We start from the raw sequence: 461,373 nt of genomic DNA, 5'->3' as shown, positions 1-461,373 counted from the left end.
CTGGATATGGGCGGGAAGGTGATTCTGGCCTCCCACCTCGGGCGCCCCAAGGGGCCGGACCCGAAGCTATCGCTCGAGCCGGCCGCCTCGCGGCTCACCGAGCTGCTCGGGGCCAAGCACGAGGTCATCCTCGCCGACGACTGCGTGGGTGACGGCGTGCGCAAGCTGGTGAAGGACCTGAAGGACGGCCAGGTGCTCATGCTCGAGAACCTGCGCTTCCACAAGGAGGAGGAGGCCAACGACGAGGCCTTCGCGCGCGAGCTCGCCTCCTTCGCCGACGTCTACATCAACGACGCCTTCGGCACCGCGCACCGCGCCCATGCCTCCACCGCGGGCATGGTCCCCTTCGTCAAGGAGAAGGGCGCCGGCCTCCTGATGCGCAAGGAGCTGGAGTACCTCGGCGGCGTGATGAAGAACCCGGCCAAGCCCTTCGTGGCCATCCTGGGCGGCGCCAAGGTGAGCGACAAGATCAAGGTGATCGAAAGCCTGCTGCCCAAGGTGGACGCGCTGCTCATCGGTGGCGCCATGGCCTACACCTTCCTCAAGGCGCAGGGCATCGAGGTGGGCAAGAGCCGCGTGGAAGAGGACAAGCTGTCGCTGGCCACGCGCATGCTGGAGGCCGCGCAGCGGCTGAAGACGGCGCTCGTGCTGCCCATCGACCACATCTGCAGCACCGAGCCCACGGACAAGGGCGAGGTGCGCGAGGTGCCGGACCGGGCCATCCCCGCCGACCTGATGGGCCTGGACATCGGCCCGAAGACGCGGGCCATGTTCTCCGAGCACATCCGCAACGCGAAGACGGTGGTGTGGAACGGCCCCATGGGCATGTTCGAGGTGGAGAAGTACGCCGCGGGCACGCGCACGGTGGCCGAGTCCATGGCCATCAACAAGGACGCCATCACGGTGGTGGGCGGTGGTGACAGCGCAGCGGCCGTGAACGAGATGGGGTTGGGCGTGAAGCTCAGCCACGTGTCCACCGGTGGCGGGGCCTCGCTGGAGTTCCTCGAGGGCCGTGAGCTGCCGGGCGTGAAGGCGCTCGAGACGAAGCAGTAGTCCACCGTACGCGAAGCACCCGGGAGGGAATCCTCATATGGCGGTACAGGCGCGACGCAAGCTCATCGCTGGCAACTGGAAGATGAACAAGACCATCCCCGAGGGGCTCGCGCTGGTGCGCGAGCTGAAGGGGCTGGTGGCCTCCATTCCGGGAGACCGGGTGGAGATCGCCGTGGCGCCGCCCTTCGTGTCACTGCACGCGGTGGCGAAGGAACTGGAGGGCTCCTCCCTGAAGCTGGCCGCCCAGAACTGCCACTGGGAGGCCAGCGGCGCGTACACCGGCGAGGTGTCCGCGCAGATGCTGAAGGACGTGGGGTGCGCCTACGTCATCGTGGGCCACTCCGAGCGCCGGCAGTACTTCGGCGAGACGGACGAGACGGTGAACAAGCGCACCCGGGCGGTGTTGGGCGCGGGGATGAAGCCCATCATCTGCGTGGGCGAGACGCTCGCCGAGCGCGAGGCCAACCGCACCCTGGAGGTGGTGGAACGGCAGGTGGCGGGGGCGCTGAAGGGCTTCTCGGCGGCCGAGGTGGCGGGCTTCGTCCTGGCCTACGAGCCGGTGTGGGCGATTGGGACCGGCCGGACGGCGACCAGCGCACAGGCCCAGGAGGTTCACCGGGCCATCCGCGAGCAGCTGGGCCGGCTGTACGACAAGGGAACGGCGGACCAGGTGCTCATCCAGTACGGCGGGAGCGTGAAGCCGGACAACGCGGCCGAGCTGCTGGGCCAGCCGGACGTGGACGGGGCGCTGGTGGGCGGAGCGAGCCTGAAGGCGGGCGACTTCGCGGCGATCGTGAAGGGCGGGGTGTGATCGCAGGAAGATTGTCACCGCCCAGGCCGTTCGGTTAGGCTGCGCGGCCTTTATCCAGGACCGGAAAGAAGAGTTTAAAGCATGTTGACCTTCGTGACGATCGTGCACGTCCTGCTGTGCGTGTTCATGATCTTCGTCATCCTGTTGCAGCCCGGGAAGGACGCGGGCATGGGCTCGGCTCTGGGTGGCGGTGCCGCGACGAGTGCCTTCGGTGGGCGCGGCGCGACGACCTTCCTGACCAAGGTGACGGGCATCTGCGCGGCGCTGTTCTTCCTGACGTCGCTGGGCCTCTCCTTCGTGGGGATGCGCACCTCTGTGGCGGCGGGCTCGCTGGCGCAGCCGGCGGCGACGCAGCCGGCTCCGGCGCCGCAGCAGGGCACGGCACAGCCGGGCGCTGGGGCTCCCCCGGCGGGCCAGATTCCTCCGGCCAATCCGCAGGAGGCGGCGCCTTCCTCGGGTGCGGCTCCCGCGCAGCAGCAGGCTCCGGGTGCGCCGAGCACCGTGGAGCAGCCGCGTCCGGCTGAGACGCCGGCTCCGGCGCCCGCTCCCGCTCAGTAGGCGGGCAGCCACCCGGCGGAATCAACCGGGTGGCGACGAAGTTAAAAATCAATGTTGCAGCAGACGCGGTTCGTGGTACTAGAGGCCGCGTCGCAGTTGCCGACGCGGCACCGGCAGTAAGGACCGCGTTGGAAAAGCCCAGGTGGTGGAACTGGTAGACACACCATCTTGAGGGGGTGGCGCCGAAAGGTGTGCGGGTTCGAATCCCGCCCTGGGCACTCCGAAAGAGCCTCCAAGTCCTTGAGACTTGGGGGCTTTTTCATTTTCCGGGCTACGCCTCCTGTCTATGTGCCGTCAATGTGCCGTTGGGGCGCACGTCGAGGGCCCGCACCGCGTCCTTCTTCACGTCCGGGCTGAGGTGTGCGTAGCGCATCGTCATCTCGATGGTGGCGTGCCCCATCAGCTCATGGATGGCCTTGAGCGGCACCCCACGCATGGCGAGGTGGCTCGCGAAGGTGTGGCGCAGCGTGTGCCACCCGATGGGCCGGATGCCCGCCCGCTCCGCGTTCCGGAGGATGGCCTCCGCGCAGGTGTGCTGGGGATTGCGGATGAAGCCGCCGTCCCGCTGGGGGAACACCCATGGCGAGTCGATGCGCCGGGGGTAGTCCCGTAGGGCCTTCAGCGCCCGCTCGTTGAGCGGCACCTCTCGCTCGCGCCCGCCCTTCGGAGTGCCGAGGTGCCCCCGGAAGACGTTGCGCTTCACCAGCAGTCGCCCGGAGGCCAGGTCCACGCAGTCCCACGAGAGCGCGGCCAGCTCGCCGATACGCAGGCCGGTGTTGAGGGCGAGGGAGATCATCGCCTTCCACCGGCCGGGCTCCGCGTGCGCCTCCAGCAGCTCGGCTTCTTCGAAGGAGAGGAAGTCGATCTCGGGCTTGGGCGCTTTGAGCCATTCCACTTTGGGCACTGCATTGAGCTCGCCGAACTCCTGGGCAAGTGCCAGGAGCTTACGCAGCACGGTCAGGAGGTTGTTGACGCTCTTCTTGGAGAGCCCCTCCTTCACCTTCTGGGCCTTGAAGGTCTCGAGCCTGGCCGTGTCGATCTGGTCCAGCTTCAACCAGCCGAATGCGGGGACCAGGTGCTTGCGCAGGATGTCGGCCTTGGTCTTCGCGGTGGAGACCTTGTTGTTCGTTCGTGCGTGCTCGAGGAACCGCTCCTGAAACTGCTCCAGGGTGGGGACCTCCTTCTTCTCCTTTCCGAAGGTGCGGTAAAGGGAGTGACTGGCGGAGTTCCCGTTCGTACTGCTCGGCGCCCCGGCGGGTATTTACCGGGGACGCCTTGCGCACGCGTTCCACGCGCCCGTCCGGGTGCTGGAACATCACATCGACCCACCACGCCTCCTGCACCTTGCCCTCCGTGTTACCGCGCAGCGTAGATGAGGGAGAGCGGCCCGGAATCGGACCGACTGGATGATGGAAAGGGGGCCCGGGTCGTGGTGCGCCCCATCACCCAGCGGGTTCGGGTAATCGCCTGACGGCCGAAGTAGGGGGAGCCGAGGAGGTGTACGGACGCCTGGAGCGCGGCAATATGCTCCCCAGCCTTCCCACGCTCATGCGCCTATGTCGCGCGCTGGCCGTGGATGCGAACCGGCTGCTGGGTTTTTCGTCCTCGACGCCTCCCGCCTGGCTCACCCTTGAGATTCCCGGTGAAGATGAACCGCCCGCGATGCGCCGTCTTCTTCGCACGGTGCGCAAGCTGAAGCCGCGCCACCTCGCCGCGCTCAGCAACGTCGCCAGCGCACTGCTGCCCCCTTCGGGCTCGGGGGTCTCACGCACCTCGAAGCGCGCTGCCTCATGAGGAACTCGCGGATATGGACGTGGCATTGAAGAAGTACCTCGGGAAGTCCGCGCGGGCCGCCCGCGTCCACAATGGCTTCACTCAGGCCGAGGTGGCTCAACGCGCGGAGCTAGCCGTGGCCGTCTACGGACGCATCGAGCGCGGTGAGATGATGCCCAGCATTCCGACGGTGCAGCGGCTTTGCCGCGTGCTGGAGGTGGATGCCAACACCCTGCTGGGGTTTTCATCTCCGACGCCGCCCGCGTGGTTCACTTCACCGCCTCCGAAGGAGAGGCCGGCTGTCAACGAACTCCTCCGCACGGCACGCCGGATGAAACCTCGCCAGCTCAGAGCGCTGCGGAGCGTGGCCCAGGCCATGCTCACGACGAACTCGAGCACTTCCCGACAGCCCACGCCTCCGATGCAGGACGCGCGCTGCTGACCATGACCCGCCTGAAGCTGGACCGTTGAAGGACCCTCATCATCCAGCGTGCGGCATGACGCGCGGAGGACTTTGGTAGATGCGACCCATGGAACTCGAACAGCTACAGCCCGAACAGCTCCAGCAGTCCCTGGGAGAAGTGGCCCGAGCGGCACGCGAGCGGCTGGGGCTCACCCAGGCCCAGGTAGCGCGCCAGGCCGGAATCGCCGCCAACGTGTACGGCCGCATTGAACGCGGCGGAATGATGCCCGCCGTCCCGACGCTGCGAAAGCTCGCGCGCACCCTCGGCATCTCCGCGGACGCGCTGCTCGCGTTGAGCTCCGCCGACGTGGCCGCCTCCGTCGATGCGCCCGCCCCCGAGGGCAACCTGTCGCCGGAGCTGCTGCAACTCGTGAGCATGCTGCGCGGGTGGAGCCCCGCGAAGGTGAAGCGGCTGATTCGGGTGTTGAAGGTGCTGGAGAACGCGACCGACGACGAGTGAGCGGACGCAACGAGATTGGGCTGGAGCCAGGGGCCGAGCTGCACCCGGACTTTGGAGGGGTGCTGGTGTGCGCCGCCCTGGCTCTGGCCTGCTGTACGTGAGGCAGCGCCTGTGCTCCGCGCGGACACGGGCACGCGCCAGGTGCGATCCGAGAAGCGCAACCTGAGAGCCGAGTCGTGCTAGCCTCCAACTCCGGAGGTCGACTCATTCCATGCAACTCCCGCCGTTCAAACAGCCCGAGTCCGGGGACATTGTTGGTGACTACCGCCTCACGTCGAGGCTGGGCGATGGCGGACAGGGGCTCGTCTTCAAGGCCGAGCGTGCGGGCCGCTTCTTCGTCATCAAGTTCTTCCGCGCCCGCGAGCTGGACGCATGGGGCCTCATGGAGGTGTCCATCCTCCAGAAATTCAAGCACCCCAACATCGTCCGCGTCCGTGGCTACGACCGCTGGCCCGACCCTGACCACGGCTACTTCTACATCGTCATGGAGTGGGTGGACGGCCTGACGCTGGAGCAGTACGCCCTCACGGAAAACCCGTGTGCCCGCCGGTGCGCGGGCCTCATGCTGACACTGGCCCGCACCCTCGCGGCGGTGCATCGCAAGAATGTCCTTCACCGTGACATCAAGCGGGACAACATCATCATCCGCTCGCGCAACGTGGAGCCCGTGCTGGTGGACTTCGGCATAGGCGCCGTGGCCGAGGCCACCCCGGTGCCCGGCTCCAGCGTGCTTCCACCCGGAACGCAGGAGTACGTGAGCCCCGAGGCATGGCGCTTCCTCGGGGAGAACGCGGGCGAGCCGGTGAGCTACAAGTCCCAGGTGTCCGACGAGCTGTGGGCGCTGGGCGTTACCTTCTACTGGCTCCTCACCAACCGGCTGCCCTTTGGCACCCGGCGCAACCCTCTCCTGGTGAAGGCGATTCTCAGCACGACTCCTCCGGCTCCGCACGAGTTCAATCCTCGGGTGCCCAAGGCTCTGTCCGACGTGTGCATGCGCATGTTGGAGAAGGAGCCCGCCGTGCGCTTCCCGGACATGGCGGCGCTGTGCGCGGCGCTCGAGTCGGCGTTGGCCGCGGCCCAGGGCGACGCGAGCTGGGACGTGCCACTGGGCGACCCGGAAGCGCCGGAAGAGGCGATGGCGGACGAGATTCCAGCGCAGGTGCCCTGGGACGAGGAGGAACTCGCGGTGCGCAGGTGCTTCGCACCGCCGCGACGCGGACAGAAGAAGCCGAGTACCGAGGAGCGTCATTCCCCTGTGGTTGCTCCGCCTGTCATGTCCGCAGCGCCTCCAAGCCCCGCGCCGGTGGCCGAGGCCCTGGCGGCGCGTATGGCGGCCATGTTCCCCGACCGTGCCTGGGAAGGCGTGCCGCTCGAGGAGGAGGTGCCGGCTCCGCCATTGCCGGCGGTGCAGGGCTCCGTGGCCCCCGCGTCGGCTGTCGCTGCCTCCCAGGTGGGGGATGCAGGACCCACGCGCGAGGCCGCTCCGAGGCGAGGGCCATTGAGGCTCGCAGTCTCGCGGGCCTTCCCCACCTTCATGGGCAGTCTGCCCGTGCGCGCCGTGGCCCTGGACGGCCTACGCCGGGCGGCGTTGGTGCTGGTGTTGATGGCGGTGGCGGCTGCGGCCAGCGCGGGCGCGGTGCTCGCCGCCTCTCCCTCCTCTCGGACAGAGGGCGCGGCGCAGCGCCAACCTGCGCCAGAACCTCCCACATCCTCCAGCAACAGTCCGACTCTCCACGCCTACCTTGCCCGGGAATTGGCGGTTTCGCGGGACTCGCCGCAAGCTGGCGCGAGCGCGGCGCTGTTTATGCCTCCCACCCCCGCGCCGGAGTTCACCACCGCCATGCTTCGCAAGGAAGACTTCAGCGTGAACACCCCCGAGAAGCCCCAGCCCCAGGCCCGGCGTGCCCGTTTCGGGGTGAAGTGCGCCACCGCGGCCTGCTGCGCCGTGCTCGGCGGCTGCGCTGGCGCCCCCCCGGTGCGAGCCGCTCCCAAGCCCGAGGCGTGCCCCTCGGGCGCCCTGGATGCAATGGAGAAGCTGGACATCCGCATCGGGCAGGAAGCCGCAGGCAAGTTCCCTGTTGTCGGAAGCACCAAGCCCGTCCCCGTCAACCAGTTCAGCACGTTCACGCTGGTGGAGCCCTTTGGGGAACTGAGGCCGGGCACCGTGCTCTCCGGGCGCCTTATCTTCGGGGAGGGCCGCGTCTACGGTCGCTTCACCCAGGCCAAGCAGGCCCAATCGAAGGGCGGACAGACGTACCCCGTCTGCCTGGAACTGCGGAGCCGGGCCGGGGAACTGGGCGTGGAAATGGAGCCGGACAGCGGGCCCGACACTGCCGTAGTCTCCTCCGCCCAAGACGTCAGGGCGGTGGACCGCTTTGAGTAGCGCCGGACATGGGCCCGGCCGGCTGGAGGCCGGGCGCCTGGAGGGCGGGGGTGTGGTAGAGGCCGGACTCGTCCTGGCGCTTGCTTGCCCCCATCAAGGTTGACCTCCCGTGCTCGTTGCGTCCCCTGTCGGCCTCCTGGCGCTGGCCCTCCTGTCCACCCCCTCGGCCGTGTCCGCAGCTCCATCCATGGACGAGTGCGAGGCGGCGAGCCCCCGCCTCAAGCTGGCCGCCATGCCCGGCAAGGGACAGGCGCCAGTGGTGTGTATCGGCCCGGGCCTGCCCATCACCTTCCGTTTCGACTCGTTGCTCCAGCAGGAATCCCTGAAGATTCAGGAGCGGGGATGGTTCGAGGACTGGGCCTTGGGACGACAGACGCTCATGCTGGTTCCCCGTGAGAACCTGGTCGCCGGAAAGCGGACTGAAGTGGAGGTGTGCTTCGCCGACGGCGCCGCGCCCGCGTGCGCCACCTTCGTGCTCGTGGTCCATCCCGGGCTCGGCATGCAGGAAGTGAAGGTGCTGCGCCAGCCGCGTCCCGTGGCGCACTTTCAGCAAGTCGCCAAGGAGGCCGAGGCCGACCTCCAGCAGTGTCGTGCGGAGGTGCGGCAACTGCGCGCCGAGCGCGGGGGGCCGGATGGATTGGGCGGCGCCATCGCCTCCGGCCTCGTGAGTGGTGACAGGGGCGTTTCCGTCAAGGACCTGAGCACGAGTATCACCGAGAAGGAGGGCAATGCTCTTCGCTATTACAGCGTCTACAGCTACCGCGCCTTGGAGCGGGTGGCGGTGGAGGTGTACCTCGAAAATCCTGGCTCGGAGCCCTGGACGGCGGCGGGCGCGGTACTCCGCGGGCCCAAGGGCGAAGTGCTCAAGCCGCTGCTGCTCTGGCAGCCGGGCGCCATCCTTCCGGCCGCGCCGGGAGAGGCGAGCGACCGAGGGCGCGTCGTAGTGGAGATGCTGGCCACGGAGAAAGAGGCCCGGGGGACGTACACCCTCATCCTGTGGGACGCGGAGCGCCAGCGCACCGTCACCCTCGGCAACGTGACGTTCCCGTAAGGGGTTGTCGCTGAACATGAAGAAGCACGGGAAATTGAACCAGCCGGATTGGGCACTCGGTGCGGCTGGTGGTGCGCATGTCGGACCGACCGGGGATGCTTGCTTGGCTCACGGCGGAGATCAGCCAGCAGGGCGCCAACATGGTGGAGATCTCCCACAACCGCGCATTCTCCAAGGCGGGCCTGGGCGAGGTAGCGGTGGAGGTGACGCTGGAGACTCACGGGCGGGGCCACATCGATGAGCTGATCGGCAGCCCGTCGCAATTGCAAATGCGTCTACATCCATTGATTCCTGGTCGCACGAATTCGAGGCAGCAGGAACTGTTCACACTCCTCGTCCGACCAGGTTCCACCAGGAAAAACGTGCCATGCGCCAGCAGCCGATGCATCTCCCAGAGATAGGCAGAATGCTTTATGAAGATATACGATGGTCATGAATCTTCCTTTGGATGCATCGAGCGACAGACTCTCAAGCAACCAGCGCACCATCTCACATACTCCATGACCTGTTGCGGCCATTTCGCGCAACCGGACAATCAAACTCATGTTCAAGCTCGTGTTGGTTCCCATGGTCTCATGCCTCATTTGGTGAATAGAACCTGAACGAAACTATACGCGCCGGGAGCACCCTTGGCTTCGACCACGACGGCTCTTATGAACCCATACTCGGCTGCGCGACGAGCCGTCCATGTCTTCGTGACTGCAATCTCAAGAGGTACGTTCTCGCCGACAAGCCTGTTTACCTCCGCAAGATTGTCTCCGTAGCGCCAATTCCCCCGAATCGCACGAACGTTCTTACCAAAATGTTTCATCATTCCGCGAAACAACTCCGTTCCACGGATCGCGCTGCCCTTCGGCGCCGCGACTATCACGTCTACAACTCCTGTGTTGTCGATGGTGGCAGCGATTCCGCTCCCATCGGGCACGATGTGTTCGTAGTCAACGGTGGAGCCGCCATCTCCCCCGCCCCCCATTTGGTGAAGGATGATGGCCGCACCGGGTCCGCCGCTCAACACCGTGGCCGCCTTGCCCACCGGAACCACCACGCGTTCTACCACCAGCAAGCCCTCGGCCGAGAGGGACAGCACCGGCACGGTGGCCTCCAGCCCGCCCACCGCCCGCGTCAGCGTGCTCGTCGTGCCTCCTGCGGTGCCAACGGTGAAAATGAGGTTCGTCGTCAGCTTCGAGAGCGCCTTCACCTGCTCGCCCCGCGTCATGTACCGGAAACGCTCGAGGTACTTCGGCGAGGAGGCGAGGAGGGCCGCGACCCCCGCCGGTAGGTGTCGCAGCGAAGCGATGCTGTCCGACGGATGGGAGAGCAGCTGGCCCATGGCGTGGTACAGGTCGACATATGCCTCCTGTGCCCCATCCAGCGTGCGGCTGATGTAGTCGGCGTCGTCGTACACCTCGGCCAGTGGGGGCCCTTCCATGACGGGGCGCAGTTGCGCATCCGCCAGCCGGAAGACCCACCCATTGACGGTGTAGAAGCGCCCGAGCTCGAAAGAGCCAGCGCGGAAGGCTTCCTCCTTCCACTCCACCGGGCCCACCTTCTGCTGCGTGCGTCCGTTGAGCGTCCAGGCCAGGTAGCCGTCCGGCCGGAGCACGGCCACCGTCTTGAAGCGCTCCACCCGGCGCAGCAGCTCCTCGCGGGAGACTTCCCCTCCCTCCAGCACCTCACGCAGCAGGTGGCAGACGGCCATGCGCGGCGGGAACGAACCCAGCGTCACGGGCTTGTTCATCAGCACCGTCAGCACCCGGGCCGCCTCCTGGGGCGTGAGGGGAGCGCCTCGCGGAGGCTCGTCGTTGACGTTGTCCAGGCCCGCGAGCAGCAGCAGGTACTCGAAGGCGTCCGCCTGCCTGGCCCCGCTGGCCACCGCGCGCACGGCCATTTCGGCCGGGCTCACCATGGCCACCTCCGTGCCCTGCACGCGCTCACCCCGGCGGCGGAGCAGCCGAGTGGGTGCATTCGAGCCCGTGACCGCGTGCTGGGCGTCACCACGCACCTCGCCCGCCAACCCGGGGGAGGCACGCGGGTTGCGATCCAGAAGCATGCCGCGTCCCGCGGGTGGCGTCACCGTGATGCAGCCGGTGGACAGCACGACGGCCCCAAGCACCAGGGCCACCCACTTCCGCGCCAGCTCAGCGAGCATGCTCCACCCCCAGGCCCAGGGACGCGAAGGCGCCGGGGCGCAGCGTCCCGTCCGGTGTCGGGAACAGCAACGTGCCGCCTTGGCCCACGGCGTACATCCACCCGCCAAAGCGCCAACGCACCTCGCCCGAATACAAGTAGCGCGCCTCCGGTTTGCCCACTCCGGTGGCGAGCGCGCTGACGGCCACCTCCACGCGCCGCTCGGCCAGCTGCGCCGCGAGCCGCCCGTCCACGTCCACGCGTCCCCAGGTAAACGCCTCCACCGCCAGGGAGAGGTGCAGGTGTCGTTGCCGCAACCCGCCAAGTCGCACCGCATCCCACCCCACCACCGCCTCGCCGTACACCGAGAAGCCGTTGGGAAAAGGCGCCTCCACGACTGGCAATCCGGAAGGGCCCGCCACGCGGAAGCGCGCCAGCTCGTAGTCCGGGCCAAAGAGGCCCTGGCGGAAGCCTCCGTGCTGCCCTCGCACCTCGAGCCGTAGCCGTGCGTCCAACGTGGGCGTCACCGCATCCGCACCCACGCCGGCCACCGCGCCCCAGGCCCCGCCTACGCCCGGACGCCCACCCCAGCCGGCCAGCACGTGCAGCTCGTAGCCCGGGCGCACCACCACCACCGCCGTTCCATCCAGGTGCGCCAGCGTCACCTGGGGCGAGTGGCCTCCGGCTCGCCCCCAGTCGTGCACCGCGGACAGAGCCAGCGTGTAGCGCCCCGGCTGCTCCTGCGGGCCCGTGAAGAGGTGTGCCAGGTCGAGCGCCACCTCCGCGCCCATGAGGTGCGCGCCCAGCACATCCGAGGAGAACGCCTCCGCGTAGAGGGGGCCCAGCGTGCCGGTGAGAAAGGCTCCAGCCGGGTGGTAGTCCGGATTGGAGCGATTCGAGTACCGCCGTACCAGGTGCCCGGAAAGGAGGCTGTAGCTGTCGAGGGCGCCCGCCCACAGCCCCACCGGAGAGGCATCCGAGCCCAGCTTGAGCGCACGCACCAGCTGCCCCCAGTCCGAGAGGCTGTCCCAGTCCTCGCGGCGCACCCACCCGACGCCCGGAGCTCCGCCACCCAGCCGCAGCCGCACCGGAGCGCCAAGGTTGATGCCGAGCTCCTCGCCGCCGTCCAGCACCAGCATGGGGGTCAGTTGGGCATAGCGCTCCACGCCGCCCGTCCCGCCACCCGGCAGCAGCGCAAACCCGGTGACCTCCAGGCGTGCCAGGTGGTGCAGGCGTCTGGCCGAGGATGATGGGAGCGGTAGCTCCATTGCCCCATCGGGTGGGTTGTCGGGCCCTTCCGTCTGAGCGAGGAGCAGTAGCACCAGCAGCGTGGATGTCATCAGCGCCTCCGATGGGTGACTCCCATTCTATCGGGCGCCCCGACAAATCCGGACAGACTGGACAGCGCGGGCAAAAGGCGCCTCGTGTCGTAGGGTCCGTAACCCAACCGCAAGGGTCACCTGGAGCAGCTCGATGAGCCCTCCCGGTGCAGAAGGCGAGCGCATGCCCCTCGCGCTTTCTGGCCTTTCCGCAGCCCCGGCCCGGAGGCGTGCTGGCACTCCGAGCAGCCACTGACCTCGCGCGAGAGCACCTCGGGGCCAAAAAAGCCGGGGGGCTCGTGGGCCACCACGGCATGCAGCTGCGAGAGGGCGGGGGAGTGCGTCAGGGGGCGCGCGTCTCGGGCGCGGTGCTCCCGTTGCCCTTGCGCCTGCTGCCGTTGGGGGTGGGCTTCTTGGCCGTTTCCTCCTGTCTGCGCGGAGTCTCAGCGGTGCGCTGGCGCCCGGGGACGGCGAAGACCTCTCCTTTGTCCTTGCCGTGGAGAAATTGCTCCACCGCGTCCTGCCGGCGCGCCAGGTCCGCCACGGCCTCGCGCAGCTCCTCGCCGAGCGCCCGCGTCTCGCTCCGCTGGGCGTCGAGCTGGCCCTCGAGCTCGGCCATGGAGGTGATGACCTCCGACTGCGCCTCGTTGATGAGCACCCTGAAATCGCCCATCGTCTTGGTGTTCATCGTGGTCAGCTTGTCCAGCAGCTCGGCGTGCTTCTTATCGAACTCGCTAGGAGCCAGCTGGCCGTGAAGGTTTTTGAGCGACTCGGCAGTCTTGAGCACGCCCGCTGCGTCCTGGAGGTGCTCCTGCTTCCGCTCTTTGGCGTCGGGCTCTTCGTCCGAGAGCCAGCGGCCGATCCGCTCGCGGTTGACGTAGCCCACGAGGCCCAAGGTGGTTGCAGCCGCGGCGGCGATCTTGCCGAGGTTGTTGGCGATGATGGGGAGGAAGACCATGAGGAGCTCCTGGTGTAGCCGGGATGAATTCCCGGGCTCATGTGCTGATACCCACCGGAGGCTGCGGATTTCGAAGATGGAAAGGGTAGGGGTCTGCCGTCCGCTCCTTCTTCGGCTGCGCCCCACCGCTGCCTCTGGCGGCGGGGCTCATCTTTTTTAGCCCCCAGTTCCGTCTTCGCCTCAGAGGTAGCCGCCCTGCTTGAGTGAGCGGTACAGTGTCCCCGTTATCTTCTCCGTCATGCAGAAGATGCGCTAGGGGGGAGCGCGGAGCTGAGGAGCGTAGGGTCGTCAGAACGGTTGTCATGACGCGAAGTGTAAGGCTCGGCCCTTCCATTCGCAGGGCCTTCCAGACGATGCTCTCACCTACATTGAACCGAGTCAGGACCGACATGACCTCCGCACGTACGAGCTTCCATGTCGCTGAACATGAAGAAGCGCGGGAAAATGAACCAGCCGGTTTGGGGGCGAGGAGCGGCGGGCTCGCGCTCCGAGGAGGCCCGCACCGCAGTTGGGTGCGGGCCGGAGCGGAGCCACAGGGGGACTGGGGGATGTAGTCCCCCAGGGCGTCAGCCGGAGCGGCGGGAGCGGCGAGACTCCAGAGAGGCTTCGGCTTCGCGGCGGCGGTAGCTGTCGCCCTCTATGGAGACGATGTCGCAGTGGTGGATGACGCGGTCGATGAGGGCGGTGGCGCAGCTGGCGTTGGGGAAGATGGTAGGCCAGTCGCTGAAGGCCTGATTGGTGGTGAGGACGAGGCTGCGTTTCTCATAGCGCAAGTTGACGAGTTGGAAGAGGAGGTCGGCGTTGCGCGCGTCGTAGGAGAGGTAGCCCAGCTCGTCGATGATGAGCAGGCCCACGCGAGCGTAGTGGCGCAGGCGGGACTCCAAGGCGCGGGAAGAGTCGCGCGAGCCGAGGTCGAGTAGCAGCTGGGAGGCGGTGGTGAAGAGGACGGAGTGGCCGGAGCGCAGGGCCTCGTGAGCGAGGTTCTGGGCAATCATCGTCTTGCCCAGGCCCTGGGCGGCGAGCAGCACCACGTTGCGAGCGTCCTGGAGGAAGTCCAGACGCAGCAGGCTCTCCACCAGGGGCCTGTCTATGGACTTGGGCCAGCTCCAGTCGAAGTCGGCCATGGGCTTGAAGCGGCCCAGGCGGCTGCGCAGGGTGCGGCGCTCCAGGGAGCGGCGGGCGCGCTCGTCGGACTCCAGTTGGACAATCTGCTCCAGCAGCTGGGTGGGAGAGAGGCGGGCCTTGGTGGCGCGAGCGACGAGGTCATCGAGCTCGGCGCTGGTGCGGTGCAGGCCGAGCCCGGAGAGGGAATGAGCCAGGGAGGAAGTCACGGGGAGTCCTTTCGCAAGAGGGCGTCGTAGTCGGAGAGGGAGTGGGGCTGGACGCGGGCAGAGCGCACGCGGGGGTCGTCGGGGAGGGAGACTGAGAGGACGGGAGGCAGGTGCTGCTGGCGGCGGGAGTGCTCCAGGAGGTGGGCGACGGACTCGGCGCCGATGGCACCGCGAGAGAGCGCGGTGGACAGGGCGGACTCGAGGGCCTCGGGGCCATGGGCGTCGAGCAGCTTGAGCAGGCGCGAGGTATGGCCTGCGAGGTGGGCGTTACGCGAGGCGAGCGCGGCGATGAAGGCGTCGGCGCTGGGGCAGGACTGGCGCAGCCTGTCGCGTCCGCGCAGCTCGTGGGCGTGGCGCTTGTGGGCGGCGAGGGCGGCCAGGTGCTCCTCGCATTCGAGAGTCTTGCCCTTGTCCCAGCAGCGCGTGTGGCGGGCCACCTCCCGGGTGCCATCCAGCAGGCGCACCAGCGAGTCGCTGGCCACCAGGGTGAGAGGTTTTGTCACCAGGGTGTGGGGAATGGAGTAGTCGTTGCCGTCGAAGCGGACGTAGGGCGTCTTGCCGCTGTGCAGGGTGCGCACCACGTCGCAGCTGAAGGCATTCCCTGGCAGGGGAAGCAGTCGGGGCCGCTCCTCCTCCAGGGCCTGGTGCACGCGGCGTGAGGTGTCCTGTGGGAGGGGGCGTGCGTGGGCGGTGTCCTCAATCCAGCGCGACAGCTGGGAATTGAGGTCATCCAGCGAGGAGTAGGTACGTGCGGCGAAGAAGGAGTGGCGCAGGTAGTGGATGGAGCGCTCCACCTTGCCCTTCTCGTTGCCGCGGTAGGGAGCGCAGGGCTTGGGAGCGAAGTGGTAGTGGCCGGCGAATTCCAGCAGCTTGGGGTGGAAGCGGATGTGGTCGCCCACGCGCTCCAACACCACGCTCTTCAAATTGTCATACAGCAGGGAGCGCGGCACCCCGCCCAGCGCCTGGAAGGCCAGGGTGTGGCAGCGCAGGAAGCTCTCCAGGGACTGCTCCAGGACGAAGCGCGCGTAGAGAGCGCGCGACCAGGAGAGCACCAGGACGAAGGCGCACAGGGGGCGCTCGGCCCCGCCAATGCGCAGCCGGCCGAAGTGGGCCCAGTCCACCTGGGCCTGCTCACCCGGCAGCGTGGACAGCCGCAAGTAGGCCTCGGCCGAGGACACCGGCCGGTGCCGGGCCACGTAGCGCCGCACCTGGAGGGCGCTGCCCTGGTAGCCGCGAGCACGGAGCATCTCGTACAAGCCGCGTGGCGCGCAGCTTGGGGTGCTGCGCCAGTGTCTGGGCAATCAAATCCCGGTAGGGGTCAAGCATGGTGGGCCTCACCCGGGCGGTGGTGCGCACGAAGCGCTCCACCTCCAGGGCTCCCCTCACGGTGTCGTGGTGCACGCCCAGCTCGGCGGCGATGGTGCCCACCTTCCAGTGCTCGGCGAAGTAGAGGCGGCGGATGCGGGCGCGCTGCTCGTCAGTCACCATGGCGCCCTCCTGGCCCGGGGCCCGGGGCGTGGCTCCCAGGGCCCATGACGGACGAAGTCCGCACGGCATCCGCACACCGCGCAGCGTGCACCGCTCCCGGCACTGGCAGGGGCTCGCACGCTCGCCACAGCGCCCTCGCCAGCCCGTCCCTCGTCCGCCTCGGCACCGGGCACTCGCCCGGTGTCCTTCTCTTCCCCTCTGTCCGCATCAGTCGGCTCCTGGCCGACGCGAAAAGTGGTGGCCTCCAGGGCGACCTCTGGCGTCGGCGGCGCCAAGGTGCCCGCGCCCTCCAGTGGCGGGCTACCCTGATGCGTGACTTTCCGTGCTCGCCGCTCACGGCTCCGGGCCTGGCGCCTGGCCGCGGCCCACCGGCCCGCGAAGCCGCGAGCGTAGCGTCGCCCCGACTCCCTCTGGCTCTGGCGGCGCGCCTGCGCACTACACTCACGCGAGCAGTAGCGCTGGCCCCGGTCGTGCCGACGGCACAGGTAGAAGAGTGCCCGGCAGGTGCCGAGCGCGCACTGCGCCATCCGCAGTGAATCCACGCGTCCCCAGGCTCGAGACGCCTGGAAACTGGACCGCCTCACGGCCTCGTGCGAGCGTGCTCCTCCCGCATCGCGTCCCCGTGATTCGGCCTGAGGGTCCGGAGGTACCAGCTCCGGGCCCTCTTCTTTTTGGCGCCCTCGTCCCGGCTCTCTGCGCTACCTCCTCCTACCTCTGCCCGCCAGTTTCAGGCCGCCACGCTCGGCTCGTCCAAATTCCCGCGCTTCTCGGTGATCATCGACAGCTTCCAAGCCTGGGCACACCTCCTTTGCCTAGTGGCGGTGACCGCTAGCCGCCCGCGCTCCCTACGGCAGCGCCGATCCCACGGTGAGGAGCGGACGCGGGACCTGGGGATGGGGCTCTTTCTCTACAGGGATATAAGGGACCGCTTCGGCCGCTGTGGCGAGGCGGCGGAGAAGCTGCTCGTTGAGATGCCCGGGAGCGCGCGCAGCTCCCTGCCGGTGAAGGGCAGCCAGGGGGGCTCAATGCCGCCGTCACCAGGGGCAAGCGGGTGGGGGGCCTTCTCCATCGCATTGGTGAATCTGGAGATGGCCAAGGTGAAGCGGGAGCGCCGGTGCCACCCGGGAGAATCACGCCGAAAGCAGAACCCGTTCGGCTCTCACGAGGTGTACATGTTGTGCCGTGCCAGGTAGAGTCGAGCCACATGCAGTCCCGCGCTAACACGCATAGCCCAACACCTTGCCACGGCAAAAATGCTGTGTCGCTCAACTGTGCATCACGCGACCACATCCATCAGTACGTGACATGCTCTCGGTGCGCCGATCATGTTTCATGAAATTGACATCAAGAAATGGATGAAAGACCGAGAGCGATGACCTCCGCTAGCACGTTCAAAGGCACTGTTGATGTTGGAATAATTACAATCAAAGAAGAGGAAATGCGGGCAGTTCTAGATCGCTTTCCAAATGAGACGCAGGTCGTCTGCGGACAGCGAGACTATAATGTTATTGATTTCAAGACCGACGCTGACTCTTCGTGCCGGATAGCGGTTCTTCGCTGCACCGAGCAAGGAAATGGTGAAGCACAAGAAGCGACGCGTGACCTGCTTGAAGATCTTTCTCCTCGCTGGATTCTGGTTGTTGGAATAGCGGGTGGTGCTCCCTCGGAGGATTTTACTCTTGGAGATGTCATTGTATCGGATCGGATACATGACCTCAGCCTGGAAGCCGCATCCGCCAAAGGCGACCGAGAATTTTCAATAAGTGGAGGTCCGCTCAATCGCGCGGCATTGAGAATCATTTCCAATTTGCCCGTGATTGAGAAAAAAATCGAGGGGTGGAATCTCCCGAGCGCTATCCGTCAAACACCACCAGTAATCAACCCCAACAAACTTTCGCTCTATGGTGACAAGGACTGGAAAGCCAAGGTTCGGAATGCAGTAGCCCCCTTGTCCGGGAAGTCGCCACGCATTCCACAGGTCAAGGCGGGAGCAATCGCGTCAAGCGATCGACTCGTAAAAGACACAGAGCTAGTTCGTGTTTGGCGCAAGGTCGCCCGCAACATCCACGCAATCGAGATGGAGTCGGCTGGCGTCTACCGAGCAGCTCGTGAGCGCGTACCGATGTTCGCTATTAGAGGGGTTAGCGACATCGTCGGGCTCAAGCGTTCTCCCGAATGGACCAATTATGCGTGCCAGACTGCCGCCGCATTCATGCACGCACTGCTCCGCGCTGGTTGCATCCCTCCGTCAACGCAGCTTGAGAAAGGTGTGGCAGGAATCCCGGCTAAAGCAGCGGCTGACACGCAAGATTCGCGGCAGCCTCGCCTCGCAATCAATAAGGCTATGCCGCGTTACGCAGCCGATTCGATTCAGGCGCACATCGCAACAGCGCTTCTGAGCATTGAAACCGTCGGAGACACCGACATATTTCCTTTCCCCTTGGAGCATCACGTTTTCCATGACAAGACAGAAGACGTGCTCTCGCTGCTGACCAAAGTGCACGAAAGATTCGACGAGCACCTACGTGCCCACCCACCGGCGCACGAAAGTACACTCTCTCAACTAGGCTACACAGCTTACAGATGGGCAACCCAACTCGATCCGTTTTGGAACGCTTACTACCTGGCTCTTGTCATCTCCATTGGGCGGGAGATTGAAGCGCGTCGTATATCGAAAGATGCGCGCACAGTATTTTCCTACCGTTTTCAGGATAAAGAAAGAAATGGTCGCATATTCGACGAGAGCATTGGCTGGTCAGCATTCCAAGAACGATCTTTGGAGCTGGCCAGGAATCATGGCTGGGTTGTGAAATGCGACATTGCCGACTTCTATGCCCGAATTTCCCATGAGCGACTAGTTTTTGCTCTGCGTGATTGCTCTAGTAATCAAGACGCCATAGAGCGTATCCGAAAATTTCTTGCAAACAACAAGGGGCATGCACATGGCCTCCCGGTGGGAGGCCCAGCCTCACGACTTCTGTCAGAGGTCTTGCTCAATCGAGTTGATCACCTTCTGAATGATTCAGGCATTGTTTTCTGCCGTTTTTCGGACGACTATCATTTGTTCGCCCCCGATCGCGAGACGGCATACACAAACTTGATTCGACTTGCCGAGGTGCTTCAAGTTGAAGAAGGGCTTACCCTCCAGAAGCTCAAAACCCGAATCATGCAAAGTTCGGAGTTTCTGAAGCTTAGTGAAACGCATGGGCCACCTGACGCTCCGGCGGATTCAGATGCGCGGGCATTCTTGGCTGTCCGCTTGCGCTATGATCCTTACTCGCCAACGGCAGAAGAAGACTACGAAAGGCTTCGAAGTGAGGTCGCGCGATTTGACATCCTTGGAATGCTTGGGCGTGAAATGTCTAAGAGTCGCGTCCACGAATCACTGACTCGTCAACTTGTCAGGGCCATCCGCTATCTCGAGAAGTCGGACTTGAGCAATGCTGTTCGGACGCTCATGGATAATCATGGCGTGCTTGCACCAGTGTTCTCGGTTGTTCTTGTGGTGGTTGGAGATGTTTTTGACATGCTTGACGACCCAACGCGAGTCCATGTCTGCGCGACGTTGTGTCGGCTGTTGAGTCAAAACTCTGCCTTGATGAGGATTGATATTCACGCGTCATACGCGATCCGCATTTTGGCGCGAATGCAGAGTCATGAACACCAGTCGCTCTTGGTCAAGATGTTCGAATTGCGCAAAAGTCCACTGCTTGGGCGTGACATCATCCTTATTATGGCTCATTGGAAAGCCACCCACTTCCTCTCGTCGCTAAAGAGAAAGTTCATGCATCTCCATCCATGGGTCAGGCGGGCGTATATTACTGCATCGCACACCATGGGAAATGAGGGGGACTCTTGGAGGGTAGAGGCATCCCATGCATTCGACCAATTTGAATCTCTCACGAACAACTGGGCACAGGAGCGTGCCGCCAGCGGAAAAATCGGCCTGCTGCTATGATTACTGATCGCGAGTTTGTGCGTTCGTACTCTTCTTTTTGGAATGATACAATACCGTTTTGTGAAGCATTTGTTCGAAGTCTGAATGTGTCGTTCCTGGAACAGTTCTCGAGGCAGCAAGTGGCTCAGCGGACAATCGCGGGGCGCCGTGCCTTGGTGAATGAATTGGCCTTTTCGCTGTTTGAGCATTCGTCACTAGAGCAGGCGCCGGTGATGAGTTTCTTTGCGAATCGAAAGGCGCTCGATAAAATCTGTCGAAAGACTCACCGCCGCATCAGCGAATTGGAGTTCGCTAACGATGCATTCCCGCCTCCTGATCTTGTGGAGCAAGTCGAAGCGCTCGACATTGCCAAGCGTCTCGAGAATTATTTTGCAGGCATCCCGTATGTAGACAGGATTTTTCGGCCGCATTTTGCTGGGTGTGGCGTGCTGGATGCGTGTGAGGGGGATGTTTTCTGCCTGGATACATTGTATGAAATTAAGTCTGGCGATCGAAACTTCAGAGGTCCTGATTTGCGCCAGCTCTTGGTTTACGCTGCGCTCTCGATGGAGGCGCGACGGTATGATGTTGCTCGGGTTGGGTTGGTTAATCCTCGGCATGGTACGCATTTTGTGATGAATCTTGATGAGTTCTGTAAACGGCTAAGTGGTAGTCCAGCGAGTGATGTGCTCGGGCGTATCATTGCTTTTGTGTCCGGAGGCAGTGCCTCCAACTAGCCATACGTTCTCAATCATTTCTTTGATAGATGGTATTGGCGTGCTCTCTTCTTCGGCTCGATTGGGAACTGATCGAGTACATGGAGTCGATGGTAGAGGACATGGGGCGCAAGGCAGCGACGCTCTGCATTGGAGTGGTTCCCGCCGGGACTGCTGCTGGAGGGGAGAGTTAGAGCATCGAGCCCATGGTGGTCCAGCTGGTGACGGACGAGGAGTAGGTGGGAGTGAGTGTGGTGGTCGAGCAGGAGCTGACCCTCCTCACACTCTGAGCGGACACATGCACTACTACATCATCCCCGATTCCGGGCACTCCTTTATGCCCCACCCCAACGCGCCGCAGATGAACGACTTGTTGGTGGACTGGCTGTCCGCGCGGGTTCCGACCTGCCCTTGCCGCTGCTCGGCCAGCTGGGATGACCCGGTGAGGGAGTGTACCGACGAGGGCACGTGCGGCCGACTGCTCTGTTCGGGTCCCGAAATGAGCCTTGAGCGGGAGCTACACTGCTACATCCTCCTTCGACGAGATTCGACTTGATGAGGACCGTAGGTGTGTAAATGCCTGATTTTTCTGGCGACATTCGACGTGGTTGCACTTGACATGACGTGATTTGCCGGGTTCGAATCCCGCCCTGGGCACTCCGAAAGAGCCTCCGAGTCCAAGTGACTCGGGGGCTTTTTTGTTTTCCGCTCCGGACTGTAGCTCGACTGTAGCTACGGGGCTTGTCCGAGGGCGGCGCACCTCCGGCCTGCGGCGTCGACGGAGGCTGGAACTCCACCTTCAGCTTCGCCACCTCCGTGCAGAGTGACTCCCAGGGGAGTGTCTTGTAGAGGCTCACGCTGTCCCCCCCTTCGGCCCGTGCGTGACCCAGGCGAGCTTTGTCCCGGTCCGCCCCGTCCGCCCGTGCCAGGCTGATGCAGGGGCGGCGGGTGTCGTGGACCCGCCGGCCTCGCAGGCCGAGCAGCTAGAGGTCCTCCAGGAGTTGCGCGTGGACGACGGGGTCGCGCCGGTGCTCTCCACGCCGGGAGGGCACGACGAGGTCGTCAGCCGTGGGCGCTTGCCCCTGCTTGCGCTCCCATCCCTCCTGGCGCCACGCCTCGAGAACGCGGGCGAGTACGGGGTGGACCGGCTCCTCGCGAGGGCGCTCCGTCTTCACTCCCTTCTCCTGCCGCTGCTTGTGGTGGATGGCCCTGGATCGCGTACGGGAGCGTTGCCTGGCTTCTCGGAAGCGCTACGAGTGTTGCCCGAGGGGGACATCGAAGGTGACAAAGAGGAGCTCGTTTCGCTTCGCCGCCAGCCTTCCTTCGACGAGAAGCGCGTCGAGGCGCTCGAACAGTCCATCTCCACACGAGAACGTGCTGCACAGCACGTGCGCACGTTCCTCGAGATGGTGGTGCTCGGCACGACGGCGCAGCTCGCGGCGTTCCTGCGCGATGCGCAGTACATCGGCCCGCTGCGGACAATCCCTCCGCGCGCGCGCGGGGCGCATCACGAGCTGGGCCGACGGCCTCGCCGCCTGGGACCTGCTCCTCGCCGACCGGCTCACGCTCGTCGAGCGCACGAACGCCTGGCTCCGGAGCCTCGGGGCGGGCTGCCAGGTCATCGTCCAGCAGCTCTTCGACGGCAACGCGGACGCCGAGGCGCTCTCGGGCGGCCACGTCAACAAGACCGCGCGCCGGCTGCTCCTCGACACCGGCGCGGGCTCGTTCGTGCTGCCGTCGGAGGTGGGCGCGGGCATCTCGCAGCTCATCCCCGTCGTCGTCGCCGCCATCGAAGGGCGTGGTGGCCTCACGCTCGTCGAGCAGCCCGAGATCCACGTGCACCCTGCCGTGCAGGTGGGGCTGGGCGATCTGCTCATCGAAGCAGCGAGCCGCGAGGGCAGCCGACGCACGTTGCTCGTCGAGACCCACAGCGAGCACCTCATCTTGCGGCTCTTGCGACGCATCCGCGAGACAACCGAGAAAGAGCTGGCCGAGGATGCGCCTGCGTTCAGCGAGGACAAGCTGAGCGTGCTCTACGTCGAAGCGAACCCGGGAGGAGTTCGTGTGCGCCTCCTTCGCGTCGACGAGCGCGGGGAGTTCGTCGATCGCTGGCCCAAGGGTTTTTTTGCCGAGCGCATGGAGGAACTCCTGTGATTCACGCCTTCGCGCTCGATCCGGATGTCGTGGCCACCTGGGGACGCCGCGAGGAGTTCCGCTTCATCCATGACAAGTTCGGGCTCGGCACGCCGCGCGTGCTGCTCGAGCTGCCCGCGTTCAGCAAGTGGAAGAGGGCCGTTTACAACGCCGCGATGGCACTCGACCTGTCTCAGGAGGACATGAAGCGCATCGAGGAGCTGTTCCGGCTCTTCGGCGAGAACAAGCATCGGCGCGCCGACATGGTCTACGACGGCCTGCTGACCTGGCTTGAGAACGCCGAACGTGAGTGGGCGCGCAGACCCTTCGCCAGCATCGTCGCGTCGCAGAACCCGCGAAACCATGAGGGCGTGCTGGTCCCCGACCAGCTCGGCGCGGGTAGTTTCTCGCTGGGCGTGCGAGAGCGGCGCGTCCCCTTCGCATACGCCGAAGGCCTTGGCGCTTGCCCTCTCGGCGATGGTGACCAACTGCCGTCAGCTCCACCTCGTCGATCCGCACTTCGGCCCGGAGAATGCACGCCATCGAATGGTGCTCGAGGCGTTGAGGGCGTCGTTGCGGACAACGGGCTGACACTCGACGTCGTGCGGGTGCATTGCTCCGAGAAGTCGACGATGGAGTTCTTCGAGCAGGAGGCCGCCAAGATGGCGGAGCGTCTGCCGAGCGGCGTCTCGGTCGAGTTCGTCCGCTGGCGGCAGAAGGCAGACGGAGACCGACTGCACAACCGCTACGTGCTGACGGACATCGGCGGCGTGTCGCTCGGCGTGGGCCTCGATGCTGGCGGGGCGGGTGAGACAGACGACCTGCTCCTGCTTCCTCGCGTGCGCGCAGTACGCGCTGCGGTGGGGGCAGTATGTCGAGGAGAACGGCTCATTCGAGTGCTCTGAACAGAGGACAAGAGGTCCTCGCGGACAGGGTCGTTCGCAGGAAGCTCATTTCCGGGTTGGGCAAAGAATGTCTCAACGCCGTGTAGAATGGATTCACAGAGAGCTGTGGACTCGGCTTCGCCAAGTTCTGTCGTTCCGCAACGAACTGAGATACGCCCTCGCTTGGACTTCTTGAACCAAACGGAAAAGGAGGAGTCCGTTCCGACGAACCTATACTCAGGCTGATTCCCCCTCAACAGCGTCTCTAGTCCGTAGAGAAGATCCGTAATGGCAATGGCCAGCATCATTGCCTGATCTGGGCTCTTTCCATGCGATGTGCAAATTCCTATTTCTCCCGAAAAAGTCATGTGCCCCAGATCGAATCCTGAGCGCTCTGACTCGACTTTCGCCATTTTTGGGCTAACGAGCCGCTCAATCATGCGGATTTCGGCCGAGACAGTGAAATGGGGTCATCCGACCTGGCGAAAAGGAGACGAGGGTTGACCCAGTCCGCAGAGGCCAGGGTGCGCTGAGCCATGCGAAGAATATCCGCGAAGCTAATCGTGTGTTTGGTTCGGTACCAGGGACGCACGGGCAGCCCCATGGCTGTCGTGTCCCATTTCAGTTCCATGTACCAGATGACCAGCAGGGTGTAGCACATTCCCACCCAGGGAGCCGTCCGCAGCACCGCCAGGCGGGAGCGCGCTCGCGAGGAGGAGAAGCCCAGCAGTTGCTTGAGGTCGCGGAAGAGCACCTCGATTCCCCACCGGCAGGCATAGCTTTCAATGACCTGTCGAGCGGTACGGCTCGAGTCCGTGCAAAAAAAGACGCGTATGGGCAGTTCTCCGCGAAGCACTTGGACGATGACGACTTTGAGCAGTGCCTTCCCAGCGGGATGCGACCAGCGCGCCACCAATTCCTTGTATTGCACCTGCGTCGGCTTGCCATACAGGGTGAGTGTCATGGACAGCCAGGGGAATTTCTTGTCCTGGGCGAGCTTCTCGGGCTTGGGCAGGGGGATGTCCCGGGTGAGCCGTCGGCCGGTGACAGGCGAGCGGCACGGGCGTGTGCGCGGACGGTGCAGCGAAGCATCCGCGCGCATGGCTCCCACGAAAACAACACCCTGTGGCAAGTGGCGCAGCACCTCCCGGCAGGCGTAAGCGCTGTCCGCCACCAGCTCCACGGCCTTGCCCGGTAGCCAGCGTGACACCTGTTGCACCAACTGACGCGCCAGCTGCGTCTTCTTCTGGTGAGGGTCTCCTCGTTTCTGACAGTCGGCCGGGCTGCGGTACAGACGCATGAGAATGGGCAGCGCCCACACTCGCTCGCAGCCCGGTACGGGCACCAGCACGCTGAGCACCACCCAGACATGGCCGAAGGCGAACACTCGCTTGCGGCGTGTCGAGCGAACCGGGTCGAGGTGCGCGCCCAGACCGAAGACATGGGGCCCCTTGTGAGTACACAGCGTGTCGTCGAGTGCCAGGCGCAAAGGCCCTGGTGTGAGCGCCACCAGTCGCAACAGGAGCAGGCGCCCCATCTGGTCAATGCTCCAGCAGGCGCGCGAGAAGAAACGGTGAAAGGCCGCGTGGTGTCTCACTCCAGAGACTCCCGCGGACACCAAGGATTCGGTGACGGCGTGCACGCCCCGGGTGCTCACCCAGCCCGCAAACAAGGTGAGGAAGCGACAGAACGAGGGGAGCGTGAAAACGGGGCGCAGGGACAGAAGCAGCGGCAGCAGGGTGTTGAGAGCAGGGGCGGTCATCGTGTACTGGACGGGAGAAGTCTTGGTCGACCTCACAACCAGTCCGGTGACCGTCTCTTCCCTTCTGCTCCGCCGCTCCCTTGCTCGCCCCCCTCAAAATGGCGAAAGTCGAGTCTGAAGTCACCCGCTCTTCAACCCATTCGCATTGGAATAAGATCATTTCATCCTTGACCTCGAGTTCACCACAATGTTTCGTCAAGAGCTTGAGATCGGCGCTCCCCGCCGCAGGAGGTCATTGAGCCAGCCCGCCGCATCTCCCGCAGCAGATAGGTAATCGTGGTGGTTGAACGTGATCAGGAAGCTGATTGCATCATCTGTCAGATAGAATTCGAAGCCAGTTGACTCCGCGAGTGCACTCACCACATCAGTTCCTGAATTGAATGCGAAACCGGCGGGCTCCTCATGTTCTTCAAAAAAGAGGATGACACGGCCTGAGCGCGGCACTGATGAAATCCACTGCCATGCATCCGGGTTCCTGATCGACACGTCTTCCCGGATTCGCTCCCAGAGCGGCCCCTTGCCGGACGGGTCTATAAATCGGTCTCTAACCCTGTCACGGATGGAACGAAGCTGGGTAGGGCTTGGTTCTTCGGCGTGGATGCCGAGCCGTGCAATAGTGCTTCTGAGTTCGTCGGCTATGTGTCCCATGGTCGCTAGCGATTGTAAGGAACGTCGTCAAGAAGAATATGCCCGCGGATGGCGCCTCCGCTCCCTCTCTTGCCAGGAGTTTGAAAGCCTACGTGAGGTACAGATGGCCCATTTTTTATATGGCCCATGTCGATGTTGACTTCGGCGCCATTGGGAGCGCGCCATTCTACGGGGGCGCTTTTGCCAAGTTTGTCTCTGCCCCACTTGGTCACAGCAAACTCCTCGCGCGAAACTCCTGTTCGCTTGAAGGCTTCATCGAGTGCCTCAGGCACCCCCTTACCCATTCCGCGCCAGTCGAGATCGTTCGGACCTGGCTTCCAGTTCGTACCTCCAGTTCTCTCTTCACCGCCTCCTTCGCCGCCTCCGCCTGAGCCTACTTGATAGAGGATGATGGCCGCACCGGGTCCGCCGCTCAGCACTGTGGCCGCCCTTCCTACCGGCACCACCGCGCGTTCTACCATCAGCAGGCCCTCGGCCGAGAGGGATAGCACCGGCACGGTCGCCTCCAGCTCGCCCACTGCCCGCGTCAGCGTGCTCGTCGTGCCCCCAGCCGTGCCAAACGTGACGATGAGGTTGGTCAGCAGCTTGGAGGTTGCCTTCACCTGCTCGCCCCGAGTCATGTACCGGAAACGCTCGAGGTACTCGGGCGAGGAGGCGATGAGGGCCGCGACTCCCGCGGGCAGGTGTTGCAGCGCCGCGATGCTGTCCAGTGGGCGCGTGAGCAGCTGGCCCATGGCGTGGTACAGCTCGACGAAAGCCTCCTCCGCGCCATCCAGCGAGCGGCCGATGTAGTCGGCGTCGTCGTACACCTCGGCCAGTCCAGGCCCTTCCATGACGGGACGCAGTTGCGCATCCGCCTGCCGGAAGACCCAACCGCTGATGGTGTAGAAGCGGCCCAGCTCGAAGGCGCCAGCGCGGAAGGCTTCCTCCTTCCACTCCACCGGGCCCACCTTCTGCTGGGTGCGTCCGTTGAGCGTCCAGGCCAGGTAGCCGTCCGGTCGCAGCACGGCCACGCTCCTGAAGCGCTCCACCCGGCGCAGCAGCTCCTCGCGGGAGACTTCCCCTCCCTCCAGCACCTCACGCAGCAGGTGGCAGGCGGCCATGCGCGGCGGGAACGAACCCAATGTCACGGGCTTATTCAGCAGCACCATCAGCACCCGGGCCGCCTCCTGGGGCGAGAGGGGCGCGCCTCGCGGGGGCAGCTCGTTGAAGTTGTCCAGACTCGCGAGCAGCAGCAGGTGCTCGAAGGCGTCCACCTGCACGGCGCCACTGGCCACCGCGCGCACGGCCATTTCGGCCGGGCTCACCATGGCCACCTCCGTGACCTGTACGCGCTCACCCCGTCGGCGGAGCAGCCGAGTTGGTGCACTCGAGCCCGTGGCCGCGTGCTGGGCGTCACCACGTACCTCGCCCACCAGCCCGGGTCCGGGGGCGGCACGCGGGTTGCGGTCCAGGAGCGCACCGCGTCCCGCAGGTGGAGTCACCGTGACGCAACCGGTGGATAGCACGACGGCCTCAAGCACCAGGGCTACCCACTTCCGCGCCATCTCAGCGGGCATGGTCCACCCCCAGGCCCAGGGACGTGCGTGCACCGGACCATGTGGAACACCGATTCCGGAGCAAGTGGAACACTGATTCCGGAGCAAGTGGAACGCTCATTCCGGCCATGTGGAACACCGATTCCGGGCAAGTGGAACACACCCGGCAGGTAGGTACCGGGATGGGAGACACAGTAGAGCGTTGACGGTGCTGGACGAGCCGCCGCCTCTGACCTCCCCCAAGGAGGACTTGATGGCGGCAGAGAGGCTGTCCATGCGCAAGCTGAGAGAGTTGTTGAGGCAGAGGTTGGAGCTGAATCTGTTGACGCGCTCGTCGCCATGACAGGAATGGCCATCATCGTTCTCGGGCCCCGAAGGTAGGGCTCCCGCCCCGGTTGCGAAGGCCATGGGGATGAAGCGGAGGGTGCCAGCGGCCTCGTCTACGAGTCACGGAGCATGGCCTGGAGGTCCTCGTGAATCACCATGGGCGTGAAGATGCCCACGTCCGTTCCTCCTGTATTGCCCAGGGGCGCGCGTCCGAGGCGCGAGCCCGGCCCGGCCAGCGCCAGGCGCGGCACCTGCCCGAGCAATTCACGCCAGTCCCGTGTGCGCCAGGCGAAGGTGAACATCTCCCAGTGCACCTGGATATGCGGCTCATCATCTCCGGGTCATCCGTCCTGAACGCAGCAGTCCTCTCCTCGCCATGCCTCGCGCGCCTCCTTGGCGATGAAGAGCGTCATTCCTAGCGCGGCCGCCGGGTCCGCCCACCACCAGCCGAAGAGCGCGTTGAGGCCAATGCCCCCCAGGGTGATGAGGGAGAGCCACCAGCAGGCCGTCGTCTGGAAGGCGTCCGCCGCCATCGCCCGGCTGCCGAGGGCCACGGCGGTGCGCTTCTTCGCGCGGGCGAGCCATACCATCACCCCCAGGGAGACGAGGGTGAGGCCAATGCCCACGAAGCTGGGCTGGGGTTTTTCCCGGGTGAGGAGCGCCGATCCGGCCTCCCAGGCGATGTACGCGGCGAGTGCGAAGAGCGACAGGCCAATGAGCCGGTGTGCCCGGCGGTCGAGCCGATCCATTTCCTCCGGCGTACGTCTGGCACGCCGCTCTGCGGAGAGCCGCCACAGCATGACCCCGGCGGACGTACTCTCCACGAAGCTGTCCACCCCGAAGCCGAGCAGTGCCACGCTGCCCGCGGCGAGGGCCGCCACCACGGCGATGATTCCCTCGACGACATTCCAGCCGAGGGTGAGGAGCGTCAGCGCGGTGGCTCGCTGGAGGTGGAACTGGCGGCCTCCGGTCAGGGAGCGGGCTTCAGGCATGGTGGCCTCCGCTCGCGGTGTGGGTGGTGGGGCGGACTCGCGTGCCCTCCTGGTGGTGGCAGCAGTTAGTGAGCACGCCCTGTTCGATCTGGAGCGCGACGTGCTCGATGCCGAACTCGTCATGGAGTTGCTGCTTCAGTCGCTCGAGGAAGGAGTCGCCGTGGGCTGCCCGCGGCATCACGAGGTGGGCCGTGAGAGCCGTTTCGGTGGTGCTCATGCCCCAGACGTGCAGGTCATGCACCCGGGTGACTCCGGGCGCCTGGGCGGGCCGCGCCTCCACTTCGGTCAGGTCGATGCCTCGGGGAACGGCATGGAGGGCGAGATCGAGCGCCTCCTCGAGCAGCCCCCATGTACTCAGGACGATGATGGCCGCGATGGCGAGCGTCACCACCGGATCCAACCACGCCCAACCGGTGAAGTGGATGAGGGCACCCGCCAGGACGACGCCCAACGACACGCCCGCGTCGGCGGCCATGTGGAGGAAGGCGCCGCGGATGTTGGCATCGCGCTCGCGGCCCTTCCAGAAGAGCAGGGCCGTGGCGGTGTTGATGATGATACCCACGCCCGCCACGAGCATGACGGTGGTGCTGGCGACGGGGGCGGGTTCTCCCAGACGCTGGATGGCTTCCCAGGCGACGCCACCCACCGCGACGAGCAAGAAGAGGGCGTTGAAGAGGGCGGCCTGGAGGACGTCCTCGGCTGCCTCGGTGCTGCTCACTCGGGGCACCGGGAAGGCGAGGAATCGCTGCCGATGGTGGAGGAGGACTTCGAGGATGTCCGGGCTCACGAATGGCTCCTCCTACATGACCGCGCGAGGGGCCTCCTCCTCGCTGGGTGTTTCCTCGAGCCCTGGCTCGTCCCCGGGCCGGCCCTCCGTGTGGTGCCGCCCGGCCCCGAAGACGGAGTAGAGCACGGGCAGCACCAGGAGCGTCAGCATGGTGGAGGAGAGGATTCCGCCGATGACGACGGTGGCCAGCGGCCTCTGCACCTCCGCGCCCACCCCCGTGTTGAGCGCCATGGGGACAAACCCGATGGCCGCCACGGCCGCCGTCATCAGCACCGGCCGCAGGCGCGACAGGGCCGCCTCGCGGATGGCATCCCCGAGGGCGAGGCCCCGATCGAGCAGCTGGCGTACCCGGCTGACGAGCACCATGTCCCCCAGCACCGAGACCCCCGAGAGGGCGACGAAGCCCACGGCCGCGGAGATGGAGAAGGGCAGGCCCCGCACGAGCAGCGCCAGCACCCCGCCCACCAGGGCGAAGGGCACGCCCGCGAAGATGCGCAGGGCATCCATCACCCGCCGGTAGGTGAGGTAGAGCAAGGTGAAGATGAGCGCGAGGGCGATGGGCACCACGATGAGCAGCCGGGCCCGCGCTCGCTCCAGGTTCTGGAACTGCCCGCCGAAGCGGACGTCGTACCCGGCCGGTAGCTCCACCTTCTCCTCCAGTGCCTGGCGCACCTCCTCCACGAAGCTCCCCAGGTCCCTGCCTCGCACATTGGCCTGGATGACGAGGCGGCGCCTGCCCCACTCCCGCTGAAGGGTGGTGGGGCCGGACACTTCCCGGAGGGTGGCCAGCCGCCCCAGTGGCACCCGCTCTCCACTCGGCGCCGTGACAGGCACCGCGGCGAGCCGGGCCGGGTCCTCCCGGTACTCCTCCGCGAGGCGCACGGCCAGGGGGAAGCGCCGCTCGCCCTCTCGCACCTCGCCCACCTGGCGCGTCCCCACGGCCTCCACCACGTCGAGCACCTCGCGGGCGGGGATGCCGTAGCGGGCAATGGCCGCCCGGTCCACCGTCACCTGCAGCACGGGTTGGCCCGTCACCTGCTCCACGGTGACGTCCGCTGCCCCGGGGATGGCGCGCACCACGGCTTCCATCTCCCGCGCCTTGGCCTTCAATATGTCCAGGTCGTCCCCGAAGAGCTTGATGCCCACATCGCCGCGCACGCCGGCGATCATCTCGTTGACGCGCATTTCAATCGGCTGGAGGAACGCCATCCGCATGCCGGGCAGATCCGCCAGCTCCGCCTTCATCTCCGCGACGAGCTCCTCCTGTGTGCGGGCCCGTTTCCACTCCTTCCGGGGGTTGAGGGTGATGAAGACGTCGGACAGCTCGATACCCATGGGGTCGGTGGCCACCTCCGCCGTGCCGGTACGCGTCCACACGCGCTTCACCTCGTCCGGGAACTTCTCGAGCAACACCGTCTCGATGCGTCCCCCATAGCGGAGGGACTCGGAGAGGGACACCTCGGCCAGGCGCACGGTGTTGATGACGAGGGTGCCCTCGGAGAGGCGGGGGACGAACTCGCTGCCGAGCTGTGTGGCGGCCACGCCGGCCCCCACCACGAGCAGGCCCGCGCCGGCGAGCACGGCCCGGGTGTGGGTGAGCGCCCAGGAGAGGATGGGCCGGTAGCCCCTCTCGAGGAGCACCACCAGTCGGGGCTTGGGGTGGCCCTTCGCGCCCCGCTTCAGCGCGAAGGAGGCCAGCACGGGCATCAGCGTCAGGGACAGGAGGGCCGAGCCGAGCAGGGCGAAGATGACGGTGAGCGCCATGGGGCGGAAGAGCTTCCCCTCCACCCCCTCCAGGGTGAGGATGGGCAGGTACACCACCATGATGATGAGCTCGCCGAAGAGGGTGGGCTTGCGCACCTCGATGGCGGCGTCCCGCACCACCTGCAGCAGGTCGCGGCCCTCCTTCGCCTCGGCCAGCCGCCGCTCCGCGTTCTCCACGAGGATGACGGAGGAGTCCACCACGAGGCCGAAGTCGATGGCTCCCAGCGACATGAGGGTGCCGGCGATGCCGAAGCGCAGCATCGCGTTGAAGGCGAACAGCAGGGACAAGGGAATGGCCGCCGCGACGATGAGGCCCGCGCGCCAGTTGCCCAGGAAGAGGAAGAGGACCGCGATGACGAGCAGGGCGCCCTCGAAGAGGTTGGTGCGCACCGTGTCGAGGACATGGTCCACCAGCTCGGTACGCTCGTAGACGGGCTCCACCTGGACCTCTCCGGGGAGACGCTTCTTCACCTCTTCCAGCCGCCGGGCCAGCGCCTGCGTCACCGCATGGGAGTTCTCTCCCACCAGCATGAAGCCCAGGCCCAGAACGGCTTCTCCCTGGCCATCGGCCGTGGTGGCTCCCCGGCGGAGCTCACCGCCCACCTCCACGCGGGCCACGTCCCGGATGCGCACCGGGACGTTGTTGCGCGCGGCGACGACGACTTCCTCGATGTCCTTGCCGGACTCCAGCGCACCCACCCCGAGCACGAGGCTGGCTCCGCCTCCACGTTCCACCATGCCGCCGCCCACGTTGGCGTTGTTGGCCTCCAGGGCGCGGTAGACGTCCCCCAGCGAGAGGTTGAACTGTTGGAGGCGCCGGGGCTCCACCACCACGTGCCACTGCTTCTCCTCGCCGCCCCAGGCATTCACCTCCGCCACGCCCGGCACGCTGCGCAGCTGGGGGGCGATGACCCAGTCGTGCAGGGTGCGTAGCTCCGTGAGACTCCGTGTCCTGCTCTTCACCAGGTAGTGGAAGACCTCCCCGAGCCCCGTGGCCACCGGCCCCAGCGTGGGGCGCTCGGTGCCCGCGGGCACTTCGACACGGCCCAGGCGCTCGGCTACCTGCTGCCGGGCGAACCACAGGTCCGTGCCGTCACTGAACTGGAGGGTGACCTGGGAGAGCCCGAACCTGGAGAGGGAGCGCAACTCCTCCACGTGCGGCAGGCCCGCAAGTGCCTGCTCGATGGGAATGGTGAGCTGCCGCTCCACCTCCACGGGGGTGAGGGCCGGGGCGACGGCATTCACCTGCACCTGGGTCGGGGTGGTGTCCGGAAAGGCATCGAGGGGGAGCGCTCGGAAGGCGAGCGCACCGGAGACGATGAGGGCGAGCGTCCCCCCCAGGACGGCCCAGCGGTGTCGCAGAGACCAGTCGATGAGCCAGGTGAGCATGGCCGTTACTCGCCCCCTTCTTCACAGCAGCCCGCGCCGATGGACTCCTTGAGGATCTCCGTCTTGAGGAGGAAGGCGCCCGTGGTGACGACCTCCGCGCCGGGCTCGAGCCCCTTCACCACCTCCACGTGCTCCCGGGTGCCGGCTCCCAGCTCCACCGCGACGGGCTCGTAGAGACCCGCCCCCGTCTTCACGAAGACGAGCGCGCGGCCCCCGGCGCGCTGGATGGCGTCGCGGGGCACCAGCAGCGCCTCGTGCTCGGGGGACACCTGCACCCTGGCCCGGACGAAGAGGCCCGCTTTGAGCGAGTGCTCGGGGTTGGGCAGCTCCACGCGGGCGCGCACCGTACGGGTGGCTGGATCCACCGAGGCACCCACGCGGGTGAGGGTGGCCTCGCGCGTCTCTCCGGGGACACCCTCGAAGGTGAGGGTGACGGGCTGTCCGGCGCGCACCGTCGCGGCGTCCGCCTCGGGGACCTCGAGCTGCGCCCAGAGGGTCCCCAGGTCGGCGATCTGGAGGAGCGTCTGCCCGGCGGCCACATGCTGGCCGGGGACGGCATCCCGGGACACCACCGTGCCAGGGAAGGGGGCCTTCATCGTGTAGAGGCCCTGCTGGCTTCCCGCGGTGGCCCCCGCCGCCGCCAGGGCCGCGCGGGCCGCCTCCTTCTCACCCTCGGCCGCCGCCAGCTCGGCCCGGGCCTGCTCCAGGACCTTCCGAGGACGGATGCCGCCCTCGACGAGCAGCTGCTCACGGCTCAGCGCGGCGCGGGCTGCCTCCACCCGGGCTTGCGCCGCCGAGAGGCGTCCCTGATCCTCCCCCACGGTGGCGGACGTCACCACCACGAGGGGCTGTCCGGCCTTCACCTCGTCGCCGACGTCCACCCGGACCTCCATCACCAGCGCGTCGCTTCGCGCGGAGAGCTGGGCCAGCCGGTTCTGGTTGAAGTCGAGCTGCCCGACGACGTCCAGCGTGCGGGCGAACCGCTGCTTCTGGACGCGCTGCGTCCGAATCCCCGCCTCACGCGCCGTCTCATCCGCCGAGGCCAGGCGCACGCGCGTGCCGGGCTCGGGGAAGACGGGGGGCTCGGCGCCCGCGGCCTTCACCCGCTCCGGGTGGCAGTAGGGGCAGACGGACTCCGGGAAGCCGTGCTCGCGGCAGTAGTCCCCGGCCTCGATGAACTTCGCCACGAGCTTCGGGTTGCATTGGGTGCACCTGGACTCCGGCACCGCGTGCTCCTTGCACCAGTCCCTGGGCGTCGTGGGCTGCGCGGTGAAGGTGAGCCCCGGGTTGCACTGCTTGCAGTGGGACTCCGGCAGGCCGTGCTTCTCGCACCAGTCCCCCTGGTCCTTGTAGACGTCGATGAGCTCCGGGATGCACTTCGTGCACAGCTCCGCTGGCACCCCGTGCTCGCACAGCTTCACCGCCTCGGCCGAGGCAGCCGGCGCGGAGGTCGCGCCCGCATCGGCCGGGGGCGTGGAGGACTTCTCCGCCACGGTGGACCTGGACTCCTTCGCACAGGCAGCCGCTCCCAGGGCGAGGAGGGCCGCCACCGCCACCAGGCCGATGCGGGTGTACATCTACTTCACCCCCTTCTTGGCCAGCTCGGGGTGGCAGATGACGCACTGGGACTCGGGCCGCTCATGCTCGGCGCACCAATCGCTCTTGGCCTTGAAGACGGCCGCCAGCTTGGGGTTGCAGCGGGTGCAGAGGGTCTTCTGCACGCCGTGCTCCTCGCACTTCGGCTTCTCGGCCTGGGCCTTGGGGGCCTCGGCGGGCCTCTTGTCCTCGGCGAGGGCGGGCAGGGCGGGGACGACGAGCAGTGACACCACCACGGACAGCGAACGCAGCGAACGCATGGGTGCGACTCCGGCCGTGGAGCCTCCCACTGGAGGCCGCTCACGGCGGTGAAAGCCCCGTGCGGGATGCACGGGGAGGGTCTGGGTCATGAGGGAATGCCTGGAGGACGCACGGGACCGGCGTGGCCCCCGTGGGGGCTCGCTGGATACACGTCTCCCGTGAGGGGGGCGGCGTCAGGCTCTCGGAGGCTGGAAGATGTCCGCTCCCGCTCCGGAGAGGGTGGGCTCACGGACGCATGCGAGCGCCGGTTCCGGGAGGGGCACTTCGGTGGGCACTTCCATGGCGGATGTGACCGGGGTTGCCCGGAGGGGGCAGCACAGGCACACGCCGCAGTCGAGCGCACAATCAGCGCACCGGTCTCCTTCCTCTTCGCCCGCGCACGCCTCGGCTCCGTTGCTGGCGAAGGCGAGCGTCTGGAAGACACCCCCGGTCGTCAGCACGAGCAGGATGGCGATGAGGCGGAGGAGGAGCTGCATCGGTCCCTGGTTCCTACCGGCGGGGCCTGGGGGGAGTCAATGCGCCGGAGCGGGGGCGTGCGATGAGCGCTCCCGGGTCAACTTCTCCAGAAGGCGCCGCATCCCCCGGGAATTCCACTCCCGAGGCCCCTGGAAGCGGGCGACCAGGCGCCCGTTCACCACCAGGAGGCTCGTGGGGAGCGTGTCCACTCCGAGGGCGCTGGCGGCCCGTCTGCCCTCGTCCAGGCGCAGGTGCAGTCCAGGAGCGGGCACTCCTCCGAGGAAGGTCTCCACGGCCTTCATGTCCGTGTCGTGACTGAAGACGACGACCTGGAGACCCTCGGGGGGCTCCTCCGCCAGGGCCAACAGCCCGGGTGTCTCCTGCCGGCAGGGGGGACACCACGAGGCCCAGAAGACGACGAGCAGGGCGCTCGAGTCCGGCAGTCCCTGGAGCTCGGGGGCGGCTCCTTCGAGCCGGACGTAGCTGGGAGGAGGCTCGGTCCGGCAGCCCGAAGCCACCGCCGACATCATCCCGGCCAGGACGAGCACCACCAGCGGCAGGGGGAATCGGCCCAGGTGGGCCCGAGGCCCCAGGCGGGGTTCCTCGCGCGGCTCGTGGGCCACCACCGGCATGCCTTGGTGCCTCACCCCTCAGCCCGCCTTCACGTGCTCCACGACGCCAGGCGCCGGGAACAGGGCTCGGCGGAGCGCGGCCGTGTAGAGCCCACGGAAATCGCGCGCGACTCCGGCGCCACGGGTGATGACGTCGAAGCCGTGGAAGGCGCCGGGCACCACGACGGCGTCGCACGGCACGCCGGCGGCCTCCAGGCGCCTGGCGTACGCGATGTCTTCATCGTGGAAGAGGTCGCAGGTGCCCACGCCCAACCAGGCCGGAGGGAGTCCCGAGAGGTCCTCGCGCCGCGCGGGCACGGCATGCGCCGGCACCTCCGCGCCCCCCGGCTCGCGTCCCAGGTATGCCCTCCAGCCGAATACGTTGCTGCCCTGGTTCCAGGCGCGGTGGCTCGTGCCGTCGATGTCCGTGCGCGTCGTCGTGCGGTCGTCCAACATCGGGTAGACGAGCAGCTGGAAGACGGGCCGGACCTCCTCGCGGTCGTGCGCCAGCTGAGCCAGCGCCGCCGTGAGCCCCCCGCCGGCGCTCGCCCCGCCGATGGCGATGCGCTCGGGGAGGACGCCGAGTGCCCCCGCCTGGGAGGAGAGCCACCGCAGCGCCGCGTAGCAGTCCTCCAGCGGTGCCGGGAAGGGGTGCTCGGGTGCCAGCCGGTAGTCCACGGAGGCGACGAGGATGCCCAGCTCGCGCGCGAAGTCGACGCAAAGAAGATCGTCCTGCTCCGGCCGGCCCATGATGTATCCGCCACCGTGAATCCACAGGAGAGCCGGCGTCGCTCCCTGGACCGTCCGGGGCCGATAGGTCCGCACTCGCACCAGCGGCGCCCCCGCGGGCCCGGGCACCCGCACGTCCTCCACGGCCACGTCCTCGGGGACGCGGGGCTTCGGCTGGAGGCGCATGAGGAACCGCATCACGGCGAGCAGCGGCCGGGTCGCCGTGACGTTCGGGATGAGGCGCGCGGCGCGTTGCAGGTCGGGGTGAAATGGATTCGCGGCTGGCTTCATGTCTCTGCTCCTCTAACCGTGTCAGCGCCCCGCGCGATTGCGCCCGTCGTGGAACTCAGTTCGAGCCTTCGTCGACGAGCGCCTGGGTCGCGGCCTCCAGCCAGCGGCGGGTGGAGGCGAGGCGCGCCCCGGCGAGTGGCTGGATGGGCAGCAGCTTCCAACTGGTGAGGAAGCCGCTCCAGAGGATGTTGAGCCGCGCCGCACGCCCCTCGCCGTCCGGTGGTCCCAGCCACCTGGCCAATGGCGCGATCACCTTCGTCTGGAGGAATTCGACGCTCACCGCGTGCGCCGCGGGGTCGGCCGCCGAGAGGATCATCATCGCCAGCGGGCCTGATGCGTCCTGGGTGTCGAAGAGGGTCGCCACCATGTCCGCTCCGAAGCGGCGCCTATCTCCATGCAGCATGGGGGAGATGTCGATCACCCGCTCCAACGTCGCGCGGAACAGTCCCTCCTTCGAACCGAAGTAGCGGCCGACGAGCGCGGAATTCACCCCGGCGAGCTCCGCCACGTCTCGCACGCCGGTATTGGCGAAGCCTCGCGTCGAGAACAGTGTCTGCGCGGCGTTGAGGATCGCGGTGCGCGTGCGCTCGGCGTCGCGCTGGCGCGTTGCTTTCTTGGGCTCGGTAGGGCCGGGCATGTACACGGCTGTTTACTTACGACGGCGAGCAGGTTATGTCCATGATGTACACGGTCGTGTACATGTGCCACAGCCGTCGGGCAACCCCCAATACCCCGTCATGTGAGCCAACCCCATGAGCGATCCCCAGACCCTGTTCCTCCCCGACAACGCCTCCCTGTCCACCCGCCTGCGCGTGGCGTACCAGTGCCTGGGGGTGCTCAAGCACGAACCCACGAATCCCAACTGCGGCCAGCTGCTCAACATCTGCCTGGACCTCAACGTCTACGCATCGCTCGTCCAGCAGCTCCAGCGCAGCGAGGAGGGGCGCCGCATGCTGTCCAAGCGCCCTTCGCTACAGGCCAGGGAGCTGGATCTGGCCGCGCTCGAGCGCCTGCCCGAGGGAACGCTCGGTCATGAGCTCGCGCGCTATTACCGCGACAACAAGATCTCGCCCTTCGACACGACGCTCGAGCTCAAGAACGACATCGACTACATCGGCAAGCGCTACCGCGAGACGCATGACCTGTTGCACGTGCTGACGGGCTACGGCACGGACGTGGTGGGCGAGATGGAGCTGCAGGCGTACGCCCTGGGCAACCTGGGGATCCGGACCGCGGCGTTCATCCTGCTGTACAGCTCGTTCGGGCTCCTCAAGGGTCCGCAGTCCGGAGTCGGGCGGTCCGAGTACCTGCGGCGGCTGTGGGCCGCGTACCACCGTGGCCACGCGTCCCAGTTGTTCCTCGGCTTCTGGTTCGAGGAGCATTGGGAGACCCCGGTGGCCACGCTGCGCGCGCGGCTGTGCGCCCCCGAGGAACGGATGAACTGACGGGGCGGGGGCGGCGAGCAGGCGCTTGCGGGCCGGCCTACTTCCGGGCGTGCGCCCCGGGGGTGTACCCGCCTGGGACGGTGCGAGAGGCGATGGCGATCCGGTTCCACGCGTTGATGGTGACCACGGCCATCGTCAGATCGGCCAGCTCCTGCTCGGAGAAGTGTGGCTTCACGGCCTCATAGACGGAATCCGGTACGTGTCCCTCGCCGAGGTTCGTGAGGGACTCGGTCCACAAGAAGGCCGCTCGCTCACGATCCGTGTAGTAGGGGCTTTCCTCCCAGGCGTTCAGCCCGTACAGGCGCTGTTCCGTCTCCCCGAGCGCCCGTGAATCCTTCCAGTGCATGTCAATGCAGTAGGCGCAGCCGTTGATCTGCGAGGCTCGCAGCTTGATGAGGTGGAGCAAGCCCTCTTCCAGACTGCACTCGCTCAGATACTTCTCGAGGCCCAGCATGGCCCGGTACGCCCCAGGGGACACCGCCGCGATGTTGATGCGTGCTTTCATGTGCTTCCTCCTGGGGAGGTTTCTAATCAGGGGGTCCTCCCTGGACGAGAGCCACTTGCACGCGAAGTCGTGGGGCCACTTTGGAGGCGGGGCGTCAGCGGAGGGCCTGGGCCAGCCTCCGGACTCCCTCGGAAATGTCCCGCTCCGGGACCGCGGCGTAGCCCAGTAGCAGCGCGCCACGTCCCGAGGACTGGCCTCGGAACGCGGAGAGGGGCGGCGCGGAGATACCAGCAGCAGCCGCGCGTTCGGCGGCGGTGCGATCGTCCATTTCCGGGGGCAGCCAGCCCAGCAGGTGCATGCCCGTGTCCGCGGGGCCGATGTCGATCAGCCCCGCCAGCTCACGCCGGGCCTCCTCGACGAGCAGGGCCTGCCGCTCGGCGTAGAGGGTTCTCATGCGTCGCACGTGTCGGCTGAAGTGGCCTTCGGTGATGAAGTCCGTGAGGACGGCCTGCTCCAGGGGCGCGGACTGGAAGTCGGAGAAGATGCGAGCCGCGACGAAGGTCTCCACCAGGGCCTCCGGGACCACGAGGTAACCCAGCCGCAGGTTGGGCGTCAGCACCTTGCTGAAGGTGCCCGTATAGAGGACACGCGCGTCAGGCGTCAGGCCCTGGAGGCACGCGAGTGGTCGGCCGACGTAGCGGTACTCGCTGTCGTAGTCATCCTCGAAGACCCAGGCATTCGAGCGCTCGGCCCATTGCAGGAGCTCGAGCCGGCGCCGGTGGCTCAGGGTGATGCCCAGGGGGAACTGGCTCGAGGGCGTCACCGTGGCGAGCCTCGCGTTCGGAGACAACCGGATCGCGGCCTCCACGTTCAGCCCCTCTTCATCCACGGGGACGTGGACGAGCGTGGCCCCCGCCGCCTTGAGCACGCCCTGCGCCACGATGTAGCCGGGATCCTCGACCCACACGGCATCCCCCGGATCGAGCAGGACCTGGGCGACCATGCTGATGGCCTGCTGCGAGCCATTGACGATGAGGACCTGCTCCGGGCCACAGCGCACGCCGCGTGAGGTGGCCAGGTAGTCCGCGAGCGCCTGCCGCAAGGGGAGGTACCCTCGGGGATCTTGATGGGACAGCACCTCCCGCCAGGAGCGTTGCCACCGTCGGTGGAGCAGTCGGCCCCAGAGCTCGCTCGGGAAGGCATCCACGGAGGGGGTGCCCAGGCGGAACGCCATGCCGGACTGGATCAGGCCCAGTGTGGCGCTCAATCCCGCGTGAGCGGCTGCCATGGTGGTGCCACGCTTCGAGATGGGCGGAGGACTCGCGCCCTTCGAAGGGGGACGGATGAGCGCGCGTTGGGCGGGCCGCCGCTCGGGCAGTTCCCGCGCCACATACGTCCCCGAGCCGAGCTGACCGACGAGGTATCCCTCGGCGAGCAGCTGCGTGTAGGCGTTCATCACCGTGTTGCGAGACAGGTCGAGCTGCTCGGCCAGGGCGCGCGTGGAGAGCAGCCGAGTCCCCGGAGACAGACGGCCCGCGACGATGGATGCGCGAAGGGCCTCGTAGAGCTGCCGGTGCAGCGGCGCCTGGGATGAAGCGTCGAGCACGAGCGAGGTGGCCATGAGGGCGGGTTTCTTGCTGGTGCGTTTTCGCGACATGAGCGGTAGCGGGTGTTCTACCGCAGCCCGAAGCCGCTTCGATCCTCAGGGTCGTGCCTGAGCGGCCACTGGCGGCAGCAGCCCCGCGCCGTGCATTGCTTCGAGTGTCACGTCGGCGAGCCGCTGGTAACCCTCGGGACTCGGATGGAAGCCATCGGAGGCAATCCACTCGGCGTGTTGGGGCAGATGCCTCGAGGCTGGCAGGAGGTCCACCACCAGGACGCGCTGGCCGTAGGGCCGGGCCGCGGCGGCGATGGCTGCGTTCCACGTGCTCACCGTCTCGCGCAGCTGGGCACGCGCCTGCGGTGAGGCGTGGAGCGGGGCGAGGGCGGCGAGGTCCGGGACGTTGAGCAGCACGACCTGGGCGTTCGTTTCCCGCGTCAGCCGCTCGAGCGTGGCCTGGAGCAACTTCTGGTAGGTGGGCAGCGGCACGTGGCCCAGGGCGTCGTTCACCGAGAGCCACATCGTCACGAGCGTGGGCCGGAAGGCGATGGCTCGGGGGAGCTCGACCTTCATTGCCTCCCCGAGGGTGATGCCACTGCGGGCGAAGCGCTCGTACACGGTGTTCCCTGGCAGTGCCGCGCGGATGCGCGCGGTCCAGTTCTCTCGCGCTGGAGTGCGGCTGCCCACGCCCACCGTGTCGGAGGCGCCGAGGGCCGCGTAGCGGATGGGGGCGTGCAGCGCCACGGAGGAGCGGGGCGCCTCGGCACGGGCGGTGGCGTTCGTCGGGATCATCGAGGACGACTTCTCTTCCGGGCTCTGCTCCAGGGGATGGGTGGAGGCCAGTGCGCTGGCGCCCAATCCGAGTGCCGTCGCCAGGGTGGTCAGCAGGGTAGGGGTCTTCATTCGTTGGTAAGGGGGGCGGGGTTCCGCCAGGGAGATGACTTCGTGCCCCTGTCGATAAGGCCGGTGCCGCCACGATTCATTGGCGGGCGGCAGTCCGCTCAGGTTCCAGGCAGGGGAGCATCGAATGGGCCGCACGCGGTCCGACTGCGGACCCGTGGCGCTGCGTCAACGTCCTTCCGGTGTACCCTCCGCGCTCCCCCTCGCGGAGGCGCGAATGGACCGCATCGCAAGAATCGCAGTCGTGTCATGGGTGTTGCTCCTCGTCATGCCGGGCCCGGCTCTCGCCGAGGGTCTCGGCTCCATCCCCTATGGTGACGACTGTTGGAGTACCGGCACGGACGCCGATCGCGATGGGCTCAACGATGACTGCGAGTACCAGGTCGCCTTCTGGTTCATGCCCATCTTCTGGTTCGACAGTGGTGAGAGCGGCCAGGCCCGGCGCCCCTACTTCGCGGTGAAGAGCACCAGCTTCTCCACCCGCACGCTGCAAATCTTCTACATGGACACCTTCTTCGAGGACTCCGGTGTCACCACCGGCCACGACGGAGATCCCGAGTTCCAGATCCTCGAGGTCCATTACTCCGGCGGCAGGTGGCTGCTCGACTGGGTCTACATGTCCGCCCATCGCAAGAGCGCTTGTGATTCGTCGGCCTGGTACTCGTATGATCAAATCGAGTACGACACCGCCGCCGACTCGCGCAATGCCTATCGCGGCTGGCCCACGCTCTACGTCGCCGAAGACAAGCACGCCACCTACAACAGCCTGAGCACCTGCGACAATGGCTGCTTCTACCAGGACTATTGCAGCCGCCATTCCTCGCAATACCTCGATGGCTCGGACTGGCTCGTCTCCCGGAACGTGGGCTCCACGGCGGTTCAGCTCATCAACTCCGTCACGCTCAACGGAAAGGCGGAGCGTCTGCTCGATGATGTGGATTTCACGGGCTGGGACAACCAGTGGTACCGGCCCAACTCACAGGGCTATCGCCGCCACCTGAACGACTTCGGGTTCTAACGCTTCGTGCGGAACGCTCCCGTGCCACCCGAAAACCCGGCGCGCCCGGGCTCCAGCGCGCGTGCTCGCGTCCTCGTGGGGCTCGCGGGCGCGGTGGTCCTGCTCGTGCTCGCCATCACGGAGTGGGAGCGCCCCGCCAGCGAAGCCCCGTCCCGAACTGCCCGTGTCCCCGAGCGCCGTCCTCCCGTCACGGAGGTTCGGACTTCGGCTCCTCCTGCTCCCGTGCCGCCTCCCTCCTCGCGCGTGCCAGTCCCCGCGATCTCGACCGCGGATGCGATCTCCATGGCCCTGCACGAGGAGCGGGTATCGGTTGCCTCCAGCGTCGTGATCGAGGGCATCGACAGGGACCGGCCGTGGGTATGCACGGGCGAGTCGATGGCTCTATCCGCCCGCCTTGGCGGTGAGCCCGAGCCAGGTGCGGTCTACCGGTGGGTCTGGCCTGTCTCGGGGGGCGGCGCCGAGCTGCATCCCGGTCCAACGCTCCAGTGGCGAGCGCCCGAAGTGGCGGGCAGGTACTTCGTGCGCTTCCAGGTGTGTACGGACCTCGGTGGGCGGCGTGTCGGCGTGCTCGCCGAGCGTGAGGTCGAGCTCGACGTCCGTCGCTGTGGCGAGGGCGAGGGTCAGCGCCACGAGCCGCTCCGTCTCGGCGTCGTCCAGAGAGGACACGGAGCTTTCTCGTTCCAGGCGCTGTACCAGGGTCGCGAGCGCATCCGCGCGTACACGTGGGACTTCGGCGATGGCTCCACCGCGATCACCTCCGAGCCGCTCGTCGAGCACACCTATGCGCTCCAGGGACTCGGCGCGCAGGAGGTCAGGAGCTTCACCGTGAGACTCCAGGTCCGCTTGGAGCAGGGGGGACCCCTGGAGGCCACGGCGTTCGTGCTCTCTCGCGGGCAGCCTCCCATGGAGACGCCGCCTCCCGTCGACCTGCGGGTCTCCCGCTGGCGCCCACTTCCCGAGGGCGGTTGGCGCAGCGACGTGGTGGTCCGCGCCCCGGATGAGACAGACATCACCTGGGATCGTCTCGAGCGCATCTCCCTGCATTGGGACGGTCAGGCGGATACCGCCACCCGGCCCTGGCGCGAGGCCATCCATGTCGAGGAGAGCCTCGACCACGGAGGCTTTCGCGGCTACGTGACGGTGAGTGCGTCGGAAGCCACGTCTGATATCAAACAGCTGCTCGACTTCCTGTATGGCCATGACGCGACAGGCAAGGAGGTGGTGGTGTCCTGGAGTCCCTTCAAGCGAGAGGCGCCCACCACGACTCCCGAGAATCAGGAGCCGCTGCCTCGGAAGTAGTCATGTCTGGTTTTGGACGTGCGTGCGCAATCCTGGACCGGAAATGGGTGGGTCAGACGTCCCTCTAAACTGAAACAGGCAGCCGGGAATTTTCCTGGCAACAGGGGGAAGCGATGCGTTTCCGTACCGTGTCGTGGATGGCCGTATCCGCTGTGTCCGTATCCTTGCTGGTGGGTTGCCCTTCCAAGAGCATCCCCCTTCCCAAACCGCCGGCCGAAGAGCCCTGCCCACAGGCCTCCCTCGCGTCCGAGGTCCGCACCGGAAAGTTCGTCACCGTGGACCAGGTGGTTCCGGGTGAGTACATCGTCGTCCTCAGGACACCTCGTCCGGGTGAGACGCCGCTCGCGCCTGCCCTGGCCGCGGACAATCTCTCGGCACGTTATGGAGGCCGCGTCTTCCGCACGTACGCGCATGCGCTGCGGGGATTCGCGAGCCGGATGACCCCGGAGCAGGCCCACGCGATGGCCGCTGATCCCGAGGTGGCTTACGTGGAGGAGAACGGGGTGATGCGGGCCATTGGTGAGCGCCAGCCCGAGGCCACCTGGGGCATCGACCGTATCGATCAGCGCGATCTGCCACTGGACAACACCTACCTCTACAGCGCCAACGGCAAGGGCGTGCACGCCTACATCCTCGACACCGGCATCCGCATCTCTCACTCCGAGTTCGATGGGCGCGCGCAGGTCGGCTTCGATGTCTTCTCGGATGGCCGGAAGGGCATCGACTGCCATGGGCATGGCACGCACGTGGCCGCCACCGTGGGCGGCCGTGTCTACGGCGTCGCCAAGGGAGTCAATCTCCACGCGGTGCGCGTGCTCGACTGCGGCGGTGGCGGCTCGACGGCCGGGGTGATCTCCGGCGTGGACTGGGTGACCCAGAACCGGCAGCTCCCCGCCGTGGCCAACATGAGCCTGGGCGGCCCCAAGAGCCAGGCGCTCGATGACGCGATCCGCCAGTCCGTCGCCGCGGGTGTCACCTTCGTGGTCGCCGCGGGCAACGAGAACCAGGACGCCTGCTCGCGTTCTCCCGCGCGGACTCCCGAGGCCATCACCGTGGGCGCCACCGAGGGCAACGACAAGCGCGCCTCCTTCTCCAACCATGGGAGCTGCGTGGATGTCTTCGCTCCGGGCCATGAGATTTCCTCGGCCTGGAACTCCGATGACAGCGCCACCCATGTCCTCAGTGGAACCTCGATGGCCGCGCCGCACGTCGCCGGCCTCGCCGCGCTCTTCCTGGAGCGCAACCCCACCGCCGCTCCCGCCGCCGTGTCCTCCGTGCTCGTCGACAACTCCACGCCCGGCAAGGTGGCCAACGCGGGGCGGTGCTCGCCCAACCGGTTGATGTTCTCCGGCTTCCTCGGGGACCCCGCGTTCAGGAACCCCACCGTCCAGACCGTCAAGGACGCGCGGTAGCGGGGCTCTCCGCTCGAGGTGAGGGGGAGGGGTTTTCCACCCCTCTCTCTTCACTTGCCCTGGGGCTGGGTGGCCTGCATGGCCGCGCGCACCTTCTCGCGCAGGGCCTGCTTGCGCGTCTTGAGCTGCTGCTTCTGCTCCTCGGTGAGCCGGCCCCCGTTGGCCTCGCGCAGCGAGCGGGTTTCGTCGCGGAGCTGCCGGGCCTCGGCGAGGAACTGATCGGCCTGCTCCCGGGTGAGGCGGCCGTTCTCGACGGCCCGGTTCAACCGATGCTCCATGCGCTCGAACCTGTGGCGCATCCACCCCCCCTTCTTGTGGTGGCGGCCCGACGGGTCGGCGGGCGCCGTCTGCCCGGTGGTGGTGGGTTGCTCGGCGAGCACGGGAGCGGCGAACAGCAGGGAAGCAACGGCGGCGGACAAGGCGAGATTCACGCGCATGAGCGGGGTCTCCTCATTGGGAAGGACGCCGGGAGACCCGATTCCCGGCGTCATCTGCCCTGAAAAACCCCGGAGCCGGCGGAAGGTTAAATCCGCCTCAGGCGCGTTTGCGCGGGGCCACCGGCTCGAAGGGCGCGGCGTCGATGCGCACACCCACATACGAGGGGAAGCGCGGCACGCCGTCGTTGGACAGCTCCTGATAGCGGAACGTGATGATGGTGCCCACGGAGGGCGGGTTCTCCCGCTCCTGGTCGGAGAGCCCGGTGCCCACGGAGAAGCGGGTGCCGTCGCGCAGCTCCACCTCCAGCGCGCCCAGCCGGCCCTTGTGTCTGCCCGCTCCCGCCACATGCCCCACCACGCGCGCCTCGTCGTCCTTGAAGCTCTTCACCTTCAGCAGGGTGTGGGAGCGGCCCGCCTCGTAGCGCGAGCCCGGCCGGCGCAGCATCAGCCCCTCGCCTCCGAGTCCCTCCACCCGCGCCAGCTCCTGGCGCAGATGATCCACGCCCTGGCAGGGCTCGTGTTTCAGCCACTCGGCGTACGGCGGTGCCACGTCCTCGACGAATCGCTGGCAGTGCGCGATCCGCTCCTCGAAGGGCGCGTCCATCCCCGGCGCGTCGAAGACCACGAAGGCCAGCTCCTTCCAGTCATCGCTCCGGTCCTGCCGCCGCACGATGCTCACCGTGCGCTGGAACTTCTTGCGCCCGCCGAACAGCTCCCCGTCGAGCGGCGTGTCGGGCAGCTTCGCGGTGAACCAGTCGGGTGCGAGGAACGGATTGCCCTGGCGGGACAGGAACTGCTTGCCGTCCCAGTACGCGCGCACGCCGTCGAGCTTCTCGCTCATCCACCAGCCCGTCAGGTCGACGTCGTTCTCCCAGGAGTGGGCCAGCAGCAGCGGCGGGGCGGTGACGGTCCCCGACTCCACGTCCGTGCTCGCGCCCGAGCGGGAACGGACGCTGCGGGCCGCTGGTTGGGCCGGGGCGCCGTTTCCCGTGGAGCCCACCCGGGCCTCCTCGGCCGCATCCCCTCGAACCTGGCGCAGGTGCTTGCACGTCCGCCGCTCGATGGCCACGGACTGGTTGCGCCAGGCCGGGCACGAGCACGAGTACACGCCACCGGTGTTCTTCAGGATGTACGGCCTGGCGCCAGAGCCCTTCACCTCGACCTGGGCTCCGTCCGCGATGTCTGCCACGAGTCCCTCCCATTGCGTGCCGCGTCTCCTCGCGGCGACGAAGGGAATCGTATCCCCCGGGTCCGACATGAACGGAGGACCTGTCAGAGCGGAACGATGGTCCAACTTCCGAGGAAGGGAGGTGCCGTTGCCTACCGTCCAGATCCTGTGTCGCTCGCCTCGGAGCCGGCCTCCCGGGCTGGCACCTCGTAGAGGTAGATGGGAGTGCGGTACAGGTCGTCCACCACGAGGGTCCGCACGGGCTTCCACCCGCGGAGCGCGAAGGTGTTGCTGACGATGCATGTGCCGGGCGCGAGCTCTCCGGAGAACCTGGGCGCCAGGCGCTTCATGGCGCCGGGGAAGAGGTAGCAGACGATGGCGGAGGCCCCCGCGAAGGAAGCGCGGAAGAAGTCCTCGCGCACGAGCTGGAGGTTGGGCCGCGGGGCGAGGCGCTGGCGCAGCCGCGAGAAGGCATACGGAAGAGGGGACAGCTCGAAGGCCACCACCCGGGCGCGCGGACAGTGGTCCGCCAGCGCGAACGCCAGCGTCCCCCAGCCGGAACCCAGCTCCAGCACCGTGCCCTCGAGCTCCGGTGGAATCAAGGAGAGCAGCTGGCGGCGGACCTTCCCCGAGGTGGGCATGGGCGAAATGCCCGTCCGCAGCGTGTGGAAGACGATGGACAGCATTCCCGCCAGCAGGAGGCCCACCAGGAGCGGGAAGAGGAGGCTCACGCGCCCTCGAGCTCCATGCGGTAGCCCACGCCGCGCACGGTCTGGATGGTGAAGCGGGAGGCGCTGTTCCATCCCAGCTTGCGTTTGAGGCTGGAGACGAAGTTGTCCACGGTGTGGGGATCCACCACCACGTCCCGGCCCCACACCGCGTCCAGGATTTCATCCCGGCGCAGCACGCGCTCGCGCTCCCGCACGAGGAAGGCGAGTAGATCGAACTCGGTGCGCGTCAGCTCCACCGTCTTGCCCTCGGGCGTCTCCACCTTGCGCCGGTCGAGGTCCATCCGGTAGCCCGCGAAGCGCAGCGCCTGCACGGGCACGCCGCCGCCGCGCCGCACCAGCGCCCCCACCCGGGCGAGCAACTCGCGCAACCGGTAGGGCTTGCCCAGGTAGTCCTGCGCGCCCGCCTCGAAGCCCCGCACCACGTCGTCCTCGAGCGTGCGCGCGGTGAGCATCAGCACCGGTGTCGTCACCCCCTCCTGGCGCAGCGCCCGGCACAGCGTGTAGCCGTCTCCGTCCGGCAGCATCACGTCGAGCAGGATGAGCTGGAAGCCTCGCCGGGCCAGATGCACGCGCGCCTCGGCCACCGTGGTCGCCTCCTCCACGGTGTAGCCCCCCTGGTTCTCCAGGTTGTCGCGCAGCGCGAGCCGCAGGTTCAGGTCGTCCTCCACGAGGAGGATGGCGGGAGGTGAGTGGGTCATTCAGCGCCGCTCCGGGAAGGTGAGCTCGAAGGTGGTCCCCTCGGGACTGGAGGCCGCCACGCGGAGGTCTCCTCCGTGCAGCCGCATGATGCGTCGGCATAGCGCGAGCCCGAGCCCGCTGCCGGGGACCTCTCGTCCCTGGCCTTTCAGCCGGTAGAACTCGCCGAAGATGCGCTCCCACTCGGCCATGGGGATGCCCACGCCGTTGTCCGTGAAGCGCACCCGCCCGTCCGCGAGCGACTCCAGGTGCAGGCGTACGGGGTCACGCGTGTTGTAGGCGCAGGCGTTGCGCGCCAGGTTGGCCAGCAGCAATCGCATCAACTGCGGGTCCGCGAGCAGCTCGCGATCACCCACGTGGGCGTGCAGCTCCACCGGCACCCGGGCCCAGGCCTCCAGGTCACGCCGCAGCGTGGACGCCAGCTCGTCCAGCCGCACCACCGCGAGGTGTGGCACCCAGCGGCCCTTGTCGATCCGGTTGAAGGACAGCAGGTTCTCCACGAGGAATCCCAGCCCATCCGCCTCGTGGATGATGCGCGCGGGGTAGTCCTTTGCCTCCGCGCCCTGCTCCAGCCGCCACTCGAGCGTCTCCGCGAGCAGCCGGATGGAGGCCAGCGGTGTGCGCAGCTCGTGCGACACGGTGGCCACGAAGTCGCTCTTGAGCTCCAGGAAGCGGTACTTCCGATGCTGGGCCAGGAAGGCGAGCGCGGCGATGGTCAGCGCCAGCCCCGCGCACAGCACCACCATGCCCGTCTTCAACCGGTAGCGCCGCTCCAGGGCCTCTTCCTCCTTCCCCCACTCCGGCGTCTCCACCCCCAGAGGGAGGCGCGCGAGCGGCAGCACCTCCTCCGTCCCGAGCAGGCGCACGTGCCCCTCGGGGCCGAGCAGCCCGCGCTCGCGCATCTCCCGGGTCAGTGTCTCCAGCAGCGCATCGAGGGATACCGCCACGCCTCGTACATGGCCCTCGTCCTTCGGCTCCAGGTACCAGCCGGAGCGCACCAGCACGGGGCCGGGGATGGAGTCGGGCAGGGGCAGGGGAGCGGCGGCCAGCTCCGCGGTACGCGCCTCGAAGTCGATGACCGGCGTCCCCGTCCGTCTGGACAGCTCCACCACGCGCTCGTGCAGGAAGTCGAAGTCGGCACGGGTGAAGCGCGAGCGCTTGAGGAGCAGCAGCCGTTGCAGGCCCTCCAGCCGGTGGCCCTGTCCGTCCTCCATCCCATCGTGCACCAGTGCCTGCATGAGGGGCGGCTCCGGGGTCGCCCGCTCCGCGAGTGCCTCCAGCACCACCAGGAAGCCGGGCACGTCCCGTGTGGAGGCGAGCACGTACCGCGCGCGGTGTTGGAGGAAGGCCACGAGCCCCTGGGTCGCGGCCCGCGCGTCCCGGCGCTCGAGGGCGCGATCCAGGGTACGCATCAGGGCGAGCCGCTCCATCCAGGGTCCCTCCTCCTCGTCGGGGACCTCCTTGCCGGAGCGAAGCCGCGTGTACCGGTCGCGGGCGGGGGTTGCCTCTCCCGTGTCATGAAGGGCCAGCCGTGGAAGGAGCTGTTCCCCGCGCGCGCGCAGGTAGAGGCCCGCGGCGGGGGCGAGCGGATCCGCCGCGGCGAGCTCCAGCGCGGGCCGTGCCGCTTCCAGCTTCTCCCTCAGCTCCTGGCTCAGGGCGACGAGGGCGTACTGCTCGAGGGCCTCGCGCCGGGAGCGGAGCGAGGCCCGTGCATCCTCGCGCTCGGTGGCGAAGATGCGCTGTAACTGCCACAGGCCCCACCCGAGCCCGGCGAGGCCGAGCACGAGGGCGGAGAGGGTGGGGAGCAGCCTGCGGAGCATGCGGGAGGTCTACTTGATGACCGGGACGCGGTCGAAGTCCATGGTAACGACCGGCTCGAGCTGCTCGAAGCGATCCGTGCGGTGATCGAGCGCCTGGGCCTTCCGCAGCAGGGCGCCGAGCTCCCTCACATCGGGCCGGTCGCGCAGGGGCTCGCCGACCTCCTCCCACAGGGAGACGAGCTGAGCCCAGGAGAGCGTGCGGACCCAGTAGGAGCCGCGCAGCTTCTCGGCGAAGGCGGCCGCCACGTAGGACAGGCGTGTGGGAGGCGCGGCGCTGCCGTAGGCCGTCCGCAGGATGCTGGAGGGCAGCTGCTTCTCCATCAGCCGCGAGTCGCCCCCTTCCGGCGCCTTGTAGCGGATGCGCAGGGTGGCGAAGGAGGGGATGGGCTCACGCAGCTTCACCTCGTAGATGGCGGTGACGGAGTGGCCCGCGCCCACCTCGCCCGCGTCCACCCGGTCATCGGCGAACTGCTCCTTGGCGAGCATCCGGTTCTCATAGCCCACCAGCCGGTAGCGGATCACGGCCTGGCGGTCGAGCTCGAGCTGCAGCTTCACGTCCCTGGCCACCACCTGGAGCGTGCCGGTGAGGTTCTGCACGAAGATGCGGCGCGCCTCCTCCAGCTGGTCCACGTATGCGTAGTTGCCCTCTCCCACCTGGGCGAGCCGCTCCATCAGCACATCGTTGTAATTGCCCATGCCGAAGCCGACGGTGGTCAGGGTGATGCCTCGCGCCGCCTGCTTGCGCACCCGCTCCCAGATACCGTCCGCGTCGGTAATGCCGTTGTTGGCGACCCCGTCCGAGCACAGGATGACGCGGTTGATGCCGCCCTCGAGCAGGTTCTCCGAGGCCATCGCGTAGCCCAGCTCGAGGCCCGCCTGGGCGTTGGTGGAGCCCTCGGACTGGAGCCTGTCGATGGCGTTCATCAACTTGTGTTTGTCGGCGGCGCTCGTGGGCCCGAGCACCAGGTGCGCGGTCGAGCCGTAGACGGCGATGGAGATCCGATCGCGCTCGTCGAGCTCGTCCACCAACAGCCGCAGCGCCCGCTTCACCAGCGCGAGCCGGTTCTCGATGTTCATGGAGCCGGACACGTCGATGACGAAGACGAGGTGGGCGGGCTTGCGCGCCGCACGGCTCACCTCGCGCGCCTTCAGCCCGATGTGCACCACGTGGTAGCCCTTGCGGCTGGGAGAGGGGAATCCCTCCACGTGCACGCTGAAGGGAGACTCGGGGTCGCTCGCGTAGCCGTAGTCGAAGCTGTTGACGAACTCCTCCACGCGCACCGACTGCTCGTCTGGCAGTGCCCCCCGCTCCAGGTAGGCGCGCGCCATCGAGTAGGACGCGGTGTCCACGTCCACGGAGAAGGTGGAGAAGCGCTCCTCCTCGGTGTCGATGGTCGGGTTCACCCCATAGCTCTTGAAGTACATGTCCGCGAAGGGCTGCTGGGGCAGCGGCGCGGTGCGCTCGGGAGGCGGGGGGGCCGGAGGGCCCGCACTGGCGGGCGGGGCGGGGGGGGCGTTGCGCTGGGCGCCCGAGCGCCCTCGGCCCCCGAAGAAGTTGCTGATGCCCTTGCCGATGGCTCCAAGGTCGATGAGCGGGCGACTGGCCCTGCCCGTTACCTCGATCACCTCGGCGAAGCTTTCGGGCAGGAGCTCCACGTTCACGCGGATGGTGCGATCCAGGCGCAGCTGGATGTCCGTCCGCGCGAACGGCTTGAACGATTCCTTTTCGAACCGCAGGGTGTAGACGCCCGGTGGCAGTTGGGGGATGCGGTAGTTGCCCTGTGCGTCCGACACCACGACCTGCTCTCCCTGCAGGTTGGGAGAGGTCGCGGTGATCACCACGTCCGCGAGGGGCTTCTTGTTCTCGGCGCTGGTGACCTTGCCGACGATGACACTGTCCGCCATGGCCGGTGCGGACAGCAGCAGGAGGACACAGCAGAGGGCACTTCTCAGCAGGTGCTTCATCTTCGGGCAACCTCGGGCATCGGGATGCGAGCCATCATCCAGATGCGGCCTGCAGCGTGCCTCACGCCGGGTTACGTTCTTCATCATGGTTTCATCACGGAGGCCCGGCCGCCAGGCGGGCCCCGAACCAGGATTCGAGGTCGTCACGGTCGGTGAGCGCCTGGAGCCCATCACGACCGAGCTCGGGATGCGCATCGTGCCGGAGCGCACGTTCGCCGAGGTGCCAGGGCCCTTCGCGCTCGTCCTGCCGGGTGGGGTGGCGGCTCAGCGTTGCGCGGCGGGCAGGCGGACGATGAAGGTGCTGCCCTTGCCGGGCTCGCTCTGCACGTCGATGCGGCCCTTGTGCCGGGTGATGATGCCGTAGCTGACGGACAGCCCGAGTCCCGTGCCCTGGCCCCTTGGCTTGGTGGTGAAGAAGGGCGTGAAGAGCTTGGAGATCGTTTCCTGCGTCATCCCCTTGCCCGTGTCGGCCACCTCCACCACCACCTCGTTGCCCTCGTGCCGCGTGCGGATGCGGATCTCTCCCCGCGTCTCGATGGCCTGCGCCGCGTTGATGAGCAGGTTGGTGAACACCTGGGCGATCTGCGTGGGGTGGCAGCTCACGGGCGGCAGCGGACCGAAGTCGCGCTTCACCTCGCATTTGTACTTGAGCTCGTTCCAGACGATCTTCAGCGTGGAGGCCAGCTCCGCGTTCACGTCCACGAGCTGCGGCTCTCCCGAGTCCTCGCGCGCGAACGAGCGCAGGCTCTGGGCGATCTCCTTGATGCGCCGGGTTCCCGCCAGGGACTCCTCGATGAGCTCCGGCAGATCCCCGAGGATGTACTCCACGTCCTCTCGCTGCCACAGCTCGCGCATCCGCGCGAGAATCTCCGCGGTCACGCCGCTGGACTCCTCTTGCTGGGGGGCCAGCAGCTCGCGCTGGAGCTGCATCAGCGGCGCGAGCGAGGAGAAGTACTGATCCAGCGACCCCAGGTTGCTCATCACGTAGCTGACCGGGTTGTTGATCTCATGCGCGACGCCAGCGGCCATCTGCCCCAGCGAGGCCATCTTCTCGGTCTGGATGAGCTGGGACTGCTGCTCCTCCAGCTCGAGGGTGGCCTGCAGCAGCTTCTCGCTGCGGGTGCGCACCAGCTCCTCGAGGCTGTCGCGGTGGCGCCGCAGCTCCTCCTCCTGCTGGAGGAGCCGCTCCTCGGCCAGCTTGCGCTCGGTGATGTCGCGGATGATGGAGATGACCTCGTCCGGCGCGCTGCGCGTCAGGCGCACCTCGTAGTGCGTGCGACCCGACTGGGGCATGTCCAGCACGTACTCGAAGACCTCCAGGGTGCCCTCGCGGATGGCGCGGGCCAGGTGCATGAGCGCCTTGTCGAGCAGGGGCTTGGAGAGCGGCAGATCCCGCATGTTGGTGCCGATGATTCTCTCGGGCGGGAGGAGCAGCTCCTTGTTGTTGTTGGCGTGGAAGTCGCGGTAGGTGCCGTCGGCGCCGATGCGGAAGACCATGTCCGGCAGGGTGCTCACCAGGGCCCGCAGGCGATCCTCTCCGAGCTTTCGCGCGGTGATGTCCACGTTGGTGCCCACCATGCGCAACGGGCGGCCCTGCTCGTCGCGCGCCACGATCCGGGCCCGGGAGAGTATCCAGCGCCAGCTGCCGTCCTTGCACCGGAAGCGGTGCTCACGCTCGATGATCGGGAGGGCGTCGGCCATGTACTCATTGAAGACCCGCATGCTCTCGGGCAGGTCCTCGGGGTGGCACAACATGGACCAGGAGGCGAAGCTGCTCTCCAGCTCGCCCTCGTCGTAGCCCAGCATGCCCATCCAGCGGCGGTTGGTGAACATCTGGCCGGTGGTCAGGTCCAGGTCCCACACACCATCCACCAGGCTCTCCATCACCAGCCGCAGGCGCTCCGCGCTCCGCTCCTCGGTGCGGCGCAGCTCCTGCTCGTCCCGCTGGTGCCGCTGCTCGTGGCGACAGCCGATCAACAGGCTGCCGCAGACGAGGAGGAAGGGTTGGAGGAAGTCGATGAGCTCGGCGTCGTACCCGCCGGGACGGTTGGCGAGGCCCACCACTCCCAGTCGCTCCCCTCCGGACTCCAGGGGCAGTCCGAGGAAGGTGCGCTCCGCGCCGGGGCCTCCGCACAGCACGGCCTCCCCCGAGGTGGAGACGGTCCCCACGAGCGTGCGGAGATCCCTCGGCTCCCGACCTGGCGTCTCCGAGCGCACGGGGAGCTCCCACGGGGCATTCGTCTCGTTCGACGGGAGGCTGGCGACGACCCGGAACGAGGGCGCGGAGCCGGGTGCCTGATGCACCTCACCGATGACGCCGGATTCACTGCCCGTCAGCTCCAGCACCACCGCGAGCATCCGCTCGAAGGCTTCCCGGGGATTGCCCCCGCGAATGAAATCCGCCTGGGCCTCCGTGAGCGTCCGCAGCAGTTGGTTGCTGGCCCGTTGCCTCTCCTCGGCGGAACCCTGGGCACCGGTGATCACACCGGCCCGCTCCCGGGAGACCGGGGCTGAGCCTTGAGGGAGGGAAGACATGGAGCTGGACCCTGGGTTGTGCGGCAACGGCGCCCGAGAGCGGAAATCTACCCGAAATCCCCTGGCGTTACACCCGCGGGTCCTTAACGCTCCGTGTCAGCCCAGTAGGACCATCAGTAGGTGGGCGAGCGAGGCGAGTACCACCCCCACGGCCGCCGTGGTCCCGGCCATGATGGCGAGCGGGTGCTTGTCCACCGAGCGGAGGGCCTCGTGGAACCCGCGCTTGATGAGGGTCCGCTGGCACTGCACCTCGATGCGCCCCTCCATGACATCCTGGAGCTGCCGCATCATCTCGTCGACCGACTGGTGGCGCTGGGCCGGGTCCTTCGCGAGTCCCTTGTGGACGAACCACCGCAGCTCCGCGGGGACGGGGGGCTGGTGCGGGTTCGCGCCGAGGGTGAAGGCGTTGGGCCCTTCCTTCTCCACTCCCGCGAGCACCTCGGCCAGCGACTCACGTCCCTCCAGGTAGTGACGCAGGAAGAGGAACTCGTGGAACACGACGCTCAGGCTGTAGGTGTCACTGCGCACGTCCACCGCGTCGTGCTGGCCGCGGGCCTGCTCGGGCGACATGTAGAGCGGTGTGCCCACCACGGCGCCCGTCTGGGTCTGCAGCGACACGGCCTCGCGCAGGCTCTTCGGGGTGTTCGTCGACGTCGCGGTGCGGGCCACGGCATCCGGCTGGTGGGGGCGCCGGGCCAGGCCCCAGTCCATCACGGTGACCTCGCCATAGGGCCCCACCATGATGTTGGCGGGCTTGATGTCCCGGTGGATGAAGCCCTTGCGGTGCGCGTACGCCAGCGCGTTGAGCACCCCCATGAAGACCTGTACCCGGACGGGGAAGGTGAAGCGCGCGTGCGTGGCGGCGTCTCCCTGGCGGAGCTTCTCGATGATGGACTCGAGCGTGTCGCCCTGGAGGTGCTTCATCACGAAGTAGTACCGGCCGAGGTGGTCGATGCCGACGTCGTGCACCGGGACGATGTTCGGATGATCCAACTGCCCGGCGGTGCGGATCTCCTCCACGAACCGGAGCACGCGATCCAGATCGGACCCCTCGGGCAGGCGCTTGAGGGCCACCATCCGCTCGATGTCGTTGTCCTTGAGCAGCACCACCTCGCCCATGCCGCCCTGTCCCAGCTGGCGGACCTCCTCGAAGCGCTCACGCTCGAAGGGCACCACGTCGGGGCGATCCCCGTTCCACTCGATCCGGGGGAGCACCGTGCTGCGCCGGGCGGAGGCGGCCACCGGGACGTTTCGCGGTACGGAGACGTCTCCGGTCCGCGAGGCCGGCGAGACCAGCGTGGCATCCAGGTTGGCGTCCGGAACGTATCTGAGCGTGTCCGTCATGGATTCTTTGAATAACAGAACCTCGCTCGTCTCGCTCGGCGGCCTGCCCCGGGAGCGGCCGCGGGCCCTGGCCCTGGCTCACACCACATCGCTCGATCGATGTGGGGGCGGGTAGGGCGAGTCCTTCAGTAGACCGCGACCATCAGGGAGCGGCCCGCCTCGAAGCGCGGCTCCTTCTGCAACTGCTCCAGCACACTGGAGGTGCAGTGGAGTGTCACCATGGGAATGAGGCCGGGATCGCTCACCCATTTCACCGCGTCCATCAACTGATGGGATTGGAGGTAGCTCAGGACGGAGTCCCGGAACTGTTCTCCCTCGGCGCACGCCGCCGAATAGACGGCCGATCGGTCTCGCCGCGGGGCGGGGCGATACTCGGCGGGCTCTTCGCGGGGCATGACGATGGTCTCAATCCACATGCGAGAGCCTCCGGTCTCACGGGCCGAGAAAAGCGGCCATTAGAATATCGCAAGTGACACGTTTCGTGTTGCTTCTTTTTTTCATTCTTCACGGGGCGTGTGGGTCACGCTGCGAGCATGTAGAGAGAGGCCGCTCGTCCCGAATGTGACGCCGGGAGGGCCCGCTGCCCGTCAGAGATCCTGGGCGATGGGGAAGCGGAGCGTGAAGGTGCTTCCCTGTCCGTACTGGCTCCTCACCTCGATGCGGCCGTTGTGGCGCGACATGATGCCGTAGCTGATGGACAGGCCCAGCCCGGTGCCCTTGCCTGGAGGCTTGGTGGTGAAGAACGGGGTGAAGAGCCTGGCGAGGACCTCTCTCGTCATGCCCTGTCCCGTGTCGGAGATGCGCACCAGGACCTCGTTGCCCTCGCGCAGGGTGGAGATCTGGATGACCCCGCGCTCCGGGATGGCCTGCACGGCGTTGAGCAGCAGGTGGGTGAAGACCTGGTTGAGCTGGGCGGGGCGGCCGAGGATGGGTGGCACCGGCCCGTAGTCGCACCGCACCTCGGTCCGGTACTTGAGCTGGTTCCACACCACCTTGAGCGTGGTCGCCAGCTCCTTGTTCACGTCGACCAGCTCCGGCTGTCCGGAGTCCTCGCGCACGAAGGCCTTCAGGCTCTGAACGATGTCCGCCACGCGGTGGGCGCCCTCGCGCGAGTCGCGGAGCAGATCGTTCACGTCACCCAGGAGGTAGTCGAGGTCCTCCTTCTGCTGGATGGACTGGATGCGGGCGAGCAGCTCGGGGACGGGCCCCTGCTGCTGTTCCGGCCCCAGGGTCGCCGCGAGCTCGCGGTAGAGCTCGAGCAGCTCCATGAAGACGGAGAGGTACTGGGTGAGCGTGCTCAGGTTGCTGGTGATGTAGCCCAGGGGGTTGTTGATCTCATGGGCGATGCCGGCCACGAGCTGCCCCAGGGAGGCCATCCGCTCGGAGTGGAGCAGCTGCGCCTGTCGCTCCTCCAGCGCCACGGTCGTCTGGAGCAGCTCCGCGGTGCCGTTGTGGAGGATCTTCTCCAGCTGGTCGCGGTGGCGCTGGAGCTCCTCCTCCCGCTGGCGCAGCAACACCTCGGTGCGACGCCGCTGCTGCTCGCTGCGCCACCCCATGATGATGCTGCAGCAGGTGGTGAGGAAGGGCCGGAGGAACTCGACGAGCTCGGGGCCGTAGCCATCAGGGCGGTTGGCGATGCCCACCATGCCCACCAGCTCGCCCCCGGATTTGAAGGGCAGGCCGAGGAAGGTCCTCAGGGGCGGGTGGCCGTTGGGGAAGCCTCCCCGGCGCGGGCCCTCCGCGGGCTCGTTGGCGATGACGGGCTCCCCGGTGGTGAGCACGCTGCCGAAGATCGTGTCCAGGTCGCGCAGCTCCCGCAGCTCGTCCGTCCACTCGACGTTGCTGATGGAGTGGTTGCGCAGGTAGGGCCTGCCCTCCGGGTCGTGGAGGACTTCGCCGATGAAGCCGTACTCGCTCTCCGTCAGCTCGAGCAGTACGGTGAGCAGCTTGTCGAACAGGTGGTGCGCGTCGCCGCTGCCCTGGATGAACTCCGATTGAGACTCGGCGAGCGCCCGGAGCAGACGGTTGCTGGCTTCGAGCGCTCGTTCCGCCACGAGCGCACGTGAGCGGGTTCGACCCTGTGTGGTGTCCGGTCGTCGACCCGAGGCGGCTTTGCTCATCGTGTTCTCATGCTAACCCGTCCCGGGGGGAATCCCTGGTGCATCATCGGCCCACCCCGGCGGATATCCAAGTCTGTACGCTCGGAGTCCGGGTAGCCGCGCCTACACCTCGGGCGTGATTCATGCGCCGAGCAGTGGAAAGAAGTGCCCGATGGGCCCATTGCCCCGGCCCACGGCGAGCGGGTGTTGGAGCGCCCGGGTGACGTATTCCTTGCCAAGCCGGGTGGCCTCGAGCAGCCCATGCCCCAGGGCCAGGTTGGCGGCGATGGCCGCGGACAGCGTGCACCCGGTGCCGTGTGTATTGCGCGTCTCCACCGAGGCCAGGTGCAGTGTCTCCAGTCGCTCGCCGTCGAACCAGACGTCGGTGCCTCGCAGGGCCCCCGGCATGGCGCCTCCCTTGACGAGCACCGCCTTCGGTCCCAACCGGTGGACGCGGCGCGCGGCCTCCCGCATGTCCTCCAGCGTCTGGATCTCCAGCCCCGCGAGGAGCTGCGCCTCGTGCCGGTTGGGGGTGACGAGGGTCGCCAGGGGGAGGAGCTGCTCCCTCAGGGCCGCCACCGCCTCGTCATCGATGAGCCGCGAGCCCGCCCGCGACACCATGACCGGATCCACGACGAGCGGGGTGATTCCGAGCGCCCTCACCCGCTCCGCCACCCGGGCGATGATCTCCCGGTTGACGAGCATGCCGGTCTTCGCGGCGCCCATGCCGATGTCCGAGGCCACCGCGTCGATCTGCGCCGCCACCGAGTCCGGGGGCATGACGTCCACCCGGGTGACGCCCTGCGTGTTCTGGGCCGTGAGCGCCGTCAGGGCGCTGGTCCCGTGGACCCGATGGAAGGCGAAGGTCCGCAGATCCGCCTGGATTCCCGCTCCACCACCACTGTCCGAGCCCGCGATCGTGAGCGCGGTCGCTACCTTCCTGTACTCCATCTTCGTCCTGTCCCTCCTGGAGGTGGCGCAACATACGCCCACCTTCGGCAGCCACGCCTTCTCTACGAAGTGAAAACGGGGGTTCACCTCGGGAGGAACGGCTCGTGACTCTTCGTGAAGCCTGAAGAAACGCGGGTCCGCGAGCAACTCGGGCCGGACTGGCTCGATAATGGGGCGAACGCTTCATTTCTGGAGAATTCGATGGCTCCTCGCGTCGGAGACACCCCGCCTCGTCCTCGCCCCAGGCCCACGCCGGAGCGCAGGCCCCAGGCCACGCCGACGGCCCGTCCGACGCAGACGGCCCGCCCCACGCCCACGCCGACGTCGGGGACCACGGCCCGTACGCAGCGGAGCGGGCATGGCCTGTCGTCCGAGTTCGTCGACAAGAAGGTCAAGGACTCCAACAACGTCGCCAGCGCCATCCAGGTGCCGTCGGGCATCTCGGGCATGTTCCAGAAGACCCCGCCGAACCTGTCGCTCGGGCTCAACCGGCTCAACGCCTTCGGCTCGGTCGCGGCCGTCCCGTTCGCCATGTACCAGGCGGCCCGTGATTTCGGTAAGGCGCGGGAGAACCCCACCACGGGCAACGTCCTGCAGGCCGTGACGTCGGGCATTGGCGTGCCGCGCAACATCGCCGCCGCCGCGGGCGCGGTGTTCAGCGCCAAGACGGCGCACACCTACCGCGGGGCCTTCCGCGCCGCCGAGACCGCCTTCCGGGCCGCGGCTCCGAACGTGTCGTCGAGTGCGCTGCGCTCGGCCGCCCACGCCGCCGCGTCCTCCTCGGTGGACGCGCTCCAGAATGGCATCCGCTCGGGGGCCTCCCGGCTCATCAACAGCGGCGGGGTTCGCGCCGCCGAGAGCGCCATCTCCACCGCGGTGAAGGGTGGAGAGGGCGCGATCCGGACCCTCATGGGCACGGGCACCCGCGCCGCCGCCCGGGCCGAGCTCCGCGCCGCCGCCAGCGGTGCGGCGCGTGCGGCCACCAACGCCGCCCTCCACTCCGGTGCCAGTACGCTGGGCCGTGCGGCGGCCCGCTTCGCCCCGGGTGTGAACGTCGCCGTCGCGGCGATGGACGTCACCATGGCGGCGACCACCCTGGCCAACCCGGATGCGAGCACCACCGCCAAGGTGACGAGCGTCATCACCGCGGTCGGCTCCGTCGCGGCGGCCACCAACATCCCCGTTGTCAGTCAGGTGGGCGCGGCGGTCTCGGTGGTGTCCAGCTTCGTGGGTGGCCTGTTCGGCTGAGCCTTCCCTCTCTCTGGCTCTCGCGAAGGCCCGTGGCACTGCCACGGGCCTTTTGCTTTGCTGGGCCCGGAATCGCATCGGAGATCCTACGTTCATGGAGAAGAAGCCCGAGTCGCGCCCCGCCGTCTCGATGGAAGAGGCCAACCTGCGGAGGATGGTGGAGCAGAGCGCGCTGGTGCGAGCGCTCTCTTCCGAGGAGGTGGCGCTGCCCCCGGTGAAGGCCCCCTCGCTGGAGGGCCTCGAGGTGACGGTGCCTCGCGCTCCGGACATCACCCAGGACGCGCTGCTGGAGCGTTTCCATGAGCTGCGCCGGGAGCTGGCCGAGCACCGGGAGCGGCAGGCGGGCGAGGCGGTGGCCATGGGGGACGAGGTGGTGCTGGACATCCTCGGCTTCGCCCACGGGAAGCTCATCCCCTTCAGCGTGCGGAGCGACCTGCGGACCGAGGTGGCTCCGCGCCCGGCGCTGCCCGGCCTCTTCGAGGGGTTGGTGGGGCAGAAGGTGGGGGAGTTCGTGCGGCTGCCGGTGACGTTCCCCGCGGACTACCCGGCCGAGGGGCTCCGGGGCGTGGAGGGGCAGTTCCTGGTGGGAATCAAGGCGGCCTGGGAGCTGACGTTGCCGGAAGAGGAGAGCCCGGAGTTCCTCGCGCGCCTGGGGCGGGGGAAGACGTTGGATGAGGTGATGACCTCCATCGCCGGAGAGCTCGAGGAGCAGCTCACCAACGACCTGTGGCTCGAAGCCGAGCAGCGGGTGTTGGACGAGGTGGCCGAGCGCACCCAGGTGCAACTGCCCGCCTCGCTCATCGACGAGGAGATCCGCCGGCTGTGGGGCCGGACCGAGGGCCGCATCCTCTCCCTCAAGGGAGTGCCCGCCGAGGACCAGGAGGCCGATCTCCAGGCCTGGCTGGCCGATGGCGCCCAGCGTATGGAGGCCGAGCGGCGGTTGCGCGTCTCGCTGGGGCTCAAGGCGCTCATCGAGCAGGAGGGGCTGAAGCTGGAGGAGGCGGACATCCACGGGCTGCTCGACCGGGTGGCGGCGGAACTGGGGATGACGCGGGACGAGGTGGAGCGGTCGCTGAAGGAGGAGCGCGCGGCGGCCCGGTCGGTGGCGGAGACGGCGCTGCACGTGCGCGCGGTGGAGTACGTGATGGATCGCGCGCGCATCCACTTCGAGGGCGCCGAGGAGGGCCGGGCTCAGCTCGGCGAGCAGTGATGGGCCTGGTGGAAGCGATCGTCTTCCGGGGTTGGCCGAGGCCCGAGCGACCCGAGAAGCTGGTGTTGGATCTGACGCGCCCGAGCCTGTGCGGCATCCGGTTGGGAGAGCCTGGGAGCCGTGTTCGGGAGGTACTGGGTGCACCGGCCTCGTGGCGCGAGAAGCTCAAGCGGGGGTGTTGGGCCTATCCCGCGTGGGGCCTGCGCGTCGATGTTCCGGCGGAGCGGGAGGTGGAGTCCTTCCGCATCGCGTTGCAACGGCCCGAGGAGGGGCTCACGTCCACGCGTCTGCCCTGGCAGTCCTTTTCGGGGCAGATCGTCCTGCCTCAGCAGACCGTGCCGGCCTCGCGGCTGACGACGCGCCAGGTCTTCGAGGCCGCGTTCCAGGGTCCGAGCGAGGTCGAGGAGGTGATGGGAGACACCGTCCTCACCTGGGAGCGCGACGGGTGGATCCTGGAGGTGGCCTTCCACCCGGAAGGCGGGCCGCTGTACGTGGACGTCCAGCGCGATGATTGAGGCGCCCGAGCAACTTCCGGAGCGGCTTCTCGGCGACAATGGGGGAAGAGTGGGGTAGGCGCTTCCACACGGAACCGGGATGAAGTGGTAGAGGTCCCGGGTCCACCATGCGTCGAGGTGGACTTCGCGCTCGGCGGTGGAGACCGGCGCGGCGCCATCGACATCCCTCCCGCCAGCGAGGTGTTCGTCTACGCCACGGACGCGGGGCTCCACGTCACCAACACCCGGCCGCTCGGCAAGTAACCCCCCGGTATGGACGCGCATCCCCTCGGAAACCAGGAGCTCGGAGAAGTGCTCGCCGTGGCGCTTCGCGCCGGGCAGATCATGCTGGAGAACGGCGCCAACATGGCCCGGGTGGAGGAGACCGTCATCCGCTTCGGCACCGCCCTGGGCGCCGAGCGGCTGGACGTGTTCGCCACGCCCACCGGCATCGTGACCACGGCCCTTGCCCGCGAGCTGCACCGCACCCGCATCGTGCGCGTGTTGAAGACGGGCATCGACCTGAACCGCGTCGCCGCCGTCAACGCGCTCGCCGAGCGCGCGGGCTCGGGTGAGCTGAGCCGGGCGCAGCTGCGTGAAGAGCTGGAGCGGATCGCCCGCGCGCCCAGGCGCTTCGGAGATGTCCTCACGGTCCTGGCCGTGGGCATGGCCTGCGCCTGCTTCGCGCTCCTCTTTGGCGGTAATGCCATCGACGCCGGGGTGGCGGGCGTGGCGTCCGGCGCGGGGCAGGCGTTGCGTGAGTGGCTGGGCTGCCTGCAGATGGGCCGGCTGGCGATGACGTTCCTGGTGACGTTGTTGGCCGCGGGCCTCGGGCTGATGGGGGCGCGCGTGCTGGGAACGCCCGAGCCAGGGCTCGCCCTGGCCGCCTCGGTGCTCCTCCTGGTGCCGGGGGTCCTCATGGTCAGCTCCGTGGCCGACCTGTTCCGCGGGGACACCCTCTCCGGCCTGTCGCGGGCGACCTCCGCCGCGCTCGTCGTCGCGGTCGTCGGAGCGGGACTGTACGTGGTGCTGCTCGTCTCCGGCCTCGATCTGGCGCTCTCCACCAACGCGCCGCCGCCGCTCGTGCTCGCCATCCTCTTCGCGCTCGCCGCCACCGTCGGCTTCGCGGTGCTCTTCGACGTGCCCCGCCGGGCGCTGCTGCCGTGTGCCCTCGTGGGGGCGGTGGGCTACGCCGTGCGCGGTGGCTCCGCGCTGCTCGCACCGGCCATGCCTCCCGAGGGCGCCATGTTCCTCGCGGGGTTCGCCATCGTGCTCCTGTCCGAGCCCATCTCGTACGTGCTGCGCATGCCCACCAGCATCTTCGTCATCCCCGGCTTCATCCCGCTCGTGCCGGGAGTGCTGGCCTTCCGCACCGTGCTGGCGCTGGCCGCGCAGGACTACACCTCCGGTACGGCCACCCTGGTGCAGACGGCGCTGCGCGTGGGAGCGCTCGCGGCGGGGATCGGTACCTCCCAGGCGCTCACCCGGCGCAAGTGGTGGCCCACCATCCGGTAGCTCGGAACTCGAAGTCGCTCAGAACTTGGGGATGCGCAGCGTCTTGCTGATCATCGCGCTGCCGCTGGCGAAGTAGATGAGCACCAGCGGGTGCATGTCGAAGGCGCCCAGGTGCCACACGCCGAAGGGGAGCTCATCCCCGGTGCGGCCCTTCCAGAAGAAGAAGGCGAGCACCATCACCAGGGCCAGGCTGGTGGGGATGGGGGTGCCCTCGAAGTACTTCACCTTGCCCGTCCCGTCCGAGAGGCTGGCCGCGGTGACGTTGAAGCGCGCCAGACGGCTGATGCCGCAGCCCACGAAGTAGAGCAGCACCGCCACGTCCAGCCCGCCGCGCATGCCCATGGCGAAGGCGAGCGCCGCGGGGGCCATGCCGAAGGAGATGACATCCGACAGGGAGTCCAGGTCCGCCCCGAGCGGCGAGGACTGGAAGCGCCAGCGCGCGATGCGTCCGTCCAGGGCGTCGAGGATGAAGGCCAGCGGCATCAACCCGAAGGCGAGCCACAGCCAGTGGGGCATCCCGGTGGCCAGGTACTGCATCTGCGACAGGATGGCGCCCGCGCCCGAGAAGGCATTGCCCAACGTGACGAAGTCCGCGGGCGTGAAGGTGCGAATCATCGAGAAGTGGCGCGGCTCACGTTTCTGCTGCGACTCCGGCGTCATGCAGTCCCTCCGCGGCCCCGGGGGGCGTGGAGCCCATGGCTTACCGCATCTGGCGGACTTCGCCGCTTTCTTTGCGGGGATGTCGTCCGGACCGTCCGCCGTTCAGCGTCCGGCGTCCCAGTCCACCGGGTGGTGGGTACCCGAAGACGTCATGGCCGTGGCCCGCGTCTCGGAAGGGGATGGAGCGTATGCGCTCCAAGGGGTCGGCCAGGAGCCTGGAGGCGAGCCGGCGTCCGGCTCGTCCCTCCAGGGATTGCAGCACCGCGGGCCACTCCTTCATGGTGCAGGGCCTGCGGGGGCCGGGCGACTTCCCGCGGGGATTGCGTGGGACTCAGGCCTGCCCGCCCGGCCGATGCTGGCGGACCGACTCGCGGAAGCCGCGGAACTTCTCCACCAGCTCCTCCATGGCCCGGCGCGAGACGTCCGACACCTCGTCGGCGAGCTTCTCCGCGTCGCGCACCACGGGCTCCAACTCCTTCCACTTGTCCTTGGCGTCCATGCCGGCCAGGTGGATGTCCACGCGGATCTCATCCCGCAGTGTCTTCAGCCGGCCAAGGTTCTCCTTCATCCAGTCGCGCATCTGTCGCTCGTTCATGACGCTCTCCTTCCGTTGCGTTTCCTCTCTCGAGGGAAACGCAAGTGACGTGCCGTGCCACGGGAGGCGAGCGTCCGTGTTCCGACTGGAAACGGACAGCGCCACGTATGGAAGGCGGAGGTGTGTTCGAATGCCGGAAAAAGGACCAGGGGTGGACGTTGCCCCCCCCACGGTGGGTGCCTAGCTTCGCATCCTGATCCCACGGGGCTCCTCGTGTGGGTTCCGGGATGGGTGGGCGCAGGGGTGTTGGGGAAGGGGAATGGGAGCCATGAGCAGTCGCTGGGGGCTGTGGGTCCTCGCGGTGCTGGGAGTGTTGACGGGGTGTGCCGATCGCGACCGCCCCGCTATCGCCGATGGAAGGTTGACGGCGACGCCGGGAGGGGTGGATTTTCAGCGGGTGGCGGTCTTCGACGGGCGCGAGGCAGAGGTCGTGCTGCGCAACGTGGGCCGCTCCCGCATCATCGTGGACGAGGCCTGGGTGGAGGGTCCCGCGGGGGCCTGGCAGGTGGACTTCACCCACGAGGGTCCGCACTCGCTCGTGCCGGGCGGTGATTGCGCGTTGCGTGTGCGCTTCACCCCGCGGGGAGAAGGGTCGCTGCCGGCCACGCTGGTGGTGCGCTCGGACTCGAAGAAGGAGCCGTTGATCCGGGTCCCGCTGCAGGGAATGGGCGTGGACGCGTGGGCGCGCGTGACGCCGCGGAAGCTGGACTTCGGGCGCATCGAGGCCGACTCCGCCAAGACGCTCACCGTCACCGTCACCAACCCCACGGACATGCGGGTGGAGGTGACGCCGAAGCTGGTGGGCGCGGACAAGGACGAGTTCTCCGCGGAGCCGCTGTCGCTGGGGCCGGGGGAGCAGCGCGAGTTGCCCATCACCTTCTCGCCGGGGCGGGTGGGTGGCAAGCAGGTGGCGCTGGCGGTGTCGCCGTGCCGGGGCTGCTCGGACGTGGCGGTGCAGGTGGCCGCCGAGGCGCTGGAGCAGGCCGTGGTGGCCGAGCCGCCGCTGCTCGACTTCGGCTCCATTCCCGTGGACAAGGACCGCGTCCTGCTGGCGCGCCTGCACAACATCAGCACGGAGCCCATGACGGTGACGGAGCTCAACCTGGCGGGCAAGGACGCGTCCTTCAGCCATGGGCCCTCGGGGCTCCCGCTGGTGCTGGCGCCCGGAGAGAAGCGCTCCTGGGAGATGCGCTACAGCCCGGGCCACATGGGGCCGGCCGAGGACCAGGCCTCCTTCCGCGTGGAGAGCAAGCGCCACCCCACGACGGACGTGAAACTGCAAGGGTTCGGCGGCGCGGCGGAGCTGTGCGTGTCGCCGCTCACCCATGACTTCGGGCGCCAGCCGATCGGCTCGAAGACGGCGGTGGTCGTCAACGTGAAGAACTGCGGCGCCTCCAACGGTGGCCCGCTCACCCTCTACGCGCTCGAGTTCCACTCGCTGGACGGGCACCCGGACTCGGATGTCCAGTTCAACGTGTCGCCGATGACGCTGCCGCACCGGCTGCTGCCCGGCGAGGAGGTGAGCTTCAAGGTCTTCTACGAGCCCTCGCGCGAGGGCGCCGCGGCGGGCCGGCTGTTGATGAACACGGACGTGTACTCGGGAGGAACCACGGAGCTGGACTTCACGGGCACCGCGGAGAGGCACGCTCCCTGTCAGGTGGCCATCACGCCGGCGGCGGTGGACTTCGGGACGGTGGCGCCCGGGTATGGCGCGGTGCTGGGCGTGAAGGTGGCGAACACCGGCTCGGACCTGTGCGCGGTGAAGAACATCCGCCTGCGCGACGATGGGGGCGGGGTGTTCAGCCTGCCCGGTGGTGAGCTGGATGGCCTCGTCATCTGGCCGGGGGACTACTTCAGCCTCATGGTGGCCTTCCTCTCGCCCGCGGGGGGAGGTGACTTCACGGGCGCGTTGCAGTTCGAGCAGGCGGATCCCTCCAACCCGCTGATGCTGGTGCCGTTGGCGGCCCACTCGCAGGCCACGTGCCTGGTGGCCTCGCCCCGCTTCGTGGACTACGGCCTGGCGCGTCCGGACTGCCCGCCGGCTCCTCGCGAGGTGAACTACATCAACGCCTGCCGGGAGCCGGTGTTGGTGTCCGGCGTGCGGATCGGCGCGGGCACGACGGATGGGGAGTTCTCATTGATGGACGCGCCGGGCACGTCCTTCACGCTGGCTCCGGGCGATGCCTTCACCGTGGAGGTGGGCTACGAGGCCCAGGTGTTCGGGTTGAACCTGTCGCCGCTCTACGTGGACACGTCGGATCTGCCCGCGCCGGTGCTCGTCCCGCTCATTGGCGAGTCCTCCAAGCGCGCGGACAAGACGGACACGTTCATCCAGCAGGACGGCTCCAAGGTGGACGTCCTCTTCGTGGTGGACAACACCGCGTCCATGGTGGAGGAGCAGCCGCGCATCGTGTCGGCCATGCCCGCCTTCGCGGACGCGGCGTTGGCCAAGGGCGTGGACCTGCACGTGGCCGTCACCACCACCGGCATCGACGCCGCCACCGACGCCTGTCCGGGCGGGGCGAAGGGCGGTGAAGCGGGCCGCTTCTTCCCGGTGGACGGCAGCCGGCCGCGCATCCTCACCCAGAACACGCCGGGGCTGGCGTCGGTGCTCCAGCAGAACGTGAACGTGGGCCAGTGCGCCGCGGTGGAGCAGGGCTTCGAGGCCGTGCGGCGGGCCCTGTCGCCTCCGCTCGTCAACGGCGCGGACGATCCGCGCACGCCCGAGCGGAACGACGGCAACATGGGCTTCCTGCGCGACGAGGCGGCACTGGTGGTCGTCTTCATGGGCGACGAGGACGATCACTCGCCCGACAGCGTGGACACCTACGTGCGCTTCCTCCAGACGCGCAAGGGCGAGTACCAGCCGCAGCGCATGACCATCTACGCCATCGCGCCCACGGCCGCGGGCTGCCCCACCTCGGGTGGTGCCGGCACGCGCTACGCCGAGGCCGCGACCCGCACGGGTGGAGAAGTGCTCTCCGTGTGCTCGGCCGACTACGCGCCCCTGCTGCGTGCCGTGGCCAACAAGGCCTTCTCCGCCCAGGACCGCTTCCCGCTCAGCGAGCAGCCAGACGCGGGCAGCATCACCGTGACCGTGAATGGCGCTCCGACGACGAGCGGCTGGACCTATGACGCCGTTACGAACAGCGTTGTCTTCTCCTCCGCTCCCGCGCCGGGCGCGAAGGTGGAGATCTACTACCGCCGCGCCTGCCGCTAGTGGCGCGCGGAGGGGGGAATCGCGCCGGAGCCGGTAATCCGGCCTCCGGCGCGACATGTCGGCCCCGGGTGCTACAGCTCTGCTCCGGCCTGTGCGGTTGACCGGAAAATTGGAGGGCACCCCATGCTGAGTACCCTGGGGTCGTCCCCGCAGCAGGAGGCGACGGTGAGCTCTCAACAGCACGACGACAACTCCATCTCCGAGCGTCCACTCACCGGTCGCGCGTCCTCGCCCGCCCGCTCGCCTGGCGGCCTGAGGGTCATCAAGGGGGGCGGGCAGCGTCGGCAGGACGAGCCGTTGGTCTCCCGCGACGCGGTGGCCCGCGTGCTCATGGAGGCGGGGGTGGATCTGCTCCTGCGCCGCATCACCCCGGCCCGGGCCGAGGAGATCGAGCGCAAGGTGGACCGGGTGTTGGATCTGTTCGACCGGGTGGATGCCGCGCCCCTGCTGATGCCGGTGTTGCAGCGGCACCTGGACGAACTGGAGGCCCTCATGCGGGAGACCCGGCAGGTCCGGGCACCGGCCCGTCGTGGGGGGTAGGAGTGGAAGAGTGCGACGGGAGGTTTGACCCTCCCGGCTGGGGCGCTTACGCTCGGGGCCTTCCGCGCCCGGGTGTCTCCATCCACGGCCTCCCTGCCGTGGAGCTGGGGGCATGTCGCACCGTGTCGATCGAGAACTACGGCAAATACCAGCTCCTCAAGCGGCTCGCGATGGGCGGCATGGCGCAGATCTACCTCGCGCGCCAGCGGGGCCCCGAGGGCTTCGAGAAGCTGGTGGTCATCAAGCGCATCCTTCCGCACCTGGCGGAGAACGCGGAGTTCGTCCGGATGTTCCTGGCCGAGGCGCGCATCGCCGCCCGGTTGGATCACCCCAACATCGTCGACATCTACGATCTGGGGGCGCAGGACGACAGCTACTTCATCGCCATGGAGTACATCCACGGCGAGGACCTGCGGCGCGTGTGGAAGCGCGCGGAGCGCAGCGGTCAGCTCATTCCGGTCCCGCTGGTGTGCCGCATCCTGATCGAGGCCTGTGCGGGCCTGGACCATGCGCACAAGAAGGTGGATTCCAACGGCAAGCCGCTGAACATCGTCCACCGGGACATCTCCCCGCAGAACATCCTCCTGACGTTCGAGGGGCGGGTGAAGGTGGTGGACTTCGGTATCGCCAAGGCGGCGGACCAGGCCAGCGAGACGCGCTCGGGGGTGCTCAAGGGCAAGTACTCGTACATGTCGCCGGAGCAGGCGTCCGGGCAGAAGAAGCTGGACTGCCGCTCGGACATCTTCGCCCTGGGCGTGGTGCTGTACGAGCTGCTCACCGGGATGCGGCTCTTCAAGCGTCTCAACGACATGGCCACGCTGCAGGCGGTGGCCGAGTGCCGCATCCAGCCGCCCTCGCAGATCAACCCGCGCGTGCCGAAGGATCTGGACGCCATCGTCATGAAGGCGCTGGCGCGCGATCCGGATGATCGGTACGCGGAGGCGCTGCAGCTGCAACTCGCGCTGGAGGACTGGTTGGTGGCCCACCAGCTGCCCGCGTCCACGGCGCACGTGGCGGCCTTCATGAAGGACCTCTACGCCGCGCGGCTGGCCGAGGAGGCCCGGCTGGGTGACGTGCTCGTGGAGGAGGTCGAGGTCCTCTCTCCCTCCGGTGGTGTGAGGGCGGCGTTCGAGAAGTCCGCCGCCGAGACGATGGCCTCCCCGCGCCAGGTGGACACGGGCGCCTCGGGGCCGCGCACGTCGCCGCGCACGCCAGGCCGGCCCTCCCGGAGCGAGCCGCGCATTGTCTCCACCGAGCGCCAGGAGCCGGAGCCGAGGCTCACCGTGGACATCCGCCGGGCCCCCGCCGCCGAGCCGCGGGAGGAGCCGCCCGCGCAGTCCACGGAGAAGCTCGTGGCGAGGCCGAGCCGGGAGCGGCAGCCGACGGTGGTGGTGCCTCCGCCCGCGGTGCCTCCGCCCTCTGTGCCCTCTCCCGCGGTGCCCCCCACGCGGCGGTTGAACCGGCGTGCCCTGCTGGGAATCGGTGCGGGCATCCTGGTGGGTCTGATGTTCGGCGGGTGGTTGGCCCTGCGCTCCGAGCCGGCCCCGAGGCGCGCGACCGCGACAGAGCCGACCGCGCCCGAGCCCGCCCCGCCAGCGCCCGCGCGACCGGAGCCCCTCCAGGTCCAGGTCACCCTGACGGCGAAGCCCGCGCAGGCCACCCTCACGGTGGATGGCAGGCCGTACGACAAGGCGCCGGTGGTGGTGTCGGCGACTCCCGGGCAGGAGCTGAACGTGCGGGCGGAGGCCCCGCGCCACCAGCCGCTCACCCGGAAGGTGACGGTGGGGCAGGGGCCGGCGCAGGAGGAGTCCCTGGTGCTCGAGCCGCTGCCCGAGCCTCGCAGGGAAGAGCCCAGGCCGGAGCCCGCGAGGCCCGCCACGGCCACGGTGGAGCGCCCGGCCCCGCCGGAGACGCGCCGGGGCACGGTGCGCTTCGCGGTCACCCCTTGGGCGAATGTATCCTGCGGTGGGCGCGACCTGGGGAGTACTCCGCTGCAGGACGTCCAGCTCGTCGCCGGGGTGTATGAATGCAGGTTCTCGAACCCGGAGTTGGGGACACGCACCCAGCGGGTCGAGGTGAAGCCCAACAGTCACACCCGCGTGGTCGTGAAGTTCTAGCCCGTTCGCCAGGATCTCCGCCGTGACACTCGAAGCAGGCACCCCCATCGGCAAGTACGTCGTCAAGCGCAAGCTCGCCGAGGGAGGCATGGCCGAAATCTATCTGGCCACCGCCATGGGCCCCGAGGGTTTCGAGAAGGAAGTCGTCATCAAGCGCGTGCGCTCGTTCCTGTCGGACGACGAGGGCTTCGTGCAGATGTTCATCGCGGAGGCGCGGCTGGCCTCGCGGCTCAACCACGCCAACGTGGTGCAGATCTTCGACTTCGACAAGCACGAGGACTCGTACTACCTGGCCATGGAGTACGTGCGCGGCTGCTCGCTGTGGGATCTGCGCAAGCGCTGCCGCGAGAAGGGCATCGGCATGCCGCCGGTGCTGGTGGCGCACATCGGCGCGCAGGTCGCGGCCGGATTGCATTACGCGCACCGGGCCAAATCCCCGGACGGGGAGTCGCTGCACCTGGTGCACCGCGACGTCACCCCGCACAACGTGCTGCTGTCCTTCGACGGAGCGGTGAAGCTCACAGACTTCGGCATCGCCAAGGCGGGCAACAAGCTGACGCAGCCGGGCGTGCTCAAGGGCAAGTTCGCGTACATGTCCCCGGAGCAGGCGCGGGGCGAGGCGGTGGACGCGCGCACGGACGTCTTCGCGCTCGGCGTGGTGCTCTGGGAGATGCTCACCGGAGGCCGGCTTTTCGACGGGGACTCGGAGGTCGCCATCCTCCGGGCGGTGCAGGAGAGCGTCATCGCGTCTCCGGCCCGCCTCAACCCGGACGTGCCGGAGGACCTGGACGAGGTGGTGTCCATCGCGCTCGAGCGAGATCCGGACGCCCGCTACCAGTCGGCCGGCGAGCTGGAGCGCGCGCTCGCCCAGTGTGTGCTGCACCGTGCGACCAGCGTGGACGACACGGACGTGGGCACCTTCGTGCGGCGGCTCCTCGACGTGCCCCTCACCCAGTTCATCCCGGCTCCGGCCGCGCTGCAGGATCGCTCTCGCAGCCGCTCTGGCAGCACGCTGGTGGCGGGGACGAGCTCGGGGACGCGCGCGCGCACCCGGACGGGAGAGGCACCTTCCCCGGTGCTGGTGGCGGAGCCCCCCGCGCCCGCCCGCCAGTCCACCGCGGTCCTGCCCGGGTCCGGCCCGTCCTCCGGGCGGAATGAGCCGGTGCGCACCGACGCGACCGAGGACTCCCTGGTCTCGGCGTCCACCCTGGTGCTGTCTCGCGACAGGGAAGGGGACGAGGAGAAGAAGGTGACTCCGTCCGAGCCGCTTCCCCCGCGCTCCACCCTGCCGCTGCCCTCGACGCCGGGAGGCAGGGACTCGCGCCCCGCGCTCGTGACTCCGGTCTCGAGGGACTCCCGTCCCATGCCTGCTGTCGGCTCCTCGTCGGCGCCCATGCCCGTTCCCGAGCAGGTGGCTCCGGTGATGCCCTCCGCCGCCGTCGACCCGGCACCCGCCGGGGCGAAGCGTGGGGGCAAGGGTCTCTGGGTGGGCGCGGGCGTGGCCGGGTTGGTCCTCATCGGAGGAGCCGCGGCCCTGGTGCTGCCAACGAAGGAGCCGGCTCCCGACGCTCCGCCCACGACGGCCGCTGTCGTGCCCGACGCGCAGCCCACGGCCGCCGAGGCGAAGCCCGAGAGCGCCGAGGCGCGGCTCATCCCCGAGCCTGCCGCCTCGGACTCACCCGATGCCGGTGCCGACGTACCGGACGCCGGCGCCATGGCCGCCGTGACGCCGCCGACCACCGGGTCCGAGCCCCCACCAGCCGCTCCGCGGCCCGAGCCCGCCGCCAAGGCCGAGGCCCGGGGGACCCTCGTCGTGCGTGCCATTCCGTTCGCGACCGTGCTCGTCTCGGGACAGAAGCCCCGCGAGGTGCAGGGCATCGCGCGCTACTCGCTTCCGCCGGGCAGCTACAAGGTCACCTTCCAGCACCCCTCGGGCGCCACTTCGACCTCCAACGTCGTCATCACCCCCAATGCCTCGGTGGAGCGGAAGTTCGACGCGCGCAAGAAGTAGCACCTCATGAGTCCTGGCGCCGTTGACGGGCGCGCCTCGAGCGCGTCTCCGGCGCCCGCCGTTCCCTTCCCACGTCCGTAGCCCCTCCGCGCGCCGCCGCCCTGGCGCGCGCCCCTCATTCGTGCGCCCACGGACAGTGCTACCGGCTGCTACAGCCTTTTCTTGACAGGTTCGGAACGCATCTGGCATTCAATGGCCTCTACTCAGTACCATATATTCAATGGAAGGGATGCGGTTGCTGGAACCCGAGGAGCTCGAGCGAATCGAACGCGACTTCGCTGGGGGTCTGCCCGCGCGGCAGATCCTCGAGATCTTCCGGCCCCGGGGCGTTCAGCTCTCCGAGGCCACGTTCCGCAAGTACGTCCAGGTGGGCCTGCTGCCCCGTAGCCGTCGGGTGGGGCGCAAGGGAAAGCACCAGGGAAGCCGGGGGCTGTACCCGGTGGAATCAGTTCGACGGATCAACGCCATCAAAAAAATGATGGCGGAAGGTCTCACCCTGGAGGACATCAAGCGCTCCTTCCTCTTCCACAAGAACCACATCGATCAGCTCGAGCGGGATCTCTCCGAGGTGTTCGAGGGTTTTCAGGATCAGCTGGGGGAGCGCGCCTTCGGGAGTGATTACCGGCGCACATTGGAGGCGGAGCTGGCCTCCTTGAAGTCCAGGGCTCGGGACCTGGTCCGGGACGTATCCCGGTTGGGCAGCGCGGTCTCCGCGCACCGAGACGGAAAGCTCCAGTCGCAATAGGATGAAGAAGGGCGGGGGACCGGGTAGAGTGGAATCTTCGTTGGAGGGGTCAGGACATGTCTGAAGTGAAGCAGCAGCGGCCGGAGGAGGAGGCGCCCGCGGAGGCGGACGGTGGGGCGGAGCGCCGTCGCTCGAAGACGATGTCGCGGAAGGAGATGGCGCGCGACCTGCGCCGCCGTCGTCTGACGGGTCAGATCGACCCGGAGGAGGCCGACCTCCTCACTGCCGTCGACTCGCAGCGTCCGAAGACGCGGGCGGACTGTGTGAACGGTCCCCGTCCGTGCCTGTTCGTGTCCTGCAAGCACAACCTCTACCTGGATGTGAACCCGGAGACGGGCTCCATCAAGCTCAACTTCCCGGACAAGGAAATCTGGGAGCTGGAGCACACCTGCGCCCTGGACGTGGCGGAGAAGGGCGGCATCACGCTCGAGGAGGTGGGCGCCATCATGAACCTCACCCGTGAGCGCATCCGTCAGGTGGAGACACGCGGCCTGCTGAAGCTGCGCGAGGCCACCGAGGCCGAGCCCCCGGTCTCCGCTCGCAAGCCCTGAGAATCGGGCCTGAATCCTCCAGCGCACACGGGTTGCATGCTTCGTTGACACCCAGGGGGGTGGTTGCTACACGGGCCGCCTCTCCTACAGACAGAGGCGTGCATACCCGTGCTGGCTCTCCTCAGCGTTTCCGATAAACGCGGTCTGGTCCCCTTCGCACAAGGGCTCGTCCGGCTCGGCTTCGAGCTGCTCTCCACCGGAGGCACGCTCGCCGCGCTCCAGGTGGCGGGTGTCCCCGCGAAGAAGGTCTCCGATTATACCCAGAGTCCGGAGATCCTCGGGGGCCGGGTGAAGACGCTCCACCCCCGCATCCACGGCGGCATCCTCGGACGGCCGGACGTGGAGGGGGACCAGGCGGAGATGGCCGCCCACGGCATCACCCCCATCTCCCTGGTGGCCGTCAACCTCTACCCCTTTCGTCAGACGGTGGCCTCCGGTGCCCTCGAGGCCGAGGTCATCGAGCAGATCGACATCGGCGGGCCGGCCATGGTGCGCGCCTCGGCGAAGAACTTCCGCCACGTGACGGTGGTGGTGGACCCGGACGACTACGAGTCCGTGCTGCTCGAGCTGGAGCGGTCCCGTGCCACGAGCGAGGAGACGCGCCGGCGGCTGATGCGCAAGGCCTTCGCGCACACCGCGGCCTATGACGCCTCCATCGCGGGCTGGCTGTCGAAGGAGGCGGGCGAGCCGTTCCCCCATGAGCTGTCGCTCACGTTCCAGCGGGTGCAGGGCCTGCGCTACGGCGAGAACCCGCACCAGCGCGGCGCCTTCTACCGCGAGCACTCCGCGCCCGATGAGCCCACGGTGGCCTTCTCGCGCGTGCTCCAGGGCAAGGAGCTCTCCTACAACAACATCCTGGACCTGGATGCGGCGCTGGGCCTGGTGCTGGAGTTCCCCGAGCAGCCCTGCGCGGTCATCATCAAGCACAACACGCCCTGCGGCGTGGCGTTGGACGAGTCGCTGGTGACGGCCTACCGCACCGCGCGCGCCATCGACGAGGTGTCCGCGTTCGGCGGCATCGTGGCGCTCAACCGCGAGGTGGATCGCGCCTGTGCCGAGGCGCTGGCGGAGACGTTCCTCGAGGCGGTCATCGCCCCGTCCTACTCGGCCGAGGCCCAGCAGGTGTTGTCGGCCAAGAAGAATCTGCGCCTGTTGGAGGCGGGCCCCGCGCTGGCCTCGTCGGCTGCTCGCCCGAGGGCCCAGCTGGAGGCCCGGAGCGTGTCAGGCGGCCTGGTGCTCCAGGACAAGGACTCGGTCGAGCCGCCGCTCGACTGGAAGGTCGTCAGCAAGCGGGCTCCCACCCCCGAGGAGGAGAGGGCTCTGCGCTTCGCCTGGCGGGTATGCAAGCACGTGAAGAGCAACGCCATCGTGTTCTCCAATGGTTCCAGGTTGCTGGCCGCCGGAGGAGGGCAGACGAGCCGGGTGGACTCGGTGAAGATCGCCGCGGCCCGGGGTGGCGAGGCCCTCAAGGGGAGCGCCGTGGCCTCGGATGCCTTCTTCCCCTTCAGGGATGGGCTCGACGAGGCCGCCCGGGCGGGGGCCACCTGCGTGGTGCAGCCTGGCGGCTCGGTCCGCGACTCAGAGATCATCGCCGCAGCCGATGAACATGGAATGGCCATGGTGCTCACGGGAGTGCGACACTTCCGGCACTGAGCCATGCGGATCACCTGCCAAAAATGTGCGGCGGCCTACGCCATCGATGATCGGGTCATCACGCCCAAGGGCGTGCGTGCGCAGTGCCCACGCTGCCGTCACCTGCAATTGGTGAAGCGCGAGGAGTTTCCCGCGCCCAAGCCCGCTGTCGCGGCGAAGCCCGCTGCCGCGCCCAAGCCCGCCGCCGCACCGAAACCCGCCGTCGGGGCGAAGCCCGGTCCCGCCTCCGCCGCGAGACCGGCGACTCCGTCCGCTTCCCTGTCCGACGAGCTCTTCGGAGACCTCGGAGATCTCGAGCCAGCGCCGGACCCCAACGACTCCCCCTCGGATTCGCTGCTGAACGACCTGTCGTCGATTGGCGCGTCGCCCGCTCCGTCCTCGCCGCCGCCGTCGAAGGACTCGCTGTTCGGAGATCTCTCCGAGCTCACCCAGTCGTCTCCGTCCAATCCGACGCTCGACATCGGCGCCACGTCCAATCCGGCGACCCCGTCCTATTCGATTCCGTCGGGAGATCTGCTGTTCGACGAGATCGCCGCTCCGCCGCCCGAGCCACAGCCCAGGCCCGCCGCGCCCGTGCAGGCCAGGCCGGTCGAGCCCGCGCCGCAGCCCCAGCCCGCCGCACCGGCGTTCCCCGAGCCGTCCGACGACGCGCTGTTCGACTTCAACGCGCCTCCTGGATTCAGCGCACCGCCGCCCGCGCCGGCTCCCGCCCCACCCAGGCCGGTCGCACCCGTGCCGCAGCCCAGTCCCGCCGCACCGGTGGCCGCCCCGGCGTTCCCGGAGCCGGCCGACGACGGGATCTTCGACTTCAACGCGCCTCCTGGTTTCAGCGCGCCACCGCCCGCGGCGGCTCCGGCGTTTGCTCCGGCGGCCACGGCGGCTCCGGCGCCGGAGAACGATCCGCTTCTCGACTTCTTTGGAGCACCGACCTCGCAGCCAGAGCCTCCTCCCGCCGCGCCCATCAGGGCCGCCGTGCCGGTGGCCGCTCCGGCTCCCGCTCCCGTTCCCGCGAGGGCTCCCGCCGCGACGCCGAAGACGTGCCGTGAGTGCGGCAAGTCGTTGGTGGATCCGTTCGACCAGGCGCTCGGCGCGTGCGAGGAGTGCCGGCAGCGCGTCCAGAAGCCCACGCCCGCTCCCGCGCCCGAGAGCCGGTCCGTGGAGGTCATCGATCTGCCGCCGCTGGATTCGCCGATGTCGGGCGGTGGAGCGGTCACGTCGCTGCCGCCCGAGCCGAGGTCCGTCCCGGCCGCGCCCGTGCTGGCGGCCGAGCCTCGCAGCGCGGTGCGTCCCGGTGGGGTCCAGCGCAACGGCGTGGCCGTGTCCGCGTCCAGCGGAGGTGGCCGGGGTGTCCTGATGGCGGCCCTGGTGGTGCTGCTGCTCGCCGGTGGTGGCGGGGCCGCGTACTTCTTCGTTCCCCAGGTGAAGGAGTTGGTGGGCCAGACGGCGGGGGGTGGAGGGGCGTCGTCGACGTCGTCGAACAAGTCCGAGGCGGCCGCGCTCCCTCCCGCGGTGGAGGCCGTGCTGCCTCGCTGGCAGCTCATGTTCATGGACGCCGGCAAGGGTGACAGCAAGCAACTGCTCGAGCAGGGGCAGACGCTGCTCGCCAAGGATCAGCGCCTCTCCTACTCGGAGGCGATGGAGTCCTTCCAGCGGGCGTTGCTGTTGGATCCGAAAAGTGACGCGGCCATCAGCGGCTATGTCCAGGCGCTCGCGCTCGGCTCTGGCTCGCGGATGGACGACTCGACCTTCCAGGAGGCACGTGCACTCATCGAGGCCGCCGAGAGCCGGGCCAGCCGCGGTCCGGACCTGCTGGTGGCTCACGCGAACCTGCTGCTTGCTCGCTCCAATGTCTCGGAGAACGTGGACCAGGCGCGCCAGCTCGCCGAGGAGGTGCTGGCCAACACGAAGGAGGGCACCGCGGCCCACAAGGCCGAGGCCCACCTGGTGCTGGGCCGTGTCTTCCTGACGTCGTCCCGGGAACTGGCCAACGAGCACTTCGAGTCGGCGCTGGCGATCGCCTCGGATCTCCATCGCGTGCACTACTACCGCGCGCTGGCGGACGAGACGGCGGGTGACTACGCGCTGGCGCTCGATCGGTTGCACAAGCGGCTCGAGCAGGATCCCGATCACTGGGAGACCCGCACCACCCTGGCTCGCATCCTCATGGAGGTGGGCGAGGTGGATCAGGCGCGTCAGCTCTATGCGTCGCGTCTCAAGAGCTCGCCGGGGGACTTCCAGGCGCTCCTGGCGATCGCGGTGATGCGCTACCAGGTGGAGGGCGGCGTGTCCGGTGGGCTGGGAGCCCTGCGCGGCCTGATGCGCAACCGCGACAAGTACGACGAGCGCGAGGTGGCGGACCTGTTGCTGCACGTGGCAACCGCGGAGCGGCTGGCCAGGAACCTGGAGCCGGCGGCCAGGGCGGCTCGCGAGTCCCTGCGGTTGATGAAGAACAATCCGGCGGCGCACCTGCAGCTCTTCCTGGTGTCCGTGACACGCAAGGACGCGGCGGCGGCGGCCGAGCACCTGGCCGCCCTCGAGGGCCACCTCGACGAGCCGGCGCTGGAGAAGATGCTCGAGGGCCGGCTGCGGCTGCTCGAGCGCAAGCCCGCCGAGGCGATGGCGCTCTTCCTGGAGGCCGCGCGGATCGATCCACGCCGGACGGATGCCCTGCTGATGGCCGGTGTCTCCGCCGCCCAGGACGGGCGCCGGGACGAGGCCTTCCGCGTGCTCGCCCAGGCGCTCCAGGCGGATCCGATGCGGCTCGCCCCACGGCCGGTCGTCACCTCCTTCTACATGCGCCCCGGAGAGCTGCTCGAGGGACTCGAGGGCTCCATCGTGGCGATCGCCCGGGGGAACGGCGACCTCCTGGCCCTCCTCTACGAGGGGCTCCTGCGCTTCCACCAGGGTGACGGCGCCGCGGCGGAGAAGCTGTTCAAGAAGGTGATCGACATCGACTCCACCAACGCTCCCTCGTTCGCCTACCGCGCCTTCATCGCTCTGGGCCGCAAGGACATGAACGCGGCGAAGGGCCATGCCGTTCGTGCGGTGGCGGGTGGGCGTCAGGTGGCCATCGCCCATCTCGCCCAGGGACTGGTGCTGGCCGAGACCAAACAGGCGGAGCTGGCCAAGCGCTCGCTGCGCGAGGCGGTGACACTCGCTCCCAAGCTCTACTCGGCGGTGGTGCGGCTGGCCGAGCTGGAGTCCGGATCCTCCAGCCGCGACGTGGTCCGCGGACCGTTGGTCAGGCTCCTGGGGCTCGATCCCTCGTACCTGCCCGCCAAGCGCGTCCTCTACCTGCTCGACAAACGAGGTTGACGTGAAGGTCCTTCTCCTCGGCTCCGGTGCGCGGGAACACGCGCTCGCGTGGAAGCTGTCCCAGAGCCCCCGGTTGACGAAGCTGTTGGTGGGCCCGGGCAATCCGGGCACCGCTCGCGTGGGCACCAACGTGCCGCTCCAGGCGGATTCGCCCGACGCGGTGGTGGCGCTCGCCCGGAAGGAGCAGGTGGACCTGGTGGTGGTGGGCCCCGAGGCCCCGCTGGTGGCGGGCGTGGCGGACGCGGTCGTCGCGGCGGGCATTCCGTGCTTCGGGCCGGTGGCGGGGGCCGCGCGCATCGAGGGCTCCAAGGCCTTCGCCAAGGAGATCATGGACGAGGCGGGCGTGCCCACCGCGGGTTTCCGGGTGTTCACCGACGTGGCCGAGGCCGAGGCCTACGCGGTGAGCCAGGGCCGCATCGTCGTCAAGGCGGACGGGCTGGCCGCGGGCAAGGGCGTCATCGTGGCGCAGGACACGCGGGCCGCTCGCGAGGCGGTGCGCGCGGTGGGCGCCATGGGCGTCGCGGGCCAGCGGATGGTGTTGGAGGAGCTGCTGGAGGGCGAGGAGGTCTCCGTCATCGCCCTGTGCGACGGTGAGCGCTACGCGCTGCTCCCGCCGGCGCAGGACCACAAGCGGGTGGGGGAGGGCGACACCGGACCCAACACCGGCGGTATGGGCGCGTACGCACCGGCGCCCTTCCTGTCCCCCGCGCAGCTCGCCGAGGTGGGCGAGCAGGTGATCGCCCCGACGTTGGCGACGCTGCGGCGGCGGGGAATCCCCTTCCGGGGTGCGCTGTATGCGGGGCTGATGCTGACGCGCAGTGGACCCAGGGTGCTCGAGTTCAACGCGCGTTTCGGAGATCCCGAGACGCAGGTGTTGATGATGCAGCTGGCGGAGGACGTGCTTCCGCTGCTGGACGCGTGTGCGCGGGGTCGGCTGGAGTCCCGCCCGCTCTCGGTCCACCCCGGAGCCTCGGTGGGCGTGGTGCTCGCCGCGCACGGCTACCCGGAGGCACCGATGCGGGGTGATCGCATCGAGGGGGTCGACGCGGTGCCGGCCGATTGCCCGGTGTTCGTCGCGGGTGTGGAGGACAAGGGGGATGGGTGGCTCACGGCCGGTGGCCGGGTGCTCACCGTGTGCGCGCGTGGCGCGGATCTGGCGCAGGCCCGCGCCCAGGCATACGCCGCCGTGGCCCACCTGCGTTTCGAAGGCATGCATTTCCGCCGGGACATCGGCGCCAAGGGTCTGCGGGCGCCAGCCGTGACGCCGTGAAGCTGCTCTCCCGTTACCTCCTGAAGGAACTGGTCATCCCCCTGGTGGTGTGGGTGGTGTTCCTGTTCATCCTGCTCTTCGTCATGCAGTTCCTGCGGGGCACGGATGTGATCCTCGGGTCCGCGGTGACGCTGGAGGATCTCGGGCAGCTCATGTTCTATCTGGCGCCGCACTTCCTGATGATGGCGCTGCCCATCGCCTTCCTGCTGGCCATCCTCCTGGGTCTGGGCCGGCTGTCGGAGGATCGCGAGATCACCGCGCTGCAGGCGCTCGGCATCGGTCCCGTGCAGCTGCTCGCGGGGCCGTTGGCCATCGGCGCGGTGCTCGCGGGGTTGATGCTCCTGCTCACCTCCACCGCCGAGCCCTGGGGGCTCACCAGCGTGAAGGAGTTCGTCGCGGAGATCATCAAGAAGAACGTCGTGGGCGACGTGAAGTCGGGCGTATTCTACGAGGATCTCTCCAACCTCACCCTCTACGCGGAGACGGTGGACGACGAGGAGCACCGGTGGACGAACGTGCTCTTGCATGACGATCGCGAGCCGTCCTCGGCCCTGCTCATGCTCGCGCGCAACGGCCGGGTGAACACGAACACCGTCGGGCAGGTGCTGACGCTGGAGCTGGGCGATGGCGAGGCACACCGGGCGGACCCGAGCGCCGCGTCCTACTCGGTCGTCACCTTCCAGCAGGGGGACATCGCCGTGGGCGTGGAGGGCTCCATGGGGCGGCGCAACCGCTTCCGCTCGCCGAAGGAGGAGCTCACGCCGAGCGAGCTGCTGCAGGCGGCCGACGAGGCCCAGCGCACCGGGGGAGATCCCCGGCCCTTCCTGATGTCGCTGCACAACCGGGTGGGCCACGCGCTCGCGCCGTTGTCCTTCGCGCTGCTGGGCACGCCGCTGGCCATCGGGCGCAGGCAGGGCGGGCGCGCGTGGGGCTACCTGTTCACGCTGGGCGGCTACGTGCTCTTCTACCTGCTCATGCGCTTCTTCGAGCAGATGGGCCAGCAGGGGAAGATGCCGGTGCTGTTGGCGGGCCAGCTGGCCAACATCGTCTTCTGCGTGGCGGGCCTGGTGGCCATGTACCGCGTCAGCCGCTCGGGGACGGTGCGGTGAACGGGACGCTCTTCCGGTACGTGGCCCGCACGTACATCGTGTTCTCGGTGGGCATCCTCGCCGCCGTGCTCACGGTGTTCCTGGTGGTGGACTTCGTGGACCGGGCGCGCAACTACACCGGCGAGGGCTGGGTGTGGAACGTGATGCTGCTGTACGCCAACAAGGCGTTGGTGGCCACGCAGCAGCTCGGGCCGGCGGCGCTGCTCCTGGCGGCGGGGGCCTCGGTGTCCTCCCTGCGCAAGCGCGGCGAGGTGACGGCGATGCAGTCCCTCACCTTCGGACCCAACGCCCTCTACCTGCCGGTGGCGTTGTGCGTGGCGGTGGCGTGCGTGGGGCTCGTGGCCTTCGACGAGTGGGTCGTCGTCAAGGCGGCCCAGCGCGTGGAGGAGATCTCCATCCAGCGCTTCAACCGTTGGGGTGACTGGGGCCTGTATCACAACCCCAAGCAGTGGTTCCGCAAGGGTGACCACATCTTCTACCTGCGCGGAGGCAGCGCGCAGGAGGGCTTCGAACAGGTGGCGATCCTCACCGTCACCCCGGAGTTCCGGCTGGCGCGTCGCCTGGACGCGAAGCGCATGCTCCCGGTGGAGGGCACGCGCTGGAAGCTCGAGGGCGTGGTGGAGCGCTCCTTCACGAAGGACGGCCAGTCCCAGGTGCGAGAGCTGGAGGAGGCCGAGTACGACCTGGGAGCCACTCCCCAGATCTTCCGCATCCGCCCTGGGCGGCCCGAACAGATGCGGGTGCCGGTGTTGCGTGAGCAGATCATCGCGCGCGGAGAGGTGGGGCTGAGTACACGGCAGTTCTCGCTCACGCTGCACAACCGCTTCGCCTACCCGCTGGCGGGCTTCCCCGCGGCGATGCTGGCGGTGGGGCTGGCGCTGCGCCCGGGACGCAAGGGACACCTGACGGTGGCCATCGTCGAGGGGTTGCTCATCTCCGTGACGATGTGGAGCCTGATCGTGGTGGCCCGGACGCTGGCGCTCTCCGAACGCATGTCGCCCGTGGTGGCCGCGTGGCTCCCGGCCATGCTGCTGGTGGTGGCCGCGACCGTGTTGTGGCTGCGTGGTGAGGGCCTGCTGGGGAGGAGCGGGGCGTGACCGTTCGCGCCGGGGTGCTCGAGCGCGGGTTGCTGGTGTGTCTGGCCCTGTGGGGCGTGGGGTGCTTGTTCCTGGAGGGGCTCGCGGCGGTGGGGTTCGCGGGTTGCGCGCTGGGGGCACTGGGGGCGGCCTGGCGGAGAGGCGTCACGGTGCGCGGAGCGCTGCGCGCCTGGGCCCCCCTGGTGGCCTTCCTCGCGTGGGCCCTGCTGGTACCGACGCTGTCGGGCCATCCGCCGAGCGGCACGGGCGTGGCTCGCCTGCTGGACTTCGTGGGCATCCCCGTGGCGGCGGTGGCGCTCGGCCAGCTGTCGGACGCGCGCAGGGTGCGCCTGGCGTGGGTGCTGGGCGGGGTGTTCCTCGTGTCGTGCGCGGTGGCGGGGCTGCAGCACTTCGGCGTGTGGCCCGGGCCCGAGGCCTGGGCTCCGTTCGCGTGGACGCGCCTTCCGTTCGATCGCGTCTATGAGCTCGTTCCCGGCACGGAGAACCGCTTCATGGCCGGAGGCCTGCTGTTCCACCGGCTGAAGTTCTCGCACATCGGCGGCATGATCGTGGCCTTCGCCCTGGGCATGGGGTTGCTCCTGGAGGGGCGGCGACGGACGGCGGCGTTGTGCGTGGCGGCGGTGGGGCTCGTCTCCGTGGGCCTCTTCCCCTACGCGCGAGCGGCCAGCGTGGCCCTCGTGGGAGTGATGGGGTTGGTGGTGCTGCTCGGCCTGCCGAGGCGCGTGGCCCTCCCGGCCTGCGCCGCGGTGCTGGGACTGGCCGTGCTCACGCTGACCCTCAACAGGCCCCTGCGCGAGCGCTTCCTCAACAGCACCACCCAGCAGGGCTCGGGGAGCCGGGCGGCGCTGCTGGAGACGGGCCTGTGCGCGCTGCGCCAGAGCCCCGTCACGGGCGTGGGCCCGGGGCGATTCCAGGCACGCCTCTACGCCACTCCCGACATGCCCGAGCAGGCGCGTGAGCACCCGGGCAAGTCGCACAACCAGTTTCTCAGCATGGCCGCCGAGACAGGTGTCCCGGGGGCCCTCCTGTTCGTGGTGTTGCTGGGCTGGCTCGCGCGGCGCCTGCCGAGGACCCGGCCCGAGGGGCTGGGGGCGCTCGGGGCGCTCGTGTTCTTCTGCCTGTTGTCGTTGCTGCACGATCCGCTCTTCCACACACAGGCCTCGCAGGCCTTCGTGCTGATCCTCGGCGCGGGGTTCGCCGGGCCTCCTGTACCCGAGAACAAGCGGTCCGCTTCGTGACACGTGCGGCCTCTGGCGACCCCAGAGCAAATGCAAGGTCAAGCCCAGAACATGCGCACTTCACAGCGCGCGGGGCCCCCCCAATTATCCTGGTGATGGAGAACGAGAAGAACAGGCTGGCTGGAGGGGGGCGTTTGCACCTGCAGTTCGGCGACCACATGCGTCGCCTGAGGACCGCGCGGAGACTCACCCAGGAGAAGCTCGCCGAGCGCAGCGAACTGTCGGTCGATGCCATCCGGCGCATCGAGCGCGGATCCTTCTCGCCCTCCCTGGAGACGCTGGGGAAGTTGGCGGGTGGCCTCAATGTGTCGTTGAAGACGCTGTTCCAGGGATTCGAGCGAGATCGCAACGATCAGGTCGCGGAGATCTGCGACTTCCTCTCCCACCGCTCCGGACGGGAGGTCCAGCTCGCCTGGCGTGTCCTCCAGGCCATGTTCGAGGAGCGCTGAGTCCCGAGGGAATGCCGGTACGAACCGGCAGATGTTCCCTGTTGCTACCCGGCCCGCTGGCCTATGCACGGCCGCCTATGGCGGCCAACCCCCTTGTCATTCTCCTGGTCGAGGACGAGAGCGATCTGCGCGAGGTCATCGAAGCCGCGCTGGCGGATGCGGGGTGCCAGGTGGTGAGCACGACCGATGGAGACAGCGCGCTCGCGTGGTTGTCGAAGGGGCAAAGACCCGCGCTGGTGCTGCTCGACTTCATCATGCCGCGGATGCACGGCTGGGCGTTTCTCGAGCGGCTGCGTTCCGACCCGACCCTCCACGATGTGCCGGTCGTGGCCATCAGCATCCTGGCGGAGACGCATCCGGCTGTGACCGCGGCCTTGCGCAAACCCTTCGAGCTGGCCTCGCTCGTCGAGACCGTACGCCGGTTCACCCGCGTGCCCTGACGGGAGGGGGATGAACAGTAATGTCACAAAATTATACGTTGTCCCCAGGAGGACTTTTGTGACAAAGGCATTCCTCAACCCTGATTCCTGGAAAGGAATGCTCGTGAAGAACTCCTGGCGTACCTCCGTGGTGATGGCGGCGGCGTGTGCCGTCGTGAACCTCGGCTGCAGCTCCGAGACGACGCAGCAACCCACCGAGAACCTGCCGCCCACGTCCCAGCGTGCGCCGGAGCCCGTGGCGGTCGCGAAGAAGGCCGCGGCGCTCGACAGCAACACCCTCCTGTATTGCCAGCAGGCGCAGGACGAGTACGCGCACTTCGAGCTCGTGAAGACGAGCACGGGCTACGAGGCGGCGCTCGTGTCCCTGGATTACGATCCCTGGGATTGCCGCTGCGAGTACGAGAAGCGCGAGGTGCTCGGCACGTACACCTCGTGCCGCGTGTCGACGACCGACTCGCGCATCGTGACCTGCTACAAGCTCGAGTCCAACGGCACCATTGGCAAGGTCGCCTTGTGGAGCACGCGGATCAGCAACACGCAGCTTCCGCTCACCAGCGGCCCGGAGTACACCTACCAGGAGCTGAACGTGGCGGCCGTCAACCAGAACCCGGGTTACACGCCTCGCCGCGACTTCAAGTACGACCTGGCGGACTGCCAGGGCCAGTAGTTCTCTCGAGCCAAGCCGGAGCGCGGAGCCGGGCCTCCCAACGGGGGGCCCGTTGAACGCCCGTTCCGCCGCGCGCTCTCCGGCCGTGCACGAGGCGCACGCTCCGCCGGCTGTCTCTTTTCGCCGTGTGTGCGCTGTACCCTGGGCGATCCCCGGTGTTGTTCCACACCGGGTATTCGCCGCATGAGCGCACGCCTGATCGAACAACTCCACGAGGACGTCCGCGCCCGCGCCGAGAACCGTCCCGGGGTCTACCGCATGAGGGGACCCTCGGGAGAGGTGCTCTACGTGGGCAAGTCGGTGAAGGTGCGCACGCGGCTGCTCTCCTACTTCCGGGCCCAGCGTGGGGAGAAGGCGGCGGAGATCATCGGGCACGCGCACGGCGTGGAGTGGGACTACGTCCCGAGCGAGTTCGCCGCGCTGCTGGAGGAGTTCCGGCTGATCAAACGCTGGCGGCCCCTCTTCAACGTGGAGCACAAGCGCGACAGCTCGCTGTGCTTCATCAAGCTGACGCGCGAGGCCGTGCCCCGGCTGCTGGTCGTGGGCCACGTCATCAACGATGGTGCCGAGTACTTCGGTCCCATCCGGGGCCGACAGGCGGCCACCGGGGCGGTGCGGGCGGTGAGCGATCTTCTGGAGCTGCGCGACTGCCCCTCGGACACGCCCATGCGGCTGGCGGATCAGATAGAGCTCTTCCGTCTCCGGGAGGATCCGCGTTGCATGCGCGGCCAGGTCGGGCGCTGTCTGTCGCCGTGCGCCGGGGGTTGCACGCGTACCGAGTATCTGGCGCGAGTCGCCCAGGCCCGTGACTTCCTGAATGGCGTGACGGACCAACCGCTCGCCCTGCTGCGCGAGCGGATGAGCGTCGCGGCCCGGCGCCTCCAGTTCGAGTACGCGGCCGAGCTGAGGGATCGGGCGGAGACGCTGGCGCGCGTGCAGGCCGAGTTGCTGCGGATCGGCCAGTTCGTGGAGCGCCTCTCCTTCGTCTACACCGTGCCGGGCCATGGTGGAGAGGACCGCGTCTATGTCGTGCGCCGGGGCAGCGTGCGCGCGGAGCTCCCGGTTCCGAGCACCGCCCAGGAGCGACTCGTCCTGGAGGCGAGGGTGGGCGAGATCTTCGAGCGGCCAGAGCCGAGGGCCATTGGCCTGCGCGCGCACGAGGCGCAGGAGGTCCTGCTCGTGGCTCGTTGGTTCCGCCTCAACCCGGACGAGCTGGAGAGGACCCTGCCCGTGAGTGCCCGGCCCGGTGAGCAGGACGTGGCGAGCGGGACTCCGGGGTAGGCGGCCACCTGCCTGGGCGCGCCGGCACCTCCTGGTGCTCTTCGCGGTAATCTATATTTTTTCTTGTAAATATTGTTTCTTGCTTGTGGCTGACCTGGGCTGAATTTTCCAGTCCCTCCTGATGCAGGTGGAGGGTGACGAAAATTGGCTGAAGACTGACAAAATTTAGCTGGAGGGGTGACGAACTTTGTCAGTGTTTCGTGTGAATTGGTTCACAGCGTATGTCAGAGGTGCTTGGTAGGAAGCTCCTCACTCGGGCTTGAGGGAAACGGGCCCGGGTGAACGAACACACGAGAGAATCAAACACATGCGTATGTCTATGAATTCAGCGGCCAGGGGCTTTCTGGGTGTGATGCTGGGGTCCGCGCTGGTGGTGGGTTGTGGGGGCCAGGAGGGCAATACCGAGCAGTCTCCGTCCGCCGTGGGGCAGGTCGAGCGTGGGCTCTCGCGCTCCGTTCCGATGCAGGTCACCGCCTTGTCGGGTGTCGAGAAGGTGTTTGCTGGCACTTCGAATGTCTTTGCCATCACCGGCGACACCAAGCGCTGGGGCTGGGGCTTCAATGCGTATGGGCAGCTTGGCGATGGCACCACGACCTCGCGCAGCGTGCCGGCGGAGATGCCGTCGGGCCTCTCCACCGCAGTAGACTTCGACGGTGGCGATTGGCACTCTATTGTCCTGCTCGGCGATGGCTCGGTGCATACCTTTGGCTTCAACATCCTGGGCCAACTCGGCCATGGCGCGTCGGGCGGGAACCCCGTGGTCACTGGTGCGAAGGCTGTTGCCGCTGGGATCAACCACTCGGTGGCTTTGACGAACGATGGTCGCGTGTTGACCTGGGGCCATAACTACAGTGGCGCCCTGGGTGATGGGACCACCACCACTCATTATTCGCCTGTGCATGTGACGGGGTTCGGGGGCGTGCCAATCACGGCCATTGCCGCGAATGGCGATAACACCTACGCCCTGGATTCCAACGGAAACGTGTGGGGCTGGGGTGTCAACATCAACAGGCAGCTCGGAATCATCTCGGAGCCGCTCAAGGTTCCGAGGAAGATCCCGGAGCTCTCGCCCGCGAAGGCCATTGCCGCCGGTGAGAGCTTCGTCGTGGCCCTGAAGACCGATGGCACCGTGTGGAGCACGGGTGGCTTCATTCCCACCTGGCAGGTGGCGGGTCTCCCGACCTCCTCGCCCATCACGTCCATCGCGGCGGGGGACACCGTTGCCCTGGCCGTGGCCCAGGACGGTTCGCTCTGGAGCTGGAGCAGCACCAATGGGTATGGCGAGTTGGGTAATTGCACCACCAGCAGCACCGTCAACAACGGCCCCAACACCGCGGTGCGGGTGGCGAGCAGTTGCACCCCGTCCGGCACTCCGGCTGCCTACCTCTCGGGTGTCGTGTCCGCGAGTGGTACCCACAATTCCGCCTTCGCCGTGCTCGAGGATGGCACCCTCTGGAGCTGGGGTCGCGACGACAACGGCGTTCTCGGGACGAACGAGTAGTCGGACGGCTCGTCGGGGATTGGAGCCCGCTCAGCGGGACTCCAGCGCCCGGCGGTAGGTGGCCAGGGTGCGCCGTGCACAGTCGTCCCAGTTGAAGCGCGCGGCGCGCTCGCGGCCCTTCTCCGAGAGCTCATGGCGCAGGGCATCGTCGCGCAGCAGCTTCAGCGCCGTCTCCCGCCAGGCGTTCGCGTCATCCGGTGGGAGCAGCAGCGCGGCCTCGCCCACCACCTCCGGCAGCGAGGAGGTGCGCGCCACCACCGCCGGAGTGCCGCAGGCCATGGCCTCCAGGGGAGGCAGGCCGAAGCCTTCGTACCGTGAGGGGAACAGCAACGCGGTCGCGGCCCCGTAGAGGCGCGGCATGTCGTCCTCGGGCAGCTCGGACACTTCAATCGTCGAGTCCGGGAAGCCCAGCTCCCACACCGCGCCCTTGCCGGCCAGCAGTACGAGGGGCACCGGCAGCGACGGTGCGAGCTCCGCCAACATCCCGAGGTTCTTGAAGGCCTTGGTGTTGCCCACCGCGAGGAAGAAGCGCGGCGGCAGTCCCCGGCGCTCGCGGAAGTCCTTCAGCTCCGAGGCCGTCTGCGGCTGGTATCGCGCGTCCACGCCATTGGGAATCACCTGGAGGCGGTAGGGCGACAGGCCGAGCTCCCGCGCCAGCTCCTCGCGGGAGAACTCGGACACGGTGATGAGCGCGCGGGCCGTCTTCGCCCGGGGACCGACGATCAGCTTGTAGTAGGCGCGGCGGCCCGGGCCGTACTGCTCCGACAGCACCAGGTGGTTGGCGTCGTGGAGCGTGGCCACCATCCGTCCGGGCCAGAGCGCGGGCACGGAGAAGGACGTCGCGTGGAACAGGTCGGGCGCCAGTCGAGCGAGCGAGGCGGCGAGTGCCGGCTGCTCCAAGGGAGACAGGAAGCCCACCGGGCAGCGGTGCAGGGGGATGCGCGGGGAGAGGGCGCCGAGCCCCGCCGGGAGTCCCTCGGGAGCCGTGAGGCCGCTGAAGCTCAGGTCCGGTGCCAGCGCGGGCAGCCGGTTCGCCAACTCCAGCGCGTAACGCGCGATGCCGTGCAGCCGGCCACGGACCATGCGCAGGTCGATGAGGACGCTCGCCACGCAGCAGGCACTACCACACGCGCGGGCGGAGTGGGGGGCTCGGTTGCCCGGTTGTCGGCATCCGGGCCGAGCGGTGCTACAAGGCCCGCCCGTGAAGGTCGCCCTCGTCCACGATTGGCTCGTTACCCAGCGCGGCGGCGAGCACGTGCTCGAAGCACTGTGCGAGCTGTTCCCTCAGGCGGACATCCACACCCTCGTCCACCGCCCGGGCGTCGTGCATCCGCGCATCGAGTCGCGGCCCATCCACACGTCCGTCCTCCAGCGCATTCCCCGCGTCCACAAGCTCTACCGGCACTTCCTCCCGGTGCTCCCCAAGGTCATCGAGTCCATGCGCCTGGAGGGGTATGGCCTCGTCATCTCCTCCAGCCACTGCGTGGCCAAGGGCATCCGCAAGCCGCCCGGGGCGAAGCACCTCGCGTACGTGCACGCGCCCATGCGCTACATGTGGGACTTGTTCGACGACTACTTCGGGCCGGGGCGGGCCTCGTTGCCGGTGCGCGTGGCGGCGCACGCGGTGCGGCCATACCTCCAGAAGTGGGATCGCGAGAGCACCGCCGGGGTGGATCGCATCCTCGTCAACAGCCAGCACATCGCCGGCAAGGTGCGGCGCTTCTGGGGCCGCGACGCCTCCGTGGTGTACCCGCCGGTGGCGTTGGAGCGCTTCTGCCGGCACCCGTTGGAGGGGCTCGGCCAGGGTGGCTACTTCCTGTGGTTGGGTGCTTTCGCGCCCTACAAGCGGCTCGACATCGCCCTGGAGGCCTTCCGTCACCTGGACGCGCCGCTGTGGGTGGTGGGCACCGGCCAGGAAGCGGCCCGGCTCACCTCGGGGCCGCTGCCCGGGAACGTCCGCTTCCTCGGCTCCGTGTCGGACGAGGCGCTCGCCGGCCTCTACCGCGACGCGCGCGCGCTCATCTTCACCCCCGAGGAGGATTTCGGAATCGTCCCGCTCGAGGCCCAGGCCTGTGGCCGCCCCGTCATCGCCTACGGGCGGGGTGGGGCGCTGGAGACGGTCAGCCCTCGCACCGGCCTCTTCTTCGACGCGCAGACGCCCGAGGCGCTGGTGGAGGCGGTGCGCCGCTTCGAGCAGTGGGAGCCCGGTTTCCGTCCGGAGGACGCCCGGGCCCAGGCCGAGCGCTTCAGCCGGGCCGCCTTCCTGCGCGCGGTGACGGCCGAGGTGGACACGCTCCTGGGTGCTTCGTCCGGCCCCTCCGTCCGGGCCGCTGTTCCCTGACACCGCTGTCCTGGTGGGTGTCTCTTCCGTGGGCGGGCGACCTCGCTCCGGAGGCCCGCTCCGGGGGGTCCAAGAGGGGGCAACCCCTTGGATTCCGGGCGATTTTCGTGTTAGGAGCCCCCTGGCCGCGTGGGCTGTCCGATTCCGGATGGCCCGTGGGGGCGGGGTGCGACGTTTGCAGGTCGCGGCCATGCGTTTTGCAGGCCACTGAAGGAGGCCCGCGTGTTCAGCCGGTTCCAACGCTTCTACACGTCCATCAAGGTCGCCGCCGACGTGGTGATGCTGACGTTGGCGTTCGCGCTCGCATATGTCACCCGCTTCGAGGGCCCCATCCCGGTCCTCCACGGATTGCCTCCCCTCGAGGAGACGCTGCTGTCGCTGGCGACGGTGCTCATCGTCTTCCCGGTCACCTACCGGCAGGCGCGGCTGTACGCGACGAACCGGGCGCGCACGCACATCGGCGAGGTGTTCGAGGTCTTCAAGGCCACCATCATGGCCACGCTCATCGTGGTGGCGCTGACGTACTTCACGCGCGAGCGCTACTCGCGTCTGATGCTGGCCTTCTTCTCCGGCTACGCGTTCGTCGGCGTGTCGACGGTGCGCCTGGTGCTGCGCACGGTGCTCAACGAGGTGCGCCGGCGCGGTTTCAACCTCAAGTCCATCCTGGTCATCGGCGCGGGCGAGCTGGGTCAGCGCGTCATCGAGACGGTGGAGGGCCACAAGGAGCTGGGCTTCCGCGTGGTGGGCGTGCTCTCGCTGCGCCCCGAGAAGGTGGGCCCGAGGGTGCTGGGCGTGCCGGTGCTGGGTCACGTGAAGGACGTGGACGCCGTGCTGGACTCCCGTCCGGTGGACCAGGTCATCATCGCCCTGCCGCTGGAGGATCAGGCCGCCGTCAAGCCACTCATGGAGCAGCTCGCGCTGCGCACGGTGGACGTGAAGGTGGTGCCGGACCTGTACCAGTACGTCACCCTGTACGGCGGGCTCGAGGAGTTCGGCGGGCTGCCCATCATCAGCCTCCAGGGCGATCCGATGACGGGCTGGAACATGGTGGCCAAGCGCGTCTTCGACATCCTCTTCTCGCTGGTGGCCATCATCGTGAGCGCGCCCGTCATGCTGGCCGTGGCCATCGCGGTGAAGCTCACCAGCCGCGGGCCCATCCTCTACGCCCAGGAGCGCATGGGCATGGACGGGGAGACGTTCCACATCCTCAAGTTCCGCACCATGCGCGTGGACGCCGAGAGCACCGGCGCGAAGATGGCCAGCAAGGAGGATCCGCGCCGCACGCCCATCGGCACCTTCCTTCGCAAGTACTCGCTGGACGAGCTGCCCCAGTTCTTCAACGTGCTGTGGGGTGACATGAGCCTCGTGGGCCCTCGCCCCGAGCGGCCCGTCTTCATCGAGGAGTTCAAGCGGCAGATCCCCCGTTACCATCTGCGCCACAAGGTGAAGGCCGGCATCACCGGCTGGGCGCAGATCAACGGCCTGCGGGGGCAGACTTCCATCCAGAAGCGGATCGAGTACGACCTGTATTACATCGAGAACTGGTCACTGCTGATGGACCTGAAGATTCTCATCCGTACTGCACTGGGCGGCTTCCTCTCGAAGAACGCCTACTAGCTCGGTGATCGGCCGCCCGGGTTCGGGTGTGGTCTGTCTTACTTTCTGAGAAGAGGTCGTCCGCGCTCTTGGTCACGGACCGGTCTAATATCGCTCCAGAATGGGCGAACAGCTCGGAGCGCATCTGGTCCGCAAGGGCCTCATCTCTCAGTCGCAACTCGATGAGGCACTGAAGTCACAACTCATCTACGGCGGCAGCCTGGGTACCAACCTCGTCGAGCTGGGTCTGCTCGACATGGCCACGTTGGGACAGGCGTTGTCGGACGCGTATCACTTCCCACTCGCGACGGAAGCGGAGTTGGAAGCGGTGACGGCCGAGACCGTGGCGCTGCTCAAGCCGGAGCTGGCGCGCAACCACCTGGCGTTCCCGCTGGCGCTGGAAGGCCGCCGCCTGCGCGTGGCCATGGTGAGCCCGCATGATCCGAAGCACGTGGACGCGCTCGGCTTCGCCACGGGCATGCGCATCGTGCCGTCCATCGTGACGGAGCTGCGCCTCTTCCAGTTGTTGGAGAAGGGATACGGCATCCCCAAGCCGACGCGCCCCGTGCGCCCGGGTCAATCCAAGCCCTCGGCGGGGCCAGGGGCTCCGGCCGTACAACGGCCCGCGGCTCTGTCGCCAACGCAGGGGATGCCCGCCTCGGCCCAGCCGGCTCCGGCTGCTCCGCCGAGGCCGTCGCCCGCGGGAGCTCCCGCTCCGGGTTCCGCGCAGCCCGCGCCCGCCGCCGCACGGCCCGGGCCCACTCCGCCCGCTCCGGCTCCTGGCGCCCCCGCTGGGACGAGCCCCCAACAGGCTCAGCCTCCGTCGGCGCCCGCTCCGGGACAGCCTCCCGGCATGCGGCCCGCGCCGACGGGTGCCCCTCCGCCTCCGGCCGCGACTGCCGCGAAGCCCGCTGCTCCGATGGGGGCGCCCACCATTCCGGGTGCACCCGGTGCCGCGCCCGGTGGTGCGGTGCCTCCGAGGCCCGCGGTGACGACCGCGGGAGGCGTTCCGGTGCAGGGAGCGCCGGGGAGTGTTCCGGCGGGGGCCGTGCCTCCACGCCCGCCGGGCGCCCCTGGCGCGCCGGGGAGCCCACCCGCTGGAGCCACGCCGGCTCAGCCCTCGGCTGGAGCGTCCGCTGGCGCTCCGGTGAGAGCTCCCACGGCGCCGGGAGTGCCGGGGGGCGCGCCTCCCGCGGCCGCGCCTCCACGGCCGGCGCAAGCGGGTGCGCCCGTGGCCGGAGCACCCGCCGGAGCAGGAACTCCGCAGCAGCCCGCCGCGCCGAGATTGCCCCCCGCGCCGGTCACGCAGAGTGGTGTACCGGCGGGGGCCGTGCCCCCGCGGCCGTCCGCGCCCGTGACGTCCGCTCCCCCGGGAGCACCGGCGGTCGCGAAGCCCGCGGGTGCCGCGCCCACGGCGGGTGGGCCCGCCCAACCCGGGCAGAACATGCCTCCGGGTATGACGCCTCGGAGCGGTCAGGGATCGGCTCCGCCCACCGGTGCCACGGTTCCTCCGGGGCTCGTTGGGGCTCCGTCCGCCCCTGGTGCGAGCACGGCTCAGGTACCGCCACAGGCCGCGAGCCCGGCACGTCCCCCGGACGCTCAGGCGGCTCAGCCGGGAGCGGCGCAGGTGCGTCCTCCGGCACCTGGGGCCTCGCCCGTACCTCCGGGTCCGACGCCTGGGGCCTCGCCCGTGCCTCCGAGCGCCCAGGTCCCTCCGGGAGGGCCCGCGATGACGCGTCCGCCCGTGGGGGCTCCGCCCGCGGGGATGGCTCCGCGTCAGGAGTCTCCGAGCGCCGCGGCTCGTCCTTCGCCGACGGGAGCTCCGCCCACGGGGGCTTCCGTCCCCGCGTCGACGCAGAGCGGGACGGTTCCTCCGGGTGGCTCGTCACCCGTGACGGCTGCCCCGGCCAGTGCTCCGGGGGCGGGCCCGTCTTCCCAGCCCCTGCCGGCTCCGAAGGCGGCGGCTCCCAGTGCGCCGGCGCCTCAGCCCACGCCGGGGGCTCCGCGCGCGGCGGTTCCTCCTGGCGCTCCCGCCCCCCAGGCCGCACCTGTCGCGCCTCGGGCTCCGTCCGCTTCGGAGTCCACCGTTGCGCAGGCGGCGTCCTCCGCGCCACAGGCCTCGGCGCCTGTTGGCGCGCAGTCCACCACGCCTCCCGCCCAGCCCGCGCCCGCCGCTCCAGCGCTGGAGGCCAAGCCCGCGGCTCCCGCTCCGGGTGCGTCGGTGGGTGCTCCTTCGGTGGTTTCAGCTCCGGCGGCTCCCAAGGAAGCGCCTCTCCCGAAGCCGGCTGCCGCGCCAGGGCCCGCGAAGGTCGAACCCTCGCCAGCTCGGGAGCCAGCCGCCGCCAGCCCGGCGGCCCACTCCCAGGACATTGCCTCGGGAACGAGCGCCACGTCGAAGCCCAGGGCCGCCCCCGTGCAGCCCGTCGAGCTTCCCCCGGTGCCGGCTGGGGAGATGGAGGTGGCCTCGCCCCTGGACCAGATCGGGTCGGGCGCCGAGTCCGCCTGGTCGCGGCGGGCGATCGAGGTGGATTTCTCGTCGCAGGACGCGGGCTCCACCGAGCCCGGCGGTTTCGGCGCGGAGGGCGAGCTCCAGCTGGCATCCCTGCATGAGTTCATCCCGACCTGGGATCCTTCGGCCGAGCCGCCCGCGAGTGCGATGGACGCGGCTGAGTCTCCCGCCGATGCCTTCGCGGAGTGGAATGGGGCATCCCAGGGTGCCCAACTGGTACAGATCCAGGAGGCGCTCGAGGCGCTGAGGCAGGCCACGACCCAGGGCGAGCTGGGCAAGGTGGTGCTGTCCTACGCCCAGGGTCGTTTCCCGCGCGGGTTCCTGCTGGGTGAGACGTTCGGCGTCGCCCGGGTGGGGCGTGGGTTCGGCCCCGGGAGCAACAAGCCCGCGGTGTCGGCGCTGCAGGTGGATCTCGATGCGCCCTCGCTCCTCGCCATGGCCGCGGCGGGTGGCAGGGCCGTGGTCTCCAGCGTGCCGGAGACTCCGGAGGACGAGGCGCTCTTCGCGGCCCTGGGCGAGTCGTTCTCTCACATGGTGGCCGCGCCGATCCGGTTGCACCAGCGCACGGTGGGGTTCGTCGTCATCGACGGGGGTCCCTCGCCGTTCGGCCCCGAGGAGCTCGACGAGCTGGAGCTGCTCATGGCGGAGGCCTCGGCGGCCTACGGCCGGCTGCACGACTCCTCGATGTAACAGGGCGGGCCCTCCGTGCCCGTCCCGCTGCTCTCGCCGCGCTCCAGTCCCCAATGAAAAAGGCCCCGGTACGTGAGTACCGGAGCCTCGATGGGCGCAGGGGTGAACCCATGTCCACCCCATACCCTCACCCTGTCCCTCTCCCAGGGGGAGAGGGGAGGGGGCTCAGCTGCAGCCGCTCGTGGTGCCGCAGTTGCTGCACTTGTAGCAGGCGCCGTTGCGCACCATGATCTCTCCGCACGTGTGGCACGGCGGCGCGTCCGCCTGGTTCAGGTACGTCCTGCGAGGCGTCGACATCGGCAGCGCCACCGACGTCACCTGTACCGTCTTCGCCGGCTCGGCCACCGCCACCTGCTTCTCCACCGCCTCCTCCATCCCGTCGGCCTGCTCGCTCGGCAGGAACTTCAGCGACAGCCACCGGAAGATGTAGTCGACGATCGACTTGGCGATCGGCACCGCCGGGTTGCCCGTGAAGCCGCTCGGCTCGAAGCGCGTGTGGCTGAACTTGTCCACCAGCACCTGCAGCGGCACGCCGTACTGCAGCGCCAGCGACACCGCCGTCGCGAAGCTGTCCATCAGACCGCTCACCACCGAGCCCTCCTTCGCCATCACGCAGAAGAGCTCGCCCGGCGTGCCGTCCTCGTACATGCCCACCGTCAGGTAGCCCTCGTGGCCACCGATGGAGAACTTGTGGGTGATCGCCTGCCGCTCGTCCGGCAGCCTCCGGCGCATCGCGTTGGCGTCCCTCGCCGCCGCCAGCGCGGGCTCGGCCACCGCCGCCTTCGTGTCCTTCACCTTCTCCTTCGAGGTGTTCAGCGGCTGGGTCCGCTTGCAGCCGTCGCGGTACACCGCCACCGCCTTCAGCCCCAGTCGCCACGCCTCGATGTACGCCTTCTCGATGTCCTCCACCGTGGCGTCCGACGGCATGTTCACCGTCTTGGAGATGGCGCCCGACAGGAAGGGCTGCGTCGCGCCCATCATCTTCAGGTGGCCCATCCAGTGGATGCTGCGCTGGCCCTTCGCCGGCTTGAAGGCGCAGTCGAACACCGGCAGGTGCTCGGGCTTGAGGTGCGGGGCGCCCTCGATGGTCTCGTGCTTGTCCAGGTAGGTGATGATGTCCTGCGCCTGGGTCTGCGGGTAGCCCAGCTTCTCCAGCGCCTGCGGCACCGTCTGGTTGACGATCTTCAGCATGCCGCCGCCCACCAGCTTCTTGTACTTGATGAGAGCGATGTCCGGTTCGATGCCCGTGGTGTCGCAGTCCATCATGAAGCCGATGGTCCCCGTGGGCGCCAGCACCGTCACCTGGCTGTTGCGGAAGCCGGACTGGATGCCGAGCGTGAGCGCCTCGTCCCACGCCTTCTTCTGGGCCTCGAACAGCTCGGCGGACACGCCCTCCTGCTGGACGTTGTAGGCCGCCTTGCGGTGCCGGCGGATGACGCCGAGGAACGGCTCCTCGTTCTTCTCGTAGCCCGCGAAGGGCCCCATCTTGCCCGCCATGCGCGCGCTCATCGCGTACGCCTCGCCGCACATCAGCGAGGTGATGGCCGCCGCGTAGTTGCGGCCCGCATCCGAGTCATACGGCAGGCCCGTGGCCATCAGCAGCGCGCCCAGGTTGGCGTAGCCCAGGCCCAGCGGCCGGAACGCGTGGCTGTTCTGGGCGATCTTCTCCGAGGGGTACTTGGAGAAGCCGACGATGATCTCCATCGCCAGCAGCACCACGTCCACCGCGTGCTTGAAGGCGGTGACGTCGAAGTCGCCGTCGATGGTGCGGAAGTGCATCAGGTTCAACGACGCCAGGTTGCAGGCCGAGTCGTCGAGGAACATGTACTCCGAGCACGGATTGGACGCGTTGATGCGGTCCGTGTTCGAGCAGGTGTGCCAGGTGTTGATGGTGGTGTCGAACTGCAGGCCCGGATCACCGCACAGGTGCGCCGCCTCGGCGATCTCCCGGAACAGCTCGCGCGCCTTGAGGGTGTCCATGGGACGCCTGTCGCGCACCGCGTACGTCGTCCACGCGCCGTCGTTCACCACCGCGCGCATGAACTCGTCGGTGACGCGCACCGAGTTGTTCGAGTTCTGGAAGAACACGGACGAGTACGCCTCGCCGTTGAAGCTCGGGTCATACCCGGCCTCGATGAGCGCCCAGGCCTTCTTCTCCTCGTTGGCCTTGCAGCGCACGAAGTCCAGCACGTCCGGGTGGTCCGCGTTGAGGATGACCATCTTCGCCGCGCGGCGCGTCTTGCCACCGCTCTTGATGACGCCGGCGAACGCGTCGAAGCCCTTCATGAAGGACACGGGGCCGGACGCGGTGCCTCCGCCGGCCAGCAGCTCCTTGCTCGAGCGGATGGTGGACAGGTTGCTGCCCGTGCCCGAGCCGTACTTGAAGAGCATGCCCTCCGTCTTGGCCAGGCCCAGGATGGACTCCATGGAGTCACCCACGGAGTTGATGAAGCACGCCGAGCACTGCGGGTGCTCCTCCACGCCCACGTTGAACCAGACGGGCGAGTTGAAGGCCGCCTTCTGGCGCAGCAGCAGGTGCGTGAGCTCCGCGTGGAACGTGTCGCGGTCCGTGGCCGTGGCGAAGTAGCCGCCCTCGGCGCCCCAGCGGGTGAGGGTGTCCACCACGCGGCCCACCAGCCGGCGCACGCTCGTCTCACGCTCCGGCGTTCCCGGCGTGCCCCGGAAGTACTTCGACGCCACCACGTTGGTGGCCAGCATCGACCAGGACTTGGGCACCTCCACGTTCTTCTGCTCGAAGACGGACTTCCCGTCCTCGCCCGAGATGGCCGCCGTGCGCAGCTCCCACGCCAGCTCGTCGGCGGGATCCACTCCCGGCGTCGTGAAGAAGCGCTCCACCGTCAGCCCGCCGGCGGGGGCCTTCGCCCTCAGTCCCGCCGCCGTCTCCTTACCGTCCAGTACTGCTGCCGTGGCGCTCAGGTCGTGCTCCATGGTCCCTCCGACGCTTTTCACTCAGCGTATGACTGCAAAATTTGCAAAATACCAAGCCCGCGAGATCTCTTGGGATCAAGAGAACTCGTTCGACACGCTTCCTTCCTGGGTAGGGAAGGGTGCGTGGGGTCCGGTCAAAGATTCGTATGTTGGGAGTTCGCCCGCCCGTCAGGGGGGCAGGCAGGTAAGTAAAGGTACGATCTTCGTTCCGGATTCGTCAAGGTTCTGTGCCCCCCAGATCTTGTGCCCGCCATCATTGCGCCACCTACCGATAGGGGAGTGTGACCGATCCGACGGTCCACATCCGGAACAACTGTCACGGCTTGGGGCCGCGACGAGGGAGCCGATCTAAAGCTTGCCCGGCTGGCGATCAACTCTCTTGAGCAGCCACCTGTGTAGTGGATCGTCATCGGATGACGAGTCATGTAGGGTCACTCCCGCGGAAAGCCCGATGATCACTAGCGGATGTTTGCTGAGAGTCTGTGCACGGATCGTCCGGCCACCAAGGCCCCCAGGCAAGAAAGGGGCAGACAGGTCACGAACGCGTTAATCGCTTTTGGACGGAAGCCGCGTTAGGAGGGCGACATGCCCCCCTTCAAACGTCACGTATTCGTCTGCACCAACCGGCGTCCCGATGGGCACCCCAAGGGATGCTGCGCCACCAAGGGTGGTGAAGAGGTCCGCGCCCGCTTCAAGGAGGAGCTGGAGAAGCGGGGCCTCAAGGGGCAGATGAGGGCCAACGCCGCCGGGTGCCTCGACACCTGCTCGTTCGGGGTGTCCGTGGTCGTCTATCCGGAAGGCACCTGGTACGGGGGCGTGAAGCCCGAGGACGTGCCCGCCATCGTCGACGAGCACCTCGTGGGAGGCCAGCCCGTGGAGCGGCTGCTGATGCCGTTCTCGCGCAAGAAGGCCGAGGAGTAGGGCCCGGGCCGGCCCTCTCAGTCGAAGAAGTCCAGGAGGAAGCCCGCGGGGCTGCTGCGGCCTTCCTCGAAGTAGCAGAGGTCCACCATCAGCGTGGCGGCGAGCACCATCTGCCGGAGCCGGGCGTCGGTGAGGGCCGGGTGGAACTCCACGCCGAAGTTGTCGGAGTCGCTGAATACCTCCGTGCCGAGCCCGCTCCACTGCTTGCGGATGGTGGCCACCTCCTCGCCGCGTTGCTTGACGCGGAAGGTCCACGGCCGCCACAGCGGGCCCTCCAGCGTGGCCATCACCGAGCCTCCGGGCGAGCACAGGTCGAAGGTGCGGTGTAGCAGCCCGAGGCGCTGCTGGATGGTGCCCAGCAGGCGCCCATCCCAGGCCTTCACCTCCACGTAGGTGAAGAAGAACGTCCAGGGCTGCTCGAGCTTGAGGGCGAGCGTTCCCCCCTGGGTCAGGCACTCCAGCTCCACCCGGCGGAAGGGCCAGAAGTTGCGCAGGAACGCGGTGCCCCAGCCCTCTCCCGTCTCACCGATGTACAGCATGAAGCGCCCATCCAGGCCGCTGGCCTCGTAGCGGTTGCGCGTCTCCCAACCCACGAGGATCTCCGCCCTCTCGCGCATCTGGCGGATGCGCAGGCCCGAGCCCTCGAACAGCGGGGCGAGCGTGAGCCTCAGCTCCGGGCTCATGTAGCGCGGCTCTCCAGGCGCCCCGCGGCCCGCCCCCGTTTCGACGAGCACCGGCTGCTGCTGGGCGCGCTCCTCGGGCGCGGTGCGCCCCTTCCAGTCCAGCTCCAGCCCGCTGTCTTCCGGAATCCGCTCGCGCTCGTTGGCCATGCCGGGAAGCCTAAGTCAGGAGAACAAGGTCCTGACAGGGGGGGTGTAGACGGAGCCAGCGCAGTCGCACCCAGTGCGCCAGCTACGAAAGACGTGGATGCTGCTGGCGATGAGCACGCCGATGAGGCCCATGAAGAGGAAGGAGCCCCAGCCGCTCGGATCCTTCTTTGGTGATCGTCGCGAAGGCGCTCATCGCCCCGAAGGTGCCCGCGGTCAGCAGGAAGGCGTTGGCGATGGCCGGATGTCCGCTCCCGGTGATTAGAGCGCCTTCCAAGCCATCAACAGCTTCTGGGCCACTTCGGTGGTGATGAGCGGCAGCACGCCGCCCCCGCCCACGATGTTGACGATCTCCGAGGTGGAGCCCCGGCACACACCACCCCAGGCCGGCTGTTTCGCCAGCCCCACCGACGCATAGGCGGAGTAGTCCACGTGGAGCCGCATGGGCGTCACGCCGTGCTCCTCGCACAACAGGTGCTCCTCGGGCGTGGTCTCCACCACCTGCTGCACCACGAAGCCGCCACCGGCCGAATCCGTGGAGGCGCGCTCGCACAGCTCCGCCCACGTGGGCACCGTGCCGTACGCGGCGCGCGCCCGCTCCTCGAACGCCGGAGTGCCCACCGAGCGGCCAAGGTAGACCGCCCGGCCGCCGTAGTCCCATGCTCGCTTGAGGACGAAGCGTCCGGGCTCCGCCGCCACGCGCGCCACCAGGTCCTCCAGGTGCTCACCGTCCGGACCCACTCCGGGGCCATGCCGGAAGGGACGCGTCCAGGGCACCGAGGTGCGCACCGCCTCCAGCTCCTCGGGCGTCAGGCCCGCGGCCTCGGCGAGCGCGGGCTCCACGAGCGCCTGTGAGAGCAGGGCGAAGGTCGTCTTCACCTCCACCGGAGAGGCCGGCGGGTTGAGCAGCACCGCCTTGCGGCCCGGCACCGTGCCGAAGAAGTCCTGCACCCACGGCGCCGGAGTCTCCTCCAGCCGCCGCACGAAGAGGTGCCGGTACACCAGGTCGTACCGCTTGCCGCGCACCTCGAAGGACTCGTCGCCGGAGACCTCGTCCGGGTGGACGACGTCCGCGTCCGCGCCGAACTCGCGGAAGCGCTCGCACAGGTAGCGCTGCTCGGTGAGCTGCGCGTCGTTTCGGCGGCAGAGCAGGGCGATCGTCTCCGGCGTCTTCCCATCGCGCTCGGCGGCGTAGCCGTCCAGCAGGGCCCGGTAGAGGGCGAGCGCGTTGCTGCCGTTGGCGGCGATGACGGCGTGGAGGGCCTTCTCGGGGTAGCGGAAGTGCCGGGCCACCACCTCGATGAAGGTGCGCGCGGCGATGTCCGAGTAGCCCTGCATGGCCGGGATGGTGGCGTTGAGCTCCAGGGCGCGCGGCCTCGAGTCCACGAAGTAGTCCACCCGCGTGGTGGCCAGCCGCGTCACGTTGGAGAAGGTGCGCTCGGTGAGCTCGCGCTCGAGGGGGGACAGTCCGCCCAGCACCAGCTCACGCCGCGCTCCGGCGAGCAGCGCGTGTGTCATCTTCACCGTGGCCGAGGCCAGGTGCGCGGAGAGGGTGGCGCGCCGGCGGATCTCCGCGGCGTCGAGGATGACGGGGGTGGCGGTGACGGGGATGGGCCGGGAGGTACCGTCCTTCTGGGTGACGGCCAGGCCTCGCGCGTACGCGGTGCGCGCCAGCTCGGGTCCGAAGTGGACCGCCTGGCGCCGCAGCACTTCCAGGAATTCTTGCACGGGGAATCCTTCTATTTTCGGGCGCCTTCCTACTCCGGCGAGGGGCATCCGGGGAGTGCCTTCGACACATAACCGTCAGGAGCATCCCGTGCCGGTCCAGGGGGGAGCGGGCATCCAGGGGCTTCCAGAGCGGCCCGATTTGGAGATGATCGCGGGACTTCCGAGGTTCCGAACACAGGGAGGAATCGCGATATGGGCATGCTCACCGGAGGACAGCTCGTCGGGCGGATGCTGAGGAAGGAGGGCGTCCGGCACATCTTCACCTTGTCGGGGCTGCATGTGGCGCCCATCTACGCGGGATGCGTGGAGGAGGGCATCCAGGTCATCGACACCCGCCACGAGCAGGCGGCCGCCCACGCGGCGGATGCCTACGCCCGGGTGACGCGCGGCGTGGGCGTGGCGGTGGTGACGGCCGGCCCCGGGGTGACGGATGCGCTCACCGGCGTGGCCAACGCCCACGCGGCCAGCTCGCCGATGATCCTCCTGGGAGGCGCGGCCCCCATCTTCAACCAGAGCCGTGGCTCGTTGCAGGAGATGGAGCAGGTGGACCTCTTCCACCGCATCTCCAAGTGGTCGGATCGCGTCCCCACGCCGGAGTTGGTGCCGTCCTACCTCGCCAAGGCCTTCCGCGTGGCGCTCTCCGGAAGGCCGGGGCCGGTGTTCCTGGAGCTCGCCTGGGATGTGCTCTGCAACGGCGTGGACGAGGACTCCCTGCTGCTTCCGCGCGGCTACCGCACGGACGCGCGGCAGGCGCCGGATCCCCGCAAGGTGGACGAGGCGATGGCGCTGCTGCGGACGGCCGAGCACCCCGCCCTCATCGCCGGCTCGTCGGTGTACTGGGATGGCGCATGGGACGCGCTGCGGCGCTTCGCGGAGACCGCGCAGATCCCCGTGTTCCTCAATGGCGCGGGACGCGGCTGTCTGCCGGCGAACCACCCGCTCTTCTTCCAGCACACGCGCAAGGACGCGCTGAGCGCGGCGGACCTGGTGTTCGTCATCGGCACGCCCTTCGACTTCCGGCTCAACTACGGCGCCGAGCCCACCTTCAGCGCCGAGTCGAAGATCGTCCAGGTGGACATCGATCCGACCGAGGTGGGGCGCAACCGCGCGGTGGACGTGGGCATCATCGCGGACAGCTTCAGCGCGCTCACCGCCTTCGCGGATGCGTCGCCCCGGGTGAAGCGGGATGCCTTCATTTCGCAACTGCGCGAGCGCGAGCAGAAGAAGCTGCGCGATCTGGAGCAGTGGACGAAGGACGATGGCGTGCCCATCCACCACTACCGGCTGGCCCGGGAGATGTCGGACGTGGCCAACGGGCCGGGGCAGGATCCGGTGTTCATCGCGGATGGCGGTAACTGGGTCGCCATGGCGGCCAAGGTGATCGAACTGCGCAATCCGGGCCGGTGGTTGGATCCGGGCCCGCTCGGGTGCCTCGGCGTGGGGGCTCCGTTCGCCCTGGCCTCGAAGGTGCTGCACCCGGAGCGCACGCATTGGATCATCCAGGGGGACGGCTCGTTCGGCCTCAACGGCATGGACTTCGAAACGGCGCTGCGCTTCAAGCTGCCCATGGTGTGCGTGGTGGGCAACGACGCCTCGTGGGGGCAGATCCGCATTCCCCAGGTGCAGATGTTCGGCGAGGAGAAATCGCCGGGGACGCGACTGGCGCCCACCCGGTACGACAAGGTGGTGGAGGCGTTCGGCGGCCATGGCGAGCTCGTGACGGAGCCGGCGCGGATCCGCCCCGCGCTCGAGCGTGCCCTGGCCAGTGGCACGGTGGCGTGCGTCAACGTGATGCTGGATCCAGAGGCCCCGGTGAAGGCGGGCGCCATGGGATACGCCGTCTGATTTCGTGTGTTTGCGGAGGGGCGCCGCGTCACCGCTTGCACACGCGCCCTCCCTCGCGTACAAAATGAAGAGGCAACTGTATTTCGCCTGAAACCCTGTTTCCCGTGAGCCGCTCCCTCCGCCAAGAGCCCACGCTGTCCCGACGGCCCCGCCTGCTGGCGCTGCCGCTGGTGCTGCTGTGCGTGCTGGCGTACCTGGGAAGCGCGGCCCACTTCTTCCTGGTGCAGCACAACACGTGCCTCGAGCACGGTGATCTGTTGCACGAGGAGGGGGTCGAGCAGGGGAGCGCGTCCGCGCAGGTGCGTCCGTCGTTCGACGACGAGCGGATCGCTCGCACGGATGCGAAGGTGTCCGTGCACGGCGCGGATGCGCACTGCGCCCATGTCTTCCTCCGCCGGGTGGTGCAGCCGTCCGTCGGAGTGACGCTGCCGCCGGAAGCGCTGGTCCTGTCGGGCCCGGTGCTGGAGGTGGACAGCCTCGCCGTGGAGCCGCAGGTCGCGTGGCTCCACCTGGCACCCAAGTCGTCACCGCCTCGGGCCTGAGCACGCCCTTCCTCTCTTTCGGGAGAGGAGCGGGGTGAGGGGGCCGGAGCGCGTCCTCCCTCTCCCTCTGGGAGAGGGCCGGGGTGAGGGTATCCGCCCTCCCGGCTCGCGTTTCCGTCCTTCCAGCGCCCTTCGAACATCGACAGCGCCGTTGCCCTCGGAGACTCCCTCCGTGCGTCCGGACGCGAACCCGTGCCTCTCCTGAGGCCCTGGGGGCGCGCCCCCTTCCGCACGCGCGGAGCGCCGCCGCGAGGCACCCGTGCGCGAGTCGATGTCCACCCCGCCGTGTGTCCGCGTGCGCCTTCCCCCACGTTCCGGGCGTCCCATTCCGTCCCCGGGGCGGGAGCGTGGGGACATCGCAGCACCACCAACGCAGTCCACACCTGGAGTCACACACCATGATGAAGAAGTTGCTGTCCGCCTGCCTGCTGTCGAGCGCGCTGCTCGTGGGTTGCGGCGAGTCCAACGAGGTCGATGTCGAAGGCTGCGAGCACCTCGCGGAGGGCCCCGCGGTCGCCGTCACCGCGAGCGCCTCGACGAGCGGAACGCTTCCCTCCGTGGGCAATGATCACAAGCGCTACGACATCACGCTGCCGGCGGGCACCGGGGGCAACTACACCGGCTCGGTGTCGTTCGCCGCGGCCGAGGCCACCGACTACGTCTTCTTCCTGGGCGCGGACGTGTCCCTGACGGTCACCAGCTCCTCCGGGCAGGCGGTGGCGTTCGAGGAGTCCGCGAAGAGCTCGGAGCAGTGCGGTGACATCAAGGGCCGTTACGTGGCTCCGCTCGAGGTGGGCACGTACACGCTGACCTTCGGCCCCGCCAGTCAGAGCAGCGTCTCGCTCGTCATCGAGGAGTCGGAGCACGACCACGAGCACTGAGCACTCCCGCTCGTAACCCCCCTTCAACAGGAGATGACCATGGGTACCTTCAAGCAGTTCCTGTCCGACCAGAAGCTCGAGCCGAAGACGCTGGTGCGCCTGTCCAGCCAGCTCGAGTCCCGCTCCGAGGAGGATCGCAAGCTGGCGAAGCAGCGCTCCGACAAGCGGCGCGACAAGGAGAAGCAGGGCAAGCCGTACGCGGAGCTGGGCATCGGCAAGCCGAAGAGCGGCCGGGGCGTGAGCGTGCAGCAGGTGAACGCCGCCCTGGAGGACCAGCCGTTGCCGGCGAAGGTGCGCGGCAAGCTGGTGCGCGCGGTGAACGCCGTGCTGAGCAAGAAGGGTGGCCCGCCGGCGGACTTCAAGTCGCTGTTCGGTGAGGTGCCGGTCCGCAAGGGCACGGCGGCCAAGGCGAGCTGAGGAGGCACGTGATGGGCTCCTCCCTTCTCCACGCCCTGCCGCTGGATGTGCGGCGCGATGGCGAGCGACTGTTCGAGATCTCCATGTGGTGCATCGGCCGCGATGTCTCCCACACGGACAACCTGCTGCTGCGCCGTGGCCTGACCCGCGAGCGCATTCCGGCGGGGCAGCAGGGCACCAGCGCCTACTCGGGTGCGTTGCCCGGGGGAGGGGCCTTCACGCTGTGGGGTTTTGGAGCGCTGTGCCGGGTGTGCGGTGAGTCCGTCTACGTGCCGCGCGACGGCTTCGCCCCGTTCCTGGTGGATGAGGAGCGCGTGGCCTGGCCCGTCTTCCAGGCGGCGGCGCTCGGAACCCCGCGAGAGCCCGTCACCCCGGGCGAGTGCTCCGCCGCGCGCGCCGCGGTGGCGTCCCTGGCCGGATGGCTGGCCGGGTACGAGGAGTGGGTGGTGGCGCTCATGGGCAGGGGTTGGCGGCACGAATGCCTCGCGGCGCGGCGCAAGGCCCCGGCGGTGCCCGTGGAGTCGTTGGCGGCGGAGTGGCGGCGGTTGGCCGAGCGCGTGGAAGCGCTGGAGCGGTCTGTTGAGAACGAATCGTTTGTCCCCTTCACCGGGGCGTGAGTGAGGTCACCATGCTGGCGCGACACCTGCGAGCCGAAGAGCCCTCCATCTTCCCCACCGCTCCCTGGGACGACGTCCCGGACCTGGAGCTCCCCACGCCTCCGTTGCGCGAGGGGCTGGGGCGCGCGCACCTGAAGGTGAGCACCCGGGTGGCCCTGGCCCAGGCGTACTTCGATCAGGGCCTGCGCCTGCTGCACCTCGGCTGGGGCTCCGAGGCGCGGAGGGCCTTCGCGGAGGCCGCGCGGAGGGATCCGGAGCTCGCCATGGCGTACTGGGGTCTGGCCCTGACGCGTGGGCCGGGTGCGCGCTACGCGGTGGCCCGGGCGGAGGCCATCAACAAGGCGCTCGCCCTCAGCGAGGGCGTGACGGACGCCGAGCAGCGCTATATCGTCGCGGCCACCTTCCTGGCCGACAAGGGCCCCTCCAATGGCCGCCACGGCTTCGTGCGCGAGATGGAGGCCCTCATCGACCGGCACCCGGAGGACGCCGAGGCGCGCCTGTTGCTCGCCGGCTTCCTGGCGGATGGGTACGAGTCCGATGGGCGTCCCGGTATGGGCCTGCCCTATGCGCAGGCACTGCTGCGCGAGCTGCTGCGCACGCACCCGAACCACGAGGGCGTCCACTACGCGTGGAGCCAGGTGACGGTGGAGAGCGCGCGTCCCGAGGCGGCGCTGGAGAGCGCGCGCCGGCTGCGGTTGCTGGCGCCCCGGGCGGGGACGGCCCTGCTCGGCGCCGGGCGGTTGTTGCTGCGCACCGGCCACACCCGGGAGGCGCGCGAGGTGCTCGAGGCCGCGGTGGCCACGGATGACGCCTGGCTCTCCCAGGAGTCGCTGCCCGAGTCCGCCGCGCCGGTGGCGGGTCTGGCGCTGCGGCTGCTCGTCCAGGCGTGCTCCGACGCCGGGCGCTACAGCGAGGCCCAGGGCTGGGCACGCCGCCTGCGGACCCGCGTGGAGTCGGTGACGCCGCACTTCGGACAGGCGCTCGTGTTCGCGGCGGGCTCCGTCTTCAGCCCGCACCTGCGCTTCGGCTTCTGGCGCGCGGCCTCGGAGCTGCGCGTGGAGCTGGGGCCGGAGGCTCGCGCGGCCGAGCGGGCGCTGCTCACCGGAATGGAGACGTACGCGCGGGGTCTGCGCGCCCTGGAGGCGGGAAGGTTCGCGGAGGCGGAGCGGATGTGTGACGAGCTCGACGCGCTGTACCCGCCCCTGGCCGATGAGCGGAAGGGCGACGTCCGTCTGCTCTGCCCGCGCGATGTCGCCCGGGTGGTGGAGCTGGCGGCATGCGAGCTGAGGGGTTCACTGGAGGCGCGTCAGGGCGACAACGCCCGCGCCGAGGCCACGCTCATCAAGGCCCTGCGGCTGGAGCGCCGGTTGCGCACGGTGGGGCCCGCCGCCTTCTCCCGTCCGGTCCGTGAGACGTTGGCGCGCATGCGGGTGCGTTGTGGGCGTGAGGACAAGGCACTGGAGTTGGCCGAGGCGCTCGTGAAGGAGCGGCCGGGCAGCGGGCATGCCTGGTTCCTCCTGGCCGAGGTTCATGTCGCCCGCGAGTCCTTCGCGGAGGCGGCCTCGGCCTTCGCCTCCTTCCTGGAGTGTTGGCGCGACGCGGACGAGCAGCTGCCGGAGCTCCGGCGTGCCCGGATCTTCCTCGCGGCGCGGGGCGGGGTTGGCATGAGGGCCATGCTGCCCTCCAACGTCATTCCCCTCCGGCTCCTGGAGAACGCCTCGTGCTGAGCACCGCCGGACGTTCCCCGTGGGACGGATGGGGGCAGTTCCTCTCCACGCTGTGCATCGCGCACTGCATGCTGCTGCCCCTCGTGCTCGGCTTCCTCCCCGCCGCCACCGCGGAGGTGCTGGAGGGCGAGGCGGTACACCAGGGGCTCGTGGTCTTCGTGGCGCTCACGGCGGTGGTGGCCTTCGTTCCGGGCTGGCGCCTTCATCGTCGCGCGGGGGTGCTGGTGCTCGCGGCCTCGGGGCTGCTGCTGCTGGTCGCCGCCCTGTTCCTGCCCGAGGGCACGAGCGAGGCGCTGGAGACAGGCCTCACCCTGGGCGGGGGCGTGCTCATGGCGGTGGCCCACGCGCGCAACCGCACGCTGTGCCGCGAGTGCTGCGCGCTCGAGCCCGGTGCCACGTAGCTTCACGCGAGTGTTCACGGAGTTCCTGGACGGAGCTCGAGGACCCGTGGATGTCCCCTCTCCCCCTGGGAGAGGGCCAGGGTGAGGGTATTCGTTCCCTGGCGCGCGCGTGTCACACGGATGCGATTACCCTCACCCCCCGCCCTCTCCCAGGGGGAGAGGGAGCTCGTCGAGGAACGCCAGGAGACGCCGTCCGCACTCCTCCGGGTGCTCCAGTGGGAAGAGGTGCGTACCGGGCTGCTCCTCGGCGCGGACGTCGGGCAGCGTCTTCCGGACGCGCTCCAGGGCCGGCGGCGTGAGCGTGTCCGAGCCGCTTCCGCGCAGCACGAGCGCCGGCACCGGCACCGAGCGCAGCCGCCGCCAGACGTCGCGGGGTGATGTCTCGAAGATGCGAGCCTCCCATTCCCTCGGGATGGTGAGCCGGAATCCACCGCCCGGGGCCTCCGTGAGGCCGTGGGTGATGTAGTCCTGGAAGCACTCGGCGTCGAAGTGCTGGAAGAGGGGCTTCTTGCGGTAGCTCGTGGCGGCCTCCTCGCGCGAGCCCCAGTGCTCGCGGCGGCGCCGGGCCAGGCTCGCGGGAGGAACGCGGTGCCTCATTCCCAGGAGGGTCACCGCCTGGATGAAGAGGGCGCGCGCGCCCGTGAAGAGCACCGGATCCAACGCCACCACGGCCCGGAAGAGCCCCGGGTTCTTCGTGGAGGCGAGCAGGGTCGCCACGCCGCCCATGCTGTGGCCCACGCCAATCACTCCCTCCAGCCCGCGAGCACGCAGGGCCCGGGCCAGGTCGTCGGCCATGTCGTCCCAGTCCCGCATCGCCAGCGGCTCCATCCCCGGAACGAGGCAGCGGCTCCGCAGCGTGAGGACGTGGTAGCGCGACTTCAGGACCTCGATGAGCTTGCGGTAGCAGCCCGGGGGAAAGCCGTTGGCGTGCGCGAGGTGCAGCACCGGGCCGGTGCCACCCCAGTCATCCAGTTGCAGGGGGTCGCTCATCGTGCCCCCGCATACCGCAGGAGCCCCCCTCTGTCTTGCTCCTCAGCCCACCCGCGGGGGCTCGTCGATGTCCTGGGCGAGGAAGCGGATGACATCCGAGGGGGTGATCATCCCCAGCAGCTTCTTCTCGCGCACCACGGGCAGGTGGTGGATGCGGTGCTTGCGGAAGAGCTCCATCACCTCGTCGGTGAGGTCGAACTCGTCCACCGTGTGCACGCGCGAGGTCATCACCTCTTCCGCCAGGGTGCTCAGCGGGCGGCCCGCCAACAGGGCGTTCATGATGTCGGCCTCGCTGATGATGCCCAGCACGCGCTCCTCGGAGTCCGTCACCGGCACGCCGCCGATGTGCGCCTCGGCGAACAGCAGGGCGATCTCCGAGAGGGGCGTCTCCAAGGAGACGGACTTCACCGGCGCGGTCATCAGGTTGCGGGCATGTCCCTTCATGGCTCCGAACTTGAGAGCGGCACCCGGTAGGCGTCAATCCCTGGTTGTTCGGTGCGTCCACCTCCCGGCATCTCGGGGGGACGCGCGCGGCATGCTTGACGAGCGGCCGTGGCTTCGGGGAAGGCTGGGCTCCTACCCCAAGAGGATTGTCTTCATGCCCACCTTCCACCTCAAGAGAGACCAGGCCGCGCTCCTCGTCATCGACATCCAGGAGCGCCTGTGCGCCGCCATGGAGCGGGACGCGCTGGATCGGATGATCAACCGCACCAACGCCGCCATCGAGGGCGCGAAGGCGCTCGAGTTGCCGGTGATCGTCACCGAGCAGTACCCCAAGGGCCTGGGGCCCACGCACTCACTGGTGAAGATGCGGCTGGGCAGCTACTCCTCGGTGGAGAAGCTTGAGTTCAGCGCGTGCGTGCCGGACGTGGCGGCGCGGCTCGGCGAGCGCAAGCAGGTCCTCCTCGTGGGCATGGAGACGCACGTCTGCGTCTTCCAGACGGTGCGCGACCTGGCGGAGAAGGGCTTCACCCCGCTGCTGTGCGCGGACGCGGTGATGTCGCGCAACGCGGAGGACCGGCGCGTGGGCCTGGAGATGTGCCGCGAGGCGGGGGCCCACATCGTCACGGTGGAGGCCGCGTTGTTCGACCTGCTCGGGTGCGCGGGCACTCCCGAGTTCAAGAAGGTCTCCGCCGCGGTCCGTTAGAGGCCGTGGGTCTGGATGGGCCGCTTCCGGGGCGCCAGGGGAGAGATGGGTCTCACCGGGATCGCATCCGGAGCCAGGGCCGGGGGGGATGCGGACAGCTCGCCCACGTAGAGCAGCCCGTGGTAACCCTCGAAGGAGAGGCCCCCCAGGAACAGATCGATGTACGGGCTCTGACCTCCGACCCCGGCGATGACATTGCTGGGAGTGGAGCCGTAGACGCGGCAGTCGAGCTTGTTGGCGACATCCAGGTCACAGGCCCAGCGGGTGCCCGGGGTGAAGCTCATGTCCAGGGCCTTCACCGTGGGGTCCGCCTTCAACAGGTGCCACCCCATGGAAACGAACCTGGAATCCCACTGCGTTCCCTTGGAGATGCTCACGTGGGCGTTGCCGGACACCACGAAGAAGAGCTCCTCCGGCCTCGCCGCGCGGCGCTTCAACCAGACGTCGGCGAGGGCGGCATCCCGCTCGTTGCCCTGGACCTGGTCCGTGTCATAGGCCACCAGGTGGATGAGCAACCCCGCGGCTCGCAGTGCACGCACGCGGTCGATCAGATCCATCACCGCGCGGCTGCTGCGGCCGTCCTGGTAGGGCCTGCGCCAGAAGTCCCCATCGAGCAGCTCGTCCTGGTCCGCGGGTCCGCCGGCGCTCGTCAGGTAGCGGTCGAGCCGCTCCTGCTCCGTGCGGGGAATGGAGAGGCCGAGCGTGACGATGTGGCCCGCCTCGGCGGCCTGGCACACCATGTCTCCCACTGTGGCCGGGAGCTGCTGTGAGCCGAGCTGCTCGCCGATGAGCAGCGTCTGGCCGGGGTTCAGCAGCTCGCGCAGGCCGCGAACCTCGGTCCCGCAGAGCTCGCTCGCGGGGGTGGGGGAGCTGCCCTCGGCTTGTTGCTTCCAGCGCTGGAGGTAGAAGTCCTCGTTCCGGCGCGCGGGGAGCTTCGGGTCCTCCGTCTTCAGGTTGCCGGCCACCAGCTCGATGGAGGCCCGGGACTCCAGGCGCAGGGTCAGCTCCCGCTCGAGGTCCTCCGCCCGGAGGCCGTACAGCGCGCCTCGCGTCTCGGCGATGTTCTTCTTGTGGAAGTTCCTGCCCCGGGTCTGGATGATGTTCTCGTTCTGCTCCTCCTCCTCGTAGGCGAGCCTGTCGCTCAAGAAGCGGAGCTCGGCATCGTTGCCGATGACGGAGCGTGTCAGCCGGAAGATGCGGACCACGGACTGCTTGGGTGCCACCTGGAGCCCGACCAGCAGGTAGCGCGTGAGCTTCGCGTTTCCACCCGTTCCCTTCGACGGCGTATCCCACGAGGAGAGCAGGCGGGTTTCCCCCTTCTCGCTCTCCAGGGGCTCGAAGGTGAAGCCACGCTCCCGCAGGAGCTTCGTCGCCTCGGCCATCGCCTGCTCGAGCGGGAACCAGTAGACGTGCTCGTACCGTGGCGTGGCCCCCTTGCTCTTGCTCGAGGAGGCACAGCCCACCCATCCCAGGACGAGGCACGACAGCCGAACGCGTGACGTATCCAAGCAAGACTCCGGGCTCGAGCGATGAAGAGCGCCGGAGTTTACTGAGAGTACGTGTCGAGGGCGAATCAGCCCCTCGCCCCGCCCATGACGAGCTGCTTCATGCCTCGCACCACGAGTGCCAGCAGCACGAGCACGCCCGCGAGCACCGTCTGCGAGCCGCCCACGGGGAAGTTGTAGAAATAGGCGAAGAGGTAGCCGCCCAGGCCGGAGATGGCGCCGGCGATCGTGGCCAGCAGGAAGGTGCCCGGCAGCCGCAGATCCACCACCAGCGCGGCGATGGCCGACAGGGTGGAGAAGGCGAACACCGGCAGCGCGCCGAGGGCTCGCGCCGACACACCCACCATCAACCCGATGGAGATCATCAGCACCGCGTCGAGCGAGCGCACCGGCAGGCCCTGCACCATGGCGCCGGTGCGATCGAAGCTGGCGAAGGTGAGGCCTCGGAACCACCACAGGTGGATGAGGAGCGTGAGGACGCCCACCACGACCACGGCGATGAGCTGGGGTCGCTCGACCAGCACCGCCGTGCCGAAGAGGATGCCCTGGATGTCATGGGCCTCCTGGGAGATGCGGTCGCCCACGAGGATGGCCGCGCCGCCCGTGAGCGCATAGGCCAGGCCCAGCATGCTCTCGCGGGAGATGCGCAGCCGCGCCGGGTCCATCATCAGCAGCAGCGTGGCCAGCAGGGAGAGGCTCACGGCCCCCAGGGTGGGCGCCACGTGCAGGCCCAGGTGGATCTCCGCGTAGAAGGCCAGGGCGACACCCAGGCCGGCCGATTGCGTCACCGCGGCGCTGACGAACACCATGCGCCTCAGCACCACGTAGACACCGAGGAACCCCAGCACGCTCCCCGCGATGAGGGCGCAGAGCATGGGGTCCCGGAACAGCTCGTAGGCGTCCCAGAACTGTGCCCAGGAGGTGGTCTCAACCAGCTGCGGGTCCAAGCGGATGTCCTGAAGGGGGGTGACGGGGGCAGTAATCGTCGCCGTATTGGTGCCGGAAGGCAGGATGGCAGAAGACCGTGGTGGCGTCTCCGAGAACCACGGCCGGGGCCTCCCGGTCCACGAAGAGGAGCTGGTTGGCGAACTCGGCGGCCACGCGCAGATCGTGGCTCACCACCACCACGGCGAGGCGCTGCGTGCGGGCCAGCTCCGCCAGGCGCTGCATGGTCTCCCGCTCGGCCACGGCGTCCATGGCGGCGGTGGGCTCGTCCAGCAGCACCAGGTCCGCCTCGGTGGCCAGCACCCGCGCGAGCAGGGCGCGCTGCTTCTGGCCCTCGGACAGCTCGCGGTAGGGGCGGTTGGCGATGGGGCCGGCTCCAGCGGACTCCAGCGCCGCTTCCACCGCCATCCGGTCCTTCTGCGTGGAGAAGGGCCGCAGGAAGTTCCACCCGGACAGCCGGCCCCAGTGCACCAGCTCGCGCGAGCGCACCGGGAGCATTCCGTCGATGCCGGAGCTCTGTGGCACGTAGGCGCTCCTCACGTCCGGGCCGGAGCGGAACACGCGGCCGGACACGGGATTCTGCAGGCCCAGCAGCGTCTTGAACCACGTGCTCTTGCCCGAGCCGTTGCGGCCGATGACGGCCAGGAAGGTGCCTCGGCGCACCTGGAGGTTGATGGGGGGCAGCAGCGCCTTGCCCTGGTAGCCGATGACCAGGTCCTCGCAGCACAGGAGCAGGTCGGACGTGTGTTGATGCGTGGACGCGGGTGAGGCCTGCGTCGGCGCGTGCTCACCGTTCGCCATGGGTCACCTCCGCTTCGGGGGAGACTCGCGCCAGCCGCTCCAGCAGCGCCGCGCGCGCCTCGGCGTTGGCCGGGTCGCTGAAGTCCACCACGCCATCGCTGCCCTGCTTCAGCGTGCTCCAATCCACGGGGTCGAAGAGCGCGGCCGTCAGCACCAGGTTCAGGTCCAGCTTCGTCTCCGGTGGGGTCGTCCGGTCCGAGGTCAGGTCCACCGTACCGTCGAACACCACCACCGGCTCGTCGCTGTCCTCGGCCGGAGCGAGGTCCAGGATGAAGCGGCGCTCGCCCGGGAAGCGTGGCGTGGCGCGGCTGTCGCGCACGGTGCCCTCGAAGCGCAGCGACTCGACGCCCCAGCGGCCCTGGGACACCTGTGTCCGTGGCAGTGCGCACCCGGGCTCGCAGCCCACCGCGCGCGTCTCCGGGGCCAGCAGGTTCAGGGGCTCACCCACGGGGAGCGTCACCACGGTGCGCGAGCCTCCGCCTCCACCCATCTCCGCGGCCACCTGCTCGTAGGGGATGAGCGCCCCGTCGTCGCGGTGGCAGTGGCCGCCGTGGCACAGCGAGTAGCCCGGAGGCGGATTGGCGGGATCGAAGCCCCCGCCCGAGCCACCCGCGCTGGCGAGCAGCTCGATGCCGGACACCTCCATCGAGGCCGAGTCCACGCGCACCTGGTAGTCCGAGCTCAGCCGCTGGTAACCGTCGGCCGCGGCTCGCTCGGAGAGGGGCTCGTACGCGGCGCGCACGGTGGGCTCCACCACCGCGAAGCCCTGGCCCGGCTCCCACGCGCAGCCGCCGAGCGTCAGGCTCCAGAAGAAGAGGAGAGCGCGGCGCATGGCTCAGGTCCCCTTTCCCTTGAGGCCGTTCTCGAGGCGCGTCACCAGCTCCTCGATGCGCTGGATGTACGTCTGCCCGGCACGGAAGTCGGCGCCGCCGGGGATGATGACGAGGGGGGCGGGGATCTTGCCCGCCACCAGCTTGGAGGTGGTGGACGGGTAGTACTCCTCCTGGAGGACCATCCGGGCCTTCTTCTGGCGCGCGAGCCCGAGCACCTGGGCCACGTGGGCGGGGTTGGGCGGGATGCCGGGCTTGGGCTCGAGGTAGGCGATGGCTTCGAAGCCCAGCCAGTCAGCGAGGTACGCGGTCGTCCGGTGGTAGGCGACGAGGGGCGCGCCCTTGAGCGCGGCCAGGCGCTGCTGCCAGACGGGCATGGCCTTCTCCATCTCGGCGGTGAACTTCGCCAGGTTGGCGCGGTAGGCGTCCGCGTTCTTTCCATCCAGGGCGATCAGCCGGTCGGCGATCCCCCTGGCCACGGCCAGACCCGCGCGCGGGTCATAGAGGAAGTGGGGGTTGCCGCCCGCGTGGACGTCACCCTGGCTGCGGTCCACGCGCGTGGTGGGGACCTCCAGCGTGCGGATGAACTGGAACACCTCCAGGTAACCGGGGCTGCCGGAGAGGATGCGCCCGTTGCGGGCGCCGTTCTGGAGCGTGGGCAGCCAACCCACCTCCAGCTCCAGGCCGATGGCAATCAGCAGGTCCGCGCGGTTGAGGTCGAGGGCCAGGTGGGGCCTGGCATCCACGAAGTGCGGGTCCTGCGTGGACGGGGCGAGCGAGGTGACCTGCACATGCTCGCCGCCCACGGCCTTGGCGAGCGCGGCGAGGTCCGACACCGACGTCACGACCTTCAGGTCGGCGCGGGCGGGGAAGGAGAGGAGGCAGAGGAGGGTGGCGCTCAGGGCGGCCAGGAATCGGAAGGTGCTCATCGAAGACTCCGGAGCGAAAGAGGTTCAGAAGGAGTGGGCGCCGTGCGCGCCCATCACGACTTCGAGTGCGAGGAAGACCGAATAGTCCGGGCGGTCGCGCCAGCCGATGCGGTCGGTGGCCCCCTGCAGGCGCAGGCGGGAGAACTCGGTGGGCCAGAAGGTGACGTTGGCGGAGAGGCGCTGGCGGTTGGCGGTCCACTCGGGGTCGAGCGGGTCGTCCGCGATGGCACCGCCCTGGTTGCGCGTGGGGCCGCCGAACTCATAGCGGCCGGCGACGGCCCAGCGCTGGGCGAAGCGCCAGAGGACCTGGCCATACCCGTTGAAGTCGGACAGCACGTCCTGGGGAGCCTGCCGGCGCCGGTAGAAGAGCTCTCCCTGGAGGGTCACCTGCGTGGTGCTGCCTCCCGAGACGGGCCTGTACTTGAGGTACACGTCCGTGCCGAACACGTCGGTGCGGTTCTGGTAGCCTGTGGGGTTGGGGCCGTTGGCGGCCGACAGGCCCCACAGCAGCGACAGGTCATCCGACAGGGGGAAGAACTGCTTCACCGCCCCGGTGAACTGGAAGTCGAAGGGGGAGGTGACTCCGCCGCCCCCTCCGCCGAGGAAGCTGCGCGCCGTGGACTCCCCGCTGGCGTCGGTGACCGAGCCCACCACTTCCACGTACCAGGGCAGCGGGGTGAGCCAGGAGCCCTCCACGCCCAACCCGCGGTTGCCCTCGCCTCCGAAGATGCGGCCGATGGCGAAGGGCTGGTCCACGAAGTCCCACGTGTGCGGGTGCGTGGGGTTGAGCCGGCCGAAGTGGGTGAGGAACTGGCCGGCGCGCAGCTGGAGGTTGGCGGGCAGGTTGGTGGTGGTGGCGTAGGCCTCCTCCACCTCGACGCCGAACTGGCTGAAGACGATGTTGCCGGTGAAGCGGAAGTACGGGTCCACCGCCGTGTTGAGCGACAGCTCCAGCTGCTGGAAGTTGAAGCCGCTGGCGGTCGGATCATGCCCGCCCGACTGCAGGGGCTCCTTCGACGTGAAGGCGGCCGCCGCCACGTCGAGGATGAAGGCCAGATCCAGCCCGTGGACGTTGACGTTCGTCGGGGTGATCGTCACCCCGCTGGTGGACGACGAGGCCGTGGTGTCCGGAGCGGGCGTGGAGCCCGACTGGGCAGCCGCGGCGGCGTCCTTTCCGAGTGCCTCCTCGATGTCCTTCAGGTCCTCGGCGGACAGGCCGGCGTCGGGGGCGGGCTCTTCGACGGGTGTACCCGCGTCCGGCGAGGACTGGGCCAACGCGGACAGCGAGAGGCAGAACGACAGGCAGACGACGAGGCCGGCGAGCCGGCACGATGTGGGGGACACAAGGACTCCTCGAAACCAGACGTCCCGCGAGAAGGCGGACGTCGACCAGGACTTCGCTTCGACGGCGCTAGACGCGCGCTGGAGGCGATGCCTTGGGGGCGATATCGAGGACGGACAGCGAGGGCAGGGGCCGGGGCGGCGCGGTGGCCGGACGGCTCACCTCGAGGCAGGCCTGGATGACGGGCGTGGCCTCGGGGGAATGGAACTCCTCCCTCGTGCTGACCGAGACGAAGGCGCACTCCTCATGACGGAGCGGCCCCGTTGGGGTGGGCGGCAGCTTCTCGAAGGTCTTCGCGTCCCGGAGCTGCGCGGAGAGCGCGGTGCCCTTGTCGGCCGAGGCCTCCTCGAAGGCGCGGTGCGTCGGGCAGTAGAGGTGGACGTGCTCCTGCGCGTGCACGAGGGCGAGCACCGGCTGGGCAACCCAGATCATCACCAGCAGCGTGGCGATGAAGTGTCCAGCGATGTGGGCGCGGATTCGCATCAGGCAGGAAAACGGTAATTATTTGCTCTACTGGTACCTTGGAGGGGTGTCAAGGATGCGACGAGGGGCCCCCCCTCCTATTCACGCGGGGACGGGCGCGCCGCCACGGAACGTTGAGGAGCGACCGATGAACGGACAGGCGGACGAGCACTTCATTCCCGTGGCGCGTCTGGCGGACCTGGACGAGCGGGGCCGGGCAGTGGTGAGGGTGGGGGAGGAGACGGTGGCACTGGTCCGGGTGGAGGGACGGCTGCACGCCCTTCAGCAGGCCTGTCCACATCGGGGCGGGCCTCTGTCGGAAGGAGACCAGGACGGGTGCCTCCTCTACTGCCCCCTCCATGCCTGGGCCTTCGATGTCCGCACGGGCGATAGCCCGACGAATCCTGGCGAGCGGGTGCGCATCTTCGCTGTACGTGTCATCGGGGACGAGATTCAGGTGGCGGCATCGGATAGGGTGCGCGCCCCCTGAAGAAGAAGTGCCTGGACTCGAAGGACGCCAAGGAGCCTTGCCTGTGGGAACTCCCCGAGTACCGCGTGTCGCGTCACGAGGCGTGAAGCCCGACCGGGCGGCCATGGCCAGGGCCATCCAGGACTTCCTGCGCGCGGCGGGCCTGCCATTGGACGCCGATCCCAACCTCGCGGAGACGCCGGAGCGGGTGGCCGAGGCCTGGGCGGAGGAGTTCCTCGACGGCTACGGGCGCACGCCGGAGGAGGCGTTGGGCGAGACGTTCCCGGCGCCATCGAACTCGTCGGGGGAGATGGTGGTGGTGACGGACCTCCGCTTCCAATCCATGTGTCCGCACCACCTGTTGCCTTTCGAGGGCCGGGCGCACGTGGCCTACGTGCCAGCGAAGCGGGTGGTGGGCTTCGGCCGGCTGGGCGCGCTGGTGGACTGCTTCGCGCACCGGCTCATCCTCCAGGAGGACCTGGCGCGCGAAGTGGCCTCCTCGCTGGCTCGTGTGCTGAAGAGTCCGGCCACCGCCTGCATCATCGAGGCGGAGCAGGCGTGCCTGCGCATCCGCGGAGACCGGCAGCGCGACGCCCTCACGCACGCGGAGGCCTATGAGGGCCTGCTGCGCAAGGACGGAGCACTGCGCCGCGAGCTGTGGGCGCGGCTGGGAGCCACGAGACGATGAGCCTGCCCGCGGAGCGAACCTTTCCCCGCGTGGACTCCTCCCTCCTGGAGCGCGCGCACGCCGCGCTGGTGGAGATCCTCTCGCCCGGCCAGGTGCGCCGCGACGAATCCACCCTGCACGCCTACTCCAAGGACGAGTCCGACTCGGGCGTCTACCCGCCGGACCTCGTGGTGTTCCCCGAGAACACCGAGCAGGTCTCCGCCGTCTTCCGCACCTGCCAGTCGCTCGGGGTGCCCTTCACGCCGTGTGGGGCGCGCAGTGGGAAGAGCGGTGGCTCGCTCGCCCTCCTGGGGGGCGTGTCGGTGAGCCTGGAGCGGATGAACCGCATCCTCTCCGTGTCGGTGGAGGATCTCACCGCGGTGGTGCAGCCGGGCGTCATCACGGGCGATCTGATGAAGGCCGTGGAGGCACGGGGCCTCTTCTATCCGCCGGACCCGAACTCGTGGGAGTTCTGCACGATGGGCGGCAACGTGGCGGAGAACGCCGGCGGACCCCGGGCCCTCAAGTACGGCGTCACCCGCGACTACATCATCGGCCTGGAGTGGGTGCTGCCAACCGGCGAGGTCCTCCGCGTGGGCCGCCGCACCATCAAGGGCGTGGCGGGCTACGATCTGGTGGGGCTCTTCGTGGGCTCCGAGGGCACGCTCGGGGTGGCCACGGAGATCACCGTCCAGCTCATCCCCAGGCCCCGGCACGTGAAGACGGCCCTCGTCGTCTTCGACTCGGTGCACACCGCCGCTCGCGCCATCACCGCCGTGCTGACGGCGGGCATCCTCCCGCGCACGCTGGAGCTCATCGACGACGTGGCCCTGAAGGCCGTGGATGGTAGGGGCTTCAACTTCCCGCCCGGCGCTGGCTCGGCCGTCATCGCCGAGGTGGATGGCAACGTGGAGGACGGGTTGTTCGCGGAGCTCGCGCAGCTCGGGGAGATCTGCGAGCAGCACGGCGCCAGGGAAGTCCTCGTGGCCCAGGACGAGTCCCAGCGCGAGAAGCTCTGGGCGGCCCGCCGGGAGGTGTCCCGGGCCCTGCGGACCCTTCGTCCTCACAAGATTTCAGAGGACATCGCAGTACCCCGGTCCCGTATTCCCGACATCATCCTGGCGCTCAAGAAGATGGGCGGGGAGCTCGGTCTGCCAGTGGCCACGTATGGCCACGCGGGGGACGGCAACCTGCACGCCAACATCCTCTATGAGGGCCCGCACCAGCGCGCCCTGGTGGAGACCGCCATCCACCGCATGCTGGAAATCACCGTCTCCATGGGGGGCACCATCACGGGCGAGCATGGAGTCGGGCACGCCAAACGGGAATATCTGGCGCTCGAGCAACCCGAGGCCGTCCTGGAGCTCCAGCGCCGCTTGAAGGGCTTCTTCGATCCTTCAGGGTTGCTGAACCCCGAGAAAATCTTTCCCGCGCCCAAGCGTTCTTAGTCCTACGCGGATACGCGAGCTCTCCGAGGGCGGAAGTCATGCTCCACCCGGCCGCGGGCCCGTCACGCACCCGTGACAGGCCCGGCCCGCTTGTAGACAGGGTAAGCGGGAGAAATACCCCGGAACGGAAATGAGAAACCCTTCGGCTCGTTGTGCGTCCTAGTGGTGTGGACGCGGAACCGGGGGGCGCGCGCGTCCGACACAAGGGAACGGAGACGCGAAACAATGGCGAACAGGACGATGAAGTATGGAGCCGAGGGCCTGTCGCACTACCTGCGTCACCTCGGGGATCATTCGCAGCTGACCCGAGAGCAGGAGTACGAGCTGGCCCGGCGCGCTCGCAAGGGTGATGAGTCCGCGAGGCAGACGCTCGCGACGTCCAACCTGGCCTTCGTGGTGGCGGTGGCGAAGAAGTTCGCCAACCGTGGTGCCCGGCTGGACGACCTCATCCAGGAGGGGAATGTAGGCCTGATGAAGGCGATCGAGCACTTCGATCCGAAGAAGAACGTGCGCTTCGCCACCTACGCGGTGTGGTGGATTCGCGCCTACATCACCCGGTACCTCAAGGACAACCGCAGCCAGGTGCGTGGCGGCGAGTCCGAGCGCGGCAGCATGACGGACTTCTCGCTCGATGCGAGCATCGACGAGGAGGGAGAAACGACCTTCCTGGATCGGCTGGAGGACGGGGGCCCGTCACCTCAGCAGATCTTCCTGGGCCGTGAGCAGGATCAGGAGGTGCAGGAGGCACTGGCCAAGGTCCGCAAGCGCATTGGCGACCTGGGCTGGGACATCCTCCAGGAGCGGCTCACGCAGGACAAGCCGCGCACGCTGGAGGAGCTGGGCCAGCGCTGGGGCGTGTCGCGCGAGCGCGTGCGGCAGGTGGAGCTCAAGACGAAGAACTTCCTCGAGCGCTACCTGGCGGCCTTCAACCAGGACGAGGAGCAGCAGCAGTCTTCCTCGGCGGACGCCGCGTGAGCGCGGAGTCCTCATTCCTGTCCGCTACCCAACGAGGCGGTACCTGACGGTGCACGAGGCACCGCGGGTGCCGCCTTCGTCGTCTGGGGGGTCGGTTGCTGGGGTTGGAAATCGCGTGCTAACACGATCGGTATGCGCTCGATTTCACTTGCCTTTTTCCTGCTGGTGGCCATGCCCGCGCTGGCCGCGACCCCCGAAGGGCTGTCCTCCTGGGATGCGCAGTACGCCCGGCGTGGTGACGCCGCCGTGGCGAAGCAGCTCGACGAGACCTTGAAGAAGGCGGTCGAGTCCGCCCCCGAGGACCACGAGGTGCTGTGGCGCGCGGCCCGGATCCGCAACTGGCAGGCGGAGGGCTCCACGGACGCCAAGGTGAAGAAGACCCTGGGCCGGCAGGTGTGGGAGCTCGGGGATCGCGCCCGGAAGGTGGCGCCGGAGCGGGTGGAGGGCCACTACTACGCGGCCCTGGGCATCGGCGCCTATTCGCAGGCGGTGGGCATCCTCACGGCGCTCGGCGAGGGGCTGGAGGGCAAGTACAACGAGCGCCTGGATGCCGCGCTGAAGCTGGACCCGATGTACGAGCGCGGTGGACCTCTACTGGCCAAGGGACGTTATTTCTATGAGCTGCCCTGGCCCAAGAGGAACCTGAAGAAGTCCGCCTCGAATTTCGAAAAGGTCATCGCGAAGTACCCCGAGCAGTCGCGGGCCTGGCTGTACCTGGCCGAGACGCTGCTCGCCGATGGCGAGGAGAAGAAGGCGCACGAGGCCATCCTCAAGGTGTCCCAGGGGAGCGTGGGGCAAGACCCGGCCGAGGGCCAACGCGTCCAGGGTTGGTCGAAGAAGGTCCAGGCCGCCATCGAGGAGGAACTCAAATGAGGGCGGAATCCCAACTAGACACTCCCGTCGCGCCGGTGCGCAACCTGATCGAAATGCTGCTCCAACGGGCGCAATCACCCACGCAGGTCGCGGCGAGCTGGAAGACGGGTGGTCGCTGGGAGGACGTCACCTGGGGACGGATCCTCGAGGAGGTGAAGGCGCTGTCCGCCGGGCTCATCTCCCTGGGGTTGAAGCCGGGTGAGCGCGTGGCCGTCTTCGCGGACACCAGCCTGCGATGGGTGGTGTGCGATCTGGCCATCTCCGCCGCGCGGGCCATCACCGTTCCCATCTACGCGTCCAATACGCCGGACGAGGCCCGCTACATCCTCAACCACTCCGAGGCCTCGTTCGTCTTCGTGGACCATGACGAGAAGACGCCCAAGCAGCCCGGGCGTGCCACCCGTCTGCGGCAGAAGCTCTCCGAGTGTCCCAGCGTGCGCAAGGTCGTCCTCTTCGAGGGCGCCCCCTCGGGCGACATGGAGCTGACGCTCGAGGAGCTCATGGCCCGGGGGCGCGAGGCGCACGCGGCCCGGCCGGAGTCCTTCGACGAGCGGGCGCACGCCATGGGCCCGGACGACGTCTGCTGCATCATCTACACCTCCGGCACCACGGGCGATCCGAAGGGCGTGCTGCTCACCCACGGCAACTGGTCCTACGAGGCCCTCGCGGTGAAGGGCATCTCACTCATGATGCCCGCCGACTCGGTGCTGATGTTCCTGCCCATGGCGCACTCCTTCGGGCAGGTGGTGAAGGCCGCCTGGCTGTGCATGGGCTTCCGCATGGTGTTCGCCGAGTCCGCGGAGAAGCTGATGGACAACCTGATGGAGACGCGCCCCACCATCCTCCCGGCGGTGCCGCGCGTCTTCGAGAAGGTCTTCAGCAAGGTGGTGGCCGATGGCACCGCCGAGCCGGGAGTGAAGGGCCGGCTGATACGCTGGGCCTTCGCGCTCTTCGACGAGTACGTGGAGGCGAAGAACCAGGGCCGAGAGCCCCACATGGTGGGCCTGGCGCTGGCGCGCAAGCTGGTGTTCAGCAAGGTGCGCGCGAAGCTCGACGCGAAGCTGGGCGGCAACCTGCGCCTGTTCGTCTCCGGCGGCGCGCCGCTGTCACGGAAGATCGCGTACTTCTTCGAGCTGCTCGGCTACAAGGTGCTGGAGGGCTACGGCCTCACCGAGACGTCGGCCGCCGCCTGCGTCTCCCGGCCGGCTCGGATCAAGATCGGCACCGTGGGCCCGCCGCTGCCCGGCACCGAGGTGCGGATCGCCCAGGACGGGGAGATCCTCATCCGGGGCCCGGGGGTGATGAAGGGCTACCACAAGAACCCCGAGGCCACCGCCGAGGTGCTCGAGCCCGATGGTTGGTTCCACAGCGGCGACATCGGCGAGGTGGACGTGGACGGCTACGTCCGCATCACCGATCGCAAGAAGGACATCATCGTCACGTCCGGAGGGAAGAACGTCTCGCCGCAGAACATCGAGAACCTGCTGAAGACGTACCCGCTCATCAGCCAGGCCGTGGTCCACGGCGACAAGCGCAAGTACCTGGTGGCGCTCGTCACGGTGAGCGAGGAGCCCGCGCGCAAGCTGCTCTCCGACAAGGGCGAGACACCCGGCTCCTACGCGGAGCTGTGCCGCCGGCCGGAGATCCAGGCCGCCGTGCAGGAGATCCTCGACAAGGTGAACGCGGAGCTCCCGTCCTTCAGCACCCTCAAGCGCTTCGCCGTGATCGATGCGGACTTCAGCCAGGAGTCGGGCGAGCTGACGCCGAGCCTCAAGGTGAAGCGCAAGCACGTCAGCCAGAAGTACAAGGCGGTGCTGGACGGCCTCTACGACAAGGGCGACCTGGCGGATTGAGCTCCGCTCCAAACGCCTCGAGCACCGGCGCCCGTCCACCTCTCCCGGTGAGGGGAGGCCGATCGGGCGCGGTGCTCGGTGAGACGAGGTGGGGAGGACTCAGCCCTGCTGGCTGCCGGTCCGGGCGCCGACGTCCTTCTCGACCGTGGTGCTGCTGGCGAGCGAACCCGGCTGCTTCTTCTCGTCGGCGGCGGACTCCTCGCCTCCGAAACCCCGCTTGAAGTTGCGGATGGCGCTCCCCAACGCGGAGCCGAGCTGCGGCAGGCGCGAGCCCCCGAAGAGGAGCAGCAGCACCCCCATGATCAGCAGAATCTCCGACATCTTCAGACCCATCACACGCACTCCTTGGAAAAGACCAGGGCAGGATAGCCTTGACGTGTACGGGTCGCCAGCACGACGAATAGAGGGTTCAGACCTGGATGCCCACCGAGGAAGCGAGAGCGATGGGGAGTGTAAGGAAGAGGGTGGTGCCCCCCGCGTCCGTCGTCACCCCCACCGAGCCACCGAGCGCCTCCACCTCCTGCCGGGCCAGTCCCAGGCGCAGCGGATCCTCCAGCTTCTTCTCCCGGAAGGCGCGCTCCTCGCGTGCGAAGGTGAGCTCGGCCTCCTCGTCCGATAGGGGCACGCCGTCGCGCCGCACCTCCACCCGGAGGCTGCTCCCCTCCGGCCGCACCCTCACCCGGAGCTGCTCCCCTGCCTTGGCACGCAGCAGGTGGTGGCGGAGGAAGGCCTCCACGGCGTGCTGCACCCGGCCCCCGTCCACGTCCACCTCCGGCAGCGGTCCGTCCGGCAGCTCCAGGCTCATCGCCACGTTCGCCGCGCCCGCCGCCTCGAGGTTGTGCTCCACCGCGCTGGCGAGCAGGGGCTCGAGCGCCTGCCGCTCCCGCTCACACGCCAACATGCCCAGATCGGCCCGGCTCGCGTCGAAGAAATCCTGGGCAAAGGAGAGCGCCTTGTCCGTGTTCCGGAGGATGGTTTCCAACCCGCGTTTCGCCTTCGGTTCCAGCGGAATGCGACCATTGAGCAACAGGGCCGCGTAGGAGCGCACGTTGGCCAGGGAGCCCCGCAGATCATGAGAGGCCAGCCCGAGATAGCGAACCCGGCGCCGGATGAGCTCCTCGTCCCCCTGCAGCGGCTGCGTCCACACCAGCCTCGCACCATCTTCCAGGGGGCGCTCGCCCGCACGAAGCAGCCGTCCTTCATGCTCCCACACATCCGCACCCGGACGCCGATGGAAACCCGAGCCCTCCAACAACTCCGCCACCGAGCCCACCACCTCGGGGAGGCGCTCCACCCCCAGATGGGTGCGCAGCCGTCCATCCACTTCCCGCAGATGACCCCGCCGCGAGAGGATGGCGAACCCGGGTACTTCTTCCTCGGCCGCCCTCCGCTGTTCCCCCTCGTACCTCACGCCTGCCGTTTCCTCGCTCATGGATTAGGAGAACGGTGGGGCGGCATTGTCGATTTTGCAACGTGACCGCCTCCCTGCCCCACGAGCTGGTTGATTTCTTCCGCACCTTCCCGCGCCTTGAGAGAAAATCGAGGGTGCGCGCAACCTCAGGAGAAAAATCTGTCTTCAGCCAATTCTCAGCACCCGGGTTCCCATGTCGTGCTGGTGGTCGACGACGACCCCGACATCCTCGAGGCGCTCTCCGAAATCCTCGAGGCCGAGGGCTTCGAGATCCGCCGCGCACGCAATGGAAAGGAAGCACTGGAGCGGCTCGAGCCGGATCCACCCCAGCTCATCCTGTTGGACCTGATGATGCCGGTGATGGACGGGTGGGAGTTCGCCCAGCGGATGCGGCAGAAGTCCTCCGTGGCCTCCATCCCCATCATCGTCCTGAGCGCGGACCGCAACGTGGGCAGCAAGGCCACGGACATCGGCGCGGTGGGGCACCTGGCCAAGCCGTTCGAATTGAACGATCTGCTGGACATGGTCCGCCGCTCGTTGGGTCAGGCGCAGGCCAGTACCGGCCGTTGAGCGGCACCTGCTGCCTTGACCTGCCGGGTCCCCATCATTACGGTCCGAACCGGCGTTGATTCACCAATCAATCCTCCAAGGGAGAGAGCCATGGCGAGCGCGCAGGACATTCTCGAGCAGGACATTCCGGCCGTGCTGCAGCAGAAGCCGGAGTTGGCCAAGGACATCAATTCGGTCATCCACTTCAACATCACCGGCGACAACGGTGGCACCTGGACGCTGGACTGCACCAAGCCGGAGGGCTGGGTGACGAAGGGCGCCGAGGGCACCCCGAAGATGACCGTCACCGTCAGCAACGATGACTTCGTGAAGATCCGCGCCAAGCAGCTCAACGCCCAGATGGCCGCCATGCAGGGCAAGCTCAAGTTCAAGCCGATGGACATGGCGCTGGCCATGAAGCTGGCGAAGCTGCTCGGCTAGACTCACCGGAGACGCGTCCCCCCGGGCGCGGTCCTCCTCGAGCGGCGCGTGCTCCTGCGTGGGGGCCGCGCCGCTTCTTTTTTGTCCCCGCCCCCCTCGCCCCCACCCCCATGAACACGCTGCCCCTGACCGGACTCAAGGTCCTGGATCTCTCCCGCCTGCTGCCGGGTCCCTACGCCACGCTGGTGCTCGCCGATCTGGGCGCCACGGTGGACAAGCTCGAGGACCCGGTGGGCGGTGACTACATCCGCCACATGCCGCCCCTGCGCGACGACGAGAGCGCGCTCTTCTACGGGCTCAACCGCAACAAGCGCTCACTCGTGCTCGACCTCAAGACGTCCGAGGGGCGCGAGGCCCTGAAGCGGCTGGTGCGCGGCTACGACGTGCTGCTGGAGAGTTTCCGGCCCGGCGTCATGGACAAGCTGGGCGTGGGCTGGAGCGTGCTGCGCGAGCAGAACCCGCGGCTCGTCTACTGCGCCATCTCCGGCTACGGGCAGACGGGGCCGGATCGCTCGAGGGCGGGGCACGACATCAACTACGCGGCGCGCGCGGGGGTGCTCGGCTATGGCGGACAGGCGGATGGCGCGCCGGCCTTCCCGGGGGTGCAGCTGGGCGACATCGGCGGCGGAAGCCTCTTCGCGCTGGTGGGCATCCTCGCGGCGCTCCACGAGCGCGAGCGCACCGGGCAGGGCCGCTTCGTGGACGTGTCCATGACGGATGGCGCCCTGGCCTTCCTCCACATGCACCTGGCGGCGCGGCTGATCATGGGCGAGCAGGGCCAACCCCTGCGCCGCGGCCGGGAGACGCTCAACGGTGGCCAGGCCTGCTACGGACTGTACCGCACGAGCGACGATCGCTACCTGTCCGTGGGCGCGCTGGAGCCCAAGTTCCTCGCCGGGGTGTGCGAGGTCCTCGGACGCCCGGAGTTGCTCGCGGACGCGTACGACACCGGCGAGGCCGGCGCGCGCGTGAAGGCCGAGTTCACGCGCCTCTTCGCCGAGCACCCCCTGGCGTATTGGAAGGAGCGCTTCGCGACCAGGGACGTGTGCGTCGAACCCGTCCTCGAGGGCGATGAAGTGCTCGAGGACCCACAGCTGCGCGCACGGGGTCTTTTCGTGGAGTCGGATGATACCCAACGTGGGCGGAAGGTGACCCACCTGCTCACGCCCCTGCGTATGGGTGAAACACCCCTGCGACCTCCACCCGCAGTGGGACAGCACTCGCGAAAAATTCTCTCGGAGGCTGGCTTCAGCCCCGAAGAAATCGAAAGACTGGTCAACTGAGTACTGCCAGGAATTGGCGCGTACATCATTGCGAGAGATACGAGGCGTCAGGATTCCCGGATCTCCCGTAAAGATTGCGGGTCTGCCTTTACCCGCTCGTCATGCAAAATGAGACATGCGATTTTGCTGTGTACAGAGGCGACGGCTCGCATTCACCGCGAGTGCTGTCCGGTCGCCAGCTGGGGGGAATGGCAACCGTGAGAGTGACAACGTACCGGACACACGAAAACGCGCGAACCCCGTGAAGGTCGTAATTCATTGACGTCGGCCTGTTGACACTCACCGACAGCGCAGTGGACCTTTGACGGACACAGGGAAGGCAACACATGACGGAAAGCGAGATCCAGTCGGGTCTGGGCACCGGTGCCGCCGCGCAGGCGGATCGGGCGCAGGGGGGCGCGGAGGCCGGAGGCGTACAGGGGGTCAGGGATGTGGAACCCATCGCGGTGGTGGGACTGGCCTGCCGCTATCCGGGCGCGCCTGACGCGGAGGCCTTCTGGCGGTTGTTGTGCGAGCGGAAGGATCTGCTCCAGGAGGTCCCTCCGGAGCGCTGGGACAACGGCACCTGGTACGACGCGGATCCCCAGGCGCCCGGGAAGATGAACACCCGTCATGGCTACTTCCTGGACGGGGTGAGCGGGTTCGATCCGCTCTTCTTCGGCATCTCCCCGCGCGAGGCCGCGGAGATGGATCCACAGCAGCGGTTGATGCTGGAGGTGATGTGGGAAGCGCTGGATGACGCGGGCGTGCCGGCGTGGAGCCTGAAGGGCTCGCGCACGGGCGTGTTCATGGGCGCCATCTGGCACGACTACGCGGACCGGCACCTGAGCGAGCGCGCGGCGGTGACGCTGCACAGCGCGACGGGACAGTCCCTCAACATCGTGGCCAACCGGCTGTCGTACGTGCTGGGGCTGAAGGGGCCGAGCCTCACGGTGGACACGGCGTGCTCGTCGTCGCTGGTGGCGGTGCATCTGGCCTGCCAGAGCCTGCGCGCGGGCGAGTCGCGGCTGGCACTGGTGGGGGGCGTGAACCTGATGTTCTCGCCCGAGGCGAACGTGCTGCTGTCCAAGTTCGGCGGGTTGTCGCCGGACGGCCGCAGCAAGGCCTTCGCGGCGGGAGCGGACGGCTTCGGGCGAGGGGAGGGCGCGGGGTTGGTGGTGCTCCAGCCGCTGTCGGCCGCGCTCGCCTCCGGGGCGCGCATCTACTGCATCATCCGCGGCAGCGCGGTGAACAACAACGGCACGGGCAACGGGCTCACCGCGCCGAGCGTGCCCGGACAGGCGGCGCTGCTGCGCGAGGCGTACGCACGCGCCGGCGTGCCCCCCAACCGCGTGCACTACGTGGAGACGCACGGCACGGGCACGGCCCTGGGAGATCCCACCGAGGCGAGTGCCCTGGGCGCCGCGCTCGGAGAGGGGCGGTCCATCGATCGGCCGCTGCTGATCGGCTCGGTGAAGGCCAACATCGGGCACCTGGAGGGGGCCGCGGGCATCACCGGCCTCATCAAGGTGGCGCTCTCCCTCTCTCGCCGGTTGGTGCCACCGCACATGATGCACGGCGAGCCCAATCCCCGCATCCCCTTCGGCGAGCTGCGATTGAGCCTGCCGCAGAAGCTGATGCCGTGGCCCAGCGAGGACGAGCCCGCGACGGCGGGCGTGAGCGCGTTCGGCTGGGGCGGCACCAACGCCCACGTGGTGATGGAGGAGTCGCCCGTGGGGCGCGAGGAGCTGCTGCCGCTGGCGGCGGACTCCGAGGCGGAGCTGCTCGCCCAGGCGGCGAAGGCGGAGGAGCTGGTGCTGCACGAGGAGTCGCCGGTATGCGTGCGCGACCTGTGCCGCACCTGGTCCCTGCACGTGGGGACGGGTGGCCACCGGGCCGCCTTCACCTTCCGCACACGCTCGGAGCTGGTCATGCTGCTGAAGACCTTCCGGCAGGGACGGCGTCGGGCCGGCCTCTTCACGGGAGAGCCCGGCGCTCCGGCCCGGGTGGCCTTCCTGTGCGCGCCCCAGGGCTCACAGTGGCCGGCCATGGGACGCGAGCTGCTGTCCACGGAGCCGGTGTTCCGCGCCCGGGTGGAGGCGCTGGACACCACCTTCATGCCGCTGGCGGGCTGGTCGCTCGTGGAGGCGCTGAGGGAGCCGCTCTCGCGGGTGCTGTCGGACGAGGACGCCGCCGAGCCGCTGGCGCTCGCGGTGCAGGTGGGGCTGGCGGCGCTGTGGCGCTCCTGGGGCGTGGAGCCCGAGGCGGTGGTGGGCCACGGCGTGGGCGAGGTGGCCGCCGCCTGCATCGCCGGCGGGATGGATGCGGCCGACGCGGTGTGGAAGGTGTACCGCGCGAGCCGCCTGCGGCAGTGGGACTCGCTGCGCGACGAGCTGGAGGCGGCCCAGGAGCGGCTGTGGGCTCGAGAGGGGGGCGTGCGCTGGTCGTCCACCGTGGCGCGCGAGATCGGCGTGGACGGTCGCACGGGTGATGCGCGCTGCCGCACCCTGCGTCAGCCGGTGCGCTTCGCGCAGGCCTCCGAGCGGCTGATCTCCGAAGGAATCGACTGCTTCGTGGAGCTCAGCCCCCACCCGGTGCTGTGCCGCCCGGTGGAGCAGCTGCTGCGCAAGGCCGGGAAGACGGGCGTGGTGGTGGGCTCGCTGCGGCGGGACGAGGCGCGCGGCGCGTTGCTGGAGTCGCTCGCGGCGCTGCACGCACGAGGCGTCCAGGTGCGCTGGGAGTCGCTGCCACCGCCGGAGGTGCCGGTGGCCGAGCTGCCCACCCCGAACCGGCCGGCCCCGGTGCCGGGCCGCACGGAGCTGCTCCCCCTGTCCGCGCAGACGCCCGAGGCGCTCGCGCAGGCCGCGCGCTCGCTGCTCGCGCGTCTGGAGGCGTCTCCTCTGTCGTTGCACGACGTCAGCTACTCGGCCTCCGTGCACCGCTCCCACCTCAACCACCGCCTGGCGCTGTTGGCCCGTACGCCCACCGAGGCTCGCGATGGCCTGACGGCCTTCCTGCGCGGTGAGGTGCGCCCGGGGCTCTCCGTCACCCGCCATGTGGATGGGCGGCACCAGCCCGTGGTGTTCGTCTTCCCGGGTCAGGGCTCGCAGTGGCTGGGCATGGGCCGCCGGCTCATGGCCGAGGAGCCCGCGTTCCGCTCGGCGCTCGAGCAGTGTGACGCGGCGCTGCGCCGCTTCGTGGACTGGTCGCTGATGGAGCTGCTGTCCTCGGACAACGCGGCGTGGATGGAGCGCATCGATCAGGTCCAGCCCGCGCTCTTCTCGCTGCAGGTGGCGCTGGCGCGGCTGTGGCGCGCCTGGGGCGTGGTGCCCGACATGGTGGTGGGCCACAGCATGGGCGAGGTGGCGGCGGCGCACGTGGCCGGGGCGTTGGATCTGGTGGACGCGGCCCGCATCATCTGCCGCCGCAGCCTGCTGCTGCGCCGCGTGAGCGGCCAGGGCGGCATGGCGGTGGTGGAGCTGACGATGGACGAGGCGCGCGCCGCCATCCGCGGTCTGGAGGACTGGCTCTCCGTGGCGGCCAGCAACAGCCCGCGCTCCACCGTGCTTTCCGGTGAGCCGCATGCGCTCGCCCAGGTGTTGGAGAAGCTCGAGGCGCGCCAGGTCTTCTGCCGCCGGGTGAAGGTGGACGTGGCCTCGCACAGCCCGCAGATGGAGCCGCTGCGCGAGGATCTGCTCCGGGCGCTCGAGGGGCTGGCACCCCGGCGCGGAGAGGTGCCCCTGTACTCGACGGTGACGGGCGCGGTGTCGGACGGCACGGACCTGGAGCCGTCCTACTGGGTGCGCAACCTGCGCGAGCCGGTGCTGCTGGCCCCGGTGGTGGAGAAGCTGGCCACCAACGGGCACTCGCTCTTCGTGGAGGTGAGCCCGCACCCGGTGCTGCTGCCCTCCATCGAGCAGACGATCGCCCACCTGCGCATGGAGGGGACGGTGCTGCCGTCCCTGCGGCGCGAGCAGCCCGAGCGCGAGGTGATGCTGGAGACGCTCGGAGGCCTCTACGCGGCGGGCCGAGAGGTGGAGTGGAAGGCGCTGCACCCGGAGAGCGGCCGTCTGGTGCGGCTGCCGGACTATCCCTGGCAGCGCCAGGACTGCTGGTTCCAGCCGGGTGCGTCGAACCCAGCTCCGAAGGAGAGCCGGCCGAAGCAGGGGCACTCGCTGCTGGGTCCCGTGCGCCGCTCCTCGCTGCGGCCCGGGGCCTTCTTCTGGGATGTGGAGGTGGGGGTGAGCAACCTGCCCTGGCTGGCGGATCACCGGGTGCAGGGCACCATCATCCTCCCCACCACGGGGTACCTGGACTGGGTGATGACGGCGGTGCAGTCGGCGCTCGGACCCGGGCCGTGGGTGCTCGAGGACGTGCGCATCGACGATGCGCTGGCGGTGCTCGGTGACGGCACGCGCATGGCCGAGCTCCTGGTGGACGTGGGCTCCACCGGCGCCATCTCCTTCAAGGTGTCCAGCTTCATCCCCACGCCGGGTGGCAGCGGCGCGGAGATGTGGACGGTGCATGCCAATGGCCGCGTGCGCGCCTCGGAGTCCAACGGGCGTGGCTCGCTGCCGCTCGTCATGGTGGAGGAGATCCAGCGGCGTTGCACCGAGGTCCGCATCGGCGAGGCGCACTTCCAGGAGATGGAGCTCCGCGGGCTCCAGTACGGCCCCACCTTCCGGGGCGTGAAGGAGGTCTGGCGCAAGGACGGTGAGGCCGTGGGCCGCATCGAGGTCCCCGATTCGCTCGGGCCCGCGAGCGAGCTGCACCCCGCGGTGCTCGACGCGGCGCTGCAGGTGCTGCTGGAGGCCCTGCCCGCGGGGGACGCCACCTTCGTCCCCGTCCGCCTGCGCCGCTTCGAGGTGCTGCGCCGGGGCACGCCGCAGTGGGCCTTCGCGCGCCTGCCGCTCCAGGAGTCCTGGCGCAAGGACTCTCCCCTCGAGGGGAATGTCATCCTGATGGACGCACAGGGCGTGCCCCTCGCCGAGGTGGAGGGCCTGGAGCTGTCCGCGCTGCCGACGCGTTACGGCCGCGCCCGCTCGGAGCAGGATCGCTCGCTCTTCGAGCTCGCCTGGCGCCGGGTGGGCCTCCCCGCGGTGTTCGAGCCCGGCTCGGCCGAGGCGCCCTGGCTCATCTTCCAGGACGCGTCGGGCGTGGGCGGCGCGCTCGCGGAGATGCTGGAGTCCTGGGGCGGCTCCTGCGTCCGGGTGGAGGCGGGAACGGGCCTGCGGCGGCTCGGTGCGCGCCACTACACGGTGACTCCCGGTGCGCGTGACGAGCTGAACACGGTGTTGCAGCAGTGCTTCCCTCAAGGGGCCCCCTGCGCGGGCGTGGCGTTCCTGTGGGGCCTGGAGCTGCCGGCGCCGGACGTGCAGGGCGAGCAGGCCCTCGACGAGGTGGTGCGGGTCTGCGGCGGCGCGCTGCGCGTCGTCCAGGAGGTGGTGCGGCTCGGGTGGAGGGATCCACCGCGCCTCTGGCTGGTGACGCGGGGCGCCTATCCGGTGCTGGGCGCGCCCGCCACGGGGGCGCTCCAGGCCTCGCTCTGGGGGCTCGGGCGGGCGGTGGGGCACGAGCACCCGGAGCTGCGGTGCACGTGCGTGGACATGGATCCCTCGTCGGCGCTGGTGGACGTGGAGGCGCTGGGCCGCGAGCTGGCCGCGCGAGCCGAGGACGAGCAGGTGGCGTTGCGCGCGGGGGCTCGCTTCGCGGCGCGGCTCGTCCGGCGCTCGGGCGCGAAGGAGATGCTGGTGGAGCCGCTGCTGCCCGCGGCGGGACGCGCCTTCCAGGTGGAGACGCCCCCGGCGGGTTCCTTCGGCGGCGTGGTGGTGCGCATGGCCGAGCGGCGCCGGCCCGGCCCCGGTGAGGTGGAGCTCGCGGTCGAGGCCTCGGCCCTCAACTTCATCGACGTGATGAAGACCATGGGCCTCTACGTGATGAAGAACACGGGCAAGGCCCCCGGTGTGCCGCTGGAGGGCCTGCCGCTCGGGCTGGACTGCGCCGGCCGGGTGCTGGCCGTGGGCGAGGGCGTGACGGACCTGTCCGTGGGGGACGAGGTGGTGGCCTTCGCGCCGTCCGCCATGGCCTCCCACGTCGTCACGGATGCCCGCTTCGTCGTGCGCCGGCCCCCGGGCATGAGCGCGGTGGAGGCGAGCTCCATCCCCAGCGTCTTCATGACGGCCTGGTACGCGTTGAACCACCTGGCCCGGCTGCAGCGGGGTGAGCGCATCCTCATCCACTCGGCCGCGGGCGGACTCGGGCTCGCTGCGGTGCAGATCGCCCAGATGCTGGGGGCGGAGGTGCTCGCCACGGCCGGCACGCCCGAGAAGCGGGAGCTGCTGCGCTCGCTGGGCATCCAGCACGTGATGGACTCGCGCACGCTCGCCTTCGCGGACGAGGTGATGCGCGTGACGAATGGCGAGGGCGTGGACGTGGTGCTCAACTCCCTCTCCGGCGATGCCATCACCCGGAGCATGGAGGTGCTGGCGCCGGATGGGCGCTTCCTGGAGGTGGGCAACCGCGACATCCACGACGGACGGGCGCTGGATCTCTCCCAGTTCCGCCGCCGCCTCATCTACGCGGCCATCGATCTGGTGGGGCTGAGGGAGCAGCGGCCGGCGCTGTGCTCGCGGCTGCTGCGCGAGGTGGTGGAGCAGATGGCGTCGGGCGCGCTCTCGCCCGTGCGTCACCGCGTCTTCCCCGTGTCGCAGGTGTCCGAGGCCTTCCGCGAGATGGCGCAGGGACAGCACGTGGGCAAGCTGGTCGTCACCCTGGAGGATCCGGAGCTGCGCATCGTGCCGCCGAGGCCGGGCTTCCGGGTGCGCGCGGACGCGACGTACCTCATCACGGGAGGACTCGGTGGCCTGGGACTGGAGGCGGCCCGTTGGTTGGTGGGGCATGGCGCGCGCAACCTGCTGTTGCTGAGCCGCAACGCCTCGCCCACGGCCGTTCTTCCCGGGGTGGAGGAGCTGCGGGCCGCGGGTGCTCGCGTGGAGGTGATGCGGGCGGACGTGGCGGACGCGCGGCGCCTGGCCGATGTGGTGGCGCTCACGCACGGGGACATGCCTCGGCTGCGGGGCGTGCTGCACTGCGCGGGCGTGCTCGACGACGGCATCCTGGAGCAGCAGGAGCCGGCGCGGTTCCGCACGGTGATGTCGCCGAAGATCCAGGGCGCGTGGAACCTGCACATGCTCACCCGGGACGAGTCGCTGGACTTCTTCGTCCTCTACTCGTCCATGTGCGGAATGCTCGGGCTTCCAGGCCAGGGCAACTACGCGGCGGCGAACGCGGCCATGGACGCGCTGGCCCACTACCGGCGTCAACAGGGCCTGCCGGCACTGAGCGTGAACTGGGGTCCCTTCTCCGAGGTGGGCCTGGCCGCCGCCAGCTCCAACCGCGGCGAGCGGCTGGCGTACAGGGGCATGGCGAGCTTCACCCCGCAGCAGGGTCTGGCGCTGCTCGAGCGCCTGCTGGCCGAGGGCGCGGTGCACGTGGGCGCGGTGGCACTCGATGTGCGCCAGTGGCTCGAGTTCTTCCCGAGCGCCGCGTCGCTGCGCATCTGGGAGGAGTTGGCCCTGGAGCGCAACGAAGGGCAGCGGGGCCGGTCCGACCTGTTGCTGGAGCTGAGGCGGGCCGCCGCGGGCGGGCGGGCAAGCATGCTGGAGGGCTACCTGAGGGATCGGCTCGCCCAGGTGCTGCGGATCGATCCGTCGCGGGTGGGGCGGCATGAGCCGTTCCGTGGGCTCGGGCTCGACTCGCTGATGAGCCTGGAGCTGCGCAACCGCATCGAGGCCGCGCTGGAGCTGAAGCTGTCCGTGACGCTGCTGTGGGCGCACTCCACACTGGCGGCATTGGCGGCGTACCTGTTGGATCAGCTGGGGCTCGCACCCAAGCACGAAGCGGCGGCTCCCGCTCCGGCGGAGCAGATCCTCCTGGTGGCCAAAGCCTCCGTCCCGGAGTCCGATTCTCACCCGCCCGCGGATCTGCCCGAAGGGAAGTTGCTCGAAATGGTGGATGACGCGCTGGCGGCCTGGGAGGACGCCTAAGTGACCGATGATGTGAAGGATGAGCTCAAGCAGCGCCTGGCGCGCGCGGTCATGGCGATGCAGAAGATGCAGGCCCGCATCGACTCGCTCGAGCGGGCCCGTACCGAGCCCATCGCCATCATCGGCATGGGCTGCCGCTTTCCGGGCGGCGCGGATACGCCCGAGGCGTACTGGGAGTTGCTGGCGTCCGGTCGGGAGGTCATCCGCCGGGAGCCGGCCTCTCGCCGTGTCGGAGCGGACACGGGTGCGCCTCGCTGGGCCGGCTACCTGGAGGATGTGAGCGGCTTCGACGCGGAGTTCTTCGGCATCTCTCCTCGAGAGGCCACCAGCCTGGATCCGCGCCAGCGCCTGCTGCTGGAGGTGGCCTGGGAGGCGTTGGAGCACGCGGGACAGGATCCGGAGCGCCTGGTGGACACGCCCACCGGCGTCTTCGTGGGGCTCACCGGTGACGACTACGCGAAGCTGCTGCCGTCCGAGCCGGAGCTCATCGACGCCTACTTCGGTACGGGCAACGGTCACTGCTTCCCGCCCGGGCGCGTCTCGTACACGCTCGGGTTGCAGGGGCCGAGCCTCGCGGTGGACACGGCCTGCTCGTCCTCGCTGGTGGCGCTGCACCTGGCCTGCCAGAGCCTGCGCAATGGCGAGTGCGGTGTGGCGCTCGCGGGCGGCGTGAACCTGGTGTTGGATCCGTCCGTCACGGAGACGCTCGTGCGCATGCAGGCGCTCTCTCCGAACGGCCGGTGCAGCGCCTTCGATGCGCGCGCCAATGGCTTCGTGCGAGGCGAGGGCTGCGGCCTCGTGGTGCTCAAGCGGCTGTCGGACGCGCAGGCGAATGGGGACTCCATCCTCGCGGTCATCCGGGGCTCGGCCGTCAACCAGGATGGGCGCTCGCAGGGGCTCACCGCGCCCAACATGCTCGCGCAGCGGGCCCTGCTGAAGCAGGCGCTGGCGAACGCGAAGGTGGAGCCCTCCGCCCTCGGTTACGTGGAGGCGCACGGCACCGGCACGCCGCTCGGAGATCCGATCGAGGTCGAGGCGCTCACCGACGTGCTGGGCAAGCCGAGGCCGGATGGCTCGCGGTGCGCGCTCGGATCGGTGAAGACGAACATGGGCCACCTGGAGGCGGCGGCGGGCATCGCCGGGCTCATGAAGGTGGTGCTCGCGCTCCAGCACGAGGCCATCCCCAAGCACCTGAACTTCAGCCGGCTCAACCCGCGCATCCGGCTGGACGGCACGCCGTTCTTCATCCCCACCGAGTTGCAGCCGTGGAAGCGCTCGGCGGCGCCCCGGTTGGCGGGGGTGAGCGCGTTTGGCATGAGCGGGACGAACGCGCACGTCATCCTGGAGGAGGCACCTCTTCCGGCCGCGCCCGCGTGCACGCCCGCTCCACGCCCCGCGCACCTGCTGACGCTCTCGGCCCGGAGCGAGGAGGCGCTGTTGGCCATGGCGCGCCGTCAGGCCGAGCACCTCGCCGCCCACCCGGAGCTGGACGCGGCGGACGTGTGCTTCACCACCAACACCTCCCGCACGCGCATGCCGCACCGGCTGACCGTGGTGGGGGGCTCCACGCAGGCGCTGGCCTCGAGTCTGTCGGCGTTCGCCTCGGGCGCGAGGCTGGAGCAGGTGGCCTCCGGCAAGGCGGGACATACCCCGCCCAAGGTGGCCTTCCTCTTCACCGGCCAGGGCGCGCAGTTCGCCGGCATGGGCCGGCGGCTCTACGAGACGTCCGCTGTCTTCCGCGATGCGCTGGAGCGCTGTGCCGCGCGGCTGAGGCCGCGGATGGATCTGCTGTCGGTGCTGTACCCGAAGGACGGAGCGCCGTCGCTCATCGACCAGACGGCGTACAGCCAGCCGGCGTTATTCGCCCTGGAGTACGCGCTGGCGGAGCAGTGGCGCTCGTGGGGCGTGGTGCCGGACGCGGTGATGGGCCACAGCGTGGGCGAGTTCGCCGCCGCGTGCGTGGCCGGCATCCTCTCGATGGAGGACGCGCTGGACCTCATCGCCGAGCGCGGGCGGCTCATGCAGGCGCTGCCCCCGGGGGGCGTCATGGCCACGGTGTTCGCCACCGAGGCGCAGGTGACACCGCTGCTCGCGCCGTACCGGGACCGCGCGTCCATCGCCGCGTACAACGCGCCGGGCCAGCTCACCCTGTCCGGAGCGGCGGAGGCCGTGGAGCGCATCACCTCGGAGCTGGAGGCCCAGGGGCTCGCGACGCGCAAGCTCAACGTCTCGCATGCCTTCCACTCGCCGCTGCTGGAGCCGATGCTCGACGCCCTGGAGGCGAAGGCGGCGCGGATGGCGCGGGCGCCGGGGCAGTTGCCGCTCATCTCCAACGTGACCGGCCGGCCCGTGGGCCCGTCCGAGCTGGGTGCTCCGGGCTACTGGCGCCGTCACGCGCGCGAGCCCGTGCGCTTCCAGGCGGGCATGGAGTTCCTGCGCGCGCTGGGCGTCGACACCTTCGTGGAGGTGGGTCCGCACACCACGCTGTTGGGGCTCGCGAAGTCGTGTCTGGGCGAGGGGCCCGAGTGGCTCTCCTCGCTGCGCAAGGGCAGGGACGATGCGGAGCAGCTGCTGAGTGTCCTCGGCCGCCTGTTCATCCGGGGCTTCGCGCTGGACTGGCGCAAGGTGGATACCGAGCCCGGGCGCCGCAAGGTGGTGCTGCCTCGCTACCCGTGGCAGCGCCAGCGGTACTGGGCCCTCCCCGAGTCGTCTTCCACGGCGAAGCCCGTCCAGGCCTCGCGCGTCGAGTCCTCCCCGGCGGAAGGAGCGCGGGGCGAGCTGTATGGGGTGGAGTGGCAGCCCGCGGCGCGCACGGAGTCCTCCTCGACGCTGGCCAGCGGTACCTGGCTGTTGCTGTGCGATCGCGGCGGGGTGGGTGAGCAGCTCGCCACGAACATCGAGGCGCAGGGGATGGCCTGCGTGAAGGTGTCCTCGGGAGATACCGCGGCCCTCGAGCGGCTGTGGCGCGAGCGCTTCTCCGCGGGCGCGCCCTGCGCGGGCGTGGTGTACCTGTGGGGCCTGGACGTGGAGGGCATGGAGGGGGCGGGCATCCGCGAGGCGTGCGCGGGCCTGGCCTCCGTGCTGCGCGTGGTGGAAGGCTCGCCGCAGCCGGGCGGACGGTTGTGGATCGTCACCCGGAGTGCCCAGGGCGCGGGCAGGGTGAAGGTGGAGCCCGCCCAGGCGCCTCTTTGGGGACTCGGGCGGACCGTGGCGCTGGAGAGCCCGGGGCACTGGGGAGGGTTGATCGACCTGGGCCTCGAGGACGGAGCGGAGCAACTCTGGGCGGAGCTGCGCGCGGCGGGTCGCGAGGATCAGGTCGCCCTGCGAGGCGGCCAGCGCTACGTGGCGCGGCTCGTGGAGCGCGAGGCCGCGGAGTCCCGGCCCATCCCGGTGGATGCGAAGGCCACGTACCTCATCGCGGGAGGCCAGGGAGCGCTCGGGCTCGAGGTGGCGCGCTGGCTGGTACGCCGGGGCGCGAGGCACCTCGTGCTCACCGCGCGCGGTGCCTTCCCCGAGCGTTCACAGTGGGACGCGCTGCGAGCCCAGGGCGGTGCGCTGGCCGAGCGCATCTCCGCGGTGCGTGAGCTGGAGGCGGCGGGCGCCGTGGTGCTGCTGGCCCAGGCGGATGTGGGCCGGCGCGAGGTGATGGCGGCGCTGCTCGAGCGGGTGCGGGCGTCCATGCCTCCGGTGCGCGGCATCGTCCACGCGGCGGTGGTGTCCTCGACCGCGCGAGTCCGCGAGCTGGACACGGCGACGCTCGAGCGCGTGCTGGCCCCGAAGGTGGACGGCGCGTGGAACCTCCACGAGCTGACGCGGGAAGACCCGTTGGACTTCTTCGTCCTCTTCTCGTCCATCTCGTCGGTGTGGGGCTCGGCGGGAGTGGGGCACTACGCCGCGGCCAATGCCTTCCTGGATGCGCTCGCGGCGCATCGGCAAGCCCTCGGCCTACCAGCGTCGAGCATCAACTGGGGACTCTGGCACGGCCAGGGCGCGGCCACCGCGGAGGAGAAGCGCTGGCTGGACAGCGTGGGCGTGGACGGGCTCGATCGCGAGTCCGCGCTGGCGTGGATGGAGCGGCTCGTGGGGGCTCGCGTGCCGCAGGCCGTGGTGGCCAGCGTCCGTTGGGAGCGCTTCCGGCCCATCTTCGAGGCTCGTGGCGCGAGGCCCCTGCTGGAGCGGCTCCGCACGGAGACGGCAGCGCAACCCCAGCGGACCTCGGAGACGGAGGCGTCCGCTCCGGCACCGTGGCGCGAGGCGGCCACTCCCGCCGCCCGGCGCGAGGCGTTGCGGACGTTGGTCCAGGAGACGGTGTCTCGAATCCTCGGCCTGGGGACCGCACAGGAGCTCGAGGCCGAGCGTGGCTTCCAGGAGATGGGGTTGGACTCCATCATGGCGGTGGAGGTGAAGGTCCGCCTGGAGGTGGCGCTGGGGCTGCCGCTGCCGGCGACTCTCGCGTTCAACTTCCCGAGCGTGCGCGCCCTCACGGAGCATCTCGTCTCGTTGGTCGACGAGAAGGCGCCACTCGCCTCCGCGCCCGAGGCCCGGCGCGAAACCCGGACGGACGAGCCCATCGCCATCGTTGGCATGGCCTGCCGGCTGCCCGGCGGAGCGGATACGCCCGAGGCGTTCTGGAGTCTGTTGCGCGAGGGCCGGGACGCCATCTCGGAGATTCCCGCGGATCGCTGGGACGTGGATGCCTGGTACGACGCGGATCCCGAGGCGCCGGGGAAGATGTACGTGCGCGCGGGAGGGTTCCTCCGGGAGGTGGACCAGTTCGATCCCCGGTTCTTCGGCATCTCGCCGCGCGAAGCGGAGAGCATGGATCCGCAGCAGCGGCTGATGCTCGAGGTGGCCTGGGAGGCATTGGAGCGGGCGGGACAGGACGTGGCCTCGCTGCGCAACACCCGCACGGGTGTCTTCGTGGGCATCACCACGGCGGACTACGCGCGGGTCATCCTTCAGGGTCGGCCGGAAGAGGTGGATGCGTGGTTCGCGTCGGGGACCTCGCTGAACGTGGTGGCGGGGCGCCTCTCGTACACGCTCGGCCTGCAGGGTCCGAGCATGGCGGTGGACACGGCGTGTTCGTCGTCGCTGACGGCGTTGCACCTGGCCTGCCAGAGCCTGCGCTCCGGTGAGTCGACGATGGCGCTGGCGGCGGGGGTGAACCTCATCCTGTCGCCCGAGCCGATGATGGCGGTCTGCAAGGCGCGGATGCTGGCGCCGGACGGGCGGTGCAAGACGTTCGACGCCTCGGCGAATGGCTTCGCGCGCGCCGAGGGTTGTGGCGTGCTGGTGCTCAAGCGGCTGTCGGAGGCCCAGGCGAATGGGGACGACATCCTCGCGGTCATTCGGGGCACGGCGGTGAACCAGGACGGGCCGAGCAGCGGGCTCACGGTGCCGAATGGACTGGCGCAGCAGGCGGTCATCCAGCAGGCGCTGGGGCGCGCGGGAGTGTCGCCCGCCGAGGTGAGCTACCTGGAGGCGCACGGCACGGGAACGTCGCTGGGAGACCCCATCGAGGCGGAGGCGATGTGGTCGGTGCTGAAGGAGGGGCGCGAGGGCGGGGAGTCGCTGTGGATGGGCTCGGTGAAGACGAACCTCGGCCACCTGGAGTCCGCGGCGGGCGTGGCGGGCGTGATGAAGGTGGTGCTGGCGATGCGCCACAAGCAGTTGCCGGCGCACCTGCACCTGAAGAAACCGAACCCGCACATCGACTGGAAGGCCATGGGCGTGAAGGTACCGGCGGAGTTGACGGCGTGGGAGCCGACGCAGGGCCGGCGCATCGCGGGAGTGAGCTCCTTCGGCTTCAGCGGGACGAACGCGCACGTGGTGCTGGAGGAGGCACCGCCAGCGCCCGCGCGGACGCGGGAGGTCGAGCGGCCGGAGCACGTGCTGGTGCTGTCCGCGAAGAGCGCGGAGGCGCTGCGGGCCCAGGCGGGCCGCTACGCGCGAGCGCTGGAGGAGGGGAGCGCGGAGCTGGGAGACATATGCTTCACGGCCGCGGCGGGACGAGCCCACTTCGAGCACCGGCTGACGGTGGTGGGCGGCAGCGCGCAACGGGTCCGGGAGTTGCTGTTGGCGGCGGAAGCGGGTCGCGAGGGCGAGGGCGTGGTGTCGGGCCGGGCACCGGTCGAGACGCCGAAGGTGGCCTTCGTCTTCGACGATGAGGCGGGTTCGGGCAGGGAACTGTACGAGACGCAGCCCGTCTTCCGCGAGGCGCTGGAGCGGTGCGGGGATGCATTGAAGGGCGTGCTGGAGAGGCCGCTGGTGCAGGTGCTGTACGGCGCCGGGTCCGAGCTGTCGAAGGAAGAGGCGTACAGCAGGGCCGCGGTGTTCGCGGTGGAGTGGGCACTGGCCCGGATGTGGCGGGCGTGGGGCGTGGTTCCCCATTCAGTGACGGGGCGGGGCGTGGGCGAGTACGTGGCGGCGGTGGACTCGGGAGTCCTGGGCCTGGAGGAGGGACTGAGACTCGCGGTGAGCAAGGTGCCGCTGGTGCGCACGGAGACGGGCAAGGCCGAGAGCACCGAGACCATTCACGTGCACCTGGGCGAAGCCGGGTGGCCGGAGCTGTTGAAGACGTTGGGGACGCTGTACGTGAAGGGCGTGGAGGTGGACTGGGCGGCCTTCGATGCGCCCTACCAGCGGCGTCGGGTCACCCTGCCCACCTATCCCTTCCAGCGCCAGCGCTACTGGTGGCGTGGTGCGTCTCCTCGCACGGGGCTCGCGCCCCGGAGCGAGCGGGTCCTCACGCCTCACTTCGGACGGCGGTTGCGCTCCTCCGCGCTCGATGCGCTCGTGTACGAGACGACCTACGGACCGTCCCGGCCGGCGCATCTCAACGACCATCGCCTGTTCGGAACGCTCGTCGCGGCGGGGTCCTCGCACGTGTCGCTGGTCCTCTCGGTCATCGAGGACGCCTACGGCTCACCCGCGTGCACGCTGGAGAACCTGGCCTTCCCCCAGGCGCTGGTGCTCGCGGATGACGAGGAGCGCACGCTCCAGGTCATCCTCACGCCCCAGGAGCAGGGCCGTGCGTTCGAGGTGAAGTCGCTCGGCGACACCGACGGCGCGGAGACGTGGGTGTTGCACGCCAGTGGTGGCGTGCGCGTCGGCCAGGCGGAGCAGCCGAAACCGTGGGCGTCTCGCGAGGAGCTCCAGGCCCGTTGCCAGGAACGCCGCTCGGGGGACGAGCTCTATCGGGCCATGCGTGAGCAGGGCTACACGCTGGGCTCGGGCTACCAGTGGATCCGCTCGGTCGCTCGTGGTGGCGATGAGCTTCTCGGGGAGATGCGGCTGCCCCCGCTGCCGGACGAGCTGGAGGACTACCCGCTCTACCCGGGCTTCGTGGACTCGTGCTTCCAGGTGCTCGCGAGCTGGACGTTGGATCTCCAGGCCGGGCAGGCCGACTCACTGCTCATTCCCTTCAGCGTCGCGCGCTTCACCGTCCACCGGAGGCCGCGAGGCACGGTGTGGTGTCATGCCCGCGTCGAAGGGAGCGGGAAGGCCGAGGCGGGTGAGCCCATCGGGGGCGACCTGCGCATCTTCGACGAGCAGGGACTGGTCGCGGAGGTGCTTGGCTTCCGGGGGCGGATGGCGAGCCGGGAAGCCGTGCGCCGGAGCACGCATGCTCGGAGGGAGGAGGCGCGCTACGAAATCATCTGGCGGCCCGAGCCCGAGGCACGGCCCGCCTCGACCCCCGAGGTGGACAAGACGAAGCCCTGGGTGCTGCTCATGGACTCGCGGGGAGTGGGCGAGCGGCTCGGGCACATGTTGGAAGCGCACGGCGCGCCCGTGATCCGCGTCCACCCGGAGGACGTCTCGCGCGTGTCGGGCGAGACCTTCGGGCCGGGCGGCTGCGCGGGAGTGGTGTACCTGTCGGGCCTCGATCAGACCGTCGCCGGGGACGCATCCGCGGAGTGGGTGCAGCGGGCCGCGCTGGAGGCGAGCGGAGGTGCCCTGCACCTCGTGAAGACGCTGGCGGGCCGGAAGAACGAGGTCCCTCCGATGTGGTTCATCACCCGTGGCGCGCAGGCCGTGAAGGAGATGCGCCCGGCCCTCGCGCTGGCGCAGGCTCCGTTGTGGGGGCTCGGCCGGGTGATCGATCTGGAGCGCCCCGAGCTGCGCTGCACCCGTGTGGACCTGGACCCCGAGGATCTCGAGGGCAGCCTCGGGCTCCTCTTCGCCGAGCTGGGCGGCAGCGGCGGCGAGCGTGCTCCCGAGAGGGAAGTGGCCTTCCGCGGAGGCGTGCGCCTGCACCCGATGCTGCGCGAGGACAAGGGCTCGCGCGGTGACACCCTCGCACTCCGCGCGGATGCCACCTACCTCATCACGGGAGGGCTCGGAGGGCTGGGCCTGGAGGTGGCGCGGTGGATGGTGGAGCAGGGCGCACGCTACCTGGTGTTGGTGGGGCGCCGTGCGCCATCGGCCTCGGCGTCCGAGGTGGTGCATGCGCTCGAGAAGGCGGGAGCCCACGTCACCCTTGCCTCCGTGGATGTCTCGCGCGAGGGGGAGGTGGCGCCGCTCCTCCAGCGGCTCGACGCGGGTGCTCCGCCGTTGCGGGGCATCGTCCATGCGGCGGGTGTGCTCGATGACGGGGCGCTCGCGCATCAGGACCTGGAGCGCTTCGAGCGGGTGATGGCACCGAAGGTCGCGGGAGCGTGGAACCTGCACCGGCTCACCCAGGGCCGGCCGCTGGACTTCTTCGTCCTCTTCTCCTCGGCCTCCGCGACGCTCGGATCGGCGGGACAGGGCAACTACGCCGCGGCGAATGCCTTCCTGGACGCGCTCGCGCACGAGCGGCGTGCTCGTGGACTGGTGGCGCAGTCGCTCGATTGGGGACCGTGGGCGGAGACGGGCATGGTGGGCGCGTCGGATGGGCATGTGGCGCGTGCACTGGAACGCCGGGGCATCCGGCCTCTTCCGACGCGGCAGGCTCTCGCGCTGTTCGGCGAGGCGCTCGCGAGCGGCCGGCCCCAGGTGGCCCTCATGTCCGTCCAATGGCCGGTGTACCTGGAGGCGATTGGCTCCCTGGGGCGCTCGTCCTTCTTCGAGGCGCTGACGCCGTCCCGGAGCTCCGCACCCCGAGCGGCCGTGGCGCCCTCGCAGCCGCGCCACCCACTCGCGGAGCGGCTCCGGGCGGCCCTGCCCCACGAGCGCCCACGCGTGCTGGCGCGGAGTCTCCAGGAGGAGGTCGCGCGAATCCTCCGGCTGGACGCCGCGGGGCTCGACTGGCGGCAGGGTTTCGCGGAGCTCGGCATGGATTCACTGATGGCCATCGAGCTGCGCAATGCGTTGCAGAAGGGGCTCGGTGTGTCCGTCCCGGTGACGGTGGCGCTGGACTACCCGACCATCGACTTCCTGGTGCAGCACCTGTTGGGCGAGGTGCTGAAGCTCGATGTCGAGGAGGCGCCGCGCTCGCCCGTAACGCCGTCCGTCCCGGTGCCAGGGCCCGAGGACGCGCGGAAGAAGGATCTCGACGCCCTGTCCGACGCCGAGCTGGCGCGGCTGGTCGCCGAGGATCTCGCCAGGGATTCGTGAAGGAGCGGAGATGTCCGAGGAGATCAATTATCGCCAGTTGCTGCAGCAGCAGCTGGTGAAGATCCGCAAGCTGGAGGCCCGGTTGGAGCAGGCCGAGGCCGCCCGTCGGGAGCCGATCGCCATCGTCGGCATGGCCTGCCGTCTGCCGGGAGGCGTGGAGAGCCCGGAGGACTTCTGGGACCTGCAGGTGAAGGGGGTGGATGCGACCGGTGAGGTTCCGCCGGACCGCTGGGACGCCGAGGCCCTGTACGATCCGGATCCCCAGGCTCCGGGGAAGATCCGCACGCGGCGCGGAGGCTTCCTGAAGGACGTGGACCGGTTCGACGCCCGGTTCTTCGGCATCTCGCCACGAGAAGCGGAGAGCATGGATCCGCAGCAGCGGCTGGTGCTCGAGGTGGCCTGGGAGGCATTGGAGCGGGCGGGGCACGCGGTGGTGCGCACCAGGCGAGAGCGCGTGGGCGTCTTCGTGGGGGTGATGAACAATGACTATGGGCAGCTCGCGCTGAACGCGGAGGGCCTGGCTGGCATCGATCCCTACTTCATCGGCGCGCGAGCGAACTGCGCGATCTCCGGGCGGCTGTCGTACCTGTTTGGCTTTCAGGGACCGAGCGTGGTGTTGGACTCGGCGTGCGCGTCATCGCTGGTGGCGGTGCACCTGGCCAGCCAGAGCCTGAGGAATGGCGAGTGCTCGATGGCGCTGGCGGCGGGGGTGAACCTCATCCTCTCGCCGGAGGCGAGTGTCTATCTCTCCCGCAGCGGAGCGCTCTCTCCGGATGGGAGATGCAAGTCGTTCGATGCCTCCGCGGATGGCTATGGCCGTGCGGAGGCCTGTGGCGTGCTGGTGCTCGAGCGGCTGTCGGATGCGCGGGCCCGGGGGGCCAACATCCTGGCGGTCATCCGGGGCTCGGCGGTGGGGCATGACGGTCCGAGCAGCTCGTTCACGGTACCGAATGGAGTGGCACAGCAGGCCGTCATCCGTGAGGCGTTGCGGAACGCGGGCGTGTCTCCCTCCGAGGTGAGCTACCTGGAGGCACACGGGACGGGGACGGCGATGGGAGACCCCATCGAGGCCGAGGCGATGTGGTCGGTGTTGAAGGAGGGGAGGAAGGGCGGGGAGTCGCTGTGGATGGGCTCGGTGAAGACGAACATCGGCTATCCGGAGGCGGCCTCGGGCGTCGTGGGGATGATGAAGGTGGTGCTGGCGATGCGTCACAAGCAATTGCCGCCGCACCTGCACCTGAAGAAGCCCAACCCGCTCATCGACTGGAAGGGGATGGGCGTGAGGGTGCCGGTGGAGCGGACGGCGTGGGAGCCGACGCAGGGCCGGCGCATCGCGGGGGTGACGTCCTACGGGCGGACGGGCACCCTGGCGCACGTGGTGCTGGAGGAAGCGCCACCCCTGGCGGAAGTGAAGCGGGACAAGGAGCGGTCCGAGCACGTGCTGGTGCTCTCGGCTCGGAGCGAGGAGGCCCTGCGAGCCCAGGCGGGCCGTTACGCCCGGTTCCTGGCAACGAATGACGCGGAAGCGGGAGACGTGTGCTTCACGGCCGCGGCGGGACGGGCCCACTTCGAGCACCGGCTGGCGGTGGTGGGCGGCGGCACGCAACAGCTGCGCGAGAGACTCCTGGCGGCGGAAGCGGGACGCGGGGGCGAAGGGCTATGGACGGGACGCGCGAGTACCCCGTCACCGGCCGTGGCCTTCGTCTTCGGCGGGGAAGGGGAGCGGTCCTCGGAGCTGGGCAGGTCGTTGTACGAGACGCAGCCTGTCTTCCGTGAAGCGCTGGAGAAGTGCGGGGACGCGCTGAAGGGCGTGCTGGAGAAGCCGCTGGTGCAGGTGATGTATGGCTCCGGGTCCGAGCTGTCGAAGGAAGAGGCGTACAGCAGGGCGGCGGTGTTCGCGGTGGAGTGGGCACTGGCCCGGATGTGGCGGGCGTGGGGCGTGGTTCCCCATTCGGTGACGGGCCGGGGCGTGGGCGAGTACGTGGCGGCGGTGGACTCGGGAGTCCTGGGCCTGGAGGAGGGGCTGCGGTTGGCTGTGCGCAAGCTGCCGCTGGTGGGCACCGGACCGGGGCTCGGCGAGGGCGACGAGGTTGTCCCCATCACCCCGAGCGAAGCGGACTGGACGCGGCTGTCGAAGACGCTGGGCGCGCTGTACGTGAGGGGGTTGGAGGTGGACTGGGCGGCCTTCGATGCGCCCTATCAGCGGCGAAGGGTGCTCCTGCCCACCTATCCCTTCCAGCGTCAGCGCTACTGGCTCTCGCGGCGATCCGAGCCGCGCCCCTGAGGGGCTCACGTCGGGGCGTGAGAGGGATCGTCGTCTTCTCCGGTGAGCTTGATGGCGAGCTGGCGCACCTCCTGGCCGTTGAAGGGCTTCCTCAGCTCCTTCAGCAACTGGAGGTCGCTGAACTCCCGGACCAGCTCCGCCCAGGAGTAGTCGGAGTAGGCCGAGCAGAGCACCACGCGCAACGAGGGGGCGACTTCCCTCAGACGCCGGAGGGTCTCCGCTCCGTTCCAACCGGGCGGCATCCGGTAGTCGAGGAACACCAGCGCGTAGGGCTGGTTGTTCTGCATGGAGGCGCGAATCTTGGCGACGCCCTCCTGCCCCTGGAAGGCGGAGTCCACCTCGAAATCCGGCTCGGCGGAGGCATTGCCGCGAGTCTGCGTCGGGCCGAAGAGCGCCTCCTCCAGCATGTCGATGTCGCCCCGGCTCCGGCGCTGCTCCGGGTTGAGGATCCGCTTGAAATCCGTGTGGATGGCCTCGGAGTCATCGATGACGAGGATTCGCTTCTTGCTCGGACAGTTGCTCATGTCGCCTCCTGGACCGGCGGATGGGGCATCCCTGATGGACGCCAGGGAGGTCGCGGAAATTCCTCATGGCTCAGGAGGAGAGCTGCCCACCTGCTCTTCCCCCCGGGGATTCGAACCTAAGGCGTGTCTCTCTGCTCGGTGAGGGAGAGGGCCAGCTTGCGCACCTCCTGCCCGTTGAAGGGCTTCCTCAGCTCCCTCAGGGAGTGGTGCTCGCCAAACTTCTGGAGCATCTCCGCCCACGAATAGTCGGAGTAGGCCGAGCAGAGCACCACGCGCAGCGCGGGTGACACCGTCCGCAGATGCCTCAGCGTCTCGGCGCCGTTCCACCCGGGCGGCATCCGGTAGTCGAGGAACACCAGCGAGTAGGGGCGGCCAGTCGCCTCGGCCTCGCGCACCTTGGCGACACCCTCCTGCCCCTGGAAGGCGGACTCCACCTCGAACAGGGACTCCTCGAGCGTGGAGGCACGGGAGGGAGCCGGGCCGAAGAGCACCTCTTCCAGCTGGTCGAGGTCGTTCCTGCTCCGGCGTTGTTCCGGGTTGAGGATGCGCCGGAAGTCCGTGTGGATGGCCTCGGAGTCGTCGATGATGAGGATGCGTCGTCTGTCTGAGGTGTTGCTCATGCCGCCTCCTGAGCCGCGAGATAGGGCATCTCCAGCGTGAACGTGGCTCCTCGTCCTGGCCCCTCACTGCGGGCCGTCAGGGCGCCACCCAACTCCTGCGCCGCGATGGCGCTGGAGTGCAGGCCGAAGCCATGCCCGTCTTCGCGGGTGGTGAATCCGTATTGGAAGATACGGGTGAGCATCTCCGGCGCGATGCCCTTCCCGTTGTCGTGGATTTCGATCTGGACGCGGTTGGCTCCGGTCCGCGTCAGCCTCACCGTCAAGCACCGCTCGTCGGGGGCGACCGCATCCAGGGCATATTTGGCGTTGCTGATCAGGTTGACGAGGATCATCAGGGTCTTGTGCTTGTCGGTGGGCACGGGCGGGAGCGGCTCCAGCTGCCGCACCACCTTCACCTGATGACGGGCGAGGCCCGCCGAGTTGATGCGCAGCGCGTCCTCCACCAGCTCCGCCAGCTGCACGGGCTCGTGGACGCGGGGCGTGCGGGCGAAGTTCTGTTGAACCTTGACGATGTCGCCGATGTGCTCGGTGTAGCGGCCCACGTCGTCGAGCAGCGAGACGATCTCCTTGCGCTCGTCGACCAGGTTCTGTCCCAGCTTGCCCAGGAAGGGCAGGACGTGCTGGCCCCGCTCGTCCCGGGTGACGAAGCCCGTGAGGTCTTCCTGGTTCTCCCGCAGCAGGGTGGCCACGCGGCCCACGTGCTCCAGGCGCATCTCCTCCATGCGCTCCTTGGCGAGCTGCGCGGAGGTATAGACGCTGGTGAGCACGTTGCCCACGTTGTGCAGCACGTTGGTGGCGATCTCCGCCATGCCGGCGCGCCGGGCCGTCTGCACCAGTTGATGGTGGATGTCCCGCAGCTCGCGCGTGCGCTCCTCCACGCGCTGCTCCAGGCTCTCGTTGGCCTGGCGCAGCTCCTCCTCGCGCCGTTGCACCTTGTCGGCCATGAGGCGGAAGGCGCGGGCCAGTTGCCCCAGCTCGTCCCGTCGCGCCGTGTTCAGCTCGACGTTGAAGTCACCGGAGGCCACCCGATCGGTCGCCTGGGTGAAGGACTGGAGTGGAATGGAGATCTGCTGCTTGAGCACCCAGTGCATCATCACCAGCTCGAGCAGGAGCGAGATGCTGCCGAGCAACAGGACGTAGCGGGCGGCCTGGGCGGCCGGCTTCGTCACCAGCGTCTCGGGGAACACGGTGACGAAGTTCCAGCCGGGGCCCTGGAACTGACCCATGGCGAGGAACTCGTCATGCTCCGGCAGCTCCACCACGGACACACCCGGTGGACGGTTCTTCACCCGCTCGAAGATGTCGCGCAGGTGGACCCGCTGCTTCTCGGAAACCGCCCACGTGGGTGCTCCCTCGCCCCCGGGCTGCTTCGCGGCGTCCAGGATGTTGTGTTCGCTGCCCAGGTCCTGCGGCTTCAGCTTGGGATGGGTGATGAGTTGCCCGTCGTCGTGGAAGAGCAGGTTGTACGCCCCGGGCATGGTGTCCTTCTGGAGGCGGGCCATCATCCCCGCGAGCAACACGTCCTGGCTGATCGTCGCGACATGGCGTCGCTCCAGGTCCAGGGGCGTGGAGACCGAGACCATCGCCTCGTGGGAGACCGGATCGTAGTAGGCCCCCGTCCACGTCGTCTTCCGCTCCGGGTTCTGGTCGGGGCGGCTGATGGTGAAGAAGGCCAGCTGCGTGCCCAGGAAGTTCGGTGCGGACTCCAGGCTCAGGTTGGGCTGTTCCGGCCAGTAGATGATGAGCGGCCCCTCCGGCAGCGTGATGTAGGTGTTCGCGAAGCGCGTATGGAAGGCGGGCCCGAACTGGGAGATCACGTCATACGCGGCGAGGATCCTCTGGCGCAGGTCCTCGTCGAGCCGGACTCCCTGGGGAACCAGGACACCCGGCTCTCGTGTGCCGTCGAAGCTCTCGGCGCGGTTGCGCACCGTGCCGTCGGGCAGGGACACGAACAGGCGCTCGAAGCGGGCGCTCACGTCCTCCGGGGCGCGGGCGTTGAGCCGCTCCGCCAGGGCCTTCAGGATGACGGACTGGTTGTCCTCGGCGAGCAGGAAGATGGCCTGCTCGCGTTGGCTGTGCTCCGAGATGTAGCGCTCCAACCGTATCCGCGCCTCGCCACGTTGGGTGTTGAGGATGTGGAGGTAGCTGAAGAGGGTCGTCAGCGCGACGATGACCCCGATGCGCGCACCCATGTGGATGAGCGTCGAACGGGCCAGCGGTGCGCGAGGAGAGCTGAACGACATGGCAACCGGGCGACCTGATTTCGTTCGAGGCCGGGCGTTCCAGTCCTCTGCCGGAAGACCGGCCTGGACCGCACGGCGCGAGAAGTCTCAAAAGTGGGAATTCCCCAATGAAGCTGACGATGTCGAGATTCCCACATTTTGAGCCGATGCGCACGAGGTCCGGGAGGACAGGGACAAGCTCCTGGGCACACCTGCCCTCCCTCATGACTTACATCCGGTACGTGAGCTTCAGCCCGCCGGCGGCCAGGGCGCGCTCGGCGCCGAGCACGGGCAGGCTGGCGCCCAGCTCCGCGCCGAAGTGCTCGCCCGCGCGGAAGCGAAGCCCCACGGCGGGCGCCACGTAGTCCAGCGCGGCCCGGTGGCCGAAGTGCACGTTGGCATCCAGCACGGCGGCGAAGCCGCTGAAGAGCGCGTACTCGGTGCCCACATTCACCAGGAGTCCGGCCTGGGGCAGTGGATCCGCGGCCCCCAGGCCCAGGGAGCCGTCCACACCCGCGTACCCGTGCACCTCGAAGCGGTTCGTCGGCCGGTACAGCGCGGCGGCGCCAATCTCCGCACCCAGGGTGCGGGTCCTCGGGCTGGCGAAGGACGTGGGCAGCTGCAGCCGCACGCTCGGGGACAGCACGAAGGCGCCGCTCGCCAGCGCCACGTAGGTGCCGCCCACGGTGAGCTGCCCCAGGGACATGCGCGTCCCGGTGAGGCTGGCGTTCTGGACGTACTGGAAGCGCAGCGCCTCCAGGGTGGCGAAAATCTCCAGGTCCGGGCGCACGGCGAAGCTGCCGGAGAGCAGGCCCGCGCCGGTGACGGCGCCATAGAGGTTCTGCGTCTCGATGATGGCGCTGCCCTGCACACCGAAGCCCACCTCGGTGCGGGGGCAGGCACGGCGGCCGGTGGCGACATCGGCGGACAGGAAGCCGAAGGTGACGGGGCCCTCGGCGAGCGCGGGGGCGATCCACTGTTCACACCCGCCCTCCGCGCGAGCGGCGGCGGGCGTGAGCAGCAGGGCGGCGAGCGCGACGAGCAGTCGGGACATGTTCACGGGGTGTCCTCGATTCACGGAACCACGCCGGGGGCATCGAAGGTTCCGTTGCCGTTCCGGTCGAGGAGGAAGGGGTTGGTGAAGGCCATGGGGTAGCCGCCGGTGACCACCTGGGAGAAGTGGAACAGCGGATCCGCCTCGCTGGAGGGCGGCGGGCGGTTGCGGAGCGGGCCGTAGTCGGCGTCCTTCTCGATGTCGCTCCGGTCCACCACGCCGTCCCCGTTGTTGTCGCCGGTGTCGGGGATGCCATCGGGCCCCTCGCCCGCGGGGCCACCGAAGTCGGCGGCGGGAGGCAGCGCCGTGCCGGCCTCCACCACGAGCCAGGCATCACCCGTGCGCTCGAGCACGTCGGAGAGCGGAATGTCCTTCTGGTAGCGCAGGAGCCCCCCGGTGCCGAAGATGCCCTCCGGGTCCGGGTGGGAGAGCTCCTCGGAGCCGATCGTCTTCACGACCCTGCCGTTGACGATGAGGCGCACCTCGCTCACGGGCACCCAGGGCGCGGCGGAGACCTTGAGGTGGAGCTTCGCGTCGGCCGAGGGCACCAGCGGGGTGAGCCCGAAGCGGCGGGGCCCGCTCGCCGTGTCCACGGTGGCCTCGATGATGGGGCCGTTGGTGCCGAAGGAGTCGCCGGCCTTCAGGGCGGCGTTGAAGCGGGCCGTGTCGAAGCCGGGGCCCGGGACGGCATCCGTGTAGACGATGTTGCGCGGCACGCCCACGGTGTTGTCGGTGAGGCTGTGCGAGTCGCTGTTGGCGGTGCCCGTCACGCGCTGCCCCTGGTTGAGCGTGTAGAACCAGAAGGCGCGGTAGGGCAGCAGCAGATCGTTCTGCGTGCCGTTCATCACCTCCTGGGTGTGCTGGGCGTTGTTGGCGAAGCCGCCCCGGGGCGTGCGCACGTACATGCCGGCGCGGCTGCCGTCATCGTGCGAGGGCAGGTTCTTCAGCGTGTTGAGCGCGAGCGCGCGCGGGAAGCCCAGGTCGCGGCCGAACTCGGCGTCCGCCCACGGGTGGTTGAGCTGGATGACGAGCTGCTTCTGCAGGGTGGGCGAGGTGCTGGCCATCACGCGGTCGAACAGCTCGCCGGGCTCGACGACCTCATCCGCCGGAGCGCCGTTGCGCGGCTTCGTCGGGTCGTACTCGAGCGGCCAGAAGTTGTAGTGGCCGATCACCAGGGGGATGTCGTAGCCGGGGCGCTTCATCCAGAGGATGTGGCCGGTCGTCTCCAGGCCCACCACGGTGCTCATCTTGTCCTGCAGGCCCAGGTTCCGGACGATCTGCGCGTAGTCGTAGATGACGTCGTGGTCGGTGGAGACGATGACGTCCAGGTCCGTGGCGGCGAAGGACAGCACGCGATCCATGTCGGGGATGGAGCTGTCGAAGCTGGCGGCGCCGTGCACGTGCAGGTCCGCGCCCACGGAGCCCGGGGGCTGGAGCGGCAGCTTGCCCAACGAGAAGGAGAGGGTGGTGTCCTCGGCGCCGAGCGTCACCGTCTCACGGGCCAGCGTCCAGAAGGGTCCCTTGAAGGCATAGACGTGGTAGCGGCCCCTGGGCGCGTCCACCGTGGCGGTGCCGCTGTGGACGAGGAAGCGGTTGCATGCGGGCGAGGGGCCCGGAGGCGGACCGAGCCACGGCGCGCAGGTCCCGAAGCGGCCGTGCAGCGAGCCCTCGGTGGCCGTCTGGTTGTCGGCGTCCACGGGGACGACGAAGACCTCGGCGATGAGGGGCTCTCCGCTGGTCGCGTCATTCACGTTCACGGTGAGGCGCGTGCTCGCGGGCACGGTGAGCGTGCCCAGGTCCGCGTCCGCGTCCACCTTGTCGAGCTGCCGGTCGGCCACCTTGCGCCCGAAGGCATGCAACTCCACCACGTAGTTACGGCCGGCGGGCACGCGGGCCTGGAAGCGGCCCTCCTTGTTCGGCGTCACCTGCGTCCACGGGATGCGGGTCTTCGGGTCGGCGGCGAGGTCGCCCTCGCTGATGAGCACGCTCACCTCGCGGCCCGCGCCGAGCGGCGTCTCGCCGCGGTTCACCAGTCCGGTGAGCGTCACGTACTGCTCGCCATGCAGCTTCTGACGGAGCTCCAGCGCCAGGTCCGCGGCGGAGGCCACGTCCCCGCGCTCGGACACGGCGAGGAAGCGCTCGAAGACGAGGTAGTCGCGCGGCGGCACCACGGTGCGCGGCAGGCCGGAGGAGGAGATCTGATCGCTCTGGAAGCCCTCGAGCAGGTCCGTCTCTCCGCAGGCCACGTGCGCGTAGCTGCTGGCCGGCTCCGAGGAGAGGGTCGCCGTCAGGTAGGGGAACTTGCGGTACGCGTCACCGATGGTGGTGAGGCCGAAGGACGGGTGCTCGTAACCCGTGCCCTCCGAGGGCGTGAAGGGCAGTGCCTCGCGGCCACTCCAGTAGAAGCCGTCCGCCAGCGCCCACAGCTGCGGGTCCACGGAGGCATTGAGGACCTCGGTGCGCACGCGCACGCCCGGCTCGCACGGACGCATCTCGTAGAGGGTGTGGACGGGGAACTCGGGCTTGCCGTCGAGCGTGCCGTCGAGCTGTACCGCCACGCGCGTGGGACGCTCGTCGATGATCTTCATCGACGTGTAGTGCACGGCGTCCGCGGGGAGGATTCCCACCACGGGCAGCACCTGGTTGATGCCGTCGTTGTTCTTGCCGCGGGCGCTCAGGTCGATCAGCGAGCCGCCGCCGGGATCCAACAGGTGCGTGGTGCCGAGGCCGGCGAGGACGGCCACCGCCCGGTCGTTGCCCAGGAGGATGTCGCCCCGGGCGCCGAGCGCGTTGAGACCCCCGGGCACCGTCTCGGTTCCAGGGACGGGATCGTTGCTGCCGACGCGCTTGTCCTCGGCGGTGAGGACGCGCACCTCGAGCGCGGAGCCCGAGGCGGCTTCACAGGAGTAACTCAGCTTCTCGCAGGGGCTGGATACCCGGCATCCTTCATCGTTGCCGAGGCAGCTCTCCTTCTTGCAGCCGGCGAGTGTGAGGCTGGCCAGGGCCAGGCTCGCGGCCAGGAGGCGGAGGGGGGAGGACATGATTGACCCTTGTATCAACCTCCGAGGTGGTTCCTCCAGTAGCTCCAGCCGTGCGCGGCGTGGCACGCGTCGCCGATGAGATCCAGGTAGAGCTGGTGCTGTGTGGCCTTCAGTGACTCCATGTCTCGGAACGCGCCCGCCGCTTCGAGACGACGCACCGCGCCATCGAGCAGCGCGCCCGCCTGCGTCACCGACTGGAGTTGCGCGGGGGTGGGTTTCCAACCCGTCTCCTCGCGGTACCGGCCGAGCGTCTCGAGGAAGTGCCCGTGGAACTTCACCATTTGTACGAGCACGGGCAGGCGGTACGCGGGGGGCGCGGCGGTGAGGGCGGCGTCGTACTGCCGGGACTCGGAGCCCAGCCGGTAGAAGAGGACGTCCACCTGGGCGTCGAGGCGCGGGCCCCACGCCTTGCGCACCGCGGCGTGGCGCGCGTGGGTGGCGACGGCCTGGAAGAGGTGCATCCCTCCGCAGGGGTGCGCGTAGATGCCCTGCTTGCGCTTGGGCACCTGGGGCAGCCCGGCCTTCATGCCGGCCATCAACTCCGCCTGCTCGCGCTCGAGCAGGGCGAGCGCCTCGTCCATCACCGCGTCGAAGCGGATCGTCTCTCCGGCACCATTGGTGAAGGTGGCGCCAGGGGGCAGGGCGTGTGAGAGCGCATCGAGCGTCCAGGCCCCATGCGGCGAGAGGGCCGCGTCGCGGCGGAAGTCACGCTTCAGGTCCTCCACGAGTGCTCGGAGGGTGACGGGGCCGCCGCTCGCCCGGAAGGACTGGGAGGGCGTGTAGCCCGCGAGTAACAGTGTCTTCACCAGCAGGTGGGGGTGGGGCTCCACGGGCGTGCCGTCGGCGGCGAAGGCGTCGAAGCGGAGATCCGCCTGGGGGCCCGTGCCTTCCCGGTGCAGGAAGCCGGAGACGATGACCTCCGCGGCGGGGCGGCCATCACGGGCCTTGAAGGCGCGGCCGTCGAGCGTCATGCCATGCGCGAGCGCCCAGGGGTTCTTCGGATCCTCGGCCCAGGTCCGGCACTGTGCGCGAAGTACCTCCTCGGCCGGAGGGCGGGCGGCCGGTGCGATCGCGAGGAGCGCGAGGAGCGAGAGGGTGACAGAAGCCATGAGCCGTCCTTGTTCGCGAGAGAGAGCCTTGTACTATCGACTCGCCAATCAATCACCCACCCCCGAGGAGCCCGCCGACCATGCCGAACCCTTTCACCGAGGAGCATGAGGCCTTCCGCAAGACGGTGCGTACGTTCGTGGAGAAGGAGATGACGCCCCACGCCCTGGAGTGGGATCGCGCGGGCATCTTCCCGCGGGAGCTCTTCCAGAAGTGTGGCGAGCTGGGCTTCTTCGGCATCAACCATGATCCGAAGTACGGCGGCAGCGGGCTGGACTACTGGTACGTGACGGCCTTCACCGAGGAGCTGACGCGCAGCCGCAACGCGGGCGTGAACATGGCGCTGCTGGTGCAGAGCCAGATGGCCACGCCGATCATCAACGAGATCGGCACGGATGAGCAGAAGCGCGAGTTCCTCGCTCCGGCGCTGGCGGGCGAGAAGATCGCCGCGCTGGGCGTGAGCGAGCCCGGGGCCGGCTCGGACGTGGCCAACATCCAGACGACGGCGCGCCGGGAGGGGGATGACTACGTCATCAACGGCTCGAAGATGTGGATCACCAACGGCACGCGCGCGGACTTCATCACCCTGGCGGTGCGCACGGGCGGGCCGGGCTACGGGGGCGTCTCCCTGGTGACCTTCCCCACGGACGTGAAGGGCTTCTCGGTGTCGAAGAAGCTCGACAAGGTGGGCAACCTGTCCTCGGACACGGCCATCCTCTTCTTCGAGGACTGCCGCATCCCCCGGCGCTACGTGCTCGGCGAGGAGAACGAGGGCTTCTACCACATCATGACGAACTTCCAGGGGGAGCGCCTGGTGGGTGCCCTGTCCGCGGTGGGGGGCATGGAGCGGATGATCGAGGATGCGCTCGAGTACGGAAAGCAGCGGCAGGCGTTTGGCAAGCCGCTGCTGGGCTTCCAGGTGTGGCGCCACAAGCTGGTGGAGCACATGGCGGCCATCGAGGCGGCCAGGCGGCTGACGTACCACGCGGTGGATGTTTTCGATCGCAAGGAGAACGCGGTGCGGGAGATCTCCATGGCGAAGCTGTTCGCGGGAGACCTGGCCCAGAAGGTGGCCTACGACGTCCAGCAGTTCTTCGGCGGCATGGGCTACATCGAGGAGACGCACATCGCCCGGGCCTGGCGCGACATCCGGCTCATCACCATCGGCGGTGGTACCTCGGAGGTCATGAAGGAGATCCTCTCCAAGATGTCCGGCTTCTAGAGACCCCTGGGGGTTCTGAGACCCCTGGGGGTTCTTCCAGACCCGGAGTAGGATGGGGTACGGGAGATCCCTCATGGAGAAACAGCACGAGTGGAGAATTGGAGCGCATGTGCTGCGCTTCGAGCCTCCAGACATCCTCTGGGGGGAGTACCGAGGAGAAATCTCCCTGGCCGAGATGGCTCTCATGGTGGACGTCTACGGGGAGCTGGGCCGCGCCAGGCCCTTCTTCCTGGTGGGGGACATCAAGGATTCCGCGCTCCTCAGCGCGGAGGGCAGGGTCTATCTCAGCGAGTACGCCGAGTCGGATTGGGTCCTGGCCTTCGTCTACATCGGGGCACGTCTCGCGCACAAAGCGGTGGCCAGGGGCATCCTCCTCGCGGCCCAGATGACGGGGCACGCGGACGAGGGTGATGAGCAGAAGGTCCACTTCGTCGCCACGAAGGCGCAGGCCCGCGAGCTGCTCATCCAGCTGCGCTCGCGCCACAGCAGCAAGGTGGCCTGAGGGGACTTCCGCGAGGAGCGTGGGTGCTCGAGACAGGGGCGCTCAGGACAGGGCACTCGCGCGGCTCGGCCAGGAGGGCAGGGTGCTGGGGTTGGAGGTGAGGGCCGAGGGCGGACCGTGGCAGGGCAGCTCCACCGTGAAGGTGGTCCCCACGCCGGGCTCGCTCTCCACCCGGATGGAGCCGCCCAGGGCCGTGACGATCTCCCTCACGATGTAGAGCCCCAGCCCGAGGCCGCCGTACTTCTCGGGGGAGACGGCGCGCTCGAACCGGCCGAAGACATGAGGCAGGCGCTCCGGTGCGATGCCAATCCCATGGTCCTTGACCACGAGCCGGGCGGTGTCGCCTTCCCGGAGGAGCTCGAGCTCGATGGGGCGGCCGGGCGCGAACTTGATGGCATTGGAGAGCAGGTTGCCCACCACCTGCTCCAACCGGAGGCGATCCCACCGTCCCGTGACGGGCTCCCGGGCCTGGAGCGACAGCGGGCAGTTCGCCCGATTCAGCGATTCACCGAAGCGCTCGATGACATGGTGGAGCACCTCCGTGAGCTCCACCTGCTCGAGGCGCAGGTAGAGGCTCCCCGCACGGATGCGCGACACGTCGAGCAGCTCCGTGACCAGCTCGGCGAGTCTCCGCGTCTGCTGCTCGGTGTGGCGCAGGGCGCGCTGTGCGTTCTCCGGCAGCTCGGTGCTGGCGCGGCGCAGGAGCCCCTGGACGGACAGCCGGAGCGAGGTGATGGGTGTGTTGAGCTCATGCGAGGCCACGGACAGGAAGTCGTCGCGCAGGCGGATGGCCTCCTGGGAGTCCCTGTACAGCCACGCATTGTCGATGCACACGGCGGCCCGGCGTGCCAGCTCCTGCGCCAGGTCGAGGTCCGCCTGTCCGTAGTGGCGCCCCGGGACACCGGAGAAGAAGACGATGGCACCCAGCGTCTTCCCTCGGGCCACGAGCGGCACGTACATGCCCGTCCGGGTCGAGAGCGCGCGGAGCAACTCGATATAGCGGGGAGCGCGCCCGGGTTGGTTCTCCTCCACGACCGAGTCCGTGATCTCGGGGAGGAGGAGGGGTTGCCCCGTGCGCAGCACCCGGAGGAGGGCCTCCGAGGCGGATTCCCCCTTGGCGAGATACTGCTCCATGAAGTCGCGCAGCCGTGGCTCCTTGTTCGGATCCACATGGGTGATGGCGACCGGGCGGGGCATGCCCCCCTTGTCCTTCACGATGACCAGGCACCAGTCGGCCAGCCGGGGCACCACCAGGCGGGTGATCCTGTTCAGGGTCGTCTCCAGATCCAGGGACTCGGCCAGGGCCAGACTCGACTCGGCGAGGAAGCGGACCGTGCTCTCCGCGCGCCGCCGCTCGTCGACCTCGATGCGCAGCCGCTCGAAGAGGAGGCTGTTCTCCAGGGAGATGGCGATCTGCGAGGAGAGCAGGCGCAGCAGCCGGACGCGCTCGGGGGTGAAGGCGCGCGTGGCGAGGTTGTTCTCCAGGTAGAGCACGCCCACCGTCCGGGGGAACCGTTGGATGGGGATGGCGAGGGCGGACTTCGTGGTGTGCTGGGCCACGTACGGGTCGGAGCTGAAACCTTCTTGATGGGCGGCATCGGCCAGGACGAGGGTCTCTCCCGACAGGAACGCGCCTTCGATGACCGAGGTGGGGACCTGGTCCGACTCCTTCAACGCGGTGCGCACCAGCGAGACCGGCTCCGAGACGGCGCCCACCGCGCGCACCGTGAGGGTGTCCTTCTCATCCAGCACGAGCGCGCCACGCTGGGCTCCCGCGGCCTCGAGACACACACCCATGAGCTTCTCGAGCAGGCGCTCCAGCACCACCTCGCTCACGAGCGTCTCGGCGGACTTGAGCAGGGTGCTGAGATCGAGCGCCGAGCCACCCGATTCGGCGTCCGGCGGGGTGGAGGCCGGGGGCTGTCTGTCCAGCCGCCCGACGGGCACCAGATCGGGGAACTCCTCCTCCAGTGCCGACACCTTGGCCTGGGCGCCCCAGCGGGCATAGCCATCGATGGCGGCCCGCAGGCAGATGTCGGCCAGCCGCTTCACTCCGAGGGCGCGGTAGTACCGGCTGGCCAGCTCGTTCGCGAGCGCCTCGTCCTGGTGGAACTCCTCGCGGTGGGCTCCCTCGATGGCCTGCTCGTAGAGCCTCATGGCCTCCTCGTCCCGTCCCTCGAGGCGGGCGAGCTCGGCACAGACGAGTTGGTACTTGTGACGGAAGTTCTCCGGGCAGTTGTCGGCCCAGACACCGAGCTGACGCTGGTTGGCGGCGATCCGTTCCAGCAGCCCGGCCCGCTCCGGGGGAGCGCTCTTCTCGCTGCAGGCCACCAGGGTCAAGGACGTGTAGAAGTTGTGCTCGGCGATGAGGTACCACCCGCGGAGGAACTCGATGATCTCGCTGGCCCTCCGGGACATCTCCCGAGCGGTCTCGACATCTCCGAACAGGTAGGACACCTGGAGGCGCTGAATCCAATACATGCAGCGCACCGTGGGCAGCTCCCGGTTGGCGGTGAGGAACGCCTCCTCGTGGAATGTGTCATCCTCGAAGCCCGCCCCCTCGCGGGTCCGGTCCCGCAGGCACCGGAGGGCCTGACGAAGGCTGATGAGGGATTGGATCCTCCAGTGCAAGCCCGCCTTCCGGGCATAGGCGATATCGGTCTCGAGCTCCGAGAGCAGCTGGGAGAACCCGGTGCCCATCGAGAAGAGGGTGTTCACCGTCGCGGGGAACGTGTAGGTGGCCAGGGAGACATCACCGCTCGCATCCGCGGAGGTGAAGGCCATGCGCAGGTGCGGCATGCTGGTGCGCAGCGGTGCCTTCCAATGGTTCACGCCCAACGCGAACGTGACGAGCGTCCTGCTCACCAGCCTGGGAGTCGGATAGCGCTGGCACAGCTCCACTCCCAGGCGTCCGAAGGCGTAACCGGAGTCGTAATCGCCCGAGTGGGAGGGAAGCAGTCCTCCATACACCGCATATGGCACGGAGGAGTGGACCGAGTTGCCATGCTTCAACGACAGGTTGACGACACGGACGTTGGTGAAGGCGAACAGGAAGGGATCCAGGTAGAAGAGCACGAGGCCCACCTCGGACAGGAGCCGCAGGCAGGCGAGATGATCCGGATCCTCTGAAAGGGGCTCCTCGAGGAGCTCCGCGGTGGAGCGGCCTCGCAGGTTCTCCTTCACCGCGGCGAACTCGGCCTGGATGGCCTGGGCGGCGTCCTGCCTCGAGGGCAACTCCAGGGCGAACAGACGCAGCCCCTCGCGTCCCCACCGGATTCCCTCCTGGAAGGCCTGCCTCGCCATGCAGGAGATGAGCTGGAGGGTGTAGAGGTCCGCCTTCTCGGCGCGAGACGCGGCATGTGTCATCGCGGAGGAGACGAGCCTCTCGGCGAGCCGCTGATCGCCCGCGAGGTGCGCGCACTCGGCCGCCTCGCGGTGAAGGGAGAAGGCCAGCGAGTGGTTCGCTCGCCAGGCATCCCGGGGGAGGAGTGCGATGCCCCGGGTGAGGTAGCCCAGCGAGGAGCGGAAGGCCACCGACTCCTTGGCCTTGCAGCCCGCCCGGAAGTTGAGCCACGCCAGCTCCAGCCGCTCCGCCTCGTCCGTGACCAGCTCCGCGCCCAGGTCGAGCTGGTCGACCACATCGAAGAGCCGCTCGTCGGGCTCGCGCCCGATGGAGCCCCGCATCTGGCGTCCCGCCTCGAGGTGCAGCCGCTTCTTCTGGTCCTCGGTGAGCAGGGAGTACGCGGCCTGTTGGACGCGGTCGTGCGAGAAGCGGTAGACGGCCTCGCCCTCATGGACGAGGAGTCCCTCCTGGTAGGCGCTCCGGAGCGCTCGGGCCGTGTCACCCCTGGGCATGTCCATCAAGGCCGCGAGCAGTGGGAGCTCCACCCGGTTGCCCAGGCAGGCGGCGACCTTCAGCAGGCTCTGGGTCCTCTCGGGAAGCTGGCGGATGGTGGCGACCATCAGCTCGACCACGTTCTCGGTCATGTCCACCCGGGCGATCCGGGCGAGGTCCCAGTCCCAGGTGCCGCGGCCGGCGTCGAAGCGCAACAGGCCGGAGTGGTGCAGGTAGCGCAGGAAGCGGATGACGAAGAGGGGATTGCCCGCTGTCTTGCTCAACACGAGCCGGGCCAGGGGCCGCAGGTGCTCGGGCTCGCGGTGCAGGGTGTCGCCGCAGAGCGCCGTGAGTGCCTCGAGGTCCAGGGGCGGTATCGCGATGGAGTGGACGGCCGCCCCCGCTTCCTGGAGGGCCGCGAGGATCCGCGCGACGGGATGCTCCGGCCCGACCTCCTCGGTGCGATAGGAGCCCACCCACAACACATGCCGGGAGTCCGGATTCGAGGCGAGGCTCCGGAAGAGCTCGAGCGAGGCCGGATCGGCCCAGTGGAGGTCATCCAGGAACAGAACGAGTGGGTGTTCGGGTGTGGCGAGTGCCTGGACGAAGGCCTGGAACGTTCGATGAAGACGGCGCTCGGCGTCCACCGGTCCGGACCCGGCCACGGGAGGTTGCGCGCCGAGGAGCTGTTCCCATTCCGGGACGACACCGAGGAGGACGTGGCCGTCGGTGCCCAACGCCTCCAGGAGCCGGCGCCGCCACCCGTCCTGGTGCTCGGCGGGCGTCCTCAGCAACTCCCCGAGCAGGCCCTGGAAGGCCGTCACCAGTGGGGCGTAGGGCACATTGCCCTGGAGCTGGTCGAACTTGCCGGAGAGGAACCAGCACCCGGCTCCGAGTCGTTGACGCAGGGCCTGCACGAGCGTCGACTTGCCAGCGCCCGCCGTCCCCGTGACCATCACCGTCTCACTCGGGCCCGTCCGGATTCGTGCCAGCGCGGCCTCGAGCTGTGCCAGCTCGCGCTCACGTCCGTAGAGCCGCTCCGGGAAGGAGAGCTGCCGCGCCCGGTCGAGCCCGCCGAGCTCGAAGGGATGGAGCGCTCCCGAGGCCCGCAGTCGTTTCCGGGCCTCTTGAAGGTCGGACAGGAGGGATTCGGCGCTCTGGTAGCGCTCCTCGGGCATCTTCGCGAGCAGCTTGAGCACGAGCTCCGAGAGGAGCTCCGGGACCTTGGGGTTGGCGAGGGCCGGAGGAAGGGGAGGGCGCGCCAGATGGGCGTGCACGAGCTCGGCGGCATCCGTCGAGGTGAAGGGCGGCTGGCCGGTGAGCATCTCGTAGAAGGTGGCGCCCAGGGAGTAGAGGTCGGCGCGGTGGTCGACGAGGCGGTCCATGCGTCCCGTCTGCTCGGGCGCGATGTAGGGCAGCGTCGAATCGAGCTCGCCGAGGAGGCTCTCGGACGTGGCGGTACCGGAGAGCTTGATGGCGAGGTCGAAGTCGATGACCGTCACGCGCGGCATGCCCCTGGCCACGATGATGTTGGAGGGGTTGAAGTCGCGGTGGATGACGTGGTGCCGGTGGAGTCCCTCGAGGATTCCGGCCAGCTGGAGGGCCAGCTCCAGGAAGGTGCCGGGCTCGAAGGGGTTGCGCTTCAGCCACTCCCGCAGATCGTACGGGCCGGCGTCCGCGAGGACGAGCACGGGCATGCCCTGCATGTCCTGGAGCGCGAACGCCTTCACGATGCCGGGTGTCCGCAGCTCCTCCAGTTCCCGCAGCAGTTGGTACTCGTGTTGGAGCAGCGCGGTGCTGCTGGTGGCGAGAGCGCCCCGGCGCGGCTGCTTGAGCACCAGGGTGATGGCATCTTCCGTCCAGCGGGACACGACATACCGGCGCCCACGGTAGATCTCCTGGGTGCCATTCGGGCCTTCGCTGAGAGGATGCTGCGTCATGCGGTCCCCACGCAGGGAGGGGTCATGGGAGGGGCGGAGTGGGAGGGGGCGGGGCCCTGGCACGGCAGCTCCACCGTGAAGGTGGTTCCCACGCCGGGCTCGCTCTCCACCCGGACCGAGCCTCCCAGGGCCATGACGATCTCCCTCACGATGTGCAGGCCCAGGCCGAGGCCCCCATAGTGGTCCACCGGGACGGCGCGCTCGAAGCGATCGAAGACATAGGGAAGGCGGTCCGGCGCGATGCCGATGCCTTGATCCCTCACCCGCAGCCGCGCCAGGTCCGCGTCCCGCTCGATGGAGATGGCGATGGGTTTGTCCGCCGCGAACTTGAGGGCATTGGAGAGCAGGTTGGTGACCACCTGCTCCAGCCGGGTGCGATCCCACCGTCCCACCACTCCGTCCTGGAGATGGAGCGAGAGGGGGCAGTGGGCCCGTGTCAGCGACTCTCTCAAGCGCTCGGTGACCTCGCGGACCACGGTCGACAGCTCCACCTCCTCCAGGTGGAGGTGGAGGCGTCCGGCCTGGATGCGCGTCACGTCGAGCAGCTCCTCGACCAACCTCGCGAGCCGGCGGGTCTGGGCCTCGGCGCTCTGGATGCCCCGCGTCAGGGGCTGCGGCAGGTTGGAGTCACCGCGGCGCAGCAGCCCCTGCACCGAGAGCCGGAGCGAGGTGATGGGCGTGTAGAGCTCGTGAGCGGCGACGGACAGGAAGTCATCGCGCAGCTGGATGGCCTCCTGGGACTCGCTGTACAGCCGCGCGTTGTCGATGCAGACGGCGGCGCGGCGTGCCAGCTCCTGCGCCAGGTTCAGCTCCGCCTCTCCGTAACGGCGCCCCGTGGTCGCCGACGCGAAGAGGATGGCCCCGAGCGTCTTCCCGCGTGCCACGAGCGGAACAATCATGCCCGAGCGCAGGGAGAGCTTCCGGACGATGTCGAAGAAGCGCTCCTCGCGGCCGGCGTTGGTCTCCCGCAGGACCGTCTCGTTGACCTCCTCGAAGAGCAGGGGCTGTCCCGTCCGCAACACGTGGGCGAGCGGCGCGGGTGAGTCCCACGTGGGAGGATCCAGCTCCATGAGCTCGCGCAGGAGTCGCTCCTTCACGGGATCCACATGGGTCATGGAGACGGGGCGGATCGTCCCGTCCTTCTGGACCACGTCGATGATGCACCAGTCGGCCAGGAAGGGCACGACCGAGCGGGCCACCTTGTCCAGGGTCGTCTCGAAGTCCAGGGACTCGGCCAACATCAGGCTCCACTCGGCCAGGAAGCGCACGGCCTGTTCCGCGCGCCTGCGCTCCTCGACCTCGACGCGCAGCCGCTCGAAGAGGAGGCTGTTCTCCAGGGAGATGGCGATCTGGGAAGACAGCAGGCGCAGTACCCGGACGCGCTCGGGGGTGAAGGCGCGGGTGACGAGGTTGTTCTCGAGGTAGAGCACGCCCACCGTCCGGGCGGGGCGTTGGATGGGCACGGCGAGGGCGGACTTCATGGCGCGCCGGGCCACGTACGGGTCGGAGCTGAACCTCCCCTGGTGGGCGGCATCGGCCAGGACGAGTGACTCGCCCGAGCGGAAGGCGTATTCGATGAGCGTGCCGGGGACCTGGTCCGACTCCTTCAGGAGGGTGTGCGGCAGCGAGACGGGCTCGGACACCGCGCCCACCGCGCGCACCCAGAGGGTGTCCTGCTCCTCGAGCACGAGCGCGCCACGCTGGGCTCCGGCCGCCTCGAGGCACACCGCCATGAGCTTCTCGAGCAGACGCTCCAGCACCACCTCGCTCACGAGCGTCTCGGCGGACTTGAGGAGGGTGATGAGATCGAGCGTGCAACCCGACGCGGCGCTCTCCGGGTTGAGGGGAGGCGCCTTCCAGAAGGCCGGCTCGAGGGGCGTGAGGTCCGGGAACTCCTCCTCCAGTGCCGACACCTTGGCCTGGGCGCCCCAGCGGGCATAGCCCTCGAGGGCGGCGCGCAGGTAGACGTGGGCGAGGCGCTTGCCTCCAACGGTGCGGTAGTAGCGGCCCGCCAGCTCGTTGGCGAGCGCCTCGTCCTGGAGGAACTCCTCGCGGTGGGCCCCCTCGACGGCCTGCTCGTAGAGCCGCAGGGCCTCGACGTGACGCCTTTCGAGCCGGGCGAGCTCGGCGCTGACGAGCTGGTGCTTGTGGCGGAAGTTCTCCGGGCAGTTCTCCGCCCACAGGCCGAGCTGACGCTGGTTGGCGGAGATCCGCTCCAGGAGTCCGGCCCTCTCCGGAGGAGGGACCTTGTCGCAGTACGCCGCCAGCGTCAGCGACGTGTAGAAGTTGTGATCGGCGACGAAGTACCAGCCCTGGATGTCCTCGAGGAACGGGTCCGTCTCCCGCGCCATCTTCCGGGCGTCCTCGATGTCTCCCAGCAGATAGGACATCTGCAGGCGCAGGAGCCTGTACGTGCAGCGCGTGACGGGGAGGTTCTGGATCGATACGAGGAAGGCGTCCTCGTCGAACGCGTCGTCCTCGGAGCGGGCCCGCTCGTGGGTCCGGTCCTGCAGGCAGCGGATGACGTGGCGCAGGCCGACGAGCGGAGTGGCCATCCCGAGGAAGCCGGACCTGCGGAGGAATGCGAGGCCGGGTTCGAGCCCGGAGAGCAGGTGGGAGAGCCCGGTCCCCATCGAGAACTGAGTATGCGCCGTCATCGGGACCGTGTAGCTGGCGAAGTGGAGGTCTCCACACGCGAGCGCGGTGGCGAAGGCTTGAAGGTAGAAGGGCACGTCGGTCCGCAGCGGTGCCCTCCAATGGTTGATGTGCGCCGCGAAGGTGAGGAGCGTCTTGCTCTCCTGCCGCGGCTCGCCGTACCGCCGGCACAGCTCCACGCCCAGGCGGCCGAAGGCGTGCCCGGACGCGTAGTCCCCCTCGAGCAGCTCGAGCATCTGCCCGTAGCTGGTGTACGACGGGGCGGCGTAGATCGTGTTGCCATGCTTCAGGGTGAGGTTGACGACGCGGGCGTTGACGAAGGCGAGCAGGGACGCGTCGGAGAAGAAGACCGACGGGCTGAGCTCCGAGAGGAGCCGCAGGCAGGCGAGCAGCTCCGGGTCCTCCGTCCGGGGTGCCTCCAGGAGCTGCTCGGGCGTGCGGCCCCGCAGGTTCTCCTTCACCGCGGCGAGCTCGGCCAGGAGGGCCTGGGGGACGTCGTGTTTCTCCGGCAGCTCCACGCCGAACAACCTCAGCCCCTCTCGCCCCCACCGGATCGCCTCCGGGACGGCGCGTCTGATCGTGCAGGAGAGGAGCTGGAGGGTGTAGAGGTCCGCCTTGTCGAAGCGGGACCGGGCATGGGTCAGCGCGGAGGCGAGCAGCTGATCCACGAGCCGCTGATCTCCCGTGAAATAGGCGCACTCCGCCGCCTCGCGGTGAAGGCGGAAGGTCAGCTCGTAGTGGGACCGCCACGCGTCCCGCGGGAGCAGGTCGATGCCCCGGGCGAGGAACCCTCGAGCGGACCGGAAGGCGGACAAGGCCTTGGCCCTGCTGCCGGCCCGGAGGTTGAGCGTGGCCAGCTCCAGCTTCTCCGCGTCCTCCGTCAGCAGCTCCGCGCCCAGCTCGAACTGGCCGACGGTCTCGAAGAGCCGCTCGTCGAGCTCGCGCTCGGCGGAACCCCTCAGCCGGCGTCCCACCTCGAGGTGCAGCCGCTTCTTCTGCTCGTCGGGAAGCAGGGAGTACGCGGCCTGTTGGATGCGATCGTGCGCGAAGCGGTAGACGGCCTTACCCTCGGGGACGAGGAGCCCCTGCTGGAGGGCGCTCCAGAGCGCCGCGGCCGTGTCGCCCACGGGCATGTCCATCAAGCCGGAGAGCAGCGGCAGCTCCACCCGATTGCCCAGGCAGGCCGCGATCTTCAAGACGTCCTGGGTGCGCGCGGGAAGCTGGCGGAGGATGGCGAGCATGAGCTCGAGGACGTTCCCGGTCTCGCATACCTGCTCGGCCCCCGCGAGCTCCCACACCCACGTGCCGCGCTCGAGGTCGAAGCGCAGCAGGTTGGACTGGTGGAGGTAGCGCAGGAACCGGGAGACGAAGAGGGGATTGCCCGCCGTCTTCCTCTGCATGAGCTCCACCAGGGGGCGGAGGTACCCGGGCTCGCGGCGCAGGGTGTCGCGAAGGATCGTCGTGAGCGCCTCGGGTGTGAGCGGTGACAGCTCCAGGGGTCGGAGGGTCGCTCCCGCCTCCTGGAGGGCCGCGAGGGCGCCGGCGAGCGGATGCTCCGGTCCGACCTCCTCGGGACAATACGCGCCCACGAGCAATACGTGCCGGGAGTCCAGGTCCGACGCGAGGCTCCGGAAGAGCTCGATCGAGGCGGGATCGGCCCAATGAAGATCATCCAGGAACAACACGGACGGATGCTCGGGAGAGGCGAGCGCCCTGACGAAGGCCTGGAAGGTGAGGTGCAACCGGTTCTCGGCCTCGGCGGGCCGGAGCTCGGCCACGGGAGGGAGCACCCCGGTGAGCTGCTCCAACTCCGGGACGATGCTCAGCAGCATACGGCCGTGGTGGCCCAGGGCCTTGAGGAGCCGGCGCCGCCACATGTGCCGGATGTGGGCCGGCTCGTTCAGCAATTCATGGACGAGGCCCTGGAAGGCATCCACCCACGGGGCATAGGGCACGTTGCGCTGGAGCCGATCGACCTTGCCCGAGAGGAACCGGGCCTCGTGTCCCGTGCGTTGGCGAAGGGCGTGGACGAGCGCCGACTTGCCAATGCCCGCCGTCCCCGAGAGCACGGCCGTTTCACTCGGACCCGCCCGGACCCGCGCCAGCGCGGCCTCGAGCTGCGCCAGCTCGCGCTCACGTCCGTAGAGCCGCTCCGGGAGGGTGAGCTGCTGGGCCTGTTCGAGCCCGCCGAGCTCGAAGGGCTCGAGCTCACCCGAGGCCCGCTGCCGTCTCCGGGCCTCCAGGAGATCGGACAGGAGGGACTCGGCGCTCTGGTAGCGCTCCTCGGGCATCTTCGCGAGCAGCTTGAGCACGAGGTCCGAGATGAGTGGCGGGACCTGTGGGTTGGCGAGGGCCGGAGGAAGGGGAGGGCGCGCCAGATGGGCGTGCACGAGCTCGGCGGCATCCGTCGAGGTGAAGGGCGGCTGGCCGGTGAGCATCTCGTAGAAGGTGGCGCCCAGGGAGTAGAGGTCGGCGCGGTGGTCGACGAGGCGATCCATGCGCCCCGTCTGCTCGGGCGCGACATAGGGCAGCGCCAGCTCGAACTCCCCGAGGGTTCTCGCGGAATGGAAGGGCCCGGGGACCCTGGTGGCGAGGCCGAAGTCGATGACCGTCACGTGTGGCACCCCCGCGGCCACGATGATGTTGGAGGGGTTGAAGTCGTGGTGGATGACGTGGTGCCGGTGGATGCCTTCGAGGCTCTCCGCCAGTTGAAGGGCCAGCTCCAGGAAGGTGTCGAGCTCGAGCGGGTTGCGCCGGAGCCATTCCCGCAGATCGTACGGACCGGCGTCCTCGAGGACGAGCGTGGGCGTGTCCGCCACCTCCTCCAGGGCGAGCGGCCTCACCACCCCCGGCACGCCCGAGTCCCACAGCTCCCGCAGCAGCGTGAGCTCGTGGTGGAGCATCGCCAGACTGCTGGATGCGAAGGGGCCCCTCCGGGCCTGCTTGAGAACCAGGGAGGCGCCTTCCGCCGTCCACACGCGGGACACGACGAAGCGGCGTCCGCGGTGGATCTCCTGAGAGGCTCGGGGGTCGGAAGATGAAAGGCCCCCGCCTGGTAGCTGCCGCATCATGTAACCCCCCACGGGTGGGAGTCGATGACGCGCGCTGCACCTCGGCGGCGCGATGGCTCCCCAGCGCGGCTCCGCCGCACCCGCTCTCTTCTGAACATTAGAACGGGGCGGCCTTCCGGAGAAGTACCCCTGGCCGTTACGAGACCTTGGGGCAGGGGGCTCGTGTGCTCGCGGCGCCCGTTACTTCTTCTTGAAGAGCGCCTCGGCGGCGGAAAGCAACTCGTCCGTGCGCTGCTTCGCGTGCAGGCCGCCCTCGCTGATCTGGAAGAGCTCGCAGAAGTTGGCCCCGTCCTTGTCCGAGGGCACCTCGGCGAAGGGCTCCTTGCACTGCTTCGCCGCCGCCTCGTCGAAGTGGCGGCAGTTGCGGCACGAGCGCAGCTCCTCGCCGCAGTGGGGGCACGTGTCGCGCCGCCCCACCTGGTTGCCTACGATGTCGAGTCTCCCTCCGCAGTGTGCACAACCCGGCATGCTCCACCTCCCGCTCAGGGGTGAAGCAGTCCATAGCAGTGGTCTCCTCGGACCGCGAGTCGTCTAGGTGCGCGAGGGGCGGACGGACGCACGCACGGGGACCGGCTCGGAGGACCGCTCCGTCTCCAGCTCCTCGCTCGCCTCGTCCAGCTCCCCGTTGAGCCGGCGCAGCATGTGGAGCATCCACGCGCCCACCGCCGCCGCCACCGCGAACAGGATGCCAAGCGATTGGCCGCGCTGCCACAGGTGGGCCCGCTCCATGACCGCCCGGCGCTTCGCGAACGTCTCCAGCTGTTGGGTGGCGAGCGCGTCGTCGAAGCTCGTGGCGTACTCGGCGGCCTGCGCCTTGCCGCGCTCCATCAGCCAGGCCGCCTCGGAACGCAGCAGATCCGCGCGGTACCAGCACCCCACGGTACACGCCACGGACAACAGGGAGATACAGACCGCTGTCGTCACGCTGGACAGTCGCATGACACCCCTCCGGACCGCCGTTTCACGGATGCCCGACACCCGTCGCTGCTCCGGCTTCCCGAAGACAGTAGCCGATGGTAGGGACCTCCTCCGCCATGGGCAAGCCCTACCGTCCGAAAGACCACTATTTCAAGAAAGCCAAGCAAGAAGGGCTGAGAGCCCGTTCCGCCTTCAAGGTGGACGAAATCCTCAAGCGCTACCCCTTCTTGAAGAAGGGGGCCGCGGTGCTCGACCTGGGGGCGGCTCCGGGCGGCTTCCTGCAGATATTGGCCGACGCGGTGGGCCCGAACGGCCGGGTCATCGGGGTGGACATCGTCGCCATCCGGCCCTTCTCCCAGCAGCACGTGAAGACGGCGGTGCTGGACGTGCTGGCCGACGACTTCGACGCGAAGCTGCGCGAGCTGTACGACGGGCCCTTCGACGCCGTCATCTCGGACATGGCGCCCAAGACGAGTGGCATCCGCACCACCGACGAGGCGCGCAGTCTGCGGCTGGCGCGCAAGGCGCTCGAGGTGGCCGTCACGCGGGGCCGCCCCGGCTCGGCCTTCGTGGCCAAGCTCTTCATGGGGGGCGAGTTCGAGGAGTTCCGCGACGAGGTTCGCGCCAGTTTCGAGGAGGTGAAGCTGGTGCGTCCCGAGGCCACCCGCGGCGCCAGCATGGAGGTGTATGTCATCGGCCTGCGCCGCAAGGCCGCCTCCGCGCCCACATCGCCCTAGCTCAGGTCAGGAGCGGGGCCTGACTCGCCACGCGTTCGATACAGGCGGGTACGTCGTTCGTCGGCGAGTTCACCACGCGCGACACCTCCCAGAGCTCCAGGGGCTCGTCCTCGTTGGGGACCAGGAGGGGCTGTAGCACCGAGGCCTCCTGGGGCTCCGGACGCAGCCACACCTCCCGGGCCTCGGGCCGGAGGATGACGGGCATGCGGTCATGGATGGGGGCCATCAACGCGTTGGGGCCGGTGGTGATGACGGTGCAGGTGCGCAGCACCTCTCCGGTGTCGGGGGCGGTCCACTCCTCCCACAGGCCGGCGAAGGCCATGGGCCGGCCGTCCTTGCGGCGGAAGAGGTAGGGCGTCTTGGGCTTCGTGCTCTGCTTCCACTCGAACCAACCATCCACGAGCACCAGACAGCGCCGGCGCTTGAGCGCGGAGCGGAAGCTGGGCTTCTCCGCCACCGTCTCGCCGCGGGCGTTGATGAGCTTGTTGCCGATGGAGGCCTCCTTCGCCCAGGAGGGGATGAGGCCCCAGCGATAGGCATCCAGCATGCGCTCGCCGTCGTTGATGACCACGGGCATCAGCTGGGTGGGGGCGAGGTTGTAGCGAGGGCGATCGAGCGCGGAGCGGACGCCGGTGAGGGCGAACTCACGCGCGATCGCCAGGGCGGGGGTCTGGATGGTGACGCGGCCACACATGGCGCGCATTATGCCCTGGGTTCGACGTTCTCGCGCCATCCGTCCATGTCACCACTTCAGGTCGCTCGCTCCTTCATCGTCCTCCTGACGCTCACCACCCTCGTGCTCGCCGTCCCGTCCGCGCGGGCACAGTCACCCGTGCCCACGTGGAAGGACATCGACGCGCTGGCGGATGACCAGAAGCTCGAGGCCGCCATCCAGGGCGCCGAGGCGCGTCTGGCGCAGGCCCGCGCGCAGGGCAACGAGGACGAGTGGGCGCGGGCGCTCATCCGCTCGGTGCAGCTGCGGAGCGGGCTGCACGAGTTCGAGGCGAACGTTCGGTTCCTCCGGGAGCAGCCGTGGCCGAAGGGCGTGCTGCCGCGCACCGCGCTCGACCTCTACTACGCCGGCGTGCTCCTGCAGTACGCGAGCTACAAGCGCTGGGAGGTGAGCCGGCGCGAGCAGGTGGTCTCCAGTGGAACGGTGGACCTGAAGCAGTGGACGGCCGAGCAGATCTTCACCGAGGCCCGGCGCGCGCTCGCGGATGCGTGGGCGGCACGGGAGCGGCTGGGGGGGGAGAAGGTCGAGGCGCTCGCGGGCTTCCTCTCTCCGAACACCTATCCTCCGGGCATCCGCGACACGTTGCGCGACGCGGTGACGTACCTCTGGGTGGAAATGCTCTCGGACCAGGGCCAGTGGCGGCCCGGGCAGTCCGATGAGCTGCACCACCTGGACCTGGGCGAGCTGCTGGAGGGCACTCCGAAGAGCGTGGACCTCGTGGACCCGTCGGTGCATCCATTGCGCAAGGTGGCCGCCGTCCTGGGGGACCTGGAGGCCTGGCACCGCGCCTCGGGCCGGCGCGAGGCGGCCCTGGAGGCACACCTGGCGCGCAGCCAGTCGCTCCACGAGGCCTTCCGCGAGGTGGTGGACAGGGCCCGCATCCGCCGTCACGTGACCGAGCATCTCGAGGGCTACCGGGACGTGCCGTGGTGGGCCATGGGACAGGCCTGGTTGGCGGATCGCGAGAGGTCCGCGGATCGGCCGGTGCGCGCGCACGCGATGGGCAAGGCATGCGCGGCGGCCTTCCCGGACAGTGTCGGAGGCAGGTGGTGCGCGCGGATGGTGGCGGAACTCGAGGCGCCGGAGTTCTCGCTCTCCAGCATGCGGTCCGATGGTGCACGCAAGCGCTCCATCGAGGTGACGCACCGGAACCTGCCGCGGCTGCACTTCCGGGCCTATGCGTACGACGTGGAGTCGAGGCTCGCCAGGGGCAGCTTCTACGACGAGTTCCTGGCAGAGGACGGAGAGGAGGACCTGGACGGGGACTCCGGGGAGCGGCTGCGCTCGTTCATCGAGAAGCGGAGGCCCGTGGCGGCCTGGAGTGCATCCCTGCCTGGGACACCGGATCTGCGCTCGCACCGCACCTTCGTGGTGCCGCCGCTGACGGAGCCGGGCAGCTACCTCATCGTCGCCTCGGTGCACGAGGACTTCCGGGAAGCGCACAACCAGGTGCTCGCGACGTTGATGACGGTGACGCCGTGGGTCTTCGTCACTCGGATGGACGCGGACAGCCGCCTGGAGGTGCGGGTGGTGGAGGGCGAGACGGGCCAGCCCGCGCCGGGTGTCGAGGTTCGCCTGATGGACGTGGACAGCGAGAGCCGCGTGGTGCGGACCCTGAAGACGGATGCCCGAGGGGTGGTGCTGTTCCAGAAGCTTGGGGCGCGGGCCTTCCTCGTCGTGGGCCGGGGCCAGCGGGCGTTGGTCGGCTCGGAGTCGTTCTACGGCGACGGGAGTGAAGGGTCAGGACGGGAGCGGACACAGGCGCTCGTCTTCACGGATCGTGGCGTGTACCGCCCGTTGCAGAAGGTGCGGTGGAAGGTGGTGCCCTTCCGAGGGAGGGGAGATCAGTCACGCTATCGGACACTGCCAGCGCAGCGGCTGACGGTGTCGCTGATGGACGCGAACGGTCAGGCCGTCGAGAAGCGTGAGGTGCGGACCAACGGCTTCGGCTCGGTGGCCGGTGAATTCACCGTGCCCGCGGGGCGGCTGCTCGGCGCGTGGCGCATGGTGGCGCACGTGGGCAAGGTCGCGGTGGGCACCGCGCGGGTGCGCGTGGAGGAGTACAAGCGTCCCACCTTCGAGGTGACGTTGAAGGACTCGGACGCGACGTTGCGCCTCAACCGCCCGGCCACCTTCCGGGGCGAGGCCCGCTACTACTTCGGGCTGCCGGTGACGCGCGGCACCGTGCGCTGGCGCGTCCACCGCGAGCCCCGCTATCCCTTCTGGTGGTCTCACGCGCACGACCTCCCCACGTACTCCCGGGTGGTGGCCAGCGGCACCTCGCCCGTGGGTGAAGACGGTGGGTTCCAGCTCACCTTCACTCCGGACGCGGACGAGCGGGCCCCCTCCTCGCGCGAGGTTTCCTGGAGCTACCGGGTGGAGGCGGACGTGACGGACGAGGGCGGGGAGACACGCTCGGCGAGCCGCGGCTTCCGGCTCGGACTGGTGGCGGTGGAGGGCCGCGTGGACATGGACGAGGGCTTCTTCCGCGAGGGCATGGCCCCGGAGGTTCGGCTGATGCGCGCGAACCTCGATGGCGTGCCGCTGTCCGGGGCGGGCCGGTGGCGGTTGGTGACGCTGAAGCAGCCCGCGAAGCCCCGAATGCCCGACGAGCTGCCCATGCGGCTCCCTTCCGAGGCGAGCGTGGACGCGGACGCCCGTGTCACCACGCCGGGAGATCTGTCGCGGCCCCGCTGGCCGGTGGAACCCTCCGAGGAGGAGGCCTTCCGGGACTGGGCGGATGACGAGGAGATGGCCCGGGGCGCGGTGGTGCATGACGCGCAGGGGCTCGCGCGGGTGAAGCTGCCCGTGTTGAGCCCTGGCATCTATCGCGTGCATTACGAAACGGAGGATGCCTTCGGGGAGCGCTTCAGCATTTCGCGCGAGGTGCTGGTCGCGGGCGAGCGTGCACCGATCGCCGTGCCGGCGTTGCTGAGGACCGAGCGCACCTCGGTCAAAGTGGGCGAGACGGCGCGCCTGCTGGCCTTCTCCGGCTTCGAGGGGCAGCCGCTGTTCCTGGACATCTCGCAAGGAGGGCGGTTCGTGCAGCGCCGTGTGCTCACCGGAGGCAAGAGTCCGGCGGTGCTGGAGGTTCCCGTCACCGAGTCCCTGCGCGGCGGCTTCACGGTGACCCTGGTGGCGGTGCGGGACTATCAGGTGCTGCGGTTCGAGCAGTCGGTGTTCGTGCCCTTCGACGACAAGGAGCTGCACCTGGAGTTCGCCACCTTCCGGGATCGGCTGCGTCCGGGCGCGAAGGAGACGTGGCGGGTGACGGTGAAGGGGCCCCGGGGAGAGAGGGTGGATGCGGGGGCCGCCGAGCTGCTCGCGTACATGTACGATCACTCGTTGGAGCTCTTCGCACGGCACTCGCCGCCGGCCGTGGCGGACTACTACCCGCAGCGCGCGGGGGAGGTGTACCTGGATGCGAGCCCGAAGGAGATTTCTTCCCGGTGGCTCTATGGCCAGGGGCTCCGGGCGTTGCCGGACTGGCGCCATCCCCAGGGAGACGAGCTCTTGTTCGAGGACGACAAGGGCCTCGGTGGGCCCGGGTGGGGTGGCCTCCCTGGCCTGGCGGTGGGATCGCTGCACAGAGACATGAGGCGCAGGGAGATCATCCAGCTCCCCCTTCGAGCAGCCAGGGCCGCCCCCAGTCCCAGCGAGGAGCTGGATTTCGCCCTCGGCGATCTCTCCAGGAACCAGGAAGCTCCCAAGCCGGAGCTGGCGGTGAGCGGGGCGGTGCCGAAGGACGCGGTGCGCGGCAACTTCGCGGAGACGGCCTTCTGGGTACCGCAGCTGCTCACGGGGCCGGACGGCTCGGCGGTGCTGGAGTTCACCGTGCCGGACTCGGTGACGGCGTGGAACGTCTGGGTGCACGCGCTGACGAAGGACCTGAAGGGAGGCTCCTTGACGCGCCAGACCCGGAGCGTGAAGGAGCTGATGGTGCGCCCGTACGTGCCGCGCTTCCTGCGCGAGGGTGACCGTGCGGTGCTGGAGGTGGTGGTGAACAACGCGGGCGAGGCCGCGCTGGAGGGCTCGCTCGCACTGGACATCGTGGAGCCGGAGACGAACGCGAGCCTGCTGTCCCGCTTCGAAGTGAAGACGGCGCGCCAGTCCTTCCGGGTGGAGGCGGGGAAGGGGACGACGGTGCGCTTCCCGCTGGTGACGCCGGCGGAGCTGGGGCCGGTGGCCTTCCGGGTCACCGCGAGCGCCGGGGACTTCAGTGATGGGGAGCTGCGCCCGCTGCCCGTGCTGCCCGGCCGCATGCACCTGACGCAATCGCGCTTCGTGGCACTGCGAGGCGGGGAGCACGAGGTGATGGAGTTCCCGGACATGCGGCGTGGAGACGATCCGAGCCTGCGTCACGAGCAACTCGTGGTGTCGGTGGACGCGCAGCTCTTCCACGCGGTGCTGGGGGCGATGCCGTACCTGGTGAACCATCCCTACGAGTGCACCGAGCAGACCCTCAACCGCTTCGTGTCCACGGGCATCCTCTCCAGTCTGTATGGCCGTTACCCCGAGATGGCGAAGCTGGCGAAGTCGCTGAGCACGCGCGCGACGCGCTTCGACACATGGGACGCGGTGGACCCCAACCGGAAGATGGTGTTGGAGGAGTCGCCCTGGCTGGAGGAGTCGCGGGGTGGGAGCGAGGAGGTGGAGCAACTGGCGAAGGTGTTGGATCCGGAAGTGGCGAAGGCCGAGCGCGAGGCCTCGATGGTGAAGCTGCGTCAGGCGCAGTCGCCGAGCGGAGCCTTCTCCTGGTGGCCGGGAGGTCCGCCGTCGCCGTACATGACGCTCTACATCCTCCATGGGCTCTCACGTGCGGCGGAGCACGGGGTGGAGGTGGACCGCGACATGACGATGCGGGCGTGGGAGTACCTCGCGCAACACTTCCGCTCGGACTACGCGGAGCGGATGCGGAAGGAGGGTTGCTGCTGGGAGTTCCTCACCTTCCTCGAGTACGTGGCCTCGAGCTTCCCGGACGCGCGCTACACGGGCAACGCGCTCAGTGCCGAGGAGCGCGCGCGCATCCGCGATTTCAGCTTCCAGCACTGGAAGGAGCACTCGCCGTACCTGAAGGGCTACCTGGCGCTGGCGCTGAAGCGCGCGGGGCGGGAGACGGACGCGCGGCGCGTCTTCGAGAGCGTGATGAGCTCGGCGAAGACGAGCGAGGAGCTGGGCACGTACTGGGCGCCGGAGGCGCGGAGCTGGCTCTGGTACAACGACACCACGGAGACACAGTCCTTCGCGCTGCGCACGCTGATGGAGCTGAACCCGCGGGACGAGCGGCGGCACGGGTTGGCGCAGTGGCTGCTGTTGGATCGCAAGCTGGGCCACTGGAAGTCCACGAGGGCCACGGCGGAGGCGGTATACGCGCTGGTGCGGTACCTGGAGCGCGAGGGGGCGCTGAAGGATCGCGAGGAGGCGAAGGTGACGGTGGGAGGCCGGACGGTGGCGTTCGCCTTCGAGCCGGACACGTACACGGGGAAGGGGAACCGGGTGGTGGTGCCGGGGCCGGAGGTGAAGCCGGAGACGGGCAGCGTGGTGAGGGTGGAGAAGGAGGGGAAGGGGCTCGCGTTCGCCTCGGCCACCTGGCACTTCTCGACGGAGCGGCTGCCGGAGGAGGAGCGGGGAGACTTCTTCGAGGTGTCCCGTCGCTACTTCCTGCGTGAGCGGGTGGGGAAGGAAGCGGTGTTGCGGCCGTTGGCGGAGGGGGCGGTGGTGGCGCCGGGGGACGAGGTGGAGGTGCAACTCTCGGTGAGGACGAAGCACGCCGCGGAGTACGTGCACGTGAGGGATCCACGTGCGGCGGGACTGGAGCCGGAGCGTACGGAGTCCCGGCACCGGTACGAGCTGGGAATCGTCTGGTACGAGGAGCCGAGGGACTCGGGGACGAGCTTCTTCTTCGAGTGGCTGCCCGCGGGCGAGTACACGTTGCGCTACCGGCTGAGGGCGAACATGGTGGGCACGTTCCGGGTGGGACCCGCGACGGTCCAATCGATGTACGCGCCCGAGTTCACGGCCTACTCGAAGGGGGCGGTGCTCACGGTCGGCCGCGAGTAGGGCATACTCGGCGAGGGAAGAACTTCCATGTCCGCTCGCCGCCTCCTTCGCACCGCCGCCGTGATGGCTGGCCTCGTTCCACTCGCGCTCGTCGTGCCGCCGGGACAGGCCAGCGCGCAAACGTCTTCGACCCCCCAGCGTCACCTGGAACACCTACCTGGGAGGTACCGCGGCGGATGGCAGTCCCAGCGCCACGGACGAATGGCCGGAAGGCATCCTCACGAACAGGGACGGTGTGGCCTTCGTCACGGGCAGGACGAACGCTCCCCAGTTTCCCGGGAACACGGCTCCACCCATGGCCGCCAGGGGACAGGACGCCTTCGTCACCCGGCTCGGCAGGGATGGGGGCGTGGAGTGGACCCGGATGTTCGGGGGCGACTTCGATGACACGGGCCGGCGGTTGGCGTTCGATAGCTCCCAGGAGCAGCAGCTCTACATCGTCGGGACGACCTCATCGCCGACCCTTCGCGGCGGGGTCCCCGTGGTGGGGGTCAGGATGGAGGCACCACGCCCGGCCAGGACGGAGGAACCACGCCCGGCCAGGATGGGGGCACTCCCGGACCGGGTGACGCGGGCGTCGACCCGGGACAGACGGACGAGGAGAAGCTCTCCCCACTGGGTTGGGGTTGCGGCAGCGCCGGCGGTGGCGCCTCGGTGGGCGCGGTCGCGCTGATGGCCCTGGCCCTGTTGCCACGCCGCGCCCGTTCCTGAGCGGGTCGACTACTCGCCGCAGGTGGACCGCTCGTCGGTGGGGTAGAGCGAGGCGATGCCGTAGGTGCCATTGCGCGTGCCGCACCAGATGCGCCACGAGGTGCCGCCAAGGTCCGGAGCCGAGTACACGCCGCCCTCCTTCTTGGCGCCATCGCGCGCGCAGCAGCGGGCGAAGGCTCGGGTGCCGACGGCCACCATGGCCACCGGGTCCGTCTCCTGCGTGAAACCTCCGAGCTTCTTCTCCGCGCAGGACCAGGGCGCCACGCCGCGGAAGCGGATGAGGTACTGCGAGCCCTGCAGCGCCTTGCCCTTGCGGCCCGGGCCGTCGAAGCAGAGCTTCCCTTCGGACTCGAGCTGCGCGTAACGCGGCAGGTAGTGCAGCCCGCCGACGGTCCGGGTGGTCCAGTCGTCACCGCAGAAGACGTGGGTGAAGGCGTTGCGCGGCCCCGTGCTCACCCAGAGGCCGGTGAGCCACTCGATGTTGGCTTGGCGCGAGCCCGGGCGCCCCGCCACGGACAGGGCGCGCTGGATGCGCGGGTCGTCGTAGTGAGCGGAGATGAAGCGCTGCACGTCTCCGCGGCTCACCGAGGCGTCGGGTCGCGCCGGGCACATCCCGAGCACCTCGCGATCCACGGGCGTGAGCGTGGGTGCCTGGCGGAAGAGGGGAGGGTTGTCGCAGCGGGCGGCACAGCCCCGGGCCTGGGGGACGTCGGCCGGCAGGGGCGCGGCCTCGGGGGCCCGATCCCTCGAGGCCAGGAACTCACCACTGAGGCGAGGCTTGTCCGGGAGCTCCGCCGTGCCGTCGCACTTCACCCAGCCCTCGCCCGTGGCGCCCTTCAGCTTGCACCACGTCCGTCCGGGGCCCCCCTTCTTGATGACCGGGTAGGCCGTGTCCGGCTCGACGGTGAAGACGACCTTCGTGGAGTCGGGTTCCGACACGGCCTCCAGCCGGGTGCCGGACACGAAGGCGCCCGAGGCGTGGGCGCGGAAGGGGAGGGTGCACAGGGCGATGAGCAGCAGGGTCGGGATCCGCATGCCGCGCAGAATACCCGCCCTGCTTGAGAGCGCTCAGGGAGAGCGCTCAGGCCAGCTTGATGCGCGCGGACTTGTGCTTGCCCACCTGCACCAGGTACTCGCCCGCGTCCAGCTCGTGCTTCGGGTCGGACACCTTGTCCCCGTTCACCCGCACGCCGCCCTGGCCCATCAGCTTGCGACCCTCCGTGAGCGACGCCACCAGCTTCGCCTCCGCCAGGGCCTTGGCCAGCAGCATCTTCGGCGTCCCGCCCAGCGACAGCTCCACCAGCGGCTGATCCTCGGCGACGATCTTCTTCTGCGAGTAGCGCTCCTCCCACGCCTGCATCGACTTGCGCGCCGACTCCTCGTCGTGGAAGCGCGCCGCCATCTCCAGTGCGAACCCGGACTTCGCCGCCTTCGGGTGCAGCTCCCCGCTCGTCACCTTCGCCTTCAGCTCGGCCAGCTCCTTGAGCGTTCGGGACGACAGCAGCTCGTAGTACCGCCACATCAGATCGTCCGTGATGCTCATCAGCTTGCCGTAGATCTGATCCGGCGAGTCGCTGATGCCCACGTAGTTGTCCAGGCTCTTGGACATCTTGTCGCCGACGATCTTCCCGTCGACCATCTTCGCGTCCAGGCCCTCGAGGATGGGCCCGGTCATGATGACCTGCGGCTCCATTCCCTCGTCCTTCATGAGCTGCCGGCCCACCAGCAGGTTGAAGAGCTGGTCCGTCGCGCCCAGCTCCACGTCCGCCTTCAGCGCCACCGAGTCGTAGCCCTGCAGCAGTGGGTAGAGGAACTCGTGGATGGAGATGGTGCGGTTCTCGCGGAAGCGCTTCTTGAAGTCATCGCGCTCCAGCATGCGCTGCACCGAGTAGCGCGCCGCCAGGCGGATCATCCCCTCCGTGCCCAGCTTGTCCAACCACTCGGAGTTGAAGCGCACCTGCGTCCTCGACGCGTCCAGCACCTTGAAGACCTGGTCCTGGTACGTCTGGGCGTTGACCTTCACCTCGTCGCGGGTGAGCGCGGGGCGCGTGACGTTCTTCCCCGAGGGATCGCCGATCAGCGCGGTGAAGTCGCCGATGAGGAATACCACCTGGTGGCCGAAGTCCTGGAAGCGCCGCATGCGCGTGAGCAGCAGCGAGTGGCCCAGGTGCAGGTCCGGACGGCTCGGATCGAAGCCCGCCTTGATGACGAGCGGCTTGCCCGTCTCATACGAGCGCTCGAGCTTCTTCTTCAGATCCTCGGGCACCTGGATGTCCACGGTGCCTCGGGTCACTTCCTCGAACTGCTCCTGGGGGGTCGCCTTGCGCAGCGGATTTTCGGACATGGCGCCGCGCAACCTAGCCGAAAACCCGGCCGGGTTGACACAGAAGGCGAGGGGAGGGCCTACGTACCCGGCAGGTGCTCGCGGATGCGCTCGATGCTCCGCGCCTTCCCCGTCTTGTCATCCATGTCGATGACCACGCCCTGCAGGTAGACGAGGTTCTTGGCCACCTCGTAGGGCGTGTTGCGCAGGGTGATGAAGCGCTCGATGGAGAGCTCCTTCTTCACCCCGATCACGGAGTCCAGCGGGCCACACATGCCCACGTCGGTGATGAAGGCCGTGCCACCCGGCAATATCCGCTCGTCGGCCGTCTGCACGTGCGTGTGCGTGCCCACCACGGCGGACACCTTGCCATCCAGGTGCGCGCCCATGGCGTTCTTCTCGCTGCTGGCCTCGCAGTGCATGTCCACCAGGATGCAGGGCGTCTGCTTGCGCAGCTCCGCCACCAGATCCGGCGCCACCGTGAACGGGTTGTCCAGCGGCTTCATGAAGACGCGCCCCTCGAGGTTGAGCACCCCGAGCTTGCGCCCGTCCGGCGTCTGGATGACGGTGTGCCCCTTGCCCGGCGCCCCCTTCGGGTAGTTGGCCGGGCGCAGCAGCAGGTTCGGGTTGTCCTGAACCCAGGGGAGGATCTGCTTCTTGGTCCAGAAATGGTTGCCGCTCGTCAGGAGGTTGACCTCACTGGCGAGCAGCGCTTCGGCCGACTCGGGGGAGATCCCGGCGCCGCCTTCGCTGTTTTCAGCGTTGGCGACGACCAGGTCCACCGAGTGGCGCGCGATGAGCTTGGGCAGAAGGGTGCGCACGGCCGTGACTCCCGGCCTGCCCACCACATCACCCATGAAGAGTACTTTCACGTGTCGAGGAAATCCCAGTCGCGGTAGAGCCCGCGCATTGTCTCCGACTCGGTGACGACGAGGTCCATGTCCACGTCGTCATTCGTCGTCGGCATGGTATCGACGATCTGATCGCCGAAGGCCAGCCCCACCCGGCGGCTGCGTGCCGAGGCCGCCTTGAGCGTGGCGTCGTAATAGCCGCCACCCCGGCCCAGTCGCTTGCCGTCGCGCGTGAAGCCCAGCCCGGGCACCACGAACAGATCGATCTGGTCCACCGGGATGAGCTCCGCGGAGTTGGTGGGCTCGCGCACTCCGAGCCGCCCCGGCTCCAGCTCGGCCTCGGACTTGATGGCCCGGAAGGACAGGATGCGTCCATGGACGTGGGACAGCGGGTAGCAGACGATCTTCTCGTCCTGCAGCGCCGCGATGAGGATGTCCCGTGTGGGCACCTCGCCCCGAATGGGAGCGTAGAGCGCCACCGTCCTCGCCTTTTGGTAGTAGGGCGTGGCCAGGAACCGCGCCTGAACCTTCAGCCCCCGCTCGTCGATGATGTCAGGCGTCATCGCCTTACGCCGCGCCGTCAGCTCCTCGCGCAGCGACACCTTCCGAGCCGTCCCCTCTTGTGCCACCGTCTCGCTCGCCACCTGCCCCGCTCCCGACAAGAGTAAGAAAAAGTCCCCCGCAGCATGGCCGTGTGCCTAGCGTCCATTGAACCCTAAAAAAGCCAGGTGGGGTTCGAAGTCGTGGCTCCGTAGGCTTCCCTCATCCCGTGAGGGGAGGGCTTGCACATGGAGCCCGAAACGGACCCCGATATGGACGTATCGGTTCGAATTTCTGCTGGGCATCACGCGCCCCGCAGGGGACAGCCCTTCAACAAGCCTTTCCTTACTGCAAATCCCTGAAACTCCTGGAGAAACCCAGGAATCGCTGGAGGAATGATAAGAACGCAGGGGGGATGGGTCAAGCCATTGGCGCACGTTTACAAGCCAGCCGACCCCCTCCTATGATGGAGCGGCTCCCACCCATGGCGTCCGTATCCAGAACAATCGGCCTCGCGGCCTTCGTCGCCGCAGCCCCCGGAGCCGCCAGCGCGGAGTCGGTTCCTCAGGGGAGCTACCAGGCGAGCGTACTGGGGCGGGTGGAGCTGAGCACGGAGAAGGATCGGCTCGTGGCATTCACCACCGGAGGAGGCCCCTGCGATTTCGCCCCCCGGAGCCGGGTGCTGGAAGGGGTGCTCCAGGGCAACGTGCTGGTGGGGCAACTCACCCTGTGCCTGGAGGGGACGTCCTGCCCCACCATGGACACCCTGCCCATCCTCGCCCTGTTCAGCCCGGAGGATCGGACGCTGACGGCCTACGTGCGGCCTCGGGCGGGGTGTCAGGCGCCGGTGCTGGGCAAGGGGGGCCTGATGGTGCTGCAGCCGGTGACGGAGGCACCTCCCGCGTCCTCGGTGCGTGGCGGGGGAGCCGCCATGTCGCGCCTGCGCTCGGAGAAGCGCAACCCCGAGGCCGCCAAGGCGGCGCTGGAGCGGGGCAACCGGCTGCTGGGGGAGAAGAACTGGGGCGGTTCGGCCGCCGAGTTCGAGCGGAGCCTCTCCTACGACGATCGCAACTGGGTGGCCTTCTTCGGCCTGGGCACCGCCTGGTTGATGCGGGGCCAGGCCTCCGACGCCATCGAGGCCCTGAACCGGGCCTGGGCGCTCAATCCGCGTGATGCGCGCATCCACTACAACCTGGCCTGTGCCTACAGCCGGATCAGCGACAAGAAGCAGGCCCTGTCCCACCTGGGGATGGCGGTGAAGCTCGGCTTCGCCATCGCCGAGGGCACCCAGGACGCCGAGCTGGACAAGCTGTTGGGGTCGGATCCCGCGTCCCTCGGGAAGTACGTCCAGCTGACCCAACAGGCCTTCACCAACCACTCCAAGGCTTCTGCCGGAAGGCGGCAACAGACGGGACCGTGAGCGCGTGAGCACCTCTCCCACGCCGCGGATCCCCCGGATCCTCGGCAACTACGAAATCCTATCGCAGCTCGGCAAGGGGGGCATGGCCGAGGTCTTCCGCGCTCGCGTCCGCTCCGGACCGCGTCAGGGCTGGACCGTGGCCCTCAAGCGGCTGTTGCCCGCCCTCACCAAGGATCCGGCCTCCGTCGCCCTCTTCGCCGCCGAGGCCCGTCTCACCAAGCAGTTGGATCATCCCAACATCGTCCAGGTGCTCGACGTGGGCCTGGTCGAGGGCCAGTACTTCATCGTCATGGAGCTGGTGGACGGGAGGGACCTGGGTCACATCCTCCGTCGCTGCAAGCTGCGCGGCATCCACCTGCCCCTGGACTTCTCCATCTACCTGGGCCGGGTGCTGCTCGAGTCCCTGGCCTACGCCCACTCCGTCACCGGCCCCCAGGACGAGCCGCTGGGCATCGTCCACTGCGACATCTCGCCCTCCAACCTGTTCATCTCGCGGTTGGGCGACATCAAGCTGGGCGACTTCGGCGTGGCCCGCCTGCGCGTGGATGGCGTGCTCCAGGGCGGCGAGGTCCTTGGCAAGCCCTACTACCTGTCGCCGGAGGCCCTGCAGGGGGCCATCTCCCCACAGGTGGACCTGTGGGCCGCCACCGTCGTGCTCTACGAGCTGCTGACGCTGCAGCGCCCCTTCACCGGCTCCACCCCGGAAGAGGTCTTCACGAAGATCGTCTACCGGGACTACCTGCCGCCGAGTCTCATCCGCCCGGAGATCTCCGAGGCCCTGGACGAGATCATCCACCGGGGGTTCTCGGTCAATCCCGAGGATCGATTCCCCTCCGCCGAGGCCTTCGCCGAGGCCCTGGCGCCGCATTACGACGAGCGGGTGGGCACGCCGCTGGCCATCGCCGCCGTCGTCCGCGGGCTGTTCGGGATCACCGACGCGAAGTGAGCCATCTCCCTCTCCCTCAGGGAGAGGGCGGGGGTGAGGGTCTGCGCTCCCCTGTCTGCCCGCTCCTGGATGCCGGTCGTTCCCTCGATGCCGATCTTCCCCTCCACGAGGGAGGATTCGAGATGGCGACCGAGAAGGAGAAGAAGCCGCAGGAGACCCGCGAGGCCGATACGGAGCGCAAGGTCGAGCACAAGCCGGACAACCCCAACGAGGCCCACGAGGGCTCTCCGGGTTATGGCCAGCCCCCAGGTGACGTTCGCGAGAAGCAGCTCCCCGATCAGAAGTGGTGAGTCAGGGGCTTCTGGTTCACGGGGGCGGAGTCGGGGCACAGGGGAGGAGATACCCTCACCCCAGCCCTCTCCCAGGGGGAGAGGGGGCTTATACGTTCAGTTCACGGGCCCTCGGGACGTGGGTGGCCAGCGCCTCCACGACCCGCGTCACCTCCGCCTCCGTCGTCGCCGGACCGAGTGAGAAGCGCAGGGAGCCGTGTGCCTGCGCGGGGGTGAGGCCCATCGCCAGCAACACGTGCGAGGGGGTCAGCGTCCCCGAGGCGCACGCCGCTCCCGACGACACGCAGATTCCCTCCAGGTCCAGCGCGATCAGCAGTGCTTCGCCGTCCGCTCCGTGGAAGCACAGGTTGCTCGTGTTCGGCACCCGCGGCGCTCCCTCTCCGTTCACCGTCACATCCGCGATGCGCGAGCGTACTTCGTGCTCGAAGGTGTCCCGCAGTGTCCGTACCCGTTCCGCGTGTGCCGGCTGCTCTTCGTGGGCCAGCTCCAGGGCCAGTGCCAGGGCCTCCGCGTAGGGCACGTTCTGCGTCCCTCCGCGCAGCCCCGCTTCCTGGTGTCCCGGCGTCAGCGCCTGGAGCTCCACGCCCTTGCGCACCACCAGCACGCCCGCTCCCGCGGGGCCTCCGAACTTGTGCGCCGACAGGGTCAGCAGGTCCGCGTCCACCTCGCGCAGGTTCGTGGGGAGCTTCCCCGCCGCCTGCACCGCGTCCGTGTGGAACAGGATGCCCCGCTGCCGGCAGGCCCTCGACAGCTCCGCCACCGGCTGCACCACGCCCGTCTCGTTGTTCGCCCACATCAACGAGCAGAGCACCGTCTCCGGCGTCAGCGCCTCCAGCATCGCCTCCAGCGCCACCCGGCCGTCCCGCCCCGGGCCCACCCGCACCACCTCCGCGCCCTGCGTCTCCAGTTGCTTCAGCGCCGCCAGCACCGCCGGGTGCTCGAGGGTCGAGGTCACCACGCGTCGCCGCCGCGGCTCCTTCCGCGCGAGCCAGGCCCCCTTCAAGGCCAGTGCGTCCGCCTCCGAGCCCGAGCCGGTGAAGCACACCTCCTTCGGCTCGCATCCCAGCACGCGCGCCACCCGGGCCCGCGCCGCGTCCAGCCGGCCCCGGGCCTCTCGCCCGCTCCGGTGCACGCTGGAGGCGTTGCCCCAACCTCCCTCGGAGAACGTCCGCGCCAGCAGCGTGGCGACCTCCGGCCGCACCGGCGCGGCCGCGTTGTGGTCCCAGTAGATCACGGCGAGGGCGCGGACAGCAGGCCCACGGGCCGCTCGTCCGACACTCCAAAGGCCTCGAGGAAGCGGCGCACCAGCTCGCGCTTGAGCGCCTTGCGCTGCGTCGCCCGCCCCGACAGCGGAATCCGCGCGCCCGCCATGCTGCCATGGCCTCCCGACGAGCCCCCGTAGTCCTCGCAGATCTCCCGGATGAGCCGGCCCGCGTTCATCCGCCGATCCTTCACCCTCAACGACAGGAAGAGCTGGTTGCGGTACGTGGCGTATGCCAGCGACCACTTCATCCCCTCGAGGAACATCAGCCGCTCGGCTACCTCGGCCACCATGTCCGGCGAGTAGACCTCCTCCAGGTCCGTCACAATGGCCGTGTCCCCGTACACCTTCGCCCGCTCGTAGGCCGTGTGGTACAGCTGGAAGTAGCGCGCGGGCAGCTCCGGGTGCTCGATCTGTCCCAGCAGCTGCTTGTCCATCCGCGGGAACAGCCACAGGTACGTGTCGATGTCCGTCTGGGTCGTCTCGCGCCCCAGGTCTCGCGTGTCCGCCTTCAGGCCGTAGAAGAGCGCGGTGGCCACCTCCGTCGACGGCTCGATCCTCGCGGCGCGCAGGTACTCCACGAGCATCGTCGAGGTGGCGCCGAAGTCGCCTCCCACGTCCGCGAAGGGGGCCTCGAGGCTCTCGTCGCGCAGCGGGTGGTGGTCGATGACGATGTCCACCTCGCCTCGCAGACGCGGGGGGATGGCGTGGTTGCCCGTGGGCGGCTGGGTGTCCACCAGCGCCAGCAGGTCGTACTCGTCCAGGTCGAGCTGCGCGATGGGCACCACGGGGAGGCGGAGCACCTTCACGAAGGCGATGTTCTCCGCGCGGCCGATGATGCCGCCGTAACCCACCCGGGCCTCCTCCAAGCCCGCCCGCTCCTTCAACAGATGGGCCAGGGCCACCGCGGAGGCGATGGAGTCGGGATCCGGGTTGTCATGGGTGAGGACCAGGGCCTTCTTGTGACCCTTGGCCACCCGGAGCAGCCGCTCCAGCTTGGCTCGCGCCGGCAGGGTCGCGATCCGTGGCGGGGGGTCCGAGCCCTCTCCGCCTCCTGGCGTCCTGCGGCTGTTGGCTGTTGGTGTAGCAGGCATGGGGGCGCTGTTTACTTCCTCCCGCGGAGCGATTCGAGAAGACTGATGGCTTCTGGATAACGCTCGGGAAAAGGTGTCTCCAGGATTCCAATGGTGTTGACGAACCGCGGATCCTTCATGAGGCAGCGGAAGGGCGTGAGCCCGATCGCTCCCTTGCCCACCTCCTCGTGGCGATCCACCCGGCAGCCCAACGGCTTCTTGCTGTCGTTGAGGTGGATGCAGTGCACCCGCTCCAGCCCCAGCACCCGGTCACACTCGGCCATCACCTCATGGTAACCGGCTTCCGTCGACAAATCGTATCCGGCGGCGAACAGATGGCAGGTATCCAAACAGATGCCCAGCCGCCCCGCGTCTCCCGTCCGGGATAGCACCTCGGCCAGGTGCTCGAAGCGCCAGCCCAGGCAGTTGCCCTGGCCCGCTGTCACCTCCAGGCACACACGGGACTGGAAGCGCGGGGTGCGCGCGTGCACCTCGTCCAGGGCTTGGGCGATCAACGTCAGCCCGCGTTGCTCGTCCGGGTGGCCGCCGGGGTGGAGGACGAGGAAGGGGATGCCGAGGCGCTCGCAGCGGGTGAGTTCCTCGACGACGCAGTCCAGCGACTTCTCGCGCTGCGCCGGCTCCTCCGTGCCGAGGTTCACCAGGTAGCTGCCGTGCGCCACCACCGGCAGCCCCGTGCGCCGCACCTCCTCGCGGAAGGCGTGGCACTCCTCCTCGGTGAGGGGAGGGGCCTTCCAGCCCCGCGCGTTCTTCGTGAAGACCTGCAGGCCGCGCGCGCCATGCGCCTCGGCACGTGCCAGCGCCCGGCTCACGCCTCCCGCGATGGACTCGTGAGCCCCGACGCGCACGGTCTAGTTGTTGATGGCCTTGTAGCGGCGCGCCATGTCCTTGAAGTACTTCACGCCGTTGTCCTGCGAGTTCTCGATGGCGTCCATCAGCAGCGTGCGGAACACACCCTCGGCGCCTCGCAGGGACTCGTAGTACCGCTGGCGATCGATGGAGTGGATGATCGCCGGCATGTACCCGTTGCGCAGCAACACGAGGTTGGTGAGCATCCGGCCGACCTTCCCGCTGTTCTCCGTGAAGGGGAAGATCTGCATGAACCTGTGCTGGACCACCGCCGCCTGCTTGATGGGGTGGAACTCGCGGAACTCGGCGCTGCCGGTGTAATCCACCAGCTTCTCCAGCAGGGGCTGGATCTTCGCGGGCTGGGCGATCTCGTGGAAGTACGTGCGGTGCAGGGGCATGTCCTTGCGGTAGCCACTGCGCTCGCGCTCCTTGGCCAGCTCCTTCTCCGTGCGCTCGCGCCGCTCGATGTTGGCGCGGACCGCCTGGGCCTCCGGCGTGTTGCCGCACAGCAGATCATGGATGCGCTTGATGGTGGTCAGCGTGATCTGCGTCTGCTTCTTGCCCGTGGACGAGGCGTCCTCGCGCAGGAAGTCGCACGCGGCCTTCTGGTTGCGGATCTCCAGCACCACGGGGATCATCGCCGGGTCCATGCTGGCGCGTTCGGGGAACAGTGCCGCCTCCAGCTCCTGCTGGGTGTACACCGTCCCCTCGAGCGCCGCGTCGTGGTAGATCCACGACATCTCGAACCGCTCGAGGAACTCGCGGCCCTTCTCCTTGTAGATGCCAAGGTAGTCGCGCAGCGTTTCGTTCTTCTCGTCAATCTCTTGGTAGCGTTCCTTCACGGACGTGACGCTCCTTCACACCGGCTCCCCTGCATGACCGGCGGATCGGATCTGGAACAGCCCGACCAGCGGGGACAACTAACTCCTGATTGTAGAAATTCCAGGTGTTTAGGACAATTAAAACGCTACCTGGCTCATAGGCTGACCAGGAAGACCTCGCATGCCTGGTCGAGCAGATCCTTGGAGAGGGCGGGCGGAATCTGTCTGTAACGCGCGGCGTCCTTGATGAGCTGCACCAGATCCCTGGGGTGGCAGGCCCGCATCTGCATGCTGCGCGGCTTGTAGTAGTGCTCGATGAGGTAGGTGACGGCCTGATCCACGTAGGGAATGCCCGCCGCCTCACACACCCGGGCGAAGATTTCCCGGTAGATCTCCTCGTCGGGGTTGGTCACCTCGATCTTGTACTTGATGCGGCGCAGGAAGGCCTCGTCCACCAGCTCCTTGGGGTCCAGGTTGGTGGAGAAGACGAGCAGCTGATCGAAGGGGATCTCGAACTTCTTGCCGGTGTGCAGGGTGAGGAAGTCCACCCGCTTCTCCAGGGGGACGATCCACCGGTTGAGCAGGTCCGTGGGGTGGACCTTCTGGCGGCCGAAGTCGTCGATGAGGAGCATCCCGCCGTTGGCCTTCACCTGGAACGGGGCCTCGTAGAAGCGAGCGGTGGGCGAGTAGATGAGATCCAGGGTCTCGAGCGTCAACTCACCTCCCACCACCACGGCCGGGCGGCGGCACAACTGCCAGCGGTGGTCCATCTCCAGGGTGGCCCGGCGGCCCGCGGCGTCTCGCTCGGACTCGAGGGTGATGGGGGTGTGGTTGAGGGCGTCGAAGACCTTGATGATCTGGTTGTCGATCTCCAGACAGTGGGGGATGAAGACCTCGCCGCCAAACATGCGGCTGATGGCCTCGGCGAGGCTCGTCTTGCCGTTGCCCGGAGGGCCGTAGAGGAAGAGCGAGCGGCCCGAGTTCACCGCCGGCCCCAGCTTGTCCATCAGGTCCGCGTTGACGGTGAGGTGGGCCAGGCCCATCACCAGGTCCTCGCGGCTGATGACGGGGCTCTCCTCCGTCTGGGCGGTGATGAGGGCGTTGTACTGCTCGATGGGGACGGGGGCGGGGCCCACATAGGTGCTGCGCTCGATGGCGCCGCGGGTGTACTCGCGGCCCTTCTCGGTGAGGATGAAGTCCACCGAGGCGCGCCCGAAGCCCTTGCCGCCCCGGAGATCCACCAGCTTCTCGGCGGCGAGGAAGTCCACCACGCGCTCGATGACGCCGGGCCAGGGCAGCCGCAGCTCCTGGGCGATGTCCATGCCCGTGCCGGTGCCCTGGTAGTAGAGGTAGCGCAGGGCGATGTCCGACAGCAGGCCAATCTTCAGGCCCGTCTCCTCCAGCGACTTGGGCTCCGGAGGAGCGATGTCGAGGATGGCCGGGTTCTCGAGATTGAAGGGATTCTGGGGGGGGTCGTACTCGGGGCGCATCGGTTTCTACTTCTAGCCGATCCGCCCCCCTTTCGGGTACGTCCCGAGAGTCCCTGGTTGCCCAGGGGTCAGACGTAGGTGAGCCACTCGGTGTAGCGCGGCTCCAGGCCCCGGACGGCGCGGAAGTAGGTCTCCTGGACGTACTGGGTGATGAGACCGGGCTTGCCGGTGCCCACGGTGCGGTTGTCCACCTCGCGCACCGGGGTGATCTCCGCCGCGGTGCCGGTGAAGAAGACCTCGTTGGCGATGTAGAGGGCGTCGCGGGTGACGGTGACCTCCTCCACCTGACGGCCCGAGTCGCGAAGGATCTTGAGCACCGATTCGCGGGTGATGCCGTCGAGGATGGGCGAGGAGAGGGGCGGGGTCTTGATGACGCCCTTCTTGTTGACGAGGAAGATGTTCTCGCCGGAGGCCTCGGCGACGAAGCCGCTGATGTCCAGGAGGATGGCCTCGTCATAGCCGGCGAGCACGGCCTCGCGCTTGGCGAGGATGGAGTTGACGTACTGGCCGGAGATCTTCCCGCGCACCATGTTCACGTTGACGTGCATGCGGGTGAAGGAGCTCACCTTGGCGCGGATGCCCTCGCGGATGCCCTTGTCCCCGAGGTACGCGCCCCAGTCCCAGGCGGTGATCGCCACGCGGGTGGGGTTGATGGCGCCCAGGCCCATGGCGCCGTCACCCATGAAGGCGATGGGGCGCAGGTAGGCCCCGTTGGCGAAGAGCTCCTTCTGCTCGCGCAGCAGCTCCAGGCACGCCTCCATGAGCTGCTCCGTCGTGAAGGGGAGCTTCATCATGCAGATGTGGGCCGAGTCGAAGAGTCGCTCGATGTGCTCGCGTAGGCGGAACACGGCAAGTCGGCCGTCGTGGGTGCGATAGGCACGGATGCCCTCGAAGACCCCCAACCCATAATGCAGGGCGTGGGTCATGACGGGCACGTGGCCCTCCTCCCATTTCACCAGTTTGCCATCGAGCCAGATCTGATCGGCGCGCACGACGTTGGAGGAAGTCGAGCTCATGAACGGGGGTCCTCTTCGTGATGGGGGAGACCGCTTGGCGGGCGGTATTCTTCCAGGAGACCTTTTGAAATCAAAGCGTCCCGCTCAGCCAATGCTCGGAAGTGGAGCGAGCATGCGCGTCAAAAAGGGCATGTCCGGGCCGAGCTGCTTGCGGCCGAAGTGCATGGCCTTGGTGGCCAGCTCCACGGAGGGCACCAGTTCCAGGGGCGAGAGGGTGGTGCCGAAGCGCTTCACCAGATGGGCGTAGGTGAGGTTGGGCGCCACCGTCATGGCCGCGAGCCGTTGCAGGGGCAACCAGAAGGGCGTGCTCAGCCGGGGCGCGAAGCCGTCCAGCGCGAGGACGAAGGCGTTGCGCGTGCCGATGTTGCCGTGGTGCACCGCCTTCCACGCCGCCTTGACCGGGAGGTTGTCCACCAGCCCTCCGTCCATCAGCCGGAAGATGCCCTTCTCCTCCATCAGCCCGTCGAGCAGGCCCTGCATGTGCGCGTCCTCGCGCAGCATGTCGTAGTGGATGACGCCGGGCAGGGACGAGGAGAAGCCCGCCGCGTCGATGGCATCGAACTCGGCCGTCTTCTCGTCCAGGCCCAGGTGGAGCCGCACCATGATCTCCGGCCGGGTGAAGAACTCGGCCAGCGTTCCCATCACCGCCTGGATGCGGCGCGCCACGCCCGCGGGGCTCAGCAGGCTCACCGGGCTCGCGCCCAGCAGGCGCTCGTAGTACTCGAGCGGCCTGGGCAGCATGCCCCGCCGGATGCCGCCCACCGCGACGATGATGGGCACCGGCAGGTCCTTCAGCCGCAGGCCCGCGTCCAGCGGTGAGCCCGGACCCGCGTTGAAGTAGCGGCCCAGGCCCGCGCGCAGGAACAGCCGCATCGCCGCCGGCATCCCGTAGCGGTTCTCCGTGGAGATGAACCGGAAGAGCTTCCGCCAGGAGAGGTTGCGGATGATGCCCACCAGCTCGCCCTGGTCGAAGCGTGCCATCCTCGAGCGCATCAGCATCAGGATGGCGCCCATGGAGGTGCCCGCCAGCAGCGACGGCTTCAGGCCGTGCTCGTCCAGCAGGCTCATCACGCCCATGTACACGTAGGCCGTGCCCCCGCCGCCGCCGGCCACCACCACCAGTGACTTGTGCTGCAACTCGCGGTGGAGCACCTCCTCGGGCACGCGCCCGTGCAGGTGCTGGACGAGCTCGGCGCGCAGCTTCAGGAGCGGGGCACGCAGGTCGCGCACGTGCGGCACGAGCTGATCCCGGGTGATGCGGCGCTTGCCGAGCAGCACCGGGCCGAGCCTCCGCGACACGTTCTCGCGCAAGGGCGCGGTCCAGGTCTCCACCGAGTGGTCATGGCCCTCGTGGCGGAGCTTGTAGAGGCGCGAGAGCGACAGCGCGGTGCGCAGCACGGCCTCCTCGCGCGAGTCCAGCAGCGATGGCGAGTCCACCGTCGCGCGGACCAGGGCCATCTCCATCTCTTCGAGCGGCCGGAGGATCTGGAAGCGTTGCTTCAGGAGCACGGGCGGGGGGAGTCAGGCACGGCGCGGGGCGCGCAGCACCCGAGCATACACGTCCCGCACGCTCGCGGCGCAGGCGCGATAGCGGGCGAGGAACGTTTCTCCCGGAGTGGGGCCAATCACCCCCATGCGGCGCGCGAGCTGCGCCAGGGGACGGCCACTGGTGGGCATGTGCGCCAGGGAGCTGGCGTGCACGAGCCGCAGCCGGTTCTCCACCCGCCGCAGGAAGAGGTATCCCTGGCGGAGGACCTCGGCGTCCTCGGGGGTGAGGCGGCCCTCGGCCTGGAGCCCCTCCAGCGCCGCGAGCGTGTTGGTGCTCCGCACCCGGGGGAAGTCCCGGCCGTGCACCAGCTGCAGGTACTGGACGGTGAACTCCACGTCCACCAGCCCGCCCTGGCCCAGCTTCGGGTTGAGCTGCTGAGCGTTCTCGTGGGCCAGCTCGCGCTCCATGCGCATGCGCAGCCGGTCGATCTCCGCCGCCGCGTCCGGGGGCAGGGGACGCTCGTAGACGAGTGGGGTGAGCACCTCGTCCTGGAGGGCTCGGAAGCGCGTGGCGTCCCCCGCGGCTGGACGCGCCTTGATGAGCGCCTGCCGCTCCCAGAGCTGTGCCCGCTTCTGGTGGTGCTCGCGGAAGGCATCCTGGCTCACCACCAGCGCCCCCTGGTTCCCCGAGGGCCTCAGCCGCGCGTCGATCTTGTAGAGGTGCCCCTCGCGCAGCTGGACCTGGAGCAGCGTCATCAACCGCTGCACCGTCTTGGCGAAGTACTCGTGGTGGGTGATGACGCCGCGGCTGCCTCCGCTCGTCTCCGCCTGGCCGTTGCCGCTGTAGACGAAGATGAGGTCCAGGTCCGAGTGGTAGCCCAGCTCGTACCCGCCCAGCTTGCCCATGGCGATGACCACCAGCCCCTCGCGTTGCCCGCTCGCGTCCAGAGGCAGGCCGTAACGCTCGCGCTGCTCCTCCAGTGCCAGGAAGAGGCACTCGTCGAGGATGGCGTCCGCCACGGCCGTGAGCTGCCGCGCCACCTCCGGCACCGAGAGGTCGCCGCCGATGTCGTTGATCCCGATGCGCAGCAACTCCTCGTTCTTGAAGCGCGGCATCGACGCGTGCTTGTCCTCCGCGTCCGTGTGCCGCCCCATCCGCGCCGCCAGCTCCTGCCGGATGCGCTCGGGCGACTTCATCGCCTCGTCGAGCTGCGCCTGCACCAGCGCGTCCAGCAGCTCCGGGTGCCGCAGGAAGATGCGCGACAGGTAGTCGCTCTGCCCGAAGAGGTTGAAGAGGCGGCGGCTCGCTCGCGGCATGCTCGTCAGCAGCGCCAGGTAGCCCTCGGGTTGATGCAGCCGCGCGAGGAAGTCCGAGAAGTGCAGCAGCGCCTGATCCGGATCCGGCGTCTGGGCCAGCTCCGACAGCAGCCGCACCGCCTTCACCCCCGAGCCCCCATGCATGAAAGGCGAGTGGGGGACCCGGGCGAGCCGCTCCAGCTCGGCCAGCGCCCGCTCCGGGTCCCCGAAGCCCCGCTTGCCGAGTGCCGCCTGGCGCTCCTCCGGTGGCACGTCCGGATCCAACGCGAGGGCCAGGAGGGGTTCATCGGGGAGCTCGTCCCGTGCCGTCTGGCCCAGCAGCGTGTTGAAGGCCTCCAGGACGAAGCGCCGGTGCCGCTCCAGCTCGGCGCTGAAGGTGTCCCAGTCCGGGTAGCCCAGCGAGGTGGCCAGCCGGCGGCGCTCGCGCTCGCCCGAGGGCAGCGCCTGCGTCTGCCGTTCCTCCAGCATCTGCAGCCGGTTCTCCACCCGGCGCAGGAAGACGTATGCCTCCTCCAGCGCGTCCGCGTCCGGCCCCGAGACGAAGCCCGCTCGCTCCAGCTTGCGCAGCGCCCGCATCGTCCGGGTCTCTCGCAGCGTGGGATCCTTGCCTCCCTGCAACAGCTGGAGCGCGTTGACGAAGAACTCCACCTCGCGGATTCCCCCGGGGCCCAGCTTCACGTCATCCGCGCTCGCCTTGCCGCGCAGGTCGATCTGCGCCTTCAGGTCTCGCAGGCCGTCCACCGCCGACAGGTCCAGGCTCCGCCGCCAGATGAACGGCCCCAGCTCGTTCAGCAGCTCCTCCGCGAGCCTCGTGTCTCCCGCCACCACCCGCGCCTTGAGGAGCGCCGCCCGCTCCCACATGCGTCCGAACGACTCGTAGTACGCCAGAGACGCCGACAGCGAGAGGACCATGGCCCCGGCGCGCCCCTGTGGGCGCAGGTTCAGGTCCACCCGGTAGCAGAAGCCGTCCTCCGTCACCTGGGTGAGCGCCTGTGTCACCGCCTCGCCCAGCCGCGTGTAGTACTGCACGTTGGGCAGGGCTCCCGCGCTGCCGCCCGTCGTGTGGCCGTCCGCCCGGTACAGATAGACGAGGTCCACGTCCGAGCTGAAGTTGAGATCCTCGCCTCCCAGCTTGCCCATGCCGAGGATGCAGAAGCCCGGCGTATCCGGCGTGCCGTACTTCGCCTGGACGGAGCGCTCGGCCCATGCCAGCGCGGCACCGATGAGCGCATCCGCCAGCGCCGTCTGCTCCCGGCCCAGCTCCGCCATCGGCGCGCGCAGGGTCGCGTCCCGGACCATGAGGCGCAGGAGCTCGCGGTATTTGTAGCGGCGCAGGCGGCGTCGCAGTCCCGCCGCATCCATCGGGGCGATGCGGCGGGTGGCCGCCAGGGCCTCGCGGCGGTAGTGCTCCCGGGGTTTCTCCCGGGTCAGGGTGCGCGAGCCCGCGAGCCAGCGCAGCAGGCCGGGGCGTGCGGCCAGCAGGCGCGGCGCGAAGGTGCTCGCGTGGAAGATCGCCGGCAGCCAGTCCAGCAGGCGCGAGAGGGCGGGTCCGGGCAGGCCCTGGAGTCCTTCCTGGACTCGATCGAAGGCCGCGATGATTTCGTCGGGGACCGGGGTTCGCTTCGAGGCCTCGTGGAGCCGCTCGGCCACTGGAGCGCCCAGTGTGGCCGCCAGGGCCGAGAGCTCCTTGGCGGCGCGCTTCGGGTTCTCGAAACCCTCCGCGCCCAGCGTTTCCTCGGTCCAGGTCATGCCTGCGCGATCTGCGCCAGGTTGCTCTTCGCCTTCTCGATGTCCCCCTCGTGTTTGAGCACCAGGTTCAACGTCGCCGCCACCAGGTCCGCCGACAGCGTCTCCGCGTTGAGCAGCGCCAGGCTCTGCACCCAGTCCAGCGTCTCGCTGATCGACGGAGCCTTCTTCAGGTCCAGCTTGCGGATCTCCGCCACCGCCTCCACCACCTGCTCCGCCAGCGTCCTCGATACCTCGGGCAGCCGCTTGCGGATGATCCGCAGCTCCCGCTCACGGTCCGGGAAGTCGATGTGCAGGTGCAGGCACCGCCGCTTCAGCGCGTCCGACAGCTCCCGCGCGTTGTTCGACGTCAATAGCACCCGCGGCACGTGCTTCGCCTTGAACGTCCCCAGCTCCGGAATCGTCACCGCGTTGTCCGACAGCACCTCCAGCAGGAAGGCCTCGAACTCCGGATCCGCCTTGTCGATCTCGTCCACCAGCAGCAGCGCCGGCCGGGGCGACAGCAGCGCCTTCAGCACCGGCCTCGGCAGCAGGAAGCGCTCCGAGAAGAACACCGCGTCGCTCGTGGCCAGCTTGTCCGCCGCCTCGGTCAGCGTCCCCGCGCCCTGCACCATCTCCCCGATCTTGTCCTTCAGGAGCTGGGTGTAGAGCAGCTGCTTGGCGTACTCCCACTCATAGAGCGCCTTGGCCTCGTCCAGGCCCTCGTAGCACTGCAGGCGGATGAACTCCCGCCCCAGTGCCTGCGCCAGCGCCTTGGCCAGCTCCGTCTTGCCTACACCCGCCGGGCCTTCCACCAGGATGGGCTTCTCCAACCGGTCCGCCAGGAAGCTCGCGGTGGCGATCTCCGGGGACACCAGGTAGCCCACCTGCTCGAGGCGCGTCTCCGCGTCCTCCACGCTGGTCAGGAGGTGCGCTTCAGTCGAAGGGGTAGGGGTGGTCACGCCCCTGAACTTAACCGAAGGGTTTTCAGGCCACTGCGGCAAAAATGCCAGACCTGCCGCCTTTTCAAGGCCACACCCGCGCTTGCTCGCTCTCCAAGTGGCCGGAATGACTTGGGAAATTATTTCGCCACGGTGGGCATGGGGCGTGCAATAGAGCCGCGCGTTCAGTCCTCGGAGGCGGCGGTCATGTCCTGGTGGGTGCGGATGATGTTGGTGGTGGCGGTGGCCCTGATTCCAGGAGCCTTCGTGCTGCTGCTCGCCTACGTCTCCACCCGGACCATGTGGGAGCGCTGGCGGCAGGCCCAGCTCCAGGCCCGGAAGAACGGCACCGAGGTGTCCTTCCGGGACGTGCTCGCCACCCTGGAACTCAAGGACCTGGTCCGGCAGGCCCGCGCCGCGCTGTAGTCACGCCACGGGCGGGCCTTCCCGACCGCGCGCGGCACGAAGGCCCCGCGCGGCCGGAGTACGGCACTACTTGTCGAGCTCGTCCACCAGGGAGGTCCAGTCGGCCTCATCCGAGGAGGTGGCGGCCGGATCCGCGGGGATCTGCATCACGACGGTGCGATCGGACGGCTCCTCCTCGGCGACAGGAGGAGGCGCCGCGGTCTTCTTCGCCACGGTGTTCGGGACCTTCGCGGCGGGACGGGCGGCGGCGGTGCGGGCCGGCGCGGCGGGGGCGATGGTGTTGACCTGCGTGGTGAGCAGGGCGTCATCGCCCTCCACGGGCGGCTTGGTGACGGCCTTCCCGGCCGGAGTGCCACCGGCGGAGGGTGCCTTCGTCTTGTAGCGGGCCAGCTCCAGCTCGGCGACCTTGAGCGCCTTGCTCTTCTCCTGCACCGACTGCTGCAGGCGGGCGATCTCCTGGGCCTTCAGGGCGTCGCGGCGCTCCAGCTCCGCCTTCTGACGGGCGGAGAGGTCCTCCAGCTCCTTCTGCTGCCGGGCCTCCAGCTCCTTGCGCTCCTTCTGGGCGGCGGCGAGCTTCGTGGCGGCCTCGTTGACCTTGGCGTCGGCGGCGGCCACCTTCGCGTTGAGCTCCTTCTCCACGCGGGCCCTGGCGCCGGCCGCGTTCTCCACCGCGAGCTCGAGCTCCTGGATCTTCTTCGCTCGGGCGGTGAGCTGGGCCTGCGCCTCCTTGACCTTGGCGTCGGCCTCGGCGGCGCGGGTCTGCACCTCCTGGGTGAGCTGAGCGGCACGGGCCTCGGCGCGAGCCAGCTTCGCGGCCAGCTCGTCCGCGGCGCGCTTCGCCTCGGAGCGCTCCTGGAGCTGGGCCTGCTGGAACGCCTGCATCTGTTCATGGGCCTCGGCGAGCTGAGCGGCCAGCCCATCGCGCTCGGACTGGAGCTTCGCCTGGTTGTTGCCCGCGACGCGCAGCTGCTCCTCACGCGCGGCCAGCTGCTTGCGCGTGTTGTCCAGCTCGCCATTGAGGGCGGCGGCCTGCCGGTTGAGCTCGTCGATGTTCCGCTTCGCCTGCTCCGTGTCCTGCTGGCGACGGGCCTCGAGCTGCTTGAGCTGCTCGGTCCTCGCGGCCACCTCGCGGGAGAGGGCCTCGCGCTGGCGCTCCTTCTCCTGCGTGACGATGCTGAGCTTCTGGAGGGTGTCCGACAGCTCCTGGTTCTTGCTGGCGGAGTCCTGCTCCAGGAACTCGATGCGGCGCTGCGACTCGGCGGAGAGCGTGTTGAAGCGCTCCTCCAGGCTGTGGCGCTCCTCCTCGGACTGCGCGAGCTGCGAGCCGAGCTGGGTGACCTCGGCGACGCGGCTGCCCAGCTCCTGCTTGGTGAGGAAGAGCTGCTCCTCCTGCTCCTGGAGCTGATCGCGCGTCTGGGCGAGCTGGGCCTCCAGGTCCGCCTGGACGGCGGAGGCCTGCTGCTGGGTCTGCACGTGGGCGGACTGCTCGCCGGCGAGCGCGTCGCGCGTGGCCGCGAGGGCTCCCTGCGTCTCGGCCAGCTCGTTGCGCACCTGGCCGAGCTGCTCGGAGAGCTCCTCCTCCATGGCGGCCTTGAGGGCCTCGGTCTCGTTCAGGACGCCGGTGACGCGGGTGATCTCCGCGTGGGCGGCGCTCAGCTCGTTCTCGCGCTCGGTGCGCTCCTGGATGGTGCGGGCGAGCTCGTCGCGGGTCTGCTCGAGCTGACCCTGCGTGTTGACGAGGGTCTCGTGCGTCTGCGCGAGCGACTGGCTGGTGGCCTCGAGCTCCCCGCGCGTGCTGGCCAGGGATTCCTCGGTCTGCGAGAGCGTGTTCTGCGTCTCGGCCAGAGACTGGGCGGTGGCATCCAGCTCGCCGCGGGTGCTGGCGAGGGTCTCCTCGGTCAGGGCCAGCCGGCCCTGCGTGTCGGCGAGGGTGGCCTGCGTCTCGGAGAGGGTGTTCTGCGTCTCGGAGAGCGCCTGGGTGGTGGCGTCCAGCTCGCCGCGGGTGGTGGCGAGGGTCTCCTCGGTCTGGGCCAGCCGGTTCTGCGTCTCGGAGAGGGTGTTCTGCGTCTCGGAGAGCGCCTGGGTGGTGGCGTCCAGCTCGCCACGGGTGGTGGCGAGGGTCTCCTCGGTCTGGGCCAGCCGGTTCTGCGTGTCGGCGAGGGTGGCCTGCGTCTCGGAGAGGGTGTTCTGCGTCTCGGAGAGCGCCTGGGTGGTGGCGTCCAGCTCGCCGCGGGTGGTGGCGAGGGTCTCCTCGGTCTGGGCGAGCGTGTTCTGCGTGTCGGCCAGCGTCTGGGACGTGGCCTCGAGCTCGCCGCGCAGGTTGGAGATCTGCGTGTCGCGGTCGGCGACGGTCTCCTGGAGCGCCTGGATCTGACCGTTGAGCTCGGCCTCCAGGGCGTCCTTGGCGGCCTCCAGCTCGCTGCGGGCCTGGGAGAGGGCCTCGAGCTCGCCGGTGAGCTCGGCCTCGCGGTCGGCCAGGTGGGCCTTGACGGCCTCGACCTCGCCCTCCAGCTCGCCGATGCGCTCCATCTGCTGCTGGATGTTGGCGTTGAGCTCGGCCTCGGTGTGCTCGTTGCGGGCGATGGTCTCCTGCAGCTCGCGCTCGAGCGTGGCGACCTTCGCGTCGCGCTCCTCCAGCCGCTGGGTGAGATCGCTCTCGAGGGCGTCCTTGTCCTGCTGGAGCTGGTCGCGCTCGCCCGTCATGCGGGCCAGGTCCGACTCCAGGCCGGCGATCTGCTCGTTGAGCCGGGCCTCGAGCGCGTTGCGCTCCTCGGTGATGCGGAGGATCTCCGCGTCCGCCTGGGCGCCGTGCGCCTCGGCCGCGGCGGCACGGTCCTCCAGGGCGCGCACGGTGGTGTCGCGCTCCTGCTCGGTCTGCGCCAGCCGCTCCTGCAGCGCCTGGATCTCCCCGCTCAGCTCGGCGTAGCGCTGGTCGCGATCGCTGATGGTGTGGGCGAGCTCGCCCTCCAGGCTCTCGATGCGCTGCTGGCGGCGGCCCAGCTCGGCCTCGTGGGCCTGCACCGTCTCGGTGAGCTTCTGCTCCTTGACCTCGAACTCGAGCGTGACGACGCCCAGGTGCTTCTCGAGCTTGTCGTACTCCTCGCGGGCGTAATCCAGCTCGCCGGCGCGGCGCGCCAGTTCGTCATCGCGGCTGGACACCTCGCGGCGAAGGACGTTGATGTCCTTCTCCTTGGAGGCCACCACCTCGATGAGATCCTTCTCGGCGGAGAACTTCTGCAGGAGCAGGTCGTCCACGGTCGCGCCGTGCTCGCGCTCCTTCTGCAGCATGGACTGCTGGGCCTCGTTGAAGCGGCGCAGCAGGTCGTCCACCTGCATCTTCAGGCCCTGCAGCTCCACGTCCTTCTCGTGGAGCCGGTCCTCGACGGAGACCAGCTCGCGCTCGCGGACGTTCCAGATTTCAGAGAGGCGGGCGATCTGCGCCTCGCGCACCTTGAGCTCGTCGCGCAGCAGCTGGACCTTGCCCTCGGGCGTGCCCATCAGGTCGCGCCGCGGGGGCGAACGCTTGAGCTGGCGGGACTCGGCGAGCAGCTCGGCCTTGCGGTCCGCGATGGACTGGAAGGCGCGCTCGAGGAAGCCGCGATCCTCCTCGGTGATGGCGCTGCGGCGCTCGCGCTTGGGCAGCCTCGGAGGGCTGCCCGCGGGGCCGGGGGCGGCCTTCAGCGGAGGCGGCATGGCCGGAGGACCGTCGCGCGGCTCGGCGTCCGGCTGCGGCTCCTCCTCGGGAGGCAGGATGCCGACGCTCATCGAGGCCAGCTCCCCCATCTCGAAGGGGATGATGAGGTAGCCATCCGCGGCACCGGGCGTCTGGCGGTGCTGGTTGAGCCCCTCGATGCCCGTATCCGAGGACAGCAGCAGGACCTTGAGGTTCTGGCCCCACTTGCCCTTCTTGATCTGCCCGCAAAGGGTGAAGCCGGACTGATCCGGCAACTCGGCCCGGACCACGATGAGATCCGGCCGGCGCTTCTCCATCTCACGCTGTGCGTCAGCGGCGTTGGCCGCCATGGCAGTTTGATAACCCGCGCTCTTGAGCACGGTTGCCATGCTGAGGGCGAAGTCGTTCTGGCTTTCGACGATGAGGACCCGGCGCTCCATGCAGCCCTTTTACCCAGGAAAAGTGCAATGAAAACCGGCACATCCTATGCACGCGCGAAGAGGCTTGGAAAGTTTCCGTGCCAAGCTCGGTCGGTTGCTACACACGTTGCGGACAATTTCACACTACGAGGGCTTGCCGCGGGCGGCGCCCTGGTCCTTGGGGGCAGGGGGCGAGACGGGGTCGTCGTCACGGCCGGGCATGGTGGTGGGCGGCGTGTGGCGGGCGAACTGCGTCCCCTCGGGTGGGCAGTAGCCATGGGCCAGCTGGGCGAACCATGGGTTCAACCGTGACTCGGGCGGCTCCCGGGGCGGCGTCTCCGGCGTTTCGGCCTCGTGGATCTCCGCGCTGCTGATCTCCTCCAGATCCTCGAGGGGTTGCACATCGGTGGGTGTCGGAGAGGCGTCTACCTCCTGAACCTCCTGGGCCTCGGCCTCGGAGATCTCCTCGGGCTCATCGGCCTTGACGGGCGCGCGCGCCAACGGGGGAGGGGCGGCGGGAGTCTCCACGGGCGGGAGCACCGGGGGCACCGCGGGACGGGAGCCGCTGGCGGGCCGGGACCGAGGAGGCAGCGGGGGAATGGAGATGGACGGACGGAGCACGGAAGGCTCCGGCGGTCGCGGTGTGGGGCGCTCCTCGCGCCGGGGAGGAAGGGGCGGAATGGGAGGAAGCGCGGGAGGCCGTGCCGCCGCGGGCTCGGGTACCGGGGCCGGAGCTGGCGGAGCCGGGCGGCTCTCGGGGACCGCGCGGGTGCTCATGCTCGCACGGGGCGGAATGGGAGGCGGTGAAGCGGGGGGCTCGCGCAGGGGCAGTCCCATCACCACGGGAGGTCCGCTCGGCCGCACCTCCTGCTCGGTCGGAGCGTTGTCCGGAGCCGAGGGCTCGCGCAGGGGCAGCCCCATCACCACGGGAGGCCCATCCGGCCGCGAGGTCGCGGGCTCCGTCTTGATGAGCCGGGTGTCGAGGCCCTCCTCCCGCAGCGCGTGGCCCACGATGAGTGGTGGCTCCTCGCTCACGGGTCCTCCGTGTCCCGGATCCGTGTCCGGGACGGGCTCGCTCCCGGGCGGCTCCGCGAGGGAGGTGGGGGCCTCGGGCTCCGGGGGGCCCGCGCTCACATTGCCCTCGAGCCCAAGGATGCGGTTGGTGGGGGTGCCCGTCATCGTCGGGTTGAGCTCGCGCTCGGAGGCGCTCTCCGTCGGCACCGGCCTCTTTCCGAGCAGGCCATCATAGATGTCCAGCAGTTGACCGCGGATGAGGCCGGCGTCGAGCCACTGGTTCGCATGGGCTCGGGCCTGCTTTCCGAGCGCGACGCGCCGGGGCACGTCCCGCGCCAGCTCGATGATGCGCTCCGCGAGCGCCTGCGCGTCACCGGGCGGGTAGAAGACGCCGGCCGAGGAGGGGATGCGCTCGCGGGCCACGGGCAGGTCGGTGGCGAGCACCGGACGACCCGCGGCGAGGTACTCGGACACCTTGGCGAGCGCGCCGCCCTGCACGCGGTTGCGGTCCACGTCGTCGAGCGGCAGCACGCCCACGTCCGCGAGCGTGAGCACCTTGGCCAGGTCGTCATGCCCCACGGGGGGCTGGAACTCGACGTGCTGCTTGAGCTCCAACTCGGCGACGAGGTCCTCCAGGTGGGGCTGCCAGTCCGGGTGGCGCGCACCCACGAGCGTGAGCCGGACGTCGACCTGCTTCACCGCCAGTGCCAGCCCCCGGAGCAGGCCGGCCAGCCCCTGCCATGCCACCTGGCTGCCCAGGTACATCAGCCGCATGGGGGAACCATCGGGCGTTCCGAGCGTCTCGGGCGTGTAGGGCCCCAGGTCCACCGGCGCGCGCACCACGCGCACCGACTCCCCGGACACGCCCAGGGATTGGATGAAGGCGCTCGTCGTGGGGGAGCCGGTGACGACCAGGTCGGCGTTCATCAGGCAGAACAGCTCCTGGCGCCGGACCTTGGAGAGGAACTTCCGGTCCCCCTCGAGCTGGGGGTGGGTGTAGCGCAGCTCCTGGGAGGGAAAGCCCTGGGCCTCGTAGACGAGGCGGTAGCCGTAGTCGCCCTTCAGCTCGCACAGGGCGTAGCCACCGAAGGGGTCGGTGAAGTGGACGAGCGCGTAGTCCTCGCTCTCCAACTGGCGGCGCACGGCGCGCTCGAAGGCCTGGATGCGCGAGGCGAGGTCCCCGGCGCCCACCGGCACGCGGAGCAGGCGCGCACCCTCGTATTTCTCGATGTGCGAGTGGTCCGGCGTCTTGACGGACAGCACCACCACCGAGAACCGGTCGGGCAGGGCTTTCAAATACTCCGTCAGCCGACGCGACGAGCCAGACGGGCCGGGGATCACATCGAAGCTGCACAGCAGGAGTCTGGGCAGGTCGCTCAAGGCGGGCGGAAGAATACAAAGCCGGGTCCCGGCTTGTCACCGTCCCCTGACGGCTCGCGAGGTATGACCACGAACAGAAGTGAAATCGCTCGTTGACCCCCAAGCGTTGAAGACCTAAGCCGAGGACCGCTTATGGCCGACCTCAAGAGCGTTACGGTGGAGTACCTGCGGGAGCTCGCGCGCAAGCATCTGGGGCGCGGGCATAGCAAGCTCAAGACCAAGAAGGACCTGCTCGCGGCTCTCGTGAAGCGGGTGCCCGGGCTCGCGAAGCTCGCGGGCATCCAGGCGTCGGAGACGGTGAAGGACGGGAAGGCCCAGAAGAAGGCCCAGCGCGGAGCGCGCAAGGTCCCGGTCGCCGTCTCGGCGGCCTCGCGGACGGAGAATCCCGAGGAGCGCCCTCCGAAGGAGCCCTCCGCTCCCGCGAGCCCCCTGCCCGGGGATGACGACGAGAAGACCCCGGTCCGCCACCCGCCGCGGCCCGCGGAGGTGGTCAACTTCCCGCCCAAGCCCAAGCAGGGTCGGCTCTCGGTCGACGAGGAGCCCACCCTCACGATGCCGGTGGAGACGTCCGAGCCCTCCGGGCCTTCCGCTCCCCCGGAGCCTGGCCACACGGTCCAGCATGCCGCGGAGCCGCTGGTGGAGGGCTTCTTCGTGGCGCGCATGGCGGGCGAACAGGAGGCCTGGCGCCACCACCTCACAGAGTCGCAGCGCCGCGGGCCCCGTGAGACGCTCGGTTCGCCGGACTATGACGAGCAGCTCGGCGAACTGCCCCTGGACTATGGGGATGACACGGCCCTGCTGTTGCCGCGCGACCCGCATACGCTCTTCCTGCTCTGGGATTTCAGCGCCGCGGCCCGGCAGCGTGCCCTGGACGGGCTGGAGTCGCCGCGTGCCGTGCTGCGCGTCTATGACGACCAGGACACCCTGGTGAAGGTGCTCGACGTGGCGCTCGAGTCGCGCAGCTACTACATCCATGGCCTGGCGCCCGGCCGTCCCTACCGGGTGGAGGCCCACTTCGTCGGCAACGGCGGCCGTTCGCGCCGCATCGGCCACTCCTCCAACCGGATCTTCCTGCCGCCGGCGGGCCCGTCCTCGGACACCTCGGTGCGGTTCCTGCGCATGCCGATCGTCGCCTCCAGGAAGGACGCCAGCATGGAGAAGGTGGCCGCGACCGCGCCCACCCGCAACGCGCCCATCGAGGAGCGCGAGTACATCACCTGGCGCCGCGTGCCCCTGCCGGGCAGCGGTGGTTTCGAGGATATTCCCGAGAATCGGCGAGAGCGTATCGGGCCGGGTGCTCCCTCCGAGGGCGCGCCCGGGCAGGATTACCTGCACGTCCGCCGTGCCGAGGGGTCCTCGGAGCAATGGGCGCGGCCGACGGGTCCGGCCGGCTCGTCCGAGCAGTGGATGCGGTCCGCCGGTCCAGCCGGCTCGTCCGAGCAGTGGATGCGGTCCGCCGGTCCAGCCGGCTCGTCCGAGCAGTGGGGATGGTCGGCGGGTTCGGCTGACGCGTCCGGACAGTGGATGCGGTCGGCGGGTCCGGCCGGGTCGTCCGAGCAGTGGGTGTGGGCGGCGGGTCCGGCTGGCGCGTCCGGGCGGTGGGTGCGGTCGGCGGGTCCAGCGGGGTCCTCGGAGCAGTGGGTGTGGGCGGCGGGTCCGGCCGGGTCATCCGAGCAGTGGGTGTGGTCGGCGGGTCCAGCGGGGTCCTCGGAGCAGTGGGCGTGGTCGGCGGGTCCGGCCGGCTCGTCCGAGCAGTGGGTGTGGACGTATGGCCCGGTGGGGGCTTCCGAGCATGGGGCCGGTGTACGCCCGACAGGAGCCTCCGAGCGATGGGCCTGGGCGCGTCCCACTTCTTCCGGTCAAGGCCGTTAGGGGAGATGACATGAGCATCGGCTCGCTAGTGCTCGTCCTGCACGCACACCTGCCGTTCGTCCGTCACCCCGAATACGAGGACTTCCTCGAGGAGGATTGGCTCTACGAGGCCATCTCCGAGACGTACCTCCCGCTGCTGCTCGTCTTCGATCGGCTGGCGGAGGAGGGCGTGCCCTTCCGGGTGACGATGACGCTCACGCCCCCGCTCGTCACCATGCTGCGCGACGAGCTCCTCATGGGCCGTTACGCGCGCAAGCTGGATCAGCTCTGTGAGCTGGGCGCGCGCGAGGTGCACCGCACCCGGAACGACCCGGTCTTCAGCCGGTTGGCCCACTTCTACCGGGACCACTTCGAGTCCCTGCGTGTCGCCTTCCGTGAGCGCTACAAGCACGACCTGGTGGGGGCCTTCCGCCGTCTCCAGGACGCGGGGCACCTGGAGATCATCACCAGCAACGCCACGCACGGCTTCCTGCCGCTGATGCAGCAGACGCCCGAGGCGGTGCGCGCGCAGATCTCCGTGGCCGCCAACCACTACCGGCTCACCTTCGGCCGGGACGCGCCGGGCATCTGGCTGGCCGAGTGTGGCTACTACCCCGGGGTGGAGAAGTTCCTCGCGGCCGAGCGCATCCGCTACTTCTTCGTGGACACCCACGGGCTGACGGATGCCTCGCCCCGGCCGCTGCACGGTCCGTTCGCGCCCATCTACACGGAGGCGGGCGTGGCCGCGTACGCCCGCGACCCCGAGAGCAGCCAGCAGGTGTGGAGCTCCGAGTACGGCTACCCCGGCGACCCCGTCTACCGCGAGTTCTACCGGGACATCGGCTGGGACCTGGACCTGGACTACATCCGGCCCTTCATCCAGCCCACTGGGGATCGCAAGAACACGGGCTTCAAGTACTACCGCATCACGGGCATGACCCAGGACAAGCAGCCCTACGATCCGGATGTCGCGCGCGAGCGGGCCGTCACCCACGCGGGCAACTTCCTCTTCAACCGCGAGAAGCAGTTCGAGTGGCTCTCGGGGAAGGTGGGAGGCCGCAAGCCCGTGGTGGTGGCGCCCTACGACGCCGAGCTCTACGGCCACTGGTGGTTCGAGGGCCCCTGGTTCCTGGAGGCCCTCATCCGCAAGGTGGCCTCCGAGCAGAAGACCTTCCAGCTGGTAACGGCCTCTGACGACCTGACCGAGCACCCGGAGAACCAGGTGGCCACGCCGCCCCTGAGCTCCTGGGGCGCGGGGGGCTACGCCAACATGTGGCTGGACGGCTCCAATGACTGGATCTACCGGCACCTCCACCACTGCGCCCGCAAGATGGTCTCCCTGGTGCGGGACTTCCCCGATGCTCCCACGCTCCATCGGCGGGCGCTCAATCAGGCGGCGCGCGAGCTCCTGTTGGCACAGTCCTCGGATTGGGCCTTCATCATGAAGACGGGGACGATGGTGGACTACGCCGTGCGCCGCACGAAGGAGCACATCCTGCGCTTCCTGCGGCTGCACGATCAGATCCGCAACGGGAGCATCGACGAGGGCTGGCTGACCCACATCGAGGGCAAGAACAACATCTTCCCCGAGATCGACTACCGGGTGTACCACCCGGCCTGATGACCCCTGCTTCCATTCTCGGGAAGAGAAGGGGCGCTGCACTGTTTCCCAGTCGAGCGGGCAAGACCGATGTGCCTTGCCTTGAAGCCTTCCCGTCTTATCTGGGGAAAGACCATGATCAAGCGACTGACCCCTCAGCGGAGCGCCCTCGCTGGCGCCCTTTTCGTTGCGCTGCCGGTGCTGGCCGGCGCCCAGTCCGCGGCTCCGTCCGCGAATCCCCAGCAGCCCGTCACCCGGGAATCGCAGGCGCTGCCTTCACTCGCCCCACTGGTCGAGTCGGTGAAGGGCGCCGTCGTCAACGTGGACGTGCAGTCCAAGGCTTCCATGTCCGGGGGTTGGGTGAATCCCTTCTTCGACCGCTTCTTCGGAGGCGAGGGCGGATACCGGGGAGGGCAACGGCGCGAGCCCATCCGTCAGGGCACGGGCTCGGGCTTCATCATCGACCCCAAGGGCCTGGTGCTGACCAACAACCACGTCGTGGAGGGGGCGGTGTCCATCGTCGTCCGCCTGGACGACGGACGGAGCTTCGACGCGGAGATCGTCGGGAGGGATCCGCTCACCGACGTGGCGCTCATCCGGCTCAAGGGCAAGGTGGGCAACCTGCCCACGGTGAAGCTGGGAGATTCGGACGCCCTGAGGGTAGGGGACTGGGCGGTGGCCATTGGCAACCCGTTCGGGCTGGCCTCCAGCGTGAGCAGCGGCATCATCTCCGCGCGTGCCCGCAACATCCACTCCGGCCCGTATGACGACTTCCTCCAGACGGATGCCGCCATCAACCCGGGCAACTCGGGTGGCCCGCTCTTCAACATGAAGGGCGAGGTGATTGGCATCAACACCGCCATCGTGGGTGGGGGCACGGGCATCGGCTTCGCGGTGCCGAGCAACCTGGTGAAGGCGCTCCTGCCGCAACTGGAGAAGGACGGCGCGGTGACCCGCGCGTGGCTGGGCATTGGCATCCAGGACCTGACGCGGGACCTGGCCAAGGCGATGCAGTTGCCCGTCTCCGAGGGCGCGATCGTGTCCTCGGTGAACGACAATTCTCCGGCGAGCAAGGCCGGCATGAGGCCGGATGACGTCATCGTGGCCATTGATGGGCAGGCGGTGGGCTCGGGTGGCCAGCTCACCCGTACGGTGGCGCTGAAGGCGCCGGGCAGCACCTCCACGGTGGACGTGTTCCGCGACGGCAAGAAGCAGTCGCTGAAGGTGCAACTCGGGACGCGGCCGGACCTGGAGGGCCTGAGCGTGCGCCCGAATCGTGGCGGTGACGACTCCGAGGAGTCCTCGCAGGCTCGCGTGGGGGTGTCGCTGAGCAACCTGGATCCGCGAATGGTCTCGCGCGCGGGGCTGAAGTCGGCCCAGGGGGCATTGGTGACGGACGTGTTGCCGGGCTCTCCGGCGGAGCGTGCGGATCTGAAGCCGGGCATGGTGGTGGTGGAGGCGGATCACAAGCCGGTGCGGAGCGCGGAAGAACTGGCGAGGATCATCCGCAAGGCGCCCTCGGGCAGCACGCTGCTGCTGCGCGTGGAGGTGCCGGGCAGCGGACGCTTCCTGCGAGCCCTTCTCCTCCCATGACTCCCTCTCCCCCTGGGAGAGGGTCGGGGTGAGGGTAGTCAGGCCCGTGCCATTCCCGTGGCACGGGCCTTTTTCAGGCCTTGGCCACGCTGGGCGAGGCGGGATCGTTGGGGCGGGAGAGCCCGCGCTCGCGGCCCGGGTGCAGCTCCATGCCGGGCGAGTAGGCGGTGACGAGATTGCGCCCGCCGCGCTTGCTCGCGTAGAGGGCGGCGTCGGCGCAGTCCACCAGGGTGTCCTGGGTGGTGGCGTCGTCGGGGAAGGTGGCCACGCCGATGGAGACGGTGATGTGGCCGGTGGGCTGGGTGGGGGCGGCCAGCTGGGGGGCCTCCACCACGGCGCGCCGCAGCTTCTCGGCCACCTCGTAGGCGGCCTCCCTGGACACGTTCGACAGCACCAGCATGAACTCCTCGCCGCCGTAGCGCGCGAGCGTGTCCACCTTGCGCACGCGGGCGCGCAGCACGTCGCACACCTTGCGCAGCGACTCGTCACCGGCGCGGTGGCCCGCGGCGTCGTTGAGCCGCTTGAAGTGGTCGATGTCCACCATGAGGATGGACAGGGGCGTGCCGAAGCGCTGCGAGCGCGCCACCTCCAGCTCCAGCCGCGAGAAGAGGTGGCGGCGGTTGGGCACCCCGGTGAGCGGGTCCGTCATGGTGAGCCGTACCGCCTCGGCGTGGAGCATGGCGTTCTTCACCGCCGTGGCGGCCTGGTCGGCCACCGCGGTGAGCAGCTCCAGCTCCTCGGGCGCGAAGCTGGCCACCTCCGGGCGTTGGAAGTTGAGCACCCCCAGCACCGAGTCCGTGTGCACCATGGGGATGCACAGCAGCGCTCCGGTGGCATGCCCCGACATCAGCCCGCGCCGGGCGAAGATGCTCGAGGGATCGTTGATGTCCGGCACGTACACCACGCGCTGGGTCTCCGCCGCGCGGCCACACGCGCCCTCTCCGAGCCGGAACGTCATCCCGTCCAGCTCCGCGTTCTCCGGGAAGGTGCTCTTGATCTCCAGCAGCCCGTCCGCGTTGACGAGCATGATGGAGAAGTGCGGGATGTGGAGCCGCTCGGGCACCAGCTGGGAGATGCGCGAGAGCAGCTCGGACAGCTCGATGGTGGAGTTGACCGATTTCGCCACGTCGAAGAGCAGGGCCAGTTCAGCGATGCGCTCTTCCAGCTCCTCCTTGAGGGACAGCTTCCACTTCGTCACCTGGAGATCGCGGTGGGTGTCGATCTCCTCGGCCTTCATGGAGGTGAGGCGCGCCAGCATGGCGTTGAAGGCCGCGGCGAGCCGGGAGAGCTCATCCGTGCCCCGCACCTCCGCGCGCACCAGGAAGTCACCCTCCTCGGCGCGTCGCATGGCGGCCGTCAACCGGTGCAGGGGTCTGGCGAGGAAGAAGTGCAGCGACATCCCGGTGGCGACGATCAGCATGCTGCCCAGCACGAGCACCGCCACCAGCGCGCCGCCGAGGGCATCGGTGAGCTCCCGGTGGACCTCCGGCTCCCTCACGCGCAGGTGCAGCAGGCCCACGGGACGCTCGTGGGCGCCCGGGTGACAGCCCTCGCAGGCCTTCTCGCCGAGCGGGCGGAGCACCTCCGTCTCATGGGTATCCGAGCGGGCCCATTGGGGACCGGGGGTCGTCAGGCGAGCCGCGTCGGGGTGCCGCGTGCCCGCTTCCCCGGCCCTGACGGACCAGCGGATGCGGCCGTCGGGCGACAGCACGTTCAGCTCCGCCGTGGCGTGAAGCAGCCGGGACTCCGAGCGCAGCAGCTCGGCGACGGGGGTGTGGGGAGGCAGGCCCTCGGGCGTTGGCAGCCGGAAGGTGGTGCCGACGAACTCCGCGAGCTCCATCGCCTCGTCGTGCGTGGCGTCCCGCGCCGCCAGTTGTGCCTCACGCCAGAAGTAGCCCACTCCCAGCAGGGCCGCGATCAGCCCGGGCAGTGCGATGCTCCACAGGAGCTTCCTGCCTACGGTGTCGACACCGAATGCCATGTGCGCGAGGGCAGGGGCTTCGGCCCGGTGCCTTCATTCCCCTGTAGGTGTACGGTTCTTGGATTGTCGGATCGGCTGACGCGGACTGTCAAACGGACTTCGTTGGAAATTATTCGGTGCCGGGACGTTGATGTTGCGTGACGCGCCGCGTGGTGTGCTCCGATCCACTCCTGCTCATGACCGATCCGTCCTCGTCCTTCGTCATCTCCTCGCTCCTCCCCGTGCCGCACGGTTTCGCCACGCGGGCCGGTGGTGTGTCCGAGGGGGCCTATGCCTCGCTCAACCTGGGCTTCGCGGTGGGTGACCTCCGGGAGCGGGTGGAGGAGAACCATCGGAGGCTGGCGGTGGCGGCGGGCGCGGCGTTGGACGCGCTGCACACGGTGAAGCAGGTGCACGGAGATCGCGTGGTGGAGGCGGACGCGGGGGAGGGGATGGGCGCGCTCCGGGCGCCAGAGGGAGAGGCGGACGCGCTGTGGACGGCGCGGCCGGAGCATTGGGTGGCGGTGGGGACGGCGGACTGCGTGCCGGTGCTGCTGGTGGACCCCGAGGGGCGGCGGGTGGCGGCGGTGCACTCGGGGTGGCGGGGCACGGACGCGCGCATCGTGGCGCGGGCGGTGGAGGCCCTGGTGGCCAGGGGCTCCAGGCCCGAGCGGTTGCTGGCGGCGGTGGGGCCCTCCATCCAGCGCTGTTGCTACGTCGTCTCCGAGGAACTGGGCGAGCGCTTCTCCTCTCGCTTCGGATCGGAGGTGGTGGTTCGCGAGCGAGGGGACGTGCGGCTGGATCTCGCACGGGCGGTGCGCGGGACGTTGCTGGGAGCGGGTCTGAAGGTGGCCCACGTGGAGGTGCTCCCGCACTGCACTGCCTGTGATGCGAGCCGATTCTTCTCACACCGGCGTGACGCGGGGCTCACGGGCCGTCACCTCAATTTCGTGATACACCGGTTCTGATCGGCGTCCGGGCCGATTTCTTGACGGTCTCCGACCGCCCTTCCTATCCTTCCGCACGGACCCCCGAACGCCGTGCCGGAGCACCGCATCATTCGCCGACTGCTTTCCATCGCGCCCCTGTGCGCGCTGACCGCCTGCGCCACCGCTGGTTCCGCTCGTACGTCGGAACTGGAGGAGCTGAGGGCGGAGGTGCGCGCCATGCGCGAGACCCAGGCGCGCCTGGAGAAGCGTCTCGAGCGCATGGAGCTGCACGCCAGCGTGGCCCAGGCCCGCAACGCCACCGCCGCGGCTCCGGCCCCGGGCGCGTCCACCCCTCCCGCCGCCGCTCCCGAGCCCGCCTTCACCACGCCCGAGCTGACGGTGGTGAAGCTCAAGCCGCGCAACGAGCCCGCGCCTCCGCTGCCCACCCGGGTGGCCGTCGTCGAGCCCTCGCCCGATGACATGGAGATGTTCATCAGCCCCGCCGCCGAGAGCGACAGTGCTCCCGCGGACGAGCCGAAGGAGCAGGTGGACAGCATCGTGCTGGACGCCCTGTTCGATCAGGCGGTGGCGGCGCTGCGCACCGGCAACGTGGAGGGCGGGGTGGAGCGCCTGCTGGGCTTCGCGCAGGAGAATCCCCGCCACCCCCGGGCCGACAACGCGCTCTACTTCGGAGGGCTCGGGCAGATGGGGCTGAAGGACTACGCCACCGCGGCGAAGAGCTTCGAGCGCCTCATCGCGACCTATCCGGCCGGCGACGCCGTGCTGGATGGAATGCTGCGGCTGGCCGAGTGCCGGCTGCGGCTCGATCAAAAAGAAGACGCGCGGGCGCTCTACACCCGCATCCTCACCCAGTTCCCGGGGACGGCCGCCGCCAACCAGGCGGAGCAGCGGCTCGCGTCCCTCTCGCACTAGCAGTCCGAAAGGAAGTCGTCCGATGCGCTCGCGGATCCTCTCCTCGCTCCTCCTCGCCACCGTGCTCGCGCCACCCGCTGTGTGGGCGCAGGACGTGGACGATCAGGAACCCGAGGCTGGCGACGAGACCGAAGGGTCCGAGGTCGTCGACGAGCAGTCTGCCCGGCCGCGTCCCGGCCAGGTCGCCATTCCTCCGGGCCAGGGGGGCCGTGAGTCCGCTCCCGGGGAGATCCACACCGTGGAGAGGGGCGACACGCTGTGGGATCTCTCTCAGCGCTACCTGGGCAGCCCCTGGTATTGGCCCAAGGTCTGGTCCTACAACCCGGAGATCGCCAACCCGCACTGGATCTACCCGGGCAACCCGGTGCGCTTCTTCCCCGCGGGCGAGGAAGTGCCCTCTCGCGTGGAGGCGGGTATCGGTCCGGCGCCCACGGAGATGGTGGCCGAGGCCGGGGAGATCGCCGAATCCACCGAGATGGATCCCGCCAGCGGCGAGGAGATGGTGCAGGTGAGTGGAAAGCTCGCCTACGAGCCCAAGGCGTCGCGCACGGTGACGACGCAGGGCTTCGTCACCGCGCGCGAGCTGGACGAGGCGGGCCGCATCGAGGGGGCCTCCAACGGGGCGGAGATGCTGTCCTTCCCGGACGTCGCCTACGTGCGCTTCAAGCGCAAGGCGGACGCGAAGCTCGGGGACAAGTACGTGGTGTTCCACACCGTGCAGGACGTGAGGCACCCGGTGACGGGCAAGCAGGTGGGTTACCTCACCGAGTTCGTCGGCACCCTGCGCGTGGTGGCGCTCGGCGACAACTACGTCAAGGCACAGGTCGCGGACACGTGGGATGCCATCTCGCGCGGGGATCTGGTGGGCCCGTACGGCGAGAAGATGGTGGAGCAGGTGGTCCCCCGGCGTAACGAGAAGGAGCTCAAGGGCTACGTCGTCACCGCGCTCGTGCCGTACCTGACCCTCACCGCCGAGCACCACTTCCTGGTGATCGACAGGGGCAGTGGCGATGGCGTCCAGGTGGGCAACACCTTCACCGTCACCCGCCAGGGCGACCCCGCCCGTCAGGACGTGCTCCAGCTGGAGCCGCGCGGCAGGAAGAACGACAAGGCGTCGCTGCCCTCGGAGAACATCGCCCTGTGCCTCGTGACCGAGGTGAAGGAGCGCACCTCCAACTGCGTCATCACGCACTCCATCCAGGAGGTGGCGCCTGGAGATTCCGTGGTGATGCGGGTCGATTCCGCGCCCACCGCCCAGCGCTGAGCCCCCGGGCCTCTCGACGGATGCCTCCCTGGAGGGGGCACGTAACCCCTTGGATCGGCTCGGCTGCCCCCTACTGCAGGGGACGTGCCGCTTGACCACCGCCGGGCGGGTGTTTATGTGTCCCGCCCCCTCGCCGTCGGACCCATCTTCTATATAGGTGGGCCCAGGAGGGGGTCGGGTATGGTGGAGATCACGACGGACACGCACACGGCGGAGCAGCGGACGCTCCTGGCACTCTGGACAGTCCCCGGGTTGGGACCGAGGACCCTGGGGAACCTGCGTGCTTTCGCCGGGGGGGCGCTCGCCCGCCTGGCCGCCTGCCCGGTGAAGGACTGGCTGATGGAGGCGCCACTGCCCACGCCAGTGCGCCGGCGTCTGGCGGAGGTTGCCGAGCTGGGACCCCTGGCGGATCGGGTGATGGAGCGCTGCGCGGCCGTGTCCATGGGCGTGGCCTTCCAGGGAGAGCCGGCCTATCCGGCCCGTCTGGCCGACACGGAGGACGCGCCCCCGCTCCTGTTCTACCGGGGGCAGGTGGGGCCGCCGCGCCGCCGGGTGGCCATGGTGGGCAGCCGGCACCCGGAGCAAGGCTTCCTTCCCTTCGCGAGACGCTTCGCCCGGCAGGTGGCCGAGGGCGGGGTGGGGGTGGTGTCCGGAGCCGCCGCCGGGGTGGATCGCGCCTGCCACTGGGGGGCGTTGGACGCGGGCGGGGAGACGTGGGCCTTCCTGGGCTCGGCGCTGGACGAGTTGGATCCCGCCCAGGCGAAGCTGCTGCCGCACTTCCTGGCCCGGGGCGGAGTGTTCTTCAGTGAGCTACCGCCCGGCGTCCGGGCGAGCACGACGACCTTTCCCCGGCGCAACCGGCTCATCGCTGGTGCGTCGGATGCGGTGTTGATCCTCCGCGCGGGGGCCGCTTCTGGCAGCCTCTACACGGCGGAGGCGGGACGAGCGCAGGGACGGCCGGTATTGGCCCTGCCCGGTGATGTGATGAACGAGGGGGCGGCCGGCTGCAACGCGCTCATCCGTGATGGACACGCGCGGGCCTGTCTCTCCGTTCATGAAGTCTGGCGGGCCGTGGGGTTCCACCCCGAGCGGTCGGTCCCGCCAGCAGAGGGTTCGTCGTGGGATGAGCTCTCGGTGGAAGCGAGGGGGGCCTATCAGGTGTTGGACAGGGTTCCCAGGTCATTCGATGAGGTGCTGGCCGGTAGCCAGCTCTCGCCCGCGGCGCTCTCCAGCGCCCTGGTGGAGCTCGAGCTGTCGGGGCTCGTCATCCAGCATCCTGGAAGGTTGTTCGAGAAGGTTTGAGGAAAATCATGGCGACGCGCACGAAAAAGACGGCAACGGCGGGCGAGATGGAGGGCGAGGAGACCGCGACCCCCAAGAAGGCAGCCAAGAAGCCGGCGGCGCGCAAGAAGACCGCCGCCAAGAAGAAGACGGCCGCCAAGAAGGCCTCCTCGCGCCGCAAGGTGGGTGATGGGGCCCTGGCCACCGTGGAGGCCTCCGCCGAGGACGGCGAGGCCACCGACTCCCCCAAGCGGGGCAAGGGGCCGCACTACCTCGTGGTGGTCGAGTCGCCCGCCAAGGCGAAGACCATCAAGAAGTACCTGGGCTCCGGCTACACGGTGAAGGCCTCGGTGGGCCACATCCTGGATCTGCCCAAGAGCAAGATGGGCGTGGACCTCGAGCACGACTTCGAGCCCCAGTACGAGGTCATCAAGGGCAAGGAGAAGGTGCTCAGCGAGCTGAAGAAGGCCGCCCAGGGCGTGGACAAGGTCTTCCTGGCGACGGACCCCGATCGCGAGGGTGAGGCCATCGCCTGGCACATCAACCAGCAGCTGGGCCACCAGAACGCCTACCGGGTGATGTTCAACGAGATCACCAAGTCGGCCATCCAGGAGGCCATCGCGCAGCCGCGCCAGCTCAGCCAGGAGAACTACGACTCCCAGCAGACGCGCCGCATCCTGGACCGGCTGGTGGGCTATCAGATCTCCCCGCTGCTCTGGAAGAAGGTGCGCCGGGGCCTGTCCGCGGGCCGCGTGCAGTCCGTGGCCGTGCGCCTCATCTGCGAGCGCGAGGACGAGATCAAGGCCTTCGTCCCCCAGGAGTACTGGACGTTGGACGCCCTCCTCGAGGGTCCCGCCGGGCCTCCGCCCTTCAAGGCCAAGCTGTCCAAGGTGGACGGCAAGAAGGTGGACCTGAAGGACCGGGAGACCACCCAGGGGCTGGTGGAGGAGCTGAAGGGCTCCCCGTTCGTGGTGTCCAAGGTGGACAAGCGCGAGCGGCGCCGCAACGCGCCGGCTCCCTTCATCACCTCCAAGCTGCAGCAGGAGGCCGCCAACCGGCTCCACTTCACCGCCAAGAAGACCATGGCGCTCGCCCAGCGCCTCTACGAGGGCGTGCCGCTCGGTGAGGAGGGCCAGACGGCGCTCATCACGTACATGCGCACGGACTCCACCCGTCTGTCGGATCAGGCGGTGGCGGCGGTGCGCGAGTTCATCGGCCAGACCTACGGCGCGGACTACCTGCCGGAGGCCCCGGTGGTGTACCGCACCAAGAAGGGCGCCCAGGACGCGCACGAGGCCATCCGTCCCACCTCGCTCGAGTACCCGCCCTCCAAGGTGAAGCAGTACTTCGACTCGATGAACGACGACATGGCCGCGGACATGTTCCGGCTCTACGAGCTCATCTGGAACCGCTTCGTGGCGTGCCAGACGAAGCCGGCCGTGTATGACCAGACGAGCGCGGAGATCACCGCGGGCCGGGCCACCTTCCGGGCCTCGGGCTCCACGCTGAAGTTCCCCGGTTACCTGGCCATCTACGGCGCCAGCCTCACCCCCGAGGAGGAGGCCGCCCAGGAGAAGGCGCGCGCCGCCGGCGAGGACACCGACGAGGACGGCGTGGGCGAGCTGCCCGTGCTCAACGACGGGGACGCGCTCTCCCTGCAGAAGCTGCTCGACGAGCAGCACTTCACCCAGCCGCCTCCGCGCTTCTCGGAAGCCACCCTCGTCAAGGAGCTCGAGGAGCGGGGCATCGGCCGTCCGTCCACCTACGCCGCCATCCTCTCCACCATCCAGGACAAGAAGTACGTGGAGAAGGTGGAGGGCCGCTTCCGGCCCACGGACCTGGGCGTCATCTGCAACGAGCTGCTCGTCAAGCACTTCCCCCACGAGCTGGACGTCGCCTTCACCGCCGGCATGGAGGAGAAGCTGGATCAGATCTCCGAGGGCGAGGCCAACTGGAAGGCCGTCCTCAAGGACTTCTACGGGCCCTTCAAGGAGACGCTCGAGAAGGCCGAAGCGGAGATGCGCGACGTCAAGCGCGAGGAGATCAAGACCGACGTGGCGTGCGAGAAGTGCGGCAACGTCATGGTGATCAAGTGGGGGAAGATGGGCCACTTCCTCGCGTGCTCGAACTACCCCGAGTGCAAGAACACCAAGGACTTCAAGCGCGACGCCGAGGGGAAGATCGTCATCATCGAGGAGGAGACGACCGACGAGAAGTGCGAGAACTGCTCCAAGCCCATGGTGGTCAAGCGGGGCCGCTTCGGAAAGTTCCTCGCGTGCTCGGGCTACCCCGAGTGCAAGACGTCCAAGCCCATCTCCATCGGCGTGACGTGTCCGGACTGCAAGCAGGGCTACCTCACCGAGCGCCGCAGCCGCTTCGGGAAGGTCTTCTTCGGCTGCAACCGCTACCCGGACTGCAAGTTCGCCGCCTGGGATCGGCCGCTGCCGGAGGCGTGCCCCAGCTGCCAGTCTCCCTACCTGGTGCAGAAGTACTCCAAGCGGGACGGTCCGTTCATCGCCTGCCCCAACAAGGAGTGCGACTACCGGCGTCAGATCGTCGAGCCGGAGGTGGCCGCCGCCACCTCCGCTCCCGCCGCCAACGGCCCCAACGCCTCCTCGGCTGCTTGAAGCGCTGAAAGTTCAAGGATTTCAGGGGCATGGCCCGCCCCTGGCTTGACACCTCCGAGGAGGGTCCTCTAGAAGTTCAGTGCCTGCTCCCAGGACAGGCCCGGGCGTCGAAAGGACCCTCTTCGCGATGATTCCCATGGTGAGCGAGCTGCTGGACGTGGTGTTGACCCAGGTCCCGGCGGCTGCGGAGGCCGTGAAGGCCGCGCCGGCCAAGCTCGGCGTCGTGGATTCCGTCATCAAGTTCTTCAAGGACGGTGGCCCGTTCATGTTCGTCAATCTGTTCTGGCTGGCCGCGGCGCTCGCGGTGGCCCTGGAGCGGATTGTCACGTTGATGTTCCGCTACAACCTCAACGCCCCGCCCTTCATGGAGCAGATCACCAAGCTGGTGATGACCGGCAACGTGGACCGCGCCGTGAAGCTGTGCGCCGCCGCCCCCCACTCGCCGCTGGCCAAGGTCATCCGCGCCGGGCTCACCCGCGCCAACCGCGGTGAGATCGAGGTCGCCAAGTCGGTGGAGGAGGCGCTCGTCGAGCACAGCCCGCATGTGGGCGCGCGCATCCCCTGGCTGTGGTCGCTGGCCAACATCGCCACGCTGGTGGGACTCGTCGGCACCATCTTCGGTCTGATCGGTACGTTCCAGGCGCTCGGCAACGTGCCCGCCGAGCAGAAGCAGGCCCTGCTCTCCGACGGTATCTCCAAGGCCATGAACAACACCGCGTTCGCGCTCTCCATCGCGGTGCTGTGCATCATCTTCCACCTGTTCCTCACCTCGTACGCCAAGAGCATGGTGGAGACCATGGAGCTCAACGCGCTCAAGCTGGAGAACCTGCTGGCGCGCCGCGCCGCTGGCGAGACGACCATCGATGATGCCCGGGCCGCCTAGGCCACGCGTCGGGAGGGGCCATGGCGTTCCACTACTCGCGGCGCAAGCTGAAGCCTCGTGAGGAGGAGGAGACGGGCGAGCTCAACATCGTCCCGTACCTCGACATCCTCATGAACCTCATCCTCTTCATGCTGCTGTCCATCAACGGGCTGGCGGCCTTCGGCATCCTCAACGTCAACGCGCCGAGCTACGGCGGGCCCAACTCCACGGTGGCCCAGCAGCAAGACTCGGACAAGCCGCAGCTGACGCTCAGCGTGCTCATCAGCAAGAAGGGGCACTTCGTCAACAGCGAGAACGCCATCCTCGGCAGCAAGGACGGCGCTCCCTCTCCCACCATCCCCATCAAGGCGGACGGCTCGTACGACTACGCCGCCCTCAACGCGCAGATGGTGGAGATCAAGAAGGCCTTCCCCTCGGAGACGAAGGTCATCGTCGCCGCGGACCCCGAAATCCCCTACGAGGCGCTCATCCAGACCATGGACGCCATCCGCGAGACGCAGGCGCGGCCGCACCGCCTGCTCTTCCCGGACGTCACCCTCGGAGCCATCTAGATGTCGAAGACGGGCGAGAGCACCCTCCAGACACCAGTGGACGACGAGGCGCTGCAGCGGATGCGCTTCCGCAAGGCGCTCGCGCGCAAGAAGCGCAAGGAGCGCGAGGCGGCAGGGGAAATCAAGGAGCTGAACATCACCGCGATGATGGACATGATGACCATCCTCCTGGTGTTCCTCCTGAAGTCCTTCGCCTCGTCGTCGGCCTCGCTGACGGCCAGCGAGGACGTGCGGCCCCCCGTGTCCTCCACGCGCGCCACGCCCAAGGACACCGTGGCCGTCACCGTCACCCCCAAGAACATCCTCGTGGGGGAGAAGGAAGTGCTGCGGCTGCGGAACGGGCAGTTCCCCCCCGAGGCGCTCCAGGACCGGCTGGTGCTGCCGCTGGATGCGCAGCTCAAGAAGGAAGTGGAGAAGCTGAAGTACATCGCCGAGCGCAACCCGGCGGCGCCCTTCAACGGGGAGCTCTCCGTCATCGCGGACAAGAGCATCCCCTATGACATGCTCCTCACGGTGCTCTACACCGCGGGCCAGAACCAGCTGGAGAACTACCGGTTCGTGGTCCTCCAGGACGAGGGCAAGCCGCAGTAGGGCGTCCCGGCTCCCGGCGCCCCACCAGGCCGCGCGCGCTGGCGGGCGCTACAGCGTCGGCGTGGCCTGCGGGCCTCCGCGCAGCTCCAGCTCGTGACGCGTCGCGTCCTCCTCGCACCGGATGGCGAAGGGCAGGGCCTCCAGCCGCTCGATGGGGATGTCGTAGCCGCAGTCCACGCAGGACCCGAACACGCCCGTGTCCATTCGACGCAGCGCGGCATCGATCATCATCACCTCGCGCCGCTGCGCCTCCATCAGGCTGGACAGCGTGTAGTCCGCCAGCTCCGCCTGCGCGTTCTCCTCGTACTCGGGGTCGCGATCCTGATCCTTCAGCGCGGTCAGCTCACGCTGGGCCCCCAGGGTCGCGCTGAGGATGTCCCGGCGGCGGCGCTGGAGGAGATCGCGAATCTTCAGAAGGTCGTTGGTTCGGCTCATGGCCCGTCGCTCCTCATCTGTGGTGCACTGCGTCGCCCGGATGGATTTCCCGTGCGATGAACGGGCAAAAGCTAGGAGCCACGAGCAGGTAGGGAAACTGTTTCCGAAGATCCTACGTGTCGCAGGGCCGGAGAGGGAGCGGACAGGCAGGAGCCCGACGACCGGAGGGTGGACATCCAGGAGCGGAAGGGTGGGACAGGGCGGGGTGGTCCTGCTAACTGTTGCCGGATGGGCCCAGAGAGCGGGCTCGCGGAGAGTGTGATGGAGGACGTGAAGCTTCAGCGGGTGACGGTGATTGGCGGTGGACTGGCGGGCAGCGAGTGTGCCTGGCAGCTGGCGCGGCGCGGGGTACCGGTGACGCTGAGGGAGATGAAGCCGCACCGGCGCTCGCCGGCGCACAAGACGGATCAGTTCGCGGAGCTGGTGTGCTCCAACTCGTTGCGCTCGGACAACCCGGAGAGCGCCATCGGCCTGCTGCACGCGGAGCTGCGGGCGCTGTCGTCGGTGATCCTCGGGAGCGCGGACGCGCACCGGGTGCCGGCGGGTGACGCGCTGGCGGTGGATCGGGAGGCCTTCTCGGCGGCGGTGACGCGCTCGGTGCACGGGGCCCCGGGCGTGGAGGTGGTGACGGGCGAGGTGGACACGTTGCCCGAGGGCACGGTGGTGGTGGCCACCGGGCCGCTCACCTCGGAGGCGCTGACGAAGGAGCTCGAGCGCTACGTGGGGGAGAAGCTCTACTTCTACGACTCCATCGCCCCCATCGTGGCGGGGGACTCCATCGACATGGGGATCGCCTTCCGCGCGAGCCGCTACGGCAAGGGAGGGGGCGACGACTACATCAACCTGCCGATGAACAAGGAGGAGTACTACCGGTTCATCGCCGAGGTGAAGGCGGGCCAGAAGCTGCAGCCGCACAGCTTCGAGGAACCCAGGTACTTCGAAGGGTGTCTGCCGATCGAGGTGATGGCCGATCGAGGCGACGACACGCTGGCCTATGGGCCGATGAAGCCGGTGGGGCTGAAGGATCCGCGCACGGGCGAGGAGCCCTACGCGGTGGTGCAGCTGCGCATGGAGGACCGGGCGGGGACGGCGTGGAACATGGTGGGCTTCCAGACGCGCCTCACGTGGGGCGAGCAGAAGCGCATCTTCACCACGTGCGTGCCGGGCCTGGCCAACGCCGAGTTCCTGCGGATGGGGCAGATCCACCGCAACACCTTCATCGACTCGCCGCGGCTGCTGGGGAGGGATCTGTCGCTCAAGGCGGAGCCGCGCCTGTTCTTCGCGGGGCAGATCACCGGCGTGGAGGGGTACGTGGAGTCGGCGGCGTGTGGCTACCTGACGGCGCTGGCGGTGTACGCGCGGCTGACGGGGCGTGAGTTCGTCCCGCCGCCGGCCACCACGGCCCTGGGCTCGCTCTACCGCCACGTGACGGGCGAGGCGCACCCGCCGGACTACGACTACCAACCCTCGAACGTCATCTTCGGGCTGTTCCCGCCGCTGCCGGGGCGGGTGAAGAAGGCGGACAAGCGGGTGAAGTACGCGGAGCGGGCCAGGGCGGACCTGGCCGCGTGGCTGCCGAGCGTGCCTCCCGCACGGGAGCTCCAGAGGACTGCATGAGCCGACGAATGGTGGTGGCGGGGGCGCTGATGGCGCTCGCGCTGGTGGGGTGCAAGCGCAGCGACGAGAAGAGCGGTGGAGGGCAGGGGCGCGCCCGGGCGGGCGCGGTGGGGGGCGTGGGCTCGATGCTGGCCGAGGGCCCGGCGGATGACCTGCGCGTCACCGCGGATGGGCAGTTCGCCACGTACCTGCGCAAGACGCACAAGCCGATCGTCGAGGGCATTCCGCCCCAGATGCGGCTGGGCGAGCTGTACGTGGTGCCGGTGACGGGCGGCGTGCCGCGCAAGCTGGGCGACGGGGTGACCAACTACCCCGGTGGCCAGCTCTTCACCCCGGACTCGAAGCACGTGCTGTACCTCACGGGGTTCAACGTGGCGAACCAGTCCGGCGCGTTGCACGCGCTGGCGCTGCGCGAGCCCACCGCGGAGCCCCAGAAGCTCGGGGCGGCGGTGTCGTACTTCCTGCCGAGCCCGGACGGCTCGAAGCTGGCCTTCGTGGACGGCGGGGTGCTGAAGCTGGGGCCGCTGCCGGCGGGGCCCTTCCGCCAGGTGGCGGGCGAGGTGTCCACGGCGGGCTTCTCCCCCGACGGGAGGATGCTCTTCTTCAAGCGGCGCCTGGCGGCGGCCGGCGGGCTGCTGGCGGTGCCGGTGGAGGTGCCGGAGGGCAAGCCGAGCGAGCCGCTGAAGCTGGCGGACCAGGTGGGCGACTTCGTGTTCTCCCCGGACTCCAAGCACGTGGCCTACCAGGTGCGCAGCACCTCGGCGCAGGGCACGTATGACCTGTACGTGGCGGATCTGCCGGAGCTGAAGGGCCGCCAGGTGGCCACGGGCACGACGGCGTTCGCCTTCTCGCCGGACTCGAAGTGGCTGGCGCGCAACGATGGGAGCAAGCCGGAGGTGACGGGCGACCTGTACGTGGGCCCGGCCTCGGGCGAGCCGGGGCGCAAGGTGGGCGAGCGCGTGAAGGAGCTGGCCTTCTCGCCGGACTCGCGGGCGCTGGGCTTCCTGGCGAAGTACGACCAGTCGGCGGGCGCGGGGCTGATGGGCGTGGTGGCGCTGCCGGACGGCGAGCCGAAGCTGGTGGGCAGCCGCGTGCCCAACTTCATATGGGGCAGCGACGGCAAGTACGTGGCCTTCCTCTCGCGCTTCCTCAAGCCCATCTACTCGGTGGACCTGATGCTGTACCAGGTGGGCGCGGAGAAGGCGGAGAAGGCCCAGCCGGGTGTCTTCGGCTACGGCTTCACCCCGGGGAACACGGCGCTCGTCTTCCGCTCGAGCTGCATCCGCGAGGGCCGTGCCTGTGACTTCAAGGCGCTGCCGCTGCCTCGCGCCGAGAAGGCCGAGCCGCAGACGTGGCTGCAGGGCATCTACAGCTACAAGGTGTCCGAGGACGGCAACCGGATCCTCGCCACGTCGGCGCGGATGGACTCGGACACCTTCGACGTCGCCATCTACGACGTGAAGACGCAGGCGCGAAAGACGCTCGACCAGGGCGCGCAGCTGCCGGCGTACTTCGCGGGTCCGAACGACTCGCTGGCCGTGTACGTGCTGAAGGGCGGGAACCCCGGCGTGTACGTGGCGCCCGCGCAGCCGTGAGAAGCTTGCGGGCGGCCCGGTTGCGTCTACGCTGGAGCCGCCCATGAGCACCGCCGAGCTGTCGCCGCTGCTGGAGAAGTTCCGCGCCCACCTCGAGGACGAGAAGGGCGCCAGCCCGCACACCGTTCGCAACTACCTGATCGACCTGGTGGACTTCGAGCGCTACCTGGTCGAGCGCATGAAGCTGTCACTGCTGTCGGCCTCGCACGCGGCCATCCGCGGCTACATGGGGACGCTGGCGGTGGACCATGCGGCGTCCAGCCGCTCGCGGCGGCTCGCGAGCATCAAGAGCTTCTACAAGTACCTGGTGAGGCAGAAGCTGCTGCCGGGCAGCCCGGCGAAGCTGGTGAAGAGCCCCAAGCTGCCCAAGAGCCTGCCCAAGGTGCTGCCCGTGGACGAGCTGTTCGCCATCCTCGAGATGCCGTCGCAGAAGACGGTGCTGGGCCTGCGGGACAAGGCGATTCTGGAAATCCTCTATGGCGGAGGCCTGCGCATCAGCGAGCTGTGCGGGCTGAACCTGCTGGACGTGGACCGGAGTGGCCGCATTATCCGGGTGATGGGCAAGGGCAGCAAGGAGCGCCTGTGCCCGGTGAACGCGCAGTCCATCCGCGCGCTGGAGGCCTACCTGGCGCGCCGCGGCGAGCTGCTCGCGGTGCCTCGCCCCGGACAGGACGAGGAGGCGGTGTTCCTCAACTACCGGGGAGGCCGGCTGACACCGCGGAGCATCGCGAGGCACCTGGACACGTACGTGGTGCAGTGCGCGCTGCAGCGCAAGGTGAGCCCGCATGCGCTGCGCCACTCGTTCGCCACGCACCTGCTCGGGGGTGGGGCGGACATCCGCAGCATCCAGGAACTGCTGGGCCACGCGAGCCTCTCCACCACGCAGCGGTACACGCACGTGAGCTGGGAGCAGCTCCAGGCCGTCTACGACGCGGCGCATCCAAGGGCCTGAGCGCCCTGACACCGCGCACCTTCCCCTCTCCCCCTGGGAGAGGGACGGGGTGAGGGTATCGAGAATCTCGGGATGAACCGGGGCCGGGAGGCGAGAGCGCTTCCCGGCCCTTTCTATTCATGTCCATAAGAAAATATTCGAACTGATATTGGTTTTTCAGTAAAGGAGAATTGTCGGTATTAACCCGTTTTACCCATTACGGGGCTCTGTGTAGAGCGCCGTTGGTGGCGTAGCGCAGAGGAGTATCGACATGCCAAACACTGAGAGACGGAGCAGGAGTTTCGCCCGGATGGGTTGGAGGTCCGCGAGGGGGGTGGGCGTCGCGGGGTTGATGATCGCCACGGGCGTGGCCTGCGGCGGCAGACCCGAGGCCGGTGGAGACGATGCTCCGCATGAGACCACGCAGTCGGTCATCGTGGGGAGCCGGTACCAGGCGGAGAACTGGTCCTCCAGCGGCACGACGGGGGTGTTCAACGAGGGCGGCGGCGAAGGGCAGTCGGTCGCGGGCTTCCAGGTCAACGAGCAGATCCACTACCCGTCGGTGAACTTCAACGGCGCGGATCAGATCCAGTTCCGCATCGCGGCGCCGTATGGAGGAGGCCGGGCGGAGATATGGGCGGACGCCGTGGGCTCTGGCACGAAGGTCGGGACGGTGGACCTCACCGCCGCCACCGGGAGTGACTGGAACAGCTTCATCACCCGGACCGTCAACATCACCGAGCTCTCCGGCACCCGCTCGCTGTACCTCAAGGGCGTCGCGACGGGGGGAGACTGGCTGTTCAAGCTCGACTGGTTCGAGCTGCACGACACCGGCGGCACCACCCAGCCGCCCCCGACGACGCCCACGGGCACCATTCCGGTCAAGGTGACCAACAAGTGCCCGTACCCGCTCCACGTCACGTTGACGGGCGTGTATAGCATTCCGCTCGAGAAGGACGCGGCGGGCAATCCCATCTACCGCGCTCTCGGGACGGGGCAGAGCTACACCTACGCGACGCCGGAGAACTATCCCAGCGGCCGTGTGAGCGCATACAGGACCCTGCCAACGCCGGCCTCGCCCCGCGAGCTGGAGAAGGCCGAGTTCACGCTCGAGAAGCCCAATGGTGGCTCGCAGCTCCTCCACTACAACCTCACGTACGTGGACCACGTGGGTCTGCCCATGCAGATCTCCGGCGTGGGCACCGGCTCCAGCTGTGTCCAGGTGCAGTGCAACAAATCCGCGAGCGCCATTCAGACGGCCATCGCCAACCAGTGTCCGGACGGCCTGCGCTACTCCATGGGTGGCGGAACCATCTGCCTCGCCCCGCGCTCCTTCTGCCTCGATGGCGAGTACGCGAGCGACCCGCGCCGTGCGTCCATCTGTACGCGTCTGGACAGCGAGATCGCCCGCTGCGCCAGCAAGTACCCTGGGGTCTGCACGCCGGGGACGGCGAAGACGCCGCAGGTCTACGCGTGCTCTCCGCCGTTCTTCGACCAGAGCGCGAAGTGGTGCGCCGCGCTGAACCGCGGAATGCTGGACGCGCCCGACAGCACCAACGTGGCGCAGTACTACAACACCGGGAAGCCGTATAACGGGTATGCCAAGTGGGTCCACGAACAGTGCGGCGCCGTGTACGGGTTCTCCTATGACGACTACCCGATGGCCGCGAACCAGGCCGGCTTCTACACGTGCACGGGTGGGCAGCAGCTCAACGTGACGTTCTGCCCGGCGGGCTGATTCCTCACGGTCGTTCCACCTTGTCGTCCCCGCGCCTGGTCATCCTCCGGTGACCGGGCGCGGTCTGTTTTCCAACCCTGTACCCCCCCAACAACAAGCAGGAAATCGCATGCACATGGGTTCATCCAGAAGCCGGAGCAAGAAGAGCCATCTCGCGGCCGTGGTGCTGGTCTGCGCGCTTCCCCCCGCGAGCGCGATGGCCGCCGGCGAATCCGTCCAGGTCTGGCTGACGACCACTTCGGGCAACTCCCTCTCCAAGAGGCTCAGCGCCGAGCCGTCCAGGACCTTCGGGCCGGAGAGCGGCACGTCCACGGCGATCACCATCAACGAAGCGGCCACCTACCAGACCATCGATGGCTTCGGCGGCGCGCTCACGGACTCCTCCGCGTGGCTGATCTACAACTCGCCCCAGCGCAACGCGATCATGAACGACCTGTTCAGCATTGGCGGCGGCGCCGGGTACAACATGGTCCGGCTGCCCATGGGCGCGTCCGACTTCTCCAGGAACAGCTACACCTACGACGATACCTGCTGCGATCTGAATGACTTCTCGGTGGGCCACGACACGGCCTACATCATCCCGCTCCTGCAGCAGGCGCGGCAGATCAACCCCGAGCTCAAGATCATGGCGCTGCCGTGGAGCGCTCCGGCGTGGATGAAGTTCAACAACTCCCTGAATGGGGGCGGGTACCTGCGCAACGATCTCTACGGCACGTATGCCAATTATTTCGTGCGCTTCCTCCAGGCCTACAACAGCTACGGCGTGCCCATCCATGCCGTCAGCATGCAGAACGAGCCGCACAACGCCAACGGCACCTACCCGACGATGCAGATGGAGGCGAGTGATCAGTCGAACTTCGCGGCCCAGAACCTCCGGCCCGCGCTGAACAACGCCGGGTTCGGTTCGGTCAAGATCATCGGCTGGGATCACAACTGGTACGACAATGGCGGCCCCGCCGGCTTCCCCCATGAGGTGATGAGCCACAACAACAGCCAGGCCCGCTCGGCGGTGGCTGGCGTGGCCTATCACTGCTACGAGAGCCCCGAAGGCAGCTACAGCGTCCAGACCACCTTCCACAACGCCTACCCGGACAAGGAGATCCACTTCACCGAGTGCTCCGGCGGCGGCTGGGCGACGAGCCAGGCCGGGAACCTGGAGTGGGAGCTCCAGAACAACATCCTTGGGCCACTGCGGAACTGGGCCCGGAGCTCGCTGTACTGGAACATCGCGCTCGATCCGAACCATGGCCCGAGAGTGGGCGGCTGCGACAACTGCCGTGGCATGCTCACCGTGAACAACAGCACGGGCACCTACACCAAGAACGAGGACTACTACGCCTGGGCGCATCTGGCGAAGGTGGTGCGGACCGGCGCGGTTCGCATCGACTCGACGACCCAGGCCGACGGCGGCATCCAGACCGTCGCCTTCAAGAACCCGGATGGTTCGCTGGCGCTGATCGCGCTGAACTCCAATGACGGCAGCTCCCTGACCTTCAAGGTGCGTTGGGCCGGCCAGTCCTTCGATTACACGCTCCCACCGCGGTCGGTGGCCTCGTTCAAGTGGGGCGGGAGCTCCGGCGGAGGCACCTGGTATCGCATCATCAACAAGGCGACTGGCCGGTGCCTGGATGTCGCCGGTCCGAGCACCGCCGACGGCGCCAACATCCACCAGTGGAGCTGCCACACCGGCTCCAGCCAGCAATGGGCACTCCAGGCGACCGACAACGGGTACTACCGGATCGTCTCTCGCTATAGCGGCAAGGTGCTCGACGTCGCCGGTCCGAGCGCCTCCGACGGCGCCAACCTCCATCAGTGGACCTCCACCGGCGCCACCAACCAGCAGTTCAAGTCCGTCTCCCTGGGGAGTGGCTGGTACAGGTTCGAGGCGCGCCACAGCGGGAAGGTGATCGACGCGGCCGATTGCTACGGCACCGGCAACGTCGACGGCGGCAACATCCAGCAGTGGACCTGGTCCAACAACGACTGCCAGCAATTCCGGCTCGAGCAGATGTAGACGTTGAATTCCGGCGGGGCCCTCGGCTCTAGGTCAGGGCCCCGCTCGCATCCCAGGATTGATCCAAAGTCCATAGGAGAGGTTTTGAAGAGGCGGAGAGCAAGTCCAGACATTCACAGGCAAAGAGGGAGCATCCCTCCGGACGGCGCCTGAAAGAGGGGCGCCGTGGAAGGACAGGAGTGAAGGTACACAGGCCGAACAGCCAGGGGAGAAGAGGCGCGGGAAGGCCGGAGCGGGAGCAGCTGGCGGGCGCTCAGGCAAGTGTGGCCAGACTCTCGGGCAGCACGGCCAGACCCAACAGGCCCTGGTAGAGCACCTCCATGGTGCGTGCGAAGCTTTGGGGCCGTTTGTCGCGAGTCGGCAGGTGCGTGCGCACCAGGGCCAGCAGGTTGTAGGCCAGCAAACGCAGCCAGCTGAGCACCAGGGGTGCATTGCCTCGCAGGCTGGGCGAGGCGCTGTCCTCCTCCAGCACCACGTCCGCTGTCCAGTTGGGCCCGTTCTCAATCCCCCAGTGCCGGCGTACCAGCGTCAGCATCCGCTCCGGGGACAGTTGCCCTGTGGGAATGGAGGTGAGGAACAGCCGCGTCTCCACCTTCGGCAGCTCGCCGTCTCTGGTTCGCGTCTGCCTCACCCATACCCATTGCTGGGCGCCGGGAAAGTCCTCCTCTGGCGGCTTGTCCACCACCCTCAACTCCCTCTCCACCCACTCCCCGCTCGTCCGCTCGCGCGTGCGCACCTTCACTGGCGCCACCGCCAGCGCCACCCACGCCTTGTCATGTAGCCGGTGGAAGTTCTCCTTGAGCGCCATCAGGTAGTGCTTGCCCGCCTCCCTCACCACCCGCGCATTGGCCGCGCTCGTCATTCCCGCGTCCACTGTCACGTACTCGAAATGCCGCCCGAACTTCTCCACCACCCGTTTGAACAACTCCGGGAACGCCGTCGCCTCTCCCTGCTTGCCTTCCAGCAACTTCTGGTCGAGCACCGGCTGGGCCGCGCTGCTGGTGAGACTGGCGCGCAGCGCGTACGGGTACCAGTACTCCCGCCCCTGCTCATCCTTCGTCGTGTGGCTCGGCTCGCACGGCGGCTGCCCCGGCGTGCTCTCCCTGCCTTCCCGTCAATGCTGACGACGCCCCGGGCGAAGAGCTCATGGCGTATCAGCCCCACTTCCAGGCCTCGGTGCACCATCTGGTGCACCTCCTGCTCCAACCCCTCTGGCTCCAACTTCCCCAGCAGCCTATCCAACGTCGTGTCGGACACCGGCCGCTTCAGCCCCTCGGGCGCCGTGCCTTCGCGCAGCATGTCCTCCCCAGCGCCTCGGCATGCCTCAACACCCGCCGCCCCACCGCCAGCGCCTGCACCAGCAGCATCAACATCGCCGCCAGCGGGTGCCTCTGTCCCCGGCGGGCCCGGGGTCCTTTACCTCCTTGAATGTCAGCCCCAGGCTCGCCATCATCCTCTGCACGCGGGAGGGGTTTCCTGCTCGTCCTTCTTCCCCTTCCCGTTTCCCGCTTGGGGTGTGGATGGCCCGCCAGTCCTCCCGCCCCGGTTTTTCTTCCCACTCATCCTTCTTCTCCCCGGACCTGTCCGGCCCGTCTCCGGCTCTGTGCTGGCGCTCCCCCTCGCGATCTGCCCGCGGCTGCTCGCCTCCGGTGGGCGCCTGTAGGCGGGACTATACTTCAGCCGTAGGCCCGGGTGGGATGACCTCTCCCGTGGGACTTTGAATCAAGCCTGCCGCTCGCATCCGTGGGGCCTGGAGGCAGCGAATCCTCCAGGTCCACCTGGGCCTCCACCTCGGCCAGGAACGCGTCCAGCAAGGCGTTGAAGGTCTCGGGGGCGTCCATCATCAGCCAGTGGCTCACCGCCGGGAGCACTTCCACCCGCATGCCCGGCACTCGCAGGTGCAAGGCCTTCGTTCCGAGCTGGACGAGCGTCGTCTCCGCCGAGATGGCCAGACACGGGCCCGGGTAGCGTGAGAGCTGCTCCTCCGGCTCGTAGTCGAGCAGGCTCCACGTCGCGGTGGCCACCACCTCGCGCGGGGTCGCGCGCAGCGAATCGAGGACCGCTTCACGCGTCCCTGGCTTCGCCCCGAGCAGCATCGGCTCGAACCACACCAGGCGTGCCTCCTCGTACTTCTCCGGTTGGAAGCTCTCGCGGAGGGTGTCGAGCGCCTCGGGCGGCAGGTCCCTCAGGCTTCCTCCCGGATCTCCGAGCACCAATCCCGCCACCCGCCCGGGATGGCGCGCCGCGTACTCGCCCACCACCGTGCAGCCGAAGCTGTGCCCCACCAGGACGAAGCGATCCAGACCCAGCGCGTCCGCCACGGCGCTCACGTCCTCCGTGAAGTCCCGGAAGCCATAGCGGCCCGCGGGATCCGGGTCCGACTCGCCCATGCCCCGCAGGTCGAAGGACACACTGCGTTGTGCCAGATGCGCTTGCTGCGCCGCCCACTGCGTCCGGTTTCCGCTGTTGCCGTGCACGAAGAGGACGGGGAGCCCTCCCTCGCCCGTCGTGGTGACGGCCAGACGGCCAGCCGGCCCCTGTATCATCCGCTTCGAGGTGCTCATACCTCGAAGGTATTCACCTCCGGCCTACTCGGGGTTGCCCTCCGCGCCTCCTGGTTGCTGGCCTGCTGTCCTTCGTTGCTTCAGGGGCATGCCCACGCCAGTCGGAGAAGGTCTCTTCGGGGCTCCTGACGCGTCACTCGCGGGAGACCCTCCGGGCTCGATCTTCGCCGACTTGTCCGACTGTCGGACAGGTCCGTGGCTTCCTTTCTTCTATTCCACATGCGAGCGCCCGTCGGCGGGCCAGGTATCGACTACTCGATACCGTGACGATCTTTGGTCAGCCGTCGTGCTCGCGCCGATGGAGATTGGCGTTCCCGGGCGTCAAACCACGAAGGTGTTCACATGAGTACTTCAGCCAAGGACCTGACCGATCGCGCGTCTCCGGCGGAGCTGCCCTCGACCCATCAGGTCTCCCTCAAGGTCAACGGTGTGGAGAAACGGATGGAAGTCGCGCCCTGGACGACCCTGCTCGACCTGCTGCGCGAGTCCCTCGACCTGACTGGCACGAAGAAGGGCTGCGACCACGGCCAGTGCGGGGCCTGTACCGTCCTCGTCAACGGCAAGCGTATCAATTCATGTCTGACGTTGGCCGTCATGAAGGATGGCGCGGAGGTGATGACCGTCGAAGGGCTCGCCGCGGGTGAGACGCTCCACCCGCTCCAGGAGGCCTTCATCGAACACGACGCCTTCCAGTGTGGCTACTGCACTCCCGGCCAGCTCTGCTCCGCCCTCGGGTTGCTCAATGAGGGCAAGGCGAAGACGCTGGATGACATCCGCGAGTCGATGAGCGGCAACCTCTGCCGTTGTGGCGCCTACCCCAACATCCTCACGGCCATCGAGAAGGTGAGGCGGGAGCGTGAAGGGGGCGCCGAGCAATGAATCCCTTTTCTTTCGAGCGGGCCGAGAACGTCGCGGGCGCCGTGAGCGCGATCGCCAGGAATGACAGGGCCCGGTTCATCGCGGGTGGCACCAACATCCTCGACCTGATGAAGGAGAACGTCTCACGCCCGAGCCACCTGATCGACATCACGCGTCTGCCCCTGGGCAAGATCGAGGAGTCCGGGGACGGCGGCCTGCGAATCGGCGCGCTCGTCACGAATGCGGACGTCGCCTACGACGAACGGGTCGAACAGTGCTACCCCTTGCTCTCGAAGGCGATCCTGGCCGGCGCTTCCGCACAGCTGCGCAACATGGCGACCACGGGCGGCAACCTGCTCCAGCGCACGCGCTGTTATTACTTCTACGACACGGCCACCCCCTGCAACAAACGAGAACCCGGCTCGGGTTGTGGCGCGATCGGCGGCTTCAATCGCAACCATGCGATCCTCGGCACGAGCGACAAGTGCATCGCCACCCATCCGTCGGACATGTGTGTGGCGCTCGCGGCGCTCACGGCGGTCATCCGGGTCACCGGGCCCCAGGGCGAGCGCACCATCCCCATCGCGGAGTTCCACCGCCTGCCCGGAGATACTCCAGAGTTCGATACGAACCTGCGGCCCGATGAGATCATCACCGCGGTGGAACTGCCCGCGAAGGGCTTCGCCAGGCACTACACCTACCTGAAGATCCGGGACCGTCAGTCCTATGCCTTCGCGCTCGTATCGGTTGCCGCCGCGCTCGACATGGACGGAGGCCACATCCGGGAGGCCCGGCTCGCGCTCGGCGGCGTGGCCCACATGCCGTGGCGCGATACACAGGCCGAAGCACTGCTGAGCGACAGGCCCGCCACCGTGGAGAACTTCCGCTCGGTGGCGGAGGCGATCGTCCGTGACGCGAAGGGCTTTGGTCACAACACCTTCAAGATCGAAATGGCGAAGCGGGCCGTGGTTCGCGCCCTGGAACAGGCCGCCGGGATGGAGCAGCCCTCATGACGACGACATCGACCCTGCTCGGAAAGCCCATCAACCGCGTCGACGGCCGCCTCAAGGTGACGGGCGAGGCGAAGTACGCCGCGGAGTTCAACGTCCCCGGTCTCCTCTACGGCTCCGTCGTGTCGGGCGCGATCGCCAAGGGGCGGATCAAGAAGATCGACACGCGTGAGGCCCTCTCGCACCCTGGCGTGCTCCACATCTTCACGCACGAGAACCGGCCACGGCTCGCCTGGTTCGACCGCAGCTACCGTGACGAGGACGCACCCTCCGGCTCGCCCTTCCGGCCGCTCTACGACGACAAGATCGTCTACAGCGGGCAGCCCATCGCGCTGGTCGTCGCCGAGACGCTCGAGGGCGCCCGCTACGCCGCGTCGCTCGTCCGGGTCGAGTATGAATCCCATTCGCCCGACACGGACCTGCGAGCCCGTCGTGAGAAGGCCTACGAGCCGCGCGAGGGAAAAGGCGGGTACGAACCGCCACCGAAGCCGAGGGGCCATGCCGACAAGGTCCTCGCCAGGGCCGCCGCGCGGGTCGATGCGGAGTATTCGTCGCCCGTCGAGCACCACAACCCCATGGAGATGCACGCCACCACGGTCATCTACGAGACCGACGGCACGCTCACCGTCTACGACAAGACCCAGGGCGTGCAGAACTGCCAGCAGTACATCTCGAAGGTGTTCCACCTCTCGCCGGAAGAGGTGCGCGTGCGCTCTCCCTTCGTCGGCGGCGCCTTCGGCTCGGGCTTGCGTCCGCAATATCAACTGTTCCTGGCGGTGATGGCGGCGCGCGAGCTGAAGCGCTCGATCCGGGTGCCGCTGACGCGCCAGCAGATGTTCACCTTCGGCCACCGCCCCACGACAGTGCAGCGGGTGGCGCTCGGCGCGTCGTCCGATGGAACGCTCGAGGCCCTCGTCCACGAGGCCCTCTCCGAGACCTCGCGCTTCGAGGATTACATCGAGATCGTCGTCAACTGGTCGGGCCTGCTCTACCAGTGCGACAACGTGCGGCTCGATTACAAGCTCGTTCAACTGGACACCTATACGCCCATCGACATGCGCGCGCCGGGCGCGGCCCTGGGCGTCTACGCGCTGGAATGCGCGATGGACGAGCTGGCCTACAAGGTGGGGATCGATCCACTCGAGTTGCGGCTGAAGAACTACGCCGAGCGGGATCAGAACCAGGACAAGCCCTTCTCGAGCAAGGAGTTGCGTGCCTGCTATCGGCAGGGCGCCGAGCGGTTCGGATGGGCCAGGCGCACTCATGCCCCGCGCTCGATGCGCGATGGCAAGCAACTCATTGGCTGGGGCCTGGCCACCGGCATCTGGGAAGCGATGCAGCAGCAGGCCAGCGCGAAGGCCGTTTTGAGCATCGACGGCAAGCTCACCGTCAGCAGTGCCACCGCCGACATCGGGACCGGGACCTATACCGTCATGACCCAGATCGCCGCGGATACGCTCGGCCTGCCGGTAGGGGATGTGACGTTCAAGCTCGGTGATTCCTCACTGCCCAGATCACCCGTCGAAGGCGGTTCGTGGACCGTGTCGTCCGTCGGCTCCGCGGTGAAGGCGGCTTGCGAGAAGGTGCGCGAGCGGTTGTTCCAGCTCGCCCGGAAGGTGCGTGGCTCGCCGCTCGCGAAGGCGAGCCTGGACGAGGTGTCGTTCGTCGAGGGGCACATCCGGCTGACCGGGGAGCCGTCGCGGGCGGTGTCGATCACCGAGGCCATGCGGCACGGCGAGGTCCTCAGCATCGAGGAGGAGACGTTGGCCGTGCCCGACATGCCCAGGCAATCGAAGTTCACCCGGTGCACACACTCGGCGGTGTTCGCGGAGGTGAAGGTCGACGAGGACCTCGGCACCGTGAAGGTCACGCGCGTCGTCAGCGCCATCGCGGGGGGCCGGGTCTTGAACCCGAAGACGGCTCGAAGCCAGATCCTCGGTGGGGTCGTCTGGGGAATCGGCATGGCGCTGGAAGAGGAGTCGGCCATGGATCAGAAGCTCGGCCGGTTCATGAATCACAACCTGGCCGAGTACCACGTCCCCGTGAGCGCCGATGTGCAGGACATCGACGTCATCTTCGTCGAGGAGGACGATTCGATCGTCAACCCGCTCGGTGCCAAGGGGCTGGGGGAAATCGGCATCGTTGGCGTGGCGGCCGCGATTGCCAACGCCATCTTCCACGCGACGGGAAGACGCGTCCGGAATCTGCCGATCACCCCCGACAAGCTGCTGTAGGAGGACTCGGTCCGCTGAAGCCTAGGGCTTGGGGATGAGGATCAGATCCTCATCCTGCGTCAGGCGGTACACCCCGTCCGGCTCCCGGTAGCGTTCGGCGTGCTCGCGAATCCTGGCATCGAGAGCGCGCTTTTCGTCCTCGCTCAATGCGGCGAGCTGCTCCGGCGTGTAACAGTCCTCGAACACGAAGAAGCGGCAGAGCGTGTACATCTCCTCGAAGGAGGTCGCGGAGAACCCGTTCAGGGTCTCGGCGACTTCGTAGGAGAGTTGCTTCCCCTTCAGGACGGCATGGAGTTGCTCGCTGCTGATCACCGTCTGTGTGAAATCGCGATGCAGCTCGTAGCTCTGTCCGCGGGCGGCACCGAGGACAATCAGGCAGTAGCCTCCCGGGCGTACGCGCGCGAGCAGCTGGTCGACGAACCGACCCCAGTCGGCGAGGGGCACGTGGTACAGGACGTGAGAGCAGAGGACGAGATCATACTGCTCGGACGACTGGTAACCCGCCAGGTCCGTGTGAAAGAGCCGGGCCCCCGGGTGCTCGAAGGCGCTGAGTTGGTTGCGATTGGGCTCGAGCAGGGTGAGCGAACCGAAGTGCGGCGCGAGCCGCTGGGCGACCGTGCCCGGTCCCGCGCCCACATCGAGCAGCGACGGGCGCTCGGGCATGCGGGAGAGGAGATTCCGCTCGACCCACTGCCCGATGTTCTCGTGGTGTCTGGCTGTCTTGGCGAGCAGATGAAAGGCGGTGGCATAGTCCTGGGGTGAGAGCGTGATGTTCATTGCGCGAGCTCCTCGGGAATCATTTCAACGTGGGTCCCCATCGTGCGCTTCATGCCGGGGAGTTGCGAACATTCGATGACAGCCGCAGCCACTCGCCCAGACGATTGTTGTAGAAGCCGACCAGGTCCGGCTGCCAGGTGTGGAAGTAATGCAACTGCGACAGGGCGTACAGGCCGAGACCCAGCCGCATCCGGACCTCGTCGCTTTCGTGCTTCGGATGTATCGCGCTGTACGCGTCGAAGAAAGGTCTCTCGATTTCAGGATGGCGCTCGAACACCAGCTCACGAAGCTTCCCGAAATCAGCGAACCTGTCCGTGAACGAGGCGTGCTCGAAATCAAGCAGACAGGAGGGTCTGCCGTCGCGCAGCAGGATGTTGTCGAGGTAGAGGTCGCCGTGGGTCAACGCGGCGCCATCCCCTGGAGCCAGTTCGGCGAGCCGGGCAAACGCCGACCTTATCTGGTCACTGTCCGAGGGGAGGGACTCCCTGGGAAGGGTGGAGAGCATCGCATCGACCCGGCTGAGAACCACATCGCCCCAGGGACGGTCATCGGAGGGGTTCAGCACGGAGCCGAACTTCGCCCGGCGAATGGTGTGCAGCCGCCCGACCCACTCGCCGAGGGTTCGGCCGAGCGTCTCCTGTTTTGTCGGATCGAGCGGACCGTCCGCTAGCCGTGTCCCGGGTGCGTACTCCTGGACCACGACAGGGCGCCCGAGCGAGGTGGTGGGGGCGAACGCGCGGAACCTCGGCGCAGGCACTCCGGCCTCGTTCGCGAGCCGACTCGCCACGAGGGTGGCCCTGAGCACCTCTGGATCCGACGTGCGCCCGGGAACCCGTACGAGCAGCTCCCCTTCATCGGTCTCGGCACGCCAGAGTTGGTTGCTGTAACTGCGCGGTCCCGGATGGATCGCCAGGACCTCGGTGGACGGGCAGAGCGCCTGCAGCACCTGGTGGATGTCGGCGGTCGTTATCGTTTTCACTTTCCGTACCTCCTGACGAATCGAGATGAGGACGGGGAGCATAGAAGGGATGCGCTATCGGCCTGTGAGAAAGTGGCGCGACGGTGGCGCGGGTCACAAAGGGTGGCGAAGCGGATGCTCCTCCCGCATCTAGGGGCGCAACCTCGAGCAAGGAGTCTCTCAATGCGCAGAATCCTCCTGGCTGCCGCCGCGCTGGTGACGGCGGCCTGTGTCCAGACATCCAACCGCCCCGATGCTTCCGCCCCGACGCCGGGAGCCAAGGCGCCCGCCCTCGAGCTCGTGGCCAGCTCGCCGCGGCAGTGGACGGGAATCGCCGTCTCGAAGGCGGGGCGGATCTTCGTCAACTTCCCCCGCTGGTCCGAGGACGTGCCCGTCTCCGTGGCCGAGGTGAAGGACGGCGCCACCATCCCCTGGCCGGATGCCACCTGGAACGAGTGGAAGCCGGGAATGTCCGGAGAGGGCCACTTCGTCGCCGTGCAGAGCGTGGTGATCGACGACAAGGACCGGCTGTGGATCCTCGATACGGGCAACCCCTGGTTCAAGGGGGTGATCACGCAGCCCACGCTCTACCAGTTCGACATCGCGAGCGGACGGCGCGAGCGCGCCTTTACCTTCCCGCCCGAGGTGTCCTCCGGTAACAGCTACCTCAACGACGTCCGGATCGACACGGAGCGCGAGGTCGCCTACCTCACCGACTCCCAGGCCGGAGGGCTGGTGGTGCTCGATCTGAAGAGCGGAAGCTCGCGCAAGGTGCTGCGCGATCATCCCTCCACCCACGCCGAGTTCGAGCGCATGGTGGTCATGGGCCGGACCCGGGAGAAGCCGGTCCAGTCGGATGGCATCGCACTCAGCCCGGACCGCGACACGCTCTACTGGAGCGCGCTCTCGGCTCACTCTCTGTGGCGTATCCCCACCGAGGCCCTGCGAGATCCCCAACAGGATGACGCGGCCCTCGCCAAGAAGATCGAGCGCGTGGCGACCATCGTGGCCACGGATGGAATCCTCTTCGATGGCAAGGGCCGCCTCTGGCTCGGAGGCCTGGAGGATGGCGCCATCTACCGCTACGTCCCCGGTGGTGCCTACGAGCAGGTGATCAAGGATCCCCGCCTCCTCTGGCCGGACAGCTTCGCGGAGGGGCCGCGAGGTGACATCTACGTCACCACCTCGCAGATCCACCTGCCGCCCGCCGAGCGCGGTGCGTACGAGATCTACCGCTTCTCGCCGTGAAGCCGTCTGGCCCGGGGAGGGTGGAGGCCCGTTACAGCCGGATCAGCTCCACGTCATCCATGTGGATGTAGTTGGCCGGGTTGCCCGAGCTGAGGCGGGTGTGGAAGCCCAGCTCGAGGTAACCCCCGGAGACGTAGATGGCGGGCGTCTCCACCAGGGTCCAGTTGCCGTACGTGCCCAGGTCCGTGAAGACGGGCGAGCAGCTGCCGCACGTCTTCGCCTGGAGGCGCGCGAGGTCGAAGCCTCCGCCCTTGCGCACCCACGCGCGGACCTTGTAGTTGCCCGTGGCCAGCCCGGTGCGCGTCTGGTACGTCCACACCTCGAACGGCGTGCCGTTGGTCCAGTGCGTCAGGTGGTAGGAGCCGGAGTGGCCGCCGTTGTGCGTCTCGGAGAAGTCCGCGGCGTCGGTGCCGTTGGGGCTCCAGGTGGACCAGCCGGTCATCCCCGACTCGAAGCCCGGGTTGGTGAGCGAGTTGATCGGCGGCGGCGTGGTTCCCTGCTGGTACCAGCGCACCCACTCGACCTCCATCGTCTTCTTCGTGCCCGCGGGCAGGGCGATGCTGGCGGGGCTCGGGTTGCCGTACCAGTTCCCGCCGAGCGCCAGGTTCAGGATGATGTAGTGGGGCTGCTGGAACTCGGTCTCGTTGTGGTAGTACGTGTTGTTGGCGACGATGTTGCCGTCCAGCCGGAACACCATGCTGGTGGCGGTCCACTCGACCTCGTAGACGTGGAAGGAGTCGGCGAGGTTGTAGCCGCCGCTGGCGCCGGTGCCCCAGTCCGCCTGTCCGCCGTTGTGCCAGTGGGTGGCGGACTTCATCCAGGTGGGGTCATTGGAGTGCCACTCGAGGATGTCGATCTCTCCGCAGCCGGGCCACGGGGTGCTGGAGATGTTGGCGCCCAGCGTCCAGAACGCCGGCCACATGCCATAGCCAGACGGAACCTTGATGCTGGCGGCGATCTTCCCGTACTTCTTCTCCACCTTGCCCTTGGTATGGATGCGGCCGGAGTAGAACGAGCGCGGGCCGTAGCCGGTGCACCGTGGATCCATCGGGTTGTCGCTCGTGCGCTCGGCGGTGAGGATGAGCTTGCCGCCGCCCACGGTGACGTTCTGGGCCCGGGGATACTCCAGCTCGCCCGTGCCGAAGTTGCAGTTGTTGGTGACCGGGTCCCAGTTGCTCGTCAGGACGTTCCAGTTGTTGCCATTGAGGCTCGTCCCGTCGAACTCGTCCGACCACACGAGGTTCCAACCCGACCCGGGGTTGTAGGCCAGCTCCGCCTGCTCATGGGTCCCGAGTGCGGCGTCCTCGAGCTCCGTGACATCCATTGCACATCCGTGAAGGGCCGCGAGTCCGCACACGGCCAGCAGACCTGAAGTGAGATTGTGTCGGTTCATGTTTGTCTCCTGCGGGTAATGCGTGGATGACCTTGTTCAACCCAGGACGGTCACGTCATCCATGCTTAATCCGGAATAAGGAGGTAAGCGGGAGCGCGATCGGGTCAATTCACGCCCACCGCGCTCCAGCTCTCCTTCACCTTCTTCACCTCGGCCGAGTTGGCGCCGTAGAGGTCCGTGGCGGCGTTGAGGGTGGCCTGGCGGGCCTGGGCGAAGGTGGTGGTAGGCGTCATGTAGTGGGCGAGGGCGCGGTAGTAGACCTTCAGCCCCTTCTCCATGCCGATGCCGTCGTCCACCTTCTGGCCCGAGGTGCGGTTGGTGCCACCGTTGGCGAGCAGATAGAAGGCGTTGTTGGCGATGCCGCTGGAGCCGTGCACCTCCGTCTGCTTCGGGTAGTCCTTGTAGTTGTCGATGGAGTACCCGTCCTTCGTCGGGTCATCCATGTAGCGCAGTGCGTCGCCGGTGCCATTGGCCGGCGTCCACGCGTCCTCGCCCACCTTCCAGTCGAACTGGACGGCCTGGTTCTTCTGGGAGGCGAACCACTCCACGCCCGTGCCGATGACGTCGCTCATCGCCTCGTTGAGGCCGCCGGACTCGCCGTCGTAGATGAGGCCCGCGGTGCGCTCGGTGAGGCCGTGGCCGATCTCGTGCCCGGCGATGTCCAGGGTGGTGAGCGGGCCGGCGTCCTTGCCGTCACCATCGCCGTAGTTCATCTTCGTGCCGTCCCAGTAGGCGTTCACGAAGTTCTTGTCGACGTGCACGTAGGAGACGAGCTTCTCGCCCTTGTCGTCCAACGAGTCGCGTCCGAGCACTTCCTTCAGGAAGTCATACGTCGTCTGGGCGCCGTAGTGCGCGTCCACCGCGGCCCTGGTGCGCGAGTCGTCCGAGGCCTCGCCCCACACGTCGTTCTTGTCCGTGATGGCTGTCTGGCCGCTGGCCGTCGCCTTGTTCTTCGCGTCGTACGTCACCACGCCCTTGCCGCGGGTCTTGTCCTCCAGGGAGTAGGTGCCATGGGCGTTCTTCGTGGTGGAGAGGTCCACCTTGCCGCTGTAGAGCGAGGTGTCATCCGTCTTGCCCGTGGCGGGAGGGGTCGGCGTGGTGGGCGTGGCCGGGCTGGCGGAGGCACCCCGCGCGGCGTCGTGGGCGTGGGCCCTGGGCAGCTCGATGCCGCCCATCTGGTCGAAGCTCTTGAGCAGCTCGCCGCTGTTGGCGTCGACGAAGTAGTTCATCCGCCGGGGACGGGCGTTGGACTCGAGTTCCTGGGTGTTGGTGAGCTGAACGTGGTAGGCCGCGCGGTAGTTGCCCTGCTTGTCCTGGACGATCACGCGCTCGGAGGATGGCGGAGTGGCCTGGTCCGTCTTGCCGGCGAACTCCTTTTGCGCGATGGCCAGCGCGTCGTTGGCCGACAGCTTCACCGGCTCCTTGCCCAGCCCGGTGGGGATCCGGGAGAGCTCGCCCGTCATGCTCGCCACCTTGCCGTCCTTGTCGAGGTGGGAGATGAGCTGCTCGCCGAAGACCTTCACGCCCTCGTGCTGGCGGTCCAGGCGCACGTGCGTCATGCCCAGCTCGTCCTTCTCCACGGAGCGGGGCGAGACGGCCTGGGCGGCGCTCGGGCCGGGCACCACGCCACGGAGGCCAGCGCTGGACTGCTTCTGGAGGAAGTCGATCGACTTCTGGATGGCGCTCCGGGCCTCCGGGCTGTTCAGGGCCAGGGGTCCGGTGGCCGTGGCGGAGATCGCCGTCGGCGCGAGCGTCACGGCGGGGCGCGCGGTGGCCGACGTGAAGCTCGAGCCGGACTCGAAACCCGTGACGGCGCGGGCCTGGCTCTTCGGCGTGGACTCGGCGAGCGGCTGAGCAGTAGGGGACGACGGAGGCGCGACGGACGGCTTCTGGAGGCGGTTGGAGATCTGCATGGCGGTGGGCTTTCTGCTCCGGCGTGGGATACGGCCACCGTTGGTGGCTGATGTGTGCCGTACAGAGCAGGTTGTGTGCCAACGCGCCGCGTCATGGTCGCTGATGGTGGAAACCTTCGATTTCACTGGGAAGGCCAGCTCGAGGCGGGGCGTGTCCGGTGACTCCCGTCATCACTCCGGGATGGGCTCCTCCTCGGGAGACCCGCGTCACGGCGTGGTGACAGCCGTCACGGCCTGGTGACAGCCGTCACCAGCCATGGACATACCTCTGGCGGAGGCCTCCACGTCGGACGGGAGGCGCCGGGGTCATCGCAATGGGGGGATTCGGCTCAGGCGCCGTCGCGGTCCTCGAGCCCGTGCTTGCGCAGCAGCTTGCGCAGGTAGACGCGGTCGATGCCGGCCTCGCGCGAGGCCCGGGAGATGTTGCCCTCGCAGCGCTCGAGCAGGCCCTTGAGGTAGTCGCGCTCGAAGCCCTCGATGAGCCGCTCCTTGGCTTCCTTGAAGGGAAGCTCCATCTCGAGCGTGCTGGAGCCGGAGCGCGGCTCCTCTCCGGGGAGCGGGGGCAGCTCCGGGAGGGCCTCCTCGCCCAGGTTCACCACCTGCTCCACCACGTTGCGCAGCTCGCGCACGTTGCCCGGCCACGGGTACTGGGCCAGCAGCGCCCGGGTCTGATCCGACAGCGCGCTGGGCGGCCGGTTCATCCGGGTCAGCACCGTGTCGATGAGCAGGGGGATGTCCTCGGGCCGCTCGCGCAGGGGCGGCAGCGTGACGCGCAGGACCGCGAGCCGGTGGAACAGGTCCCTGCGGAACTTCCCCTCCTTGACCGCGCCCTCCAGGTCCACGTGCGTCGCCGCCACCACCCGCATGTCCACGGTGCGGTAGTCGTTGGCGCCCACCCGCTTCACCTGCCGGCGCTCCAGGACTCGCAGCAGCCGGGGCTGGAGCTCCAGTGGCAGCTCGCCCACCTCGTCGAGGAAGACGGTTCCCCCGCTGGCCCGCTCGAAGGCGCCGGCGCGGTCGGCCTGGGCGCCCGTGAAGGCCCCCTTCACGTGGCCGAAGAGCTCCGACTCGATGAGCGAGGGCGCGATGCCCGCAAGGTCCACGATGACGAACGGTCCCTTGCCGCGCCGGCTCTCCTGGTGGAGTGCCTCGGCGCACAGCTCCTTGCCCGTGCCCGTCTCTCCCTGGATGAGCACGTCCGAGCCGCCGGGCGCCATGCGCTCCAGCAGGGTGAAGACCTCGCGCATCTTGCGGCTGGAGCCCACCAGGGCACCGAAGTGGTCGCGCGTCGAGAGCGGCATCGTGCGCTCCCGGGTGTCCTCCGGCACCACCTTGAGCTCGGTGGTCCCCAGGGTGATGACGTTCCCGGGGCGCAGCTCCACCTGGGAGAAGCGCATCCCCTCGCAGAAGGAGCCGTTGCGCGATTCCAGGTCGATCGCCAGCACGCCCTCGTCGCGGACCTGCAACTTCAGGTGCTGCCGCGAGATGGTCTTGTCACTCAGAACGATGTCGCACGAGGGGGCCTTGCCCACCGTGTACTCCCCGTTCTCGAGTGAGTGACTGTGCCCGGCCTCGGCACCAGACAATATGAGGAGCTTCAGCCGCACCCGGCCGGGACCAGCCCGGTAGAGAGTCGCTGTCGGATCCGAATTCTCTTCTTTGTCGTACGACGCGGCCACGCGCCGGACGCTACCACGCTCGCCGGCCATATGGCACGACGTGTCAGCGGGTCTTTCACCGATTCCCTGTCCGGCCGGGTGTCGTCCGGCGGACGTCCCCTGGGGAGAGTGGTCAGCTATACCAGGGCTGACTACCCTCAGTCGGCGCGGGGGCCCACGGAAGGGGCCGAGGACGAAGTCGGGGGAGGGGGCGAGCATGGCGGGGCGAGCGTCTTGGGGTGGGGTGGGGGTGCTGGGCTTGGTGGCGGGAGCCGGGTTGCTCCTGGGGGTCGCGGCCCGGCGAGCGCGGCGCATCAACCTGCGCGGGCGGGTGGTGATGATCACAGGAGGCGGACGTGGGCTGGGGCTCGCCATCGCGCGCGAGTTCCTGCGGCGAGGCTGCCGGCTGGCCATCTGTGGCCGCGACGGTGAGGTGATTGCCCGGGCCACGGAGGCCTTCCGCAAGCGGGGGGCCGAGGTGTTCGGGGAGGCCTGCGACGCGAGCGACCCCGCGCAGGTGGACGCGTTCGTCGCGCGGGTGCTCGATCGCTTCGGGACGATCGACGTGCTCGTGAACAACGCCGGCCAGTGCTTCGTGGGGCCGGCGGTCGAGCTGGCGCCGGAGGATGTCGAGACGGCGCTGCGCAACATCTTCTGGGTGCATTACCGCCCGACGATGGCCGTCCTGCCGCACATGCGGTCACGCCACTTCGGACGCATCGTGAACATCACCTCGATTGGGGGGAAGGTGCCGACCCCGCACCAGGCGGCCTACGCCGTCGGCAAGTACGCGGCCACGGGCTGGTCCGAGACGCTCTCCGTCGAACTGGCCAAGGAGGGCGTGTACGTCAGCACCATCACCCCGCCGCCCTTGAGCAATGGCGCGCCGTTGCATGTGCACTTCAATGGCCGCGTGGAGGAGGAGTTCCAGTGGTTCACCCGCAGTCTGACCTCGCCGAGCACGTCGACCCGCGCCGAGCGCACGGCCCGCGTGGTCGTCGACGCCGCCGAGCACGGGGATCCGGAGCGGGCCGTCTCGTTCATGTCGTGGCTGTCGGCGCGTGCGCAGGGGCTGGCGCCGAACCTGATGAGCCGGGTGCTCGCCCTCGTCGATCGTCGGCTGCCGCCCCCGGGGCAACCCGGCCAGACGTCGAGGATGCGACTTGGCTCCGAGGTGCTGGCGAACAGTCGGGACGAGCGGGTGCGGGCCCTCGGCGCCGCGGCCATCGCGGATGAACGGCGCTATCTGCCCGTCTGAACGACGCACCGCGCAGCGCCACCGCGCGGAGGGTGAGGGGGCGAACAACCGGTCGGGGAATCATGGAAACCCCCTCTCCCGCTTGTTAAACCCCCGGGCATGTTCCATGGCACCACCATCCTCTGTGTCCGCCGAGAGGGGAAGGTCGTCATCGCGGGTGACGGTCAGGTCAGTCTCGACAAGACCATCATGAAGAACACCGCGAAGAAGGTCCGCCGCATCGGTGATGGCTCCGTCCTCGCCGGCTTCGCGGGCAGCACCGCCGACGCCTTCACCCTCTTCGAGCGCTTCGAGGCTCGTCTCAAGGAGCACCAGAAGAACCTCGCCCGCGCGTGTGTCGAGCTCGGGAAGGACTGGCGCACCGACCGCTTCCTGCGCCGCCTGGAGGCCCTGCTCATCGTGGCCGACCGCGAGAAGACCTTCATCCTCTCCGGCGCGGGAGACGTCATCGAGCCCGACTTCGGCATCGCCTCCGTGGGCAGTGGCGGCCCCTACGCGCTCTCCGCCGCCCGCGCGCTCATGACCCACACGCAGCTGTCCGCCCGCGAAGTGGCCACCCACGCCATGCAGATCGCCGCGGACATCTGCATCTACACCAACTCCAACGTCACCATCGAAGAGCTCTGAGGGAGCACCACCGTGAGCAACGGACGCAAGACCCCTGCCTTCACTCCCCGCGAGGTGGTCGGCGAGCTGGACCGCTACATCGTCGGACAGAACGCCGCCAAGCGGGCGGTGGCCATCGCCCTGCGCAACCGCTGGCGCCGCCAGCAGGTCCCCGAGGAGCTGCGCGATGAGATCCACCCCAAGAACATCATCATGATCGGCCCCACCGGCGTGGGGAAGACGGAGATCGCCCGGCGCCTGGCGAAGCTCGCGCAGGCTCCCTTCGTCAAGGTGGAGGCCTCCAAGTTCACCGAGGTCGGCTACGTGGGCCGAGACGTCGAGTCCATGGTGCGCGACCTCGTGGAGTCCGCCATCGCGCTCGTGCGCGACGAGGAGATGGAGCGGGTGCGCGAGCGGGCCATCGAGCTCGCCGAGGACCGGCTGGCGCAGCTGCTCTCCGGCAATGGGCCCACCGCGCGTCCCTCCGGTGGCATCGGCTTCATGGCGCCCCCGCCAACTCCCGCCGCGCCCCGGCTCGGGGATACCGAGCGCGAGAAGCTCCGGGCGCAGCTGCGCGCCGGCACGCTCGATGACCAGGAGGTGGAGGTGGAGAGCACGGAGAGCGGTTCTCCCACCTTCATGCGCAACTTCTCCGGGCAGGGCATGGAGGAGATCGGCATCAACCTGCAGGATCTCTTCAAGAACATGCCCGGCATGAGCCGCTCACGGCGGCGCAAGATGCGCGCTCCCGAGGCCCTGCGGCTGCTGGAGCAGGAAGAGGCCGCCAGGCTGGTGGACAACGACCGCGTCACCCGCGAGGCGCTCGTGCGCGCGGAGACCAGCGGCATCGTCTTCATCGACGAGATCGACAAGATCGCCAGCCGCGAGGGGGGCGGGAAGGGCGGCGGCCCGGACGTGTCCCGAGAGGGCGTCCAGCGCGACATCCTCCCCATCATCGAGGGCTCCACCGTCAACACCAAGTACGGTCAGGTGAAGACGGACCACATGCTCTTCATCGCCGCGGGCGCCTTCCACGTCTCCAAGCCGAGCGACCTCATCCCCGAGCTGCAGGGCCGCTTCCCCATCCGCGTGGAGCTGGAGCCCCTCAGCGGCGAGGACCTGGTCCGCATCCTCCGGGAGCCGCGCAACTCGTTGATTCGTCAGTATACCGCACTGCTGGCCACGGAAGGTGTACGCTTGGAGTTTTCCGACGATGCCATCGCCGAGCTCGCCCGCATTGCGCAGTCCGTCAACGAGCGAACGGAGAACATCGGTGCACGAAGGTTGCACACCGTACTGGAACGTCTGCTCGACGAGGTATCCTTCAGCGCCAGCGAGCAGGGCCCGAGGGACCTGCGAATCGACGCCACCTACGTGCGCGAACGCCTCGCCTCCGTGGTCCAGGACGAGGACCTGTCGCGCTACATTCTCTAGTCCCACCCCAGGGACCCTTTCGTGCCCCACGAGATCTCCATGAGAACCGTCAAAACCGACGCCGCCGCGCAGGCCACTTCCACCTCTTCCGGCAAGAACGATCAGTGGATCGACAAGGCCAAGGCCCACCTGCTGCAGAACTACAAGCAACAGCCCATCGTGCTGGAGCGCGGGCTGGGCTCGCGCGTCTGGGACGCCGATGGCCGGGAGTATCTGGACCTGCTCGGCGGCATCGCCACGTGTGGGCTCGGCCACTGCCACCCCGAGGTCGTGGCCGCGGTGAGGGCCCAGCTCGACAAGCTCTGGCACGTCTCCAACGCCTTCTACACGGAGCCGCAGATCGAGCTGGCCTCCCGGCTCACGGCCGCCTCGGGCCTGCAGCGCGCCTTCTTCTGCAACTCGGGCGCGGAGGCCAACGAGGCCCTCATCAAGCTGGCCCGCAAGGTCCAGAAGGACCGGGGCAACGCCGACCGCTACGAGGTCATCACCTTCGAGAACTCCTTCCACGGGCGCACGCTGGCCACCGTCACCGCCACCGGCCAGACCAGGTACCAGAAGGGCTTCGAGCCGCTGCCGGCGGGCTTCACCCACGTGCCCTACGGGGACCTGGACGCCGTGCGCAAGGCGGTGGGTCCGCACACCGCGGCCATCCTCGTGGAGCCCATCCAGGGCGAGGGCGGCGTGCGCGCGGCGCCGAAGGGCTTCCTCCAGGGCCTGCGCGCCCTGTGCGACGAGAAGGGGCTGCTGCTGCTCGTGGATGAGATCCAGACCGGCATGGGCCGCACCGGCAAGGCCTTCGCCTACCAGCACGAGGGCATCCTCCCGGACGGCATCAGCCTGGCGAAGTCGCTCGGCAACGGCCTGCCCATTGGCGCCATGCTGTGCACGGATGAGGCGGGCAAGAGCCTGACGCCGGGCACCCACGGCTCCACCTTCGGCGGCAACCTGATCGCCGCGGTCGCCGCCAACGTCGTCGTCCGCAAGGTGACCGAGCCCCAGATGCTCCGCGAGGTGGAGCAGAAGGGCGAGTACTTCCTCACCCGCCTGCGCGAGCTCCAGGGCCGCATGCCTTCCATCATCAAGGAGGCGCGCGGCCTGGGTCTGCTGATCGGCGTGGAGCTCTTCCAGGACGCCGCGCCCTTCATCTCCCGGTGCCGGGAGCTGGGCCTGCTCGTCAATGCCGCGGGGGAGAAGACCATCCGCTTCGCCCCGGCCTACACCGTCACCAACGACGACCTGGACCACGGCGTGCGCATCCTCGAGCGCGCCCTGAAGTCCTGAGCGCTCGCCGCTTCCGGAGTGCACTCCCGGTCACCCGGAGTGCACTCCCGGAATTCGGGAGGCTCATGGATTGACGAAGTCGTGCTTTTAGCCTGAAAAAATCCGCCTTTAGCGTTTGACGCGAAACTGGGGGGAGCCTAGGATTTCCACCGGTTGTATCGGTTTCCTGAGTTCCCTTGAAAGGGCTCCAGTCTGGAGGTTCCCGGTGATCGCGCCCCAAACCGCTATTGGTATCCAGCCGGGTCCGGGCCACGACGTCATCCGGGCCAACCAACTCATGGAGGCGGGGCTCTGGCTGCACCTCGGCGGGGACAACGAGGGGGCCCGGAACCTCTTCCTGCGTGCCCTGTCGCATGATCCCACCCACCGCCGGGCCCGGGAGTGGCTCGCGAAGAGCGAGGCCTCGCTCGCCGCCACGCCCCGTTCCGTGCCCCCCGTTGCGTCCGTGGCGCCCCATCACGCGCTGGAGGTGAGCGTCGTCCTGCTGGACGAGGCGGAGGTGGCCTCCCCGGTGCCCGAGCCCCGTCTCATCACCGCCGACGTGCTGGACTTCCTCGCCGAGCCCGAGCCCATGGCTCCCCGGCCGGTTCCGCCCGCGCCCGTGGCCACGCGTGCGTCCGCGCCCGCCCCCGTCCGTGCGGTAACGCCCGCGCCGGTGCCCACGCGTGCGCCAGCGCCCGCGCCCGTTCGTGCGGTGACGCCCGTGCCGGTCGCCGCTCGTGCGCAGACGCCCGCGCCGGTGCCCGTGGCCACGTTGCTGCAGGGCGTGGAGGAACTGCTCTCTCTGGGTGACGTGTCGAGCGCGATGGAGTTGCTGCGCAAGGTCGAGCAGATGGCTCCAGGGCATCCACTGCTGGCGGCGGCTCGCGAGTGCTGCGTGCGTCAGCAGCAGGCCGCGCTGGAGGCGAAGCTGGGGGACCTGAAGCGGGTGCCCACGCTGAAGCTCCGCATGGCGGATCTGATGAAGCTCAGCCTGGATCCCCGCACGGGCTTCCTGCTGTCACGCATCGACGGGCAGCTCAGCTTCGAGGCGCTCTTCTCCGTGTCGGGCATGTCCCGGCCGGACACGATGCGTGTCCTGGTCCAGTTGCTGGACCAGGACATCATCACCATCCGCTGACTACCTGTCGGGGTAGTAGAACACCCGGAAGGCGTAGCTGCCCGCCTCGCCCTGCGGCGAGTAGAGATCGAAGTAGAGCGTGGTGGTGCTCTGCGCCCGGATCTCCACGTACGTGTTCTTCGAGGTGTGGAACGGGTTCTTCACGTCCTCGCGGGTGAAGAATGCGACCGCGGGCACGGAGCGGCTGGTGTCGAACTCGATGCGATACAGGACGCCCTGGGTGACGGAGAGGGCGAACCAGTCCTCGTCCAGGCCGTACTCGAGGCGCCCGTAGCGGTTGGTGGGCGAGGAGGTGTTCCAGTCGTCCGCGGAGACGGTGGTGGCCTCGGTGGACGCGTCGCCGTGGTCATCCTCGCCCAGCGAGGCGAAGGAGAGGGAGTACAGCCCGGTGGCGGCGGACGGATCCATCGGCGAGTGGCTCACGCGCACGTAGTAGGGCCCCGAGGCGCGGGCCTTGAAACCCACCTGGGCCTTGGGCCGACCGTCCTGGGACGTGAGCCACTGGCCCGCCGGATCGAAGACGTCCACGCGCGGCATGAGCGAGCCCTCTCCGGGCTCCACGGTGACGCTGTAGATGCCGCGCTGGGTGGCATCGACGCGGAAGAAGTCGTAGTCGCCGACGGGCTCGATGCTCTGCTGCCGCGACGCGCTGCTCGTCGTGAGCGTGGCGGCGCGCGAGAGGCAGTCATCCGGCTCCGCGCTGTCGCCCGCGTGCTCGGGGCAGTTGATGCTGGAGATGGGCTCGCACACACCGCTGGGGCGCTGGACGGTGCCTGCCTTGCAGACGCAGCGCGCCTTGCTGTCCTCGCTGACGCACACGGTCTTGTCGCCCTGTGTGCAGGGGTTGGGGTCGCAGGGATCCTTCGGGGTGTTGGGATTCGAGTCCACCAGGCAGCCCGTGCCGAGCACGGCCGCCAGGGGCAGGAAGAAGAAGCGGGAGCGGGGGTGTCGCATGGTCAGCGGCTCCGACGAACGTCCGCGCCCGTTTCTTCATCCGGGGCGGAGGGGGCCCGGTCCAACGGATCCTCCACCTCGGAGGCCTGCTCGCGGCGCTGGCGGTATTGATCGCGCACGTAGGCCACCAGCTGGTCCAGATAGGAGGAGAGGGGAGGGCAGCGGATGCCGGTGCCGTCCAGCAGTTCCAGGGTGTTGTGGCAGTTGTAGATGGCCAGGTGGTTGACGTAGTTGAGCGCGGCGCGCTGGGGCCGGGCGAGCTTCTCCAGCACCGGCAGGCGCATCATCACGTCCGCGGCCCGGGCCGACAGGTTGAAGCGCGGCAGCTTCTTGTTGGCCTTCTCCGCGATGAGCTCGTAGACGCGGCGGGCGCTCATCGGGTTGGGGTCCACCAGGTGGAAGGTGCGGCCGGCGGCGCGCGCGTCGTGCGACAGGGCCCACACCGCCTGCACCACGAAGTCCACCGGCACCACGTTGAGCGGGGCCACGCCGTTGCCGGGCAGGGGCAGCGGCACCACCAGCGGGCTCGTCACCAGGAGGATGCCCAGGTAGTAGGGGCCCTCGAAGCGGTCGATCTCCCCCGTGCGCGAGTCCCCCACCACGCTGCACGGGCGGAAGATGGTGACGGGGAGGGTGTTGGCGGCGCGCTGGACGAGCTTCTCCGCCTGGAACTTCGTCTCCTCGTAGACGTTGCGGAAGCCCTGGCCACAGTCCAGCTCGTCCTCGGCGATGACGCCCACGCGGTCACCGGAGACGTGGCAGGAGGAGAAGTGGCTGAAGCGCTGGAGGTGCTCGCAGTCGCGTGCCAGCTCCAGCACGTTGCGCGTCCCGTCCACGTTGATGCGCCAGGCCGTCTCCTTGGGCACGCTCAGGTAGAAGACGGCGGCCAGATGGTAGATGTGCGTCACCCGCTCGCACAGCCGCTGATACTCCTCGCCGGACAGGCCCAGGTGCATGTCCACGACGTCGCCGGTGAGCAGCTCCAGCGTGCCCCCGGAGCTCCTCAGCTGGGAGGCGACCTTCTGCGCCTCCTTGAGGTGCTTGGGCTGCACCAGGACGTAGACGTGAGCCTTGGGCTCCTCGCGGAGGATGTGCTCGACCAGCCGTTTGCCGATGAAACCCGGGAAGCCGGTGACGAAGTACGTTCCGGCCTTGCCGCGGGCTTCCTTGCGCTTCTCGCTCATGGGCGGCGGAGCATACCCGTCCCTCAGCCGCGCGCGAGCATGGCGCGCCATACCTCGTCCACCCGGGCCCGGGTCGCCTCCTTCTCCCCCGAGTTGTCCACCAGCCAGGTGGCGTGCTGGCGTTTCTCATCGAGTGGGAGCTGGGCGGCCAGCCGGGCCTCCGCCGCCGCCTCGTCCAGGCCGTCGCGGGCCATCAGCCGGGCCTTCTGCACCTCGCGGGGCACCCACACCAGCACCACCCCGTCCATCCCCTCGTGCAGCCGGTTCTCGATGAGGAGGGGGGCGTCGTAGATGATCCGCTCCACGCCCTGGGCGCCGAGCGCGTGGGTGCGCAGGAGGAACTGCTGGCCGATGAGCGGGTGGAGGATGGAGTTGAGGGCGGCCCGCTCCTTCGGGTCCCCGAAGACGCGGGCTCCCAGGGCGGTCCGGTCCAGCCGTCCGTCCGGGCCCACCACGCCCGGGAAGCGCTCGGCCACGGCCTTCAGCCCCGGCGTGCCCGGCTCCACCACCTCGCGGGCGATGACGTCCGCGTCCAGCACGTGGGCACCCAATTCGCTCAACATCCGGCTCACGGTGCTCTTGCCGGACGCGATGCCTCCCGTCAGCCCGTAGATTTTCACCGGGACCTACTTCCCGCCAGGCTGGGGCGTGAAGATGAACGAGTGCACCGTCTTGCCGTCCTCGTTGAGGAACACGGCCAGACCCAGCCGGGGGTAGAGCAGGTAGGTGCGGAAGTCGTCCGTCAGCTTCTTCTGATAGCAGGGCGAGGCCGGTACCTTGCCGGACGGGCAGACGGGGCCGTAGGTGCTCTCCACCGACTCCTTGTCGATGACCGGGCCGGGGAAGACGTCGATGCGCTCGACCAGCTTCGTGCCGGGGTCCACCTTGAACTGCACCTGCTTGGTTCCCTTGATGGCCTTCTGCTCGAAGTAGGCGATGACTTCCTTGCCCTCGGTGGTGACCACGCGCGAGGGCTCTCCGAACTTCTGGATGACCTGCTCACGCTTGGACTGCCCGGGCTCGATCCCCTGCCACGGTTTGGCCACCGCGGGCGCGGCGGCGAGGAGCACGGCGACGATGGCGATGGTCTTCATTCCCTCTGGTGTAACGGATTCCCCCGCGCCGCCTCAAGATCCCCCGCCTTCGTCCGGGAGGCCACAACAGCGCCAGGTTGCGCACCTCTGCCTTGCCCGCTCCGGGTGCGTCTGCTAGTCACCCGGCCGATGCGCGCTCGTGGCTCCTGGATTTCCTCCGTCGTGCTCGTCCTCGCCCTCTCCGGCTCGGCCCCTGCCGCTGACTTCCTCGGCCCGGAGAGCTGCAAGGGCTGCCACCCGGCGGCCTATGAGGCCTGGATGCAGTCCAAGCATGCCCGGGCCGGTGACTCGCTCTCCGAGGCACAGAGCAAGGACGCGCGGTGTCTCTCCTGCCACTCGCCCGACCAGGCCTCGCAGGGGGTCTCCCACGTCACGTGCGAGACCTGCCATGGCGGCGGTCAGTACTACTCGCCCGCCTATGTCATGAAGGACGCCGAGCTGGCCCGCCTGGTGGGCCTGGTGGACCCCTCGGAGAAGCAGTGCCGCAACTGCCACGACGCCTCGTCCCCGTCGCTCAAGCCCTTCAACTTCGTCGAGTCGCTCAAGGCCATCGACCACTGGTCCGCCGAGCGCACCGGTAGGTCGGCGCGCGCCGGGAGTGCCTCGCCCGAGCCCGCCAAGAAGAAATAACTCGCGTGATCAAGATCCTCGACGCCCGCTTCATCACCACGGCGGTGGAGCCCAAGGGCTACCCCACGAGCCTCGCGCCCGAGGTGGCCTTCGTGGGCCGCTCCAACGTGGGCAAGTCCTCCATGATCAACGCGCTGACCGGCCGCAAGAAGCTGGTGCGCGTGTCCAACACCCCCGGCCGCACCCGCGCGCTCAACTTCTTCGACGTGGACGTGGAGCGGGAGGGCAAGCGCTACCTCGTGCGCTTCGCGGACCTGCCCGGCTACGGCTTCGCCAAGGTGAGCAAGACGGAGCGCGCCGAGTGGCAGAAGATGATTACCACCTACCTGGAGAAGCGCCGGGACCTGAAGGTGGTGGTGAGCATCATCGACGCCGAGGTGGGGCCCACCTCCGACGACTTCCAGACGCTCGACTACCTGCAGGAGGCCAAACGGCCCATCCTGGTGGTGGCCACGAAGATCGACCGGCTTCCCAAGGCGCGCCGCAAGCCCCGCCTGAACGACCTGGCCGAGCAGCTCGCCCTGCCTCGGGAGGCCGTGCTGGCCTTCTCGGCCACGGACAAGCTGGGCCTGGACGAGGTCTGGGACGCGCTGCTGAACACCGTGAAGTGAAGGGGTGAGCCCCGTGTCGAATGGCAAGGGAAACGGAAGCAGGGGCAATGGGAGTGATCTCCAGCAGGCGCTGAGCACCGTGCGCCGGCAGCTCGCGTCGCTGCCCGCCCGCAGGCGGCTGGATGCCCTCATCGAGTCGCGTGACGCCCGGGCGCTGGTACGCTCGCTGCCCGCGGAGGACCTGTACTTCACCATCATGGAGGTGGGGCTGGCGGACTCGACCGAGCTCGTGCAGCTCGCCTCGCCCGAGCAGTTCCGCACCTTCGTGGACCTGGGCGGGTGGAAGAAGGACCGGGTCGACCTGCACGAGGTGCTCACCTGGCTGCGCGCCGCGCGAGGAGACGCCTCCGGGGACTTCCTCCAGAAGCTGCGCAAGGTGGACACCGAGGTGCTCGAGCTCATCGTGCGCGAGTTCACCCTCATCCACGACCTGGAGGAGAACCCGGACGTCCACGTGGAGGGCGTGACGCTGGAGACGCCCGAGGGGCGCTACCTGGTGGAGTTCAAGGGCGTGGAGGGCCCGGAGTTGGCCGCGCTGCGCTCCATCCTCAACGATCTCATCGCGGACAACCCCTTCGAGGCGGTGCGCTTCCTCGAGGCCACGCGCTGGGAGGTACCGGGCGAGATGGAGGAGGCGGCCTACCGCTTCCGCACGGCGCGGCTGGAGGACCTGGGCTTCCCCTCCCTGGAGGAGGCGGCGCGCCTCTTCAGCCGGGTGGACACCGGACCCGCGCCCGCTCCGGCCACCGTCGCGGCGCTCGTGGCCTCGAAGGGGCAGCCGGACTACCTGCAGGCCGCCTTCGCGGCCCTGGATGACGTGGAGCGGGAGAACCTCGAGGCCGAGCTGCGCTACCTGGCCAACGCCTCGTTGGTGGCGGAGGTGGAGGACCCCGGGGACCTGGACGCCATCCGGCGTGTGGGCGAGATGGTGCGCGACTACCTGCTGTTGGGGTTGGAGCACCTGACGGGAGGAGACCCCTCGCGCGCCGCGCAGGTGGTGCGCGACACGGAGACCCGGCGCGTCTTCCAGGTGGGATTCTCCCTGACCCTGGCGCTCAAGTTCCGCGCGGACCGGCTGATGAAGCAGCCGTTCGCGCAGGTGGAGGGCACGCCCCTGCTCTTCCCGGAGGAGGCCGCCGCCGTCGAGGCGCTGCGTCGCAAGCGGCCGAGGCGTGCGTTGAAGGTGCCCGGAGCCGAGGCGGTGCCCTTCCGCTCGCGGCGCGAGCTGGCGGCCAGCGAGGAGGTGCTGGCTCGGGCGGAGGCGCAGGTGGCGCTGCTGGGCGCGCTGCTCGGTGGCTCGAAGGAGCGGGCCCATCAGGTGCTGGCGCGCTTCGGCGTGGAGCCGGCCACACTGGGCGTGGATCGCCTCTTCGCCGCCAGCGTGGCGCTGGCCCTGCTGGAGGGGAAGGTGGATCCGCGGCCGGTGCCCTCGGCGCGCGGGGACGAGCTGGGGACGATGCTCTTCGAGGGTTCTCCCGAGGCCCCGCGCTTGCGTCCGGAGGTGGCCGGGCGCGCGGTGGCGGTGCTGGAGCCGGTGGTGCCCGAGTCGGCCCGGCCCGAGCTGCGCCGCCTGGTGGAGGCGACGCTCGCCCGTCTGCTGGAGGAGCTTGCGCCCTCGTTCCTGCAGGAGGGCAAGATGAGTCCCATCGCTTCCGTTCTGCTGCCCATGGAAAGCGGAAAGCCGTAATCCTTTCAGACCTACCACCCTCCGGACGCAGTACCCCGGAGCGCTAAGGGCTTGGATCCACGAGATCCCGGCCGTCACTCCCGGAAGGCGCGCGGATTGCACTTCGACAGCGCGCCCAGGCGCGCGTTTGGCGCGCAGAGTGTCCTGGACCACGCACCGTGGCCCAGGCGGGAGGAGGGTCTGGATGGGGTTGGGCGACAATTCGGAACGCCGGGATGTGGTGGCGTTCTATGCGCTGACCGCCTTCGCGGCGCTGATCTACATGCTGCCGCAGGCGTGGATACCCGCGCTGGCGCCATTGCGTCTGGCGCTGCTGACGTCGGGTCTGGCCGCGGGGCTGATGGCGCTGCGGCGGATGGGTCGCGCGGAGCCGCTCTTCTTCGACGGTGTGAGAGGAGTGGCGCTGCTGTGCTTCTCGGGGTTGGCGTTGGCCTCGGTGACCTGGTCGGTGAACCCGGAGGTGTCGCGCTTCACGGCCATCGAGCTGCTGAAGCTGACCGCCATCTACCTGACGCTGGTGAACGTGGTCACCACGCCCAGGAGATTGGCGGTGGTGTGCGGGGCCATGGTGTTGGCCTCGATGGTGACGTCCTATGGCGTCATCCAGACGTATTTGACGGGCACGCCCGAGACGCTGGTGGAAGGGTACCGCGCGCACTGGGTGGAGGTGTACGCGGACCCGAACCGCTCGGCCATGAACCTGGCGCTGGTGGTGCCGCTGGCGGTGGCCTTCCTGGCGCGCAAGGAGAGCGGCTGGCTGTGGCGCGCGGCGTGCGCCCTGGCGGTGGTGCTGGCGGTGGTGGCCATCGTCACCACCTACTCGCGCGGTGGCTTCATCGGCCTGTCGGTGGCCATGGCCCTCTGGGCGATGCGTGAGCAGAGGAAGCTGCGCTCGGTGCTGCTGGGCGTGGCGCTCGCGCTGGGGCTGGCGGTGTTCGCGCCGAAGAGCTTCTGGGCGCGCAACGAGACGGTGGCCACCTTCCACGAGGACGCCTCGGCCATGGGCCGTGTGTACGCGTGGCAGGTGACGTCGCGCATCAGCCTGGACAAGCCGTTGCTGGGCGTGGGGGCGGGTTCCTTCCGCTACGCCTGGCACCTGTACGCGCCGCCCCAGGCGACGCGCGCGTACGTGGCACACAACATCTTCCTGGACGTCATCGGGGAGCTGGGCTGGGTGGGCCTGCTCTTCTTCCTGGTGTTCGCCGGAGGCGCGACGGGAGGGGCCTTCGAGGCCTCGCGCAACCCGCGGGTGGGGTGGTTGGCGCGAGGACTGGCGGCATCCATGGCGGGTTATCTCATCTGTGACTTGTTCTCCGGCTACATCCTGTCCTCGCACCTGTACGTGCTGTTCGGTCTGGCGGCGTGCGCGCAACGCATCGCCCGGGCGCAGGAGGTGGAGGAGTCGGCGAACGTTCCCGAAGTGAAGGGTCGACTGGTGGCGGGCCTGGAGGGGTCCAACAATGCGGCGTGAGGAGGCACGGATGGCGGAGGAGCCTCTCCGCCTGGTGCAGTTCACCAAGTCTTTCCACATTGGCGGCACCGAGGTGCAGGTGGTGGAGTTGCTGAGGGGCCTGCCGTCCAGCTACCGCGTGCAGGTGGCGGTGCTACAGGACGCGGGGCCGCTGATGGACTCGGTGTCCCGGCTCGGTTTCGTACCGGAGGTGTTTCCGTTGAATGGGTCGCTGGCGCGGCTCAACTCGGCGCGGCAGGTGGTGCGGCTCGCGCAGTGGCTGCGGCGCGAGCGGGTGGAGTTGGTGCACGCGCACGACTTCTACTCGACGATGCTGGTGGTGCCGGCGGCGAAGCTGGCGGGGACGAAGGTGATCGTCGGGCGGTTGGATCTGGCCCACTGGCACGGCAAGGCGCGGCGGGCGCTGCTCCAGGGTCTCACCCGGATGGCGGACCACGTGGTGGCCAACGCGGAGGCCATCCGCCGGATGCTGGTGCGGGAGGAGGGGCTCCCGGCGGATCACGTGTCCGTCGTCCCCAACGGCCTGGACCTGGCGCGCTTCAACGCGCGGATGCGGGAGGGGCTGAAGGCCCCGCTGCCGGACACGCGAGGCGCGCCGGTGGTGGTGCACGTGGCGAACATGAACCACCCGGTGAAGCGGCAGGAGGATCTGCTGCGGGCCCTGGCGATGGTGCGCCTCAAGGGGCACGTGCTGCACGCCTTCCTGGTGGGGGATGGCCCGCGCAGGCTGGAGCTGGAGCGGATGGCGGGCTCGCTCGGGCTGACGGACACCGTCCACTTCCTGGGGCACCGCTCGGACGTCCCCGCCATCTACGCGCGGGCGGATTTCGGAGTGCTGTGCTCCACCGCGGAGGGCATGTCCAACGCGGTGATGGAGGGCATGGCCGCGGGGTTGCCCATGGTGGTGACGTCGGTGGGTGGCAACCCGGAGCTGGTGGCGGATGGGGAGCGGGGCCTGGTGGTGCCGCCCCTGCGGCCCGAGGCCATGTGCGAGGCCTTCCGCAAGTTGTTGGCGGATCGCGAGCTGGGCCAGCGCATGGGGACGGAGGCGCGCGCCTTCGTGGAGCGCGAGCTGTCCCTGGAGCGGATGGTGCGCCGGCACGACGCGCTGTACCGGCGGGTGGCGCGAGGCGGGTGAAATCGTTTTTCCGGAGGCCCGTAGAGGAGGGGGACAGCAACCTTCTCCTACGAGGTTTCCGCCGTGAATTTCGCCCTGCTCCTGGTCCTGGCCGCCGCTCCCGCTCCGCAGTCGTGGCAGTTCGAGACGGATGGCACGCCGAAGGTGAGTATCGCCAACGTCAACGGCTCCGTGCGGGTGGAAGCCGCGAACGGGAGGACGGTGTCGGTGGAGGCGACGCAGGAGGGCAGCGAGGCCGAGCGCGCCCGGTACCCCATCGAGGTGGAGAAGGATGGGGATGAGGTGACGGTGAGGCTGTGCTGTGGCTCCTGCGGGAAGACGATCTCCAACTGCCGTGATCCGGTGCCCACGCACTTCGTGGTGAAGGTTCCGCGTGACTCCTCGCTGGAGGTGTCCACGGTGGCGGCTCCGGTGAATGTGTCCGGCGTGGCGGGGGAGCAGGAGCTGGCGGTGGTGAGCGGCAACGTGTCGGTGAAGGGCTCACGGGGCAAGCTGGAGGTGGCCGCGGTGAACGGCTCCGTGGAGCTGACGCCCGAGTTGCTTGGGGACACCGAAGTGAGCACCGTGTCCGGCGACGTGAAGCTGAAGCTGCCGCGCGGTGCGGGAGCCACCGTGGACTTCTCCTCGGTGGGAGGCCGATTCAACGGGCGCGGCGTGAGCCTGGGCTCCACCAGTCAGAAGTTCGGCAACGGCGAGCATGACGTGAACGTGAGCACCGTGAGCGGCACGCTCGACGTCCAGTCCGCCGAGTGATTCGAGGTAGAGGGACGCTCGCCGGTGGAACTCCAAGGCGCCGGCGAGCGCCTTGTTTTTTTCCGGGGGGCTTCACGCCTGGGGGCGCACGGTTTCGCGCTCGGGCACGGCGACCGGTGTCACGGGAACGCCGCGGTGGTCCGCGCCGATGGCCTCGCGCACCGAGCGGAAGCCGTCCCGGGCTAGCAGCGGGCCCAGTCCTTCCAGCAGCCGTCGCACCATTCCGGGCCCCTCGTAGATGAAGCCCGTGTACACCTGCACCACCGAGGCCCCGGCTCGCAGCTTCTCGTACACGTCCTCGGCGGTGAAGACGCCACCCACGCCGATGATGGGCAGTTCGCCTCCACTGCGCGCATAGGCACGGCGGATGACGGCGTTGGCCGGCTCGCGTACGGGCGCTCCGGACAGGCCACCGGCTTCCTTCGCCACCGCGTGCTCGAAGGGGCGGGCGATGGTCGTGTTGGTGGCGATGAGCCCGGCCAGCCCGCAGGCGCGCGCCACGTCCACCACCTCGTCCACCGCCTCGGGCGTGAGATCCGGAGCGATCTTCAGGAAGAGGGGCTTGCCCGGCGCCACCTGGTCCAGGCGCGTCTTCACCGCCCGGAGCAGCGCGGTGAGGGCCTCGGGCTCCTGCAGCTTGCGCAGGCCGGGGGTGTTGGGCGAGCTGGCGTTGACCACCACGTAGTCCCCGAGCGGGGCCAGCGTGTCCACGCACGCCACGTAGTCGTCCACCGCCTTCTCCAGCGGCGTGTCCTTGTTCTTGCCGATGTTCACCCCCACCGGCGCGGGGTGCCACGTGCGCGCCCGGAGGTGCTCGGCGGCGTTGGTGGCGCCGTGGTTGTTGAAGCCCATCCGGTTGATGAGCGCGCGGTGCTCGGGGATGCGGAAGAGGCGCGGTGTCGGGTTGCCCGGCTGGGGCCTGGGGGTGAGCGTCCCCACCTCCACCGCGGCGAAGCCGAGCGCCAGCAGCCCATCCACGGCCTCGGCCTCCTTGTCGAGCCCCGCTGCCAGCGCCACCGGGTGCGCGAGTTCCAGGCCCGCCACCTTCACCGAGGCGTCATAGGTGACGGCGGAGAGCGTCCGCGCGCGCAGGCTCTGGCACAGCCCGGACAGGTGCCCGAACCACCGCAGCAGGGTCATTCCCAGCCGGTGGGCGCGCTCGGCGGGGAGGAGGAAGAGGAGGGCGCGGGCGAGGCGGTACATGGCGCTCACGTGGGGATGAAGGAGTACTGGCGCGCCCAGGCGAGCGTCTGGTCCACCTGCTCGGGGGAGAGCAGGCCGTTCTTCTCGACGAGCTCCACCTCCCGGAGCATGTCCGTCTCCAGGAGGTAGGTGCCATCGGTGTTGAGCGTGAACTTCACGCCCCGGTCCCAGAAGGTGCGCATGATGTGCTTGAGCTCGTCGAGCCCCTCCACGGCGCGGGTGTGGAGGTTGGAGGTGGGGCACAGCTCGAGCACCACGTCGCGCTCGCGCAGCAGCTTCATGGCCGACTCGTCATAGGCGGCGCGGATGCCGTGGCCGATACGGTGGGGCTTGAGCTTCTCCACCACGGCCATGACTCCCTCGGCGCCGGTGCCCTTCGTCTCCCCGGTGTGCACGGTGCACTTGAGGCCCGCCTGGCGGGCGCGGGCGAAGAGCTCCTCGTACTGCGACACCACGGCGGGCTCGAGCTCCAGCGCGTGTGTCTCCGTGCCGGCCAGGTCGATGCCGTAGACACCTCGGCCGCGGTACTTGATGGCCTTGTCCACGAGGATGCTGTTGAGCCGGTGGTCGAACTCGCGGGCCAGACAGAAGATGAGCCCCGCCCTCACGCCGTACTCGAGCATGGCCCGGTCCATGCCACGCAGCGCCGCGTGGATGATGTGATCCAGATCCAGCTCCGAGTTGAGGTTGCGCTTCATGGGGTTGAAGCGCAGCTCGATCTGCGTGACGCGGCTGCCGCGGTACTCCTTGCCGATGATCTCGTACACGGAGCGCTCGACGGCCATGGGCGAGCTTTGAATCTTCTCCGTCCAGGTGTGGAGGATCTTCAGGTAGTCCTCGAGGCTGCCCACCTTGCCGGGACGCGAGGTGATGAGCTCGACGAAGTCGAAGTAGCTCTTGACCGGGAGCTTGAAGCCCTGCTGGTGCGCGAGGGACCAGAGGACGTGAGGGGCCACGGAGCTACCCACGTGGATGTGCAGATCGATGAGATCGCGTGCCATGGCGGCATGTATGCACAGTGCCGCCCAGGCGTCCAGCTACCGGCGCAGCAGCACGTAGACGGCGCCCGTGCCCCCGTCCTGGGGACGTGCGGTAGCGAACGCCAGCACCGTCTTGCCGATGCTCTTCTGGCTCAGCCATCCCCGGAGGCTCTCCTTGAGGACGGGGATCTGGTCCTTGGAGTTGAGCCCCCGCCCGTGGACGATGAGCACGCAGCGCTTGCCGGTGCGGCGGCTGTCGGAGAGGAACCGGTTCACGGCCTCCCTGGCCTCGGCCTGGGTCATGCCGTGGAGATCCAGACGGCCCTGGACGGAGAAGTCGCCGCGGCGCAGGGAGCGCAGCAGCCGGGCATCGATGCCAGGAGCGGCGCCCTGGATGTACTCATCGGTGTCGGAGACATCGAATTCCCCCTGGCCGGCCACGAGCTCGGCGAGCTCGGCGAGGGCCTCGGCGTTCTCGTCGATGATCTCCGGCAGACGGGGGTTGGGAGCGGGTGGCTCGCCGCGGTTGGTGAGCTGCTCCACGCCGTCCATGGCGGAGAGGAAGAGGGACATGTCGTCCTCCTCCTGGCGCTTGGATTTGGAGGGCTTGGGGGGCGGGGGAGGCGCCTGGGGCTTCTTGGGCGGCTCGGCCTGCTTCTTCTTGAGGTCCGCGAGAGCTGCCTTGAAGGGATTGTTGAAGCTCTCGCTCTTCTTCTTGGGGGAGCCGCGGTCGCTCATATGGACTTGTAATGCGACAGAGCGGGCCGGGGTTCAACCCGGTTTCGTATCCCCCGGCTCAATCCTGGCCGGACAGCCAGGCCTGGAAGCGCTGCGCGGAGGGAGGGATCTGCCGCACGCGGCACCAGTCGACGATGCAGAGCTGATGTTGGGTGGCGAGTGTCGCCAGCAGGGAGGCATCCCCCTCGAGGCCCGCCCCGGCCTGCTTGCGGTGGAGGCCCAGCGCGGTGACGCGGCCCTCCCGCTGCACGCCGTACAGCGCGAGGCCCGAGGGCAGCTTCACTGCGAAGCCTCCCGCGACCAGCCCCGCCACGCCCCGGAACGCGAGCCCCTCGAGCCACGTCGCGCGCTCTCCCAGGGCGCTCCGCAGGTTGGCCTGGGTGATCCACGTCCCATGCAGGGGCAGGGGCACCTCCTTGCGGAGGTAGAGCGCGTCGAAGCCGGGGCTCTTGCGGTGCTGGGTGTGGATCCGCTCGATGGCCCTCAGGTCCACCTCGATGGCGCTCTGGAGCGTGATCGCCACGAGCTCGATCTGCCGCCAGTCGTCCTCGTGCAGCTCGAGCACCTGCTTGCCGAGCTTCGTCGAGCCCTCCTCGATGGGGGGAATCTCCTCGGCGATCGAGGGAAGCGAGTAGAGCACCTCGCGCGGGCTCACCTTGGAGATCCTCACCTCCCGCATCTCGAGCCGCAGCTTGCCGCTGGCGCGGAACTCCCGGGCGGTCATGGGGGAGGCGGAGACGACCGAGTAGGTCTTGTCTCCGATCCGCAGCGTGGTCGCCCCCTCGAAGTTCTGGGGGAGGTTGCCCACGGGCAGCTCCGCCTGGCCGATGGGCTGGCCCGTCGTGGCATCGAAGAGCTGCACCTGGATGGTGGAATGATCTGGCATGGTCCTAGCGTAGCGCGGTGCGGGGCAGGAACACCTCGAACAGAGAGCCTTGCCCCGGCTCGCTCTCCACTCGCACCTGTCCTCCGAGGGACTCGACGATCTGTCGGGTGATGTAGAGCCCGAGCCCCAGGCCCCCGTAGTGGCGCCGCGACACGGCACGCTCGAAGCGGTCGAAGATGCGAGGGAGATCCTCCGGCGCGATGCCGATCCCCTCGTCACGGACGCTCAGCCAGGCCCGGTCATTGTCGGCGCGGATGTTCACGACGATGGGTCGGCCCTGCCCATACCGGGTCGCGTTGCCGAGCAGGTTGATGAGCACCTGCTCGAGCCGCGCCGCGTCCCATTGTCCCCGGAGGGGCTCGGAGGGCGCGTGCAGGGTGACCGCACACCCGTTCTGTTCGAAGACGACGTGCATCCGCTCGAGGACGTCGCGCGTCAGTTGGACGAGGTCCACGTCCGCCAGCTCCAGCTCCAGCTTCCCGGCGGAGATGTTGCTCACGTCGAGCAGGTCGTTCACGAGCGAGGAGAGCCGGCCCAGCTGGCGCCGGACGACGAAGAACCTGTTCTCGACCTGCCGGCGCGACTCCTCGTTCAACACCCGGTGGACGAGCTCGAGCTGCAGCGAGAGGGACACCAGGGGCGTGCGCAGCTCGTGCGAGGCGACCGAGAGGAACTCGTCGCGCAGTTGGATCGCCTCCTGCGCCTCCCGGAAGAGCCGGGCGTTCTCCAGCGTGGCCACCGTCCGGTGCGCGAGCTCCTGGGCCATGGCCAGATCGTCCGGGGCGTAGCGCTGGCCCGGCTCGCTCGTGCCGAAGAAGAGGATGCCCAGCACCCGGCCTCGTGCCTTCAGCGGCACGGCCATGGCCGAGTGCGCACCGAGCGCGCGGAGGGCGGCCAGCTGTTCTGGCGCGAGATGTGTGTCCAACCGGGCTTCCCCGGTCTGGAGCACCGGGTGGAGCGGGGAGCCGGGAGAGGAGGGGGACTTCATCACCTGCTGGAGGAGGGACTCCTGGGAGGAGTCGCGGTGGGCGACCGCCACGTGGCACGGGCTTCCGTCCGGCCGCACGAGCTCCGCCAGGCACATCGTCGCCACGGAGGCGGTGGCCAGCCGCGTGAGGCCCTGGAGGACCCGCACCGCGTCCTCGGGCCACTCGGAGAGGAGCCGGCTCGCATCCGACAGGAAGCGCAGCTGTGTCTCGGAGCGCTTGCGCTCGGAGATGTCCTGCGTGATGGCCATGAGGAGGTGGGCTCTCCCCTCCGCGTTCATGAGCGCCGACACGGAGTTGTTCACCCAGACGATGGAGCCGTCGGGCCGCAGGTAGCGCTTCTCGATGATGAACGGCGGACCCCCCTGGGTGGTCCGTTGGAACAGCTCGAGGTTTCCCCCAACGTCATCCGGATGGGTGAGGTCCTGCATGCGCAGGTTCAGCAGTTCCTCCTGGGTCCGGCCGACGATTTCACAGTAGCGCTGGTTCACCAGCACGAAGCGCCCGCTCAGATCCGTGTGGGCGATTCCCACGAGCGCCTGATGGAAGAAGGCGCTGAAACGCTGTTCCTCGAAGCTCCTGTCTGGCTTCTCCACACCCGGATTCTCCCTCCCCACAACATGCCCATGAACGGTGAAGTTCTTCCGGGCCGTCGGGTGGCTCACAAACCGCGTAGGCGGCGGATCTCCTCGTAGGACTCCCGGATCTCCTGGAAGCGGCGGGACGCCTGTTCGACCGCTCCCTGCCCGAGGTGGGCGACACGATCCGGGTGGTGGGTGGCGGCGAGCTGACGGTAGGCGCGCTTCACGTCCGCGTCGCTGGCGTCGGCGGTGAGGCCGAGCCGGGCGTAGTGGGCCTCGCCATCCCCGAAGTGACGTGCGGTGACGGATCGGAGGTCCTCCTCGGTGAGCCCCAGCCCCTGGGCGACCCGGCGCAGCGTGTCCTGCTCGGCGCGCTGCAGGTGGCCGTCGACGAGCGCGAGGCCGTAGAGGGCATCGAGCAGCAGCAGTCGCTCGGAGGTGGGGAGCTCCTCGCGACAGGCGGCGGCGGAGTCCTCGAGAGAAGGAGGGCGGGCGAGGTGCTCCTTGAGGTAGCGGCGCACCAGCCCGAGTGCCTCGGGGCCGTACTTGAGCTGATCGGCGAAGTACTCGCGCACCACGCGCACCTCATCGCGCACCACGTCGCCATCGGCGCGAGCCACCTCGATGAAGAGGGCGCACAGGTGGCGCGCGAAGTGGTCCTGGGCGGCGATCTCCAGGGACGAGCGGGTGACGGGCTCTCCCTGGCCGGCCGCGTCGGAGGGGAGGACATGGAGCTCGTCGACCTGATGGCCGACCAGGAGCCCGGCGATGACGAGCAGGACGATGGCCAGGGGTCCACCAATCAGTAGACCGACGGCGAGTCCAAGCATCGCTCCGAGGACTTTTCCAGGTGCCACGCGTGCATCACTCCCTTGCCAGGAGGGAGTTTCGCATAGAGTCCGCCCTGCTATGGCCCAGTTGATCGACGGAAAGACGGTGGCGGCGCGGGTACGGGCGGAGGTGAAGGGGGAGGTGGAGAAATTGAAGGCCGAGCGCGGCCTGGTACCTGGGCTGGCGGTGGTCCGTGTGGGAGAGGATCCCGCCTCGAGGATCTACGTCACGGGGAAGAAGAAGGCGGCGGAGGAGGTGGGCTTCAACTCCTGGGAAGTGCACCTGGACGAGAACATCACCCAGGACGAGCTGCTGTCGCTGGTGGGCAAGCTGAACGCGGATCCCGAGGTGCACGGCGTCCTGGTGCAGCTGCCGCTGCCGAAGCACATCGACGCGGAGCGGATCATCTCGGCGGTGGAGCCGGAGAAGGACGTGGATGGCTTCCACCCGGTGAACGCGGGCAGGCTGTCGCTGGGCAGGCCGGGGATGAGGCCGTGCACGCCGCTCGGGGTGATGCGGCTGCTGGACGAGGTGGGCTGCGCTCCCTCGGGGAAGAAGGCGGTGGTGGTGGGGCGCAGCAACATCGTGGGCAGGCCGATGGCGCTGATGCTGCTGGCGGCGGACGCGACGGTGACGATGTGCCACCGCAAGAGCAACCTGGCGGCCGAGGTGGCGACCGCGGACATCCTGGTGGTGGCCGTGGGAGTGCCCGAGCTCGTCCAGGGTGAGTGGATCAAGCCGGGGGCGGTGGTGATCGACGTCGGCATGAACCGGATGCCGGACGGGAAGCTGAAGGGGGACGTGGCGTTCGCGGCGGCGAAGGAGCGGGCCTCGTTCATCACGCCGGTGCCAGGCGGGGTGGGTCCGATGACCATCGCCATGCTGATGCGCAACACGCTCGAGGCGGCGAAGGCCAGCCGCTGAGCCACGACCCACCCCGGGAGGCTACTCGAAGGAGAGCGTCGCGCCGCCGCTGAGATCCTCCTGGTGCACCGTGGGCCTGCCGATGATGCGCACCTCACCGCCGCCGGAGGCCGCCACGCGCAGGGAGTCCGAGACCCGCATCTCCGTGGAGCCACCGCCGCTGGTGGAGAGCGTGGCCACCTGGGTCGAGAGCTCGCGAGCCCGCAGCTCGACCCCCCCGGACGTCTTGCTCGTCACCTCGGTGGCATGCCCTTCCACCGTCACGTCACCCCCTCCGCTCATGTCCAACTTGAAGGACGCGGTGTCGAGGCCCCGCAGCCTCACCGTGCCGCCACCGGACGCCTCCAGCGTGAAGAGCTCGGGGGAGACGACACTGCCGCTCACGTCCACGGTGCCACCCCCCGAGCGGGTGACGGCCTCGAGCTTCGGCATCGTCACCTCCACGCGCAGGGGATTGCTGGAGCTCCAGCTGCCCACGTCCTCCGAGCGGAAGTGGATGAAGAGGCTGTCCGTCCCCGCCTTCTCCGTCCGTAGCAGCGCCACCAGGTTGTCATCCCCCACCACGCGCACCTTTCGCGGCTGGGCCGGGTCCACCACCACCGTGAGCTCGATGCCGTCATTCACGTCGAGCCGCTCGAAGTCGGAGGCCTGCCGCTCCTCCTGCACCAGCTTGCCGCTGCCCTGCACCTGGGGCCCGAGCGCACCGCAGCCGGTCAAGGCCATTACCAGCAACGACAGTCCCACCCACAGCCCTCGAGTTCCGATATCCATCCGCTGACTCCCTGGAGTTCTGGCCGGGCGCACCGGCCGCGGACGATGGAACACCGCGGCCGGCCGGAAGTGTCACCGGGCTCAGGGAACCATCAGCGAGGCCAGCTTGAACGCGAGCTCCGCCTCGGTGCGCAGCGGCGCGTCGTCCATCCTGTCCGCCTCCGCTTGCAGCAGGGCCGCCGTCCGGTCCGCCAGCTGGCGGGCCGCGGTCTTCTCGCCCTTCATCCACAGCTCGCACGCGGAGCGGGCGCCCAGGACGAAGTTCGTCAAGGCCACCGCCTTGCGCACCGAGCGCTGCGAGTACCACGCCTCCGTGGAGGCGAGCGGCTCGCTGCCCTCGTAGCTCGCCGTCAGGGTGGTGCGGGACTCGCCTCCTCCCGTGGCCTGGAAGGACAGGTTCCCCGTCATCACGGATTGGGCGGGGGCGATGTCCTCGACACGCGAGAGGCGCGCGAGGATGGCGCCGCGCCGCCGGGAGAGGAACACCGTGGACACCACCATCTCCGCCTGGCTCGCCCCTGGCTCCACGCCCGGCAGGCCGTACACCGCCTCCACCTCGAAGCCCTCGGCCGGGGTGAGCGCCATCTTCAAGTCATACGCGATGGGCGTCACCAGGTAGTCGAAGTCCTCGTCGAAGATCGTCCGCGTCCGCTCGGGATTGCTCAGGTAGAAGGAGTTCGCCCCGCGTACGGCGGAGATGGCCGTGACGAGGCTCTGCGAGAACGCGATGTTCACGCCGAAGACGGTCGTGTCCCGGCCCTCGCTGGAGTTGGAGCGCAGCAACTCCATGAACTCGCCATCTCCCGTCATGCCCACGTTGGGCATCGCATCCGTGAAGAGGAACAGGCGGCGGGCGCGTGTAGCGTCCGTTCCCCGCGTGGCGAGCTGATTGAAACCCGCCTTCAAGCCGCACTCGATGCAGGTACTGCCGGCGTCCTGGATGGTGTCGATGACGCGCAGCAGTGCCTCGCGATCGTTCACGGGGGTCTGCTCCACCAGCGTCAGGGCGCCATCATCGAAGACGACCAGCGAGAAGGTGTCGTTCTCGTCCAGCTTCGCCACCAGCCTGCGCGCCGCTTCCTTCACCGCCTCGAGCGGCTCCCCATGCATGGAGCCGGAGCGATCGATGACCAGCGCCACGTCGAGCGGCTTGCGGCGGAAGGTGGTGGGGTCCACGTTGGAAGAGAATCCCACCTGCACGAACACTTCCTGGCGGCCCGTATCGAGGGCCGTCGCGATGCCCGTCGCCGTGCGCAGGCACAGCACCTGCTCACAGGGAGCGCCGTCCAGGGGAAGGTCGTGCTCCGAATAGAGCCCCTCGACGACGAAGTCCTCTGGAGCCGGCACGATGCCAACGGCGATCTTCCGCCGCGCCAGCGCCATGTCCTGTGCACCTCCTGGCGTTCCTCCCACGTCCCCCGCGGGAGGAGCTCCGCCCACCGGAGGCGCTCCTCCCCCGGGCCCGCCTACGGGATCGCCGCCCCCCATGGAACCACCACAGCCCGCCAGCATCAGTGCTGTCAGCCACGTGACCAGGAACCTGCGTGTCATGCCATCCTCCGGATGAATGGGGTCCGGGTTGAAGCAAGACATGTTCCGGGCGCGAAGACGCTGGTTTCACGCGCCAGGCCCCCGAAGGGACGTTCCCACGCACGCGAAGGACTGAGACTCCCCTGACAACCGTGTCATACCGGGCCGACCACGAATGGCCGACACGCCAGGGCCGGAGCTCGCGACCCGGACGGGCCGGGAACTTCGCGAACGGGCTGGACTCGCGTGTGAAACGCGGCCCACCCAACGCGAAGTCCCGGCCGGTGGCGTAGCACCGGGCCGCCCGTGCCGGGCTGTCAGAAGAAGAAGCTCACGCTGGCCTGGGCATTGAAGGGCGCGCCGGGGGTGAAGTGGACGTCCTCACACCCCTCGAAGGCATCGGCCTCGCCCGCGGGGCGGGTGCCCACGGGGCAGCTCGAGGGGCTCGTCTCGGAGGGCAACCGCGAGACGTTGGCGAACTGGGCCTCGCGCCAGACGGTGTCGAGCAGGTTCTGCACGCTCAGGTTCACCTCGTAGAAGGAGCCCCGGTAGCCCAGCGTCGCGTCCACGCGGGTGAAGCCCTCGGCGGTGAGCAAGCCGTCCTCGGTGGCCGGGCGGTCGCCCAGGTGCAGCACCCCGAGCCGACCGTAGATGCCGATCGGGTGACGCGCGGACACGCCGCCGGACAGGATGAGCGTGGGGGCGAGCGCCACCGCGTCACCGTTGCCGGCGTTCTGCACGTAGGTGGCGCGCGTGAAGGTGGCGTCCGCGTCGGCGAAGAGCCACGGGAGCACCTTCAGACGAGCCTCGGCCTCCAGGCCCTGGCGGCGGGTGGCGCCGCGGGCTTCGGTGGAGCCCTCGTCGCCCACCCAGACGAGCTCGCTGTCCAGGTCGAGCCGGAACACCGAGCCCGCGAGATCCAACCGATCGAACAACCGCGTGCGCGCGCCGAGCTCGTACCCCCGGGCCTTCGTGAGCGGCGTCACGGGATCCGGCTGGCGCACCACGCCGCGCGCGTCGTTGGAGTGGAAGCCATCGCCGAAGTTGACGTACAGCTCGGTGCTGGGGAGCGGGCTGACGACGAGGCTCGCCTTGGGCGAGAGGAGCGAGGCCTGCCGCACGCCCGAGGTCTTCGTGTCGAGCGAGGACAGGTCCTCCCGGTGGTCGTTCACGTCGAAGCCGAAGGAGTCCGCGCGCAGGCCGAGCACCGCCCGCAGCCAGGGGGTGAAGACGATGTCCTCTTGAGCGTACACCCCGAGGCTGCTCTCGCGGATGCTCGCGTCCACCACGGTCTCCAGCCGCTCACGAGCCTTGTCGTAGCTCAGGCCGTTCTCGATGCTGTCACTGCGCAGCTGCGTGCCGACCAGGGTGTCGAAGGTGATGCCGGCCCACTGGCGCCGGAAGCGGTAGCTGGCGTTGAAGCCGAGCACCGTGCGCCGATCGTTCTGCTCGATCATGTCCCCGTTCACCGGATCCCGGCTGAAGAAGGTGAAGTCGGAGTAGAGGTTGAGCCGGTACTGCACGCCGTACGCCATGATGTTCACCTCGCCGTCGTCGCGGGTGAGGGTGCGCCAGGTGGCGTAGGCGCTGTGGCGTTGCGAGTTGCCGCCCTCGGCGTCGTTCACGCTCCCGAAGCGGTCCATCAGGCCGGCGTTCACCGCGCGCAGGGGAATCTGGCCACTCGCGTTCCAGCCGCTGCCGTACGAGGTGATCGCCAGCGACAGCGAGGAGCGAGCCGACAGATCGCGCGTCACCTTGGTGAAGAGGCTGTAGCGCTCCAGGCGCTCGGGATTGAGGAAGGGCCCGTTGGTGCCGTACACCTGCCCGGCCACCACGGGGCTCCACCCCTCCACGTCCGGGGCGGCGATGAACATCCCGCGCCAGGTGTCGAACGAGCCGCCGCCCAACGTGAGCTGACTGGACTCGAAGTTGCGGCGCGTCACCAGGTTCACCGCGCCCGCGGTGGCGAAGTCTCCGTCCTGCGCGAAGTACGGACCCTTGCGCACCTCCACGCGCTCGATGAGCTCGGGGATGATCCAATTGAGGTCCGCGTAGCCCTGACCGTGCCCGTGGCTCACCATGTTGACGGGGACGCCGTCCACGAAGAGCGCCACGTCCGTGCCGTGGTCCGCGTCGAAGCCGCGCAGGAAGTACTGGTTGGCCTTGCCGCCGCCCGCGTGCTGCACGGTGTAGAGGCCGGGTACCACCTGGAGGATGTCCGCCGGGCGGGGGCGGGGACGCAGCAGGAAGTCCTGATCCCGCACCGTGGACGACGAAGCCGCCGTGAAGGGCCGTCGTGCCGTCACCGTCGTCTGCATGGAGGCGGGGGCCTCCGGCTCGGCAACAGCCTGCTCGGAGGCGGCGGGAGCGGCCTGTTCGGGAGGAGTGGGAGCGCTCTCCCCTGAGGACTGCGCGAGAGCGGGAACAGCGGACACAACGGTGGCGATCGCGGCCAGGGAGGCCACGCGAGAAGACAGCATGGGGGAACGACCTCGAGACAAGAGGGGAACGAAAGAGACGGACCGATCTGGAACGTCGGTGTCTCCTACGGGCCCTGAGGCATCGCGGTCGGACGGAGCGGCGCACCCGGGCGTGAGCGCTCCTGTCCCAGGTGCCGGGTACCGGCCTCGAGCCAGAAGACGAGCAGGCGGGGCAGGGCGAGCGAGGGCAGCGCCACCGCCTGGAGGTGCTCGACGCTACCCACCCCGTGCGTGTGGCTGGCCGGCCCGTGTCCCGGGTCATGCTTGTCCGCGGGAGCGTGCGAGTGCGGCTCGCGCTCATCGTGCGGAGCGGGGAGCTCGGGAGGAGGGGGCTCTCGTGAGTCGGCCCGTTGATGGGAGACCCAGCCCCGGGCCGCGAGCGCCGAGGAAGCGGGGCGCGCTCCTCCGTGCCCGTAGATGGCGTGGAGCACCGGCGCGAACGCCAGACCGAACACGGCCACCCACAGGCCGAGCCAGCCCAGATCGCGACGGTCCTCCCTCGTCAGCAAGACGGTGTGCTCCTCACTTCGCACTCAGGGGTGGAGGTGCTCCACCCCGGCCCTCTCCGGGGGAAGAGGGGGCGCACACAAATCACAACGGCCCGGACAAGTCTCGCAACATCGAGACGGAGGGGCGCTCAGCCCTGGCCGCGCAGGAACTCGCGGACGAACTGGCTGACCTCCCGCGGCTTCTCCAGGGCGACCCAGTGTGTCGCGTCGGGGAGCCGCCGGATGGTGAGGTTGGGCACCAGCTCCTTCAAGCCGCGCTGCCCGTCCGCCAGCAGGTAGGTGTCCTGCTCGCCGTGGATGAAGAGCACGGGCGTGTGCACGACGTACTGATCGGGCTTGAGACCTTCCAGCAGATTGCTGCCGCCCGGGTGGCCCTCGCCGTCGGGGGGACCCATCTTCGCCGCGCGGTAGTAGTTGAGGCCGGCGGTGATGGCGCCCGGCTGCCTCCAGGAGGCGACCCACTCGGCGACGTCATCCTCGGACAGGATGGCGCCGTGGGCCCGTGCATCGTTGATGACGGCCTGCTTCGCCCAGGCGAAGTCGTCGCCCATGAGCTGCGGCTCGGCCTGCGGCGAGGCGAAGACCAGCATGTACTGGGCCGCGAGCTGCTGGCGGGGGTTCTCGCGCAGCTCCCGGTCGAACAGGGCGGGGTGCGTGATGTTGATGGTGACGAACCGGGTCACCAGGTCCGGGTGGCGCAGCAGGAAGCTCCAGCCCAACAGCGCGCCCCAGTCCTGGCAGACGATGGAGGACTTCTTCAGCCCCAGGTGCTGCATCAACGCGCGCACGTCCTCCACGAGATGCTTGATGTGATAGTCCTCGACCTTCTGGGGCCTCGAGGTGAGGTTGTAGCCGCGCAGATCCGGGGCGATCACATAGTGGTCCTTCCCCAGATCGTTGAGCTCCTTCTTCCAGGCGCCCCAGTACTCCGGGAAGCCATGGAGGAAGATGATGGGCTCGCCCGCACCATGCGTCACATAGTGCATGCGGATTCCATTGATGTCTGCATAGTGGTGCTGCAAGGACCACTCCTCGTGAGAGAGGGAATGCGGCGAGAATAGGACCACACGCCCGGGAGTAAAAGCGCGCTCTGTGTGGGTCCATTTGACTTCCTCTCGGGATTTCAGGGGGAGCGGATCTCCCCCTCGGCCCTGACTCATTTTCGCGTGAAATGAGTCCACCGGGTCCACCCGTTGGACGGTCAAGTGAAGTGCTGTCGCACCTCGGGCATGCTGAGCACCCACAGCATCCACACGGCGAAGGGGAAGCCCACGAAGCAGACGGGAGTCGGCGTGATGACGGCGGTGGCCGCGCCCACCACCACGAGCGCCCACTTGCGCAGGTTGAAAGCGCTCCACGCACCCCAGAAGGTCAGCGCCCCGGTGGCGATGGCCCCAACGACCTTCAGGGGAGCCTCCCAGTCCGTCTGCCCCCGGAGCGAGGTGACGAACTCCGGTGGTGCCGGCAGGTAGCCCGCCAGCACGGCCGCCATCGCCAGCGCGTAGGCGATGTTGATGAGGGCCACGTTCATCAGCATGAAGGCCGGTGGGCGCAGCCGCTTCAGCGCGGGCCAGCGCGGATCGTTCCTCGAGACGTTCAGTCCAGGTCCACTCACGAGCGGGCCCTCAGGGCGCTCACGATCATCCGCGTCGCCGGGGACTTGTTGAGCGTGTAGAAGTGGATGCCGGGGACGCCGCGCGACAGCAGCTCCATGCACTGCACGGTGGCGTGCGCCACGCCCAGCTGCACCACGGCCTCGGGCTGATCCTTCACCCGCTCCATCTGGAGCCCCAGGCGCATGGGCACGGTGGCGCCGCACAGGCGGGTGAAGCGCTGCACCTGCTCGAAGTTGGTGATGGGCATGATGCCCGGGACGATGGGGACGTTGATGCCGATGCGGCGCGCCCGCTCCACGAAGTCGAAGTAGAAGGCGTTGTCGAAGAAGAGCTGGGTGATGACGAAGTCCAGGCCCGCGTCCACCTTCTCCTTCAGGCGGCGCAGGTCCTCGTCGCGCGACGCCGTCTCCACATGGCCCTCCGGGTAGCACGCCCCGCCCAGGCAGAAGTTGAAGTCCTCCTCCCGGATGAAGCGCACCAGCTCGGAGGCGTAGCGGAACCCCCCTTCCACGGGCTCGTAGGTCGTCTGCCCCTGGGGTGGATCTCCTCGCAGCGCCAGCACGTTCTCGACCTTCGCGTCCGCGAGCCGACCCAGCAGCTCGCGCAGCTCCTCGCGCGTGTGGCCCACGCAGGTGAGGTGGGCCATGGCCTCGATGCCCGTCTCGCGCTTGATGCGGGCGACGAGATCGAGGGTCTTGTCCCTCGTGCTCCCGCCCGCCCCATAGGTGACCGACACGAAGCCGGGCTCCAGGGGCGCCAGCTCCTCCAGCGTCTTCAGCAGGTTGGTGGTCCCCTCGGGCGTCTTCGGCGGGAAGAACTCGAAGGAGAAGCACGGATTGGACGGATTCAAACGATTACGAATCTTCATGACGCGAGCAGTCTAGAACGTCCCAGGCGACTTCCCGAGAACCTTGATTGGGGGAGGTGCGCGGTTATAGTCCGCGCGTTTTTTCACCCCCCACAGGAGAGATGAACATGGCCCGGCGTACGCCCCTTAACGAGGCCCACCGCAGGCTCGGCGGCCGGATGGTGGATTTCGTCGGTTGGGACATGCCGGTGCAGTACAGCTCCGTCATCACCGAGCATGAGGCCGTGCGCAACGCCGTTGGCCTGTTCGACGTGTCTCACATGGGGGAGATCGAGTTCACCGGTCCGGGCGCGCTCGAGACCGCCAACAAACTCATCACCAACGATCTCTCCAGGTGCGCGGACGGCCAGGCTGTCTACGCCGGGTTGCTCAACGAGCAGGGCTGCTTCGTGGACGACGTGGTGGCCTACCGCTTCTCTCCCGAGCGGATCCTCGTCGTCGTCAACGCGTCCAACAAGGACAAGGACTTCGCCTGGATGCAGTCTCACGCCGAGGGTGTGAAGCCGGTGGATCGCAGCGACGACTACGCGCAGATCGCCGTGCAGGGACCCAAGGCCGTGGGCCTGGTGCAGCGGCTCACCCCGGTGGACGTGTCGAAGGTTGGCACCTACCGCTTCACCGAGGGCCAGGTCGCGGGCGTGCAGTGCATCATCTCGCGCACCGGCTACACGGGCGAGGACGGCTTCGAGCTGTACTGCGCGCCCGGCGAGGCGGAGAAGCTGTGGGAGGCGCTGCTGAAGGAGGGCCAGCAGGACGGGGTGAAGCCCTGTGGCCTGGGCGCGCGCGACAGCCTTCGCACGGAGATGAAGTACGCCCTCTACGGCAACGACATCGACGACCAGCACACCGCGCTCGAGGCGGGGCTGGGGTGGATCTGCAAGCTGGACAAGGCGGGCGGCTTCATCGGCCGCGACGTGCTGGCGAAGCAGAAGGCCGAGGGCGTGAAGCGCAAGCTGGTGGGCTTCGAGCTGACCGGCGCGGGCATCCCCCGCCATGGCTACCCCATCCTCAAGGACGGGCAGCGGGTGGGCGAGGTGACGAGCGGCACCATGGGCCCGTCGGTGAAGAAGCCCATCGGCATCGGCTACGTGCCCGCCGAGCTGGCCGCCGAGGGCTCGACCTTCGACGTGGAGATCCGCGGCCGTCCGGTGTCCGCCGTGGTGGTGAAGACCCCCTTCTGGAAGAAGTCCTGACGCATTCGCAAGCCCCTGAGCATCCCCTTTTCCGAGGAGCACGGACATGGCCGGCAGCAACCCCAGCAATCTGAAGTACACGAAGGAGCACGAGTGGGCCCGCGTGGAGGGCAACCGCGTGGTGGTGGGCGTCACCTCCCACGCCCAGGAGGCGCTCGGTGACGTGGTGTTCGTGGAGCTGCCCAAGGTGGGCGCCACCGTCACCTCCGGCAAGCAGTTCGGCGTCATCGAGTCCACCAAGGCCGTGTCGGAGCTCTACTCCCCGCTCTCCGGCAAGGTGGTGAAGGTGAACGACGCCCTCACCGACAATCCCCAGACGATCAACACGGACCCCTATGGCGCGGGGTGGATCATCGAGCTCGAGCCCTCGGACAGCAAGGAGCTGGACGGGCTCATGGACGCCAGCGCGTACGAGAACCTGCTGAAGAACTCCTGACGTGTCCGGGGTCTGAACGGGGACGGTCGGGCTGTTAACTACCGTCATTCGTTTCACCCGCACTGCGAGTGCTCGAACTATGTCCTTGAATTGGAAATACCAGGAGTCGTTCGCCGACCGTCACATCGGGCCGGATGAGAAGGAACTGCAGGGGATGCTGAAGACCCTGGGCGTGGGCTCGGTCGACGAGCTCATCGACCAGACGGTGCCCGCTGCCATCCGCTCGAAGGAGCCGCTGAAGATGGCGGCGGCCTGGTCGGAGCACGACGCGCTCGCGGTGCTGGAGTCCATCGCGGCGAAGAACCAGCTGTTCCGGTCCTTCATCGGGATGGGCTACTACGACACCCAGACCCCGAACGTCATCCTGCGCAACATCCTGCAGAACCCGGGCTGGTACACCCAGTACACGCCCTACCAGGCGGAGATCGCCCAGGGCCGTCTGGAGGCGCTGCTCAACTACCAGACCATGGTGATGGACCTCACGGGCATGGAGGTGGCCAACGCCTCCCTGCTCGACGAGGGCACCGCGGCCGCCGAGGCCATGGCGCTGGCGCTGCACACCCAGGGTGAGGGGAGCGGAGGCGCCTTCTTCGTCTCGGACACCTGCCACCCGCAGACGCTCGACGTGGTCCGCACCCGCGCTCTTCCGCTGGGCGTGGAGGTGGTGGTGGGCGACCACCGCACGGTGGACCTGTCCGCGAAGAAGTACTTCGGCGCGCTGGTGCAGTACCCGGCCACCGATGGCGTGGTGCACGACTACCGCGCCTTCGGCGAGAAGGTGCACGCGGCCGGTGGCCTCTTCATCGTGGCCACGGATCTGCTGGCGCTCACGATGCTCACCCCGCCGGGTGAGCTCGGCGCGGACGTGGCGGTGGGCAGCGCCCAGCGCTTCGGCGTGCCCATGGGCTACGGCGGTCCGCACGCGGCCTTCTTCGCCACGAAGAACGCCTACACGCGCGTGATGCCGGGCCGCATCATCGGTGTGTCCGAGGACGCCCAGGGCAACCGCGCCCTGCGCATGGCGCTGCAGACGCGCGAGCAGCACATCCGCCGCGAGAAGGCCACGAGCAACATCTGCACCGCGCAGGTGCTGCTGGCCATCATGGCCGGCATGTACGCGGTGTACCACGGGCCCCGCGGCCTGAAGTCCATCGCCGAGCGTGTGCACGGGCTCACGATGCTGCTGGCGCGCGGCCTGACGAAGCTGGGCTACGGCGCCAACTACGAGAACGTGTTCGACACGCTCCGGGTCGAGGCTCCGCCGCCGCACATCCGGGGAATCCTCTCGGCCGCCGAGGCCAAGGGGATGAACTTCCGCCGCATCGACGAGCGGGCCGTCGGCCTGAGCCTCGACGAGGCCACGCGTCCGGCCGACGTGGAGGCCATCCTCTCCGTGTTCGCCGGCGGCAAGCCCCTGGGCTTCACGCTGGACGAGCTGGGCAAGGAGCTCCAGAGCACCCTGCCCGAGGGACTGCGGCGCACCAGCCCGTTCCTCACGCACCAGGTCTTCAACAGCTACCACTCCGAGACGGAGATGCTGCGGTACATCCGCCGCCTCGAGTCGCGTGATCTGTCGCTCACGCACTCGATGATTCCGCTCGGGTCGTGCACCATGAAGCTCAACGCCACCGCGGAGATGATCCCCGTGACGTGGCCGCAGTTCGGCAAGCTGCACCCGTTCGCGCCGAGCTCGCAGGCGGCGGGCTACCGCGTGCTCTTCGAGCAGCTCGAGCAGATGCTGGCGAGCGTGACGGGCTTCGCGGGCGTGTCGTTGCAGCCCAACGCGGGCAGCCAGGGTGAGCTGGCGGGCCTGCTCGTCATCCGCGCGTACCAGCAGCATCGCGGCCAGGGCCACCGCGACGTGTGCCTCATCCCGTCGTCGGCGCACGGCACCAACCCGGCCTCGGCGGTGATGGCGGGCTACAAGGTCGTCGTCGTCAAGTGCGACGAGAACGGCAACATCGACGTGGCCGACCTGCGCGCCAGGGCCGACGAGCACAAGGCGAACCTGGCCTGCTTGATGGTGACCTACCCGTCCACACACGGCGTGTTCGAGGAGGAGATCAAGGAGATCTGCGCCATCGTCCACGAGCGGGGCGGCCAGGTGTACATGGACGGGGCGAACCTCAACGCCCAGGTGGGGCTGACGAAGCCGGCGGAGATCGGCGCGGACGTCTGCCACATCAACCTGCACAAGACGTTCTGCATCCCGCACGGCGGTGGCGGCCCGGGCATGGGTCCCATCTGCGTGGCCAGCCACCTGACGAAGTTCCTGCCGGGTCACCCGGTGATCACCACGGGTGGCAACGAGGGCATCGGAGCGATCTCCTCGGCTCCGTGGGGCAGCGCCAGCATCCTGGTCATCTCGTGGATGTACATCGCGATGATGGGCGGGGAGGGGCTGACCCGGGCCACGAAGACGGCCATCCTCAACGCCAACTACATCGCCGAGCGGCTGCAGCCGCACTACCCGGTGCTCTACCGCGGCAAGCGGGGCAGGGTGGCGCACGAGTGCATCGTGGACCTGCGCCAGCTGAAGAAGACGGCGGGCGTCGAGGTGGAGGACGTGGCCAAGCGGTTGATGGACTACGGCTTCCACGCGCCGACGGTGTCGTTCCCCGTGGCGGGCACGCTGATGATCGAGCCCACGGAGAGCGAGTCGAAGGCGGAGCTGGATCGTCTGTGCGACGCGCTGATCGCCATCCGTGAGGAGATCCGCGAGATCGAGGAGGGCAAGGCGCCCAGGGACAACAACGTCCTGAAGAACGCGCCGCACACGGCCCGGGTGATCACCGCGCCGGAGTGGAACCGTCCGTACTCGCGCGAGAAGGCCGCCTTCCCGGCGGCGTGGGTGGTGGAGCACAAGTTCTGGCCGGCGGTGGGCCGGCTGAACAACGTGCTGGGCGATCGCAAGCTGGTGTGCTCGTGCCCGCCGATCGAGGACTACATGTCGCCGGAGCCGTCGAAGGCGGCGTAAAGCCTCGTCATTCCCCTGCATTCAGACAAGGGCCTCGGGTTCTCGGAACCCGGGGCCCTTTGTCTTGGTGCACCCGGCATGCCCAGGCCTGGACGCCGGGTCCGCTTCACCCCGCCGGTGGGGGGCTGAGCCTTTCGCTCGGAGCCACTCGCGCCAGGAACGAGAGGATGCGGCTCGCGAGGGCCGCCGGGTGGCTGAGGGTTGCCAGATGAGGGGCCTCGAGGAACATGACCTCGATGTTTGGCTGGTGATGGACGAGCGCCTGGTGCTCCCGCTTCAGCCCCTCCGCGAAACTGTCGAGGAAGCCGTGCAACCAGGGGGGCATGTCGGGCGCCGAGGGCGCGATGGGCGCGGTCAGCTGGAAGATGAGCAGGGGAGTTGTCACCTGGGCGTAGACCGCGAACAGATCTGTCTCGTTCGTGAGCTCCTGGATGGTCCGGAGGGCCTCTCCAGAGGGCCTCAGCCGGTAGTCGCCGTGAGCATCGTGCACCGCCGCTCGCCACGTCGACGCGACCAGCACTTCCACCGGGACCCCGAGCTGCTCCGCCAGGGATTTCTGCGCGTCCAGCATCGCGCGGAACGTGGCTTCGGGCATAGGGGTGTCCAGGGCGGACGCCTGCCTGGCCATCCAGTCCTTCATCCACGCGAGCTGCTCTCGCGCCAGGTTGGGGGGAAGACCGGGGAAGCGCTCGGGGGGCAGCCACCCGTGGCCGTCGATGTTGATGGCGGCCGGGCAGTCGGAGTGCCGGGCGGCGTACACCCCCGCGAGTATGCCGCCCAGGGATTGGCCGATGATTGCGGTGCGGCCCAGGGCCAGGTGCTGACACACCCGCTCGAGGTCCACCACGAGCTCGTCCCACGACCAGCCCCCTTCGCCCGAGTGGCCATGGAGGCGCAGGTCCAGCGCGACCACGCGGTGCTCATCGCGCAGCAGGGGTGCGAGCAGGCGCCAGTCCTCGAGCGTCCGTCCGATTCCGTGGACGAGCAGCACCGCCGACCCGGAGCCACCGTAATCCCGGATCGCGAGCCGGGGATTGCCCTCGATGAACGCTTCACGGAAGTCGGAGACCGCCATGGTCGATGCCTCCCCAATCCGAGGGTAATCACGAGGGGCTGGGTGGTCGAGCACGTGGCCCCAGCGTCTCCAGGCACCGCGCCACCCACTCGCTGTTGATGGAGGCCTCCAACCTGCGCTGTCAGCTCACCTTCTTGTTCGCCGCACTTTCAGGTCAAAACCCGAGGAACTCGAGCTCTTCATCCGTGAGCTGATGCAAGGTCCAATCCGGCGGCGCTGACCTCGACGCGCGCTGGCCTCCGGACTGGTCCCCGCTCCAGCTCGCGGCATCATCAGCTTAGAACTTCGCTCAGCGCTGCAACTCCGCTTTCGCCCGGTGCAGCAGCACGGCCGCGTGGCCCGGCGTGAGGGAGAGCTCGCGCGCCACCTCCGCGCCGGTCATCTTCTCCAGCATCCGCATCGTGACGACGTGACGCTGCACCTGGTGAGGCATTCCCTGGGCAGGCGCCCGCTGATGGGCGAGGCGCGATAGGCTCGGGTGCTCCAAGAGCGGCGCGCCGGGCCGGGAGGGACCCCGCCTCGGTCCCTCCCTGCCACAGACTCCTTCAGTTGACGGTGCAGGTCAGGGTTGGCGAGGTATTGGAACCGGAATACGCCGCCTGGAATCCGAAGGTCGTGCTGCTCCCTGGCTGGATGACACCGTTGTAGCTCATGTTCCGCACCGTGACGCTCGCGCCGGATTGGGTCGGCGTGGCGTTCCACATGTTGGTGATCTGCTGGTTGCCACCGAAGGTCCAGCTGATCGTCCAGCCCTTGGTCGCGGTGGTCCCGGTGTTCGTCACCGTCACGGTGGCGCCGAAGCCGGTGCCCCACTCGTTATCGAGCTTATAGGTCGCCGTGCAGCCGTCGGTTCCTCCCCCGGAGGACTGGGTCGTCGCGGAAACGGTGTTGGACGCCTCGCTCACGTTCCCAGCGGCATCACGCGCATACACCGTGTATTTGTAGGTCGTGTTCGCAGACAGCCCCGTGTCCGTGTACGACAGCATGCTGCTGGGGAGCGTCGCCACGCGGGCGGACCCTCGGTAGACATCGTAACCGGTCACCGCGACGTTGTCGGTCGAGGCGCTCCACGCGAGCGACACGCTGCTCGACGTCGTACCTGTCGCCTCCAGGTTGCCGGGCGCGGTCGGGCGCTGCGTGTCGCCACCTCCCTCGAAAACCGAGGCCTCGACGGAGGTGGCCTCGAGGCCATTGGCACTCGTGATGAGCCAGTTGCCCCAGTCCGTGCGGCTGGCCGGGTTGAAGTTGGTGACCATGTCGAGGTATTCGACGCCACCTCCGTTGCCGCTCCACGACCAGCCTATGTAGCCGAGACCCAGCGACGTGGTGTGCTCCGTGATTGTCACCTCATCCGGATCTCCGTCGGAGTGGTACCACCCGAACTCGCCGACGAGGATGGGCAGGCCACGGCTGGTAAACGAGTCGAGGTAGGCCTTTACCTTCGATGGGGTGTTGTAGACGCCGTACATGTGGATGCTGAAGATGGAGTTGCGCAGCGGGTCGGCCTCCCAGATCGTCTGGGCGTTGTCCCGCATGGTGTTGGACCAGTCCTGCCCCCAATTCGGCCCGTCAATCATCAAGGTGTGCGTCAGCCCAGCAGCGCGCAGGCGTTGGATCGCATCAATGATCGCCGCAACCCACGCCGTGGGATTGGTGTTGCCATACGGCTCATTGCCGATGTTGATGATGGCATAGGCCTCCTGGCCAACGAGCGCACTGCGAATGCTCAGCCAGTAGTCGACGGCCTGAGAGAGGCTGTAGGCGTCACTCGCCTCCCCATAGCCCGTCGTGTCGTGGTTCTCGAGCACGCAGATGAGCCGGTTCTGCTTGCAGAGCGAGATGACGTTCGCCACATCGCTGGCCGTGTTGACCGACCACCGGCCACCGCTCAGCACGACGCGGACGCTGTTGGCCCCCACCACCTTGATGTCAGCGAACGAGCTGGTCCTCTGCGGGTACCATGCGTGCGGGTGGCTGATACCGCGGATGATGAAGTCGTTGCCGTTCGCGTCGAGGAGCCGGCCGTTGACGATATGGAAGCCACCGTCCGCGGCATGGGCGGCCCTGATGGGCGCGAGGACGGAGAGCGCGGCAATCAGCACGGCGCTTGTCGCGGTGGTGAGGAGCTTTCGCCACCAGAACCAGACATGACGGGGATCAGCGTGGTGAATCTGTCGGGACATAAAGGTGTCTCCAGAAGTGAGCCCAATGGCAGGCATGGACCCGCCATGGGCCTGCAATGTCTGACAGCATTGTCATCCCTCTCCCTGGGGTATGTTCTCGACAGTCCCTCCTCGTCCCGAGTGATGGCTGCTCCACGGTCACAAGAGGGGGTGAGCGAATCACAACGTTGTCATTTTTGGTTGAAGGGAAGATTTCAGCTTGATGGCAATGAGGCGGAGCCTCCTGGGGTCACCGGATTGGCGTGCGCCACCGCTGGGTTGCCTCCAGACGTGAGGCGCTCATGCCCGTGACGTCCCGCTTGATGCCTCCCGCGCGGATGAAAGAGAGGGGGGAACGAATCGTAACGTTGTCATTTTTGATTGAAGGAAAATTGCAGTCTCTTGGCAATGAAGTGCATTCTCCAGTGGTTCCCGGGATTTGGGGGCGCTCACCGCTGAGTCGCCCCACCAAACGCGAAGCGACAATGACAGTAACTGAAGCCAGATTGTGGAGGAATTCAAGCGAAACCGTCCATCTCGGAATATGTTGAGTGCAGGACGGTTTTGGGGATGCAGGAGAGCGATTCACCGGGGGGGTGATGCCAGTCATTGTGAGGGTGGGCCTGTGGCCAGGGACGGGCTCCCTTCCTCCGGCCACGGCTCCGCCCCCCGCATGGGGGAACTACTCTACGCCCCGCGAGCCACTCTTCGTGGAGTGAGCGGCCAGTCAAGCAAGTGTTGGCGATGCGGGGATGGGTCGACCAGCCCCGGCGAGACGATGGACCGGCCTCCCGAGTGCGCCGACGAGACGCGCGAGGTGAAGCCCACCGCGTGTCGTCGTTGCGCGGGTCCGCTCACGTGCCATGTTGGCGCGTCCCTGCTGCGCCAGGGCGAGGCCCTGTTATATCCATTCCGAGCCCCCATCCGAGCAGGGCCACGTCCTGTTCCCATGGCGCGACCAGCTGAACGCCCACCGACAGCGCACCGAGCGGACGCGGGAGGCACAGCGTCGGCGCGCCCAGCAGACTCCACGGCGCGGTGATGCGCAGCACCGCACGCCGCACTGGCAGCACTCCTTCCGCGACACCGACTTCTTCCTGGTCGACCCGGGGCGCCACGTCTGGTACCGCGGGGCCGAGCAGGACGTCCACCTCGCTGAACAGTGCCTCCAGTCGCGTGCGGTACGCCTCCCGCCTGGCACGCGCGGCCGCCACGTCCGCCTTGCTCAGTGCCGCGCCCGCGCGAAGGTTCGCTTCCGTGGTGGCGATGAAACCCGGCGCTTCGCTCGTCAAGGCCCGCGCATGCACGGCCGCCGCCTCGCTCAGCACGATGGGCGTGTACGCATCCATGATGTCGGGAAAGGGCACTCGCGTGATTCGCGCCCCCAGCGCCGCCAACCGTGCCGCGTCCGCCTCCACCACGGCCCAGACGTCCGGGGTAACCCAGGCAGGGACGTCCCACACGCCCACGCGCACTCCGGCCCACGCCCTCGGAGCCACGGCCTCGCCCGACAAGGCGGTGTGGATGCGAGCCACCCCGCGCACTTCCCGCGCGAGCGGGCCCGTGTGGTCGCAGGTGGAGCTCAGCGGCAGCACGCCCTCGGTGGGCCAGGCGGCGCTGCCTTTCGTGGGCTTGAAGCCCACCACGCCGCACCACGCGGCCGGCACGCGGATGCTGCCACCCGTGTCCGTGCCGAGCGCGAAGTCCACCTCGCCCGTCGCGACGCTCACGGCCGCACCGCCGCTGGAGCCACCCGCCACCCGCGTGGGCTCCAACGGGTTGCGCGTCCCGCCGAAGGCATTGGCGCCGGTGATGCCGAGCGCCACCTCGTGCAGGTGCGTCTTTCCGAGGAGCGTCGCCCCGAGCCCCAGGAGGCGAGCCACGAGCGGACTGTCACCCACTTCGGGAAGGACTGCCCGAGAGCTGCCCCGCAGCGGCCATCCCGGCACGCCGTACAGGTCCTTGGCGCTGAACGTCAGGCCCGAGAGCGGCCCGTCCGCCGCGCCTCGAAGAGGGGCATCCGGGCGGTACGCCCATGCCCCGTGAGGGTCCATCGTCATGCCCGGAGTGTACCGCGACGGCCAGCACTCGCCGCCTCGAATGGTTCCGTCGGGGCTTGCACGGCTAGGCGCTGACGAGCCCTATCGAGTATTCCCACAATCGCTCCGCCTCCTCCTCGGGCAACCCCGACAGCGCCGGTCCGACGACCGCGCAGTCCTCACAGTGCAGCCCGCCCTTCCCAACGAGCGAGGGCGATGTGGCCGCCCAGACCTGGGTCGCCGCGCCCTGCTCGGGCGAGCGGAATGACGGATTCACAGGGGCGCCAGAGGAATCGACCCAGCCGGCCTCGATCATCTCCGCGCGGCTGAGGTGCCGCTGTACACCGATGCCGACGTCGCGTGGATCGTGAACTGCCGCATCTTCCGCGCCTCCGGCATGCCGCTCGCGACGATCGCGAAGCTCGCTCGCCTCATCCGGAAGGGAGAGGGGACGGAGCGAGAGCGACTCGTTGTGCTCCGCGAGCACCAGGAGCGCATCGCCGCACAGCTCGCCGACCTGCGGCGAGCGCGGGAGCTCATCGACGCGAAGGTCGCGAGCTATGAGAAGCACCTCGCCGCGGGCACGGCCGCGGGGCTGTGGGTCGGGCCGCGCGGCTGACGACCTCGCCGTGGGGCCTGTGGAGCGGCTGCTGAAGTCCTCAGATGGAGGCGGACGCCCGGGCCCAGCGGGGCCCAGGCGTGCCAGTCGCCGGGGCGGCGGTGAGTAGGGTCAGGAGGAGGAACAGGTTCACGGAGATGCGCCTCTCATGAGAGTGGAACTGCCTGCGGGGGAGCTTGTCCCATGGAGGGAAAGGAGCCATGCCTTCCGGCACCATGACGGGCATGTTCCATTCGGGGGGGAGGCTCGGACTCCTTGAAATCAGTGATGCGTGGCGTACGGGTGCCACGGTTGTCATGGGACGTGAACCCAGGGATGCTCCTGCCCCTGTTTCGCGCGAGGTCGAAGCCATGCCGAGGATCACGTCGTCAGGGGGAATGCCTGACCGTCATCGCGGAGCGTTACGGTTTGGTGATGGTCTCGAGCGTGCCGCGTCCTGGGTCCTGAAACGGCTGAAGACGAGTGCCAGGTGGCGCGTCCGCACCTCGATGCCCCGGGACGTGAGCGGCTGGACCTCGCCCGAAGCCTGTGGCGCGGCACCTCAGACGTGCTCCGCGACTCCGGCCCACCCGTAGGCCGCCCTCATGCCCAGGTCTTCTCCGCGCCCGGTGCCCCGCCCACGTCCCTTGCGGACCCTGCTCAAGCCCGTGTGGATGCGCGACCATCGCTGGTGGGTACGTGAGCGGGCGGATCATCTCGCGAGCCGGGTGTTCGCACTGGCAGGCGGGGCTCTGCTCATGGGCGCCGCCGCGCTCGTGCTGGGGTGGCTCGGAGTGGTGCTGCTGCTGCCGGGCCTTCTCTATGCCGCGGGGTTGGTTTGGCCACTGACCCGGCCCGGGGAACTCACCCTCGTGGACTTCCGCGAGGGCACGGTCGGAAGTGTTCCATTCCGCAAGGTGCGGGCGCTGGCGCTGGAAACCTGGCTTCTTGCCCGGCCCAACCTCAGTGGCCCTGACGTCGCCTCCCAGGTGTGGTCGTTGGACGTGCTGCGCACCGATTCGAGCGTGCCCAGAAGACTCGCGGTGCATGCCGACGAGCTCGTGCTGCTACGCGCGGCCCGCCAGCTCTCCCTGGCGCTGGGCGTCCCGGTGCTTGATCACTGCGGCCCGGAGGGAGAGGTCTCCGTCTGGCCCCCGAAGCCCGTGCCCCTGCGCCGCGAGCAGGGGCCGCGCAAGGACGGTGGAATCGCGGGCGTTCCCGCTGCGTCCGGAGGAGGCTCCGTCCGGGCGCGTGTGACGCCCGCCGGACTCGAGTTGTCGTGGCATGCACGGCCGTACGTGCATCTCTTCTTCATGGCGCTCTGCTCCTTCCTACTGGCGTACGGAGTCGTCCTGCTCAATCGCCAGGAGTTGCGACCCTTCATCGTGGCCATCCTCATGGGGATGGCCATTGTCGCGTGGCTTTTCCTGCTGGCACTGCGAGGCACCGCCGCGCGCGGCATCAACAAGCTCACGGTCGGTCGCGATGTGCTGCTGCTTCGCACGCCAGTCCCGGTTCCATGGGTCCGGCGCATCCCGCTCGGGAAGGTGCGCGGGTTGCGGTTGTCGCGGTTGCTGGCGGGTCAAGTGCTCATCGGGAGCGGGGAACGTCCCCTCCGTGTGGCGCACACGAAGCTCGACGTGCTGGGGGAGCGAGGCCCCCTGGTCCGCATCGTCCTGTCGCCCGCTGAGGCGATCTCGCTGCGCACGCAACTCGAGGCCGCGCTCGCCGCGCAGCGAGCTTGAGAAGAGCTAGGAGAGCACCCGTTCGCATGGAGCCGAGTCCCTCTTGTGCTTCACCCGCCGAGTGGCCACCTCGTCCCTCTTCGCAACCTTTGGTAGGTTCGCGGCTGTTGCCCCTCCTGCAACGCAACGAGCGGGACCTTCCCCCTCCCGAGCCCAGGGAGGTGCCCCGCATCGCGGTCGTCACGGCCTAGGCGCCAGAGCTGGAGGCGCTGCTGCCAGGTCTGGAAGTTCAGGCCACGGAAGAGCTCAATGGCCGAACGTTCCGTCTGGGGAAGCTGGGCGGCAAGGACGTGGTGCTCTTCCTCTCCGGCATCTCCACCGTGAACGCAGCCATGACGGTTCAGCTCGCGCTGGACCGCTTCAATGTGACACACATTGTCTTCAGTGGCATCGCGGGGGGAGTCAATCCCGCGCTGAACATTGGTGACGTGACGGTGCCCCGGCAGTGGGCCAACTACCAGGAGCAGGTCTTCGCCCGGGAGGTGGGTCCGGACACGTGGCAGCTCCAGCCACAACATACGCGCGAGCTGGGCCACTACGGAATGGCATTTCCCCAGTACATGGGGGTGCTCCGGAAGGGAGGCACGCCAGACGTGCCAGAGAACAAATTCTGGTTCGACGTGGACCCGGGGATGCTCGCGGTGGCCTCGGCGCTGACGGGCAAGCTCCAGCTTCCAGGACGGAAGCGGGAGCGGCGTGGACGCGCTGGACATGGAGACGAGCGCCGTGGCGGTGGTGGCCTACTCCAACGGCGTCCCCTTCATCGCCTTCCGCTCGCTGAGCGATCTGGCTGGAGGTGGAAGTGGCTCCAACGAGATTTCCACCTTCTTCCAGCTCGCGGCGCACAACTCGGCCCTGGTGGTGCGCTCCTTCCTCGAATCGCTCTGAGCTCCACGAGGGGCTCCATGGTGCTCCCTCACCGGGCCGGAGGAACCCCGAGCCGATCCAGGTCCTCGTTGAGCCGGGCCAGCAGCCGGGAGAGCTCCTCCTGGTCCTCGCTGGGCCAGGTGTCGAAGAGCCGCCGTATCGGCTGCATCCGGGCCTGGCGGACCTCGATGAGACGTGCCTCGCCCCGGGGGGTGATACGCAGCGGCACCGAGCGGGCATCACGCTCGTCCGCCACGGCCTCCACCAGCCCTTCCTCCTCGAGCTTCCCGAGGTGCCGGCTCGCCGTCGACTTGTCGATGCCGAACCGGCGAGCCACCTCGCCCACCCGCAGCGGCCCCTCTTCGAGCAACCGCACGAGCAACGCGTAGTTCCAACGATCGAGAACATCCTCGTCCCGCTTCTCGCTCCAGAACAACCGGAGCGCGCGCCGGACGAACACGCTCAGCTCCCGCTCCAGGGAATCGAGCGTGGCCTCCTCGCGTGCCGGTTTCCGCCGCTCCTTTTTTCGCTGTCTGTTCATGTCCCCTCGATTTGTTCAATGGCCCAATACCGCGAGGAAGTCCATGCCGCGGTGCATCGTCGCGGGGAACAATGTCGCGCCGTGCAACATTGCACGGCACAACGTTGCACGGCGCAACGATTCGCATTAAGCATCACCCGAGCTCGGCCCGTTACCGACCGACCAGCGGCCAGGCACAGGAGCAATCCCATGCAATCCCCCCCTACCCACCCCCTGCTCAACCGGGACGTACTGGCCAACCCCTATCCCGTCTACGCACAGCTTCGGGAGTCCGCCCCGGTCCACTACATCGAGCCCCCGCTGGGGATGTATGTCATCTGCCGCCACGAGGACATCGGCCCCATCTTGAAGAGCCCGGCGATGTTCTCGTCGAAGGGCATGGAGCTCAGCAGGAGGACCACGAGCAAGCTCAGCCCGGAGGTCCTCGCGCTGGTGACGCCCGAGAATTCTCTCATCGCCTCGGATCCGCCCATCCACACGAGCCTGCGCAACATGGTGGGCCGGGCCTTCACCCCGAAGCGGGTGGCGGAGCTGGAGCCGCGCATTCGGGAGATCACCGTCGAGCTGATTGACGACATGCTGCGCAAGGACGAGCTGGACTTGATGGAGGATCTGGCGGCCCCGCTGCCCGTCACCGTCATCGCCGAGATGCTCGGCGTGGAGCCCGAGCGCCGCCGCGAATTCAAGCGTTGGTCGGATGACGCCATCAGCTCGTCCAACCTGTCGCTCGCCGACACCGATCCCTCCCGTCTGGAGGTCGGCGTCCGCGCGCTCCACGAGTACATGCGGCAGGCCATCGAGGAGCGCCGCCGCTCGCCCCGCGGCGATCTCATCAGCGCCCTCGTCGAGGCGGGAGGCAAGGAGGACTTCGTCACCTCCAACGATCTCGTCGCCTTCTGCCGGCTGCTGCTCATCGCCGGCAACGAGACCACCACCAACCTCATCGGCAACGGGATGGTCGCCCTGCTCCGCAACCCGGCCGAGTGGGAGAAGCTCGTGGCCGACCCCTCGCTCGTCCCCAACGCGGTGGAGGAGATCCTGCGCTACGACTCCCCCGTCCAGGGCATCTTCCGGGAGACCACGCAGGAGCTCCAGGTGGGCGGACAGACGCTCCCGGAGGGCTCGCGGGTGATGACGCTGTTCGGCTCGGCCAACCGGGACCCCCGGAAGTTCCAGGAGCCGGAGCGCTTCGACGTCACGCGCGAGGTGCAGGGGCACTACTCCTTCGGCTACGGCATCCACTTCTGCCTGGGCGCGCCGCTCGCGAGGCTCGAGGCGAAGGTGGCCTTCGAGGAGTTGCTGCGCCGCGTGCGCCGCTTCGAGTTCGCCTCCAGCCCGGTCGAGTCGCTCGAGTGGAACAACAACCTCTTCCTGCGGGGCCCGAAGTCCCTGCGGCTCAAGGCGCGGTTGCGGTAGTTTGTCTACCGGCTCCATTGCTCGCCGTTCCGAGGAGAGCGATGTACCCATGGGAGGAACTCATTCCTCCCACGACCACTCCCTCCGTGGTGGATGTCACGGCGTAACCGAAATCCTGCTCGGGGCCTCCCAGGCGGTGGGCCCAGCGGACCTCTCCCGTGGCGTCGAAGATCGCCACGACGACGTCGTTCTTGCCCTCGCTCCGAAGCTCCCCGCCGCCTCCCGGGTCCAGGGTCGAGGTGAAGTGACCCACCATCGCCAGGGCGCCCGAGGGAGTCGGGGCGAGCGCATGTCCGGAGGTCATCGTCGGGTAGCGGCGCCGCCAGAGCTCTTCGCCTCGTGAGGAGTAGCGCGCCACGAAACCCTCGAAGCCGCCCAGGGTGAAGAGGATCTGCCCTGGCTGATGCGGGACGTCTCGTTGGAAGAGGCCCGTGAGATGGAGACCGCCGTCCGGAGCGGGCTCCACCGACTTCGAGAGATCGAAGTTCGGTCCCCCGATGGCACGGGCCCAGAGGCCGCGCCCATCCCCCGAGAAGGCGGCGAGGAACGCATCCGCGTCCCCGGCACTGGTGAGTCCGCCCGTCCCGAAGTCCACGGTTCCCACCGACGGTTCCACGCCCTGGGAGAAATCTCCGGTGACGAAGACCGTGCCGGAGGTGTCCACCGCGACGTCCCGGCCGGTGTCCTCGCCAGGGCCCCCGAAAACGCGAGCCCATCGTGGGGAGCCGTCCCGTCCCGAGAGCTTCAGCAGGAAGAGGTCATTCAACCCGGCGCTGTTCCAGGTCCCGCTTCCCAACTCCAGCTGGCCGGTGAAGCGTCCGGTGACGAGCACGTCGCCCGAGCCATCGATGGCCGCCGAGCGGCACACCGAGTCCCCCGTCCCACCGAACCTGAGGACCCACTGCGGGTGCCCATCATCCACCGCCAGCTTCGCGACGAAGCAGTCCAGGCCTCCGCCGCTGGGAAGGAGGACACCACCGACATCGACCGCCTCCGACAGGCCTCCCATCACGAGGAGCGAGCCATCCGCGCCGGACTCGATGGCGTCTCCCAGGTCATCGCCCGGCCCACCCCAGTGCCGCACCCAGCGCACCTGCCCGTCCCGATCGAGCCGGGCCACGAACACATCCTGCTGGCCCGATGACACCAGGTGCCGGCCTCCCAGGGTCGCCTCGCCCTCGAACGAGCCGATGGCGAAGAGGTCCCCGGCTCGAGTGGCCAGCCCGGAGACCCGAGAGCGCCCCGAGCCCGTGAGCTCGAGCCTCCAGGCTTCCCGGGTGAGGGGAGGCGGTCCTTCTGGCGAGAGCGCCGCGGAGGGTGGAGCTCGCGCGGTCGTCGAGCAACCCCACACCCCCACCAGGAAACCGAGCCGCAAGAGCGGTGGGAGCGGGAAGGCCATCCCAGATTCTCGTTTCGACTTCTCAGAATTCAAGAGCACTGGCGCGTCGGTGGATGTCTGTCTTTCCATGGCTTCGTCACACAGGAGGTGCCATCGCGGTACAGTTTCTACGTCCACTTTGAAGAAATTCACGGACACGAATCGCCGGGACTGCTCAAGTGTGCACGAATTCGCACTCTCTCCTTTTTCAGGATCCACGGATATGTACACTGCCGGCGTCATTGCGGAGTCGGGAGCTGACCAGGTCGGGCCCGAACGCGGAGGCGAGAGGCGATATGAGAATCAAACGCAGCATCCGGGGACCGGGGAGTCGGCACGGCCAGGGGAAGGGGCCGCTCTTCGTTGCGCTGGTTGCGCTGACGACGGGGGGCGCTTGCAACACCACGGACTCGAAGGATCCGGCCAACGCTCGAGGCGCGGGAAACCTCGCCGATCGCTGTGAGGTGAAGCCGCCCATCACGGGCAGCTTCGAGCCGAAGCTGCAGTGGGAGTGGACGGGCAGCCCGATCCTCCCCACGCACAAGCAGGTGATGATGCAGCCGGTGGTGGTGGACGTGAACCGGGACGGGACTCCGGACATCGTCTTCAGCTCCTTCGACGGCGACTATTACAACGCGCTCTATGCGGCCGGGCAGGACGGCAACACCAACGGCGTGCTCCGGGCCGTCAGCGGCAGTGATGGGCACGAGCTGTGGTCCGTGGAGAACCCGGCCTATCGGGTGAAGCCCGCCGCGAGCATCGCCGCCGGTGACATCGACGGTGACGGTGCCGTGGAGATCTGCGGCATTCCCGAGAGTGGGCGCGGCATCATCTGCTTCGAGAACGACGGCACCTTCAAGTTCCGCTCGGCCCTGGACGCGTACGACTTCAACGCGTGGGGAGGCCCCTCGCTGGCGGACCTGGATGGCGATGGGACCGTGGAGATCCTCGACGGCAACCGCGTCTACAGCAACACCGGAGCGCTGAAGTGGGTGGGCTCCGATGGCATGGGCGGGGCCCTGTACACCGGCCCCGTGTCCTTCGCGGCGGACATCGATCAGGACGGCAAGCAGGAGGTCATCAACGGCCGCTCGGTCTACCGGTACGATGGCAGCCTCAAGTGCGCCAACACGGAGATTCCCCATGGCTTCGCCGCCGTGGGCAACTTCGATGAGGACCCGTACGGGGAAATCGTCGTGGTGGGCCAGGATTTGAATGCCGACGCGGGCAAGGTGAGCCTGCTCGACGACAACTGCGAGCTGTTGTGGTCGCGCGACGTCCACTTCACCGACCCGGGGCAGTCCTTCCCCACCAGGCCTGGTCATGGTGGTGCCCCGAACATCGAGGACTTCGACGGTGACGGGCAGTTGGAGATCGGCCTCGCGGGTGACTGGAACTACACCGTCTACGGGGCTGACGGCTCCGTGAAGTGGTCCTTCCCCATCCAGGAGTACAGCTCGGGCAAGACGACCTCCACGACGTTCGACTTCGAGGACGATGGCAGGCTCGAGGTCATCTACGCCGACGAGCTCCGGCTGCGCATCTTCGACGCCACCACGGGCGCGGTGCGCTGGGAGACGGCACACAGCTCGGGCACCACGCACGAGTTCCCCATCGTCGCGGACGTGGATGGTGACGGCGCCGCGGAGATCGTCACGGTGGAGAACAACCACGCGGGTCCGGGCGGCTTCAATGGCGTGCGCGTGTGGCACGACGAGCAGGAGGACTGGGCGGGCACGCGGAAGATCTGGAACCAGCACGCCTACGCCATCACGAACGTGAACGACGACGGGACCATCCCGGCGCACCCGGCGACCAACTGGCTCAACCCGAAGCTCAACAACTTCCGCTCCAACGTGGCCAACTACTTCGGCGAGGGACCCAGCCCCTACGCCGCCGCGGACCTCATCGCCTCGGACGTGACCGTGTCGTGCGTCGATGACGATGGTGACGGCTCGCTCGTGCTCGGCGCGCGCGTGCACAACCAGGGCGAGGCCCAGGTACCCGCTGGCGTGTCGGTGGCCTTCTACATGGGCGCCCCGGCCTCGGGCGGCACGCTGCTCGGCGTGGCCACCCTTGGGGAGGCGTTGCCCCCGGGCGGGAGTGCCATCGCCACGGCCGTCGTGGCCTCGACCTCCGCTGGCACCGCCGAGGTCTTCGCCGTGGTGGACGATGATGGCGCGGGCTCCGGTGGCATCACCGAGTGCCGCGAGGACAACAACGCCTCCTCCGCGATGGGCAACCTCACGTGCACGAGCACGCCGGCCAACCAGCCGCCGGTGGCCCTGTGCCGTGACGTCACCGTCAACGCCGACATGTACTGCCAGGGCCGCGCCAGCGTGGACAACGGCAGCTATGATCCGGACAACGGGCCGTCGCCGCTCTCCATCTCCGAGAACCCCTCTTCGTCCCTCGGTCTGGGCAGCCACCCCATCACGCTGACGGCCTCGGATGGAGAGGCGAGCGACCAGTGCGTGGGCATCGTCACCGTCGTGGACACCACGAAGCCGGTGCTGAGCTGCCCGTCCGAGCCGGTGGTGGTCGACGCGTGCTCCGGTAGCTCCTCGGCCACCTTCGAGGCCTCGGCCACCGATAACTGCGGCCCGGTGCCCGTCACCTGCTCGCATGCCTCCGGCTCCGAGTTCCCGGCGGGCGACACGACCGTCACCTGCTCGGCCACGGATGCTTCGGGCAACACGGACTCGTGCAGCTTCACCGTCCAGGTGGGCGGCGCCGATGCCTCCACGCCCCCGATTCCGGGCGCGGACCTCGGGACGGAGCTGTGGGCTCCCAACCACAAGTACGAGTACCTGCCCTATGTGCTCTCCGAGTGCGCGGCGCCCGCGAAGGATGCGTGCGGCAGGCCGCTGCCCCTGGAGCGGTACGGCCGCATCCTCCGCGTCACCTCGGACGAGGTGGAGGATGCCAATGGCAACGGTGATGGCCGCACCTGCAATGACATGGTCATCGAGGGCCCCACGTCCGTGAAGCTGCGCGCCGAGCGCGAGGGCACGGGCAATGGCCGCGTCTACACCCTCCACTATGTCGTCACCAACGACGCGGGTGCCTCCGCCCAGAGCAGCTGCCACATCTACGTGCCGCACGATCAGTCCGGCCGTGGCGCGGTGGACAGCGGCGTGAAGTTCTGCGTTGGCGAGGGCTGCCCCGCCGGCACCGCCGAGCACAGCCCGCTGTGCAGGTGAGTCAGCGATAGGCTGAATCCGAAGCAGGGAAGGGGCTCGGGACCGGCAACGGTTCCGGGCCCTTTTTCATTCATACACACACGTCGCTCTCCCTGAGCGCTCCTCTCACATTCGTCGCCATCACGGCACGAACGCTACATTTGGAACGAAGAAGTGCACGGACATGAATCGCCGTGATGCGTCATGTGCACATCTACTGGCTTTCACCACTTCTGCCGGATCCACCGCTCGGTACACTGCCAATGTTTCCAAGAAGTCAGCAGTGAACCGGGTCATGCCCGATAGCGGAGGCGAGAGTTGAAATGAGAATCAAACGCAGCACCCAGGGACTCGCGGATCGACGCGGTCCTGGGCGTGGGCGGCTCTTCGTTGCGCTGGTGGTGCTGGCTACGGGGGGAGCTTGCAACAGCAGGGATGCGAAGACGCAGTCCAACGCACGAAGCACGGGAAACCTCGCCGATCAGTGCGAGGTGAGGCCGCCCTTCACGGGCAACTTCGAACCCGAGCTGCAATGGGAGTGGAAGGGCAGTCCGATCCTCCCCACGCACAAGCAGGTGATGATGCAGCCGGTGGTGGTGGACGTGAACCGGGACGGGACTCCGGACATCGTCTTCAGCACCTTCGATGGAGATTTCTACAACTCGGCCGGTCAGAACGGGGAGAACGGCAACACCAACGGCGTGCTCCGAGCCATCAGCGGCAATGATGGGCACGAGCTGTGGACCGTGGAGGATGAGGCCTACCGGGTGAAGCCCGCCGCGAGCATCGCCGCCGGTGACATCGACGGCGACGGCGCCGTGGAGATCTGTGCCCTCCCCGAGAGTGGGCGCGGCATCATCTGTTTCGAGAACGACGGCACCTTCAAGTTCCGTTCGGCTCCGGATGCGTATGACTTCAACGACTGGGGTGGTCCCACCCTGGCGGACCTGGATGGCGACGGCGCCGTGGAGATCCTCGACGGCAACCGCGTCTACAGCAACACCGGCGAGCTGAAGTGGGTGGGCTCCGATGGCATGGGCGGGGCCTTGTTCACCGGCCCCGTGTCCTTCGCGGCGGACATCGATCAGGACGGCAAGCAGGAGGTCATCAACGGCCGCTCGGTCTACCGGTACGATGGCAGCCTCAAGTGCGCCAACACGGAGATTCCCCATGGCTTCGCCGCCGTGGGCAACTTCGATGAGGACCCGTACGGGGAAATCGTCGTGGTGGGCCAGGATTTGAATGCCGACGCGGGCAAGGTGAGCCTGCTCGACGACAACTGCGAGCTGTTGTGGTCGCGCGACGTCCACTTCACCGACCCGGGGCAGTCCTTCCCCACCAGGCCTGGTCATGGTGGTGCCCCGAACATCGAGGACTTCGACGGTGACGGGCAGTTGGAGATCGGCCTCGCGGGTGACTGGAACTACACCGTCTACGGGGCTGACGGCTCCGTGAAGTGGTCCTTCCCCATCCAGGAGTACAGCTCGGGCAAGACGACCTCCACGACGTTCGACTTCGAGGACGATGGCAGGCTCGAGGTCATCTATACCGACGAGCTCCGGCTGCGCATCTTCGACGCCACCACGGGCGCGGTGCGCTGGGAGACGGCACACAGCTCGGGCACCACGCACGAGTTCCCCATCGTCGCGGACGTGGATGGTGACGGCGCCGCGGAGATCGTCACGGTGGAGAACAATCACGTGGGGTCGGGCGGCTTCAACGGCGTGCGCGTGTGGCACGACAAGAAGGAAGGCTGGGCGGGCACGCGGAAGATCTGGAACCAGCACGCCTACGCCATCACGAACGTGAACAACGACGGGACCATCCCGGCGCACCCGGCGACCAACTGGCTCAACCCGAAGCTCAACAACTTCCGCTCCAACGTGGCCAACTACTTCGGCGAGGGACCCAGCCCCTACGCCGCCGCGGACCTCGTCGCCTCGGACGTGACCGTATCGTGCGATGGTTTCGGCTCGCTCGTGCTCGGCGCGCGCGTGCGCAACCAGGGGCAGATGCAGGTACCCGCTGGTGTGAAGGTGGCCTTCTACAAGGGCAATCCTGCCTCGGGGGGCACGCTGCTCGGCGTGGCCACCCTGACGGAGGCGCTGCCCGTGGGTGGGAGCGCCATCGCCACGGCCGTCGTGACCTCGACCTCCGCCGGCACCGCCGAGGTCTTCGCCGTGGTGGACGATGATGGCGCGGGCTCCGGTGGCATCACCGAGTGCCGCGAGGACAACAACGCCGCCTCCGTGACGGGCAATCTCACGTGCACGGTCACGCCGACGAACCAGCCGCCGGTGGCCCTGTGCCGCGACGTCACCGTCAACGCCGACGTCTCCTGCCAGGGTCGCTCCAGCGTGGACAATGGCAGCTACGACCCGGACAACGGGCCGGCGCCGCTCTCCATCTCCGAGAATCCCTCTTCGGCTCTCGGTCTGGGTACCCACCCCGTGACGCTGACGGCCTCGGACGGTGAGGCGAGCGACCAGTGCGTGGGCAACGTCACCGTCGTGGACAACACGAAGCCCACCGTGGCCTGCCCGAGCTCGCGGGTGCTCGAGACGTGCTCGCCCTCCGGTGCCAGGACTACGTTCGCGGCCTCGTCCTCGGACTACTGCGGCCCGGCGCCGCTCACCTGCTCGCACTCTTCCGGCTCCACGTTCCCGGTGGGGGAGACGTCCGTCTCCTGCACCGCCAAGGACGAGGCTGGCAACGCAGCCTCCTGCCGCTTCATCGTGGAGGTGCGCGGCGACACCACGCCGCCCGTGCTGAGCTGCCCGACCGAGCCGGTGGTGGTGAACGTGTGCACCACGGGGAACTCCAATGCCTACTTCGAGGTCTCGGCCACTGATAACTGCGGCCCTGCACCCGTCACCTGTTCGCATGCTTCCGGCTCCGAGTTCCCGACGGGTGACACGGTCGTGACCTGCTCGGCGGCGGATGCCTTTGGCAACACGTCCCTGTGCGAGTTCCTCGTCACCGTGACGAATGGTCGGGGTGATGGTGGCGGCGGCGGTGGTGGTGGTGGTGGTGACGACGACGATGACGACGATGACCATGGCGGAGGCCACGGTGGCGGCGGTGGGTGCGGCCACGACCACGACCATGGCGGTGACTGCGACCATGACCACGGCCATGGAGGAGGCCACGGTGGAGGAGGCCACGGTGGAGGAGGCCACGGTGGAGGAGGCCACGGCGGTGGTTGCGGCCACGACCACAATCATGGCGGTAGCTGCAACCATGACCACAACCACGGTGGAGGCTACGGCGGTGGCTATGGCAGTCGCCTCGTTGGCGTCTACGGCGGTGGCCACGGCGGCGGCCATGGTGGTGGTCACGGCGGCGGCCATGGTGGTGGCTGCGGCCACGACCACAACCACGGCGGTGGCTGCGACCACGACCACGATCACGGCCATGGTCACCATGATGGCGACTGCGGCGGCGATGACGACGACGACCATGGCGGTGGTGACGGCGGCGGTGGTGGTGATGACGATGGCTGTGGCGATGAGCCGGGCGGTGGTGATGACTCGTGCCAGGGTGCTCCTCCCGTTCCCGGTGCGGACAAGGGGATGAAGCTGTGGCCGCCCAACCACAAGTACGTCACCATCTCTCTGTCCGAGTGCGCCGCGCCCGCTCGGGACGCGTGTGGCAACCCGCTGCCGCTGGATGTCTACGGTCACGTCCTCCGTGTCACCTCGGACGAGGTGGAGGACGACACCGGCAACGGTGACGGCCGCACCTGTGAGGACATGTCCATCATCGTGGGCAAGTCGTTCGTGCAGGTCCGCGCCGAGCGCGAGGGCAAGGGCGACGGCCGCGTCTACACCGTCTACTACTCCGTCAAGAACGACGCCGGTGCTTCCACCGAGAGCACCTGCCGCATCTTCGTGCCGCACGACCAGTCCGGCCGTGACGCGGTGAACAGTGGCGTGAAGTACTGCGTCGGCCAGGGGTGCCCGGCCGGCACCACCGAGGGCAGCCGCATCTGCAAGTGAGCCGGTGACACCGGAGTAGGGCAGGGGCTCGGAGCCGCCAGACGGTTCCGGGCCCCTCGCTTTTCCGGGCTCCTCACCAGGCCTTCATGGGGGCGGAGGGGGCGGAGGAACGCGGGCCTCGAGCTTCTCCTGACGCACGAGCAGCAGCTCGCGCACGATGATCTGCCCGGTCGCCATCAGTGGCACCGCCAGGACCGCGCCGATGATGCCGGCCAGCTCCGCGAAGAAGACCACCGCGAAGAGCGTGAGCAGCGGGTTGACGTGCACCGTGCGCCGGAAGACCAGGGGCGCCAGCACGTTGCCCTCGAGCTGCCCGTACAAGAGGAAGTAGATGAGCACTGCGAGTGCCTTCCACGTCCCGGCCGTGGCGAGCGTCAGCAGGGTGATGAGGCCGCCGGCCACGATGGGCCCCGCGTACGGCACCATGCTGGAGAAGCCGCTCGCGATCCCCAGGGGCAGGAAGAAGGGCATTCCGATGATGGCCAGGAAGGTGGTGGTGAGGGTGGCGTTGATGGAGCAGATGAGGGTGAGCCCGGCCAGGTAGCCACCCGTCGCGGTGTACACCTTGTCCAGGACGCGCTCGTACCGCGCGCGGCGCTCGGGAAGGGCCTGGGAGAGCAGCCGCTGCACCAGCCCCGGGCCGAAGACCAGCATGAACACCACCAGGAAGGCGACCGTGATCCCCGCTCCGACCAGGCTGAACACCCCGGTGACAGCCCACAGCAGCGGGGGCAGTGCGCCCGTGGCCAGGCCGGTCGTGTCCCGGCCCTTTCGCTCCAGCTGCTCCACGATGTGGAAGCGCGACTCGATGCGCTGGAAGAAGCTCGAGGCGCGGAACTCATCGATGAGGCTGGGAATCTGGGTGGTCAGCTCCTGACCCTGGGCGATGGCGGATGGAATCACCAGCAGGGCCATCGTCGTCAGGGCGATCGTGCTTCGTGCCCGGCGGCGCGACAACAAAGGCGAGCCCGGCCGCCAGCTCTCCCGACGCCCGGGCTCGCTCGCGCGGCTACTCCTCGCCGAACATCAGCCGGCGCACCACCGGCACGGGCGGGTAGCCGTAGGACACGACGGCGTCGTGGAAGCGCCGCGGGCTGAAGTCCTTGCCCCAGCGCGCCTTCGCCTCCTCACGCAGCTCCAGGAGCATCTTCTTGCCCAGCGCGTACACCAGGTAGGTGGGATCGCTCGTGCCCCGGCGCGCCTCTCGCTCGGCGTTGGTGCGTGTCATGTACGCCTCCTCCTCGAAGAAGCGCACCGCCTGCTCGTACGTCATGCCCCGCGTGTGCAGCGACAGGCCCACCATGTAGCGCGCCAGCCGCTGCAGGTAGAGCGCCAGCTGGTTCAGCTTCAGCTTGTCCGCCTCCAGCCCCGAGCCGCCATAGCCGGCCTCCAGCATCATCTGCTCGGTGTACAGGCCCCAGCCCTCGCTGAACGAGCCACTGCCCATCAGCCGCCGCACCTTCGAGTCCACCCGGTTCGTCCACAGGAACTGCACGTAGTGGCCCGGGTATGCCTCGTGGATGGAGACGAGCTCCAGCGCGTAGCGGTTGTAGAAGCTCATGTGCTGCTCGGTCTGCTCGGCGTTCCACGTCGGGTCCGGCGGCGTCACGTAGTAGTAGGCCTCCGTGGCGCGCGTCTCGTACGGGCCCGGCGTGCTCATGCTCGCGAAGGAGAGCGCCCGGTTGAAGATCGGCGTCTCCGCCACCTGCGCCCGGACCTCGCTCGGGATGGTGATGAGGTGGTGGTCCACCAGGAACTGGCGGATGTTCTCCAGCGTCGCCCTCGTGGTGGGCACCAGCTCCGCCGGCGTGGGGTGCTCCTTCCCGAGCTCCCGGTACACGTCCATGGGCGCCTTCGTGGCGTCGATCCGGCGCGCCACCGCCTCGAACTCGTCCTGTGTGCGCTTCAGCTCCGCGCGCCCCCACGTGAGCAGGCTGTCGATGTCCTCGGAGACGCCCTCCTCGTACTGGAGCTTGCGGCGGTAGATGGACTCGCCGATGGCGAAGTTCCCGTTGGAGCGCGGCAGTAGATCCTCGCGCAGGAAACGCACGTAGTCCTCCAGCGCCGCCAGCACCTTCGCCCGCTCCTTCTGGAAGGACTCGTGCAGGGCGGCATCCTTCACCGGCGCGAAGGCCTGGGGCAGGGTGTCCGAGAAGATCGCGCGCGTGCCGGCCGCCTGCTGCAGCGCGATCTCCGTCCACAGCCGGGGTGGGTTCTTCAGCGTCGCCTTGCCCGCGGCGAACACCTCGGGCAGCCGCGACATGCGCGCCACCGCCGAGCGCATCCGCTGCTCGAGCGGCGCGAAGTCCCGGTTGATGAGCTGGTAGACGGAGCTGGAGGCGAGGTTCAGGTAGGTGTTGGGGTTGGTCTCCCAGCTCCGTACCTCCTCGATGTCCAGGATGCGGGCCTTCAGGTTGGACTCGAAGATGTCGTAGTCGGCCCGGTCCAGCGGGGGCAGGTCCGCGCGGTCCACCTGCCGGGGTAGCTCCTCGAGCTCCTTCTTCAAGAAGGCGGCCCAGGCCAGCTGCTCCTCGCCCGTGAAGCCGGCGAGCTGATCATCGTAGGTGTGCAGGCCCCGGGACGTGGCGGCCAGGGGGAAGCGGCGGAACTGCTCCTCGAAGTGCGCGTCGACGAAGCGGCGCAGGGTCTTCCGGGCGGGAGACAGCGCGGCGGTGTCCGTCGGGGCGGCGGAGCGCGAGGTGGCACAGGCGGACAGCAGGACGAGCAGCGCGGCGACGAGCGCGCGGGTGGGCGACACGTGCAATCAGCACCTCCAGTGGGGCCTGGAGACTCGCCCACCCGCGTGCTCGCGACAACTGGGGTTTCAGCAGTGCGCCACGGGCGCCTTGATGTTGAAGAGCAACAGGGGGCGCATGAGCTCGTCGAGCTCGGCGGCGTTCTTACGTTCCCGGACCGTGTTGCTCCGCAGCTCCCTCCTGCCCGAGAACAGGAAGCTCGCGCTGACGAGCGCGAAAGTCGTGACGTAGATGGCGAGTTCGATGCGCATGTCTCTTCCCATTCCTGTTCCTTTGCTTTCCTGGCGTTCATCAAGACAGGGTGTGGAACGGGACTTTGTGATTGGCCGGAGAGGGAGGCCGGTGGAGCGGGCGGGCGGGCAGGGCGGCCCGAGGGCTCACCGGTGGGTGGAGACGCCGGGAAGGGAGGCGGGGCGCCGCGCCGGCTCGACGTGCACCACCACGTCCACCACTTCGGGGAACTCCGCCTGCAGCCGCGTCTCCACGGCGTCGGCCAGCTCGTGGGCCCGGGCCGTGGTGAGCTGTGGATCCACTTCGATCTTCAGGTCCACGTACACCGTGCCCTCCATGCCCCGGCTGCGCACGTCCCGGCACGAGCGCACGCCCGGCACCTGGAGGGTGATGGTCTCCACCTTCTGCGGATCCAATCGCGCCGTGTCCGAGAGGATGCCCACCGCCTGCTTGACGATGCCCCAGCCCACGCGCGCCACCACCACCATCACCCCCAGCGTGATGATGCCGTCGGCCTTCGGGTAGCCCAGCCACACCAGTCCGATCGACAGCAGCACCGCCAGCGTGACGCCCACGTCCGACAGCGTGTGCCGCGCGTCCGCCATCAGCAACGGGCTCTTCAGCTTCTCGCCCTGCCGGCGCTCGATGCTCGTGACGGCCAGGTTGACGAGCAACGTGGCCACCATCACCCCCGCCATGAGCGGAGTCACCGTGGGGTGGCGATCATGCAGCAGCGAGTCGAAGGCCATGCGCCCCAGCTCCAGCATGCTGATGCCAATCATCGCCCCGATGCCCAGCGAGGCCAGCGCCTCGAACTTGCCGTGGCCGTAGGGGTGATCCTCGTCCGCGGGCTGGGCGGCCACCGACATGGACACCAGGCCGAGGACGTTGGAGCCTCCGTCGATGAAGGAGTGCATGCCATCCGCGGTCACCGCGGCCGAGTCGCTCAGCAATCCGAAGACGACCTTGGCCACGGCCACGGCCCAGTTGGCCACGAGGATGGCGGCGAGAACGGTGCGCACCTTGCGGTTGCGCTCGAGCAGGGAGGCGTCCACGCGGCGCACCCTAATGCCAACGCGGTCCGTTCGCGAGCCTCCCCACGGTGTGGGGCCCCGGTGGCCTCAGTTGGGCTGACGGAAGAGGCGCATCCGGGGGCCGCCGCCCATGTCCATGAAGAAGCCGAAGGTGAAGCGCACCCTCGAGTCGTCCTCCAACAGGCCCGGCGGCGGGTTGGGGAAGGGCTGGGCCCGCCTGAAGGACTCGACGGCCTCCATGTCCAGGAAGTCCAGCCCGCAGCTCTTCTCGATGGTGATGTCCGCCACCTTCCCGGTCTCGTCCAGGGTGACCTTGAGCAGGGTGTAGCGGTCCCTTCCGGAGTAGGTGCTGCCCGTCGGGTCGCGCCGCATCAACGCCGAGTTCGGGTTCCACTTCGTGCCCACGCTCTGCTTCACCCGGTTGAAGAAGCTGGCGTACTTCCACTCGCGGGTGTTGAGGTAGGTGCCCTCGCCCTCCTCCACGTCCTTGAGGTGATCATTGGGCGCCCCGCCGATGATCTGATCCATCACCGCCTGCGAGGGCATCAGCTTCGCCATCCCCGGCGAGCCCATACGGCCCTGGGAGCCCTCGTCGCCCTCGCCGGAGCCCGACTGGATGCGCAGTCGCTTCGAGTTGCCGATGACCTCGTCGCTCTCGTTGCGGTTGTTCACGTCCACGCCCGGACCCGCCGAGTTGGGGTCCTGCTTCATGGCGATTTCCTGCTTGCGCTTCGCGTCGGGCAGCTCGAAGGCGGGCTTCTGGCCGCCCTCGTTCATGGGCCGGTCATCCGCGCCCTGGCCGTTGTTGCCCGACAGCTGCGCGGCCTGCTCCTCGCTCTGGCCCGAGCCCTCGCGCGACTGGCGTGCCGTCGTCTTCGGCATGGCGTTCTTGTAGAAGGGCGTCTGGTCCTTCGAGCGCGTCTCCTTCTCCACCTTGTTGTCGTGCTCGGCGAGGTACTTCGCGTCCGGGGACTCCTGCTTGTTGCCCGGAGCCACGTCCACCACCTGCCCCTCCGGCTTCTTCTCCGGCTGCTTCTTCTCCTCCTTCTTCTTGAGAGGCTGGTTGAGGGAAGGGGCATTGGGGTTGGGCTGCCCCCGGTTCCTGGCCCAGTCCTGGGCGCTCAGGGGCCGGAGGGCCACGGCGCTCGCCGGCTTGGGGGGCTTGGGCTCGGGCGGCAGGTTGAGCTGGATGTGGGCCATCAGCGCCAGGAGGCCCACGAAGAGCCCGTGTGCCACCAGGGCCAGGACGAGGGCAAGGAAGTAGCGCGCGGGGCGTTCCCGCCTGCGTCGGCGCTTGTACGTCTGCTCTGGAAGCGAAGGACCCGTCGGCACGCGTGCTGAAGATAACCCCCGAGCCCGTCTGGTACTCCCGAGACGTTTCGGGAGTGACAACCCGGGGGGGAAGGAGGAGTGTACTCCTCCTGGAGTCTAGTCACCCATCAATAGATGGGCGCGACCTCGGCACCGTTGAAGTAGAAACGGAGGATGTCCTGGTAGCGATGCCCGGCCTCGGCCCGGCCGATGGCGCCCGTCTGGCACATGCCCACCCCGTGGCCCCAGCCGCCGCCCCGGAACCGCCAGCCGGTGAGGCGGTCCTCGGCGTCCCGCTCCTCCTCCACCAGGGCCATGGCGCTGTTCAGCATCCCGAAGAGGCGACGGATGTTCAGCTCGCCCCGGACCTGGGTGACGCCTCGCTCGCCCGCGACGGTGAGGGTGCGCGCCCGGCCGGACACGCCCCGCTCCCCGAGGCTCAGCGCGTGCACCGGGCCCAGCCCCAGGTGCGCCGTGAGCGCGTTCACCTGCTCCACGCTGAAGCGCTTCTCCCAGCGGTACTTGCTCGGCTGCGCGAAGCTGGAGAGCCGGCAGGCCGTGGGCAGCTCGGCGCGCAGGTACTCGGCCAGGGAGCCGGGACCCGGCAGTCCCTCCGTGGGGCCCAGGACGTCCGGTCTGCCGCGCAGGCTCGGGTTGGGGGGACCGCCCCAGACGACGTCGTTGTCCTCCGTGTGGCCCCCGCACACCGCGCTGTACACCGAGTCCACCAGCCGCCCGTCCGAGGCGAAGAGCCCCTCGCCCCTCGTGGCCTCCACCGCCGCGGTGGTGCTGGCCGCCTCGCCCGTGCGGCCCCGGTACACCGCGCAGTGCTGCTCGGAGCACAGGAGGAAGGGGTCCGCCAGGTGCTTGATGCCCACCTTCGCCAGCACCTCGCCGCGCGCCGTCACCGCCTGCGCCTTGAGCGCCTCCGGGTGCGCCCGGGCGTAGATCTCCGAGGGCACCAGGCCCTTGAGCAGATCCTCCAGCTTCACCACGTTCACCACCGCCAACGTCCCGTGGCGATCCACCGAGAGCTGCAGCGTGCCCCGGAAGCTCCGGTCCTCGAAGCCGTGGTTGTCGTAGCCGACGTCGTGCTCCACCTGCCGCACGTCGAAGCCGGCGTCGTCCAGCGTCTCCGCGTACACCGAGTCCTGCGCCAGCCCCACCACGTTGCCCGCGTCGTCCCGCACCTCGAGGATGCCGCGTGAGGGCGTGCGGACCTCCTCGAAGAGGGTGGTGCGCACGCCGAAGTCGCGCAGCAGCTCCGCCTGACGTGAGGTGGCCTGCTTCGGGGAGAGCTCCTCGTCGAGGAGCAACAGGTAGCGCCGGTTGTCGATGACCTTCCCGGCGATGCCGTAGAGCACCCCCAGCACGTGTACGCGCACCGCCACACCCCGGGCCTGCCACTGCGCCTGCGCCTCCGTCAGCCCCGGCTTGTCCGCGAAGGGAAGCTCCGCGAGCTGGATTCGCGCGGACAGCTCCGCGGGGGTGCCATCCGTCACCCGCGCCGTCCACACCGAGCCCCCGGGGGCCTCCAGCATCTTCTCCGTCTCCCCGCCGAAGCGCAGCCGCATCCGCCCCCTGGGGGAGAAGCGCACCTCGCGGCGGCCCTGCATCAACCCGATGGGGATGTGCGGCTCTCCCCCTCGGAAGTCCAGGCGCTTGAGGTTGCCCGGCGCGGGCAGCTCCTCGGGGCGGAGCGCGAGCTCGGGGTCCGGAGCCGGGCGGACCTCGGCCGGACCCGGGCTCGCGGGGGGGGCGCTCGCGGTGGAGTCGGAGCGGATGGGTTCCGTGCTCGGGGTGGACGCGGACCGACGCGGTGCGGCGCAGGTGACGAGGAGGAACGCGAGGACTGGAAGAACGGCCTTGAGCAAAGCCCCCCGACCGTACCCGTGGATGGCGCCGCCCGCCACCTCCTGGTTGGAGTCCGGACGGGCAGGGGACAAGGGTGGCGAATACGGGGGACGGTGACGGGGGTTCCCCCTGCTCATGAGAAATCACGGAGGCAAGATGAGGAAGACTCCAGGGGCTTTCCTGGCCGCCTGCTCGTTGGGCCTCGGCCTGTGGGCCTGCGGTGGGGGCGTCGGCCCCGATGGACAGCCGGGTGGGGCGGGCGAGGCTCCGCGCCTCAATACCCCCGCGTCCATCACGAAGCCGGGCCAGCCGGCCCCCATCGGTGCGCAGCCCGTGGCGGATACGCCCGTGGCCGACCTGCCCTCCCATGAAGGGCACTCGCCCATCGCCGAGCCCTCTCCACAGCCAGGGCTGAATACGTCCGAGCCCCCGCCCGCTCCGGCGCCCTTCTCCCGGGAGTGGGTGGTGGGTCCGTCCGGGAGTGACACCGGCGACGGGAGCGCGGCCCAGCCGTTCCGCTCCATCGCCAAGGGCCTCTCCATGGCGGGTCCGGGCGAGGTCGTCCGTGTCCTCGCGGGCACCTACGCCGAGCGCATCGTCATTGGCGACAACGTCAAGGCCGGCTCCGAGGGCGCGCCCATCACCCTCCAGGGCGAGGGCAAGCCGCGCATCGTTCCGGGCTCGGGCTCGGGGGCGCTCATCCAGGTGCGCAAGCCGCACTGGATCGTGGATGGCTTCGAGGTGGATGTGCAGAAGCAGCCCGCCTACGCGGTGACCTTCCAGGGCAACGTGCAGGGCTCGACGCTGGCCAACTCGGAGCTGCACCACGGCACGCTCGGCGCGGCCATCACCACGTATGACAACGCGACCGGCGCGGTCATCGAGAACAACCACATCCACGGCTTCGTGAAGAGCTCGGGCAACCAGGACTCGCACGGCGTCGTGGTGCAGCCGACGTCGCACGACATCACGGTGCGCAACAACGACATCCACGACAACTCGGGTGACTCGGTGCAGTGCCTGGGGCCCGAGGGCTTCAGCTCGCTGCCGCCCGCGGATGGGCTGCTCGTGGAGAACAACCACTTCTACGCCAACCGCGAGAACGCGGTGGACATCAAGACGTGCCACAACGTCACCATCCGCAACAACAAGATGCACGGCTTCAAGCCGAGCTCCACGGCCAAGGGTGACGCGGTGGTGGTCCACTACTCCGCGCGCGACGTGACCATCGAGGACAACGAGATCTACGACTCGGGCAAGGGCATCTCGGTGGGTGGCAACCACGAGGGCCCCGTGCCTGGTGGCGTGGTGGTGCGGCGCAACCGCGTCCACGACATCACCAAGGACGGTGGAGGCGAGGGGACGGGCATCCGCTTCGAGAACTCCGAGGGCGCGGTGCTGGTGAACAACACCGTGACGCGCGTGGCCGGTTCCGCGCTCATCCTCGGCCATGGCACCGGCGGCGCCACGAGCAACCTCCAGGTGGAGAACAACCTCATCGCCGAGGCGCCGGTGGCGGTGGACCTCGGTGGCCAGAGCCCGGGCTTGAAGATGGGACACAACCTCTTCCCGGCGGGCGCGCAGTTCAAGCGCGGCGGCACGGTGGTGGACCTGGTGGGCTTCCAGCAGGCCTCGGGGGACACCACCTCCACCACGGGAGAGGCGGGCGCGGCGCCTCCGGCCTTCGGACCGGACTCGGCCGCCGTGGACCGGGGCGTCGACGTGGGCCTGCCCTTCTGCGGTGGGGCTCCGGACATCGGCGCCGTGGAGACTGGCTGCTGAGCGCGGCTCCCTGACGCCTCCGAGCAAGAAAAAGCCCGGTGTGGAGCCTCGCTCCGCACCGGGCTTTTTTCATGGGCCGTCGAGGGCCGTACTCAGGCGGCCTGGCTCTCGGGCGGCTTCCAGTTGGCGAAGAAGCGCGCCTTGAACCGGGCGCAGTAGCGGACGAGGTTCTCCTGGGACAGCGTGTGCTGCTTGAAGTCCGTATCCACGGGATTGGCGATGATGCTCACCAGGAACGAGTAGACCACCGCGTCGAAGGACGACGGCGACTCGCCGAGCAGGTAGGTCTTGTTGCCCATCAGCGTCGCGAGCGCGGTGATGTCCGCCCTGGCCAGCTCCTGGACCTCGTCCATGTTGTGACGGCCCGTGCCCTGATCGTGGAGGATCTGCAGCATCTTCTGGCGGAGCGCCTGCACCGGCACGGGGCCGCCCACGACTCCCGGGACCATCGTCTCGACGACGGGCACATAGGCTCGCCAGCCCTCCTCGGGCACCCAGCGCATGTACACGATGTACCAGTAGGTGCACTCCTCCAGCATGCGCCGCACGGTGTGGCCGATCGCCAGTTGCTCCGGCGTCAGTTTCGAATCGAGCGTGTCCCCATGCTTGCTCTTGAGGTGCTCGATGATGAACTGGGAGTCGCCCATGAGCATCCCGTCGATTTCGGCGTAGGGCACCTTGCCCTTGGGTGCCTTGGCCAGGGAGGCCAGCTTCACCTCGTAGGGCAGACCCGCCATCCGCAGGTACGCCTCCAGCTTGAAACAGAAGGGGCTCAGGTTGGGCGTGCCCCAGGCAACGGGGGTTTGGTAGAGGGTGATCATAGGTGTTGTTGTCTCATGCAGTCGCCGACTGCGCTGGTTGTCCTTCCGTACGAATCGATTCTAGCGGCTTGACGTGTACCTGGACTCCGCTGAACGCGGCATTGCCACTGAGGGCATCCAGGAAGCGGTCGTCGGTGAGATCGTTGATGCTCACGCCCGCATGCTCTCCTGCCACCCGGAGCCGGACGCCCTCGCGTCCGTGGCCATAGCCGTGCGGCAGGCTGACCACTCCGGGCATCACCTCATCCGTCACCGTCACGGGGGCTCGCACCTCCCCGACGCGTGAGGTGATCACCGCCTCCCCGCCGTCATGAAGGCCGAGCCGACGGGCATCCTCGGGGTGCACCATCAGCGTGCACCGGGGCTTTCCGCTCACGAGCCGGGGCACGTTGTGCAGCCAGGAATTGTTGTCCCGCAGGTGGCGCCGGCCGATGAGCAGCATCGACCCCTGCTCCGAGGCCCCCGCGCCCGCCGGGAACGTCTGGCGCAGCCGCTGGACGTCGGCCACCATCGGCTCCGGGGCGAGCTGGATGCGGCGGTCGCGCGTGGCCAGCCGCTCGGGAACGCCCGGCTGGAGCGGTCCCAGGTCCACGCCGTGCGGCTGCTCCTTGAGCTTCGCCAGGCCCAGGCCCTTGCGGAACGGGCGGAGCCTCATTCCATACGGGCCCGCGCGCAGTCCCAGGTCGAGGATGCCGTCGGGGCCGAGCGCCTTCAGCGCGCGGTATGACAGCTCGCCTCGCACGCGCGGCTCCCCGCGCAGGGTCTCCAGCCGGTGCTTCAGCTCCAGGAAGATCTCCCAGTCGTGCTTCGAGCCCGGGCGCGGCGCGAAGAGCGGCGGCGAGTACTTCGCGGTGTTGCGCACCGCCAGCGCGTGGAAGGCGAGGTCGTAGTGGCTCCGCTCCAGCTGGGTGCTCGGCGGCAGGATGATGTGCGCGTGCCGGGTCGTCTCGTTGATGTACGGGTCGATGCACACCATGAAGTCGAGCGACGCGAACGCCTTGTCGAGCTGCCGCCCGTTGGGCGTGGACACCACCGGGTTGCCCGCGGAGGTGAGCATCGCGCGGATGCGGCCGGGGCCCTCGGTGAGGATCTCCTCGCCGAGCACGGCCACCGGCAGCTCGCCGGAGGTCTCGGGCAGCCCGCGCACCCGGCTCTTCCAGCGTCCGATGCTGCCGCGGCTCATGGAGATCGCCTTCGGCCCGTGCACCAGATCGAAGGCCGGCTTCGTGAACAGGGCGCCACCCTGACGGTCGAAGTTCCCCGTCACCAGGTTGATGACGTTGATGAGCCACTGGCACATCGCGCCGAAGGCGTGCGTGGAGACGCCCACGCGGCCGTAGCACACGGCGGACTCCGAGGCGGACAGCTCGCGGGCGATCCGCCGGGTGGTGTCCGCGGGCACGCCGGTGTGGACCTCCGCGTACTCGGGGGTGAAGTCGCGCGCCAGCTCCCGGAGGGTGGCCAGGCCATCGGAGAGCGCCGCGAGCCGCCCCATCTTCGCGCCCGCCCCCTCCAGCAGCAGGTGCAGGAGCGAGAACAGCCACAGCGCGTCCGTGCCGGGGCGGATGAAGACGTGCTCGTCCGCGACGTGGGCGGTCTCCGTCTTCCGGGGGTCCACCACCACCACCTTGCCGCCGCGCTGCTGGATGGCCTTGAGCCGGCCCTTCACGCCCGGCGCGCTCATCAGGCTGCCGTTGGAGGCGAGCGGGTTGGCCCCGAGGATGAGCATGTAGCGCGTGTGGTCGATGTCCGGGATGGGGATGAGGAACTGGTGCCCGAACATCAGGTACGCGGCCAGGTGGTGGGGGAGCTGATCCACCGACGTCGCGGAGAACTTGTTCCGCGTGCGCAGGGCCCGCAGCAGGAGCGGCAGGAAGAGCATCGCGCCGTGGTCATGCACGGTGGGGTTGCCCACGTACACGCCCAGGGAGTCCTTGCCGTGCTCGCGTTGGATGGCGTGGAGCCGCCGCGCGGTCTCGTCGAGCGCCTCCTCCCACGAGATGGGCTCCCAGCCCGTGGCGGTGCGCCGGACGGGTTGACGGAGCCGGTCCGGGTCCTCATGCAGGTCCTGCAGCGCGACGGCCTTGGGGCAGATGTGGCCCTTGCTGAATGGATCCGCCTCGTCGCCCCGGATGGAGGTGACGCGGCCTCCAGAGGTTTCGATGCGCAGGCCACACATGGCCTCGCAGAGATTGCAGGTGCGGAAGTGCAGCTCGGACGGCGCGGAGGACTGGCTCATCGAGTACCTCGTGGCGACGACGGGGAAGACGCGCGGGACCGGCGGGTGGCGAAGGTCACCAGGAATAGCAGACCCAGCCAGGAGGCCGCGCCCGTGTTCCCCGGAGTGCCGGAGCAGCCACCACAACCACTGGCCTCCCGTTCGACGTGCACGTTGAACGTGCACCGGGTCGTATTTCCCGAGGCGTCCTCCGCCGTCACCTCCACGGCGGTGTCACCCGGCGGGAAGATGCTGCCGCTGGCCGGGGACATCGTGACGGCCGGCGAGGTCGTCACGCGGTCCGTGACGGAAGCCCGGGGCAGCTCCACGGCCACCGGACCCTCCGGGACGGTCACGTCCTGCGGGCACGTGAGCAGGGGCGGTTGGGTATCGCTCACCGTGACGGGGAAGCTGCACTCGGACACGTTGCCCGAGGCGTCCTCGGCCCGCACCTTCACGGACGTCTCTCCGAGCGGGAAGGTGTCCCCGGAAGCGGGCGAGGTGCTCACCGTGACCTCGGAGACGCTGTCCACGTAGTTGATCACGGAGAACCGAGCCGCGGTCCCCGAGGGTCCCTCCGCCTCGACCTCGATGGGGGCCGGGCACTTGAGCGTGGGGGCCTTCGTGTCGCGGATGATGACGTGGAAGGTGCAGCTCGAGACGTTCCCGGCCCCATCCGTGGCCGTCACCGTGACGGGCGTGCTCCCGAGCGGGAAGCGCTCCCCGCTGGTGTGATTGGAGGTGAGGGTCGGTTGGGAGACCGCGTCCGAGGCCTCGGCGGGCGGCCAGGTGGCGATCGCGCCGGTGGGGTTCTCCGCCTCGACGATCGGATCCGCCGGGCACGTCAGCACCGAGGCCGTCGTGTCCCGCACGTTGAGGGTGAAGGTGCACTGGCCCTGGTTGCCCCGTTCGTCGGTGGCCGTCACCGTCACCGTGGTGGAGCCCTGGGGGAAGAGGCTGCCGGACGCGTGGCTCACGGTGAGGGTCGGCTCGCGGGTGACCGCGTCGGTGGCCAGGGGCTCGGGGAAGGTGACCACCGAGCCTTCCGCGCTCGTGGCCTCCACGTCGGCGCTCGCGGGGCAGACAGGCACCGGCGGCGTGGTGTCCTGCACCTTCACGTTGAAGGCGCACGTGGCCACGAGGCCCGCGGCGTCTCGCGCGGTGGCGGTCACCCGGGTGGTCCCGAACGGGAAGAAGCTTCCCGGCACCCGGCTGTAGGAGAGGGCGGGCGGGAGCGAGGTGTCATCGTGGGCCTCCGCCTCCGGGAAGTCGACCTGCGCGCCCAGGGCCTGCTGGGCCTCGACGACCTGGTCCGCCGGGCAGTGGATCGTCGGGACCGTGCCGTTGGTGAGCAGCTCCCGAGGCATCAACCACGGCTCGCGCCCGTGCCGCCCATCGCTCGCGCTGAAGGCGATGGAGTCCCCGAAGAAGGTGAACCCCGCGGGATCCGAGCCGAGCTGCCAGGGGGCGATGTCGTGCAGCACGAAGGTGCCCGCCTCGGTGCCGTCCGAGCGCCACAGCTCGGTGCCACTCACGCCATCATTGGCGGCGAAGAGGACCAGCTTCTCGGCGGGGAGCGCGAAGAGCGACCCGGCGAGGACTCCGCCCGCCGTGCCCGGGAGGATGTCCCTGACGCGGACGGTGCCCGCCTCGGTGCCGTTGCTCTTCCACAGCTCGCGGCCGGAGGTGCCGTCCTCGGCGGTGAAGTAGAGGGTGTCGCCGAGTGCCGTGAGCGCCTGGGGTGTGGAGCTCCCGTTGCCCGGGAGGATGTCCCTGACGCGGACGGTGCCCGCCTCGGAGCCATCGGTCTTCCACAGCTCGGCACCGGAGACGCCATCGTTGGCGGTGAAGTAGAGGACGCCGCCGAGCACCGCGAAGGCCGAGGGCCCGGAGTCCGCCGCGCCCGGAGCGATGTCCTTCACCCGGGTGGTGCTGGTCCCGTCCGTCTTCCACAGCTCGATGCCGGTGCCGGCCTCGTTGGCCACGAAGTAGAGGGAGCCCCCCACGGCTCCGGCGATGTTCAGCACGGAGGCGAAGCCCAGGTTGTCGCGGATGTTGGCGACGCGGACCGTGCCGGTGCCGGTGCCATCCGTCTTCCACAGCTCTCGGCCGCCGGAGCCGTCACGGGCCAGGAAGTACAGGGCGCTCCCCATGGACGTGAACTGGGAGGGCTGCGAGGACGCGCTCTTCTCCACGATGTCCTTCACCAGGGTGGTGCCCGAGTCGGTTCCATCGCTCTTCCAGAGCTCGAAGCCGGTGGTGGAGTCATTGCCGGCGAAGAAGAGGAACCCGTCATGAGCGGCGAGCTCGATGGGGGCGCCCGCCACGGGGGTGAGCTTGAGCCTGGAGGTCACCCGCGTGGTGCCGGTGGGGGCGGGGGTCCCATCCGTCTTCCAGAGCTGATAGCCCTCCACGGTCGAGGGCAGGGCCGCGAAGTAGAGGGCGCTGTTCAGGGGCGTCAGGTCGCTCACCCCGGACTCCAGGATGGAGCTGTCGATTTCGGGGGGAAGGATGTCCACGAGCGACTGCGTGCCCGCGACCGTCCCATCGGTCCGCCACAGCTTCGCCGCCGCCTCCTGCTCGAAGGTGGTGAAGTACAGCGAGCCATTCCAGGCCGCGAAGGGGGCGGGCTTGGAGCCCCGGGTGGCCTTCAGGTCGGCTCCGACGGGGACGGTGGTGGCCACGTCCCCCTGCGTCTTCCACAGCGTGGGGAGGGGAGGGTTCTCGGTGGTGAGGCCCGTTCCCGGCGCGGTGGCCACGAAGTAGAGCGCGTCGCCCAGCACCGTGAACGAGCGGGGCGCGGGATCCGTGGATTTGTCGCCCGAGAAGACGTTGGTTCCGATGCGCCCCGTCCGGGTGCCATCGCTCGTCCACAGCTCGGCGCCGACGCTCGGCTCGTACGCGGTGAAATAGAGGGTGTTCCCGAGGGCCGTCATCAGCAGGGGGCCCTTGCCGCTCCGGGCCTTGAAGTCCTCGAGCTTCGCGGTGCCCCCAGCCGTGCCGTCCGTCACGTAGAGCGCGCTCTCGGTGCCAGCGCCGTCGCGGGTCATGAAGAAGAGGCGGGTGCCGGTGGCGACGAGGGCGTCGGGCCTCTCCACGGTGTTGTTTCCGGCGAAGAGCTCCAGGACGCGCGAGGTGCCCGCCTCGGTGCCATCGGTCTTCCACAGCTCGTTGCCCGTCACGCCGTCCGTGGCGACGAAGTACACGGCGCCCCCAAAGGAGGTGAGCTGCGCGGGTCCGGAGTCCGATGCGCCCGGGTTGATGTCCTTGACGCGCGAGGTGCCCGCCTCGGTGCCATCGGTCTTCCACAGCTCGTTGCCCGTCGTGCCGTCATGGGCGGCGAAGAAGATCGCCCGGCCCGACCGGACGAGCCCACGCGTGGCGGCGGAGCCCGTGATGGTCAGGTTCTCGCCGACACGCACCGTGCCCGCCAGGGTTCCATCGGTGCGCCAGAGTTGCCGCGTGCCCCCGGGCCCGGTGGCGAGGAAGTAGAGCTTGCCGCCCAGCTCGATGAACGAGTCGGGGTTGCTGTTGCCCGCGCCCAGCAGGATGTCCCGGACGAGCTCCGTGCCCTCCGGGGTTCCATCGGTGCGCCACAGCTCGGCACCGTGCTCGCCGTCGTTGGCGCTGAAGTAGATCCGCCCGTTGAGCTCGGCGAACGCCGTGGGCTGGGAGCTGGCGGTGCCCGGTCGGATGTCCGAGAGCAGGTAGGTGCCCGCGGGGGTGCCGTCCGTCCGCCACAGCTCCACGCCATGCGTTCCATCCGTGGCGGAGAAGTACGTGAGTCCCCGCATGTGGAAGAGGTGGGAGGGCGAGGAGCCAGGGGTTCCCGGGTAGATGTCGGACACCAGGACGGGTCCGGAGGGAGTGAGCCTCCACAGCTCGGGCCCGGTGCTGTCGTCGTTGGCCGAGAAGAGGAGCGCCGAGCCGGCCGCGGTGGGGAACTCGGGGTAGCGCACCAGCGCGCCCTCGGACTTCACGGCCACGTCCATCACGAGGGAGGCGGGACCCTCACCCAACGCCCGGCGGGTGGCCTTCGGCGTCTTCCGCGCGGGCTCCTCCCCGGTGGGCGCCGTGCAGGCCAGGCCCAGCACGAGGACGCACAGGGACGTCAGGGTCGTGTTCACTCTCACCATGCTGTTCCTCGAGACTCCCCCGCCGGTGCCGGGCCAGCGGCGTCCGGCCATGCGGAAACCCGCGGCATTCAATCACATCCGGGCCCGGAGGAAGCGCGTCGGAAAACACACTGGGAGGGTGACAGTTTCGCTGGGAGGCGGTGTTCCAGGCGGCATGACCTTTCGGCGCCGCCTGGTGGGCTGGCGTCCTTTCATGGGGAGTCAGCACATGTGGAAGAGCCTCTGTGTGGGTGTGGCGGCGCTGCTGTTCCTGCCGGCCTGCGGTCTGATCGGAGAGCAGGGGGATGGCCATAAGGTCACGGTGTCGCGTGACCTCACCGGCTTCACCCGGGTGGAAAATCACAGTCCGCTGGACGTGTTGGTGCGCGAGGCCGACACCGGGTCCGTGAACGTCACGCTCGACGAGAACCTGCACCGGTACATCACCACCCGCGTCTCCGGGGAAACGCTCGTCATCGACAACACCTACAACCTCTCGTTCTCGGGCGAGGGCCGGGTTGTGGTGCTGCTGCCGCGCTTCCTCGGCGCGATGAACGATGGCTCCGGAGATCTCCTCGTCGAGAGCGTGACCCAATCCAACGCGCTCACCCTCGAGCTCGAGGGCTCTGGCGACGTGCGCTACTGTGGGCCGGCGTCCAGTCTCACCGCGAGCCTGTCTGGCTCCGGCGACATGACGCTCTGCACCCCGGCGGAGCAGGTGCTCGAGAGCGTGACCCTGGAGTCCGATGGCTCCGGAGATCTCACCTATGACGGCTCCGCGAAGAGCCTGGAGTCCTCCAACGATGGCTCGGGGAACATGAGCCTCTCCGGCTCGGCGCCGCGATTCGTGGCTCGGGTGGAGTCCAGCGGGAACATCGAGGCCCAGGGGCTCACCAGCGAGCAGGCGGAGCTGGACGTGTCCGGCTCCGGCAATCTGAGCGCGACCGTTTCCGAGTCCGTGTCGGTGCGGATCTCGGGCTCCGGCAATGTGGATCTGTGGGGCGGCGCCACGATTCGTGACGTGAGCCTCGACGGCAGCGGTAACCTCCGGCGCCACTGAGTCAGAAGGGCACCTCGTCCGGCCGTACAGGAGGCCCTTTCCCGCCCGGTTGGAGCACCGGGGAGCGGGGGAGGGCCGCCCTCATTTTCTCGGAAGTCACGTCCCGACCGGCCCTGGGAGGGCCATCCATCACGATCTCTTCGGATGCGGGGGGGAGGCTGTGGTTATAAGACGGCCGCACATTTCAGGACCCCTCTCCCAGAGATTCCATGCTCACCCTGCGTGGCGCCCCCGCCCTCTCCGAGTTCCGTCTGGCCAAGCTGCTCGCTCGCTGCCGCGAGCTGGAGCCCGCCGTGGCCTCCGTCTACGCGGAGTTCGTGCACTTCATCGATGTCGCGACCGCCCTCTCGGAGCCCGAGCGGGCCCTGATGGACAGGCTGCTGGAGTACGGCCCAAGGCTGGCCCGGAAGGAGCCCCGCGGAAGCCTGCAGCTCGTCATCCCGCGCCCCGGTACCATTTCTCCCTGGTCGTCGAAGGGCACGGACATCTTCCAGAACTGCGGCCTGCGCGGCGTGCGGCGGGCCGAGCGTGGCATCGCCTATTGGGTCGCCGATGAGGCAGGCAAGGCGCTGGGTGCCGCGCAGCTCGCCCGGGTGCAGCCGGTGCTGCACGACCGGATGACGCAGGCGGTGGTGGGCCGCGAGGAGGACGCCGCCATCCTCTTCGCCGGGCACACGCCCCGGTCGCTCACCACGGTGGACGTGCTGGGCGGAGGCCGGGCCGCGCTCGTCTCCGCCAACCGCGAGCTGGGCCTGGCCCTGGCCGAGGACGAGATCGACTACCTGGTGGCGCGCTTCACCGAGCTGAAGCGCAACCCCACCGACGTCGAGCTGATGATGTTCGCGCAGGCCAACAGCGAGCACTGCCGGCACAAGATCTTCAACGCGTCGTGGACGATCGACGGGGAGAAGCAGGAGCGCTCGCTCTTCCAGTCCATCAAGAACACCTACGCGGCGAACAAGGAAGGCGTGCTGTCGGCGTACAAGGACAACGCGGCGGTGATGGAGGGCTTCGAGGTCGATCGCCTCTTCCCGGACGCGGCCAACGGCGAGTACCGCTTCCACCGCGAGCCCGCGCACATCCTGATGAAGGTGGAGACGCACAACCATCCCACGGCCATCTCGCCGCACCCGGGAGCCTCCACGGGCGCGGGCGGTGAGATTCGGGACGAGGGCGCCACGGGCCGGGGCGCGAAGCCCAAGGCGGGCCTGACGGGGTTCTCCGTCTCGAACCTGCGCATCCCCGGCTACGAGCGGCCCTGGGAGCAGCCCTACGGCAAGCCCGAGCGCATCGTGTCCGCGCTCGACATCATGATCGACGGCCCGCTGGGTGGCGCCGCCTTCAACAACGAGTTCGGCCGGCCCAACCTGTGCGGCTACTTCCGCAGCTTCGAGATGCAGGTGCCCACGCCCGAGGGCGTGGAGGTCCGCGGCTATCACAAGCCGATCATGATCGCCGGAGGACTCGGCAACATCCGGGCGCCGCACGTGCAGAAGGGCACGCTGAAGCCGGGGGACAAGATCGTCGTGCTGGGCGGCCCGGCGATGCTGATCGGCCTGGGCGGCGGCGCGGCGTCCTCGATGACGCAGGGCGCGAGCGCGGCGGATCTCGACTTCGCCTCGGTGCAGCGGGACAACCCGGAGATGGAGCGGCGCTGCCAGGAGGTCATCGACCGGTGCTGGGAGCAGGGCGAGGCCAACCCCATCCGCTCCATCCATGACGTGGGGGCGGGCGGCCTGTCCAACGCGGTGCCGGAGCTCATCCACGACAACAACCTGGGTGGACGCTTCGAGCTGCGCGAGGTGCCCAACGCCGAGCCGGGCATGGCGCCGGTGGAGATCTGGTGCAACGAGGCGCAGGAGCGCTACGTGCTGGCCATCGCGCCGGAGGACCTGCCGCGCTTCACGGCGCTGTGCGAGCGCGAGCGGGCGCCGTTCGCGGTGCTCGGCGAGGCCACCGAGGAGCAGGTGCTGAAGCTGACGGACCGGCAGTTCGGCAACGCGCCCATCGACATCCCGATGGACGTGCTGTTCGGCAAGCCGCCGCGGATGCACCGGGACGTGAAGTCTCGCCGGCTGGCGCACGCCGAGCTGACGCTGGAGGCTCCGGTGAAGGAGCTGCTGGGGCGGGTGCTCGAGCACCCGACGGTGGCGGACAAGGGCTTCCTCATCACGATCGGTGACCGGACGGTGTCGGGCCTGACGGCGAGGGACCAGATGGTGGGCCCGTGGCAGGTGCCGGTGGCGGACTGCGCGGTGACGCTGTCGGCGCACGCGGGCTACACGGGCGAGGCCATGGCCATGGGCGAGCGCACGCCGGTGGCGCTCATCGACGCGGCGGCCTCGGCGCGCATGGCGGTGGCGGAGTCCATCACGAACATCGCCTCGGCGCGGATCGGCAAGCTGGGCGACGTGAAGCTGTCGGCCAACTGGATGGCCGCCGCCGGCAGCCCGGGCGAGGACGCCAACCTGTACGCCGCGGTGAAGGCGGTGGGCATGGAGCTGTGCCCGGCGCTGGGCCTCACCATTCCGGTGGGCAAGGACTCCATGTCCATGCGCACGGTGTGGGAGGAGAAGGGGGCGCGCAAGGCGGTGACGGCGCCGCTGTCGCTCATCGTGTCGGCCTTCGCGCCGGTGCTCGACGTGCGCAGGTCCCTCACGCCGCAGATTCGCGAGCCGGACTCGGACACGCGGCTGGTGTTCGTGGACCTGGCGGACGGCAGGCAGCGGCTGGGCGGCTCGGTGCTGGCGCAGACCTGGTCGCAGGTGGGCCAGCAGTGCCCGGACGTGGAGAACCCCGAGACGCTGAAGGGCTTCTTCGCCGCGATGCAGGCGCTCAACGAGGAGGGCCTGGTCCTGGCCTACCATGACCGCTCCGACGGAGGCCTGCTGACCTCGCTGGTGGAGATGGCCTTCGCGGGCCACTGCGGCTTCGAGGTGGACGTGGCGGCGCTGGGCTCGGATGCGGTCGCGGCGCTCTTCAACGAGGAGCTGGGCGCGGTACTGCAGGTACGTGTGGAGAACCTCCAGCGCGTGCGCGCGGTGCTGACGCGGCACGGACTGGGCTCGGCGTACCACGAGCTCGGCCGGCCCCAGGCGGCCCTGACGGTTCAGGTGCGCCACGGCGCGAAGGTCCTCCTGGAGGAGGACACGATGGCACTGCGCAAGCTGTGGTCCCGCGTCAGCTACGAGATGCAGAAGCTGCGCGACAACCCTCGCTGCGCCGAGGAGGAGTACGCCGCGAAGTGCGACCCGAGCGACCCTGGCCTGTCGCCCCGGCTCACGTTCGATCCGAAGGAGGACGTGGCGGCGCCGTACATCGCGAAGGGCGTGAAGCCCCGGGTGGTCATCCTGCGAGAGCAGGGGGTGAACAGCCAGCTCGAGATGGCGCGAGCGTTCATCCGCGCGGGCTTCAACGCGGTGGATGTGCACATGAGCGACATCCTGTCGGGGCGGGTGTCGCTGAAGGACTTCACGGGCGTCGCGGCCTGCGGAGGCTTCTCGTACGGCGACGTGCTGGGCGCGGGTGGAGGCTGGGCGCGCTCAATCCTGTTCAACGCGAGGGCGCGTGACGAGTTCGCCGCCTTCTTCGCTCGCTCGGGCACGTTCGCCCTGGGCGTCTGCAACGGCTGCCAGATGATGTCGCAGTTGCGCGACCTCATCCCGGGGGCCGAGCACTTCCCACACTTCGTGCGCAACGCCTCGGAGCAGTTCGAGGCGCGGCTGGTGCAGGTGGAGGTGGCGGAGAGCCCGTCGCTGTTCTTCAAGGGCATGGAGGGCAGCCGGATCCTCATCGCGTCGTCGCACGGCGAGGGACGGGCGGAGTTCACGAGCCCCGAGGAAGGGGCGCGGGTGAACGGGCTGGGCCTGGTGACGGCGCGCTTCGTGGACAACCACGGGCGGGTGACGGAGACGTACCCGGCGAATCCGAACGGCTCGCCGCACGGAATCGCGGGCATGACGTCGAGGGACGGGCGAGTCACCATCATGATGCCACACCCGGAGCGCGTGAGCCGGAGCGTGCAGTACTCGTGGTGCCCGCCGGAGTGGGGCGAGGATGGCCCCTGGATGCGGATGTTCCGCAACGCACGCGCCGCGCTGGGCTGATTGAACGGCGTGTCCTGGTTCCGCTCAGGACACACCGAGCTTCCTCCCGTGCGGCAGGGGGCCATGACGTTGCGCTTCCGGGCGTGGTGTAGCCTGCGCTACATCCGCCCGAGGGCCCTCATGTCCCGTCACGTGCTGATTGCAGTGCTGTGCCTGTCGCTCACCGCCTCCGCCGACACTCCGAACCTCTTCGAGCCGAAGGAGCTGTCGAGCGAGGAGGTGCTGACCTTCGTCCTCTCCTGCTCCGAGAAGGTCAAGAAGTCCAACCCGAGCCTTCAGGACGACAATCGCCTGCGGTATTGCACGTGCGCGGCGGACGCCTTGCGCCTGCGACACAAGCAGAAAGGGAAGGACGAGGCGCCAACACCTGAGGATCTTCGGCGCTGCGCGAACGAGGTCGTCAAGCAGGCCCCCTCGCAAGAGGCCCAGGTCCAGAGTCAACCCGAGCAGTCCTCGGCGGACCCGACGGTAGTGCCAGCCTCCACGCAGGCTCCACGAGACACAGGCTGGAGCGTGGATGAGTCTGACGAGGCCTCTTCGTCAGATTCCCCCAGCTCCGCCCCAGCACGGACCTGCTGCAAGGTGTGCAAGAAAGGCTGTCCCTGCGGGGACTCGTGCATCTCGTGCAGCAAGGTCTGCCATAAGGGACCCGGCTGCGCCTGTTGAGTCCGGGCTACTCGGACCAGACGAGCGCCAGTTCGAGCTCGACGGCCTCGAAGGCTCGGCGTGGACGCGCTCGTCTCCGGCGAAGGAATCGACGAGCAACCAGTGACGTCCCGCTCCCCGGAAGATGTCGAGCGTGCGGGCGACCGGGTCCACGTGCCACACGTTCCGCACTCCCTCCCGAGCGTAGATGCGCATCTTCTCGACCTTGTCGATGCGCCGCGTGCGCTCGGAGAGCACCTCGCACACCCAATCTGGGGCGAGGTCGTAGTACGCCGGGGCATCGTCTCCGCCGATAGCCAAAGGCAGGCGCTCGCGTCTCCACCCGGCGATGTCTGGCACAAGCTTGTCCGGCCGGGAACCGAGGTGGAACTCGGGCTCATCGAGGATGACCCATCCGCCCGGTCCCCCTTTGCCGAACAAGAAGGGCATCGAGAGGAGAGCGCCCAGGCGCGACGCCGCGTTGGTGTGCGGGCGATCCGGGCGAGGGCTGAGGTGCAGCTCGCCGTTGAGAATCTCCGCCACCATCTCGGGGGGAGCTGCTTGGAAGGCCGCCTCGACGGACGGGTCGTTCGGCTCGGTGGACTCGGGATCGGAGGGACGGCGAGGGACCATGCGTGGAGATTTCAGCATGCCTCTCACACAGAGCAATCCCGAAGCCGCCGGATTCGGGAGCCTCCGTCCGGTCGGTGGCGGCTTGGCGTCAGCGGGTCGCGGGGCCCGCGCGGGTGTTCCCCTTTCGTCCGCGCTTCCCAGACATCCAGTCGTCGTATTGGCCGGAGCTCTTCAGCTGCTGGCCCAGGTCCGTGGTGCGCACCAGTTCCTCCACTTGAGCACGTGATTGGCGCGGCAGCTTCGCGTCCATCTGCGCGAAGCCATACGCGATCGCCGCCGTGATGGCGGTATTGAGCCGCAGCTGCTGCGGGTCGCACTTGTCCAGCTCGTCCGAGCGTGCGTGGTAGTTCGGACCGTAGAGCGCGGGCTCCTGGTTGGCCACCAGGTTGGGTACGCCGTGCAGCATGAAGTCGAAGTTGTCCGTACCCACGAGCGGCACGTCCACCTGCGTGAAGGGGCCCAGTCCCTTCACCGGCTCGAGCGCGCGGTCCACCAGGGGAGGCAGCTCGGGGCGTCCGCCCGTGAAGAAGCCGGTGATGCGCCCGCAGCCGATGTCGAATGAGGCTGCCATCACGTGCTTGTCCAGCTCGGCCTCGTGCGATTGCGTGTAGCCTGCGGAGCCGTACATGCCCTGCTCCTCGCCGTTCCACAGGGCGAAGCGCAGGGTGCGCGCCGGTTTGATGCCCAGCCGCTTCATCTGCCGGGCCACATCGATGAGCGCCACCACGTTGGCCCCGTTGTCCAGCGCGCCCGTGCCCAGGTCCCACGAGTCCAGGTGCGCGCCGAGCACCACCACCTCGTCCGGGCGCGTGCTGCCACGAATCTCCCCGATGACGTTGTAGCTCTCGTAGGCGGGCCCGGACTGAATGTCGATGTCGGCCGTGAGGGTCAGCGTCTTGCCCGCGCGAAGCAGGCGCTGGGCGCGCAGGGCGCCGTCCCGCTCCATCACCATCATGGGCCGCGTGTTGCGCAGGCCCACGGACACGTTGTGCCGGTACAGCAGGTTGTTGGGCCGCGAGCCCACGTACACCACGCCCGCCACTCCGGCCGCGAAGGCCCGCTGCTCGATTTCAGCGGCCTCGGCGTACTCGCGGAACAGGCCGTCCACGTCCTTCAGCTCCGCCGTGTCCACGAGCAGGAACGCGCCCTTCGCCTTCTGTCCGAGTGCTTGGAAGTCCTTCTCCGTCCCCTTGCCGGCATCGAGTAGCGGAGCCGTCATCCCGCCTCTGGGGGTCGCGGTGGAGAAGGGCATGGCCGCGATGCGCGGCGAGTAGTCCACCCCGGCGCCGCGCACGCTGGCGGACGCCGAGCGCTCCAGCCACAGGCCCGGCATCTGGAAGGCCTCCTTGCGAGCCTCGACGCCGGCCTCACGGAAGCGCGCGAGCGCCCAGTCCACCGAGCGCAGGTTGGCCGGCGAGCCCGTCGCCCTACCGCCCACCTCGTCGACGAGGGACTGCAGGTCGCGCAGCAGCGGCGTGTCCCCGAGGAAGGCGGAGGTCAGCCGAGCCGCCTCGGCCCGAGTGGCTTCCGAGGACTTCACCGCGGCCTTGGACGACTCCGCGGCCAGGGCCGGTGAGCCGAGGAGGGACAGGGACAGGAGGGACGACACCAGTCGACGGGAAGAAATGCTCAGGAGCGGACTCCAGGGAGGGTGGGGCGGCGAGCATCTCCCCGGCCTTCCGAGGACGGCAAGGCCACTTCCCGCTACGCTCCCGGACCCCGGAAACACGAAGGCCCGATGTGAACCGGAGTCCACATCGGGCCTTACTGTGAGGCGCCACCCGGATTCGAACCGGGGAATGAAGGTTTTGCAGACCTTTGCCTTACCACTTGGCTATGGCGCCGCGAGAAGCGTGTACGGCCTTATATGAACCCGAAACAGCCGGGTCAAGACAGTAGAGAGGGGAGTCTGCTCGTCCGTGTCCGGTAGCATCGGGGGCGAGCGGTCCAGCCACCGGAGGTACGTCACGATGCTGCACGGTTACGGGCTGTACCTGGAGGAGCACGAGGCCTTCCGCCGCACGGTCCGGGCGGTGGTGGACAAGGAGCTGAAGCCCTTCGCCAGCGAGTGGGAGGAGAAGGAGGAGTTCCCCCGGGAGCTCTTCACCCGCTTTGGCGAGCTGGGCTTCCTGGGCCTCAAGTACCCGGAGGCGTATGGGGGCTCCAACGCCGGGGAGCTGTACGAGGCGGTGCTGCTCGAGGAGATGGGGCGCTGCGGCTCGGGAGGAGTCGCCGCCGGATTGGGGGCCCAGCACACCATCGCCACCGGCCCCCTGCACAAGTTCGGCACCGAGGACCAGAAGCGGCGCTTCCTCGCCCCGGCCATCCGGGGGGAGAAGATCGGCGCGCTCGGCATCACGGAGCCCAATGGGGGCTCGGACGTGGCCGGCCTGCTCACCACCGCCCGCCGCGATGGCGACAGCTACGTCGTCAACGGCTCGAAGACCTACATCACCAATGGGGTCAGGGCGGACTTCGTGGTGCTGGCGGTGAAGACGAACCCCGAGGCCGGGCACAAGGGTCTGTCCCTGCTGGTGGTGGAGAAGGGCACCCCCGGCTTCTCCGTGGGGCGGAAGCTGAAGAAGCTCGGGTGGCGGGCCTCGGACACCGGGGAGCTCTTCTTCGACGACTGTCGGGTGCCCGCGGCCAACCTCCTGGGTGGGGTGGAGGGGCAGGGCTTCTATCAGATCATGGGCAACTTCCAGTGGGAGCGCCTGTCACTCGCCCTGGGGGCGCTCGGGGCCATGGAGGAGATGCTGGAGGTCGTCATGGCCCACGTGAGGGATCGGCGGGCGTTCGGCCAGGCGCTCCACGAGTTCCAGGTGGTGCGGCACAAGATCGCCGAGCTGGCCACCGACTTCGAGGCGGCGCGTCAGCTCACCTACCACGCGCTGCGCCTGCACGTGGGGGGCGAGTACGCCATTGCCCAGACGTCCATGGCCAAGAAGGTGGCCACCGAGACGGCCTGCCGGGTGGCCGACGCGTGTCTCCAGCTCCACGGCGGCGCCGGATACATGATGGAGTACGACATCCAGCGACACTGGCGGGACGCGCGCCTGGGCCCCATTGGTGGGGGGACCAGCGAGATCATGAACGAGATCATCGCCCGGCAGCTCGGCCTCTAGGACAGCGCTGTCCAGAGGAGGGCCCTGTCCAGGCGGACAGGCGGGCCGTTGGGAAGGGGATGGGTGTGCTCCTCGTTCTGCGGTACAGACACCGCATCAGGAGGTCCCGGGTGGTGGATCCCCGAATACCTTGTACCGAGCTCTACGTACGGCTCGGAGACGAGGAAGTGCTCGTGCTCGACTGCCGTGATCCCGCGGATTGGGAGCGCTTCGGCCTGCACATCCCTGGAGCCCTGTGGATGCCCTTCGAGGAAATCCTACGGGACGCGGCGGCACTTCCCGATGACGAGCTCATCGTGGTGTGTGGGTGTTCTCCGGACGGCTCGGACTCGCGCCGGGCCTGCCGCCTGCTTCAACAGCGGGGGTTCAACGCCATCTGTCTGGAAGGTGGCCTCCAGGGGTGGATCACCCATGGGTTGCCGACCGAGAGCCACATTTCGGGCACTTCGGCGAGTGGGATGTGCTGAGTCCCGGAGTGTCTACCTGCGCCGCGGTGCGTAGAAGTCCGGCGCCAAAGGGTGTAAAGGACGCGCCATCCCCACGACCCCTACTGAAAGGGAGTCACACGTCATGGCCAAGCTTCGCGCCGTCCTCATTGGTGCCACTGGACTTGCCGGCCAGCAGTTCATCGCCGCGCTGAAGGATCACCCCTACATCGAGCTCACCGGGCTGGCGGCCTCGCCGCGCTCGGCGGGCAAGGCCTACGCGGAGGCGCTGCGCACGGCCAACGGGATGACCGCCTGGTTCGTCCCCGAGGCGATGCCGGAGTCGATCGCGAAGATGAAGGTGGTGAGCGGCGAGGAGGTCCAGGCGAAGGACTACGACATCGCCTTCTCGGCGGTGGAGTCGGACGTGGCCAAGGACATGGAGCCCCGGCTCGCGCGGGACATCCCCGTGTTCTCCGCGGCCAGCGCCTTCCGCTACGAGGAGGACGTGCCGCTGCTCATTCCCCCGGTGAACGCCGCCCACTCGCCGCTGGTGCGCGAGCAGCAGAAGCGCCGCGGCTGGAAGGGCTTCATCGTCCCCATCCCCAACTGCACCACCACGGGTCTGGCCATCACCCTGGCCCCGCTGGCCGAGCACTTCGGCGTCAAGGCGGTGATGATGACCTCGATGCAGGCCATGTCCGGCGCGGGCCGCTCGCCTGGCGTCATCGGCCTGGACATCCTGGACAACGTCATCCCCTACATTCCCAAGGAGGAGGAGAAGGTCCAGGTGGAGACGAAGAAGATCCTCGGCGCGCTGCGGGCCGGGGGCTCGGCCATCGCTCCGCATGACGTCCGGGTGTCCTGCACCTGCACCCGCGTGGCGGTGATGGAGGGGCACACCGAGTCCGTCTTCGTGTCGCTCGGGCGCAAGGCCTCCGTGCAGGAGGTGGTGGCGGCGATGCGCGAGTGGCGGGGCGCTGACGTGTCGCGCGACCTGCCGTCGGCTCCGCCGCGGTGGATCGAGGTGTTGGATGATCCGTTCCGCCCGCAGCCGCGCCTGGATCGCGACACCCACGCGGGCATGGCCACCACGGTGGGCCGGGTGCGCGAGGACGGCGTCCTGGAGAACGGCTTCAAGTACCTGCTCGTCTCCCACAATACGAAGATGGGAGCGGCCAAGGGAGCCATCCTGGTAGCCGAACTGATGCGTGCCCAGGGCCTTCTGGGGTGAGGCGAAGGGGGGTGCTTAATTTAGGGAGTGCCACCCCCGCGACAACCCATTAGTGTGCGCGGGCACGGACTCAGTCCAAGAGGAGATTTCAATGGCTTACGTGGTCACCGAGCCTTGCATCAAGTGCAAGTACACCGACTGTGTCGAGGTCTGCCCGGTCAACTGCTTCTACGAGGGCGCCAACTTCCTGGTCATCCACCCGGACGAGTGCATCGACTGCGGTGCGTGTGAGCCGGTCTGCCCGACCAAGGCGATCTTCCCCGAGTCGGATCTGCCCTCCGAGTATGGCGAGTACAAGGCGCTGAACGCGCAGTTCGCCACGCAGTGGCCGAACATCGCGGAGAAGAAGGCGGCCCTGCCCGACGCCGACAGCTTCAAGGACAAGAAGGGCAAGCGGAGCCTGCTCGAGGCCAAGCCCGGCAAGTAGGCCGCTCATCCCCGAGTCCCAAGGTCGTTCCAAGGCCCCCCGTCGAAAGACGGCAGGGCCTTTTTCCTGCCCGGAGTTCCCCTCTCAAGAGGAGTGGAAGGCACTGAGCTTCAGGCCCCGTTCGGCCAGGGCGCCACGGATGCGTGCCAGCTCCTTCTGGGGGAGGGGCCCACGGCGCCCCTGGATGCGCAGGGCCACCTCGCGCTCACCCGTGCGTTCCACCTCCACGGTGGCGTCCAGGGAACCCCCCAGCCGCATCGCCAGCGCGGGCCGCTGCGACTTCACGAACACGTCGATCTTCTCGATGAGCTCCAGGGTGGCCTGGACGCGGGCCTCGGAGCTCTGGGTCTCCACGGCCCCGGCGCTGGCTCCACCCGGGCCCGTTGCTCCGGAGAGGGCAGCCGCCTCCAGGGGAGGCGTGGTGGGTCGGGTTTCCTGGGTGGGTGATGGCAGGGGGGCGTGTGGAGCCACCGGCTCGGCGCTCGGTTCACGGGTGAGCTCCCGGGCGATGAGGTCGGTCACGCGCTGTCGCACCTGCTCCTGGTTTGCCTGCTGGGCCTCCCCGCGCACTTCCCGGAGTCGGTGGGCCTCGACATTCAGTCCCTGTCGGACCTGTCCGAGGTGCTCGGCGCTGGCGAAGGCGCCCTGTCGTGGCGTCCGCGCCAGCCCGTTGGTGGCCACGGTTGCAGTGGCGGCGCGTGTGGGGGCCAGGGAGGTGCGGGGGGTTGGTCCTCCTCGAGCCGGGGTCTTCACCGCATTCGGGGGGGTCTTCTTCAGCGCTTCCTGGAAGCGTTTCTTGTCCGATGCCGGCCGGGCCGGCGCTGCCTCGTTATGACCGTCGACCTTCATGGTCCCTCTCGGCGCTGGGTGGAACCCGAGGGGGAGCACGGCTCATGCCAGGGGGCGCTCGTCGGCGGGGGCTCGGGACGGGCTCTCCGTCCGTGGACGATCGGCTCGTGAGTGGGACGCCTGGGGCCGATGACTCGGACGCGGGCCTGCGAGTACTGTTTTCCCCCTCATGACCACCGACTCCAGCCCCCAGTCCCCCCGGACGCTCTCGCGTCGCACCGAGATCATCTTCCTCGTCATCTACTGCGTCTGCTTCAGCTTCGGCGGGTTCGTTCACATCGTCGACCTGGTGATGAACCAGCCGCTGGCGCGCACGACGGGGCCGGCGCCCGGCACCACCCTCCCATTCGTGTGGAACGTCATCTCGACGTCGTTCGCGTTCTTCAATCCGCTGACGGTGGTGCTGCTGCTGGTGCGGCGCCAGGCGGGCATCGCGCTCATGGTGGCGGTCACCTCGCTGGTGTTCGTGATGAACCTCGAGCTGATGGTTCAGTGGTGGCTCCAGGCGCGCTACCTGCACCACCAGTGGATCTACCTGAACGGCACGTTGGGTCTCTTCCAGCTCGTGACGGCGCCCTGGATGTGGCGGACCGCCGCGGCCCGGTCGGCGGCCCGGAGCGCGTCCCCGGCCATCGCCGGGTAGCGCGTGACTAGCGGCCGGGCTGTCCGAAGGCTCCCGACTGCGCGGGGGCGACGCCCATCAAGTCGTTGACGGCGAGCGGGCAGCGGGCGACGGCGTTGGGATCCACCAGGACGTTGCCCTGGGACCAGTTGCGGTCCTGGAAGATGAGCGCGTCGCGCAGCTCCACCTCCTCCACCGCCTTCTTGAAGCCCCAGAAGCGTCCGCGGACCATCAACTGGGTGCCCTTGGGGATGCGGCTCAGATCCAGGTACTGCTGGGGCGCGAGCCGCGCGGTGATGTTGACCACGGGGCGCTTCTTGGGCGTGCCGAAGACGTTGATCTCTCCGGCGTTGGGATCGGGCGGGTACCACACCATCCGGGCCACGGCCGTGGGCACCTCGGGCGCCTCCTCGAGGGGCTCGCTCCCGCGCTTCTTGGACTTCTTCTTCTTCTTTTTCGGCTGCTCCACGCTCAGATCGATCAGCTCCAGGCCCCCGAAGGCCACCTGCCGGTCGAGGTAGCTCTCGCGGAACATCTTCTCGGCGGAGCGGGCGGCGGTGGCGTTGGCGCGGCGGACCTCGATCTCGTAGCGGTCACGCAGGGCGGGCAGGGTGAGGAAGAAGCTGTCGATGGGCTGCAGTCCCTCGGAGAGGAAGCGCAGCTTGCCCACGTCGATGGTGAGCACCACGGGCCCGAGGGCGGCCGCCGTCTGGAACCATTTGGGGGAGAGCTTGCGGTCGATCAGCACGCGCCGCACCATGGCCACCAGGTACACGTTGGCCTGGAAGCGCGGGGTGCTGAGCTGCGTGTTGAGCGCCTCGACGAGCAGGGGGTCCAGGTAGAAGTTCTCGTCGCGCTTGTGGAGCAGGGGCGCGGTCTCTCCGAGCAGCGTGAGCAGCCCCCCGAGGAGCTGGGCGCAGTTCGGATCCTTCGTCCCCTGGACGAGGGCCTGGTTGATGCCGGTCTTGAGGAAGCGGCGGTCGAAGTCCTCCTCCTTGATGTTGGGGACGTCGTTGCCGGAGCCGAAGAAGACCTCGGGCTGGGCCGCGGCGGGGAGGGAGACGAGGCAGAGGGCGAGTGCGAGGAGAGCGGATCGCATCGCGCCGGAAGTTACCACGCCGGGGAGCCGGGCTCTCCGGGGAGACGCGGAGAACGTGCGCGGCGGCGAAAACGGGGAGGACGTGACGGGTACGATGGCGAAGTGGCCCCCGAGGTAGGACGCCCCGGGGCGAGCGGGGGGCGGACGCCTGGCAGCCTGCATGGTGGGTCCTGCTCCATGGGAGCGTCCGATGCGTCGGTATGCCTTTTCGTCTGTTTGAGCCGCCGGGATTTGTGTACCTTGCTTGGCGTCATGTCGAACGCGGAGAATCCCCAGCCGGTCACCATCGCTCAGATCAAGAACGAAGCTGAGTTGTGGCAGGCGCTCGCCATCCGCGAGGTGGTGTTCATCGAAGAGCAGCACGTGCCCGAAGGCATCGAGCGGGACGCCGAGGATGCGAAGGCGTACCACGTGCTGGCCTTTCAGGGTGGGCACGCCATCGGGACGGGGCGTCTGGTGATGTTACCAGAGCCGCCACCCGGAGAGTCCGGGGTGTGGGCGCAGATCGGACGAATGGCGGTGCTGCAGGCGCACCGGAAGGCCCGGGTGGGCGCGATGCTCCTGACGACGCTGGAGGACGAGGCGCGGCGTCGGGGAGTGAACGGCATCATGCTTCACTCACAGTTGTACGCACTCGAGTTCTACAAGAAGCAGGGCTACGAAGTGCTGGGCGAGGTCTTCAAGGAAGCGGGCATCGACCACCTGGAGATGCGCAAGAAGCTGTAGCCCCACTCACCCCTCTCCCCCTGGGAGAGGGACGGGGTGAGGGTATCGAAGCCCCCGGGTTGAACCCCGCCGTACCCCCTCAAATCCGTCGGCCGCGCTCGGCCGGGGTCTGCGCGTGGCGCGGGTCCTCGGGCCAGCTGTGCTTCGGGTACTTCCGGCACAGCTCCTTGCGGATGGAGGGGTAGTGCCGCTCCCAGAAGCCCGCGAGGTCCGTGGTCACCTGGACGGCCCGCATGTTGGGCGCGAGCAGGTGGAGCACGAGCGGAACCCGCCCGGCGCACACACTGGGCCCCTGGGCCATACCGAAGAAGTCCTGGAGCCGGGACTCGACCCAAGGGGGCTTGCCGGGCTCGTAGTGGACCTTGGCGGTGCGCCCACCGGGGAGGGAGACCTTCTCGGGGGCGTGGTTGGAGAGGAGGCGGGCCTGCTCGGAGGTGAGCCGGGAGTAGAGCGCGTCGAGGAGTGAGACGCCTTCGAGGTCCGCGAAGCTCCGGGCGCCGGCGCACAGGGACGCGAGCGAGTCGCGCATGAACGCGTCGTCCACGGTGGGGAAGCCAGCCTCGGGGAAGGCCTGGGCGAGCAGGGCGACACGGGTGCGCCATTGCTGGAGGGCCTCGGGGTCGGCGAAGCGGCCAGGTCCGGCGGCGAGGGCCTGTTCCACGAGCACGCGCGCGGCCTCCTCGGAGGGCGGAGCGGGCGTACGGGTCTCCTCGAGGACGAGGTTGCCGTAGGACAGGCGGGTGATGCGCTCGACGCGCTTGGAGGCGGGGTTCCACTGGAGGGCATCCACCTCCTCCAGTGCGTCGGGGTACAGGTCGAGGAGCCACTCGGGCTCGACGGCGCTGGCGAGGCGGATGATGACGCCACGGCCGGGGCGCTCCTCTGCGTCCACGGCGATCATCAGATCGGGCTCCTGGACGACGCTGACCTCGGAGAGCTGCGCGGTGCCGCCGCCGAAGAGCAGGAGGTCGGGGGCGCGGGGCTTGCGGCGGCGGGCCACGCGGTCCGGGTAGCCGGCGAGCGCGCTGAGCATCAGCGCCTGTTCCACGTCCTCGGGACGGGAGGGCCGCTGCCCCTGCTCGCGCACGGCGCGCCGGAGCTGGCGCTGGACGCGATCCACGGCCTGCACGGCGCCCTGCTCCAGGGAGAGCGACTGGACGCGGCCGGAGGAGAAGTTGGCGCGCTCGGCCTCGCGGAAGCGCTCGAGCAGCTCCAGCAGATCCGAGGGCCCGGCGACGACGTTGGCGGCCCGGCCCGGTCCGGAGAGGTTGGTGCGAGCCTCGCGGCGGATGTCACGCTCACCGACGAGGGCGGCGAGCAGGGCCGCGTCCGCGCCGACGCCGCGCCGTTCGCCCTCGGCGATGATGCGGGCCTGGCGTGGGTGGAGGGGGAAGCGAAGGAGCCGCTGGCCGATGTCCGTCACGGAGCCATCGGAGGCGACGGCGCCCAGGCGGCGCAGGAGCGTTTCCGCGGCTTCGAGCGAGGCGGCCGGAGGGGGCTCGAAGAAGGGGAAGGAGGCCAGGTCCTTGATGCCCGAGGCGCGCAGGGCGAGCACGGTCTCGGCCAGGTCCATGCGGCGGATTTCGGGGGCGTCCTGCTCGGGGCGGCCGTCGAAGTCGTGCTGGGTGTAGAGGCGGAGACAGTGGCCGGAGCGGGTACGGCCGGCGCGGCCGGCGCGCTGGGTGGCGGAGGCGCGGCTCACCTTGGCGAGCTTGAGGATGGGCAGCCCGGACCAGGGCGAGTGCGAGGCCACGCGGGCCAGTCCGGAATCGATGACGGCGGCGACCCCGTCGATGGTGACGGAGGTCTCCGCGACGTTGGTGGAGAGGATGATCTTCCGGCGCGAGCTGCGGCGCACGGCGCGGTCCTGCTCGGCGGGGGGCAGGTCGCCGTGGAGGGGGAGCAGGTCGATGCCGTGACGTTCGGCGAACTCGGCGCAGGTCTCCCGGGCGCGGCGGATCTCCCCGGCGCCGGGGAGGAACACGAGCACGTCGCCGTCGAGGCCGTTGGCATGGAGCCGCTTGATGCCGGAGAGCACCTGGGCATCGAGGTAGCGGTCATCGGCGGTGGGGAGGTACTCGAGGCTGACGTCGAAGCGGCGGCCCTCGGAGCGCAGGGTGGGGCAGTGGTCGAGGTAGGCGCTGATGGGAGCGGCCTCGAGCGTGGCGGACATGACCACGATCTTCAGGTCGCGCCGGGGGCCCTGCTGGAGGCGGCGGAGGAGGGCGAGCGAGATGTCGGCGGAGAGGTGGCGCTCGTGGAACTCATCGAGCACGACGACGCCCACGTCGCGCAGGGTGGGATCGGAGAGGAGACGCCGGCCGAGCACGCCCTCGGTGACGAAGGAGAGGCGCGTCTTGGGGCCGCGGACGTCCTCGAAACGGACCTGGTAGCCGACGGTCTCGCCCACGCGCTCGCCGATCTCCTCGGAGACGCGCTGGGCGGCGAGCCGGGTGGGGAGGCGGCGGGGCTGGAGGACGACGATCTCCTTGCCCTGACCGAGGCCGGCCTCGAGCAGGGCACGGGGCACGCGGGTCGTCTTGCCGGCGCCGGGAGGGGCTTCCAGGACGAGCGAGCTCGCGCCACGCAGGGTGGAGACGATCTCGGGCAGGAGCGGATCGATGGGAAGGGCGACGTCGGCCATGGCCGATTCCTCTTAACGGGGGCGCGAGGCCCCGGCTTTCAGGTCGACTCCGAGGTGGTGGACTTGGGCTCGCTCTTCTTGCGTCCGCGCTTGCCGGCCACCTTGGGAGCGGACCTCGCCTCCGGGGTGGGCTTCGCCTCGGGATCGGGTGCGGCCTCTGGAGCCGAGGCCTCGGCGGCAGGAGGCTCGGCGGCAGGAGGCTCGGCGGCAGGAGGAGCGGGCGGTGGCTCGGAAGCCGGCTGGGCCTCCGAAGCCGGAGCCGCGGCGGCGATCTCGGGGGCACCGGCCTCGGGAGGGGCCTCGGAGGAACCCGGCTCCGAGGGCGGTGCGGACCCGGAGAGCGCGGCGAGCTCGGCCAGCTCCGCGGCACTGGGCTCGACGGAGTTGGACTCGAGAGGAGTGGGGTCCACGACCTCGGCCTCGGGGGCACCGGCCTCGGGAGGGGCCACCTCGGTCGAGTCCGGGATCGGCAGCCCGCGACCGGCGCGCTTGCGCGGCTTGGCGGCGAGACCGGAGTTCTCGAAGGCCTCCGGGAGGGGGGCGAGGGCGGCCTCGGCGAGGCACCGGGCCTGGCGCAGGGCGATGTCCAGGCGCTTGCCCAGGGCGATGAGCTCGGCGCGGAGGGGCGCGGCCTGCTCATGGGGGAGCTGAACGGGGGCGAAGCAGGACTGCCAGTGGGCGTAGGCGGTGGCCACCTGGTTCAGCACGGGGCGGACGAAGGAGAAGTCGTCGCGGGCGAGGATGCGGGAGACGTAGGAGGACTTGAGGCGGCGCTCGTAGCTGGCGACGAACTCCTGGAGGGTCTCGCGGGAGGCGCGGCGCAGCTGGGGGAACTTGAGGTGGGGGAAGAGGGCCTCGATGACGGGGGAGCGGCTGCTGGCGCAGAAGGTGATGCCGGCGTGGAGCTTCTCCAGGCTGTCGACCCAGACGTTCTGGAGGTTGAAGGCGAACTCCTCGCGGACCTCCTCGAGCTCGGGCAGGTCGCGCACCTTCTCCAGGATGGAGGCGGCGGGGGCGCGCTCGGTGCGGATGAGCTGTACGGCGGTGGCCAGCCACTCCTTCTCGCGCTCCAGACCCGGGCGGCCCGCGAGCAGCTCATCGGCGGCGGCGAGGCGCGAGTCGAAGGCCTCGGCGAAACGGACGAGATCGTAGGCTTCGAGGGTGGACAACGACATGGGGTGGGGCCTCCTCGGGTCCGGGCGGGACGGCCGAGATAGCACACCCGGGACGGAGCGTTACCGGAAGAGCGAACCCGGTTCAGCGCCCGTCGAGCAGGGCGGCGAGCGCTTCGCGGGCGGTGAAGTCGGGGAAGGCATAGGTGGCGCCGGAGGCGAGCAGGGCCTCGGGGGTGAAATTGCCGGTCCCCACGCCGATGCTGGTGGCGCCGATGCCCTGGGCGGCGGCGATGTCCTTGGGGGTATCGCCGATGACGACGACGCGGCACTCCTCGACGGGGACGCGGAGCAGGGCGGCGCCGCTGCGGGCGCCATGGCGGATGAGCTCGACGCGGTCCTCGTGGTCGCAGCCGAAGCCCCCGAAGGAGAAGCGGTCGTGGATGCGGACGCGCTCGAGCTTGATGCGGGCACCCTCGCGCACGTTGCCGGTGCCGAGCCCCACGGCGAAGCCCTGGCGGGACAGGGCGGCGTCGACGGCCTCGCGCATGCCGGGGTGGAGGCGGTAGTCGCGCTCATCGACGAGGGGGACCTCCTGGGCGAGGTACTGGAGGTAGGTGTCGATGACGGCGGTGATGGCCTCGGGGGTGGGGGGGACGCCGATGATGTCGAGCGCCTTGCGGACGATGGCGCGGTCGGTCATGCCGGACAGGCTGAAGGAGTCACAGGCATCGCGGCGGCCGTGGAGGCGCTCGAAGGCGAGTGCGAGGGAGCGTCGACCGGCGCCTCCGGTGGTGACGAGGGTGCCATCGATGTCGAAGAGGAGCACGGTGGGGCGCATGGCCCCCATCTAACGAAAGCTCCGCTCCGATGCGAGCCCCACGTCCTAGGGCTCGATGTAGCTGAGCCCCTGCTGGATCGCCTCGCGGACGGCGAGGGTCTCCTCGAAGGGCAACCGTTCCTCCAGGACCTTGCGGGCCTCGGTGCCGCCCATCCGTCCGAGGGTCTGGGCGGCGGTTGCGCGAACATGCTCGCTGCGATCGGAGAGGAGTGGGGTCAGCAGGGGGAAGGCCTCGAGCCCCGCGCGGCGGCCGAGGGCGAGCGTGGCGGCGGCGCGCACGGAGTCTGGGGTGGTCTGGCTGAGCAGGAGTCGCTGGAGGCGCTGGGTGGCCTCGGGGTTCTCCACCACGGCGATGGCGGCGACGGCGCGGGTGCGTTGGAGCTCGGGGGTGGAGGGGTTGCTGGCGAGCCCGAGCAATTCGGAGAGTGCTTCGGGTCCGAGCGGGGCCCAGTCCGCGGCGCGGGGGAGGGACTCGGGGCTCTCGAGCAGGCGGAGGATCTCCTCACGGACCGTTGCGCGGGGCTGGGGCGCGGAGGGGGGCATCCTGACCGCGGCGGCCTCGCCCAGGGGGGAAGGCCCCGTCAGGAGCAACGTGGCGAGCGCGCACGTGGGGACCAGGGCGGCGCGCCATCCGCGGGAGCGCGAGGCGGCGCGAGCGGGAACGGACTGGGGGGAGAATGGCATGGGGGAGCTCCCTCGTACGGACCTTCGACGGGGCCCCGTTATAGGCCGGAGACGCGGGAGGATTCGACGCACCCCGAGTGCCTTTTGCTGAAAGTGGATTCTTGTATTGTCGCGCGCCCATGGCCGGACGCGTCTTCTTCTTCCTACAGCACGCCACCTACGAGCCTGCGTACCAGGCCGCCTCGATGGGCAAGACCGCGGCGGCGATGGGGGACGAGGTGTACTTCGTCTTCGCCTTCGACGCACTGCGGGCGCTGGTGCGAGGCCGTTTCGGTCTGCCGCACAGTGAGAAGGAGCTGTCGGAAAGTGCACGGGCGGAGGGGCTCGGAGTGTCCACTCCGGCACGCATGTTGGAGGAGGCGCGGGCACTGGGGGCGAAGCTCGTGGCGTGCGACACCACGGTAAGAATCTGTGGATACGCGCCGGAGGAGCTTCGGGGGACGCTGGACGAGGTGATGGGACTGGCGTCGTTGTGGAGATTGACGGCCACAGCACGCACCCTTGCCCTCTAGGTAGGCCTGGAGTTGATGCTGGCCGTGGGTGCGCCGGAGAGGGTATCCTCGGCGAACTTTCGGGGCCGGACCCTGGTAGGCGCGGGGGAAGCCCCGTGCCTGTTTCCGCGGAGCGAAATCAATCTATGCGCGCCAAGCTGACCTTCCTGAGCGCCCTCGTGCTGGGCACCTTCGGTGGTGTTCTCGCCACCGGTTGCCAGACCTATGACTTCGAGCCGGTGGATCCGCTCGCCATTTCCCAGACGACGGAGACGCGGTATATCGAGGCGCGGGCGGCCAAGCCGAACCTGATGCTGCTGGTGGACAAGTCCGGCTCGATGAAGGATCCGGTGGACCCGTCGGATTCGGACTGCATGGTGGCCGGCGAGCTCTGTGGCCAGACGCGTCCGTGCAACACGGCCACCTGCCCCACGCGCTGGAGCGAGCTGCAGGCCGCGATGCGGGACTTCCTCGACAGCAGTGGCACCCTCGCGCGTTTCGGGCTCGCCACCTACCCGGCGGATGCCTCGTGTGGCTCCACGTCCACGATCAGCGTCGATCTTCCCGCCGATGGCGTCGAGGACGAGGCCTCGCTCGGAAACAAGGCCGAGGAGGTGAAGGCGGAGATCTTCAAGATCAAGAACTCCTCGTCCACGGGTGAGCCGACGCCCGCGGGTGGTACGCCCACCGGCCAGAGCCTCAAGTTCATGGGTGGGCTCAGCGAGCTGCAGACGGCGGATCGTGACGACTTCGTGCTGCTGCTCACGGACGGTCTTCCCAACTGCAACTCGGCCCATCCGACGCCTTATCCGCAGTGCTTCTGCACCCTGCAGAGTTGTGAGGCCGCTTCCGCCAAGCAGATCGGCTGCCTCGACGATGATGCCTCGGTGGCGGCGGTGAAGGAGCTGGGCTCCAAGGGGATCCAGACCATCGTCATCGGCTTCGGCGCGGACTTCGAATCCTCCAGCACCTCGGGGCAAAAGGGCGCTGAGACGCTCAACGCCATGGCCGTGGCGGGCGGTTTCAAGCGCAAGTGTGCGCAGAACTCGGATTGCGGCACGGGTGACGGTGACACGTGCGAAAATGGCCTCTGCAAGCGCCAGTTCTTCCAGGCGGCCAACAGGGCGGATCTGGTCGCGGCCCTGCGGGACATCAGCGGGAAGATCCTGGTGAAGGATCCCTGCCTGCTGACCTTCGATGCCTCCGAGCGCCCGACCTCGCAGGAACTGGTGGTGGTCTACGTCAACAAGGAGCGCCTCGCATCGGGGGCTGACACCTGGAGCCTGACGGAGGAGGGCATCTCCTTCGCGGGCGCCACGTGCGAGCGCATCAAGAACTCCACGCCGTCCTCGCCCGTGGATATCGAGGTGCGCGCCGTTCAGCGGCGGTAGTCCCCAGGGGCGGCTTTACGCGGTGAAGGGGTGGGGCTATGTCTCCGGCGCCCGCCCTGGCCGCCCATGAAGATCACCATCCTCTCGCGCTCCGCCTCCATTTCGTCCACCAAGCGACTGGCCGAGGCCGGGCGCGCGAGAGGGCACCAGGTGCGTGTGCTCAACCCGGTCCGGGTGGAGATGCACCTGGATGGACAGCGCGCCAACCTCTACTACCGGCGCCGCAAGCTGTCCCTGTGCGACGTGGTCATCCCGCGCATCGCGCAGTCCATCAACAACTACGGCCTGGCGGTGGTGAACCAGTTCGCCATGTGCGGGGTTCCACTGGTGAACACGGCGCGGGCGATCGCCGAGTCACGCAACAAGCTGCGCTCGCTGCAGTTGTTGTCGGCGCACGGCATCGACATTCCGGCGACGGTGATGGCGCGTGACGCGGCGGACCTGAAGGCCATGGTGGGCCTGGTGGGCGGCGTGCCGGTGCTGGTGAAACTGCTGCAGGGCCAGGAGAAGCACGGGGTGATGGTGTGCGAGAGCCTCCAGTCGTTGGAGGCGGCTCTCGAGGCCATTTTGGGGCTGGGGCACAACCTGGTCGTCCAGCAGTACGTGCAGAACACCGGGCAGGACGTGCGGGTGTTGGTGGTGGGAGGCCATGCGGTGGCGGCCGTGCGGCGCCGGCCCAGGTTCGGACGCCTCTCCTACACACTGAACCGGGGCGCGCGTCTGGAGGGCATCGAGCTGACGGAGCCCCAGCGCCTGGCGGCGGAGAAGACGGCCTCGCTGGTGGGGCTGGAAGTGGCGGCGGTGGACCTGCTGGCCGTGCCGGAGGGGAAGCCGAAGGTGTTCGAGGTCAACAGCTCGCCGGCGCTCCCGGAGATGGAGGCGGCCACGGGGTTGGACCTGGCCAGCATCATCATCCAGCGAGCCGAGGAGCTGGCGGCTGGGGGACCGAGGGTGGGCCTGCCCGAGCCCGAGCCGATGATTCCCTCCCGGCGCAAGCGGGCTGCCAAGGCCAGCGCGGGCGAGGCGTGAGAAGAAAGAGGACGCCGGGGGGCGGAGGGGCGGTGATATAGGGAGGCCGCTGACTCTGCAGAGGAGAACGAACCATGCTGCACGTCCGACGCATCACCTCCCTGGCCGCCGCGGTGGTGGCTCTCGCCTGCACCCACGCCCACGCCGAGGGCCAGGTGGACCCCACGACCCTCTACGAGGTGAGCACGGAGGGGACCTCCACGAAGGTGAAGGCGGGAGAGCAGGGCATGTTCGTGCTGTCCATCAAGAGCAAGCAGGGGGCGCATGTGTCGGACGAGGCGCCGCTGAAGCTGGAGCTCAAGGGAACGCAACTGACGCCCACCCAGGAGAAGCTGGCGCTGAAGGATTCGGTGACGAAGAAGGCGGCGGGGCAGCAGTTCGTGGACCCGCGCTTCGAGGTACCGTTCAAGGCCACGGCGGCCGGCAAGGGCACGCTGGAGGCGAAGCTCACCTTCTTCATCTGCTCGGAGCAGCTCTGTGCCCGGCAGCAGAAGACGTTCTCCCTGCCCGTCGAGGTCCTCTAGCCCGTGGTGCGCCAGCGTTCATCCAGGGGAAGTGAGCGGGGGGAGCGTGGGGGTCGCGAGCGCGGGGGTGAACGCGAGCGCGCCGAGCAGCGCTACGTCTACGGAGTGAACCCGGTCCTCGAGTCGCTCCGGGCGCACGCGGAGCGGGTGGAGCGCCTGTTCATCACCGAGGGGCAGCTCGCCGCGAAGGCGGCGGCGGAGATCTTCAGCCGCGCGAAGGACGCGGGCATCCGGGTGGAGCGGGTGCCGCGGGAGCGCCTGGCGGTGATGGCCGATGGTGGGGTGCACCAGGGGGTGGTGGCCGAGCTGCGGGGCTTCGAGTACGCGGACCTACCGGACCTGTTGGAGGCGGCCGAGGCGAGCGGTCGTCCGCCGCTGTTGGTGGTGCTGGACGGCATCCAGGATCCGCACAACTTCGGGGCCATCGTCCGCTCGGCGCACGCGCTGGGGGCACATGGGGTGGTCATCGCCAAGGATCGGGCGGTGCCGGTGACGGGAGTGGTGGCCAAGGCCTCGGCGGGGGCGGTGGAGCACTGTCCCATCGCGAGGGTGACCAACCTGTCCCGGACGTTGGAGGAGTTGAAGGAGGCCGGGGTATGGATCGCTGCGGCGGATCCCCACTCGAACGAGCCCCTGTGGGGCGCCCGGCTGGACGGGCCATTGGCGTTGGTCGTGGGGGCCGAGGGAGCAGGCGTGCGCCAGGGAGTCCTGGAGCACTGTGATTTCCGCCTCAGGATTCCAATGCTGGGTCAGGTCGGTTCCTTGAATGCGTCCGTTTCCGCGGCGATTCTGCTATACGAGGCCGCCCGGCAGCGGGGGATGTCACGTCCCGGTGCCGGAAGTTGAATCAGCCGGATCAAACCGCTTGACTTGGACGGCGGGGACTTCTAAAAGGGCGCGCCTCGACGGGACGGGTGGTTGACGGTTCCGGCGAGGAGGCGGATGGGGTAGGGGATGCAGCCGGAGTTGCTGGACGCCGGTGTAGCTCAGTCGGTAGAGCAACTGATTTGTAATCAGTAGGTCGCGGGTTCAAGTCCCGCCGCCGGCCAAGAGGAACGGGGCCGCGGATGAGGGCCCGGGGCAAAAAAGCAGTAGGAAGAAACAACGGTTTTACGGTAGTTGAGGATAGCGGTTTCGGAGGGGTACCCAAGTGGCCAAAGGGAGCAGACTGTAAATCTGCCGGCTCTACGCCTTCGTTGGTTCGAATCCAACCCCCTCCATCGGAATCGCGGGAATAGCTCAGTTGGTAGAGCGTCAGCCTTCCAAGCTGAATGTCGTGGGTTCGAGTCCCATTTCCCGCTCCAGTTGTTGTAGTCGCAGATACAAGCCCTGATAGCTCAGTTGGCAGAGCGCATCCTTGGTAAGGATGAGGTCACCAGTTCAATCCTGGTTCAGGGCTCCATTTTTCGAGGAGCGTTATGTCCAAGGAAAAGTTCGAAAGAACTAAGCCGCACGTCAACATCGGCACCATCGGCCACGTTGACCACGGCAAGACGTCCCTGACGGCGGCCATCACGAAGGTGCTGGCGAAGACCGGCGGCGCGACCTTCCTCGCGTACGACCAGATCGACAAGGCCCCCGAGGAGCGTGAGCGCGGTATCACCATCTCCACGGCGCACGTGGAGTACCAGACGACCAACCGGCACTATGCCCACGTCGACTGCCCGGGCCACGCCGACTACGTCAAGAACATGATCACGGGCGCGGCGCAGATGGACGGCGCCATCCTGGTGGTCTCCGCCGCCGACGGCCCGATGCCCCAGACGCGCGAGCACATCCTGCTCGCCCGCCAGGTCGGCGTGCCCTACATCGTGGTCTTCCTGAACAAGGTCGACATGCTGGACGACCCCGAGCTGCGCGAGCTCGTGGAGATGGAGGTCCGCGACCTGCTCAAGAAGTACGACTTCCCTGGCGACGAGATCCCCATCGTCCCCGGCAGCGCCCTCAAGGCGCTCGAGGGTGACACCTCGGAGATCGGCGAGCCGGCCATCCTCAAGCTGATGGAGGCGGTGGACAAGTACATCCCCACCCCGCAGCGCGCGACGGACAAGCCCTTCCTGATGCCGGTGGAGGACGTGTTCTCCATCGCCGGCCGCGGTACGGTGGCCACCGGCCGCGTGGAGCGCGGCAGGGTGAAGGTGGGCGAGGAAATCGAGATTGTCGGTATCCGCCCCACGCAGAAGACGGTCGTCACGGGCGTGGAGATGTTCCGCAAGCTGCTGGACGAGGGCATGGCGGGCGACAACATCGGCGCGCTGCTGCGTGGTCTGAAGCGTGAGGACCTGGAGCGTGGTCAGGTGCTCGCCAAGCCGGGCTCCATCACCCCGCACACCAAGTTCAAGGCGCAGATCTACGTGCTCACGAAGGAAGAGGGTGGCCGTCACACGCCGTTCTTCAAGGGCTACCGGCCGCAGTTCTACTTCCGCACCACGGACGTGACGGGCACGGTGAAGCTGCCCGAGAACGTCGAGATGGTGATGCCGGGCGACAACATCGCCATCGAGGTGGAGTTGATCACCCCCGTGGCCATGGAGAAGGAGCTCCGCTTCGCCGTCCGCGAGGGTGGCCGCACCGTGGGCGCCGGCGTCGTGGCCGAGATCATCGCCTAGTGAGCGGGCGGGCTCCTGGTCCGCCCCTCTTGGCGCTCAACCCCGAGGGGGAGCTGTGATAAGCAGCTTTCCCCTCGTGTCTATCGAGTTCAAGTCATGCCCAAGGGTAATCGCAGCATCATTTCGCTCGAGTGCACGGTGTGCAAGGAGCGGAACTACTACACCACCAAGAACAAGCGGAAGAGCCAGGACAAGCTCGAGCTGAGCAAGTTCTGCCCCCGCGACCGGAAGCACACCGTCCATAAGGAAGGTAAGGTCTAGTTCTGTTGTTGTGGTCGGGTGTTCTCTAGGCCAGTAGCTCCAACGGTAGAGCAGCGGTCTCCAAATCCGCGTGTTGGGGGTTCGAATCCCTCCTGGCCTGCCAATTGTTCAGTTGCAGGGACCCTCGGTACCCAGGTACCGGGGGTCCCTGTGTTTTCCGGCATCAAGCAAGTCAGCGAGGAATCATGGCAGCGGCATCCGAGGCCAGCCAGCAAGCGAACCGTTCCGGCATGGATCCGAAGCGGCTCGTGGTCATCTTCTTCCTCATCGCGGGTCTCATCTTCGCGCTCTTCCTGGAGCACGTCTGTGGCCTCATCTGGGCCCGGGCGGGTTGGAGCGATCCCGTCATCATCGATGGTGTCGACTGGCAGGTCTCCACGTTGGTGGGCTTCCTGCTTGCCGCGGGCATCGTGGTGGGGGGCTACCTGAACCCTAAGACCCATTCGCTCTCGCTGGACGTCGCCTCCGAGTTGATGAAGGTCACCTGGCCGTCCTGGGCGGAGACCAAGGCGTCGACCATGGCGGTCATCGTCGCCTCCGTGGTGGCGGCCGTCCTCCTCTTCTGTATCGACACCCTCGCCTACAACCTTATGGTTGAGTGGATACCCGCCATCTGGGGGAAGCTGTAATGGCGATGAAATGGTACGTGGTCCACACCTACTCGAACTTCGAGAACCAGGCGAAGAAGAGCCTGGAGGAGCGGATCCGGCTCGAGGGGTTGCAGGACCTGTTCGGCGAAATCCTGATTCCCATGGAACAGGTCGTCGAGATGGTGAAGGGCGAGAAGAAGACGTCCCGGCGCAAGTTCTTCCCAGGTTACATCTTCGTGCAGATGGAGCTGAATGACCGCTCCTGGCACCTGGTGAAGAACACGCCGAAGATCACCGGTTTCCCCGGTGCGGCGCAGAACCAGCAGCCCACGCCCATCTCGGACGCGGAGGTGGCACGGCTCACCTCGCAGATCTCCGAGGGCACGCTCAAGCCCAAGCCCAAGGTGCAGTTCTCCGACGGCGACACCGTCCGGGTCATCGATGGCCCCTTCGCCAACTTCAACGGCACGGTGGAAGAGGTCAACGCGGAGAAGGGTCGCGTGAAGGTGCTCGTGAGCATCTTCGGTCGCGCGACTCCCGTGGAGCTCGATTTCATGCAGGTGGAGAAGACCACCGGCTAGCAGTCTTCCCTGGCGCACGAGCGCTCGGGGATACCCAGGGTGGGAGGGTCGCCCGTCAAGCGGCCCGTGGGAACCACCATTTCGAAAGGCAGTTGTCAGCAGATGAAGAAGGTCACAGGTCAGGTCAAGCTGCAGATCCCCGCCGGCAAGGCGAACCCCGCTCCGCCGATCGGCCCCGCGCTCGGTCAGCAGGGCGTGAACATCATGGAGTTCTGCAAGCAGTTCAACGCCAAGACCCAGGCGGAGGCCAAGGAAGGTCTGATCATCCCGGTGATCATCACCGTGTATCAGGACCGTTCCTTCACCTTCATCCTGAAGACCCCGCCGGCCGCCGTCCTCATCAAGAAGGCGGCGGGCCTGCACACCGAGAAGAAGAAGGGCTCGGGCGCCAAGAAGCCGGGCAAGGAGAAGGTGGGGCAGATCACCCAGAAGCAGCTCGAGGAGATCGCCCGGAAGAAGATCGAGGATACGACCGCTGGTTCCCTGGACGCCGCCATGCGCACCATCGCGGGCACCGCGCGTTCCATGGGCATCGACGTCGTCTGACCTTCTCCACCTTCACCTTTTCTAGAAGAGGATTTTCAACATGCCTCAGACCGGTAAGAAGTTTCGCGCCGCCGCCACGAAGGTGGACCGCAACAAGCGCTACAGCATCGCCGATGGCTTCCAGCTCCTGAAGGAGACCTCGGGCCTGCGCGGCACCAAGTTCGACCAGACCGTCGAGGTGGCGCTCAACCTCGGCGTGGACCCGAAGCACGCGGACCAGATGGTCCGTGGCGCCGTGGTCCTCCCGCACGGCACCGGTGCCACGGTGCGCGTGGCCGTGTTCGCCAAGGGCGAGCGCGCCACCGAGGCCGAGGGGGCCGGCGCCGACGTGGTCGGCGGCGACGACCTGGCCAAGCGGATCGAGGGTGGCTTCCTCGAGTTCGACACCGTCATCGCAACCCCGGACATGATGGGCGTGGTCGGCCGGCTTGGTAAGGTGCTCGGTCCCCGCGGCCTCATGCCCAACCCCAAGGTGGGCACGGTGACCATGGACGTGGCCAAGGCCGTCCGGGATGCCAAGGGCGGTAAGGTGGAGTTCCGCGCCGAGAAGGCGGGCATCGTCCACGCCAAGCTCGGCAAGACCTCCTTCGCTCCGGAGAAGCTCCAGGAGAACTTCAACACCCTGGTGGACCTGGTGATGAAGCTCAAGCCGGCCACCGCCAAGGGCGTCTACCTCAAGGGCGTGGCCATCTCCGCCACCATGAGCCCGGGCATCAAGCTCGACACCACTGAGATCCTCGCCCGTCACCGGTAGTCAGGAGTAGGGCAGGGGGTTCGTCGGTTATGGCCGGGGGGAGGCCTCACGCATGGAGGCCCCCCCCGTCGTCTGTTTGACGTCCGCCGTCAAAATTTGCTGGACCTTTTGCGAAGCCGCGGGTATAGCGCCCCGGCTTTTGCAATTGAGGCGCCACGTCGATGAGACACGGCGCCTCGAACATCCCTGGTCCCAGACAGCAGGGACCCAAGGTGGTGCTCGTGCCCTCCGTTGGCAACCGGACAACCGGTCGGAGACATGGGAACTCCCTCGGGTTCAAACGACTCCTAGAGTCGCCCTGCCGAGACTGGAGGTGCGGTGTGGTGCCTCTCGGGGCTCCTCTCGCTCTGCCACTTGCGTGGCCCAGGTAATCCAGCCCGCCTTCGGGTGGGTGTCGTAAGGAGGTGAAACCAAGTGATCAAGAGCGAGAAGGAAGAACTCATCAAGGAACTCAACGAGAAGTTTTCGCGGGCCCAGACCGCGATCGTCGCTGAGTTCTCCAAGCTGAACGTTGAGACGGTCACCAAGCTGCGCAAGAAGTTCCGCGACGGCAAGGTGGACTACAAGGTCCTGAAGAACACGCTGGCCAGGCGCGCCGCGAAGGGTACGCCGGTGGAGGTCATCGCCGACGACTTCGTGGGGCCCGTGGCCATCGCCATCAGCTACGACGATGTCGTGGCTCCGGCGAAGATCCTCGTGGACTTCATCAAGGACCTCGAGACCATCAAGGTCCGTAGCGCGTCCGTGCAGGGCCGCCGCGTCGACACCGAGGGCGTCAAGGCCCTGGCGAAGATGCCCGGTCTGCCCGAGCTCCGCGCCCAGTTGCTCGGCATGATCAACCAGCCTGCCGGCAAGCTCGTCCGGACCATCGCGGCCCCCGGCTCCCAGCTGGCCCGCGTGCTCCAGGCCAACGTGGACAAGCAGCCCGAGTAACCGAACCGAGAAGCAGACCCACCGCAAACCTCTGGCCTTTTCCTTCCTGATGGAAGGATGGCCGTTAGAAGTCGAAAGAAGGACATTGAAATGGCTGACCTGAATGCGATCGTCGACCAGCTCTCCTCCCTGACCGTCATGGAGGCCGCCGAGCTCGTGAAGCAGCTCGAGAGCAAGTGGGGCGTGTCCGCCGCCGCCGTCGCCGTGGCCGCTGGCCCCGCCGCCGCCGCCGCCGCTGCCCCTGTCGAGGAGAAGACGGAGTTCACCGTCGTTCTCGCCGACGCCGGCGCGAACAAGATCAACGTCATCAAGGAGATCCGCGCCATCACCGGTCTGGGCCTGAAGGAGGCCAAGGACCTGGTCGAGGGCGCCCCCAAGACCGTCAAGGAGGGCGTCAACAAGGACGACGCCAAGAAGATCAAGGACCAGCTCACCGCGGCTGGCGCCAAGGTCGACATCAAGTAATTGCTGGTTTCAGGTAGGCGTCGCGTTTCGGGAAATTCCCGACGCCTCCTGACCGGATGAGCAGGCCGGCGTGCCCGGAAAGGGTGCGCCGGCTTTGCCCTTTCCGTATCTCTAAATTTCCCGCTGCCGCTGCGCGTTACCCAATCTCGCCCCGCCAGAGATTGCTCGCCCCGGAGTTCGAATGCCGACGCAGATCCAGAACAACTTCCGAGTGCGGAAGACCTTCGCGAAGATCGCGAAGACCATCGACATTCCCAACCTCATCAACATCCAGAAGCAGTCCTACGAGAAGTTCCTCCAGGCTGACATCCCGCCGGAGAAGCGTGAGGACATCGGGCTTCAGGGGGTCTTCAAGTCGGTCTTTCCGATCCGTGATTTCAACGAGACGTCCTCGCTGGAGTTCGTCAGCTACCACCTCGAGAAGCCGAAGTACGACGTCGATGAGTGCCACCAGCGTGGCATGACCTATTCGGCGCCCATCAAGGTCGTCGTCCGCCTGGTCGTCTGGGACAAGGACGAGGAGACCGGCGCCCAGTCCATCCGTGACGTGAAGGAGCAGGAGGTCTACTTCGGGGAAATCCCGCTGATGACCCAGAACGGCACCTTCATCATCAACGGGACCGAGCGCGTGGTGGTCAGCCAGCTGCACCGCAGCCCGGGTGCCTTCTTCGACCACGACAAGGGCAAGAGCCACTCGTCTGGCAAGTTGCTCTACAACGCCCGCATCATCCCGTACCGCGGCTCGTGGATCGACTTCGAGTTCGACCACAAGGACATCCTGTACGTGCGCATCGACCGGCGCCGCAAGCTGCCGGCCACGGTGCTCATCCGCGCCCTGGGCGCGGTGTCCGACACCGCCAAGAAGAACCCGTTGGAGTTCCGTGGCTCCACCGAGGAGATCCTCAACTACTACTACGCCACGGAGACCATCTACCTCCAGAGCAACACCGACTTCGAGAAGTCCGTGGAGCTGGAGCTGTTGCCCGGTCAGCGCGCCACGCGCGACATCAAGACCAAGGCGGGCGACATCATCGTCAAGAAGAACCGCAAGTTCACCCGCGCCGCCATCAAGAAGCTCGAGGCGGCCAAGATGAAGACGCTCCCCATCGACGCGGACGAGCTCTTCACCAAGGTGTCCGCCTACGACGTGGTGGATGAGAACACCGGTGAGGTCATCCTCGAGTGCAACGAGGAGGTCTCCCAGGACAAGGTCGACGAGCTCCTCAAGCGCGACATCAAGGAGTTCAAGGTCCTCTTCATCGACAACCTCAACGTGGGTCCGTACCTGCGTGAGACGTTGATGCTGGACAAGATCGAGACCCCCGAGCAGGCGATCATGGAGATCTACCGCCGCCTGCGCCCGGGTGATCCGCCCACGCCGGAGACGGCCACCAACCTCTTCAGCAACCTGTTCTTCAACCCCGAGCGCTACGACCTGTCCAAGGTCGGCCGCCTCAAGCTGAACTTCAAGTTCGGCCTCGAGGAGCCGCTCGATGGGCAGATCCTCACCAAGCGCGACATCCTCGAGGTCATCCGCTACCTGGTGGACCTCAAGAACGGGAAGGGTGTGATCGACGACATCGATCACCTCGGCAACCGTCGTGTGCGCGCGGTGGGCGAGCTGCTGGAGAACCAGTACCGCATCGGTCTGGTGCGCATGGAGCGGGCGATCAAGGAGCGCATGAGCCTCCAGGAGATCGAGACGCTCATGCCGCACGACCTGATCAACGCCAAGCCCGTGACGGCCGTCATCAAGGAGTTCTTCGGGTCCAGCCAGCTGTCGCAGTTCATGGACCAGACGAATCCGCTGTCCGAGGTGACGCACAAGCGGCGCCTGTCCGCCCTCGGGCCCGGCGGCCTCACTCGCGAGCGCGCGGGCTTCGAGGTGCGCGACGTGCACCCGACGCACTACGGCCGCATCTGCCCCATCGAGACGCCGGAAGGTCCGAACATCGGCCTCATCGCGTCGCTGTCCACCTTCGCTCGCGTCAACGAGTTCGGCTTCGTCGAGACGCCGTACAAGAAGGTGGAGGCCGGCGTGGTGACGGGTGACGTGGCCTTCTACTCCGCGCTCGAGGAGGAGAAGCACACCATCGCCCAGGCCAACGCGGAGACGGACAAGAAGGGCAAGTTCCTCAACGCCCTCGTGTCGGCTCGCCGCAGCGGTGACTTCATCCAGGCGAAGGCCGAGGAAGTGGACCTGATGGACGTGTCCCCGAACCAGCTGGTGTCGGTGGCCGCCTCCCTCATTCCCTTCCTGGAGAACGACGACGCCAACCGCGCGCTCATGGGCTCCAACATGCAGCGCCAGGCCGTGCCGTTGCTGCGCACCGCCGCTCCGCTCGTGGGCACCGGTATCGAGGCCATCGTGGCTCGCGACTCCGGCGTCACCTGCGTGGCCCGGCGCGACGGCATCGTGGAGAGCGTGGACGCCAGCCGTATCGTCGTGAAGGCCGACGCCGCCGCGGGTGCGTTCGACATCTCCAGCGAGGTCGACATCTACAACCTCCTGAAGTACCAGCGCTCCAACCAGAACACGTGCCTCAACCAGAAGCCCATCGTCCGCAAGGGCGACCGGGTGAAGAAGGGTGACGTGATCGCCGACGGTCCCGCGACCGAAACCGGCGAGCTGGCGCTGGGCCAGAACGTGGTCGTCGCGTTCATGCCGTGGCAGGGCTACAACTTCGAGGACTCCATCCTCATCTCCGAGCGCATCCTCAAGGAGGACGTCTTCACGTCCATCCACATCGAGGAGTTCGAGTGCATCGCGCGCGATACCAAGCTCGGCAAGGAGGAGATCACCCGCGACATCCCGAACGTGGGTGAGGAGGCCCTCAAGGACCTCGACGAGAGCGGCATCATCCGCATCGGCGCCGAGGTGAAGCCCGGCGACGTGCTGGTGGGCAAGATCACTCCGAAGGGCGAGACCCAGCTCTCCCCCGAGGAGAAGCTGCTGCGCGCCATCTTCGGTGAGAAGGCCGGCGACGTGCGTGACAGCTCGCTGCGCGTGCCCCCCGGCGTGGTGGGCACCGTCATCAACGCCAAGGTGTTCAGCCGCAAGGGCGTCGAGAAGGACGAGCGCGCCAAGCAGATCGAGTCCATGGAGGAGGCCAAGCTCCTCAAGGACCAGAACGACGAGATCAAGGTCCTGCGCGACAGCGCCTACGGCCGCCTGCGTGCCATGCTCCGCGGCAAGGAGATCCAGGGCAAGCTCGTGGACGACAAGGGGAAGATCCTCCTGAAGAAGGGGGACATCGTCTCCGACGAGCTCCTGGCCACCGTCCCCTACAAGTACTGGACGGAGATCTCCGTCGGCGATCCGCTCGACGGCAAGCTGCGCGACATCCTCCGCAACCTGGAGGAGACCACCGAGGCCGTGAAGCTGGCCTTCGGCGAGAAGATCGCCCGCATCAAGAAGGGCGATGAGCTCCCGCCGGGCGTCATCAAGATGGTGAAGGTGTACGTCGCCATCAAGCGCAAGCTGGCCGTGGGCGACAAGATGGCCGGCCGCCACGGTAACAAGGGCGTCGTCTCCCGCGTCCTCCCCGAGGAGGATCTGCCGTACCTCCAGGACGGCCGTCCGGTGGACATCGTGCTCAACCCGCTGGGCGTGCCCTCGCGCATGAACATCGGGCAGATCCTCGAGACGCACCTGGGCTGGGCCGCCAAGGGCGTGGGCGAGCAGCTCCAGCGCTACATCGAGGAGAACTACAGCGGCGAGAACCTCAAGAAGCAGCTGAAGGTCGTCTACGACGACAAGGCCTTCGGCGACTTCGTGGACGGGCTGTCCGACGACGAGGTCAAGAGCCTGTGCTACCGCCTGAAGAAGGGCATCCACGTCGCCACGCCGGTGTTCGACGGCGCTCGCGAGACGGAGATCCACTCGCTCTTCGACGAGGCCCGGCTGCCGCGCACCGGTCAGATGGTGCTCTTCGACGGCCGCACCGGTGAGCCGTTCGACCAGAACGTCACCGTGGGCGTCATGTACATGCTCAAGCTGCACCACCTGGTGGACGAGAAGATCCACGCCCGTTCCATCGGGCCCTACTCGCTCGTCACGCAGCAGCCCCTGGGCGGCAAGGCCCAGTTCGGCGGCCAGCGTCTGGGAGAGATGGAAGTGTGGGCGATGGAGGCCTACGGTGCCGCGTACACGCTGCAGGAGTTCCTCACCGTCAAGTCCGACGACGTGGTGGGCCGCACGCGCATGTACGAGGCGATCGTCAAGGGCGACAACGTCCTCGAGTCTGGTCTGCCCGAGTCGTTCAACGTGCTCCTCAAGGAGCTCCAGTCGCTCGCGCTCGACGTCGAGCTGCTGGAGAGCGCTCCGCCCGAGCGCCAGCGCTCCTTCTCGGGAGACTTCGGTGGCGGCGACGGCGAGGACCGCGTGAAGACGGGTACCGAGGCCTAGTCCAGCGTACCTGCCCCCCGGCGCCCGCTCCCTGAGCGGGCGGGCGCTGGCGGTCAGGTGAAACGAATTCGCGCTCAGGCGCTCAGAAGAAATTCGGAGGCAACGTGAAGGACATTTTCAACTTCTTCGAGAAGCCGAAGGATCCGCTCTCGTTCAACGCCATCCGCATCGCGCTGGCGTCGCCGGACAAGATCCGCCAGTGGTCGCACGGCGAGGTGAAGAAGCCCGAGACGATCAACTACCGCACCTTCAAGCCGGAGCGGGACGGCCTGTTCTGCGCCCGCATCTTCGGCCCGGTGAAGGACTACGAGTGCAACTGCGGCAAGTACAAGCGCATGAAGCACCGTGGCGTCGTGTGCGAGAAGTGCGGCGTGGAGGTCATTCAGTCCAAGGTGCGCCGTGAGCGCCTGGGCCACATCACGCTCGCCACGCCCGTGGCGCATATCTGGTTCCTCAAGTCGCTGCCCTCGCGCATCGGCAACCTGCTCGACATCACGCTCAAGGAGCTCGAGAAGGTCCTCTACTGCGAGAGCTACATCATCATCGACCCGAAGGCGACGCCACTGCAGAGGGGCGAGCTCGTCAGCGAGGAGAAGCTCCACCGGCTCTACGAGGAGCACGGTGAGGACTCCTTCTCCGCTGGCATGGGCGGTGAGGCCGTTCGCGAGATGCTGAAGTCCATCGATGTCGCGCGCCTGTCCGAGGACCTGCGCCGCGACATGCGCGAGACCAACTCGGAGGCGAAGAAGAAGAAGTACGCCAAGCGCCTCAAGGTGGCCGAGGCCTTCCGCATGTCCGGCAACAAGCCGGAGTGGATGATGCTGGACGTCATCCCCGTCATCCCGCCCGACCTCCGTCCCCTGGTTCCCCTGGACGGTGGCCGCTTCGCGACGTCCGACCTCAACGACCTGTACCGCCGCGTCATCAACCGCAACAACCGCCTCAAGCGGCTGCAGGAGCTGAACGCGCCGGACATCATCATCCGCAACGAGAAGCGGATGCTCCAGGAGGCCGTCGACGCGCTGTTCGACAACGGCCGCCGCGGCAAGACGATCACCGGCCCCAACAAGCGGCCGCTGAAGTCCCTCTCCGACATGCTCAAGGGCAAGCAGGGCCGGTTCCGTCAGAACCTGCTCGGCAAGCGCGTGGACTACTCCGGTCGCTCCGTGATCGTGGTGGGCCCCGAGCTGCGCCTGCACCAGTGCGGCCTGCCGAAGATCATGGCGCTCGAGCTCTTCAAGCCGTTCATCTACAACAAGCTCGAGGAGAAGGGCTACGTCACCACCATCAAGAGCGCCAAGAAGATGGTGGAGAAGGAGCGTCCCGAGGTCTGGGACATCCTCGAGGACGTCATCCGCGAGCACCCGGTCCTCCTGAACCGTGCGCCGACCCTGCACCGCCTCGGCATGCAGGCCTTCGAGCCCGTGCTCATCGAGGGCAAGGCCATTCAGCTCCACCCGCTGGTGTGCGCCGCCTTCAACGCCGACTTCGACGGCGACCAGATGGCCGTGCACGTGCCGCTCTCCATCGAGGCTCAGATGGAGGCCCGCGTGCTGATGATGTCGACCAACAACATCCTCAGCCCCGCCAACGGCAAGCCCATCATCGTCCCCACGCAGGACATGGTGCTCGGCATCTACTACATGACGCGCGCCCGTGAGTTCGCCCACGGCGAGGGCCGCGTGTTCTCGTCCCCGGACGAGGTGCGCGCCGCGTACGACCACGGCGAGGTGCACCTGCAGGCGAAGATCGTCTGCCGCATCCAGGGCAAGCGCAAGGAGACCACCGTCGGCCGCGTCCTCCTGTGGGACATCGTGCCGCGCAAGGTGGGCTTCGACGCCATCAACAAGGTGCTCGACAAGAAGTCGCTCGGCGCGCTCATCGACCTCTGCTACCGCCTCACCGGCGAGAAGGAGACGGTGCTGCTGGCCGACCGCATCCGGTCGCTCGGCTACACCAACGCCACCCGCGCCGGTATCTCCATCGCGCTCAAGGACATGATCATCCCCGCGAAGAAGCAGGAGTTCCTGGACTTCGCGCGCAAGGAGGTCGCGGAGATCGAGAACCAGTACCTCGAGGGTCTCATCACCGACGGCGAGCGCTACAACAAGGTCATCGATATCTGGGCGGAGATCACCGAGAAGGTGGCCGCCGAGATGATGCAGCAGATCTCCCAGGACGAGGCCGTGGGCGAGAGGGACGGCAAGCGCGAGGTGCGCAAGCAGCCGTCGTTCAACCCCATCTACATCATGGCCGACTCCGGTGCCCGCGGCAGCGCCCAGCAGATCCGCCAGCTGGCTGGTATGCGTGGCCTCATGGCCAAGCCCTCGGGTGAAATCATCGAGACGCCCATCACGGCCAACTTCCGTGAAGGCCTCTCCGTGCTGCAGTACTTCATCTCCACCCACGGCGCCCGCAAGGGTCTGGCGGACACGGCCCTCAAGACGGCCAACTCCGGTTACCTCACCCGCCGTCTCGTGGACGTGGCGCAGGACGCCATCATCAACGAGTACGACTGCGGCACCATGGACGGCCTGTTCATCGGCGCCCTGGTCGAGGGCGGCGAGATCATCGAGGCGCTCGGTGAGCGCATCCTCGGCCGCGTGGCCCTGGACGACATCCTCGATCCGGTGACGAACGACGTGCTCGTGCGCGCCAACGAGGAGATCGACGAGGATCGCGTCAAGCGCATCGAGAACAGCGGCCTCGACAAGGTGAAGATCCGCTCGGTGCTCACCTGCCAGGCCAAGCGCGGCATCTGCGTGGAGTGCTACGGCCGTGATCTGGCCCGTGGTCGCAAGGTGTCCGTCGGCGAGGCCGTGGGCGTCATCGCGGCGCAGTCCATCGGTGAGCCGGGTACCCAGCTCACGATGCGCACCTTCCACATCGGTGGTGCGGCGACGCGGCGCGCCGAGCAGTCCAGCCTCGAGAACCGCAACGCGGGTCTGGTGAAGTTCGCCGGCCTCAACACGGTTCAGAAGAAGGACGGCAGCCTGGTGGCCATGAACCGCAACGGCGAGATCGTCATCGTCGACGAGAGCGGCCGTGAGCGCGAGCGCTACCAGGTCATCTACGGCGCCCGCATCCTCGTGAAGGAGGGGCAGCGGCTCGAGGCCGGCACCCTGCTGGCCGAGTGGGATCCGTTCGCCATCCCGCTGCTCACCGAGGTCGGCGGTATCGTGCGCTTCGAGGACATCATCGAAGGCGTCACGATGAACGAGTCGCTGGACGAGGTGACCGGCCTCAGCCGTAAGACGGTCGTCGAGTCCAAGGACCCCGAGGCCCGTCCGCGCATCACCATCCGTGACGAGCAGGGCAACACCAAGGACCTGATCTCCTCCAAGGCTCCGGCGAGCTACTTCCTGCCGCAGGGCTCCATCATCACCGTCAACGACGGCGATGAGATCCACGCCGGTGAGGTCATCGCCAAGGTGCCGCGCGAGACCACGAAGACCAAGGACATCACGGGCGGTCTGCCCCGCGTGGCCGAGCTCTTCGAGGCGCGCAAGCCCAAGGACGCCGCGGCCATCGCGGAGATCGACGGCGTGGTCTCCTTCGGCAAGGACACCAAGGGCAAGCGCAAGCTCATCCTCACCCCCGAGGTGAACGGCGAGCTGCGCACCGACCTGGCCAAGGAGTACCTGATCTCCAAGGGCAAGAACATCAGCGTGCACGCCGGCGATCGCGTCAAGGCCGGCGAGGCGCTCATGGACGGCTCGGCCAACCCGCACGACATCCTCAAGGTGCTCGGCGAGAAGGCGCTCGCGGGCTACCTGGTGGATGAGGTGCAGGAGGTCTACCGACTCCAGGGCGTGAAGATCAACGACAAGCACATCGAGGTGATCGTCCGGCAGATGCTCCGCCGCGTGCGCGTCACCGACGTGGGCGACACCAGCTTCCTCGTCGACGAGCAGGTCGAGAAGTATGTGTTCGAGGAGGAGAACGAGAAGGTCATGGCGCAGGGCCAGCGTCCCGCCGTCGGCGAGCCGCTGCTGCTCGGCATCACCAAGGCCTCGCTCTCCACCGAGTCGTTCATCTCGGCGTCCTCCTTCCAGGAGACCACCAAGGTGCTCACCGAGGCCGCCATCAACGGCAAGGTGGACTACCTGCGCGGCCTCAAGGAGAACGTCATCATGGGCCGCCTCATCCCCGCCGGTACGGGTCTGCCCAACTACAAGTACCTCGACATCGAGGTGGAGAGCCCCGCCGACGAGATCTCCGAGATGGAGGCCGCCCTGGCCGCCACCCACGGCGATGACGTCGCTCCGTCCCTGTCGCCCACCGGCGGTCGGTCCGAGGGCTCCCAGACCAGCGGTGCCGCCTAGTCCGCACCCGCTGTCCTGACGTTTCCAACCGCCACTCCGGCTTTCCGGGGTGGCGGTTTTCTTTTCGGCTCTTTAGGGTTTCACAGCTTGACGGGTGACGTACCGGTGCACTAATTCGAGGGGAACCACGGAGGTCGACCCGGAGTCCCGGGCGAACATCCAGCAGTGGACGCAGGGGGCAGGCGGGCGAGCTTGGGTGGCGTTTCCTTCGATCGGGGGGTGTGATTACCTCGGTCGTCCTTACCCCGCTGTTCCGGGCCTCGGGTCCGTACAGCCGTGCTGGAGAGCGTTGCATGGACAAGCAGGAGACCCCGCAGAAGCATCCGCTCGCGGAGACGTTCGAGCGGGTGTGGAGCCAGGCACTGCTGGCTGTGTCCACAGCCGAGGACGAGGCCGCGCGCACGGTGCAGCGCGTCGCCGAGCTGGCGGGTTGGAGCCAGGAAGAGATGATCCGCCAGGGTCGGCTCCTGACGGAGCGGTTGACGGGTCACCGCAAGGACCTGGAGCACAACGTGGAGGAGGGTGTCCGACGCGCCCTCGTGCACTTCAAGATTCCGCGCCGGGATGAAATCCAGGACATCGAGGCGCGGCTGAGCCGACTCGCCGAGCGCATCGACGCGTTGGGGCAACGCAAATGATGGCGACCCCCACCGCTCCAGGAGGGCGGCGAGGGGAGGGGCTGTTCCGCTGGTTGTACGTGCTCGGTTCCGGGTGTGGAAAGCTGCCCCTGGTGGCGGGGGTGGCCCTGGTGCTGTCGGCCCGGGCGGTGCCCTTGTTCGCTCCGGCCGACGTGCCGCCTGTCGTCGAGTCCTCGCGTTTCGAGGCGGCTCCGCCGGACGCCGCGCTCATCGACGCGGTGCTGGCCAAGCGAGCCCCGGAACTGGGTCTCACGCTGCGCCGGCAGATCGTCCACGCCATCGCCGAGGAGGCCGGCCGGGCGGGGTATGATCCGCTGCTGATCCTCGCCATCATCGACGTGGAGTCGGACTTCACGGAGGAAGCCATTTCCGAGAAGGGCGCGCGGGGGCTGATGCAGATCAAGCCCAGCACGCTGCACTTCCTCGCGGAGAAGGAGGGGCTGCGCCTGTCTCGCGAGGAGGTGGCCTCGGATCCGGCCCTGGGTGTGCGTCTGGGTATCCGCTACCTGCGGACCCTGAACGACCGCTTCGGTGACCTGGATCTGGCCCTCATGGCCTACAACGCCGGCCCCACCCGCATCTGGCAGGCCAAGAAGGCGGGCGAGCTGGACACCTTCCGTCGCTACCCCCGGCTGGTGCGCCGCGACTTCAGGCGCTTCCGGGAGGGGGAGGGGCTTGGGGGTGACTGGGCACTCGCTCAGCGAGAGGTCCTGGAGAAGTCTCCCGAAGAGAAGGCTCCCTGAGCAGGCTGCTGAATTTCCTGGCGGCCGCCCAGGTCTCCCGGTGACGCGCGCTTGTCCACCCCGGGCGGGTGCGCTATCGCTCAGCCACCGGAGGAGTCCCTATCATGCGCCGCGTCATCCCCGCTCTCGCCCTCACGGCCCTGCTGCCGGTCTCGGCCCTCGCCGGCTCGGTGTACCTCAACGGCGTCCGTATCGATGGGGTGAGCAATCAGAAGTTCGAGAAGGTCACCGCCGTCCGCATCGACGAGCAGGGCAACGTCCACATCGAGGCGCCCGCTTACGCCGTGAAGGTGGTGAACGCACCCCCTCCCGCGCCCGTCCCCGCGAAGCCGGCTCCGGTGACTCCCGCCCCCGTGGCCAGCCCGGCTCCGGCTCCGGTCGCGACTCCGGCACCAGCCCGCGCTCCCGCCCCGGTGGCCACCGCCCCGGCGCGCATCACCCGGCGTTACTGGCTCGCGACGGAGCAGTCCGCGCCGGGCATGACGGAGTACGACATCGACCTGTTCATCAACTCCCGCTGGGTGCGCAAGCTGCGCAACGGCGAGGAACAGGTCATCACGGAGCTCACCCGCTACCTGCAGCCGGGGAAGAACACCGTGACGATGATGGCGCACAAAGTGGCGGCCGGCTCGCGACGGAGCGAATCTCCCCAGCACGTGTTCAAGGTCATCATCGGCGAGGGCAACGAGGGCGGCGGTAACGTGATGATCGACAACCCGCTCATCCGCTTCCAGCGCACCGCGGCGGAGACGGAAGATATGTCCGAGGAGTTCACCCTCACCACGCGGTAGCGCGGGGGTAGCGCCGAACGTGTTCTCCATCGATGAGCGGTTCCGGGGCCTGCCGGCCAGCCGCGAGCAGGTCCTGGCGCTGTACCAGTCCATCAACTCGCCGCACCTGGCCATCCCCGGCAAGCCGGCGGGGCCAGCGCAGGCGTTCGTGCTGGGCCTGCGCGGCTCGGGCGGCTTCGCCGTCTTCATCTACCTCTACCTGTCCGAGGCCCAGGACTGCGCGGTGTATGTCCCCGGCCGACGCACCTCGCTCCAGGAGGAGTACCAGCAGGACGAGGCCGAGGCGCTCGCCTTCGTGGAGTCCATGGGGTTCATGATGGACAACGCGAACTTCCGTGCCCAGCCCACCGCGCGCCAGGACGAGATGCTCAAGACCTTGCCCGTGTTCTACAAGGACCCGAAGCTGGTGCCGGGCGCCGCCAAGAGCCGCGCCGATGAGAAGCGCACGGCTTCGACGAACCTGGGCCGCCTGCTGTCCTCCTTTTGAACCCTCACGCCTTCAAGAGAACCACCACCATGCTTCGCCTCCACCCCGCCTGGCTCCTCGCTCTCGTCCTGATGGGCTGCAAGCACGTCCCCTCCGAGAAGGAGCGCCAAGGCGCCGAGATTCATTACGAGCTCGGCCTGCAGGCCCAGCAGGCGGGCCACGTGCAGGAGGCCTACAAGGAGATGCAGAAGTCGCTGGAGCTGGATCCGGACTACCCGGAGGCGCACAACGCGATCGCCATCCTCCTGCACATGGCCTTCAACCGGCCGGAGCAGGCCATTTCGCACTACAAGAAGGCCCTGGAGCTGCGCCCGAACTTCTCCGAGGTCAAGACGAACCTGGCCAACGTCTACCTGTCCCAGTCGCGTTACGACGAGGCCATCAAGCTGTACGAGGAGGCCCTCAACGACATGCTGTACCCCACGCCCTTCATCGCCCAGGGCAACATGGGGTGGGCGCTCTACAAGAAGGGGGAACTGGAGCGTGGAGTTCAAAGCATCAAGGCCGCGGTGACGACCAACCCCGGCTTCTGCCTGGGCTACAAGAACCTGGGAATCATCCATGACGAGACGGGCGATGTTTCCGAGGCGTGCCGGTACTTTGGCCGTTATCGTGAGGCCTGCCCGGACGTGGCGGATGCCTACTTGCGGGAGGGCGCCTGTCAGGTGAAGCAAGGGAAGATGGAGGAGGCGCGGCAGAGCTTCACCGCCTGCGAGGCCAAGGCGAGGAGCCAGGAGCTCAAGGACGACTGCCGCAGGCTGCTCGAGGCCTTGTAACCAGAGAGTCCCATCGCCGTGGACCACGTCGAATTCGGCAAGTACCTGTCCCAGCAGCGCGAGTTGCGCGGCCTGTCCCGCGACGAGGTGTCGCGCGTGACGAAGATTTCACCGAGCCTCATCGCCGCCCTGGAGGAGGGGCAGGTGGAGCGCCTGCCCTCGCGCGTCTTCGTCGTCAACTACATCCGCGCCTACGCCACGGTCATCGGACTGGCGCCCGAGGAGGCCGTGCTCCGCTTCGAGGAGGTGGACAAGGCCACGCCAGAGCCGAGCCCGGTGGTGCTGGAGCGGGAGCGGCGGCGGCGGGCGTGGCTGGTGCTCGGGGTGGTGTTGCTGGTGGCGCTCGGCGTGGGGGCATACGTGGCCCTGGTGATGAGCGGGAAGGTTCCCAACCCCCTCCCGCGTTGAGTGAGACCATGGAGCGTTTCGTCGATGAGGCGCTGGTCCTCTCCACGGTGGACTACGGGGAAGCCGACCGGCTGGTCACGCTCCTCACGCGCGAACACGGCAAGCTGACGGCCTTCGCGGCCGGAGCCCGCAAGAGCAAGCGGCGCTTCGCGGGCGCGCTGGAGCCCTACATGCGGCTGCGCGTGCAACTGGTGGAGACTCGCGGCTCCACGGTGCGCCTGGACTCCGCCGACATCGTGGCCGGCTACTACATGGCGCGCTCGGATCTGCCCCTCATCGCCCGGGCCCTCTACGCGGTGGAGCTGTGCCGCGAGCTGACGCGCGATCATGAGCCGCACCCGGAGCTCTTCGAGCTGCTGGAGGACTACCTCCAGAAGCTGGACGCGAAGGAGGCCGGGCCCACCTCACTGCTGGCCTTCGAGCTGTCGGCCCTGGCCCAGGCCGGGTTGATGCCGCGCTTCGACTCGTGCGCGCTGTGTGGCGGCCAGCCGGGCGAGCGTCCGCGCTTCGATCAGGCCCACGGCGGCGCGGTGTGCGAGCCCTGCTCGGGCCGGGCCCGCGAAGCGGTGGCCGTGCCCGTCGAGCTGCTGTCCGGGCTCCGGGCGCTGCAGGAGGGCCAGCGCACCCCGCTTCCTCCGGAGCTCCGGGCCCGGGCGCGTGGGGTGCTCAACGTCTTCATCGCCCATCACCTCGGCCGCCGCCTCAAGAGCGTGGATTTCATGGCCCAGGTGGGGCTGGACTGACCATGGACCTGGATGTGGTGTGCGTGGGGGAGAGCCTCGTGGACTTCCTCCCGGCGGAGTCCGGCCGGCGGGTGCGCGAGGTGACGGCGTGGCGCCCCTCCATCGGAGGCTCCCTGGCCAATGTCTCCGTGGGCGTGGCGAGGCTGGGGGGCCGCTCGGCCTACGTGGGCGTGGTGGGCGAGGACGAGTTCGGCCACTTCCTGCGCGAGCGCCTCGCCGCCGAGGGCGTGGACGTCAGCCACGTGCGCCAGACGGCCGAGGCGAGGACGGGGCTCGTCTTCATCTCGCTCGATGCGCGGGGCGAGCGCAGCTTCACCTATTTCCGCACGCGCTCGGCCGAGCTCCTGCTGGGCGAGCGCGACATGGACCCGGCCTTCCTCGCTCGCGCGCGGGTGGTGCACTTCGGGACGAACTCGCTCGCGCTGCCCGAGGCCCGCTCGGCGATCCTCCGCGCCGTGGACACCGCGCGGGCAGCGGGGCGGATCGTGAGCTGCGATCCCAACATCCGCATCCACGCGTGGGAGGACCCGGAGGTGCTGCGGGGGATCCTCGAGCACCTGTTGCCGCGGTGTTCCGTGGTGAAGCTGTCCGAGGAGGAGGTGGCCTTCGCCACCGGCCAGTCGGCTCCCGAGGACGCGCTGCGGTACCTGGCGGGGCGGGGCGTGACGCTGCCCGTGGTGACGCTGGGCGAGGCGGGCGCCGTCTTCCTCTGGCGCGGAGAGGTGATCCGCGTGCCTTCGCCTCGGGCCCGGGTGGTGGACACCACGGGGGCGGGGGATGGCTTCACGTCTGCCTTCCTCCGAGGCCTCTCCCGGAGGTACGCGGATGCCGCGCGGCTGGCGGAGGCCTCGCGCGAGGACCTGGAGTCCCTGGCCACGTTCGGCTGCGCCGTGGGCTCCCGGGTGGTGGAGCACCTCGGCGCCGTGGCGGGCCTGCCCCTCCGGGACGACGTGGCCCATGTGTTGCCCCGATGGCTCCTGGATACGGCCTCTTGAGCCGCTCTGTTGGTTGGACACGGAGCCCGACCGCTGTCCTTGACGCTCCCAGACCCCATCACTAGGGTCCGCGGCGTCATGTACTTCCAGGATCTGATTCTCACCCTCCAGAACCACTGGGCGAAGCAGGGATGCATCATCTCCCAGCCCTATGATCTCGAGGTGGGCGCGGGCACCATGCACCCGTCCACCTTCCTCCGTGCCCTGGGCCCCGAGCCCTGGAACGTGGCCTACGTGCAGCCCTCGCGGCGCCCCGCCGACGGCCGCTTCGGCGAGAACCCCAACCGCCTGTTCCAGCACCACCAGTTCCAGGTCATCCTCAAGCCCGCGCCCAAGAACGTCCAGCAGCTCTACCTGGACTCCATCCGCGCGTTCGGAATCGATCCGCTCGAGCACGACATCCGCTTCGTCGAGGACGACTGGGAGTCGCCCACCCTGGGCGCCTGGGGCCTCGGCTGGGAGGTGTGGTGCGACGGGATGGAGATCACCCAGTTCACCTACTTCCAGCAGTGCGGCGGTTTCGAGTGCCGGCCCGTCGCGGCGGAGCTGACGTACGGCCTCGAGCGCATCGCCATGTACCTGCAGAACGTGGAGAACATCTACGACATCGAGTGGGTCAAGGGCGTCAAGTACCGCGAGGTCTTCCACGCCAACGAAGTGGAGATGAGCCGGTACGCCTTCCAGGAGTCGGACCCGCAGATGCTGTTCAGCCTGTTCGACGCCTACGAGAAGGAGTGCAAGCGTCTCATCGAGCGCGAGGTGCCGCTGCCCGCGTATGACTACGCGCTCAAGTGCTCGCACACCTTCAACCTGCTGGACGCGCGCGGCGCCATCTCGGTGACGGAGCGCGCCAACTTCATCAAGCGCGTGCGCGACAACGCGCGCCTGTGCGCCGAGGGCTACCTGAAGATGCGCGAGAGGCTGGGCTTCCCGCTGCTCAAGACGCCCTGGTCGGTGGGCGAGCAGCCTCCGGTGCTCGAGGGCAAGCCGGCCAGCGACTACTGGAAGACCGTGACGCTCAACAAGCCCGCCGAGGCGGAGGTGGCCCGTGGCAAGTGATCTGCTCCTGGAGATCGGCGCCGAGGAGATCCCCGCGTCGTTCATCGTCCCGGCGCTCGAGGATCTCAAGCGCGTCATCACCGAGCGCGCGGCCGAGGCGCGGCTGAAGCACGGCGAGGTGCGCACCTACGGCACGCCGCGGCGGCTCGCGGTGTGGGTGAAGGACGTGACGGACCGGGGCGAGGACATCACCCGCGAGGTGCTCGGCCCGAGCGCGAAGGCGGCCTTCGACAAGGACGGCAAGCCCACCAAGGCGGCGGAGAAGTTCGCCGAGAGCCAGAAGGTGTCGGTGGACGCGCTGCTGCGCGTGCAGACGCCCAAGGGCGAGTACCTGGGGGCGAAGGTGGAGGAGAAGGGCCGCCCGGCGGCGGACATCTTCAAGGAGATCCTCCACGCGGCGGTGCACGGCATCAACTTCCGCAAGACGATGCGCTGGGGTGACGTGGACCAGGCCTTCGCGCGCCCCGTGCAGTGGGTGGTGGCGCTGCTGGGGAGTGAGGTGCTGCCGGTGGTGCTCGGTGACGTGAGGAGCGGCCGCACCACGTATGGCCACCGCTTCCTGTCGCCCGGGGCCATCGAGCTCTCCAAGCCCTCGGATTACGAGGCGGCCCTGGAGAGGGCGAACGTGGTGCCGGACATCGCCAGGCGGCGTGCCCAGCTCGTGGAGAAGGTGCGCGCGGCGGCACAGCAGGCGGGCGGCAAGCTCATGGAGGACGAGTCCCTGGTGGATCAGGTGACCAACCTCGTGGAGCTGCCCAGCCCCGTGGTGGGCTCCTTCGAGGAGCGGCACCTGGAGCTGCCTCCCGAGGTGCTGGTGCAGGAGATGAAGAGCCACCAGCGCTACTTCTCCGTGGTGGACGGCAACGGCAAGCTGCTGCCGCGCTTCATCGCCGTGTCCAACACGCCGGTGCGCGACGTGAACCTCTCCCTGCGCGGCTACCAGCGCGTGCTGCGTGCGCGCCTGGCGGATGGGCGCTTCTTCTTCGACGAGGATCGCAAGACGCCGCTCGCGGCCCGCACGGAGAAGCTGGCGCGCGTGGTGTGGCAGGGGCAGCTCGGCAGCTACGCCGAGAAGGTGGAGCGCTTCCGCTCGCTGGCCGTGAAGCTGGCCGGGTGGACGGGCCACGGCGGCCTCCAGTCCACCATCGAGCGCGCCTCCACCCTGGCCAAGGCGGACCTCGTCACCGGCATGGTGGGCGAGTTCCCCGAGCTCCAGGGTGTCATGGGCCGCGAGTACGCCCGCGCCAGCGGCGAGCCGGAGGCGGTGGCCCTGGCCATCTTCGAGCACTACCTGCCTCGCTCCGCCGAGGACTCGCTGCCCACGCAGGACGCCGGAGCCCTCATCGGCCTGGCGGACCGCCTGGACACGCTGTGCGGCATCTTCGCCATCGGCAAGGGCCCCAGCGGCGCGGCGGATCCGTTCGCCCTGCGGCGCGCGTGTCTGTCCGTCATCCGCATCGTCCTGGGCCGCGGCTACCGCTTCTCCCTCTCCCAGGCGGTGGACGCGGCGCTGGAGCAGCTCGGGCCGAAGATCGCCAACGTCAAGCGCAAGGCCGGTGAGCCCGCGCCTCGCGAGCAGGTGCTCGAGTTCTTCCGCGGCCGCCTCAAGGCGCTCTGGACGGAGCAGTACCGCACGGACGTGGTGGAGGCGGTGCTGTCCGCGGGCTACGACGATCTCGTGGCCGCGCACAAGCGGTTGCAGGCGCTCGCCAGCATCGTGGGCCAGGCGGACTTCGCGCCCCTCGCGGCGGCCTTCAAGCGCGTGGTCAACATCGTCGAGAAGCAGGGCAAGGACGTGTCTCGTGGCGGGGTCGACTCACAGCGCCTCACCGATGACGCCGAACGCCAGCTCCACTCGGCCTATGTCCAGGCACGCAACCGCGTGGCCGACCAGGTCAAGGCCGATGACTTCTCCGGCGCCCTCAAGGAGATCACCGGCCTCAAGCCCACCGTGGACACCTTCTTCGACAAGGTCATGGTGATGGCCGAGGACCGGGAACTGCGCGAGAACCGCATCCGGCTGCTCACGGAGATCGGCACGCTGTTCAACCAGGTGGCCGACTTCTCGAAGATCCAGTCGGAGGCTTGAGCCGGCTGGAGGGCAATCAGCCTCGACGGGGGGCGTGTGGTGGGTAGGGAATAGCCGGGGTCCTTTGTAGTTGCCCGGCGGTGGAGTGGTTTCTACACTCCGCTCCCCTCCCATGCGCCCCCTTCTGCCCAGTCTCGCGCTCCTCTTCGTCGCCTGCTCCGACACCGATCCGCGGCCTCCACCATCGGATCGGTTCGTCTATCCGAGCGGCATCGTGCATCGCTCGGTGCCCGGCTCAACCAACGGCATTCTCTACGTGTCGAGCGCCAACTTCGACCGGTGCTACGACTATGGCTCGGTGATGGCCGTCAACCTGGACCAGGTGGGCCCCGACGCCGAAGGCAGGGGACTGCTGCCCCTGGGGTCGTACTCGGCCACCATGACCGAGCCGGCCGCTCTCGAGCAACTCAACATCACGCCGGACGCGCGCGTCTACATCCAGAGCTACGCGGGAGAGATGGCTCTCAGGGAGGGGGCCACCCCCCGGCTCTACGTGCCCGCCCGCGCGGACGGCGACCAGGTCCACTACATCGACATCAAGGAGCCGACGCGGCTGGCCTGCGCGGGCACCGAGAACAGTCAAGACTGTGTGACGCAGGGCGCGGTGTCGCTCACCCAGAACCTCTCGGGGCAGGTCGATGACCTGCCGCGCGCGTCCGCCCCCTTCGGCGTCTCCGTGGATCCCTCGGGGTCCGTCTGGGTGACGCACCTGAACCCCGCGGACTCGCCCGAGCGGTCGCTGGAAAACTACGCGACGTACGTGGTGCGCCTGCCCGGCGACACACCGAGCGTCTCGACCTCGGACTTCTTCTCCCTGGACATCACCGATCTGCCCCAGGGAGGCAGCAACTCGGTGGTCGCCGATGAGCGCTACGTGTTCGTCTCCGGGAGACAGGCTTCGGGCGTGACGGACCCCAGTGATCCCCGGCGGTTCCTGGTGCGCGTGCTGGACAAGCAGACGAACCGGATCCTGGACCCCGGGGTGGATCTGGGCTTCTCCGCCCTGGAGGCACGCGGCATCGCGTTGACCCCGAATGTGCCGGGCACGACCACTCCCCGGCGGCTGTACGTGGCCGTGCGCTCGCCGGACTCGCTGGTGACCGTGAACGTGGCGGGCCTCGACACGGATACTCCCAGCCTCAACACGGTGGGCTCGGTGCCGCTGCCGACCGGTCCGACGGAGATCGCCTTGGTGTCTCGCGGCGGAACCCACGGCGAGCTGGTGCTGGTGTCCTGCAGCACCGCCGGCGTGGTGGCCATCTATGACCCGGACGTGGGCCAGGTCGTGGCCCAGGTGGCGGTGGGCGAGACGGATGGGACCCAATCGTCCCAGCCGTTCGGGCTCGCCGTGCAGCGGCAGGGCAACGCGGCGCGTGTCTTCGTCAGCAACTTTGGTGATGGACGCATCTCGGTGATCGACATCCCGGACCTCGACAGCCCTCAGCAGGCCCGGCTGGTGGCCCATATCGGTGCCCGGCAGGATCAGGAGTCCTCGTCGTGCCAGGAGGTTCAGCAGTGAAGCGCTTCATCGTGTCGTTGATGGTCGTGGCCGGGGCGCTGCTGTCCGCCTGCACCGAGTCGCAGGAGTATTTCCAGTCAGCGGGGCTGGCGGGCACGTACGATCTGGCCCTGGTGGGGCGGCTGCTGTTCGTCACGTCGGCGGACAACGACGAGCTGCGCGTGCTCTCGCTCACCGATGACGCGGATGCGCGGCGCTTCGTCCGCGCCCCCAATCCGCTCGAGACGCTCTCCATCCCGGTGCTGCAGCGGCCCCAGGCGCTCACGCGGGACGTGCGCTACGTCGATCGGGCGGAGGATGAAGATGCCGACCCGGATGATGAGGTGACCGGCTCCTACGTGTACGCGCGTAGCAGTGGCTCGACGGAGATCTCCGTCGTGGGCGCGGCCCCCGAGCGCCTGGATGAGCTGCGGCGGTTGGACACGAGGCAGCTCTCCGCGCACCTGCCGGACCCGGCGGCCCGCTCCTCGGGGCCGGTGACGACCTTCGCGGCGCTCGCGCTCCCCGCCGCCGAGGGGCAGCAGGAGGGTGGCAGCACGCTCTACTACGCCACCCAGGAGGTCTCCGGTGCCCGCCTGTGGCAGGTGCGGCTCCCGGGGCCGGAGCAGCTCACGGCGGACACCCCGCTGAGCGCGGAGCCGCTGGACGTGGCGCTGCCCTCCAACGTGGCCGTGACCTCCCTCCTCGTGATGCCCCAGCCCGGGTTGCTCGCCGTGTCCACGCGAAGCCCGGCTGGGAGTACGACTCCGGGGAAGAGCTACCTGGTCAACCTGGTGACGAAGGAGCTGCGGGAGCTGAACTTCGGCGCCCAGGTGCTCCAGCTCGCCACCCATGGGCGGGTGGTCTACAAGGACGCGCAGAACAACGAACAGACGCTGCGGGCCGGTCAGCGCATCTTCGGCGTGCTCGATGCGTCGAGCTGCGTCGGTCTGTCCCAGTGCACGGGCGTGCTGGCGGTGGAGACCGACTCGGGCACGGTGGCCCAGGACGTCACCGGGTACCCCATGCTGCCCCTCAGCGCCGGGGCCGGGCTGCCCATGGGCCTGTCGCTCTCCACGAACACGAAGCTGGGCATCCAGACCGGCGAGCCCGCGGATCGCGTGAACCCGGAGGATCCGAGCACGACCATTCGGCGAGACACCGTTGTCGAGCTGCTGGGCATCGTGCCGCTCTCCAACGGGCAGGTCCTCTTCTTCGACGCGGCGAGGCTGACTCCCTTCAACGTGGCCGCGAGCTGGGACACGGCCAACGGGCAGACCGTGAACACGGCCACGGCCACCACCTTGCGCGTCAATGCCCAGGGCGTCAGTCAGGGCGAGACGGGCGACATCTACTTCGAGGGCACGTACGGCGTCACCCGGGACCAGACGTTCGTCCTGACGTACGAAGGTGTCCTGCCCGTGGTGCCCCAGGCTCGCGAGGGAGAGGGCTCTCCCTTCGTGGTGTCCTCCGCGATCGGGCCCGAGCCCGACAGGGAGACGCTCGTACAGCCGGGGGACATCATCGTCCTGTTGCCCGGGAGCACGGGGCAGGCCTGCTCGGAGGATCTGCGGGTGGCCTCGGTGCAGTCGACGGCCGAGACGGGTACGTTCGTCCTGGTGCCTTCGGGCCCCGTTCCGGCCGCCTGCGCCGGCTACACGTCGTTCGAGGTCCGGGCGGGAGGCAGCCGGCCGTTGGTGCTCTCCAACGCCAGCGGGACGTTCCTCGAGCGCCTGGGGCTGCGTGACGACTACTCACGCACGGGCTCGTACTTCTTCCACCCGCCGGGCTACCAGGGGCAGACCGAGGCCACCCAGGTGTACCTCCGCGTCGATCGCCTGCCCGAGGAGGAGCTGAACCGGGGGGATTACTACCTGGTCAGCACCGAATCCCACTACTTCCCGTACGTCATCACGGTGGACACGGTGAACGTGACGGACTTCGCGTACTACCGGCTTCCCGGCCCCGTCGTGCACGCCAGGGTGGGGGAGGAGGACTACGCCTACATCGTCTATCCCTCGGCCGATGGCATCCTGCAGGTGGACCTGACCGATATCGACGCGGGTGTGGCCAACAGCCGGGGATTGTACCCCTATCAGTGATTTCGCGTCCCTGGACGGCTCTGATATCGTCCAGGGCCCCCGGATGAGCGAGTCAAGACAGATGATCGACCAGAACTCCCGCCCCGCCCGCAAGGTAGGCATCGCCGACCACCTGTGGGAGACCTACGAAGACATGGCCCAGCAGATGGGCTCGGATCGTGACGCGCTCATCAATCAGGCGCTGTTCATGTTCGCCCGCCTCAACGGCTTCATCGAGGTGGCGCGGCCGGGTCGCTCCGAGGCCCCGGGCATGGGGGTGGCCTCGCGTGCCGCCGCTCCGGCCCCGGCGCCCGCCGCCGCCAGGTCCGCCCCGCCCGTGCTGCAGCCCGTCAGTGGTGGCGCGCCCGCCAGGTCGCCGCCCCCGGCGCTCCGGGACGACACGCCGCTGCCCGCCCCGGCTCCGCAGCGGCCCTCCGCGCGTCTCGAGGAGCGTCCGCCCGCCAATGCCCTGGACAATGATCCCGCCCGCCGCGAGGTGGCCGAGCGTGTCCTGGAGACGGCCGCCGAGCTCGAGCGCCTCATCAAGGGCAAGAGCAGCGAGCCTCGCGAGGAGCTCGACGAGGAGCCGCTGCCCGAGGATTCCGACGACCCCGGCATGGACATGGCCGCGCACGACGAGCCCATGGCAGATGACGAGCCGCTGCCCGAGGACGAGCCCATGGACGAGGAGCCCATGGACGAGCCCGGTGGGAGCGCCCTCATCCTCACCATGGACAACGCCGAGCCCCAGACCATCACCAAGGAGCGGTTCGTGATCGGTCGCGGCAAGCACTGCGACCTGATGATCAACTCCGGCAAGGTGTCTCGCGAGCACGCCGTCATCGTCCGGGAGGGCGACGACTTCTTCATCGAGGACCTGGGCTCGTCCAACGGCACCTGGTTCAACAAGCAGCGCATCAAGCGCCGCAAGATCGAAGACGGCGACGAGTACTTCATCTGCAGCGAGCGGGTGCGGCTCTCCTACGCCTGAGAGCGGCGCCGCCTCGGAAAAGGGCAGGGGAGCGGGCTGTTCGCCAATTGACGGAGCGCGGCCCACCCTGATTTATTCCCAAAACCCGCTTCCTCGATTTCCGGGGGGCGGGTTTTTCGATGACTCCCTCTCACATCGCGCTCTGGACCCTGTTGGGAGTGGCGCTGGTGATCTCGGTGGCCACGGACGTGCTGCGCCGCCAGATCCTGGACGTCGTCACGTACCCGCTGATGGCGGTGGCGCTGGGCGTGCGCGTGTGGGCCGAGGGCGTGGGCGATCTGGAGACGGGGCTGGTGAGTGGCCTCGTGTCCGGGGTGGGGCTGGCGCTGTTGCTGCTGCCGGCGGCGCTGCGCGGGAAGATGGGTTGGGGAGACGTGAAGTTGATGGGGGGCGTGGGGGCGGTGCTGGGTTTTCCCCTGGTGATGGCGGCGGCGGCCTTCATCTCCCTGGTGGGGGCGCTCCAGGCGGTGGTGACCCTGCTGTGGCAGGGCGCCGTCTGGGAGACGCTGGGGGACATGTTGAGGCGGTGGGCCGTACGGGTCCGGCTGATGCACGAGGGCGCGGTGAGCGGGCCCCGGCGTCACATCCCGTATGGTGTGGCGATCGCTCTGGGTACTTTCTGGGCCATGTGGTGGCAGCACGACAGATTGGGGTAGTTCGGATGAGACGCGAAGGGACTCTCACGATGCTTGGACGCTTCACGCAGGTGGCCGCGCTCGGCGCCTTGCTGGCCCTGTTCGCGGCGGACACCGCGCGGGCACAGGACAGCAGCATCATCAACCTCGGCGTGGGCACCCAGAAGGTGATCACCGTGCCCGGCACCACCCGGATCGCCCTGGGAGATCCCAGCGTCGCCGAGGTGAAGGCCATTGCCAGCAACCAGATCCTCATCAGTGGCACCTCCGAGGGCAAGACGACGCTCCTGGTCTGGAAGAGCTCCGGCCAGCGCGTCAGCTACCTCATCACGGTGCGCAAGCAGGACCTGGGCGAGGTCTCCTCCGAGCTCAAGAAGCTGCTCGGGGAGATCGAAGGCGTCACCGTGCGCACGGTGGGTGACCGCATCTACCTGGAGGGTCAGGCCTACACCGCGGCGGACGCGGAGCGCATCGAGCAGGTGGTGTCGCTCTACCCGAACGTGAAGAGCTTCGTGAAGGTGGCGCCCAACGCCAAGAAGCTGGTGGCGCAGAACCTCACCGCGGCCTTCCAGAAGGCGGGGCTGCGCAACGTGCAGGTGAACGTGGTGGGCTCCACCATCTTCCTGGAGGGCTCCGTGGAGAGCCAGCAGGACCTGCAGAAGTCCGAGCTCATCGTCAAGGCGGTGGGCGAGAAGGTGGAGAACCTGCTCGTCGTCGGCATCAAGCGGATGATCCTCTCCGAGGTGCAGTTCGTGGAGATCCGCCGCAACTCGAGGGATCGCTACGGGATCAAATACCCCACCGACATCACCGGCACCGCGGCGGCCTCGGCCACCATCACGCAGGATCTGTTCCCCGGCACCTTCGGCTCGGGACAGGGCGGCCTGTCGTTCAGCGCCGGCGCGGACTTCTCGGTGGGCTTCCAGGCCAACGATGGTTACGGCCGGCTGCTCGCCCAGCCCAAGCTGGTGTGCGCCAGCGGTGAGAAGGCCGAGTTCCTCGCGGGTGGCGAGGTGCCCATCCCCCTCATCACCCAGAACCAGTTCTCCGTGGAGTACAAGCCCTACGGCGTCATCCTCAACCTGCGCCCCACCGCGGACCGCAACGGAAACATCCAGACGGAGATCGAGGCCGAGGCCAGCGAGCTCGACTCCTCGGTGGCCGTGTCCTTCGGCGGCTCGGCGGCCATCCCCGGCTTCCGTTCCCGCAAGGTGAAGACGAACGTCACCGTGCGTCACGGCGAGACGATCGTCCTGTCGGGCGTCTTCAGCCACGACGAGCAGAAGGCCGTCTCCAAGCTGCCGGGCCTGGGCCACATCCCCATCATCGGCGAGCTCTTCAAGAACCGCGCCTTCGACTCCACCAAGCGCGAGCTGGTCATCTTCGTGACGCCCCGCATCGTCAACCCGGACTCGGACAAGATCCGGACGATCATCGAGGACGTGAAGAGCCGCTACAAGCAGGCCCGCTCCGAGGTCAACTTCAACATCTTCGACTGAGCGCCGCCCCCGCGCGGTTGCCTGGCTGCTCTTCGAGGCCGGCCTCATCCCCCCGGGGGATGGGCGCCGGCCTCACTGCTTCGAGCCTCCTCTTTGAGGGGACGTGCGTGCTTGGTAGCATCCCGCGTCATGTTTCTCGTCACGCTCGAGGAGAAGGGCGGAGGTACCGAGCAGATCGAGTTCGAACAGAACGAGATCACCATCGGCCGCCTCGCTGGGAACGACATCGTCCTCGCCAAGGGCAACGTCTCCAAGTACCACTCGAAGATCATCGCCAAGGACGGCAAGTTCATCGTCGTGGACATGAAGTCCACGAACGGCACCTTCGTGAACGGCAAGAAAATCGCCGGGCCGCAGGTGGTGAAGCCGAGCGATCAGATCTTCATCGGCGACTACATCATCAACGTGGAGCCCCTGGAGGAGTCCGGCGCCATGACGCGCACGGCGCCTCCCGAGGAGGAGTACTACGAGGAGGATCAGGGGTACGACGAGGGTGGGGGCGCGCAGGCGGGCGCCTACGAGGAGGAGCCGTACGAGGAGCCTCCGCCCCCACAGCCCGCGGCCAACGCGCGCATGCCGGCCTCGCTGGCCTCGGCCCTGGCGAAGAACAAGAAGCGCGTGGACCCCCGGCTGGAGGCCTATACCCGGCTCCAGAAGGAGATCCACGACCGCCTGATCGAGTACCTCGATCTGCGCCGCATGGACATGGACCGGCTCGGCGACGACGAGCTGTGGCGGCGCACCGAGAAGGCCATCCGCGACATCATCGACCAGATGGAGGCGGATGGAGAGCTCCCGTCCGAGGTGGACCGGGAGGAGCTGCTCACCGACGTCATCAACGAGGCGCTGGGCCTGGGGCCCCTCGAGGCGTTCCTCGCGTCGGATGAGATCAGCGAGATCATGGTGAACCACGCCAACCAGATCTACATCGAGCGCAAGGGCAAGCTCGTCCTGTCCGAGAAGACGTTCAGCTCGAACCAGGCGGTGCTCGGCGTCATCGAGCGGATCGTGGCGCCCATCGGCCGGCGCATCGACGAGTCCAGCCCGCTGGTGGACGCGCGCCTCAAGGACGGCAGCCGCGTCAACGCCATCATCCCGCCGCTGGCGCTCAAGGGCCCCTGCATCACCATCCGCAAGTTCAAGAAGGACTCGCTGAAGATCCAGGATCTCATCAAGTACAAGACCGTCACCGCGCAGATGGCCGAGTTCCTGGAGATGTGCGTCAAGGCGCGCAAGAACATCGTCATCTCGGGCGGCACGGGCTCGGGCAAGACGACGACGCTCAACATCATCAGCTCCTTCATCCCCGAGGACGAGCGCATCGTCACCGTGGAGGACGCGGCCGAGCTGCAGCTGCCGCAGGATCACTGGGTGCAGCTGGAGAGCCGTCCGCCCAACCTGGAAGGCAAGGGCGCCATCACCATCCGCGACCTGGTGAAGAACTGCCTGCGCATGCGGCCGGACCGGATCGTCGTGGGCGAGTGCCGCGCCGGTGAGACGCTGGACATGCTCCAGGCGATGAACACGGGCCACGACGGCTCGCTCACCACGCTGCACGCCAACACGCCGCGCGACGCCATCGCCCGGCTGGAGACGATGGTGCTGATGAGCGGCATGGAGCTGCCGGTGAAGGCCATCCGCGAGCAGATCGCCAGCGCCGTTCACATCATCGTTCAGCAGACGCGCTTCTCGGATGGGACGCGGAAGATCTGCTACATCACCGAGATCGCCGGCATGGAGGTGGACATCGTCACCCTCCAGGACATCTTCTATTACAAGCAGGAAGGCTTCACGGACGACGGGAAGGTGCGCGGGCGCTTCGTGGCGAGTGGCTTCGTGCCCAAGTTCTACGATGACCTGCAGCGCAAGGGCATTCCCGTCAACATGAGCATCTTCCGCGAGGACTGACGCCCCCATGCCCATCCTGGTCGTCCGTCACCCCGACGGCAGTGAAAGCGAGCACGAGTTTTCCGGTGAGCTGAAGGTGGGCCGCCAGGAAGGCACCAATGATCTGATCCTCGCCGAGGGCGGTGTGTCGCGCCGCCACTCCCGCTTCTACGAGGAGGGCGGCAAGGTGATGGTGGAGGACGTGGGCAGCGCCAACGGCACCTTCGTGGACGGTGAGCGCATCACCGGCATGGTGGTGCTCACGCCCAGGTCCCAGGTGCAGCTGGGCGAGTACGGGCTGCGGCTCAAGGCACCCGCGGCCCGGTCCGCCACCGGACAGCGCAGGGCGGCGAAGCCCGCGGGCGGGGTTCCCGAGCAGCTGGGGAGCCAGAGCCCGCGTGCCACCCGGGCCATGCCCGCCGTGAAGCGGCCGGCACCGGGCGCGGGAGGTCCGTCCTCGCTGGCGAGGCGTCCCCGGCCGGCGCCGACGGCTTCCGCGGGTGGGGAGGAGGGTGAGCAGGGCCTGGTGCTCAAGGGCCTCACCGGCCCCTGGGCCAACCAGAAGTTCCCCGTGAAGGGCAAGCTCATCGTGGGCCGTCAGGCCCCCGCCGCGGTGCTCCTCGAGGATGACTCGGTGAGCCGCAAGCACGCCGAGGTGGAGGCGACGCCCGAGGGCGCGGTGCTGCGCGATCTGGGCAGCGCCAACGGCACGCTGGTGAATGGCGAGCCCATGGGCACGCACCCGGTGGAGCTACAGCCCGGAGACGTCATCACCTTCGGCATGGTGGAGGTGGTGGTCGAGAGCGCGGGTGGGGCGTCCAGCCTGCCGGTGCGCCGTGGGCGCTCCGAGGTGCCCTCGCGGCGCGGTTCCGGCGCCGAGGCCGCCAGGGACGTGGAGGCTCCCGCGGCGGAGGGTATCCCGGCCTCGCGCAAGCGGCTGCTGGTGGTGGCCGCCAGCGTGGTCGGCCTGCTGCTGGCGGCGGGCATCATCAAGAGCGCGACGGGCGGTGGGGGCGCCGACGACGTGGCCGCGGCTCGGGTGAAGAAGGGTCCTCCTCCCCCGAGTCCGGCGGAGCAGGTGCAGGAGGCGCTCAGCCAGTGCCGCTCCTATTCCTCCACGGAGCTGGGCAGCGAGCCGGATTGGGCGAGGGCCGAGGCGGCCTGCACGAAGGCGTTGGACGTCGATCCCATCAACGCCGAGGCCAACACCCTCATGCGCCGCATCAAGCTGGAGAAGGAGGCCGCCGAGTACTTCGCGCAGGGCCTGAAGTCGCTCGGCCGGCTCAAGGAGGAGGAGGCGCTGGACTTCTTCAAGAAGATTCCGAAGGACAGCTCCTACTTCCGCCGCGCCAAGCCCAAGGTGCTGGAGGCGGTGGAAAAGGTAACGAAGCGCTCCCTGGACGACTGCAAGCGCTACCTGCGCGGAAACCAGTGGAGCGCCGCGGTGCCCCGGTGTGAGATCTACATGAACTTCGCCTGCCAGAAGATGAGCCGGGAGGAACTGCAGCCGCCCATCGGCTTCACCCTGGTGCTCGACCGGAGCAGGCGGCTGGGCCGCACCGAGTGGCGGCCCAAGGACAAGCTCTACCTGGACTTCCTCATCGCCCGGAAGCGGTTGGATCCCAACGCCGCGCCCTGGCACTGCCCGGTGTCCGACATCTTCTTCGAGGACGAGGCGGCGCCGGATCCGAAGAAGCTGGTGGAGGACGCCTTCAAGCAGCGCTTCCCCCACAAGTTCATGGTCGCGGCGATGGTGGACTACTGGGCCGGGCGCGGCACCGAGGCGTACGCCACCCTGCAGAAGCTGCGCTCCAACTACGAGCTGTCCCAGCACCACGGCCAGACGGACGAGCTGCTCCGGGACGTGGGCAACGTGGATCAGCTCTACAAGAACGGCCAGGGCTTCCTGCAGAACGAGGACGTGGAGAAGGCCGCCGAGCCGCTGCTGGAGGCATTGGACGTGGACAAGCGGCTGATGGCCGAGCAGGCCGAGTCCCGGCCGTCCTTCTACCGGCGCAACATCCAGCAGGACATGGCCTCCAAGGCGATCACCCGGGGCAAGTACTGGCAGGAGCGCGGGGACGCGCGTCGGGCCTGCCGCATCTGGAAGCTGGGCTTCCGCTTCTACGCGGGCAACACGGACCTCAACTCGCAGGTGGGCCGGTGCTCGACGCGAGGCCTGAAGACCTTCAAGGAGGCCCAGACCTGCGAGGATCTGGATGCCGTGCTGGACTTCTCCGTCCCGGGTGACGGGCTCGACGAGAAGGTGGCGGCGATGAAGAAGGAGAACGGCTGCTGAGCTCCGGGCGCCCCGGAGCGTTGATGGTTCGCTCCCGGGGCGTACACGGCATGGACAGGGGGCGGGGGGCTCGGTTAAGGCCGGGGACCTATGGTCCCGAGCCCTTCGAGCGGCGCGCCCCGCCTCGTCCTGATCGACGCCTCCAGCTTCATCTTCCGCGCCTATCACGCGATTCCTCCCCTGACGACCCGCCAGGGTGTGCCCACCAACGCGACCCTGGGCTTCACCCGGCAGGTGCTCAAGGCGCTCAAGGAGCTGAATCCCACCCACGTCGCGCTCGCCTTCGACAAGGAGAGCCGCACCGAGCGCCAGAAGATCGACCCCAACTACAAGGCCAACCGGAAGGAGACGCCGGAGGACCTGTCCCAGCAGTTCCCCTACATCCGCAAGGTCGTGGAGGGGCTCAACCTGCCCGTGCTGGAGGTGGCCGGCTGGGAGGCGGATGACGTCATCGGCACCCTGTCCAAGCGCGCCAGGGCCGAGGGCTTCTGCGTCCTGGTGGTCACCGGCGACAAGGACTTCGTGCAGATCGTGGACGAGGACGTGCACCTCTACGATCCGCAGAACGAGCGCTACACCACTCCCGACGAGGTGAAGGAGCGGCTGGGCATCGAGCCCGGGCAGATGCGCGACTACCTGGCGCTCATCGGCGACGCGGTGGACAACGTCCCCAAGGTGCCGGGCATCGGCCCGAAGACGGCGGTGGAGCTGCTGCACCAGTTCGGCGGCGTGGACGCGTTGCTCGAGCGGCTCTCCGAGGTGAAGAAGCCGAAGATGCGCGAGGCCATCGGGGCCCACCGCGAGAGCCTGCTGCGCGCGCGCGACCTGGTGACGTTCCGCACGGACCTCGAGCTGGGCGTCTCCATCGAGGACCTGAAGCGCAGGCCCCCGCATGACGAGCAGCTCCGTCAGCTCTTCACCGAGCTGGAGTTCTCCGCGCTCCTGCGCGAGCTGCCGGCCCGGGAGCCCACGAAGGAGACCGCGAAGCTGACGACGGAGACGGAGCTCGTCACCACGAAGGAGTCGCTCCAGGCGCTGGCCACCACGGTGCGCGAGACCGGAGAGGTGACGCTCATCCCCGCGTACGAGGGCCTGCCCTTCGCCGCGTCGCTGGTGGGGCTCGGGGTGGCCCTGAAGGATGGGACCACGCGCTACGTGCCGTTGGCCCACGAGGGGCTCGGCGTGGAGCAGGTGCGGCCCGCGGACTTCAAGAACGCCCTCCAGGGCGTGCTCGAGGACGCGAAGGTGAAGAAGGGCGGGCATGACCTCAAGACCCTCTGGCTGCTGCTCAACCGCGAGGGCATCCAGCTCAGGGGAGGGGAGGACGATGTCGAGCTGCTCAGCTACCTGCTGGACGCCTCGCGGCGCGACCACAGCCTGGAGTTCCTCGCCCGCGAGCGGCTCCAGGTGGACCTGCCCGAGCTGCCGACCACCACCGGGCGCAAGGCGCGCCCGCTGAAGGAGTTCACCCCCCAGGAAATCTCCGTGGCGTACGCGGCCCGGGCGGACGTGGCGCGTCGGCTGGCTCCCGGGCTGTGGCAGGAGCTGGAGCCATTGGGCCTGGCGAAGCTCGCGAGAGAGCTGGAGCTGCCGCTGGTGCCGCTGCTGGCGCACATGGAGTCGCGCGGCGTGAAGGTGGACGTGAAGGTGCTCCGGGAGATTTCGGAGAAGGTGGGCGCCGACTGCGAGACGAAGGTGAAGGAGATCCACCAGCTCGCCGGCACCGAGTTCAACGTGGGCTCCAACCCGCAGCTCGCGGAGGTGCTCTACAAGAAGCTGGAGCTGCCCGTGCTCAAGCGCGGCAAGACGGGCCCCTCCACGGACCAGGAGGTGCTCGAGAAGCTCGCCGAGGTGCACCCGCTGCCGCGCGCCATCATCGAGTACCGCTCGCTCTCCAAGCTCAAGAGCACCTACCTGGACACGCTGCCGGAGCTGGTGGCCCGGGACGGACGCCTCCACACCACCTTCCACCAGGCGGCCACCGCCACCGGCCGGCTGTCCTCGTCCGATCCCAACCTGCAGAACATCCCCATCCGCACCGAGCTGGGCATGGAGATCCGCCGCGCCTTCATCGCCGAGGAGGGCCACCAGCTCGTCTCCGCGGACTACAGCCAGATCGAGCTGCGGCTGCTGGCGCACATCGCCGAGGATCCGGTCCTCATCGACGCCTTCGCCCGGGACGAGGACATCCACAGCCGCACCGCGGCGGAGATCTTCGGCGTGGCGCAGGACCAGGTGACGAGGGATCAGCGCCGGGTGGCCAAGACGGTCAACTTCGGCATCGCCTACGGCCTGAGCTCGTACGGGCTGTCCACGCGCCTCAACATCCCCGAGGAGGAGGCGCGCGACATCATCGAGCGCTACTTCACCCGCTACGCCGGCATCAAGCGCTACCTGGAGGAGACGGTGAGGGTGGCGAAGGAGAAGGGCTACGTGGAGACGCTCTTCGGGCGGCGCCGGCCCATGGGCGACCTGCACGCGAAGAACCGCCAGGTGGTGCAGGCCGCCGAGCGCGCCGCCATCAACATGCCCATCCAGGGCACGGCGGCGGACCTCATCAAGAAGGCGATGCTGGCGGTGGACGCGGAGCTGGAGAAGCAGGGCCTGCGCACGCGGATGCTGCTGCAGGTGCACGACGAACTGCTCTTCGAGGCGCCCGAGGCCGAGGTGGAGGCCGTGAAGGAGCTGTCGCGGCGGTGCATGAACGCCGTGATGCAGCTCAAGGTGCCCCTCAAGGTGGAAGTGGGGGCTGGAAAGACATGGGCGGACGCGCACTGACGTACGCGCCCGCCCGGAAAACAACGCCGACCCGTCCGGCCGTCAAGGCGGCTCGCGTGAACCCCCGAACACGCGGCCTCCACAAGCGGCCACTCCTTGCGCGCTCACCGCACCCCCGTACGGGATCGCGCCCCCGTTTCGCGCCTCGGGCCCCCCATGTGCCCGTCAGCGCGCCCCCTTCAACCGCCCGGCCCTCGGACACCTCCCAGAGATGGGAGGCGTCAAGCCGGACGGGTCGGCACCCCCCTCAACTCAATGCACCGCGACCCTCCCGCTCCCCGCGGCGGACTTCTCGCGCGCCGGGGCCCGGGGTTTGTCGAAGAACTGCACCACCAGGCCCGCGAACGGCACCCGCGGCCGGGGCGCGAGGGGATTGCCCAGGCGCTCCATCATCGCCACCGCCGAGTCCACGGCCTCGTCCACCGCCAGGTTCACCACCGCCCGCTCCGCGTCCCCTCCACCGAGCGTCTCCACCGCATCCACCAGGCAGCGGCGCAGCGCGGCGAATTCATCGTGCAGCGCGCGCACCCCCCGCCTCGGCGCCAGACGCAGCACCGCGCGCGTCCGGCTCCACGGGCTGCCCTCCCTGCCTTCCAGGTTCCGGCCTATCTCCCGGACGAAGGGCTCCACCACGGTGTCCAACTGGTTGCACGGAGGCGCCCCGTCCTTGCGGGCCTCGGCGAAGCGCACCCGGCGCCATGCCGCGGCGAGACGCTCGGGCTGCCCCGCGAACACCCTCGCTACTCCTGCTCCTCGTCGCGCACGTTCCGTCATCGCCGCTCTCCTCCGCTCTCGTGGCGCCGTCTTGAGCAAGCGGCTTGCCAACGCTCACGCGGATGGGGCGGACAGTGAATTCAGCCGTTTGGCCCGGCTCCCGGAAACGGAGTTCTCAGAAGGGCTGTAGATTTTTCGAGCGGCTCGATGAACCCCTCGCGGAGTGGGTGACACATTCGCCTGAGTGGGCAGGTCTTTTCCCACCTGCGGGTAGGGCGCGACCCTCGTTTCAATGCACCGTCGGCTTGGGCGGACGTGGCAGCGTTTGCTCTTCGTCCTCGAATTCCGGAGCGTGCGGAGAACGCGGCTCGTGCCACTCGGCGGCCACCGGCTCCATGGGCTCGCCGCGGTCCGTGGGCTCGGAGAGCTCGGCCGCCTCGGAGGGCTGTGGCAACGGGGGTGGCACCCGCATGCGTTGCTGGGCGAGCTCCGCCTCGAGCGACGCGCGCATCGCCTCCTCCTCGAGGGCCTCCTGCGCTTCCATCTCGGCGAACCGCGCTTCCTTCTGCTTGCGCCGCCGCAGGTACGCGGCGACCACGAGCCCGGTGGCGCCCAGCCACACCAGCGAGGAGCTCGTCGTCAGCGGCAGCCAGCCATAGCGCGCGGCCAGGCCGTCACGCCACGCCAGCTCCTCCACCCACAGCGACGAGCGGAAGGCCTTGCCGAAGGCCTGCTCGAAGGGCTGACCCGTGGCCACCTCGTCCACCAGCCGCCCCATGCCCTCCGGACCGTGCCGCGCCGACAGCCACGCCACGAAGGCCGCGCTCTGCGCGTAGGCGATCTCCACGTCCGAGGGGAGATCCGGCCAGGCATCGTGCAGGTGCTCGAAGCGGAACACCTTCTCCTGCGTCACCGCGCGGAAGAGCGCCGCGTAGTGCGTCATGGAGTAGTTCTCTCCCGTGAGGTTCTGCGCCAGGCCCTCCTGGAACCAGCGCGGCCAGTGGCTGCCGAGCTGTCCCAGCGCCACGTGCGCCAGCTCGTGACGCAACGTCACCATGCCCTCGGGGCCCGCCAGCGTCAGCGCGTTGAGCAGGACGATCCGGTGCGTGGGGTAGGCCAGCGCCACCGCCCAGCCCGGAGGCGCGCCCCCGGGCAGCGCCAGCGCCTCGAACTCCTCGCGACCCACGCCCACGCGCAGCTCCGTCACGCCGGGCCAGTCCCGCCCCAGCACGCCCACGAAGGCATCGCGGATGGACTCGATGTTGTCGGCCAGCTGGCGCGCGGAGCCCTCTGCCCTCGCGGTGTAGAGGATGCGGAAGCGCGGCGTGGAGACCTCTCCCACCACCACCGACGGCCGGGGCGTGGGCACCATGGCGGGCTCCGCGCCCCCATTGGCATGGCCGGCTTCCGGACGGGGGCCGCCAACGACGTCCTGCGCCTCCGCGATGGGTGCCAGCAACAGCGTCAGGAGCAGGAGCAGGTGGCGCATGGGGGCCTCACGTGCCCAGAGACATAACAGCCTCGACCGCCGCGGCGCCAAGTCCCTCGACACGGACCCGTTTTCGACGCGAGGCGTCACCCGCCACCAGCGTCACCTGCCGCCTCGGCACACCGAGCTGCTTCGCCAGGAACTCGAGCAGGGCCGCGTTGGCCTCACCGTCCACGGGTGGGGCGGCGAGCTGGAGCTTCAGCATCCCATCGTGCTCGCCCACCACGCGGGTGCGCGAGGCCCGGGGTTGCACCAGCACGGCCAGCTCCACCGCGCCGGGCACTTCCTTGAGCCAGGAGGCGGCCACGGGCTACTCGGCGTTCTGGGCCTTCTTCTGCGTGAGGTAGGCCACGTTGTCCTCGACGCGCGCGTAGTCCTTGTCGGCGAAGGTGCGCCCGCTGAACGTCTCCAGCAGCTTCTGGTGCGCCTCCACCACGGACTTCACCTGGGACTCGAACTGGGCGCGTTGGCGCTTGAGCTCGTTGATGTCCTCGACGACCTGCACCAGCCGCTGGTGCGCGCCGTGGACGATCTTCTCCGCCTGGTGCTCGGCGTCCGCGAGGATGATCTCCGCTTCCTTCTTGGCGGCGGCCTTCATGTCCTCGCTGATGCGCTGGGCGGTGACCATCGTCTCCTGCAGGGTGCGCTCGCGCTCCAGGTGCTGCTCCAGCTTGAGCTGGGTGCGCTTGAGCTCCTCCTTCAGGGAGATGTTCTCCTTCACCACCTCCTCGAACTCACCGGCGATGAGCTCCAGGAAGGCTTCCACCTCGCGCTTCGAGAAGCCGCGCAGGGCCGTCTCGAAGCGCTTCTGCCGGATGTCGAGCGGGGTGATCTTCATGCACCCCAGTATAGGACAGACCTAGGACTTCTCCAGGAACTGGTCCCCCAGCTCCCGGGCCCGGCGGGTGGCTGCCTCCACGGCGTTGATGAGGGTGGTGCGCAGCCCGCCTGCCTCCAGGGTATGCAGGCCAGCGATCGCCGTGCCGCCCGGACTCGTCACCTGATCCTTGAGCTGGCCGGGGTGGGAGCCCGTCTCGATGAGCAGTTGTGCACTGCCCAACACCGTCTGGGCGGCCAGCTTGAGCGCGGTGTAGCGGGGGAGTCCCACCTTCACGCCCGCGTCCGAGAGCGCCTCGATGATGAGGAAGATGTAGGCGGGGCCGCTACCGGACAGGCCGGTGACGGCGTCCAGCAGGTTCTCGTCCACCACGGTGGTGGTGCCCACGGACTGGAAGATGCGGGTGGCCACCGCCAGGTCCTCCTCGCTGGCGTGCTCGCCCCGGGACAGCGCGCAGGCGCCCGCGCCCACCAGGGAGGGGGTGTTGGGCATGGTGCGGATGATGCGCGCCCCGGCGCCCAGCCGCCGCTCCATGGCCGCGATGGGCACGCCCGCCGCCACGGAGATGACCAGCTTGTGCGGATCCACCTCGGGGGCCACCTGGACGAGCACCTTGTCCAGCGCCTGCGGCTTGACGGAGAGCACCACCACGTCCGCCTCGCGCGCGGCGGCCAGGTTGTCCAGGGTGGTGCGCACCCCGTACGTCCGCTGCAGCGTCTCCAGCCGCTCCGAGCGGCGTCCGGTGGCGATGAGGGATTCGGGCCGCGCGGTGCCGGCGCGCAGCAGCCCCTTGATGAGCGCCTCGGCCATGTTGCCGGCGCCGAGGAATGCGATGGTCCGTTCGAGCATCCTCTCGATTTACCGTGAAATGGAGCCGCCCGGACGGCCCGTGTGGGGCGATTTCGCCTCGAACGTCGGGTCGACAATTTCTTGACGGGAGATCGGATCGTGGGACCTTGACACCCGCTACGGGCCTGTAGCGCCTGAGCGGAGAGAGGTCGGGAGCAACCCATGAGCGCGGCGGCTGCGACGAACTGGAACTGGCGGACCCTCGAGAACGTGGAGGTCGAGTGCACCCACTGTGGTGTGCGGATGACCGGCCACGCGGGGCCACGGGTCAAGTACTTCCGGTGCGGCTCGTGTCACCGTTGGGTGTCGAGCACCTATACCGAGGTCTTCAAGGCGGACGCGAAGATGCGCACGCACCCGGTGAAGGAGAAGACCGGGGAGGACGAGCGCTTCATCGCGGTGAAGGACCGGCTGGAGGCCTGGCTGGCGGCGATCGACGAGCAGGATCCGTACCGGGTGCTCGGGGTGTCGCCGTTGGATCCTCCCGACGTGGTGCGGGCGCGCTTCCGCGAGCTGGCGCTGGAGCGGCACCCGGACCGGGGTGGCTCGGAGGCGAAGATGCGCGAGCTGAACGTGGCGTACGAGAAGATCCTCCGCCACCGTCAGCGCAAGCGGATCGAGGCCCTCGAGGCCGGCTCGACGACGCGCGAGGCCTCGGTGCTGCCGGCGCGGAGCCGGTAGAGCGGCGTCACCCGTGGGCACGGGGGCCGACTACAATCGGCCGCCATGAGCCAGGACATGCAGGCGCTCCTCTGGGCCTACGGGTATATCGGAGTCTGCGTGCTCGCGGGTGAGGGAGCCCTGCGGCTGGGCCTGTCGCGCGAGCTCGCGCGCAAGGTCATCCACGTGAGCGTGGGGTTCTGGATCCTCGGCGCGCTGGGGCTCTTCGAGAACCGGGCGCTGGCCGTGGTGCCCTCGCTGACGGCGGTGGTGGCCAACTGGCTCATCCACCGCAAGCGCCTGCTGAAGTCGGTGGAGACGGAGCCCGACAACCTGGGCACGGTCTGGTTCCCGGTGGCCTTCTCGGCGCTGGTGTGGCTGGCGTGGGACAGGCCCGCGGTCGCGGCGGGCGGTGTCATGGCCATGACCGTGGGAGATGCCCTGGCCTCGCTGGTGGGCCGGCGTTTCGGACGTCATCGCTACGAGACACTCGGTGGGGAGCACAAGAGCCTGGAGGGCTCGCTGGCCATGTGCGCTGGCACCTTCGTGGCCGTGCTGGCCACGTTGACGTGGATGCCGGGCGTCGCGCCGGACATGCCGAAGGTGCCGCTGGCCGCGCTGTGCGCCGTGGTGGCGACGTGTGTCGAGGCGCTCGGGACCAAGGGCCGGGACAACCTCTGGGTGCCGCTGGCCGCGGGGGCCGTTCTCTACCTGGTTCCGCCCGCGCACGCGTGGGGCCTGGGCGTGGGCTCGGTGGTGGCGCTCGTCATCGGCGTGGCGTCCTGGGCCCGGGGCTCGCTGAGCCCGAGCGGGGTGCTGGGTGCCATCCTCGTGGGCACGCCCGTCTTCGGGCTGGCGGGCGCGGTGGGGACGGCGGCCCTGCTCGGCTTCTTCATCTCCTCCAGCGCGCTCTCCAAGACCTTCCGCGCCCGGAAGGCTGGCGTGGAGGCGGAGTACGCCAAGACGGGGACGCGAGACCTGGGACAGGCACTGGCCAATGGCGGCGTGGCCGCGCTGGCGGCGGTGTTGCTGGGCACCACGGGAGAGCAGCGCTACGCCCTGGCCATGCTGGGGGCCCTGGTCGCCGCGAACGCGGATACGTGGGCCACCGAGCTGGGTGTCCTCTCGCGCTCGCCACCGCGGCTGGTCACCACGCTGCGGCAGGTACCGCCGGGCACGTCCGGAGCAGTGTCGGGAGCCGGGATGCTGGCCGCCACGGCGGGCGCCGCCTTCGTTGGCCTGGTGGCCGCGCTCGCCGGGGCGCGGTGGTCGCTCGTCCCCTGGCTCGTGCTGGCCGGGGTGGTGGGCTCCCTGGTGGACAGCTTCCTGGGCGCCACGGTGCAGGACGTGCGCTGGTGTGACGCCTGTTCGCGCGAGACCGAGCGAAGGGTGCACCGCTGCGGCCGGCCCGCGAGGCCCCTCCGGGGCTTCTCCTGGTTGGGCAATGACACCGTCAACGTGGTGGCCACCGCCGCGGGAGCGCTGCTGGCCTTCTGGGCGTAGTGCGGTGCTCCCTCTCCCTCTGGGAGAGGGCGGGGGGTGAGGGTCGTCGTCACCGTGGTCGCGGACGGAGACCCATCGAGAAGCGCCGCGGGTCCCCATTCCCATTCAGGAACACGGGAAGGGACATACCCTCACCCTGGCCCTCTCCCAGGGGGAGAGGGGATATCCACGGTGTTCACCGGGTCCGCGACGTTGGCCTATCTTCCGCCGCATGTCTCATGCCCAGCAGGTTCGTGTCGCGGTCGTCCAGGCCGCTCCCGCGCTCTTCGACCTCGAGGGAACACTCTCCCGTGTCGCCTCGTGGACCGCCCGTGCCGCCGGTACCGGCGCGCGCCTCGTGCTCTTTCCCGAGGCGTTCATCCCGGCCTATCCCCGGGGACTCGGCTTCGGCTTCATCGTGGGCAGCCGCAGCGAGGCCGGCCGGCGCCTGTGGCAGCTCTACAACGAGCAGTCCGTCGAGCTCCCCGGCCCGGCGATCGAGCGCCTCGGCGGAATCGCTCGCGAGCACTGCGTCTACCTCTCCATCGGCGTCATCGAGCGGGATCGCCCCACGCGTGGGACGCTCTACTGCACGCAGCTCTACTTCGGGCCCGACGGCGTGCTGCTCGCGAAGCACCGCAAGCTCAAGCCCACCGGCTCCGAGCGGCTCATCTGGGGCGAGGGCGATGGCAGCACGCTCTCCACGGTGGACACGCCCTTCGGCCGGCTCGGCGGGCTCATCTGCTGGGAGAACTACATGCCGCTCGCCCGGGCGGCGATGTACGCCAAGGGGGTCGACATCTATCTCGCCCCGACCGCCGACAGCCGCGACACGTGGCAGGCCACCATGCGCCACATCGGCAGCGAGGGCAGGTGCTTCGTGCTCGGGTGCAACCAGTTCGTCACCCGCGACATGTACCCGGAGGAAGTCCTGCGCGAGGAGGCCCTCCCCGCGGACGCGCCCCACGTCCTGTCCCGGGGGGGCAGCGTCATCATCTCGCCCTTCGGTGAGGTGCTCGCCGGTCCCCTGTGGAACGAGGAGGGGGTGCTGACGGCCGACCTCGACCTCGGCCTGCTGACGCGCGCGCGGCTCGACTTCGATCCCTGCGGCCACTACGCGCGGCCGGACATCTTCCGCCTGGAGGTGGACGAGCGCGAGCGGCCCGTGACGACGTTCCTCCGTCAGGAGACTCCGCGGGACGTGGCCTCGCCCCTGCCGGCGCGCAGCAGGTAGAGCCAGAAGAAGGCCCCGAGCGCCAGGCCCAGCAGTCCCTTCACCCACGAGGGGAAGAAATCACCGGGGGACACGAAGCCCTCCACCACGGCGATGAGGGCGAGGAAGGGCGCGCAGCCGAGCACGAGCTTCACGGCCTCGCGCCCCCGCCGAGCCAGGGCCTGTGCTCGGGGCAGCTCGCCGGGGTCGATGAGGGCCTGGCCCACCATGAGCCCCGCGCCGCCGGCGATGACGATGATGGACAGCTCCACGGGCCCGTGGGCGGCGATGAAGTCGAACAACTTGGGGCCCATGCCCTCGTGCACGCACAGCGCGGCCACCGAGCCCAGGTGCACGCCGTTGTTGAGCAGCGCGAAGACCGTGCCCAGCCCCAGCAACAGGCCCGAGGCGAAGGTGACGATGAGCACCGTGAGGTTGTTGGTGGCGATGCCCGAGGCCACCGCGTTGGGCGGCGACACCGAGAGGATGCCGTCCGTCCACATCTCCTTCCGGGCGATGGAGTCGCGCAGGTTCTCGGGGACGAGCAGCTCCGCGCCCCGCGGCTCCAGCAGCACCACCACCGCTCCCAGGAGGATGCCGAGCAGGAAGAGGCCCGCGCTGGCGGCCACGAAGGCGCCGTTGGCGCGCAGGGCTCGCGGGAAGTCGTGGCGGAAGAAGGCCAGGGTGGAGGCCAACCGCTCGCGAGGTGGCTGGTAGATGGCGGCGTAGGCCTGGCCGCACAGCTGGTTGAGGAAGCGGTGCACGTCCGTGCCCGCGTAGAACGTCTGCGCGAGCGCCAGATCCGAGGCCGCCCGGCGGTAGAGGACATCGAGCGTGCGCAGCTCCTCCAGGCGCAGGGAGCCCGCGCGCTGCCGGTCGAGCAGGTCCTTCAGCGCGTCCCAGTCGGGGCGGCGGCGGGCGACGAAGGCGGGCAGGGGCGCGGCCACGTCAGCGCTCCGTCTGGACGCGGGCCCTCAGGAAGGCCTCGATCGTCGCGGGCGAGGCGAGCACGGCGGCGCGCTCCGCCTCGTCGAGCCCTCCATACCGTTCCACCAGCTTCGTCCCCAGGCGCGTCCGGGCCGCGGGCTCGAGCCCTGGCGCCCGGGTGAGGAAGGAGAGGATGAGCTCCAGGTCCTCCGAGGCGAGCCGCACGGAGCCGGCAGGCGCGGGCACGGCGGATGCCTCGGTGGCGGGGGTCGTGTACTTGTCCAGATCGATCCGCTCCTCGCGCACCAGCAGGGTGCCGGCGAGGATGTCCCCCAACCGCTGGTGCTGGCGCGTCAGCAGCACGCTGAGGATCCCGATGGCGTAGACGAAGGGGAGGGAGTCCACCAGCCGCACCAGGTTGCGCACCGCGCTCTCCAGCACGCCCACGGGCGAGCCATCCACGCGCACCACCCGGATGCCGACGAGGCGCTTGCCCGGCGTCTGCCCGCCCATGAGCACCTCGGCCAATGTCCAGTACACCCACTGGGTGGCGAACACCCCCACCACCATCAGGGTCCGCGTGAAGCCGGACAGCCCCTTCAGGAAGCCCAGCACGTCGCTCACCATCAGGGTGAAGGTGAAGTAGGCGACGATCCAGAAGAGGAAGAGGAGGCAGAGGTCTGCCAGGTAGGCGAGGCATCGGTAGCCGATGCCGGCCACGGGCAGCGAGAGCGACACCCGCTCGGGCGTGGCGACATCGAGGCTCGGAGAAGCGGCGGAATCCATTCACCGGGAGCTTACCCGGAACGCGCCCGCAGGGCCGCCCCTCGTCGTGCCAGGAGGGGGAGCCCCATCCGCGCCCCCCCCGCTGCACGTCCAACCGGGGCGTGGCCAAGGTCATGGGGACAACGGTGGAAACACCCACATCCGAGGGAGGCTCACATGGCGGACACGGATCGGACCGGAATGAACATCGACAAGGATCTCCAGGCACGGCGCGAGCAACGCAGCGAGACCCGGCGCAACCAGACCTACAAGGCCTTCCTGAGCAATCTCGCGGTCATCGGCTCGATGAACGAGGAAGAGGCGGAGCGTGCCGCGGTCTCGGTCCTCTGCGTGCTGGAGCAGCGGCTCTTCGGCGAGGAGGCGGCGCACCTGGAAGCCCAGCTTCCTGGCAAGCTGCAGGAACTGCTGGTGCGGTGCGAGCGGCACGTGGGCAAGCCGGCCAGCAAGTTCGGCAGGGACGGCTTCATCCAGATGGTGTCCGAGGACCTGGGCGTGGACGCCGCCGAGGCCGAGCGGAAGATCCGCGCCGTCTTCTCCGCGGTGAGGGATCAGGTCTCCGAAGGGGAGATCGAGGACGTCATCGGCCAGCTGCCCTCCGACCTGCGCGAGCTGTGGCAGCGCGCCATCTGAGACGTGACGAGGGGGCTGGCTCCTCACGTCCAGCCCCCTCGTCGTTCGTCGTGCTTTCGTCGTTCTTCGAAGGGCTCAGGCCTTCACCTTGCCCTGCTTGTCGGCGTCGCCGGTGCCCACCTGGATGCGCTTGGGCTGCACCTCGGGCAGCTTGGGCAACCGCAGGTGGAGCACTCCGTCCTTCAGCTCGGCGTTGCAGTGCTCCACGTCCACGCCCTCGGGCAGGGTGAACGAGCGGCTGAAGGAGCCGAAGCTCCGTTCGTAGGCGTAGAAGCGATCCGACTCCTCCCGCTGCTCCGTCTCCCGCTTCCCGCTGATGGTGAGGCGGTCCCCCGTGAGGGTGATTTCCAGGTCGTCCTCCTTCACGCCTGGCAGGTCCGCCTTGAAGATGTAGGAGTCCTTCGTCTCCTTCACCTCGAAGGCCGGGATGAAGTTCCACGACGGCTCGCCGCCGCCCACGATGCGGCCCATCTGCTCGATGGGATCGAACCCCATCAATTCCCTCATCTGCTCGAACGGATCGAATCCGCGCGTCCACCGAGCCACTGGAGACGTTCCACCTCCACGACGCACTGGAAGATCTGCCATGACATTTCCCTCCTTGTGCTCGGGTCGCACCTGCTTGAAGTGCGGCCCCCACATGCAGGGTAGAGCGGGGGTGAAGTCGTACAAGCAGCGGCACCGCGAGGCCGCTCCCTGTCCGCCAGCCCTTCCATCGAAGGCGCACGCAATCGACCAGCAGCCAACACCTCCCGGAATTTTGGGTATTGCCGTGCACACTCAACGGCAAATTGGCGTGGCTCGGGACTAGACGTAAGCCATTTAGATGAACATTCGTGGGAAGCCTCGGTCGCACGGTGGGTGCGCCGGGTGGTATGGATGGGTCGAATCTTTCCAGCAGACGTCGGAGGTGCGACTCTCGGAGAGCAAGAACAACAACGGGTTATGGAAGGTGCGGGCCGGTAGGCCGAACACCCTGGCGGAGAGGCAAGTCCAATCCACATCAGGAGCCAGGGTGAAGACGGAACCGGCCACGTTTTGTCTCTGATGCGGCAGTTCGCCATGACGGCTGGGGGGCCCTCGCATGGCATCGAATCAATCGGAAGTTCGTGTGGGTGTTTTGGAAGGACCGTGGGCGGCCTGGCAGGGATTGGCCGATGGACTGAGGGGCGAAGGGTTGAATGTCCTGTGGGTGACCCGGGACGTGAGGACGCTCCTCGATGGCATCGGGACGGATCCGCCCCAGGTGGCCATCCTGGACGTGGAGCCGGAAGGCGACGCGGACATGGGGTGCTCGGCCACGGAGGGGTTGAATCTCCTGCGTGAAGCGCGCAAGCGCCGCCTGGAGGTCCGGATGCTGGTGTTGTCGTCGGCGAACGCCCAGGACTTCGTCTCGCAATGCTTCGAGGAGGGCGCCTCGGGCTACCTCTTCCGGCAGAGTCTGACGATGAACGCGGTGTGCACGGCGGTCAATGCCCTGGTGCGCGGGGAGAAGCTCTTCCCGGTGCAACTGTTGCGCAACGACTTCGAGCATCCACCGGTGGCCACGTCCACGGCGAGCGTCCTGCTCACCCTCACGCAGCGTGAGCGCGAGGTGTTGGCATACGTGGCGGGAGGCGCGGACAACCTGAAGATCGCCGCGCACCTGCAGATCGCCGAGAGAACGGTGAAGTCGCACGTGACGCAGCTGTACCGGAAGCTGGGGGCGGAGAACCGGACCCAGCTGGCGTTGCGTGCGTGTCACCTGGGCGTTCGTCCTCCGCCGGACCTCTAGCGCTGGAGGATTTCCCGGGGATGTCACCCCGTCAGCCCCGGGACCTCGGATACGTCAGACCCCACTGGCAGATCGTGGTGCGTGACACCACTGTCTCGGCCCATCGAGGGTGCCAGGAGGAGGAGGGTGATGAACGGGGTTGTCGGGCTGGAGACGCCACGAAGCGGGCTGGCGCTTCCAGCACCGAGCATGCTCGAGCGGGAGCCGGGACGGGCCTTCCCGCGCGTGCGCATCGGTCACGTCGCGTTGGATATGGGACGCCTGAACGAGGTGCTCCAGTCCATCGAGGGGCTCGTGACGGGTGGACAGGGGGGGCGCATCGTCACGCCGGACGTGGAGCAGGTGGCGTTGGCGGAGGAGGATGCGGCCCTGCGCGAGTCTCTCGCCACGGCGGATCTGTCGCTGGCGGGAGGCGCGGCGCTGGTGCGGGCGGCGCAGGTGATTGGCGCGCCCCTGCCGGAGCGGCGAGCGGGCGCGGAGTGGTTGCCCGCGCTGGCCAGGCTGGCGGGCTCGCGGGCCTGGCGGGTGCTCGTGGTGGCGGAGCGGCCGGGCCTCGCCGAGTGGACCGCGTGCGAGCTGCGGGAGCGCTACCGGTTGCTCGCGGTGGGCGTGGCCGCGCCGGGAGTGCCCGAGGACGGGCGGGGCCCGTGGGTGGACAGGTTGCTCGAGCGCATGGCCCTGACGCGGCCGGAGCTGGTGCTGGTGTCCATGGCGACACCCAAGCAGGAGCTGTTCTGCCAGTACGCCGCCACGCGGCTGAATCCGGCGGTGCTGGTGGGGACGGGCGTGGCGTTGGAGTCGCTGCTGGAGGGGCGCTGGGCGTCGCGCCCCCGCAGGGTGCTGGTGTCGTGGGTACGGTGGGTGCGCCGGGGCATGGCGTTCCTGCGCGTCCTGGCGACGGCCCGGCGCGGACTCGGGCCCGCGCGAGCGTGAGTCATTCCAGACGACCGCTCTTGCGCACCTGGGCGCGCACCAGCTCCGCGTAGATGCCGCCGCGCAGGAGCAGCTCTTGATGCCGGCCGGACTCCACCAGCCGGCCCTCGTCCATGACGAGGATCAGGTCCGCGTCCACCACGGTGCTCAGCCGGTGGGCAATGATGACGCGGGTGCACGGGAGCGAGGCGAGCGACTGTTGCACCCGGCTCTCGGTGATGGCGTCGAGGGCGCTGGTGGCCTCGTCCAGCAGCAGCACCGCGGGTTTCTGCATCAGCGCCCGGGCCAATGCCAGCCGTTGTCTCTGGCCTCCCGAGAGCGACGCGCCCCGGTCCACCAGCGGCGTGTCATAACCCAGGGGCATGGCCATGACGTCGTCGTGGAGCCAGGCCCGCCGTGCGGCCTCGATGATGGCATCCAATGGAGCGGCCGGGTCGGCGATGGCGATGTTTCCGCGCAGCGTGGAGCTGAAGAAGGTTGGCTCCTGGGGCACCACGCCCATCTGGCTCCGCACCGAGTGCAAATCCAACTCCATCAGATCCTCCCCGTCGAAGAGGACGCGCCCGGAGGTGGGCAGGTACAGGCCGAGCAGCAGGTTGGCCAGGGTCGTCTTCCCGGCGCCCGAGCGGCCGACAATTGCCACGGACTGGCCGGGCTCGATGCGCAGCGACACATCCTGCACCACCAGCGGTGACGTATCCGCGTAACGGAAGGACACCCGGTCCAACTCGATGCCACCCTTCAGCTTCACCTGTCGGCCGGGCTTCGCCGGGTCGCGCTCGGGCGGGGTGTCCAGCACGTCGTCGATGCGCTCGATGTAGCTGCGCAGCAGCTGGAGCTGGGAGCCCGTGGTGACCATGTTGCCCAGCGGCACGAGCAGCGCCCCTGCGAGCGCGCTGAGCCCCATCATGGTGCCCAGCGTCATGTGCCCGCCCAGCACCTGGAGGGCCCCGAAGGTGAGCAGCACCAGCGGCGCCACCAGCCGCAGCGTCCCGGTGAGAGACTCCACCCACGCCGACAACCGGCCCCGTTTCAGCGACACATTCAGCACGCTGACGAAATTTTCCGAGAAGCGTTGCACCGCCTGGTGTTCCACGCCAAACGCCTTGAGTGTCTGGATGCCGGTGAGCATTTCAATCTGGTAGCTCTGGCTCTTCGCTTCCACTTCCAGGTTCTCCGACATCAGCGCGCGCTGGCGGTGCGTGGAGAGCAGGAGGATGAGGAGCTGCAGGCCGCCGAGCCCCAGGACGATGAGCGCCATGGGCGGACTCACCACGAACAACAGCACGAGGTAGAGGACCACCAGGGCGCCATCGAGCAGGGCGGAGAGCGTGCTGGAGGAAAGGATTTCCCGCACGGTGGCGTTGCTGTTGAGCCGCTGCATGAGATCGCCCGCCGCGCGCACCTGGAAGAAGGCATAGGACAGGCCCACCAGGTGCTCGAGGAATCCGAGCGTCATGTTCGAGTCCATGCGCGTGCGCAGCTCGAGCAACAGGTGGCTTCGGATGAGCAAGGTGAGGAGCTGGAAGACGGCCAGCGACATGAAGCCCAGGCCCACGACCAGCAACAGGTGCGTGTCTCCCCGAGGCACCACCCGGTCGATGATGAGCCCTGTCAGCGCCGGCACCGCCAGCGCGAAGAGTTGGAGGATGAGTGAGACGACGATGATGCGCTGGAGGACGTGCGACTGCTGGAGCACCTGCAGTGCGTACCTCGCGGCCGAGCGCGGACGGGACCTGCCGCCCGTCTCGAAGTTCTCACCCGGCTCCAGCAACAGGGCCACGCCGGTGAAGGACTGGCGGAAGCGCTCCATCGACACCTTGCGCCGGCCATGGCCCGGGTCGAGCAGGTGGACGCCATCCCGCCCCAGCTTCTCGAAGACGACGAAGTGCGAGAACCGCCAGTGGAGGATGGTGCCGGCGGGCAGGTAGGTGAGGGCCTCGTCGTCCACGGAGACGCCGCGTCCGCGCAGCCCGAAGGTGCGGGCCGTGCGCAGGATGTCGAGCGCCGACACCCCATCCCTCGCCGCGCCCATCGCCTGGCGGACCTCCTCCAGACGCACCGGCTTCCCATGGTAGCCGAGCACCATGGCGAGACAGGCGGCGCCACATTCGATCTCCGAGAGCTGACGCACGAGCGGGATGCGGCGCTCCCGGCCCTTCACGCGCAGGTTGCGGAACGCGGGGAAGCGCTCCGTGAGCCCCGGATTCCGGACGGACTCAGTCCTCATGTCCCAGTGCTCCCTTCAGGCCTGGAATGAGCGTGACGAGGATGCGCTCCGTGCGCACGCGCGCATCGGCCCGGGCCAGCATCCCGTCGAAGTAGTTGAACGTCCTCCCCCTGACGGTGAAGGTTGGCGAGTCGATGCGCGCCCGCACCAGCACCATGGGGCCCGAGAGTTGAAGGGCATCTCCGCTGTCCGGGCCCAGGTAGCGGCGGACCTCCGCGGGGCCGATGACCTGGTCTCCCACGGAGTCGATGGTGAGCGTCTGGTACTCGTGGCTGAAGCCATGGAGCTCCACGCGCAAGGGATTGCCCGGCTCGAGCCTCGGCCGGTAGCCACCGGGCAGCAGGGCCACCAGTGTCACGTGCACGTCGTCGCCGACCACGGAGACCACGTTCTCTCCCGGGTTGACGTACTGGCCCTCGCGCACACGCAAGGCGTTCACGACCCCGGCGTGCGGCGCCCTCAACGTCCGGGCCTGTTGCCGGGCCTGGGCCAGCTCGCGCTCGGCCCGCAGGGAGGTGAGGGACTGACGCGCGGCCTCGTCCGTTGGATCCTGCAGCACCCGGACGAGCTGCAGCTCGAACTCGCGCTGGATCCGCTCCAACGTGGCCGTCTCCTCCTGGGAGAGGAAGCTCACCAGGGGTTGTCCGGCCTCCACCCGCTGCCCGGGCTTCACCTCCACGGAGGCGACGATGCCCGGCCGCTGTGGGGTGAGAGCGCTCCGGCCCTCGATCTTCACCACCGCGGGGCCGGAGGCGTACTCGGGCAGGGTGCCGAGCACGGAGTAGAGGCCCGCCGCGACGACCAGGGCGAGCAGCACCCAATACGTCCACCGGGTCCACCGCGGGGAGATGCGGAGGAGGTCTCCCTCTTCCCGGGAGCCCTCGTGGTGGCGCAGGGCCTCCTCACGGAAGATGCGGGTCCGCTGCGTGGCTTCCATGATTACGGTGTGGCCCCCCTTGGCACGGAGCCGGGTCCCGGACGGACGTGGACGACCATGCCGGAGGAAGCCTCGGGCGGTGGTGGCTGCTTGAAGACGGCGGTGGCGAAGACCAGGCGGGCCGCGGCGTCCACCTCGGGTGCGACGCTCTCCAGCTCGCAGGTGAGTGACATGTCTTCCTGGAGGACATTCACCTCCAGGGGAGCGCCCGGCTGGAGCCGCCGCGCCGCGTCCTCGGGCATGGCGAAGCGCACCTTCCAGCCGCCGGTGCCGAGCAGCTTGAGCACGGGTTGCCCCGCGGCCAGCCGGGTCCCCGGGCTGGCGTGCTTCGCGGCCACCACTCCCGCGAAGGGAGCCACGAGCGTGGCGTCGTCGAGGTTCTGCCGCAGCTCGGCCACCTGGGCCTTCCGCTGGAGCGTCTGAGCCCGAGCCGCCCGCAGGCGGGCCCGGGCGGTGCTCTCCGCGTAGCGGACCTTGTCCAATTCCTCCTGGGAATGGACGCCCAGCTGCAGGGCACGGGGGGTGAAGTAGCGGGCCTTGTTCGCACGGGCCTCGGAGAGGGCGAAGGCGGCGGCCTGCTCCTCGGCTCGCGAGCCCTGGAGGGTGGCCTCGGCCGCGGCCAACTCCTGCCGCAGCGAGCGCGTATCCAGCCGTGCGAGCACCTGGCCCGCGTGCACGGAATCACCGACGTCGACCTCGAGCTTCTCCAGTCGCGAGTCGAAGCGGGAGCTCACCTCCACCGAGTCCTGGGGGATGATGACCCCGAGGAAGGGTTCCAATGTGTCCGAGCGGGAGGCGGCACCTCCGTCCACCACCAGGGCGGGCGGAGGGCCGTCCCCACTCGGGTCGGAGTTCGCGAGCGCGGGCGCCGACGCCCCCACGTTCCCCAGCCAGATCAATCCCCCCCCGACTGCCATCATCCGGCCCCAACGACGCATCCCGTTTCTCCCATGGAAGCTCCCACATGGGATGACTCGGCGGGGCGGCGTTGTGACGCGTCACGGTGGATGCGAGTGCGGACGGGCGCATGAGCCCGCTCGCCGGGGTCCGCTCCAGGGGATCGGGCCCATCCGGGCTCAATTGGGGGATTGTTTTCCGGGGTCGCCGGGGCCGGGAACTCCAGGATCACCGCCGATCTTCCCCAGGATGTCGTCGATGTGCCCGAGGTGGCCGACGGTCAGGGTATCGGGAGGGTAGGGATTGCCCGGCCAGTCGGCGCGGCTGAAGTCGACGAGGAGGGGCTGACCGTCCGCGCGCAGGAGGATCGTGTCCGACTGGATGGAGCCATGGTTGAGCTGGACGCGGCGCATGGCCCCGATGATTTGCGAGAGCTTCGAGAAGATGGCGACGGTCTGCTTCGGGGTCAGGCCTCGTTTCTTCGCGTCCCGGAGGGTGGTGTCCTCCACATAATCCAGGAGCAGGTAGCGGAAGCCGTGGACGGGCTCCGGCCAGCGCCCGTCCGAGTGGAGCCGGATGATGCAGGGATGGCGCACGAGGCGCAGGGCTCCCGCCTCTCGCTCCAGGAACCGTTCCATGAACGGACCATCGGGTGCGCTGGGTGGATGCAGGGCGATGCGCAGCAGGCGGCGTTGGCCCCCGCGCTCGACCGCCCAGGTGATGCTGAAGGAGTCCTGGCGCCAGCGGCGCAGGACGCGCCAGCCCGCGACTTCATCGCCGGGCTGGAGGGAGACAGGATCGAAGGGAGTGGTGGACATGACCTATGCAGTAGCATGCGGGGAGTGACTTGTGTAGTAGGTCCCCATGGAGCGCATGCCCGAACGTCCCCCCTCCTTGTCTCCTCGCTGACTCCGTCCGAATTGTGGAAAAAAGCCACATGGAGCGTTTTTCCCGCTTCGAGCCCTGGTCAGATCGATCGGCGATGCTTAGTCCTTGTGAGCATCTTCGGGGTATGACGCGACGCGGGCGCGGCACGGTTCCTGCTCGCGGGTACGGCCTGTCGAAGGGGAGGCGTGGCCGTCATGGGAGTCAACGCGGTGGTCAACCAGAACAGGGAGTCTTCGCGGATGGGCCGGGCCTCGTTCTGGGGCGAGCCCCGGAGGCACTCGGTCGTGTTCCAGGGTCAGGTGTTGTTGCTGGAGAACCTGAAGGAGCGGCGCCAGCTCATGCGCGACATGCTCGTGAAGGAGCGCTTCGAGGTCGGCGTGGTCGACGACGCGCGGGACGCCGTCCAGCTGCTCTCCGAGGGACTCTTCTCCGGGCCCTCGAAGGCGCCGGAGCTCATCATCGGCAACGCGCGGATGCTGGGCGACGCCGGACTGGCGGCGCTCGAGCGGCTGTGCGCCAGTCATCCGGAGGTGCCCGTCATCCTCTACAGCGCCTTCACCAGCCCGAAGCTGCGCGAGCGGATGGCGCGGATCCACGGCGTCTGCATCCTCGATGCGTCCGCGGATCTCGAGGACCTGAGGACCACCGCCCTGGCGTTGGTCTCCTCGCGCCAGACGAGTCTGTAGGTTAGGGGCGCGGCACGACCCGTACCGAGGGCGCCTTGAAGGTGGCCGTGACGGGCCGGCCCTCGGCGAGCCCCAACTCCTCACTGGAGAAGCGCGTCACCCGCGCCACCAGGGGGAAGCCCGCGTCGAGCACCACGCGAACGAGCGCTCCCTCGGGGGAGAGGGACACCACGGTACAGGGCAGCCGGTTGCGCGCGCTGGTGGGAGCCGCCTCGGGAGGGCCCAGCGTGACGTCCTCCGCCCGGAGGCAGACGAAGACGGCGTGCCCCTCGTGCGGGGGCTCCAGGGAGACGAGGTGATGCGGGCCCACCTCCACCGTGGCCAGGCCCTGCTCGCGCCGCAGCACCGTGCCCGGCAGCACCGTCTCGATGCCCGTCATCCGCGCCACCGCGAGCTCCGCCGGGTGGTTGAACACGTCGGCCACGGGCCCCACCTGACACACCCGGCCGCCCTCCATGGCCACCAGGTCATCCCCCAGCGCGAGCGCCTCCAGCCTGTCGTGCGTCACCACCACGGTGGGCACGCCCAGCTCCCGGAGCAGTCGCCGCAGCTCGCCCCGGAGGTGCTCGCGCGAGGGCGCATCCAGCGCGGACAGGGGCTCGTCGAGCAGCAGCAGGCGGGGGCGGATGGCGAGCGCCCGGGCCAGGGCCACCCGCTGCTGCTGTCCACCGGAGAGCTCGCGTGGCCTGCGCTCTTCCAGCCCCTCCAGACGCAGCAGCGCGAAGAGGGGGCGCGAGCGCTCGCGCCGCTCGGCGGCCGGCAGGTGGGAGAGGCCGTACTGGACGTTCTGCTCGGCGGTGAGGTGGGGGAAGAGGGCGTAGTCCTGGAAGAGGAGGCCCACGCGCCGCTGCTGGGGCGGCAGGAACACGCGGGCTCCGGTGTCGCACCAGGGCTCGCCGTGGAAGAGGATGCGTCCGCGATCGGGCCGGTCGAGCCCCGCCAGGCACCGCAGCACCGTCGTCTTGCCCGCGCCCGAGGGGCCGAACAGCACCGCGACCCGGCCGGGCGTGGCGGGCAGCTCCAGGGTGGCCTGGACGGTGGGCCCGCCCCGGAAGCGCTTCTCGAGGTCGATTACGAGCGTGTCGGCCATGATGCCCACACCCTCCGCTGGAGCCCGTAGGTGAGGGCCAGCACGACGAACGAGAAGACGAGCAGCACCAGCGCCGTCCTGCTCGCCGACGCGTAGTCCAGCGCCTGCACCGCGTCGTAGATGGCGATGGAGGCCGTGCGCGTGCGGCCCTCCAGGTTGCCGCCCACCATCAACACCACGCCGAACTCGCCCAGCGTGTGCGCGAACGTGAGCACCATGCCGGAGAGGATGCCGGTGACGGACAGGGGCAGCACGACGCGCACGAACGTCTGGAAGCGGGAGACGCCCAGGCACCACGAGGCCTCGATGAGGCGGCGATCCACTCCCGCCAGCGCCGCGGTGAAGGGCTGCACCGCGAAGGGCAGGCTGTAGAGCACCGAGGCCAGCAGCAGGCCCTCGAAGCTGAAGGGGAGGGTGTGGCCGGCGAGCGACTCGAAGGCCTGTCCCAGCGGGCTGCGCGGGCCGAGCGCGAGCAGCAGGTAGAATCCGAGCACCGTGGGGGGGAGCACCAGCGGGAGCGCGACCACGGCCTCCACGAGGAACTTCCACCGCCAACGCGAGGTGGCGAGCCACCAGGCGATGGGGAGGCCCACGACCAGGAGGATGAGCGTCGTCCACGCGGCGAGGCGGAGGCTGAGGAGGAGGGCGGCGTGGTCCACCGTTCACTCCCCCGGGAGGGAGAAGCCGTAGCGCCCGAGGAGCGCCCGGCCCCGGGGGCCGAGCAACTCGTCACGGAACCGTCTCGCCAGCTCCGGATCCGCCGCCCGCTTCAGGATGGCGCCGCCCTGCTCCATGCGGGGGTAGGCCTCGAGGGGAACCTCCCAATAGCGGCCCTGGCCCTTCATGGCGGGGGCCAGCGCGAGCGCCAGGGCGATGATGCCGGCGTCCGCGGAGCCGCTCTGCACGAACTGGGCGGTCTGCGCGATGTTCTCCCCGAGCACCAGCCTGTCCTTGACGGCCTCATGGACACCCAGGCTCTTCAGGGCGGCCTCGGCCGCGCGGCCATAAGGGGCATGCTGGGGGTTGGCGATGGCGATGCGCCTGGCGGCGGGCTCCCGCAGCGCCTCCATTCCGAGCGACTCCACGGCCAGCGGCGAGCCCTCTGGCACCCACACCACGATGCGGCCCACGGCGTAGAGGAAGACGGGCTCCTTTTCGTCCACCAGCCCCTGCTCGGCGAGCTTGCGCGGATAGGCCACGTCCGCGGAGAGGAAGACATCGAAGGGAGCGCCGTTGCTGATTTGAGCGAGGAAGTTGCCCGAGGAGCCGTAGGTCACCTGGATGGATGCATCCGGGTGCCTGGCGCGGAACTCCGCCAGGAACTCATCCAACGCGAACTTCAGGTCCGACGCGGCGGCGATGGTCAGGGTCTGCTTCCGTTCGGGGGAGGGGGCGGGGGCGCGCAGGCCGGCCATGAAGCCCGCCGCGACAATGAGCAGGACGCCCGCCGCGAGTGCCCCCTTCACGATCGCCTTCATCCGGTTCCTTCCCTCGAGAGTGCTGTCACGGTTCGCGGCTGGGTTCGGGTTCCGCGGTCTTATGCACCGGGTCCGTGATGAGTCGTGCACATTTTCACCCCAGGCCCACGGAAACGAAGGACTCAACCCCCATCCCCCCTCATCGGCCGCCCCGGTCTCCGGGTGATGTCACTCGGGAAACACCCCGACTGGAGTTTTTTCCCTCTGTTCTCTGGGGACTCTGAAAGAACTCCCGTTCCGAGGCCCGGGTTCGAAAGGGAGGCGAACCCTGGCGGAAGACCCCTCGAACCCGGACAGGTCCGCCAACCCGCTGTTTTCCCGAAAGAAAGGGATGGCTGGCGCGAGCCGCCCGGGAGCGAGCGCGGCGCATCCACGGTCCGGCACGGTTCTGGCTTTGAGCGGAGCCCGATGGCACGGACGACATATCGCGGGCTGAGGCCGGAAGTTGGGATGACGTGGCTTCCTTCGTTGGGAATCGTCTCCCTGGTGGGCGCGCACCTCCTGGCGGCGGTGCTCGGCCTGTACTCGTCTTCCCCGAGCGTGGCGGTGGTCCAGCCCCTCACGGGCGCGTCCATCAACGGACTGTTGGAGATCTCGGTCCGCGCGGACGATGGGCCCATGGGCTCGGGGGTGCGGAGCGTGGAGTACCAGCTCGGCTCCACCACGGGCGCCTGGACGCCGCTGTCCCTGGACAAGGAGTCAATGACATACAAGGGCAGCCGGGAGCTCGCGGCCGTGGAAGAGGGCAGCCATCCACTCTACATCCGTGCCACGGATTTCACCGGCAACCTGCGCACCGTGTCCGTCACGGTGACGGTGTCTCATCACCCCTCCGGGCCCACCGAGGAGCGCGAGTACGCGCTCCCGGCGGACAAGCATCTCTCCTGGGAGGATGCCGGTACGTCGGACCCGATCGCGTCGAAGTTCCACCCCAGGAATTGAAGCAGCCCCGTCGTCTCCCGCCTGGACCGCGTGGCGATCAGGGCAGCTTGAGGCTCACGGTGAAGGTATAGGACACGCTGACGGCGCGGCCCTGGTAGGTCACCGGGCGGTAGTGGCGGCTCGACAGGGACTCGAGCACGGCCTCGTCCATGAAGGGCAGCCCCTTGATGATGCGGCAGTTCTGGACGTCGCCTTCGCGGGTGATGGTGCACTTGGCGATGACGACGCCGCTGACGCGGGCCCTCAGCGCCTCCGACGTGTACTGGAGCGCCACCCCGGTGGAGGTCAGCTGCGGCGGAGTCATCCCGGCACCGAACGGGACCACGTCCTCGCCGGTCCCTCCGACGATGCCGGTTTGGATCATGTTTCCGATGACGGCCTTCACGCCTGGCACACAGTTCTCGACGCAGGGGCTGTCAGGGTCGCTGCCGGGGATATGGGGCAGGTCACTGGTATCGTCGGGCTCGGTGGCCTCGGGAGGCGGAGGTGTCTCGTCGTTCTGCCGCGGCTCCGCGATGGGAGGCGGGATCTTCTTGGGCTGGACCAGCTCGGCCTTGGGCTTCCTGGGCTTGGGCGTGGTGGGCGTCGTCACGGCCTTGGGCGGATTGGGATTGCCCCGGGGCGGCTGGGGGACGTTGAACACGAGCTCCGGCTCCGTCCTCTGGAACTGCTCCGCCGCCCTGCCGGACAGCCCGAGCACGCCCGCGAACACGCCCGCGTGCACCATCAAGGACACCCACATCCCCGTCCCGAACCGCCCCGCGCTCAAACCCGGCTGATTGACGACCGATTGGAACACTTGGAATCCCTCCTGGCTGACACCGTTCAAGCTACGGATCCGGGGAGGGCCGGTGGCCTTGGGTCGGCCATCTCTTCGTCATGGTTTTGTCATGGACTCGAGCTCCAGCCGGTAGCCGACCCCCCGGATGGTGTGGATGGTGAAGGAGGAGGCGCTCGTCCAGCCGAGCTTCTTCTTCAGGTTGGAGACGAAGTTGTCCACGGTGCGCGGGTCCACGACGACGTCCCGGCCCCACACGGCGTCCAGGATTTCGCCCCGGGTGAGGGCGCGGTCGCGGTGCTTGAGGAGGAAGACGAGCAGGTCGAACTCGGTGCGGGTGAGATCGATGAGTCCGCCATCGGCGCGGGAGAGGGCGCGCTTGCCGAGATCCAGGGTGTAGCCGGCGAAGGACATGACCTGGGGCGGAGCACCGCCGGCCCGGCGGACCAGGGCACCCACGCGGGCGAGCAGCTCGCGCAGCCGGTAGGGCTTGGTGAGGTAGTCCTGGGCGCCGGCCTCGAAGCCGCGGACGATGTCGTCCTCGAGCGAGCGCGCGGTGAGCATCAACACCATGGCCTGGACGCCGCTGGCGCGCAGCCTCCGGCAGAAGGAGTAGCCGTCCTCGCCCGGGAGCATGACGTCGAGGATGAGCAGATCGAAGGCGCGCTCGCGAATGAGCGGCTCGGCCTCGCGGGCGTGGGTGGCCACGGTCACCTCGTAGCCCTCGTCCTGCAGGTTGTCGCGCAGGCCGATCCGCAGGTTCGCATCGTCCTCGACGACGAGGATGGAGGGGCGGGGGCTAGGAGGGCTGCTCGGGGCGTTCATGGTGGGTTTCGGGGAAGAACAGGGAGAAGGTGGTGCCCTGGGGGCTGGAGTCGTCGATGGAGATGGTACCCCCGTGGAGGGCCATGATCTTCCGGCACAGCGCGAGCCCGAGGCCACTGCCATGGACCTCGGGGCCCTGCGAGTCCAGCCGGTAGAAGTCGCGGAAGACGTTCTCCCACTCGTGCTTGGGGATGCCGATGCCGTTGTCGCTGAAGAGCACCACGCACCCATAGCCCGGGCGGGGGTGGGGGTAGGCGCGGATGGAGAGCTCCACGGGGTCGCGGCGGTTGTAGGCGCAGGCGTTTCGCGCGAGGTTGATGAGCAGCAGGCGCAGCAGGGACGGGTCGACCTCGAACTCCGCGTCGCCCACGTCGGCGGTGAGCCGGACGGGGACGGCGGAGTTGTCCACGAGGTCCGAGCGGAGCATGGCGATGGACTCGTCGAGCTTGACGCGTGCGGGCCTGATGTTCCAGCGGCCCTTGTCGATGCGGTTGAAGGACAGGATGTTCTCGACGAGGAAGTGCAGCCCGTCGGCGGCCTGGATGATGCGCTCGGGATATTCGCGCAGCTCGGGGGACTTGGAGAGCTTGCGCTCCAGCGTCTCCCCGAGCAGGCGGATGGAGGCCAGCGGGGTGCGCAGCTCGTGGGAGACGGTGGCCACGAAGTCGCTCTTGAGCTCGATGTAGCGGTAGCGGCCGCGCTGTGCCACCACCGCCATCACCCCGATGGCCACGGCGAGCGCGCCGCAGAAGGCCACCAGCATCGTCTTCAACCCGTAGCGCTGCTCGATGGCCTTCTCTGCGGCGGTCCACTCGGGGACGGAGACCTCCAGCCGCAGGGTCGCGATGGGCTGCACGGCGTCGGGATTCTTCAGCCGCAACGAGCCGCCCTTTCCGAAGTGACCCCGCTCGCTCATGTCGCGGGCCAGGTCGCGCAGGAGCGCGTCGAGGTCCACGGCGATGCCACGGACCACCTCTCCCTTCGGCTCCACGTACCAGCGCTCCCCGATGAGGGTGGGGTCGCCGAGGCCCTCGGGCATCATGATCATTCCGGTGCCGACCTCGAGGGCGCGCGCCAGGAAGTCGGCGGAGGGCTCGCCCAGCGCGGTGCTCACCCGCGCGACGTGGGCGAGCAGGAAGTTGAAATCGGGCTGGGTGAAGCGCCAGCGCTCGCGGAGGAGGTCGCGCTGCAGGCCCGCGGAGCGCTCGATGCCGCCGAGGTCCTCCGGGAGCCCCTCGCGCAGGAGCGCGCGGACGAGGGGCGGGGTGGACGGGCCACGCTGCAGCCGCTCCAACAGGAGGAGGACGAAGGGCAGCTCCTGCTCGGGAGGGAGGGGGTGCTCGGCGTGGTAGCGCAGCAGCTCATCGGCGCGCCTGTTGGCCAGGGTGGGCTTCTTCGCGTCGAGCGCCGCCTCCACGGCGCGCAGCCGGCTCAACCGCTCCAACCAGGGCTCCGCCGAGGTGCTCTCGGAGAGGGCGCGGACGAGCGCCCGGTACTGGCTCCGGGCGGGGGTGTGAGAGCCGGTGGTGAACTGGGTGAGGCGGGGCAGGAACTGGTGCCCGCGGAACTGGAGGAAGAAGCCCTCGCTGGGGGCGAGTGGATCTCCCATGGCGGCGTGGAGGGGGGCGAGGCTGCCCTCCATCTGCTTGCCGAGCGTGTGTCGCAGGGCCTGGGTGGCGTACTCCTCGAGCGCATCACGGCGGGAGCGGAGCTGGGCGTGGGAGTCCTCGCGCTCCTGGGCGAAGATGCGCTGGAGGGCCCCCAGCCCGAAGGAGAGGGCGAGGAGACCGCAGCCGATGGCGATGAGCGTGGGGAGGAGCCGGCGCAGCATGAGGGCCCGAGGGCCACGGGCATCATACGTGCGCACGGCGGGTCCGTCATCGTGTCACTTCTGGGCCGCCGGTGGTGCCTCGAGGACCTTGAGGTCCAGCTCGTTCAGCTTCGCGAGGACCCGATCGAACCGGAAGGGGTAGGGCGTCTGCGGATACACATAGCCGTCGTACTTGTCGCCCAGGGTCCTGAAGAACGGCTCGAAGAGGCCCGGCGTCAGGAAGCCGATGAACCGCGTGTAGTGATTGTTGAGCTGGTAGGCGTGAATCGTGCGCGCGGGAACGTGGGCGAAGTCACCCGGGTACATCGTCAGCGTCTCGTTGTTGACCCGCATGGTCATGGAGCCATCGAGACAGAAGAAGTTCTCGGTGTGCTTCTCATGGTAGTGCGCGGGGATCATGGGCCCGGCGGGGCCCTCGGTCATGACGGCGATGAACTTGCCATCACTGACCTGCTGGTCTCCGAGGAATGAGAAGAGTTGATCACCCGCGACCATCCGCTGTCCTTCTCCGGAGGCGAGGACGTAGGGGACCTTCTTGTCGGGGATCACTCCATTGCGAACGCGCTGGGGCGTGCTCTTGCCCGGCGCCTTGCTCTCGAAACGGACGTCGGCGCTGGCCTCGGCCTTCTTCAACAGCTCCTTCGAGATCTCGGGATTGACCTTCTCCGGCTGGACATGGCCCGCGAAGGGTTGGCCAAGGGCCTTGTAGAGGGGACCGAGCTCCTTGCCCGTGTTCCATGAGAGAATCTGGGTGCGGTGACCCAGCATCTTGAGCGCATGCGGCGTTCCCTGGGGGATGCTGGCGTAATCACCGCGGATCATGAGGTAGTGCTTCCCCCCGAGCCAGAGCTCGACCTCGCCATCGAGGATGTAGAGGGCCTCGTGGGTGCGAGCGTGCGTGTGCAGCGGAAGGCTCGCGTTCCTGCCACCTGTCAGGATGGCGGCCTCGAAGAGCTCTCCCGTGTCCTCGCCTCTCGCGATCATGGCCGCGACCATTCCACCCACCAGGTAGCGCTCGCCCTCTCCGCTCCTGATGTAATAGGGAACCTGTTGGCCTGGCAGTTTGCCTTCAGGCACGACCTTCTGGATGTCGATGCCCGTGCCAGCCTTTTGCGCGTCCTGGGCCTGTGCGGCCTGAATCGGCCCGAGGACCATCGTCAATGCCATGGCTGCGCCCAGGAGGCCCGGCCTCTTCTTCGACTCGTAGCTCATACCCATCTCCTTCGAGCAGGAGAGGGCCCGGGGCCGGCACGGAACTCCGTGTGCCCCTGGACGCCCCTCCTCCCGAGAGTAAGGACTTGATCTGTACCGCATCGTGGTGCAGAGTACCGTTTTGCGATACAAAAGTAGAGTCCGGAGGGTGGAATGTCAAACCAAAGGAGCCGGGAGGGGCGAATGGGCCAGGAGGCCGAGGAGGCCGGTGCGCCCGAGGAGGGCCGGGACGGACGCAGCGGGCAGATCCAGGTGATCGCGCGGGCGGCGGCGATCCTTCGGGCGCTCGCGGGGCAACCGAAGGGGCTGAGCCTGGGGCAGATAGCGAAGCGGGTGGGGCTGCCGCGCTCGACGGTGCAACGAATCGTCGGAGCGCTCGAGGCCGAGCAACTGGTGACCGCGGGCGGTGAGAGCGAAGGCGTGAGACTGGGCCCGATGCTGGGACTGCTGGCCGCTTCCTCCCAGACGGACCTGGTGTCGATTGCCCGGCCACACCTCGAGGCGCTCAGCCGTCGCGTCCATGAGACGGTGGACCTGTCGGTCATGAAGGGCCACCAGGTCGTCTCCGTGGCGCAGAGTCGAGGAGACCAGGAACTGAACGTCGTCTTCCCGGTGGGCGGGGTCCTTCCGATGTACTGCACCGCCCACGGCAAGGCGCTACTGGCCGAGCTGTCGGACGAGGAGGTCGCGCAGCTCGTCGGCTCCAGACTCGAGCCGTTCACTCCAAAGACCCATCGAACGCTGCCGGCGCTGCTGGCGGATCTGCGCGAGGTCCGTCGGAGTGGTTTCGCCTATGGGCTCGAGGAGCATGCGGAGGGGATCTGCGCGATCGGCGTCGCCCTCCGGACCTCGGCTGGGGCGCAATATGCCATTGCGATTCCGGCCCCAGCTCATCGGTTCCATGCGCAGCTCGACGTCTTGCGCAAGGAGCTCGCGCGCTGCCGGGACGAGATCGATGCGGCGGCGGGTGCCAGGCTCGGTCCCGCCCCGGACCGGGGGGCGGGCCGCCGCTGATCAGTGGCCGCCGCCACCCACCGCGGCGGAGTCCAGGCGCTGGTGTCCGGAGACCTTCACCTGCGTGCGGAAGCGCACCTTGTAGACGAGCACGCCGCCCGAGCCCGCGAACTGGAGCTGCGTGGGCGCCCGCTCGCAGGGGGTATCCCCGTAGACGAAGTCGATCTGGAAGCTGTCGAGCATGGGGGCCAGTTCGGACGGGGACAGGTGCATGGAGATGAGCTGGGCCGTCCGCGGGTCCACCACCGCGGTGCCCTTCATCCGATTCTTGTCCTTCTTGCGCGGGGTGATCTTCACCGTGACCAGCCCCTCGCGAGGGCCCGGGGACTGCTCGAACTGGTATTCGTCGCGGACCTGGGGGTGGAAGGGCGAGAGCTGCCCGCGCGGATCCTCGTTCTGCTTCTGATCCTGGGGCTCGGCCTTGAGCTGGCTGATCAGGTCTCCCTCTTCCTTCTCGGAGAGCTTCTTGCGGGACAGCACCTTCGTTCCCGCGCGGATCACCTCGTAGGTACGGGTGAGCCGTCCCTTGCTCTTCCCCTCCTTGTCCAACTGCTCCGTGACCGAGTTCTCGATGACACGGCAGCCGGGAACGGCCAGCTTCTTCTCCTCGGCTTCACCCAGACGGTTGAGGAGATCCTGCAGGGGCACCTCGGCTCGAGCGGAGGTGGCGGAGATCAACACCAGAAGAATGAGCGCGCGCATGGCGCACCCAACCTAGCCATTTCCGGGCCACTCCAGAGCCGGCCCGTGAGTCCCCGGGCTGGCAACTGCGTTGCATTGAACACAACCTGGGAAGCCCAGCAATCTCAAGGGTTGCTGGGCTTTTCCTTGCCGCGTGGCAAGAGATGCCAACGACCCTGCGGCGTGCCCGTCATCTCTATCAGGCGCTGCATCCTGGCACGCAGGAAATTGCCCTGTTCTGGTACCTGCTGTCCCCAACGAAGGGCGAAGAAAGTGTCTGAATCGCTTGGGGAGCACAGCCATGACGCGCCGGGCCTCCTTCCGGGTGAAGAGCACCACCTGGATGAAGACACGGCCCCGATCTGTCTATCGCGCGGACTCCGCCGCCGTGCCCTCCGACGCTGCGATGTGTTTTGACAGACTTCATCGAGTTGTGCACTATCGTCCCGCCGCACGGGCGGCATGCCCGCTCGCGTATCAATAAAAAAATCCGCATAAGGACACAAGGAAGTGTCATGCACCGGACTCACGCGCTGCGCTTGACGAGCATCCTGGCTGTTCTTCTTTTCGTGCTGCTTGCCTGTCCGCGACCGGCGGCAGCACAGACACGCATCATGCCGCTCGGGGATTCGATTACTGGATCGCCGGGGTGTTGGCGTGCGCTGCTGTGGAACCAGCTGCAAAGCACCGGCTTCACCAATATCGATTTTGTCGGCACGTTGCCGCCTCAGGGTTGTGGTGTCGCTTACGACGGCGACAACGAAGGCCATGGTGGATTTCTGGCCACCAACGTGGCGGATCAGAATCTACTCCCCGGCTGGTTGAGCGCGACACGCCCGGACATCGTGATCATGCATTTTGGCACCAACGATGTCTGGAGCGCGCGAACGCCCAGCCAGATTCTGGCTGCCTTCAGCAAGCTCGTGGATCAGATGCGCGCGAGCAATCCAAGCATGAAGATCCTGGTGGCGCAGATCATTCCAGTGGCGCCCGGTGGCTGCGGGGACTGTCCGCGGCGAACCATCGAGTTCAACGCCGCGATTCCCGGCTGGGCGGCGAGCAAGAGCACGACGGCTTCGCCGATCGTCGTCGTGGATCAATGGACGGGTTTCGACCCGGCCACGGATACGAGCGATGGTGTGCACCCCAACGACGCGGGCATCGTCAAAATCGCGAACGCGTGGTATCCGCCGCTGACACAATTCCTGAGCAGCAATGGCGGCGGCGGCAATGGAGTCATCGCTAACGGAACATACCGCATCACACCGCGCGATAGTCCCGACAAAGCGCTCGATGTCGCGGGGCATGGGACGGCGGACAACACCAATGTGCTGCAGTGGTCCTATGGCGGAGCGAACAATCAGCGCTGGACGCTGACCCATCTGGGCAACGACGAGTATCAGCTCATCGGCGTGGAAAGCGGCAAAGCTCTGCAGGTCACCAGCACATCGACGGCCAACGGAACGAATGTCGACATCCACACCTACACGGGCGCCGCGAACCAGCGCTGGACAATCACAGCCACGAGTGACGGGTTTTATCGCCTTACACCCGTCAGCAGCAGTGGGTCGGCATTGGAGGTGTCAGGCGACTCCACGGCCAACGGAGCAAATGTTCAGCAGTGGGGATGGACCGGCGGCACGAATCAACAGTGGATGTTTCAAACGCCCTGACGAACGGGAGGAAACGGGATGGGGTACGACTCGCCGAAGGGCCTTTGACGCAACGGCCACCGGCGGCTGGCTCGCTCGTGCTTCCTGCGGGGCAGCCCGCCTGCCCCTGAACGGAACGAGGAGCAGGAGCGCCAGCGCTATCAACCCCCGCCAGGTCACGACTCGCTCCGGCGCTGCCCGCTGACCCCGGCGCGCTCGAGGAGAGACGCCAGTAGGGCGTCGCGGGAGAGAACGGCACGTCCGTCCACCAGCCGGTCATGAACATCGCGTTCATGCGGTCGGGTTCCTCTCCAGGCGGTGACGCCCACGACCGCTCGATTCCAGACATTCAATGGTATGTGCAGGCGCCTTGTGTCAGCGGTGATGGAATTTTGGCGCGGTGCCAGAGATTGACGTACAGCCGGGCTCGAAAGAAAAGGATTTTCTCGAAATACGGGGATGGCGTGTTGACACATTGCTTGTCTTTTGTTTCCTTGCTATTGCGCTCCGCAAGCGAGCACGGGGAAAGGAGAGACGGCAATGAACTACCTGCACTGATACTGAAGCCTTGCAAGGACTTGGGCCCGGCACTGCCGCCGGACCTGGGTCCCTCTGGTCAATGCCTGACATTCCGTCTGGATGCCCCCGCGAGGAGCCCCGTGCCCACTGCTGTCGAGTTCGAGCCCCTGCACCCCGAGACGCTGCGAGACCCGTACCCTGTCTATGCTCGAATGCGGGCGTTGGCGCCGGTGATGTGGCATGAGCGGCTCAACTCCTGGCTGCTCACCCGACACGCGGAGTGTCTCCAGGTCTTGAAGGATTCGCGCCGCTTCGCCGCCGACTGGCGCCGGGTTGGCGCGGCGGTTCCCGAGCAGAGCCTGAGCATCCAATCCATGGACCCTCCCGAGCACGGCGAGCTGCGCGGCCTGCTCGTGAGCGCCTACCGCGCCCAGGACCTGGCCGCGGTGGAGCGCAGGGCCTATCTGCACGCGAATCACTTGCTCGCCGGGCTTCGCGCGGAGGGAGGGGGCGAGCTGATGACCCGCTTCGCGGCGCCGCTCGCACTCCATGCCGTCTGTGATTTCCTCGGCGTCCCCGCGCCGGACCCCGCCACCTTCGGGGAGATGTCGGACGCCATCATCCGTGGCATGGACGCGGGCCTCGCGCCGGAGCGAGCAGCCCCCGGCGCCGCCGCCAGGGCGGGCCTGAGCGCGCTGATCGCGAGCTGGTTCGAGCCCCCTCCGACGGGTGGAATGTTCGGGTTCCTGGCGCGCTCCGAGTCGGCCGCCGGGATGCCGCGCGCCGTGCTGATGAACAGCATGCGCGTCGTGTTCCATGCCGGCTACACCTCCGTGTACAGCGCGGTGGGCAGTGCCATCATCTCCCTGCTGCGCCACGGCATGGAGCTGTCCCGGCTGCGCGACCCGGCACTCCTGGAGACGGCGGTGGAGGAGCTGTTCCGGTATGACGGCCCGGTGCAGGCCACCGGCCGCGTGTGCACCGAGGACGTGGAGCTCGGCGGGGTCCGCATCGCCCGGGGGCAGGCGCTGGTGCTGCTGCTCGGCTCCGCCAACCGGGACCCGGAGGCGTTCTCCCAGCCGGAGGCGCTCGTCCTGGATCGCCAACCCAACCCCCACCTGGCTTTCGGCTGGGGCATTCACGCCTGCGTGGGTGGGCTGCTGGCCAAGGCGGTGGTGCGGCTGGCCCTGTGCAGCCTTATCGAGCACGCACCGGGCCTGCGCCTGAGCGGTGACGTCGTCCACAAGCCCCAGGCCACCCAGCGGTGCCCGGACCGCATTCCCATCGCGTTCGGTGCGTGAGCGCGCCAGGTGCCCGTGAGCTTCGACTACACCGACGATGCGGCCCTCTATGACGTCGTTTGCGAGGACTACCGGGAGGACGTCGCCTTCTACGTGGAGGAAGCCCGGCGCGCGGGTGGCCCTTGCCTGGAGTTGGGCTGCGGCACCGGGCGGCTCCTCATTCCGGCGGTGGAGGCCGGCGCGCGCGTCACGGGCCTGGACCGCTCGGCGGCGATGCTCGCCCGGGCCCGGGATCGGGTCCAGGCCCTGCCCCTGCCGCTCCGGGAGCGGGTCGACCTGCGCGAGGGCGACATGGTGTCGTTCTCGATCGAAGCGCGCTTCGCGCTCATCACCGTGCCCTTCCGCACCTTCCTTCACCTGCTCACCGTGGAGGAGCAGCTCGCGGCGCTCACCAACATCCGCCGGCACCTGCTGCCGGGCGGGCGGCTCGTGCTCAACTTCTTCGAACCGTCGCGGCTGCTGGCCGAGCTGCTCGGCAATGACGGCCCGTCCCGGGGTCTGTTGAAGCAGACGGGGGTCGTCGTCTCGCACCCGGTGACGGGCAACCTGCTCGTCGAGTGGGCCAGCGTGACGGGGGATCCCGTAAGTCAGTGCTTCACCCGCTGTCTCGTGTACGACGAGGTGGAGCCCTCCGGGCGGGTGGTGGGGCGGAGTTACCGGAGAGTCACCAGCCGCTTCATCTTCCGCTCGGAGTTCGAGCACCTCCTGCACCGGGCCGGCTTCCAGGTGGAGGCGCTCCAGGGGTCGTTCGACGGCGGCCCGGTCCGCCCGGGCGGCGAGCTCATCTGGCGGGCCCGCGCCGCGCTCTCGTGAAGACGTCGGAGACCAGTCGGCCCTGCTTCTCTCCTCCACCGTGAAGCGCGGACCGGAAGCCACCTCGCGAGAGGACACGCCGAGCGCCGTGCCCACTTCCTCCCAGATGGGCGCGTACCCGTGCTCGAGCTCCCCGAAGAAACCGGCCCTGGGGACGGCTCGGTAGGTTTCGCCGCTTATGCGTCTGTTGGCTCCGTGGTGGCGCAAGCCTCAACACCACGCGGCCAGGTCTGGCCCTTGCGCCGGGGCCAGGCTCGCACCTGCCGTGGGTAATACACTGTAATCCCGTATTCATCACTAATCATTGAAAACGGATTTCGGATATGAACAGAATCACCGAGTCACCTGGTTGAAGAAACGGAGTTTCCCATGAGTCTGCACTCGTCTCTGTGGTTCAGGCGTGCCTTCCTCCTCTGTGTGGCCATTCTCATCCTACCGGTGGCTGCATTCGCCCAGACGCTTCCGCCGGCGTCGCAGGTGGCCGGCCAGATCACCATCGGCTGGAACCTCGGGAATACGCTCGAGGCCATCTGCGGTGAAACCGCGTGGGGTAACCCGGCCGTCACCCAGCAGTTCATCAACAGCGTAAAGGCCGCTGGGTTCAATGCCGTGCGCATTCCCGCTGCCTGGGATTGCCACGCCGATCAGAGCACGCTCACGATCGATCCGGCATGGATGGCTCGTGTGAAGGAGGTGGTGGACTACGCCTACGGCCAGGGGATGTATGTGATCCTCAACATCCACTGGGATGGTGGCTGGCTCGAGGAGCACCCGTTGTATTCTCATCAGCAGGCCGTCAACCAGAAACAGCGCGCCTACTGGACGCAGATCGCCAACACTTTCAAGAACTACAACGAGCGCCTGCTGTTCGCCGGCACCAACGAAGTACGTGCCGACTATGGCACGCCGACGACCGAGCACATCACCGTGCAGCAGTCGTACCTCCAGACCTTCGTCGACGCCGTGCGCGCGACGGGCGGGAACAACGCGTCACGGACACTCGTGGTGCAGACCTACAATACGAACATCTGGCACGGCCTCGATTACTTCTTTCTGCCGTCGGACACGATCGCGAACCGGCTGATCGTCGAAGTGCATCACTACGATCCCTACGACTACACGCTGAACCCAAACGACATCTGCTTGTACTGGGGCGCGCCCTATCCGTCGCAGGGCGCATGCGCCTGGGCGCAGGAGGCCTATCATGACGACCTGTTCGCGCGCGTGAAGGCGGAGTGGATCGACCAGGGGGTCCCGGTGATCATCGGCGAGTACGGCGTGGCTACGCGTCCGAACCTCAACCTGGAATCGCGGCAGTACTACCTCGAGTACGTCAATCGCGCCGCGGCCGCCAACGGCATCAAGACCTTCTACTGGGACAACGGCGTCAGCCCCAGTCAGACCAACGGCTTCGCATTGTTCAACCGGAACAACGGAGTCGTCGTCGATCAAGGCGCTCTGGATGCCATACGGCGAGGCGCCGGTATCGGCAACTCGAACAATTTCACGCTCACGGTCACGAAGTCGGGGGCGGGCAGCGGCACGGTGACGTCGTCGCCGTCGGGGATTGATTGTGGAAGCACGTGCAGCGCGAGCTATTCGAGCGGCACATCCGTGACCCTCTCCGCCGCTGCGGCGAGCGGCTCGACATTCGCCGGCTGGAGCGGTGCGTGCAGTGGCACAGGAACCTGCACGGTGTCGATGACGGCCGCGCGTTCGGTGACCGCGACGTTCAACACGAGCGGAGGCGGCACGACCTGTTCCAACCCCATCACGTTCTCAGGCAGCACAGGCAACTTCAACACGACCGGCCCTGTGTGCTATCGGACCAACGCCAACATCAACGGTTGGGGTTGCCATAACTTCGACGGCCGGACGCTCACCGTAGGTGGGCAGGCGCGAACCTGTGGCCAGATGCCTTTGACGCGCTCGTCCGACGGTTACTACTACTTCGCCGTGTCGGGTGGGATGTACCCGTGGGCGGGCTTGTACACGTGGTAGGCCTCGGTGCGAGCGTCTGAAGCGCGGCACCTTCCAAGGCAGCTGCGGCACCGATTGGATTCGGTGCCGCAGCTGCCTTCGTTGAAGATGCGGCTACATCCTGGCACGCACCGATTTCCCCCCGGGCCGACTCAAACCGACTTCAGCAGGTTCAGATCGATCGGCAGCGAGCGGATCCGCTTGCCGGTTGCCGCGAAGATCGCATTGCACAGGGCGGGCAGGATCGGCGGCAACGCCGGCTCACCCAGTCCGGTCGGCGGGTTCACGCTCTGGACGAAATGCACTTCGATCGGCGGCGCCTGATTCATGCGCAGCAGCGGAAAATCGTGCAGGTTCGACTGCACGACCCGGCCTTTCTCGATCGTGATGGCCTGGCCCAGCGCTTCGCCCAGCCCGTCCAGCACCGAGCCCTCGACCTGTTGCAGCGCGCCCGATGGGTTGACGATCTGACTGCCGACGTCACCGACGGCCCAGACCTTCTCGATCCGGATCGCACCGTCATTGGCGACATGAACCCGCACGACTTCGGCGAAGTAGCCGCGGTGCGAGAAGTAGCAGGCGATGCCTCTGCCGGTGCGTGGCGGGAGCGTGCCCTTGCCCCAACCGGATTTTTCCGCAACCAGCTTCAGCACGTCGCGCATGCGTCCGGTGTGGAAGGCTGCCGGTGGAGGGCCGTTCGGATTGGGTGGAACCGTCAACTCACGCGGCTCGCCCAGCAGCTCGAGCTGGAACTGCAACGGATCCTTGCCGGCGGCGTGCGCCAACTCGTCCAGGAACGACTGGTAGACAAAGGCCAGCGCGTTGCTCCCCGGCGCACGCAGCGGCCCGGTCGGCACGCCCAGCGGCATCACCGAAGCGCCCAGCTCGACGTTCGGCACGAGCTGCGCCGGGAGCTCGTTGGGCGACATGCCGGCGCTGCGCGCGAAATTCTCACCCTCCCCAAAGCTGACGAAGTGGTCGCGGAAGCCGGTGATGCGGCCGTGGGCATCCACACCCGCCTGGAAGAAGTGAAAGCCGGCGGGGCGGTAGAAGTCGTGCTGGATGTCGTCTTCGCGGCTCCAGACCAGCTTGATCGGCACACCGGCTTGTTTCGAGATCGCCGCCGCTTCGACCATGTAGTCGTTCTGCAGGCGCCGTCCGAAGCCTCCGCCAGCCCGGACCATGTGGATGGTGATGTCGCTTTCCTTCACGCCCACCGCCTGAGCCACCAGCGTGCGCCCCGGTTCGGGGTTCTGCGTCGGCGCCCAGATCTCGACCTTGCCGTCCTTGTACGACGCGGTGCAGTTCTGCGGCTCCAGGGTTGCGTGTGCCAGGAACGGATAGGAATACGCGGCCTCCAGCCGCTTCACCGAACCCGCGAGCGCCGCTTCGACGTCACCATCCTTGCGCAGCCAGCGCGCCGGCGGCAGTTTCGCCAGCTCGGCGGCGCGACGCGCATAGCCCTCGCTGCTTTCGGCGGCGACCGGACCTTCGTCCCACGTCACCCGCAGCGACTTCCGCGCCTTCTGCGCCTGCCACCAGCTATCGGCGACGATCGCGACACCATCGGAGAGCGCGTTCGGCGTCGTGCCGCGCACGATGAATGCATTGCGCACTCCCGGTTCGCGCTTCACCGCTTCCAGATTGGCACTGACCACCTTGCCGCCAAACACCGGGCACTTCTGAAACACCGCGTACAGCATGCCGGGCACCTTCACATCGATGCCGAAGATCGGCTGACCGACGACGATGCGCGGGCTGTCGACGCCCTTCGTTGGTTTGCCGATGATCTGGAACCGGGCCGGGTCCTTCAGCGTGACGCTCCTCAGCTCGGGCACCGGCACCCGAGCGGCCTTGGCCGCCAATGCACCGTAGCGCAGCGTGCGGCCGCTGGGTGTGTGATGAACGACTCCGCTTCGGGTCTGGCACTCGGCTTCGGGAACCTTCCACTCGGCGGCGGCTGCTGCGACCAGCATCTGCCGGCCGGCGGCTCCGACGCGGCGCATCTCGTCGTAATGCAGCGTCGTCGCCATGCTGCCTCCAGCGACCTGCCGGCCGTATTGGGTCGCGTCGGCGAGCGCCTGCTCGATCCGCACGTCCTTCCAGTCGACGTCCAGCTCTTCGGCGATCAGCATCGGCAGCGAGGTTTTGATCCCCTGCCCGATTTCGGGATACTTGGAGATGATGGTGACGATGCCGTCCGGTGCGATGCGCACATAGGTGTTCAGCACCGCGGGCGCGGCCGACTTGCCCGGCTTTCCCGGCCTGGCGCCAGCCGGCAGCGGCAGGGACACGCTGAGCAGCAGTCCGCCGCCCATTGCAGCGGAAGCCTTCAGGAACGAGCGGCGCGAGGTGAGGGTCGAACCGTCCATGTTCAGCCCTCCCGCGAGTCGGTGGTCGGCAGCCCGGCTGCCTGTTTGATCGCCGCGCGGATTCGCGGATAGGTCGCGCAGCGGCAGAGATTGCCGGACATCGCCGCATCGATGTCGGCGTCGGTCGGCTTCGGCACCGACTGCAACAGCGCGGTCGCCGCCATGATCTGGCCGGCCTGACAATAGCCGCACTGGAGCACGTCGACCTGGAGCCACGCCTCCTGGACCTTCTTGCCGATGGCGGTCTGTCCGATCGCCTCGATCGTGGTGATCTTGGCCTTGCCGACGGCGGACAGCGGCGTGACGCAGGCCCGCGTCGGCTTGCCATCCAGATGCACCGTGCAAGCCCCGCAGACGGCCATGCCACAGCCGAACTTGGTGCCCTTCATGTCCAGCAGATCACGCAGGACCCACAGCAAGGGAGTGTCGCCATCGGCATTCACCTTGTGGGTTTTGCCGTTGACCTGGATCGTCACTGACATTCTGCCTGCTCCTGTGTTGCGGCAAGGCCGCCGGAGAATCCGCGGCGGGACGAGGATATCAAGGCTCTCCGGTGCATGGAGGAGATGAATCGGCCAGGCCGCCATGGGGGGGTGGAGGCCCACCGAGCCCTATATTGCGGCGGTGCGGACGTGACCGCCGAAGTGGGGGAATGGGCGATGGAGTACATCGGCATCGACGCGCACAAGCGGGACAGTCAGGTGTGCATCCTGGGCGAGGGTGGCGAGGTGGTGCTGGAGCAGCGGGTGCGGACGCAACGGAGATGGCATCGCGGTTCGCCCGGTGCGCGGCCTCAGTTCGGAGTCGCGCCCGAGGTGCTCTGGGCGGGAGGCGCCATGGGCACGACGCGCACGAGCTTGCCCGCGGTGAGGATGAAGCCGCCCAGGTCCTCATTGTAGACGAGGCTCCAGACGGACTTGCCCGGAAGCGGCGCCAGCAATCGAGCCAGTTGCACCCGGGCGGATGCCTTCCCCTCGGGCACTGTCACCACCTGGTCGAGCGGAAGCGAGCCCACGCGGCCCAGCACCACCCGCTTCCCGCTGGCCTTCTCCACCGCCGCGCAGAAGTCCGTCAGCACCTGGCGCAGGGGTCGCTTCTTGCCGGACAGCTGGATGCCGGCGTCGAAGGGAGAGCCGCTCGTGGGCACGACGTGCCAGAGGGCCTCGGTGCGCTCCAGCCGGAAGGTTCCCTTCTTGTGGGTGGCGTGCTGCTCGAGCAGCTTGCGCAGGGCCGCCTCCTGGATGTCGAGCTCCGCCTCCTTCCCGCTGCCCCGGGAGTAGCGTAGCTCCAAGGACAGCCGCTCGGAGGAGCTGAGCGGGTCATCCTCGTAGGTGACTGCCCACCCTTCGCGCGCCCCAAGGCGTTGCAACATCGCCGCCACGGGCCGCTCCTGGTCGGTGATGGTAAGCGGGGTCTCGTCCGCGAGCGCCGCCGATGCGGTCAGCAGCGCCAGGCTCGCTGCGGCAATGAGGCTGTTGAGTCCTGATGTCATTGGAATCCTCCTGTGAGCGCCTCGAAGTGAGGCAAGCCTGATGCCAACGCCGCGGGATGGCAAGTCATTGTTCCGTCTGACACCACCTGGTCTCGCATTGTCAGAATGTCAGAGCCGCCGCGCGGAATTGTCACGATTGAATTGTCATGCAAAGCAATCGGGATTCTGGATGTTTCGAGGACAAGTTCGAAGGGGCGGCGGAGGCGCGCCGTCTGGTGACGGAGCGGCGTGCGGCCCTGAAGGAAGCGGCGGGGCCTGGCCTGGCGCCGTCCCCGGTGGCCGGCCTGGACTTCGAGTACCAGGTGTACGTGACGAACGTGAGCTCGTCCGTGTTCGACGAGATTGTCGCTTCTACAGCCGCTACGGTCAGAGTGGTGTCGTGTACCTCTCCGTCTACGACGTGCAGCCCAACGCGACGCCCAGGGTGGACCGCTTCACCCGCTTCCGGGTGGAGCGGTCCTCGAGCCCCGCGGCGTCCGGCCGAACAAATCCAGCAGTCGCTCCCAGTGCTTCTCGGAGGCGTCCTTGTCGTACGCGGCCCTGCCCTCCACCGCGTAGCCATGGCGCGCGCCCGTGAGGCGCTCCATTCAGGTGGCGGTACGCGCGTTGAGGTGCTCAATCAACGGCGAGAGCTCCGCCGGCGGCTTCTGCTCGATGCGACGATACTGCCGGCCGTCGGTGGTGCGGGCCACCAGCCGGAAGTCGAACAGCGACCGGCGCAGCAGGGCGTGATCGCCGAACAGATGCCAGTGCTTCAGGAGCTCGTTGATCTGCTGCTCGGTGAACACCTTGCCGCTTGGGATCCGCGACCACAATACCCAGAGGCAGAGCTCCTGCTGATTGGCCCTGGCTGGCCAGCGCAGCAGGCGCCCCGAATCATCGAAGTGGCGCGCCACCTTCTCGATGCGCTCGTGATCGGGCGCCGGTGTGGGAGCCCGCGGCGCCGCGAGACGCGACTGCGCCTCCAACTGGGCGCGGAGATGCTGGTAGTTGGCATAGCCGGCCGAGCGGGCCAGCATGTTGAGCAGTTCGACATGCCCCGGCATGTGGCCGAGTTTTCCGAGCTGGTCACGCAGCGAGCGGGCCAGCGCCGAGATGTCGGCTACCGCATAGGGAAGGCTGAGTCTGGACATGGCTGATCCTCGTCATGCGCCGTTCCGTAAAGGGATCGTCGATGGTTGCCGTCTTTCGACTCGGCACGGGGACAAGTGCGTGTCCAGATCACAACTTGCAGGTTTAGCTCCCCGTCAGGGGCGGCAACGCCTCGGTGAACTGCAGACCGTTTGTGGTCAATAGCGGAAATGGAGGCGGACTGCAACAGGCCGCGGAAGGTGTCTGCCGCAGAAGGCCGCAGAGGGTGTCAGAGGATTCCTCTGACACCTTTCCCGGGCTACATTGCTACATGGGCTTCTTCTTTTCGGCCCACGTCCGCCGACCCGGTGGGATGATGGGGTTCCCGCCGGTCGCGCGGTGCTCTCATGAAACACAAGCTCGTCGACTACTTCCGCCGCATCTCTCCTCTGTCGGACGAGGAAGCCCAGGCCATCCTGGACAGTATGGTGGTGAAGACCTGTCCGAAAGGCACGCACTTGCTCATGGCGGGCCAGGTCTGCACCGAGGCCTACTTCGTCCTCCAGGGCTGCGTCCGCCAGTACTACGTCGTCGACGGTGAAGAGCGGAGCAACGGGTTCTTCACCGAGGACGAATGGGTCCTCTCGATTCACAGCATGATGAACCAGACCCCGGCGGATCACTTCCTGGTCTGCGCGGAAGACACCACGATGGTGGTGGGCACCGAGCAACGCGAGGGGGACCTGTATCGACGCTTCCCTCGCTTCGAGAGCATCTCCCGGATGGTGATGCAGAAGGTCCTGGCGGAACAGCAGGAGCGGTTCGCTTCCTATCTCACCGATACCCCGGAGCAGCGCTACCTCGAGCTCTCGAAGACGCGGCCGGACATCATCCAGCGGATTCCCCAGTACCAGCTGGCCAGCTACATCGGCGTGAAGCCCGAGTCGCTGAGCCGGATCCGAAAGCGTATCGCCACGCGCGGCAAGCCGGCTACGCCGCGACGGAAGGCGTGACCGTCCGGAACCCCTTGGCGATGAGCCAGCCGCCGAGGAACAGCTCGAACAGGCCCCCGGGCCCGGAGAAGAGGATGCCCAACGGCAGCCCGAAGAGCTCGAGCACGGCCCCCAGCGCCAGAAGCCCGTAGCCCACCGCGCCCACCAGCGGGAGCAACGATGGAAGAAGCCGGGAGCGGTACAGCGACAGGCAGAACGCCACGCTGCCGGCCCCCAGGATGATCATCGCGAGCTGGTACGCCCAGAAGTTCCCCTTCGAGAGAAGCTTGAACAGGGTCACCAGCTCCGGCGTCGTCTGCCCTTGCGCGGATTCTCCGAGCTGAAGGATGCACAGAAGGAACACCACTCCGACGATGAGGAGCAGCGCCTCCATGACCCGCGTGCAGACGTACGCGACGGCGATGCTCGGGCTCCGCTCGCGGAGTATCGGAAAGAACAGCACGCCAATCCCAACGACGGTGATGGAGTTCAACAGGAGCAGCAGCGCGCCCCCGACGAACGGCGTCCTCTGACTGGCCAATACGGCCAGGTGCTCCGGCTCCTTCAGGACGGAGGTGACGAGCGCGGTGCCGATGCCGTAGGCGAAGAACGGAAGGAGAAAGAGAATTCCCAGGGAGCGGGAGTGAAGGCGGGTGGTGTTCATCGCGAGGGCTCCAGAACGTCCAGCGACGTTGTGGCCGCGAGAGTAGGGGGGGGCGCCCTCGCCCGCATTGATGAGGGTTAATAAACCGGTTCTTTTTTCCAGGCTGGGCGGGTGGGCCGCCCTGTCAGCGGGACTGCGAGACAGGGAACTCGAGCGTGGCCGTGGCGCCCTTGCCGGGACGTCGCTCTCCAGCAGCAGGCGTCCCCCCCATCACCTGCGCCGCCAGCGCGCTCGGCGCATAGGCGGAAGAGAGGCCGTGTGGAGGGGGAGGGCTGGAGCGGAGGGGCCGAGGAGGGGCGCGGACAGGGGCGGCCCGAGCAGTGCGCCAGGTGGGTGGAGAAGCCGCGCAGCCCCTTGGGGTACACGCCGACCCTGTGCCCGGGGTGAGGCCTAATCTCCCGAGGCGCCCTTGGCCCGCGGCATGCGGCCCAGTGCCGGCCTGAGGACGGGGGCGTGGCGTGCCAAGAAGTCCCACAGCCGATTGGCCACGGGCCCGTGGGGCCGGTCGCGCCGGCGCGCTGCCACGAGCTCCTCGATCACGCCGGGAAAATACCGTCCCACGATGGACAGCAGACGTCCGTCGCGCAACTCGGCGTCGACCATGAACCGCGGCAGGTGACCCCAGGCCATGCCATGCAGGATCAGCTCCTTCTTCATGAACTGGTCCGGAACCGAACACTGCGGCGCGCCTTCCACCAGGAAGTGGCCCTGCTCCGAAGGGCGCCGCGCCGAGTCGCGCACCACGCACTGCGTGAAGCCCTGCATCTGCTGCGGCGTGATGGCGGTCGTCGGCTGGAAGGGCAGGAAGCCCGGCGCCACCACCGGTACCATCGCGACCCGGCCCAGGTCGATCCACTCCATTCGCATGTCACCTTTGGGAACGCGGTGCACGATGAGGTCGGCCTCGTCTTCCAGCAGCCGCTCCCAGGGACCGGTCACCGCCTCGAACTGCAGATGCAGGCGGGTCTGGGGGCATTGCCCGAAGAAGCGGCTCAGCAGGCCCAGCACCGGCGGTAGTGGACACAGGTCTCCCAGCACCACGCGCAGCTCGGCCTCTTCGCCCATCGCCAGCTGCTTCGCATGCGTGCTCAGTTCTTCGGCCTCGCGCAGCAGCGGCCGGACCTTGCGGTGAAAGGACCTTCCAGCCTCGGTGAGGCGCACTCGATAGCCCGTGCGGTCCAGCAGGTTCAGGCCCAGCTGGTACTCGAGCTTGGCCACCGCCGCGAACACCGAAGGATGCGAGCGGTGCAGCAGCCTGGCCGCGGCTTGGAAGCTCCCGCCGCGCACGACCGCGTCGAAGCATTGCAACTCGTGAAGCGTGAAGCTGGTCATTGTCGACTCACTCTACAAAGCCGTTCCAGACTTTGTAATTTCCATCCGCGCACCCGGCTCCTAGGTTGAAGGCATCACTGAGCACATTCCTGGAGCCTGCCATGGACTCTCACACCACCTCTTTCATCACCACCGGCGATGGCGTGCGCATCGCCTACCGCTTCGATGGCGAGCCGGGCAAGCCGGTGCTGTTGCTCTCCAACTCCATCGGCACCAACCTCCACATGTGGGACGCTCAGGTGCCGGCACTCACCGAGCACTTCCGGGTGCTGCGGTACGACGCGCGCGGCCACGGCGTCTCGGACGTGCCTTCGGGCCCGTATTCGCTGGATCGGCTGGGTCGCGATGTGGTGGAACTGCTGGACGCGCTGGGCTTGGAGCGAGTGCACGTGCTGGGCCTGTCCCTCGGCGGGTTCGTCGCGCAGTGGCTGGGGATCCATGTGCCCGAGCGCGTCGACCGCCTGGTGCTGTCGAACACCGCAGCCTACCTGGGCCCGGCCGGGCAGTGGGACCGCGCGATTGCCGAACTGCTGAAGGCGCCCGACATGCAGACGACAGCCGAGATGTTCCTGCGCAACTGGTTCCCCGCCCGGATGCTGCAGGCGAACGATGTCGTCGTCGAGGCATTCCGCCGCACGCTGCTCGCCACGCGACGCGAGGGCGTGGCCGGCAGCTGGGCCGCAGTGCGCGATGCGGATCTGCGCCGCACGATCGCGCTGATCCAGCGCCCGACGCTGGTCATCGCGGGCGAGCACGACACCGTCACCTCCGCACGTCACGGCGAGGAGATTGCCTCCACCATCCCCGGCGCACGGCTGCGGGTGCTGCCTGCGGTGCACTTGTCGAACGTCGAACAGCCGGGGGATTTCCTGGACGCCGTGGTGACCTTCCTCTCGGAGCGGCACTGAAGCCTCGATCGACAGGAGTGACAGTCCGTGAATAGGGCCGAAGCCAACAAGGCCTTCATCATGAGAAGACACCTCCACCGAGGGAGTGACGTCGGAGCCGCGGAGAGGTTATCGTCCACGGAATGCGACGTCTTCCAGTGTACAGAAGAGCACGAGCGTCGGGGCTGCACGGCGCGCCCCGGGTCGATGGCTCCTCGCACGAGCGGGACAGCGCCGTCATCCTGACCTCCACTCGAGTATAGATTCCTTACGAGGTCATCGATGAACGCACGAGTCGGCCATCTCCATCATGTGGGTCTCGTGGTGGACGACCTGGATCAGGCCACAGCACTCTACCAGCGACTAGGCTTTCGGCTGCAGCCGCCCGCCTATCCAGTCATGTCCCTCCAGGAGGACGAGCCGCCCAAGCCGTTCGGCGCGGCGAACACCCACATCGAGTTCCCGCGAAATTTCGTCGAGCTCGTGGCCCTCCTCGGGGACGACCGCCCAATCCCAGGTAATGCCACGCCCGTGCCGCTCCAGGTTCCGCCCGCGGTGCGGCCACGGGTTCTGGAGACGATCAAGCGCACGGTTGCGACGATCAGCGCATGCCGTTCGCGTTTCGAGGGCCTGCATATCCTCGTCTTTCAAACTCCCGACGCCGAGGCCACCGGGGAGCAACTACGCGCCGAGGGCGTTCGCCACAGCGGCGTCAACACCGTACAACGCCAGCTCGACACGGAGGACGGGCCGAAGAGGGTGCCCATCCGCTTGCTGGAAATGGATGATGAGACAGTCCCCGAGGGGCGGCTCGCCATAGCCGAAAACCCTCCTTCGGAAATCCTGCACGCCCAGCGGCACCTGGAGCATCCCAACGGTGCGTTGGATCTCGTCGAGTCGGTTCTCTGCGTTGCCGACACCGAGGTCGAGGACTTCGAACGTCGCTATTCGCGCTACCTCGCTCGCCCCGCGCGGCGCGACGGCCCAGCACGCGTCTTCGATCTCGACGACGCTCGGGTGTCGATCCTTTCCAACTCCGGCCTCGCGACTGCCCTACCGGGAGAGCAAGCTCCGGCCTTGCCCGCATTCGTTGCTTACGCCGTGGCGGTCCGGGACCTTGAAGCCACGCGAGCATTGCTGCACGGGAATGGGTTTCCGGTCATGACCACCGCTGGAGGAGACACCTTCGTTCCCGCCACGGCCGCACTCGGTGCCGCAATCATCTTTCGCGAGCATTCGAAGCGCGGCGTGACCTGATGAGAGCGAGAGCCTCCGGATGATGCCGACATGGTGGGGCATGGGGACGAACTCCGTGGTCACCGAGGCTCCGGCCTCGAGGCTGGCCTTGGCCACCCCAAGACCAATTCCAGACGAGCCCCCTGCCACGATGACGTGCTGGTCTTTCAGGTTCATGCCTTCGAAGTAGCGCATCCCCCCGCTGTCAGCCATGGGATGGTGTGGCAAGCTCCATCCCATGAATGGGATGATGTCTCTGGACGACTTGAGGCTCTTCGTGGCCGTTGCGCGGCACTCGAGCTTCGTGGAGGCGGCGCGGCGCACGGGAGTTCCCACCAGCACGGTGAGCCGCAGGGTGGCTCAGCTGGAGGAAGCGCTGGGTGCCCGCCTGATCCAGCGCACCTCGCGGAGTGTCGGCCTGACCCATGAGGGTGAGCGACTGCTGGAGCGTGCCGGGCCGCTGCTCGAGGGGCTGACCTCCGTGCTCGACACGAGCGTGGAGCGCGAGGACGAGCCCAGGGGTCGGCTTCGGGTGACGGCGCCGGTGATGACAGGCTCACAGCGCATTGCGCCGGCGCTGTTCGCCTTCGCGGCCCGGCACCCTCACTTGACCCTGGAGCTCGAGCTCACCAACGCCGTCGTTCCTCTGGTCGAAGAGGGCTTTGATCTGGCCTTCCGCTCGGGGCCCATCCACGACGCGGAGCTGGTGGCTCGGCGCGTCTGGTCGATCCCCTTCACGCTCGCCGCCTCACCCCAATTCGTGAAACAGACACTGAGAGGCCGGACCCAGCTCGATCGCGAGATGCTTGGCTCGGTGCCCGCCATCCTCAGTCAGCCCGGCGGCGTCTGGCGCCTTCGCCGACGGGATGGTTCCGTCGAGGATTTCCGGCCGTGTGAGCGCCTCCGCGTGAACGATCCGCGGATGACCATCGCCGCGGCGGTGCAGGGGCTGGGTGTCGTCTGCGCTCCGAAAGAGGCCATCGAGCAACAGGGCCAGTCGCTCGTGCAGCTCACCCTGACCGGGCGAACAGTCGAGCCGCGCGAGCTCTTCGCGGTGTACCCGTCCCGGCGGCAACTGCCCGCACGGGTGCGCATGGCGCTCGATTGGGTGATGAAGCACGGCTGATTCAGGCCGACCCGGTGTCAGACGATTCGTACTGCACCGGGGGCGCTGGCATACCTAACGCCCCCCCCGGAATCCATGATGCCAACCACCACGCCCTGGCCGGCGAGTTCCGGAGACACAGCGCGTAGTGCTCTGGTTTGTGGTGTCGCCACACTCTTGTGGAGCGTGGAGACTATTTGGGGTTGAAACCGGACGGTGCTCACAGGCGGGATGGCCGCGAGCTCACCAATACGCATGGGATCAATTAGCCCCCCTCCCCGACGAAGCTCCCATCGGCAATGAGGACAGAGTCTGCGGACTCCAGGCCGGCCGCCACCAGGTCCTCGATTGGGCCTGAGAACGTGATGAGGAGCGCAACGCGCTCTGGAATGCACCTTTCGGGCTGCGCGCCCCGCGCAGACCTCGACTGGAGCCGAGCCACTTCGGAGACGGCGCCGTTGTACAGGCCCCTCACACCGGGATCGATCAGCTTCCTCAGAATCTTCTTGTCCGTAATCACTCTCATGCCTCGCGCCGCCTTGCAATCCGCTCCCTTGACTGACAAGGGGTTCTTGGGGGCTCCGCCGAACCAGCGGACCCACCATGGCGACAAGCCCCCAACAAACACACCCATGAGAGAAAGATTCGTGCGGTCATGTCTTTGATGGCTCGGATGGTGGAGAAACACATCCCTGCTGTCAATTGACGAATCTCGTCATCGAGCCACATACGGTCCCTCTCCTCGTCTTCACACCCAGCGTTTTTGGTTTTCCAATACATTCTGGCGCACGCACAGGAGGTTCTCCCTAGCCCGGGCGTTTCCGAGCACCAGGGGAGGGGAGACGGGTTCGAATCCCGCCTGGCCCGGGTTGTCAGGGCGCCAGGGCATGGCACATCTCCCCTCGCGAGCGACCGGCTGGAGAGAGTGCGTGACCTGGAAATGTGATGACCGGTGAGGAAGAGGCTTAGTGTCGCCGCTTACCTTCGGGATGTTCCGTCCATGCCTCATTTCCATCGCGAGGCGTAACGAACAGCAGGTGTATCTCGGGCGTATGCAAGCGGGCCGAGTGGGCGATACCCCTGGGGATCAGAAGCGCATCTCCCGGGCCGATGTCATGCAACTGGTCTGGGCCGTTCGCCGGGCGCAAGGTCATGGTCATGCGCCCCGAGATCACGACGAGCAGCTCGTCACCGCCATCGTGGCGCTCCCAGAACCCTTCCGTTCCCTCCGTTCCAATCCGGATGACGCCCAGCATCGCGTCGCGGTGCACGGTGTAGTCGCCGAGCAGCCGGGGGAAGTGAGGGTCGGAAATCGCGGCGAGCTCCGCGGAAATGGAAAAGGATAGGCCAGCCATCGTTGTCTCCTCTCAATTCGCGGCCTGCTCAACGTCGACATGGAGGAGCGACGCCAGCAGCTTGCCGTACTCCGCCTCGGGCAGTGTGCGGCGGGCCTCGATGAGCTTCTTCGTGCCTTCTCCGATGGCGATGCGAAGCGGTGGCGTGCTGTCCTCGAGAGTTCGCACCACCGCGTGGGCCAACATGTCCGGGTCATTCCCATCCTCACGGGTCGCGCGCTCGAGCAGGGACACCAGTCGTCTGCGCCTGGCGATGTGCTCCGGGTGCTCCGCCTGGGGATGATGGAAACCGATGCGGGTGCGCATGCCGTCGGGCTGGAGCAAGGTGACCCGAAGCCGGGTGCCGCGCAACTCGTGCGCGAGTGCCTCCGACATGGCCTCCAGCGCGTGCTTGCTCGCGGCATAGGCGCCCAGAAAGGGGCCGGCCACGGCCCCTGAGAGCGAGCTGATGTTGATGATATGGCCCGTGCCCCGTGAGCGCATGGTCGGCAGCACCGCGAGCATCATCCGCAAAGCGCCGAAGAAGTTCGTCTCCAGCTGCGCGCGAGCCTCGTCGAGGCTCGTTTCCTCCACCGCGCCGATGAAGGCGTAACCCGCGTTGTTGATCAAGGCATCGATGCGCCCCTCTCGGGAGAGCAGCGCTCCCACGCACGCCTCGACCGAACGATCGGACCGCACGTCGAGCGGGAGCATGGGCCAGCCCGCGCCCGTGTCTCCCGCGGGCTGCCGGCTGGTGCCATAGACACGGTAGCCGCACTGGACGAGCAGCGCCGCCGTGGCCCGGCCGAGGCCGGATGATGCGCCCGTCACCAATATGACCTTGTCGTTTCGAGCTTCCGCTGTGTTGCCGTTTTCCATGGGGACCTCCGTTGTCGACCCGGAGGCAATATGCGAGTGTTTCGTCACATCCGCTATTCGCATTCAGGAGCACGCGATTCACATGACATCCGTCGACACATCCCCTCGGAAATTGCCGCGCCAGAGGCGCTCTCGGGCGACGGTGGATGCGATTCTCCAAGCAGCGGCTCAGGTTCTGGTGGAGTGGGGTTATGAGAAGGCGACGACCGCGCGCGTCGCCGAACGCTCCGGGGTGAGCGTGGGCTCGCTCTACCAGTATTTCCCGAACAAGGAGGCGCTGGTCGCGGCACTCCTCGAAAAACATGCCGGAGAGCTGGTCGCGGTCGCCGAGGCCGCCTTCGCCGGATTGAAGACCGCGTCGCTCGAGGAAGGATTGAAGGCCATCATCCGTGTTGGCGTTGATACCCACCGGATCTCCCCCGCGCTCCACAAGAGCCTCTTCGAGCAGGTGCCTCGTGTTGGGCGCATGGCGGAGGTGATGGACACCAGCCGGCGCCTTACTGAGCTGATTGAACAGTTCCTCCGCGCCCATGCGCACCGCCTGCCTCGGAGCAGGCCCCCCGAGGTCGCGGCGGTGGTGCTCGAGACGGCGCTGGAGGCCCTGACCCACAAGGCCATTACGGAGCGCCCGGACCTTCTCGCGAGCGGAGTGCTGGAGAAGGAGCTGTACCAGCTCGCGGTCGGCTACCTGTTTCATCCGATGAAGTAGGTGCCCCACACCACCCCTATATTCCTGGAGCGGAGAAGAAGAGGGGAGCGCGGACCATGCTCCGCCACGCCCGGACGCCCGCCCCGCTCTGAGGCCAGCGCCTCACGCGCTGGATCAGCGAGCGCGCACGGTCGGCGTCCTCGCCACTCATGGCGCCCATCAGGGTGCCGTTCGCGTCGTGGAACCAGTTCGTGTGGATGAGCACGGCCGGCATGTCAATGCGTTGGAGCGTAGCGGCATGGTCGAAGCCCTTCGTAGTCGTCGAGGGAGCGGAACAGCTCGTTCAGCACGGGCGGCATGTAGTAGTACTTCAGCGGCTCGCCCGGGTGCTCGGCCCGGTACTTCACTCCGTCGGCGATCATCTTCGGCCTCAGGCCCTTGAAGAGCTCCAGAATGGACGAGTTCTTCAGGTAACAGGTGGTGAAGTCCGTCTCGCCGCTGGCGAGGAAGCCGTGGGCGACGCGGCTGAGGTCGTAACCGGCGGTCGTCCACAAGCGCGGCTGGACCGACGAGAAGAGGGGCGGATCCTCCAGGATGACCCCCCGGACCTGCTCAGGGGCATTACCAGGTGGAGGCGTACCTGGGGCTGGTGCCGGGAGAGAAGAGCTCGGGAGAAAAGCAACACCGAAGCCCCATCACCAAGACAGGAAACAGCCGGGTGCGCTGGCTGCTGATACAAGCAGCCCTCTGCCTGCCGCGGGTGAAGAGGCCCGAAACGGCCCACCTGCGAGAATGGGCCGAGGAGATGGCCGCCCGGCGCGGCAAGAAGATTGCGGTGGTGGCATTGGCACGCAGGCTGGCCGGAATCCTCTTCGCCATGATGCGCGATGGGACGCAATACCGGCCACCCCAAGCACAGGAGGAGGACAAGGAGGCCGCCTGAGCTGAGGAATCAACGGCCTGGCGCCTGAAGGTGAGCGGCTTCTCCAACAGGTTTCGACGCGCGGGTGAGCGCGGATTCCGCCTTGGTCAGCAGCACAGGGTCGACGTATAGAGAGCGCCCCGCTGTCGAATCTCCCCATGCGCCGGCGGCACACGAACATCCAGGCGGACTTCATCTCGTCAGGAGTGGAGCCAGGGGAGGTCCGTTGGAAGTTCATCTCCAGGGGACCTCCCCCCGTCGTGGGCCGGTTGCTGGAAGCTCAGCGCGTGGTGGCTTGCAGCGCCGGCTGCTTTGGCGCCGAGATCCGCGCCATCAGCTTCACGACGAAGGCCCGTGGGAGGAGCCGTGATGCGAACGTGGCCAGGTAGTTCCCGAGGCCGTGGATGACCGATGGCCGGTTCTTCGGGAACTCGTCGAGCCCGAGCCGCACGACTCCTTCAGGGCGCGCTTTCTGGCTGCCTCCGGCCGCGGCCTCGCCCGCGCGCGCGAAGAACGGCGTGTCCGTCGCGCCGGGGGAGAGGGCCATCACCCGCACGCCGCGGTCCTTGTACTCGGCCCACAGCGCTTCAGTGAACGAGAGCACGAAGGCCTTGGTCGCTCCGTAGACCGCCATGTACGGCGTCGGCTGGTACGCGGCGGCTGAGGCCACCTGGATGATGCCGCCGCGCCGCCGCTCGAGCATCGGGAGGAACACGTACGTGAGCTCGACGAGCGCTCCGATGTTGAGATCGATCTGCCCGCGCTGCGTCTCAAGGGGAATGTCCGCGAACGGTCCGTGTGCCCCGAAACCCGCGTTGTTGATCAACACGTCGACGTCGAGCCCACGCCGCGTCACCTCATCGAACACGCGCTGCGCGGCGCCCGGCTTCGTGAGATCCTCCACGATGACCTGTGCGTGCTCGAGCCGTGCGGCGAGCGCCTCGAGCTTCTCCTTGCTGCGCGCGACGAGCACGAGCTTCGCGCCGCGGGCGTCGAGTTCCCGTGCGAAGGTCTCTCCGATGCCCATGGAGCCGCCCGTCACCACCACCGTCTTTCCCGCGAAATCGAAGTCGTTCATGCGCCCAACATGCGTGACGGGGGATTTTCTGGAAATGGACATGGTTGGTAAGCTGATTTCCATCCATGGAAACCTCGTTCCAGCCGTCATGGGATGACCTGCGGGTGCTCCTCGCGCTGCATCGCCACCGGAGCTTTCTCGCCGCGGGCCGCGCGCTCGGTGTGTCGACCTCGACCGCCGCCCGGAGAATCGAGGCGCTGGAGAAGGCACTTGGCCGGTCATTGGTGCATCGCTCGAGCGCGGGCACCTCCGTCGAGCCGGATGCGCTCGAGCTGGTCAGCCTCGCCGAGCAGCTCGAACTCGGGCTGCAGGCCGTGAAGCGGGATGAGGGCGACGCGGCGATGACCGGCACCGTGCGGCTGTCGCTGTCCGATGGCTTCGTCCGGCCGGTGACGCGGGTGCTCTCGGCGCTGCGGCGAACGCATCCGGCCCTGCACTTCGAGCTGATTTCCGAGACGCGCATGGCCGACCTCGCGCGGCGCGAGGCGGACATCGGCATCCGCGTGGCACGCTCGACGTCTCCGGTCCTCATTCAACGCGAGGTCGGCCGGATTCAGTTGGGACTCTACGCCGCGCGGTCGTACGTCGAGCGGCGCCTTCGTGATGGCCGGCTCGAGCGGGAGGACATGGCCCGGCATGACTTCCTGGGCCTCGACAAGACGCTGCAGTGGTTGGCCGCGCAGGGCGCGAAGCGGTTCGTGTTCACGAGCAATTCCAACTTCGCGCTGCAGGAGGCCGTCGAGCAGGGGCAGGGCATCGCGCTGATGAGCGTGCCGCAGGTGGGCTCCTCGCCACTCGTGCGGCTCGAGACGGATTTCGAGTTCCCGCCGGTGCCGATGTTCCTCGCGTTCCATCGCGAGCTGCGCAACGTGAAGCGCGTCCGGCTCGTGCTCGATGCGCTCGAGGCCGAGATTCGCACCGCGACGGCGTAGTTCCCGGGCGACCGCGGCTCCGTGCTGGCACGGAGGCTCGCCGCCTTCCGGGCCCACGGTGCCCATGGCGGGAGAGGGCCCGCGTGGCCATGGGGGCAGCGAGGGTCCTGGGGCCCCCGGGGCGGTGTTTCACTGCTTCGGAAAGCGCAGGTGCAGCGAGTGCGCCAGTGGAGAGCGCAGCAGGGCCCGGAGAAGCAGGTGTTCTTCGCCCAGGAGCATCGGCCCGGGGAGGCGATGCAGACGGACTGCGGGTGCGCGTGTACGACGACAGGCTGGAGCTGGCCAGGCGTGTCGGGCAGGAGGGCTGGACGTGCCCGCACTACCTACGCCAGTTGGTGGAGCTTGGGCATGTGGGCAACTGAGGCCTGGTGCTCAACACCGCGCCATCTGCGCAGACCCCCGCTTGGGGGAGCGTGCGGTTGGCACTGCTGTGCCCTCACTCTTGAGCCCGCCATGGGGTGAAGCGCGAGCGTGTCGGACTCTCCGTCATAGAGCTCTCCACTGCTGCTTGAAGTGCAGGGCTGCGCCGTCCGCTTGCCAACATGGCGAGCCCTGCCGCCATGACTGGCGGGTTGTTGATAGATTGTAAAACTGTCATGATGACACACGAGTCAGGGGGGAAGGGCTGGTGCAGGAGCCCACCTCGATGCTCCTCGCCAGTCCCACGGGCGCTCGCCGCAACATCCGCCTTGTTCAACATCTCGTGGGAGGGCATCAATGACGTCTGTTCTGCATAAAGCAGCACGTGGTCCTGACCGGAACCATTCGAGTCGCCATCACGGTGCGCTGGCCACCGTGCTGCTCGCGGCGCTTGTCGTCAGCTGGCCGGCGGCGGTGAGCGCTGCCAACCCCGTCCTCGACTGGCACCCGCTGGTGCTGAAGCTCGAGCCCATGCCGAGGTTCACGCCGCACACGCGCGCCGCGGCGCTGGTCTACGTCTCGATACACGACGCGCTCAACTCCATCCCAGGCTCGCGCCGCTACGCCACCTATCTCCCGCCGGTGTCGGCACCTCTGGGGGCGTCCCCCGAGGCCGCGGCCACTGCCGCCGCGCACTGGGCCCTGCACCGGTACACAGCGACAGTCCACCCGGAGAACACCCACCTCCTCCTGGAGATCGACGCGTTCTACGCCAGCTCCCTGGCGGCCATTCCGGACGGCCCCTCGAAGTACGCGGGGATCGCGGTGGGCGAGGCAGCGGCAGAGCAGCTCTGGATGGCGCGCGCCAACGACGGCTGGGACAACCCGAACCAGCTCCAGTTCGTCTTCCCTGAGCCGGCTCCAGGCGTCTGGCGGCCAGTCCCTCCCTGGGCGCCGGACCACCTCCCGCCTTTCTACTGGTGGAACTCGGTGACACCCTGGACGCTCACCCGGGCCTCGCAGTTCCTGTCCAAGCCACCGCCGAACATCACGAGCAGTCAGTTCCTGGAGGACGTGGCGGAGACCCGGGCTTACGGTGCCCAGCAGAGCACGGTGCGGACCGAGGATCAGTCCCATGCCGCCCGGTGGTGGGGCGCGTGCGAGGACAGCAACTTCGGCTCCCCAGGACTGATCGCCCGGCAGCTCCTCACCGACTATTGCGTCAACCTGCACGACAGCGCCCGCATCTTCGCCCTCCTCGCGCTCGCCCAGGCCGACGCGATCATCTCGAACATCGACAGCAAGAACACGTGGAACTTCTGGCGCCCCATCACGGCCATTCACGAGGGAGGCAACGCGGACTGGACGCCCTTCCTCACCACTCCGCCCAACCAGGAGTATCCCGCGGGACATCCGATGGTCAGCGGCTCCGGAATCCATGTCCTCGCGAAGTTCTTCCCCGGCCAGCTGCCCAAGCCCCTGCGCGTCACGAGTGAGTACTGTGGCCCGCGAACGTTCCTCAGCCTCTCCGATGCCGTCCAGGAGGTGATTGGCGCGCGGGTCTGGGGGGGCATGCACTTCCGCGACTCAGGGGTGGAGGGGGCTGCCCTCGGTGAGTACATCGCTCACTGGGTCCACGGGAACTACCTCCTCCCGCTCGGCAACGAGCAGTAGCCGCGTTCGCTGCGGAGCGGCGGACCTCAGCCTCTCCGCAGCCCGCCCGCGCCGATCAGGCCGGAAAACGGCTTTAACTTGACTTCATGCTATTCCCGCAATGACCTCTTTTGGCGTTCCGGCTGAATCTCCCAGCAGGGGGTGCCATGCACGTACACAAGTCTCCATCGCTCGGTCGTCGCGGTTTCCTCAAAGGCTCCGCCGCTCTGCGTATAAGAGGGATGGAAGGCCTGTGGAGGGGTGAGGGCAGGTGCGGAGGGGTCGAGGAGGGCCGCTGAAAGGTCTCCAGCCCTCACCCTCCACATGGCCTCTATCCCGCCTGTACGCCGCCCACGAGGTGCGGCGCATGCGCTCGCGGAAGGAGGCCCGCAGGCGCGCGGGAGCCCGCGGAGGGCAGGCGATGGGCGAGAGAGTCAGCGAGGGCATGGCACCATCGGGCAGCCGGAAGGATGGTACAACACCGGCCGCCCCACGCGATGGTGAGCTCGAGTCATATGGATGGATGCGGCAGGGAGATGCTGTGTTTGTCGTTGGAGGATGTCGTCGCCTGCGGCGGCGCCGACGTGGTGCGAGCGAGCGAGGACGTGCGGCGCGGCTTCGAGCTGCTGCTGCGAGGACGGGTGGTTCAACCCACCAAGGCCTCCATGAGGAGCCCGCGGCCCGTGCCGGAGCCGGAGGTGGGGTGCATCAACTTCATGCCCTCGCTGCTGCTGGCGGACGGGGAGGAGATTCTCGGCTGCAAGTCGATGGGCGCCATGCCGGCGAACGTGGCACTGGGGCTGCCCCGCGCCACGGGCCTCATCACCCTGTTCGATGCGCACACCAAGCTGCCGCGCTGCATCATGGACGCGCAGGTGATCAGCGCGACGCGCACGGGGGCCGTGTCGCTGCTGGCGGCCCAGAAGCTCGTGCCCCCGGACACCCAGGAGGTGGGCCTCATCGGGGCGGGCGTGAACATGCGCACCCAGCTGCTGGGCCTGCAGCAGGCCGTGCCGGGCCTGCGTCGCGCGCGCGTCTACTCCGAGGGCGCGTCCAAGGACTGCTTCGCCGAGGAGATGTCGCGGCGCACCCAGCTCGACATCCGGCCGGTGGCGAGCGCCGAGGAGGCGGTCCGCGACTGCTCCTTCGTGGTCACCTGCGTGTCGCGCGATGACCAGCCCGTTGTGCGCGAGCGGTGGATTGGCCAGAGCGGGGTGACGGTGTTCTCTATCGGGGGCTTCGAGGTGGAGGCGTCGCTGCTCACGCGGATGGACCGGGTCATCGCGGATCGCTGGGTGGACGTGAAGAGCCGCAACGTGCAGACCCACGCCTTCGCGGTGGCCGGGGGACTGCTCCCGGAGAGCCGGGTGGAGGACCTGGGGCCCATCCTCGCGGGTGAGCGCGCCGGCCGGACGTCGCGGCACGAGAGCATCTTCTTCTCCCCCGTGGGGCTCGCCTTCGAGGACATCCTCGTCGCCGACCGGGTCTTCCGCGAAGCCCTCCAGCGCGGGGTGGGGCAGCGGGTGCAGCTGTGGAGCTCCTCGAAATGGATTTGAGGGAGCGGTTCGAGCGGCTCTCTCCCGCACGGCGGGCCCAGGTCGTGCGCGAGTGTCTGGAGCTGGCCCGCGCCGCGGAGTACCCCCTCGCGGGCCGGCCCTTCCTCGTGCCCCTGGAGCTCGACGCCGCGCGGGTGAAGCGCGCCTTCGCCCAGGTGGAGTGTCTGGTTCGAGCGCTCGTCCGGCTGGAGACGCACGCCCTCGGTCCGGCGGGTGCGCCCCTCCTGCGCCGCCTGCTGCGCTCCCTGGAGCCGGGCAGCGAGCGGCTCGTGCGTCAATGCACCTTCGAGTCCCCCGCCTCCCTCGAGCGCCGGCTGCGCCGCGTGGACGCCTTCCTGGAGCCGGCCACGGGCCGCTGCACGGCCATCGAGGTGAACCAGGTGGCGCCCCTGGGGCTGCACTATCACGACGTGGATCAGCGGATGGCCGCGCACCTGCTGGGCGCGCTGGGGCGCGCGTATGAGCCCCGGCTGCTGGCGGCCTGCGTCGTGGACTGGTTGTTCGGGGAATTTCGTGCCCGCTACCCGGGCCGCACGCCCCGGCGGATCGCCCTGGTCTCCGAGCACGGCTACTCCGGCAAGCGGGAGCTGCCGCACGTGGCGAGGGAGTACCAGCGGATCGCGCGAGCGCGGTATGGAGAGGACGTCCACCTCATGCACTGCTTTCCTCCGGAGGTCCGGCTCGTCCGGGGGCGGCCCACCGTGGGGGGCGAGCAGGTGGACATGATCTGGCGCTACTCCGTCTACCTGGACGCCTACCGCGAGGGCGACGTGGATGTGAGCGACTACGAGGCAGTGTGCTCACACCCGGAGGAGCACCTGATCGTCAACTCCACCGGCGCCTTCCTCACGGCGACGAAGGATGCGTTCGCGCTGCTCGGCGACGCGGCGGTGGTCGCCACGCTCGGCCTGTCGCGCGAGGACGCGGAGCTGCTGCGTCAGACGCTCCCGGACACGGTGAGCCTGGCGCATGCGCCCGAGCGGCGCCAGGAGGTGCTGGAGGAGCGGGACGGCTGGGTGTCCAAGCCCACGGACTCCTCCTTTGGAGAGGGCGTGGTGTTCGGCGCCCGGCTGTCGCGAGGGGAGTGGGAGCGCCTGGTGGAGGCGCGGAGCCAGGACGGGTTCCTCTTCCAGCGGCGCGTGAGCTACCCCGTCGTCGCACTCCTGGAGATCTCGGAGGCCGGAGCACTGCTGGAGCGGCAGGTGGAGGTGGACTTCTGTCCCTTCCACGTGGACGGGCGGGTCCCCGGCCCGACCATCGTGCGCGCCCACGCCGTGGACCCTCATCAGCGTGGGACGCGGGTGATGAACACGAGCGCCGGGGCCTTCCTCCTGCCCTTCCTCGCCCCAGGGCGCTAGCCGCCGCTCAGGAGGGCGGCACGGATCCACGAGACAGGAGGGTGCATTCCCGAACTCCGCACCCAGGTGAGGCCATCACCCAGGTGCGAGTCGAGCCACCCCCTCCGTCGCGGAGCGCGGGTGGGTCAGGAGGCGGGACGCAGCCGCAGGAGCTTGCCCTGGGAGCCGCTCTGGCCGTCCTGGAGCAGCCAGATGCTGCCGTCCGGACCCTCCTCGACCTCGCGGATGCGGCTGTTCATGTTCCACTGGTCGCCCTTGGACGCCGAGGTGCCGTTCACGTCGACGCGCACCAGCGACTGGCTGGACAGGCCGCCGATGAACAGGTCTCCCTTCCACTCCGGCCAGAGCTTGCCCGAGTAGACCATCAAGCCGCCGGGCGAGATGGAGGGGTTCCACCACACCTTGGGAGGCTCGTAGCCGTCACCCGTGCGGTGGTCGGGGATGTCACGGCCGTCGTAGTGGCTGCCGTTGGAGGCGTTGGGCCAGCCGTAGTTGAGGCTGGGCCGGATGAGGTTCACCTCGTCGCCGCCCTGGGGACCCATCTCATGCTCCCACAGGTTGCCGCTCGCGTCGAAGGCGAGGCCGAGCAGGTTGCGGTGGCCATAGGACCAGACGGCCGGGTGGAAGCCCCGGGCGGCCAGCGGGTTGCCCGCGGCGGGGGTGCCATCGTCATTGAGGCGCAGCACCTTGCCGAGCGTGCCGGTGGGGTCCTGGGCGGGATCGAACTTCTGCCGATCTCCGTTGGTGAAGAACAGTTTGCCGTCGGGAGAGAAGGCGATGCGGCCGGAGAAGTGGCCATCTCCGCTCACATACGGCGTGGCCCGGAAGATGACCCGCACGTTGGTCAGCGAGGGCGAGGTGCCGTCGGTGAAGGTGCCCCGCGCGAGCGCCACGCCCTTGCCGCTCGAGCGCGACTCGGAGTAGCTGAAGTAGACGAGCCGGTTCTGCGCGAACTGGGGATGGAGCACCACGTCCAGCAGTCCGCCCTGACCCGCGCTGGACACGGGGAGCGTGCCGGTGACGGTCTTGCGCTGCGTTCCGTCCGCCGAGACGAGGTGGAGCGTTCCCGCCTTCTCGGTCACCAGCATCCGGCCGTCTGGCAGGAAGGTCATCGCCCAGGGCGAATTGAAATCCGCGACCTCGGTGATGGAGAAGCCCGCGGCGATCGCCTCGGAGAGGCTCTCCGGGCTGTCGGAATCCAGGTCGAGATTGTCGGGGCCCGTCCCGTCGCTGCAGGCGGCGAGGAAGGCGAGGGAGAGCAATGATGAACGAAGCGATGGCATGTTGGAACTCCCGTAAAATGTGGAGAGCCAAGTTATAACGGACCCGCACTCTCCGTAGGTGACAACAACGCCAATCGCCCATCGAGGCAACACACGGTTGAACAGACAACACACGGGGCCTCGAGCGGCGCCCTGTTTCTTCCTGACACCCGCCCCCTCTTGTTCAACCCCGAGGTTTCATTCCATGCCCGTGCAATCGATTGACATCCAGACCGCCGACGGAACGATGGACGCGAAGCTGTTCTCCCCCGAGGGCCAGGCATCGGCTGGAGTACGGCCACGCCCACGCCGCCCTCAGGGCTGCATCGATCTGACGAAGTCAATGAACGCACGCAGCGGCGTCGGGAGGTGGTGACGGCCGGGGTAGTAAAGAAACGGCCCAGAGAAGCTCGGCCACCATGATTCGAGCACGGGTTCAAGCTCGCCTCGGTCGATGAAGGGACGAAGCCAATCCTCGAAGTCGTAGATGAGCCCGGTGCCAGCCACGGCAGCAGCCACTGCAAGGTCGGTGGTCGTGCCAAGGCCGACAATCAGCGGTCCCTTCGGATCGACGCTGAGGCGCACTCCATCGCATTCGAACTCCCACGCATGCAGCGGGCCGCCACTCGCAAACCGCCCCCCCAGGCAATCATGGTCCAGTAGCTCGCGCGGATGTTTGGGGCGCCCACGACGAGCGAGGTAGGCGGGCGAGGCGGCTGTCGCGAATCGCTGGACGCGAGGACCGATCGGAACTGCCACCATGTCCTGCGCGAGCCGCTCTTCGTAGCGGATGCCCGCGTCATAGCCCTCGGCCACCACGTCGACGAGGCGCTCCTCGGCGATCACCTCCAGACAAATGTCGGGGTACTTCGCGAGGAACGGCGGCACGATGCGCGGCAGCACAAGCCGCGCTGCCGCGATCGGTACGTTGAGCCGCAGGCGTCCCGCGGGTCGGTCGCGGAAGTCGTTGACCACGTCCAACGCCGAGCGCACCTCGCTGAGCGCAGGCGCGAGCCGCTCGAGCAGCCGAGCCCCTGCGTCCGTCAGCGTCACGCTGCGCGTGGTTCGATGGAGTAACCGAACGCCAAGCCGGGCTTCCAGCCGACGGACAGCGTCTCCCATGCCCGAAGCGCTGCTGCCCGCCACGCGAGCAGCGCTGCGGAATCCGCCCTCGCGAGCGACCGTCAAGAATGCCGTGAGATCAGCGAGCTCATCCATCACTGTGCGGATTTTCGCACGACCTGTGCGGATTGCCACCAATTGTCGTGCAGTGCTTCCTTCCGTAAAGAGATGGGCAACCCTCGATCAACAAAGGATCTTCACCGTGACCAACAGTCACATCTCAGGCACCTATCGCATCGGCACACACACCGTTCGCCGCGTGGGTTACGGCGCAATGCAGCTCGCCGGCCCCGGCGTCTTCGGCCCGCCCAAGGACCGCAAGGCAGCGATCGCCGTGCTGCAAGAGGCCATCGCCCAGGGCGTCGACCATCTCGACACCAGTGACATCTACGGCCCCCACGTGACCAACCAGATCATCCGTGAGGCGCTGCACCCGTATCGCGACGGTCTGCTGATCGCCACAAAGGTTGGCGCGGTGCGCGGTCCCAACGGTTCGTGGGAGCCTGCGTTCTCGGCCGCTGACATCGAGCGCGCTGTCCACGACAACCTGCGCAATCTCGGGCTCGATGTGCTCGATGTCGTGAACTTCCGTGCGATGTTCAGCGTCGAGGGCCCGGCTGAAGGCTCGATCGAGGCGCCGCTCACCGCGCTCGCGGAGCTTCAGCAGCGCGGCCTCATCCGCCACATCGGATTGAGCAACGTCACGCCGGCGCAGGTCGCCGAGGGTCGTAAGATCGCCGAGATCGTCTGCGTGCAGAACCACTACAATCTGACGCACCGGCGTGACGACGCCCTGATCGACGAGCTCGCGGCCAGGGGTACGGCCTACGTGCCGTACTTCCCGCTGGGCGGGTTCACGCCGCTGCAGTCGAGCGCGCTGAACGACGTGGCCACGCGGCTGGGCGCGACACCCATGCAGGTTGCGCTGGCCTGGCTCCTGCACCGGTCCCCCAATGTGCTTCTCATCCCAGGCACGTCGTCGGTCACACACCTCAGGGAGAACCTCGCAAGTGCCGCGCTCACCCTGAGCGCTGGGGACATGGACACCTTGAACCGTCTTGCCGAGCGGACCTGACCTCGGCTCGTCCCCGAAGACGACGTGACTGACGAAGTCAATTCGAGCACGGGTTCAAGTTCGCCTCGGAAGTCGTGCTCCCGGAGGGCACGGAGTACCCGGTGTGCATCGCCCTCGGCGGCCCGGATGGGCGTAGCGCGAGCCACACTCACTACGTCGAACCAAGCCTCATGAGGACTTCGGCAACTCCACCCGGGTGATGCGGGTTCTCGTTGATCATGGTCTGGAAGCCACACTTCTCGAGGACGCGGATCGACGCGAGGTTGTGGAGAGCGACCCACGCATGAAGCGGCCGGGCGGGCTCGAGCACGAGAAACCCAGAGAGGGCCCGAGTGGCGATGCCTTTGCCCCAATGCTCGCGACCAATCCAATAGCCGACGAGGCGCTTGGCATCCTGTTCCCAACTGCCGATGTACCCAACGACCACGCGGCCCATAACGATGGTGCGGGTGACGTTTTCAGGGCGGAGAACCTTTGTGCGCCAGTGGGTCATGAACGCGTCGCGCTCCCGCGATGGAAATGCGGCCATGCGCAGCGCTTCTGGGTCGCGCTGGTGTTCGAAGAAGATGGGAAGGTCCTCATCCGTGACGTTGCGGAGGATCATTCTGAAAAGGCTCCGTCCAGTCTGCGCCCCGAGGGAGGTCGCGAGGCGAATGGCGGAAGGGTTCTATCTTGTTCGGGCATGACGAAGCGCGGAAGTTTGCTCGCCGGTCATGCGGCGATCAATGCTCGTTGGGACGTCAGGCGTCCCAATGCGCGGAGCACATTCGAGCTGATCGCCGCGGACGACGTCGACGTGCGCGGCGGCCCCCGTCGGCTGCGCCGCTCCGTGGCCGTCCGGGAGGAGGTGGACCTGGACCTGGGCGCGCTCGTGCTCGACGGGGAATGAAGGGTCGGCGTGCGATGGGGTGCCGGAGGATCTTGGGGTTCGTCAACGACCGCGCCGTGTTCGGCCTGGGCGGCTACTTCTGAAGGGCCACCGGAGCCATCCCGGTGGCCCTCCTCCCAACTCACTACGGCATGGGCCGCGAGCCGTTCGACGGCCCTTCGGGAACGGCGGGCCAGCCGTTGGGCCAGGTGATGGCGTCCACGAGCATCACGCGCGCGGTGTGGGCGCTGTTCCACGCGTGGTAGACCATGTACGTGTCGCCGCCCGGCCCGGTGACGACGGAGTTGTGGCCGGGGCCCGTCCAGCCGCCACCCGTCCTGAGGATGGGCGCGCTCAGCTTCGTGTACGGCCCCAGCGGGCTGGTGGCGCGGGCGACGCCCACGGCGTACGTGCTGTTGTAGTACGCGTTACCGCTGTAGAAGAGGTAGTAGTAGCCGCCGCGCGCGACGACCCACGGCGCCTCGACGACGCCGCCCTCCCAGCCCAGGTTGTTGGTGATGAGCGTCCGGCGCGTGCCGACGAGCGACAGCCCGTCCTCCGAGAGCTGCTGCCCGTAGATGGGGGTCGGCTGCCCCACCGCGTTGCCGTCCGCCTTCCACACGAGGTACGGCGTGCCCGCCGTGTCCCGGAAGAAGGTGGCGTCAATCATCCCCATCCCCGTGTCGTGCACCAGCGGCCGGCCGAGGTCCGTGAAGGGCCCGAGCGCGCTCGTCGACGTGGCCGCGCCGATGGACAGCTTCCCGTTCGTGTGCCGCGCCGTGTAGTACGCGATGTAGCGCGTCCCCACCTTGTGAATCTCCGGCGCCCAGTAGTCGCCCGTCGCCCACGTGGGCTTGCGCGCGGACGGGAAGATGACGCCCGCGTACGTCCAGTTCACCAGGTCGCGCGAGGTGCGCAGGGGGAACGCATCCGCCGCGCCGCCCGACGTGCACGCCGCCACGTACTGCGTCCCGTCATGGATGACGCCCGGGTCCGCGCAGTCCACGGGCACCACCGGATTCACGTACAGCCCGCCGCAGCCCGTGTACCGGAACGACAGGGCACACGCGTTGGAGCCGTTGAAGTACGGCGCCCACTCGTTCGACAGCACCGTGTACGAGTTGGGGGACTGGTTCGTGCAGCCCCGGTCCCAGAACACGCGCCCGCCGGCGTCGTCGTGCTGCGCCGGGTGGTTCGCCGGATGTATCCACGACGCGCCGTAGGTGATGCGCGTGCCGCACGACTGGGCCGCGCAGTCCGTGTCGAGCGCGATGACACAGGCGTTGTTGCCGGTGAAGTACGGCCGCCAGCCGTTGGACAGCACCGCGTACGAGTTGGGGCCCTCGTTGATGCAGGTGCCGTCCCACGTCACCAGGTCCGCCGCGATGTCGTACTGGGCCGGGTGGTTCGAGGGGCGAATCCACCGGTCGCCGTAGGTGATGCGCGTGCTGCACGCCAGCGCGTCGGTGGTGGTGCCGGCCGCGAACTCGTCGGCGGCCAGCTGCGTGTCGGGGCTCTCGCCACCGCAGCCGGACGCGAGCAGCGCGCTCGCGAAGGCCAGGGACAGGAAACGGGGGGATTTCCTCATGTGTCGTTCTCCGATGCAGTCACAGGGACCGTATCGGGAATTAACATGAAAACCAGGACAGACTATCAAAATCCGACTATCCGATTATTCGAAGACGGATACCTCAGCGAGCTTCTCCATCCAGAGTGGAGTCTTTCCGTCCTGCCGTCCGGCGCAGCAGCCCTGCGAGAGTCCAATCGAGGCGTGCGCTCCTTCTCCTCCTCCAGCCCCGGCTCCGTCAATCGCCCTCCCTTCGCCGGCAGTAGGACGTGGGAGTGCAGTGTCTGTTTGGCTTTCCAAGGCTTGGAGAGTTCATAAGGAAGGATGCCATGTCCATTGACACCCAGACAGCCGACCGCGTCGAGATCGCCGAACTGTGTCTACACCGAGAATGTGGTGGTGCGATCGCCGCGGGGCGGCGAATTGCACGGCATCGATGAGGTGAGCACCTACCTGCCTGCGCTTCGCCCGGTCAGGCCATCTCCAGCGCCCGTGTTTCGTGCCGTGCCTCGGCGGTGCCGTCCACCAGCACCCCATCGGCAATCCGCACCACCCGGCGGGCGCGGCGCATCACCCGTGGGTCATGCGTGGAGAAGAGGAAGGTGACGCGGCGGGTGCGGTTGAGCTCCTCCATCAGGTCCAGAATCTGCTCGCTGGTGGCGGAGTCCAGGTTCGCGGTGGGCTCGTCGGCGAGCACCAGTTGCGGCTGGGTGACGAGTGCCCGTGCGATGGCCACGCGCTGCCTCTGGCCGCCGGACAGCTCGTCCGGGCGGTGGTGCAGGAACTGCGACAACCCCACGTCCGCGGCCACGCGCTCGGCGCGCTCGCGCAGTGTCCGCCTCGACTCGCCTCCGATGAGGCAGGGGAACTCGATGTTCTCCAGCACGTTCAGCACGGGGATGAGGTTGAAGGCCTGGAAGATGAAGCCGATCTTCCGGTTGCGCAGCTCGGCCAGGTCGTTGAAGTCGCGGTCCCCCACCTCCTCGCCCTCCAGCCGGTAGGAGCCGGAGGAGGCACGGTCGAGCAGTCCGATGATGTTGAGCAGCGTCGTCTTGCCGGAGCCGGAGGGACCCATTACCACGGTGAACTCGCCGCTCTGCACCTCGAGGTCCACGCCGCGCAGCGCGGTGACGGTGGTCTTGCCCAGGTTGTATGCCTTGTGGATGTTCTTCAGTTGAATGAGGGCCATGGTTGGTTCCTTGGGGGAATGCGGGTCAGAAGAAGAGGCGCGCACTCAGCAGGGCGCGCCAGTCGGAGGCGGAGAGGCTTCCTTCGGTGATGCGCTCGCCGGCCACCTCGGCGGCCAGGGACTTCACGCCGGGCAGGGGGATGAAGACGGAGCCGGAGAGGGTGAGCCACTCGCGCGCGCTCCAGGACACCTGCGGGATGAGCTGGCCGGAGAGGTCTCCGAGGTTCACCACCGCCGAGGCGCCGAGGACGAAGTCGTCCGCCACCTGGGGCTTGCTGTACTGCAGGAAGAGGTAGTGGCGGCGCAGCGGCTCGAAGGTGAACTTCTGCGGCGCGCCGGGGTCCGTGGCGGCGCCGGTGGGGCCGAGGCGGGCGGTGAGCGCCTCGGCCTGCTCGGGCGTGAGCTGCGCCAGCAGCCGCCGTCCCTGGCCCAGCAGCCCCACGTAGTCGGCGAACTCGCGGGCGCTGTAGCCCTCGCCGTTGAAGTAGTACTCGGCCGACAGCGTGGCGTTGTCCTCGAACAGATAGCGGGCCCCCACCAGCACCTTGGCGCGCACGCCGCGATCGTCCAGGTGTGTGCGGGACAGGGGCGAGGTGCCGGACAGCGTGCACCCGAGGAGCGCCTCGGGGCTCGGCGTGCAGGCAGGGTCCGCGTACATCTGGGAGGAGCCCGCCTGCACCAGCGCCTCCAGGTGCACCTCGGTGGCGTCGAAGACGCGCGAGAGGGAGAGTCCCACCCGGCTCTTCTCCCGGAAGGCATCGTTGTAGAGGTGGGTGAAGTGGTAGGTGAGCGTGACGTCCGTGTCCGCCACCAGGGCGTAGAGGCGCGCGGCCGCGGCCCAGTGGGCCTCCTTGTCGCGGTCGTCCAGCGCCGGGTTCCGAACCGCCTCGGCGGTGGGGTAGTCCGGGTAGACGAGCACCGAGGTGGGCAGGCCCGCGTACTGGCGCAGCACCTTCGCCGCGCCCACCAGGGACACGCTGAAGTGCTCGAAGGGCAGCTCCACCCGCGCGAGCCACGCGCCCGCGCGCTGCCCGGCCGGGTCGGTGGGGTCCTTGGGCGGGTTGAGCAGGTCCGTGGGGTTGAAGGCCATGCCGCTGCCCCACACCACGCGCTTCTTGCCCAGGGTGAGGTTCAGGTGGGGCGCGGCCTCCCAGGCGGCGAACAGCTCGCTCACCACGGCGGAGGGCCGGTAGAGCGGCACGTCCTGCTTGGCCAGCGCCACCTCCTCGCCCTGCGTGTCCACGCCGCGGAAGAGGCCCGCCCACTGCCAGAAGAGGGACAGGTCCGCGCCAGCCGACAGCCGCGGGCCGTAGCGCAGCTTCACCTGCATGTTGCCCTCGCTGAGGTGGGTCAGCGCGGGCTCTCCGGTGGCGGGCACCAGGCCCGCGGGGGATACGTGCGACCCGGTGAAGCGCGTGTCCAGATAGCCCGTGGTGGTGGCTTCGAGCTTCGCCTCCGGCTCCTGGGGAACGGCGGCCAGCAGCAGCAAGGTGAGCAGGGTGTTCATGGTGGGACTCCGGGAGAGCGAGAGCGGAGGGGTCAGCGGCCGAGATCGTCGAGGACGAAGCGGCCGGCGGCGGGCTGCACGCGCGCGTCGAAGGAGTCGACGGTCAGCTCGCTGAAACGCTTGATGGCGATCATGTTCTTCATCACCACGCGCGAGGGGCGCCTGAATCCGTCGAAGCTCTTCACCTCGAGGAACTCGGCGGCGCGCAGCATCTTGCCGCTCGCGGTGTAGAACTCGCCCTTGAGAGGCAGGGTGTCCTTCTTCGCCACCCACAGCTTGATGCGGTCGTAGCCGGCGTCCTCCGTCTTCGCCTTGAGCTCGAGCAGGTACGCCTCCGGCATGGACGGGTCCTCCACCACCTGGGCGGAGTAGTCGCGGGCGTAGTTGGTGCGCAGGACGTCGGCGTTGTTGAAGTCACCGCCCTGGAAGGAGTCGCGGCTGGCCATGCGCACCGAGCGCTTGAGGTTGGGCATGTACAGCCAGGCGTTGTCGCCCTGGCTCAGAATCTCCTGCCCACGCGCGGCGGCCGGCTCCAGGAACCAGACGCGGGCCTTGTCGTCGCCGGCCTTGAGCATCCGCATCTTGTAGGCGCGAGTGGAGCCGTCATCGCGGTGGGCCACCATCGTCAGGGTGGCCTCGAAGTTGAGGGGCGCCATGATGGCGTCGTACTTCTGGAGGAGCTCCTCGGCGCTCGGAGTGGCCGCGCTGGCGGCCAGGGGCAGCAGGACGAGCAGGGACAGCAGTTTCAAACAGGTCTTCATGGTTTTGTTCCTCGGGAAATCGGGGTGGGGAAACGTCACGCTCCGCGCAGCGCCTCCACGGGGCGCAGGCGCGCGGCGCGCAGGGCGGGCGAGACGGCGGCGAGGCAGGCGCCCACGGTGGCGGCCGCCACCGCGATGGCCACCTGGTAGCCGGCCACCTCGGGGATCAGCGTGAAGGCCTGCGTCTTGTCGGTGGGTATGGTGAATCCGCCCCTCGTCACCGCGAGGGCCACCAGTCCATAGGCCCCCCCCACGCCGAGCGCGGCGCCGAACAGCGCCTGCACCACGGCCTCCAGGACGAAGAGGAGGGCAATCCTCCCGCGCCGCACGCCCACCGCCATCATGGTTCCAATCTCGCGGGTGCGCTCCAGCACGCTCATCAGCAGCGTGTTGGCCACGCCGAAGATGGCGATGAGGAGGAAGAGCGCGCCGATGAACAGCAGGATGGTGCGCTGGATGCGGATGGCCTCGCCCACGGCGGGCTGCAGCTCGCGCCAGGTGCGCACCTCGTAGTCCGCACCGAGCGCCGCACGCAGGCCAACGGCCACCTGGTCCACGTCCGCGCCCTCCTCCACGGCCACCACGTACTCGGTGGCGCGGCCCCGCATGCGCAGCAGCTCCTGCGCGAAAGGAAGGGGCACGTAGAGGACGCGCTTGCTCAGGGCGAGCACGCTGCCCGACAGCGTGCCGGCCACGTCCACGTCCAGGACGTTCTCCTTTCCCCCCTTCGTGGTGGCCTGCAGGGTGAGGGTGGCGCCCGGCTCGGCGCCGAGGGCCGTGGCCAGTTCGCCGCCCATCAGGGCGCTGCGGGGGGTATCGGCGGAGAGGCGGGTGCCGCGCACCTGCTGGGTGGCCCACGGCAGCACCTGCTTCTCGCGCTCCGGGTCGATGCCCTGGGCCATGAAGAGGGTGGCGGAGCTGCCGTTGCTCACCAGGCCGGAGAAGACGAGCCGCGGGGTGACGGCGGCCACGCCGGGGACGCGGCGCATGGCGTCCTCCAGGGCGCCCCCCTCCTCGAGATCCAGCTTGAGCGGCTGGCGGTCGCGCTGCTCGAAGTAGCCCTTGTGGTGCACCTGCAGGGCGCCCACGGAGGACTTCACCGTTTCATCGATGAGGTAGCGCTGCGTGCCGTGGATGAAGGCGCCGATCAGCAGCGTCATCAGGATGCCGAAGGTCACGGCGCCGGTGGTGAGGGCGCTTCGGGCCTTGCTGCGGGCCACGTTGCGCACGGCGAGCATCAGGAGCGGAGTCATGGGGTCTCCAGGGATAGGGGTGGGTCAGCGGCCGGCGAGCGCCTCGACGGGGCGCAGGCGGCTGGCGCGCCAGGCGGGATAGAGGGAGAAGACGGCCGCGCCGGCGGTGGCGAGCAGGACGATGCGCACCAGGTAGCCCACGTCCACGTAGGGGCGGATGTCGAAGGGGACGCTGATCGTGGGGGCGGTGAAGAGGATGCCGCGGTGGTTCAGCCACGCGCTGAGGCCGGCGCCGAGCAACGCGCCCAGCGTGCTCCCCGTCGCGCCCAGGACCACCGCCTCCGCGAGGAAGAGGCCCATCACCTTCCCGCGCCGGAGGCCCACCGCCATCATGGTGCCGATCTCGCGCGTGCGCTCGATCGCGCTCATCAACAGGGTGTTGGCCACACCGAGCAGCATCAGGACCAGGAAGACGGCGGCGATGAGGCCCATGGAGGCGTCATCGCGCGCCTTGTTCTCCTTCACCTGGACGAGGATGTCGTCCCAGGTGTGGACCTCGTAGTCGGGGCCGAGCGCCTCGCGCAGGCGGGCGGCCACCTGGGGCGCCTCCTCCAGCCGGTGCACCGCCACGGCGAGCTCGGTGGCGCGCCCCTCCATGCGCAGCAGACGCTGGGCGAGCGCCAGCGGAACCACGGCCGTCTTCGGCTCGTCGGGCATGACCGAGCGGGTGGCGCCGGTGACGTGCACCAGCTCGCCGTTGAGGGTGCCGTCGCGATCCGGGGCGAGGAACACCGCCTCGCCGCCCTGTTGTGTGCCGAGCGCGTTGGCGACCGTCTCGGCGAGCAGGATGCCGTCGGGGGAGTCGAAGCGAGAGCCCGGTGTGAAGGTGCTCGCGCGATTGGGGCATACCGCGCTCTCGGCGGTGGGGTCCATGGCGGTGGCGGCGAGGAAGAGGCTCTCGTCGTTGGCGCCGAGGGAGCCGGCGAACTGGATGCGCGGGGACACCGCCTTGACGCCCTCGACGGCGCGCACCCGTGCGAGGAAGGCCTCGTCGATGGCGAAGTCCATCGTCAGCGGGGTGGAGAGGACGTTGTCCAGGTATCCCGCCCGGTGCACCTGCAGGGCTCCGGTGGCGCTGGTGGTGATGTTCGTCACCATGGCCCGCTGCAGCCCGTTCATCATGGCGCGGGTGAGCACGGCCGCCCCGACGCCCACCAGGAGGGCCGCGAGGGTGATGAGGGTACGGCGGCGGTTACGGGCAACGTTGCGAAGGGCAATGCGGAAGAGGGGCCACATCGAGTGCTCCAGGAGGGCTGGCCAGCGCACCATCGCCGGCGACCTGGGCGACCCCATGAGCACCTCCCATGCCAATGCCCCTCTCCCTCCTGAAAAGAGGCGGGGTGAGGGGGCTGGCTGTCCGGACCTCCGTCACTCCCAGGGGGGCGGGGTGCCGGGTTTCCGAACAGCGCCCCCGTGGGGGCAGGCGGGCCCATCTGGGCGAGGGAGCACGAAGGGCGTGCATCCGGCTTGCAGCTCGGACGTAGGATGAAGGAGTCCGCCCACCGAGGAGACGCCGTGAACCCCTCCCCCGCCTCCCCGCCACCGAGCGTCCTCGAGCAGGTGCAGCGCGAGGCCATCGCCCGCCAATTCATGCGCATGGCGCGCATCCGCATCTACATGGCGCCGCCGACCCTCATCATCCTCCTCTATTTCCTCGTGCAAGAGCCGGCTGTCTGGCGCAAGTGGCTGCTCGGGGGGATGCTGGGACTCTACGTGGTGGTCGAGGGCATCGAGATTCACCACTACCTGCGCCGCACGCCGCGCCAGAAACTCCTGTTCACCTACGTCATCGGCGTCGGCCTCCCGATTCATTGGGGCATGCTCCTGGTGACGGGCGGGCTCGAGGGGCCGCTCACGCCGGTGCTGCTCATGGTGAGCTTCTTCATCTCCCTCTTCACCACCACTCGAGGTGCGTGGGTTCTCGCGCTCTTGCATGTGGCGACGCTGTGGGGGCTGGCCGCGGTCTCCTTCACCGGGGTGGTGCCGGACCTGCTGCCGCAGCTCTACGGGGGCGGTGCACGGGCCGGGCACAATAACGCCCTGCTGCTGTCCCACGTGACGGTGCTGAGCGTGCTGGTGGCGTATTCCGCCGGCGGTGGCTCCATCCTGCGGGGCATCTTCCAGGGCATGGTGAAGGACGCGCTGGCCGCGCGCGACGAGACGCTGCGCATCCACACCGAGGCCATCGACACGCTCACCCGGCTCAGCGGGGAGATTGCCCACGAGCTGAAGAATCCGCTGGCCAGCGTGAAGGGCCTGGCCGCCATGGTAGCGCGGGACGTGGAGGGCAAGCCGGCCGAGCGCCTGGCGGTGCTGCGGCGCGAGGTGGACCGGATGCAGGAGATTCTGGAGGGCTTCCTCAACTTCTCCCGGCCCCTGCTCCCGCTCCACGAGCAGCGCACCTCGCTGGAGGGGTTGTGCCGGCAGGTGGTGGAGCTGCACGAGGGCATGGCGGGCGAGCGGGGCGTGGGTCTGCGCCTCTTCGCCGAGCGGCCGGTGGCCGTCTGGTGCGATCCGCGCAAGGTGACGCAGGTGCTCATCAACCTGGTGCAGAACGCACTGGAGGCCACCCCTCGCGGGAGCACGGTGGAGCTGGTGGTGCTGTCTGTACCCGAGGGCGGCGGACGGGTGGAGGTGCGCGACCAGGGGCCGGGGATCGCGCCCGAGGTGCGAGGGCGTGTCTTCGAGCCGGGCGTCACCACGAAATCCCAGGGCAACGGGCTGGGGCTGGCCCTGGCGCGAGCGCTGGCGCGGCAGCACGGCGGCGAACTGGAGCTCCACCCGCGCGAGGGCGGCGGCTGCGTGGCCGAACTGGTGCTGCCCGCGGAGCTGCCGCCTCAGCAGTCGAGGACGGAGGCGATGGCATGAAGGCGCGAGTGCTGGTGGCGGACGACGACGCGGGCGTGCGCTACACGCTGCGTGGGCTGCTCGAGGATGACGGGTTCGAGGTGGAGGAGGTGGGGGACGGCGAGGCCGCGCTGCAACGGCTGGCCGCCGAGCCCCCGGTGGACCTGGTCATCAGCGACCTGCGGATGCCGAAGGTGGACGGAATGGAGCTGCTGCGTCGGGGGCGCGCGCTCTCGCCCGTCCCGCGCGTCATCCTCATCACCGCGCACGGCAGCGAGCGGCACGCGGTGGAGGCCATGAAGCTCGGCGCGCTGGACTATTTCCGCAAGCCCTTCGAGGTGGATGACGTGCTGGCGGTGGTGCGCCGGGCGCTGGGCACCCTTCGGCTGGAGGCGGAGAACGAGCGGCTTGCGGGTGAGGTGAACCTGCTGCGCTCGCTCGTCTTCGTCTCGCCGGCGATGAGCCGGCTGGCGCTGCTGGTGAAGCGGGTGGGGCCGCGCGACGTGACGGTCCTCATCACCGGCGAGAGCGGCACGGGCAAGGAGCGCATCGCCGAGGCGCTGGTTCGCGCCTCCGCCCGGGCGGACCGGCCCTTCGTGCGCTTCAACTGCGCGGCCCTCACCCCCGAGCTCGCCGAGGCGGAGCTGTTCGGCCACACCCGGGGGGCCTTCACCGGAGCGGTGCGCGCGCGGCAGGGCCTGTTCCGCGAGGCGGACGGCGGCACGCTGCTGCTCGACGAAGTGGGCGAGTTGGACCCGGCCACCCAGGCCAAACTGCTGCGCGTGCTGCAGGAGGGCGAGGTGCGGCCGGTGGGGGAGGACCGGGCCTGTCCGGTGGACGTGCGCATCCTGGCGGCCACCCACCGAGACCTCGCGCAGCGGGTGAAGGAGGGGCGCTTCCGGGAGGATCTCTTCTACCGGCTGAAGGTTGTGAACCTGCACGTGCCGCCGCTGCGGGAGCGGCCGGAGGATCTCGCCGCGCTGGCGAAGCACTTCCTCACGCGTTTCGCCGAGCGCTTCCACGTGCCGGCGGTGCAGGTGACGCCGGAGCTGATGGCGCGGCTGACGGCGTGGAAGTGGCCGGGCAACGTGCGCGAGCTGGAGAATGCGCTGGAGAGCGCGGTGGCGATGAGCCCGGACGGGACGCTGGACCTGTCGCTGCTGCCGGGAGGGCCGGGGCAGGAGCACCACGAGGGTAGTCCGCGAGCGGGTCTCAAGGAGAAGGTGGAGGCGTACGAGCGGGCCCTCATCGTCGCCGCGCTGGAGGAGGCGCACGGCAACCGCAGCGAGGCGGCACGGCTGCTGGACATCGGCCGCGCCACCCTGCACGACAAGTTGAGGAAGTACGGCCTGGCGCGCGAGGAGGAGGCGGAGTAGGGGCAGGCCGAAACCTGCTGGCGCTTGACCGCGCTCCCGCAGCTCCACCGCCAATGCCACGATGGGTTGCACGTCGCCGCGAGTCCCGATTCCTGACAGAAGTACCTGCTCCAGGTGTCAGACGACTCGTGGGGGGCGCGCTGTCGGACGAGTTGCTTGACACCCTCTCCGAGGTCTCGAGACGAGTCGGGGCCCGAAACTACTCGGGGCTGAAGTTGCAACTCTCCTCGTCTTCCGGGAGCCGCTGGGCCGCCCTCGAACGCATGACCAGCTCCTTCTCCGAACCTTCGATGCCGGCGTAGCCGAAGGTGTATCCCTCATCCTGGAGCGCGGGGTACTTCATGGACAGGTGCCGCTCGGAGCCATCAAAGCCCTTGTACGTCAGGACGATCGTGCCATCCGCCAACTCCTCCGCCCCGAGGATCTTGTGATCGGTGCCGTCCATGATCTGGTCGAGGTAGATGTTGCCGAGTTCGAAGCCCTGCTGGGAGATGTGGACGCCTCTCGGCATGGGGCAGGTGCGCATGTACTGGCTGCGCACCCGGTCGACGCGGCGGTACTCGCCCACCAGCTTCGCAACCAGCTTGTGCTCCGGGGTCCGGGCGGGCCGCTTCTCGGGCGGGGGCACCTCCTGGCCGAGGAGGGCCACCTCCAGCGAGGCGTCGACACGGGCGCGGTAGTCCATCTCGACAACCGCCGAGCACTTCGGCGCGGCCGGTTTCACGCGGCCTCCCGCCACGCGCAGCTCGCCACCGGGGACCGCCGCGATGCCGAGGAAGTCTCCCGTCCCCGCGTCGTATTCGACGTGGTGCCACCCCTTGCTCTCCTCGAAGAGCGCGGCCCCCAGGGCCTTTCCCACCTCCTGCGCCGAGGCGTTGGCCGGGGTGCACTGGAGCTTCACCGGCTTCGTCTTGAAGCGCTTCGTGCCGCGCACCTCCCGCAGGTTCGCGAGGTCGTTGCGTACGAAGACATCCTTCACGCGTGAGGTGATGGAGCGGGCCTCGGGGCCTCCCAGCGCGAGGAGCCGGTTGGCCGCGGTGAGCCGCTCCTTGAGGGGCAGGGCCTCGTCCTGGAACGTGGCGAGGAGCGGGGCCGGATCTGGCCTGCGCGCAGCCAGGAACTCCGACTTCACCCACCCCCGGACACCCGCGCAATCCACCTCCGTCCAGTCCTCTTGCGTGGAGACGCGGGTGCACATGGTTCCGATGCGCGGTGTTCCCACGAGCGTGCCCGAGGGAGCAGGCTTCTCGCGGACGTTCACGGTGGAGGCCTGGACGTACAGCGGCTCCGGCGCGGGTTCCGTTGCCGGCTCCGCACCGGCCAGCATCAGCATGATGACGTGGGCTTTCATGACCCGCAGCCTACTGCATCCGTCGCCTGCCTCGAGTCCCTCTTCCATCCCCTGTGTCTGGGCACTTTCGCGGCATTTCGAGAGGCGGCGGCGCGGTGGATGCGGGGGGACTTCTCTCGGACGGCTCCGCGCGCGTGAGCAGCACGAGCACCAGCAGCGCCACGGTGCCGACGAAGAAGCTGACCAGGGAGGCCCGGTACGGACTGCCGACCACCTCCCGGAGCCGAACGTTCATCCCTGTCTGGACAGGCAGGAGGGTGCCCATCCCGAAGGCGAAGACGAGCCACACCAGCTGTGCGCGGAACATGATCGCCGCGTATCACCTCGTCGCCCCGCCCGGTCAACCCTCGACTGTACCCCTTTGGCCACGGCCAACCCGGGGGGGCGTCTGCCCCAGGACACTCAGCGGGTGCTTGCCCTGCTTCGCGATGTCGTGACGGCCTCGGGGAATCACTCGCCAAAGAGCATAGGAAGGATTGAAGGCCTGTTGAGAGGTGGTGGACTGGAGCGGAGGAGCCGAGCAGGGCCGCTGACGGGGCCGCCCGAGCAGTGAGCCCGGCCGGTGGACAGGCCGCGCAGCCCGTTGGGGTACACGCCGGCCCTGGCCGCGCTCCCAGGAGGTGCGCGGCAGGGACCTGGCTCTCTTGGCTGGGGTGGCTCGAGCCTCAACACCACGCGGCGCAGCAGCCCGGCCTGGTCCAAACGGGGTGTGCGCTCCTTCCTCGGCTCCTCCTCCGTCGCGGCAATGGCTGGGCTCTCCTCCTCCAGCCCCGGCTCCGCCCCTGCTCGCGGGAGAGCTGGTCCCCTGAATGAACCAGACCATCGAGAGTCCCGCGCTGGATTATCCGGGGGTCCCGGCGGCGAAGGGACCCACTCCGGAGGCGTGAGCCGGGAAGCGGCGGGGCTCAGCGCCGGGCGCGGCGGCGCATCAACCCCAGCGCGCCGAGCAGGGCCAGGCTCCACGCCGAGAAGGCGGGGCCACTGGCGGCCGAGCAGCGGACGCCTTCCATCTCCGCCGAGGCCTTCCCATCGAGGCTCCACTGCACGGTGCTGGAGTCCTCGCAGTCCGTCGCGCCATCGTACTGGATGACGGCGGTGTGACCGCCCGATTTGACGGTGGTGCTGCCCGAGGCCGCCTCGGAGTCGCACACCGAGCCATCCACCACCTCCGCCTTCGTCTCCACCTCGATCACACCGGACTGGCTGTCGCCGATGCGGCCCGAGCCGTTCCAGGTCTGCCTTCCATCGCCGAAGGAGGTGTCCGCCCCGTCGACGTTCCCCTTGTACTCCCAGGCCGAGGTGGCGGAGATGGGCGTGCAGGAACTCTCCGACTGCCCGGAGGCCTCCAGGCGGATGTCGATCTCGAAGTCCCTCTTCGACTTGCTGCCGGTCATCTTGCTGGTGCCGTGGAAGATGAGCTTGGTCTTGCCGCCCGAGGCTTCACAGGCAGTGATCGCCTTCTGATAACTCCTTGGCGGGGGCCTGGCGCAACTGGGGCTGCGGCCGGCCTCCTCCACCACCGGCCCCGCAGTTCGGGCGGCCTGTGTCAGGCGCCGTTCGCCACCTTCGCTTCGGCTCTCGACCTCGTCAACGCTTTGCCAATCGCGGCGGAAGGAAGAATCTGGCAGCGGCCTCTCGTTGTCACATGGGCGCCGCCAGCGTCTCCCCGCAGCGACTTGGCGTTGATCGACATTGTCAGACTATAGGCGCAGCGGACCCTGTCAACCACCGCGCAACGCCTGCTTGTGGTCCGCGATGACTTCATTGAGGAGCGCTTGTTGGGTCTTGTCACGCGCACGCAATCTCAGTCCCGTACTTGGGATTGATGCGGTAGGCGCATCGACAAGGGCAATCACGCCGTACCCTGGGTGCTCAAGAGGAATCACCGCCGACGAAGCCCCGAGTTCGGTGAGCGAGAATCCCAGGCGCGTAAGGAACTCATACGCCTTGGACGGAGCCTCAGGTTTCGCCCCAAGGCTGTAGTACCGCGTCTGCTCCTTCGGTTCAGCTTCAAAGACGACCCTGGATACGATGATCGTTCGTAGCCAGTCGGAGAAGGTCGGGAAAGGTTGCTCTACCTCACCCATCCCACGGATTAGGTCCTCTTCGTGAATTCGGATGATTGCCGCGTCCCGTCCGTCGGGTGTCGGGCGGGTGAGTTCGAAGAAGTCGTCCGTGTCGCGCCTCCCGGTACTATTATACTCATCCTCCTCGCCCATGGTGAACCTGAGATACCGGCGAGCATCAGGCCGCTCCCGTTGCAGGTCTTTGCGGTCCTCCAGCAGCGCCGAAATAGAGGTTGTGCCGAACGACAACCGCAGGCTGCCAGTCGATGCGCCCATCGTCTCCAGGAACTCGCGATAAACGCGAGGCAGCGCGTTGAGCCCTCCATGTGGCTTGGCCAGGGCGGCAATCTGGTCGGCCGTGGCCGGTTCGAAGCCCTGCGTGCTACCGGGCTTCCATCGCTCCATAAACGCGAGCAAGCCCGGCATCGACAAGGGAGGGGGGGCCTCAAGAAGCTCTGACCAGGTCATCCGCATTTCTGTACCTCGAAGTCGCACCGGGCCATGAAAAGCGTGTCCTGACACGACAGGCGGGAAGGCACAGTCTCCTCCGACTTGCGTCGCATGGCAACGAAGGCTCGCCGCCTCTCCTCTATGATGCAGCGGCGCATGGACGCTTCCAGTCGCGGCCCGAAAGGCTGGGGCATACCGCGCGAGAATGCGCTTCCACCCATTCCTCGCCGCCGCGGCCTCTCGGACGAGCTCTACCACCTCGGCCACCGATACGCGCTCGTCGGACAGCGCCGCGCAGGCCGCATACTCATCGGCGAGGGCCACGCGCTCTCGGGGGCTGCGGCAAGCCTCGAGGATGCGACTGTAGGCCTCGCACGCGTACGCGAAGGTTTCGCGCTTCCGGAAGTCGATGTCGAGGAGCCACTCGCGCCGGCGCGTCTCGGGCAGCCCCACCGTGCGGCGCTTGCGGCCGGACGCATTCAATCTGGGATTCGATGGCCAAAGAAGTAGCGGACACCGGGCTGATACTTGTCGGCATCTCCCCGTTCTAAAAACTCCTCGACGATAGCCGCAGCACTGAGGTTTTTCAGCCGGCCGGAATCGTCGAAGAACGCACGGCAATTTAGTCCAGTGGTCGCCTCTAGAAGCATCCTTCCCATTGCGATTCGGTCCAGTCGCTCGCCGGTTTGCACCCGCGTCAACAGGCGTTGAGCGATGTCTCGGATGTTCAGTCGCCCTCCTTCGATGATTGCCTCTCCCTCGTGGATCGTCTGGCTGGAGACAATGCGCTGGAACGTACTCTCGAGGAGTGCGAGGTACTCCTCCTTTAGATAGACCGGCGTGGACTCTTCGAAGGGCGGGGGCAGCCCGTTTGATTCCCACAATACTCGGGGGCCGTTCGCGATGGGCCCGGGCTCTGCCTCGAGCACCTGCGAGATGTAATATTCAACTTCGGCCTCGACCTTCCGGTCCTTGAGTTCCTGATAGTGGCGTATCAGGTGTGGCACGCCCCAGACGCCGGCCGAGGATGAAAGGATTTCGCAGAAATAGCGACGGGTATATGGGCTGCGCTTCGGCTCAAGAAGCGTCTTAGACGCTTCCTCCAACTCACGAAGGGCGGAGTAGGGCGCGGCGTAGGATAGCAGCGTAGCGCAGGCGTTCCAGACATCTGCGTCCCGAGTCTCATGCATCAACCGTACAAGTCTCCGGGAAACATCGAATCTTCCTTGCTGGAGATTGGCTAGGACGCAAGGAATGACTTGCCATGGGTTACGGCTGGCGAGGTGGCGCAGGTCTGCCACGTCGGGGGGAGGAGGGGCAGTGAAATGCATGCCGTCCCCTAGTTCAATTAGGCTGTTGTCAAAATATGCTGGCCGCATGAGGTCATTGGAACAGAATTTTGCGATCTGCACGCTTGGGAGGGTTCATGTTCTGAATGCGGGTCTGAATGTTCTCGATTTCCCGACAGTCTCCGCTGAGAACCGAGTCGGGCACAAGGTTCGACAGTGAGTACGGGCACCCACCGGCATCGGCTGGGGTCATATGATTGACTTGGTCCTCGTCGTCGATCGAGTACCCCTTCTTCCGCCATTCTTTGATTGATTTCTGGCGTGCCGCTCTCCAAGCGCCGCCGCTCTTGACTTCGCCCGCCAATCCGGGCTCCAGGACTTTGAAATGGACACCGCATCCCTGATCCCGAGGCTCGTGCACGTTAGGGCAGTTGGGGTGCTTCTGTCGGAGTTCCTGGAGCTTTTTGAAGTCGCGCTCGCACTCGTCCCCCATACGGATGATGTTGTCCTTGACGGGGATGCCCAATTTCTTGTCGAAATTGTTCGCCCAGGAAGGCATCGGCATCTTGCCCTCCGCAACCTTCTGGAGAATGCCCTGCATCTCCGCGCGCCGGTCCATCCGGTATTGCGCGATACGCCCGTAGAACTCCATCTCTGGAATGGTCTCGAAGGGTTGCCCCGTGTCCGGGTCCCTCTGATTCTCGTGTAGGGCGCCGTTGCAACACGGGCAGGCATTGAAGGTGACCTGGCCTGGACTGCTCGTGGCGCTCTTCGCGAGGTTGGGGGTGGGGACGGCGTTGTTCGCGTTGCTGCCGTGGTTGGAAGTCGTAAGGTCGATATGCCTCGGGACATTCAGGCCCTCGACATGGACATCCATCGACCAGGAGATGAAGTGCGTCTTCCCCGTAATCTGATGGGAGATGATGCCCGCTCCGAAGTTGCGGGTAGCGGCCTCGTTCCCCAGAGGAGACGTCGCGTAATACGACTGGTCCCTCAACATGACGGGCTTGCCGTTGATGGTGACGCGCTTGCTGCCCTGCTTCATGTCCCGGGAGAAGGAGGTGTTCGGGTAGGGCACCGGTACCGGCCCCGCTGGTGGTGGGGGAGGGCTCATGCACACGTCCGGGAAGGCCGCCACCACCTTCCCGTCCCCGTCGGCGCAGGCCACCTCATTGCCATTGGCATAGACCTTCATCAGGGCATCCCTCGTGGAGTGTACGTGTCAGGACCGCGCAAGAGTACCGCTGCTCTCCCCCCGGCCGAGTCGGACGTGGAGATGAGGGCCCGGGGGCCGGGCGCATACCCGTGGCGCATGGCCACCGAGGCCCACGCCAGGGCCACCAGGCCCGAGGCCGCCCCTGTCTCCCCCAGGGACTCCGCCGGGAGCCACAGCGGCGTGGACTCCCTGCGCTTGTGCAGCAGCCGAGAGAGGGCCAGGGAGAGCTCCTTGAAGCCATAGCCCTCGCCGGAGGCGTCAGCGGCACGGAAGTCCACCTCGGCCACGTCGATACCGCCTTCGGCCAGGGCTTCTCGGTACGCCTGCGCCAGCCCCAGCCCTCGCAGCGGCTCGTCCGACTGGAGGGTGGCCCGTTCCTGGCCGAAGCCGAGGCCCGCCAGCCGCAAGAGGCATGCGTCGTCACGACGCGGCCTGGGCGTCACCAGGAGGCACGCGGCGGCCTCTCCAGGAATGACTCCGTCCGAGTTGTCCGGGCGCAGCAGCCGCCCCTGCCGCAGCAGTCCATTGAGACTCGAGGCGTTGATGAAGCTGTCCACCGCGGCTACCAGGCAGCCGGGAAGCTGCGGGTGACGGGCCAGCAGGAGCCGGGCTTCGGCCAAGGCCCGGAGTCCCGCCGTATTCCCCAGGGCCAGACTTCGAGACAAGGTGCCTTCCAGCCGAAGCCCGTGGACCTGCCCAAGGTGCTCGAATGCCCGGGGAAGCACCTCCGGGACACCGCCCGGGCGCTCCGGGGTTGACGTGCCCACCAATAGGGGCAGGTGGGCAAGCTCGGCTTCCTCCAGGCCCCGCACAGCGCCTGCCACCGCCATGCCCAGCAGTCCCAAGACGCGCTCCTCACGCCCCAACTCGGATTCGAGCATCGACAACTCCGAGAGGACCATGGGAGCCCCGTCGTCGTCGTGGTAGCGGCTCCGCTTGAAGCGATTCATCCGCGCACGCAGGGCGGCACCGGCCGACTCGGCGCTCAGGCCCAGTGGGCAGGCCATGCCCGCGGCGGCGACGTACAGAGGCGTGGCGCTCATGGCTGTCCTCCCGCTCGCGGCGCGCGACGCCTCCAGGAAACGAGTGCGCCCAGCCCCCGGAAGTAGGGCTTGCCGCGCAGGTACCGCACCGGCCCTTCCTTCGCGCTCGGGCGGGGCAGGCCCACCTGCACCTCGCGAAGGTGGGAGAGCTTCTTGCCCAGCGGCACGGTGGCCCGCCACGTCACCACCACCTCGCGCGCGTCCGCGTCGAGCAGCACCGTGTCCATGCGTGCCTCGGCGCTGACGTCGGACTCGCGGAAGCGAAAGGCCACCGGCACCTGGAGGCGCGGCAGCGTCACCGTCCAGGGGCCGGACTCGGTGAGGCCCAGGCACCGGAACACCTCGCCGCCGCGCAGGGCCGGCAGTTGCTGGTCCTCGGGCGCGCACTGGAAGTAGCGCGGGTTGAAGTCCCGAGGAAGGAAGGGGTAGTCCTCCGCGAGCCAGCGCTCGTCGTAGGTGCCGGCGTGGGCGAGGCGAGGCTGCCAGCCACGGCCCACCGGGCCCAATCCCACCGGCACCGTCTTCCCATCCCACCTGTCCAGGAAGTGCCGGGGGTGCTCCAGGTTGGGCAACGGTGTCCCCACCGCATCCGCGGCGCGCGGGTTCTGCCGGAAGCCTCTGCCCACTGGGTTGCGCAGCTCCGCGCCGTGGTGCTTCGGCTCGGGGTGGGAGGTGTCCACTCCACCGAAGGCGAACTCGTAGCGCAGGGGCATGCGGACGAAGGGCTTGGGAGGCGTGGCCTTCATGCCCATCAGCCCCTTGTCCCAGTAGCGGTCCCCCGTGACGCGGAGGTCCTTCTGCCGGCCCGGCATCTCCACGCGCACCAGCATCGCCTCCGTCGCGCGCCCGTGGGGTGCGACGGCGTGGCCCTGCACGAGGAGGTCCACCAGGGGCTTCGTCAATGCGAAGTCATTCTCCCGGAGGAGGCTCGTCATTTCGGGGGCCCCGTGGTGCTCGTCCGTGTAGGCCACCGGACGTTGCACGTCCGCCAGTTGGGGCTCGCCGCGGCCGTCCATGCGGAAGGTGCCTTTGACGGCGACGACGCAGTGCTCTCGGGCCTGGGCGTCCGTCGCCACGGTGAGGCCCGCGGACATGCCCGTGGTGTTCTCGCTGAGTTGCATGGCATCTCCTCGCGTCAGCGCAGCGTGCGCTCCAGGGGCAGAAGGCTCAGGTGTGCGCAGCCCGCCCGGGCCTGGGCCAGCGCCGCCCATTGGCGGTGGGTGAAGGCCCGGGTGGGAATGCGGTACCGGCCCTTGCTGCGAATGTCCAACTCGCGTGCCAGCACGTGCCGGCGCCGCATGGGGCCGTGCGTGAGGGCCTCCAGCAGTGCGGGCCCCTCAAGGGGCTGGCCGTTCAGGTAGCGCCGCTCCGCATGGAAGCGAGGGCGGGCCTCCTTCCACCAGTACCTCACCGCACCAATGCACGGCCAGGGCAGGTCATCCTCGGGTTTGGGCACCAGGTCCGCATCCAGGTCCTCCTGCTGCTCGGGCGGAAGCGGCGCCCCTTCGGGTTGCTCCCCGGGAGGGAGGGCATAGAGGCCCTCCAACTGGAGGCCCGTCATGGCCGAGAAGGCTTCCCCCGCCAGCCGTGCCGCCAGGGGGTCCTCCAGCAGCGCGAGGCAGGCCTCCATGGCCCCGAGGCGCCCACTGAAGCCCAGGGCCCAGAGGGCATGCGGGCGCATCTCCTGAGTCCCCAACATGTCCACCAGCAGGGCCGTGTCGGCGTCGGTGCCGAAAAGGGCGAGCAGCACCATGGCCTGGGGTGAGTGGGCATTGCACGCGCGCACCGCCTGACGGCAGGCCTCCCAGGCCACTCGCGCGCCCGAGGCCAGGCCGGCCTCCATGGCCGCGGCACGAATCCCCGGGTGCCCGGACTCCAGGAGTCGGGGGAGGAGCCGGCGCGTGGTGGCCTCGGGAAGGGGCGGGCTGGCGCGTAGCGCCGCCATCCTCGCCTGCGGCTCCTCGTGGAGGAAAGACTCCGCAAGCACTTCAGCAGGCGCTTCCTGCCGGAAGGCCAGCGCCTCCAGCAGCTGGGCCTGAAGGGCGACGTCATCCCGCTTCAGCAGTGGAAGCAGATGCTTACCCAGGCTGGGGGCCGCACTCAACTCCACCGCGCGTCGGACAGCCGCTCTCGCCTCGAGCGCGTCACCTTGCATGAAGTTGAGGAGGGCCTCGACGTGCCCCTGGGCCAGCAGGACATAGGCGGCGGCGGTGATTCGCGGTGCTTCTCCGGAGTCCAATGCGGGCCAGAGCAAGGCGTCGGCGGCCTCCGCGCCGCCCAGCACCAGCCCATGCAGGTGCGCCGCCAACTGCTCCTCCTGTCTCGCCACGTCGGAGAGGGTGAAGTCCGGAGCCTCCAGGGCTCGCTCCCATTGCAGCCACCGGAAAGCTGCCTCGTCCAGGTGCTCTTCCAGCACGTCCTCCAACACCATGTGCCTTCCCCCTAATTGATTCGGATGGAGCCGCCCTGGAGCCGGACGACGCCCTCCGCGCATGCCTCGACGTAAGCCCCCTCCAGCAGGATTCGCCCGTTGCGCAGCAGCGTCAGACGGGCTCTTCCGCACCGCAGGACGAGGCTCTCCTTGCCTTGGATGACCTGGATGTCCGCCGCTTCGTCGCCCGGACGTTGGCCCACCGCGGGCTGGACGTCTGCTTCCGCCTGGCCCCCTTGGGCGCCCTGCGCACCCGACGTGTGGACTTAAACCGCCATGCCCTTGATGCGCACGGTGCCCTCCGCCGAAGTCTCGACGGACGTCCCCTCCAGGGAGACCTTCCCGTTGCGCAGCAGGGTGACGGCAGCGTCCCCGCAGCGCAGCACGAGTCCGTCCCGGCCCTGGATGACGTGAGTGGGCGACTCGGCGGCCCCGACCCGCGCACGCGGAATTGCATCCGATGGGGTGCGCCGCTGAACGACGGGTAGTAGGGCCATGATGATGGGAAGCCGCGGGTCTCCATCCTCGAACCGCAACTCCACCGATTGCTGCGCTTCGACGGCAGCCTGAAGTCCCTCCGCGTCCAACCGCACGGCCTTGCGTGCCACGCGCGGGCCTACCGGATTGCCCTCGAAGTCCACCACGGGCCGGCCTTCGCCGTCAGTCCCGATGATGCGCCCCAAGCGGCTCTCCCAAAGAGGCTCCAATGCCACCCCAGGGGAGGTGACATGCACAGGTAACCGGTGACTCATGGAGACTCCCCCTCTTCGAAACGTAACGGCAGGGCGCTGGATGGAGAACGTGAATGGGTACGGCCTCCGGCCCTCGCGGAGGCTGAACTACCCCATGGCGCGCATCGATTCAAACCGCTTCTCCTGCTTCTACCTGGCAACCCTACCGGCCCGGGCTGACTCGCGATGCAGGAGGCGTGCTCAGACTGAAGGGCCACACCAAAAGTGCAACCGAGCTGAAAGTCCCAGGCTTGATTCAAAGTCCCACGGGAGAGGTCATCCCACCCGGGCCTACGGCTGAAGTATAGTCCCGCCTACAGGCGCCCACCGGAGGCGAGCAGCCGCGGGCAGATCGCGAGGGGGAGCGCCAGCACAGAGCCGGAGACGGGCCGGACAGGTCCGGGGAGAAGAAGGATGAGTGGGAAGAAAAACCGGGGCGGGAGGACTGGCGGGCCCTCCACCCCCCAAGCGGGAAACGGGAAGGGGAAGAAGGACGAGCAGGAAACCCCCTCCCGCGTGCAGAGGATGATGGCGAGCCTGGGGCTGACATTCAAGGAGGTAAAGGACCCCCGGGCCCGCCGGGGACAGAGGCACCCGCTGGCGGCGATGTTGATGCTGCTGGTGCAGGCGCTGGCGGTGGGGCGGCGGGTGTTGAGGCATGCCGAGGCGCTGGGGGAGGACATGCTGCGCGAAGGCACGGCGCCCGAGGGGCTGAAGCGGCCGGTGTCCGACACGACGTTGGATAGGCTGCTGGGGAAGTTGGAGCCAGAGGGGTTGGAGCAGGAGGTGCACCAGATGGTGCACCGAGGCCTGGAAGTGGGGCTGATACGCCATGAGCTCTTCGCCCGGGGCGTCGTCAGCATTGACGGGAAGGCAGGGGAGAGCACGCCGGGGCAGCCGCCGTGCGAGCCGAGCCACACGACGAAGGATGAGCAGGGGCGGGAGTACTGGTACCCGTACGCGCTGCGCGCCAGTCTCACCAGCAGCGCGGCCCAGCCGGTGCTCGACCAGAAGTTGCTGGAAGGCAAGCAGGGAGAGGCGACGGCGTTCCCGGAGTTGTTCAAACGGGTGGTGGAGAAGTTCGGGCGGCATTTCGAGTACGTGACAGTGGACGCGGGAATGACGAGCGCGGCCAATGCGCGGGTGGTGAGGGAGGCGGGCAAGCACTACCTGATGGCGCTCAAGGAGAACTTCCACCGGCTACATGACAAGGCGTGGGTGGCGCTGGCGGTGGCGCCAGTGAAGGTGCGCACGCGCGAGCGGACGAGCGGGGAGTGGGTGGAGAGGGAGTTGAGGGTGGTGGACAAGCCGCCAGAGGAGGACTTTCCCGGCGCCCAGCAATGGGTATGGGTGAGGCAGACGCGAACCAGAGACGGCGAGCTGCCGAAGGTGGAGACGCGGCTGTTCCTCACCTCCATTCCCACAGGGCAACTGTCCCCGGAGCGGATGCTGACGTTGGTACGCCGGCACTGGGGGATTGAGAACGGGCCCAACTGGACAGCGGACGTGGTGCTGGAGGAGGACAGCGCCTCGCCCAGCCTGCGAGGCAATGCACCCCTGGTACTCAGCTGGCTGCGTTTGCTGGCCTACAACCTGCTGGCCCTGGTGCGCACGCACCTGCCGACTCGCGACAAACGGCCCCAAAGCTTCGCACGCACCATGGAGGTGCTCTACCAGGGCCTGTTGGGTCTGGCCGTGCTGCCCGAGAGTCTGGCCACACTTGCCTGAGCGCCCGCCAGCTGCTCCCGCTCCGGCCTTCCCGCGCCTCTTCTCCCCTGGCTGTTCGGCCTGTGTACCTTCACTCCTGTCCTTCCACGGCGCCCCTCTTTCAGGCGCCGTCCGGAGGGATGCTCCCTCTTTGCCTGTGAATGTCTGGACTTGCTCTCCGCCTCTTCAAAACCTCTCCTACGGACTTTGGATCAATCCTGCCCGCTGAGGGAGGCGTCCGGCACCACCCTCCAAACGCGGCCCTGGGTGTCCGTTACCTGGGCACCTCGGTAGTCCGCCTGCACCTGCCCGTCCACCACGCCGTGAATGGCGCGCGCCAGCTTCTCCCGGGAAATGCCCACCGTTTCGATTTCGATTCCAAACCGGAGCGTCTTCATATTTCGCCTCTCGCGTTTGCGCGGGGCTTCAGCGCCCGTCGCGAAAGGCATACACGCTCTGGTGCGCGGGTGAAGCAAGTCCTGACTGGTAAGCCAATGGGTGGATTTCGTGTCAAAAATAGGCCCGAGAATCCGCGGGGTTTCACAGGGCGCAGGGCTCGGGCGGCGGCTGCGCGGGAGAATTGTCGGCACGTTGGCCGAAACCCGCCCAGGTGGAGCCCCATGGGCGGGCGAATGCCGGCCGCGCGCGGGCTGCGGGCGGCATTCGCCCTGCCTCCAGTCAGCCCATGAGGGTGTGGAGAAGCATCAGCCCGCGCATCGCCTCGGGGTGGCTCCCCTCGGCCAATTCGAGATAGAGGCGGCCTCGCCTTGGTGCATCGAGGATTTCCATCTGCACCAGCCAACGCTCACTGGCGGGAGTGGCGAGCTCGAGGCTTGCGGAAAAGGCGTGGAGCGCCGCACGCAGCTGCCGGTGCACGGCGCTGGCTGGGAGGATGACCTCCAGTTGTGGCTGCGGGACGCCATGTCGGCTCTGAGAGAGGGTGAGCGACAGAGTGGCCTCTCGAAGCTCAATCAGCGTCATTCCAGCAACGTTTCGGGACCAGGCGAGGGGTGGGTTGTTGGTGTCGTCCATGTCTGATTTCTCGTGGGTTTGCGCGGGGCTTTGGTGCCCGTCGCGAAAGGCATACGCGCTCTGCTTTGAAGGCATGGCAAGTCGAATAGAAGACCTTGCTGCGTCAGCCGAGGGCGTCGCGGAGCACCTTCAACCCGCGCTCAGCCTCGTCGCGAATAGGCCGAGGGCCGCCCACGCCGAGCAATACGAGGTAGACGCGGCCGCTGTTGCCGTCGTCCAAGACTTCCGTTTCGACGAGCCAATGGTCCTGCACCGGCGTGAGTAACTCCACACGGGAGGCGAGCAGAATGTCGCTGAACATGAAGAAGCGCGGGAAAATGAACCAGCCGGTTTGGGGGCGAGGAGCGGCGGGCTCGCGCTCCGAGGAGGCCCGCACCGCAGTTGGGTGCGGGCCGGAGCGGAGCCACAGGGGGACTGGGGGATGTAGTCCCCCAGGGCGTCAGCCGGAGCGGCGGGAGCGGCGAGACTCCAGAGAGGCTTCGGCTTCGCGGCGGCGGTAGCTGTCGCCCTCTATGGAGACGATGTCGCAGTGGTGGATGACGCGGTCGATGAGGGCGGTGGCGCAGCTGGCGTTGGGGAAGATGGTAGGCCAGTCGCTGAAGGCCTGATTGGTGGTGAGGACGAGGCTGCGTTTCTCATAGCGCAAGTTGACGAGTTGGAAGAGGAGGTCGGCGTTGCGCGCGTCGTAGGAGAGGTAGCCCAGCTCGTCGATGATGAGCAGGCCCACGCGAGCGTAGTGGCGCAGGCGGGACTCCAAGGCGCGGGAAGAGTCGCGCGAGCCGAGGTCGAGTAGCAGCTGGGAGGCGGTGGTGAAGAGGACGGAGTGGCCGGAGCGCAGGGCCTCGTGAGCGAGGTTCTGGGCAATCATCGTCTTGCCCAGGCCCTGGGCGGCGAGCAGCACGACGTTGCGAGCGTCCTGGAGGAAGTCCAGACGCAGCAGGCTCTCCACCAGGGGCCTGTCTATGGACTTGGGCCAGCTCCAGTCGAAGTCGGCCATGGGCTTGAAGCGGCCCAGGCGGCTGCGCAGGGTGCGGCGCTCCAGGGAGCGGCGGGCGCGCTCGTCGGACTCCAGTTGGACAATCTGCTCCAGCAGCTGGGTGGGAGAGAGGCGGGCCTTGGTGGCGCGAGCGACGAGGTCATCGAGCTCGGCGCTGGTGCGGTGCAGGCCGAGCCCGGAGAGGGAATGAGCCAGGGAGGAAGTCACGGGGAGTCCTTTCGCAAGAGGGCGTCGTAGTCGGAGAGGGAGTGGGGCTGGACGCGGGCAGAGCGCACGCGGGGGTCGTCGGGGAGGGAGACTGAGAGGACGGGAGGCAGGTGCTGCTGGCGGCGGGAGTGCTCCAGGAGGTGGGCGACGGACTCGGCGCCGATGGCACCGCGAGAGAGCGCGGTGGACAGGGCGGACTCGAGGGCCTCGGGGCCATGGGCGTCGAGCAGCTTGAGCAGGCGCGAGGTATGGCCTGCGAGGTGGGCGTTACGCGAGGCGAGCACGGCGATGAAGGCGTCGGCGCTGGGGCAGGACTGGCGCAGCCTGTCGCGTCCGCGCAGCTCGTGGGCGTGGCGCTTGTGGGCGGCGAGGGCGGCCAGGTGCTCCTCGCATTCGAGAGTCTTGCCCTTGTCCCAGCAGCGCGTGTGGCGGGCCACCTCCCGGGTGCCATCCAGCAGGCGCACCAGCGAGTCGCTGGCCACCAGGGTGAGAGGTTTTGTCACCAGGGTGTGGGGAATGGAGTAGTCGTTGCCGTCGAAGCGGACGTAGGGCGTCTTGCCGCTGTGGAGGGTGCGCACCACGTCGCAGCCGAAGGCATTCCCTGGCAGGGGAAGCAGTCGGGGCCGCTCCTCCTCCAGGGCCTGGTGCACGCGGCGCGAGGTGTCCTGTGGGAGGGGGCGTGCGTGGGCGGTGTCCTCAATCCAGCGCGACAGCTGGGAGTTGAGGTCATCCAGCGAGGAGTAGGTACGTGCGGCGAAGAAGGAGTGGCGCAGGTAGTGGATGGAGCGCTCCACCTTGCCCTTCTCGTTGCCGCGGTAGGGGGCGCAGGGCTTGGGAGCGAAGTGGTAGTGGCCGGCGAATTCCAGCAGCTTGGGGTGGAAGCGGATGTGGTCGCCCACGCGCTCCAACACCACGCTCTTCAAATTGTCATACAACAGGGAGCGCGGCACCCCGCCCAGCGCCTGGAAGGCCAGGGTGTGGCAGCGCAGGAAGCTCTCCAGGGACTGCTCCAGGACGAAGCGCGCGTAGAGGGCGATTCGTCCTGGAGAGCACCAGGACGAAGGCGCACAGGGGGCGCTCGGCCCCGCCAATGCGCAGCCGGCCGAAGTGGGCCCAGTCCACCTGGGCCTGCTCACCCGGCAGCGTGGACAGCCGCAAGTAGGCCTCGGCCGAGGACACCGGCCGGTGCCGGGCCACGTAGCGCCGCACCTGGAGGGCGCTGCCCTGGTAGCCGCGAGCACGGAGCATCTCGTACAAGCGCGTGGCGCGCAGCTTGGGGTGCTGCGCCAGTGTCTGGGCAATCAAATCCCGGTAGGGGTCAAGCATGGTGGGCCTCACCCGGGCGGTGGTGCGCACGAAGCGCTCCACCTCCAGGGCTCCCCTCACGGTGTCGTGGTGCACGCCCAGCTCGGCGGCGATGGTGCCCACCTTCCAGTGCTCGGCGAAGTAGAGGCGGCGGATGCGGGCGCGCTGCTCGTCAGTCACCATGGCGCCCTCCTGGCCCGGGGCCCGGGGCGTGGCTCCCAGGGCCCATGACGGACGAAGTCCGCACGGCATCCGCACACCGCGCAGCGTGCACCGCTCCCGGCACTGGCAGGGGCTCGCACGCTCGCCACAGCGCCCTCGCCAGCCCGTCCCTCGTCCGCCTCGGCACCGGGCACTCGCCCGGTGTCCTTCTCTTCCCTCTGTCCGCATCAGTCGGCTCCTGGCCGACGCGAAAAGTGGTGGCCTCCAGGGCGACCTCTGGCGTCGGCGGCGCCAAGGTGCCCGCGCCCTCCAGCGGCGGGCTACCCTGATGCGTGACTTTCCGTGCTCGCCGCTCACGGCTCCGGGCCTGGCGCCTGGCCGCGGCCCACCGGCCCGCGAAGCCGCGAGCGTAGCGTCGCCCCGACTCCCTCTGGCTCTGGCGGCGCGCCTGCGCACTACACTCACGCGAGCAGTAGCGCTGGCCCCGGTCGTGCCGACGGCACAGGTAGAAGAGTGCCCGGCAGGTGCCGAGCGCGCACTGCGCCATCCGCAGTGAATCCACGCGTCCCCAGGCTCGAGACGCCTGGAAACTGGACCGCCTCACGGCCTCGTGCGAGCGTGCTCCTCCCGCATCGCGTCCCCGTGATTCGGCCTGAGGGTCCGGAGGTACCAGCTCCGGGCCCTCTTCTTTTTGGCGCCCTCGTCCCGGCTCTCTGCGCTACCTCCTCCTACCTCTGCCCGCCAGTTTCAGGCCGCCACGCTCGGCTCGTCCAAATTCCCGCGCTTCTCGGTGATCATCGACAAGCAGAAGGAGGGCCGCATTCCGCTGCCGCACGTGGGTGCCCCTGGGGAAGAAGACTTCGGCTTCGGGCTGCAGCTCGGTGCCACAGCTGGAAAGCGCCAGCTTCACGTCCACCCGCGCACCTGCGAGCGCCTTGCGGAGGGCCTCAGCCACCGGTGCTTCCGGGCCAGATTGCCGTGTCGTCATGGCCGCCCCCTCACTCCGCGTCCGAGGCGAAGAAGGCGGCGGCCTCGGTGGCGCCCATTTCGGTGAGGTAGTGGCGCACCGCGCGCCGGAAGAAGTGCGTCCGGCTGGGCATGCCCGCGTTGCGCCAGGCCTTGTCCAGGGCCTCCAGGGCCTTCTCGTCGAAGGAGAGGGGAATGACGCGCTTGCCGGTGGCGCTGGGCTTCACCTCGCGCTGCGGGCGCGGGCCCACCGGAATCCGGCCAGCCTCCGCCTCCCGAATCTTCCACTGAAGGTAGGCGGGGTGGGTGCTTCCAGTCGGGCGGCCGACGACTTCGCGGTACTTCGCCTGCAACTCGGCAACACTCATGCCCGCGAAGCGCCCGCGCTTCGTGGGCGGTGTCGTCTCGGCGGTGGCGCTCTCCGCAGGCGCGGCGTTGGCCTCGCGCCGCGCGGCGGGAGGCGTGGCCGGAGCGCGGCTGGCGCTGGCGGCCTTCCTCGAAGGCGAGCGTTTCCGGGTGGCGGCGGCCTGCTGCTTCTTCTGCTTCACTCGGGTGGTACGGGGCATGGCTGTGGCTTCTTTCCGTGTCGGGCCTTGGGTACACGTCTCCCGTCCACGAGGGCGGCCCGGAAGCCCCCATGTCGGGTTGCGCCCCGCGCGGGGCAGGGGCTGTCACTCCAGTGGGGCGCCTACTTGCCGCGTGAATCCGTGGCGGCGCGCATGCCGGCGCGGAAGGCCTCTTCGAGGGCGTCTCTCACCCTCCACACCGCAAGCTCATGGAAGTCGAGGCTGTCCGCGCGGCGCGTCTTCAATGTCTCGAGGTGCAGCACTTCGCGCCCAATGCGCTCAACGGTGGCTTCAAGGACTTCAGGGGCGACAGGGCGTTTGCCGCTGCCCTGGGC

General features: G+C 68.5%; 370 protein-coding genes, 7 tRNA genes, 1 other RNA gene and 3 pseudogenes (2 of these 381 only partly in view). 189 read left to right on the top strand and 192 right to left on the bottom strand.

Going from position 1 to position 461,373, the window contains the following annotated elements; genetic code table 11:
• From JQX13_RS48810 to JQX13_RS48795, 4 genes are all read left to right on the top strand, one after another.
• A protein-coding gene (locus JQX13_RS48810) for a phosphoglycerate kinase (protein ID WP_203406226.1) crosses the window boundary here: on the top strand, window positions 1–1,053 show its 3' portion. It extends 138 nt beyond the left edge of the window; the window shows 1,053 of its 1,191 coding nt (coding positions 139–1,191); the start codon falls outside the window, past its left edge; it ends in the stop codon at window positions 1,051–1,053.
• 37 nt (window positions 1,054–1,090) lie between these two features.
• The gene (gene tpiA / locus JQX13_RS48805) at window positions 1,091–1,864 is read left to right on the top strand and encodes a triose-phosphate isomerase (protein WP_203406225.1); all 774 of its coding nucleotides are present in this window, start codon (window positions 1,091–1,093) and stop codon (window positions 1,862–1,864) included.
• 81 nt (window positions 1,865–1,945) lie between these two features.
• On the top strand, window positions 1,946–2,422 hold the full coding sequence (secG, locus tag JQX13_RS48800) for a preprotein translocase subunit SecG (RefSeq protein WP_203406224.1): 477 nt from the start codon (window positions 1,946–1,948) through the stop codon (window positions 2,420–2,422).
• A gap of 136 nt (window positions 2,423–2,558) precedes the next feature.
• Window positions 2,559–2,640: transfer RNA gene (locus tag JQX13_RS48795), tRNA-Leu, on the top strand.
• A gap of 53 nt (window positions 2,641–2,693) precedes the next feature.
• Here the strand turns inward: JQX13_RS48795 and JQX13_RS48790 are convergent.
• Both JQX13_RS48790 and JQX13_RS56040 read right to left on the bottom strand, forming a co-directional pair.
• Complete coding sequence (locus JQX13_RS48790; RefSeq protein ID WP_343211052.1) at window positions 2,694–3,476, bottom strand: tyrosine-type recombinase/integrase; 783 nt, start codon at window positions 3,474–3,476, stop codon at window positions 2,694–2,696.
• A gap of 18 nt (window positions 3,477–3,494) precedes the next feature.
• Window positions 3,495–3,590, bottom strand: a pseudogene (locus JQX13_RS56040) (hypothetical protein); the annotation flags it as partial.
• Window positions 3,591–3,946: 356 nt separating this feature from the next.
• Here JQX13_RS56040 and JQX13_RS48785 point away from each other — a divergent pair.
• The 5 genes from JQX13_RS48785 to JQX13_RS48765 all read left to right on the top strand — a co-directional run bounded on the left by JQX13_RS48785 (window position 3,947) and on the right by JQX13_RS48765 (window position 8,552).
• Window positions 3,947–4,216 (top strand): XRE family transcriptional regulator, encoded by a 270-nt coding sequence (locus JQX13_RS48785; protein ID WP_239014326.1) that lies wholly within the window; start codon window positions 3,947–3,949, stop codon window positions 4,214–4,216.
• Window positions 4,217–4,229: 13 nt separating this feature from the next.
• Window positions 4,230–4,637, top strand: coding sequence for a helix-turn-helix domain-containing protein (locus JQX13_RS48780; protein WP_203406223.1), 408 nt, complete (start codon window positions 4,230–4,232; stop codon window positions 4,635–4,637).
• Between the two features lie 88 nt (window positions 4,638–4,725).
• Window positions 4,726–5,118 carry a helix-turn-helix domain-containing protein gene (locus JQX13_RS48775; RefSeq protein WP_203406222.1) on the top strand — a complete coding sequence of 131 codons (393 nt, stop codon included), beginning with the start codon at window positions 4,726–4,728 and terminating at the stop codon, window positions 5,116–5,118.
• A gap of 211 nt (window positions 5,119–5,329) precedes the next feature.
• Entirely contained in the window at window positions 5,330–7,501 is a 2,172-nt protein-coding gene (locus tag JQX13_RS48770) for a serine/threonine protein kinase (protein WP_203406221.1), read from the top strand.
• Between the two features lie 109 nt (window positions 7,502–7,610).
• On the top strand, window positions 7,611–8,552 hold the full coding sequence (locus tag JQX13_RS48765) for a DUF2381 family protein (protein ID WP_203406220.1): 942 nt from the start codon (window positions 7,611–7,613) through the stop codon (window positions 8,550–8,552).
• 275 nt (window positions 8,553–8,827) lie between these two features.
• Here the strand turns inward: JQX13_RS48765 and JQX13_RS48760 are convergent, their stop codons facing one another.
• From JQX13_RS48760 to JQX13_RS55045, 7 genes are all read right to left on the bottom strand, one after another.
• Window positions 8,828–9,121, bottom strand: a complete 294-nt coding sequence (locus tag JQX13_RS48760) for a hypothetical protein (RefSeq protein ID WP_203406219.1) — start codon at window positions 9,119–9,121, stop codon at window positions 8,828–8,830.
• An 11-nt stretch (window positions 9,122–9,132) separates the two neighbouring features.
• The gene (locus JQX13_RS48755; protein ID WP_203406218.1) at window positions 9,133–10,701 is read right to left on the bottom strand and encodes a hypothetical protein; all 1,569 of its coding nucleotides are present in this window, start codon (window positions 10,699–10,701) and stop codon (window positions 9,133–9,135) included.
• Entirely contained in the window at window positions 10,691–12,019 is a 1,329-nt protein-coding gene (locus JQX13_RS48750; protein ID WP_430384131.1) for a hypothetical protein, read from the bottom strand. The genes JQX13_RS48755 and JQX13_RS48750 overlap by 11 nt, the downstream gene beginning before the upstream one ends.
• Before the next feature lie 322 nt (window positions 12,020–12,341).
• Complete coding sequence (locus JQX13_RS48745; protein ID WP_203406217.1) at window positions 12,342–12,956, bottom strand: hypothetical protein; 615 nt, start codon at window positions 12,954–12,956, stop codon at window positions 12,342–12,344.
• A gap of 566 nt (window positions 12,957–13,522) precedes the next feature.
• A complete protein-coding gene (gene istB / locus JQX13_RS48740; protein WP_239014145.1) occupies window positions 13,523–14,287 on the bottom strand; it encodes an IS21-like element helper ATPase IstB in 765 nt (254 codons plus the stop codon).
• A complete protein-coding gene (gene istA, locus JQX13_RS48735) occupies window positions 14,284–15,534 on the bottom strand; it encodes an IS21 family transposase (RefSeq protein WP_239014325.1) in 1,251 nt (416 codons plus the stop codon). Before istA ends, istB (JQX13_RS48740) begins: the two co-directional genes overlap by 4 nt.
• Window positions 15,419–15,775, bottom strand: coding sequence for a hypothetical protein (locus JQX13_RS55045; protein ID WP_239014324.1), 357 nt, complete (start codon window positions 15,773–15,775; stop codon window positions 15,419–15,421). Before JQX13_RS55045 ends, istA begins: the two co-directional genes overlap by 116 nt.
• Window positions 15,776–17,147: 1,372 nt before the next feature.
• On the opposite strand from JQX13_RS55045, the gene JQX13_RS48730 reads away from it, so the two are divergent.
• Window positions 17,148–19,733 (top strand): reverse transcriptase domain-containing protein, encoded by a 2,586-nt coding sequence (locus JQX13_RS48730; protein WP_203406216.1) that lies wholly within the window; start codon window positions 17,148–17,150, stop codon window positions 19,731–19,733.
• Window positions 19,730–20,449 (top strand): hypothetical protein, encoded by a 720-nt coding sequence (locus JQX13_RS48725; protein WP_203406215.1) that lies wholly within the window; start codon window positions 19,730–19,732, stop codon window positions 20,447–20,449. The genes JQX13_RS48730 and JQX13_RS48725 overlap by 4 nt, the downstream gene beginning before the upstream one ends.
• 962 nt (window positions 20,450–21,411) lie before the next feature.
• Here the strand turns inward: JQX13_RS48725 and JQX13_RS48720 are convergent.
• The gene (locus JQX13_RS48720; RefSeq protein ID WP_203406214.1) at window positions 21,412–21,603 is read right to left on the bottom strand and encodes a hypothetical protein; all 192 of its coding nucleotides are present in this window, start codon (window positions 21,601–21,603) and stop codon (window positions 21,412–21,414) included.
• Window positions 21,604–21,880: 277 nt separating this feature from the next.
• On the opposite strand from JQX13_RS48720, the gene JQX13_RS48715 reads away from it, so the two are divergent.
• Together JQX13_RS48715 and JQX13_RS48710 are read left to right on the top strand one after the other, a co-directional pair.
• On the top strand, window positions 21,881–22,582 hold the full coding sequence (locus tag JQX13_RS48715) for an AAA family ATPase (RefSeq protein ID WP_203406213.1): 702 nt from the start codon (window positions 21,881–21,883) through the stop codon (window positions 22,580–22,582).
• On the top strand, window positions 22,579–23,466 hold the full coding sequence (locus JQX13_RS48710; RefSeq protein WP_203406212.1) for a hypothetical protein: 888 nt from the start codon (window positions 22,579–22,581) through the stop codon (window positions 23,464–23,466). The genes JQX13_RS48715 and JQX13_RS48710 overlap by 4 nt, the downstream gene beginning before the upstream one ends.
• Before the next feature lie 415 nt (window positions 23,467–23,881).
• On the opposite strand, the gene JQX13_RS48705 is transcribed toward JQX13_RS48710, so the two are convergent.
• From JQX13_RS48705 to JQX13_RS48645, 13 genes are all read right to left on the bottom strand, one after another.
• Window positions 23,882–25,207: an IS701 family transposase gene (locus tag JQX13_RS48705; RefSeq protein WP_203406211.1), complete on the bottom strand. Its 1,326-nt coding sequence runs from the start codon at window positions 25,205–25,207 to the stop codon at window positions 23,882–23,884.
• A gap of 195 nt (window positions 25,208–25,402) precedes the next feature.
• A complete protein-coding gene (locus JQX13_RS48700) occupies window positions 25,403–25,693 on the bottom strand; it encodes a hypothetical protein (RefSeq protein WP_203406210.1) in 291 nt (96 codons plus the stop codon).
• A gap of 167 nt (window positions 25,694–25,860) precedes the next feature.
• Window positions 25,861–27,414: a polymorphic toxin type 47 domain-containing protein gene (locus tag JQX13_RS48695; protein ID WP_239014323.1), complete on the bottom strand. Its 1,554-nt coding sequence runs from the start codon at window positions 27,412–27,414 to the stop codon at window positions 25,861–25,863.
• A 419-nt stretch (window positions 27,415–27,833) separates the two neighbouring features.
• Complete coding sequence (locus JQX13_RS48690; RefSeq protein ID WP_203406209.1) at window positions 27,834–28,022, bottom strand: DUF3703 domain-containing protein; 189 nt, start codon at window positions 28,020–28,022, stop codon at window positions 27,834–27,836.
• Window positions 28,023–28,061: 39 nt separating this feature from the next.
• Window positions 28,062–28,712 (bottom strand): cation diffusion facilitator family transporter, encoded by a 651-nt coding sequence (locus tag JQX13_RS48685; RefSeq protein WP_203406208.1) that lies wholly within the window; start codon window positions 28,710–28,712, stop codon window positions 28,062–28,064.
• Window positions 28,705–29,499, bottom strand: coding sequence for a cation diffusion facilitator family transporter (locus JQX13_RS48680; RefSeq protein ID WP_203406207.1), 795 nt, complete (start codon window positions 29,497–29,499; stop codon window positions 28,705–28,707). Before JQX13_RS48680 ends, JQX13_RS48685 begins: the two co-directional genes overlap by 8 nt.
• A gap of 12 nt (window positions 29,500–29,511) precedes the next feature.
• Entirely contained in the window at window positions 29,512–32,652 is a 3,141-nt protein-coding gene (locus JQX13_RS48675; protein WP_203406206.1) for an efflux RND transporter permease subunit, read from the bottom strand.
• A gap of 5 nt (window positions 32,653–32,657) precedes the next feature.
• Window positions 32,658–34,229 (bottom strand): efflux RND transporter periplasmic adaptor subunit, encoded by a 1,572-nt coding sequence (locus tag JQX13_RS48670; RefSeq protein ID WP_203406205.1) that lies wholly within the window; start codon window positions 34,227–34,229, stop codon window positions 32,658–32,660.
• Complete coding sequence (locus JQX13_RS48665; RefSeq protein WP_203406204.1) at window positions 34,230–34,508, bottom strand: hypothetical protein; 279 nt, start codon at window positions 34,506–34,508, stop codon at window positions 34,230–34,232. It lies immediately after the preceding gene.
• 174 nt (window positions 34,509–34,682) lie between these two features.
• Window positions 34,683–34,985: a hypothetical protein gene (locus tag JQX13_RS48660; protein WP_203406203.1), complete on the bottom strand. Its 303-nt coding sequence runs from the start codon at window positions 34,983–34,985 to the stop codon at window positions 34,683–34,685.
• 36 nt (window positions 34,986–35,021) lie between these two features.
• Entirely contained in the window at window positions 35,022–35,597 is a 576-nt protein-coding gene (locus tag JQX13_RS48655; RefSeq protein ID WP_203406202.1) for a TlpA family protein disulfide reductase, read from the bottom strand.
• Window positions 35,598–35,615: 18 nt separating this feature from the next.
• On the bottom strand, window positions 35,616–36,596 hold the full coding sequence (locus JQX13_RS48650) for an alpha/beta hydrolase (protein ID WP_203406201.1): 981 nt from the start codon (window positions 36,594–36,596) through the stop codon (window positions 35,616–35,618).
• 55 nt (window positions 36,597–36,651) lie between these two features.
• The gene (locus tag JQX13_RS48645; protein WP_203406200.1) at window positions 36,652–37,233 is read right to left on the bottom strand and encodes a TetR/AcrR family transcriptional regulator; all 582 of its coding nucleotides are present in this window, start codon (window positions 37,231–37,233) and stop codon (window positions 36,652–36,654) included.
• A 115-nt stretch (window positions 37,234–37,348) separates the two neighbouring features.
• On the opposite strand from JQX13_RS48645, the gene JQX13_RS48640 reads away from it, so the two are divergent.
• Window positions 37,349–38,041, top strand: coding sequence for a Coq4 family protein (locus JQX13_RS48640; RefSeq protein WP_203406199.1), 693 nt, complete (start codon window positions 37,349–37,351; stop codon window positions 38,039–38,041).
• Window positions 38,042–38,078: 37 nt separating this feature from the next.
• Here JQX13_RS48640 and JQX13_RS48635 read toward each other — a convergent pair whose 3' ends face one another.
• The 3 genes from JQX13_RS48635 to JQX13_RS48625 form a co-directional block, all read right to left on the bottom strand.
• Window positions 38,079–38,546 (bottom strand): carboxymuconolactone decarboxylase family protein, encoded by a 468-nt coding sequence (locus tag JQX13_RS48635; RefSeq protein WP_203406198.1) that lies wholly within the window; start codon window positions 38,544–38,546, stop codon window positions 38,079–38,081.
• 94 nt (window positions 38,547–38,640) lie between these two features.
• Entirely contained in the window at window positions 38,641–40,107 is a 1,467-nt protein-coding gene (locus tag JQX13_RS48630; protein ID WP_239014322.1) for a PLP-dependent aminotransferase family protein, read from the bottom strand.
• A gap of 81 nt (window positions 40,108–40,188) precedes the next feature.
• Window positions 40,189–40,989: a GDSL-type esterase/lipase family protein gene (locus JQX13_RS48625; protein ID WP_203406196.1), complete on the bottom strand. Its 801-nt coding sequence runs from the start codon at window positions 40,987–40,989 to the stop codon at window positions 40,189–40,191.
• 214 nt (window positions 40,990–41,203) lie between these two features.
• Here JQX13_RS48625 and JQX13_RS48620 point away from each other — a divergent pair, with 214 nt between their 5' ends.
• From JQX13_RS48620 to JQX13_RS48610, 3 genes are all read left to right on the top strand, one after another.
• Window positions 41,204–42,004: a hypothetical protein gene (locus JQX13_RS48620; RefSeq protein ID WP_203406195.1), complete on the top strand. Its 801-nt coding sequence runs from the start codon at window positions 41,204–41,206 to the stop codon at window positions 42,002–42,004.
• A 21-nt stretch (window positions 42,005–42,025) separates the two neighbouring features.
• Window positions 42,026–43,303: a PKD domain-containing protein gene (locus JQX13_RS48615; RefSeq protein WP_239014321.1), complete on the top strand. Its 1,278-nt coding sequence runs from the start codon at window positions 42,026–42,028 to the stop codon at window positions 43,301–43,303.
• 113 nt (window positions 43,304–43,416) lie between these two features.
• On the top strand, window positions 43,417–44,715 hold the full coding sequence (locus tag JQX13_RS48610; protein WP_239014320.1) for a S8 family peptidase: 1,299 nt from the start codon (window positions 43,417–43,419) through the stop codon (window positions 44,713–44,715).
• Window positions 44,716–44,765: 50 nt separating this feature from the next.
• On the opposite strand, the gene JQX13_RS48605 is transcribed toward JQX13_RS48610, so the two are convergent.
• The 11 genes from JQX13_RS48605 to thiD all read right to left on the bottom strand — a co-directional run bounded on the left by JQX13_RS48605 (window position 44,766) and on the right by thiD (window position 58,461).
• The gene (locus tag JQX13_RS48605; RefSeq protein ID WP_203406194.1) at window positions 44,766–45,152 is read right to left on the bottom strand and encodes a hypothetical protein; all 387 of its coding nucleotides are present in this window, start codon (window positions 45,150–45,152) and stop codon (window positions 44,766–44,768) included.
• Between the two features lie 97 nt (window positions 45,153–45,249).
• Complete coding sequence (locus JQX13_RS48600; RefSeq protein WP_203406193.1) at window positions 45,250–46,341, bottom strand: DNA ligase; 1,092 nt, start codon at window positions 46,339–46,341, stop codon at window positions 45,250–45,252.
• A gap of 131 nt (window positions 46,342–46,472) precedes the next feature.
• On the bottom strand, window positions 46,473–47,051 hold the full coding sequence (locus JQX13_RS48595; RefSeq protein WP_239014319.1) for a class I SAM-dependent methyltransferase: 579 nt from the start codon (window positions 47,049–47,051) through the stop codon (window positions 46,473–46,475).
• The gene (locus JQX13_RS48590) at window positions 47,048–47,749 is read right to left on the bottom strand and encodes a response regulator transcription factor (RefSeq protein ID WP_203406192.1); all 702 of its coding nucleotides are present in this window, start codon (window positions 47,747–47,749) and stop codon (window positions 47,048–47,050) included. The genes JQX13_RS48595 and JQX13_RS48590 overlap by 4 nt, the downstream gene beginning before the upstream one ends.
• Window positions 47,750–49,567, bottom strand: coding sequence for a sensor histidine kinase (locus tag JQX13_RS48585; protein WP_203406191.1), 1,818 nt, complete (start codon window positions 49,565–49,567; stop codon window positions 47,750–47,752). It abuts the gene before it with no gap.
• 9 nt (window positions 49,568–49,576) lie between these two features.
• On the bottom strand, window positions 49,577–51,532 hold the full coding sequence (locus tag JQX13_RS48580) for a YfbK domain-containing protein (protein ID WP_203412557.1): 1,956 nt from the start codon (window positions 51,530–51,532) through the stop codon (window positions 49,577–49,579).
• A gap of 264 nt (window positions 51,533–51,796) precedes the next feature.
• Complete coding sequence (locus JQX13_RS48575) at window positions 51,797–54,016, bottom strand: ATP-binding protein (protein WP_239014318.1); 2,220 nt, start codon at window positions 54,014–54,016, stop codon at window positions 51,797–51,799.
• Window positions 54,017–54,163: 147 nt separating this feature from the next.
• A complete protein-coding gene (locus JQX13_RS48570; protein WP_203406189.1) occupies window positions 54,164–55,411 on the bottom strand; it encodes a serine/threonine-protein kinase in 1,248 nt (415 codons plus the stop codon).
• A gap of 125 nt (window positions 55,412–55,536) precedes the next feature.
• Complete coding sequence (locus tag JQX13_RS48565; RefSeq protein ID WP_203406188.1) at window positions 55,537–55,827, bottom strand: hypothetical protein; 291 nt, start codon at window positions 55,825–55,827, stop codon at window positions 55,537–55,539.
• Window positions 55,828–55,998: 171 nt separating this feature from the next.
• Entirely contained in the window at window positions 55,999–57,465 is a 1,467-nt protein-coding gene (locus JQX13_RS48560; RefSeq protein ID WP_203406187.1) for an ATP-binding protein, read from the bottom strand.
• Between the two features lie 186 nt (window positions 57,466–57,651).
• Window positions 57,652–58,461 (bottom strand): bifunctional hydroxymethylpyrimidine kinase/phosphomethylpyrimidine kinase, encoded by an 810-nt coding sequence (gene thiD, locus JQX13_RS48555; protein ID WP_203406186.1) that lies wholly within the window; start codon window positions 58,459–58,461, stop codon window positions 57,652–57,654.
• A 201-nt stretch (window positions 58,462–58,662) separates the two neighbouring features.
• Between thiD and JQX13_RS48550 the strand changes: the two genes are divergently transcribed.
• The 5 genes from JQX13_RS48550 to JQX13_RS48535 all read left to right on the top strand — a co-directional run bounded on the left by JQX13_RS48550 (window position 58,663) and on the right by JQX13_RS48535 (window position 62,928).
• On the top strand, window positions 58,663–59,709 hold the full coding sequence (locus tag JQX13_RS48550; protein ID WP_203406185.1) for a hypothetical protein: 1,047 nt from the start codon (window positions 58,663–58,665) through the stop codon (window positions 59,707–59,709).
• Window positions 59,710–59,803: 94 nt separating this feature from the next.
• Window positions 59,804–60,919, top strand: coding sequence for an FKBP-type peptidyl-prolyl cis-trans isomerase (locus JQX13_RS48545; protein ID WP_203406184.1), 1,116 nt, complete (start codon window positions 59,804–59,806; stop codon window positions 60,917–60,919).
• The gene (locus tag JQX13_RS48540) at window positions 60,919–61,434 is read left to right on the top strand and encodes a hypothetical protein (protein ID WP_203406183.1); all 516 of its coding nucleotides are present in this window, start codon (window positions 60,919–60,921) and stop codon (window positions 61,432–61,434) included. The genes JQX13_RS48545 and JQX13_RS48540 overlap by 1 nt, the downstream gene beginning before the upstream one ends.
• A gap of 117 nt (window positions 61,435–61,551) precedes the next feature.
• Window positions 61,552–61,677: a hypothetical protein gene (locus JQX13_RS55765; RefSeq protein ID WP_275424953.1), complete on the top strand. Its 126-nt coding sequence runs from the start codon at window positions 61,552–61,554 to the stop codon at window positions 61,675–61,677.
• Window positions 61,678–61,686: 9 nt separating this feature from the next.
• Complete coding sequence (locus tag JQX13_RS48535) at window positions 61,687–62,928, top strand: threonine/serine ThrE exporter family protein (protein WP_203406182.1); 1,242 nt, start codon at window positions 61,687–61,689, stop codon at window positions 62,926–62,928.
• 18 nt (window positions 62,929–62,946) lie between these two features.
• Here the strand turns inward: JQX13_RS48535 and JQX13_RS48530 are convergent, their stop codons facing one another.
• Together JQX13_RS48530 and JQX13_RS48525 are read right to left on the bottom strand one after the other, a co-directional pair.
• Window positions 62,947–63,588, bottom strand: coding sequence for a CDP-alcohol phosphatidyltransferase family protein (locus JQX13_RS48530; RefSeq protein ID WP_203406181.1), 642 nt, complete (start codon window positions 63,586–63,588; stop codon window positions 62,947–62,949).
• Window positions 63,589–63,919: 331 nt separating this feature from the next.
• Entirely contained in the window at window positions 63,920–64,183 is a 264-nt protein-coding gene (locus tag JQX13_RS48525) for a hypothetical protein (protein ID WP_203406180.1), read from the bottom strand.
• A 268-nt stretch (window positions 64,184–64,451) separates the two neighbouring features.
• Between JQX13_RS48525 and JQX13_RS48520 the strand changes: the two genes are divergently transcribed.
• The 17 genes from JQX13_RS48520 to JQX13_RS48440 all read left to right on the top strand — a co-directional run bounded on the left by JQX13_RS48520 (window position 64,452) and on the right by JQX13_RS48440 (window position 87,387).
• A complete protein-coding gene (locus tag JQX13_RS48520; RefSeq protein WP_203406179.1) occupies window positions 64,452–67,403 on the top strand; it encodes a choice-of-anchor D domain-containing protein in 2,952 nt (983 codons plus the stop codon).
• Window positions 67,404–67,526: 123 nt separating this feature from the next.
• Window positions 67,527–67,943 carry a hypothetical protein gene (locus JQX13_RS48515; protein ID WP_239014317.1) on the top strand — a complete coding sequence of 139 codons (417 nt, stop codon included), beginning with the start codon at window positions 67,527–67,529 and terminating at the stop codon, window positions 67,941–67,943.
• A 122-nt stretch (window positions 67,944–68,065) separates the two neighbouring features.
• The gene (locus tag JQX13_RS48510) at window positions 68,066–70,060 is read left to right on the top strand and encodes a serine/threonine protein kinase (protein ID WP_203406178.1); all 1,995 of its coding nucleotides are present in this window, start codon (window positions 68,066–68,068) and stop codon (window positions 70,058–70,060) included.
• Between the two features lie 22 nt (window positions 70,061–70,082).
• Window positions 70,083–72,071: a serine/threonine-protein kinase gene (locus tag JQX13_RS48505; protein ID WP_203406177.1), complete on the top strand. Its 1,989-nt coding sequence runs from the start codon at window positions 70,083–70,085 to the stop codon at window positions 72,069–72,071.
• Between the two features lie 220 nt (window positions 72,072–72,291).
• Window positions 72,292–72,816 (top strand): MerR family transcriptional regulator, encoded by a 525-nt coding sequence (locus JQX13_RS48500; protein WP_203406176.1) that lies wholly within the window; start codon window positions 72,292–72,294, stop codon window positions 72,814–72,816.
• A gap of 56 nt (window positions 72,817–72,872) precedes the next feature.
• Entirely contained in the window at window positions 72,873–73,367 is a 495-nt protein-coding gene (locus JQX13_RS48495; RefSeq protein ID WP_203406175.1) for a sigma factor-like helix-turn-helix DNA-binding protein, read from the top strand.
• Between the two features lie 108 nt (window positions 73,368–73,475).
• Window positions 73,476–75,020, top strand: a complete 1,545-nt coding sequence (gene purH / locus JQX13_RS48490) for a bifunctional phosphoribosylaminoimidazolecarboxamide formyltransferase/IMP cyclohydrolase (protein WP_430384130.1) — start codon at window positions 73,476–73,478, stop codon at window positions 75,018–75,020.
• A gap of 3 nt (window positions 75,021–75,023) precedes the next feature.
• Window positions 75,024–78,335 (top strand): tetratricopeptide repeat protein, encoded by a 3,312-nt coding sequence (locus JQX13_RS48485; RefSeq protein WP_203406174.1) that lies wholly within the window; start codon window positions 75,024–75,026, stop codon window positions 78,333–78,335.
• 1 nt (window position 78,336) lies between these two features.
• Window positions 78,337–79,605: a phosphoribosylamine--glycine ligase gene (purD, locus tag JQX13_RS48480; protein WP_203406173.1), complete on the top strand. Its 1,269-nt coding sequence runs from the start codon at window positions 78,337–78,339 to the stop codon at window positions 79,603–79,605.
• Window positions 79,602–80,714, top strand: a complete 1,113-nt coding sequence (locus JQX13_RS48475) for an LptF/LptG family permease (RefSeq protein ID WP_203406172.1) — start codon at window positions 79,602–79,604, stop codon at window positions 80,712–80,714. The genes purD and JQX13_RS48475 overlap by 4 nt, the downstream gene beginning before the upstream one ends.
• Window positions 80,711–81,811, top strand: a complete 1,101-nt coding sequence (locus JQX13_RS48470) for an LptF/LptG family permease (RefSeq protein WP_203406171.1) — start codon at window positions 80,711–80,713, stop codon at window positions 81,809–81,811. The genes JQX13_RS48475 and JQX13_RS48470 overlap by 4 nt, the downstream gene beginning before the upstream one ends.
• Window positions 81,808–83,049, top strand: coding sequence for an O-antigen ligase family protein (locus JQX13_RS48465; RefSeq protein WP_203406170.1), 1,242 nt, complete (start codon window positions 81,808–81,810; stop codon window positions 83,047–83,049). The genes JQX13_RS48470 and JQX13_RS48465 overlap by 4 nt, the downstream gene beginning before the upstream one ends.
• 158 nt (window positions 83,050–83,207) lie before the next feature.
• Window positions 83,208–83,498: a helix-turn-helix domain-containing protein gene (locus tag JQX13_RS48460; RefSeq protein WP_343211051.1), complete on the top strand. Its 291-nt coding sequence runs from the start codon at window positions 83,208–83,210 to the stop codon at window positions 83,496–83,498.
• A 77-nt stretch (window positions 83,499–83,575) separates the two neighbouring features.
• Window positions 83,576–83,938 carry a response regulator gene (locus tag JQX13_RS48455; RefSeq protein WP_203406168.1) on the top strand — a complete coding sequence of 121 codons (363 nt, stop codon included), beginning with the start codon at window positions 83,576–83,578 and terminating at the stop codon, window positions 83,936–83,938.
• 103 nt (window positions 83,939–84,041) lie between these two features.
• Window positions 84,042–84,605: a hypothetical protein gene (locus tag JQX13_RS48450; protein WP_203406167.1), complete on the top strand. Its 564-nt coding sequence runs from the start codon at window positions 84,042–84,044 to the stop codon at window positions 84,603–84,605.
• 183 nt (window positions 84,606–84,788) lie between these two features.
• A complete protein-coding gene (locus JQX13_RS48445; RefSeq protein ID WP_203406166.1) occupies window positions 84,789–85,886 on the top strand; it encodes a nuclease in 1,098 nt (365 codons plus the stop codon).
• Between the two features lie 352 nt (window positions 85,887–86,238).
• Window positions 86,239–87,387 (top strand): RCC1 domain-containing protein, encoded by a 1,149-nt coding sequence (locus tag JQX13_RS48440; RefSeq protein ID WP_239015511.1) that lies wholly within the window; start codon window positions 86,239–86,241, stop codon window positions 87,385–87,387.
• Window positions 87,388–87,417: 30 nt separating this feature from the next.
• Here JQX13_RS48440 and JQX13_RS48435 read toward each other — a convergent pair whose 3' ends face one another.
• A complete protein-coding gene (locus JQX13_RS48435) occupies window positions 87,418–88,470 on the bottom strand; it encodes a glycosyltransferase family 4 protein (protein ID WP_203412554.1) in 1,053 nt (350 codons plus the stop codon).
• 118 nt (window positions 88,471–88,588) lie between these two features.
• Between JQX13_RS48435 and JQX13_RS48430 the strand changes: the two genes are divergently transcribed.
• The 3 genes from JQX13_RS48430 to JQX13_RS48420 all read left to right on the top strand — a co-directional run bounded on the left by JQX13_RS48430 (window position 88,589) and on the right by JQX13_RS48420 (window position 94,523).
• Window positions 88,589–89,728 (top strand): glycosyltransferase, encoded by a 1,140-nt coding sequence (locus JQX13_RS48430; RefSeq protein WP_203406164.1) that lies wholly within the window; start codon window positions 88,589–88,591, stop codon window positions 89,726–89,728.
• A gap of 222 nt (window positions 89,729–89,950) precedes the next feature.
• On the top strand, window positions 89,951–91,345 hold the full coding sequence (locus JQX13_RS48425; protein ID WP_203406163.1) for an undecaprenyl-phosphate glucose phosphotransferase: 1,395 nt from the start codon (window positions 89,951–89,953) through the stop codon (window positions 91,343–91,345).
• Window positions 91,346–91,445: 100 nt separating this feature from the next.
• Entirely contained in the window at window positions 91,446–94,523 is a 3,078-nt protein-coding gene (locus JQX13_RS48420; RefSeq protein WP_203406162.1) for a hypothetical protein, read from the top strand.
• A gap of 165 nt (window positions 94,524–94,688) precedes the next feature.
• Here JQX13_RS48420 and JQX13_RS48415 read toward each other — a convergent pair whose 3' ends face one another.
• The gene (locus JQX13_RS48415) at window positions 94,689–97,472 is read right to left on the bottom strand and encodes a vitamin B12-dependent ribonucleotide reductase (RefSeq protein ID WP_203406161.1); all 2,784 of its coding nucleotides are present in this window, start codon (window positions 97,470–97,472) and stop codon (window positions 94,689–94,691) included.
• Between the two features lie 585 nt (window positions 97,473–98,057).
• Here JQX13_RS48415 and JQX13_RS48410 point away from each other — a divergent pair.
• Complete coding sequence (locus tag JQX13_RS48410; RefSeq protein ID WP_203406160.1) at window positions 98,058–98,393, top strand: (2Fe-2S) ferredoxin domain-containing protein; 336 nt, start codon at window positions 98,058–98,060, stop codon at window positions 98,391–98,393.
• A 17-nt stretch (window positions 98,394–98,410) separates the two neighbouring features.
• Here JQX13_RS48410 and JQX13_RS48405 read toward each other — a convergent pair whose 3' ends face one another.
• On the bottom strand, window positions 98,411–99,223 hold the full coding sequence (locus JQX13_RS48405) for a phospholipid scramblase-related protein (RefSeq protein WP_203406159.1): 813 nt from the start codon (window positions 99,221–99,223) through the stop codon (window positions 98,411–98,413).
• Between the two features lie 258 nt (window positions 99,224–99,481).
• Window positions 99,482–100,948 carry a hypothetical protein gene (locus tag JQX13_RS48400; protein ID WP_203406158.1) on the bottom strand — a complete coding sequence of 489 codons (1,467 nt, stop codon included), beginning with the start codon at window positions 100,946–100,948 and terminating at the stop codon, window positions 99,482–99,484.
• 192 nt (window positions 100,949–101,140) lie between these two features.
• On the opposite strand from JQX13_RS48400, the gene JQX13_RS48395 reads away from it, so the two are divergent.
• From JQX13_RS48395 to JQX13_RS48365, 7 genes are all read left to right on the top strand, one after another.
• Complete coding sequence (locus JQX13_RS48395; protein WP_203406157.1) at window positions 101,141–102,793, top strand: thiamine pyrophosphate-binding protein; 1,653 nt, start codon at window positions 101,141–101,143, stop codon at window positions 102,791–102,793.
• A 104-nt stretch (window positions 102,794–102,897) separates the two neighbouring features.
• Window positions 102,898–103,335 (top strand): hypothetical protein, encoded by a 438-nt coding sequence (locus JQX13_RS48390; protein ID WP_203406156.1) that lies wholly within the window; start codon window positions 102,898–102,900, stop codon window positions 103,333–103,335.
• A gap of 398 nt (window positions 103,336–103,733) precedes the next feature.
• Window positions 103,734–104,216 carry a hypothetical protein gene (locus JQX13_RS48385; protein WP_203406155.1) on the top strand — a complete coding sequence of 161 codons (483 nt, stop codon included), beginning with the start codon at window positions 103,734–103,736 and terminating at the stop codon, window positions 104,214–104,216.
• A gap of 39 nt (window positions 104,217–104,255) precedes the next feature.
• Window positions 104,256–104,633 carry a hypothetical protein gene (locus JQX13_RS48380; protein WP_203406154.1) on the top strand — a complete coding sequence of 126 codons (378 nt, stop codon included), beginning with the start codon at window positions 104,256–104,258 and terminating at the stop codon, window positions 104,631–104,633.
• 11 nt (window positions 104,634–104,644) lie between these two features.
• A complete protein-coding gene (locus tag JQX13_RS48375) occupies window positions 104,645–105,250 on the top strand; it encodes a hypothetical protein (RefSeq protein ID WP_203406153.1) in 606 nt (201 codons plus the stop codon).
• Window positions 105,251–105,261: 11 nt separating this feature from the next.
• Entirely contained in the window at window positions 105,262–106,977 is a 1,716-nt protein-coding gene (locus JQX13_RS48370) for a tetratricopeptide repeat protein (RefSeq protein ID WP_203406152.1), read from the top strand.
• A complete protein-coding gene (locus JQX13_RS48365) occupies window positions 106,971–107,378 on the top strand; it encodes a MerC domain-containing protein (RefSeq protein WP_203406151.1) in 408 nt (135 codons plus the stop codon). Before JQX13_RS48370 ends, JQX13_RS48365 begins: the two co-directional genes overlap by 7 nt.
• A 132-nt stretch (window positions 107,379–107,510) precedes the next feature.
• Here JQX13_RS48365 and JQX13_RS48360 read toward each other — a convergent pair whose 3' ends face one another.
• The gene (locus tag JQX13_RS48360) at window positions 107,511–108,368 is read right to left on the bottom strand and encodes an alpha/beta fold hydrolase (protein ID WP_203406150.1); all 858 of its coding nucleotides are present in this window, start codon (window positions 108,366–108,368) and stop codon (window positions 107,511–107,513) included.
• 42 nt (window positions 108,369–108,410) lie between these two features.
• Complete coding sequence (locus JQX13_RS48355; RefSeq protein WP_203406149.1) at window positions 108,411–108,812, bottom strand: CBS domain-containing protein; 402 nt, start codon at window positions 108,810–108,812, stop codon at window positions 108,411–108,413.
• 154 nt (window positions 108,813–108,966) lie between these two features.
• Here JQX13_RS48355 and JQX13_RS48350 point away from each other — a divergent pair, with 154 nt between their 5' ends.
• A complete protein-coding gene (locus JQX13_RS48350) occupies window positions 108,967–109,515 on the top strand; it encodes an isochorismatase family protein (protein WP_203406148.1) in 549 nt (182 codons plus the stop codon).
• On the opposite strand, the gene JQX13_RS48345 is transcribed toward JQX13_RS48350, so the two are convergent.
• The 7 genes from JQX13_RS48345 to JQX13_RS48315 all read right to left on the bottom strand — a co-directional run bounded on the left by JQX13_RS48345 (window position 109,512) and on the right by JQX13_RS48315 (window position 116,350).
• Window positions 109,512–111,023 (bottom strand): hypothetical protein, encoded by a 1,512-nt coding sequence (locus JQX13_RS48345; RefSeq protein ID WP_203406147.1) that lies wholly within the window; start codon window positions 111,021–111,023, stop codon window positions 109,512–109,514. The genes JQX13_RS48350 and JQX13_RS48345 overlap by 4 nt on opposite strands.
• A gap of 65 nt (window positions 111,024–111,088) precedes the next feature.
• Window positions 111,089–111,967 carry a metal ABC transporter permease gene (locus tag JQX13_RS48340; protein WP_203406146.1) on the bottom strand — a complete coding sequence of 293 codons (879 nt, stop codon included), beginning with the start codon at window positions 111,965–111,967 and terminating at the stop codon, window positions 111,089–111,091.
• Window positions 111,948–112,766, bottom strand: coding sequence for a metal ABC transporter ATP-binding protein (locus JQX13_RS48335; protein ID WP_203406145.1), 819 nt, complete (start codon window positions 112,764–112,766; stop codon window positions 111,948–111,950). Before JQX13_RS48335 ends, JQX13_RS48340 begins: the two co-directional genes overlap by 20 nt.
• Window positions 112,753–113,598, bottom strand: a complete 846-nt coding sequence (locus JQX13_RS48330; protein ID WP_203406144.1) for a hypothetical protein — start codon at window positions 113,596–113,598, stop codon at window positions 112,753–112,755. The genes JQX13_RS48335 and JQX13_RS48330 overlap by 14 nt, the downstream gene beginning before the upstream one ends.
• A 3-nt stretch (window positions 113,599–113,601) precedes the next feature.
• Complete coding sequence (locus JQX13_RS48325) at window positions 113,602–114,525, bottom strand: metal ABC transporter substrate-binding protein (RefSeq protein ID WP_203406143.1); 924 nt, start codon at window positions 114,523–114,525, stop codon at window positions 113,602–113,604.
• 24 nt (window positions 114,526–114,549) lie between these two features.
• Entirely contained in the window at window positions 114,550–115,869 is a 1,320-nt protein-coding gene (locus tag JQX13_RS48320) for a zinc-regulated TonB-dependent outer membrane receptor (RefSeq protein WP_203406142.1), read from the bottom strand.
• Window positions 115,870–115,936: 67 nt separating this feature from the next.
• Window positions 115,937–116,350, bottom strand: coding sequence for a hypothetical protein (locus JQX13_RS48315; RefSeq protein ID WP_203406141.1), 414 nt, complete (start codon window positions 116,348–116,350; stop codon window positions 115,937–115,939).
• Window positions 116,351–116,477: 127 nt separating this feature from the next.
• Here JQX13_RS48315 and JQX13_RS48310 point away from each other — a divergent pair, with 127 nt between their 5' ends.
• The 6 genes from JQX13_RS48310 (at window position 116,478) to JQX13_RS48285 (ending at window position 122,614) form a co-directional block, all read left to right on the top strand.
• Window positions 116,478–116,819 carry a Rieske (2Fe-2S) protein gene (locus tag JQX13_RS48310; protein ID WP_203406140.1) on the top strand — a complete coding sequence of 114 codons (342 nt, stop codon included), beginning with the start codon at window positions 116,478–116,480 and terminating at the stop codon, window positions 116,817–116,819.
• Window positions 116,820–116,922: 103 nt separating this feature from the next.
• Window positions 116,923–117,486 carry a GTP cyclohydrolase I gene (gene folE / locus JQX13_RS48305; RefSeq protein WP_343211163.1) on the top strand — a complete coding sequence of 188 codons (564 nt, stop codon included), beginning with the start codon at window positions 116,923–116,925 and terminating at the stop codon, window positions 117,484–117,486.
• On the top strand, window positions 117,483–118,913 hold the full coding sequence (locus tag JQX13_RS48300) for an FAD-binding oxidoreductase (RefSeq protein WP_203406138.1): 1,431 nt from the start codon (window positions 117,483–117,485) through the stop codon (window positions 118,911–118,913). Before folE ends, JQX13_RS48300 begins: the two co-directional genes overlap by 4 nt.
• A gap of 225 nt (window positions 118,914–119,138) precedes the next feature.
• The gene (locus tag JQX13_RS48295) at window positions 119,139–119,888 is read left to right on the top strand and encodes a sigma-70 family RNA polymerase sigma factor (protein ID WP_203406137.1); all 750 of its coding nucleotides are present in this window, start codon (window positions 119,139–119,141) and stop codon (window positions 119,886–119,888) included.
• 132 nt (window positions 119,889–120,020) lie between these two features.
• Complete coding sequence (locus tag JQX13_RS48290; protein WP_203406136.1) at window positions 120,021–120,761, top strand: tetratricopeptide repeat protein; 741 nt, start codon at window positions 120,021–120,023, stop codon at window positions 120,759–120,761.
• A complete protein-coding gene (locus JQX13_RS48285) occupies window positions 120,758–122,614 on the top strand; it encodes an AMP-dependent synthetase/ligase (RefSeq protein ID WP_203406135.1) in 1,857 nt (618 codons plus the stop codon). Before JQX13_RS48290 ends, JQX13_RS48285 begins: the two co-directional genes overlap by 4 nt.
• A gap of 99 nt (window positions 122,615–122,713) precedes the next feature.
• On the opposite strand, the gene JQX13_RS48280 is transcribed toward JQX13_RS48285, so the two are convergent.
• Together JQX13_RS48280 and JQX13_RS48275 are read right to left on the bottom strand one after the other, a co-directional pair.
• Window positions 122,714–122,947: a twin-arginine translocase TatA/TatE family subunit gene (locus JQX13_RS48280; protein WP_203406134.1), complete on the bottom strand. Its 234-nt coding sequence runs from the start codon at window positions 122,945–122,947 to the stop codon at window positions 122,714–122,716.
• Window positions 122,948–123,023: 76 nt separating this feature from the next.
• Entirely contained in the window at window positions 123,024–124,025 is a 1,002-nt protein-coding gene (locus JQX13_RS48275) for a sensor histidine kinase (RefSeq protein WP_239014315.1), read from the bottom strand.
• Window positions 124,026–124,223: 198 nt separating this feature from the next.
• On the opposite strand from JQX13_RS48275, the gene JQX13_RS48270 reads away from it, so the two are divergent.
• The 6 genes from JQX13_RS48270 (at window position 124,224) to JQX13_RS48245 (ending at window position 146,143) form a co-directional block, all read left to right on the top strand.
• Window positions 124,224–124,595 (top strand): response regulator, encoded by a 372-nt coding sequence (locus tag JQX13_RS48270; protein ID WP_203406132.1) that lies wholly within the window; start codon window positions 124,224–124,226, stop codon window positions 124,593–124,595.
• Window positions 124,596–124,685: 90 nt separating this feature from the next.
• Window positions 124,686–125,015 carry an SCP2 sterol-binding domain-containing protein gene (locus JQX13_RS48265; protein WP_203406131.1) on the top strand — a complete coding sequence of 110 codons (330 nt, stop codon included), beginning with the start codon at window positions 124,686–124,688 and terminating at the stop codon, window positions 125,013–125,015.
• Between the two features lie 110 nt (window positions 125,016–125,125).
• Window positions 125,126–126,298 (top strand): CaiB/BaiF CoA transferase family protein, encoded by a 1,173-nt coding sequence (locus JQX13_RS48260; RefSeq protein ID WP_203406130.1) that lies wholly within the window; start codon window positions 125,126–125,128, stop codon window positions 126,296–126,298.
• A 326-nt stretch (window positions 126,299–126,624) separates the two neighbouring features.
• Window positions 126,625–134,322: a type I polyketide synthase gene (locus JQX13_RS55760; protein WP_203406129.1), complete on the top strand. Its 7,698-nt coding sequence runs from the start codon at window positions 126,625–126,627 to the stop codon at window positions 134,320–134,322.
• Entirely contained in the window at window positions 134,323–143,859 is a 9,537-nt protein-coding gene (locus JQX13_RS48250) for a type I polyketide synthase (RefSeq protein WP_203406128.1), read from the top strand.
• 10 nt (window positions 143,860–143,869) lie between these two features.
• On the top strand, window positions 143,870–146,143 hold the full coding sequence (locus tag JQX13_RS48245) for a type I polyketide synthase (protein ID WP_203406127.1): 2,274 nt from the start codon (window positions 143,870–143,872) through the stop codon (window positions 146,141–146,143).
• A 5-nt stretch (window positions 146,144–146,148) separates the two neighbouring features.
• On the opposite strand, the gene JQX13_RS48240 is transcribed toward JQX13_RS48245, so the two are convergent.
• The 6 genes from JQX13_RS48240 to JQX13_RS48215 all read right to left on the bottom strand — a co-directional run bounded on the left by JQX13_RS48240 (window position 146,149) and on the right by JQX13_RS48215 (window position 154,713).
• Window positions 146,149–146,667 (bottom strand): response regulator, encoded by a 519-nt coding sequence (locus JQX13_RS48240; protein ID WP_203406126.1) that lies wholly within the window; start codon window positions 146,665–146,667, stop codon window positions 146,149–146,151.
• Window positions 146,668–146,783: 116 nt separating this feature from the next.
• Window positions 146,784–147,287, bottom strand: coding sequence for a response regulator (locus JQX13_RS48235; protein WP_203406125.1), 504 nt, complete (start codon window positions 147,285–147,287; stop codon window positions 146,784–146,786).
• A complete protein-coding gene (locus JQX13_RS48230) occupies window positions 147,284–149,530 on the bottom strand; it encodes a sensor histidine kinase (RefSeq protein WP_239014314.1) in 2,247 nt (748 codons plus the stop codon). Before JQX13_RS48230 ends, JQX13_RS48235 begins: the two co-directional genes overlap by 4 nt.
• A gap of 208 nt (window positions 149,531–149,738) precedes the next feature.
• Window positions 149,739–150,563: a hypothetical protein gene (locus JQX13_RS48225; protein WP_203406124.1), complete on the bottom strand. Its 825-nt coding sequence runs from the start codon at window positions 150,561–150,563 to the stop codon at window positions 149,739–149,741.
• Between the two features lie 20 nt (window positions 150,564–150,583).
• The gene (locus JQX13_RS48220) at window positions 150,584–153,604 is read right to left on the bottom strand and encodes a CehA/McbA family metallohydrolase (protein WP_203406123.1); all 3,021 of its coding nucleotides are present in this window, start codon (window positions 153,602–153,604) and stop codon (window positions 150,584–150,586) included.
• Window positions 153,605–153,618: 14 nt separating this feature from the next.
• Window positions 153,619–154,713, bottom strand: coding sequence for a hypothetical protein (locus JQX13_RS48215; RefSeq protein WP_203406122.1), 1,095 nt, complete (start codon window positions 154,711–154,713; stop codon window positions 153,619–153,621).
• An 80-nt stretch (window positions 154,714–154,793) separates the two neighbouring features.
• On the opposite strand from JQX13_RS48215, the gene JQX13_RS48210 reads away from it, so the two are divergent.
• On the top strand, window positions 154,794–155,933 hold the full coding sequence (locus JQX13_RS48210) for an acyl-CoA dehydrogenase family protein (protein ID WP_203406121.1): 1,140 nt from the start codon (window positions 154,794–154,796) through the stop codon (window positions 155,931–155,933).
• A gap of 73 nt (window positions 155,934–156,006) precedes the next feature.
• Window positions 156,007–156,435 carry a hypothetical protein gene (locus JQX13_RS48205; protein WP_203406120.1) on the top strand — a complete coding sequence of 143 codons (429 nt, stop codon included), beginning with the start codon at window positions 156,007–156,009 and terminating at the stop codon, window positions 156,433–156,435.
• A 42-nt stretch (window positions 156,436–156,477) separates the two neighbouring features.
• Here JQX13_RS48205 and JQX13_RS48200 read toward each other — a convergent pair whose 3' ends face one another.
• The 4 genes from JQX13_RS48200 to JQX13_RS48185 all read right to left on the bottom strand — a co-directional run bounded on the left by JQX13_RS48200 (window position 156,478) and on the right by JQX13_RS48185 (window position 168,875).
• The gene (locus tag JQX13_RS48200) at window positions 156,478–162,210 is read right to left on the bottom strand and encodes an AAA family ATPase (RefSeq protein WP_203406119.1); all 5,733 of its coding nucleotides are present in this window, start codon (window positions 162,208–162,210) and stop codon (window positions 156,478–156,480) included.
• A complete protein-coding gene (locus JQX13_RS48195) occupies window positions 162,207–167,852 on the bottom strand; it encodes a sensor histidine kinase (RefSeq protein ID WP_203406118.1) in 5,646 nt (1,881 codons plus the stop codon). Before JQX13_RS48195 ends, JQX13_RS48200 begins: the two co-directional genes overlap by 4 nt.
• Before the next feature lie 264 nt (window positions 167,853–168,116).
• Window positions 168,117–168,404: a hypothetical protein gene (locus JQX13_RS48190; protein ID WP_203406117.1), complete on the bottom strand. Its 288-nt coding sequence runs from the start codon at window positions 168,402–168,404 to the stop codon at window positions 168,117–168,119.
• A gap of 63 nt (window positions 168,405–168,467) precedes the next feature.
• Window positions 168,468–168,875 carry a hypothetical protein gene (locus JQX13_RS48185; RefSeq protein WP_203406116.1) on the bottom strand — a complete coding sequence of 136 codons (408 nt, stop codon included), beginning with the start codon at window positions 168,873–168,875 and terminating at the stop codon, window positions 168,468–168,470.
• Between the two features lie 74 nt (window positions 168,876–168,949).
• On the opposite strand from JQX13_RS48185, the gene JQX13_RS48180 reads away from it, so the two are divergent.
• On the top strand, window positions 168,950–169,591 hold the full coding sequence (locus JQX13_RS48180; RefSeq protein ID WP_203406115.1) for an SAM-dependent methyltransferase: 642 nt from the start codon (window positions 168,950–168,952) through the stop codon (window positions 169,589–169,591).
• Window position 169,592: 1 nt separating this feature from the next.
• Here JQX13_RS48180 and JQX13_RS48175 read toward each other — a convergent pair whose 3' ends face one another.
• A complete protein-coding gene (locus JQX13_RS48175) occupies window positions 169,593–170,285 on the bottom strand; it encodes an SOS response-associated peptidase (RefSeq protein ID WP_203412552.1) in 693 nt (230 codons plus the stop codon).
• Window positions 170,286–170,330: 45 nt separating this feature from the next.
• Between JQX13_RS48175 and JQX13_RS48170 the strand changes: the two genes are divergently transcribed.
• Window positions 170,331–176,384, top strand: coding sequence for an alpha-2-macroglobulin family protein (locus tag JQX13_RS48170; protein ID WP_203406114.1), 6,054 nt, complete (start codon window positions 170,331–170,333; stop codon window positions 176,382–176,384).
• A 720-nt stretch (window positions 176,385–177,104) separates the two neighbouring features.
• Here JQX13_RS48170 and JQX13_RS48165 read toward each other — a convergent pair.
• From JQX13_RS48165 to ssrS, 5 genes are all read right to left on the bottom strand, one after another.
• Window positions 177,105–178,130, bottom strand: a complete 1,026-nt coding sequence (locus JQX13_RS48165; protein ID WP_203406113.1) for a hypothetical protein — start codon at window positions 178,128–178,130, stop codon at window positions 177,105–177,107.
• Window positions 178,131–178,176: 46 nt separating this feature from the next.
• Window positions 178,177–179,439 (bottom strand): tyrosine--tRNA ligase, encoded by a 1,263-nt coding sequence (gene tyrS, locus JQX13_RS48160; protein ID WP_203406112.1) that lies wholly within the window; start codon window positions 179,437–179,439, stop codon window positions 178,177–178,179.
• A 59-nt stretch (window positions 179,440–179,498) separates the two neighbouring features.
• Entirely contained in the window at window positions 179,499–180,290 is a 792-nt protein-coding gene (locus JQX13_RS48155) for a TIGR00282 family metallophosphoesterase (protein WP_203406111.1), read from the bottom strand.
• Complete coding sequence (locus tag JQX13_RS48150; protein ID WP_239014312.1) at window positions 180,287–180,913, bottom strand: 5-formyltetrahydrofolate cyclo-ligase; 627 nt, start codon at window positions 180,911–180,913, stop codon at window positions 180,287–180,289. Before JQX13_RS48150 ends, JQX13_RS48155 begins: the two co-directional genes overlap by 4 nt.
• A gap of 28 nt (window positions 180,914–180,941) precedes the next feature.
• Window positions 180,942–181,134, bottom strand: a non-coding RNA gene (gene ssrS, locus JQX13_RS56700) — 6S RNA.
• A gap of 159 nt (window positions 181,135–181,293) precedes the next feature.
• On the opposite strand from ssrS, the gene JQX13_RS48145 reads away from it, so the two are divergent.
• The 3 genes from JQX13_RS48145 to JQX13_RS48135 all read left to right on the top strand — a co-directional run bounded on the left by JQX13_RS48145 (window position 181,294) and on the right by JQX13_RS48135 (window position 183,465).
• Window positions 181,294–182,229, top strand: coding sequence for a tetratricopeptide repeat protein (locus JQX13_RS48145; RefSeq protein ID WP_203406109.1), 936 nt, complete (start codon window positions 181,294–181,296; stop codon window positions 182,227–182,229).
• Between the two features lie 4 nt (window positions 182,230–182,233).
• The gene (locus tag JQX13_RS48140; RefSeq protein WP_203406108.1) at window positions 182,234–183,175 is read left to right on the top strand and encodes a serine/threonine-protein kinase; all 942 of its coding nucleotides are present in this window, start codon (window positions 182,234–182,236) and stop codon (window positions 183,173–183,175) included.
• Window positions 183,176–183,297: 122 nt separating this feature from the next.
• On the top strand, window positions 183,298–183,465 hold the full coding sequence (locus JQX13_RS48135) for a hypothetical protein (RefSeq protein ID WP_203406107.1): 168 nt from the start codon (window positions 183,298–183,300) through the stop codon (window positions 183,463–183,465).
• 88 nt (window positions 183,466–183,553) lie between these two features.
• Here the strand turns inward: JQX13_RS48135 and JQX13_RS48130 are convergent, their stop codons facing one another.
• The 9 genes from JQX13_RS48130 to JQX13_RS48090 form a co-directional block, all read right to left on the bottom strand.
• Entirely contained in the window at window positions 183,554–184,699 is a 1,146-nt protein-coding gene (locus tag JQX13_RS48130; RefSeq protein ID WP_203406106.1) for a cysteine desulfurase family protein, read from the bottom strand.
• The gene (locus JQX13_RS48125) at window positions 184,696–185,820 is read right to left on the bottom strand and encodes a DHH family phosphoesterase (RefSeq protein ID WP_203406105.1); all 1,125 of its coding nucleotides are present in this window, start codon (window positions 185,818–185,820) and stop codon (window positions 184,696–184,698) included. The genes JQX13_RS48130 and JQX13_RS48125 overlap by 4 nt, the downstream gene beginning before the upstream one ends.
• An 11-nt stretch (window positions 185,821–185,831) precedes the next feature.
• Window positions 185,832–186,665, bottom strand: a complete 834-nt coding sequence (locus JQX13_RS48120; protein WP_203406104.1) for a deoxyribonuclease IV — start codon at window positions 186,663–186,665, stop codon at window positions 185,832–185,834.
• 3 nt (window positions 186,666–186,668) lie between these two features.
• On the bottom strand, window positions 186,669–187,508 hold the full coding sequence (locus tag JQX13_RS48115; RefSeq protein ID WP_203406103.1) for a Fic family protein: 840 nt from the start codon (window positions 187,506–187,508) through the stop codon (window positions 186,669–186,671).
• A gap of 134 nt (window positions 187,509–187,642) precedes the next feature.
• A complete protein-coding gene (locus JQX13_RS48110) occupies window positions 187,643–188,977 on the bottom strand; it encodes an AAA family ATPase (protein WP_203406102.1) in 1,335 nt (444 codons plus the stop codon).
• A 68-nt stretch (window positions 188,978–189,045) separates the two neighbouring features.
• Window positions 189,046–189,993, bottom strand: coding sequence for a branched-chain amino acid transaminase (locus JQX13_RS48105; RefSeq protein WP_203406101.1), 948 nt, complete (start codon window positions 189,991–189,993; stop codon window positions 189,046–189,048).
• Window positions 189,994–190,077: 84 nt separating this feature from the next.
• Window positions 190,078–191,502, bottom strand: coding sequence for a patatin-like phospholipase family protein (locus tag JQX13_RS48100; RefSeq protein ID WP_239014311.1), 1,425 nt, complete (start codon window positions 191,500–191,502; stop codon window positions 190,078–190,080).
• A 12-nt stretch (window positions 191,503–191,514) separates the two neighbouring features.
• Window positions 191,515–194,547: a bifunctional [glutamate--ammonia ligase]-adenylyl-L-tyrosine phosphorylase/[glutamate--ammonia-ligase] adenylyltransferase gene (glnE, locus tag JQX13_RS48095; RefSeq protein WP_203406099.1), complete on the bottom strand. Its 3,033-nt coding sequence runs from the start codon at window positions 194,545–194,547 to the stop codon at window positions 191,515–191,517.
• Window positions 194,544–195,485 (bottom strand): AAA family ATPase, encoded by a 942-nt coding sequence (locus tag JQX13_RS48090; protein ID WP_239014310.1) that lies wholly within the window; start codon window positions 195,483–195,485, stop codon window positions 194,544–194,546. The genes glnE and JQX13_RS48090 overlap by 4 nt, the downstream gene beginning before the upstream one ends.
• Before the next feature lie 186 nt (window positions 195,486–195,671).
• On the opposite strand from JQX13_RS48090, the gene JQX13_RS48085 reads away from it, so the two are divergent.
• A complete protein-coding gene (locus JQX13_RS48085; protein ID WP_203406097.1) occupies window positions 195,672–195,890 on the top strand; it encodes a hypothetical protein in 219 nt (72 codons plus the stop codon).
• Between the two features lie 66 nt (window positions 195,891–195,956).
• On the opposite strand, the gene JQX13_RS48080 is transcribed toward JQX13_RS48085, so the two are convergent.
• Together JQX13_RS48080 and JQX13_RS48075 are read right to left on the bottom strand one after the other, a co-directional pair.
• The gene (locus JQX13_RS48080) at window positions 195,957–200,003 is read right to left on the bottom strand and encodes a response regulator (protein ID WP_203406096.1); all 4,047 of its coding nucleotides are present in this window, start codon (window positions 200,001–200,003) and stop codon (window positions 195,957–195,959) included.
• A 123-nt stretch (window positions 200,004–200,126) separates the two neighbouring features.
• Window positions 200,127–202,376: a glycosyltransferase family 4 protein gene (locus JQX13_RS48075; protein ID WP_203406094.1), complete on the bottom strand. Its 2,250-nt coding sequence runs from the start codon at window positions 202,374–202,376 to the stop codon at window positions 200,127–200,129.
• Between the two features lie 132 nt (window positions 202,377–202,508).
• Between JQX13_RS48075 and JQX13_RS48070 the strand changes: the two genes are divergently transcribed.
• The 3 genes from JQX13_RS48070 to JQX13_RS48060 all read left to right on the top strand — a co-directional run bounded on the left by JQX13_RS48070 (window position 202,509) and on the right by JQX13_RS48060 (window position 207,420).
• Complete coding sequence (locus JQX13_RS48070; RefSeq protein WP_203406093.1) at window positions 202,509–204,248, top strand: DUF4912 domain-containing protein; 1,740 nt, start codon at window positions 202,509–202,511, stop codon at window positions 204,246–204,248.
• Between the two features lie 10 nt (window positions 204,249–204,258).
• Window positions 204,259–205,848, top strand: a complete 1,590-nt coding sequence (locus JQX13_RS48065; protein ID WP_203406091.1) for a glycoside hydrolase family 57 protein — start codon at window positions 204,259–204,261, stop codon at window positions 205,846–205,848.
• 114 nt (window positions 205,849–205,962) lie between these two features.
• Window positions 205,963–207,420, top strand: a complete 1,458-nt coding sequence (locus JQX13_RS48060) for a trypsin-like peptidase domain-containing protein (RefSeq protein WP_203406089.1) — start codon at window positions 205,963–205,965, stop codon at window positions 207,418–207,420.
• 73 nt (window positions 207,421–207,493) lie between these two features.
• On the opposite strand, the gene JQX13_RS48055 is transcribed toward JQX13_RS48060, so the two are convergent.
• Window positions 207,494–209,401, bottom strand: coding sequence for a GGDEF domain-containing protein (locus JQX13_RS48055; RefSeq protein ID WP_203406088.1), 1,908 nt, complete (start codon window positions 209,399–209,401; stop codon window positions 207,494–207,496).
• Window positions 209,402–209,577: 176 nt separating this feature from the next.
• On the opposite strand from JQX13_RS48055, the gene pgeF reads away from it, so the two are divergent.
• From pgeF to JQX13_RS48015, 8 genes are all read left to right on the top strand, one after another.
• A complete protein-coding gene (gene pgeF, locus JQX13_RS48050; protein WP_203412549.1) occupies window positions 209,578–210,348 on the top strand; it encodes a peptidoglycan editing factor PgeF in 771 nt (256 codons plus the stop codon).
• Between the two features lie 198 nt (window positions 210,349–210,546).
• Window positions 210,547–211,242 carry a tetratricopeptide repeat protein gene (locus JQX13_RS48045; RefSeq protein ID WP_430384129.1) on the top strand — a complete coding sequence of 232 codons (696 nt, stop codon included), beginning with the start codon at window positions 210,547–210,549 and terminating at the stop codon, window positions 211,240–211,242.
• Window positions 211,243–211,264: 22 nt separating this feature from the next.
• The gene (locus JQX13_RS48040) at window positions 211,265–212,506 is read left to right on the top strand and encodes a LysM peptidoglycan-binding domain-containing protein (RefSeq protein ID WP_203406081.1); all 1,242 of its coding nucleotides are present in this window, start codon (window positions 211,265–211,267) and stop codon (window positions 212,504–212,506) included.
• A 180-nt stretch (window positions 212,507–212,686) separates the two neighbouring features.
• On the top strand, window positions 212,687–213,808 hold the full coding sequence (locus tag JQX13_RS48035) for a DNA-processing protein DprA (RefSeq protein ID WP_203406080.1): 1,122 nt from the start codon (window positions 212,687–212,689) through the stop codon (window positions 213,806–213,808).
• A gap of 8 nt (window positions 213,809–213,816) precedes the next feature.
• On the top strand, window positions 213,817–216,414 hold the full coding sequence (topA, locus tag JQX13_RS48030; RefSeq protein ID WP_203406079.1) for a type I DNA topoisomerase: 2,598 nt from the start codon (window positions 213,817–213,819) through the stop codon (window positions 216,412–216,414).
• A gap of 127 nt (window positions 216,415–216,541) precedes the next feature.
• Window positions 216,542–217,297, top strand: a complete 756-nt coding sequence (locus JQX13_RS48025) for a MotA/TolQ/ExbB proton channel family protein (RefSeq protein ID WP_203406078.1) — start codon at window positions 216,542–216,544, stop codon at window positions 217,295–217,297.
• A 20-nt stretch (window positions 217,298–217,317) separates the two neighbouring features.
• Entirely contained in the window at window positions 217,318–217,848 is a 531-nt protein-coding gene (locus tag JQX13_RS48020; RefSeq protein WP_203406077.1) for an ExbD/TolR family protein, read from the top strand.
• Window positions 217,849–218,439, top strand: coding sequence for an ExbD/TolR family protein (locus tag JQX13_RS48015; protein WP_239014309.1), 591 nt, complete (start codon window positions 217,849–217,851; stop codon window positions 218,437–218,439). It begins immediately after the preceding gene.
• Between the two features lie 48 nt (window positions 218,440–218,487).
• On the opposite strand, the gene JQX13_RS48010 is transcribed toward JQX13_RS48015, so the two are convergent.
• Window positions 218,488–218,874: a TraR/DksA family transcriptional regulator gene (locus tag JQX13_RS48010; RefSeq protein ID WP_203406076.1), complete on the bottom strand. Its 387-nt coding sequence runs from the start codon at window positions 218,872–218,874 to the stop codon at window positions 218,488–218,490.
• A gap of 261 nt (window positions 218,875–219,135) precedes the next feature.
• On the opposite strand from JQX13_RS48010, the gene trmFO reads away from it, so the two are divergent.
• The 5 genes from trmFO to JQX13_RS47985 all read left to right on the top strand — a co-directional run bounded on the left by trmFO (window position 219,136) and on the right by JQX13_RS47985 (window position 226,769).
• Window positions 219,136–220,491: a methylenetetrahydrofolate--tRNA-(uracil(54)-C(5))-methyltransferase (FADH(2)-oxidizing) TrmFO gene (gene trmFO / locus JQX13_RS48005; RefSeq protein WP_203406075.1), complete on the top strand. Its 1,356-nt coding sequence runs from the start codon at window positions 219,136–219,138 to the stop codon at window positions 220,489–220,491.
• Window positions 220,488–222,086 carry a gliding motility protein gene (locus tag JQX13_RS48000; protein ID WP_203406074.1) on the top strand — a complete coding sequence of 533 codons (1,599 nt, stop codon included), beginning with the start codon at window positions 220,488–220,490 and terminating at the stop codon, window positions 222,084–222,086. Before trmFO ends, JQX13_RS48000 begins: the two co-directional genes overlap by 4 nt.
• Before the next feature lie 43 nt (window positions 222,087–222,129).
• Window positions 222,130–223,038 (top strand): tyrosine recombinase XerC, encoded by a 909-nt coding sequence (locus JQX13_RS47995; protein ID WP_203406073.1) that lies wholly within the window; start codon window positions 222,130–222,132, stop codon window positions 223,036–223,038.
• Window positions 223,039–223,327: 289 nt separating this feature from the next.
• Window positions 223,328–224,755, top strand: a complete 1,428-nt coding sequence (locus tag JQX13_RS47990; RefSeq protein ID WP_239014308.1) for a beta-1,3-glucanase family protein — start codon at window positions 223,328–223,330, stop codon at window positions 224,753–224,755.
• A gap of 115 nt (window positions 224,756–224,870) precedes the next feature.
• The gene (locus JQX13_RS47985) at window positions 224,871–226,769 is read left to right on the top strand and encodes an RICIN domain-containing protein (protein WP_203406072.1); all 1,899 of its coding nucleotides are present in this window, start codon (window positions 224,871–224,873) and stop codon (window positions 226,767–226,769) included.
• A gap of 253 nt (window positions 226,770–227,022) precedes the next feature.
• Here JQX13_RS47985 and JQX13_RS47980 read toward each other — a convergent pair whose 3' ends face one another.
• Window positions 227,023–227,787, bottom strand: a complete 765-nt coding sequence (locus JQX13_RS47980) for an ISAs1 family transposase (RefSeq protein WP_239015279.1) — start codon at window positions 227,785–227,787, stop codon at window positions 227,023–227,025.
• A gap of 658 nt (window positions 227,788–228,445) precedes the next feature.
• Entirely contained in the window at window positions 228,446–229,333 is an 888-nt protein-coding gene (locus JQX13_RS47975; RefSeq protein ID WP_203406071.1) for an alpha/beta fold hydrolase, read from the bottom strand.
• Between the two features lie 342 nt (window positions 229,334–229,675).
• On the opposite strand from JQX13_RS47975, the gene JQX13_RS47970 reads away from it, so the two are divergent.
• The 3 genes from JQX13_RS47970 to JQX13_RS47960 are packed head-to-tail and all read left to right on the top strand — an operon-like array spanning window position 229,676 to window position 233,435.
• A complete protein-coding gene (locus JQX13_RS47970; protein WP_203406070.1) occupies window positions 229,676–230,212 on the top strand; it encodes a (2Fe-2S)-binding protein in 537 nt (178 codons plus the stop codon).
• On the top strand, window positions 230,209–231,204 hold the full coding sequence (locus JQX13_RS47965) for an FAD binding domain-containing protein (protein WP_203406069.1): 996 nt from the start codon (window positions 230,209–230,211) through the stop codon (window positions 231,202–231,204). The genes JQX13_RS47970 and JQX13_RS47965 overlap by 4 nt, the downstream gene beginning before the upstream one ends.
• Window positions 231,201–233,435, top strand: coding sequence for a xanthine dehydrogenase family protein molybdopterin-binding subunit (locus JQX13_RS47960; RefSeq protein WP_203406068.1), 2,235 nt, complete (start codon window positions 231,201–231,203; stop codon window positions 233,433–233,435). The genes JQX13_RS47965 and JQX13_RS47960 overlap by 4 nt, the downstream gene beginning before the upstream one ends.
• Before the next feature lie 21 nt (window positions 233,436–233,456).
• Here the strand turns inward: JQX13_RS47960 and JQX13_RS47955 are convergent, their stop codons facing one another.
• A complete protein-coding gene (locus tag JQX13_RS47955) occupies window positions 233,457–234,212 on the bottom strand; it encodes a class I SAM-dependent methyltransferase (RefSeq protein WP_203406067.1) in 756 nt (251 codons plus the stop codon).
• 49 nt (window positions 234,213–234,261) lie between these two features.
• The gene (locus tag JQX13_RS47950) at window positions 234,262–235,233 is read right to left on the bottom strand and encodes a phosphotransferase family protein (RefSeq protein ID WP_203406066.1); all 972 of its coding nucleotides are present in this window, start codon (window positions 235,231–235,233) and stop codon (window positions 234,262–234,264) included.
• A gap of 120 nt (window positions 235,234–235,353) precedes the next feature.
• Between JQX13_RS47950 and JQX13_RS47945 the strand changes: the two genes are divergently transcribed.
• Window positions 235,354–236,418, top strand: a complete 1,065-nt coding sequence (locus JQX13_RS47945) for an L-dopachrome tautomerase-related protein (protein ID WP_203406065.1) — start codon at window positions 235,354–235,356, stop codon at window positions 236,416–236,418.
• Between the two features lie 31 nt (window positions 236,419–236,449).
• Here the strand turns inward: JQX13_RS47945 and JQX13_RS47940 are convergent, their stop codons facing one another.
• From JQX13_RS47940 to JQX13_RS47930, 3 genes are all read right to left on the bottom strand, one after another.
• Window positions 236,450–237,811: a glycoside hydrolase family 16 protein gene (locus JQX13_RS47940; RefSeq protein ID WP_203406064.1), complete on the bottom strand. Its 1,362-nt coding sequence runs from the start codon at window positions 237,809–237,811 to the stop codon at window positions 236,450–236,452.
• A gap of 104 nt (window positions 237,812–237,915) precedes the next feature.
• Window positions 237,916–239,724, bottom strand: a complete 1,809-nt coding sequence (locus JQX13_RS47935; protein ID WP_203406063.1) for a M4 family metallopeptidase — start codon at window positions 239,722–239,724, stop codon at window positions 237,916–237,918.
• Between the two features lie 329 nt (window positions 239,725–240,053).
• Complete coding sequence (locus JQX13_RS47930) at window positions 240,054–241,433, bottom strand: sigma 54-interacting transcriptional regulator (protein ID WP_203406062.1); 1,380 nt, start codon at window positions 241,431–241,433, stop codon at window positions 240,054–240,056.
• 166 nt (window positions 241,434–241,599) lie between these two features.
• Between JQX13_RS47930 and JQX13_RS47925 the strand changes: the two genes are divergently transcribed.
• The 5 genes from JQX13_RS47925 (at window position 241,600) to JQX13_RS47905 (ending at window position 247,081) form a co-directional block, all read left to right on the top strand.
• On the top strand, window positions 241,600–242,640 hold the full coding sequence (locus tag JQX13_RS47925) for an SDR family NAD(P)-dependent oxidoreductase (protein ID WP_203406061.1): 1,041 nt from the start codon (window positions 241,600–241,602) through the stop codon (window positions 242,638–242,640).
• Window positions 242,641–242,739: 99 nt separating this feature from the next.
• Window positions 242,740–243,267: an ATP-dependent protease subunit HslV gene (gene hslV, locus JQX13_RS47920; protein WP_108074607.1), complete on the top strand. Its 528-nt coding sequence runs from the start codon at window positions 242,740–242,742 to the stop codon at window positions 243,265–243,267.
• A gap of 12 nt (window positions 243,268–243,279) precedes the next feature.
• Complete coding sequence (gene hslU / locus JQX13_RS47915; RefSeq protein WP_203406060.1) at window positions 243,280–244,680, top strand: ATP-dependent protease ATPase subunit HslU; 1,401 nt, start codon at window positions 243,280–243,282, stop codon at window positions 244,678–244,680.
• A 39-nt stretch (window positions 244,681–244,719) separates the two neighbouring features.
• Window positions 244,720–245,961 (top strand): aspartate aminotransferase family protein, encoded by a 1,242-nt coding sequence (locus JQX13_RS47910; protein ID WP_203406059.1) that lies wholly within the window; start codon window positions 244,720–244,722, stop codon window positions 245,959–245,961.
• A 205-nt stretch (window positions 245,962–246,166) separates the two neighbouring features.
• The gene (locus JQX13_RS47905; RefSeq protein WP_203406058.1) at window positions 246,167–247,081 is read left to right on the top strand and encodes a hypothetical protein; all 915 of its coding nucleotides are present in this window, start codon (window positions 246,167–246,169) and stop codon (window positions 247,079–247,081) included.
• Here the strand turns inward: JQX13_RS47905 and JQX13_RS47900 are convergent, their stop codons facing one another.
• The 4 genes from JQX13_RS47900 to JQX13_RS47885 are packed head-to-tail and all read right to left on the bottom strand — an operon-like array spanning window position 247,082 to window position 250,313.
• Window positions 247,082–248,035: a hypothetical protein gene (locus JQX13_RS47900; protein WP_203406057.1), complete on the bottom strand. Its 954-nt coding sequence runs from the start codon at window positions 248,033–248,035 to the stop codon at window positions 247,082–247,084.
• A 2-nt stretch (window positions 248,036–248,037) separates the two neighbouring features.
• Window positions 248,038–249,219, bottom strand: coding sequence for an SDR family oxidoreductase (locus JQX13_RS47895; RefSeq protein ID WP_203412546.1), 1,182 nt, complete (start codon window positions 249,217–249,219; stop codon window positions 248,038–248,040).
• 23 nt (window positions 249,220–249,242) lie between these two features.
• Entirely contained in the window at window positions 249,243–249,839 is a 597-nt protein-coding gene (gene coaE, locus JQX13_RS47890) for a dephospho-CoA kinase (RefSeq protein WP_203406056.1), read from the bottom strand.
• A gap of 6 nt (window positions 249,840–249,845) precedes the next feature.
• Window positions 249,846–250,313 (bottom strand): hypothetical protein, encoded by a 468-nt coding sequence (locus tag JQX13_RS47885; RefSeq protein WP_203406055.1) that lies wholly within the window; start codon window positions 250,311–250,313, stop codon window positions 249,846–249,848.
• A gap of 162 nt (window positions 250,314–250,475) precedes the next feature.
• Between JQX13_RS47885 and JQX13_RS47880 the strand changes: the two genes are divergently transcribed.
• From JQX13_RS47880 to JQX13_RS55015, 6 genes are all read left to right on the top strand, one after another.
• Complete coding sequence (locus JQX13_RS47880) at window positions 250,476–250,943, top strand: cytochrome c family protein (RefSeq protein ID WP_239014307.1); 468 nt, start codon at window positions 250,476–250,478, stop codon at window positions 250,941–250,943.
• 5 nt (window positions 250,944–250,948) lie between these two features.
• Complete coding sequence (gene yihA, locus JQX13_RS47875) at window positions 250,949–251,554, top strand: ribosome biogenesis GTP-binding protein YihA/YsxC (protein ID WP_203406053.1); 606 nt, start codon at window positions 250,949–250,951, stop codon at window positions 251,552–251,554.
• A 13-nt stretch (window positions 251,555–251,567) separates the two neighbouring features.
• A complete protein-coding gene (locus JQX13_RS47870) occupies window positions 251,568–253,241 on the top strand; it encodes a DUF6178 family protein (protein ID WP_430384233.1) in 1,674 nt (557 codons plus the stop codon).
• Window positions 253,242–253,425: 184 nt separating this feature from the next.
• The gene (locus JQX13_RS47865) at window positions 253,426–254,712 is read left to right on the top strand and encodes an O-antigen ligase family protein (protein WP_203406052.1); all 1,287 of its coding nucleotides are present in this window, start codon (window positions 253,426–253,428) and stop codon (window positions 254,710–254,712) included.
• A complete protein-coding gene (locus tag JQX13_RS47860; RefSeq protein ID WP_203406051.1) occupies window positions 254,702–255,850 on the top strand; it encodes a glycosyltransferase in 1,149 nt (382 codons plus the stop codon). Before JQX13_RS47865 ends, JQX13_RS47860 begins: the two co-directional genes overlap by 11 nt.
• A 63-nt stretch (window positions 255,851–255,913) precedes the next feature.
• Window positions 255,914–256,603, top strand: a complete 690-nt coding sequence (locus tag JQX13_RS55015) for a DUF4097 family beta strand repeat-containing protein (protein WP_239014305.1) — start codon at window positions 255,914–255,916, stop codon at window positions 256,601–256,603.
• A gap of 72 nt (window positions 256,604–256,675) precedes the next feature.
• On the opposite strand, the gene JQX13_RS47850 is transcribed toward JQX13_RS55015, so the two are convergent.
• From JQX13_RS47850 to JQX13_RS47825, 6 genes are all read right to left on the bottom strand, one after another.
• On the bottom strand, window positions 256,676–257,806 hold the full coding sequence (locus tag JQX13_RS47850; RefSeq protein ID WP_203406050.1) for a quinone-dependent dihydroorotate dehydrogenase: 1,131 nt from the start codon (window positions 257,804–257,806) through the stop codon (window positions 256,676–256,678).
• A gap of 5 nt (window positions 257,807–257,811) precedes the next feature.
• A complete protein-coding gene (locus JQX13_RS47845) occupies window positions 257,812–258,807 on the bottom strand; it encodes an adenosine deaminase (protein ID WP_203406049.1) in 996 nt (331 codons plus the stop codon).
• Between the two features lie 36 nt (window positions 258,808–258,843).
• Window positions 258,844–259,524 (bottom strand): Smr/MutS family protein, encoded by a 681-nt coding sequence (locus JQX13_RS47840; protein ID WP_203406048.1) that lies wholly within the window; start codon window positions 259,522–259,524, stop codon window positions 258,844–258,846.
• A 58-nt stretch (window positions 259,525–259,582) separates the two neighbouring features.
• Window positions 259,583–260,410 (bottom strand): hypothetical protein, encoded by an 828-nt coding sequence (locus JQX13_RS47835; protein ID WP_203406047.1) that lies wholly within the window; start codon window positions 260,408–260,410, stop codon window positions 259,583–259,585.
• Window positions 260,411–260,414: 4 nt separating this feature from the next.
• The gene (locus JQX13_RS47830) at window positions 260,415–261,992 is read right to left on the bottom strand and encodes a sensor histidine kinase (RefSeq protein WP_203406046.1); all 1,578 of its coding nucleotides are present in this window, start codon (window positions 261,990–261,992) and stop codon (window positions 260,415–260,417) included.
• 65 nt (window positions 261,993–262,057) lie between these two features.
• On the bottom strand, window positions 262,058–262,807 hold the full coding sequence (locus tag JQX13_RS47825) for a TerB family tellurite resistance protein (RefSeq protein WP_343211050.1): 750 nt from the start codon (window positions 262,805–262,807) through the stop codon (window positions 262,058–262,060).
• Between the two features lie 79 nt (window positions 262,808–262,886).
• Here JQX13_RS47825 and folD point away from each other — a divergent pair, with 79 nt between their 5' ends.
• Window positions 262,887–263,732 carry a bifunctional methylenetetrahydrofolate dehydrogenase/methenyltetrahydrofolate cyclohydrolase FolD gene (folD, locus tag JQX13_RS47820; RefSeq protein WP_203406044.1) on the top strand — a complete coding sequence of 282 codons (846 nt, stop codon included), beginning with the start codon at window positions 262,887–262,889 and terminating at the stop codon, window positions 263,730–263,732.
• Between the two features lie 21 nt (window positions 263,733–263,753).
• Here the strand turns inward: folD and JQX13_RS47815 are convergent, their stop codons facing one another.
• From JQX13_RS47815 to metF, 7 genes are all read right to left on the bottom strand, one after another.
• Window positions 263,754–264,503, bottom strand: coding sequence for a head GIN domain-containing protein (locus JQX13_RS47815; RefSeq protein WP_203406043.1), 750 nt, complete (start codon window positions 264,501–264,503; stop codon window positions 263,754–263,756).
• Between the two features lie 81 nt (window positions 264,504–264,584).
• Window positions 264,585–266,054, bottom strand: a complete 1,470-nt coding sequence (locus tag JQX13_RS47810; RefSeq protein WP_203406042.1) for a vWA domain-containing protein — start codon at window positions 266,052–266,054, stop codon at window positions 264,585–264,587.
• A gap of 296 nt (window positions 266,055–266,350) precedes the next feature.
• Window positions 266,351–268,513, bottom strand: a complete 2,163-nt coding sequence (locus JQX13_RS47805; protein WP_203406041.1) for a TonB-dependent receptor — start codon at window positions 268,511–268,513, stop codon at window positions 266,351–266,353.
• Between the two features lie 65 nt (window positions 268,514–268,578).
• On the bottom strand, window positions 268,579–269,022 hold the full coding sequence (locus JQX13_RS47800; RefSeq protein ID WP_203406040.1) for a hypothetical protein: 444 nt from the start codon (window positions 269,020–269,022) through the stop codon (window positions 268,579–268,581).
• A 128-nt stretch (window positions 269,023–269,150) separates the two neighbouring features.
• Window positions 269,151–270,044, bottom strand: coding sequence for an alpha/beta fold hydrolase (locus JQX13_RS47795; protein ID WP_203406039.1), 894 nt, complete (start codon window positions 270,042–270,044; stop codon window positions 269,151–269,153).
• 179 nt (window positions 270,045–270,223) lie between these two features.
• A complete protein-coding gene (locus JQX13_RS47790) occupies window positions 270,224–270,637 on the bottom strand; it encodes a hypothetical protein (protein WP_203406038.1) in 414 nt (137 codons plus the stop codon).
• Window positions 270,634–271,506: a methylenetetrahydrofolate reductase [NAD(P)H] gene (gene metF / locus JQX13_RS47785; RefSeq protein WP_203406037.1), complete on the bottom strand. Its 873-nt coding sequence runs from the start codon at window positions 271,504–271,506 to the stop codon at window positions 270,634–270,636. Before metF ends, JQX13_RS47790 begins: the two co-directional genes overlap by 4 nt.
• A gap of 107 nt (window positions 271,507–271,613) precedes the next feature.
• On the opposite strand from metF, the gene gcvT reads away from it, so the two are divergent.
• The 3 genes from gcvT to gcvP all read left to right on the top strand — a co-directional run bounded on the left by gcvT (window position 271,614) and on the right by gcvP (window position 276,112).
• Window positions 271,614–272,699 (top strand): glycine cleavage system aminomethyltransferase GcvT, encoded by a 1,086-nt coding sequence (gene gcvT / locus JQX13_RS47780; RefSeq protein ID WP_203406036.1) that lies wholly within the window; start codon window positions 271,614–271,616, stop codon window positions 272,697–272,699.
• Between the two features lie 46 nt (window positions 272,700–272,745).
• Window positions 272,746–273,135: a glycine cleavage system protein GcvH gene (gcvH, locus tag JQX13_RS47775; RefSeq protein ID WP_203406035.1), complete on the top strand. Its 390-nt coding sequence runs from the start codon at window positions 272,746–272,748 to the stop codon at window positions 273,133–273,135.
• A gap of 79 nt (window positions 273,136–273,214) precedes the next feature.
• Entirely contained in the window at window positions 273,215–276,112 is a 2,898-nt protein-coding gene (gene gcvP / locus JQX13_RS47770; protein ID WP_203406034.1) for an aminomethyl-transferring glycine dehydrogenase, read from the top strand.
• A gap of 106 nt (window positions 276,113–276,218) precedes the next feature.
• On the opposite strand, the gene JQX13_RS47765 is transcribed toward gcvP, so the two are convergent.
• The 5 genes from JQX13_RS47765 to JQX13_RS47745 all read right to left on the bottom strand — a co-directional run bounded on the left by JQX13_RS47765 (window position 276,219) and on the right by JQX13_RS47745 (window position 281,665).
• Window positions 276,219–277,187, bottom strand: coding sequence for an alpha/beta fold hydrolase (locus JQX13_RS47765; RefSeq protein WP_203406033.1), 969 nt, complete (start codon window positions 277,185–277,187; stop codon window positions 276,219–276,221).
• Window positions 277,188–277,476: 289 nt separating this feature from the next.
• Window positions 277,477–277,608 (bottom strand): sigma factor-like helix-turn-helix DNA-binding protein, encoded by a 132-nt coding sequence (locus tag JQX13_RS47760; protein WP_239014304.1) that lies wholly within the window; start codon window positions 277,606–277,608, stop codon window positions 277,477–277,479.
• A 124-nt stretch (window positions 277,609–277,732) separates the two neighbouring features.
• On the bottom strand, window positions 277,733–279,370 hold the full coding sequence (locus tag JQX13_RS47755) for a cellulase family glycosylhydrolase (protein ID WP_203406032.1): 1,638 nt from the start codon (window positions 279,368–279,370) through the stop codon (window positions 277,733–277,735).
• 833 nt (window positions 279,371–280,203) lie between these two features.
• Window positions 280,204–281,403 (bottom strand): amidase, encoded by a 1,200-nt coding sequence (locus tag JQX13_RS47750; protein WP_239015503.1) that lies wholly within the window; start codon window positions 281,401–281,403, stop codon window positions 280,204–280,206.
• A 70-nt stretch (window positions 281,404–281,473) separates the two neighbouring features.
• Window positions 281,474–281,665, bottom strand: coding sequence for a hypothetical protein (locus tag JQX13_RS47745; RefSeq protein ID WP_203406030.1), 192 nt, complete (start codon window positions 281,663–281,665; stop codon window positions 281,474–281,476).
• A 54-nt stretch (window positions 281,666–281,719) separates the two neighbouring features.
• On the opposite strand from JQX13_RS47745, the gene JQX13_RS47740 reads away from it, so the two are divergent.
• From JQX13_RS47740 to JQX13_RS55755, 4 genes and pseudogenes are all read left to right on the top strand, one after another.
• On the top strand, window positions 281,720–282,007 hold the full coding sequence (locus tag JQX13_RS47740; RefSeq protein ID WP_203406029.1) for a MerR family DNA-binding protein: 288 nt from the start codon (window positions 281,720–281,722) through the stop codon (window positions 282,005–282,007).
• 626 nt (window positions 282,008–282,633) lie between these two features.
• Window positions 282,634–283,731, top strand: coding sequence for a hypothetical protein (locus tag JQX13_RS47735; RefSeq protein ID WP_203406028.1), 1,098 nt, complete (start codon window positions 282,634–282,636; stop codon window positions 283,729–283,731).
• Window positions 283,732–283,931: 200 nt separating this feature from the next.
• Window positions 283,932–284,324: pseudogene (locus JQX13_RS56695) on the top strand (5'-methylthioadenosine/S-adenosylhomocysteine nucleosidase); the annotation flags it as partial.
• A 103-nt stretch (window positions 284,325–284,427) separates the two neighbouring features.
• Window positions 284,428–284,619: a hypothetical protein gene (locus tag JQX13_RS55755; RefSeq protein WP_203406027.1), complete on the top strand. Its 192-nt coding sequence runs from the start codon at window positions 284,428–284,430 to the stop codon at window positions 284,617–284,619.
• A gap of 28 nt (window positions 284,620–284,647) precedes the next feature.
• Here JQX13_RS55755 and JQX13_RS47720 read toward each other — a convergent pair whose 3' ends face one another.
• Window positions 284,648–285,139 (bottom strand): MarR family winged helix-turn-helix transcriptional regulator, encoded by a 492-nt coding sequence (locus JQX13_RS47720; RefSeq protein WP_203406026.1) that lies wholly within the window; start codon window positions 285,137–285,139, stop codon window positions 284,648–284,650.
• A gap of 189 nt (window positions 285,140–285,328) precedes the next feature.
• Here JQX13_RS47720 and JQX13_RS47715 point away from each other — a divergent pair, with 189 nt between their 5' ends.
• The gene (locus tag JQX13_RS47715) at window positions 285,329–286,555 is read left to right on the top strand and encodes a cytochrome P450 (RefSeq protein ID WP_203406025.1); all 1,227 of its coding nucleotides are present in this window, start codon (window positions 285,329–285,331) and stop codon (window positions 286,553–286,555) included.
• On the opposite strand, the gene JQX13_RS47710 is transcribed toward JQX13_RS47715, so the two are convergent.
• On the bottom strand, window positions 286,536–287,675 hold the full coding sequence (locus JQX13_RS47710) for a hypothetical protein (RefSeq protein WP_239014303.1): 1,140 nt from the start codon (window positions 287,673–287,675) through the stop codon (window positions 286,536–286,538). The genes JQX13_RS47715 and JQX13_RS47710 overlap by 20 nt on opposite strands.
• A gap of 554 nt (window positions 287,676–288,229) precedes the next feature.
• On the opposite strand from JQX13_RS47710, the gene JQX13_RS47705 reads away from it, so the two are divergent.
• Both JQX13_RS47705 and JQX13_RS47700 read left to right on the top strand, forming a co-directional pair.
• On the top strand, window positions 288,230–291,136 hold the full coding sequence (locus tag JQX13_RS47705; RefSeq protein ID WP_203406024.1) for an FG-GAP-like repeat-containing protein: 2,907 nt from the start codon (window positions 288,230–288,232) through the stop codon (window positions 291,134–291,136).
• A gap of 302 nt (window positions 291,137–291,438) precedes the next feature.
• Window positions 291,439–295,113, top strand: coding sequence for an FG-GAP-like repeat-containing protein (locus JQX13_RS47700; protein WP_239014302.1), 3,675 nt, complete (start codon window positions 291,439–291,441; stop codon window positions 295,111–295,113).
• 84 nt (window positions 295,114–295,197) lie between these two features.
• On the opposite strand, the gene JQX13_RS47695 is transcribed toward JQX13_RS47700, so the two are convergent.
• The 6 genes from JQX13_RS47695 to JQX13_RS47670 all read right to left on the bottom strand — a co-directional run bounded on the left by JQX13_RS47695 (window position 295,198) and on the right by JQX13_RS47670 (window position 302,391).
• The gene (locus tag JQX13_RS47695) at window positions 295,198–296,028 is read right to left on the bottom strand and encodes an AI-2E family transporter (protein WP_203406023.1); all 831 of its coding nucleotides are present in this window, start codon (window positions 296,026–296,028) and stop codon (window positions 295,198–295,200) included.
• Window positions 296,029–296,122: 94 nt separating this feature from the next.
• Window positions 296,123–297,871, bottom strand: coding sequence for a DUF885 domain-containing protein (locus JQX13_RS47690; RefSeq protein WP_239014301.1), 1,749 nt, complete (start codon window positions 297,869–297,871; stop codon window positions 296,123–296,125).
• A gap of 66 nt (window positions 297,872–297,937) precedes the next feature.
• Window positions 297,938–298,120 carry a hypothetical protein gene (locus tag JQX13_RS47685; RefSeq protein ID WP_203406021.1) on the bottom strand — a complete coding sequence of 61 codons (183 nt, stop codon included), beginning with the start codon at window positions 298,118–298,120 and terminating at the stop codon, window positions 297,938–297,940.
• 126 nt (window positions 298,121–298,246) lie between these two features.
• Window positions 298,247–299,164: a cation diffusion facilitator family transporter gene (locus JQX13_RS47680; RefSeq protein ID WP_203406020.1), complete on the bottom strand. Its 918-nt coding sequence runs from the start codon at window positions 299,162–299,164 to the stop codon at window positions 298,247–298,249.
• Window positions 299,165–299,221: 57 nt separating this feature from the next.
• Complete coding sequence (locus tag JQX13_RS47675; RefSeq protein ID WP_203406019.1) at window positions 299,222–300,466, bottom strand: cell envelope integrity protein TolA; 1,245 nt, start codon at window positions 300,464–300,466, stop codon at window positions 299,222–299,224.
• A gap of 107 nt (window positions 300,467–300,573) precedes the next feature.
• Window positions 300,574–302,391 carry a SpoIID/LytB domain-containing protein gene (locus JQX13_RS47670; protein ID WP_430384128.1) on the bottom strand — a complete coding sequence of 606 codons (1,818 nt, stop codon included), beginning with the start codon at window positions 302,389–302,391 and terminating at the stop codon, window positions 300,574–300,576.
• 64 nt (window positions 302,392–302,455) lie between these two features.
• Between JQX13_RS47670 and JQX13_RS47665 the strand changes: the two genes are divergently transcribed.
• Window positions 302,456–304,081, top strand: a complete 1,626-nt coding sequence (locus tag JQX13_RS47665) for a right-handed parallel beta-helix repeat-containing protein (protein WP_203406017.1) — start codon at window positions 302,456–302,458, stop codon at window positions 304,079–304,081.
• 92 nt (window positions 304,082–304,173) lie between these two features.
• On the opposite strand, the gene JQX13_RS47660 is transcribed toward JQX13_RS47665, so the two are convergent.
• Genes JQX13_RS47660 through JQX13_RS47650 form a run of 3 tightly spaced genes read right to left on the bottom strand, consistent with a single transcriptional unit; the run spans window position 304,174 to window position 311,256 of the window.
• Entirely contained in the window at window positions 304,174–304,902 is a 729-nt protein-coding gene (locus tag JQX13_RS47660) for a glutathione S-transferase family protein (protein ID WP_203406016.1), read from the bottom strand.
• 13 nt (window positions 304,903–304,915) lie between these two features.
• The gene (locus JQX13_RS47655) at window positions 304,916–307,141 is read right to left on the bottom strand and encodes a molybdopterin oxidoreductase family protein (RefSeq protein WP_203406015.1); all 2,226 of its coding nucleotides are present in this window, start codon (window positions 307,139–307,141) and stop codon (window positions 304,916–304,918) included.
• The gene (locus JQX13_RS47650; protein WP_203406014.1) at window positions 307,138–311,256 is read right to left on the bottom strand and encodes an ELWxxDGT repeat protein; all 4,119 of its coding nucleotides are present in this window, start codon (window positions 311,254–311,256) and stop codon (window positions 307,138–307,140) included. Before JQX13_RS47650 ends, JQX13_RS47655 begins: the two co-directional genes overlap by 4 nt.
• A gap of 208 nt (window positions 311,257–311,464) precedes the next feature.
• Between JQX13_RS47650 and JQX13_RS47645 the strand changes: the two genes are divergently transcribed.
• The 3 genes from JQX13_RS47645 (at window position 311,465) to JQX13_RS47635 (ending at window position 317,067) form a co-directional block, all read left to right on the top strand.
• Entirely contained in the window at window positions 311,465–312,295 is an 831-nt protein-coding gene (locus tag JQX13_RS47645; RefSeq protein WP_203406013.1) for a head GIN domain-containing protein, read from the top strand.
• A gap of 209 nt (window positions 312,296–312,504) precedes the next feature.
• On the top strand, window positions 312,505–316,401 hold the full coding sequence (gene purL, locus JQX13_RS47640; protein WP_203406012.1) for a phosphoribosylformylglycinamidine synthase: 3,897 nt from the start codon (window positions 312,505–312,507) through the stop codon (window positions 316,399–316,401).
• A gap of 63 nt (window positions 316,402–316,464) precedes the next feature.
• A complete protein-coding gene (locus tag JQX13_RS47635; protein ID WP_203406011.1) occupies window positions 316,465–317,067 on the top strand; it encodes a hypothetical protein in 603 nt (200 codons plus the stop codon).
• Window positions 317,068–317,175: 108 nt separating this feature from the next.
• On the opposite strand, the pseudogene JQX13_RS47630 reads toward JQX13_RS47635, so the two are convergent.
• From JQX13_RS47630 to JQX13_RS47620, 3 genes and pseudogenes are all read right to left on the bottom strand, one after another.
• A pseudogene (locus tag JQX13_RS47630) lies at window positions 317,176–317,592 on the bottom strand (Uma2 family endonuclease); the annotation flags it as partial.
• 175 nt (window positions 317,593–317,767) lie between these two features.
• Window positions 317,768–319,288, bottom strand: coding sequence for a M20/M25/M40 family metallo-hydrolase (locus JQX13_RS47625; RefSeq protein ID WP_239014299.1), 1,521 nt, complete (start codon window positions 319,286–319,288; stop codon window positions 317,768–317,770).
• Window positions 319,289–319,451: 163 nt separating this feature from the next.
• Window positions 319,452–319,523 (bottom strand) — tRNA-Cys (locus JQX13_RS47620).
• 126 nt (window positions 319,524–319,649) lie between these two features.
• Here JQX13_RS47620 and JQX13_RS47615 point away from each other — a divergent pair.
• The 4 genes from JQX13_RS47615 (at window position 319,650) to fdxA (ending at window position 322,890) form a co-directional block, all read left to right on the top strand.
• Window positions 319,650–320,804 (top strand): acyl-CoA dehydrogenase family protein, encoded by a 1,155-nt coding sequence (locus tag JQX13_RS47615; protein ID WP_203412541.1) that lies wholly within the window; start codon window positions 319,650–319,652, stop codon window positions 320,802–320,804.
• A 113-nt stretch (window positions 320,805–320,917) separates the two neighbouring features.
• On the top strand, window positions 320,918–321,271 hold the full coding sequence (locus tag JQX13_RS47610; protein ID WP_203406010.1) for a rhodanese-like domain-containing protein: 354 nt from the start codon (window positions 320,918–320,920) through the stop codon (window positions 321,269–321,271).
• A gap of 103 nt (window positions 321,272–321,374) precedes the next feature.
• On the top strand, window positions 321,375–322,463 hold the full coding sequence (asd, locus tag JQX13_RS47605) for an aspartate-semialdehyde dehydrogenase (RefSeq protein WP_203406009.1): 1,089 nt from the start codon (window positions 321,375–321,377) through the stop codon (window positions 322,461–322,463).
• 91 nt (window positions 322,464–322,554) lie between these two features.
• Window positions 322,555–322,890 (top strand): ferredoxin FdxA, encoded by a 336-nt coding sequence (fdxA, locus tag JQX13_RS47600; RefSeq protein ID WP_203406008.1) that lies wholly within the window; start codon window positions 322,555–322,557, stop codon window positions 322,888–322,890.
• 84 nt (window positions 322,891–322,974) lie between these two features.
• On the opposite strand, the gene JQX13_RS47595 is transcribed toward fdxA, so the two are convergent.
• A complete protein-coding gene (locus tag JQX13_RS47595) occupies window positions 322,975–323,739 on the bottom strand; it encodes a hypothetical protein (protein ID WP_203406007.1) in 765 nt (254 codons plus the stop codon).
• 169 nt (window positions 323,740–323,908) lie between these two features.
• Between JQX13_RS47595 and JQX13_RS47590 the strand changes: the two genes are divergently transcribed.
• A complete protein-coding gene (locus JQX13_RS47590) occupies window positions 323,909–324,382 on the top strand; it encodes a hypothetical protein (RefSeq protein WP_203406006.1) in 474 nt (157 codons plus the stop codon).
• Window positions 324,383–324,389: 7 nt separating this feature from the next.
• Here JQX13_RS47590 and JQX13_RS47585 read toward each other — a convergent pair whose 3' ends face one another.
• Window positions 324,390–325,460, bottom strand: coding sequence for a hypothetical protein (locus JQX13_RS47585; protein WP_203406005.1), 1,071 nt, complete (start codon window positions 325,458–325,460; stop codon window positions 324,390–324,392).
• A gap of 252 nt (window positions 325,461–325,712) precedes the next feature.
• On the opposite strand from JQX13_RS47585, the gene JQX13_RS47580 reads away from it, so the two are divergent.
• Window positions 325,713–326,186, top strand: coding sequence for a GNAT family N-acetyltransferase (locus tag JQX13_RS47580; RefSeq protein ID WP_203406004.1), 474 nt, complete (start codon window positions 325,713–325,715; stop codon window positions 326,184–326,186).
• A gap of 79 nt (window positions 326,187–326,265) precedes the next feature.
• On the opposite strand, the gene hrpB is transcribed toward JQX13_RS47580, so the two are convergent.
• The 4 genes from hrpB to JQX13_RS47560 form a co-directional block, all read right to left on the bottom strand.
• Window positions 326,266–328,830 (bottom strand): ATP-dependent helicase HrpB, encoded by a 2,565-nt coding sequence (hrpB, locus tag JQX13_RS47575; RefSeq protein ID WP_203406003.1) that lies wholly within the window; start codon window positions 328,828–328,830, stop codon window positions 326,266–326,268.
• A 38-nt stretch (window positions 328,831–328,868) separates the two neighbouring features.
• Window positions 328,869–330,005 (bottom strand): hypothetical protein, encoded by a 1,137-nt coding sequence (locus tag JQX13_RS47570; RefSeq protein ID WP_203406002.1) that lies wholly within the window; start codon window positions 330,003–330,005, stop codon window positions 328,869–328,871.
• Window positions 330,006–330,087: 82 nt separating this feature from the next.
• Window positions 330,088–330,792, bottom strand: coding sequence for an HAD family hydrolase (locus JQX13_RS47565; protein ID WP_203406001.1), 705 nt, complete (start codon window positions 330,790–330,792; stop codon window positions 330,088–330,090).
• A 36-nt stretch (window positions 330,793–330,828) separates the two neighbouring features.
• Window positions 330,829–331,467 carry a HEAT repeat domain-containing protein gene (locus JQX13_RS47560; RefSeq protein ID WP_203406000.1) on the bottom strand — a complete coding sequence of 213 codons (639 nt, stop codon included), beginning with the start codon at window positions 331,465–331,467 and terminating at the stop codon, window positions 330,829–330,831.
• Between the two features lie 119 nt (window positions 331,468–331,586).
• Between JQX13_RS47560 and JQX13_RS47555 the strand changes: the two genes are divergently transcribed.
• From JQX13_RS47555 to polA, 38 genes are all read left to right on the top strand, one after another.
• Window positions 331,587–331,979, top strand: coding sequence for a DsrE family protein (locus tag JQX13_RS47555; RefSeq protein ID WP_203405999.1), 393 nt, complete (start codon window positions 331,587–331,589; stop codon window positions 331,977–331,979).
• Window positions 331,980–332,104: 125 nt separating this feature from the next.
• Window positions 332,105–333,349: an adventurous gliding motility lipoprotein CglB gene (gene cglB, locus JQX13_RS47550; RefSeq protein ID WP_203405998.1), complete on the top strand. Its 1,245-nt coding sequence runs from the start codon at window positions 332,105–332,107 to the stop codon at window positions 333,347–333,349.
• A 66-nt stretch (window positions 333,350–333,415) separates the two neighbouring features.
• Window positions 333,416–334,378 (top strand): ATP-grasp domain-containing protein, encoded by a 963-nt coding sequence (locus JQX13_RS47545; protein WP_203405997.1) that lies wholly within the window; start codon window positions 333,416–333,418, stop codon window positions 334,376–334,378.
• A 74-nt stretch (window positions 334,379–334,452) separates the two neighbouring features.
• Window positions 334,453–334,902: a protein-disulfide reductase DsbD family protein gene (locus tag JQX13_RS47540; RefSeq protein WP_203405996.1), complete on the top strand. Its 450-nt coding sequence runs from the start codon at window positions 334,453–334,455 to the stop codon at window positions 334,900–334,902.
• A gap of 6 nt (window positions 334,903–334,908) precedes the next feature.
• On the top strand, window positions 334,909–335,748 hold the full coding sequence (rlmB, locus tag JQX13_RS47535; RefSeq protein WP_203405995.1) for a 23S rRNA (guanosine(2251)-2'-O)-methyltransferase RlmB: 840 nt from the start codon (window positions 334,909–334,911) through the stop codon (window positions 335,746–335,748).
• Between the two features lie 129 nt (window positions 335,749–335,877).
• Window positions 335,878–335,950, top strand: a tRNA-Thr gene (locus tag JQX13_RS47530).
• A gap of 88 nt (window positions 335,951–336,038) precedes the next feature.
• Window positions 336,039–336,122: transfer RNA gene (locus JQX13_RS47525), tRNA-Tyr, on the top strand.
• 8 nt (window positions 336,123–336,130) lie between these two features.
• A tRNA-Gly gene (locus tag JQX13_RS47520) sits at window positions 336,131–336,206 on the top strand.
• Between the two features lie 22 nt (window positions 336,207–336,228).
• A tRNA-Thr gene (locus tag JQX13_RS47515) sits at window positions 336,229–336,304 on the top strand.
• 16 nt (window positions 336,305–336,320) lie between these two features.
• Entirely contained in the window at window positions 336,321–337,511 is a 1,191-nt protein-coding gene (tuf, locus tag JQX13_RS47510; RefSeq protein WP_203404235.1) for an elongation factor Tu, read from the top strand.
• A 96-nt stretch (window positions 337,512–337,607) separates the two neighbouring features.
• Window positions 337,608–337,772, top strand: a complete 165-nt coding sequence (rpmG, locus tag JQX13_RS47505; RefSeq protein ID WP_108076707.1) for a 50S ribosomal protein L33 — start codon at window positions 337,608–337,610, stop codon at window positions 337,770–337,772.
• Window positions 337,773–337,799: 27 nt separating this feature from the next.
• A tRNA-Trp gene (locus JQX13_RS47500) sits at window positions 337,800–337,875 on the top strand.
• Window positions 337,876–337,957: 82 nt separating this feature from the next.
• Window positions 337,958–338,401, top strand: a complete 444-nt coding sequence (gene secE / locus JQX13_RS47495; protein ID WP_203405994.1) for a preprotein translocase subunit SecE — start codon at window positions 337,958–337,960, stop codon at window positions 338,399–338,401.
• Entirely contained in the window at window positions 338,401–338,943 is a 543-nt protein-coding gene (nusG, locus tag JQX13_RS47490; protein ID WP_203405993.1) for a transcription termination/antitermination protein NusG, read from the top strand. The genes secE and nusG overlap by 1 nt, the downstream gene beginning before the upstream one ends.
• Before the next feature lie 102 nt (window positions 338,944–339,045).
• The gene (rplK, locus tag JQX13_RS47485; RefSeq protein WP_203405992.1) at window positions 339,046–339,489 is read left to right on the top strand and encodes a 50S ribosomal protein L11; all 444 of its coding nucleotides are present in this window, start codon (window positions 339,046–339,048) and stop codon (window positions 339,487–339,489) included.
• A 40-nt stretch (window positions 339,490–339,529) separates the two neighbouring features.
• Complete coding sequence (rplA, locus tag JQX13_RS47480; protein WP_203405991.1) at window positions 339,530–340,243, top strand: 50S ribosomal protein L1; 714 nt, start codon at window positions 339,530–339,532, stop codon at window positions 340,241–340,243.
• A gap of 414 nt (window positions 340,244–340,657) precedes the next feature.
• Window positions 340,658–341,176 carry a 50S ribosomal protein L10 gene (gene rplJ / locus JQX13_RS47475; RefSeq protein ID WP_203405990.1) on the top strand — a complete coding sequence of 173 codons (519 nt, stop codon included), beginning with the start codon at window positions 340,658–340,660 and terminating at the stop codon, window positions 341,174–341,176.
• Window positions 341,177–341,266: 90 nt separating this feature from the next.
• Window positions 341,267–341,641 (top strand): 50S ribosomal protein L7/L12, encoded by a 375-nt coding sequence (gene rplL, locus JQX13_RS47470; protein ID WP_203405989.1) that lies wholly within the window; start codon window positions 341,267–341,269, stop codon window positions 341,639–341,641.
• 181 nt (window positions 341,642–341,822) lie between these two features.
• Window positions 341,823–346,049: a DNA-directed RNA polymerase subunit beta gene (rpoB, locus tag JQX13_RS47465; RefSeq protein WP_203405988.1), complete on the top strand. Its 4,227-nt coding sequence runs from the start codon at window positions 341,823–341,825 to the stop codon at window positions 346,047–346,049.
• A gap of 104 nt (window positions 346,050–346,153) precedes the next feature.
• The gene (rpoC, locus tag JQX13_RS47460; RefSeq protein ID WP_203405987.1) at window positions 346,154–350,374 is read left to right on the top strand and encodes a DNA-directed RNA polymerase subunit beta'; all 4,221 of its coding nucleotides are present in this window, start codon (window positions 346,154–346,156) and stop codon (window positions 350,372–350,374) included.
• Between the two features lie 293 nt (window positions 350,375–350,667).
• Complete coding sequence (locus JQX13_RS47455; RefSeq protein ID WP_203405986.1) at window positions 350,668–351,012, top strand: phasin family protein; 345 nt, start codon at window positions 350,668–350,670, stop codon at window positions 351,010–351,012.
• Window positions 351,012–351,755 carry a lytic transglycosylase domain-containing protein gene (locus JQX13_RS47450; RefSeq protein WP_203412540.1) on the top strand — a complete coding sequence of 248 codons (744 nt, stop codon included), beginning with the start codon at window positions 351,012–351,014 and terminating at the stop codon, window positions 351,753–351,755. The genes JQX13_RS47455 and JQX13_RS47450 overlap by 1 nt, the downstream gene beginning before the upstream one ends.
• Window positions 351,756–351,859: 104 nt before the next feature.
• Entirely contained in the window at window positions 351,860–352,546 is a 687-nt protein-coding gene (locus JQX13_RS47445; protein ID WP_203405985.1) for a hypothetical protein, read from the top strand.
• Window positions 352,547–352,565: 19 nt separating this feature from the next.
• Entirely contained in the window at window positions 352,566–353,033 is a 468-nt protein-coding gene (locus JQX13_RS47440) for a social motility and stimulation tgl protein (RefSeq protein ID WP_203405984.1), read from the top strand.
• A 29-nt stretch (window positions 353,034–353,062) separates the two neighbouring features.
• Entirely contained in the window at window positions 353,063–353,809 is a 747-nt protein-coding gene (gene tgl / locus JQX13_RS47435; protein ID WP_203405983.1) for a social motility TPR repeat lipoprotein Tgl, read from the top strand.
• Between the two features lie 18 nt (window positions 353,810–353,827).
• A complete protein-coding gene (locus JQX13_RS47430; RefSeq protein ID WP_203405982.1) occupies window positions 353,828–354,217 on the top strand; it encodes a helix-turn-helix domain-containing protein in 390 nt (129 codons plus the stop codon).
• Window positions 354,218–354,225: 8 nt separating this feature from the next.
• Window positions 354,226–354,960 carry a DNA repair protein RecO gene (gene recO, locus JQX13_RS47425; protein ID WP_203405981.1) on the top strand — a complete coding sequence of 245 codons (735 nt, stop codon included), beginning with the start codon at window positions 354,226–354,228 and terminating at the stop codon, window positions 354,958–354,960.
• Window positions 354,961–354,962: 2 nt separating this feature from the next.
• Complete coding sequence (locus tag JQX13_RS47420; RefSeq protein WP_203405980.1) at window positions 354,963–355,955, top strand: carbohydrate kinase family protein; 993 nt, start codon at window positions 354,963–354,965, stop codon at window positions 355,953–355,955.
• A 78-nt stretch (window positions 355,956–356,033) separates the two neighbouring features.
• Window positions 356,034–357,014, top strand: coding sequence for a glycine--tRNA ligase subunit alpha (gene glyQ / locus JQX13_RS47415; RefSeq protein WP_203405979.1), 981 nt, complete (start codon window positions 356,034–356,036; stop codon window positions 357,012–357,014).
• Window positions 357,004–359,103 carry a glycine--tRNA ligase subunit beta gene (glyS, locus tag JQX13_RS47410; RefSeq protein ID WP_203405978.1) on the top strand — a complete coding sequence of 700 codons (2,100 nt, stop codon included), beginning with the start codon at window positions 357,004–357,006 and terminating at the stop codon, window positions 359,101–359,103. The genes glyQ and glyS overlap by 11 nt, the downstream gene beginning before the upstream one ends.
• A gap of 112 nt (window positions 359,104–359,215) precedes the next feature.
• Window positions 359,216–360,622: a hypothetical protein gene (locus JQX13_RS47405; protein ID WP_203405977.1), complete on the top strand. Its 1,407-nt coding sequence runs from the start codon at window positions 359,216–359,218 to the stop codon at window positions 360,620–360,622.
• Entirely contained in the window at window positions 360,619–362,703 is a 2,085-nt protein-coding gene (locus JQX13_RS47400) for a hypothetical protein (RefSeq protein ID WP_203405976.1), read from the top strand. The genes JQX13_RS47405 and JQX13_RS47400 overlap by 4 nt, the downstream gene beginning before the upstream one ends.
• A gap of 61 nt (window positions 362,704–362,764) precedes the next feature.
• Window positions 362,765–363,673: an FHA domain-containing protein gene (locus JQX13_RS47395; RefSeq protein ID WP_203405975.1), complete on the top strand. Its 909-nt coding sequence runs from the start codon at window positions 362,765–362,767 to the stop codon at window positions 363,671–363,673.
• A 119-nt stretch (window positions 363,674–363,792) separates the two neighbouring features.
• Window positions 363,793–364,329, top strand: coding sequence for an A24 family peptidase (locus JQX13_RS47390; RefSeq protein ID WP_203405974.1), 537 nt, complete (start codon window positions 363,793–363,795; stop codon window positions 364,327–364,329).
• Window positions 364,330–364,358: 29 nt separating this feature from the next.
• Window positions 364,359–365,807: a pilus assembly protein N-terminal domain-containing protein gene (locus JQX13_RS47385; protein ID WP_203405973.1), complete on the top strand. Its 1,449-nt coding sequence runs from the start codon at window positions 364,359–364,361 to the stop codon at window positions 365,805–365,807.
• A gap of 129 nt (window positions 365,808–365,936) precedes the next feature.
• Window positions 365,937–367,715, top strand: coding sequence for an ATPase, T2SS/T4P/T4SS family (locus tag JQX13_RS47380; RefSeq protein ID WP_203405972.1), 1,779 nt, complete (start codon window positions 365,937–365,939; stop codon window positions 367,713–367,715).
• 7 nt (window positions 367,716–367,722) lie between these two features.
• Entirely contained in the window at window positions 367,723–369,993 is a 2,271-nt protein-coding gene (locus JQX13_RS47375; protein WP_203405971.1) for an FHA domain-containing protein, read from the top strand.
• A gap of 90 nt (window positions 369,994–370,083) precedes the next feature.
• Complete coding sequence (polA, locus tag JQX13_RS47370; protein ID WP_203405970.1) at window positions 370,084–372,771, top strand: DNA polymerase I; 2,688 nt, start codon at window positions 370,084–370,086, stop codon at window positions 372,769–372,771.
• Window positions 372,772–373,023: 252 nt separating this feature from the next.
• Here the strand turns inward: polA and JQX13_RS47365 are convergent, their stop codons facing one another.
• The 5 genes from JQX13_RS47365 to proC form a co-directional block, all read right to left on the bottom strand.
• Window positions 373,024–373,545 carry a hypothetical protein gene (locus JQX13_RS47365; RefSeq protein ID WP_203405969.1) on the bottom strand — a complete coding sequence of 174 codons (522 nt, stop codon included), beginning with the start codon at window positions 373,543–373,545 and terminating at the stop codon, window positions 373,024–373,026.
• Window positions 373,546–373,774: 229 nt separating this feature from the next.
• Window positions 373,775–374,974 carry a peptidase MA family metallohydrolase gene (locus tag JQX13_RS47360; protein ID WP_203405968.1) on the bottom strand — a complete coding sequence of 400 codons (1,200 nt, stop codon included), beginning with the start codon at window positions 374,972–374,974 and terminating at the stop codon, window positions 373,775–373,777.
• A gap of 7 nt (window positions 374,975–374,981) precedes the next feature.
• On the bottom strand, window positions 374,982–375,281 hold the full coding sequence (locus tag JQX13_RS47355; protein WP_203405967.1) for a DUF167 domain-containing protein: 300 nt from the start codon (window positions 375,279–375,281) through the stop codon (window positions 374,982–374,984).
• Between the two features lie 3 nt (window positions 375,282–375,284).
• Window positions 375,285–375,812: a DivIVA domain-containing protein gene (locus tag JQX13_RS47350; protein WP_203405966.1), complete on the bottom strand. Its 528-nt coding sequence runs from the start codon at window positions 375,810–375,812 to the stop codon at window positions 375,285–375,287.
• Window positions 375,813–375,833: 21 nt separating this feature from the next.
• Window positions 375,834–376,661, bottom strand: a complete 828-nt coding sequence (gene proC / locus JQX13_RS47345) for a pyrroline-5-carboxylate reductase (protein WP_203405965.1) — start codon at window positions 376,659–376,661, stop codon at window positions 375,834–375,836.
• 162 nt (window positions 376,662–376,823) lie between these two features.
• Between proC and JQX13_RS47340 the strand changes: the two genes are divergently transcribed.
• The 3 genes from JQX13_RS47340 to JQX13_RS47330 all read left to right on the top strand — a co-directional run bounded on the left by JQX13_RS47340 (window position 376,824) and on the right by JQX13_RS47330 (window position 380,037).
• Window positions 376,824–377,342 carry a J domain-containing protein gene (locus tag JQX13_RS47340; protein WP_203405964.1) on the top strand — a complete coding sequence of 173 codons (519 nt, stop codon included), beginning with the start codon at window positions 376,824–376,826 and terminating at the stop codon, window positions 377,340–377,342.
• Between the two features lie 45 nt (window positions 377,343–377,387).
• Complete coding sequence (locus JQX13_RS47335; RefSeq protein WP_203405963.1) at window positions 377,388–378,824, top strand: DUF92 domain-containing protein; 1,437 nt, start codon at window positions 377,388–377,390, stop codon at window positions 378,822–378,824.
• 211 nt (window positions 378,825–379,035) lie between these two features.
• Complete coding sequence (locus JQX13_RS47330; protein ID WP_203405962.1) at window positions 379,036–380,037, top strand: carbon-nitrogen hydrolase family protein; 1,002 nt, start codon at window positions 379,036–379,038, stop codon at window positions 380,035–380,037.
• Here JQX13_RS47330 and JQX13_RS47325 read toward each other — a convergent pair.
• Window positions 379,986–380,963, bottom strand: coding sequence for a stage II sporulation protein M (locus JQX13_RS47325; RefSeq protein ID WP_203405961.1), 978 nt, complete (start codon window positions 380,961–380,963; stop codon window positions 379,986–379,988). The two genes, JQX13_RS47330 and JQX13_RS47325, sit on opposite strands and share 52 nt — an antisense overlap.
• 1 nt (window position 380,964) lies before the next feature.
• Window positions 380,965–381,729 carry an RDD family protein gene (locus JQX13_RS47320; RefSeq protein ID WP_203405960.1) on the bottom strand — a complete coding sequence of 255 codons (765 nt, stop codon included), beginning with the start codon at window positions 381,727–381,729 and terminating at the stop codon, window positions 380,965–380,967.
• 156 nt (window positions 381,730–381,885) lie between these two features.
• Here JQX13_RS47320 and JQX13_RS47315 point away from each other — a divergent pair, with 156 nt between their 5' ends.
• Window positions 381,886–382,359, top strand: a complete 474-nt coding sequence (locus JQX13_RS47315) for a DUF2267 domain-containing protein (RefSeq protein WP_203405959.1) — start codon at window positions 381,886–381,888, stop codon at window positions 382,357–382,359.
• 75 nt (window positions 382,360–382,434) lie between these two features.
• Here the strand turns inward: JQX13_RS47315 and JQX13_RS47310 are convergent, their stop codons facing one another.
• Entirely contained in the window at window positions 382,435–382,947 is a 513-nt protein-coding gene (locus JQX13_RS47310; protein WP_203405958.1) for an Hsp20/alpha crystallin family protein, read from the bottom strand.
• Window positions 382,948–383,443: 496 nt separating this feature from the next.
• Between JQX13_RS47310 and JQX13_RS47305 the strand changes: the two genes are divergently transcribed.
• On the top strand, window positions 383,444–384,133 hold the full coding sequence (locus JQX13_RS47305; protein ID WP_203405957.1) for a helix-turn-helix transcriptional regulator: 690 nt from the start codon (window positions 383,444–383,446) through the stop codon (window positions 384,131–384,133).
• Window positions 384,134–384,262: 129 nt separating this feature from the next.
• The gene (locus JQX13_RS47300; protein ID WP_203405956.1) at window positions 384,263–385,066 is read left to right on the top strand and encodes a WecB/TagA/CpsF family glycosyltransferase; all 804 of its coding nucleotides are present in this window, start codon (window positions 384,263–384,265) and stop codon (window positions 385,064–385,066) included.
• A gap of 1 nt (window position 385,067) precedes the next feature.
• Here JQX13_RS47300 and JQX13_RS47295 read toward each other — a convergent pair whose 3' ends face one another.
• From JQX13_RS47295 to JQX13_RS47280, 4 genes are all read right to left on the bottom strand, one after another.
• On the bottom strand, window positions 385,068–387,296 hold the full coding sequence (locus JQX13_RS47295) for a peptidase domain-containing ABC transporter (protein ID WP_203405955.1): 2,229 nt from the start codon (window positions 387,294–387,296) through the stop codon (window positions 385,068–385,070).
• Window positions 387,286–388,233 (bottom strand): efflux RND transporter periplasmic adaptor subunit, encoded by a 948-nt coding sequence (locus JQX13_RS47290; protein WP_203405954.1) that lies wholly within the window; start codon window positions 388,231–388,233, stop codon window positions 387,286–387,288. The genes JQX13_RS47295 and JQX13_RS47290 overlap by 11 nt, the downstream gene beginning before the upstream one ends.
• A 2-nt stretch (window positions 388,234–388,235) precedes the next feature.
• Window positions 388,236–389,171 (bottom strand): efflux RND transporter periplasmic adaptor subunit, encoded by a 936-nt coding sequence (locus JQX13_RS47285; protein ID WP_203405953.1) that lies wholly within the window; start codon window positions 389,169–389,171, stop codon window positions 388,236–388,238.
• A gap of 138 nt (window positions 389,172–389,309) precedes the next feature.
• The gene (locus tag JQX13_RS47280; RefSeq protein WP_203405952.1) at window positions 389,310–389,948 is read right to left on the bottom strand and encodes a hypothetical protein; all 639 of its coding nucleotides are present in this window, start codon (window positions 389,946–389,948) and stop codon (window positions 389,310–389,312) included.
• Window positions 389,949–390,212: 264 nt separating this feature from the next.
• On the opposite strand from JQX13_RS47280, the gene JQX13_RS47275 reads away from it, so the two are divergent.
• The gene (locus tag JQX13_RS47275) at window positions 390,213–390,704 is read left to right on the top strand and encodes a response regulator (protein WP_203405951.1); all 492 of its coding nucleotides are present in this window, start codon (window positions 390,213–390,215) and stop codon (window positions 390,702–390,704) included.
• A 1-nt stretch (window position 390,705) separates the two neighbouring features.
• On the opposite strand, the gene JQX13_RS47270 is transcribed toward JQX13_RS47275, so the two are convergent.
• Genes JQX13_RS47270 through modA form a run of 3 tightly spaced genes read right to left on the bottom strand, consistent with a single transcriptional unit; the run spans window position 390,706 to window position 393,272 of the window.
• On the bottom strand, window positions 390,706–391,794 hold the full coding sequence (locus tag JQX13_RS47270; RefSeq protein ID WP_203405950.1) for an ABC transporter ATP-binding protein: 1,089 nt from the start codon (window positions 391,792–391,794) through the stop codon (window positions 390,706–390,708).
• On the bottom strand, window positions 391,776–392,453 hold the full coding sequence (gene modB, locus JQX13_RS47265; RefSeq protein ID WP_203405949.1) for a molybdate ABC transporter permease subunit: 678 nt from the start codon (window positions 392,451–392,453) through the stop codon (window positions 391,776–391,778). The genes JQX13_RS47270 and modB overlap by 19 nt, the downstream gene beginning before the upstream one ends.
• Before the next feature lie 3 nt (window positions 392,454–392,456).
• Window positions 392,457–393,272, bottom strand: a complete 816-nt coding sequence (modA, locus tag JQX13_RS47260; protein WP_203405948.1) for a molybdate ABC transporter substrate-binding protein — start codon at window positions 393,270–393,272, stop codon at window positions 392,457–392,459.
• 450 nt (window positions 393,273–393,722) lie between these two features.
• On the opposite strand from modA, the gene JQX13_RS47255 reads away from it, so the two are divergent.
• On the top strand, window positions 393,723–394,214 hold the full coding sequence (locus tag JQX13_RS47255) for an Ig-like domain-containing protein (protein WP_203405947.1): 492 nt from the start codon (window positions 393,723–393,725) through the stop codon (window positions 394,212–394,214).
• Window positions 394,215–394,251: 37 nt separating this feature from the next.
• Here the strand turns inward: JQX13_RS47255 and JQX13_RS47250 are convergent, their stop codons facing one another.
• The 4 genes from JQX13_RS47250 to JQX13_RS47235 form a co-directional block, all read right to left on the bottom strand.
• Window positions 394,252–395,013, bottom strand: coding sequence for an energy transducer TonB (locus tag JQX13_RS47250; RefSeq protein WP_203405946.1), 762 nt, complete (start codon window positions 395,011–395,013; stop codon window positions 394,252–394,254).
• A gap of 78 nt (window positions 395,014–395,091) precedes the next feature.
• On the bottom strand, window positions 395,092–395,817 hold the full coding sequence (locus JQX13_RS47245; protein WP_203405945.1) for a response regulator transcription factor: 726 nt from the start codon (window positions 395,815–395,817) through the stop codon (window positions 395,092–395,094).
• On the bottom strand, window positions 395,792–397,648 hold the full coding sequence (locus JQX13_RS47240) for a sensor histidine kinase (RefSeq protein ID WP_203412539.1): 1,857 nt from the start codon (window positions 397,646–397,648) through the stop codon (window positions 395,792–395,794). The genes JQX13_RS47245 and JQX13_RS47240 overlap by 26 nt, the downstream gene beginning before the upstream one ends.
• Window positions 397,649–397,702: 54 nt before the next feature.
• Entirely contained in the window at window positions 397,703–398,860 is a 1,158-nt protein-coding gene (locus JQX13_RS47235) for a quercetin 2,3-dioxygenase (protein WP_239014297.1), read from the bottom strand.
• A gap of 183 nt (window positions 398,861–399,043) precedes the next feature.
• Here JQX13_RS47235 and JQX13_RS47230 point away from each other — a divergent pair, with 183 nt between their 5' ends.
• On the top strand, window positions 399,044–399,874 hold the full coding sequence (locus JQX13_RS47230) for an IclR family transcriptional regulator (RefSeq protein WP_203405944.1): 831 nt from the start codon (window positions 399,044–399,046) through the stop codon (window positions 399,872–399,874).
• On the opposite strand, the gene JQX13_RS47225 is transcribed toward JQX13_RS47230, so the two are convergent.
• Complete coding sequence (locus JQX13_RS47225; protein ID WP_203405943.1) at window positions 399,875–400,576, bottom strand: hypothetical protein; 702 nt, start codon at window positions 400,574–400,576, stop codon at window positions 399,875–399,877.
• Window positions 400,577–401,070: 494 nt separating this feature from the next.
• Here JQX13_RS47225 and JQX13_RS47220 point away from each other — a divergent pair, with 494 nt between their 5' ends.
• The 4 genes from JQX13_RS47220 (at window position 401,071) to JQX13_RS47205 (ending at window position 406,841) form a co-directional block, all read left to right on the top strand.
• Window positions 401,071–402,228: an RICIN domain-containing protein gene (locus JQX13_RS47220; RefSeq protein WP_203405942.1), complete on the top strand. Its 1,158-nt coding sequence runs from the start codon at window positions 401,071–401,073 to the stop codon at window positions 402,226–402,228.
• Between the two features lie 638 nt (window positions 402,229–402,866).
• Window positions 402,867–404,027, top strand: a complete 1,161-nt coding sequence (locus JQX13_RS47215; RefSeq protein ID WP_203405941.1) for a cytochrome P450 — start codon at window positions 402,867–402,869, stop codon at window positions 404,025–404,027.
• A 15-nt stretch (window positions 404,028–404,042) separates the two neighbouring features.
• Entirely contained in the window at window positions 404,043–404,840 is a 798-nt protein-coding gene (locus tag JQX13_RS47210; RefSeq protein ID WP_203405940.1) for a class I SAM-dependent methyltransferase, read from the top strand.
• A gap of 369 nt (window positions 404,841–405,209) precedes the next feature.
• Window positions 405,210–406,841 (top strand): cellulase family glycosylhydrolase, encoded by a 1,632-nt coding sequence (locus JQX13_RS47205; RefSeq protein ID WP_203405939.1) that lies wholly within the window; start codon window positions 405,210–405,212, stop codon window positions 406,839–406,841.
• Between the two features lie 131 nt (window positions 406,842–406,972).
• Here the strand turns inward: JQX13_RS47205 and JQX13_RS47200 are convergent, their stop codons facing one another.
• The 5 genes from JQX13_RS47200 to JQX13_RS47180 form a co-directional block, all read right to left on the bottom strand.
• Window positions 406,973–409,192 (bottom strand): xanthine dehydrogenase family protein molybdopterin-binding subunit, encoded by a 2,220-nt coding sequence (locus JQX13_RS47200; RefSeq protein WP_203405938.1) that lies wholly within the window; start codon window positions 409,190–409,192, stop codon window positions 406,973–406,975.
• 2 nt (window positions 409,193–409,194) lie between these two features.
• The gene (locus tag JQX13_RS47195) at window positions 409,195–409,674 is read right to left on the bottom strand and encodes a (2Fe-2S)-binding protein (RefSeq protein ID WP_203405937.1); all 480 of its coding nucleotides are present in this window, start codon (window positions 409,672–409,674) and stop codon (window positions 409,195–409,197) included.
• A gap of 311 nt (window positions 409,675–409,985) precedes the next feature.
• Window positions 409,986–410,684: a hypothetical protein gene (locus JQX13_RS47190; protein ID WP_203405936.1), complete on the bottom strand. Its 699-nt coding sequence runs from the start codon at window positions 410,682–410,684 to the stop codon at window positions 409,986–409,988.
• A gap of 434 nt (window positions 410,685–411,118) precedes the next feature.
• Window positions 411,119–411,271, bottom strand: coding sequence for a dienelactone hydrolase family protein (locus JQX13_RS47185; protein WP_203405935.1), 153 nt, complete (start codon window positions 411,269–411,271; stop codon window positions 411,119–411,121).
• Window positions 411,272–411,817, bottom strand: a complete 546-nt coding sequence (locus tag JQX13_RS47180; protein ID WP_203405934.1) for a DUF2087 domain-containing protein — start codon at window positions 411,815–411,817, stop codon at window positions 411,272–411,274. It lies immediately after the preceding gene.
• Between the two features lie 345 nt (window positions 411,818–412,162).
• Between JQX13_RS47180 and JQX13_RS47175 the strand changes: the two genes are divergently transcribed.
• Window positions 412,163–412,768, top strand: a complete 606-nt coding sequence (locus tag JQX13_RS47175; RefSeq protein ID WP_203405933.1) for a Crp/Fnr family transcriptional regulator — start codon at window positions 412,163–412,165, stop codon at window positions 412,766–412,768.
• Here the strand turns inward: JQX13_RS47175 and JQX13_RS47170 are convergent.
• Complete coding sequence (locus JQX13_RS47170; RefSeq protein ID WP_203405932.1) at window positions 412,746–413,411, bottom strand: DUF4386 domain-containing protein; 666 nt, start codon at window positions 413,409–413,411, stop codon at window positions 412,746–412,748. The two genes, JQX13_RS47175 and JQX13_RS47170, sit on opposite strands and share 23 nt — an antisense overlap.
• Before the next feature lie 390 nt (window positions 413,412–413,801).
• Window positions 413,802–414,743 carry a LysR family transcriptional regulator gene (locus tag JQX13_RS47165; protein WP_203405931.1) on the bottom strand — a complete coding sequence of 314 codons (942 nt, stop codon included), beginning with the start codon at window positions 414,741–414,743 and terminating at the stop codon, window positions 413,802–413,804.
• A gap of 101 nt (window positions 414,744–414,844) precedes the next feature.
• Between JQX13_RS47165 and pcaD the strand changes: the two genes are divergently transcribed.
• The 3 genes from pcaD (at window position 414,845) to JQX13_RS47150 (ending at window position 417,992) form a co-directional block, all read left to right on the top strand.
• Complete coding sequence (gene pcaD / locus JQX13_RS47160; RefSeq protein ID WP_203405930.1) at window positions 414,845–415,651, top strand: 3-oxoadipate enol-lactonase; 807 nt, start codon at window positions 414,845–414,847, stop codon at window positions 415,649–415,651.
• A 261-nt stretch (window positions 415,652–415,912) separates the two neighbouring features.
• Window positions 415,913–416,887 (top strand): VOC family protein, encoded by a 975-nt coding sequence (locus tag JQX13_RS47155; protein ID WP_203405929.1) that lies wholly within the window; start codon window positions 415,913–415,915, stop codon window positions 416,885–416,887.
• 226 nt (window positions 416,888–417,113) lie between these two features.
• Window positions 417,114–417,992 (top strand): LysR family transcriptional regulator, encoded by an 879-nt coding sequence (locus JQX13_RS47150; protein ID WP_239014296.1) that lies wholly within the window; start codon window positions 417,114–417,116, stop codon window positions 417,990–417,992.
• A gap of 244 nt (window positions 417,993–418,236) precedes the next feature.
• On the opposite strand, the gene JQX13_RS47145 is transcribed toward JQX13_RS47150, so the two are convergent.
• From JQX13_RS47145 to JQX13_RS47135, 3 genes are all read right to left on the bottom strand, one after another.
• A complete protein-coding gene (locus tag JQX13_RS47145) occupies window positions 418,237–418,497 on the bottom strand; it encodes a hypothetical protein (protein WP_203405927.1) in 261 nt (86 codons plus the stop codon).
• A gap of 439 nt (window positions 418,498–418,936) precedes the next feature.
• A complete protein-coding gene (locus JQX13_RS47140) occupies window positions 418,937–419,326 on the bottom strand; it encodes a cupin domain-containing protein (RefSeq protein WP_203405926.1) in 390 nt (129 codons plus the stop codon).
• A gap of 12 nt (window positions 419,327–419,338) precedes the next feature.
• Window positions 419,339–420,184: an SDR family NAD(P)-dependent oxidoreductase gene (locus JQX13_RS47135; protein WP_203405925.1), complete on the bottom strand. Its 846-nt coding sequence runs from the start codon at window positions 420,182–420,184 to the stop codon at window positions 419,339–419,341.
• Here JQX13_RS47135 and JQX13_RS47130 point away from each other — a divergent pair.
• On the top strand, window positions 420,183–420,893 hold the full coding sequence (locus JQX13_RS47130; protein WP_239014295.1) for a TetR/AcrR family transcriptional regulator: 711 nt from the start codon (window positions 420,183–420,185) through the stop codon (window positions 420,891–420,893). The genes JQX13_RS47135 and JQX13_RS47130 overlap by 2 nt on opposite strands.
• Window positions 420,894–421,108: 215 nt before the next feature.
• On the opposite strand, the gene JQX13_RS47125 is transcribed toward JQX13_RS47130, so the two are convergent.
• On the bottom strand, window positions 421,109–421,387 hold the full coding sequence (locus JQX13_RS47125; protein ID WP_203405924.1) for a hypothetical protein: 279 nt from the start codon (window positions 421,385–421,387) through the stop codon (window positions 421,109–421,111).
• A gap of 74 nt (window positions 421,388–421,461) precedes the next feature.
• Here JQX13_RS47125 and JQX13_RS47120 point away from each other — a divergent pair, with 74 nt between their 5' ends.
• Window positions 421,462–421,776 (top strand): transposase, encoded by a 315-nt coding sequence (locus JQX13_RS47120; RefSeq protein WP_203405923.1) that lies wholly within the window; start codon window positions 421,462–421,464, stop codon window positions 421,774–421,776.
• A gap of 259 nt (window positions 421,777–422,035) precedes the next feature.
• Here the strand turns inward: JQX13_RS47120 and JQX13_RS47115 are convergent, their stop codons facing one another.
• Window positions 422,036–422,833 (bottom strand): SDR family NAD(P)-dependent oxidoreductase, encoded by a 798-nt coding sequence (locus JQX13_RS47115; protein WP_203405922.1) that lies wholly within the window; start codon window positions 422,831–422,833, stop codon window positions 422,036–422,038.
• A gap of 104 nt (window positions 422,834–422,937) precedes the next feature.
• Between JQX13_RS47115 and JQX13_RS47110 the strand changes: the two genes are divergently transcribed.
• From JQX13_RS47110 to JQX13_RS47095, 4 genes are all read left to right on the top strand, one after another.
• Window positions 422,938–423,765 (top strand): LysR family transcriptional regulator, encoded by an 828-nt coding sequence (locus JQX13_RS47110; protein WP_239014294.1) that lies wholly within the window; start codon window positions 422,938–422,940, stop codon window positions 423,763–423,765.
• 717 nt (window positions 423,766–424,482) lie between these two features.
• The gene (locus tag JQX13_RS47105; protein ID WP_203405920.1) at window positions 424,483–425,799 is read left to right on the top strand and encodes a vanadium-dependent haloperoxidase; all 1,317 of its coding nucleotides are present in this window, start codon (window positions 424,483–424,485) and stop codon (window positions 425,797–425,799) included.
• Between the two features lie 524 nt (window positions 425,800–426,323).
• Complete coding sequence (locus JQX13_RS47100; RefSeq protein WP_203405919.1) at window positions 426,324–427,334, top strand: ornithine cyclodeaminase family protein; 1,011 nt, start codon at window positions 426,324–426,326, stop codon at window positions 427,332–427,334.
• Window positions 427,325–428,692 (top strand): hypothetical protein, encoded by a 1,368-nt coding sequence (locus JQX13_RS47095; protein WP_203405918.1) that lies wholly within the window; start codon window positions 427,325–427,327, stop codon window positions 428,690–428,692. Before JQX13_RS47100 ends, JQX13_RS47095 begins: the two co-directional genes overlap by 10 nt.
• A gap of 125 nt (window positions 428,693–428,817) precedes the next feature.
• Here the strand turns inward: JQX13_RS47095 and JQX13_RS47090 are convergent, their stop codons facing one another.
• Complete coding sequence (locus JQX13_RS47090) at window positions 428,818–429,975, bottom strand: PQQ-dependent sugar dehydrogenase (RefSeq protein WP_203405917.1); 1,158 nt, start codon at window positions 429,973–429,975, stop codon at window positions 428,818–428,820.
• Window positions 429,976–430,269: 294 nt separating this feature from the next.
• Entirely contained in the window at window positions 430,270–431,211 is a 942-nt protein-coding gene (locus tag JQX13_RS47085) for a LysR family transcriptional regulator (protein ID WP_343211049.1), read from the bottom strand.
• 67 nt (window positions 431,212–431,278) lie between these two features.
• Here JQX13_RS47085 and JQX13_RS47080 point away from each other — a divergent pair, with 67 nt between their 5' ends.
• A complete protein-coding gene (locus JQX13_RS47080) occupies window positions 431,279–432,151 on the top strand; it encodes an aldo/keto reductase family oxidoreductase (protein ID WP_203405916.1) in 873 nt (290 codons plus the stop codon).
• A 151-nt stretch (window positions 432,152–432,302) separates the two neighbouring features.
• On the opposite strand, the gene JQX13_RS47075 is transcribed toward JQX13_RS47080, so the two are convergent.
• Window positions 432,303–432,755 (bottom strand): GNAT family N-acetyltransferase, encoded by a 453-nt coding sequence (locus JQX13_RS47075; RefSeq protein ID WP_203405915.1) that lies wholly within the window; start codon window positions 432,753–432,755, stop codon window positions 432,303–432,305.
• A gap of 78 nt (window positions 432,756–432,833) precedes the next feature.
• Between JQX13_RS47075 and JQX13_RS47070 the strand changes: the two genes are divergently transcribed.
• Window positions 432,834–433,040: a hypothetical protein gene (locus tag JQX13_RS47070; RefSeq protein WP_203405914.1), complete on the top strand. Its 207-nt coding sequence runs from the start codon at window positions 432,834–432,836 to the stop codon at window positions 433,038–433,040.
• Window positions 433,041–433,164: 124 nt separating this feature from the next.
• On the opposite strand, the gene JQX13_RS47065 is transcribed toward JQX13_RS47070, so the two are convergent.
• The 6 genes from JQX13_RS47065 to JQX13_RS47040 form a co-directional block, all read right to left on the bottom strand.
• Window positions 433,165–434,607 (bottom strand): glycoside hydrolase family 43 protein, encoded by a 1,443-nt coding sequence (locus tag JQX13_RS47065; protein WP_203405913.1) that lies wholly within the window; start codon window positions 434,605–434,607, stop codon window positions 433,165–433,167.
• 451 nt (window positions 434,608–435,058) lie between these two features.
• On the bottom strand, window positions 435,059–435,775 hold the full coding sequence (locus tag JQX13_RS47060) for an ABC transporter ATP-binding protein (RefSeq protein WP_203405912.1): 717 nt from the start codon (window positions 435,773–435,775) through the stop codon (window positions 435,059–435,061).
• Between the two features lie 25 nt (window positions 435,776–435,800).
• Window positions 435,801–437,282 carry a hypothetical protein gene (locus JQX13_RS47055; protein ID WP_203405911.1) on the bottom strand — a complete coding sequence of 494 codons (1,482 nt, stop codon included), beginning with the start codon at window positions 437,280–437,282 and terminating at the stop codon, window positions 435,801–435,803.
• 32 nt (window positions 437,283–437,314) lie between these two features.
• The gene (locus JQX13_RS47050; RefSeq protein WP_203405910.1) at window positions 437,315–438,043 is read right to left on the bottom strand and encodes an outer membrane lipoprotein-sorting protein; all 729 of its coding nucleotides are present in this window, start codon (window positions 438,041–438,043) and stop codon (window positions 437,315–437,317) included.
• Between the two features lie 35 nt (window positions 438,044–438,078).
• Window positions 438,079–439,296: an ABC transporter permease gene (locus JQX13_RS47045; RefSeq protein ID WP_203405909.1), complete on the bottom strand. Its 1,218-nt coding sequence runs from the start codon at window positions 439,294–439,296 to the stop codon at window positions 438,079–438,081.
• 24 nt (window positions 439,297–439,320) lie between these two features.
• Complete coding sequence (locus JQX13_RS47040) at window positions 439,321–440,589, bottom strand: ABC transporter permease (protein WP_203405908.1); 1,269 nt, start codon at window positions 440,587–440,589, stop codon at window positions 439,321–439,323.
• Between the two features lie 222 nt (window positions 440,590–440,811).
• Here JQX13_RS47040 and JQX13_RS47035 point away from each other — a divergent pair, with 222 nt between their 5' ends.
• Window positions 440,812–442,164, top strand: a complete 1,353-nt coding sequence (locus JQX13_RS47035; protein ID WP_203405907.1) for a sensor histidine kinase — start codon at window positions 440,812–440,814, stop codon at window positions 442,162–442,164.
• Entirely contained in the window at window positions 442,161–443,519 is a 1,359-nt protein-coding gene (locus JQX13_RS47030) for a sigma-54-dependent transcriptional regulator (protein ID WP_203405906.1), read from the top strand. Before JQX13_RS47035 ends, JQX13_RS47030 begins: the two co-directional genes overlap by 4 nt.
• Before the next feature lie 199 nt (window positions 443,520–443,718).
• Here the strand turns inward: JQX13_RS47030 and JQX13_RS47020 are convergent, their stop codons facing one another.
• From JQX13_RS47020 to JQX13_RS46970, 11 genes are all read right to left on the bottom strand, one after another.
• Window positions 443,719–444,870, bottom strand: a complete 1,152-nt coding sequence (locus tag JQX13_RS47020) for a hypothetical protein (RefSeq protein ID WP_203405905.1) — start codon at window positions 444,868–444,870, stop codon at window positions 443,719–443,721.
• A gap of 10 nt (window positions 444,871–444,880) precedes the next feature.
• Window positions 444,881–445,177 (bottom strand): DMT family transporter, encoded by a 297-nt coding sequence (locus JQX13_RS47015; protein WP_203405904.1) that lies wholly within the window; start codon window positions 445,175–445,177, stop codon window positions 444,881–444,883.
• A gap of 598 nt (window positions 445,178–445,775) precedes the next feature.
• Window positions 445,776–446,264, bottom strand: a complete 489-nt coding sequence (locus JQX13_RS47010) for a hypothetical protein (RefSeq protein WP_203405903.1) — start codon at window positions 446,262–446,264, stop codon at window positions 445,776–445,778.
• A gap of 327 nt (window positions 446,265–446,591) precedes the next feature.
• Window positions 446,592–447,869, bottom strand: a complete 1,278-nt coding sequence (locus tag JQX13_RS55000; protein WP_239014293.1) for an SMI1/KNR4 family protein — start codon at window positions 447,867–447,869, stop codon at window positions 446,592–446,594.
• Window positions 447,866–448,576 carry a hypothetical protein gene (locus tag JQX13_RS47000; RefSeq protein ID WP_203405902.1) on the bottom strand — a complete coding sequence of 237 codons (711 nt, stop codon included), beginning with the start codon at window positions 448,574–448,576 and terminating at the stop codon, window positions 447,866–447,868. Before JQX13_RS47000 ends, JQX13_RS55000 begins: the two co-directional genes overlap by 4 nt.
• Before the next feature lie 193 nt (window positions 448,577–448,769).
• Complete coding sequence (locus tag JQX13_RS46995; RefSeq protein ID WP_203405901.1) at window positions 448,770–449,870, bottom strand: PAAR-like domain-containing protein; 1,101 nt, start codon at window positions 449,868–449,870, stop codon at window positions 448,770–448,772.
• Window positions 449,870–450,934, bottom strand: a complete 1,065-nt coding sequence (locus tag JQX13_RS46990) for a hypothetical protein (RefSeq protein ID WP_203405900.1) — start codon at window positions 450,932–450,934, stop codon at window positions 449,870–449,872. The genes JQX13_RS46995 and JQX13_RS46990 overlap by 1 nt, the downstream gene beginning before the upstream one ends.
• The gene (locus JQX13_RS46985) at window positions 450,931–452,055 is read right to left on the bottom strand and encodes a DUF2169 family type VI secretion system accessory protein (RefSeq protein ID WP_203405899.1); all 1,125 of its coding nucleotides are present in this window, start codon (window positions 452,053–452,055) and stop codon (window positions 450,931–450,933) included. The genes JQX13_RS46990 and JQX13_RS46985 overlap by 4 nt, the downstream gene beginning before the upstream one ends.
• 14 nt (window positions 452,056–452,069) lie before the next feature.
• Window positions 452,070–453,365 carry a TIGR02270 family protein gene (locus JQX13_RS46980; RefSeq protein WP_203405898.1) on the bottom strand — a complete coding sequence of 432 codons (1,296 nt, stop codon included), beginning with the start codon at window positions 453,363–453,365 and terminating at the stop codon, window positions 452,070–452,072.
• Between the two features lie 11 nt (window positions 453,366–453,376).
• A complete protein-coding gene (locus JQX13_RS46975) occupies window positions 453,377–453,568 on the bottom strand; it encodes a hypothetical protein (RefSeq protein ID WP_203405897.1) in 192 nt (63 codons plus the stop codon).
• Window positions 453,569–453,631: 63 nt separating this feature from the next.
• Entirely contained in the window at window positions 453,632–454,048 is a 417-nt protein-coding gene (locus JQX13_RS46970; protein WP_203405896.1) for a DUF6484 domain-containing protein, read from the bottom strand.
• Window positions 454,049–454,510: 462 nt separating this feature from the next.
• Here JQX13_RS46970 and JQX13_RS46965 point away from each other — a divergent pair, with 462 nt between their 5' ends.
• Complete coding sequence (locus JQX13_RS46965; protein ID WP_203405779.1) at window positions 454,511–455,824, top strand: ISAs1 family transposase; 1,314 nt, start codon at window positions 454,511–454,513, stop codon at window positions 455,822–455,824.
• Between the two features lie 191 nt (window positions 455,825–456,015).
• On the opposite strand, the gene JQX13_RS46960 is transcribed toward JQX13_RS46965, so the two are convergent.
• The 8 genes from JQX13_RS46960 to JQX13_RS46930 all read right to left on the bottom strand — a co-directional run.
• Window positions 456,016–456,201, bottom strand: a complete 186-nt coding sequence (locus JQX13_RS46960; RefSeq protein ID WP_203405895.1) for an amidoligase family protein — start codon at window positions 456,199–456,201, stop codon at window positions 456,016–456,018.
• Between the two features lie 280 nt (window positions 456,202–456,481).
• A complete protein-coding gene (locus tag JQX13_RS46955) occupies window positions 456,482–456,835 on the bottom strand; it encodes a hypothetical protein (protein ID WP_239014292.1) in 354 nt (117 codons plus the stop codon).
• A gap of 103 nt (window positions 456,836–456,938) precedes the next feature.
• Window positions 456,939–457,136, bottom strand: coding sequence for a hypothetical protein (locus JQX13_RS46950; RefSeq protein ID WP_239014291.1), 198 nt, complete (start codon window positions 457,134–457,136; stop codon window positions 456,939–456,941).
• A 138-nt stretch (window positions 457,137–457,274) separates the two neighbouring features.
• Window positions 457,275–458,039, bottom strand: a complete 765-nt coding sequence (gene istB, locus JQX13_RS46945; RefSeq protein ID WP_239014145.1) for an IS21-like element helper ATPase IstB — start codon at window positions 458,037–458,039, stop codon at window positions 457,275–457,277.
• Window positions 458,036–458,989, bottom strand: coding sequence for a Mu transposase domain-containing protein (locus JQX13_RS54995; RefSeq protein WP_239014290.1), 954 nt, complete (start codon window positions 458,987–458,989; stop codon window positions 458,036–458,038). The genes istB (JQX13_RS46945) and JQX13_RS54995 overlap by 4 nt, the downstream gene beginning before the upstream one ends.
• Window positions 458,967–459,527 (bottom strand): hypothetical protein, encoded by a 561-nt coding sequence (locus tag JQX13_RS54990; protein WP_239014289.1) that lies wholly within the window; start codon window positions 459,525–459,527, stop codon window positions 458,967–458,969. Before JQX13_RS54990 ends, JQX13_RS54995 begins: the two co-directional genes overlap by 23 nt.
• A 977-nt stretch (window positions 459,528–460,504) precedes the next feature.
• Entirely contained in the window at window positions 460,505–461,038 is a 534-nt protein-coding gene (locus tag JQX13_RS46935; protein WP_203405894.1) for a ribbon-helix-helix domain-containing protein, read from the bottom strand.
• Between the two features lie 122 nt (window positions 461,039–461,160).
• Window positions 461,161–461,373: the 3' portion of a DUF6900 domain-containing protein gene (locus JQX13_RS46930; protein ID WP_203412640.1), read on the bottom strand. 75 nt of this gene lie beyond the right edge of the window; 213 of the gene's 288 nt are visible here — the last part of the coding sequence; its start codon lies off the right edge, out of view — the gene reads right to left on this strand; it ends in the stop codon at window positions 461,161–461,163.

The organism is Archangium violaceum (genome assembly GCF_016859125.1).
Taxonomy (GTDB): Bacteria; Myxococcota; Myxococcia; order Myxococcales; family Myxococcaceae; genus Archangium; species Archangium violaceum_A.
The sequence above is the reverse complement of the archived record's forward strand: the minus strand, read 5'-3'. Positions and strand labels throughout refer to the sequence as shown.

What these genes read in the sequence shown, in the direction of transcription:
- asd (WP_203406009.1), top strand. Translation starts at nt 321,375, where the DNA reads ATGGCCAAGCTTCGCGCCGTCCTCATTGGTGCCACTGGACTTGCCGGC.
- JQX13_RS47685 (WP_203406021.1), bottom strand. Translation starts at nt 298,120, where the DNA reads ATGCGCATCGAACTCGCCATCTACGTCACGACTTTCGCGCTCGTCAGC.
- JQX13_RS47320 (WP_203405960.1), bottom strand. Translation starts at nt 381,729, where the DNA reads ATGGATTCCGCCGCTTCTCCGAGCCTCGATGTCGCCACGCCCGAGCGG.
- JQX13_RS47310 (WP_203405958.1), bottom strand. Translation starts at nt 382,947, where the DNA reads ATGGCAGATCTTCCAGTGCGTCGTGGAGGTGGAACGTCTCCAGTGGCT.
- rplK (WP_203405992.1), top strand. Translation starts at nt 339,046, where the DNA reads ATGAAGAAGGTCACAGGTCAGGTCAAGCTGCAGATCCCCGCCGGCAAG.
- JQX13_RS47115 (WP_203405922.1), bottom strand. Translation starts at nt 422,833, where the DNA reads ATGAACGACTTCGATTTCGCGGGAAAGACGGTGGTGGTGACGGGCGGC.
- JQX13_RS48145 (WP_203406109.1), top strand. Translation starts at nt 181,294, where the DNA reads ATGGCGTCCGTATCCAGAACAATCGGCCTCGCGGCCTTCGTCGCCGCA.
- JQX13_RS48310 (WP_203406140.1), top strand. Translation starts at nt 116,478, where the DNA reads ATGAACGGACAGGCGGACGAGCACTTCATTCCCGTGGCGCGTCTGGCG.
- JQX13_RS48520 (WP_203406179.1), top strand. Translation starts at nt 64,452, where the DNA reads ATGAGCAGTCGCTGGGGGCTGTGGGTCCTCGCGGTGCTGGGAGTGTTG.
- JQX13_RS48175 (WP_203412552.1), bottom strand. Translation starts at nt 170,285, where the DNA reads ATGTGTGGCCGCGTCACCATCCAGACCCCCGCCCTGGCGATCGCGCGT.
- JQX13_RS48770 (WP_203406221.1), top strand. Translation starts at nt 5,330, where the DNA reads ATGCAACTCCCGCCGTTCAAACAGCCCGAGTCCGGGGACATTGTTGGT.
- JQX13_RS46935 (WP_203405894.1), bottom strand. Translation starts at nt 461,038, where the DNA reads ATGCCCCGTACCACCCGAGTGAAGCAGAAGAAGCAGCAGGCCGCCGCC.
- JQX13_RS47130 (WP_239014295.1), top strand. Translation starts at nt 420,183, where the DNA reads ATGGGGACCTCCGTTGTCGACCCGGAGGCAATATGCGAGTGTTTCGTC.
- JQX13_RS47900 (WP_203406057.1), bottom strand. Translation starts at nt 248,035, where the DNA reads ATGCGACACCCCCGCTCCCGCTTCTTCTTCCTGCCCCTGGCGGCCGTG.
- JQX13_RS47000 (WP_203405902.1), bottom strand. Translation starts at nt 448,576, where the DNA reads ATGCATGAGACTCGGGACGCAGATGTCTGGAACGCCTGCGCTACGCTG.
- JQX13_RS48200 (WP_203406119.1), bottom strand. Translation starts at nt 162,210, where the DNA reads ATGACGCAGCATCCTCTCAGCGAAGGCCCGAATGGCACCCAGGAGATC.
- JQX13_RS48445 (WP_203406166.1), top strand. Translation starts at nt 84,789, where the DNA reads ATGAGCGCACGCCTGATCGAACAACTCCACGAGGACGTCCGCGCCCGC.
- secE (WP_203405994.1), top strand. Translation starts at nt 337,958, where the DNA reads ATGGCAGCGGCATCCGAGGCCAGCCAGCAAGCGAACCGTTCCGGCATG.
- JQX13_RS47965 (WP_203406069.1), top strand. Translation starts at nt 230,209, where the DNA reads ATGAATCCCTTTTCTTTCGAGCGGGCCGAGAACGTCGCGGGCGCCGTG.
- JQX13_RS47955 (WP_203406067.1), bottom strand. Translation starts at nt 234,212, where the DNA reads ATGAACATCACGCTCTCACCCCAGGACTATGCCACCGCCTTTCATCTG.
- JQX13_RS46955 (WP_239014292.1), bottom strand. Translation starts at nt 456,835, where the DNA reads ATGGACGACACCAACAACCCACCCCTCGCCTGGTCCCGAAACGTTGCT.
- JQX13_RS48485 (WP_203406174.1), top strand. Translation starts at nt 75,024, where the DNA reads ATGCGGATCACCTGCCAAAAATGTGCGGCGGCCTACGCCATCGATGAT.
- JQX13_RS47200 (WP_203405938.1), bottom strand. Translation starts at nt 409,192, where the DNA reads ATGGACGGTTCGACCCTCACCTCGCGCCGCTCGTTCCTGAAGGCTTCC.
- JQX13_RS47055 (WP_203405911.1), bottom strand. Translation starts at nt 437,282, where the DNA reads ATGAACACCCTGCTCACCTTGCTGCTGCTGGCCGCCGTTCCCCAGGAG.
- JQX13_RS48775 (WP_203406222.1), top strand. Translation starts at nt 4,726, where the DNA reads ATGGAACTCGAACAGCTACAGCCCGAACAGCTCCAGCAGTCCCTGGGA.
- JQX13_RS47930 (WP_203406062.1), bottom strand. Translation starts at nt 241,433, where the DNA reads ATGGCCGGCGAGCGTGGTAGCGTCCGGCGCGTGGCCGCGTCGTACGAC.
- JQX13_RS48020 (WP_203406077.1), top strand. Translation starts at nt 217,318, where the DNA reads ATGGCGTTCCACTACTCGCGGCGCAAGCTGAAGCCTCGTGAGGAGGAG.
- JQX13_RS47255 (WP_203405947.1), top strand. Translation starts at nt 393,723, where the DNA reads ATGACGTGGCTTCCTTCGTTGGGAATCGTCTCCCTGGTGGGCGCGCAC.
- JQX13_RS47570 (WP_203406002.1), bottom strand. Translation starts at nt 330,005, where the DNA reads ATGTCGTTGTCCACCCTCGAAGCCTACGATCTCGTCCGTTTCGCCGAG.
- JQX13_RS48280 (WP_203406134.1), bottom strand. Translation starts at nt 122,947, where the DNA reads ATGGGTCTGAAGATGTCGGAGATTCTGCTGATCATGGGGGTGCTGCTG.
- rpoB (WP_203405988.1), top strand. Translation starts at nt 341,823, where the DNA reads ATGCCGACGCAGATCCAGAACAACTTCCGAGTGCGGAAGACCTTCGCG.
- JQX13_RS47010 (WP_203405903.1), bottom strand. Translation starts at nt 446,264, where the DNA reads ATGACCGGCAGCAAGTCGAAGAGGGACTTCGAGATCGACATCCGCCTG.
- JQX13_RS48655 (WP_203406202.1), bottom strand. Translation starts at nt 35,597, where the DNA reads ATGCCGGTGGTGGCCCACGAGCCGCGCGAGGAACCCCGCCTGGGGCCT.
- JQX13_RS54990 (WP_239014289.1), bottom strand. Translation starts at nt 459,527, where the DNA reads ATGGTGACTGACGAGCAGCGCGCCCGCATCCGCCGCCTCTACTTCGCC.
- JQX13_RS47145 (WP_203405927.1), bottom strand. Translation starts at nt 418,497, where the DNA reads ATGAGAGTGATTACGGACAAGAAGATTCTGAGGAAGCTGATCGATCCC.
- JQX13_RS48580 (WP_203412557.1), bottom strand. Translation starts at nt 51,532, where the DNA reads ATGAAGCACCTGCTGAGAAGTGCCCTCTGCTGTGTCCTCCTGCTGCTG.
- JQX13_RS47590 (WP_203406006.1), top strand. Translation starts at nt 323,909, where the DNA reads ATGACCACCGACTCCAGCCCCCAGTCCCCCCGGACGCTCTCGCGTCGC.
- JQX13_RS47995 (WP_203406073.1), top strand. Translation starts at nt 222,130, where the DNA reads ATGAGCACCGCCGAGCTGTCGCCGCTGCTGGAGAAGTTCCGCGCCCAC.
- JQX13_RS48225 (WP_203406124.1), bottom strand. Translation starts at nt 150,563, where the DNA reads ATGTCCCGACTGCTCGTCGCGCTCGCCGCCCTGCTGCTCACGCCCGCC.
- JQX13_RS48725 (WP_203406215.1), top strand. Translation starts at nt 19,730, where the DNA reads ATGATTACTGATCGCGAGTTTGTGCGTTCGTACTCTTCTTTTTGGAAT.
- JQX13_RS47935 (WP_203406063.1), bottom strand. Translation starts at nt 239,724, where the DNA reads ATGCAGATCTCCAACCGCCTCCAGAAGCCGTCCGTCGCGCCTCCGTCG.
- JQX13_RS47275 (WP_203405951.1), top strand. Translation starts at nt 390,213, where the DNA reads ATGGGAGTCAACGCGGTGGTCAACCAGAACAGGGAGTCTTCGCGGATG.
- JQX13_RS47380 (WP_203405972.1), top strand. Translation starts at nt 365,937, where the DNA reads ATGTTTCTCGTCACGCTCGAGGAGAAGGGCGGAGGTACCGAGCAGATC.
- JQX13_RS47810 (WP_203406042.1), bottom strand. Translation starts at nt 266,054, where the DNA reads ATGACACGCAGGTTCCTGGTCACGTGGCTGACAGCACTGATGCTGGCG.
- JQX13_RS47960 (WP_203406068.1), top strand. Translation starts at nt 231,201, where the DNA reads ATGACGACGACATCGACCCTGCTCGGAAAGCCCATCAACCGCGTCGAC.
- JQX13_RS47835 (WP_203406047.1), bottom strand. Translation starts at nt 260,410, where the DNA reads ATGCCAGATCATTCCACCATCCAGGTGCAGCTCTTCGATGCCACGACG.
- JQX13_RS48260 (WP_203406130.1), top strand. Translation starts at nt 125,126, where the DNA reads ATGAACACGCTGCCCCTGACCGGACTCAAGGTCCTGGATCTCTCCCGC.
- JQX13_RS48760 (WP_203406219.1), bottom strand. Translation starts at nt 9,121, where the DNA reads ATGGGAACCAACACGAGCTTGAACATGAGTTTGATTGTCCGGTTGCGC.
- JQX13_RS47885 (WP_203406055.1), bottom strand. Translation starts at nt 250,313, where the DNA reads ATGAAGACCATCGCCATCGTCGCCGTGCTCCTCGCCGCCGCGCCCGCG.
- JQX13_RS47375 (WP_203405971.1), top strand. Translation starts at nt 367,723, where the DNA reads ATGCCCATCCTGGTCGTCCGTCACCCCGACGGCAGTGAAAGCGAGCAC.
- JQX13_RS47230 (WP_203405944.1), top strand. Translation starts at nt 399,044, where the DNA reads ATGGGCCAGGAGGCCGAGGAGGCCGGTGCGCCCGAGGAGGGCCGGGAC.
- JQX13_RS48110 (WP_203406102.1), bottom strand. Translation starts at nt 188,977, where the DNA reads ATGCGCCCCGAGTACGACCCCCCCCAGAATCCCTTCAATCTCGAGAAC.
- JQX13_RS48315 (WP_203406141.1), bottom strand. Translation starts at nt 116,350, where the DNA reads ATGCGAATCCGCGCCCACATCGCTGGACACTTCATCGCCACGCTGCTG.
- JQX13_RS48455 (WP_203406168.1), top strand. Translation starts at nt 83,576, where the DNA reads ATGGCGGCCAACCCCCTTGTCATTCTCCTGGTCGAGGACGAGAGCGAT.
- JQX13_RS47715 (WP_203406025.1), top strand. Translation starts at nt 285,329, where the DNA reads ATGCAATCCCCCCCTACCCACCCCCTGCTCAACCGGGACGTACTGGCC.
- JQX13_RS47315 (WP_203405959.1), top strand. Translation starts at nt 381,886, where the DNA reads ATGGCGGACACGGATCGGACCGGAATGAACATCGACAAGGATCTCCAG.
- JQX13_RS47220 (WP_203405942.1), top strand. Translation starts at nt 401,071, where the DNA reads ATGCACCGGACTCACGCGCTGCGCTTGACGAGCATCCTGGCTGTTCTT.
- trmFO (WP_203406075.1), top strand. Translation starts at nt 219,136, where the DNA reads ATGGAGGACGTGAAGCTTCAGCGGGTGACGGTGATTGGCGGTGGACTG.
- JQX13_RS48630 (WP_239014322.1), bottom strand. Translation starts at nt 40,107, where the DNA reads ATGGCCACCTCGCTCGTGCTCGACGCTTCATCCCAGGCGCCGCTGCAC.
- rplA (WP_203405991.1), top strand. Translation starts at nt 339,530, where the DNA reads ATGCCTCAGACCGGTAAGAAGTTTCGCGCCGCCGCCACGAAGGTGGAC.
- JQX13_RS47815 (WP_203406043.1), bottom strand. Translation starts at nt 264,503, where the DNA reads ATGGATATCGGAACTCGAGGGCTGTGGGTGGGACTGTCGTTGCTGGTA.
- JQX13_RS47195 (WP_203405937.1), bottom strand. Translation starts at nt 409,674, where the DNA reads ATGTCAGTGACGATCCAGGTCAACGGCAAAACCCACAAGGTGAATGCC.
- JQX13_RS48010 (WP_203406076.1), bottom strand. Translation starts at nt 218,874, where the DNA reads ATGAGCCGAACCAACGACCTTCTGAAGATTCGCGATCTCCTCCAGCGC.
- JQX13_RS47595 (WP_203406007.1), bottom strand. Translation starts at nt 323,739, where the DNA reads ATGAAGGTCGACGGTCATAACGAGGCAGCGCCGGCCCGGCCGGCATCG.
- JQX13_RS47560 (WP_203406000.1), bottom strand. Translation starts at nt 331,467, where the DNA reads ATGCCATTCTCCCCCCAGTCCGTTCCCGCTCGCGCCGCCTCGCGCTCC.
- JQX13_RS47205 (WP_203405939.1), top strand. Translation starts at nt 405,210, where the DNA reads ATGAGTCTGCACTCGTCTCTGTGGTTCAGGCGTGCCTTCCTCCTCTGT.
- metF (WP_203406037.1), bottom strand. Translation starts at nt 271,506, where the DNA reads ATGAAGATTCGTAATCGTTTGAATCCGTCCAATCCGTGCTTCTCCTTC.
- secG (WP_203406224.1), top strand. Translation starts at nt 1,946, where the DNA reads ATGTTGACCTTCGTGACGATCGTGCACGTCCTGCTGTGCGTGTTCATG.
- JQX13_RS48070 (WP_203406093.1), top strand. Translation starts at nt 202,509, where the DNA reads ATGGCCGACCTCAAGAGCGTTACGGTGGAGTACCTGCGGGAGCTCGCG.
- JQX13_RS48135 (WP_203406107.1), top strand. Translation starts at nt 183,298, where the DNA reads ATGGCGACCGAGAAGGAGAAGAAGCCGCAGGAGACCCGCGAGGCCGAT.
- JQX13_RS47565 (WP_203406001.1), bottom strand. Translation starts at nt 330,792, where the DNA reads ATGGGGGCCATGCGCCCCACCGTGCTCCTCTTCGACATCGATGGCACC.
- JQX13_RS48535 (WP_203406182.1), top strand. Translation starts at nt 61,687, where the DNA reads ATGGACGCGCATCCCCTCGGAAACCAGGAGCTCGGAGAAGTGCTCGCC.
- JQX13_RS48040 (WP_203406081.1), top strand. Translation starts at nt 211,265, where the DNA reads ATGCGCTCGCGGATCCTCTCCTCGCTCCTCCTCGCCACCGTGCTCGCG.
- JQX13_RS48420 (WP_203406162.1), top strand. Translation starts at nt 91,446, where the DNA reads ATGGGCGAACAGCTCGGAGCGCATCTGGTCCGCAAGGGCCTCATCTCT.
- nusG (WP_203405993.1), top strand. Translation starts at nt 338,401, where the DNA reads ATGGCGATGAAATGGTACGTGGTCCACACCTACTCGAACTTCGAGAAC.
- topA (WP_203406079.1), top strand. Translation starts at nt 213,817, where the DNA reads ATGGCGACGCGCACGAAAAAGACGGCAACGGCGGGCGAGATGGAGGGC.
- JQX13_RS48645 (WP_203406200.1), bottom strand. Translation starts at nt 37,233, where the DNA reads ATGCCCGGCCCTACCGAGCCCAAGAAAGCAACGCGCCAGCGCGACGCC.
- JQX13_RS48410 (WP_203406160.1), top strand. Translation starts at nt 98,058, where the DNA reads ATGCCCCCCTTCAAACGTCACGTATTCGTCTGCACCAACCGGCGTCCC.
- JQX13_RS47970 (WP_203406070.1), top strand. Translation starts at nt 229,676, where the DNA reads ATGAGTACTTCAGCCAAGGACCTGACCGATCGCGCGTCTCCGGCGGAG.
- JQX13_RS48240 (WP_203406126.1), bottom strand. Translation starts at nt 146,667, where the DNA reads ATGAGCAACTGTCCGAGCAAGAAGCGAATCCTCGTCATCGATGACTCC.
- JQX13_RS47365 (WP_203405969.1), bottom strand. Translation starts at nt 373,545, where the DNA reads ATGACGGAACGTGCGCGACGAGGAGCAGGAGTAGCGAGGGTGTTCGCG.
- JQX13_RS47150 (WP_239014296.1), top strand. Translation starts at nt 417,114, where the DNA reads ATGATGTCTCTGGACGACTTGAGGCTCTTCGTGGCCGTTGCGCGGCAC.
- JQX13_RS47555 (WP_203405999.1), top strand. Translation starts at nt 331,587, where the DNA reads ATGGCCGGACGCGTCTTCTTCTTCCTACAGCACGCCACCTACGAGCCT.
- JQX13_RS47805 (WP_203406041.1), bottom strand. Translation starts at nt 268,513, where the DNA reads ATGCTGTCTTCTCGCGTGGCCTCCCTGGCCGCGATCGCCACCGTTGTG.
- JQX13_RS47335 (WP_203405963.1), top strand. Translation starts at nt 377,388, where the DNA reads ATGAGCCAGGACATGCAGGCGCTCCTCTGGGCCTACGGGTATATCGGA.
- JQX13_RS48780 (WP_203406223.1), top strand. Translation starts at nt 4,230, where the DNA reads ATGGACGTGGCATTGAAGAAGTACCTCGGGAAGTCCGCGCGGGCCGCC.
- JQX13_RS48640 (WP_203406199.1), top strand. Translation starts at nt 37,349, where the DNA reads ATGAGCGATCCCCAGACCCTGTTCCTCCCCGACAACGCCTCCCTGTCC.
- JQX13_RS48205 (WP_203406120.1), top strand. Translation starts at nt 156,007, where the DNA reads ATGGAGAAACAGCACGAGTGGAGAATTGGAGCGCATGTGCTGCGCTTC.
- JQX13_RS48190 (WP_203406117.1), bottom strand. Translation starts at nt 168,404, where the DNA reads ATGCCGGGTTGTGCACACTGCGGAGGGAGACTCGACATCGTAGGCAAC.
- JQX13_RS47845 (WP_203406049.1), bottom strand. Translation starts at nt 258,807, where the DNA reads ATGGCACGCGATCTCATCGATCTGCACATCCACGTGGGTAGCTCCGTG.
- JQX13_RS48335 (WP_203406145.1), bottom strand. Translation starts at nt 112,766, where the DNA reads ATGGCGAACGGTGAGCACGCGCCGACGCAGGCCTCACCCGCGTCCACG.
- JQX13_RS47385 (WP_203405973.1), top strand. Translation starts at nt 364,359, where the DNA reads ATGCTTGGACGCTTCACGCAGGTGGCCGCGCTCGGCGCCTTGCTGGCC.
- JQX13_RS47700 (WP_239014302.1), top strand. Translation starts at nt 291,439, where the DNA reads ATGAGAATCAAACGCAGCACCCAGGGACTCGCGGATCGACGCGGTCCT.
- JQX13_RS47290 (WP_203405954.1), bottom strand. Translation starts at nt 388,233, where the DNA reads ATGGAAGCCACGCAGCGGACCCGCATCTTCCGTGAGGAGGCCCTGCGC.
- JQX13_RS48025 (WP_203406078.1), top strand. Translation starts at nt 216,542, where the DNA reads ATGATTCCCATGGTGAGCGAGCTGCTGGACGTGGTGTTGACCCAGGTC.
- tpiA (WP_203406225.1), top strand. Translation starts at nt 1,091, where the DNA reads ATGGCGGTACAGGCGCGACGCAAGCTCATCGCTGGCAACTGGAAGATG.
- JQX13_RS48585 (WP_203406191.1), bottom strand. Translation starts at nt 49,567, where the DNA reads ATGCTCCGCAGGCTGCTCCCCACCCTCTCCGCCCTCGTGCTCGGCCTC.
- JQX13_RS48540 (WP_203406183.1), top strand. Translation starts at nt 60,919, where the DNA reads ATGGGCCTGGTGGAAGCGATCGTCTTCCGGGGTTGGCCGAGGCCCGAG.
- JQX13_RS46960 (WP_203405895.1), bottom strand. Translation starts at nt 456,201, where the DNA reads ATGAAGACGCTCCGGTTTGGAATCGAAATCGAAACGGTGGGCATTTCC.
- cglB (WP_203405998.1), top strand. Translation starts at nt 332,105, where the DNA reads ATGCGCGCCAAGCTGACCTTCCTGAGCGCCCTCGTGCTGGGCACCTTC.
- polA (WP_203405970.1), top strand. Translation starts at nt 370,084, where the DNA reads ATGGTCCCGAGCCCTTCGAGCGGCGCGCCCCGCCTCGTCCTGATCGAC.
- JQX13_RS48705 (WP_203406211.1), bottom strand. Translation starts at nt 25,207, where the DNA reads ATGACCGCCCCTGCTCTCAACACCCTGCTGCCGCTGCTTCTGTCCCTG.
- JQX13_RS47580 (WP_203406004.1), top strand. Translation starts at nt 325,713, where the DNA reads ATGTCGAACGCGGAGAATCCCCAGCCGGTCACCATCGCTCAGATCAAG.
- JQX13_RS48060 (WP_203406089.1), top strand. Translation starts at nt 205,963, where the DNA reads ATGATCAAGCGACTGACCCCTCAGCGGAGCGCCCTCGCTGGCGCCCTT.
- proC (WP_203405965.1), bottom strand. Translation starts at nt 376,661, where the DNA reads ATGCTCGAACGGACCATCGCATTCCTCGGCGCCGGCAACATGGCCGAG.
- JQX13_RS47445 (WP_203405985.1), top strand. Translation starts at nt 351,860, where the DNA reads ATGCGCCGCGTCATCCCCGCTCTCGCCCTCACGGCCCTGCTGCCGGTC.
- JQX13_RS46965 (WP_203405779.1), top strand. Translation starts at nt 454,511, where the DNA reads ATGAGTGGGAAGAAAAACCGGGGCGGGAGGACTGGCGGGCCCTCCACC.
- JQX13_RS48730 (WP_203406216.1), top strand. Translation starts at nt 17,148, where the DNA reads ATGACCTCCGCTAGCACGTTCAAAGGCACTGTTGATGTTGGAATAATT.
- JQX13_RS48380 (WP_203406154.1), top strand. Translation starts at nt 104,256, where the DNA reads ATGGGTACCTTCAAGCAGTTCCTGTCCGACCAGAAGCTCGAGCCGAAG.
- JQX13_RS48660 (WP_203406203.1), bottom strand. Translation starts at nt 34,985, where the DNA reads ATGCAGCTCCTCCTCCGCCTCATCGCCATCCTGCTCGTGCTGACGACC.
- JQX13_RS47950 (WP_203406066.1), bottom strand. Translation starts at nt 235,233, where the DNA reads ATGCTCCCCGTCCTCATCTCGATTCGTCAGGAGGTACGGAAAGTGAAA.
- istA (WP_239014325.1), bottom strand. Translation starts at nt 15,534, where the DNA reads ATGCTCCGTGCTCGCGGCTACCAGGGCAGCGCCCTCCAGGTGCGGCGC.
- hrpB (WP_203406003.1), bottom strand. Translation starts at nt 328,830, where the DNA reads ATGGCCGACGTCGCCCTTCCCATCGATCCGCTCCTGCCCGAGATCGTC.
- pgeF (WP_203412549.1), top strand. Translation starts at nt 209,578, where the DNA reads ATGACCGATCCGTCCTCGTCCTTCGTCATCTCCTCGCTCCTCCCCGTG.
- JQX13_RS48695 (WP_239014323.1), bottom strand. Translation starts at nt 27,414, where the DNA reads ATGCCCGCTGAGATGGCGCGGAAGTGGGTAGCCCTGGTGCTTGAGGCC.
- JQX13_RS48500 (WP_203406176.1), top strand. Translation starts at nt 72,292, where the DNA reads ATGGAAGGGATGCGGTTGCTGGAACCCGAGGAGCTCGAGCGAATCGAA.
- JQX13_RS47895 (WP_203412546.1), bottom strand. Translation starts at nt 249,219, where the DNA reads ATGAGCGAGAAGCGCAAGGAAGCCCGCGGCAAGGCCGGAACGTACTTC.
- gcvH (WP_203406035.1), top strand. Translation starts at nt 272,746, where the DNA reads ATGGCCGGCAGCAACCCCAGCAATCTGAAGTACACGAAGGAGCACGAG.
- JQX13_RS46990 (WP_203405900.1), bottom strand. Translation starts at nt 450,934, where the DNA reads ATGAGCGCCACGCCTCTGTACGTCGCCGCCGCGGGCATGGCCTGCCCA.
- JQX13_RS48065 (WP_203406091.1), top strand. Translation starts at nt 204,259, where the DNA reads ATGAGCATCGGCTCGCTAGTGCTCGTCCTGCACGCACACCTGCCGTTC.
- pcaD (WP_203405930.1), top strand. Translation starts at nt 414,845, where the DNA reads ATGGACTCTCACACCACCTCTTTCATCACCACCGGCGATGGCGTGCGC.
- JQX13_RS47175 (WP_203405933.1), top strand. Translation starts at nt 412,163, where the DNA reads ATGAAACACAAGCTCGTCGACTACTTCCGCCGCATCTCTCCTCTGTCG.
- JQX13_RS48415 (WP_203406161.1), bottom strand. Translation starts at nt 97,472, where the DNA reads ATGGAGCACGACCTGAGCGCCACGGCAGCAGTACTGGACGGTAAGGAG.
- JQX13_RS48530 (WP_203406181.1), bottom strand. Translation starts at nt 63,588, where the DNA reads ATGACGCCGGAGTCGCAGCAGAAACGTGAGCCGCGCCACTTCTCGATG.
- JQX13_RS47235 (WP_239014297.1), bottom strand. Translation starts at nt 398,860, where the DNA reads ATGAGCTACGAGTCGAAGAAGAGGCCGGGCCTCCTGGGCGCAGCCATG.
- JQX13_RS48620 (WP_203406195.1), top strand. Translation starts at nt 41,204, where the DNA reads ATGGACCGCATCGCAAGAATCGCAGTCGTGTCATGGGTGTTGCTCCTC.
- JQX13_RS47455 (WP_203405986.1), top strand. Translation starts at nt 350,668, where the DNA reads ATGGACAAGCAGGAGACCCCGCAGAAGCATCCGCTCGCGGAGACGTTC.
- JQX13_RS48715 (WP_203406213.1), top strand. Translation starts at nt 21,881, where the DNA reads ATGCGCAGTACATCGGCCCGCTGCGGACAATCCCTCCGCGCGCGCGCG.
- JQX13_RS47705 (WP_203406024.1), top strand. Translation starts at nt 288,230, where the DNA reads ATGAGAATCAAACGCAGCATCCGGGGACCGGGGAGTCGGCACGGCCAG.
- JQX13_RS47245 (WP_203405945.1), bottom strand. Translation starts at nt 395,817, where the DNA reads ATGAACGCCCCGAGCAGCCCTCCTAGCCCCCGCCCCTCCATCCTCGTC.
- JQX13_RS48000 (WP_203406074.1), top strand. Translation starts at nt 220,488, where the DNA reads ATGAGCCGACGAATGGTGGTGGCGGGGGCGCTGATGGCGCTCGCGCTG.
- JQX13_RS47990 (WP_239014308.1), top strand. Translation starts at nt 223,328, where the DNA reads ATGGGTTGGAGGTCCGCGAGGGGGGTGGGCGTCGCGGGGTTGATGATC.
- JQX13_RS55760 (WP_203406129.1), top strand. Translation starts at nt 126,625, where the DNA reads ATGACGGAAAGCGAGATCCAGTCGGGTCTGGGCACCGGTGCCGCCGCG.
- JQX13_RS48220 (WP_203406123.1), bottom strand. Translation starts at nt 153,604, where the DNA reads ATGTCCTCCCCCCTCCGCCTCCTGGCCGCGAGCCTGGCCCTGGCCAGC.
- JQX13_RS48685 (WP_203406208.1), bottom strand. Translation starts at nt 28,712, where the DNA reads ATGCCTGAAGCCCGCTCCCTGACCGGAGGCCGCCAGTTCCACCTCCAG.
- JQX13_RS48675 (WP_203406206.1), bottom strand. Translation starts at nt 32,652, where the DNA reads ATGCTCACCTGGCTCATCGACTGGTCTCTGCGACACCGCTGGGCCGTC.
- JQX13_RS47045 (WP_203405909.1), bottom strand. Translation starts at nt 439,296, where the DNA reads ATGACTCCGCTCCTGATGCTCGCCGTGCGCAACGTGGCCCGCAGCAAG.
- JQX13_RS47165 (WP_203405931.1), bottom strand. Translation starts at nt 414,743, where the DNA reads ATGACCAGCTTCACGCTTCACGAGTTGCAATGCTTCGACGCGGTCGTG.
- JQX13_RS47910 (WP_203406059.1), top strand. Translation starts at nt 244,720, where the DNA reads ATGAGAACCGTCAAAACCGACGCCGCCGCGCAGGCCACTTCCACCTCT.
- JQX13_RS47240 (WP_203412539.1), bottom strand. Translation starts at nt 397,648, where the DNA reads ATGCTGCGCCGGCTCCTCCCCACGCTCATCGCCATCGGCTGCGGTCTC.
- JQX13_RS47330 (WP_203405962.1), top strand. Translation starts at nt 379,036, where the DNA reads ATGTCTCATGCCCAGCAGGTTCGTGTCGCGGTCGTCCAGGCCGCTCCC.
- JQX13_RS46950 (WP_239014291.1), bottom strand. Translation starts at nt 457,136, where the DNA reads ATGTTCAGCGACATTCTGCTCGCCTCCCGTGTGGAGTTACTCACGCCG.
- JQX13_RS48245 (WP_203406127.1), top strand. Translation starts at nt 143,870, where the DNA reads ATGTCCGAGGAGATCAATTATCGCCAGTTGCTGCAGCAGCAGCTGGTG.
- JQX13_RS48385 (WP_203406155.1), top strand. Translation starts at nt 103,734, where the DNA reads ATGATGAAGAAGTTGCTGTCCGCCTGCCTGCTGTCGAGCGCGCTGCTC.
- JQX13_RS48690 (WP_203406209.1), bottom strand. Translation starts at nt 28,022, where the DNA reads ATGTTCACCTTCGCCTGGCGCACACGGGACTGGCGTGAATTGCTCGGG.
- glnE (WP_203406099.1), bottom strand. Translation starts at nt 194,547, where the DNA reads ATGACCTGGACCGAGGAAACGCTGGGCGCGGAGGGTTTCGAGAACCCG.
- JQX13_RS47975 (WP_203406071.1), bottom strand. Translation starts at nt 229,333, where the DNA reads ATGAGCACCTCGAAGCGGATGATACAGGGGCCGGCTGGCCGTCTGGCC.
- JQX13_RS47030 (WP_203405906.1), top strand. Translation starts at nt 442,161, where the DNA reads ATGAAGGCGCGAGTGCTGGTGGCGGACGACGACGCGGGCGTGCGCTAC.
- JQX13_RS47090 (WP_203405917.1), bottom strand. Translation starts at nt 429,975, where the DNA reads ATGCCATCGCTTCGTTCATCATTGCTCTCCCTCGCCTTCCTCGCCGCC.
- purL (WP_203406012.1), top strand. Translation starts at nt 312,505, where the DNA reads ATGCTCACCCTGCGTGGCGCCCCCGCCCTCTCCGAGTTCCGTCTGGCC.
- JQX13_RS47075 (WP_203405915.1), bottom strand. Translation starts at nt 432,755, where the DNA reads ATGATCCTCCGCAACGTCACGGATGAGGACCTTCCCATCTTCTTCGAA.
- JQX13_RS48495 (WP_203406175.1), top strand. Translation starts at nt 72,873, where the DNA reads ATGTCTGAAGTGAAGCAGCAGCGGCCGGAGGAGGAGGCGCCCGCGGAG.
- JQX13_RS48355 (WP_203406149.1), bottom strand. Translation starts at nt 108,812, where the DNA reads ATGAAGGGACATGCCCGCAACCTGATGACCGCGCCGGTGAAGTCCGTC.
- JQX13_RS55045 (WP_239014324.1), bottom strand. Translation starts at nt 15,775, where the DNA reads ATGGTGACTGACGAGCAGCGCGCCCGCATCCGCCGCCTCTACTTCGCC.
- JQX13_RS48045 (WP_430384129.1), top strand. Translation starts at nt 210,547, where the DNA reads ATGCGCGAGACCCAGGCGCGCCTGGAGAAGCGTCTCGAGCGCATGGAG.
- JQX13_RS47645 (WP_203406013.1), top strand. Translation starts at nt 311,465, where the DNA reads ATGTGGAAGAGCCTCTGTGTGGGTGTGGCGGCGCTGCTGTTCCTGCCG.
- JQX13_RS48105 (WP_203406101.1), bottom strand. Translation starts at nt 189,993, where the DNA reads ATGAGCTCGACTTCCTCCAACGTCGTGCGCGCCGATCAGATCTGGCTC.
- JQX13_RS48325 (WP_203406143.1), bottom strand. Translation starts at nt 114,525, where the DNA reads ATGAGCACCTTCCGATTCCTGGCCGCCCTGAGCGCCACCCTCCTCTGC.
- JQX13_RS47225 (WP_203405943.1), bottom strand. Translation starts at nt 400,576, where the DNA reads ATGCGCGCGCTCATTCTTCTGGTGTTGATCTCCGCCACCTCCGCTCGA.
- JQX13_RS48215 (WP_203406122.1), bottom strand. Translation starts at nt 154,713, where the DNA reads ATGGCTTCTGTCACCCTCTCGCTCCTCGCGCTCCTCGCGATCGCACCG.
- hslV (WP_108074607.1), top strand. Translation starts at nt 242,740, where the DNA reads ATGTTCCATGGCACCACCATCCTCTGTGTCCGCCGAGAGGGGAAGGTC.
- JQX13_RS48085 (WP_203406097.1), top strand. Translation starts at nt 195,672, where the DNA reads ATGTCCTGGTGGGTGCGGATGATGTTGGTGGTGGCGGTGGCCCTGATT.
- recO (WP_203405981.1), top strand. Translation starts at nt 354,226, where the DNA reads ATGGAGCGTTTCGTCGATGAGGCGCTGGTCCTCTCCACGGTGGACTAC.
- JQX13_RS48440 (WP_239015511.1), top strand. Translation starts at nt 86,239, where the DNA reads ATGCTGGGGTCCGCGCTGGTGGTGGGTTGTGGGGGCCAGGAGGGCAAT.
- JQX13_RS47615 (WP_203412541.1), top strand. Translation starts at nt 319,650, where the DNA reads ATGCTGCACGGTTACGGGCTGTACCTGGAGGAGCACGAGGCCTTCCGC.
- JQX13_RS47185 (WP_203405935.1), bottom strand. Translation starts at nt 411,271, where the DNA reads ATGGAGCGCCTCACGGGCGCGCGCCATGGCTACGCGGTGGAGGGCAGG.
- folE (WP_343211163.1), top strand. Translation starts at nt 116,923, where the DNA reads ATGGCCAGGGCCATCCAGGACTTCCTGCGCGCGGCGGGCCTGCCATTG.
- tgl (WP_203405983.1), top strand. Translation starts at nt 353,063, where the DNA reads ATGCTTCGCCTCCACCCCGCCTGGCTCCTCGCTCTCGTCCTGATGGGC.
- rplL (WP_203405989.1), top strand. Translation starts at nt 341,267, where the DNA reads ATGGCTGACCTGAATGCGATCGTCGACCAGCTCTCCTCCCTGACCGTC.
- JQX13_RS48230 (WP_239014314.1), bottom strand. Translation starts at nt 149,530, where the DNA reads ATGTCGTTCAGCTCTCCTCGCGCACCGCTGGCCCGTTCGACGCTCATC.
- JQX13_RS48350 (WP_203406148.1), top strand. Translation starts at nt 108,967, where the DNA reads ATGCCCACCTTCCACCTCAAGAGAGACCAGGCCGCGCTCCTCGTCATC.
- JQX13_RS46980 (WP_203405898.1), bottom strand. Translation starts at nt 453,365, where the DNA reads ATGGTGTTGGAGGACGTGCTGGAAGAGCACCTGGACGAGGCAGCTTTC.
- JQX13_RS48300 (WP_203406138.1), top strand. Translation starts at nt 117,483, where the DNA reads ATGAGCCTGCCCGCGGAGCGAACCTTTCCCCGCGTGGACTCCTCCCTC.
- JQX13_RS48395 (WP_203406157.1), top strand. Translation starts at nt 101,141, where the DNA reads ATGGGCATGCTCACCGGAGGACAGCTCGTCGGGCGGATGCTGAGGAAG.
- JQX13_RS48750 (WP_430384131.1), bottom strand. Translation starts at nt 12,019, where the DNA reads ATGACATCCACGCTGCTGGTGCTACTGCTCCTCGCTCAGACGGAAGGG.
- JQX13_RS48460 (WP_343211051.1), top strand. Translation starts at nt 83,208, where the DNA reads ATGCGTCGCCTGAGGACCGCGCGGAGACTCACCCAGGAGAAGCTCGCC.
- JQX13_RS47450 (WP_203412540.1), top strand. Translation starts at nt 351,012, where the DNA reads ATGGCGACCCCCACCGCTCCAGGAGGGCGGCGAGGGGAGGGGCTGTTC.
- JQX13_RS48180 (WP_203406115.1), top strand. Translation starts at nt 168,950, where the DNA reads ATGGTAGGGACCTCCTCCGCCATGGGCAAGCCCTACCGTCCGAAAGAC.
- JQX13_RS48235 (WP_203406125.1), bottom strand. Translation starts at nt 147,287, where the DNA reads ATGAGCAACACCTCAGACAGACGACGCATCCTCATCATCGACGACTCC.
- JQX13_RS47655 (WP_203406015.1), bottom strand. Translation starts at nt 307,141, where the DNA reads ATGAGCCAGTCCTCCGCGCCGTCCGAGCTGCACTTCCGCACCTGCAAT.
- JQX13_RS48360 (WP_203406150.1), bottom strand. Translation starts at nt 108,368, where the DNA reads ATGAGCGACCCCCTGCAACTGGATGACTGGGGTGGCACCGGCCCGGTG.
- JQX13_RS47350 (WP_203405966.1), bottom strand. Translation starts at nt 375,812, where the DNA reads ATGAAGATCACCCCGCTCGACATCCGGCAGAAGCGCTTCGAGACGGCC.
- JQX13_RS48375 (WP_203406153.1), top strand. Translation starts at nt 104,645, where the DNA reads ATGGGCTCCTCCCTTCTCCACGCCCTGCCGCTGGATGTGCGGCGCGAT.
- JQX13_RS47280 (WP_203405952.1), bottom strand. Translation starts at nt 389,948, where the DNA reads ATGTCCACCACTCCCTTCGATCCTGTCTCCCTCCAGCCCGGCGATGAA.
- JQX13_RS48290 (WP_203406136.1), top strand. Translation starts at nt 120,021, where the DNA reads ATGCGCTCGATTTCACTTGCCTTTTTCCTGCTGGTGGCCATGCCCGCG.
- gcvT (WP_203406036.1), top strand. Translation starts at nt 271,614, where the DNA reads ATGGCCCGGCGTACGCCCCTTAACGAGGCCCACCGCAGGCTCGGCGGC.
- JQX13_RS48435 (WP_203412554.1), bottom strand. Translation starts at nt 88,470, where the DNA reads ATGGTCCGTGGCCGGCTGCACGGCATCGCGCGTTACGCGCTGGAGTTG.
- JQX13_RS47190 (WP_203405936.1), bottom strand. Translation starts at nt 410,684, where the DNA reads ATGACATCAGGACTCAACAGCCTCATTGCCGCAGCGAGCCTGGCGCTG.
- JQX13_RS47020 (WP_203405905.1), bottom strand. Translation starts at nt 444,870, where the DNA reads ATGAAAGCCCACGTCATCATGCTGATGCTGGCCGGTGCGGAGCCGGCA.
- JQX13_RS48165 (WP_203406113.1), bottom strand. Translation starts at nt 178,130, where the DNA reads ATGCGGATCCCGACCCTGCTGCTCATCGCCCTGTGCACCCTCCCCTTC.
- tyrS (WP_203406112.1), bottom strand. Translation starts at nt 179,439, where the DNA reads ATGTCCGAAAATCCGCTGCGCAAGGCGACCCCCCAGGAGCAGTTCGAG.
- JQX13_RS47825 (WP_343211050.1), bottom strand. Translation starts at nt 262,807, where the DNA reads ATGCTTGGACTCGCCGTCGGTCTACTGATTGGTGGACCCCTGGCCATC.
- JQX13_RS47750 (WP_239015503.1), bottom strand. Translation starts at nt 281,403, where the DNA reads ATGGACCCTCACGGGGCATGGGCGTACCGCCCGGATGCCCCTCTTCGA.
- JQX13_RS48370 (WP_203406152.1), top strand. Translation starts at nt 105,262, where the DNA reads ATGCTGGCGCGACACCTGCGAGCCGAAGAGCCCTCCATCTTCCCCACC.
- JQX13_RS48545 (WP_203406184.1), top strand. Translation starts at nt 59,804, where the DNA reads ATGGAGAAGAAGCCCGAGTCGCGCCCCGCCGTCTCGATGGAAGAGGCC.
- JQX13_RS46985 (WP_203405899.1), bottom strand. Translation starts at nt 452,055, where the DNA reads ATGCAACTCAGCGAGAACACCACGGGCATGTCCGCGGGCCTCACCGTG.
- JQX13_RS47755 (WP_203406032.1), bottom strand. Translation starts at nt 279,370, where the DNA reads ATGTCCCGACAGATTCACCACGCTGATCCCCGTCATGTCTGGTTCTGG.
- JQX13_RS48525 (WP_203406180.1), bottom strand. Translation starts at nt 64,183, where the DNA reads ATGAACGAGCGACAGATGCGCGACTGGATGAAGGAGAACCTTGGCCGG.
- JQX13_RS47340 (WP_203405964.1), top strand. Translation starts at nt 376,824, where the DNA reads ATGAGCGCGGCGGCTGCGACGAACTGGAACTGGCGGACCCTCGAGAAC.
- JQX13_RS47660 (WP_203406016.1), bottom strand. Translation starts at nt 304,902, where the DNA reads ATGATCACCCTCTACCAAACCCCCGTTGCCTGGGGCACGCCCAACCTG.
- JQX13_RS47405 (WP_203405977.1), top strand. Translation starts at nt 359,216, where the DNA reads ATGCGCCCCCTTCTGCCCAGTCTCGCGCTCCTCTTCGTCGCCTGCTCC.
- JQX13_RS47015 (WP_203405904.1), bottom strand. Translation starts at nt 445,177, where the DNA reads ATGTTCCGCGCACAGCTGGTGTGGCTCGTCTTCGCCTTCGGGATGGGC.
- JQX13_RS47070 (WP_203405914.1), top strand. Translation starts at nt 432,834, where the DNA reads ATGACGAAGCGCGGAAGTTTGCTCGCCGGTCATGCGGCGATCAATGCT.
- JQX13_RS47065 (WP_203405913.1), bottom strand. Translation starts at nt 434,607, where the DNA reads ATGAGGAAATCCCCCCGTTTCCTGTCCCTGGCCTTCGCGAGCGCGCTG.
- JQX13_RS47860 (WP_203406051.1), top strand. Translation starts at nt 254,702, where the DNA reads ATGCGGCGTGAGGAGGCACGGATGGCGGAGGAGCCTCTCCGCCTGGTG.
- JQX13_RS48605 (WP_203406194.1), bottom strand. Translation starts at nt 45,152, where the DNA reads ATGCGCGTGAATCTCGCCTTGTCCGCCGCCGTTGCTTCCCTGCTGTTC.
- JQX13_RS47925 (WP_203406061.1), top strand. Translation starts at nt 241,600, where the DNA reads ATGGCGGGGCGAGCGTCTTGGGGTGGGGTGGGGGTGCTGGGCTTGGTG.
- JQX13_RS47395 (WP_203405975.1), top strand. Translation starts at nt 362,765, where the DNA reads ATGATCGACCAGAACTCCCGCCCCGCCCGCAAGGTAGGCATCGCCGAC.
- JQX13_RS47105 (WP_203405920.1), top strand. Translation starts at nt 424,483, where the DNA reads ATGACGTCTGTTCTGCATAAAGCAGCACGTGGTCCTGACCGGAACCAT.
- JQX13_RS48625 (WP_203406196.1), bottom strand. Translation starts at nt 40,989, where the DNA reads ATGAAGACCCCTACCCTGCTGACCACCCTGGCGACGGCACTCGGATTG.
- JQX13_RS47270 (WP_203405950.1), bottom strand. Translation starts at nt 391,794, where the DNA reads ATGGCCGACACGCTCGTAATCGACCTCGAGAAGCGCTTCCGGGGCGGG.
- JQX13_RS48610 (WP_239014320.1), top strand. Translation starts at nt 43,417, where the DNA reads ATGCGTTTCCGTACCGTGTCGTGGATGGCCGTATCCGCTGTGTCCGTA.
- JQX13_RS47155 (WP_203405929.1), top strand. Translation starts at nt 415,913, where the DNA reads ATGAACGCACGAGTCGGCCATCTCCATCATGTGGGTCTCGTGGTGGAC.
- tuf (WP_203404235.1), top strand. Translation starts at nt 336,321, where the DNA reads ATGTCCAAGGAAAAGTTCGAAAGAACTAAGCCGCACGTCAACATCGGC.
- JQX13_RS47720 (WP_203406026.1), bottom strand. Translation starts at nt 285,139, where the DNA reads ATGAACAGACAGCGAAAAAAGGAGCGGCGGAAACCGGCACGCGAGGAG.
- JQX13_RS47360 (WP_203405968.1), bottom strand. Translation starts at nt 374,974, where the DNA reads ATGCGCCACCTGCTCCTGCTCCTGACGCTGTTGCTGGCACCCATCGCG.
- JQX13_RS48285 (WP_203406135.1), top strand. Translation starts at nt 120,758, where the DNA reads ATGAGGGCGGAATCCCAACTAGACACTCCCGTCGCGCCGGTGCGCAAC.
- JQX13_RS47765 (WP_203406033.1), bottom strand. Translation starts at nt 277,187, where the DNA reads ATGGCGGTCTCCGACTTCCGTGAAGCGTTCATCGAGGGCAATCCCCGG.
- JQX13_RS48670 (WP_203406205.1), bottom strand. Translation starts at nt 34,229, where the DNA reads ATGTACACCCGCATCGGCCTGGTGGCGGTGGCGGCCCTCCTCGCCCTG.
- rpmG (WP_108076707.1), top strand. Translation starts at nt 337,608, where the DNA reads ATGCCCAAGGGTAATCGCAGCATCATTTCGCTCGAGTGCACGGTGTGC.
- JQX13_RS47585 (WP_203406005.1), bottom strand. Translation starts at nt 325,460, where the DNA reads ATGCGATCCGCTCTCCTCGCACTCGCCCTCTGCCTCGTCTCCCTCCCC.
- JQX13_RS47695 (WP_203406023.1), bottom strand. Translation starts at nt 296,028, where the DNA reads ATGGCCCTGCTGGTGATTCCATCCGCCATCGCCCAGGGTCAGGAGCTG.
- JQX13_RS47095 (WP_203405918.1), top strand. Translation starts at nt 427,325, where the DNA reads ATGGATTTGAGGGAGCGGTTCGAGCGGCTCTCTCCCGCACGGCGGGCC.
- JQX13_RS46995 (WP_203405901.1), bottom strand. Translation starts at nt 449,870, where the DNA reads ATGAAGGTCTATGCCAATGGCAATGAGGTGGCCTGCGCCGACGGGGAC.
- JQX13_RS47180 (WP_203405934.1), bottom strand. Translation starts at nt 411,817, where the DNA reads ATGTCCAGACTCAGCCTTCCCTATGCGGTAGCCGACATCTCGGCGCTG.
- thiD (WP_203406186.1), bottom strand. Translation starts at nt 58,461, where the DNA reads ATGGAGTACAGGAAGGTAGCGACCGCGCTCACGATCGCGGGCTCGGAC.
- JQX13_RS48055 (WP_203406088.1), bottom strand. Translation starts at nt 209,401, where the DNA reads ATGGCATTCGGTGTCGACACCGTAGGCAGGAAGCTCCTGTGGAGCATC.
- JQX13_RS48015 (WP_239014309.1), top strand. Translation starts at nt 217,849, where the DNA reads ATGTCGAAGACGGGCGAGAGCACCCTCCAGACACCAGTGGACGACGAG.
- JQX13_RS47420 (WP_203405980.1), top strand. Translation starts at nt 354,963, where the DNA reads ATGGACCTGGATGTGGTGTGCGTGGGGGAGAGCCTCGTGGACTTCCTC.
- JQX13_RS48785 (WP_239014326.1), top strand. Translation starts at nt 3,947, where the DNA reads ATGCTCCCCAGCCTTCCCACGCTCATGCGCCTATGTCGCGCGCTGGCC.
- modA (WP_203405948.1), bottom strand. Translation starts at nt 393,272, where the DNA reads ATGAAGGCGATCGTGAAGGGGGCACTCGCGGCGGGCGTCCTGCTCATT.
- JQX13_RS47840 (WP_203406048.1), bottom strand. Translation starts at nt 259,524, where the DNA reads ATGAGCGACCGCGGCTCCCCCAAGAAGAAGAGCGAGAGCTTCAACAAT.
- JQX13_RS48170 (WP_203406114.1), top strand. Translation starts at nt 170,331, where the DNA reads ATGTCACCACTTCAGGTCGCTCGCTCCTTCATCGTCCTCCTGACGCTC.
- JQX13_RS47040 (WP_203405908.1), bottom strand. Translation starts at nt 440,589, where the DNA reads ATGGGGTCGCCCAGGTCGCCGGCGATGGTGCGCTGGCCAGCCCTCCTG.
- JQX13_RS48265 (WP_203406131.1), top strand. Translation starts at nt 124,686, where the DNA reads ATGGCGAGCGCGCAGGACATTCTCGAGCAGGACATTCCGGCCGTGCTG.
- JQX13_RS47300 (WP_203405956.1), top strand. Translation starts at nt 384,263, where the DNA reads ATGAACGGGGTTGTCGGGCTGGAGACGCCACGAAGCGGGCTGGCGCTT.
- JQX13_RS47940 (WP_203406064.1), bottom strand. Translation starts at nt 237,811, where the DNA reads ATGAACCGACACAATCTCACTTCAGGTCTGCTGGCCGTGTGCGGACTC.
- JQX13_RS47285 (WP_203405953.1), bottom strand. Translation starts at nt 389,171, where the DNA reads ATGCGTCGTTGGGGCCGGATGATGGCAGTCGGGGGGGGATTGATCTGG.
- JQX13_RS48210 (WP_203406121.1), top strand. Translation starts at nt 154,794, where the DNA reads ATGCCGAACCCTTTCACCGAGGAGCATGAGGCCTTCCGCAAGACGGTG.
- JQX13_RS48665 (WP_203406204.1), bottom strand. Translation starts at nt 34,508, where the DNA reads ATGCGTTCGCTGCGTTCGCTGTCCGTGGTGGTGTCACTGCTCGTCGTC.
- JQX13_RS47295 (WP_203405955.1), bottom strand. Translation starts at nt 387,296, where the DNA reads ATGAGGACTGAGTCCGTCCGGAATCCGGGGCTCACGGAGCGCTTCCCC.
- gcvP (WP_203406034.1), top strand. Translation starts at nt 273,215, where the DNA reads ATGTCCTTGAATTGGAAATACCAGGAGTCGTTCGCCGACCGTCACATC.
- JQX13_RS47135 (WP_203405925.1), bottom strand. Translation starts at nt 420,184, where the DNA reads ATGGAAAACGGCAACACAGCGGAAGCTCGAAACGACAAGGTCATATTG.
- JQX13_RS48125 (WP_203406105.1), bottom strand. Translation starts at nt 185,820, where the DNA reads ATGCCTGCTACACCAACAGCCAACAGCCGCAGGACGCCAGGAGGCGGA.
- JQX13_RS47865 (WP_203406052.1), top strand. Translation starts at nt 253,426, where the DNA reads ATGGGGTTGGGCGACAATTCGGAACGCCGGGATGTGGTGGCGTTCTAT.
- JQX13_RS47945 (WP_203406065.1), top strand. Translation starts at nt 235,354, where the DNA reads ATGCGCAGAATCCTCCTGGCTGCCGCCGCGCTGGTGACGGCGGCCTGT.
- JQX13_RS47985 (WP_203406072.1), top strand. Translation starts at nt 224,871, where the DNA reads ATGGGTTCATCCAGAAGCCGGAGCAAGAAGAGCCATCTCGCGGCCGTG.
- JQX13_RS47545 (WP_203405997.1), top strand. Translation starts at nt 333,416, where the DNA reads ATGAAGATCACCATCCTCTCGCGCTCCGCCTCCATTTCGTCCACCAAG.
- JQX13_RS48295 (WP_203406137.1), top strand. Translation starts at nt 119,139, where the DNA reads ATGGCGAACAGGACGATGAAGTATGGAGCCGAGGGCCTGTCGCACTAC.
- JQX13_RS48080 (WP_203406096.1), bottom strand. Translation starts at nt 200,003, where the DNA reads ATGGAGCGCCGGGTCCTCATCGTCGAAAGCCAGAACGACTTCGCCCTC.
- JQX13_RS47635 (WP_203406011.1), top strand. Translation starts at nt 316,465, where the DNA reads ATGACGTTGCGCTTCCGGGCGTGGTGTAGCCTGCGCTACATCCGCCCG.
- JQX13_RS47060 (WP_203405912.1), bottom strand. Translation starts at nt 435,775, where the DNA reads ATGGCCCTCATTCAACTGAAGAACATCCACAAGGCATACAACCTGGGC.
- JQX13_RS48515 (WP_239014317.1), top strand. Translation starts at nt 67,527, where the DNA reads ATGCTGAGTACCCTGGGGTCGTCCCCGCAGCAGGAGGCGACGGTGAGC.
- JQX13_RS48565 (WP_203406188.1), bottom strand. Translation starts at nt 55,827, where the DNA reads ATGTGGATTGAGACCATCGTCATGCCCCGCGAAGAGCCCGCCGAGTAT.
- folD (WP_203406044.1), top strand. Translation starts at nt 262,887, where the DNA reads ATGGCCCAGTTGATCGACGGAAAGACGGTGGCGGCGCGGGTACGGGCG.
- JQX13_RS48755 (WP_203406218.1), bottom strand. Translation starts at nt 10,701, where the DNA reads ATGCTCGCTGAGCTGGCGCGGAAGTGGGTGGCCCTGGTGCTTGGGGCC.
- JQX13_RS48745 (WP_203406217.1), bottom strand. Translation starts at nt 12,956, where the DNA reads ATGGTCTTCCTCCCCATCATCGCCAACAACCTCGGCAAGATCGCCGCC.
- JQX13_RS47650 (WP_203406014.1), bottom strand. Translation starts at nt 311,256, where the DNA reads ATGGTGAGAGTGAACACGACCCTGACGTCCCTGTGCGTCCTCGTGCTG.
- JQX13_RS48330 (WP_203406144.1), bottom strand. Translation starts at nt 113,598, where the DNA reads ATGCGCCGCGCTCTCCTCTTCTTCTGGAGCCTGACGCTCGGCGGCTGC.
- JQX13_RS48570 (WP_203406189.1), bottom strand. Translation starts at nt 55,411, where the DNA reads ATGACGGACACGCTCAGATACGTTCCGGACGCCAACCTGGATGCCACG.
- JQX13_RS47850 (WP_203406050.1), bottom strand. Translation starts at nt 257,806, where the DNA reads ATGTACCGCCTCGCCCGCGCCCTCCTCTTCCTCCTCCCCGCCGAGCGC.
- JQX13_RS48650 (WP_203406201.1), bottom strand. Translation starts at nt 36,596, where the DNA reads ATGAAGCCAGCCGCGAATCCATTTCACCCCGACCTGCAACGCGCCGCG.
- JQX13_RS47665 (WP_203406017.1), top strand. Translation starts at nt 302,456, where the DNA reads ATGAGGAAGACTCCAGGGGCTTTCCTGGCCGCCTGCTCGTTGGGCCTC.
- JQX13_RS48590 (WP_203406192.1), bottom strand. Translation starts at nt 47,749, where the DNA reads ATGACCCACTCACCTCCCGCCATCCTCCTCGTGGAGGACGACCTGAAC.
- JQX13_RS47050 (WP_203405910.1), bottom strand. Translation starts at nt 438,043, where the DNA reads ATGAAGACCTGTTTGAAACTGCTGTCCCTGCTCGTCCTGCTGCCCCTG.
- JQX13_RS48635 (WP_203406198.1), bottom strand. Translation starts at nt 38,546, where the DNA reads ATGAAAGCACGCATCAACATCGCGGCGGTGTCCCCTGGGGCGTACCGG.
- JQX13_RS48035 (WP_203406080.1), top strand. Translation starts at nt 212,687, where the DNA reads ATGGTGGAGATCACGACGGACACGCACACGGCGGAGCAGCGGACGCTC.
- fdxA (WP_203406008.1), top strand. Translation starts at nt 322,555, where the DNA reads ATGGCTTACGTGGTCACCGAGCCTTGCATCAAGTGCAAGTACACCGAC.
- JQX13_RS47390 (WP_203405974.1), top strand. Translation starts at nt 363,793, where the DNA reads ATGACTCCCTCTCACATCGCGCTCTGGACCCTGTTGGGAGTGGCGCTG.
- JQX13_RS47305 (WP_203405957.1), top strand. Translation starts at nt 383,444, where the DNA reads ATGGCATCGAATCAATCGGAAGTTCGTGTGGGTGTTTTGGAAGGACCG.
- JQX13_RS47140 (WP_203405926.1), bottom strand. Translation starts at nt 419,326, where the DNA reads ATGGCTGGCCTATCCTTTTCCATTTCCGCGGAGCTCGCCGCGATTTCC.
- JQX13_RS47540 (WP_203405996.1), top strand. Translation starts at nt 334,453, where the DNA reads ATGCTGCACGTCCGACGCATCACCTCCCTGGCCGCCGCGGTGGTGGCT.
- JQX13_RS48405 (WP_203406159.1), bottom strand. Translation starts at nt 99,223, where the DNA reads ATGGCCAACGAGCGCGAGCGGATTCCGGAAGACAGCGGGCTGGAGCTG.
- JQX13_RS47170 (WP_203405932.1), bottom strand. Translation starts at nt 413,411, where the DNA reads ATGAACACCACCCGCCTTCACTCCCGCTCCCTGGGAATTCTCTTTCTC.
- JQX13_RS48550 (WP_203406185.1), top strand. Translation starts at nt 58,663, where the DNA reads ATGGCTCCTCGCGTCGGAGACACCCCGCCTCGTCCTCGCCCCAGGCCC.
- JQX13_RS48185 (WP_203406116.1), bottom strand. Translation starts at nt 168,875, where the DNA reads ATGCGACTGTCCAGCGTGACGACAGCGGTCTGTATCTCCCTGTTGTCC.
- glyQ (WP_203405979.1), top strand. Translation starts at nt 356,034, where the DNA reads ATGTACTTCCAGGATCTGATTCTCACCCTCCAGAACCACTGGGCGAAG.